A 461,373-nucleotide genomic window follows, 5' to 3' on the forward strand; every position below is an offset into this window, starting at 1 on the left:
CTGCCCTTCTCCACCTTGAGAGCATTCTCTTTTCTTTTGGATTGTGCCGTATTCTCGCTACTTCTTTTAATAAAAGCTCCCATTCTTCCGCTGAACGTTCTGACAAGTATTGTAATCCTCTATCTTTTGAAACGATTGTTTTATGATCTAGTGTATATAAAATACGTCCCATCGTAACGACAGCTGATTCTACCCACTCTTCTATAAAAAATAAATATGGCTTCTTCGCCTTTTCACTCCAGTACTGTTCTACGTTGTATTTCATCGTATTTACTACATCATTCCATTGTATTTGCAGCGGAAGATCTTCTGCTTCTTTTCCTGTAACTGTAATGCCTTGATTTTTCAACGTCCACCATGTGACCGCATTAATGTCCCAATGACCAACATTGGCTTTACCATCTGCACAATACACGTACTCGTTCATTTCATCATTGTATTTCCCTAAGTCAGCAAGCGGAATATACATACCGTCCATTCTTTTACCTAGCGTATTGTCACTAAGTTTCTTATGTAGTTCCACAAGCTGCTGTTTTTCAGCTTCATTCACGGAATCATTTATCACTGTAACAAAATCAACATCGCTCGTTTCCTTATGAAATGCACCTAGTGCGATGGATCCGTAAATATATACCCCGACTATTTTTTCATCCAAAAAAATTTCTTTTAATTCTACTGTGTACCGCTCCATTAACTGTTGTACTTCCGTTGGTAACGCATGCTTCACTCCATTTTTCATATCTATCCCTCCAATAAAAAAGCCTTTGCAAATTCGCAAAGACTTCTTGTTTTATAAATATTTCTCGATTTCTTCATAAACATCCTTCAAACGAGGATTTCCTTCTCCAACAATTTCTCCATTTACAAGAACGACCGGATAAAATAAATCTTCTTCCACTACGCGCTCAGCGAATGCTTTTTTATCCGCATCTTCTTGTTCTTCTTGGAAATCAATATACTCGAAATTAAATTTATTTTCTTGTCCTTCATATTTACGACCAATTGCCGCTTGTAACCATTCAAACGTTTCTGTTGAAGATGGCATTCCGACGCAGCTCGCACAAATTACTTTCGTCCCATACACTTGAACATTAACCATTTCTTCTCCCCCACTTCTTGTCCCAACAGTATATTCAGATGTCTTATTACATAAGCACATCATTTTACAAACTTATTCCATACCCCTATACTGAAAAAACACGATACAATATTTCGACAATAAAACAAGAAGAGAAAAAATAGATTTTCCCCTCTATCTTGATTATAATAAAACTGATGAAAGGAGTCGATAAAAATGGAAAACCCACATATGCAAGAACAAGTATTAGAAGTATTAGATAAATTACGTCCATTCTTACTTCGCGATGGCGGAGACGTTGAATTAGTAGACATTGAAGAAGGTATCGTAAAACTACGCCTTATGGGTGCATGCGGAAGCTGCCCAAGTTCTACAATCACACTAAAAGCTGGTATCGAGCGCGCGTTACTTGAAGAAGTACCAGGCGTTATCGAAGTAGAACAAGTATTTTAATCTAAAAGCAGAAGCGGCTCGTTCAAAATGTGAGGGGGGATGGAGCTTCTGACATAGAGGCGCTTTTTGCCTCGGCGGAAGAAGCGAAGCCACCGAACATTTTAGCCGCTGGAGCTAGATATTAATCTAAAAGCGGAAGCGGCTCGTTCAGAATCGCCTTCTAAAAGGAGACCAAATTTGGTCTCCTTTTTTTATTCAAATCACATTTATCCGTTAACATCATAAAACAAAATTGGAAATCCTTCTCAAAAAATGCGATAATTAATACTATATAGTGAATCGTTCACACATATACAGTAAAAAAACATAGGGGGACGACAGATGCCAAAAATGGGGAACACTTTTGTAACAATTCAAGAACTAGAAAAGAAAAAAGAGTATTTATTAGGCCTTTCATCCGTTATACCAACATGGAATACAAGCTATCAATTTTTATTTAAAGAAATCCAGCAAGAATTATTGGGTAAAGTAAATGAAAAGCTCGAAAGGCATCAATTCGTTTTAAATATATGTACAGATCAACAGGTAGGGGCATAATGTATTACATAAAATTGTGGTATATAAAAAAGAGACCTCACTCGGTCTCTTTTTTATATTTTCAAGATAACCAATCTAATTTTCTAATCCCAAGCTTATCTACTGGTAAACGAAGTGAGCCATAAAAGTGCTTCATAAATTGCTCTGAGCGGTTTACATCGTGTAAAATGGCTTCTAAGCGATCTCTATATATGCTTTTTTGTTCTTCGTTTCCAGTTTGGTAATATCGTTCGACCGTTTCAAAATAGTGAAGTGGGAACAGGAGCCTTGCAAATAATAAACGCCAACCAAATGAGGACAGCGAGTAATTCCGTTCATAATCTGTAACAAATTGAACGATTGTTTGATCCCAGTCTTTCTTTTTTTCAATCATCATATAGCGAATCCATTCTGCTATATCTCGAGTTGGGTGATCATACACCCAATCAAAAGGGAGTTTGAGACGCTTCGTTTGATGCCATAATAAAGGTGTGAATCGTTCTTGGCAAATTGTCGCTGCATCCGTTAGTTGCGGCGTATCATCCATTTCTGTATCAACAACATATTGAATGGCATTTTCTGCAACTCCTAAGTAATACGGGAAGGATTCAATAAACAATTGATCGAATACGTCTGTAGGGTGGTTCATCACTTGTGATTGCCAAAACTTTTCTAACTGATCGAGTCTCTTTTCCCATAACGCTTTCCATTCACCAATGCGGCTTAATTGCTCGATTTCTTCTGGAAAGAATGCACCTCGTTTATGGAATATAGAAAGTTCACTTCCTAATGACGTAGCATGTCGTTCTAACGCTCGCATACCTTTTAATAAGCAGTAATTTTGTTCTTCTATCTCACTTACATAGTAGCCGTGTATAGTTGGAACGAAAGTCGCTACAGTTATATCCCCTTGCTGGTTCATATAGTCACTGAGCTTTTTCATCTCTACAAGTACTTCTTCCTCCATTTCTCCAATTGGAACAAGTACATAAATTTTGTTGCGAATCCAAAAGCTTTTATAGGGGCCCAGGGGGATTAATTCTTTAACATGCATGTGATAATGCTCATAAATATGCTGAATCATCGCAGTCGCCACCTATGGTTTTTCTTTATATATATGAGCTTGTGCTCGCCTTTCATTCCTATGCACAGGATAAAGCAACGAAACGTATACAAATACTAAAAAGAAAAAAAGGTGATAAACATGAAAGAATCAAATCAACTACAAGAAAGAGCATTACAACTATTACAAGAACGTGGTGTAACAATTGACGATATTGCTGAACTTGTTCATTTTCTTCAAAAAAAATATCATCCAAATTTAGAGATGTCAGAATGCCGTTACAATGTAGAACGTGTACTATCAAAACGTGAAGTACAAAACGCACTGATTACTGGTATCGAGCTTGATGTCCTTGCTGAAAAGGGAATGCTAAGTGAACCGTTACAAGATATTGTAAAACGTGATGAAGGCTTATACGGAATTGATGAAGTTATCGCACTTTCTATCGTAAACGTGTACGGCTCTATCGGTTTCACGAACTTTGGATATATTGATAAATTAAAACCTGGTATTTTAGAATACTTAAATGATAAATCAACTGGAAAGGTGCATACATTCCTTGATGATATCGTTGGCGGAATCGCTGCCGCTGCTTCAAGCCGTTTAGCGCACCGAGCTGAGCACTCAGAATAATAATGTTTTCTAGGCCGTCAGTTTCATTCTGACGGCCTTTCGTATTCCATAAGCATAAATTCTCTTCCGCGGCTCAAAAAAATAATCCCTTGTTTAAATCCGATATTTTTATATAACGTAATCGCTCTTGTATTAAATGTTGCTACGCTTAATCGAAACATTTTTGCATTAAACTCTTTCCTGGCAAACGCTATTCCAGCTTGGAAGAATTCTTTCCCTATTCCCTTCCCAGTTAACGCCGGCTTCATGCCAAGTCCGATATCAATCACATCTTCTCCACCATATAAATTAGCATCTCTTCCACCTGGCACTTGTGCATTTGCTCCAAAACAAAAATAGCCGATGAGGTCTCCTTGATCGTCACAACAGCCATAATACGTTCCATCTAATAGCTCTTCTATTACTTCTTTCTCGCCTGAAAAACTATATAAACTATAAGGTTCCTCGTACGTCCACGTATTTATCTTCTTTGCTTCTTCTATCGTTAACTTATGTATATCCACTTTCTCTTTCCCCCTATTATATTTCTATTAACAATATTCGATATTCATCTTATAATTCATCTTTCTCAATATATTTTTTAAATTTATCGCTTCATTTTTATGGAAGATTTTTCTTATTATGTTACGATTAAACAGAATCATTACAAATAAGGTGGTGACAATTTGAATTACTTTTCTTATCTCTCCTCGGAAGAACGGCAAAATTTTTTCTATAAAGAACCTCTTAGTTTTTCAAAAAATATAGGGAAAGAACAACTAGCTTACGCACTAGGCGCCACACTATATACTCCTGGCACGAAAGAAACGATTGCGGAAGATATAATTAGAAAGAAACATGTGGATGCTACCTCAATTATTCTTTGTCTAGAGGACGCTATCAGCGATGAGGAAGTAAAACTTGCAGAGCAAAACATCGTCGTTCAAATACAGCAAATCGCTAACTTAGTCAGTGCCAACATACTAAATCAAGCAGACATCCCGCTTCTTTTTATTAGAGTTCGACAGCCAAGTCAACTGAAGACAATTGTTACTGAATTAGGTAGTGCTGTTCATTGTTTATGTGGTTTTGTCTTTCCAAAATTCACACCGATTAACGGAAAGACTTATATCGATCAGCTTGCATATATAAACGAGTTATACTCATTATCGCTATATGGCATGCCGATTTTAGAATCCCCCGAAATTATGTATAAGGAAACACGGGCAGAATCATTATTACAAATAAAGGATTTACTAGATTCTTATCACGATTACATCTTAAATGTACGTATTGGTGCTACTGATTTTTCAAGTATATTTAGTATTCGGCGCAATAAATACACACCTATCTATCATATTACCGTTGTCCGTGATTGTATTTCAGACATTATTAACGTTTTCTCAAGGGCAACAAATGAATATATTATTTCAGGATGTGTATGGGAATATTTTTCTAATGATCATGAAGAAGGGCTTATTCAAGAGGTATCACTTGACCATGCAAATGGCTTAATCGGAAAGACAGTTATTCACCCATCTCATATTAAAGTTGTACAGGCAATGCACATTGTCACAATGGAAGATTATTTAGATGCGAGATCAATTTTACAAAATGCAGATACGTATAATGGAGTGCTAAAAAGCAGTTTTTCTAACAAAATGAATGAAGTAAAACCTCATTATGGCTGGGCTCGCAAAACCATTTTAAAATCTAATATTTACGGGGTGCTACATGAAAACAAACAATTCACCGATCTCCTTATTACAAACGCAAAGCAACACGTATAACGTTTTAAATAATATACAAGTCCATGTAGAAGTACATGATAATCCATATAATTTAGCGCTAGACAATCTTTTTCAAATGGCTGCGAGAATAAATAAGAAACGTAGTTTTTTATTTGTGAGTACAATCCTTGGAAAGCATCTTCCTATTAAACCTGCAGTCTCTCTATCAAGTGGAGTTGCTCTCGCTGCAAGATATTTGGAAATACTACATAATATTTCTCATCCATTTCAAAAAGAAATTTTAAATCTCATTTCATTAGAAATTGATGAAATCCCAGAGGAAGGATTTCGTTATCAATATCCTCTGCAAGAAGAAGTTGTGTTCATCGGATTCGCTGAAACAGCGACAGCACTTGGTCATTCTATGTTTCAATGCTTTCAAAATGCAAAGTATGTGCATACAACTAGGGAATCGATACCCCACCTAGAATCTGTCATTACATTTGAGGAAGAACATTCTCATGCAACATCGCACCGTTGTTATGTAGATGAAAGCTTTTTTCAAAACAACAACCCGATTGTTCTCGTAGATGATGAGATGACAACAGGAAAAACAGCATTAAATATTATTAGATCTATTCAAAATAAATTCCCACGAGAAGAATATATAATTGCTTCTTTATTAGACTGGCGTTCTCATACTAATAGAAAACAATTTAAACAATTAGAAGAAGAACTTCAAATTAAGATTCATGTTATTTCTTTATTAGAAGGCAGTATTCATACAACTGGCCAACCATTAAATATTGCAAAAACAGATATTCAAATTAAAGAAACAAAACCTGATTTCAAAAAGCATACCCTTACCTGTCCAAAATCACCCTATACATCAAATTATATAAAATATACTGGGCGATTTGGCATTTCAGCATATGAACAAAAGCACATTCATTCTTTCGCTCAAGAAGCAGGAAAAACTTTAAAAAGAGAAAGAATGGGAAAACGAACACTCTGTCTCGGAACGGGTGAATTTATGTATATCCCAATGAAAATTGCTGCTGAAATGGGTGAAAATATTTTATATCAATCTACAACAAGAAGCCCTATCCATCCTGTTTCAAATGATGTAAACTACGCCATTCATAATCATTTCTCATATCCAAGTCCTGAAAATTCTACTATTACAAATTACTTTTATAATATTTCACCTCATGATTACGATGAAGTATTTGTTTTTATTGAGCGTGATTTAGGAGAAGAAGCCCTGTTTCCTCTTCTACAGCAGTTACAAACAGTTATTCCTTTTATTCATATCGTCTCATTTTCAAATAGCATAGAAAAGGAAGGTTGATAATTATGGTAAAAGTAAATTCTCATATTAGTAGTTACAATCCAAATGATGCTATTTTTCTATTAAAAGATATTAGTGATTTAATGAAAGAAAGTTCCACGGAAACTAGAGAACAAGCAATTCAAGCTGGCACACATTATTCCGAAATGTTACCAATGGAATATAAACCATCTAAAGCGTATATGGATTTATTCTTTTCTTCCCTGCAACAATATAAACACAAACTAGCCATCGCTGTTGGAGTTGTCGCCGAACAGATTATACAAACTAAAGGAACTAACCTTGTCCTCGTTTCATTAGCTCGTGCTGGTACACCTATTGGCATTCTTATCAAACGCTACATACGCTATCAATACAACCTTGATGTACCTCACTATTGTATTTCTATTGTTCGCGGACGCGGTATTGATGAAAATGCACTCCATTATATTTTGGAACATCACCCTAAAGAAACAATTCAATTCATTGATGGGTGGACTGGAAAAGGTGCAATAAAAAAAGAATTAGAATATGCAGTACACACATTTAACGAACGAAATAATACACACATTTCTCATTGTATGGCTGTGCTTGCTGATCCCGGTTACTGTACTTCAATTTACGGTACACGTGAAGATTTTCTTATTCCTAGCGCTTGCTTAAATGCAACAGTCTCTGGACTAATTAGTCGCACTGTACTAAATGACACCTATATCGGTCCAAATGATTTTCATGGTGTTAAATATTATAAAGATCTAGAACAAGAAGACTTATCAAATTTCTTCGTTGATGAGATAACAGAGTTATTCCCTTCTGTTCATTCTCATATAGATAATCAATTACGTTATATTACTTCAACTTACACTGATCCCTCTTGGCAAGGATTAAAAGATATACAGTCTATCCAAAATCACTTTGAAATTGACGATATTAACTTAATTAAACCAGGAGTCGGTGAAACAACTCGTGTATTACTCCGGAGAATACCGTGGAAAATTTTAATACGTAAGCAAAACAATCCCGATTTAAAGCATATTTTACTTCTCGCTAAAGAAAAGAATGTCCCAATTGAAATCTATGAGAATATGGCTTATTCATGTTGCGGGCTCATTAAGCCTCTTAGGAAGGAAACAATATGATTTTCGCCAGTGATCTTGATCAGACGCTTATTTATTCCCGGAAATCGTTTCGTGCCCCTATAGAAGATGAATCAATTCAACTCATTGAAACTTTAGATGGGAAAGAAATTTCTTTCATATCACATAAAACCATTTCACTACTAAAAAAATTACAACTGCACTCACATTTCATCCCAGTTACAACAAGAGCTATTAAGCAGTTTCAGCGTATTGCTTTATTCCAAAACGAAATCATTCCCGAATACGCCATTACAAGTAACGGCGGCAATATCCTTCATAATGGGAAACAAGATGGTACTTGGAACAGGACAGTAAAAGAAAGACTATCGGTTGAATGTATAGAGAGAAACGACATACTAAAGGAATTTGGACAAATAGCTCATAAAGATTGGGTTATATCGCAAAAAACAGCTGATGATCTATTCCATTATTGCATTATTAAACGGGAGAACATTCCTTATGATGAATTATCATCCTTCACTTCCTGGTTAGACAAACAAGGCTGGAATCATTCACTTCAAGGTAGAAAGCTATACTTTGTACCAAAACCAATTAATAAATGGGACGCCGTGCAATATATAAAAGAAATTTTGCAAATAGATACGATTATTACAGCTGGGGATTCTTTACTTGATTTATGCATGCTTGAAAAGGCGAACCATGCCTTCGCACCACTTCATGGTGAGTTAGGGGCAATGCATGATAACTTACAACCCCATATTTTAAAAACAGACGCAATCGGCATATATGCCGCAGAAGAAATCGTAAATAAATCACTTCAAATTATTCACAGTTCATTACCTACCTCATGATCATCATATGCACAATTGCATACGCACCGCGGTTAAACAGATGGTACAATTTATTTGAATCGCTGTTGCTACACTTCTTGATTAGAGAAAAGGCGTTAAAACGGAAATTAGCGTCTTATCAACCTCAAGCAATTGGCACATTTTGTCATCTTAAAAGACACTCGAACGAGTGTCTTTTTTTCTATATCCAACAAGGACTTACTCATTTCAAAGTATAAATACATAAAATAATGTAAATCATGACACGCATGAATCACTTTCTAAAAGTTATAAAGTAGATTCAAAATAAAAAAGCACTCTTAACTAGAGTGCTTTTTACTTTCAAACAAGGAGGCTACATATATGGATAGTACTCTCGTATTTAACTTTGGCATTGGTATTGTTATCATTTTATTCGTCTTCTTTGTACTTTGTATGAGCGGGGTATAAAAAGGCGATTTTCGAGCGTCTTTTTATACACATACATATGTATTACTTGACTTCTATAAAAGTAGTAACCATAATAGTTACAGAAATACAAATAGCTATTCACATATCCACAAATAGGAGGAAGAAAAATGAAACATGTAATCGTTTATGCACACCCGAATACAGAAAGCTTCAACCATGCGATTTTAGAAACGGTAAAAAGTGAATTAGAAGGAAAAGGTCACGAAGTACGCGTTCGCGATCTATACGAATTAAACTTTAATCCAGTATTAGGCGCTTCCGATTTCATCTCATTTTCTCAAGGAAATACACCAGAAGATATTAAAGAAGAACAAGAACATATCTCTTGGGCTGACAGCATTACATTCATTTATCCAGTGTGGTGGGCGGGACTTCCTGCTATTTTAAAAGGATACGTTGACCGTGTATTTAGCCATGGATTTGCTTATGCTTACGGTGAAAACGGCATTGAAAAGTTATTAAGCGGTAAAAAAGGATTGTTATTATCTACAATGGGCAATACGAAAGAGGCATACACAGCAGGCGGCATGTTTGATGCAATGAAGAAAACAGCGGATGTTGGTATTTTTGAATTTACAGGTATTGAAACACTTGAGCATACATTCTATACAAGTGTCCCTTCTGTGGATGACAGTGTGCGTAAGCAATATCTTGAAGAGGTTAAAAACGTTGTGAATCGTGCATTCTAACAAAATTATATCGGCGATTTTTCAAATATATCGACTTACCGATAAAAATCAACACTAGTCACAACTGAATGTTAGCCCACACCAATCGGGCTGCCAGCAAATATCAGAAAAAAAGCTGTTCCAAAGTTTGGAACAGCTTTCTTCATTACATCTTCTCAATCCACTCCGTCAAGTTATGCACAACTTGCGTCGGTTGTACTTCGTATTCTGTTAACTTCTCCACAGTTGTGACTCCAGTGTGGACAAGAAGCGTATGCATACCAGCATTTATTCCTGCTAAAATGTCTGTATCGTAGTTATCCCCAACCATTAATGCTTCATTCTTTTCTATGCCAAGCACTTTCAAAGCTTGTTCCATAATGATTGATTCTGGTTTTCCGATAAAGATTGGATCCACACCTGTTGATACTGCTACAACTGATGTTAATGAACCATTACCTGGTAATAATCCTCGCTCAGTTGGGATGGCAATATCCCCATTTGTAGAAATAAACGTCGCGCCATTACGCACAGCAAGACACGCTTTTGCTAATTTTTCATATGTGATGTCACGATCTAAACCCACAACAACGAAATCAGGATTTTCATCCACAAGTTCAAATCCTTTTTCCACAAGTGCATCGTGTAAGCCTTCTTCACCAATCATATATACAGTTGCGTCTTGTTTACGTTCATAAATGAAGTTCGCAGTCGCCATACTCGTTGTGAATACTTGCTCTGCTTTCGCTGGAATATCGAAACGAACAAGCTTTTCTGCTACCTGTTCCGGTTTGCGAGTTGAGTTATTCGTAACGAATAAATATGGAATGCCGCGCTCTCCTAATGCTTTTACGAAGTCGCTTGCTTCTTCAATTTGTTCTTCTCCGCGATACATCGTACCGTCTAAGTCAATTAAGTAACCTTTATACATCGATTATGTCTCTCCTTCTATGCTAACGTTCTCACCTTATCATACCACTCTTATATTACCCGCTTTTCCAAAAGAAAAAAACGCTTTACCTTAAAGCGCCCCATAACGTTCATTTTTTCTCTTTTATTTGGTAAGAACAACTACAATCGCCCTCGCACATATTTGCTAGCGTTTTCACTTCTGCGTTCGTAAATAAACGCTTATACATGTCTTTTTCATCTTCACACACTTGCGGGAATCTCTCGGCAATTTCCTTTAACGGACAGTTTTGTTTTTCAATTACGAAAGATTTCTCTCCATCTCTCTTTATTTGAACCATATAACCATTTTTCTCTTGCATAGCTGCTATCTCTTGCACTTTATATGCTAAATTCTTTTGATTACTCACTCTCTTTTGTAACTGTTCTTCCATTCGCTTCGTTCTCTCTTTTAAAACGTAACGAAGTATTTTTTCATCGCCCATTCGAGCTAAATCTTCTAGCATATCAATCGCAAATTGCTTATACTCTTTCGGGAATGTATCTTCTCCCTTTTCGCTTAATCCATACAAATAAGTTGGTCTTCCGACATGTTGCCTTACCATCTTAGAATAAATGAGTCCGTCTTTCTCAAGATTACTTAAATGTCTTCGAATCGCCATTTCTGTAATCTCTAAAACGTCAGCTAGTTCCGCTACCGTGTGCTCTCCCTTTACTTTCAACAATTGTACAATCTCGTCTTTCGTAGTACGTGCTTCCCCCATACTTCACCCTTCTCCCTTTTCTTTCTCACATACAATATAAGATCCCCAAAAGGCATTCTCTGGGGATCTTATAAGCATAATTATTCTGGTACAAATGCAGATACAGGTCCTAATTCCTTTTCTAAATAACTGCGAATATTTGCTGGGTATTTCTCTACCACTGCAATATGTTTTTGAATCGTCTTATATAATTCATCATGATTCATTTGAATATAATCTTGCGTAAGCATTTTTCGAAGAAGGATAATTTCTTTCATCCCTTGTCCATCTTCTTCACTTATCACTCGCTCGTCCATTAAAATATCAATAATATCTTCATAGCTTCCTGGATCACGCATAATAAATCCATCAATCATCGCATTTCCTACATCTAATACACAATCAATAATAAGATGGGCTATGCGCTCTAATGCGTAAAATTCAAACTCGGTTTCATATATCTTTTTCTCTTGAAATGTACTTGTTGCTCGTTCTAAACATACTAGCATTTGTTCTATTTTCTTTCTGTCTACAAAATACATGAATGTCACCTACCTGGAAATTAAAGCATTTACATTTTAATTGTAACGCTTTCTTCTGAAAAAATCGACAATTTTTCGAATTCACCTTTTCTCCGTTATTTGTTATAGTTATATTTGTATGATTTTTGAAATTGGAGGAATGGAATCTTGGAACGTGAACTCGCACTAGAAATTGTCCGTGTAACAGAAGCAGCAGCCTTAGCATCCGCACAGTGGATGGGCCGCGGAAAGAAAAATGAAGCAGATGATGCAGCAACTACAGCAATGCGTGATATGTTCGATTCAGTAAACATGGCAGGTACAGTTGTAATTGGTGAAGGAGAACTTGATGAAGCACCGATGTTGTATATTGGTGAAGAACTAGGAACAGGTAACGGTCCAGAAGTAGACATCGCCGTTGATCCATTAGAAGGTACAAACATCGTTGCAAAAGGTCTTGCAAATGCAATGGCAGTTATTGCAATCGCAGACAAAGGGAACCTTCTTCATGCTCCTGATATGTACATGGAAAAAATCGCGGTTGGTCCAAAAGCAGCTGGTAAAATTAGCTTAGATGATCCAATTGAAAAAACAATTGAAATTGTAGCAGAAGCTAACAATAAAAAGATTCGTGATCTAACAGTTATCGTTCAAGAACGTGAACGTCATCAAGATATTATTGACCGTGTTCGTGCAAAAGGTGCACGCGTAAAATTATTTGGTGACGGTGATGTTGGTGCGTCAATCGCAACAGCACTACCTGGAACGGGTATCGACTTATTCGTAGGTATTGGCGGAGCTCCAGAAGGTGTTATTTCTGCAGCAGCATTAAAGTGCCTTGAAGGTGAAATGCAAGCTCGCTTAGTTCCAATGAACGAAGAAGAAGAAGCTCGTTGTCGTGAAATGGGATTAGAAGATCCTCGTCAACTTCTTATGTTAGATGACTTAGTATCTGGGGATGATGCAATCTTCTCAGCAACTGGTGTATCTGCTGGTGAGTTATTAGACGGTGTTAAATTCCTTGGCGGAGATTTAGCTGAAACATACTCTATCGTAATGCGTTACAAAACAAGAACAGTACGATTTATTAAAACACATCACCATTTAGATCATAAACCACACTTAAACTTAGATATTTAATAAAGGAGCCATGTGTATGGAAGAACGTTTCTTTCTGTACGACGATACTGTCGCTACAAAAACTCGTTTCGTTAGCTTTATGGGAGAAAATGAGCGTCACGATTTAGCGCTATTATACTCCGATCGTCATTACGGTAAAACAATTGTCCTTGATATGCAACGCAATAAATTTGCAATCATCGGTGCTGACGATTTAAACGAACCAGGCTACTTAGAGCATGCATTTTCTATGACTGAAGAAATTGCAGAAGAATTACGCTCATTTTTATTTGAACTTATATAATTTATCGTATGCACCAGCTATTTTAGCTGGTGTTTTTCCATCACGAGAATTTCGAATTTTCAATCTTTTGTGTTATAATTAAGAATAAATCTATTTGGATAGAAAGGACGTTATCTACGTATGCCAACATTTACTTTGTAATGGACCAGCAATTGGATAGCATTACTCTCAAAAAAGCACCGTGCTTTTTCAAGGGAGTAGTCTGCCCATTCCCATTACAAAGGAACGTATTGCATCTGTAGTATGATGTTTACGGAGGTTCCTCTTTGGGGAACCTCCTTTTATTTTTGTCTTTTTCTCATGCCTTCATACTACAAGACATCCAAATAGCTGTATTACGTTCCTTTACCACTACTATAAGAGGTGAAGGAAAATGCAGAAAGTACAACTTTCTTGGAGTTTATATGAAAACGAGCAAAACACAATCGAAAAATATTGTAAAAATTGCAGACGTACTACCCTATTTACCGACACAAATATTCGTAGGCATAACGCCAACGGAAAAAACATATACCGCTTTGCCATTTATAAATGTCCGAAAGACCATACGTGGAATCAAAAACTTCGTATTTATAAAGCATTTACTGATCACGTTGAAACAGTCGATATGACGCAGCAGGATCAGCCAGAAACAACTACTACCATTTCCATTACGCAACATCAAGAAAGCGGCATAACCGAAATCACGATCGTATTAGATATCGTTTTCGGTTCCCACCGCATCGATAAAGCCTTATCCACATATATTTCCGACTGGAGCCGTACACGCATTGTGGATAAAATTAAAAATGGGGATATTCAATTAAACGGACAACAAATGAAGCCAAATACAATACTTTCTGAAGGCGATCATATCTCGATTTGTTTGTAAGCAAAAATATGCAAAAAATCCTCTTACAATTGTAAGAGGATTTTTTTATTTCTTCACTTTTCGTAATACAAAATGTGCGCAACCGAAGTTACAGTACTCGTATAAATACTCCGTTAACGTACTAATTTTCGTATCATATGTCGCACGTTGGTTACTATCATCAAAGAATCCGCGCAATCTAAGTTGCTCATATCCCCAGTCCCCAACGATGTAATCATATTTATTTAAAATTTCTGCATAGCGCTCTTTAAATGCTTCTTCACTAAAACCGTCACGAAAGTTTTTAATTACTTCGTACTGAACATTATTAATGCTCACCGTAGCATGAATCTCTTGCTTTTGCTCCATCATTAACTTCCTCTCTAAGCATTCTTCTTTTTATCGTATCACAAAGCATAACAACCAACAATTTCAAATACAAAAAATTGCAAATTAGTACATGCTATGGAGAAGGAGGTGATACATCGTGAAAAAACAAATTTTACTTTCCCTTCTCACTCTTTCCTTATTTGCAGGCTGCCAATCAGCGAACAAAGCTGAAATGGAACGTGAAGAAGGAAGCCGTGTTCTTGTTTCCAATAAAAACGACATGTATCATACGGAAAATACAAATACAAGACTCACAAGAGTCGGTTATTCTTCTAAACAAAAGCATGAAGTATCTAACAAACAAGTAGGGGCCATTAATCGCGAGAAGGTCGCTGAAATGATTACAAGCATGACAGTCAAACTTCCTGACGTTACAAACGCTGCTACACTCGTTACTGATGATGAAGTGTTCGTTGTATACCGTGCAAACACAACGGATCCAAAACTCGTAGCGGATCAAGTATATAGAGCTGCTTTGTCCATCGTTCCTCGCTATTATAAAGCATATGTATCAACAGACCAAAAGTTGATTTCTCAAATTCAAGGGCTTCAATCTGGCGCATTAAATGATACAGAATATACACAAAGCCTCGATATGTTAAAACGAGAAATGAGTAAAAATCCTCATTTGAACAATACGGGAGATCAGACTTTGAATGATATGATTAAAAAGTAAAACAGGTGGAGAAAATCTCCACCTGTTTTACTTTTTATTTTTTATTACGATCCGCATAAACCTCCATCGCATCACACATAAACTGCGCTAATCCCTCACCAAACTTATCGATATTTTTCGTAAAGCGCTCATCAGCGACGTACATTTGACCGAGTCCTTTAAAAGCATCTAACGAATATTCACCGAAGTTTTGCAAGTAATCGTACCATACTTTAATAGCTGCCTGCGCCTCTTTAGAATCTGGTGCATCGTGTCTAAGCGTTGCTAAATTTCTATAAATAGCATTAAACTCCTCTTGGTTCTCTTTTGACATACCTTTTGCATATTCGTTCGCTTTATCTACAGCTGCGTCTCCCCATTTTTCACGTGCTTCTTCTTCATATGGGTTATGGCTGAAATCGAATCCTTCAAATTTCTCTTTATTCGTCATTTCAATCTCTCCTTTTGTATGCTGAATTGTTTTATCAATCGTCGCAATCACCTTATCTAATCTGGCACGCTTTTCAAGAAGCATCTTCTTATGAAGCTGTAGTGCCTCTTCGCGATCAAATGATGGACTCATGATAATCTCTTTAATTTTCTTCAAAGGGAAGCCAAGCTCTTTAAAAAACAAAATTTGCTGCAATGTCTCTAAATTTTCATTGGAATACAGACGATATCCAGACTCTGTCGTCTCGTCTGGGGTTAACAACCCAATTTCATCGTAATGATGCAGTGTGCGCACACTAATTCCAACTAAATCAGCTACTTCTTTTACTCTCATTGTCATTTGTATCTCCCCCTTAGTACATACGATAAAGTATGACGCAACGTTAGAGTCAATAAGTAAATTCATTTTCTTTCTAAAAGTTTCATCTCTCCCCTATTTCATGCATAATAGATATGTACATATATTAGAAAGCGGTGAAAGTATGGTTTCAAATACTGTAATTGCCAGCATCATTTTTCAACTCATTGTCTCGATTCTGGTCCCAATTATCGTACTCGTTTATTTCCGTAAAAAATATAATATGAATTGGAAAGTGGTCGGCGTTGGTGTTCTTATCTTTATCGGATTCACCCAAATTCTTGAAACACCATTCCACCTATTTATGCGCGGTAATCCAACAATCGCTCCATTTTTAGAAAATCCGTTTGTCTTCGCAATTTATGGCGGATTGACTGCTGGTATTTTTGAAGAATTAGGACGCTTCGTTGCCTTCTTCTTCTTACTAAAAAAATATCTAGAATATAAAGATGGCTTCGCTTATGGAATTGGTCACGGCGGAATTGAATCTATTTTAATTGGCGGTTTTTCTGCATTACAAGCATTAATCTTTGCTAATTCTATTAACGATGGTAGCTTCGCTCGACTGATTGAACAAAAACCCGAGCTTAGCATTTTACAGGACATGTTAATTCAGCAACCTGCCTACTTATACTTCCTTGGTAGCTTAGAAAGAATTATGGCACTCGTGCTTCAAATCGCCTTTACAATGCTTGTTTTATACGCAGTCAAACAGAAGAAATATATCTTCCTAGTATACGCTATACTATTCCACGCATTTGTAGACTTTTTCGCGGCACTTTACCAAACAAAAACAATCAACATCTTCGTTGCCGAAGGAATTACACTTCTGTGTACAATTGGCGCTGTCGTTCTTATTCGCAAAATGAAAGAGAAATTAATGAGTGTACCGGAGTAAAAAATAAACCACCAAAATTGGTGGTTTATTTTTTATATGGATGATAACTTTTGCCCTCTTGCAGCTCCCTCTTTGTTTTTGCATCTATAACGATATATTTATGAAACTCTCCTACTTCATTTTGAATAAAAGAAGTGAAAAAGTATACTTGGCGATCAGAGTGAACAAAAAAATCTTGAAGTACCACTCTACCTCGACAACCGACAGCTGTTTTTTGTAGGAAAGAAAATTCTTCATCAGGCACTTCTTTAAATAAGATTTTTTTCCGAACACTATATGCTGCATTTTTGTATTCTTTATAGATCTTCTTATCTAACTGTTTATAAAAAACATCCTCACTCACAAATGACTTATTTCGATTGCTTGGATAATTTAGTTTTTGATTCGACTCTGCATAAGTTGTGGACAAGTGTATAAAAAAACAAAGACTAAATACAATACATATCATTTTATTCATGATTGCACCTCAAATGTTCATTATCCACATTACTTTTCCACATATTTAAATCAATATACTGTTTCCAATAAAAAGGAATTATTTCTACATTTGTCGAAGTATATAGCGTCAACTTGAAAGATGGGGATGAATTATGAAGAAAATTATTATAATACGACATTGTTCAGCAATTGGGCAAAAACGTGATGATGAATTAACGACCGATGGAAAAGACCAAGCAAACACCCTTGCTACATTCCTCTTAGAAAATCATCTACAAATCGATCATATTATTTCAAGCCCATTTGTCCGAGCTATCGATTCCATTCGGCCCTATGCGCTCCAAGCTAACTTATCTATCCAAGAAGATGAACGATTAACTGAACGCATATTGAGCAACATTCCAATGGATGATTGGATGCAAAAACTAGAATCTACTTTTACAAATATAGATATTGCCTTTTCAGGCGGAGAGTCAACAAAACAAGCAACAGACCGGGCCCTATCGCTTATTCAAGACGTTTTACAATTAAACCATACGACAACACTACTTGTTACACATGGCAATTTACTTACGCTCATTTTAAAGCATTTTGATCATACAATTGGCTTTAATGAATGGAGAACTTTAACGAATCCTGATATTTACGAAATTACAATCGACGAACAATGTATTATAAAACGCTTATGGGAAGCATCGTCCAAGTAATATCCCTTTCCAAAACATTCAGTTGACGCCACGAGAAGAGACTGTTCTAACAATAGAAAGGGGTATCATTTCATATGTACGAAGACGTACTTGCTTTACTACATAAAACAAATGTTTCTTATGAAAAATTCGAACACGAACCAGTACTCGATTATGAGACCGATCGGATCGTACGCGAGAGACTTGGCTTACAAGGCACCCCAAGTAAAAGCTTATTTTTAAAATCAAAGTCTGGAGATTATTACGTATTTTTTACGTTAGAGGGCACAAGGCTCAACCGGGGAGAGATGAAAGAACTATCAGGAGAACGCTTATCTCTCTGTTCTCCTGATGAACTGCGAGACAAAACTGGTTGTACGCCGGGATGTGTGGCTCCTTTCGGATATTCACACGATGTAACAATTATTGTGGATAACGCTATTTATACGTACGATAAAATTTTAATTACACCTGGTGTTCCTGAATTTACAATTGAATTATCCACAGAAGAATTAAAAAAGATTTTATTAACATGTCCAAATACCGTTTTAGAGTACAAACAAAAAGAGAGCTAATCATTAGCTCTCTTTTTTTCATTATTTAGCTTCTGCTGTTTTTTCTTTTGCAGAACGTACTTGCTCGTCCGCATGGTAAGAAGAACGCACAAGTGGGCCAGCTTCACAGTGGCTAAATCCTTTGCTAAGTGCAATTTCTTTAAGCTCTGCAAATTCTGCTGGTGGGTAATATTTAAGAACTGGTAAATGCTTCTTAGATGGTTGTAGGTATTGCCCAAGAGTTAAAATATCCACATTGTTTGCACGTAAGTCATCCATTGCTTCAATTAAATCTTCTCTCGTTTCACCTAAGCCCACCATAATGCTCGATTTAGTTGGAATATCAGGCTGCATTTCTTTCGCTCGACGTAAAAACTCTAATGAACGTTCATATTTTGCTCTAGCGCGAACTCGGTCAGATAATCGACGTACTGTTTCAATGTTATGGTTTAAAATATCTGGTTTTGCATCCATTAACATTTTTAAGTTTTCTTCTACTCCACCCATATCAGATGGTAATACTTCGATAGACGTGAATGGGTTTTTACGACGTACTGCGCGTACTGTTTCAGCAAAAACAGCTGCTCCTCCGTCCTTTAAATCATCACGTGCAACCGCTGTTATAACAACGTGCTTTAAGCCCATTTGTACTACTGAATCTGCTACGCGTTCTGGTTCTTGTAAATCAAGCTCAGTTGGTAAGCCTGTTTTAACCGCACAAAAACGACAAGCACGTGTACAAACCGCACCTAAAATCATAAATGTTGCTGTTTTTCTTACAGCCCAGCATTCATGAATATTCGGACATTTTGCCTCTTCACAAACGGTATGAAGATTCTTAGAACGCATCATTTTCTTTAAGCCTGTATAGTTTTCATTCGTGTTTAACTTAATTTTCAACCATTCGGGCTTGCGCTTATATTCTGTTTGTTTTGTCATGGTTATCAACTCCGCACAATATGAAATAGTTTACCGTGTTCGCTTCTTTCAATGTAACATATCTATTCTAACGTATGAAAGCGATTTGCTCAAATGAAGATTCTAAGATTTTTTCCAATCGTTCCCTATAATGAAATACTCCGTATATCCCACACTAAAAAGAGTGATGTTGTGAAAGGAGTCTATTTCATGCTTCGAAAAATTTCTCTTTTGCTTTCTATTTGTTTTCTTCTCCACCAAAACATCGCTTACGGTGAAGATAATCAGCAAAGCATATACGAAAAGCGCATGGCACTATATAAAGAAACCGAGCAGTCTTCAGGCATTCCATGGTATTACTTAGCTGCAATGGATCAATATGAAAGAAATATACGGAGCGTAAGAAAAGATATTCCGAAAAAACCAGATGCCATCATTTCCCTTTATTTCAAACCAGAAATATGGGCTGGACCTATTAATAGTAACGATACTCTCCCCCATACAATTTCTCTATTTGGCGGAATAGGTTTAGATGGTGACAAAGATGGATTTGCAAATGCAAATAGCGACCGTGATCTTCTGCATACCGCAGCGACTATTTTAAGGAAACAAGGAACGTCAGAAGACCGTATTAAAATTATGCTCTGGGAATATTATAGGCGTGCAAAAACAGTTGATTTAATTAGCGAATATGCCCAAATTTATAAACATTATGGCCGTATTAATTTAGAGGGAAATGCTTTTCCTCTTCCGATCCGTAGTGACCATAGCTACCGTAGTACTTTCGGCGCTGGAAGAAGTTTTGGCGGCAGAAGGATTCATGAAGGAACAGATATTTTCGCCGGATATGGCGTGCCAGTAAGATCGACTTGCTATGGCATTATTGAAACGAAAGGTTGGAACCGCCTTGGTGGATGGCGCATTGGTATTCGCGACCTTCATAACAATTACCATTATTACGCTCATTTAGGCGGGTTCTCAAAAGAAATACAGCTTGGACAAATTGTTGAGCCAGGGAAAGTAATCGGATTTGTTGGTAGCACTGGTTATGGACCTCCTGGTACAGCCGGAAAATTTCCGCCCCACTTACATTTTGGCATGTATAAAGACAATGGCTATACAGAATGGGCCTTCGATCCATACATTCATTTAAGCCTTTGGGAACGCAAAGAACGAGCAAATACAAAACGATAACCGTAGCTGCATTGCTACGGTTATTTTTTATCCATTAAAAGCCTGGCTGAGCCGGATTTCACTTTATTTACAACTAACTATCTGTTTTCTTTTTATCAGGTACAGCAACACTTCCGCTTCCATAATACGTAGGCACTTCCCCTTGAACGATACGCGTCGCAATCGGAACATTTTGTTTCACCGTTATCTCTTTCGTATGAAATGGAATAATTACTTGCAATGTTACTTCCATTTCCATAACAATTTGAATCGCTGTAGTATTAATCCCATGCGGCTCAATTTTTTGTTTAATATCTGTATTCACATGCCCAATTGGCGTGAAATGAATCGGAATATCTGGTCCTATATTACCAAGAAGCGCATTATCAGTTACACGCCCAAAAGGAACTGCCATAGTCGCCCCGTTTTTTTCAGAAATACCTAGCTCCTTCAACTTCCCTTGTTCTACTTGCTGCAAATATTTTTCTATGTACGTGGTCGTTGACGTTACGATTTCATTTACTTGCTTTGTATTTAAATTAATTGTAGATACTTTTCCGTTTTTATCATTCTGTACTTTCATTAATGAATCTACATCGAATCCTTCATTAATTCGATCCTTTACTGCCTTCGTCATAATTGCCGTCGCCATTTTATGCGTCTCTACTTCCCCATATTTAATTAAGGTCGGCTGAATATTATTATTCACAATCCACAACCCTTGCGTAAGTAATATAATAAAAAGAATAAACGACATAAGCAGTATATACCGAAAGGCAATAGGTCCCCTTCGAAACCGCGAGTTTTTCGAGCGAAATATACTCATAAAAAAACCTCCTTCTTATATCATTTCTATGCAAGAAGGAGGGACGATATATGCTTATCTCATTTTTAATAATGCTTCTTTTCCAATCGTTCCTGCTGGAATGCCTAATGCTTCAGCTCCAGTCGTTACCGATTCTAGCGGCGCTTCAAGAAGTTGTTCAATCGTTCTTACACCAACCGCACGGCCAGCAATAATTCCTCGATCACCTAACTTCTCATTTAAAAGACCTACATCTAATGCACCACACATAATATATCCTTTATCGCTCATTACAGCTAGCAAATTTGTCTTTGGAAGTTTCACGCTAACCGCAATAAACGTATAATTATCAATTATAATTGGCTCCACATTAACCATAGTTCACACTCCTCTCTTTCTTATCTGTATGACAAGAGAAAAATGAGTGTTACAAGTTAACTAGCCTATAGTTTAACGGAAGATTTATAAGTTATTAACATATCTGTTAACACATCTCTAAGTAGTTCTGGCATATAATATTGTTTGTCAGAAAGTGTGGATAGCTCTGGGTATAAGTAGCCAAATGTAAACATATCAATCGTTCCTACTGTATATATACGATCTAATTCCAGCGATTCCCCGTTAATTAATACATCTTCGAGTAAAATTTTATTTCCAGGAATCGTATCTGGAATTACTTCTACACCCGCGTAAATCATTTTCCCCATCACTTTCCCACGAAATCCGAATCCTTTCACCTCAAGATTCTCCATATTCGGCTTACGTGCTTTCAAAATAACTTCTCTTAATATCTTTCCTGGAACTTTCAAAGCACACGGATTAATTGGATGTGGACAAATTCTGTGAATATCTCCGCGCGTTACGACACCCTCTTCTAACCCTTCAAGAAGTACACCAGCATTCACCATGCCAATTTCTGCACCGCACCATGTTTTCAGCGCACTTGCTAACATATGAGAAAACGGCGTCTCATGAAACCAATCAACCTGTAATGACTCTTTTAAATGAACGACAGGCTCTGCCATTATATGCTTACTTTCTTCCTGCAGTATTTCAATTGTGGATAACGGCTCGCTATAAGCACCTAACCGTTCCGTCTTAATCGCTCTACCGTCTTTTTTCAACAGCTTCTTCGTCTCTTTATCCACAGTAAGCTGCACGTGCCCAATGTAACGTCCCCACTTTTCACAGCAACAAAGTAAAGTATTATTCATTAGAACACCACGCTCAAATAAATGATGCGTATGTGCCCCTAAAATAACATCTATATCATAATGCTCTGCCATATACTCATCCATACTTTTTCCAAGGTGAGAAAGGACAACTGTAATATGTGCCTCATCTCTCACTTCTTCTAAAATAGACTCTAAATGGATAAGCGGATCTTCAATATGCCAATCGAGCATTTGATAAAACTCTGGATACGCAACAGTTAACCCGATAAAAGCAATCGTAATCCCATCTGTCGTTGTATGTAATTTATAAGGCTTTGCCCATGATGGACGTACACCTTCTTTTTCAAATAAATTTGCGACAAGTACTTCAAATCCAGCATCATCATAGAGCCGATTTAAATGCTCTTTCGCTAACGTAATTCCTTCATTATTTCCGATCGTTACATAATCATATAACGCCTCATTTAAAAGCTTCGTATTCCCAAGCCCATTTGTCGCTTCCGAAATACTATGAAAACGATCCACATGATCGCCGATATCAATCGTCAAAACAGTCTCTCCCGCTTCCTGTCTTCGCTTTTTCTCCCCTAGAACAAACCGAGAAATTTGCGGCCAATTTTCAAAATGACTATGTATATCGTTTGTATGATAAAGGTGGATGATTGTTTCTTTATTTGTATTCAGAGAAAAAACCTCCTCTCAGTTCCTTACTGCCATTTACGCTATGCGCACACAATAATCCTGTAAATACTTTTCGTCTTTTCTTGCTATTTTACATTGTACTCGCATTGTGAGAAAAAGCAAAAGATTGTCCTTTTTATATGAGAAACTTTTGCTAATGCAGGAAATAATTCCAGATAGTGGAGGAAGGGGTGGATTTGTCAAAAAGTTTAATAGAGAATTCAGTGGGTGGTTGTTCAAGTGGATTTGTCAGTATCTTTGTCTTAAACCTAGTCGCTCTCTGTTCTTATAAAATATTTGGGGTATGTGAGGATTTTCTTTTGTCTTATCTTGTCGACAAATCGATATTCCTTGTCGAAACGTTGATATATTGAAATAATCGTTGATATATTCCCGTTTATGATCGATATATTTGAAAAATCGTTGATATATTTAGCTGAACACCCACCCGGGTATCCTCTCCCAAGCCAAGACAAATCCGCAAAACAAAAAAGCGCCCTGCACAGCAGGACGCTTTCTTCATACATATATTATCCAGTTCCAGCGGCTAGAATGTTCGGTGGCTTCACTTTTTCCTATGAGGCAAAAAGCGCCTCTACGTCAGAAGCTCCATCCCCCTCACATTCTGAACGAGCCGCTTCCACTTTAAATATGTCCAGCTTCGCCTCCTAGACCCTCATGTCTAAGAACCTTCCGCACGAGAAGATAAAAAGCATCTTCTGTGCGAAAGAACCTTAGCCAACGGGTCTGAACAGTCGGCTCCGCATTTCTATTTAACCAATAGAACCTTCCATCTCAAACTTGATTAGGCGGTTCATTTCAACTGCGTATTCCATTGGAAGTTCGCGAGTGAATGGCTCGATGAAGCCCATTACGATCATTTCTGTAGCTTCTTGCTCAGAAATACCGCGGCTCATTAGGTAGAATAATTGTTCTTCTGATACTTTCGATACTTTCGCTTCGTGCTCAAGTGAAACGTAATCGTTTTTGATTTCGTTGTAAGGAATTGTATCAGATGTAGATTGGTTATCCATGATTAACGTGTCACACTCGATGTTAGAGCGAGAGTTTTTCGCTTTTGGTCCGAAGTGTACGATACCACGGTAAGTTACTTTACCACCATGCTTCGCAATCGATTTAGAAACGATTGTTGAAGACGTGTTTGGTGCTAAGTGAATCATTTTCGCACCAGCATCTTGGTGTTGGCCTTTACCAGCAATCGCGATAGATAATGTTAAACCACGAGCGCCTTCGCCTTTTAAGATAACTGCTGGGTATTTCATCGTTAATTTAGATCCGATGTTACCGTCAATCCATTCCATCGTTGCGTTTTCTTCACAAACCGCACGTTTTGTAACTAGGTTGTATACGTTGTTCGCCCAGTTTTGGATTGTTGTATAACGGCAATATGCATCTTTCTTAATGATGATTTCTACTACCGCACTGTGAAGTGAGTTAGTCGTGTAAACAGGTGCTGTACAACCTTCTACGTAGTGTACGTGTGCGCCTTCGTCTACGATGATAAGCGTACGCTCGAATTGTCCCATATTTTCAGAGTTAATACGGAAATACGCTTGAAGTGGTGTATCAACTTTAACACCTTTTGGAACGTAGATGAATGATCCACCAGACCAAACTGCAGAGTTTAATGCAGAGAATTTGTTGTCTGTTGGTGGGATTACTTTTCCGAAATGCTCACGGAAAATATCTTCGTTCTCTTTTAATGCGCTATCTGTATCTTTGAAGACGATTCCTAGAGCTTCTAGGTCTTCTTTCATGTTGTGGTATACAACTTCAGATTCGTACTGTGCAGATACACCAGCTAAATATTTTTGCTCAGCTTCTGGAATACCTAATTTATCAAATGTTGCTTTAATTTCATCAGGTACTTCATCCCAAGACTTCTCAGATTTCTCAGATGGTTTTACGTAGTACGTAATTTCATCGAAATCTAAGTCGTTTAAGTCGCCGCCCCATTGTGGCATTGGCATTTCGTAGAACTTATCCAGTGATTTTAAACGGAAGTCTAACATCCACTGTGGTTCTTCTTTCATACGTGAAATTTCTTCAACGATCTCTTTTGTTAAACCGCGTCCAGCACGGAAAATCGAAACGTCTTTGTCTTTGAAACCATATTTATAATCGCCGATATCTGGCAGTTGCTTCGCCATGTTGGTGTGTCCCTCCTTAGATAACCTCGTTTTTAGGAACCTTTAACATTACTTATCTTCGTTTAAGCCCTTTTCTAACGCTTTCCACGCTAATGTTGCACATTTAATACGTGCAGGGAACTTGCATACGCCTTGTAATGCTTCAATATCTCCTAAATCGATGCTGTCATCGTACTCTTTTCCTAGCATCATGTCAGAGAAAATTTTCGAAAGCTGAAGTGCTTCTTCAATTTTCTTACCTTTTACTGCTTGTGTCATCATTGAAGCTGAAGACATTGAGATTGAACATCCTTCACCTTCAAACTTCGCCTCTTGCACAATACCTTCTTCTACTTTCATCGTAAGTTGAATACGATCGCCGCAAGTTGGATTGTTCAAGTTAACGGTAACACTATCTTCTAACACGCCATGGTTACGAGGATTTTTGTAATGATCCATAATAACTTGACGATATAACGTATCTAAATTATTAAATGACATTTGTGAAATACTCCTTTGTCTTGATTAGCGATTCAACAAATGTATCAATTTCTTCTTTTGTATTATATAAATAGAAGCTCGCACGTGCTGTTGAAGAAGCTTTTAGCCACTTCATAAGTGGTTGCGCACAGTGATGTCCTGCGCGAACTGCAATGCCTTCTACATCTAATACAGTCGCTACATCGTGAGGATGTACGTCTTCAATATTAAATGTAACAAGACCAGCGCGATGCTTTGGACCATAAATTGTAACGCCATCTACTTCTGATAGTCTTTCTAAAGCGTATTGCGCTAATTCATGCTCATGCTTTTCAATATTATCAAGACCGATTTCTTCTAGGAAATCAATTGCCGCACCAAGTCCGATTGCATTACCGATAATCGGTGTACCTGCTTCAAACTTCCACGGAAGCTCTTTCCACGTAGATTCTTGTAAATCTACGAAATCAATCATTTCACCGCCAAATTCAATTGGCTCCATATTGTTCAGCAATTCTTTTTTACCATATAATACGCCGATACCTGTAGGTCCGCACATCTTATGAGCAGATAATGCGTAGAAATCACAGTTTAAATCTTGTACATCCACTTTCATGTGAGGTGTACTTTGTGCACCATCAACGACCATAATTGCGCCATTTTCGTGTGCGATTGCTCCGATTTCTTTTACAGGGTTAATCGTTCCAAGTACGTTTGATACTTGCATAATAGAAACGATTTTTGTATTCGGTGTAACTGTTTGACGAACATCTTCTAAAGAAATTGTACCGTCTGGTTGAAGCGGAAGATATTTTAAAGTTGCACCAGTTTTCTTCGCAACTTGTTGCCACGGAATGATATTACTATGGTGCTCCATGTAAGAAATAACGATTTCATCGCCCTCTTTTACATTTTCAAGACCATAGCTAGCTGCTACTGTATTTAATGCAGTTGTCGTTCCGCGTGTGAAAATAATCTCTTCCATTGATTTCGCGTTAATAAACTTGCGAACTTTCTCACGTGCACCTTCATACGCGTCGGTAGCTTTCGTACCGAGCGTATGAACACCGCGATGCACGTTAGAATTATATTCTTTATAGTAACGTTCTAACGTTTCAATGACTTGAATTGGTTTTTGAGAAGTTGCTGCACTATCGAAATAAACAAGTTGTTTGCCGTTCACTTTTTGATCAAGAATTGGAAACTGTTTGCGTATTTCATGAATATTCATTAGCGAACTTTCCTTTCAATTACCTCAACAAGCTGTGCCTTTACTCCTTCAATTGGAAGCTCATTAACTACAGGTGCTAAGAATCCATGGATGACTAAACGTTCTGCTTCGCGTTTTGGAATACCACGGCTCATCAAGTAGTATAGTTGGACTGGATCTACGCGACCTACTGAAGCTGCGTGACCTGCCATTACATCATCTTCGTCGATTAAAAGAATTGGGTTTGCATCACCGCGTGCTTTTTCATCTAACATAAGAACGCGAGAAGATTGTTGTGCATTTGATTTAGATGCACCGTGTTCAATCTTACCAATTCCGTTAAAGATAGATGTTGCACTATCTTTTTGTACACCGTGTTTTAAAATCCAACCTTCAGAGTGTTTACCGAAGTGAACAACTTTAGTTGTAAAGTTTTGTGTTTGGTTACCACGGCCAATTGTTACTGTTTTCGTATCAGCATATGAACCGTCGCCCATTAAGTTCGTAACGTTCTCTGAAATTGTGTTTCCGTCATTCATAAGGCCTAGAGCCCAATCAATACGGCCGTCGCGTCCTACAACGCCGCGGCGGTTAACGTAAGTTGTTACGTCTTTTGCTAATAGATCAACCGCACCGAATTTCACTTGTGCGCCTTGTTCCACGATTACTTCTGCTACGATATTTGCAATACCTTTAGCATTTTCATTTGCAACGTAGTTTTCTACATAAGTTGCAGTACTGTTCGCATCAGCTACGAATAGTACGTGATTATATACGTTAGCTTCTTCGCCATCTACTAAGAATACAGCTTGAAGTGGAGTTTCAAGAACAACGTTTTTCGGAACATATACGAATGCACCGCCGTTGATTAATGCAGCATGAAGTGCAGTTAGACGATGCTCGTCTACTTTCACGCCGTCTTTCATTAAGTACTTTTGTACTAGTTCAGCATGCTCAGTTGCAGCTGTTACGATGTCTGTGAAAATAACACCTTTTTCTTTTGCTTCGTCTGCTAAAGAAACGAACGCAGTTGTACCAGTGCGTTGTACTAATACGCTGTTATTTTCATCGATTAAGTTTTTCACTGCTTCTGGAAGTTCAGTTAAAGAACTTACAGGCTCTTGCTTAGCAGCGTCGCCTTTTCCGATAAAGTCCCATTTGTCAATTTTCGTTTTATCAGGCGTTGGCATTGGAAGTTCAGTTGCTTGTGCAAGAGCTTGTAAGCGGAACTCAGTCAACCAAGCTGCTTCGTTTACTTCGCTTGCGCGTTGACGGATTGTTTCTTGATCGAAAGGTAATGTACCGATTGTCATGTTTATGCTCCTCTCTTACGCTTCTTGCTCTGTTGTTTCGTCTTCAATACCTAATTCTTTTTTAATCCAGTCGTAACCTTCAGCTTCTAGACGTTGTGCAAGCTCAGGGCCACCAGATTTAACGATACGACCGTTCATCATAACGTGAACGAAGTCTGGAGTGATGTAGTTTAATAAACGTTGGTAATGCGTAATCATTAGGCAACCGAACTCTTCGCCGCGCATTTCGTTAATACCTTTAGATACAACTTTTAATGCATCGATATCAAGACCTGAGTCAATTTCATCTAAGATTGCGATTTTTGGCTCAATCATCATTAATTGAAGAATTTCGTTACGTTTTTTCTCTCCACCAGAGAAACCTTCGTTTAAGTAACGTTGTGCCATTTCTGGATCCATTTCTAGGAATTCCATGTTTTTATCTAATGTACGGATAAATTTCATAAGAGAAATTTCATCGCCTTCTTCACGACGTGCATTAATTGCAGAACGTAAGAAGTCAGCGTTTGTTACTCCGCTAATTTCACTTGGATATTGCATTGCTAGGAATAGACCCGCTTGTGCGCGCTCGTCTACTTCCATTTCTAATACATCTTCACCGTCGATGATGATGCTACCTTCTGTTACTTCATACTTTGGGTGACCCATAATTGCAGAAGATAAAGTTGATTTACCTGTTCCGTTAGGTCCCATAATTGCGTGGATTTCTCCACCTTTTACTTCAAGGTTTACACCCTTTAAAATTTCTTTGCCATCAATTGATACGTGTAAGTCTTTAACCGTTAATGTAGAACCAGCCATCTCAATACCTCCATTAATCCTATATATACATTTTAAAAATTCCTAAAACGTTCATATTCTCATTTTATTCTCATTCTAATTTTATATCAAATAAAATGATATCGCAAACGCCGAAAAAAAGTAACCGTTTTTTCACAAATGTATATAAGTATTTCCTTCACATCTTTCTATGATACACCTTTCTTCTTATTTATATAAAGAAAAAAGGACTGGTAATTTTCCAGCCCTTTCCTTATATTTATTCACTTACCGGAAGTACAGCACCTTTATATTCTTTATTAATAAAATCTTGAATTTCTTTTGAATGTAGCACTTCTACTAGCTCTTTAATTTCTTTTTTCTTCTCATCACCTTTACGAACTGCAATGATGTTTGCATACGGAGAGTCTGATCCTTCAATCGCAATTGCATCCTTTGTTGGATTTAATTTTGCATCAATTGCATAGTTTGAATTAATAAATAAAGCATCTCCCTCATTATTTTCATACAATTTCGGTGAAAGTCCAGGTTCAACATCTGTTTTAAATTTTAAGTTTTTCGGGTTTTCTACAACATCTTTTACTGTTGCTTTAACAACATCTACTCCGTCTTTTAATTTAATAACGCCACCTTTTTGTAACAATGCTAACATACGGCCTCGCTCCGCTACGTTATTACTCATAATCACTGTTCCGCCATCTGGTAGGTCTTTTAAGCTTTTATATTTCTTAGAATAAATGCCCATAGGTTCTAAATGGATTTTTCCTGCGTTTACAATTTTATATCCCTTTTCTTGAATTTCTTTATCTAAGTAAGGAATGTGCTGGAAGTAGTTCGCATCAATTTCTTTATCCGCTAAAGCCTTATTCGGCAACACATAATCTTGGAATTTTTTAATTTCTAATTTAATACCCTTTTTCTCTAAAATCGGCTGTGCCTTTTCTAAAATAACAGCGTGTGGCACGTTAGAAGCTCCCACAACAAGCTTATTCTCCTCTTTTCCTCCGCAAGCAGCTAATGTAAATACAGACAACGCTGTAACAATTGACAGTAGAACCTTTTTCATATGCTTTCCCCTTCTCCCCAATAGTTATGTAGTTATAAAAAGAGCCGGCATACACCAGCCCTTTTCAGCAATTATTCTTTTACAGGAACAACCGCCCCTTTATATTCTTTATTAATGAAGTCTTCAATTTCTTTAGAATGCAATACTTCTACAAGAGCTTTAATCTCTTTCTTATCTTTATCGCCTTTACGAACAGCTACTATGTTTGCGTATGGTGAATCATTTCCTTCAATTGCAATTGCATCTTTTTCCGGATTTAACTTTGCATCAATTGCATAGTTAGAGTTAATTAAAACAGCGTCGCCTTCTTTATTGTTATACACTTGTGGCAATAAACCAGGCTCGATATCCGTTTTGAATTTTAGATTTTTCGGATTATCTGCAATATCTTTTGGAGTTGCTTTAACTGGATCTATTCCGTCTTTAATTTTTAAAATACCTTCTTTTTGTAAAATTGCTAAACCACGTCCATGGTCAGCAACTGAATTACTCATAATAATTGTCGCTCCGTCCGGAAGCTCTTTTAAGCTCTTATACTTTTGAGAGTACACACCAATTGGTTCTAAATGAATTTTTCCTGCTACTTCAAAGTCATATTTTTTATCTTTAATTTCTTTTTCTAAATACGGAATGTGCTGGAAGTAGTTTGCATCTAAATCCTTATCCGCTAACGATTTATTTGGTAATACGTAGTCTTGGAATTTTTTAATTTCTAACTCAATTCCTTTTTTCTCAAGTAACGGTTTTGCCTTTTCTAAAATAACAGCGTGCGGTACGTTAGAAGCACCCACAACAAGTTTCTTTTCATCTTTATCTTTCCCGCCACAAGCAGCTAACCCAAAAATTGAAGTTGAAATAAGTGCCGTAAGTAACAATTTTTTCATTTGAAGCATCCTCCCGTTTTTTATTATCGTTTATCTATTCGAGTCGTTAAACTATCACCAATCCACTGAATTAAAAATACAACTAGTAATACACAAATTGTCGCAACGATTGTTACATCGTTATTCCCTCTTTGGAATCCTTCTAAGTAAGCAAGTGTTCCAAGGCCACCAGCACCAACAACTCCTGCCATTGCTGTATAGCCTACTAAAGCAATTGTCGTAACCGTAATACCAGATACTAATGCTGGTAACGATTCTGGAATTAACACTTTCAAAATAATTGTGCTTGTTTTTGCTCCCATTGCTTTTGAAGCTTCAATTACACCTTTATCAATTTCGCGAAGTGCGATTTCAACCATTCTCGCGTAGAATGGTGCTGCTCCAATAATTAAAGCCGGCAAAGCTGCACTTGCTCCAAGAATTGTTCCAAGAAGAATCTTTGTGAATGGGATTAATAAAATAATTAAAATGATGAATGGTATAGAACGGAATATATTTACGAATGCTCCAATCACCGTATTAATTGATTTGTTTTCCCATAAATTATCTTTTGCTGTCATGAAGAGTAACAATCCTAAAATGAGTCCTAAAACAAATGTCGCAAGAGCTGCGATTGCCGTCATATATAACGTTTCACCAGTTGCTTCTAACATTTGATTCCAATCAACATTTGCAAGTAACTTATCCATGTGCAATCACCTCCAGCTCTACTTGATCTTGATGAATTCCTTCTATTGCTTGCTGGATCGCTGTTTCCTCACCATTTAAATGAACAACTAAACTACCGTAAGAACCGTTATTCGTTTGTGCGATATTTCCTTGCAAAATGCTAACTTCTATGTCACTGCGTTGCATCAATCGTTGAAGCACTGGTCTTTCTACAGCCTCACCGATAAACTGCAAACGAATTACTTTTCCATCTGGATATTTTTCAATTAAACTTTCAATCGTTTCATTTGTATCTTCAGAATCCGTTAACTGCTGTACAAATCGTTTCGTAATATCTTGCTTCGGATTACGGAATACATCAAGTACTGGACCTGTTTCTACAATCTTTCCTTTCTCCATTACCGCAACACGATTACAAATCTTTCGAATTACGTGCATCTCATGTGTAATGAGTACAATTGTTAAACCAAGGCGCTTATTAATGTCTGATAGTAAATCCAAAATTTGATCTGTCGTTTCCGGATCAAGAGCTGACGTTGCTTCGTCACATAAAAGCACTTGTGGATTATTAGCTAATGCTCTTGCAATCCCGACGCGTTGCTTTTGTCCCCCGCTCAGCTGAGATGGGTACGCGTCTCCTCTTCCTTCTAATCCAACAAGATGAATTAATTCATCAACACGTTTTCTTCTCTTCGCTTTATCAACACCTGCAATTTCAAGTGGAAACTCTATATTTTCACGTACTGTTCGTGACCAAAGTAAGTTGAAGTGCTGAAAAATCATTCCAATTTCTTGCCTTGCCTTACGAAGTTCGCTTCCTGTAATTGCTGAAATGACACGATTTGCAATTGTAATTTGACCAGAAGTTGGTTTCTCCAACTGATTGAACAATCTAATTAAAGAACTTTTTCCAGCGCCACTATATCCGATAACACCAAATATTTCACCTTTATCTATTTTTAAATTGGCATTATCTACAGCAGTGACATCACCGCTTTTTGCTTTATATATTTTCTTTACATTCTCTAATAGAATCATGGTGTATCACCCCTTTTTTAAATAAAAAGCGCAAGCGGCTCGTTTAGAACAAGAGGGCGTTTGAATCCCTGACGTAGAGGCGCTTTTTGCCTCATAGGAAGGGATGAAACGACCGACTGTTCTAGCCGCTGGAGCTAGATTTCATAAAGATTTTAGGTCGACTCCGCAATTTTTTATTTTTAATGCGTGTAGTCCACTGTTATCATTACTTTTATTATTTGAATGTCCTCCACATTCAAACAATAAAAAAACCTTTCTGCTTTAGAGAAGCAGAAAGGTTTTTATGCGTATATAACAACATTATCCCTCTCTCTCATCTCTCAAAGCATTTGCTTTGCAGGAATTGGCACCATTTCAACATAAGTTGACGGTTGCCGGGCTTCACAGGGCACAGTCCCTCCACCTCTCTTGATAAGAGAAATCAGATTCAATTTTCGTCTGATTTGAAATTTATGAAATTGTCTATATTTTATGACTTGAATTGTATCAATATACACTCACCATGTCAACAGAAATTTTCGCAAAAAATGAAACTTCAGAATTTTAAGCACCTACTGACATCGGTTTACATATATGAAACATCGATTCCACTAATAACATCGTTCGGTACGTTCCCGAATATTGTACACGTCCATCATTCATTAGCATTTGCAATCGTACATTTCCATTCACCAATTGTTCTATATCCTTTTCATCTAAGCAAATGATTTGTTCCGTTCCTCTTTCCTCATGTACCAACTCTATATAATCTCTTGAAATTTGTAACGAACAACTTTCATCTCCAAAGCGAAAATTAACAGTTTTTTCTTCTTGTCTTAAAAGCGGTTCTAAATGATATTGACCATTAGCGTAATTTACAAATGATTGAAGCAAAGAATATAATCTCACCCTAAATCACATCCTTCATATCACTTTCTATTACATACCATTCCCTCTCACTAAAGAGCAATCCTGTTATTTTCGCTCGACAAATACTGTATCCATCCTGCATCTCGACATATTTCCCAAGAAATATGTCGAGGCGGCAAAATTTTTGCCGCCTACTTTAATTCCGTATATAAATATTCAACCGAATGAAATGCGTATATCTTCTTCATCAGTGTCCCATTTTCAAAAACAAGTAAACAAGGTACACTTTCAATCCCATACTCTTTTGCTAAATGCGGAGCATAATTTAAATCTAACATCCCAATTTTCAAATCTTCAATTGTCATCTCAACCACTGTTAACATCTTTTTTGCTAATTGGCATGTTCCACACATTGGAGTATATACATATAATACTGTTTTTTCTTCGTTCTCTATTAGGGCTGTAGCTTCGGCTCCTGTCCAATCAATCACTTCTATCATTCCTTACCGTAAATATTCTGTATAAACGTCAATGTCGGCTCCCCATAATACATTTGCTAAGTGTGTAGATGGCGCAGTTGCCACTTCTCGGTACGAGCGATCAATATAGATATGCTCGGCTTGCGGGAATTCTTTTCGAAATTGTTTCCTTAACTTTTCTCCAGCATCATCAGCATCCACTAGCACATACACTTCCTTATCAAAAAACTGATCAACGAGCTCATCCATTTTCGACAAACCAATTGTACCATTTGTACAAACAATTTCCACCGGTTCACGAATAATAGATTCAATCTTTCTTCTATCTGATGTACCTTCTACAATAATGACTTTTTCTACATAAATCATATGTCATCACCCGATCACCATATACTATACAACCTTGAACTTAGTATATAGTATATTCGTTATTTTCATGTTGTTTCCTGTTTATTTTTGCAAAAGAAAAGCGCAAGCGGCTCGTTTAGATTGTGAAGACTTATGAAACCTTACCAAAAAACAGTTTTTCTCATAATAGCTTATTTATTTACATATAACTTGAATTTCATTATTTCACAAAAAATAAAAAAGGACAGCACAAAGGCTGTCCTTTAGTCGACTATAATTAGTCTTGGTTTGTCATTTCTGCATATTTTTCTGCAGTTAATAACTTCTCAACTTGGCTTGCATCAGAAAGTTCAACTTTAACCATCCATGCACCCTCGTATGGAGATTCGTTAACAAGTTCTGGTTGGTCACTTAATTCTTCGTTTACTGCTACAACTTTACCGCTTACAGGTGCGTATAACTCAGAAACTGTTTTAACAGATTCTACGCTTCCGAATGGCTCGTTAGCTTCGATTGTTGCACCTACTTCAGGAAGTTCAACGAATACGATATCGCCTAGCTCACCTTGTGCAAAGTGAGTGATACCGATAACAACTTCATTACCTTCAGTTTTTACCCATTCGTGTTCTTCAGAGTAACGTAAATTATTTGGAATGCTCATGACTGTACCTCCAGTGAATGTATTAATTATGTAAAAATACCTTATTGGTACTTTTTCCACACACTTTCAAACTGCTCTTCATTAAAACCAAGTGTTACATTCGTTCCATCTGTTACAATTGGACGTTTAATCAACATGCCATCAGATGCTAAAAGCTCATACATTTCGTCTTCGCTTGCATCTTTCAACTTATCTTTTAGACCAAGTTCACGGTAACGCATTCCACTTGTATTAAAGAATTTTTTTAATGGTAATTCACTTTTTTCATGTAAATTACGTAAATCTTCTTTTGATGGTGGATTTTCAACAATATGAATCATCTCATATGCTACATCGTTTGCCTCAAACCATTTCTTTGCCTTTTGACATGTGCCACACTTTGGATATGAATAAAATGTTACTGTCATAAATTCACCTACTTTTTTACTAACCTTTACCTTTATCATATAGAAAACGTTTTATTATTTCAAACCATTATTCGCTAAACTTTTACTTATTTCGTGATAATTTTTAATAATCCTGCGAATTTTTCTTATTTTTCCGCCATTTGTTAAGAAAAAAATAAATATATAAATTTTTTAGATTCTGCACCAAACATATATCTTAAACAAGCGTTTGATTAATTCTCCATTTTCTTTCTTAACCTTTGAACTACTGGAGTTTCTTTCTACCGAACATACAGCTTAAACAAACGTTTGATTAATTCTCTATTTTTCTTTGTTAACCCTTGAGTTACATCGGTTTCTTCCTACCGAACATACAGCTTAAACAAACGTTTGATTAAAAAAATAAGAAGCCTCTTTTGTAGGCTCCTTCATTATCTATTTAAATAATCTGCAATTGTTTGAAATACGACGATATACATATTATGAATACTTTCTTCTGTATTTCCACCATTCGATAAACCAATTGCCCATTGTTGTCCTTCACCACTTCCGATATTCGCAAACCCTTGCGTATACATAGCATTTACATCTTTTCGGGCACTGTTATACTCTATCCCTTTTGTAATAAAAATCGAATATGATTTATCTTGTAAACCGATAAAAAACACTGGTTTCTTTAGTGATGAAAATACATTTTTATATTGCTCTGTTGAGGCTTCTTGAAAGTGATCTTTCATTATTAGAAAACCATCTACTTCCTTAGATTTCTTTTCCAGTTCCTCTAACTTCATTTCCTCAAACTTTATATTCCTAAACGTATCTTTCGGCTTTTCTCCAACAACTCCAATTACGAGTGCTCTTCCGTTATATTCTAATTTTTCTCCTTCGTTATTCTTTGCACACCCAGCACCTACTAGGCATAACAATATAAAAACTAAAAAATATGATAAACGCTTCATTTAGCACCCTCACCCTTCTTTTTAGTCAAGTGACAAAAACGTAAGGTTAATTCAAGAAAATGTAAGTAAAATCGATAGCCCAATTCACGTTTCTATATTATAATCAATTGAATTTACTTACATTACTAAACATAGGAGATCAACATGAAGAAATTTAAACTTTCATCTTTTCTTCCGTTAAGTTATATACTTCTACTCGTACTCGTAAGTCCCCTTTACGACGTATTAAATAAATCGACTGTTCACGCAGTAGACGTTACAACTGTAGTAGATGATTGGATTCCATTTGTAAAAGCATTTATTATTCCTTATTTACTTTGGTTTCCATACTTATACGGCGCACTTATTTATTACTGTTTTGCTGACCGAAAGCAATATTATGTTACTTTAAGTAGTGTTATTTTTGGAAAGCTTGCTTGTTTTTCTATTTATTATTTTTGGCAAACAACTGTACCGCGTCCGACTGTCGTTGGAACAGATGTATTTTCTGAACTAGTTCGCTATATTTATAGTATCGATCAACCGGTAAACTGTTTCCCTAGCATTCACGTTCTTACTACATTTGTAATTATGTTAGCTGCCTTTAAGCGTAGAGAACAACATGCTTTTGAATATTACATCCTTACTTTCTTCGGTACACTTATTATTTTATCAACGCTATTTACGAAGCAGCATGCCTTTTTAGATGCCGTTTCTGGAATGACACTTGCAAGCATACTATACTTCGGAGTTCAGCTCTTATTAGCAAAAGAACCAATAAAAGTTCCAGTAAAACAAAATCATAAAATGTAACATAAAAAAGCAGACTGTGGCTCAGTCTGCTTTTATCTATTATTAAGGAGATTTTCAATTTAAGATTGCGGTACAGTCATATCACCAGAATGAATACGACCTGCTTTTTTAAGAGCAATGTAAAGTATATAAGAAACAGCTACTGGAATGACGATATAAGTAATTACCATCGCCGGGAGAACTTCCCATCCTTGGCTGGAAATTAAATTAATTGGTGCGATAAGAGAACTTAATCCAAGACCTGCAATTTCCTTTCCTGCTTCCAGTTGGAAAATTAATGCTGATACTGGACCGACTATAGCACTGGCGACGACAGTTGGGACGAGAATCATTGGATTTTTAGTGATATTTGGTAACTGTACTTTCGGAGTACAAAGTGCTTGAGCTAATATGCCACCTAAATTGTTTTCTTTTGCTGAGATGACAGAGAATCCGATAAACTGAGCAACGCATCCAGCAAGAGCAGCACCACCTGCAACACCGTCTAAGCTAAGTGCAATTGCTAACGCAGCTGATGAAGCTGGAGAGATAAGTAATAGTCCCCAAACTACTGCAATGACGATAGAAGCGATGAATGGGCTACCAGCTGAGCTATCTTTAATAAACGCTCCAACTGCATTTAAAACAGGAGTAATATTATGAGATAACCAAATGCCTACTAAACCAGAACCTAATATGGCCGCAAATGGAACGAGCATCATATCTAACGCAGTTTTTCCGCTTAAACGTTTACCAATATATACAGCTAAAGTTGCTGTTAATAATGCACCGATTGGCTCACCTGTTTTAATAATTAGACCAGCTTCAGTAATCGAAATGGATCCGGCACCAATCGCTCCGGCTACCATCGCCGAGAAGATTACAAGACCGTTTGCACCGAGCATAAAAGCAATTCCAGCACCAATTGCCGGTGCCATTAGTGATTTTGCAACAACTCCGATTGTAATAAGTAATGGTATATCAACAATTCTTCCTATATTTTCGATCAGTAAACCAATTCCGAGGGATACGAAAATACCTTGTGCGATTCCAGCAGATGCTTTAAATACACGAGACATTATATATTCCTTCATTTGTTTCACCTTCTCCTATAAGTTAGTAACCAATTGTTTTCATATAATCACGTAAAATATCGTTTGATTTTGCGAATCGAGATTCTTCATCCTCTGTTAAATTGAGTTCTACAACTTCTCTTATACCGTCTCTAGTAATAATAGCTGGTACTCCTGTACAAATATCATATTCACCGTACTCACCATCTAAAATGGCTGATACAGCAATGACACGGTGATCATCATTAAAGATTGAACTCGCAATATATGCTAGAGAATTTCCAATCCCGTAATAAGTAGTTCCTTTACGTTTATAAATTTCCCAGCCAGCTTTTGCAGTCTTCTCAACAATTTCATCTAAATCTATTTCACCAAATCGTTCTTTTTGTTCTTCTAAAATTTGCAGAATTGGCTTTCCACCAACAGTTACATGAGACCAAGCAACCATTTGAGAATCACCATGTTCTCCTAATGAATACCCATGAATACTACGAGGATCTACATGTAGCATTTCAGATAAAATTGTTCTTAAGCGAGAAGAATCTAGTGATGTACCAGTACCGATTACGCGATTTCTAGGTAATCCAGATAATTTCCACACTTGATATGTAATAATATCAACTGGGTTCGATGCAAGTAAGAAAATACCATCAAATCCACTTGCCATTACACCACCAACAACACTTTCCATAATCTTCGCACTCGCTCCTAAAGTATCTAAGCGACTTTGTCCAGGTTTTGGTGCTGGCCCTGCTGTAATAATGACAATGTCCATATCTTTGCAGTCTTCATAGCTTCCTGCATATACTTTTGTTCTTGTATTTGTAAAGTTAATGCAATGTGATAAATCCATTGCTTCCCCAACTGCACGTTCATGATTTATATCAATTAATAATAGTTCTTCGCAAATCCCTTGATTTACAATGGAATACGCACAACTGGATCCAACTAATCCAGTACCGATAATTGCAATTTTTCTTGTATGTCTTTTCATAGCAATCTCTCCTAATTGATCATATAATCTATTTCTTTTGTTCTTTACATTCTTAATTATAGAGGTTCCCACGATAGAAACCATGGATACTTTGTGAAATGTTGAACAAAGTTTTTGTCCTTTTTGTGAATTGTCATATTCCATTTTCGTCATATTTGTTACAACTGGAAAAATATTTATTATGTATTTATTGACATATACAAAAAGAAAACGAGCGAATAAATTCGCTCGTTTTCTTTTTCCTGTTATTCCGCACTTAATTGGCTTTTTAATTGCTGTACAATCATCGGATTAGCAGGTGCTGCCGGTTTGTAATAACTCTTTTGCTTTGCGTACTCATACATATTACGTTGGCGCGCCTCGTCTTGATTACGAATTTGAATTAACGTTTGATGTAACTGTTCATTATCAGACTGAGCAATATAATTTGCATAGCTTGTTAAACTTGCATTTAATCCTGCTAAATAATCATTTACCATATCTTTTTCATTCATTTTCCGCTTCCTCCTATCCTAGGAAAGTCATTAATTGCTGTTTCGTATTTCGTGCATCTTGCGCATCTTTTTGTAGCATTTGTTTCAGTTGTGGATCTGTACACGTCTGTGCATACTGCTCCAACTTGTTAATAATTGTTGCGTGTCCACCAATTAAATGACGTAAGTTTTCTACTTCAAGCTCTGTTAAGTTTTGCATATAACATACCCGCCTTTCTTTGTTCATTCATCATTAGTATTTGGTTCTTTTTGGATTGTATTCATCAACTTTTCCCACATATAAAAAAATAAAAGATGAATAGCTAAGCCATTCATCTTTTATACTGGTTATGTATTTATTTTTATAGAGATACAATCATACTTATACTCACAAGTAAGTTCCATATAATGTGTAAAATAATACTAGGTATAATAGATTGCGTCTTTTTGTATAACATAGCAAATACAATCCCCATAATCATTGCCGTAACCGGAAAACCACCATGAAGAATCCCAAAGATGAAGGAAGAAATAATGATACCAACTAGAAAACTATATTTCTTTTCAAAAAATCGATACAAAATACCTCTATATAAAATTTCTTCTTTAATTGGTGTAATTATAGCAACACTTAACACATATATAATACTTTGTAGACTATTTTGAAGTCCTAAGCTCCCTAATTGATCTCGCTGCTGCCCTGCACTTTCAAAGCTAAACAACTCTAACATTACATACTGAGTTAATGCAATGATGATAAAACCTATTAATAAATACAAGTAGGTTTTCCCATTTTTTAAAACAGATACATCCCATATGTTCTTAATAAAATGAAGCACTGGTTTATAAGCAAATAAAACAATAGTAACAACAGCTGCATCAAATAGAAGTAAATAATATCCCTCTAAATTAGCACGTAATACCTCTTCTCCAAAAATTCCGAGGGCTAAAGCAAGGAATAATCCCCCTAAGAGTGAGAACCCTAGAATGCTTGCAATCGTTACAACTAGATTTTTATATGTTATGTTATCTACTTCTCTTTCTGCATTATACGCGTCTAATACTGTTTTTCTCATACTATTCCTCCATTTGTTTTCATTACCTTAACAAAAATCCTTTAATACAAATATATAGATAATATAACAATTTTTTCAAAAAGAATAATATGCAATTTTACATATTATGAAAACTTTATATTTTATAGTTTTAGGAATAGAATTGCTATGCAATAATTATTATATGAAATTTTAAAAAATACTTCCTATCCACTATAACCCTCGCATCATATAAAACTTATTAGTTAAAGGAGCAATGAACATGAAAACACATGACTTCCTTACAGAAATCCAGAAGGGCTCTGAGCCTAGTCCATATCAAGATCCTATTGCTTTTATTTTCGTTTGCCTTTCCGTAGTCATATACACATTTTTCAAACCTGTAAAATAATATCATGTAATGAGAAAAAGCCTACCGCTCTTTTCGAATTATATGCACTAAAAAACCTTAGAATCACTTCTAAGGTTTTTGTTTGCCTCGCTTCTTATTCACGTAACCCTTTAATAAACGTTTCCAACAATACATGTAGACTTATATCTAAATCTAACGGCAAACCAAATCCGCCCTGTTGTTCAATCGAAGCAAATCCATGACAAATACTTCTGAATCCGCGTGTCGCATGAAGTGCATTCTCTCCTTCTAAGCCATACTGTTGTAAAACCTGAAGACAAAGCTTTACAATTCCGTCACCTGCTTTTCTTACTTCTTCATCTCGTAAAAAAGTTGCTTCATATAGTCCAGAATGTTTTCGGACAAATGCTACATACGCTTCTCCTAAAGCATGAATTGCTTCATCCATCCGTTTATCCTCGGCAGCTTCTTCCAGTCTGTTATGCAGCTTTTTGATTCCGTAAATGCCAAGATTTTTCCGTACATCTTGTAACCCTTTTACATGATTATATAGTGAGGGCGAACGTACCCCTAACGTTTGCGCTAATGAAGCTAACGTTACTTCTTGTACTCCATTTGCATCTGCAATTTCTGCTGCTGTTTCTACAATTTTTTGTAATGTAAGTCCGATTCTCGGTGACATCAATTAACCCTCTTTTCTACTTTCTATATTCCGCTTCGCTTCTTTAATAGCAAGCTCTATGAAAGCCACTGGATCGTTTATCATTTTTCCATGTCCTGCCGCAAGCAAGGAAGGCTCATATTCTCTTAACTTCTCTGCACTTTGTAATGATATTTCTTTGCTCCACGTTGCCATCGCCGGAAACGGAAACCAAAATTTCATTTGTCCTGAAACAGCCATACCTCCTCTTGTTTGGAATGCATCTCCGACAATCAGAGCTTTATTTCTTACATCAAGAAACGACATGGAGCCTGGCGTATGTCCCGGTGTCATAATCGCAAGAAGCGATCCAACTCGGTCGCCATCTTCTAATAAAATATCAGGTACCGTTTTTATCTTTTTAGGTACACCGCCTTTTATTGGCGTATTCGGTTCATCCTTTTGTAACGTCGTATCTCCTTCTAACAGCTTTCCGTCCCGCTTAGAAATATAGACTGGAACATGAGGAAGTACTTCTTTTAATGCGTCTAATGCACCGATGTGATCATCATGCGCATGTGTTAATACAATCTTAGTAATTGGTTTTCCTATTTTCTCAGCCGCCTGTAAAATACCTTTTGCGCTATATGGCAAAGCCGCATCAATTAAAGTTAAACCAGCTTCTTCCTCCACAAAGTAACAATTCACAGGAAACACTCTTGGCAAAAATGACAATTGATATACCGTTTTTTCATGTATCATCCTCATAGTCCCATCTCCCTTTTCACGAAAACTAATACCATTAGTTTTATTATACTAATGGTATTAGTTTTATGTCACTAAAAAATTTTTTTTCAAAAAAAGAACAGTAGCCGTATAAACGACTACTGTTCTTTAAAGATATTAAACTGTGTAACGCTCATCTTCTAAAATTTTCGCAGCGATTTCACGTTTCTTCGGAATTACGTTAAGTGGTGTGTGGCGAGTTAATTTACGTAATGATGATAACATCATGCGCAGCATGTCGCCGTTTTCAACTGCGATAAGTGTTTCTTTCGCATCTGCTTCGATTTCGTTAAATGCTTCTTGGCAGAATACTTCAGTGTATAACACTTTTTGTTTATTCTTTTCAAGACCAGTTGTTTTGATTGCTTTTTCTGTACGAAGAACAGCTGATTCCATTGCGTATAGATTGCTTACGATGTCAGCGATATTCACAAGAATTTCTTGCTCTTTATCTAATGCTTTACCATATTTTTGAGCCGCTAATCCAGCTACCATTAAGCCGATTTTCTTCGCATTAGTTACTAAATACTTTTGAAGTGCTAATGGCTCATCGCCTACTTCTTCTGGCATCATCATCATTAACTCTTCTTGTAATTTTTGTGCTTTTTGAAGAAGTGGTAATTCACCTTTCATCGCTTTACGTAAGAACGTACCTGGTACGATTAGGCGGTTAATTTCGTTCGTTCCTTCGAAAATACGGTTAATACGAGAATCACGGTACATTCTTTCAATCTCGTACTCTGCCATGAATCCGTAACCACCGTGAATTTGAACACCTTCATCTACTGTATAGTCTAATACTTCAGAACCGAATACTTTGTTTAAAGAGCACTCGATTGCATATTCAGCGATAGAAGCTGCTACTGCTTTACCGTCTTTTACTTCTTCTTCAGATAATGTGCTCATGCGGCTTTCGAATAAACCTACTGTACGATATACAGAGCTTTCAGCTGCATATGTTTTTGCTGCCATATTCGCAAGTTTCTCTTGAATTAATGGGAAGCGAGCGATTGGTTGTTTGAACTGTTGACGTTGGTTTGCATATTGTGCTGAAATTTCTACTGCACGTTTCGCAGATCCAACTGTACCAACACCTAATTTATAACGACCGATATTTAAAATGTTGAATGCGATAATATGACCTTTACCGATTTCACCAAGTAAGTTTTCTTTCGGTACTAACGCATCTTCTAAAATTAACGTACGCGTTGAAGAACATTTAATACCCATTTTCTTTTCTTCTGGGCTTGTAGATACGCCAGCGTAGTCTTTCTCTACGATAAATGCTGAGAAGTGCTCTCCATCGATTTTTGCATATACAACGAATACGTCAGCGAATGCAGAGTTTGTAATCCACTGTTTTTCACCATTTAATACGTAATGTGTACCTTCTGCATTTAAACGTGCAGTTGTTTTTGCACCTAATGCGTCAGATCCTGAACCTGGCTCTGTTAATGCGTATGCAGCTAATTTTTCACCAGTTGCAAGTAATGGTAAATACTTTTTCTTTTGCTCTTCGTTACCGAATAATACGATTGGTAAAGATCCGATACCTACGTGAGCACCGTGAGTAATTGCAAAGCCACCAGCGCGAGAGAATTTCTCTGCGATTAACGCTGAGCTTACTTTATCAAGACCAATTCCGCCGTACTCTTCTGGTACGTCAGCGCCTAATAAACCAAGTTCCCCAGCTTCTTTTAAAAGACGAACTGAACGATCAAATTCATGTTGCTCTAAATATTCAAGCTCTGGAAGAACTTCATTTACGATAAAGTCCTCTGTCGTTTTTGCAATCATTTTATGCTCAGATGAAAAATCTTCTGGCGTAAACACTTGATCAATCGTAATCTCATCAACTAAAAAGCTACCGCCTTTAACCGCATTTCCTACTGTTTTTTCCATGAAAATTTCCTCCTTCATATTTTCATGAGCAGCTTCTCTCTTTTTGAAAGAAGCTGGCTCTCCCTTTTTTTATAAACCTTTGTTGCTTCCATTCTTTGCTTTAGCGTCGTCTCGTTCTGAGCGAACCGCTTCCACTTTTTATAGTAATTCAAATACTCCCGCTGCTCCCATTCCGCCGCCGATACACATTGTTACGATACCGAATTGTTCGTTGCGGCGTTTCATTTCGTGAATAAGAGATAGTGTTAGTTTTGCCCCTGTACAGCCAAGTGGATGTCCAAGTGCGATTGCACCACCGTTTACGTTTACTTTTTCTTCATCTAAACCAAGTTCACGAATAACTTGAATTGATTGAGAAGCGAATGCTTCATTTAGTTCAAATAAGCCAATATCAGATAGCTCTAAGCCAGCTAGTTTTAGCGCTTTTGGAATTGCAGCGATTGGGCCGATTCCCATTACTTCTGGTGGCACGCCAGCTACTGCAAATGAACGGAATTTCGCAAGTGGCTTCATGCCATCGCTCACTGCTTTTTCGCGATCCATTAATAGTACAGATGCTGCACCGTCACTCATTTGTGAAGAGTTACCAGCTGTTACAGAACCGCGAACGTTAAATGCTGGACGTAATTTCCCTAAAATGTCTAGCGTCGTCTCTGCTCTTACACCTTCGTCTTGTGCGAAAGTGATTGTTTCTTCTTGCAGTTTATTGTTTGATCCAACCGAGCGTAACGTCACATCTACAGGTACTGTTTCATCAGCAAAGTTTCCTGCAGCTAATGCTTTCGCAGCACGTTGATGACTTCTTACTGCAAATGCATCTTGCTCTTCACGAGAAATTCCATATTTCACAGCAACTTGCTCTGCTGTATGTCCCATACCCATATAATATTCTGGAGCCGCTTCTACAAGGCGACTATTCGGACGAACAACGTGTCCCATCATTGGAACTAAACTCATTGATTCTGCTCCGCCTGATAATACAGCTTCAGAGTGACCAAGCATAATACGCTCTGCTCCGTAAGCGATACTTTGTAAACCTGAAGAACAGTAACGGTTAATCGTAATAGCTGGAACATCGTAAGAAAGTCCTGCTAATCCGCCGATATTACGAGCCATATTTAAACCTTGCTCTGCTTCTGGCATCGCACAACCGAAAATTAAATCATCGATTGGTCCTTCATAATTCGCACGCTTTAACGTTTCCTTTACTACTAACGCCCCTAGATCGTCAGGACGAACTGTTTTTAATGAACCCCTCTTTGCCTTTCCAATTGGTGTTCTTGCTCCCGCAACAATGACAGCTTCTCTCATGAACGATATCTCCCCTCGTTATTAGTTACGTAATGGCTTTCCTTTTACAAGCATGTGCTGCATTCTTGCTTGTGATTTCATCTCACTTACTAAGCTAATAAATGCTTCACGTTCTACATCTAATAAATATTGCTCATCAACTTCTGTTCCGTACGGTACTTTTCCGCCCGCAATGACATATGCAAGTTTCTTCGCAATGTGAAGGTCATACTCTGAAATGTAACCAGATAAATGCATTGCTTCTGCACCAAGTGCAAGAGTTGCATATCCTGTTTCCCCAACAACTGGTATCTTTTTGCGGATTGGCGCTTTGTAACCAGCTTCATATAAAGCAAGTGCTTTCTGTTTCGCATCGTATAGTAAGTGATCACCATTCACACTAATACCATCTTTATCACCTAAGAAGTTATGAGAAACTGCTTCTTGTCCTGAAGTTGAAACTTTCGCCATTGCGACTGTTTCGAACACTTTATTTGCAACTTTTTGCAGATCAAACTCTACACCGTTTGCCATTTTGTTTAAGTGTTTAATGTATAGCTCTTTATTACCGCCTCCGCCAGGGATTAAGCCAACACCAACTTCTACTAAGCCCATATACGTTTCACTAGAAGCTTGAATGCTCGCTGCTGGTAAGCAAACTTCTGTACCTCCGCCAAGCGTCATACCATATGGTGCTGCTACAACTGGCTTAGAAGAGTACTTAATTTTCGTCATTGCATCTTGGAAGTTTTTCACAACTAACTCAATTTCAAAGTAGTTGTCGTCTTGTGCTTCCATTAAGATCATTGCTAGGTTCGCACCAACGCAGAAGTTCTTCGATTGGTTACCGATAACAAGACCTTTATAATTCTTTTCTACTTCATCAACAGCGTAGTTAATCATTTGCGTAATATCCATACCGATTGCATTGCTCTTCGAATGGAACTCTAAGCAAAGGATGCCGTCGCCTAAATCAATTAAGCTCGCTCCGCTATTTTTCTTTAATACACCATTTTTCGCTTTTAATTGCTTAAGAGAAATTGCTTTTTTATTACGCTCGATTAGCTTATATTCGCCATTATCGTAATAGTAGCTATCGCCGTTATCATGTTTATAGAAAGTAGTGAAACCTTTCTCTAACATTTCTTTCACCCAAGTAGGAACAACTACGCCGTTTTCTTCCATCTTTTGAACAGATTTTTCAACGCCGATTGCATCCCACACTTCAAATGGCCCTTGCTCCCATCCGAAGCCCCACTTCATCGCTTGATCAATTGCAACGATATCGTCAGCAATTTCTTTATGAAGTTTTGCAGAGTATAAAAGAGTTGGTGTAATGATGTTCCATAATAACTCTCCTGCACGGTCTTTTGCGTATACAAGCGCTTTCAATTTATTCGCTAATCCTTTTTCTTGTTTACTTAACTCTACGGATGCAGCTTTTAATTTTTTACGCGCTTCGTATTCCATCGTTTCAGGATTTAATTCTAAAATTTCTTTTCCTTGTTTTAAGAAGAAGCCTTGACCCGTTTTACTTCCAAGCCATTTTTTCTCCAGCATGTCATGCATGAAAGCTGGTACTTTAAATACATCACGCTCTTCTTCTTGCACATTTTCATATACGTTATTTGCAACGTGTACGAATGTATCTAAACCGACAACATCTAATGTGCGGAACGTTGCGCTCTTCGGACGACCAATAAGTGGGCCTGTTACAGAATCAACTTCCCCAATGCTATAGCCGCGTTTTACCATCTCTTGAAGAGTAACAAGTAAACCGTACGTACCGATGCGGTTTCCAATAAAGTTTGGTGTATCTTTTGCGATAACAACGCCTTTTCCAAGAACGTCTTCGCCAAATAGTTTCATGAAGCTTAATACTTGTGGATCTGTTTCTTTCGTCGGTATTACCTCTAGAAGTTTTAAATATCGTGGTGGGTTAAAAAAGTGTGTGCCTAAGAAGTGTTTCTGGAAGTCGTCTGAACGACCTTCTGCCATTTTTTTAACTGAAATACCTGACGTATTCGAGCTTACGATAGAACCCGGTTTACGAACCGCATCTACTTTTTCAAATAGTTTCTTTTTAATATCTAAGTTTTCAACTACTACTTCAATAATCCAATCTACATCAGCTAGACGCTCAAGGTCATCTTCTAAGTTACCTGCTTCAATCAGTGCTAAATTTCCTTTCACTGTCAGAGGAGCTGGTTTTTGCTTTAATAGTTTTTGCACAGCCGTATTACTAAAACGATTTCTCACACTTTTATGTTCTAATGTAAGTCCCTTCGCTTCTTCTTCTTTCGTAAGCGCAGGTGGTACAATATCAAGCAATAATGTCGGAATACCAATATTAGCTAAGTGTGCCGCAATTCCCGAACCCATTACGCCTGAACCTAGAACAGCAGCCTTTTTAATTTGGAACATCCAATTCTCCCCCTATTCTTGAATGAATGCTCATTCAATTTTTCGACATAAGTCGCAATCAATGAGTGAGCCTCTACTAATAAATATATGATACTGTTTAAATTTTCGCAATATATTTATTGATAAAATTTTCTGAAATAAATATTTTTCTTTTATTTGCCCATGCTATATATGTATTTTCTTCACTAAAATACACTTTCCCTTTTTATAATCTGACGAAACTGGAGGAATATATATGGCAAAACTTAAGAAGAACCCTTCAAAGGCTGGAATTAGTGCAGCTAGTGTAACTGGAAACGCAGGTCCGCATAACCACGGTGTTGAAAAAGGACGCCAAGGTAATAACCAACAATATAAAAAGCATAATATGGGCGAAAAATAACGCTATATTTTTGGGCAGAGAACGTGGCATAATGATTAATGGCTGCTTTTTCTGCCCAATTTATTTGTAACAAATGAGGGAATTATAATGAAACGAACAATAGTTATGATTGTAATGATTGCCACACTATTTACAGGGATGATTTTCTTCTCTTATGCACAAAGGCAACAAGCTGTAAGAGCTGATCAACCTAATATTACTGGGCAATATGGAGTTACAATCGATGCAGACACAGGTGAAGTTTTGTATGGAAAACGCGAAGACGAACGCTCTTATCCGGCTAGTATAGCCAAAATGATGACAACCCTTCTTTTACTAGAGAATGTAAAAGAGGATGAAGAAATTACAGTTACAGAAAACGCAATTAAAACAGAAAGTCAAAGTAAGAAAATTAAACTTCGTGCTGGGGAAAAGTTAAAACGTGATGAGGCATTAAAACTGATGCTTATCATTAGTGCAGATCCAATAGCTGAATCCATCGCAGAACATATTGCAGGATCAAAAAATGAATTTGTGAAAATGATGAATACTAGAGCGAAGGAACTCGGTACAAAGCATGCGACTTTCAAGAACGCAAGTGGTGCTGATGCACTTGGAAATAAAGTATCGCCATATGACATTGCTATTATTACGAAAGAAGCATTAAAGTATCCAGTTGTTTTAGAATATATGAATTCAACACGTACAACTCTACATACTTCAGAACGCTCTCCAAACATCGCAAACTACGGACGAGAAGAACTATATGACGATCCATATGCGATTGGAAGTAAAAGTGGTCTATCAGCACTTGGCAAATATACAGTCGTAACAGTGGATGAAAAAGACGGTAAACGCGTCATTAACGTCGTATTATCTTCTACTCGCGCGCAACTATATCCTGATACGAAGAAAATGGCACATTATGCATTTCAGCAATTAAAATAACCAAGGAGTATTTTCTCCTTGGTTATTTTTTAACCATACCTTTTAATACGAACGCAACGTTTGCTGGACGCTCTGCTAGACGGCGCATGAAATATCCATACCAATCGTTTCCATAAGGTACGTAAACACGCATTTTGTAACCTTCTTTTACTAGCTCAAGTTGACGCTCATTACGAATACCATATAACATTTGGAATTCAAATTGATTCCTTGGAATATTATGTTCTTCAGCAAGTTTTTTTGTATATTCAATAATCGCTTCGTCATGTGAAGCAATTGCAGTATAATTTCCATTTAATAAGTGCATTTTAATAATCTTTTTATAATTGTCATCTACATCTTTCTTGTCCGGGAACGCCACTTCTTCAGGTTCTTTATAAGCTCCTTTTACAAGACGTAAATTAGGTTTATAAGCATTTAAATCCTCAATATCTTTTTCTGTACGATATAGGTAAGCTTGAATAACAGTACCAATATTATCGTACTCAGATTTTAACTGTTTAAAGATATCAATTGTTTTACCACAGCGTGTATAGTCTTCCATATCAATTGTAACGAACACACCATTTTCTTTTGCAGCTTCTAAAATACGGCGCATATTGTTCATTACGATTTCATCAGAGATATCTAATCCCATAGAAGTCATCTTTAAAGAAAGCTGCGAATCAAGACCTTCTCTTCCAATTGCACGGATCGCTTCAATCGATTGGTTAGCCATTTCATTTGCTTCCGCTTCATTATCAACGAATTCACCTAAATAATCGATTGTTACACAAAGACCTTGCTTATTTAATTGTTGAATGGCAGCTGTCGCTAATTCAATCGTCTCCCCTGCGACGAAGCGACCTGCACCAAAGCGTAAACCGTACTTTTTAGCCAGTTTTGTTAGCGCTTTATTTTTAGATAAGAAAAGAAACGAATTTCGCATTAATTGTTCCATGTAATTCACCCCTATGACTGTAATTTATCTGTTTTTTACCCCTCTTCAAAATTATATCATTGTTTAAAATTATTGGATACAAATAATTATTTAGATAATTTATAAAATACTATAAAAACATTTAAAAACCTATATTTCTACTTATAAATATACCTGAAATATTTTTCGACATTTAGAAAAATGGAGTTTAATAGGTATAAAATAGGCATGTCGAAAATATTCGACATGCCTATAAAATCCTTTATATTCCATGTAAATTATATAAGGATATTAATACAGAAAACTTGCGATTATATTTACCTCAAGTTTTTTTATTGCTCATTTCGCTTCTCTTCATTCAGCCTTTTAATATCTGTAATTAACTGTACCATCTCTTCTTTCGCATCTGGATAAGTTTCATTCCAATGCTTTACTAAAGCTGGCATCGTCTTAGCTATGTAAGAATACAGTGCCCACTTCTGTACCTGTTCTTTTCTCTCTTCATTGCTCTCTCCAAGTAACAGCTCAGTATATTTCTCCAGTAAACCATCAAACTGCTCGTTAAACTTTTCACTCATTTTATTTACCTCCTATATGAAAAAAGCAGCGAAGATCGCTGCTTTTTCTTATAATTTTGATCGAACAGAGTTTAATTTTTTCTCCATTGTGCTTACTTTATCACGACGATCATCAATACGAATAGTTGTTGCAACACGCTGTGCACCTTTCGTATATGGAACTTCATGCATTTGTTGAATTACTTCTAGAATGACAGGAAGATCTCCTTCAATAATTGTATTCATCGGTGTTAATTGATACTTCACGCGATCCGCATTTTTCTCTAGCACCTTTTGTACTTCTGCTACATATTCACTAACACTTGGATTACCTGTTCCTACTGGAATAATCGATACATCAACAATTGCCATAGTAGTCTTCCTCCTATAATCGTTTCTTATATATCCATTGTCTATTTTACCGAAATCCTCATCATTTTACTAATATGTTACTCTTCCACTTTAAACTGCTCGACTAATCTTTCTAAATCTCTCATATGTTCTGTCAAACTTTCCATCGTGTGAGCTACCTTTTCTAAATGATTCACCTGTGATTCCGTTGCAGCATGTACCTCTTCAGAAACAGCTGCACTTTCTTGACTCGTACCAGCAATTGTATGCATTACCGCTGTAATTTCCCCTTGCTCATAACCTATGTTATGTACCTCTTCTACAATTTTTTCAACTGAAGTACTAATCGTATTTACAACTGACATAATTGTACGGAACTCCATTTCCGCCTCTGTCGTCACTTTATTTTGCACATCTGCAATGTCTTTCAATTTACTTACAACTTCTACAACCCTTTTTACTTCTAATTGTACATCACCAATCATCATTGTAATTTCTCCGGTTGCCTCTTTTGATTGTTCCGCTAATTTCCGAACCTCTTCAGCAACAACCGCAAATCCCTTACCTTGCTCACCTGCACGGGCAGCTTCAATCGATGCATTTAAAGCAAGTAAATTTGTTTGATCCGAAATACCTTTTATAAGCTCAACAACATTTTGAATCGATCCAACTCTTTGTTCTAACTTATCCGATGCTTCTTCTGTATGAACAACAATCGAAGATGATTGTCCCCTCGTACGGATTAAATTCCTCATTGTATTTAATCCTTGCTTAGATGCCTCTTCCGCTTTGCCAGCCACTCCTTTTATTTCACCAACGGAGCTATTCATTTGTTCTACTGACTCCGCCATATTCTCGAGCTGAGCTGAAACTTCATCCACACTATTCGCAAGAGTAGAAGCTCCTCCGCTCACATCATCCATCGCTCCTGAAACTTCTCTACTAGCCGCTACTGTTTCGTTCGTTAAATAATGTAAACTATTCGTTGATTGTTGCACCGTTGATACGCTGTTTTTAATTTTACTTACCATTTCATTCATTTGTTCAACCATATCATTAAAGTGCTTCGTCAACTCTCCAACTTCATCTTTACTTGTCACTTTCATTCGCAGCGTTAAATCGCCTTCTGCTACTTTTTGCACGTGATTCTTTAATAGTTGCAGTGGTCTTGCTAATCTTCTTGAGAACAAGTAGGAAGCTACGATTCCAACTAATAAACTAATACATGCCATTATAATAACTGTATTTCTCGTACTATTTAATAGCCCATCGATCGTTTCTTTCGGATAAAAGATTCCTATCGTCCATTTCATCGTATCAAATGATTGACTGTAAACAACTACATCTTCACCTTTTATTGTAGTGACCGCATATTTTGTTCCCTCTTTATTTAAGCTCTTTATAAGCGGCTCTTTAGAAACATCTTTCCCTATCTTTTCTGGATAAACAAGAGCCATATTTTTATCATTTATAATAAACATTTCTCCGTCATTATTGTATTGAATATTGTGAAGCAACTTCTGAATCGTCCCAAGCGATACATCCATCGCAACAACGCCTAATACAGATCCATCTTGAGCTGTAATTGCTTTAGAAACACCTACACTTAACTTTCCTGTTGCAATTTCATAAGAAGGTTGTCCCCAATGGACCTTTTTTACATCAGCCTCTGAATCTTTATACCATGGTCTTGTCGTTGGATCATATCCTTCTGGCACTTGCCCACCTTCAGCAAGATTGGCACTTAATGTTTTTTTATCTTTCGTACCAATATATAAATCTAAAATACCAGGATGATTCTTTTTATACTCCGCAAACTCTTTCGTTAAAAACGCTTCCTCTTCTGGAGTAACCCCACCTTGAAGTATATTACGAATCATCTCACTGTTCGCGTAATACCCCATATCTTCATCCGTTCTTTGAACAAATGTCGTAAGTTGCTCTGTCACAAGATCCATCGCATTTTGAGAATACTCGTCTAAGGAACGCACTTCCTTTTCTTTCTGTAATTGATACACAGCTGTACCCAATATTACGAACATCATAGAAATAAGAACTGAAAACACTACCGCAATTTTTAAACGTAAACTTCTTAACATTTCCCCCAAAGCATCCCCTTCGCATTAAATTAAAATCTTATTAATCATTATATTAAGTATAATAGATAAAATTAAAAAATTGAAATTAATTCTCACCTTAATACAATTAGAAAACGGACTACCACTTGTGCAAAAACAAATAGTTCATTATCCTTAAAATATAATCTCATTCGTTCGGAGGGAACTATGTTACAAAAATTCGGTTTCTCACAATATGAAAGCCAAGCTTATGAAGTTGTCGTATCAAGCAATGAACCATTAGATGCTACAACAATTGTGAAGCATTCAGGTGTTCCAAAAGCAAAAATATATGAAGTACTAGCACGCCTAATCGATAAAGGAATGGTAATGGATTCTGTTTCAGAAAAGAAAAAATTGTATACAGCATTACCACTAAAACTAGCAATTGAAAAATTAACGACAGAATTCCAATCAAATATTAAAGAACTAGAAACAAACATATCAAAAAAATCATTTACAGATGACCGTGTGTGGAGCTTAAAAATGCAATCTTCTATTCGAGTTCAAAGTAAAGAACTCATTGAAAGTGCACAAGAATCAATCCGTATTTCAGCTTGGAATGATACTCTTTTAGAATATCTCCCTTTACTAGAACAAAAAGCAAAACAAGGTGTTCAAATTGAATCTCTTATTGTTGGAGAAGTAGAAACAGACTTAGAAAACATGCATTTTCTAATCCCAGCTGAAGAACCTAATGCATTAGAGCGCTACTTGCTACTTATCGTTGACGATCGTGAAATTTTATTTGCTGGCGTAGAACAAGAGTCATGGCAAGCGATGAAAACAATGTCACAACCTTTCGTAAAGTTCTTTACAGAATTTTTCTATCACGACGTTGCACTTGCAAAGATCACCCAGAAGCACCACGATCTCTTTATGGAAGATGAGGAAATTAAGAGTTTGTTGATGAAATTGAGGTACTAATTAAATAATAAAAAGGAGTCTAATTTTTCACTTAGACTCCTTTTCGTTTTGTTCCTTTATCTCTATCAACAGCTCAATGATTTTTTCATTTTGCTCTACTTGCTTCTCTGAATTTTGATAGATGAAACGAACCCATCTAAGTGCAAGAATAATAAGAAACAACGGAAGCATTGAAATTAGAAGACCAATAATTGAAAAATTCGTATACATATACCTCACCTCGCTATATACCCTTTTCTCCATTTACCTACTAAAACCTGCAATTTTTTACAAATAAAAAAGAACCTATCAAACGATAGATTCTTCTTTCACGAACTGAGTAGAGCGTCCTCTCATAATCGAGAAAATCGCGCAAAGCAGTGCTAATATAATAAAGCCACCGCCTACCCAAGCATTATATATAACAGATGATTTTTCAATAACAACTCCGCCTACTGTTGAACCAAGTGCAATTCCTAAATGAAGCGCAGAGTTATTTAAACCTTGCTGAATACCAGCTGATTCCGGTGCAATTTCAATTAAATAATTTTGCTGTGCTGGTGAAATCGCCCAGCTCAGCATACTCCAAAGTCCCATCATAATGATGAAGAGCGGGAATGAGAATGTCATTAATGGCAGTATGAAGATTGCACACGCAAATACGATAATGATAGAAATAATACTTTTCTTCGATCCCCATTTATCAGCAAGCCAGCCACCGAATCCGCCGCCGATTACTGCTGCGATTCCGAAAATAAAGTAAAACACACTAATCCAGTTTGCATCAACATGCATGACATCTTTTAAAAACGGTGTTAAATATGCATACAATGTTAAATGCCCCGTTAAAAACAAAAATGATGTTAACTGTGCACTTACAATTTTTTTATCTTTTAAAGTAGCAAGTTGTTCTTTTATTGATAATACCGATGTCGGTGGTACTTTCGTTAAAAACAATGAAATACAAGCTATTGCCATAACTGTTAACACAGAAATTAATACAAATGGTGCACGCCATCCGTATGCATTTCCGAGTACAAGACCGAGCGGTACTCCAAGTACAAGTGATCCACTAATTCCCATAAAAATGATTCCAATTGCACGCGCACGAAAATGCGGTTCTACTACACTAGACGCAAGTGTTACAGATAGTGCAATAATTAATGAACCACTCGCCGCACAAATAACCCTTGAGAACATTAGCATTCCGTAATTCACACTAAACGCGGAAATAATATTTCCGATTAAGAAAATCGATAATGCTCCAACATACAATGTTTTTCTTTCAAACTTCCCTGTCACAGCTAATAAAACTGGACCTGACAAAGCAAATACTACCGAAAATATTGTTATAAGCTGACCAGCTGCGCTAATAGATACTCCTAAATCATTGGCAACTAAATCGAGCGTTCCTCCTATAATTAACTCAACCGTTCCGACTACGAAAGCCGCGATAGCTAAAATATAAACACGAAAATTCAAGTCTTTCCCCACGCTTTCTATTTTGGTTACTACGATTATAGTAACCAAAATAGAAAGTGGACGCAAGTATAATTTTTTTACAGTAAAAAAGGTAGGCGTATTATACGCCTACCCTTCCATCATTCTGTTTCTTTCTTCTTATTTAAATACCAATACACCGGCAGTCCAGTAAAGACAATTCCAATTGATAAGAAACAACTTACTGGATCGTTAATAATCGCACTACCGATTACAAAGAACGAACCTAAAATCGCTACGATTGGTACGATTGGGAATAACGGTACACTATATGCACGCTCTTTATTCTTATTACGTTTTCTTAAGATGAAGACACCAATAAACGTCATTACGTAGAAAATATAAATAATGAATACGGAAATCTCAGATAGCTTATTTGGATCACTAATAATCATTAAAATAATTCCTAAAATGATTTCAACAGTAATCGCATTTGCTGGTGTTTTAAATCTCGGACTTTCCTTTGCAATAAACTTAGAAAATGGAAGTTGTCCACGCTCTGCCATAGACATTGGAATACGTGGGAATGTTAAAATCTTTCCATTTAAACAACCGAAAATAGAAACGATAATACCGATACTAATAATTTTCCCACCATATTCTCCAAGTAACATGCCTGCAGCTGTCGCTGTTGCATTTTCTCCAAGGTCTACAATTTTCGCTGCTGGTAATACATTTAATAACGCCAAGTTAATTAATACGTAAGCAGCCGTTACGATTAAAATCCCTACTGTCATTGCTTTCGGTAATAACTTTGTTGGATTCTTCATTTCTCCACCAATCGAAGCAAGTAAAATCCAGCCGTCATAAGCAAATAACGTTGCTAAAATTGCCATACCGATACTTTGATTTTCCGATATCGGCACAACTACGTTAAAGATATCGCTATTCCCTTTCCAGAAACCTAGCACAACAATTAACACAATCGGAATCATCTTCCCAATTGTCGTGATTGTTTGAACGATACCTCCGTATTTTGTTCCCATACTATTTACAACGCCAAGGAACACAACCGTTCCAATTGCGATTGGTAAATTCCACACTTTATCTAAATAGAAAAAATTAATCATTAAAGAACTAAAGTATAAACCTAATGTTCCGATAATAGCAGGTCCATAAACAATTGTTTGCATCCAACCTGATAAATATCCCCAAAAACTTCCGTAAATCTCCTCTAAATACGTATACAACCCACCATTTTTCGGGATTTGCGCTCCAATTTCAGCTACTGTTAAACCACTTGCTAGCGTCAACAGACCACCAATTACCCAAGCAAGAATGGCCATATTAGAACTCCCCGAGTAATCTAATACGCTCCCTGGTTTCATAAACACACCAGATCCAATAATCGTTCCTACTACGATAGAAAGTGCTACTGTTAAACCAATTTTGTTCTTCTCATCATGATGCATGCTGCGTATCCTCCTTCCAATCCTAGTGTGATGCAAAAATGAAATAAAAAAACACTCCTCCCTAAAAAAGGGACGAGTGTTGTATTCGTGGTTCCACCCTTGTTTCAATTCGTAAAGTAACACACTTCACCAATTTCTCAAGTCTAAATAACGGTTTTTGCCGGCAAGCAATTACTAGATGCTCGTTCACTGCTGCAGTTCAGAGGTGGTAATCCATTTTTCCGTATTAGGAAGCTCACAGCCAAAGGCTTCCCTCTCTGAAAATCGTAAAAAATTGATCATGTCCTCATCATCACTTCTTGATGTCGAATTTTGTAGTTATTGTTCATTATATTGAATTGTTAGAAAAAATCAATATATTTTTTTATATAACATAGGAAATATTTCTCTTCTTATATTATAACAGAACATACAAAACTTCTCTAATTCCCTAAAAATGGTATAATCCATTTAGGAGGTGTACTAATAATGATTGCTGTCTTTTGTATCATTGCTACGTTTCTCTCTATTCTATTCGCTATCATGCATCGGCACAAGTATCCTGGTTATAGCATTTTAGCGGTAGCTATTATACCAGCTGTTTCCTTCTACGTATTGGGTAAATATCAATATACGGAAGTGTTTATCGGTTTTGCAATCTTCTACTGCATCTTCGGATACATACTAACAATGAAAAGAATTTTATTGAATCATTAAAAGGGACCGATTTCTGCTGACAGAAATCGGTCCTCGCACGTACCTTCCGGTTGCCCACACGAAAGATACATAAATCAATTATTTATCTTCTTTTTTCATAAAAAACTTATGGTGCGGTAAATCAACATTCAATGCCTCTAATTGTTTCTTTTCGTTGTCTAAAATCGCTTTTGCTTTTGTTTTTGTTGCTTCATCTAATCCAGCAAAGATGTCTTCATGCTTCTCTTTCTCTGGAAGTTTCACACCTAATTTTGTTAATTCTTCTTTTGCTTGCTCATGCGTTAATTTTCCGGATTTCTTTTGCTCTAAAATTGACTTCGCTTTCTCTTTTGTCTGTTCATCTAAGTTAGCAAACATGTCTCCATGTTTACCTTTCTCCGGCATTTTCACGCCTAGCTTTGTTAATTCCTCTTTTGCTTGCTCATGCGTTAATTTTCCAGATTTCTCTTGCTCTAAAATTGACTTCGCTTTTTCTTTCGCCTGTTCATCTAATCCCGCAAACATTTCTTTGTGCTTACCCTTTTCCGGGAACTTCACGCCTAATTTTGTTAATTCTTCTTTTGCCTGTTCTCGTGTTAATTTACCAGACTTCTCTTGCTCTAAAATGGACTTCGCTTTTTCTTTCGCCTGTTCATCTAATCCTGCAAACATGTCTTTACGCTTCTCTTTCTCTGGAAGCTTTACACCTAGTTCCTCTAACTGTTTCTTTGTATCGTCCATAATTGTTTTTACTTTTTGTTTTGTAGCGTCATCCAAATCCTTTTTCGCCGTTTTTGCAGGCTGATCCACTGCTGGAGTATTCGTTGCCGCGAATGCCGGAATGCCGACTCCTCCAATGATTCCGAATGATAAAGCACCTGCAATCGCTAAATAACCAACTGTTTTCTTCTTCATAGGAAATTTCCTCCTTCATATTTCTAATGCATGTACACTTTCGTATACAATGCCTATAGTAATGTCGGTTTCTTAACATTTCCTTAACGATTTAACAAAAAAACACCGCTCGTAATGAGCGGTGTTTCTCTATGCTTTTTGTAATTGTAACTCTTCACGTTCCATTATTTTTCTTAATACAATTGTTTGTGTCATTGTAAATAAGTTACCTGTTATCCAGTACAACACAAGTCCTGATGGCGCCGCAAACCCCATAAATAGAATCATTGCCGGCATCATAATTTGCTGCATCTTTAGCATCTGTACTTGTTCTCCAGGTGTAATATTCGATTGGAAAACTTTCATCTGAATAAATGTCGTTAACGCTGCAATAATCGGTAATATATGATATGGATCTGCATGTCCTAGGTTCACCCATAAAAACGAAGATGTGCGAATCTCTTCAGTTCTGCTAATCGCATAATACAAAGCAGAGAAAATCGGCATTTGTATAAAAATTGGCCAGCAACCAGCAAGTGGATTCCAACCGCCTGATTTCATTAGTTCTGACATTTCTTTTTGATACTGCTTTTGTTTTTCAAGGTCTTTGCTTACATCACCGTACTTTTTCTTTAGCTTCTGCAATTCAGGTTGCATTTTCTTCATTTTCGCTTGGCTGCGATATTGCGAAACAGCTAATGGAATCATTGCTGAACGAATAACGAGCGTCATAATAATGATAGCAATCCCAAAGCTAGCTCCAGGTATATGATGAGCAACAAATTGAATCATAAACGAGATTGGATATACAAAATAATGATCCCAAATTCCCGTACTATGTGCATCAATTGGGGCTGCATTACTGCAACCAGATAAAACAAAAACAAATAATAATGATAAACTAACGAGCACAGCTCGGTATGATTTTAACATGTTCATTCCTCCAATGTTTCGTAATTATTTAGCGAAACATTGGCGTATACGGACCGACCTCGTCATTCTCTTCACTTGATTCTTGTCTACGTACAGAACGAATCATTCCATATTTATAAAAAATAGAAAATAGCGGTACATTTCCCGCACTATCTTCACATGTATCAACTAACGCAAAAGCTCTTTGTCTACCGCTTGATGCTTGTTGACGCACAAAGCGAGAAACATTAGCAAGGAAGAAAACTTCTAATAAACAAAGTGCCGTCGTTACAAACGATATATATAGAATTGCATCCTGCAATAAAAATTCCATCGCTTCACATCCTTAATAAGGTCATTTTAGCACATCGGGCAAATATTCTCTATTTCCTTTTATTTTCAAAAAAAGTATTTTGCATATTTTCTCAAGAAAACAATAATTAAGAAACGTTGTATTCGCTTTCTTTAGCATATTCACACACATCAATGAATAGGCTTGATTTATTAGAAATTTATAAAATTTTTGCATTATAATAAAACTATTGCCAGTTTTTGAAAAAACCTTTATTCTCTTCTTGTAATCAAAAATGAATATGGAGATGAAACATACTATGGGTCAACTAGGAGACGCCGATTACGTTCCCGACACCGCCTTTTTATCCTTCCCAGCAGCTAAAACATTTCACTTAGAATTTATGATACAGTTGGTTGTTATTTTTATAGCTTCTATTTTGTATGCAATTTCTATGAATATGTTTTTTATCCCGCATAATATGATTAGCGGTGGATTCGCTGGTGTAGGGATGATTATCGGTTATTTAATGCACTACAATATCGGTGCACTTATCTTTTTACTAAACATTCCTCTTCTTATTTTAAGTCACTTTTACTTAGGCAAGAAGACAACCTTTTTAACAGCTTACTTTGTAGCTGTGTCATCGTTAGCGATGAACATTATCCCGGTACACCAAGTTTCAGACGATATTTTACTTTCTTCTGTATTCGGTGGTGTTATCTGCGGAGCAGCTTCAGGAATTATATTCCGATTTGCTTCTTCAACAGGTGGTTTTGATGTTGTTGGATTGATTGTAGCGAAATATCGAGATGTTTCAATTGGAGCAATCATATTTGTATTCAACTTAATCTTACTTGTAGCAGCAGGTTTTATTTTCGGATGGGATATTACACTTTATACGTTAATTAGTCGATTTGTAGTCAGCAAAGTTATCGACGCTGTGCATACGAAACATATTAAATTAACGATAATGACTATTACAGAAAAAGGCGAGGAAATAAAAAGCGCACTACTACATCACGGCATACGCGGGGTGACAATGGTAGACGCTGTCGGCGGCTATACAAACCATAAGAAAAAAATGATTTACACTGTCGTGACTCGCTATGAGTTAGGCGAAATGAAACGTATTATCCGTCAAGTGGATAACAAAGCATTTATGAACATTACTGAAACAGTTGAAATTGTCGGCCGTTTCAAACGCATATAAAAAGGTTAATAAATTAAAGGGCATAACATATTAGTCATATATAATATGTTATGCCCTTTGTTATTCAACTAACGTACCTTTTAGCATAATAAAATCACTAAGTTTATTACTACAAATCGGAGGATAGCATTCCATATACAATACTGTCTGTCCATTCATCTTTATTCCAAAAATCTTGTATGAAATGGGCTTCCTTTCTCATACCTATTCGTTCACACAATTTTTGTGAAGCTGTATTACGTGCATCAAGATTAGCCTGTATACGATGTACATTACATTCATTAAATAATTTCAATACCAAACTACTTACTGCTTCTGTCGCCAAACCTCTCCCAGCTACTTCATTTGAAAAACTATAACCAATCTCAACAGTGTCTTTCATATTTGTGTACCATACGGATAAATCACCAACTACTTTAGTTTTGTATATAACTGCCAAACTTAATATTGTTTCTTTAGTAAGTACATTATTTGCTAACTTCTTATTAAATCTTTTCTGCATGTCTTCATGAGTCCACTTATTATGTAATAGGAACTTACATGTATCATCACTATTATAAATAGCAAATACATCCTGTAAATCAGTACTCTTAAAAGGTCTAATTATTAATCTTTCTGTTGTGAACTCCAAGTTAGCTCTCCTCCCTTACATTCATGCTATAAAACATTTTTTATAGTATTTAAGCCTCATTCTTAGATCTCACCTTGATTACATATTTCATTATAATAAATTAAAATCCTTCTTCCACTAAACTGCACCGTTAATGGTATTTCCTTGCGCTTTTTATTTTTTACACTTATTACAAAATCAGATAATTCTATTATTATGTCTATAAATGTGTTATAATGAAAGCAGACTCACAAAAAAAGAGTATATAGACTTGGAAGTTTCTCTTATTTTACAAGCAAAAAGAAACGAGCAGTCGGGTATATTTCAGACACCATACACGTAACGGTTTAAACAACCGATCATCTTAGTTACTCTTCAATGATCTTTTTATAAAAAGATACGTACAATTAAAACTCACTTCAATATACTATACCTACCTTTTTGACTTCCAAATCATCTTATTACATAAGGAGATGAACATATGAATCAATATATACGATATACAATAGCTGTCCTGTTTGCTATTATCGGCGGAACAATCTGCTTCTGGACAAACACTCAGCTTGGAGAGAATATCATCTTTAATGGAATCGAAACACTTGTAAGCGCTTCAATTTTAGGCGGATACATTTACTTCCTCTTTAATCCAGCAGAAAATGCTCAAAAAACAATGTTATTAACAATGATCGGAATCGTTGGTGGATGTATTTCCTACTCAATGACAAACTATACATTACCACTTCAATTAAGCTCAGCTTTCTTCCACGGTCTATGGACTTGGTTCATTGCATTCTGCTTAGCAGACGTATTCAACCTATTACAAGACAATGAAGAAGATAGCGGTCGCCAAATTGAAAGTAACTCTTAAGCTGGAAGATACTCTTCCAGCTTTTTCATGTTGGTTTGCATACCCCGCATCACGATAAAAAGAAGTTGCCCTCACAGCAACTTCTTTTCCATATACCCCACTTCGTATTCACTAAAATATATCAACGATTTTTCAAATATATCGATCGTTTCTCCACTTATATCAACGATTTTTTCATTATATCGACGCTTCGACACAAGATATCGATTTACCGACAACCTTCGACACTCAAAACGTACAACATACCCTATCCACCAAGCAATTTACTGCCGAACTCTACGATTAAAAAGATAATTAATAAGATCGCGAGTATCTTTAATGCTACATACGCCACTTTAAAAACAGCATAAATGAGCAAGACGATTAAAATAATCGTTAAAATTTCCATCTAGAATTCCTCCAACCTTTGCTCTTCTTATCTCATTTTACTCGTCCTAGGCTGTTTATGGAACGGCATAAGATGACATAGAAAAAAGAGGATACCTCACCCATCGTAAGATACCCTCTCTTTCAGCTGCTCAAACCATTCTCTTTCTACTTGTAAATATCCCATCTCACTCTTCTCGGCGCTCTTTAATTCTTGATCGGCTTTCTTCATATAAGTACGGGACGCTTCCATATTACCTTCTACATATCTAATAATTCCTTGTGTACGGTAATATCCACTTAGGTCCATTTTTGTAATAGCCTTTGCATGTTCCTTTGCTTCTTGCAAAGAAAGACTATCCATCTGATAAAGGGCTTTATATAAAAGGTACCAACTATGAAAACTACTAACGAAAAACTTATTTTCTTTCGTTACAGGTAGTTGAACAATTCGTTCTATATACGGTATCGCTCTTTCCATTCCCTCTTGATCTGCACGAGCAAAAAAGACGAGCATAAGTCTACTCATTATCTCTCTTATCCCTTTATTCTCTTTTATTTTCTCCTCACTCAATTCTACTAACCTTTCATCCCAATCTTTCGGTCTTTTATAACTAAATAACTCACTCGATATTTGAATCTCATATAAGTGATTTCTAGCTCTTTCATCATCTTTAATTAAAATAAGAAATTGCATCCCATCACTCATAAGCATTCCTTTTATCGGCACAATTGTAACCGCAAAGATTGCAAAATGGAAAAAGGAAAAATATAAAAGATATTGATAATAACTCACCATATATATGTAACCGGAAGTAATACCAAATAGTAAACTCGTAATCGGTCCACCTAAAGTGAGCCACGCCCACTTTTTCGAAAGATTCGGTGTCTCTATAGAAGGTGGTACTAGTGTTGCAACGCCTCCAAAGTACGCCCACAATTTATTTTCTCGAATGCGTAATTTTCCCTTTTCTTTTTGAATAGTAATGGGTCCTACTGTCATAAATTTAAATGTCAAACCACCTATTACACCAAATACTACATGTCCTAGCTCATGAATGGCTAACACTAACAATGAAATTCCAACTATTGCCCATAAGTTCAAAATTACTTCTAATTTCCCAGTTCGGATTACTCCGTATAAAATGGACAGAATTAGCGCCACTGTCATTGAGCCAGCTGGCCTTCTTAAAATATCCACCTTTTTCTCCCCTTAATAAATCATTTTTCTTTGCATTTCGTACATGAACTTCCCGAGATGCAATATCCAAATAAATGAGATTAAGCCAATTAATACAAAATCGATATCACTAGCAGCTGTATATATAACGGCAGCCCACCATACATATGCCAATATTGTATTCGTAAATTCATACGCTTTATATCCAGCCTCATGCACAATGTGCTTTAATCCTTCATCTGCGTTTTTCGTCCACATTTTCATAGATTCCATATACGTTACACCTTGTTCAGGATATAGCTTATTATAACGATTTTTTGTTATAAGTCCGATAATTACTACAGTAGTTAAACAAACAATAGAAGCTACTAAATTCCACACCGCAAATGAAACATTTGTATCCTGCAACAGTGCACGTCTACATGTAATAACTGCATATACAAACCATGCCTGCGTAACTATATCGCCTACACGTAAATATATACTTATAATGCCTAATTTTCTGCCTTGTACGCTCTCTTCTTCATCGCGTGCCTCTGCTAACATACGTGTATTCTTCCAAGTATAGTACATCATTAAGATTCCAAAAATAGTACATATACCTATAAATGTATTGGATGATAATTTTCTCGGTTCATCCGAGAGTAAATTTAAAGCTATATAAGACGTTAAAAAGCCACCCATCATACTTAATGCTATTTTCCCCACAGAATCAAATTGTTTTTTTCGCTTACTCTTACTCTTCATCGTCCTCTTCCCCCTCTACTAACGTAAATATTTCCTCCACCGGTACATTGAAAATTTGTGCGATTTTTAACGACAATACGATAGATGGTGCATAATCCCCGCGCTCAATTAAACTAATCGTTTGCCGTGATGATCCAATCGCTTTCCCTAAATCCCCTTGTGATAAACGATGCTTTGCTCGCAATTCCCTCACTCGATTTTGAAGCTTCATGTCTTCCCTCTTTTTCATTTATTTAATTAAAATTGTAAATAATATCCTTATCTTTGTCAATTATAATTGTCATTACGACTATAATAATTGACAAGATACTTATTTCTTATCCTGTATCAAATTCCTATAAAGAATGTAAAATGTGCATTAAACATAGTCTTAAAAATAAAAAAGTCAGTGCTTTTGCACTGACTTCCTAAATTCTGACATAGAATGGATTTCATATTAACTTGCGTTTTGTAGTAATACTCGTTTTAACTGCTTACGGAAACGAATACCTAACGTAACCGCTACAATCACAATAACTCCAAAAATGATTTTACCGATATGACCTTCTAGCACTCCAAAGATATCATGTAAGTTTCCACCTAACCAGTAACCACCGATTAAGAAGAATGATACCCAAAATAGAGCACCTGAATAAATTGTAATGGCAAAACGACGGAATGGTAAATTAATAATTCCTGCAAAGTATCCTGTGAAATGACGTACACCAGGAATAAAGAAACCAATAAAAATTAAGAAGTACCCATACTTATCAAACCACATTCTCGTTAAGTCAATTTTTCTTTGCGTTAAAAATACGTATTTCCCATACTTTTGAATGAAAGGCATACCTAATTTATTTCCTAAAAAGTATTGAATCGTCATTCCTACACTTGTCCCAATAAAGGATAGAATAATTAAAATCGGTAAACTTAAATCACCCTTATGTGCTAAAAATCCCGCATATGCTAACGTTGGCTCTCCCGGAAACGGAAGTGCAATATATTCTAACAGCAAGCCGACAAGTACAACATAGTACCCGTATTGCTGAAATAATTCATGAATCCATTCCATGTCATCTCTCCTTTCAATCACGTACAACTTCTTACTATTATTGTATAAAAAAATTGTCGAAATAACTATCACAATAGCTTACATTTTTATTACATTTTTGTAAGGGTCACACTAGTGATTTTCGTTCTTTATTAAATAGTAAAAATCATTTTTCAAGTCGAAATAGCGAAAAGGCGCATTAATAACATGCAGATTTTATCCATTTTTTAGCACTAAAAACCTCTCTTATTTTGTTCTCAATAAAAAACCATCACAAACTCATACTAACTTCATATTAGCTTCATATATGTATTGTAAGATTATATCGGAATTTGTTGAAAAATTTAACCAATATATGACTAAGCATTAATTTGAATAAATATAAGTCGTTTTTCGAAATTGAAAAAAGGGTGAATACGAAATGGAAGCATATAAAATGCACGATTTTATTAATACAAATGTTGAATCTCATCAAAATGAAACCGTTTTTAATTTACAAATATGTGAAACAAGTGAATTTGACGTAAGTTTAACAAAATCTACAACACTATCTTTTATCGTTTCAAAAAAGAATATTAAAATTGTCACGAAAAAATGGATTAATTCAAATCAAGAAAGCATGATTGGCAAAAGCTACATCATTCCAACAAAAGCTTTTCATTATTTCTTACCAATCATCTCTGAAAATGAAGATGAGCTAAATATTCAAGTTCAAAGTTTTGGACTACGTGGTGAGCTTTTATTAAATGAAAGATTACTTATTGATAACAACAACAAACACAACAGCAAAATCACTACATTCTTTGAAACATTAGATGAAAATGTAAATAAAGCATTACGAGGATTACAACTTCATTGTATGTAAGACTCTTACGATAGTAAAAGGAGAATAACAATGAAAAAATTATTATTAAGCGCACTATTATCATTAGGATTTTTAACTCTTCCATTCTCTAGCGCAGAGGCAGCTACAACGAAAGATCAATTAATCGTAGACACTCAGTTAAATAAAATGGATTATTATCAGGATGGAAAATTTATAAAAAGTTTTACTGTCGCTACTGGAAAAGCTGCAACACCTACACCTAAAGGCACTTTTCAAATCGTAAATAAAATTAAAAATCGCCCTTATTATACAGGCAAAATTAAAGGCGGCGATCCACGTAATCCACTTGGTGACCGTTGGCTCGGATTAAATATGGCAGGAACTTACGGAACAACTTATGCGATTCACGGAACTAACAATAATCAAGCAATCGGCAAATGGACAACACTTGGTTGTATTCGTATGTATAACAATGATATACACTGGTTATTTGAGCGCGTTCAGCAACAAGCTACTGTCACTGTAAAATAGCCTAAAAACAAGATTTATGTGTAGCCAAGAATTTTATGTCTTGGCTTATTTTATTTATTCATTTACAGTAGCAAAACAACTGTATTTACATATATAATAGGAATAGATTTGATTAGCTAATATTTAAACATTGATAAACGTAGATATTAAAATTATACAGTTATAATGTTTTATAAATTTTATAATACATACTATAATAGAACTACTGTAATTCTGAACTATTCAGTAACACTAAACTATTCCCCTTGCTACCTTCATGATTATTTTATAGCGGGGGCTTATTATATGTATAAACAATCTGAGTCACTCGAAAAATGATGAATTCGAATATTGCAGTAAAAAGCGTTATTTAGGAGGTGTTACTATGACGCATATACTGGTGATTGAAGACAACCCAGATATACAAGAACTTATTCGTGAATTTCTAATGGCACAAAACTTTACAGTTGATGTAGTTGGTGCTGGAACAGAAGGTATTCTTCTTTTCCAAAAAAATTCATACGATCTTGTCCTCCTCGATGTAATGTTACCAGATATAGATGGCTATAGTATTTGTAAAATTATGCGAGGACAATCTGATGTACCAATCATTATGTTAACAGGCTTACATAATGAAGAAAGTGAAATTAAAGGATTTGAGTTAGGTATTGATGACTATATTACGAAACCGTTCCATTATACTGTATTTATTAAGCGTGTAGAGGCTGTATTAAGAAGGGCAGCAACGAAGGAAGCAGAAGCTGCAACTATACTACAATTCCATGAATTGATGTTAAACTCTACAGCATATGCAGCTTATGTTCATGGTAATCAAATTGAATTGACAACAAAAGAATTTGAAATTATTTATACTTTACTGCAAAATCGAGGAAAAGTATTATCAAGAAGTGATTTGTTGAATAAGGTATGGGGCTATGAACATTATGGTGATGTAAGAGTTATAGATACACATATTAAAAACTTAAGAAAAAAATTAGGAATTCCTTATATTAAAACGGTGAAAGGCATTGGCTACAAAATCGAATCGTAGCAAAGACAACATCACCAAAAATATTTTCATCAAAACCTTATTATTTTGTATTCTTTTATCACTTTGTCTTTATCAAATTATTTACTTTCTAGCTTCAAACTACGATAAAGAACGTTTTGCGAAAGAAAATGGAACGCCGACTACAGAACAGGCCGATTCAGATAAGCAAAACGACGGAAGTAAAACGAAGCAAAATAAAGCTGTGTCAGAGGGGAGCATTTCTAATTTCCAATCTTCTATTATAGATTATAAATCTCTTTCTACAGCTATCAATCACCTTTTGCAGCCTAGCCAAACTGTAAAGGCAAAAGAACATACACAAAATCTTTCGGGGAAAAATAGCACTTCTAATCCGCCTACAGAAGCAGAAAAGAAAGCCGCTAATAATGATGCCTTACATACACAAAATGCAGCAAGTAAAACAAATGATACAAATGATAATCCAAAGTTAGCAGATGCGTTGCAGCAATTAGCTCCACATATTGGCGCGACAATGCTTGCATTATCACTACTCGGATCTTTAATTTATACAAAACTAATTGCCAAACCTTTTCAATATATGAGCGATGCTTTAAAAGATATTATGAATCTTGATTTCTCAGATAAAAAGCTACTTAACAAAAATACAGATCAAACAGATTTTAATTTGCAAGTAGCTGCTTCACAAGTACCAAATATTGTGAAGAATTTACATGCAAGCAATCAAGATTTAAGAAATGAGCTCAAGAAGGAACAACAATTAGAACAATCTCGTAAAGAATTTATGTCTATGGTATCCCATGAATTAAAAACACCAATCGCAGCCGTTATGGGACAACTAGATGGCATGATTCACGGAATTGGAGCTTATAAAGATAGAGATAAGTATTTGAAACGTTCCTACGAGATGATGCAAGACATTAACATATTAACGGAAAAAATGTCGGAATTATCCAAAATACAAAACCCTCAATTTAAACCGAATTTAGAAGTCATTTCTTTATCTAATATTATTGAGGATGTTATGAAGAAAGTAGATTACTTTGTATCTGTAAAACAATTAAATGTACAATCTAATATTAAACACGACGTACAAATTTTAGCTGATCCTAAATTTATTCAAACTGCTATTTTTAACATTATTTCAAATGCAATTCATTATACAATTGACCATCAGCACGTATATATAAAGCTTTATGAAAAACCAAATGGTTACGCATTAGAAGTATTAAATACAGGTTCACAAATTGATGAAGATAAACTTGCTCATTTATTTGAGCCTTTCTATCGCGCAAACCCTGATAAACACGGTTTAGTACAAGGTAGTGGTCTTGGATTATATATCGTGAAACAAATATTAGATAAACATCAGTTTCCTTATGGGATACAAAACACGCCTCAAGGTGTAAAATGTTCTATTGTATTCCCAAAAGCAATGTAAAAACCTACTACAATTTCATACCCCAAATTCATACTTCGTATGAGTGGCGGAATTTTGTAGAGTATATGACTCTGTTTCGTTCGCCCGTTATCCTTATTTGGATAGCGGGCGTTTTTTATTACTTAAAAGGAGGATTTTTTATGGAAAAGTTTAAATATTCATTGCTCGTTTTATTCGGTGCTTGCAGCTATGGCATACTTTCAACTATTTTCAAACTCGGATTCATAAATGGATTTTCAGCACATCAACTATTAGGGGGACAATATGTCTTCGGATGGATTGGACTATTTCTACTCGTTCTTTTCTTTTCACGTCATAAAGTAACAAAAAAACAATTCTTTTCCTTACTAACCGTCGGAACAACAATGAGTATGACCGGGATTTTCTACGCTATTTCTGTAGAAGAACTACCCGCATCTATCGCTGTCGTCCTACTCTTTCAGTTCACTTGGATTGGTGTCATTATCGAAGCAATTGCAAATCGAACATTTCCAAGCCGCGATAAGATTATATCTATCCTTATTTTATTTGCTGGTACATTGTTTGCAGGTGGTGTATTTGAAGGCCTCGGACAAAGTTTTTCTACGAAAGGGATTATCTTTGGACTATTAGCTGCTGTCTCTTTTTCATTCTATGTTTTTGCAAGCGGGCGCGTCGCTACGGATGTTCCGCCTTATACGAAAAGCTTCCTTATGACAACAAGCGCTACTCTTATCGTATGCCTATTCTTTCCGCCAACCTTTTTAACAGACGGTGCTTTGCAAGCCGGTCTATGGAAATATGCTTTCTTCCTCGGATTATTCGGCGTTGTTGTACCTGTCATTTGTTTTTCAATCGGTGTACCAAAGGTTGGAACAGGGCTTGGTACAATATTAGGTGCAGCTGAATTACCAACTGCTATTATTGCTTCTATTACACTTGTACATGAAGTCGTAACGTTCATGCAGTGGATTGGAATTATTTTCATATTAGTTGGGATCTTCACTCCTCAGCTGCTTACGGCTAGGAAAGAAAGGAAACAAAATCGCGTGCATAGCGCTTGAAAAAATACAGAATTTATATAAAAGATATAACTGCAATTAAAATAAGTAAATTTATCTGGAGGTATAAATGACTATTTTAAGCATCGTATTTTTTGCTATTATGTGTATCTTCTTCCTAATAAGATATATGAAAGAAAAGAAATTTTACGATTTACTTCTCATTCCCGTTTGTATATATGCAGGAGCAGTGAAAACTCCTTTCGTAGAGTACTTAAACTTTAATACTACATTTAAAATAACGTATGATATTGCAGCTATTATTCTTGTAATCCTTGCTGTACTTTTCTTTTTGAAAGATAAGAAAGAGAATCATACTGCATAACAAAAGACCTTTCATTTACTTGAAAGGTCTTTTTCTCTATCTCATTTTACCGCTCCATACAGCTTCTCTATCTCATGCTCAATTTGTTTTACATCGATTCGCTCAAATAATGGCTGTACGCTATCAATTCTACTTGGCAACGTATTTTGCGGTTCCCAATTTCGTTTCACAATCGACAATGTGTTTCGAACTCTTTCACTTGAAAATGGTAAAAACGGTTCAAGGAGATTTGCAAAATTAGCGATAAGATACACACAGTTATAAATCGTTTCTTCACATGAAACTGGATCATCTTCTCTTTGTTTCCAAGGCTGCTTTTCATCAAAGTATTTATTTGCAAAACGTACTGCATCAAATATTGTTTCTAGCGCCACCTTAAATTTAGTTTGCTCAATCGCCTCTCCTACACGCTTATATAATCCTTCTACTTTATCTTTCAGCTCTACCTCAATACTTCCCTTCGGCACGATACCACCATAATATTTTTCGATAAACTTTAATGTCCGGTTCACAAAGTTCCCGTATGCACCTAATAATTCACTATTATGACTGTAAATAAATTCCCGCCATGAAAAATCAGTATCGCGATTTTCTGGTGCGTTGACGGTTAAAAAGTAACGAATAGAATCTGGATCATAGCGTTCTAATATGTCAGGCACCCATACTGCCCAGTTTTTACTTGTAGATAATTTTCTTTTTTCAACTGTTAAATATTCATTCGAAACGATATGACGCGGGATTGCTTCCTCCCCTATTCCAAGTAATACCGCTGGCCAAATGACGGAATGAAACGGAATATTATCCTTTCCGTGCACATAATATGTTTTCGCTTCGCTATCCCAAAACTCTTGATCATCTTTCCCTGTTTCTTCAGCCCAATGTTTACTCGCTGAATAATAGCCTGTCACTGCTTCAATCCATACGTAAATTTTCTTATCTTCATACCCTTCTACTGGAATTGGTACCCCAATTGGTAAATCACGTGATACGGCCCTATCTAGTAATCCTTCCTTTACATATCTCTCTGTTAGTTGAATCGCATTGTCGCGCCATGTCCCTGTTTGCTTGGCAATTTCTACAGCCCTTTTAATTTGCTCCTGAAATGTATGCAATGCGAAATAGAAATGCTCTGTTTCCTGTACAGATGGTGTACTACCACATAACTTACATTTCTTTTCTAACAAATCGAGTGGATCTAAAATAGCAGAACACGCATCGCATTGATCTCCTCTTGCTGCTTCATGGCAATGTGGACATATTCCTTCTACATAACGATCCGGTAAAAACTGCGTACACGTTTCACAATACGCTTGTTCCACTATTTTTTTATAAATATGTCCTTCTTCTAATAAACGTAAAAAAACATTTTGAACCGTTTCATGATGGTGCTCACTATCTGTACGTGTATAGCAATCATAAGTAAAACCAAGGCTACGAAAACATCGCTGGAACTCTTCATGATACTGATCAGCAATTTCCTTCGCCGTCACACCTTCTTGTTTTGCCCTAATTGCAATCGGTGTTCCATTACAATCACTTCCTGAAACATACAGCACATTCTCACCTTTTGACCGGTAATAACGTGCTAAAATATCTCCAGGTAATAAACTCGCAATATGACCAAGATGTAATGAACCATTCGCATACGGCCAAGCGCCCCCAATAAAAATACTCATCTTACATTCCTCCTTTAAAATATAAAAAGCCCCGCCCCTATCTTAAAAAAGATAAGGGCGGGGCTGTATAAACAGTCGCGGTACCACCTTATTTCGCCAATCACTCACATAATTAGCCTTAACAAGTACGGAGCTCTATGCTCTTATACTGTGGTTTTGATAACGAGTACCAACTCTCGTCGCCGCCTACTATTATCATTTGATAAGTTCAGGACGAAGCTCAAAGGCCATTGTTCAAATGAATATTCTTGCTTCTTCTCAGCTACCGAAGCTCTCTGGAAAGAATGTGTTCATCCTACTTTTCCTTTTCAACGCTTTTACGTATAACAAGTATTGTACGACTTAATCACAGAAAAATCAAACTTTTATCCAGAACGAAAAGGAAATCCCATCCTCCCGCAGAATACCTATACGTTCACAAAAGGAGTGATAACATTGAACCAAAAACAACTAAGCGCTATAAATGAAAAAAGCTGGAATACAGCTGCTTATGAAGCTTGGACGAATCGCCATGGGGCACCGGAGGATTATGCGAAAAAAATTATGGAAGATCCCACACGCGAAGTAGCACATTATTTACCTTATATACAATCTCCAAAAGGAAAACGTATTATTAACTTACTCGGCTCAAAAGGAAATAAAGCTGTCGCACTTGCCCTTTTAGGCTCTGACGTAACAGTTGTTGATATTTCAGCAAGTAATGCAAAATATGCAAATGAACTTGCGGACGCAGCAGGTGTCTCTATCCAGTATGTCGTTTCTGATGTATTAAATGTGCAGCTCTCCGAATCATTTGATATCGTATTGCTGGAACTTGGTGTACTCCATTACTTTCTAGATTTAAAACCACTCTTTCAAAAAATTGCTACTTTACTTAAGCGAGATGGAATGCTTATCCTTCGTGACTATCATCCTGTTTACACGAAATTATTAGGAGTCGACCACCCATCATTTCAGGCCAATGGAAATTATTTCGATGAAGAATTAATTGAAGATGATGTTGCTTATAGCATCCTTCTTACAGAAGCACAGAAAGAATCGCTACCTAAAACAACCATCCGTCGCTGGACGCTAGGAGAAATCATTACAACACTTGCGGAAGAACGTTTTAAAATCGAAAAACTAGTTGAAGAACATGGATCTCATCAAAGATGGGTCTTTCCTTCTACTGCACCAGAAGGAATCGAAGAACGTATCCCTGGTCTATATACAATAATTGCGACAGCATGCAAAAAAGGATCCCTTCACGGATAGGATCCTTTTTGCATGCTCACGCATATAAGTTGAGGTTGGAGATTACCATAATTCTGTAGAATAGGACACAAGATATTTCAACATTTCGTCTCTGACTTACGTCGTCAAAAAGGGGTATGACCAACATAACGAAGAGTAATGTTTTTAGTTGATACTGATAATCGTTATCAACTAATTAGAAGTATACATGATGTCATTTCAAATTTCAATAGCATTTCTAATATTTATTTATGAATTTTATGATATGCAAATGTATACATTTTAAGAACTTTTTCTAATACTAATCTGACTCCTTCCATTATCTGCTATAATTTTCATTGAACAGATTAATAACTTCATAATAATGTTTTTATTAATTTCGTTTTAAATATCTATAAATCATAATAAACAGTTTAAATGAGGGTAGGGGTAACGATGAAATATGTTAGTATTCGAAAAAAACTACTGTTCACACTCTTAAGCATTTCTTCTTTATTTAGTATTGCTCTTATTGTTATTCTTTCATTCGCCATGAATCAAGCAAGTGAAATCGAAACGTTAAAAAATGATGTATCAAAAAGAGCGACGATTTTAAAAGAACGTGGCGATTGGTTCCAAGCACAAGTTGCTGGTTTACAAGAATATTTGCTATCACATGATCAAAAAGGATTAGATAAGTTCAATCGAGAAGGGAAAAAATTAGCTGATACTAGAGAGAAAGTAACAAGTGACAAGAAGCTCCCAGAAGGAATGAAAGAAGCTATTTTAATGGGTGGAAAATGGCGTAGCGTCATAGATAATGAGGTACTACCTCTTGCGCGTGAAGGAAAATGGGACGAAGCATCCAAAATTGCTTTATCACAAACAGATTATGTAAATGATCTTTTAGGTCGTTTTAATAAATATACAAATGAAGAGAATGAGAAACGTGACGCATTAATTGCTGATGTCGAGTCTTCTTCATCACTTATTCAATATATTATTTTCTTCTCACTTATTACATGTACATTAACGTCTATCTTATTAGCATGGTGGTTCTCTGGTAAACTCGTTAAACCAATTCGACAAATTGATGAGAAGTTAAAAGAATTAGCTTCTCAAGACGGAGATTTAACGGCTAGATTACACGTAACAAGTAAAGATGAAATTGGTGACATTGCAAATTCCTTTAATCAAATGCTCACTAACTTACAGCATATAATAAAACAAGTTCAACAAACATCAACAAGTGTAAAAGAAGCTTCCGAAAATGTATTTATCGAAACAACCGCTTCTATGGAAAATACCGCAAGAACCCAAGAAACTATGAATGCTCTTGAACACAATATTCGTTCACAAGTTTCTAGCATTGAAGAAAGTTCAACCGCAATGGATGACATGGCAACGAGTGTTCAGCGTATCGCTGAGTCCGCCTCTTCTGTTACTAGTTTAGCTGTCACAACTTCAGAAAAAGCAGATGATGGGAATAAAGTCATTGAGAAATCTATTACACAAATGCATACAATTAACGAAGCTGTTAACGCTACATCACAAGTAGTTGAGCGACTCATTACACATACAAATCATATTGATACTGCACTTCAATCTATTTCGAATATCGCTGAGCAAACAAATTTGCTCGCTTTAAATGCTTCTATTGAAGCAGCTCGTGCTGGTGAACACGGCAAAGGATTCGCTGTTGTTGCCGATGAAGTTCGAAAACTTGCTGAACAATCTCAACTAGCCGCAACTGACATTAACCATTTACTTCATCAAATTCAAGCTGATACAAAAATAGCAAATGATATGATGACACAAGGTCAAGCAGAAGCTTCTGAAGGAATTACGGTTATTCGTACCGCCGGATCTTCATTCTCAGAAATTGTTAACCACATTAACAAAGTCTCTACACAAATGCAAGAAATGTCTGCAACTGCTGAAGAGATGGCTGCAAGCTCTGAAGAAATGAACGCAGCTTTAAATAATATCGCTTCTATTTCAAACGAAGTTGCTGCAGAAACATCACAAACAGCGCATTCGGCTGGTGATCAAGTAAACAAAATGAGTATCGTGGCTAACAAATCATCTGAAATGAAAACAATCGTACAAGAACTTGAAGTTCTCGTCTCTCATTTCAAAACAAACGCTTAAAGTGAAAATGACACGAGCTCAAAGGTATAGGAATGAAAGTTTTACAGTCTCTCTTTTTTCACTTTAAAATATCTCTTTCTATCTCTCATTCCGTCTGCTATAATTCCTAAAGGAAATAAGAAAGCTTTATTCCAACTGGAGTAAAGCTTTCTTTCAATTTTTTACATTTATTAATTCTAATACTAAGATTTCACAAAGGAGGCTTTTAATTATATGAATTTTGTAAGTATCAGAAAAAAACTTATGTTCATGATGGGAACGATTTGCGCTTTATTTGGTGTCGCCTTAGCATTTATTTTATTTTTTGCTATCGACCAATCTCGTAAAGCTGAAACATTACAAAAAGAAATTTCTCCACTGGCAACAGAATTGAAAGAGCGTGGAGACGCTTATCAAGTACAGCTCTCTGCTTTAAGAGGTTATTTACTACAACATGATCAAGTCGAATTAGACAAGTTTAATGAGATGAGTAAACGTCTTGAGGATTCAAAAGATAAACTTCTTTCTAATCCAAATCTTTCTTCGTCCGTAAAAAGCACAATGGAATTAGGGTCTACTTGGAGAAAGTTCATTGAAGAAAAAGTATTCACTCTTGCAAAAGAACAAAAATGGGAAGAAGCTTTACAAGTAGCTTCTTCAGAAAACGGAACGGTCTATAAAGTAATTGGTGACTTCACAAATTACAGTAATGAACAAGCTAAATTACGTGAACAATCTATTGAAAAAATTGATCAATCTGCACTCTTAATCGAATATGTTATTTTCTTATCACTTGTTGTATGTATTATCGTTGCAATTATTCTTGCATGGTGGTTCTCTGGTAAACTGGTGAAACCAATTCAACAAATTGACACGAAACTAAAAGAATTGGCCTCTCAAGAAGGTGACTTAACGGCACGTCTACAAGTAAATAGCAACGATGAAATAGGTGCTATCGCAACATCATTTAATAAAATGTTAGAAAACCTACAACATATTATTAATCGTGTTCAAAAAACATCAGTGGAAGTACAAACCGCTTCTGAAAATATGCTAGAAAAAACGAATACATCACGTGAGGCGACATTAAGAGTCCAAAGCTCGATGTCCAACTTAAATGCAAGTATTCAATCACAAACTTCTAGTATGGAAGAAAGTTCAACTGCAATGGATGATATGGCAGTAAGTGTTCAGCGCATTGCTGAATCTGCTTCATCTGTAGCGGAACTTGCTGTTGCCACATCTGAACATGCTAGCGATGGCAGTACCGTTATCCAAAAATCTGTTTCACAAATGACAACAATACACGAAGCTGTAAATGCTACGTCAGAAGTGGTTGAACGTCTAATCACTCATACGAAATATATTGATACTGCTGTACAATCTATTTCTAATATTGCTGAGCAAACAAACTTACTTGCTTTAAATGCTTCTATTGAGGCAGCTCGTGCTGGTGAGCAAGGAAAAGGATTTGCTGTCGTAGCTGACGAAGTTCGAAAACTTGCTGAACAATCTAAAACAGCTGCAACAGACATTAATCAATTACTACATCAAATTCAAAATGATACAGAAACTGCTAGCTCTATGATGTCTCAAGGCCGTTCTGAAGCATTTGAAGGTATCAATGTTATTCGTGAAGCTGGTACTTCTTTCACAACAATTGTAGAACAAGTAAATAAAGTATCTACTCAAATGCAAGATATATCAGCAACTGCTGAAGAAATGGCTGCAAGTGCTGAAGAAATGAACGCTTCACTTAATAACATCGCTTCTATCTCTACTGAAGTATCGAGCGAAACTGCCGCAACGGCACAATCTGCTGAACAGAAAGTTATTGTTATGAATGAAATGGCAGTAACTGCCGGAAAAATGAAACAAACAGTTGAAGAGTTAGATCAACTCGTATCTCATTTTAAAACAGAATAGATGTTCAAAAAATATCCCTTCTTTGAAAGAGGGATATTTTTTTGAGCTCATTTCCTGCACATTATGCTCATTTCCGTTATAATGAGAATCGATATCATTAAAGTGTAGGAGGGGCTGCTTATGTCACAAGAAGCATTTGAAAATAAATTACTTGCCAATTTAGAGGCTGTTATTGACCCTGAACTAGGTGTTGATATCGTTAATCTTGGATTAGTTTATGATGTTACAGCAGATGAAAATAATAATGCTGTCATTACGATGACTATGACTTCTATCGGTTGTCCAATGGCTGGGCAAATCGTATCAGACGTTAAAAAAGTATTATCAACAAACGTACCTGAAGTTAATGAAATAGAAGTAAATGTCGTTTGGAATCCACCGTGGTCGAAAGAACGTATGTCACGTATGGCGAAAATCGCATTAGGTATTCGCGACTAAATAAAGTGGAAATTTCATCATTTGCGGATAGCGGGATAAAGAAAAGACCTGACTAGGATGTCAGGTCTTTTCTCTTATTATTTTACACCTACTGCATCATAAGCTTTCGTTACAGCTTGTACAGCTTTAGAGTTTTTACCATATAAATCTTCAGCTGACTGAAGAGCAGCTTGACGCATCATTTTGAAGTCAGAGTTTGCAGTTAAATATTTCGTAAGAGCACGGTAGTAAATTTTTTCTGTCGCTTCACGGCCCACTCCAGTTACTTTCACGCCGTAATGATCTCCGCCTTCAGATACTAAATATGCAGCTTTATTGTTAATACTGCTGTTAATATGAACACCGCCATTATCAGCTGTTCCAGTATAACGTTTACTATAGTGATCTGGGTAACCTTCACTTGGTTTTAATGGATTTGGAATAGACGCTGGGTCTTTAAGAGAGCGAAGTGCATCACCAGGTTTATCAGGTGTATAAATATCAGCACCTAAATCCCAGCTCTTCTTCTCAACCATAACACCCATAATATCAGATAACGATTCATTTAACGCCCCTGACTCATTTTTGTAAACAAGGTTTGCTGTATGTTCAGTTACAGCATGCGTTAATTCGTGACCGATAACATCAAGTCCAGCAGATAATGGAATGAATGTTTTTCCATCGCCATCACCATACATCATTTGCACACCATTCCAAGCTGCGTTATTCCAGCTCTCCCCTACGTGAACAGTTGAAATAAGCTTCGCACCTTTATCATCGAAAGAGTTACGATTAAATGTCTTTTTGTAGTAATCATATACTTTTCCTGCATTTACATGCGCATCAACTGCAGCTTTATCTTCGAAGAACTTAGATTTACTTTCAACTTCTTCTCCTGTATATCCAAGCCATTGTGAGAATAAATTAAACCAGTTCTCGTCCATATTTTCTGCATCAAATGTATGAACACCTTGTCCTCGTTTACCATCAAACAAGTTGAATTGTCCTGTTTTCGTATCTTGAGCAATTTCAAATGATTGTCTAGCACCTAATACTCCGTAACCAAATCCAGTAATGTTATCTACAGCGTTATATTTCTCAATAACATTTCCATTCGTTGCATCAACAAAATAATGCCAATACCCTGGAGCTGGTTTTGAAATCGATGCCTTAACTAAGTATGCAAGGTAGTAATTACCGTCTTTTTCATATACAAATAAATCTTTTTTCACACCATCATAACTCTTTACTTTACCAATTTCTTTCTCAATATCTGCCTTTGCAATTGTTTCTGCTTGTTCCGCAGTAATGCTTGCAGCTGCAGGAATATTTTTATCATCTAAATTCGGAATAACTTGTCCGAAGAATGCTTTTACATTATTCTCTTTATCAAGTGTAACAGTTTGATCAGAACCGTACACAGGAATGTTATTATGTTTCTCAACTAGCTTCACATGTGTCGTATCAGATTCAGCGTCTTTTTCTTCCCCAACGATATTAAAATGCTTTTCAATATTTCCTGCTAATTTAAACATATCTTTCTTACTCTCTAAGTATTGAAAGACTGTCTCTTTTTTATCTAGTCCTTCCGGTGCTTTCCATTCTTCACCTATGTATGCAGGTGTTTTAAATTCTTGATGATATTGAATTTTTTGTTCTTCCGCTTTCGTTGTCGTTGCCCCAAACGCTCCAAATCCCCCGGCGATAACAGTTAACGCTAATGCTGATGAAATGACTTGCTTTTTCACTATAACATTCCCCATTCCCATAAAGATTTTTGACACTTTTATACAATTCTTATTTTCCCAGCTGATACCTCTACCTAAAATTTGAGAAACATTTTTCAGATAATTCTAATCAAAAAAAGAGGACATCTATCGGATGTCCTCTTTTCTATAAACCTTTTATTGTTTTTTCAATTCAATTGCTAAATAGTGTGATTGCTCTTTCGCTTGAATGTGAATATCTTCTTCTACAGATTCTGCTGCATCCCGCATAACAAACGTTTCACCATTTATTACACTGCTTCCTTCAATTTGTACAAGGTACAATTGACGGCCTTCTTTCACTGGAAAATGAATTTCTTTTCCAGCCTCTAATGATAAAGAATATAAATTCGCATCTTGGTGAATTTGAATTGGTGCATTTCCTTCTACTGAAGATACCATATGGAACCATTCATCTTCACGCTTGCTCCAATCAAATTTAAACTCACCATAGTTTGGTTTATGATCTGCGCGGTCTGGTAAAATCCAAATTTGTAATAAACGCAGCGTTTCATCGCCTAAATTATGCTCGCTATGAAATACACCCGTGCCAGCACTCATATATTGAACATGTCCACGCTCAATTGTTCCGCGATTTCCCATGCTGTCTTCATGTGTTAAAGCACCATCTACAACGTAAGAAATAATCTCCATATCACGGTGCGGATGCATATCAAAACCAGTTTGCGCCGCTACTAGATCATCATTAATAACACGTAACGCTCCGAAGTTCATGTTATTTGGATTATAGTAATTGGCAAAAGAAAAATGAAAATGTGTATTTAACCAACCATGATTTGCTCTGCCCATATTTTTATGATCAACTTTTCTAAACATATCCTTCACCTCATACTATCTCGAATTCGAGATTTATTTTAAAATTTTTTCTTACTGTAACTTTTTTAATAGTGTTAATAACTGCTTTTGTTCCTCTATATTTAAATTATGAAACTTCTCTGCTTGGAACGTTTCTTGAGGTGGGACGATTTCCTCATATAAAGCTCTTCCCTTTTCTGTTAAAGAAATATATTTCGTAGTACCCTCTTGTTCACGCAAAATCCACTCAAGCTGCTCCATTTTATTTAAAAGCTGCGTTACATTTCCTTTCGTAACAAATAGCTTATTTCCAAGTTCTTGCTGCGTTAAACGATTATGTCCTCCAACTTGAGCTAACACATCAAACTGGGCGGCAGATATATTCCATTTTTTCAAATGCTGATTCGTCTCACGAATACTCTTATTATAAAAGCGTGACAAACGAAACCATAATAGTAGCCCTAGTCTATCTTCTGTTTTCATTTCATCACCTCGCTTGTTTCATATCATTAGTTTAGAACTAAACTTAATAAAAGTCAAATACTTATTTTTAATAAGTACAAAAAGCACAGCGCTATTTCTCCACTATGCTTTACATTAACTTTCTACTCTTATATTCATCTAATTTCCTCTCCGCGAACTTCCTCGCATCTTTTTCAATCCACCGCTCTTCGTACCGTTCACTTCCCACATACAATATATCTCTCTTATGCTGCATCGCATGGCGGAATTCATGCAGTAGCGTTTTGAGAACTTGATCATACTCTTCCCACATACAAACGAAAATTAATTGCTTTTCTTTATGATAAAAACCACCTACTGGGAATAGGAACTCTTCTTCCTCTTCCCCTAATGATAGAAGCACATCATTTGCATCACACGTATCACAAAAAATAACGGGCGTTTTACATACTCCAATAAGAGAAAACAAATCCTCTCTCAACTTTTTGACATCCCAAGGAAGCTCCGAATCCAACACATACCAATTCTCTACCTGTTGATATACATTTTGAAACTGGAGTTCCATTTCTCTTTATTCCCCTTTCCAAGCACCCTTTTTCTATATGTATGCCACAATATGGTAAATATTAAACGTATTCTTTCATCCTTGAAAAAATGCCAATAAAAAAGGAATCTACGTCGACATAGATTCCATTTCTGTAATCACTTTTTTTTCATCATTTTTTTTAATACAAAATAACCAATTGCACAAACAATAGCAGCAAGTGCAAAGTATTTCACATATGGCCCCGCAACTTTATTAATACTTTCCCACTCTGTTCCTAATTTAAAACCTAAATATACAAACACAATTGACCACGGAATAACAGCTAATGTAGTTAGCGTAATAAACTTAGCATGTGACATTTTCGCAATACCCGCTGGTATCGAAATAGCATGCCGCACAACCGGAATAAAACGTGCGGTAAAGATAACGCCAGTTCCATAACGATTAAACCAATCTTCAGCATAATCAATATGTTTCTTCTGAATTAAAATATATTTTCCATATCGCTCAAGAACAGGTCTTCCTCCATATCGACCAATCCAATAAATGAATAGTTGTGCAATTACACCACCAATTGTACCGAACGCGACAGCGCCCCAAAATGTAATGCTTCCTGTTGATACTAAATAACCTGCATAAGACAATACGATTTCACTTGGAATAACCTCTAGCATTAATCCAAGCATAATTCCCCAATAACCAAGTCCTTCTAAAAAAACTAAAACCGAATGGATCAACTCTCCTAACATCATGTACCTCTCTTTACTGTTTTCATTACAAAAATGAAAGTACAAGCAGGAAATATCTTGTACTTTTATTTTTAAAAATTTAGTTTAGTTAGTCTTCGTATCCCACTTAAAGATTTTATTTAAGAATTTATATACATTCTTCGACTCTTTTGTCAAAAGTGGGCCTAAAATGGATAGTATAAGCACGTATAGTGCTGAGAATGGTTTCAGTACTGACATTAAACCACCGGCGATACCGATATTAGCCATAATGATGGAGAACTCTCCTCTTGAAACGATTGTTAATCCGATATTTGTTGATGCTTTATGAGATAATCCAGCTTGTCTTCCTGCAATCATTCCTGCTACAAAGTTACCGATTATCGTAAGAAGGACAGCACCTAACGTTAACCATATCGCTCCGCCTAATGAGAACGGATCAATACTTAACCCGAAGCTGAAGAAGAAAATAGCTCCGAAAAAGTCTCTAAATGGAACAACAAGATGTTCAATTCGGTCACTATGCTCTGTCTCAGAGAAAACTAATCCTAGAAGAAGTGCTCCAATTGCTTCTGCAACGTGAATTGTTTCTGAAAAACCAGCAATGAAGAATAATGAAGCAAATACTACAATAATAAAGATTTCATCTGAGCTAATATTGAGCAATTTATTTAATAACGGCGTAGCCTTTCTAGCTACTATAAAGAATAGAAGCATATATCCTAAAGCAATTCCAATTGAAGTAAGGGCACCTAAGAAGGAAGCGTGATCTCCAAGTACTAAACCAGAAACAACTGATAAATATACAGCAAGGAATATATCTTCAAACATAATAATTCCTAAAATTAATTCGGTTTCATTATTACCAGTTCTTCTTAAGTCCACTAACACTTTAGCAACGATAGCGCTAGAAGAAATCGTAATAATACCCGCAATAATTAAGATTTCTAGTAATGGGAATCCCATTATAAATCCGTATAACAAACCAAGTGAAAAGTTAATTAAAATATAAATCGTTCCGCCAATCGCAATAGAGCGTCCAGATTTAATTAGTTTTTTCATTGAAAATTCTAATCCTAGATAGAATAGAAGGAATAGAACCCCAATCCGTCCAAGGAAGGAAATTACACTTGCACTTTCAATAAATTTGAGATCGATAACACCTATTGTCGGTGCATGCGGTCCTACTAACATTCCAAGAACGATTAGAAAAGGAATTACTGAGAATTTAAATTTTCCAGCAATTACTGCTGCAATTGCCACTAAAACTAAAGCTGTACCAACTTCAAAAATTAACGTATCCATCTAATCAGTCCCCCCTATTTGAAAGTAATTCATTAATGATTTTTTTAATTTCTTCTCTCTCACCTGAAACTACAAGCATATCTCCTTCTTCAATTACTGTTTCTGGTCCTGGATTAAATAACTTCTTCATGTTCTTCTTCATAACCGCGATTATTGTTACGCTATATGTTTTTCTTATTTCAAGATCGCCAATTGTTTTTCCGATTGCTGGAGCTGTATTCTCCACTTTGAACCACTCAATCGCTAAACCTTCAAAAACCATCTCAACATTTTCTAACGCCCTAGGCTTATATACCATTCCACCTAATATTGCAGCGATTTGTCTCGCCTCTGAGTCACGTAGCGAAATACTTGAGATGCTTTCTTCATGATCTGAATCAAAATGATACATTTCTCTACGACCATCATCATGAATGACAATTACCATCTTTTCGTTACCTTTCGTAACGATTTGAAACTTATAACCAATACCTGGAAGTTCACTTTCTCTAATATTCATTTTTAGCTCCTCCATAACTTATTTATTTTAATTTTCTGTTTTTCTGTCTTTTATTCATCCAATCAACTTTAGAAATTCTAACCACTCAGGATATTTGTGATTTGGAAATCTTTTATTGTAATAATAAGTGGACCCTAAAAAGATACTTAAAGATGTAATGATAAAAAATATATTACTTCTCATTTTCAAACTCTCAAGGCTTACTTTCCATAAAGAATTTTCTTTCAAATTATCCCCACCTTCTCGCTTTAAATTTAGTTTTTTAAAATGTAAATAATTCTAAAAATATTACGATGTAACATAATCATAACACAAAAATGATTTAAGTAACATAATTTTTTAGAAAAATTGATTCTCGTATATTTTTTGCATATAATTTTCTTATTATGAAAAAAAGGAAGTGTATTATATGGTTGATATCTTTAGCAGATTCCTTGAGGTAACGAATAATATTTTATGGTCATATATTCTTATTGCAATGCTAATCGGCTTCGGTCTTTACTTCTCTTTTAAATTAAAATTTGTCCAAATTACTCATTTCAGTGAGATGGTCAGCTTAATTAGTAAAGGGTTTAATCGAAAAGAAAAAAAGAAAGATAGCATCTCACCATTCCAAGCATTTTGCTTAAGTGCAGCAGCACGTATCGGTATCGGAAACTTAGCTGGTGTAGCATTAGCAATTTCAATGGGTGGACCTGGCGCAATATTTTGGATGTGGTTTATCGCAATTATCGGAGCAGCTACTAGTTTTGTAGAATGTACACTTGCGCAAATTTATAAAGTAAAAGATGGAAGTAGGTTCCGTGGTGGACCAGCATATTACATGGAAAAAGGGTTAAACAAACGCTGGATGGGCGTCTGGTTTTCACTTCTTATTACAGTTGCGTACGGATTAATTTTCAATTCAGTGCAAGCAAATACAGTAACAATAGCGTTTGAAAATGCTTTTGGACTAGAGCGAACAATCGTAGGAGCTCTATTAGCCTTATTAGTTGCAGTTATTATTTTTGGTGGCATTAAGAGCATTTCACGTATTACAGAAATGATTGTTCCGCCAATGGCAATCGTTTATATCGGCGTGGCTATTTTTGTCGTTATTAACAACTTCAGTATGTTACCAAGCATTTTCATGGAAATCTTTAACGGTGCATTCGGTTTAGACCAAGCCATCGCTGGTGGTATTGGAGCAGCAATCAAGTTCGGAATTCAGCGCGGTTTATTCGCTACAGAAGCGGGAATGGGTAGCTCTCCTAATGCAGCAGCAACATCTGATGTATCTCACCCTGTAAAACAAGGGCTTGTTCAAGCGTTAGGCGTTTTCGTAGATACATTCTTAGTATGTACATCAACAGCATTTATCGTATTATGTTCTGGACTTTACAAAGGATCAAATTTAGAAGGTATCGAATTAACACAAAACGCATTAAGTTCACAAATTGGACCGTGGGCAAGCACCTTCTTAGCAATTATTATTTTCCTATTCGCTTTCAGTTCACTTCTAGGAAACTACTATTATGGTGAAACAAATATCGCATTCATTAAAGAAAGCAAAACATGGTTAATGATTTATCGTGTTGCAGTTGTCGGAATGGTATTCTTCGGATCAATCGCTGCTCTTAAAACAGTTTGGAGTTTAGCTGATTTATTCATGGGACTAATGGTATTCACAAACTTAATTGCCATCTCATTCCTTAGCAAATTTGCTTACGCTGCATTAGTAGACTATTTGAAGCAAAAGAAACAAGGAAAAGATCCTGTCTTCGTTGCAAACTCTATCCCTGGCTTAAAAAATACAGAGTGCTGGGATGGGCAGGATGTAGAAGAAAAACAAAAGGCCGTTTAACAAATAAAAGCGGAAGTGGCTCGTTCAGAACAGGAGGGTGTTGGAACTCCTGATTACGAGGCGCTTTTTGCCTCGAATGAAGGAGTGAAACAACCGACTGTTCTAGCCGCTGGAGCTGGATATCATTTAAAGCGGAAGCGGCTCGTTCAGAATCGCAGGACACTTCAAGCTCTCGACCTTGAAGCGCTTTTTGCTTCGAGCGAGAGAGCGAAATGACCGACTGGTCTAGTCACCGGAGCTGGATATCACTAAAAGCACAAGCGGCTCGTTTAGAACAAGAGCCATATCTCAAACAAAGGTCCTATTACTTCACCGTAATAGGGCCTTTTATTTACAACAGTTCATAATTTGTTCAAATTAATTCCAGCAAAAGGGTTGATTTATAGAGATTACTATATTATAATGATTATAAATTAGTAATTGATATCACATAACAACTCAAAAGGAGATTGATCATAATGAAAAAACAAGTAATCGAAGTATTAAACAAACAAGTAGCAGACTGGAGCGTTTTATTCACAAAACTTCACAACTTCCATTGGTACGTAAAAGGACCTCAATTCTTCACATTACACGAGAAATTCGAAGAACTTTACACAGAATCAGCTACTCACATCGATGAAATTGCAGAACGTATTTTAGCAATTGGCGGCAAACCAGTAGCAACAATGAAAGAATACTTAGAACTATCTTCTATTCAAGAAGCAGCATACGGAGAAACTGCAGAAGGGATGGTCGAAGCAATCATGAAAGACTACGAAATGATGCTAGTCGAACTGAAAAAAGGCATGGAAATCGCTCAAGACTCTGACGATGAAATGACATCTGACCTACTACTAGGCATCTACACAGAACTAGAAAAACACGCTTGGATGCTACGTGCGTTCTTGAATCAATAATAATTAAAAGCGGAAGCGGCTCGCTCAGAATCGCAGGGCATTGGAGCTCTCGACCTTGAAGCGCTTTTTGCTTCGAGCGAGAGAGCGAAATGACCGGAGATTCTAGCCGCTGGAGTTGGATATTACTTTAAAGCGGAAGCGGCTCGTTCAGAACAGGAGGGTGTTGGAACTCCTGATTACGAGGCGCTTTTTGCCTCGAATGAAGGAGTGAAACAACCGACTGTTCTAGCCGCTGGAGCTGGATATAATTAAAAGCGGAAGCGGCTCGTTTAGAGTCGCTTTTTTATGTAATGGTCGCACTTAACGGTACACGAAATTATATCAACGATTTTTCAAATATATCGATCATAACTCGCAATATATCAACGATTTTTTCATTATATCGATCATTACCCGCAATATATCAACGATTTGACAAAGGATATCAATTTGCCGACAAATCACGACAATATCAGCGCCCCTCTCCCCTACTTTTATCAATATATTACAATCTCATCTATGTTAAAATATAGGAAACACCCTTTAGCTTTTCCAAATTCATCATTTACTACTTAAATGACGGGAGTGGTTCAGTTGAAAGACTACTTAATTAGAGCATTTTTTGCGTTAATAACAGTTGGGATTCTCTTACTTATAGCTAATATTTTCAATATACGTGTCGAGGTTAAGGACTATGCTTTCCTCGTTGTCGTAGCAATTGGTGGGGGCTGGGGTGGCTGGTACCTGTATAAAAAACAAAGCAATCAAAATGATAAAGGCATTCCAAAGTAATATGGAATGCCTCTTTTATTGCCTTCTGTAATAAATAATGAAATTCAGACCACTAATACAACCAATCGCAATAAACATACAAAACGATTGTGGATCTCCACCTAGATTATACTCATCAACGATAAATCCGGACATAAACAACGTTATCGCTGAAACACCGATACACAATACCGAGATAAACCAAAGCGAAAATTCATTAATCAACTCTTTCTTCTGTCTCAAAACAATTAGCATAACAAGAATAGACGCTGCTAAAATACTTTTAAAAACCGGACGTAAATATACGAACTCCTCCATCTATTTCTCCTTTCCCCAAAACATTACATCTAAACATTAACATATTTAACCAAATTAAAAACACATGCCATCTTAAATTAAAACGACATGTGTTTCCGTATTTGCTATGATAGTTGCTTCCACTTCGTTCCCAAAACAGGACGCTCATAATTTTGGATTGCATGAATTAGTTTATCTGCTGTCTCAGCTGAAACGATCAATTCTTTATTTGATGGATTCATAAATCCTTCTTCTGCTGCACGTTCAACCATTTGCAAAATTGGTCCGTAAAAATCTTTTATGTTTAATAAACCAACTGGCTTATTATGTATACCAATTTGCGACCAACATACAACTTCAAATAGTTCTTCAAACGTTCCGTATCCGCCTGGAAGCGCAATAAAAGCATCTGCAAGCTCTGCCATTTTCGCTTTACGTTCATGCATCGTCTCTACTTCAATTAATTCTGTTAATCCTGTATGCACAATTTCTCCTCGGAATAGACCGCGCGGCATAACACCTGTTACACGTCCACCTAAACGAAGAACTTCGTTTGCTACTTCTCCCATTAATCCAACGCATGAACCACCGTATACAAGCTCATACTCGTTCTCAACAAACATTTTACCTAACTGAATTGCCTGCTCTTTGAATTCTGGTCTCTCCCCTAAATTAGAACCTGCAAACACACAAATCTTTCTCATTCCTACACCCCGAAACTATATATTGTTATGATACAATTGACATTGTACAACATATTGAGGAGATGAGGAAGAAATGGATATCGTTGCATTTCAAAGATGGGTTGAGGAATTTTACGAAAAACGAAGCTGGTCACAGTATAATGCCTTTATTCGCTTAAATTTCTTAACCGAGGAAGTTGGGGAAGTTTCACGAGTCGTTCGTGCTATTGAAATTGGCCGCGATCGCCCTGATGAAGATGCGAAAACAGAAGAAGAGCTAAAACAAGAACTAAAAGAAGAACTTGGCGATGTACTATCTAACCTTATTATTCTTTCGCAAAAATATGATTTAGACTTACAAGACATTATGGACGCACACGTCGCAAAGCTTTCAAAAAGGTTCGAAGTATCTAAATGAGAATATTATCAATTATGGTATAATATTCTTGTCACAATACTAAGGGGGATTTTATGTTATCAAAAAAATTGCACGACGCATTAAATGAACAAATGAACTTTGAATTTTACTCTGCCCATGCTTATATGGCAATGGCTGCTTACTGTACAGCTGAGAGCTATGATGGATTTGCTAACTTTTTCCTTGTACAAGCTGAAGAAGAACGTTTCCACGCAATGAAGCTTTACAACTATATTAATGACCGCGGAGAGCGCGCTATTATTACTGGATTTGATAATCCGAATAACGAATACGAATCTGTATTAAACGCTTTTGAAGTCGCACTTGAGCACGAGCGTGAAGTAACGAAACGTATTTACAACTTATCTGATATCGCTTGGGACGAACGTGAACATGCAACAATTACATTCTTAAAATGGTTCGTTGACGAACAAGTTGAAGAAGAAGCTTCATTCGATAGCATCATTCAAAAATTAAAACGTATTACAAGCGATTCAAACGCACTGTTTATGCTAGATGCTGAATTAGAGAAACGTACATTTACGCCTCCAGCTGAGTAATATTTCAATCACCTTAATACATGTATTAAGGTGATTTTTTTGTTTGCTCTCTATCTTAAAATCACCTTAAATTTCCTCATATTTGACATAGTGCCAGATATAAAATGGTATTATTTTCAATATAAAAACGAATATACGAGGAGAGGAAAAATGAATCAACGTGTAGAAGCTGTTGATGCAATTCGTGGTTTTGCTTTGTTTGGCATTTTACTAGTCAATATGACATTAATTCAATTTGGGTTCTTCACCAGTGAAAAACCAACTTATCTATTTGGCGATCTTGATAAAGGTGCTAATTGGTTTATTCAATTTTTCGGCACACATAACTTTATATCCCTATTTTCTTTTCTATTTGGGCTTAGCATTATTTTGTTACAAAAAAGTATTATCGCAAAAGGAAAAAAATTCTTCCCCACATACATAAGACGTATTATCATTCTTTTACTACTCGGCTACATTCACGGCACTTTTGTTTGGGAGGGAGATATTTTATTTGCATACGGAATAATCGGGATTTTTTTAATGATATTCATCAATCGAAAACCGAAAACTTTGCTTATTTGGGCGATTATTCTACTCGCACTTATTACACTTATGTCTTATCAAACTGATCCATCTACAAATATAAATGATTTCGCATCTTATACTGAAAAAGAACATAAAGTCCATCAAACTGGAAGCTATATGGATCACGTCAACTTTAGATTGACTGAAAATCCTTTTGATTACATGGGAATTGACGGTGCATTCGGATTATTTTTCATATCAGTTTTCGCAATAATTTTTATGTCTCCACTGTTCCTACTCGGAATGTATGTAGGGAAAAAAGGCTGGCTATTTGAGGTCAGTAAACATATACCTGCTGTCAAAAAAATATGGTTTGCCACCGGTCTCTTCTCTTTTACAATTAAAATCTTAGCTATGTTCATAAAACACCCGGTTTTAATTATGTTACAAGATGGCCTTACACCAGTAACTATGACCTTCTTTTACGGAAGCACAATCATTTTATTATTCCATTACAAAAAAGCAACCCGTCTACTAACATACATGGCGAACATGGGGAAAATGTCCGTTAGTAATTACTTAGCGCAATCTATTATCGCAACAACCATTTTTTACGCATATGGATTTGGCTTATACGGGAAAATCGGCTATTTCTTCGGTATTCTTTTAACCATCGGAATTTATACAATTCAATTATTCGTTAGCACCTATTGGCTCCAGAAATACCGAATGGGGCCAGTGGAATATGTGTGGAGACTGGGAACTTATTTAGAGAAACCACGTTTTAAAAGAGACTTGGATAAAGCAAGTTAAACAAAAAAAGCAATGAGCCTACGCTCATTGCTTTTCTTAATTTATTAAAGCATAACCCCAACGATAATCGCTGATAATATACTTACTAACGTTGCACCGTATACAAGTTTTAAACCGAATGATGATACAACGTTTGCTTGTTTGCCATCGATACTCTTCGTTGCACCTGCGATAATTCCGATAGATGAGAAGTTCGCAAATGATACAAGGAAGATAGATAAAATACCTACTGTACGAGCTGATAAATCACCAGCTACTTTACCAAGATCAAGCATTGCAACGAATTCGTTCGTTACTAATTTTGTTGCCATAATTTGTCCTGCTTGTAACATCTCTGATGTTGGAATACCCATTACGAATGCTAATGGTGAGAAGATATATCCTAAAATGCTTTGGAATGTGATTCCGAAAATTGAATCGAATACACCATTAATTGCTGTAATTAATGCCACGAAACCGATTAACATCGCCGCTACTGTTACAGCGATTGAGAAACCAAGCATAATATATTCGCCTAACATTTCAAAGAATGTTTGTTTCTTGTCTTCTTGTAATTCTAAAATATCGTCTTCTTCTTTTACTTCATATGGATTAATGATATGAACGATAATGAATCCACTGAATAAGTTTAATACAAGTGCTGTTACTACATATTTTGGATCAATCATTTTCATATAAGAACCGACAATTGACATCGATACTGTAGACATTGAAGATGCACAAAGTGTGTATAAACGATTTTTCGGTAATTTGCTTAGTTGATCTTTTACTGTAATGAATACTTCCCCTTGACCAACGATTGCAGCTGCTACCGCATTATATGATTCTAGTTTTCCTAAACCGTTAACTTTACTTAATAGGAAACCGACTGCACGAATGATAATCGGTAAAACTTTAATATGTTGCAGAATCCCGATTAATACTGCTAAGAAAATAATCGGTAATAATACTGTTAAGAAGAATGGTGCTTGTCCATCGTTTGCTAGACCACCAAATACGAAATTAACCCCAGCTTCCGCAAATTTTAAAATAGCGCCAAATCCATCTGCGATCCCTTTTACTAATACAAATCCGACCTTTGTATTTAGTAAGAAATACGCAAGTACCAATTGAATGACAAGCATAAGTGCAATTGGTTTATATTTAATTTTCTTACGATCTGAACTAATAAGGAAACCTAGTACAAACACTACAAGTAAACCGACTAGAAACATTACGAACTTCATATGTGAATCCTCCACTTCTCCCACAAGTTATTGGTCGTATAACGTATAACGAATGACGTCTGACCATTGTTGTTAAAAAAATTTAAAACCCCTAAAACTATTCAACTGTCATCTAAAATCAGTAAGCGTTTACATAAATTGCAATTTATAAAAGGTAGCTTCTTCTCTCCTACCATACTTGAAAGTCTGAAATTGATACCACCTACAAATCAAATTGTAAGCGTTATCTAGGTGAAATGCAATATAAATTTTAAAAGATTTTTATATGTTAATATATTCCTAATTAATTGGTTTTTTCATGCAAATTTACCATAAAAAAAATAGCCCTAGCTATGAGCTAGAGCCATCCTTTTTTTATAACATAACACCAACGATAATCGCTGATAGAATACTTACTAACGTCGCACCGTACACAAGGCGTAAACCGAATGATGATACAACATTTGATTGATTTTCATCGATACCTTTCGTTGCACCTGCGATAATTCCGATAGATGAGAAGTTCGCAAATGATACAAGGAATACAGAAAGAATACCAACCGTACGAGCCGATAAATCACCAGCTACTTTTCCAAGGTCAAGCATCGCAACAAACTCGTTTGATACTAATTTTGTTGCCATAATTTGTCCCGCTGTTACCATTTCTGCTTGCGGGATGCCCATTACGAATGCTAATGGTGAGAAAATATATCCTAAAATAGCTTGGAATGTAATACCGAACATTGTATCAAACAAGCTATTGATTGCTGTAATTAATGCTACGAAACCAAGTAACATAGCTGCTACTGTAATCGCAATCGTGAAACCAAGCATAATGTACTCGCTCAGCATTTCAAAGAATGATTGTTTTTTCTTATTTTCTAATTTCAGTGTATCTTCTTCTTCTGTAATATCGTACGGGTTAATAATATGAATGATAATGAAACCACTAAATAAATTTAATACAAGTGCTGTTACTACATATTTCGGTTCGATCATTTTCATATAAGAACCAACGATTGACATCGACACTGTCGACATAGAAGATGCACATAATGTATATAAACGATGTTTTGGGATTTTACTTAATTGATCTTTTACTGTAATAAATACTTCTGCTTGTCCAACAATGGCAGCTGCTACTGCGTTATATGATTCTAGTTTTCCTAGACCATTTACTTTACTTAACAACGTACCAATAGCACGAATAAATATCGGTAAAATTTTAAAGTGTTGCAGAATTCCGATTAAAACCGCAAAGAATACGATTGGTAATAACGCTGTTAAGAAGAATGAAACCTCTCCTTTATTAACAAGACCACCAAATACGAAAACGATTCCAGCTTCCGCATATCCAAGAAGTGCGCCAAATCCATCTGAAATTCCTTTTACTAAAATATAACCAACTTGCGTATTTAATAAGAAATAAGATAATGCTAGCTGAATAATAAGCATAATTGCGATTGGTTTATACTTAATCTTCTTTCGATCGGCACTTATAAGAAAACCGAGTACAAATACAACGAGTAATCCTACAAGGAACATAACAAACTTCATTAATAAAATCCTCCATTTAACTCTTCATTAACGTTGAACGTCTGACCATTCAAAACAAGAAATAATCCGAACTTTCCATTTCTCCTCCAAAATCTTCAATCGGATAGGAAAGATCATAAAACCTCTTATTTCAAAGGCATTTTCCATTCTAACACAAATCACAAATCATATCCGCACTTTTCTTTAAAAAATTACATTTTATTATAAAACGTCTATGAATGTTCGTCTTTTACTATCTGCAAATAGTTGAATAAAACAAAAAAGAGCATCAAGTTTCACTTGATGCCCTTTTCATTATACCGCTTTTTCTTTATCAGCTACCGCTGACTCATCCCAACACTCTGTATTGTTCAAACCTGGAATAGACTCCGCATAAAAGACTGGATCTTTCCCTTGTTTCTTTTGCTTAATATAATCTGATAACGCTGCGAAAGCATACTTAGAAAGGAATACAATTGCTACTAAGTTAATAACAGCCATAATTCCCATAAATAAATCTGCTAAATCCCAAACGATTTGAATTGTCGCTACAGATCCTAGCATAACCATACTAAGTACAGCAATGCGGTATGCATTTAATAGCACTTTACTTCCATTTAAGAATTCAATATTTGTTTCACCATAGTAGTAGTTACCTACTAATGAACTGAACGCAAACAAGAAGATTGCCACTGCTACAAATATAGAAGCCCATGGACCGATATGTTGACTTAACGCCTGCTGCGTTAATTGAATTCCGTTTAAATCAGCTGCATTATGCACATCTGATAAAAGAATAATAAATGCTGTACAACTACAAATTAATAATGTATCAGTAAATACCCCTAAAGTTTGAATGAAACCTTGTTTAACTGGGTGCGTTACGTTTGCAGTCGCTGCTGCGTTCGGCGCACTACCCATACCTGCTTCATTTGAGAATAACCCACGTTTTACCCCTAATAAAATCGCAGCTCCTAATCCTCCGCCTACTACTTCTTTAATTCCGAAAGCATGTAAGAAAATTTCTTTAAATACATATGGAATTGCCGTAATGTTTGTTACAACAACGAATAATGCCACTGCTACATAAATAATTGCCATTACTGGAACAATCATTTCAACCGCGCGAGCAATTCGTTTTACTCCACCGAAAATAATAACTGCAAGTAAACCAGCCATAACAAGACCTACTAATCTACTATCTGTTTTGAACGCCCCATCAAAGGCAGCCGCTACAGTATTAGACTGTACAGCGTTAAAAATCAATCCGAAACTTACTGTTATTAGAACAGAGAACACAACACCTAACCAGCGTTTCTTTAAACCCTTTTCCATATAATACGCTGGGCCCCCACGGAATGCATTCCCATCTTTTACTTTATAAATTTGCGCTAATGTGCTCTCTACAAATGCAGAAGCACCCCCAATTACCGCGATTAACCACATCCAAAATACTGCTCCTGGACCACCTGCTGAGATCGCAATAGCTACACCAGCTAAGTTACCAGTACCTACACGAGAAGCTGTACTCATACAAAACGCTTGGAATGATGATACGCCGCTCTTCTCTTTTTGCGCTTTCCTCGTTTTCGAGCTTGCCCCGTCCCCAAGCAAACGAATCATTTCACCGAAGTAACGAACTTGGACAAATTTCACACGAAATGAAAAATAGAGTCCTAACCCAATTAACATCGCAATAATGATATATGACCAAAGGATATTATTTATATCCCCAATTACCTTAGCTAAAAAATCCATAATTGCATTGCCCCCTCTTCCTAACAATAAGAAAATTATATTCTAAAAACTTTTAGTAATCAAGAACTTTATGTTAGGTTTTATAACATGAGTACGTTAATTCTTTTAACATAAGTGTTTTTTCACATGAAAATATAGCCATTACATGCATTTATCCAATACTTAATAACTTATCCTATTCGACCAGCCATACTTTTAAAACAGGACGTTCCCCACAAATAACGAGAGAGAGAAACAAACAAAAAAGTTATATTAATAATTACCTCTCACCCTTTTCATCATTTACTACAACAAAAAAGGCGAGCATCGAATTTACCTCGATGCTCGCCTTTTCAATTACACTGCTTTTTCTTTATCTGTTACCACTTGCTTATCCCAGCACTCTGTATTCGTTAAACCAGGAATAGAATCTGCACTGAAGACTGGATCTTTCCCTTGTTTCTTTTGCCTTACATAGTCTGTTAATGCCGCGTACGCAAATCGGCCAAGAAGTGTAATCGCAATTAAGTTCGTGATTACCATTAGACCCATAAATAAGTCTGCCATATTCCATACAACTTGAAGCGTCGCAACAGAACCGAATAATACCATTCCAACTACCGCAATACGGTAAATTGTTAACCACGTTTTGCTTTGCTTAATAAATTCAATATTTGTTTCACCATAATAGTAGTTTCCTAAAAGAGAACTAAATGCAAATAAGAAAATAATAATCGCTAAGAAGCTACTTGCCCATGGGCCGATTTGTGAGCTTAATGCATTTTGCGTTAATTCAATACCTTCTAAATTCGTTGCTTTATATGCACCAGAACATAGTACGATAAATGCTGTTGATGTACATACTAAGAATGTATCTACTAAAACGCCGATCGTTTGAATAAAACCTTGTTTTGCTGGATGCGTTACATCAGCTGTTGCTGCCGCGTTCGGCGCACTACCCATACCTGCTTCGTTCGCAAATAATCCGCGCTGAATACCATATTTCATCGCAGCACCGATACCGCCACCTACAGCTGAATCTAAACCGAATGCACCTTTAAAGATTTCCGTAAACACATCTGGTATTAAATAGAAGTTTTTAATGACAACAAAAATAGCTACCGCAATATAAACAAGCGCCATTGGCGGAACAATCATTTCCGACATACGTGCAATACTTTTTACACCACCAAAAATAATAACCGCAACTAATGCAGCTAATACAATACCAACAATATAACGCTCTAAACCAAATGCATTTTCAAACGCTAATGTTACTGTATTCGCTTGTACTGAGTTAAAAATTAAACCATAACTAACTGTAATAAGGATAGAAAACCAAATTCCCATCCAACGTTTATTTAAACCTTTTTCCATATAATAAGCAGGACCACCACGGAAGCCACTGCCATCTTTTACTTTATAAATTTGGGCAAGCGTACTTTCTACGAAACTTGAAGAAGCCCCGATAATCGCAATAACCCACATCCAAAATACAGCTCCAGGTCCTCCCATAGATATAGCTAATGCTACACCAGCTAAGTTACCGATACCAATACGAGCTGCTGAACTCATACAAAACGCTTGGAAAGAAGATACACTACCTTTTTTACGCGTCTTTCCAGTTAATCCATCACTCATTAGTCGAACCATTTCCCCTAAATGAGTAATTTGTACGAATTTCAATTTAATAGAAAAATAAAGACCTAAACCAATTAACATCGCAATAAGAATATATGACCAAAGAATTGTATTTGTTGATGAAATAAATTGCTCTAAAATATTCATACAATTAACCCCTCCTTTTCTCCATAAAACGAATTATATTTAAAAAACATTCAAAAATCAACATTTTTCGACAATTTGCAATTTCCAAATATTAGCCAGGTTCACAGTAACAATGTCCTTATGACTGACTACCCTCCCTCTAACTGTGCATACTAAAACAAAAAATAAATTCACAAACAACCCTATTGACAAAAATACCAACCTGTAACTATAATGATTACAACGGGTTGTAACAAACCTAATTACAACAAATTCATTTACTTTCAGATATACAATTTAACAAAACACTTTGGAGGGATTTATTATGAAAATCGGAATTATCGGAGCAACTGGTAAAGCAGGAAGTCGTATTTTAAAAGAAGCATTGGATCGCGGACATGAAGTAACTGCAATCGTAAGAAACGCTGCAAAAATTACAGAAGAAAACGTAAAAGTTTTAGAAAAAGACGTATTTTCTCTTACATCTAACGACTTGCAAGCATTCGATGTAGTTGTAAATGCATTCGGTGCTCCAGCAGGACAAGAACACCTTCACGTAGATGCAGGAAACGTACTAATTGAAGCGATGAAAGGTGCACCTAACACAAAATTACTTGTAGTTGGTGGCGCTGGAAGCTTATTTGTAGACGAAGAGAAAACAACACGTGTATTTGAGACACCAGGTTTCCCAGGCGAATACCTTGCAACAGCTCAAAACCAAGGTAAAAACTTAGAAATCTTACAACAAACAAATGATATCACTTGGACATTCATCAGCCCTTCTGCACTATTCGCATTAGGAAAACGTACTGGTTCTTATACAGCTGGTAAAGACAACCTGCTTGTAAACTCAAAAGGTGATAGCTACGTAAGTTACGAAGACTTCGCAGTTGCAGCACTTGATGAAATTGAAAATCCAAAACACGTAAACGAACGCTTCACAGTAGTTTCTGAAGCTGAATAATAAAAAAATCTCGTAAAACATAATGTTTTACGAGATTTTTTTATTGTTACACTTGTTCTAAACCATTTGGAGTAATCTTAAAGGAAATTTCTTGCCCCTTCATCGCATCCTCTTTTTTAACTAACTCATTCTTTTTGTACCAATTCAAACGACTCGGTTCCGCATGGTATACTTTCAGCACATCTCCATACTCAAATGCCGTTCCATTTACTTGCCCAGCAAAATTCTTTGAAGTCTCTTGTCCTTCTGCCGTTACATGCTTTTTCTTATTTCCATTTTGATCATAAATCGTAAGGCCTATATACTGCTCATTTACAAAGCGATAATGAATCTCCTCATTTGTAAATGTTGCATGTAATTTCTTTTCAGCGTGGTTTAACGTAACAATTGAACGTGTAACATCGGACACACCTTGATAGACTAGACTATCCCCATATGTCACTTCTACAGGAACTTCCGTCACCTTCTTATTTCCAAATCGATCTTTCGTTTCTACTTTCACTTTTTGCTGACCAATTTTTGTCGTATCTATTTCCCCTACAAAACCTACTACTTCTCCACCCTGTACTTCAACAAAGTTCTTCACGTCTAGCGTTTCGCTATTTGTTCCGATTACTACTTGCTGCGGATTTGCTTTTACTGTTTGCTCACCGTCTAATCTTTCAAATCCATTTTCAGTTATTTTGAAGACTAATTCCTTTATCTCTTTACTTTTTCCTTCGCCCACATATACATCTTTTTGATACCAATGTAAACGAGAAGATTCCGCATGATATACTTTCACTACATCTCCATACTCAAATGCAATTCCATTTACTTCCTTAGCAAATTCTTGCGTATTCTCTAAACCTTTTACTGCTATATTTTTCTTCACTCTTCCTTCTTTATCGTACAATGTGAATTCAAAATACTTTTCATCTTTAAAGTAATCATGAATTAGGTTCTTTGTATCTGTCGCACTCAGTTTTTTCGTATCATGATGCAAAGTTACAATTGATTTCAAGTCACCATCTCTATAGCTCAGCCCATATACAAGTAGGCTATCTCCATATGTTACTGTTAGAGGAACTTCTGTCACTTTCTTATTTCCAAATCGATCTTTCGTTTCTACTTTTACTTTTTGTTCACCGATTTTTGTTGTATTTGGTTTTTCTACAAATCCAACTACTTCTCCATCTTTTACTTCAACAAAGTTTTTTGCATTTATTTTCTCTACATCTGTTCCGATTACTACCTTCTGTGGTACTGCCTTTACCTCTTGTAAAGTTTCCATTCTTTCAAAGCCTTTTTCAGTTACCTTGAAGAATAATTCTTTTTCTACTTTCGCCTTACCTTGGCCAGCAAGGCTATTATTTTGATACCATTTCAAGCGGTCCGGTTCTGCATGGAATACTTTTACTACATCACCATATTCAAACTGCATTCCACTCACTTGCTCCGCAAATTTCTTTGAAGTTTCTTGTCCTTCCGCTGTTACACGCTTTTTTGTGTTCCCATTTTGATCATATAGCGTAATCCCCATATACTCTTCATTTACATAACGATAATGAACAGGATTACCTGTAAACGTTGCGTGCAGTTCCTTTTTATCATGTTGCAATGTTACAACCGAACGTATTGCATTATCATTAGCATGAAATACTAAACTATCTCCATAAATTACTTCAAGCGGCACTTCTGTTATCTTCTTATTTCCAAAAGCATCCTTCGTCTCTATTTTTACTTTTTGTTCTCCAATTTTTGATGTATTTGGTTTTTCTACAAAACCAACCACTTCTCCATCTTTTACTTGTACGAATTCTTTCGGATCTAGTTTGTCTACATCCATTCCGACTACTACTTTTTGCAGTTTCGCCGTCACTTCTTGTAAACTATCTTTTAATTCGAACCCTTGCTCAGTTATTTGGAATAATTTCTCTTTTTTATTTTTAACTTTTCCTTGATCTACAAGTTCGTTATTTTTAAACCACTTCAAACGGCTTGGTTCTGCGTGGAATACTTTTATTACATCACCATATTCAAAATCCAATTCATTTAGTTCCATCGCAAATCTTTTTCCCGTTTCTTGTCCTTCTGCTGATACACGTTTCTTTTCAATCCCATTTCGATCATATAGCGTTAAGCCCATATATTCTTCTTTTTCAAAACGGTAATGTATTTCATTATTAGTAAAGTTTACATTTAATTTCTTCTTATTGTGGTGAAGTGTCACTGTCGACATTACATCATCTGAAAGTCCTTGAAAAACTATACTGTCATCATAAAATCCGTTAACTTGGACAGGAATTGAATTTTTATTTCCTTTCTCATCCCCAATTTCTACTAACACTTCCTGTTTCCCATTCTCTAATTTAGGCCATACAATCTTTCCTGTTACTTTTACATTCTCACCTAAATTTCGAACAAGCTTACTTGCTTCATTCTCGTCAGAATCTGTACCAACTAAAAGATTTTGTACTTCATTAGCAGGTTCACCATACGGAACCTTATACAGTTCAACTTGCTTCTCACGAATATCATTACTATCTGTAGCTTTCCAGATTTCCTTTTCTAATTTAGGTAACTTTGATTTTTCTATTTTCTCTCTAATATCATCATTTGGTGTTAATCCCCACTCCTCAAAGAAAGGAATTAAATTTTGCCCTGCCACTTTTGATGTCATATAAATAAATAGCTGCTTTTTCTCTTCATCAGAATGAGGCATTTCACTCTGAGGTAACAAACGATAAGCTTGATGTAACCTAGGATAAAAATGTTCTCCATACACTACATTTAATTGCCAAAACATTGTAAGAGGATTAATGTCATCAATGAATCTTTCTGCTTTAGGCTTCTCTAAATACTCAAATGAGTTTTTATAGTGCTCATCCATTTCTAATTGATTCCCTAACGCCTTTTGAACAGCTAATGAGTAAATATTTACTGTTACTTCCCTTACTTTAGACCACTTCCACGGTTCTTGCTGATGTAAATGACCAACTTCATGCCACGGTCCCCATCCATCCTTCTCAAGTACCTCTATATCTAAAACTCTATTCATTGCAGTTGGAATATATCCTGTATGATAATGTTTCGCAAACATAAAGTCCCCTTTAGCAGGCTTCCGTTTTTCAACAAACTGAACATAATGAGTTGGAGATTTTGCAACCCCAACACTGTCCTCAGATAATCCTGCCACTGCGTTTTCTAAACGGATAATCTTATCATGCAATTTCATTAAATCTGTTGGATCCGTATTCTTCATATATTTCTGCACAGAATCGTAAGTAGTAGTAATTAAGCTTCTCTCACCTTTTAATTCAACTGCATAAGGATCCTTATATTTTTTTAACATTTCATCCCAATCTTTTTTCGTATGCTTACCTAAAATAAATAAAGGAAAGTGACTACCACCATTTGTAACGGAAGCTGTTACTTCTCCTTCGTTATTCATATTATAAAAATATAAAATACCGCCTCTTGAAGATGAAATAACATTTTTTCCTGGTTTTAAATCAAACTCCTCTGGGTCCTTTTCATCATAAGATCTCGTTCCAATAAAAGCTTGGATAGACTGCGTTCCTTTTATGTCAATTGTAATCTCTTCATTTGGCTCTGCATAAATTCCAGTCGGTTCATTAGCGGAAAGTTTCCAAGTAACTCTTAAACGATTATTTTCTTCTTCTACGCTACCTTTCCCCGGCAACTGAAATACTCTCTGCTCAAATTTATTCTCTTCCAACTGCCCGCCCTTATTCTCTTCCAAAGGCGCCGCATATCCTTTTGATGCTTCGAAAGCTACTGGTGATAATAATGTAGATATACATATACCTGCTACTAATACCCTACTCTTTTTCTTCTTTGACATAATCTGTGTCCCCTGTCCTTTTTTTAGACAAACCATCCTATATATTCGTTTAATGAAAAATCCTATTATCTTTATAAAAACATTTAACGAATAGACTAACACCTCGCGCACCTGTATCTATTACTACCGCATTTCCCTCCATGTATTCGCTTTCTTACATTGTACAATTTTTATGTAATATCCCCTCCTCACTTCTCTCTATTTGTGATGAGTTCTCTTGCTACATAAAAAAGAGAATAGTAAAAGATATTTTTCAGTATTGTCATCTATACATCTAAAAATATGAACAACAATAGAGTTTTACATTTTCTTCATATACGACCATCTATAGGTAGTTTTTCCAACTGAATTGTACACGCTTTACACTTTGTTTGATAGCCTCTCTAATTAGAATAATGTTACAATTTCGTGAATAAAATCCATTTATTGTAACGTTTAGATTTCTCCATATTTTATTATTTTTAAATACTTCTTCAAACGTTAAAATAGTGTTTCACTCGATTAATTATTATCTTGATATATCTTTAAAGAATTCATATGAAAAAGCATTGGCATATACCAATGCTTTTTCATTATCTCTTTTGATTCGGTTTATGCGGTTCATTTGGAGTATATGGCTTATTTGGTTTATTTGGAGCCTCAGCCTTTTTCCAACTTACCGCTAACTCTGGACTTGTTTTTTCTTCACTACGCTCAAGTAATACTACTGCATTTTGAATAGTCGGTGTACCTTTATGCGCAATCCCTTGTAATTTCGTTAAATTTCCTGATACTTTAAAGCTAAATCCACCAGCTGGTGTTTGTTTCGGAATTAAAATGCGGAACTTTTCTCCTACATTAAATTCTGTTTTTGTTTCGCCTTTTTCATTTGCAAATTTCACGCCCGCTGGTGCACCTGTTGCTTGCACTTTATACGTTCCGCTTTTTGCATTTGTTTCTACTGTATATAAGCCTGTTTCAAAGAAATCATTTTTTAAGACTGCTTCTTGTTCTTCTGTAGGAGTTACACTCATCGTAATTTCTTGTAGCTCTTCGCTAGCGTTTGCTTTTGCAACGATATCTTTTGTTACTTTCTCTACATTTTTATTTCGGAAATCTAAATCATTAACATCAATTTGTTTTAACGCATTCCATACTGCAAGCTGCGTTGCGTAATGCGCCTCTCTCCAATCAGATACCCCTAATTCTTGTGGACTCTTTTGTGGATATCCATTCAATAGTACACGGTACACATTAATATCCACTTTCCCCATTTCCGGTAAATCTTGACCGCTTGGAGATTTCAAATCTACATTTAAGCAAAAAGCAATTTTGCCATCTGCCGTTTTAATAAGCTCTGTTCGAATTGGCTTCTTCTTGGACTTACTATAACTCCAATTCATTTCATACTTTGTATGGTCCATCACTTCTGCGAATGCTTTTTGAAGTGGGAATAACACAAATAAAACACTTAAAAACATAGCTAAAAGTTTGAACGATTGCTTTATATTCATGTTTACAGCCCCTTAATAACAAACTTAATACTAAGTAGTATTTATTTAGAAACTATTTTTATGCACAAAAAAAGAGTGCTTTTAAGCACTCTTTTTTCTTACCTTAATCTTAGAAATCGAAGTTATCAGGATCTGGACCAACGCGATGATTTTGATTTAACGCATCGATTTTTTCCATATCTTCTTTCGTTAATTCAAAGTTAAATACATCAGCGTTTGCAATAATACGGTGTTCTTTCGTTGATTTTGGAATTGTGATTACTCCATTTTGAAGATCCCAACGTAAAATAACTTGAGCTGTTGTTTTACCGTGTTTCTCAGCAATCTCTTGTAATGTTTCGTTATCTAATAATTGACCTTGCATTAGTGGTGACCATGCTTCCATTTGAATACCTTGTTCTTTACAGAAAGCTTGTAGTTCTTTTTGTGTTAAACGAGGGTGGTATTCTACTTGGTTAATCATTGGTTTAATTTCTGCATCTTTCATTACATCTTGTAAGTGATGGATTTGGAAGTTACTTACACCAATTGCACGTACGCGCTTTTCTTTATAAAGTGTTTCTAGCGCTCTCCATGTATCTTTATATTTTCCTTCTGAAGGCCAGTGAACAAGATATAAATCTAAATAATCTAGTCCTAATTTTTTTAGACTCTCTTCGTATGCAGCGATTGTTGTTTCATACCCTTGATCTGCGTTCCATACTTTTGAAGTAATAAATAATTCTTCTCTTGCAATACCAGTCGCTTCAATACCTGCACGAATTCCTTCACCTACAGCTTTTTCATTTCCGTAAATTGCAGCTGTATCGATGCTGCGGTATCCTGCTTTAATTGCTGATTTTACAGCTTCTACAAGTTCTGGTCCTTCTTCTACTTTAAATACACCTAAACCGAACCAAGGCATTTCTACACCGTTATTTAATACTGCTTTACTTTGTAAGTTTTTCATTTTATTTTCTCTCCTTTTATTTTACTTGATCTCTTTTTTCTAATGTCATGCTCCACGCTGTTAAAATAACAGCGGCTACTACCATAAGGCCACCTACCCAAGCAGTATGGATTAATCCTAATGAATTCGTTACAAGGCCACCTATATAAGAACCTAAAGCGATCCCTCCGTTAAATGCGGCAATATTAATTGCTGAAGCAACATCAACCGCACTCGGAACAAAGCGCTCTGCCAATATAACTACATATACTTGTAGCCCCGGAACATTCATAAATGCGAATAGTCCCATGAAAATAATTGTGATTAATCCAGCTACTTTAAATGGCGCTGTAAATGTTAAAACAAATAATATAATCGCTTGAATCAAGAACATGTAAAATAGCGCTCGAATCGGATTATGATTCGATAATTTTCCGCCGACCATATTCCCTATCGCAATTGCGATTCCATACACTAATAAAATGATAGTAACAGTACTTGCTTCAAATCCTGTTACTTCTTGTAATAACGGAGATAAATACGTAAATGTTACGAATGTACCGCCGTATCCAAGTGCAGTAATAATGAAAACAAGTAATAGTCTTCCATTTTTAATTAATTTAAATTGATCACGAAACGATACAGGTACACCATTTTTTAAATTAGATGGGACGAGTATACTGTTTGCGATGAAAGCAATAATTCCAATTACAACAATCGCCATAAATGACGCTCTCCAGCCAAATTGTTGACCGATAAATGTTCCAATTGGCACACCAGTAATAGTCGCAACTGTTAATCCAGTAAACATAATCGCAATTGCGCTAGCACGTTTATTCTCTGGTACGATTGCAGCTGCAATTGTAGATCCAATTGACATAAACACACCATGTGCAAACGCAGATACAATTCTTGCAATAATTAATACAGTGAAGCTTGTTGCTACCGCCGCAATGCCATTACCAATAATGAAAATAACCATAATCCACATTAATAATGTCTTTCGCGACATACTAGCCGTTAACGCCGTTAAAACAGGAGCTCCTACCGCTGCTCCTAACGCATATAAGGAAACCGTTAAACCGGCTGTTGTAACCGAAACATTTAAATCTTTTGAAATAGATGGTAGTAAACCGACACTAATAAACTCGGTCGTACCAATCCCAAACGCACTAATTGCTAGCGCTAATAAAGCAAACATACTTCTTCGGCTCGTCTGAGCTTCCGAAGATGGTACTGTATATGAACTCAATTGAATTCCTCCTTATTACAAGAAATCCAATCATAATAGTATGATAAAAAGGCCCTTTTATCTTCTAAAAAATATATTTCATACTTACAAATGCTATTATGAATGGTTTCATTCCTTTTTTGAAGAACGCACTTTAAAGTACGATAGGCACTAAAAAGTAACATAGTCACTTTTTGGTACCGTACTACTCATTTGCCTCTTACATGTGCTATTATGAAACATATTTAACATGATAAAAAGTACGTACTTTAAAGTGCTATAGGTACTAAAAAGTAACATTTGTATGATTTAACTTATTTTACTCACAAAGGGAGGATTTCATATGAAGAAATACAATATTCCTGTAGAGGCGACTTTAGAAGTTATCGGCGGCAAATGGAAAGTTGTTATTCTTTGTCACTTAACGAAAGGTACAAAGAGAACGAGTGAATTAAAACGCTCAATGCCTGGTATTACACAAAAAATGTTAACGCAGCAATTACGTGAATTAGAAGACGACGGCGTTATTCAAAGAAAAGTATACAATCAAGTCCCGCCAAAAGTAGAATATTCTCTTACCGATTACGGTTGGTCTTTAGAATCCATTCTTGATTCTCTTTGTTCTTGGGGCGAATGCCATCTTGAAAAAGAAGGTAACACATCGACGCTAATTGCGGAAGGTGAATAATAGGAAAAAGGAAAAACGAACATGAATTTGTTCGTTTCTTCCTTTTTTTCTTTATATATATGTACATTTCTAACTGGAACAAAATATTTTATACGCTTTCATACCTTGTCAGCACTACGTTATACACTCAATATCAAATAATTAGGAATCATTTTTATGTTAACATAGGTGTATATAGTATATAATATAGGATATATATTATATACACTTTCCGGTAACGGAGCTTTTCCATTATGCGGACAAGCCATGTATCGGACAGTTCATAAATAATAAGTAAGACGTTATGGTTTTAGATTTATGTTTGCAGCTTACTTGCTGTCATAAATTTAAAGGCATTTTATTGTGTTTTGTGAAACTTTGTATAAAGTTTCGTAACCGTTTACTATCTTACTTATAAAAAATAAGAGTATTGCTATCGTAAAGGAGAATTGGAGATGCCAGAAACTATGACTCAAACAAAGCCAGAACAAGAAACTGTACAAATTTCTGCTAGCCAAGGACAACTTGATGTACTTGATCAGTTGTTAAAACCTGAGGTACAAGAATCATTAACAACACTAGTAGAACAGCTTCCAAAATTAACTGAGCTTGTTAACATTTTAACTAAGTCTTATGACTTCGCTCAAACTGTTGCTACTGATGAAGTATTAAAAAGCGACACTGTTGGTGCAATCACAGAGCTTGTAGAACCTGTAAAAGATACAGTGAAAAGCATGGCTGCTACTGCAATCGAAGCGAAAGATCGTGCTGACGAAAGCAACGAAGTTATCGGCCTGTTCGGTCTATTAAAATTATTAAAAGATCCACAAGCACAAAAAATGTTCCGCTTTGTGAACGCATATCTTCAAATTAGTGCAGAACGTAACAATAAATAAGTTAACTTATAACAACAATTAGTAAAGACGGGGGATATCATACTATGTCAAAACAAATTGTCATCTTAGGCGCTGGTTATGGCGGTCTTCTTGCCGCTTTAAACGTACGTAAATATTACAGTAAATCAGAAGCACAAGTTACAGTGATTAACCAATACCCAACGCACCAAATCATCACTGAACTACACCGCCTTGCAGCTGGTAACGTGTCTGAGCAAGCAGTTGCAATGCCACTTACAAAGCTTTTCAAAGGTAAAGATATCGATCTTAAAATCGCAACAGTTGAGTCATTCTCAGTTGATAGCAAAGAAATCAAACTAGCTGGCGGCACTACTTTATCTTACGATGCACTTGTAGTTGCTTTAGGAAGTAAAACTGCTTACTTCGGTATTCCAGGACTAGAAGAAAACAGCATGGTATTAAAATCTGCTGCTGATGCAAATAAAATCTACAAACACGTTGAAGACCGTATTCGTGAATACGCGAAAACGAAAAACGAAGCTGATGCTACAATCGTAATCGGTGGTGGCGGATTAACTGGCGTTGAGCTAGTTGGTGAGCTTGCTGACATTATGCCTAAACTTGCAAAAAGCCACGGCGTAAATCCAAAAGAAGTGAAACTTCTTCTTGTTGAAGCAGGTCCAAAAATCCTTCCAGTATTACCAGACCACTTAATCGAACGTGCAACTACTAGCCTAGAAGCGCGCGGCGTTACATTCTTAACTGGTCTTCCTGTAACAAACGTTGCTGGCAACGAAATCGACTTAAAAGACGGTCAAAAACTTGTTGCTAACACATTCGTTTGGACGGGCGGCGTACAAGGTAACCCATTAATCGGTGAATCAGGTCTTGAAGTTAACCGTGGACGTGCAACAGTTGATGCATACCTACAATCTACTTCTCACAAAGACGTATTCGTTGCTGGAGACAGCGCTGTTGTCTTCGCTCCAGACGGACGTCCATACCCACCAACTGCACAAATCGCTTGGCAAATGGGTGAGTTAATTGGATACAACTTATACGCAGCACTAGAAGGCAAAGCATTCGAAGAGTTCGCACCTGTAAACTCTGGAACACTTGCTAGTCTAGGACGTAAAGATGCGGTTGCTACAATTGGAGCAAGCAATACTCCACTTAAAGGCTTACCAGCATCATTAATGAAAGAAGCAAGTAACGTTCGTTACTTATCACACATTAAAGGTCTATTCAGCTTAGCTTACTAATCTGAATATAAGCCCGAATCATGCCCTGCATGGTTCGGGCTATTTTTATCCGTAATTTTCTCTAACTTATTTATTCGGCAGAAGAATCGTATAACCCTTTTAATTATCTAAATTTACTGATTATTTTATGTCCAAATTGTGTATACGAAAAGATGGAAGTATTCTTCCTACTCCCATCCTTTCACACAAACTATTCGCCTAACTTCACAAGACTGTAATTCTTCTTCCCTTTACGGATAATAATAAATCGTCCATCAAATGAATTTTCTACAGTAACATCTGTACCCACATCTGTTACTTTCTCACCATTCATAGAAATCGCTCCGTTATTAATATCTTCACGCGCTTGTCGTCTAGATGGTTCAATTCCTAAATCAACTAGCCATTCTACGATGTTTTTCGTCTCTTTTGAAGACTGAAATGTTGGCATTTCTTTAAAGCCTTGTTCAATTTCATCAGCTGTTAACGATTTAATATCTCCGCTAAATAACGCTGCTGTAATTTTCTCAGCTTGCAGGAACGCCTCTTCTCCATGAACAAATTTCGTCATTTCTTCCGCTAATACTTTTTGCGCTTCACGTTTATGAGGTTCCGCTTCTACCTTCGTTGCTAATTCATCAATACGCTCTTTCGTTAAGAACGTAAAGTATTTCAAGTATTTAATTGCGTCACGGTCATCTGTATTTACCCAGAACTGGTAAAATTCAAACGGTGTCGTTTTTTCAGGATCAAGCCAAACCGCACCACCCGCTGATTTACCAAACTTCGTACCGTCCGATTTTAATAATAACGGAATCGTTAATCCGAATACTTTCGCCTCATGACCTTCTAACTTACGAATTAAATCTAAACCACTCGTAATATTTCCCCATTGGTCACTACCACCAATTTGCAGTTGAACATCCTCTTTCGTGTATAAATGATGGAAGTCCATCGCTTGCAAAATTTGGTACGTGAATTCCGTGAAAGAAATACCTGTATCCAAACGGCTTGCTACAATATCCTTCGCTAACATGCTATTGATGCTAAAGTTTTTCCCGTAATCACGTAAAAACTCAATAATATTTATTTCATGTGTCCAATCATAGTTATTTACCATCTTCACTTCGCTATTTCCACCAAAATCAAATAGCTTTTTCATTTGTGCTGTTAACGCATCTACATTATGCTGAACCACTTCTAACGTTTGAAGTTGACGCTCTGATTGTCGTCCACTCGGATCACCAATTGTTCCTGTTGCCCCGCCAATTAAAATAACAGGATGATGACCAGCTAATTGGAATCTCTTCATCATCATAAACGGAATCAAATGTCCGATATGCATACTATCACCAGTCGGATCAACTCCGCAGTATAGTGAAATCTTTTTCTCTTCTACTAGCTTACGTAAGCCTTCTTCGTCAGTCTGTTGATTAACGGCGCCGCGCCATTCTAATTCATCAATAATATTCATCTTTTGTCATCCCCTTTATTTTTTAAAAACAAAAAAGCCCCTATGTCTACGATAGACATAGGGACGATTATTCACCGTGTTACCACCCAGTTTGTATAAATAGCATAGCTACTCATACCACTCTTAGCAATAATATCGATTGCCAGTCCGCTTAGCATTACCTAAGATACTCCAGAGTGTAATTCACAAGTTTGTTTGTGCTAGGTTCCAGCAACCCCTAGCTCTCTCGTTAACAGTGACAAACTGCTACTGGGCTCTTTCAACGTATGTTATTTGTTAAATTATTAGCCATTATATTGAATTGAAAACAAATTGTCAACAATACCCAAATATTATTTTAAAATAATTCATATCTTCATACGTATTTCTTTATTCCTTATCTTCTCCAATAATCCTTACTTCTCGCTCCAACTTCACGCCAAATTTCTCTTCAACTGTCTTTTGTACGAAGTGAATTAAATCGATGTAATCTTGTGCTGTTCCGTTATCAACATTCACCATAAACCCAGCGTGTTTTAAAGAAACTTCTACTCCACCAATTCGCTTACCTTGTAGTCCTGAGTCTTGAATTAACTTACCAGCAAAGTTATTTGGTGGGCGCTTAAATACGCTACCACATGAAGGATATTCTAGAGGCTGTTTTGACTCACGTTTAAACGTTAAATCATCCATTTTTGCTTTAATTTCTTCATGTACACCTTCTTCAAGTTCAAATCTCGCTTCAAGAATAATGTAATGGTTGTTTGCAAATACACTCTTACGATATCCAAATTCAAATGCTTCTTTCGTCAAAGTACGTAGCTCTCCATCACCTGTCATTACGACAGCTTCTGTTAATACAAACGAAATTTCACCGCCGTATGCACCAGCATTCATATATAATGCTCCGCCAACTGAACCTGGAATACCACAAGCAAACTCAAGACCCGTTAAGTTATGGTCTAAGGCAATACGTGATACGTCAATAATTGCTGCACCACACTGTGCTACAATCGTCGTTCCTGTTACAGTAACACCTGTAATATGAATTAAACTTACTGTAATCCCGCGAATTCCACCATCTTTAATAATGACATTCGATCCATTTCCTAAAAACGTAACTGGAATATTATATTCGTTCGCATATTTAATAACTTCTTGAATTTCATCATAATTTGTAGGCGCAACAAAAACATCTGCTTTTCCGCCAACTTTAATATGCGTATGATTCTTTAACATTTCATCTTGTTTAACATGTCCTTCAGGCAATACCGTACTTAAATATTTATAAACCTCTTGCATATTCATTTTACGATTCCTCTATTTCTATATTCATTTTATCCCGTTATACGGGCCCATAATATCCCCACGTACATGAAAGAACCTAAAGTGGTGGATACAGTGTACCCAAAATCAATTCGAGACACCTATAAACCTCTTAATTTATAAGAGGTGCCACTCATATTAAAATATATATTGCATAATAAAGCAACCCAAATGGACTACTAAACTTGACATGTCATCAGAAAGACAACAATTTGTAAAATATGTGACTTTTTCAAAACACTATCCCTCAGTATCTTACTATACCACACAAAAAGAAAGTGGTATTTTTTTGTACTTTTTACTTTATTTACATCAATAAAAAAAGAGCACATCCGACAGAATGTGCTCTTTCTATACTCTTTATATTACTTTTCGTTCTCTTCTTTTTCTTTATCAAACCATAACAGCTCATCGTTATCAACTTCACCATTATAATTGATTAAAATTTCTTCTCCTGCTTTTATATCCTTATAAGCATAGAAGTTAAACGTATGGTTCTCGAAGACAATATCATACGTTGCATTCGGTGTATATGAATGATTAAATAACATACCGTATCCTAAAAGGATTGCCGTATGATTGATTCCATACTCAAATGCGTAGTCAGCAAGTAATGTTTTCTCAATATGTTCATGCTGTTCATTCGGATAAGAGATAACTGGTGCTGCGTGTATCAACTCACCTTTTTTAATATCACGAGTTGCAAATACACCTCTATTAAATTCTCCATCACTAAGTTCAGAAGTCTTAACTTCGATCATATGCGTCACCTATTTAATTCTTTCTTTGAAGTATTTTAATTCCGCTATTAGCTGAATTTTATCTCCTTAAGCTTGGCAGAAAACGCGCAGAAAAGCAATTAAATTCCTATCAAGTATTCGTTTCAATGAAAAAAGAGCACATCATTCGTGCTCTTTCCAAGCAATATTACTTTTCTAAAATATCTTCTAACAACTTCACTTGCTCGCTAACAGTTTGTAACGTCTTCACTGACGTATCATTTCGATGTTTTTCTTCTTCCACACTCGCTAGCACTTCTTCTGTAGCTGTAGAAGTTTGCTGAATTACGTTAGAAGCATGCGTAACATCCTTTACGATATTCGTCGTTTTAACTTGGAAACTTTCTTGATGAACAACAACCTCTCGCATTACTTCATTAATCGCATCAATAAACTTCCCTAAATCAGTTACATTTGTTAAAACGCTTGCTAACATCTCGTTACATTCTTCTTGTACTCTTTCTGACTTTTCTACTTGCACTTCTACCTTACTTGCTTGATTACTAAACTCCTTCAAAATCCCTTGAATTCTTCCCGCAGAACGATTTGATTCTTCAGCAAGCTTTAACACTTCACTCGCTACAATAGCAAAACCTTTTCCATGCTCGCCTGCCCTCGCAGCTTCAATATTTGCATTTAAAGCTAGCAAACTCGTCTGACTTGAAATATTCGTTATTACATCTACAATTTCATTAATTTGTTTCGATTGCATCATTAAATCTCTAAATATAATTCCAGACTGTGAAACAACATCATTTAAACTTCTCATGTTAATTTCAAAATTTCTTAGAGTATGTACACTACCTTTTGAAATTTCTAAGCTTTCATCCACACGAGCCGATGCAGTTCTTACTTGAGAGATGATTTGTTCAATATTTCCCTCCATATCATTCAATACTTCTACCGAACGATACATCATCTCTGATTGTGATTGCGTACCAACTGCCACCTCTTCAAAGGCAAAATTAATTTCACTCATCGATTCCATCGACGTGTTCATATTTTGTCTTAAATGATTGAAATTACTATCTAGTTTCACAACTGTTTCTTCAATAAGTCTTTGCGTCTCTTCTAACTCCTGAGCTTTTCTCATTACTTCTTGCTTCTCATCACTTAAACGAAGGAGCAGATTAGAACCGATTTTCGTGACGCCCCACATAGCGATTGTTACAATCGCTAACAAACTTGCGAAATTAGCAGCTTCAGACGAGGCTGTATAAGCAAAAAATTGCTCCGGCCAATAGCTACAAAGGATAAATGTGATTACAACAGCTACCCCGCCAAGAATTAAAATGAGGCGCTCACTTAAGTAAATAAGTGAAACAGCTAATGTAAAATAGACCATTTGAAATACAGCCGGACTTTCATTAAAGGCTTGTACCATAATGTAAGACATTGTAAGCAACATAAATGTCATGATATATTTATACGCTGATTCCATACTTTTTATAAAAGTAAAAAGCGTTCCAAATGCAACGACAGAAATACCACAAATCCAAAACGCTATTGCTCTCTCTGTAAAAATATATCCATAATACCCAATTGCGATTATCCCAAGAAAGAAACTACAAATCGTTATAAACAGTAATAAATGATTTTTCTGTGATTCTTTCTCAAGGTTAGAAAAACAAGTCCTCTTTAACCACTCCATATGAAGCCCCACCTTCTACTTATACATATCAATTACTTCAGTTTAAATACCGCACTTACTGGGTTATGATCGCTATTTTCAAACTTTAAATCTTTCCCTTGTACATTTACAATCTCTACATTCGGTGAAACGATAAAGCCATCAATAATAGTGACGAAATTTTCACCTTCTACATATTTCTTTACATCATCTCTCACAGTCATAACAGACGGATCTACAGCCCACTTAAAGCCACCGTCTGTAAAGTCCTTCGGTAACTCTACTAACCACTCAGGGCGCTCTTTCACGAACTTCGGATCACTTAATTGAGCGTTTGAAACTAATTGATTCCAATCTCCGCCCATTATTACGTAATCACCATTTTCATAATGCTTGTTCATATATTCTTTTAAGTACTCTACTTGCTGTTTTCTAATTTTCCCGCCTTCATCATAAGCAGACAAATGTAAATTTACGAGTCTAACATGTTTCCCATTATTAACAGGAATTTTATATTCCACAATTGCTCGATCTAAATCAAACAAACGCTTTGGCCAAGGCTCCATTCCAGGAAGCTGGAACCTCTTCGCTTCTTGAACAGTGTATTTAGAAAACGTACTTAATCCAGCCTCCGCATATCCCATTGGATTTATTATTGGCACTGGAACCCATTTCGTATCGTAGTTCTTGCCAAATGACGAAACATAATCAGGTAATCCTTTTTTCAAAAATTCATGTTCATTTACATCAAATGAACGAAGTGACTTTATATCAACTTCTTGTAATAGTGCAAAATCACTATTCTCATTTTGTAAAAACGAAAGCATATTCTTTAAATTAGTTTCCGTTTGCTCTTTACTACTTGAACCAGATCCCTTTCCACCATCCATAAAGAAATCTTGATCCTTATCTAACCCAGCATATCCAATATTAAATGTTGTAACTTTAAACTCATTTCCAGTCGCTAATACGCGCTCCTTATTATTCTCCACCTTCAAGCTTATAACATCAGCAGGCTGTTCTTTAGTAAGTGTCATATACGCTAGAAATCCTCCTACAATGCCCGCTACTACTAAAACACATGTAAATACGATTTTTAAAAATTTCTTCAAATAAATGACTCCTTTTCACGCGAATTTATTTTTCTTTATTTTCAGTCAAATAAAACAAAACGACACACATAAGAAACATTTTATCATAATTAAAACCGTATATCACTATATTTAGTTGATAAGTAATCGATCCCATTTTAATTACTTGAAAAACCTTCAGACATCAAAAAAAGAAACGTTACACCCACCTCCTCACTGGAATTTAAACGGTATATTTAGTACACTATATGTAATAATCCTAGGCGATGGAGTTCGCCATAAACGCTGCTTAGCTAATGACTCCTACCAGTATACATACTGGTAGGAGTCTATTTTTTTGAGCAATCTATTTAAAGAGGTGAGAAAATTGATTTATATTATCGTCGGCATTGCCGGTATATTAGGAGCTCTTTCTCGTTATTATTTAGGTCTTAATATCACCACATTTTGGCATCATTCATTTCCATTAGCAACATTACTCATTAACTTAATCGGTTGCTTCTTCTTAGCGTGGCTAACTACTTATATCGCCCGGCTAAACATCTTACCTTCAGAGGTCATCACAGGCATCGGAACTGGATTCATCGGTTCCTTTACGACTTTTTCAACATTTAGTGTAGAAACTGTGCAATTGATCAATCATTCTGAGTGGAGCATAGCCTTCTTATATGTATCATGTAGCATACTTGGTGGCCTCATTATGTCTGGCCTTGGCTATACACTTGGAGATTTCTTAATTAAGAAATCTCTTACGGAAGGTGATTACTCATGATAGAAGCCTTATTAGTCGCAACAGGAGGATTTTTCGGTGCGATTACACGATTTGCAATTAGCAATTGGTTTAAGAAAAGAAATAAAACACAATTTCCACTTGCTACATTCCTTATTAATATAACAGGGGCGTTTTTACTTGGATATATAATCGGCAACGGAGTTACTACAGGCTGGCAACTATTATTAGGTACTGGATTTATGGGTGCATTCACTACATTTTCTACGTTTAAACTAGAAGCCGTTCAACTTCTCAATCGAAAAAATATTAGCACTTTCCTTTTATACTTAAGCGCTACGTACATAATTGGTATCCTCTTCGCATTCCTTGGAATGAAGCTAGGCGGAATATGAAAAAAAGCGACTCTATTGAGTCGCTTTCTTTCATAAGAAATATGTCCCGCCATATGGAATAGAAAATAAACCAGCTGGATGTACATCGTAATGTACAATTTGCATCGGAAGCTGTGAATACGGCATATACTGACTTTGCATCATTTGTGCAAAATATGCTTGTTGTTGCATTTGAATAGCTTGATTCATAGCATGAATTGTTCCCTGTGCCCCAGCCAGCGTAATAGCTGCTCCTACTTGTCTTCCATTATAAAAATGATGGTTCATCATGATTCATCTCACTTATTCTTTTTCTTCCATATGGTATGTTTCTATTTCATAGTGAGTATTTTGTCCCTATTGGTAACCCCTATTTATTGCCCTTTTTCAGCTTTGAAGTAATAAATCCAAATAATAATACGCCAATACCACTAAGGAACAATACATAACTTATCGGTACTAGGAAAAAGAAAGGTTCTTCAAGGAATCCATCCGCTCCTACTTTACTGTTTGAAGCATGTATAGTTAAAGAAATAATCGCTAAAATCATGAAAGAAATAGCTACTACGTATTTATTTTTCATTTCACATTCTCCTCTACTCATGTAATTCTCCTTAGATTCTTAACATCATATTATCCAAAAAACCATTAACAGTCAATAATTATTTATCGTTTAACAATAAATAATTATTGACTAGAATAATAACAAAAAGGTTTACGAAGCATATTAAATCACTTCGCAAACCCTCTGTATTATAAATATTTACACTTCAAACCTCTTGCTTAATACAATATACATTGCGCAAAATAGCACGAATATCCCAGCATAAATTAACAAAATCTCTACACTAAACATATCCGACAATGGCCCAAATATTATCATTCCTAGAGGAAGCGCGCATGAATTCGCAATTTGTACAAGACTGAACATCCGTCCGTGCATTGATGGTTCTACTTTTTCCTGCAATAACACAGTAACTGGTGTATTGAAGCACGGCATCGTTATACCAATTAAAAAATTAAATACTAAATACATAATAAATATCGGTGCTATTCCGAGTCCAATCATAAGCAGTCCATATAATGCACAAGCTAGCGCTGTTGTATGCATACGATTACGAAAACCACCCCACGCGGCAATCAATACGCCACCAGCTGCCGCACCAGCACTAAAGGTCATCTCACTAGCAGTAAGTCTCCACATTTCGGCCCCGAAAGAACGAGTTACCATTAAAGGTGTTAAAAAAGCAGCTGGACTTATTAAAATCATGATGATAATCAATAAAACGATTAGCCTTTTAATAAATACATTTTCTTTTAAATAAGAGAATCCTTCTTTAATTCCTTGTAGATTAGATTTTTGCTTATTCTCTGCATTCACATGTCCCTCTACTTGAATGATAAGCATAATACTAATTCCAATCATAGCCGTAATAACATCAATAAAAAATGTTGTTTCAATGCTGGCAATAGAAAGAATCGCCGCACTTGCTGCTGGAGAAAGAAACATAATTAAAGATGTAATACTGCTATTTATTCCATTTACTTTCATAAGATACTCTTTCGGAACGATTTGCGGAATTAATGCATTCACAGCTGGCGTTTGTACTCCTGTTCCAGCTGAACGAATGAGTAACACAATAAAAAGTAACCAAATACTTTTATATCCTGTTAAAAATAAAATTGCTAAAACTAACGTCGCAATCGCTATAATTCCATCCGATAACATAATCATCTTTTTACGGTCATAACGATCAATCCAAACACCTGCAAACAAAGATATCGCAATTTGTGGTAGAAAACCGCAAACAGTTGAAATAGTCAACATCACTCCTGATGATGTTGTAAGGGTGATATACCATATAATCGCGTATTGTACGAGAGAGGAACCGAACAACGAAATAGTTTGAGCGGTCAAAAATAATATAATTTTCGTTTTCCAATTGTTTTCACTCATATGTTTCACACCCCCTTAACTATTCCTGTCTCTATATGAAAGATGCTATCTGCCCAATCAAGATAAAAACTCGCTTCGTGAGATACGAGTATAATGCTGCCCTTAAACTTAATTAGCGCCTTTTGCAAAGCTTCCTTCGCTTCTGCATCTAAATGATTTGTCGGCTCATCTAAAATTAATAAGTTACAAGGTGATAATAATAATCCGCACAGTTTCACCTTCGATTGTTCACCACCACTTAACGTACGAATTTCTTGCGAAACGTGCGTATCCTTCACTCCACACGCAGCTAAATGATGGCGTATTTCCTTCATATTCAGTTTAGGAAACTGTTCTGAAATAATTTGAAGCGGCGTTAAAGAATCATTGCTCCAATTTAAATCTTGCTCATAATATCCAATCTTTATTTGCTCTGAAAAGTGAAACTCTCCAGAAATACTATCAATATTTCCAACGATTGTTTTTAATAAAGTAGATTTTCCTACTCCATTGAAACCTGTAATAACAAGTTTTTGCCTACCCATTACTGAAAAATTCAACTTTGGTAAGAGAGCGAAGTCGTAACCAACTTCAAGGTTATTTACTTCAAGAACTGTCTGAACTGAAATGGGAAGTTCCTGAAAATGAATAGACGGTTTATGAGTAAAACTTGGTGGCGCAATTCTTTCCATACGCTGTAATTGTTTTCTACGACCTTGCGCTATTTTTGAATTCACCCCAGCAATATTTCTACGAATATACTCTTCCGTTTTTTCAATTTTCTTTTGCTGTGCATAATATTGGCGAATATAATCTTTTCGCAAATGCTCCTTCTGTCTTACAAAATCTGAGTATTTGCCGTAATACTTCTTAACTGTCCCGAACTCTACATCACATATGCAAGAAGTTACCTTTTCCAGAAAATCAAAATCATGTGATATGACAATAAACGCTCCTTCAAAATTCATTAAATAATTAGCAAGCCACTCCACATGCTCCTTATCAAGAAAATTCGTCGGTTCATCTAGTAATAAAATATTAGGCTCTTCTAATAAGAGCTTCGCTAAAATTACCTTTGCACGCTGCCCTCCGCTTAATTCACCAATAACACGATCCATCCCAATCACATCAATACCTAAGCCGGATGCCACCTTATTCGTAATACTATCTACTGAATAAAAATCATGAGCCTCGAGCAGTCCTTGAATTTCTGCCGCTTTCAATAGTTGATTTTCATCTCCGGTCATCGCACTTTCTTCATATAACTTGTTCATTCTCTTTTCCATTTCATACAAATCATAAAAGGCTCTCTTTAAATATTGTGAAATGGTGTAACCCTCATCAATTTCTGCGTATTGATCAAGATGTCCAATTTGAATATTAGGTTGCCACTTTATGTCTCCCTTATCAGGAATAATTTCCCCCACCAATATTTTCATTAATGTGCTTTTTCCTGCACCATTCTGTCCAATAATTCCCATATGCTCCCCTTTATGCAAATCAAAAGAAGCATTTTCGTATAATACTTTATCTATAAAACTATGTGATAAACTTTCCACTTTAAGTAAACTCATTTTTATTCCTCTTTTCCTGAAATTAAAAAAAGCAGAGAGATAGCGTCATTCGACACTAGCCCTCTGCTTCGTGGTTTTTCCTATACTACTCCAATTTATAGTAAAGACTCATCGGAATAATATACACAAAGGGCCATAGACAAAGCATTGTCTATGGCCCCTTAATCTATTTTATACACCAGCTGAAAAACCATAACGAAATAAGCATAGATAAACTATACTTTTTTAGAAAAGTTATTCAGCCGATGAATATAGGGGATTTATGCCCCTTGATTAAGCTCCGTACAACGCTTCACCGTATACATTTGTGCGGAGCAAAGTTTTCTAATGAGTTTTACAAATTTTATATAAAGCATATTATGCACCTTCCTTAATACTTAAAAAGGATTTTAGCATACGGTTTTACGAAGCGTCAACATTACTTCCGAATCTTTCAACTACTTGTTTTCAAAATATTGCTTCTGAAACATACACATTCTTATCGCATTATGATAGTTACCATCAACGAAAAACTCATCGATAAGCTCACCTTCTACCATAAACCCAACTTTTTTATAAACATGTACTGCCTTTTCATTTTCCTTATCCACAACTAAATAAATCTTATGCATATTTAGTACGGAAAAAGCGTAATCCATCGCTAAACGCGTCGCATCCACTGCATAACCATATCCTTGATAATTCGGATCAATAATGATTTGGAATTCTGTTCTACGGTGAATATAATCGATTTCTACTAACTCAACTAATCCAACCATTTCATTGTCTTTCTCAACGATAAATCGGCGTTCGCTTTGATCATGTATATGTTTATCATATAAGTCTTGCAGCTCCACAAATGCCTCATACGGCTCTTCAAACCAATACGACATAATATGCGCATTATTATTCAGTTCGTGTACAAACTTTAAATCTTCTCGTTCTAATGGACGTAACTTCAATTCCTGATTCATTTCTATAACCTCCAAGTAAAAGAAACCTCTTCACTTAATTTCTCAATTTTTTTCGATTTCAAACGCCCTAATTTCATTGTAAACTTTCAAGCAACTTGAAGGTCAAGATGTAAAAAAGTAGTGCAAACTTATGTCTGCACTACTACTCTTTTCTCAAATCTCTCATATTCGATATGTATAAAGCAATAACTAAAACAAGAATTGCTCCTGCGTATAATAACGTCTCCATCGGTTCCTCATGAGACACAATAATCAATCGAATTAAGGCCGTAATTCCGATATAAATAAAATAACGTAACGGGAAATGATAGTTCGATTTAAAATACTTAATAATTAATGCAATGAACTCGAAGTATAAGAAATAGACGATGATACTTTCAACCAATTTATAAGACGTATACTCTTTTGCCGAAAAAATATACTGCACAAACGTAATTGTCTCATTCACTAAGAAAATCGATAACACAATGGATAATATAATTAAAGCTATATTTAATATCCATTGCAAAACACTAGCTATAACATGATCGATATTAAATGACTTCATTTTCTCTTTAGACTCCCCTTCGTATAAGTACTTATTTATTATAGCAAAATTACGATTGGAAAGAAGGTAAATCATATATTCGTCCTTTGTTGTTGCCAGTGTAGGGGAGATTTAGTGTGTGGAGAATTCTGTTTACAACCATACCCGACGAAACATGGAGAAACTCTTTCAAATTACCGTTCGTACATGTCGTACTAATGAGCAATGCATAATCTCGTATAGCATCCTCATGTGCCACTTTTGAAAAATCTTTACAACTTGTACAACGCCAGCCCTTCTTCACTTTAACCATTGGAATAACTAAGCATTTCTCACATTGTACTCCATTTAACAACTCCTCTTTTTCTATTTTATATTGCTCAAGTATATTTTGTTGAAGTGGAGAATGCTCCGTTATTATTTGATGAATGAGCCTATCTACATTATCTATAACTTTTCTCTTATATTTACTTTCAAACCACTTTATTTTATGAGGTAAATTTGCACTATGAATAATTGTATGAAGAAGATTGTCATCTGAAGATTTTATAATGGTACGAGGCGAGCTAATAACAACGAGGGACTCGATTGGAAGACTAGAGGAAAATCCATGTAAGCTTAACCATTTCTTTAATTGTATTTCTTGCCTTTTTATTTGTAAAACCGGATCTGGAAATCCCTCTGAATTTCCTTCTGTTATTCGGATAAGTTGATTAAACTTTGCATCAAACATTAATGTACCTGCTATATTTTTTATCTCAAGAAAAAGAAGAAACTTTGTGGAAATGATAATAGTATCAATTTGAAAGTATTGATCATGATTAGATAAGCGAACATCATGTAAAACACTATACTCTTTCTCAGAAATAAAACTAAGTGGATAATCAATTGCTTGCTCCCCTTTACAAATATATCAACGATTTTTCCAATATATCGATTGGTCGACAATATCTGACACTACCTCACTCCAATCACTCACAGCATATCCTAGAAAAACACCTTCAGCAAAAACTTAAAATCGTATTTCCTCATAAAAAAAAAAAATAACCCGCTCCTCCAGCAAAGTTATGGTTTTTAACCCTGCAATGCCACTCTATCTATAACTTTACCGTGAAGTCCACAAAATCCATTTGTACTTATAGCAACTTTCACTTTTTTCACACTGAAACTATATACCCCAAAATCGTTTCACAACGTTATTACTTCCGCATAGCTACAATTTATATAATAACGGTACAGTACAAATAACGTGCTGAATCACTAAGTATGGGGGCATAACGATGAACGAAGCGTTGCTATTAGTAGACATACAAAATGATTACTTTGAAGGTGGCAATATGGAATTACATCAACCTGAAAAAGCCGCACAAAAAGCGAAAGAAGTTTTGAAAGCATTTCGTGAAAAACATAAAACAGTTATTTATGTACAACATATTGCGAACAATGAAGGGGCTACTTTCTTCTTACCTGATACATTAGGTGTTCAAATTCATGATGATGTACAACCGATTGCTAACGAAAGAGTCTTACAAAAACACCACTCCTACAGTTTTTCTCAAAAGTTTTGCACTACAATCGATTAGCTATATTAGCAATTACATTATTATTAGCGGCTTTCCTTCTTCTTTACAGTGTATTTTTTGGATTACTCGTAGGCACTACAGCAAGCTAGCGATTTTTTATAAATATGAACATTTTTTAGGAATTAGTTTATCTTTTTTTAATGTTTTATTTAGAGGCAGTTTATAGTCGGGTATTAACATAAGAAACGTAGCAACTAAGTTCATATATGACGCACTGCTACTATAATCGCTAACCGTACTACTTGAAATCATAAAATAAGGAGACGATAAAACATGAACAAAAAAGCAAAAGCACTATCATCCGTACTGCTCGGATTCACATTAGCATTAACAGGGTGTGCTGGTACTAAAGCTGAAGAAAATCATGGGAAACAAAAACAAGAACAAGTTGCTAAAGAAACAAAAAAGGAAAATAAATTAACTAAAGGGCAAAAAATGGCTAATATTCTTAGCGAGACAAATTGGCAAGGTACACGAGTGTATGACAAAGATAAGAATGACTTAACAAAAGAGAATGCAAACTTCATTGGTCTTGCAAAATATGATGCGAAGTCAGGCAGATATGAATTTTTTGATGCTAAAACAGGTGCAAGTCGTGGCGATAAAGGCACTTTCTTTGTCACAAATGATGGGAAGAAGAGAATATTAATTTCAGAATCAATGAAGTATCAAGCTGTCGTTGACATGACAAAACTAAATAAAAATGTATTTACTTATAAACGAATGGGTAAAGACGCTAACGGTAAAGATGTAGAAGTTTTCGTTGAACATGTCCCATATAAAGAAAAAGAACTTTCTTTCACTGATCCGGACAAGCAGCTGAACACGACTACAGGAGATATTGTTAAAAACGTTGATGGAGATAAAATTTTAGGCAGTACCCTTTGGCATGGAACAAAGGTATTAGATGAAGCTGGTAACGATGTAACACAGTTTAATTCGAATTTTATAAGTTTAGCAAAATTTGATGACAAGTCTAATAAATATGAGTTTTTCAATAGCGAAACAGGTCAAAGCCGCGGTGATTATGGCTACTTCGATGTTGTACACGAAAATAAAATAAGAGCCCATGTTTCAATTGGAAATAACAAATACGGTGCTGCTCTTGAACTTACTGAACTAAATAAGAATAAATTTACGTATAAAAGAACTGGTAAAGACCAAGCTGGTAAGGATATAACTATATTCGTTGAACATGAACCTTATAAAGGTGATATGAAACCACAATTTAGTTTTTAAATACGTTTGATTAAAGATCCTGTACTGAGTTGCAGGATCTTTCTTATTAAGCAAGAGAACGAAAAGACGAAAAACATGTAGCTTTTCGTCTTCACAATATTCCCACCTTATAGTCGATGATTTACAAAACCTAAAAACATACCGATACAAAATAAAATAAATCCAATTAGAATTAAGGGAAGAGTGAAGCCACCCCAAGCTGGTTTATTAGCAAACGCCCTTATTTTAAAATTAATCCTCGCTAAAGACATGATAACGATACCCGCTATTGATAAAATTGTAGTTACATAAGTCATCTAGAATAATACTCCTCTTCTATATTGATTTTGTATCTCTGCAAACCATCTACATAAGTGTTACAGTCCACTATTCATACATGTCATCCCAATTGTAGCAATCCAGCTTTGTGCCACATCATTTGTAAAATTCATTCTTCATTCCTAAAAAAAGACAGAACCAGACGGTTCGGTCTTTTTTGTTTTATAATAATCTCTTTTATTTTTGCTACAATACCTTTTTCTTATAAATCTTACGCTAACACAGCTTTTGATTAACTTATCCTGAAATATTATGAATTTGCGTTCAACTTATCTAAAATACCTTTATCTATTTTTGCTTGATTCACTTTAGCTATTTTAGAAACAATCCCACGGCGATCTTCCCAATCAATCAAATAATATTGATTTTTTTCCAATTCATTTTGCAAGGAAATTTTCAGTTCTCTTTCTTCCCCTTTTTTATCGTACACCTTCTCATCGTAAACATGATACGTAAGAACTTCTCCATTACTCAATTTTTCGTTTTCTACTTTAGAATCAGTCGTTACTTTTACATAATATTGTTTAGTCAAATAGTATCCATTCCCTGACTTCATATAGTAGAAAGCACCTCCTACTATAGCTAATAACACAAAAATTCTCATGATCCATTTCATATGGTAATACCTAACCTTTCTATTCTACTTGTAAGATTTATACCCGTTAAAATATAAATCTTCCTTACCTTAAGTATGCTTTAACCATACAGATGGTACAATCCAGTTTCCTTACACCCACATTACATTTTTGTAATCCTATCATTTTACAAAAGTTTCTTAAGTTGGCCCAAAACAAAGGAACATAAAGTTTTATTCCTCCAATTGCCACACTTTTAGCAACACTTGTCCAAGTAATAGGAATTTCATTTCAATCCATTTTACGTGAAGAAGTAAATCAACGCCGATTAACTATATTAGGAATTACATTATTAATCAGCCCTCATCAATCGGGCTGCCCGGCAAATAGAGGAATAAAATTTATGACTAAGTAAAAAAGCGCCCTACTTATAGGGCGCTTTTTTTATACTTAATGACTAATACTAGCTGTTGGATATAATGTTGTTCCTCCAATTGAAACTTTTATTTCATTTGTTAATGGAACGTTTTGTTCATTAATAATTGTTCTCCACCATTCCCATGCAAGACCTGTACATTCTCTTGCTACAATTTTTATATTTTTTGAGTTCGGTGGAAGAGGGATAACTGTAGAGTAATGAGCCGTTTTGTCTTTTCCGCTACCATCCCATGTTTTATGTGTTAGTACTTCGTTACCCTTTTGGTCAAATGTGAATTCATCCCAAGATACATCAAATTGAGCAACGTAAGCACCATAATGATCAAGTGTCATTTTAGCACTTGAATATTCTGTAGTTGTCGTCTCAATATAATCTGTATTGTTATGAACAGCAGCAGTTGCATTATCTTTTAAGAAAGTACTTGTATATGAAATTGGGTATGCTGGATTTTTAAGACTTAATTCAGCATTATCTTTAATAATATTTCGGATTTCATTGAAATCTTTAGTAACAACCTTGTTATGCTCTTTCGCATCTCCGCCTAATACTACAGCAGTAAAGGTACTTTCTTCAAAAATATCTTTATACTGTCCACTTGTTTCAACGCTGTTATCCTTAAGTAAGGCTTTAAAAGCAGCTTGTACATCTTTGCTCTTAGATGTTGTTTCTAATTTTACATAAATCGTTCTACCATAAGCTACATTTGAAACCATAACAGGTGGAGCCGAATTACTTACGCCTTTTCGAGTTAACTCATCAAAAGTAACGCTATTATCAAAAAGGTCGGATGGATTGTTAGGTAGTTCAGCACTTACCGTATAAAATATTTGCTTATACGCCGCTACCATCACTTTTTTCTCTCCATTTGCAACCGCATTAAAATCAATGTTTAGACTGTTATCAAGATATTTAGCGTTAACATTAAGAGCGCTTGCGATTTGCGATTTACTATAAACCATGGATTCCGTATACTGCATTCTTGCAGGCAACGTATGTGTTGTAGAATACTTTTCATTCCAAGTAGATACTAAATCGTCTACTGCTCCAGCTACATTACCATATGTCGGATTTTGGACAGTGATTGTATTTTCTTTTCTCATGCCCGGTAAGTCTATACTAATATTCAAAGGCTTTCTCTTAGCCACTAATAAACTCGGTTGATTGTCTGCAAAAGCTTTATTTGCAAGTTGTACAGCTCCTGGATACGTGCGATTCACTACAGAATCAATAATTGAAATATCGACTGGTGACGTTGTAAGTGATTTTTTCTCGCGTTCCACTACTACAAATTTACCATTTGAATTGATACTTTCTTTCGGAACAAAACTCTCTATCTTATCACCATTTACAGCTAAAACCTCTTGATTATTATATTTAAGATTTGCTATACCAGTATCAATGCCACTAGCATTTTTGGTTACATCAGTTGCATTACTTGCTTGTGTTTCTGCGAAGGAAATAGATGAATAATTAATAGTGCATAGACTAACTAATAAACATGCAAGGAACTTTCTTCTTTTAGTGTTTTTCTTAATATTCAGAAAAATCACCCCGTTCTTTTTTTAGTAAAATATGATAATGATTGATAAATGATTGCTAACTAATAAATTTACATAAATGCTTTTAAAAGTTCTTGAATTAACGGGATTACGCCACCTACAAATTTTAAAACTGCCATTGCGATTTCCATATTATTTCCTCCTTTTTATTGCTACGAAAATATGATTTATCTTTATGCCCTCATTATAGTGACCCCTTACACTTTTATCAATACACTCTGATATGCAATATTACATATAAAAAAACAAGCTGAATTCTTTTGAAAAATTATACAGAGATATTTTTTCCACTTGGTACATACTTGAAAAGGTGAAGCATTCTTTTGCATTTTATAAGTAATCACATAAAAAAAGCTGCTGCCTATAAAATACAGACAGCAACTTCAACTAGAGTGTCTTGCATAATCTACGCAAGACATTTTATAACTAATAAACTGCTATTGGCCCATAAGGACCATTAATAATTTCTATTTTTGTTTCAAAAATATCTGTCAAAAGTGTTGAGTCCATAACCTCTTCTACTGTTCCAAAAGCAGCAATTTGTCCATCTTTCATAGCACAAATTTTATCCGAGTATTTAGCTGCAAAATTTATGTCATGCATAACCGTCAAAATTGTTCTTCCAAATTCATTAGCTGCACGTCTTAAATGCTCCATCATTTGAACAGAACGAGCAACATCAAGGTTGTTCAAAGGTTCGTCCAAAAGTACATATTCCGTCTCTTGGCACAGTACCATCGCTACATATGCCCTTTGTCTTTGACCACCAGAAAGCTCATCTAAATATCTATTCTCTAAACTAGTTAAATCTAAGAAATCGATATATTTAGAAATGATAACCTCATCTTCTTTAGTCAACCTTCCCTTTGAATAAGGAAAGCGCCCAAATCCAACTAATTGTCTAACTGTAAGCCTAGTTACAAAATGATTTTCTTGTCGCAATATAGTCAAAACTTTTGCTAAGTCTTTTGATTTGGATTCAGAAACATCCATATTTGCTACCTGAATTTGGCCTTCATCCATATCTAAAAGTCTGCCAATCATCAAAAGTGTCGTTGACTTTCCAGCACCATTTGGTCCAATTAAAGAAGTAAAGCCTGCTTTTGGTATTTCAATATCCAAAGGTCCTATTTTTACCTTATCAGTATAGAACTTTTTAACATTATCAATTTTTATCATAAAGCCCTCTTCCTTAAAACTATAGTTAAGAATATGATTCCACCAAATAATTCAATAATAACTGAAACTACACCTTGAGCATGGAATACATGATACATTAAAAAGTATGCGCTCGTCATTATTAAAAATCCTATAGCAAAAGCCATCGGAAAAATATATCTATGATCATAAGTTGACGCTGCCTGATAACTCAAAGTTGCCACTAAAAAGCCGTAGAAAGTAAGTGGCCCAATTAGAGCTGTTGAAATGGACATTAAAATAGCTACTAATACAAGCGTATAAATTACACTAGGTTGGTATTTAACTCCAAAAGAAGTAGCAACATCTTTTCCTAGTGATAAAACATTCAAATTCTTAGAATGAGCAAAAATTAATACCGCTACAATTATGATCATAGGAATTACAATAGGAAAATATGCAGGATCTGCATGATTAACAGAACCAAATAGTCTTGCTTGTAAAATATCAAATTCTGAAGGCGCAAGTAGTTTTCTCATGAAAGTTGACACAGAATTTAGCCCGGTACCAATAATAATTCCAACTAAAAGCATAAGTTGTAAATTCCCGTATTTACCGGAAAGTAACCATCCATAAAGTATCAAACTCATGAAGACCATAACAACAACTTGGAATAAAAATGATCCAATTCCATTAAAATTTATTAACGCACTAGCACCAAAGAAGAATACTGTACTCGTTTGAATTGCTGAATAAAGTGATTCGAAACCTAAAAGCGATGGAGTAATAATTTTATTATTCGTAATAGATTGGAAGGCAACTGTCGACAAGCTATGGCAAACCGCAGCAATAATCATTGCAACAATAGCTACTATCCTTCTCTTAACGACTGGGATAAAAGAAGGTGAATCTATCGGAACTGGATTGTTATAAACTAAAAGTCCATATGAAGAAAGAAGACCTAAAGCAATCAATGTTATCAGTAAAATCCAATAACGTCTTGCTTCCTTCTTAGACCGAAAAGCGCTAGCTGATCTACTTTCATTATGAAGGCTAGAATCGATTTCGACATTTTCTTTTTTTCTATATTCTAATGTGATCATCGTAGCCTCCTTGGTTTTCTTTTTCTCAATAAAATAGTAATAAACACGACTGCTCCCACTGTTGCAAGTATTAAAGAAACAGGTAATTCAAAAGGCTGTATAATTGTTCGAGAAATGATGTCACAGGCAGTTATTGATCCCATTCCGATCACACAAACCCAAGGTAAATTACTCCTAAGATCATCACCTCTAAACATTGAAACGATATTTGGCACAATTAATCCTAAGAAAGGTAAGTGTCCAATAACAGCTGCAACAATTCCAACTGCAACAGAGATAAGAGCAGTCCCAAAAAGAACAATTCTATTGTAATTAACTCCAAGACTTGTTGCGACATCTTCTCCTAGTCCAGCTAAAGTCAATCTATTAGCATACATAAAAATAAGAAAAGTAATGATAACAATCAGCCATAAATATTCATATCTTCCCACCTGAATGTTAGCAAATGAACCTACAAACCAAGTTTCAATACTTTGCGTCTTTTGAAAAAGGAGTCCTAAAAAAGTAGACACTGCAGAAATTACTGCTCCAAGCATCAATCCAATAATCGGAACAATTAAAGACGAACGAAGCTTAACTCTTCTTAAAAATAGAAAGAAAATCATAGTTCCTATAAAAGAAAAAATGATTGCACCAGTCATTCTTTGAACTAAAGTCGGGGCAGGAAATAATAAATACACAAAAAGCAGGCCTAAGCCTGACCATTCAATAGTCCCCGTTGTAGTAGGTTCAACAAAGCGATTCTGTGTAATGAGTTGCATGACGAGCCCTGCCATCGCCATCGCAGCTCCAGTAAGCATTAATGCAGCTGTTCTCGGAACACGAGTTATGAAAAACATCTCTGTCCCGTCCTCTTGTCCACGTATATCATAAACTCCAGTAAACAGTGATATAATCCCTAAAATTATAACAACTATAACTGCTATTATAAAAGGTTTTGTCCATATTTTATTTTGATTATAAAACTGGGGTTGAGAAATATTCTCAACCCTAGAAATCATATTTTTTGACACTGTTTCGTACTCCTTTACACTACTTAGCTAAAGTTTTTGCCATATTTCCAAATAACTCTATATAAGTTTGAATTGATTCATTCGTGTAAGTATCTTCTGGTGCATAAATAACTTGTTTTTTAGAAACAGCAGTTGTGTTTTGAAGAGCAGGTGATTTAGAAATAACATCCTTAGCAGGTGTTGACTTAGCTGCATCAGATGTTGCAGCATCACGATCTAATACGAAAATCCAATCAGGATTTGTTTGTGCAATAGCTTCAACAGAAACGTCATCACCTTTATGACCTGCAGTAGAATTTGAAACTTCTAACGCTGGAGTCCAACCGAAAATTTCATACATTGGTCCCCAAACACGACCAGAATGTGGAGCAGCAAAACCAATATTACCACCAGTAACGATAACACTCATAACTTTATCTTTTCCGTTATAAGCAGATTTTGCTTTTTCAATAGATTTATCAAAATCAGCTACTAATTGTTTAGCTTCTTTATCTTTATTAAAGATTTTTCCTAAAGTAATTGTAGAATCTTTAAGTCCTTTTACTAAGTTTTCGCCAGGCTTAGTAGCTTTCTCAGAAACATCAAAATTAAGATCAATAACTGCTGCATTTGGTACTAATTTTTTGATTTCTTCGTAATGGTCAGCAAATCTTTGACCAACAATTACAAGTTCAGGATTTGCCGCTGCAATAATTTCTAGATTTGGTTCACGGTGATTCCCAATATTTTGAACTTTTTCATCCTTTTTATATGCTGAATCAGCAGGCATGATATCCTTTGGAGCAGCCGCTAATTTAATTCCCCAATCAGATAAAGTTTCAAACGTTCTGTTATCCAAAGCAACTACATTCTTTGGGTTTACAGGGACTTTAACAGTTCCATGAGCATCAGTGATTTCAACCGTTTTTGGCTTATCACTACCATTATCTTTATTATTAGCCTTCGAAGTTTCTTTACTTGAATCTGAGCAAGCTACTAACATTAAAGTGAAAACTGCTAGAATACTCACTAATTTTAAAAGCATAGATTTTTTCATATGTATACTCCTTATAGTGTGATTTATTTCGAAAATGATGACATCCATAGATTGAATTAGAAGGTAACTTTTATTCAATTGAATCGCTATTGATAATCATTTTCATTTGAACATCCTGTTAATTAGTATAGTCATTAATTCTGTGAAAATCTTGTGAATGGTGTGAATTCATAAAATCAGGCATAGAAAGTAATATGTGACGTCGGGCGTATTGATTAGCCATAATTTCCTCTACAAAACACGCCCATTAATAGCTAATATTTTTATAATCCATTTTTTTTACATCTTTTAATACTTCTCAGAAACTATTTGATTATCACATTTAACAAAAAAACGAGTAAAACTGAATGAAATAGTTTTACTCGTTTTCTATTACCTTATTTTATCATTCAATCATTGAATAGCCTCTGCCGTGTATCGTTTGAATATATCTCTCTTTCTTCTCGCACTTTAACTTTTTTCTTACATACCCAATATATAAGTCTACTACATTTGGATTTACTACTATATTATATCCCCATACTTGATTCAAAATCATTTCACGGCTCAATATTGTGTTTTTATTCTTGATTAAAAATACAAGTAAATCGTACTCCCGCTTAGTAAGCGAGAGGTTTTTGCCACCTTTTTTCACAATATTGCTAGATGCATCAACAAAGAGATCTTTAAACTGAAAAAAGTTTATCTCCTTTTGCTGGTTACAATCACTTCTCCTTAAAATTGCTTGAACCCTTGCTACTAATTCTTCTTTCGCAAATGGTTTTCTTATATAATCATCTGCTCCTGCTTGTAACCCTGCTACGCAATCCTTACTAGAAATATTGTCGGTCACAATAATAATCGGTGTCGTTTTAACAAGTCGTATTTGTCTACAAATTTCTGGTCCCGGTATACTTAATGAATCCCAATCCAATATGATAATATCCCAATCTTGTTCATATATTATATTTAAACCTTCGTTTTCATTGTGAAGTTTTAAAATGAAATAGCCTTCTTGCGTTAAACCGCTTACGATTTTCTTTGCTGAAGACCGTTCATTTTTAATCACCAACACCTGCTTCACCGATGGTTCACCTCTACTTCAATATAAATTATTTAGATAAAAAAATTATCCCGAAAAAATAATTTAAGATTTATAAATTTAAAACCCCTAAATAATCCATTAAAACAGTTTATTAGGAGAACTCTATATAATCTTACAATAGGTATGGATAAAAACACAAAACATATGAAGATTCGAATAAAGTGAAAAAATAATAAGAACTCAACAATTGGGCGTTTACTAGCAGCTATATTATCTACCTGCTTATCGTCAATAACCATTTCTTCATTTTCTATTTCAGGGATATCGTCCCATCAACTTCAGCATTCTATAAAACCACAAACAAAAAGAACCATAACCTCGTCAACCTGGCAAAGTTATGGTTCATATCATACAAAATAAAAAAACCACCAAATATGTATTGGTGGAGACGGTGGGAGTCGAACCCACGTCCAAAAATATCGGCACTTAAGCTTCTACGAGTGTAGTCGATATATTAGCATTTCGCGAACTCTTCGGCCTATCGACAGGCTTCCAAGTTGCTAGTCTGGTTGTTCTCTTCCTTTGTCCTCAGACGGCGAACTCCGGCGTAGTCCACTTAGTTTGAGTCCCTTACCCTACCACATGGACGATGGAGGGAGGAACCTTTAGTGCAATTAAGCAGCTAAAGAAAGATTGTTTTGTTTGCCAATTATAGGCTTTGACGTTTTAACGAGGCCGATCCCCTCGACTCGCAACCTAAGCTCGAACTATCCCTGTCGAATCCGTAACGTCCCCATGATAAAAATGGAGCATACGAAGAAAATATCGTGATAGCTACTAAGAGCTGTTTTTCAATGTGCAACAACCTTACATAAATTATTATAACATACGCGCTCCATTTTACAAATGTAAATATCTGTATTACATCTTTTGGCGATCACGGAACGCGCGTGCAATTTCACGTTTAGCTTCTTTCTCTTTTAAATCGTGACGTTTATCGTATTGCTTCTTACCTTTTGCTAAACCAAGTGCCATCTTTGCAAATCCATTTTTCAAATAAATTCTAAGTGGAACTAATGCGTAACCTGTTTCTTTCGCAGCGCCCGCTAGTTTATCAATTTCTTTTTTATGCAGAAGTAATTTTCTCGTACGAAGTGGATCATGGTTGAAACGATTCCCTTGTTCGTACGTATTAATGTGCATATTATGAACCCATACTTCACCATTATGTACACGTGCAAACGCATCTTTCAAGTTTACGCGTCCAGCGCGAATCGACTTAATTTCCGTTCCTTGAAGGACAAGCCCTGCTTCGTATGTTTCTTCGATGAAATAATCATGAAATGCTTTTTTATTCTGTGCAATAACCTTACCTGTACCCTTTGGCATATAACGTCCCTCCTCTATTTTTACTATTGTAACAAATGTTACTAAAAAGCGAAAGTGGCTCGCTCAGAATCTTTGGACATTGGAACTCCCGACAGAGAAGCGCTTTTTGCTTCGTCCGAGGGAGTGAAATGGCCAACAGATTCTAGCCACTGTAGCTAGATTCCATCAAAAAGCGAAAGTGGCTCGTTCAGAATGTGAGATGGATGGAGCTTCTGACCTTGAGGCGCTCTTTGCCTCTCGGGAAGAAGTGAAGCCGCCGAACATTCTAGCCACTGTAGCTGGATTCCGATAAAAAGCGAAAGTGGCTCGCTCTCAAGCCACGAAGAAAAAAGAAAACGGCCCCGCTTTTCATCAAAGCGAAGCCACTCTTTTCTTACTTACGCTTTTTCTTTTTCTTCTTGAATCCTGGTACGTTTTCGAAGAATGCTTTTTTCTTCTTACCGTTACCATCTTTTTTTCCCGGCTGGCTAGCAGAAGCGGATGCAGATGCAGATCCTCTTCCTTTTCCTTTACCACCACGGTCAAATTTTCTACCTGTGCCACGTTCACCGCCGCGCTCATTACTGCGCTCGCTACGTCCACCGCGTTTCTTTCTGCCTGTTCTTGGCTGCTCGATAACGACTGGACGATCTTTGAACTTACGGCGAGGTGTGCCTTTCATGCCAACGATTTCAAAGTCGATTGCACGCTCGTCTTTGTTTACGTTAATAACGCGAATTGTAATTTCGTCACCGATGCGGAATACGTTTCCTGTACGTTCTCCGATCATAGCGAAATGTTGCTCGTCATAACGGTAGTAATCATCCGTTAAATAACTAACGTGTACAAGACCTTCAATTGTATTTGGAAGCTCTACGAATAAACCGAAGTTTGTTACAGAGCTAATCATACCGTCATACTCTTCACCGATCTTATCAACCATATACTCTGCTTTTTTCATCTCATCTGTTTCACGCTCTGCTTCAACAGCACGACGTTCCATATTAGAAGAATGCTCTGCAATCTCAGGTAATTTTTCACGCCATTTTGCTTGCGTTTCGTTGTCGACTTTACCGTTAATAATGTATTCACGAATTAATCTATGAACGATTGTATCTGGGTAACGACGAATTGGTGATGTGAAGTGTGTGTAGAACTCAGTTGATAAACCGAAATGTCCTAAACTATCCGCATCGTAACGAGCTTGCTTCATAGAACGAAGCATAACTGTTGAAATAACTACTTCTTCTGGCTGTCCTTGAACCATTTCAAGAATTTGTTGTAGCGCGCGAGGATGCACTTCATTCGCACGTCCTTTTACGGCATATCCGAAGTTCGTTACAAACTCGAAGAAACGCTCTAGCTTATCTTCTTTCGGATCTTCATGGACACGGTACATAAACGGTACGTTCATCCAGTGGAAGTGCTCTGCTACTGTTTCATTCGCAACAAGCATAAATTCTTCAATTAACTTCTCTGATACAGAACGATCGCGCATAACAACATCAGTCGGTTTTCCTTCTTCATCTACTAATACTTTCGCTTCTTTAAAGTCAAAGTCAATTGCACCACGGCGCATACGTTTTTCACGTAGAATTTGTGCCAATTGCCCCATCTCTTTAAACATCGGTACTAATGGCTCATAACGCTTAATTAACTCTTCGTCCTCATCTTCTAAAATGCTTCTTACGTCAGCATACGTCATACGCTCTGTCGTTTTAATCACACTTTGGAAAATCTCGTGTTTAACAACATCACCTAAGTTGTTGATTTCCATTTCACAAGATAATGTCAGACGGTCTACTTTCGGATTTAATGAACAAATACCGTTAGATAGACGGTGTGGAATCATCGGAATTACACGGTCAACAAGATACACACTCGTCGCTCTTTCCGCTGCTTCAACATCAATTGGAGAACCTTCTTGAACGTAATGACTTACGTCCGCAATGTGAACGCCAAGCTTGTAGTTACCGTTCTCGAGCTTCGTTACTGTAACAGCATCATCTAAATCTTTCGCGTCTGCACCGTCAATTGTTACGATCATTTGATCACGTAGGTCACGGCGATCTTTTAAATCTTCTTCTGAAATCGTTTCTGGTACACTGTTTGCATGTTCCATCACTTCTTCAGGGAACGCTAAAGGCAAGTGATGTTTATGAATGACAGATAAAATATCTACTCCTGGATCATTTTTATGACCTAGAATTTGAATAACTTCACCTTCTGCACTTAAACGATTCTCTGGATAGCTCGTAATTTTCACAACTACTTTATGACCTTCTACAGCGCCCATAGATGCACTTTTCAATACGAAAATGTCACTCGTCCAGCGCTTATTGTCAGGTATAACAAATCCAAAGTTTTTCGATTCTGTATATGTACCAACTAGCTCTTTCGTTCCACGTTCTAAAATGCGTACAATTGAACCTTCTTGACGCGAACCACTCGATTGAGAACTAAGGCGTGCTAATACTGTATCGCCATGAAGTGCACCGTTTAATTCTGTAGGCGGGATGAAAAGATCATCGTCTCCTGTTTTCTTCTCATCTGGTACAACGAATGCAAAACCACGTGCATGTCCAATTAACTTACCGCGTATTAAATTCATCTTTTCAGGAAGACCGTAACGGTTGCTACGAGTACGAATAACAAGTCCCTTTTCTTCCATCGTTACAAGTGCCTTTACGAAATCTTTAAAGCCCTCAGAACCTTCAATCCCAAATGCCTCTTCTAACTCTTGTATCGTTAGCGGTTTATACGCTTCTTCTCTCATAAATAATAACAACTTATCAATATGTTCTTGTATGATTTCTTCCAAGCAAAAATACCTCCTTTAAAACCTTATATTATTTAGTGTATCCGAAAGATAGGGGATGTATAAAGTGAAACTTCAATACTCCCCTTATGATTTTTACAGTTTTCACAAAAAATTCCTTATGAAAAAAAGAGGCAACTAGATCTTACCAATCTAGTTGCTCCAAGAAGTTATATACATCCTCATGTAGCTCGTCACGTTGTTTATCAAGTGTAATGACATGCGTAGAGTCTTCATACCATTTAATGTCTTTTAACGTAGATTCTACACCGTTATAAATAATGTTAGCACTATCTGTATTAATCATTTCGTCATGACGTGCTTGTACAACAAATGTTGGTGCATAAATCATATCCACATTGTTACGTACGTCAGCAATTAATTGTTGTAATGCTTTTAATGTATTCATCGGTGTCTTTTGGAATTCCAACATTTCTTGTTCAATTTGTTCTGGTGATTTTTGCTCACGTTTTTTATATTCGCGGGCATATGCCAATATACCTTGGTACATCGTTTCTTCGCTCTTAATATACATCGGTGCACACATTGGTACTACACCTAAAACCGGTACTGTATAACCTAATTTTAAAGAAAATACGCCGCCAAGTGACAATCCAACAACAGCAATTTTCTCAAAACCTTTATCTTTTAAAAGCTGATATGCCTCCGTTACATCTTGCCACCAATCTGTAGGCCCTGTATGAACAAGCTCTTCTGGTGGTACACCGTGCCCTTTATAAATTGGCGCATGACAAGTATAGCCCTTCTTTTCTAAGAAACGCCCTAACATACGTACATCAGCTGAGTTCCCTGTGAATCCATGTAGTAATAAAACAGCGCGGTCTCCACCCTCAAATGTAAATGGTTTCGGAGATGCTAATTTCATCATGTATTTCTCCTCTTTCTCTTCTGTAATCTAGTCGTATTCTTTCTATATCTAGTGTACCATATTTGTATTTCTATAATCTAATTAGAAACATCTTTCAAATAGCAAAACAAAAAAAGAAGAACCATTAGTACCATTCACTAACGCTTCTTCTTTCAATTCTATAAATTGAAGTACGTAACACCAATTGTTAATACAAAGAACAATACAGCTAAAACAATTGTAATACGGTTTAATACCGCTTCAATTCCACGTGCCTTTTGCTTACCAAATAATTGCTCCGCACCGCCTGAAATTGCACCTGAAAGGCCTGAGCTATTACTAGATTGCATAAGTACCATAACAATCATTAAAATCGATACAATAATAAGTAAAACTGATAATAACGTATGCACTTGGCGTACCTCCTACAAAGATTCAGTTATTGTAACTGTAGCATAAATTCTATAGAAAAGCGAGAGCTATAGAGGCGCTCTCGCTTTTCTTCTATTACATAAACATCATCGCAAATAACGGTCCAAGTAAACATGTCAAAATTGCTGTTAATGTCATTGTTACCGATCCAATAACACCTTCATGTTCGTTATTTTTCATCGCTCTCATCACGCCCATAATATGAGAAGCACATCCAAATCCGATACCTTTACCAACTGAGTTTGTAACACGGCTCCATTTTAATAAAAGGGGTCCTGTAATCGTTCCAGTAATACCTGCGATAACAACGAAAGCTGCTGTTAAGGAAGGTACACCACCGACTTGCTCTGAAACACTCATCGCAACTGGCATTGTCACCGATTTTGGTAATGACGATAAGATTAAGCTTTTATCCGTTCCCATAAGTGAAGCAATCGCAAAATCACTAGCGATTGCAACTGTTGTACCTACTAATACCCCGCCAGCAATCGGTACAACATATTTTTGCAGAACATGACGTTGTTTATAAAGAGGAATTGCAAATGCTACAACACCGGGTCCAAGTAGCTTTGCAATCCAGCCACCACCACTTTCCATATAATGTTGATATGGTATATCAAGCACGATAAATAGGAAAGCCATTAATCCAGTTGCTACAAGCATTGGAATGGTGAATGGTGTTGGAAATAATTTATAGATTTTTTTAGATAATTGATATAATAGCACCGTAAAAAGAACCCAACCGACTCCGATTAATATTTGGCTCATCGCGACTCTCTTTCCTTCCTATTCGCAAGATATTGTCCTGTATGTCCTGCGACAATAATAATTAAAAATGTACTCGCTACAACTGTAATGAAAAGAGAAATTCCTTTACTCATAAAAAAAGCACCGTAATTCATTAGGCCAAGCGTTGGCGGAATTAATAAAAACGGCATAATAGCAACGAGTGTTTCTGCTCCTAAATCGAACCATTTCACTGGAAGAACTTTTAGGCTAAGTAAAACAAGTAAGAGGAACATCCCAATCAAACTTCCTGGAATTGGAATATTTAACATTTCTTGCACCCAAGTTCCAACCATATAAAACACGTAAAGAGCAGCAATTTGGACAAGAATCTTTGTAAATTTCATGTTCATCATCCCTCATGTTTATACGATCTTCTGTTAATATCTTTATCATAGTATAAATTGTAAAAAGCTGCAATTTATCAACTTGACAGCAAAAACAGCCTATGTTATACGCTTACAACCTTGATACGACTGCATTTCTAAACGAAAATTATGTCAAAAACCTTGACCTAATATAAAAAGTTTTTATTTTCTGAATTTAAAAGACTATTATTTCAATAAAATAATCTTTTTATTCTTAAACTTACATATATATAAAGTGAAACTTTAATCAATGAGATTCCCCTCATCCTTATTGATTATTAGCCCTCACCAAGCTGGTTTGTACGGGATAAACAAGATAGGTGGTGAACATATGCCCAAAAAAGTTCTCATTTTTTGTGATCCTGGGATTGATGATACGATGGCTCTCCTCTTAGCATTCTTTATCGATGAAATAGAAATCGTCGGTATCGTTGCTGATTACGGCAATGTTCCAAAAAAAATGGCCGTAGAAAATGCTCATTTTTTTAATAACGAAACAAAGAATAGAAATATCAAGATATTCGGTGGTTCAGAACGTCCCCTTACTGGTGCCCCACCTGCGTTTTTTACGGATGTACATGGGAAACAGGGGCTTGGGCCAATTATTCCAAAGGTGAATGTGACTAACGGAGAAATGGAGAATTTTTTTGAAGTCATTCCTCTTATTGAACAGTATAAAGATGAATTAATTATTGTGAGTTTAGGAAGACTTACCTCCCTAGCAATTTTGTTTATCATGTGCAAACAGTTAATGAAACAAATTAAATCTTACTATGTAATGGGCGGTGCCTTTTTACATCCTGGTAATGTTACCCCTATTTCCGAAGCAAACTTTTATGGCGATCCTACTGCCGCTAATATAGTCCTTCAATCCACAGCTAACATGTACATATACCCATTAAACGTCACTCAATACTCCATCATTACACCAGAAATGGCAGAGTACATTGAGGCAAAAGGAAAAGCTCCACTTGTCAAAACGTTATTTGATCATTATTACTACGGATATTATAAAGACGCCCTACCACATTTAAAGGGGAGCCCCTTCCATGACACAATACCAATACTCGCTTTACTTGATAACTCTATGTTTACCTATCACAAGTCACCTATCGTTGTCATGACAGAATCTTATGCACAGGGGGCAAGCATTGGAGAATTTCGCTCTTTAGGAGAATCTAAACCATTTATTGATTGGCCGAGTCATCAAATAGCAATTGATTTTGATTATAACCGCTTCTTCAAACATTTCATGTCACTTATGACGGGTGAACAATTTTAGCATAAAAAAACAGACCGTGATTTCTCACGGTCTGTCGTTTATTTTCTACAATTATCGTTTGATGTTATAGAAAGATTTTACACCATCGTAAACAGCTACTTCGCCTAGCTCGTCTTCGATACGTAATAATTGGTTGTACTTAGCAATACGGTCAGTACGGCTCATAGAACCAGTTTTGATTTGGCCAGCGTTAGTTGCTACTGCGATGTCAGCGATTGTAGCATCTTCAGTTTCACCAGAACGGTGAGATACAACTGCTGTGTAACCAGCACGTTTAGCCATTTCGATAGCTTCGAAAGTCTCAGTTAAAGTACCGATTTGGTTAACTTTAATTAAGATTGAGTTAGAGATACCTTTTTCGATACCTTCAGCAAGTTTTTGAGTGTTAGTTACGAATAAATCGTCACCAACTAATTGTACTTTATCACCGATACGCTCAGTTAATAATTTGTGACCATCCCAGTCGTTTTCGTCTAAACCATCTTCGATAGAGATGATTGGGAAGTCTTTGCAAAGCTCTTCATAGAAATCAACCATTTCTGCAGAAGTTAAGCCAGTACGGCCTTCGCCTGCAAGGTCATATTTACCAGTTTCTTTGTTATAGAACTCAGAAGAAGCAACGTCCATTCCTAAGAATACGTTCTCGCCAGCTTTGTAACCAGCTTTTTCGATAGCTTCGATGATTACTTCTAGAGCTTCACGGTTAGAACCAAGGTTTGGAGCGAATCCACCTTCGTCACCTACTGCAGTGTTAAGACCTTTGTCATGTAATACAGCTTTAAGTGCATGGAATACTTCAGCACCCATACGGATTGATTCTTTGAATGTTGGAGCACCAACTGGTAAGATCATGAACTCTTGGAAGTCAACGTTGTTATCAGCGTGAGAACCACCGTTGATGATGTTCATCATTGGAGTTGGTAATTGTTTTGCATTGAATCCACCAAGGTAACGGTATAATGGAAGACCTACGAAGTCAGCTGCTGCGTGAGCTACTGCCATAGATACACCAAGGATAGCGTTAGCGCCTAGTTTACCTTTGTTTGGAGTGCCATCTAATTCGATCATAGCACGGTCAATACCAGCTTGGTCAGTTACATCGAAACCAGCGATTTCTGGAGCGATAATTTCGTTAACGTTGTTTACTGCGTTAACAACACCTTTACCAAGGTAACGAGATTTGTCACCGTCACGTAATTCTACTGCTTCGTGCTCACCAGTAGATGCACCACTTGGTACGATAGCGCGTCCGAAAGCGCCGCTTTCTGTGTAAACTTCTACTTCTACAGTTGGGTTACCACGAGAGTCAAGGACTTCGCGAGCATAAACATCAATAATTGTTGACATAATAAATTCTCTCCTTTTTATATAAGCAAATTATTTAATAATTGTTTTACCTGTCATTTCTTTCGGTTGCTCAACACCAAGAAGTGTAAGCATTGTTGGAGCGATATCACCTAAGATACCATCTTCACGTAATTCTACGTCGTTCTTAGTAACGATGAAAGGAACCGGGTTAGTTGTATGAGCTGTCATTGGCTCTCCTTCAGAAGTTAATTCTTCATCCGCATTACCATGGTCAGCAGTAATAAGTGCTACACCATCTTTTGCAAGAATCGCTTCTACAACTTTTCCTAAACATTCGTCAGTTGCTTCTACTGCTTTAATTGTTGGTTCCATCATCCCAGAATGGCCAACCATATCACAGTTCGCAAAGTTAAGAATGATAACATCATGTTTATCATTTTCGATTTCATTTACTAAAGCGTCCGTTACTTCGTAAATGCTCATTTCAGGTTTCAAGTCATACGTTGCAACCTTTGGTGAGTTAATTAAGATACGCTCTTCTCCTGGGAATTCAGCCTCACGACCACCGCTAAAGAAGAATGTAACGTGCGGATACTTTTCAGTTTCCGCGATGCGAAGTTGCTTTAATCCCGCTTGCGCAACAACTTCACCTAAAGTGTTATCAAGGTTCATTGGCTTGAATGCCACGTAACCATCTACAGTTTCACTGAAGTGTGTCATACATACGAATTCTGGAATGTGAGGTACTTTTTCACCACGATCGAACTCACGGAAGTCTTCGTTTGTAAATACACGAGCAATTTGAATTGCACGGTCTGGACGGAAGTTATAGAAGATAACTGCATCATCATCATTGATTGTTGCAACTGGCGTGTTATCTTCGTTAACAATTACAGACGGCAATACGAATTCATCATAGATACCGTTCGCATAAGAGTCTTCTACACACTCTTCTGCTGATTTATAAGTAGGGCCTTCACCATTCACCATAGCACGGTAACATTTTTCTACGCGATCCCAACGCTTGTCACGGTCCATGGAGTAATAACGACCAGAGATAGTCGCGAATTGTCCTACTCCTGTTTCTTTAATTACTTCATTTGTTGCATCGATATAGCTTTGTGCTGTTTTTGGTCCAACATCGCGGCCATCTAAGAATGCATGAATGTATACTTTCTCAACGCCTTCTTTAGCTGCTAAGCGAAGAAGAGCAAACATATGGTTCATGTGACTGTGCACACCACCGTCAGAAAGTAAACCGAATAAATGAAGTGCAGTACCTTTTTCTTTTACGCTTTTAATTGCACTTTGGAACGTTTCGTTCTTATCGAACTCACCTTCACGAATTGCAACGTTAACGCGTGTTAAGCTTTGATATACAATGCGGCCAGCACCGATATTTAAGTGACCAACCTCAGAGTTACCCATTTGACCTTCTGGAAGACCTACTGCCTCGCCACAAGCTGTAAGCGTTGTGTGAGGGAATTTGTTCCAGTAACCATCAAAATTAGGTTTCTTAGCTTGTGCTACAGCATTCCCGTAAGTTTCTTCACGAAGTCCGAAACCGTCAAGAATGATTAAAGCTGTTGGCTTTCTCATTTTACCGCCCCCAGAAGACCTAAGAACGAAGCAGGCTCTAAGCTAGCACCGCCAACTAAAGCGCCGTCGATGTCAGATTGTGCCATATACTCTTTAATGTTTTCTGGTTTTACGCTACCGCCGTATTGGATACGAACAGCTTCTGCAGCTTCTGGAGAAACAGCTTCTGCAACAACTTTACGGATGTGCGCACATACTTCGTTTGCATCTGCAGAAGAAGAAGATTTACCTGTACCGATAGCCCAGATTGGCTCATAAGCGATAACAGTTGCTTTAACTTGCTCTTCTGTTAAACCTGCAAGTGCTTTTGTCACTTGACCTGCTACTAGATCAAATGTTTTTCCGCTTTCGCGCTCTTCTAAAGTCTCACCACAACATACGATTGGTGTTAAACCATGTTCAAATGCTGCGATAGTCTTTTTGTTTACTGACTCATCTGTTTCAGCAAACATTTCACGACGCTCAGAGTGGCCAAGTACTACATAGCCAACTTTTAAGTCGCTAAGTGCTACTGGGCTAATTTCGCCAGTGAATGCACCATTTTTTTCGAAGTGCATGTTTTGTGCACCTACTTGTAAGTCAGTTCCTTCAGTTGCTGCTACAAGGCGCTCTAAGAATAGAGCTGGAGAGCAAACTACTGCATCAACAGCTGAAGCTGCTGGGATTTGACCTTTAACTTCCTCTACGAAGCTAACTGCTTCTGATAGAGTTTTATTCATTTTCCAGTTACCTGCGATAATTGGTTTACGCATGCTTTGCACCGTCCTTTTTCTTTGGCTGCTACTTATTTGTCGTTAAGACAAACTACACCTGGAAGCTCTTTACCTTCCATGAATTCTAATGACGCACCGCCGCCAGTAGAAATGTGGCTCATTTTATCAGCCATACCGAATTTTTCAACAGCTGCTGCAGAGTCACCACCGCCGATAACAGAGTATGTATCTTCTGCATCTGCTAATGCTTGTCCTACTGCTTTTGTACCTTCTGCGAATGGAGTCATTTCGAATACACCCATTGGTCCATTCCATACAACAAGCTTAGAATTTTTAATTACATCTGCATAAATTTCACGTGTTTTAGGACCGATGTCCACGCCTTCCCAGTTAGAAGGGATAGAGTCGATACCAACGATTTTAGTTGTTGCAGTTTCAGAGAATTCCTCAGTGATTACAACATCAACTGGCATGTAGAAGTTTACGCCTTTTTCTTTTGCAAGTTGCATAAATTCTTTAGCTAGTTCGATCTTGTCGTCTTCACATAGAGATAGACCAATTTCATGACCTAAAGCTTTAACGAATGTGTAAGCAAGTCCACCACCGATGATTAAGTTATCTACTTTGTCTAATAGATGACGAATTACACCGATTTTATCTTTTACTTTCGCACCACCGATAATAGCTGTAAATGGACGTTCTGGGTTAGAAAGTGCTTTACCAAGTACATCTAACTCTTTTTCCATTAATAGACCAGATACTGCTGGTAGGTAGTCTGCGATACCTGCTGTAGAAGCGTGAGCACGGTGAGCTGCACCGAATGCATCGTTTACGAAGATGTCAGCAAGTGCTGCAAATTCTTTCGCAAGTTCTGCATCGTTCTTTTCTTCGCCCGCATAGAAACGTACGTTTTCAAGAACTAATACGTCGCCTTCGTTCATTGCTGCAACCATTTCTTGTGCAACTGGTCCGAATGCTTCGTCCGCTTTTTTAACGTCTTTACCAAGAAGCTCACCTAAACGTGCTGCTACTGGAGTTAAACGCATTTCTTCTACTACTTGACCTTTTGGACGGCCTAAGTGACTTGCTAAAATAACTTTCGCACCTTGCTCTACTAAATATTGAATTGTAGGAAGAGCTGCACGGATACGAGTTTCATCTGTAATTTTGCCTTCTTTCATAGGTACGTTGAAATCAACGCGGCAAAATACACGCTTACCTTTTAAATCTACGTCACGAATTGATTTTTTGTTCATTGGATTTCCCTCCGACTACTAGTTAGGATTGACAAAACCCACTCAAAAGCTTAACACATTTGCTTTTAAAACGAAAGAAGAGAGAGAGGGAACAAACCCTCTCCCTCGTTTTGTCATTGATAACTTATATAATTAAGAATTAAAGACCTTTTGAAGTCATGTAAGCTGCTAGGTCTACTACGCGGTTAGAGTAACCAGTTTCGTTATCGTACCAAGAAAGTACTTTAACCATGTTACCTTCCATTACCATTGTAGATAATGCATCGATTGTAGAAGAAGCTGTACATCCGTTATAGTCGATAGATACTAATGGCTCTTCGCTGTATCCAAGGATACCTTTTAATTCGCCTTCAGCTGCTGCTTTGAATGCTGCATTTACTTCTTCAACTGTTACTTCTTTGTCAAGTTCAACAACTAGGTCAACTAGAGAAACGTTAGCAGTTGGAACACGTACAGCGCCACCGTTTAATTTGCCTTTAAGTTCTGGTAATACTAATGCTACAGCTTTAGCTGCACCAGTAGATGTTGGGATCATGTTTTCAGCTGCTGCACGAGCACGACGTAAATCTTTGTGTGGTAAGTCTAAGATTTGTTGGTCGTTAGTGTAAGAGTGAATTGTTGTCATCATTCCGCGTTTTACGCCGAATTTTTCGTTTAATACTTTAGCGAATGGAGCTAGACAGTTTGTAGTACAAGAAGCGTTAGATACTACGTTGTGGTTAGCTGCATCGTATTGTTCGTGGTTAACACCCATAACTACAGTGATATCTTCGTCAGAAGCTGGAGCTGAGATGATAACTTTCTTAACTGATCCACCTAAGTGTTTCTCAGCGTCTGATTTTTTAGTGAAACGGCCAGTAGATTCTACTACTACTTCTACTCCGTAGTCGCTCCATGGTAATTGAGCTGGGTCACGCTCAGCGATAACTTTAATTTCTTTACCGTTAACAACGATGCTGTTTTCGTTAGCAGATACTTCTGCATTTAAAGTTCCGTGAACTGTGTCATATTTTAAAAGGTGAGCTAATGTTTTAGCATCTGTTAAGTCGTTGATTGCTACTACTTCTACCTCAGAGTTGTTAAGAGCTGCGCGGAATACGTTACGTCCGATACGTCCAAATCCATTAATACCAATTTTAGTCATTTGAATTTCCTCCTTGGGGGATTATATTAAAGGGTAAAACCCTTTGTTAACTGTTTTGCTGCACCTTCATCTGTAATTAGAATTGAAGTGTGCCCTTGTTTAATTACAGCCTGTATTGCTTTTGCCTTTGAAGAACCTCCAGCGACTGCAACAACGTGAGATACATTTTGTAAATCCTCTAGTTGCATACCAACTGTTCTTACTTTATGAACAACATTTCCTTCTTCATTAAAGTAGTAACCGAAAGCTTCGCCAACTGCTTCGCTTGCCTGAATCTTTAACCAATCTGCTTCTGAAGTACTTCTGCGACGTGCCATTGTTAACGCATCACCTATTCCATGAATGACGATATTGGAAGATCGAATCAACTCAAGAACTTCTTTCACGGAAGGCTCTGTCACAATAGACGCATATGCTTCGCTACTAACATGGTCTGGAACATACAATAAGCGATAATTACTCATCGTATTTTGTGCCATCTTGGCACAAATGGTATTGGCTTCTAATTCGACGCCTTCTCCAATTCCACCACGTGCTGGGACAAATAGCATATGTAAATCTTTGCAATCAAGTTGCATCATGTCCGCAGCAGCAGCTAGCGTAGTTCCTCCAGCCACAGCAACGATATTATTCGCTGTCAGACGGTCTTTTATACAAGTCACACAAGCACGGCCCATCTCCAGTTTGACCCAAGGTGATTCATCACTATCACCAGGGACAACGAAAACTTCATCCAAGTCTAATGTTTCCTTAAGTTGCTTTTCTAAAACCTTTAACCCGGAAATTTCTTTCATAAAGTCTTCCAAAGCAAGAACTAAAGCTGTTCCTTCTTCTGTCAAAGTCATTCCAGAAGAAGCGACGTGAACTAAGTTTTGTTCTTTCAAAACTTGAACTTCACTTCGCAATACTCGTTCTGTCATACCGAGACTTGCTGATAAGTTTCTTCTTCCAATCGGCTGCATGAGCCTAATGTATTGAAGAATTTGCATTCTCGTTTGCATAACAGGTAGCAGATCAGGTAATAATTTTTTTGTGTTCTGAATCCATGAGCGCATATCTTTTCTCCTCACTACATCGGTTCATTTTTCCTTCGTGGTCACTTTACGTCCCGTAGTGACATTTTGTGTCCCACATAGGTTAAAAAAATAATCCCTGCTACGTGTATTATTGTAACAGGAGATAGAAACTTATTCAACTCTTAACTGCATTCTTTATATAGTTTATTATGACACCTTTGTGAATGTTACCATATTCTACTTGTTTTCCGTCCATTTCTACAACCGGAATCATTAAGTGATATTTTTCTAAAAGGTCATTATCTTCATATATATCTATTTCCTCGATTTGAAAAGAATATTCACATTGTACTTCCTTTAAAACTTGTTTCGCCTTCACGCAAAGGCCACAATCTTTTTTAGTATACAGTACAACTTTCATCTTCTTCACCTATCCGATCGTTTTTCGTAATGACGAAGCTGGGATATGCATTTGTTCTCTATACTTCGCCACTGTTCTTCGAGAAATAACAATTTCATGCTCTTCTTCTAATAATTTTGAAATCTTTTGATCTGAAAGTGGCTTTTTCTTATCCTCTGCCCCAATTAGCGTTTGAATAAATTGTTTTACACGTTTTGTAGAAACTGCTTCATCTTCAGTCGTCGAAACGGCATTGCTAAAGAACGATTTCATCTCAAATAAACCGTGTGGTGTTTGAACATATTTATTTCGCGTCGCACGACTAATTGTCGATTCATGCACACTTAACTCTTCCGCTACCTCTTTTAAAGCGAGAGGTCTTAAATACTCTGGACCTTTCCAGAAGAAATCACGTTGTTTTTCCATAATAATAGTCATTACTTGCAGCAATGTCTGTTTTCTCTGCTTCAAACTACGCATAATCCACTGCACATGCTGATACTTTTCTGATACGTAAGATGCTACTTCACTTTCACTATTATTAAGAAGCGCACTATATTCAGAATGAATTTCAATTCTCGGCATATTTCTCTCATTCATTTGTAAAACGAGGCGATCGCCATCTTTTTTCACCGCCATATCAGGCACAATATAAAGTGGTTTATCTGAAGAAAACGCAAGACCTGGTTTTGGTTGTAATGACGTTATACAATTTACCGCACTCTGTAATTCCTCATTACTACATTTCAACACTTGAACGAGCTTTCGCCAATCTTTCTTCACAAAATAAGCGAAATGATCTTCTACAACCTCTTCTGCTAATCCATTCCGTCTTTGTAAGCGCTTCAATTGCAAGGTTAAACATTCCTGAATATTACGCGCCCCTACCCCTGCTGGTTCCAGTGATTGGACAAGCTCTACAGAGCGGTCGACTACATGAATATGCGCAGAAAGGAGCTCTGCTAACTCTTCATTCGTTTCTTGTAAATATCCATTTCCATCCATGTTCATAATAATGAAAGAAGCTACTTTTCGCTCTTCTTCATCTATTTTATAATACTGTATTTGATTTAATAAATGTTGCTGAATCGTTGTAGAATCCACACTGTAGATCTCCATCTGATTCTCGACTTGTTTGCTGGTACTTTTACTGTTGTTAGAGCTCTTTTTCTTCTCCCTCTCAAAACCACCTAACTCAATAAGGGGATTCTCTAACGATTGCTCATACAAAAACTCCGATAATTCTTGTACATTATACTGGAGCATTGTAATCGCTTGCCTTAACTCTTGTGTCATTGCCAAACGTAAGCTTTGTTCTTGTAAAAGACTTGCCTTCAAACTAATCTCCCCCTTGTTTCTATTGTACAATAAGTTTGGTAAAAGGAGAATCCTCACGCAGACACCCATTCCAAAATATTATTAATTTATATGTATTAATGAGATTTACAACTTACAACCGAAATTTGAATAATATTGAAAGAAAATAATAAGGTTAAAAATTATCATCAAGTACTAATAGTAAATCTTATTACCAGATATAACAAGAGGGAAATAAAAAAAGTCCTAACCTACAAAACGTAAGTTAGGACTTTTTGACGCGCCCAGAGGGATTCGAACCCCCGGCAGACGTGGTACCGGAAACCACCGCTCTATCCGACTGAGCTATGGGCGCATGATTATAGAAAACACTTCATTTTCTTCTCATAATAATAGCAATAAAATCCATCTAAATCAATAAAAATATCCCCATAATACCTTATACACCTTAGCTAAAAGCATATAAAATCTATTCCACCCCTAAATTTTCCAATCATAAATTCAGCCCAACTCACAAATTATAATCTTTGAATTGATATTCCAAAGGGGGCTTCATTCAATGACTGTAATTACAAAATTAAAGCAAACTGTCTCTGGATTAAAAAGTGCACAAGCTAGCTTAGAGGGATTCGCTCTTGATACGGATAACCAACAAGCGAAGCAACTTTTCCAAACAGCTGCGCAGCAAACACAAACGATTATCGATTCTTTAAACCCACGCGTTGAAGAAGTCCAACAAGAAGAACCACAATACTCACAGCAATAACAAATCAGTCTTGCTGTGAAATAGAAAAAGGATGATATGCAGTCATCCTTTTTCTATCACATTACATATTGTAATAGAAATGGAATGATAATTATGCGAAAACTCGGCCTCATAACCGCATTATTTGCACTTCTATTTAGCTCTTTTACCGGATGTGATAATAGTCCTTTAGATAAAAAAGTGAAAGAAGAAGCAAAACGAACGGAGAAAGAAAAAGGTCCAAAGTTAACAAAGACGAGTACGGAATCCTTTAATCAATCTATATCACAAGGAGCGAAAAAAAGAGCTCTCGCTATGGATGAAATTATAAAAAGCACAGCAGTGAATTCAAATTTAGATCTCTACATAGCAGTTACACCTGAGCATCACGAAAGGTTTGGATTAAAACCTCTTCGTAAAAAGCTTCAAAAGCAGCTAAGTGATGAGCATCCTACTTTCGATGTTCGTGTCAGTACAGATAAAAAAATCTTTATGTTACTCGAAAAACTCGAAAGAAAAATTAAGGAAAAAGAAGTATCTAAAGATGAAATTAATAAACAATTAAAATTCATTGGTAAAAAAATGGAGTCTAACACTTAACGCTTTTTAAAAGAAAAGGAAGGATTGCAATGGCTAGTAAAGATAAAAACTTAACCCCTGTACAACAGGAGTATAAAAAATTCGAACAAGAACGCGAACCGAAACGACCTGTCTTAAAAAATTGTATAAAAGCCTTTTTCGTCGGTGGTTTTATTTGCTTCATCGGACAACTCATTTCTACTTTTTATATCACATATTTTGATTTCACTGAACGCTCAGCAGGCAATCCAACAGTCGCAACTCTCATTTTCATCTCCATGTTACTAACTGGATTTGGTATATACGATCGTTTTGGACAGTTTGCCGGAGCAGGTACAGCTGTACCTGTTACTGGATTTGGTAACTCTGTTATTGCCGCATGTATTGAGCATCGAACGGAAGGATTTGTCCTTGGCGTTGGCGGCAATATGTTTAAACTAGCTGGTTCTGTTATTTTATTTGGTGTATTTTCCGCTTTCGTCATCGCACTTATTAAAACTATTCTCGTTCAATGGGGAGGGCTATAAATGTTACAAGGACACCGAACGTGGGTATTTGAAAACAAACCAGTCATTATCTCAACAGGGGTTGTCGGTGGACCATTTGAAGCAAAGGGGAACATCCCAGAAGACTTCGATATCCTTCATGAAGATTTATGGCTTGGACAAGATTCCTATGAAAAAGCACATAAAATTTTATTCGAAGAAGCTTGTAGCCGCGCTACTGAAAAAGCAGAACTTCGTAAAGACGATATTCAATTCGTACTCGCAGGAGATTTAATTAATCAAATCACTCCAACAAGCTTTGCTTGCCGCACACTTGGCACTCCTTATCTCGGACTATTCGGGGCTTGCTCTACTTCTATGGAAGGTTTAGCACTTGGGGCAAGTATCGTAAATGCAAAAGGTGCAAAATATTTATTAACTGGAGCTTCAAGCCATAATACGGCTGTAGAAAAACAATTCCGCTACCCTACCGAATACGGCGGACAAAAGCCGCCTACTGCACAGTGGACAGTAACCGGAGCAGGAGCCGCTATTTTAAGCGATACTGGACACGGTCCAAGAGTAACCTCTGCAACAATCGGACGAGTGATTGATATGGGATTAACGGATCCGTTTAATATGGGAGGCGCAATGGCTCCAGCTGCAGTTGATACAATTGAAGCCCATTTACGTGAACGCCAAATTGATGCCTCTTACTACGATTTAATCGTAACAGGCGATCTCGGACATGTAGGACGCGAAATTGCTTATGACTTACTACATAAACACGGAACGAAAGTAACGAGCGAACAATTTCAAGATTGCGGAATTATCATTTACAGAGAAGGACAACCTGTCATAGCTGGTGCTAGCGGGCCTGGATGTTCCGCAACAGTCGTGTATGGTCATTTATTAAACCGAATGAAAAGAGGAGAGTTCAAAAAAATACTTGTCGTTGCGACAGGCGCTTTACTATCTCCACTTACATTCCAACAAGAAGAAACAATTCCATGTATCGCTCATGCCGTTTCGATTGAATTTGGAGGTGCAACGCAATGATTTTTTTCTGGGCTTTCGTCATTGGCGGACTCATATGTGTAATCGGCCAACTTATGTTTGATGTCGGCAAACTAACACCCGCTCATACAATGGCAACACTCGTTGTTGCTGGAGCTATATTAGATGGATTTAATTTGTATGAGCCATTAATTGATTTCGCTGGAGCCGGGGCAACTGTACCTATTACAAGCTTTGGTAATGCCCTCGTTCATGGCGCAATGGAAGAAGCTGCAAAACATGGCATCGTTGGCGTTATTACCGGCATGTTTAAAGTAACGAGCGCCGGTGTATCAGCAGCTATTATTTTCGGCTTCATTGGAGCATTATTATTCAAACCGAAAGGATAAGAGGTGTTTATATGACTGTTATCGCTAGCGTAAAAACTTGCCTTGCTAGTGTAAGGGGCGCTCAAGCAAGTTTAAGCTCCCTTTCATTAAATTCACAAGACGAAGAATCAAAACGCGTATTTCATGAATGTATGTTAGAAATGGACAGCGTCATCGCTGATTTAAAGGATAGAATTTCAGTATTAGAACGTGAAGAACCTCAATATAAAGGGTTTTAAGTAGACTGGAGGAAACGACTATGTCTCACCTGCCGGAATGGACACTTGTCATTCTTCGCTCTGTATTCATATTAATTATTTTATTCGCTATTACGAAATGGTTAGGGAAAAGACAAATCTCTCAGCTTTCCTTTTTTGAATACATAGCCGGAATGACGATTGGTGACATCGCTGCCCAAGTATCTACAGGGCTCGATTCAAAATTTTTTCACGGTGTCTTTGCAATACTCATTTTCGCTGTGGTACCTTTTTTAACAGGAATCCTCTCTTTAAAGAACAAAACAGCTCGGGACTTCTTTGAAGGAAAATCTACCGTATTAATAAAAGACGGAAAGATACTCGAAGATAATTTAAAGAAAGAAAAATATACGAGTGACGAATTACTGGAACTTCTCCGTGGAAAAAGTGCGTTCAGCGTAGCTGAAGTCGAATTTGCTGTCTTAGAACCGAGCGGAGAATTAAATGTATTATTAAAGAAAGATTCTCAGCCACTTACAGCAAAAGACATCGGTTTAAAAGTACCAAACGAGAAAGAACCACAAACTGTTATTATGGATGGAAATGTACTAGATGAACCTCTTTCAGCAAGCGGACATAACCGCGCTTGGCTACATTCAGAATTAGAAAAAATCGGTGTTGTTATTGAAAATGTCTTCCTCGGTCAAGTGGATTCATACGGACAACTTACTATCGACATTTACAATGACAAACTCCAAATGCCTTCTCCTCAAAATAAACCTTTATTATTAGCATCTTTAAAAAAATGTCATGCTGATCTTGAACTATTTTCCCTAGAAACAAAGTCGAAGTCAGCAAGCGAAATGTATAGTAAAAACGCGAAACAAATCGAAAAGATTTTAAATAAAGTAACCTATCTTTTAAAAGACTAATTATCGAAAGAACGCTTAAGTTAAAAGGCGTTCTTTTCTTTTTTCTCCAGTTTTCGTAACGTTTAAATTTATGTAATTCGGTTATGATGTTGAAGATACATAAGCAGGGAATTTCGAAAACATAGCGAATATTTCATGGTACAACTACATATTTTTTTGATTTAAAGTGGTTTCGTTTGACCTTTATTGACCATAATTGTATTATAAGACTAAGAAAGCTTTATAAGGAGGAAATAACAGATGAATTTAATTCCTACAGTAATTGAACAAACAAATCGTGGAGAACGCGCTTACGATATTTACTCTCGACTATTAAAAGACCGCATCATTATGCTTGGTAGTGCAATTGATGACAACGTAGCTAACTCAATCGTTTCCCAGCTTTTATTCTTGGAATCTCAAGATCCAGAAAAAGATATTCACATCTACATCAACAGCCCTGGTGGTTCTATCACAGCGGGTATGGCAATCTATGATACAATGCAGTTTATTAAACCACAAGTATCAACAATCTGTATCGGTATGGCTGCATCTATGGGTGCATTCTTACTTGCAGCAGGTGAAAAAGGAAAACGTTATGCACTTCCAAACAGTGAAGTAATGATTCACCAACCACTTGGTGGAGCACAAGGTCAAGCGACTGAAATCGAAATCGCTGCAAAACGTATCCTATTCTTACGTGAAAAACTAAACCAAATTCTTGCTGACCGCACTGGTCAACCACTTGAAGTACTACAACGCGACACAGACCGCGACAACTTCATGACAGCAGAAAAAGCTTTAGAATACGGTTTAATCGATAAGATCTTTACAAATCGTTAATACTTAAAAGCGAAAGCGGCTCGTTCAGAATCGCAGGGCGATGGAGCCCTGATTCCGAGGCGCTTTTTGCCTCGAATGAAGGGGCGAAACAACCGGAGATTCTAGCCGCTGGAGCTGGATATAACTAAAAGCGGAAGCGCCCTATAATTGGGCGCTTCTTTTATATATTGTTCCCCGCTCACATACCCCATCCAGTATCCCTCTAAATATATCAACGATTTTTCAATTATATCGAACAAAACTTAAATTATATCAACGATTTTTTTAATATATCAACGGTTCGACACAACATATCGATTTACCGACAATCTCCGACAAGGACAAACCAGCTAAATACCCCTCCCCGCTAATCCGCACAAACAACAAAACAAAAAGCTATCGCATATACGCGATAGCTTCTTATTGTACATATGCAGCTAATGCTTCTAAAGCCTCTTCTGCATCTGAACCTTCTGTTGTAATTGTTATCATGCTTCCAGTTCCAATTGCTAAGCTCATAATCCCCATTATGCTCTTTGCATTTACTGTCTTTCCATCTTTCTCGATGAAGATATCTGCATGAAAGCGATTTGCCTCTTGTACAAACAACGCAGCCGGACGTGCTTGTAAACCGTTTTTTAATGAAACCTGAACTCGTTTTTGAACCACAGCTCCATTTCCCCTTTAACCTCTTATTTTTTTACTAACGTTTCCCCCGCGCGTAATTTCTCTGCGATTTCATCGATTTTACGCAAACGATGATTAATACCCGACTTACTAATCTTCCCCCCGGATACCATCTCACCTAACTCTTTCAATGTTACATCTTGATAATCTCTTCGTAATTGTGCAATCTCTTGTAATTTATCCGGCAAAATATCAAGACCAACTGTCTCATCAATATAACGAATATTTTCAATCTGTCTTAGTGCTGCACCAATTGTTTTATTTAAATTAGCTGTTTCGCAGTTCACTAAACGATTTACAGAATTACGCATATCACGTACGATTCGAATATCTTCAAATCTTAAAAGTGCATTATGAGCACCTATAATATTTAAAAACTCTGTAATTTTTTCTGCTTCTTTCAAATACGTAATGTACCCTTTTCTTCTTTCCAACGTCTTACTATTTAAATCAAATCCGTTCATCAGTTCACATATAGCATCATTATGTTCCTTATATAACGAAAAGATTTCTAAATGATAAGATGATGTTTCTGGGTTATTTACTGAACCACCTGCTAAAAATGCGCCACGTAAGTACGATCGTTTACAACATTTCTTCTCAATCAATTCTTGTGATATATTTCGAATAAATGAAAAGTCATCTCGAACGATATGAAGATCAGCTAATATTTCGCGAGACTTCTCAACAAGCCGCACAATATATACATTATTTTTCTTCAAGCGCATTTTTTTACGGACAAGCAATTCTACCGTCACGTCATATCCTTTTTTCAAAAGCGTATAAATCCTTCTTGCAATTGCCGCATTTTCCGTTTGAATATCGATAGATAGACGACGGTTTGAAAAAGAAAGCGACCCGTTCATTCGAAGTAACGCTGATAATTCTGCTTTCTCACAGCATTCCTTCATCTCAAGATTCGTCAACTCTTTCTTTGTTTCTGATGCAAATGACACAGTCAACACCTCCTTATACGATTATTATGGAACAAAATTCTTGTCCTATATGAATGAGGAGCGCTACCTCAAACGAGGCAACGCATATTTATAACAATGAATATAAAATGGACGCTAACTTTAACGTATCATGCCTTACAACATGATCATCATACTTCGCTAATCCCTCTTGAATAACATCAATATTATTTTCAACAAAACGTTCTTCATCCACTACAACTGGTGTAGACATTTCTTCCTCATATGACTTGCGTAATTCACAAGGAATCTCACGGTTATTTACAATTGCAGTATTGATAAATGGTTGCCCTAAATGATCGTGTAACGCCTGTACATGATCAAAAGCAGTATATCCCATCGTTTCACCCGCTTGTGTCATAACGTTACATACATATACCTTCTTCGCCTTTGCAGCAAGAACAGCGTCTCCAATTTTGTTAACAACTAAATTGGGCAATATACTCGTATACAAACTTCCAGGACCGAAAACAAGTAAATCAGCTCGTTTAATCTCAGCCAACGTTTCATGCAATGGCTCTACATCTTCTGGAGTTAAAAAGACACGATTAATCTTCTTTCCGTAATAAGGAATCTTTGATTCACCTGTTACAATTTCCCCATCTTCAAGTTCCGCATGAAGTACCGCACTTTGATTCGCTGCTGGTAATACACGTCCTCTGACATTTAATACTTTACTTGTTTCTGTAATTGCATGGAAAAAGTCTCCTGTAATCGAGGTCATACCTGCCAACAATAGATTTCCTAACGCATGACCTTTCAGTCCGTCTCCTGTTGTGAAACGGTGCTGAAATAAAGCTTCCACCAGTGGCTCTACATCCGATAACGCAACAAGTACGTTACGGATGTCACCTGGAGGTGGAATTTCTAGCTCATCACGTAATCTACCCGAACTGCCACCATCATCAGCAATTGTAACAACTGCTGTAATATCAACAGGATATTGCTTTAATCCCCTTAATAAAACAGAGAGTCCAGTTCCGCCTCCCATGATGACAATTTTAGGCTTTCTCTCTTTTTTCATCCCTTAATGGCCCTTTCTCTTCTCCACATCACGATGAGATACATGAACACTATACTCTGGTTTCAAATGTTTCCCAAGGTATTCTGTAAGCGTAACAGAACGATGCTGTCCACCTGTACATCCAATTGCAATTACAAGTTGACTTTTGCCTTCTCTTTTATAATGAGGCAGCATGAAAGTAATCAGATCCGTCAACTTCTCTAAAAACTTATGTGTCTCATTAAATTTCAGTACATACGAAGAAACTTCTTCATCTAGTCCTGTTAATGGCTTCATATGTGGAATGTAATATGGATTTGGTAAAAAACGAACATCAAATACTAAATCTGCATCAATTGGAATACCGTACTTAAATCCAAATGACATAACATTTACACGAAATGCTTGCTCAGTTTCTGTTGAGAACAAGTGAACAATTTTTTCACGTAATTCTTTCGGTTTTAAATCCGATGTATCAAGCACAATATTCGCTCGTGCCTTCATATCTGTTAATAAATTACGCTCTGCTTCGATTCCCTTTAACGGCAAACCAGTTGGTGCAAGTGGATGCGAACGTCTCGTTTCTTTATAACGAGTTACAAGCGTACTATCTTTCGCATCTAAAAATAAAATATGAGGAATAATCCATGTACGTTCTGATAAATCATCAAGTGCTCCCCATAAATGTTCGAAAAACTCGCGGCCACGTAAATCAATACCAAGTGCTACTTTATTCATTTTCCCTTTTGAATCCGCCATAAGCTCAATAAACTTTGGCAATAACATCGGTGGTAAATTATCCACACAAAAATATCCTAAATCTTCAAAACTTTGTAAAGCTACTGTTTTTCCGGCTCCAGACATCCCTGTAATAATTACCATTTTTATATCATTATTCTCTGTCATTGTATCCTCTCCTTGACGGTTTAACTCGGATCTAATCGATATGAAAGCAACTCAAAATCTGGGGTATATACAAATGTACCGTAGATTATGCCATTTCCTTTAATTAAATAATCAATAATGTGATAATCTCCTGGCGCCATTGCTAAATCATCAATTTTATCAAATGTATGCCAACCAATGATGCCTTCTTCGCTCTCTAGTTTGTTTTCTCCTGCAAAATCTGTCGCTAAAAAGGAGAACATCATCCATTCAGAAACAACTTTATCACCTTCTTGGATGACAAAGGTGAAGACCCCCTTTAACGCTGGGTTTTTCAAATAAATACCTGTTTCTTCACGATACTCGCGAACAACGGAATCTCTTACAGTCTCACCACGCTCCATTTTCCCGCCTGGTGCAACCCACCAATTTCGGCGAGGTTTTTGGAGTAAGAGTACTTCATTATCTCTAATTAACACACAGTTTGTCACTCTTTGCATGTTTCTTCACCTCAGCTACTTGCAGTAAAATTTCTCACTGCATACTTCTTTCATTATACTATCAAAAACAGTTTGCTACAACGAAGGAGCCAGTCCTCTTTCGCTAAGCATATGCTACTCAGCAATTTTAAAAAAGCTTTCTATAACAAGCAATGTAAATGCTTATACTTTGAATGAATAGCATGAAAAATCCCCTTAACGATTTTTATCGCCAAGGGGATTAAAGCCCTTATTTCTTACCGAAATAAGTAACAATCGCAAATCCTAAAATAAAGGTAATGATTGAACTTATAATTGAAAATCCACCAGTCGGAATCCCAGGGAATACAATTACAATCGAACCGATTACAAGTCCAATAATTGCCGCAAATGTCATACTTTTATAACGATCTAATAAAAAACTAATGCCTTTACTACTTACAACAAATCCAACCATAACACCAGCACCGATAACCACGATTAAAGGTAAGTTAAGTGTAGTTAAAGCGTTAATTGCTGTTGGATACACACCAATAATTAATAAAATAAACGATCCACTAATTCCAGGAAGCAGCATGGCCATGCTAGCCATCCATCCTGCGAAAAATAAACCAATTGCATTTAAAATTGTTAACGTCGTAATTGGATCTGCTGCCTTATCTGGTTTAAAGAAAGCTGTAATCGCAACAAGAATTGCTGCAACTATTAATAAAACGATGTGCTTACCTTTAAACGACGACTTTGCATCAGCTTCCCTCATTAACATCGGTAATATACTAATAATTAAACCGAGGAAGAAAAATTGAGTCGGTTCATAATGATTTGCAAGTAAATATTTAATAACGTGACTTAACGTTAAAAATGCCGCTGCCACACCAGCTGCAAGTGGAATTAAAAATCCTAAATGTTTTTTCCATTCACGACTAAAGAATCCACTAATTGCCGCAAGCAATTGTTCATAAATCCCTAACACAACAGCGATTGTACCGCCGCTCACACCAGGAATTAAATCACTAACGCCCATACAAAATCCACGATATATATTACGCCATTCCATACTGAATAAATTCCTCATTTCTTATAGTGATTTTTTCCGTAAAGTCCAGTATATCAATAAGAAAGCTTATAATCCTTATATTTTTTGACAAAACTTTTACATTTTCACACAAAAAAAGAAGAAAGCTCCTGTCGGTAGCTTTCTTCTCACAAGGTATATTATCCCTTATTTTTCTGATACAGTTTTTAATTCCTCTAATAATTCTTCTACGTAATGTTGTGCACTTTGCGCTGCAATACTACCGTCACCTGTTGCAGTTACAATTTGACGAAGCATTTTTTCACGAACATCACCAGCTGCGAAAATACCAGGAATTTTCGTTTCCATACGCTCGTTCGTTTCAAGGTAACCATTTTCATTTGTAATACCTAGTTCAACAAATGGTTTTGATAAAGGTAACATACCGATGTATACGAATACGCCGTCAGTTTTGACTTCTTTCTCTTCTCCACTATTTACGTCCACAAGTGTTACACTTCCTACTTTACCACTTGCTTCGTTGATTTCTTTTATCGTGTGGTTCCAAATGAAATCTACTTTTTCGTTTTGGAAAGCACGGTCTTGTAAAATTTTCTGTGCACGAAGCGTGTCACGACGGTGAACGATCGTTACTTTTGATGCGAAGCGCGTTAAGAACACACCCTCTTCAACAGCAGAATCTCCGCCGCCAATTACGATAAGTTCTTTTCCTTTAAAGAATGCTCCGTCACATACTGCACAATATGATACACCGCGGCCGCCAAGTTCTGTTTCACCCGGTACACCAATTTTTTTATACTCTGCACCGCTTGCAACGATAATTGCACGTGCTTTATATTCTTTTTTACCAGCAATAATTGTTTTGTATTCCTTACCATCGATGACTTCTTTCACATCACCGTATGCATATTCAGCACCAAATTTCTTCGCATGCTCGAACATTTTATTTGATAAATCTGGTCCTAAAATAGACTCATAACCTGGGTAGTTTTCTACATCTTCCGTGTTTGCCATTTGGCCACCTGGAATACCACGCTCAAGCATTAATGTGCTTAAATTTGCACGAGATGTATATACTGCAGCTGTCATACCAGCTGGTCCTGCACCAATAATAACGACATCATAAATTTTTTCTTCTGACACACTATTCACTCCTATCCATTCCTACACAATTAAGTTACCCTCATTATACTGTTAGCATCATTTTTTTCCCAATGATTTGCTTATCTTATGTGTGCGTACGCTTAACAGCTTGCACATACTTTCGGACAGTCGCTACAGATACATTATATACATCTCCAAGCTCCGACTGTGTCATTTTATTTCCTTGTTCGCCGCGTACAATGTATTCAATCGCAGCTGACCAGCCGTACACATTTGTAAATATGTCTCCAGATGTATATAAACGTATGAACGTACAAAACCAAAAGTGTAAACACTCTTCAATTAATTCATCATCTTTTTTCGTATAATTGTATAATGCATCCGCGATTCTCGCGCACTGCTCAAATTGCTGTAAATCAGCTGGAATACTCTTATGACTATTAAGTAAAAAGAAGTACTTTGCAAGTTGTGATACGATGGGAACACCGTTCTTCGCTTGCGTTATATCAAAGAAGAATCCCACCTTCTCCGGCGTTGACAATTCATTCATTAAATATAAAGCTAGCATTTGTTCTTCTAGCGTCGCACTTTGCTGAAATGATTTTCGTAATTCTTCAAATAACACGTTTTGTCCTTCATCTGCTAAATTCAGCGCATTCCACGGTTCTTTTCCCTTTTTATCAGGATGCAATTCCACGACATATTGCCACATTTTTTCAGCTAGTTGCTGATCTTTCACCATATAAGCAGAATATGCAAACCAATAATAAAAACTAACGTCTCCCTCATATCCTTGACGCTTTAATAGTTTGAACCATTTATATGCATGCTCGAAATAACCAATTGTTGCAAGTGTAGTTCCCAGTTTCAAACGATGTTCAAATGAAATTGGATATACTGAAACTAGCTGTCCCGCTAATGCTTCTACTTGTTTATGCTCTCCAATTGAATATAGAAAAATAAGTGTATTACAAAGCGCATGTATATTACCAGGATTTTTCTCTAAAATCATTTCTGTTAACTTCAGCGCTTTGTCTACATTACCCGATTGAAAATGTGCAATGGCTAAATTATTATGACCTGACCAAAATTCCGGATAATCTTTCGTAACAATTTCTAATGTAGCAATTGCTTCTTCTAATTGTCCATTACGAATATAACGATTCGCTTCTTCCTGCATAACAATTAAATCATCTTCATCTTCAATCTCTTCCGCACCCATTGCTTCTTCTTCCATAATCTCTAGAAGTTCTAATGTATCTTCTACGAATTCCTTCTCTTTTGCAACTTCTAAATAGCGATCCGCATATTTCTTCGCCTGTTGAAATAACCCCATATATGCATAATTATTTGCAATAAAATAATAGCACTGTTCAAGTTCAGGATTAGATCTAACTAACTTTAAGAAGGTTTGATTCGACTCTTGATATTCACCAGCCTCAGATAATACTGTTGCTAATTGACATAAAATAAACGGCTCCTTCTCACTTTGTGCCGCTCTTCGAAAATATTTAATTGCATCTTGCAATTTTTGTCCTTTGTAAGCTCTCATCCCTTTTTTATAAAAGAAGTCCGCTAATTGATTAAAAGAGATAACTTGTCCGTTCTCCTTATATATCCTTTGATTTTTCCCCATATATCCTCCAGTTTTTTGTTTTCTTCGTTCACACATTCTTCTATCTATAAGTATAAACGATTCCGTAAAAAACAAAACAGTATATTATACTCAATTATTTCCTTTTTATTCATAAAAAAAGAGGAGAAATGTTACATTTTCACCATGAACCTTCTCTGGCGGTCATTTGCTCTTTCGTATAAATAATACGCATTGGATTTCCACCTACGAAAGCACCGCTCGGTACATCTCTATGAACAAGTGTGCCAGCTGAGACAGTCGCACCGTCTCCAATTTTCACACCTGGTAATATTGTTACATTCGCTCCAATCATCACTTCATTTCCAATGACGATTTCTCCAAGTCGATATTCACGAATTAAATATTCATGTGCTAAAAGCGTTGTGTTATAGCCAATAATCGAATTCTCTCCCACAGTTATCTTTTCTGGGAACATAATATCCGGCATTACCATAAGCGCAAATGATGTTTTCTTTCCTACTTTCATCCGTAAAAAAGTGCGGTACAACCAATTCTTCACAGATAAACATGGCGTGTAACGTGCAATTTGGATAATAATAAAGTTTTTCATTACCTTCCAAAAAGACACTGTTTTATACACATTCCATAATGAATTTTCTCCTGAAACAGGATAGCGCGTTGTCCGTCGCACTTAGCTCGCTCCTCTACTAACTTACTTGGACCTTTATGAACGGTTCATATTAGACAAAATCGGTAGCAAATCACTCATTTTATCTAGCATAAAGTCCGGCTTGTAAGCCTCTAAATACGCTCTACCTTTCAACGTCCATGAAACCGCAGCTGTTTTCGTCCCCGCATTTTGACCACCGACAATATCATGATGATTATCCCCAACCATCAATGCTTCTTCTGGTTTTGCATCTAATAATTCAAGCGCTTTTTGAAGTGGCTCTGGATGTGGTTTCACATGCTCTACATCATCAATTGTCACGACAACATCAAAAAATTCATCAAGCTTTGACAACTGTAATCCCATCTCAACGGTTTGTCTCGCTTTCGTTGTAACAATACCAACTTTATAACCTTGCTTCTTCAACTCTCGAACTGTTTCATATACAGTTTCATATTCTTCTACTAATTCATCATGATGATCATGGTTAAATTCGCGATAACTTGTAATCATCTCTTCAACCTTACTTTCATCAATCTTACTGAAAGTATCATGCAAAGATGGACCGATAAATGGCAATACATCTTCACGCTTATATTGATTTGGATAATATGTATTTAAAGTATGTAAAAAAGAAGAAATAATAAGTTCGTTTGTATTAATTAAAGTTCCATCTAAATCAAATAAAACTGTATTTATTCTCATCGCCTTAGTCCTTTCGCCTTCCTGAATATGAAAGAAGCAGCATCTTATAATAAGATGCTACTTGTCTCTAATTTTCTAAATATCTTTTATCAGCTTGCCCCAGTTTTCGTCTCACAATAATGAAAATAATAGAAATAACAACAAGTCCAATTGACATTACTTGTGCAATACGAAGTGGTCCTAGCATTAAACTATCTGTACGTAAGCCTTCTACGAAGAAGCGTCCTACTGAATACCAAATTAAATATGTGAAGAATAATTCCCCGCGACGTAAATTCACTTTTCTTAATGCAAGTAGTAAAATTACGCCTGCAAAATTCCATAATGATTCATATAAAAACGTCGGATGATAGTACACACCCTCAATATACATTTGATTAATAATAAAATCCGGTAAATGAAGACCTTCTAAAAACTGTCTCGTTACTTCATCACCATGCGCCTCTTGGTTCATAAAGTTTCCCCATCGGCCAATTGCTTGTCCTAGTAAAATACTTGGTGCAGCAATATCAGCCAACTTCCAGAAAGAAAGTCCGCGTCGTTTCGCAAAAAGAACACCTGTAATAACAGCCCCGATTAAACCACCATGAATCGCCAAACCACCTTGACGAATATTAATAATTTGACTCGGATTTTGTGCGTAATATTCCCATTCAAAAATAACATAGTACATTCTCGCAAAAAGAATAGCGATCGGTACTGCAATTAATACAAGGTCAACAAATGTATCTTTTGGAATACCTAGCCTTTCTCCCTCGCGAGTTGCCAGCCAAAGACCTAATAGCACACCTGTACCGATAATAATCCCGTACCAATACACAGGAAACGGCCCAAGTTGGATAGCTACACGGTCAAGCTGTGGTACAGAAGCTAACAGCATATGTATATGACCTCCCTCTCCAAAGTTTACTCCTGATTTCCTAACTCAATTGCACTCATTAATCGTTCAGAGAACTGCTGTGCTGCATTGACTCCCATACGTTTTAAACGGAAGTTCATCGCTGCTACTTCAATAATAACAGCCAAGTTTCGACCAGGACGAACTGGAAGTGTAATCTTCGTAAGCTCTGTATCAATAATTTTCATCTTCTCTTCATCAAGACCTAAGCGATCGTAATTTTTCTTTTGATCCCAAATTTCAAGATTAATAACAAGTGTAATACGCTTATAATTTCGTACTGCCCCTGCACCGAATAACGTCATAACGTTAATAATACCTAGACCACGAATTTCTAATAAATGCTCGATTAAATCTGGTGAGCTTCCGACTAACATGTCTTCATCTTCTTGACGAATTTCTACACTATCATCCGCAACAAGACGGTGACCACGCTTTACAAGCTCAAGAGCTGTCTCACTTTTACCAACACCACTTTGACCTGTAATTAAAACACCAACACCGTAAATATCTACTAACACACCATGAACAGCAGTTGTTGGTGCTAACTTACCTTCTAAATAGTTTGTTAAACGACTTGATAATCTAGTTGTCGTTTGAGAAGAACGTAATAAAGGCATACCTGATTCACGTGATGCTTGTAATAACTCATCTGGTACATCTTGATTACGAGTTACAATAATACATGGCGTCTCCTCAGTACAAAGCGCTTTCATTCTCTCTTGTTTTTGCTCTGACGTTAACGTGTCAAAGAACGTAAGCTCCGTCTTTCCAAGAAGCTGCACACGATCTGCTGGATAATATGTAAAAAATCCTGCCATTTCAATTCCAGGTCGTGATAAATCACTTGTATCAATCGGACGATGAATGCCTTCTTCACCACTGATTAACTCCAATTGAAATTGTTCAATTAAATCTTTTGTCCTTACTTTCGGCATATGTATAAACCTCCACTCCGCTGCGGGTTCAGTCTCGTTTGATGTAAAATTCCATTCTATCGGATATTGTACCATTTTTTTCTGGAAACAAGAAATACGGTTTCTAATAAATAGAAAAAAACATTTCATACGAATAATGAAATGTTTTTCTTTTTGTCACTTTCTCTTTTTTTCATATAGAGGTTCAACAATTGCCTTTTCAATTATCATATTAAAAATTGAAATACAAATTGCCGCAACAATCGCTACACCAAATCCTGATATATTAAAAGCATCTCCTAATAATGAATCTGCTATTTTTAACGTAATCGCATTAATAACAATTAAGAAGAAGCCGAAAGTTACAACAGTAATTGGTAGCGTAATTAAAATTAAAAATGGCTTTACGAACACATTTAAAACCGCCAATATAATACTCGCAATAATTGCAGTTTGTATATTTGCTACGTAAAATGCATCTGGTGCAATCCCTTTTAAAAGTCCCGATACAGCGATTAACACAACGCTATTTACAAGAAGTGATACAATCCATCTCATTTCGTTACACATCCTTTTAAACATATATATTTCATCATACGCTAATAGATAATAAACGCAAGTATGATACAAACACTTATATCAACTTATTCTATCTTTCATGCTTGTATACCTACTAACACTTCCTCGCAAAATAAGGACCACACCACCTATGTTCATGAGTTTTTACAAAGGTCCAAGTGAAATCTTTATCTACGATATAGATTTCACCTTTATACGCATCGTCTGTCTCACACAATATATCATCCATATGTAACAAACTCGCATCCTTTATTAACAGTACCTCATCACAGTGTTGATAGAAAATGTAGCAATCCTTTTTCACTTCATTATGAAACGCGTTTTCCGCTTCTTTACCCTCTAAACACTTCTTTTTCTCATAACTAAATATGTGCCATAGATAACCACATGCATACCTATCTCCATAAAGAAAAATATCTTCTTTTTCTTTATCACTTAAATGATTTGCAAAGTGATCCTCCCAGCGCTTTCGAAAATATACACCCCAACTTTGAAACTCTCTTACCTTCATATGTTTCTTCCTTAACACCTCTAAAAACTCCATCTTCTCCCCCTATACAATAAAAACCGAGCGTCATTTCCACTCGGTTTTCATCAATAAACTTATTGCGATAACTCTACTTCTTTTATTTTCTCTTTCATTCTTGCTTTATCACGATTTAAAATCTCTTTTAAATACTTACCTGTGTATGAGCGTTCTTCTTTCACTACTTGCTCTGGCGTTCCGGAAGCAACGATTTGTCCACCTTTATCTCCGCCCTCTGGTCCAAGGTCAACGATATAATCAGCTGTTTTAATTACATCTAAATTATGTTCAATTACAAGTACCGTCTCACCGCTCTCAACCAGACGTTGCAGCACTTCTAGAAGACGTGCAATATCATGCGCATGCAAACCAGTCGTTGGCTCATCTAAAATGTATAACGTACGACCTGTAGAACGACGGTGTAATTCAGAAGCTAATTTCACACGCTGTGCTTCCCCACCAGATAATGTTGTTGCTGGTTGACCTAATTTCATATAACCAAGCCCAACATCTACAAGCGTTTGAAGTTTACGCTTAATTTTAGGAATATTGGCGAAGAATTCTACTCCATCTTCAATTGTCATCCCTAACACTTCAGAAATATTCTTATCTTTATATTTCACTTCTAACGTTTCACGATTATATCGTTTACCATGACAAACTTCACACGGAACATACACATCTGGTAGGAAATGCATTTCGATTTTAATAATTCCATCACCACGGCACGCTTCACAACGGCCACCTTTTACATTAAAGCTGAAACGTCCTTTTTGATATCCGCGCACTTTCGCTTCATTCGTTTGTGCAAACACATCACGAATATCATCGAATACACCTGTGTACGTCGCTGGATTAGAACGTGGTGTACGACCAATTGGTGATTGATCAATATCAATTACCTTATCTAAATGTTCAAGACCTTTAATCTCTTTATGAGTACCTGGCTTCGCTTTCGCTTTATATAACTTTTGAGCTAGCGATTTATATAGTACTTCATTAATCATCGTACTTTTACCAGAACCAGATACCCCTGTTACCGCTACAAACGTACCGAGTGGGAATGACATTTTCGCATTCTTTAAGTTATTCTCTTTTGCGCCGACAATCTCTACTTTACGTCCATCACCTTTACGTCTTTCAAGTGGAACTGGAATAAACTCTTTACCACTTAAATACTTCCCTGTTAATGAATTCTCATCTTGCATAACTTCAGCCGGCGTCCCCGCTGAAACGACCTGTCCACCGTGAATACCTGCACCAGGCCCTATATCAAGTAAATAGTCAGCAGCCATCATCGTATCTTCATCATGTTCAACAACGATTAACGTATTACCTAAATCGCGCATTTCTTGCAATGTACGAATAAGACGATCGTTATCACGCTGGTGTAAACCAATTGAAGGCTCATCAAGAATATAAAGTACGCCAGTTAGACGAGAACCAATTTGCGTCGCTAAACGAATACGCTGCGCCTCACCACCTGATAAAGTTCCTGCGGCACGACTTAACGTTAAATAATCTAAACCAACGTTCACTAAGAACCCAACGCGCTCCTGAATTTCTCTTAAAATTAAATGAGCTATTTTTTGTTGCTTCTCCGTTAGCTCTACATTCGAGAAGAATTCTTGTACTTCTTGAACTGAATACTTCGTTACGTCAGCAATCGTTTTATTGCCAACAAATACAGCTAAACTCTCAGGCTTTAAGCGTCCACCTTTACACTTTGGACAAGCTTGTTCTGCCATATACTTTTCCATTTGCTCACGAATGTAATCGGAACTCGTTTCACGATAACGACGTTCAATGTTTGGAATAACACCTTCAAATAAAATCTCATTTTCCTTTACTTGACCAAATTCATTTACATAGCGGAAATAAACTTTCTCTTCCCCGCTTCCGTACAACACTTTATCAAATAAATCTTTCGGTATATTTTTTACAGGCACATCCATATCAACGCCGTAATGATTACATACAGATTGTAAAAGTTGTGGGTAATATTGTGAACTTGTTGGTTCCCAAGGCGCAATCGCATGTTCATTTAATGATAAATCCCAGTTAGGAATAACAAGCTCTAAATCTACCTCTAGCTTTGAACCAAGTCCATCACAAGAAGGACATGCTCCGAACGGACTATTGAATGAGAACATACGCGGCTCTAATTCTCCAATTGAAAAACCACAATGCGGACAAGCGTGATGTTCGCTAAACAGAAGTTCCTCTTCTCCCATAACATCGATTAACACTCGTCCCCCGCCAAGCTTTAATGCACTTTCAAGTGAATCAGCAAGACGGCTTGCGATTCCTTCTTTTACAACAATACGGTCAATTACAACTTCAATGGAATGCTTCTTGTTTTTATCTAACGCAATATCTTCAGATACATCAAGCATTTCACCGTCAACGCGAACACGAACATATCCTTGCTTCTTAATATCTTCAAGTACTTTTACATGCGCACCTTTACGCCCAGAAACGATAGGCGCTAACACTTGTAATTTCGTACGTTCAGGATATTCAAGAACGCGGTCTACCATCTGCTCTACTGTTTGTGACGTAATTTCAATGCCATGATTCGGACAAATTGGCGTACCAATTCGTGCAAATAATAAACGTAAGTAATCATAAATCTCCGTTACCGTTCCGACAGTTGAACGTGGGTTACGACTCGTCGTTTTTTGATCGATTGAAATTGCTGGTGACAATCCTTCAATCGTGTCCACATCCGGCTTATCCATTTGTCCTAAAAACTGGCGCGCATACGCAGATAACGATTCTACGTATCTGCGCTGCCCTTCTGCATAAATCGTATCAAATGCTAATGATGATTTCCCCGAACCAGACAATCCCGTTACAACGACAAGCTGATTTCTCGGAATGGTTACATCAATATTTTTTAAGTTATGTGCTCTAGCACCTTTTACAACGATAAAATCCTTGCTCTTACTCACTTTTTTCACCCTTCCGCTTTTAATTCTAATAGTAAATCTCTTAGTTCAGCTGCACGCTCGAAGTCTAACGCTTTTGCTGCTTCTTTCATCTCTGCTTCCATCTTCGCAATTGTCTTTTCGCGCTCTTTTTTCGTCATTTTCTTAGCAGGAGTTGCTTCGTATGTTTCTGTCTCTTCAGCAGCTGTCGTTGCACGGATAACATCACGAACGCCTTTTTGAATCGTTTTCGGCGTAATACCATGCTCTTCATTGTAAGCTTCTTGTATACTACGACGACGCTTCGTTTCTTCAATCGCAATTCCCATAGATTTCGTTATACGATCTGCATACATAATAACGCGGCCGTTTTCATTACGCGCGGCACGACCGATTGTTTGAATTAATGAACGTTCTGAACGCAAGAACCCTTCCTTATCAGCATCTAAAATAGCTACAAGTGATACTTCCGGAATATCTAATCCTTCTCGCAATAAGTTAATGCCGACAAGTACATCAAATTTACCGAGGCGAAGATCGCGGATAATTTCAATACGTTCTAACGTTTTAATTTCAGAGTGAAGATAGTTAACTTTAATTCCTACATCTTTTAAGTAATCCGTTAAATCCTCTGACATTTTCTTCGTTAAAGTCGTAATTAATACACGTTCATTTTTTGCAATACGATCTTGAATCTCTCCTAATAAATCGTCAATTTGCCCTTCAATTGGTCGTATATCAATTGGTGGATCTAAAAGCCCTGTTGGACGAATAATTTGTTCTATTACTTCTGGCGACTGCTCTAACTCATACGGTCCTGGCGTTGCTGAAACATAAATAACTTGATTCGTTTTCTCTTCAAACTCATCGAATGTGAGCGGTCTATTATCTAAAGCTGACGGCAGACGGAATCCATGATCCACAAGCACTTGCTTACGCGCTTGGTCCCCGTTATACATCGCTCTTACTTGCGGTACTGATACGTGCGATTCATCCATAACGATTAAGAAATCTTTCGGGAAATAGTCTAATAGCGTATACGGCGTTGCCCCCGCTGGACGAAGTGTTAAATGACGGGAGTAGTTTTCAATACCTGAACAAAATCCCATCTCGCGCATCATTTCTAAATCATAACGTGTACGCTGTTCTATACGCTGCGCTTCTAACAACTTGCCGTTTTCATTTAATTCCTTTAAACGCTCTTCTAATTCTTTTTCGATATTTTCAATAGCGACCTTCATCTTTTCTTCACGTGTAACGAAGTGAGATGCTGGGAAGATTGCTACATGCTCACGTTCTGCTAATACTTCACCTGTTAACGCATTTACTTCACGAATACGATCTATTTCATCACCGAAAAATTCGATTCGAATACAATGCTCATCAAGTGATGCCGGGAAGATTTCAACTACATCTCCTCGCACACGGAATGTACCACGCTTGAAATCAATATCATTACGTCCATACTGTACATCAACAAGTTCACGAAGCAATTGATTACGGTCTTTTTCCATACCAACTCGAAGCGAAACAACTAGCTCGCGGTATTCTTCTGGAGAACCTAAGCCATATATACAAGAAACACTCGCAACAATAATTACATCGTCCCGTTCAAATAATGCAGACGTTGCCGAGTGACGCAATTTATCAATTTCATCATTAATCTGCGCATCTTTTTCAATAAACGTATCTGTTTGTGGTACATACGCTTCTGGCTGATAATAATCGTAGTAACTAACAAAATATTCAACTGCATTATTCGGGAAAAAGTCTTTCAACTCACTATATAACTGCCCTGCTAACGTTTTATTATGAGCCATAACAAGTGTTGGCTTTTGCACTTCTTTAATGACATTTGAAATCGTAAATGTCTTACCCGTTCCTGTTGCTCCAAGCAACACTTGCTTTTTCTTTCCACTATTAATTCCCTCTACAAGCTTCTCTATAGCTACCGGCTGATCACCTTGCGGGGAATACGCTGAGACAATTTCAAATTGACGTTCCAAGAAAATCCGACCTCCTCATAAAAATCTGTATTATTATTTTACCACGAATACCTATAAAAAACCTAAAAAAACGAACAGATATTCGGTAAAGTTTTCGACAATATACACATAGAAAAAGGAAGGAGTAAATACTTCCTTCCTCTACTAACTCTATTTTTTTGATACATATAATAAGTCATATCCATTGCGTCCATCTTCATTCGTACAATCTGTTAACCGATAAGTACTTTCTGATTCGCGCTGCTCTTTAACAATACTTTTATAACTATCTTTATGTAATCCTTTATGGTCACCAGCAAACTTGTCTTGTCTACTATCTAACACATAAAGGATATCTTTCCCACTATGCTCTAACGTTTGAAAAACCGGGTCACCTTCATCGGTATACTGTACAATTCTTATTTTATCAACTTCCCCTTGATCAACGTTCATAACGAACTGTTCGAATTTATCTAGATTGGAAGTTCCTACTCCCTTTACAATGACATCATTCTTCTTATCAATTGTAGTGCTAGATGGTGAACATGCTACTAAACTAAAGAGAAATAGACATATACAGCTGATTCTTTTTTCTATTGTCATCCTCTCCTATAAAAATTATTTGTATACCAGAAAAGCTACTTTCAACTATGAAAGTAGCTTTTCTTTTCCTTTCTCCTTCTTCGGAAAAATCACATATGAAAATGAAATTGCTGTATCAACTAAAAATACAATCGCCCACACTTGGCTCACGCGACTTGCAGCTTTATTTAAAACGATTCCCGATTCTAACCAATTACCCCATTGTTCAAATGGAATAAATCCATACGCGAAGAAAAAGAATATGTGCACACCAACGAATAAAACAAGATGTAATACCCAATTTTTTATTTCCTGCTTTGCATAGGCCATGCCTATTAATTCTACCTGTTCTTCAATAATAGGCGCCGGTTCATTACGCCATTTCGCAACTGATTTTTGTGCAAATATATCAAGCTTCTTCAAATCCTTTTTCCCGTAGAAAACTGCATACAATAAAATAATTACAGTAATAATTTGAAAGTTAGAGAACTTTCCTGTTTGATAATAGTCCACTACTCCTAAAGTTAAAATAAACACTTCATTTACGAGGAGTACAATTCCCATAATAAAACTCGCCTTTTTCAAACGGAATCCGTAGCGAAGTAAAAAGAAACCGATAGCTGATAACCAAAATACAATTTCTGCCCCAATTAAAAAATACCAACGATATTCTGCGAGTATGCTCATTTATCCTTCTCCCTTTCATCATAAATACGAAAAGCCTCATCCATATACACTAAAAGTTCTTCTTCAATTGGATACATGCTCATTTTCTGTGAATCTTCCTTCGATTTTCTAACTTCCCATAACTTATCTAAAAACGCTTCATCACCATTGGCCATTTCTAAACACTTCTGCATTAATCTCTTCATTGCCCCTTGTACCTCATCACTAGCAGCTTCTTTACCGTCTTTCATAAAAGTGCGTAATTGCTTTAATAAATCTACCCATTCTAAAACATTCGGATCTTCCTTACTCATGTTTGGTAAATTATGAAGCAATTTTTGTTCTTCCTTTGAAAATACTTCATTTTGAAATATTTCACGTATACGAGGAGACTGCTTCGAAAGCTGAATCAGTTCAAACATAACTTTCCAATCGAGTTCTCCCTCCACATCTACCGAATAAACAACTGCTTGTAAAACACTCTCCATTCGATTAAATTTCTTTTGTTCTTCCTGTACAAACCGAAGTTGTTTTTCAAGCGAATTTTTTAAATCCAGCTCACCTTTTACTAACATATTCGCAGTTTCTTTTAATGAAAATCCCATTTCTTTTAAAAATAAAATTTGTTGCAAACGAATAACGTCATTTTCACTATATAACCGATGTCCACCCTCTGTTTTTCCGCTCGGCTTTAATAAATCTATTTGATCATAATAACGTAGTGTACGTACTGTAACCCCTGTTTCTCTCGTCAATTCTTGTATTGAAATCACTACCATCACCTCTTCCCTTTCATTATAAAAGATGACGTTACGTAACTTTCAAGCTTTTTGTAAAAAAAATACAAAAAGCTGTTTATACAAAATGTATAAACAGCTTTTATGGAAATAACCCCTTTTGTATGGCGCGCCCACAAAATAAAATAAGTGCTCCAACAACAACACTCGTTGCCGTTTTATGATAATGGGCTAATAATAATAAATAATACGATAAACCTACAGTACCAATCATAATACAAATACTCGGCACTGGATTACGAGAAAAGTTTTGCATTCCCCAAAGAAGCGAAAATATAGCTGTAGCGACACATAACACCGGTAATCCCATCCCAGTTCCCCTTTTTCTATCTATTATTCCTTGTTGCTAACACGCTCGTTGATGCGATACTAATTAATAAATCAAAACCAATCCTTATATATTTAAACGTTTACTCTAATTGAAATCTCTCAAGCTTATCATTTATTTTCTTTCTCCTTACTCCAGCGTAAATATTTCCTCCACCTTCACTCCAAAATATTTGGCAATTTTTAAAGATAACTCTAGACTCGGATTGTAATGATGATTTTCAATCGCCACTATCGTCTGCCGCGTCACCTGCATCACCTTTGCCATTTCAACTTGTGTTATATGATTTTGCTTTCTTAACTCTTTTATTTTATTTTTCACACCCATAGGATCCACCTTCAAAAGTAAAGATATCTTTACTTAAATTATAAATATTTTCCAGTTATAAGTAAAGATATCTTTACAAATTTTAGAAAAATGTTTCATTGAACATCTACTCTAACAAAGTACAAGAGTAATTCAATTTATATCAGCGATTTTCTAAATATATCAGTGCAACTTGAAATATATCAGCGATTTCCCAAATATATCAGCGCAACTCCATTTATATCGGCGATTTTCCAAATATATCGACATCCGTAGCGCTACTATAATCATAAGAAAAAGCTGTCCCCAAATACCTTCGGGAACAGCTTTCTCCTCTACTACATAAATCCTAACGCATATACAAGAACGTATCCAAGAACCGATAAGCAAACCGAGCCAATCAGCCCCGCCACAAATGCTTTACTTCCTAATTTACGGAACGTTTTAAACTCTACATTTAAACCGAGCCCTGCCATCGCCATTGCGATAAGCATGTAAGCAAGAACAACAATGTATCCCGCAACAACTTCTGGAATAATCCCGAGCGAATGCACTGCACTCATCGCTAAGAACCCGAAAATGAACCATGGTATTGGAAGTTCGCGCCATGATCTTTTTCCCTCGCTACCTTCACTCTTACCAAACCATAATCCGATTAAAATCGCTACTGGTACAAGCATTGCAACGCGCGTTAGTTTCACGATAACTGCGATATCTACAGCCGTGCTTCCTCCTGGCGCCGCAGCCGCAATTACGTGAGCAATTTCATGCAGTGTCGCCCCTGAGAACACTCCATATCCGTATGGAGATAGGCCAAGCACTGGATATAATAACGTATAAATAAGCGTAAATATTGTACCTAAAATTGCAATGATCGCCGCTCCAACTGCTGTTTCGTCATCTTTTGCTTTCACTTGCGGTGCAATTGCCACAACCGCGGCCGCGCCGCAAATTGCCGTACCGCATGCTGTTAAAATCCCAAGTTTCTTTTCTACTTTAAATACTTTCGTTAGTCCGTATACAACAAAAATAGTAAATGTAATAACAACCGCCGCGATGACCAATACTTTCGGCCCCGCCTTCGCAATATCAACAAGATTTAATCGCATTCCAAGTAAGATGATCCCAAAGCGCAGTAACTTCTTGCTCGCAAAGTTCGTTCCTGCAATCGCATCATGAGGAACTCCAATTGCAGCGCGCCAAACCATCCCAATTAGAATAGCAATTACTAATTGTCCCATAATATTTAAAAATGGAAGCTCTGCTAAATATTTCGCGGCAATTGCGATTAATAATGTAATCCCAATTCCTTGCGAAAATCCAAAGCCCTTCTTCTTTTGTATAACAAGTGTTTGTTCCACCTTGTACCACCCCAATAATCGTATTGGAACATGCATGTTCTTTCTACTTACATTATAAGAGAGTTTCTATAATAAGTTTAATACCAATACCAAATCTCTATCATCAGAAATACTTATGATAAGATGAAAGAAAAACGAAAGGAGCTTTGCAAATGAACGTAGACATTTTAAAAATTTTTGTTACTGTCGTTGAACAGAAACACTTCTCTCGTGCAGCGGAATTATTAAATCTTTCACAGCCTGGCGTAAGTATGCATATACGCAACTTAGAAAACGAATTTGGAACTACACTCATTCAGCGATCTCCGAAACATGTCCAAGTCACGGAAGCTGGAAATATATTATATATTCATGCAAAGCAAATGCTCTCTCTTTACGAAGATGCTAAGCAAGAAATTAATGAACTACATAACGTTGTAACAGGAACACTTCGCATCGGTGCTAGTTTTACAATTGGCGAATACTTACTTCCAAAAATACTCGCTAACTATGCGAATGAAAATCCACGCGTCGAAGTGCATACCTTTATCTCAAATACAGAAGAAGTTTTGCAAAGTCTTCGCTCTAATCAAATTGATATCGGCTTAGTGGAAGGGCAAGTCGTATACGCTGATGTTAACGTTGAAACATTTATGCAAGATGAAATGAAGCTCGTCGTTCCGCCAAATCATCCACTACTCCGCACAAAGGAAATAAATGAAAGCACACTCCAAGATCAAGTATGGGTACTAAGAGAAAGTGGTTCTGGTACACGCGCTTATAGTGACCGCTTTATTCATCAACACCATTTAAAAATGAAACGATTCTTTACATTCAGTAGTATCCAAAGTGTAAAGGAAGCTGTTAGTGCCGGTCTTGGCATCGCTATACTTTCTGATTGGACTGTACGGAAAGAGCTACTAGCAAAAGAACTATTCCACGTCGAAGTTCCAAATGAACAACTAATCCGTCCGTTTTCCATCGTACGCGGTAAATATTTCATTCCATCTAAAGCCATTCAAGTGTTCTTAAATCATGTAGATTCTTTTGCGAAAAAACAGAGTTGACCCTCACATTAGTGTGAAGGTTTACAATACATGTAGAAGGAGTGAAACGCATTGCGAATTGGAGAATTATCAAAAGAAACTGGCGTTAGTGAAAGATCACTAAGACATTACGAAGAAAAGGGCTTACTCCCTTCTAAGCGCCTCGCAAATGGTTACCGTGATTTTGATGAAAGTGCCATCGAAAAAGTGGAGCTTATTCAAATGTACTTACAAATTGGCTTAAATTTAGAAGAGACGGCAAGGATGCTGCGCTGCCTTGAAATTGAACCGCACCTGTACGACAATCCGTGTAGCAGTATCCTTACGCTTTACGAAGATAAACTCAATGAAGTAACAAAGCAAATCACATTACTTTCCAACATCCAAGCGAATTTGCAAAAACACGTTTCACTCCTAAAACAAGCAAAAGAAAAGGAATGATTACATGTTTGTTATACATGGCAGTTCAAGACAAAACGGAAATACAGAAGCTTTAACACATATGATGATAGAGGACATTGAAACAGAACAAATTTATTTGCGTGATCATACCGTCTATCCTATTACAGACCAACGTCATGATGCAGAAGGATTCCAATCCGTAAATGATGACTATGAGCAGTTAACCAAACGCATGCTAGAGCACGACACGATTATCTTTGCTACACCATTATATTGGTACGGAATGAGTGGACATATGAAAAACTTTGTTGATCGCTGGTCACAAAGCTTGCGCGATACATCTCTTCATTTCAAAGAAAAAATGAAAGGCAAAAAAATGTATGTTGTCATCGTTGGCGGGGATAATCCAAAGCTAAAAGCATTACCGCTTATTGCTCAATTCCAATATATCTTTGATTTTGTTGGTTCTTCATTTGAAGGTTATGTTATTGGAGATGCGAATGGACTGGATGAAATTAAAAACGATGCTGAGGCGCTGGCAAAAGCACAATTGTATAATAATAAATTCAAAAATAGCGAACAGAAATAAGTTTGACAAACCCTTTTGTATGCGCATACAATAAAAGTAATATTATGAAAGGAAGGTACTTTGACCAATGAAGTTCTAATTCTCTTATTTATTTCATCCATCACAAATAGTGAACAAAAATGATGAAAACTAGCAGGGGATTAGTCTGTCCATTTGTCGATACTTTCTTTCGAAACGATTATGTAAAAAATCGTTTATTTATGTACGATTTTTTACATACAAGGGCGACGTTTATCCTCTCTAGTGAAACTAGGGAGGTTTTTTTATGACTATTTTATTCGCACGTAATATTGAAAAGAGCTTTGGTGATCGCACACTATTTACATTACCATCACTGGAAATTCAAGCACAGGATCGCATAGGAATTGTCGGAGTCAACGGAGCTGGTAAATCTACGTTATTGCAAATATTAAGTAAAGAAATAGAAGCTGACAGAGGCATAGTAACTCATCATAGTTCTATCGCCATCATTCCTCAGCTCAGCGAAGAACTACCGGAAACCGCTTCTTCTCTCGCAAAAGGAAAATGGAGTATTTCAAACGTTACCGACGCAATGAGCGGCGGTGAACGAATGCGACTAAAGATTGCGCATGCTCTCGAACAAAATGCAGGCATTTTATTCGCTGATGAACCAACAAGCCACTTAGATATGGTCGGTACAGAGCAATTAGAAAAGGCACTTTCATCTTATAAAGGGGCACTTGTTTTAATATCGCATGACCGTGAATTTCTAGATAATATATGTACCAAAATTATTGAAATTGAAGACGGTATTATTCAAGAGTACAAAGGTAATTATTCAAACTATCGAAAACAAAAAGAACGTGAACGAATACAAAAACAAGCAGAATATGAGCAATATATACAAGAAAAAAATCGTTTAGAACAGTCCATTCTACAAAGAAAGCAACGTGCTTCTAACATGAAAAAAATCCCAACACGGTTCAGTTCATCTGAATCTAGACTTTATAGGTTAAGTGGGGCTCATGGCCAAGAACAGGTTAGTAAAGCAGCGAAAGCATTAGAGACACGTCTCGAAAAACTAGAAAAGAAGGAAAAGCCAAAGGATCTTTCTCAAGCTCAATTTGACGTGCAATACCATACACCCATTCATAGTAAGGTGGCAGTACAATTCAATAAAGCAACAAAGAAAATAGGCGACCGTATACTATTTAAAAATATGAATGGAACTATTGCCCCTGGTGCAAAGCTTGCCGTTTTAGGGGCAAATGGAAGCGGCAAAACCACTTTGTTCAACATGCTTCTCACAAACGAGCGTGGCATGCAGCTATCGAAAAGTTGTAAAATTGGATACTTCGAACAAACATTATCTATTTTAAAAACAGATAAAACCATTTTAGAAAATGTTCTAGAAGAAACAAACTATACAGAAGCATTCGTTCGCACAATACTTGCACGACTTCTATTCCGCCGTGAGGATGTTCATAAACCTGTGCACGTTCTAAGCGGGGGTGAACGAATGAAGGTTGCACTCGCAAAAGTATTTTTAGGAAACTATAATATGCTTCTGCTAGATGAACCGACAAACTATTTAGACTTAGCAACGCAAGAAGAATTAGAAACCATGTTACAAGAATATCCTGGCACAATACTTTTCATTAGCCATGACCGTGCCTTTATTCGCTCTGTTGCAGACCATATTCTACAAGTAGATGAGAGTGAACCTAGAGTATTCCACGGTAATTACGAGCAATACACAAAAAGAACCACCGGAGATTCTGTAAACGTTACTGAGCAAGAGTTGTTACGATTACAAACAAAATTAACAGAAGTCATCGGCCGAATTTCCATACCAAATCATCACAATGATATCTCATCTCTCGAACAAGAATACGAAACATTATTAGTTAAAATCCGGAAATGTAAAGAAGCACTCTAATGTCTTCCCTATATATCGACGGGACCTTCCGCATTTCCCAAGAAATATTGAATCTTCGACATAGAATACAAAAAGCCGTGCATCAGCACGGCTTCTCACTTTAGATACGGACAGCAGTCCCGCTCACAGCAACCATTAGCATCCCTTCGCGAACTACTTCGTAATCCACGTCGATACCAACGATGGCATTCGCATTTTTTTGTCTTGCAAGAGTTTTCATCTCTTCCATTGCGATGTCACGTGCTTCTTTCAATTTGCTTTCATAAGCGCCTGAGCGACCACCGACAACATCACGGACAGAAGCGAAAAGATCACGAACGATATTTGCACCCATAATCGCTTCTCCATTCACGATATCGACATAATCAATAATCTCTTTCCCTTGAATTGTAGAAGTTGTTGTTACAATCATACTTTATAGCCTCCCATATGAGATTTTTACCTACTTATGGTGCACTAATTCAGTACAAATTATATTTACGAACTAAACTGAGCTTCGTATAACCTACTGTATCCTCCGCCTTGCTCAATTAATTCATTATGTGAACCTTGTTCTGCAATACCATCTTTATTTACAACGACGATGCGATCTGCATTTTTAATCGTTGCAAGTCTGTGAGCGATAACTAATGTTGTACGGCCAACAGATAGCTCCGCAAGCGATTTTTGAATCGCAAGTTCCGTCTCTGTATCTAATGCAGAAGTTGCTTCATCCAATATTAAAATTGGAGGGTTTTTCAAGAACATACGAGCAATCGCTAGACGCTGCTTTTGTCCACCTGAAAGTTTCACGCCGCGCTCACCGATAACAGTATCTAAACCGTCAGGCTGTGAGTAAATTAAATCTTCTAATTGCGCACGTTTTACTGCCTGCCAAATTTCAGCTTCTGATGCTTTTAAATTTCCGTAAGCGATATTTTCACGAATTGTTCCTGAGAATAAGAACACATCTTGCTGCACAATTCCAATTTGCTTACGAAGTGAAGATAATGTCATATCTTTCGTATCAATTCCATCAATTTGAATCGATCCAGATGATTGCTCGTAAAAACGTGGTAATAGGCTACATAACGTCGTTTTCCCAGCTCCTGATGGTCCAACGAACGCAACTGTTTCACCTGCATGTATTTTCAAACTAATGTCATTTAAAATCGGTTCTTTGTTTTCATATCCAAACGTAATGTTGTTATATTGAATATCACCGTGTACATGCTTCACTTCCATTGCATCTTTAGAGTCTACAATGTCAGGCTCTGTTTCAAGAAGCTCTACATATCTTTTAAAACCGGCGATTCCTTTCGGATAGCTTTCGATTACCGCGTTAATTTTTTCAATTGGGCGGAAGAAAATATTCGTTAATAGAACGAATCCGATAAATCCACCGTACGTTAATTCTCCTTGCAGAACAAACCATGTACCGCATATTAAGACGAAGAGCGTTACGAGACGCATGAGCATATAACTAATCGACGAATTTAACGCCATAATTTTATACGCCATTAATTTCGTTGTACGGAAACGAGCGTTGTTCACAGCAAATTGCTCTTTCTCAAACTTTTCATTTCCGAATGCTTGTACAACGCGAATACCACCAACGTTGTTCTCAATACATGCATTGAAATCAGCAACATCTGAGAATAAACGTCTAAATGTACCTGTCATTTTTTTATTGAAGTACAGCGCTAACCATAATAGGAATGGAATGACGAAGAACGTTAATAACGCTAACTTCCAGTTGATCATCATCATAAATGAGAATGCCCCAACTAAAGTCATTACGGCGATAAATAAATCTTCTGGTCCATGGTGAGCAATTTCCCCAATTTCCATTAAATCGTTTGTAAGGCGTGAAATTAAATGACCTGTTTTATTATTATCAAAAAATCTGAATGATAGCTTTTGAATATGATCAAATAATTTCTGCCTCATATCTGTTTCAATGTTAACACCAAGCATATGTCCCCAATATGTAACGACATATTGTAAGCCTGCATTTAACATATAAACTGCGAGTAAACCGAAACAAGCCCATAAAATAAGCGTCCAGTTTTGCCCTGGCAATAACTTATCAATAAATTGATTTACGATAAGCGGGAAGCCGAGTTCTAATAATCCTGCGACAACCGCACAAGAAAAGTCGAGTATAAATAAACCTTTATACGGTTTATAGTACGAGAAAAATTTACGCAGCATATTTTACCTCCATTTTCCAAAATTAAAAAGACTCCCTAAATGATAACCATTATCAAATAATTATTCAAGTTATCCGTCTATGAAACTGAAAATAAGCTTTGCGATAGTTGTCGTTTTTTGCTGGAAAGTCGATATATTCGAATAATCGCCGATATATTTCGAGTTGCGCTGATATATTTGCAAAATCGCCGATATATTTCAAGTTGCGCTGATATATTCGGAAAATCGCCGATATAAATTTCATTTACTAACTACTCTCCCATTTCCCATCCCCCAAAAACAAAAAAGGTACCACCACAAGGTGATACCATTCCTTCTATTACATCGCTTCCGAATCCCACTCATGCTCCTGTTCAACGAATACAATACCTAATTCGTGATGTCCACCAGCATATAATGCAGTTTGTGCAAGACGAAGCTCACCATTTGTATCTAATACTTCTAATTTACAAAATGCTCCTGTCGTCTTCGTTTGAAGCGCATCATAAAATTCCTCGGCGCTTTTTGGAATGACTCCATTTACTTTCGTAATAATTTCTCCAGGCAGTAATTTCAGCTCTGCTCCAATTGTATTTGGAATTGTATCTAGTACAACGAGCCCATCATTGCGTGCAGCAAAATACGCTGGTCTTGTTTCATCGGCAATTTTTTCTTGCATCGAAATTGTGAAACGCCCAAGCATAGCGACTCCCATCGCGATAATTGCAAGTACGTGCCACCAGTAACTTGCGATTCCTAAAACGAGCACAAGTCCTGCTAACCCATAAACACGTCTTCCTGTAAATAATAAAGCTTCCGTCGGCTCATAACTTTTAATATTTCTCATAAATCCAATTAAAAATGGAACGAGGAATAGAGAATATGTATTTGAACCTATTGAAACGACAGGCCACCATGAAATAAACTGCGTTACCGCATCACCCGGTACAAGAATAAAAATAGGAACGATCCATAAACGCTTTGATTCGTGTAAACCAATCTTTAATCCACGCTTCCCCTGCCTAATCCTCGGCGTCGAATATCCTACTGCATTTTTAGAAATCAATAAGCCTTCTACAATAAGCATAACGCCTAGTAAAATAACAAGGGATACAATGGTACTCTCTTCACCTTCTCGAAGCTGTAAAAAGGAAACTGGTAGCTTAGAAGATAATAGAACACATACGATCGCAATGCTAAATGTATAAGCCGCCGATAAACATCGATACATAGCCGTTAATCCAAATAGTAACGTCCAAATTAAAATGGCCCATAAGCTTGCTTTAGAAACAACAAGTCCAAGCCCAATCGTAATAATAGATACTACTAATCCGTATCCAATCCCTGCAAATAGAGAGGTTCGCAGTTCAAACCAAATATCATAAACTTTAAAAGAAAAATCTTTTCGTTCTCTTAACATACGTAAGTATCCAACGAAGATACTACTTATTACAAATATATAGACAGCAGGGTGTAAGAAAAAACGTCCAACTGCCCGCATTATTTCAAAAATCCATGCCTCCATGAACCCATTCACCACCATTTATATCATTCTTTCTTTTTATATTATCATAACTAAACAAACGTTTGTTTAACACAAAAAAATACAGGCAGCAAACTGCCTGTATTTCTTCTTATTTTGCCATTAATTTTAATGCTGACTGTAATTGTAGATCATTTTCTCCAGAACGGATTTTTTCGATAATTTTAGTTTGAATCGCTTCAGCTGTCTTTTTATCAAGCTGTCCTGTCGCTTCCATTTCATTTGCATTTTGGAATGCTTTCAGAGCCGATTCTGTCTCTTTACTAAAGTATCCATCTTCACGACCTGGTACATAACCTAAGCTCTTAAGCATTTCCTGAGCATGTTTTACTTGTACATCATTTGAATTGTATGAAAGTGTTTTTTCAATTTGAATTGGTGTCGAATGATAATAATTTGGTTGCTTCACTTCTACTGTTGGCGCGATTCCTTTTTTATGAATCCAGTTCCCATCCGGTGTTAACCATTTAAACATCGTTAATTTAATGTTGCTGCCGTCTTTAAATGGAACAGCTTGCTGGACAGTACCTTTACCAAATGTCTTTTCACCAATTAAATCGTATCCTTCTCCTTCTTTTAACGCACCTGCTAAAATCTCTGAAGCAGAAGCACTTCCATTATCAATTAATACTGAAATTGGATATGGTTTTCTCTCTTTCAGTTCCGTAGAGAATTTCTTCTTCTCACCATTTCGCTGCTCTACTTGTAGCATCGGCTTTTTATTCGTCATAATTTCCCCTAGTATATCTTCTACACTATTTAAGTAGCCACCAGGATTACCACGCACGTCAATAACTAAGCCTTTTATATTTTTCTTCTCTAACTCTTTTAACTGATCCTTAAATTCTTTCGCTGTATTTTCAGCAAAAGACGTGATTTGCATATAACCGATATCTTTTCCGCTCTCTTGCTTCACAGAACTAAACACTGTAAAGATCGGAATCTTTTCACGCTTAATTTTAAATACAATCGGATCAGTTACTCCCGCACGTTTAATTTCAATTGCGACAGTCGTTCCCTTTTTACCACGAATTTTTAATACTGCTTCTTCACGTGATAAGTCTTTCACACTGTTTCCATCTACAGATAAAATTTGGTCATTCGGTTTAATTCCTATCTTTTCTGCTGGTGAACCTTTAATTGGCGATACGATAATAAGCTTACCGTCCGTCTTGTTCACCTCAGCCCCAATCCCCTCTAATTCGGGATCAAGCGATTCACTAAACTGTTTGGCTGTTTCTTTATCCATATACGTGGAATAAGGGTCCTTCAGCGTAGACAACATACCTTGTATTGCACCTTCAACTAACTTTTCATCTTTCACGTCTTCCACATAACGTGAATCAATTAGTGCATACGCCTCATTAATTTTTGCCAAATTCCCTTGCGCAGTGCTAGCATTCCCACTCGAAATTGTTTGCGTTACTTCTAATGGGTTAACCCCAAATACAGACATGCCTGCAAACATTCCGCCAGCACCAATTAAAAATGCAACAACCATTCCAATAATTGCAACTCTACGTTTCAATGCGGAATTCCCCTTTCCAAAACACACAGGTGGTGTAGCAAAAGGCATCACACATTGTGTGATGCCTTTACCTATTTCTACTATATGATAAGCTTGTACGAATTATGTTTGCAACTTTTTATACTTTTAAGAAGCGACGAATTGACATTACACTTCCCCACATACCGATTAAAGCACCGATTAACACTAGTAAACCAGCTAATTGGAATACGAATGGACTGTATGGTAGAAGCTCGAAAATTGTTCCGCCAAGTTTTTCATTAAACACACCTTGCAACGAATTATACGTAATTAGAATTAGGCCAATTGGAATAATTGATCCTAATACTCCTAAGAATAATCCCTCTAGCAAGAATGGCCAACGAATAAACCAGTTTGTTGCACCAACAAGTTTCATAATTTCAATTTCTGTACTACGAGCATAAATTGTAATTTTAATTGTATTAGAGATTAAGAACATCGCTGTGAATAAAAGACCAGCAATTAACGCAATCCCAATGTTACGACCAGTTTTTACAGTATCAAATAATCGTTCAACTTGCCCTTTTCCGTACTGAACATTACTAACAAACTGCATTTTTTCAACCTTCTTCGCGATTGTCGCTGTATCGGTTGGTTCTTTCGCTTTTACAACGAATACGTTTTTAAGTGGGTTATCTTGTTCAAATAACTCAAACGTTTTTCCACTATCACCTAAGCTTTTAATTAAACGTTTTAACTCTTCTTCTTTAGAAGAATATTTAATAGAATCTACTTTTGCAATCTTACTCATATCTTCTTCTAATTTCTTTTGATCCGCTTCTTTTGCAGCTGGATCAATGTGTACACGAATCTCTACATCTTGCTCTACTTTCGTCGCAAAATGGTTCATATTCATAATCGCTGTTAAAAAGACACCTACAAGTAATAATGTAACTGTTACTGCACTAACAGAAGCAAATGTCATCCATCCGTTACGTGATAGATTCTTTACACCTTCTCGCAAATGTCGACTAAGGGTCTTAGCCTTCATATCCGTATCCTCCCTCAATCTCATCTCGAACAATTTTTCCGCCTTCAATCGCGATTACACGATGACGGATTGTATTTACGATATCTGCATTATGCGTCGCCATAACAATCGTTGTGCCGCGCTCATTAATGCGAGTAAAAATATTCATAATATCAAGAGCTGTTTCAATATCTAAGTTACCTGTTGGCTCATCGGCAATTACAACCTTTGGTCTATTTACAATTGCTCTTGCAATAGCCACACGTTGTTGCTCCCCGCCCGAAAGCTCACTTGGAAGTGCGTCTGCACGATCTTCAAGGCCTACAAGACCTAGAACTTCTGTTACACGCTCACGAATTGCATCCGGTTCTTCTTCAATTACTTCTAAAGCAAACGAAACATTCTCATATACCGTTAATTTAGGTAGCAATTTGAAATCTTGGAAAATCACGCCTAATTGACGACGGAAATACGGAACATCTCTTTCTGCCAATGTTTCGATAGTAAGTCCATTTACATTAATAGATCCTGTAGATGGTTTCTCTTCACGATACATCATTTTAATAAATGTAGATTTTCCGGCTCCACTCGGTCCAACTACGTATACGAATTCACCTTGTTTAATGTTAACTGTAAGACCAGCAATGGCTTTCATACCATTCGGGTACTCCTTATAAACATTCGTCATTTTTATCATTATTTATCACCCAATACTTAATGATTTTTTTCGAAATACTTTTCTGTACATCTGAAAACAAAAGACATCCTTCATTTTCATTTAGTCATCCTTGTTGAAGATAGTTTACTTATGCTTTCTCATAAGCAATACCACTCTATGTAATATATTTCAGCAAAATTCTACAAACCCCATTGTAACATCAAACGGTTTCCAATTTGGATACATTTTTGTTACAGTTATGTTACATACCAGAAAAAAGGAAAACGAGTTGACTATATTATCAACTCGTCCATTTCACCTTTTTTATTTATGTTCAGCTAACCATTCAGACACTTTTTTCGCATCTTCACCTTGAATAAGTCCTGGTGACATTGAACCGCGGCCTTTTTTAATAATCTCTTCGATATCTGCAGCGTCGTACTTACCGCCTACTTTTCTTAAATCAGGTCCAGTTGCCCCTGATAAATCTGTTGCGTGACATCCCGCACAACTTCTTTGGAAAATTTGTTCTGCGCTGTCTGTGCTTGCAGACTGTTTCGAAGACTTACTCTCTTCTTTATTTCCGCATGCTCCTAAAGCAAAAACAACCGATGTCCCTAGCGCAATAGCCAACAATTTCTTTTTCACTTCTATCGCTCCCCATTGTTGATATTCTTTTTATTCCTAACACACTCATTTTCATTATAAGCATTATCTTTATATAGAAAAACTAAGGTGTATTTCATATTCCTCAAAAATACAGTGAGAACCTTGATAAAATAATGCTTTCATAAGTTGTTTCAATTCTGTGAACAACTTAAAAAACTCCTATAAAGCATCCTTTTTAAAAGGAAAATTAGAAAGTTCTATATAAATCTTTACCATATTACCGCTCTATTTTACTATTCTCTACTTTTTACAAAACAATATACAGCATTGTAATCTACATATAATCCCATCAAAAAGAGAAGTTGTCGTTTCCAACTTCTCTTCCTCTTTACTTCATCTATAAAAATAAAATCAAATTCTTTATATCCTCTATTGTCCTCAGCATGCGCCAACAATTTCGTTGGCTTTTTTTCGCTTATTAGATGCGAGAACGTAAGTAAGCATCAATAAATGGATCAATCTCTCCATCCATAACAGCTTGTACGTTACCAACCTCCGTATTTGTACGATGGTCTTTTACAAGAGAATACGGGTGGAATACGTAAGAACGGATTTGGCTACCCCATCCGATTTCTTTTTGCTCTCCGCGAATTTCATCTAATTCTGCTTGTTGCTCTTCTAGTTTCTTTTGATATAATTTCGCTTTTAACATTTTCATCGCATGCTCACGGTTTTTAATTTGAGAACGCTCCGACTGACATGTTACAACCGTATTTGTCGGTGTATGTGTAATACGAACTGCTGAATCTGTCGTATTTACGTGCTGTCCACCAGCTCCACTTGCTCGGTACGTATCAATTTTTAAATCTTCTGTACGTACTTCGATTTCAACTTCATCATTGAACTCTGGTACAACTTCACAAGATACGAATGATGTATGACGACGCCCTGAAGAATCGAATGGTGAAATACGTACAAGACGATGTACACCTTTCTCTGCTTTTAAGTAACCGTAAGCGTTATGACCTTTAATTAATAAAGTTACACTCTTAATACCAGCTTCATCACCTGGTAAATAGTCAACCGTTTCTACTTTGAATCCGCGTTTTTCAGCCCAGCGTGTGTACATACGTAATAGCATAGAACCCCAGTCTTGTGACTCAGTTCCACCTGCACCTGGATGTAATTCTAAAATCGCATTATTTTTATCATAAGGATCACTTAATAGTAACTGAAGCTCATACTCATTCATTTCTTGAATTAAGCCTTTTACTTCTGATTCTAATTCCTCATGTAAATCTTCATCATACTCTTCTTTTAAAAGCTCATGCGTGATTTCTAAATTTTCGAACGTCTCATCTAACTGACGGAACTTTCCAACCATATCTTTTAACGCATTCGCTTCATTAATTACAGCTTGTGCGCCTTGTTGGTCATCCCAAAATCCTGCGCCCATCATTTTCTCTTCTAATTCTGCAATTTGTTTCTCCTTAGTAGGGAGGTCAAAGAGACCCCCTAAAAGCCGCTAATCGCTTAGCCATTTTCTCTAATTCCTGTCTAATTTCTACTAATTCCATTTCCTTCACCTCTATGTAATTGCTGTTACTTTCGTATGAAAACAAGGGAAACTCTCTCCACTTATTACGGAGAGAGTTTAATCCTTCTTAATTATACATTTTTGATATAAAAGTTTGCAAAACAGCCAAAGCTATCGTCCTATATTACTGAACGATACCACAGCAGTTTTTATATTTTTTACCACTACCACATTTACATAAATCGTTGCGGCCCACTTGGTCACCTTTTACAACTGGCTTTTTCTTTGCTTCTTCGCCATCGCTAGAAGGATGAACAGCTTCACCTTGAACAACTTCTTGACGTTCTAAGTTTTGTTCAATTTCAGCTTTCATAATGTAACGAGAAATTTCCTCTTCAATAGAAGCAACCATTGACTCGAACATCGCGAACCCTTCCATTTGGTACTCACGAAGTGGATCGATTTGACCGTAAGCACGTAAATGAATACCTTCACGAAGGTGATCCATCGCATCAATATGCTCTGTCCATTTCGTATCTACAACGCGGAATACAACAACCTTCTCAAACTCACGCATTTGCTCTTCTGGCATAAGCTTTTCTTTTTCATTGTATCGCTCAATTAATTTCGCAATAATTGGCTCGCTCATTTCCTCAGGAGCAAGGCGACGTAATTCTTCTTCTTTTACATCTCCGTCTTGAAGAAGGTTTGTATTTAAGTAGTCAACAAGACCTTTAATGTTCCAATCTTCTTCAATTTCCTCTTGTGTATGAAGAGCAACAGCACGTTCTACTGTAGATTTCATCATACCTTCAATAATGCCGCGTAAGTTGTCAGACTCCATTACCTCTTGACGCTGTTTGTAAATAACTTCACGTTGCTGACGAAGTACATCATCATATTGCAGTAACTGCTTACGTGCATCATAGTTATTTCCTTCAACACGTTTTTGTGCAGATTCTACCGCACGAGAAACCATTTTACTTTCAATCGGCTGAGAATCATCCATACCAAGGCGGTCCATCATTGCTTTCATATTATCTGAACCAAATCGGCGCATTAATTCATCTTCCATCGATAAGTAGAACTGCGTAACACCAGGGTCCCCTTGACGACCAGCACGACCACGTAACTGATTATCAATACGACGACTTTCGTGACGCTCTGTACCGATAACTGCTAAACCAACGTTTTTCACATCGTCTCCAAGCTTAATATCTGTACCACGACCTGCCATGTTCGTCGCGATTGTTACAGCACCTTTAATACCAGCCTCTGCAATGATATCTGCTTCACGAGCATGGTTTTTCGCATTTAAGATGTTATGACGTACACCTTTACGCGTTAACATTTTTGAAATAAGCTCTGAAGTTTCAATTGCAACTGTACCTACAAGAACAGGTTGCCCTTTTTTATGACGATTTACAATATCCTCAACAACAGCATTGAACTTACCTTCCATTGATTTAAAGATTAAATCGGCACGATCATCACGAATAATCGGTTTGTTTGTCGGAATTACAATAACGTTCATATTGTAAATGTTACGGAATTCCTCTTCCTCTGTTTTCGCTGTACCAGTCATACCAGATAATTTTTCATACATACGGAAGTAGTTCTGGAATGTAATTGTTGCAAGCGTCATGCTTTCATTTTGAATTTCTACACCTTCTTTTGCTTCAATCGCTTGGTGTAATCCTTCGCTATAACGACGACCTTTCATAAGACGACCAGTGAATTGGTCTACAATTACGATTTCGCCTTCTTGTACAACATAATCTGTATCACGATGCATAACAACGTGTGCACGAAGCCCCTGATTAATATGGTGAAGAAGTGCTACATGTTTTAAATCGAATAAGTTTTCAATATGGAAAGCTTTCTCTGCTTTCGTAATACCATCTTCTGTTAGCATTACATTTTTCGTTTTCACATCAAATGAATAATCTTTTTCATTTTCTAACGTACGAACAAATGCATTTGCAAACATGTATAGCTCTGTTGATTTTTGAGCTTGTCCTGAAATAATAAGCGGCGTACGTGCTTCATCGACTAAAATAGAATCGACTTCATCGATAATAGCAAAGTGAAGTGGACGTTGAACGCACTGCTCTTTATATAAAACCATGTTATCACGTAAGTAATCGAATCCAAGCTCATTATTTGTGCTATACGTAATATCAGCAGCATAAGCCTCTTGTTTCTCTTCGCGTGACATACTATTTAAGTTAATTCCTACCGTTAAGCCAAGGAACTCATGAAGTTGTCCCATTTCGCTCGCATCACGTTGTGCTAAATATTCATTGACTGTAACAACGTGAACACCTTTTCCTGTTAAAGCATTTAAATATACAGGTAATGTAGATGTTAACGTTTTACCTTCACCCGTTTTCATCTCAGAAATATTCCCTTCATGTAAGGCAATACCACCCATTAACTGTACGCCATATGGACGCATTCCAAGAACACGAGTTGCCGCTTCGCGAACAACTGCAAAAGCTTCAGGTAGTAGATCATCTACTGTTTCACCTTTTGTTAGACGTTCTTTAAATTCAAGCGTCTTTCCTTTTAATTGTTCATCAGTTAGTGGCTTAATAGATGACTCTAATGCATCAATTTGCTCAACTGTCTTTTGCATACGTTTAATTTGGCGTTGATTTACATCAAACACCTTTTTTAAAATACCGATCATAGGAAATACGCTCCTCTTTTTATTAAAATAAAACTTCCGATTGTTTTTCTTTTTCTCTATTACAATCAGTCGTTATAAAAATCAAATGTATGTTATGCCAATTTTTCTCCTAATTAAAAAAACTAAAATGTATATACCTAATGATAATTGTAACACTTGTCTTATAACTATGACAACAATCGGCCGATTGTCTCGTTCTAAATTAAGAAAAGTTTTTTAAAAATCTATTTTCAGCAAAAAAAGCGCAGCCTCATTCGGCTGCGCTTTCGAATTATTATTTAGTTTCGATTAAACCGTATTTCCCATCTTTACGGCCATATACAACATTAGTTTCATTTGTATCAGCATTTGTGAAGACGAAGAAATTATGTCCTAGCATATCCATTTGTAGGATTGCCTCTTCAACATCCATCGGTTTTAAATCGAATCGTTTTGTACGTACAAGTTCTAATTCATCTTCTTCTACCTCATCCAGCACAGCTACTGCTTCTGGAAGGATAAAGTTTGTTTTTATAGAACCTTTCTCACGTAACTTACGATTTACTTTTGTTTTATGTTTACGAATTTGTCGCTCAATTTTATCAACTACTAAATCGATAGCAGCGTACATATCGCTATTAGTTTCTTCTGCACGAAGTAATAAATCAGTAAATGGGATTGTTACCTCGACACGTTGCTTGTCAGAGTATACTTTTAAATTAACTTTAATCTCTGGGAATGTATCAAAATAACGCTCTAACTTACTTAGTTTTTTCTCTACATATTCCTTTAATGCTGGAGTTACTTCAATATTTTCACCACGAATGTTGAATTTCATAGATGAATTCCTCCTTTCAAGCCTATGTACTATAATTTCGACATTGGCTTAAAAACTCCTTCTAACTTTTTTAAAAAAATTAGTGGAATTGCGATTTTTTTATCGTTTTTTGTTGAAATGAAAAGATGCATCGTTTCTATCTTTATTTTATCCTATTAACATCGTGAATAACGAATATAACTGTGGACAATTCGTTACAGAAAAGAAACAACTTTTTGACAACTTACCCTATAACAAAAACCCCTTGCGAAAAACAAGAGGTTCTACTACATATATATAACGTTGCCACAAACGCAGCTTTCTCTTCCCAAAACAATATACCCTACAGTTTCACAACATTAGCTGCTTGTGGTCCACGTGCTCCATCTACAATGTCAAACTCTACTTGTTGCCCTTCTTCCAATGACTTATACCCATCTTGTTGAATAGCAGAAAAATGGACAAATACATCGTCACCATCTTCACGCTCAATAAACCCAAATCCCTTTTCTGCATTGAACCATTTCACTCTTCCTTGCATGTTCATTCCATTCCCTTCACTCTAAAAATCAGGGCATTCGCCCCATATTTTGACTATAACGAATGACAACATATGAAGTCAAAGAAGACTTATCGTCTTTTTATTATCCCTTTCGACACTGTCATATTAACTTCTACAAAGTGTCAAACTAGATACTTCCCTTGCCCCTCTTTCATATAACAAACTTCCGATTTGCCTAACTGTAATCCCTGTCGTATACACGTCATCAACGAGTAAAATATGTTGCCCAGAAAACATCTCTTCTCCCTGAAAATAAAAAGGATTGCTTCCTGACACCCTTTCTTTACGTGTCTTCTTACTTTGCTTTTCTGTTTCCCTTCTTCTTAATGATGGATAAGAAATTTTGACAGGCAAACAAGTTGCTAATAACTCAGCTTGATTAAAACCACGTTCAACTTCCCTTTCCTTACTAAGCGGAACAGCGATAACGGTTGAAACATTGGCAAAATACTTTTGAAATAAACTTCGAAAAGGACGATAAAAAATGTGCACTAACTCTGCATCCCCCCGAAACTTAAACTGCGCTACTATTTCTTTCATCTCATCATCATACATATATAACGAACGGTTTTTAAAAGAACGATACTTCTCCTCTTTCATCCACCTTATACAATCTATACAAATACCGTCTTCTTGAAATGAGGCAGGAACAAATTCTAAAGGTCGCCCACACTCCATGCAAATTTCTCCTATAATATAGGAAAGTTTCTGCTCACATCTATCACATATATATTTTCTATGACACTTTACAAAAAAAGTGTACCAACTAACCTTTTCTACAAAACACTCATCACAAAGTAAACAATGCATTAATCGATCAATCCTTGTTCTTTCGCATTTTTATTCATACCTTGAATATGTTTTTTCGCGCGCACCATCGCCTCTGTCTTGCCATAGTGAAAATAAATGACCTCTCCATACGGTGCTTCAAAGCTCCGCCCTGCTCGGCCCGCAATTTGTACGAGCGCACTTTCTGAAAATATTTCTTCTTCCGCCCCTAAAACTGCAACTTGCAAATTTTTCACCGTTACGCCTCGCTCTAAAATTGTCGTTGTAACTAATAATGGGATTTCTCCCTTTCTGAACGCTGCGACTTTCTCTTTTCTCATCGGATCTTCTGCATGTACCCCTTCAACTTTATTATGCAATGATTTCAATAACGAGCTTATTTCTTCTATATATCGTACATGGGGAACGAATAAAAAAACAGGATACTTTTTGTTTAAGTACATCTTTAACCATTGTAGTAAAACTCGAGGAATTCTTTCACGGTTGAGGCTTTTCTTCCAATTTCCGCACCAGCAAAATAGAGGAACTGGCAACGGATGACGGTGATATCGTCCAGAAACAATAACACCTTTTTGTTCACCTTTTCTAAATTTTCGCTTCCACGTTTCATCTGGAGTCGCAGTTAAATAAATACGCGCCGCTTTTTCTTTCATCGCTTGTTTTACCGCGTACTGTAACATTTGATCTGCACAATATGGAAAAGCATCTATCTCATCTACAACTATGACATGAAACGCCCTATAATAACGTAATAATTGATGCGTGGTCGCAACGACTAGTACTGCATCTTTTTCTTTATCTACACTCCCTCCATATAAAGCCACTACCTTTATATATGGAAATACTTCTTGTAATCTCGGTGCTAATTCCAAAACAACATCCGTTCTTGGCGTTGCGATACAAACTCTTTCTCCTTTTTGAAGCGCTTCGTTAATACCGTAAAACAACATCTCTGTTTTCCCAGCCCCGCATACAGCCCAAATAAAAAATGATTCTTTTTGCTTAATAGCCTCTATAACTCCTTGCGCCGCCAAATTCTGGCCAGTAGACAACGTCCCGTTCCACTGTAACAAATTTGAATTCTTTTCTCTCTTTCTTTCAGCAATCCCGCGAACAAGTACAGTACATTCACTTACTCTCCCCATCGTTATACACTTCCGGCAATATGTGCACACTTTACTGCACCTTTTACATAAAAACGACGCAAATAGCCGCCGATCTACATTTCCACAGCGTTGGCACATATATTTAGAATTCTTCTTTTTTACACCTTGTACACATACGATCTCTCCCTTCTTTTTCAAATCGTTTAATTTCCTCTGTAAATCTGAAGAAAGTTCTTCTAATAGCAACTGTTTCCCCGCTACCATCAACAATCACCTCCAGCACTACTATAAACCTTTCTCATCATCTCGTAAAAACTCAAAAAAGCCGATAACCTACTTATAAAATAGTAAGCTATCGACTTTATACACTTGTTTTATTCTTTTATAAATCCTAGAATCGACCGTATCCTAAGAAATGTTTTTTGTTATACGAACTGTTAATATCACCGTACGCAATTCCTTTATCACTAGCATGGATCATTTGGCCATTACCAACGTAAATACCGATGTGAGATGGACCTGCTTTATAAGTACCTTGGAAGAATACTAAGTCTCCCGGTTGTGGGCTACTTACTTTTGAAACAGAATTCCAGTAACCATTAACGTCTTGACGACCTACACCAAAAATGTAAGAAATGAATCCACTACAGTCAAAACCACCGTTTGATGGAGATGCACTTCCCCAAACATATGGCATACCTAAGTATTGCTTTGCCTTACCAATTACGCCCGGAGTCGGATTTGAATCTGGTGTTGGAGCTGGCTTTTTCTCTTCTTGTTTAGGTGCTTCTTTCTTAGGCTCTTCTTTTTTTGGTTCCTCTTTTTTAGGTTCTTCTTTTTGAGCTTGTCCACCATTGTTTGCTGGTGCAGCTTGCTCTGCAGGTGCTTGTGCTGGTTGAGCTTGCGCAGCTTTAGCAGCTTGCTCTGCTTGTTTTTGAGCAGCAGCTTCTTGTGCAGCTTTTGCTTGTGCTTCTTCTTCTGCAATGCGTTGTAATTGCAGTGCTTGTTTCTCAAGCTCTTTCAATTGACCTTCCGTACTTGTCATTGAAGTTACAACTGTATCCATTTTACCGCTTAAATCGTTTACCGCTGTTGCTTTTTTCTCTTTTTCAGCGTCAAGTTCTTTCTTAGCAGTTTCAATTTGAGCTTGTGCTTCTTTTAATTCTTTTTGTTTCTCTTTTACCGTTGCAACATCTTTTTTCACACTAGCTTGGTCTTCTTGTTGTGTTTTCATGATATCTTCATCAGACTCAAGAATTTTAGAAACTGAAGTTAAACGATCAACTAAATCAGCAACGTTTTTAGAGTTTACAAGAACTTCTGTTACAACGTTCGTATTTGGTTGTTCTTGAAGTGCAACTAAACGCTTTCTTAATAGCTCTTCACGTTTTGCAATCTTTGTTTGTAATTCTGCAATATCTTTATTTTTCTTTTCAATTAATTGCTCAGTATCAGAAACTTTTTTCATTGTTTCATCAAGCTTTGCAGCATTCTCTTGAACAGATTTATCTAAACCTTGAATTGTTTTGTTTAAGTCATTCATTTGCTTTTGTAATTCATCACGTTCTTGTTGTTGTTTATGTAAAGTGTCATTTTGTGTATTAATTTGTGATTTCACGTCAGAAATTTTATCTTCTGCAAATACATTTGGTGTTAGCCCAGAAAACATTAACCCTGCAACTAATGCGCAAGATGCCATTTTTAGCTTTTTCATTTTATTTTTTACACCGCTTTCTTTTTTCTTTTTCCGTATATAACCTATAAAATTTATACCATAATTCGGGATTTTTTTTGCTAATGTTACGTTTTTGTAAAACAAATGTAATATTATATGTAGCTCTAGCGCAAAATTCGTATATTTTTGTATGTGTGTGTAGAAATTTACATACTTTTCTTACTTCTATAAACAAAGAAAAAACGTAAGGAATCCCTTACGTTTTATTAAATATACGAATACAAATGAAATGCTACTTCATCCATTTCTCAGCCCAATTTTGGACCTCATCCATAACACTTTCTAACGCTTTCCCCTTGTCAGTTAAGCCATACTCGATTCGAACTGGTACTTCTGGATAGACATTACGAACTACAATGCCCTCGCTTTCCAATTCCTTCAAACGCTCTGACAACATACGATCGCTCATATTTGGGATAATATCTGCGATTTCTCTAAAACGTTTCGACTCTTCAAGCAAAGATTTAATAATTAAGCCAGTCCACTTCTTACTAAGCAGAGTAAAAGCTGACTCAAACTTTGGACATAAACAAGAATTATGCTCCATATGTTTCACCTCTCTTCTATTATAATATAGTTTCTTGTAAAAAGTAAGTTATAAAACTTTCCTCATTATTTTATTTTACGTACATTTTACCATTTCCAAATATTAACTTGTCAACCAAACGTAACATACCCGTAAAAAAACCCTCTTAAAAAGAGAGCTTTTTATATCTTTATTACTTCGTATACCATCCAAGACCTAATGCACCTTCACCTAAGTGCGTACCAATTACAGCTCCAAAATAACCTGTACGAATTGTGACGTGAGGATATTTTGCTTCTAATTCTTTCTTCCATTCATTCGCTTCTTCTTCACGTTGTGCATGAATGATAACTGCTTCCATAGGTACACCTTTACTTGCTTGCTCATCAAAAATTTCAATGATACGTTTTAATGCTTTTTTACGTGTACGAATCTTTTCAAACGGAATAATGATTTTATCTCTAAAATATAAAACTGGCTTCACTTGTAACAGACTGCCGATGAAAGCTTGCGCGCTATTCAATCGACCACCACGTTGTAAATGATGTAAATCATCAACTACAAAATAGGCGTCCATCGTTTTCTTCATTTCATCAAAACGAGCGATAATCTCTTTTGGGTTCTTTCCTTCACTTGCTAACTTTGCACCTTCACGCACATAAAATCCTTGTACTTCACAACTAATTTCAGAGTCATACGTGTATACATCAATACCCTCTACCATCTGTCCAGCTGTCGTTGATGTTTGATATGTACCACTAATTCCACTTGATAGGTGAATACTAATAACTGCATCATAATCTTTAGCTAGTTCTTCATATAGCTCAACAAACTTTCCGATTGCTGGTTGAGAAGTTTTTGGAAGTTCCTCTTGTTCACGTACTTTCACATAAAAATCATCTGCTGAAATTTCAGCTTCTTCTTGATAAGATTCTGTTCCAAACACAACGTTTAATGGAATCATATATATATTGAGTTCATCACGAATTTGCTTCGGTATATATGCCGTACTATCAGTAACAATAGCTATTTTCATTTTCGTACCTGCCTTATAAAAAGTTTTATTTCCTAATTTTACACGAAAACTACAAATGGTGCATCCATACATGAAAATGCCGGTTGAAATTATACCTACCATCTCGACAAATTACAACAAAAAGATAAAATACTCACCAAAAACTTCAGCATATTTAGAAAAAATGTTTGAATATAAAAAGGCTCGCTTTTAAAATGGAAAGTACTAGTCATTTTGATAGATAGGGGCGTACACAAGTGCTATTACAATATTTAACAATCAAAGACTACGGCGAACACGAAATCGTCATTCAAAAATCAAGATTTATTTGTTATATTAGCCGAGCAACGACTGAGGAAGAGGCTCAAGAATTTATACAAAAAATAAAAAAACAACATTGGAATGCAACACATAATTGTTCCGCTTATTTAATTGGCGAACAAGATCATATTCAAAAAGCAAATGATGACGGCGAGCCTAGCGGTACAGCTGGCGTACCAATGCTGGAAGTACTTAAAAAACGTGGACTAAAAGATACCGTTGTTGTTGTAACACGCTATTTTGGTGGCATTAAACTTGGTGCAGGTGGATTAATTCGTGCATATGGAAAGTGTACAAGCGAAGGCATTAATCATGTCGGTGTTGTCCAGCGAAAACTAATGCGTGTGATGCAAACCGAGATTGATTACACATTACTTGGCAAAGTGGAAAATGAATTACGCAATTCAAAATATGCCATTAAAGATATTCATTATCTAGAAAATGTCACATTTGATACGTATGTAGAAGAAGACGGCAAACAAGCATTTACAGATTGGATGATTGAATTAACAAACGGGAAATGTACAATTACAGAAGGAGATATGTTGTACTTAGAACAAGATGTTATCTAAGCATAACCCATTTATCACCTTCAAAGATTAATGTAGTGAATTACTTCCCTACAAATGAACTAACGAACTAAGGAGATTATATATGGAAGAACGTTATTATCATCTCCAAAATAGCAGAATAAAAAAGAAGCGAAGAAGGAAACTTTTCTTCTTCCTTATTTTCGCATTTTTATTTGGCAGCATAGGAGTTTATGTGTTAAATTCTTACTCTTCTCTCATGGGGATGTATAGTGGTTTTACTCGTGAAAAATCAGATTTAAGAAACAAAGATGTAGAAATTACAAAAGAACCTTTTACAATTCTCATTATGGGTATAGAAGATTATGCGACAGATGGTCAAAATGGTCGTACAGACTCATTAATGTTTGCAACAGTCAATCCAAAAACGCAAAAGATTTCACTTATGAGTATTCCTCGTGATTCTCGAGTTAAAATTGTTGGCAAAAATAAGGAAGACAAAATTAACGCTGCCCATGCTTACGGCGGAGAAGAAATGGCAATCAAAACTGTCGAAGGCTTTCTAAAAGTTCCTGTAGACCATTATCTGAAAATTGATTTCCAAGGCTTTAAAGGTATCGTTGATGCTGTTGGCGGCGTTACCGTTGACGTACCCTTCGATTTCTGGGAGCGCTCTGACGTGGATTACTACAAAAAGATTCAATTTAAGCAAGGACAGCAAAACTTAAACGGTGAAGAAGCACTTGCTTACGTCCGTATGCGAAAGCAAGATCCAAATGGCGATTATGGTCGAGCTGCTAGACAAAGACAATTACTGGCCGCTGTTGCTCATAAACTAAACTCCACCTCTACTGTATTTAAAATTAAAGATTTAACAGCTGTCGTTGGAAAATATATAAAAACCGACATTCCTATTTCAGACGGACTTGCTCTTTACAATAAACTTTCTGGATTTGATCCTTCTACAATGCAAACGTTAAAGCTTGAAGGCGAAGACAAAAAGATAGGCGGTATTTATTACTTCCTTCCAGATCCAATCAGTGTAGAAACGGTGCGTAACGAAATTGAAAAAGAATTAGGAGAAAAAGCAAAAAATCCAACTACAAAAAACAACTCAAATCCTGATTCAAGTTCTAACTCTAACGAACAAACAAAAAAAGAGACAAACCAAAATAAAACACCAACTGATCCGCCACCTTCTACAAATGCTCATGCAGAGTGGATTATGCGCAATCAGCCGTAAAAAAAAAGGCCCAATCTATCCGATTGGGCCCTTTTTTTTACTTATTAAAGTGTTGTAAAATCGCTTCTACAATACGCTCTGATGCACGACCATCACCGTAAGGGTTAGATGCTTTCGCCATCTTATCATGAGCTTCTTTATCTGATAACAACTCATCAGCAAGACCAAAGATTGTCTCTTCGTCTGTTCCTGCTAATTTCAGCGTACCTGCTTCAATACCTTCAGGGCGCTCTGTTGTATCACGAAGAACAAGAACTGGTACCCCAAGTGATGGAGCTTCTTCTTGTACACCACCAGAATCCGTTAACATTAAGTATGAACGAGCTGCAACATTGTGGAAATCAATTACATCTAGCGGCTCAATTAAATGAATACGGTTATGTTCACCTAAAATTTCATTTGCTATTTCACGAACAACAGGGTTCATATGAACAGGGTACACAACTTGTACATCTTCATGCTTATCAACAAGACGCTTAATTGCACGGAACATATTACGCATCGGTTCACCTAAGTTTTCACGACGGTGAGCTGTCATAAGTACAAGACGATCATTCCCAAGTTTCTCTAGTACAGGATGACTATATGTTTCTTTTACAGTCGTTTGTAGCGCGTCAATCGCTGTATTTCCTGTAATGAAAATACGTGACTCATCTTTATTTTCCTTCTGTAAGTTCGTTGCTGATTTTGCTGTTGGTGAGAAATGAAGATCCGCCATTACACCTGTTAATTGACGATTCATCTCTTCTGGGTATGGAGAATACTTATCCCACGTACGAAGGCCCGCCTCAACATGACCTACTGGAATTTGATTATAAAAAGCAGCTAAGCTTGCAATAAATGTTGTTGTTGTATCACCATGTACAAGTACAATATCCGGCTTCGCTTCTTTCATTACTTTATCCAAACCTTCTAAACCACGCGTTGTAACATCAATTAAAGTTTGGCGGTCTTTCATGATATTTAAATCGAAATCTGGCGTAATTCCAAAGATACTTAATACTTGATCTAACATTTGGCGATGCTGTGCTGTTACAGTCACAATCGATTCAATTTTTTCTGGGTGTTTTTGCAACTCTAATACAAGAGGTGCCATTTTAATTGCTTCTGGACGTGTCCCGAAAATTGTCATTACTTTTAAACGTTCAGTCATGTGATTGCCTCTTTTCTTTCACTATTTACAGCTTCTATTATGACATATAAAAATATGCATGAGTACATCCCTTTTTAACGCATAATAGAAACATGTCTATTACAAATACTTTTTCTTCCCACCGAGTAATAATCTATCTTTTGTTTCTTAACATCTTCATCAGTATAACAATTTCTCCCATCAAATAAAATAGGCTCCCTCATAAGTTGTACGTACTTTTCTAACGGATAAGTTTGAATATCTTCCCATTCTGTTACGATAAAAACCGCACTCGTATCTCTAATCGATTCATCTATACATCTACTATATTGTATAGCATCTCCAAATATATTTTTTACATATTGAATTGCTTTTGGGTCGTAAAGAACAATTTCTGCACCTATATTAAGTAATGCTTCTATTATAATAAGAGATGATGCCTCTCTAATATCATCCGTATTCGGTTTAAAGGATGCGCCAAGAACTGCAATCCGCTTTTTACTCATGTTCATAACTTTTTTCGCTTTTTCAATCAATAGCAGCTGTTGCTTATTATTTACTTCAATAACCGCTTTTAACAAACGAAAATCATGAGCAACATTTCCCGCAATTTGCACCAACGCTTTCGTATCTTTCGGAAAACACGACCCTCCGTAGCCAATGCCCGCATTTAAAAAAGATGCACCAATTCTCTTATCCATTCCCATCCCTTTGGCAACATCCAATACATTCGCGCCTACCTTCTCACATATATTTGAAATTTCATTAATGAAACTAATCTTTGTAGCTAAAAAGGCATTCGACGCGTATTTAATCATCTCTGCACTTTTAATATCTGTAACATACGTTTCTAAACATAATTCACTATACAAACTCTCTACTCTTCTTGCTACTTCCTCACTATCCGCTCCAATTACAATACGATCTCCATGAAAGAAATCATAAATACCTGAACCTTCACGCAAAAACTCTGGATTCGATACGATATGTACTGTATGCCTCCCTTTTAACTTCTCCTCAATCCATCCCTTCATTACATCATTTGTACCTACTGGAACTGTACTTTTCGTAACAACAATAATATCGTTCGTCGCATATAATCCAATATCGTTACAAGCACTCTGAATATACGTTAAATCTGCCGTCCCATCTAATAAAGGTGGTGTTCCAACTGCAATAAATATAAACTCTACATCATCAAATGCCTCTTCTTTATTTGATGTAAAAGTTAAAGCATTATTCTCATATGCATAATTTATTAATTCATGTAATCTAACCTCATAAATAGGTAAATCCCCTTGTTTTATCCGTTCAATTTTTTCATCATCTATATCAAAACATGTAACTGAATGCCCTAATTTTGCCAATCCTACTCCTGTAATCAATCCAACATATCCAGTACCTACTATCGTAATTTTCATTTCCTTTTCGCACAGGAATTTACAATAGAAAAGATATGAAATATAGAACTCTCCCTGCGCTTCCCCCTCTCATATTAAAAATGAGAAAACCCTTTTCCTTTTTCATTATATGAATTACTTCTCTTATTTTTTTTAAAGTTTTTGTAAAATTAAATGCACTATAAAGTAAAACTTAATCAGTAAGAATGAGGCTGCCAGTTTACGCGTAATAAATTCCCACATTTTAACACGAGACTTACTCATTTCTACGTGCAACACTTATAATACTGAAATAAAAGTATTCACTATCGAAGAAAAAGAGAAAATGTCACATTCCGAAGTCCAGTACGATTAACCTTCTTATATGATTCAACATTCTATATACAATTGTCATATATTTTATTCGCTTCCATTAACCGTAAAAAGAAAAAAAGATTGAATTCTAATCTTTTTGTGATACCATATGTTATGAGCCTGTAAACAAACATCATAATTTTCAGATAAATATATTTTCAAAAAAAAAAAAAATTACGTTAGACTATAAAGGGTGGGGTATTAATGGACTCACAAGTGATTTATGCCATTTTGGCATCTTTCATCACTGTACTTGTCGTTACTCCTTTAGTTATTAAATTAGCTTTTAAAATAGGAGCGACAGATAAGCCAAACGCACGTAAAGTGCACCAAAAGATTATGCCACGTCTTGGCGGGTTAGCAATATTTATTGGTGTAGCTGTAGGATTTGTTGTCGGTGGCTTATATGAGCAAAGAATGTTATCGATAACGCTAGGTGCAATTATCATTGTAATCATCGGAATTTTAGATGATATGTACGAGTTATCTGCGAGAGTAAAATTCGGTGGACAACTGTTAGTTGCCATTATGATTGTAAAAAGTGGATTATTAGTGCAAGTATTATATATCCCATTCATTGGGGATACTGAACTTGGATGGCTTGCTTATCCAATTACAGTATTTTGGCTTGTAGGTATTACGAATGCAATCAACTTAATTGACGGCTTAGATGGATTATCTGCTGGGATTTCATCTATCGTACTTGCAACGCTAGCATATATGGCCTTCACTAGCCCATGGGGTACTGGAACAGCTATTATCTTGCCACTTGCATTAATTATATTAGCAAGTACAATTGGATTTTTATTCTACAACTTCCATCCAGCAAAAATTTTCATGGGAGATACAGGAGCACTATTTTTAGGATACTGTATTTCTGTTATATCGTTACTTGGATTATACAAAAGTGTAACGTTATTCAGTTTTATCGTTCCAATTATCATTTTAGGTGTACCTATATTTGATACGATATTTGCAATCATCCGTCGTATCGTAAATAAAAAACCTATTTCAGCACCAGATAAATCGCATTTACATCACCGCTTACTTGCAATGGGATTCTCTCATCGCAAAACGGTACTAATTATATACGCATTCGGTATTTTCTTTAGTGTAAATGCCATTATTTTTACTACTGCAACGTTATGGTTATCCATTATTCTTCTTTTCGCTTTGATTTTCTTCACAGAAATCATCGCTGAAATAATCGGGCTTGTACATGAACGCTACAAACCAATCATTTCCTTTTATAAAAAAGTGAAAAAACGCGAAGACTAATTGTAGTATAGCCTTTTCAATTATGAAATATTCAAATAGCATCCTCTTTCTTATAAGAGGATGCTATTTTTTATTCTCATTTTATATTTCCAAAATATAGATTGTTTGAGAGTTCCTCTATTGGAGAAAGATATACATAATAAGAAAAGTATCAAGTTTTCTTTTTTACATCTTGATTGTCAAACTGAGGGTGAATGTTATGATCAAGCGAGTATTTCAATGTATTATTTTATTTTTAACGATTACTATGTACGTATCATCTAATACTGAAGCAACAACTATTATTCCTGCTGAATATCATCCAAATACTGGAACAACTTCTCCTACACAAAAAATTGCGTACTTAACATTTGATGACGGACCAAACAAATATACTACACAAATTTTAAACATCTTAAAAGAAAAGAACGGAAAAGCAACTTTCTTTGTTATTGGTGGAAAAGTACCACATTATAAAAAGACAATGCAACGATTAATTAAAGACGGACATTATATCGGACTTCACAGTATGTCACATGATGTAAAACGCCTTTACACTGGTGACCCTTCCACTTTAATTGCAGAAATGGAGCAAACACAAAGCATTGTCCAGCAAGTTACGAAATTAAATACACATCTCGTTCGCGTTCCATATGGTAGTATGCCTTACTTAAAAAAGAATTACCGTGACGCACTTGTATCGGCCCAGTATAAAATGTGGGATTGGACGATCGATACATACGACTGGAAAAGCTATGACAACCCTTCTGCCATACTCGAAAGAGTACGTAATCAAAGTGATGAACAAGTCGAAGTCATTTTAATGCATGATTCGAGTGTAACCGTACAAATACTTCCAAAAGTAATTGATTATTTACAGTCACAAGGATACAAACTTCTTCCCTATAATCCTTCTTCTCATCTCAAGGTAAATTTTTGGAAAGACACAAGATTGTAACAGCTTTAGTGCCTATGTGCTAAAGCTGTTTTATTTTTCTCTTCCCACCCTTCCCATTTTTGTGTAAAATTTTAAATAGTGATGAAGTTTCGAGGTGAATAGAAATGAAACGAATAGATCTCATTTTTAACGCAATACAAAAAGGCAATTATACAGAAGGTGTAACCGCATCAGAACTCGCTACATTTCTGCAACTAGATCGTGCCAATGTAAGTAGCGATTTAAACAAACTTGTAAAAGATAAACGTTTATTAAAAACAAATACGCGACCTGTTCGTTTTTACATAGAAACGAACACTTCGTTGGAAACGCATTCAAAAGACATAACTTCATTGGATACATTTGCAATTGAAAATACGAGCCTTAAAATTGCAATTGAAAAAGCGAAAGCTTCTATTCTCTATCCTCCAAACGGTATGCATACTTTACTACTGGGAGAAACAGGGGTCGGAAAGTCTATGTTTGCTTCTTTAATGCACGAATATGCAATTGAAGTTGAACAGCTTCCCAAAGATGCACCATTTATCGTCTTTAACTGTGCTGATTATGCAAATAATCCACAGTTACTACTCGGGCAATTATTTGGGATTAAAAAAGGAGCTTATACAGGAGCAAGTGATCAAAAAGGGTTAATTGAAAAAGCACATGAAGGAATTCTTTTCTTAGATGAAGTACATCGCCTGCCTCCAGAGGGACAAGAAATGCTTTTCACCTTTATTGACCGCGGAGTATACCGCCGCCTTGGAGAAACAGAGAACGAACGTAAAGCACAAGTATTAATCATTACTGCAACAACAGAAGAACCAAATTCATTTTTATTAAAAACATTTACAAGACGTATACCGATGACTGTTACGCTGCCACCACTTCGTGAGCGTACACATAAAGAGCGCTTTGCTTTACTACAGCTATTTTTCACAAATGAAGCAATTCGTCTGCGAAAAGACATTCACGTTAGCCCAAATGCAATGCGTGCTTTCGTCTTTTACAATTGTCCCAATAACATCGGTCAATTAAAAACAGATGTTCAAATTGCATGTGCGAAAGCCTATTCTGATTTGGTCACAAAGAAACGTGATTCTGTCTATGTTTCAAGTACAGATTTACCTTGGTATATGAAAGAAGGGTTGTTCATTGAAAGAAAGAGCCGTCACTTATACCAAATACCAAATGAAACATTTGTATTTACAGGTGAGGAAGGTTGGAGTAATCATAAAACAGAAGATGAAAAACGCTCTTCTATTTACGATTATATTGATTATAAATACGAAGAACTTCAAGCACGTGGTATTGAAGAGGAAGAATTAGAATTACTAATAGAAAATGATGTTCAAAGCTTTTTCGTACAATATTTTAACCAAATATCCAAAAAAACAAGCCATGAAAATGTTTTTAAAATTGTGGATCGTAATATCGTTTCCGTATGTGAAAAAATAGCGGAACTTGCTGAAAAGCATTTATCTAAGACGTTTGATGAAAAAGTATTTCTTGCTTTAAGTTTACATGTACAGACAACTCTACAACGTTTACAAAGCGGAAAACAAATACATCACCCACAATTAAATCAAATTCGTACGAAATATAAAGAAGCTTTTTCCGTAGCTATGCAATGCATTCAACTACTGGAGGAAGAATTACAAATAACAATGCCTATTGATGAAGCTGGCTTTTTAACAATGTTCTTCGTTGTTGATCCAATTCCTGCCTCACAAACAGAAGTAAAAGTATTAATATTAGCACACGGTAATGGCATCGCAACTGAAATGGCAAACGTTGCAAACGAACTTCTCGGTATTGAGGAAGTAACCGGTATTGATATGCCGTTACACGAATCACCGAAAGATTTCTTGGAACGTGTGAAAGTGTATATGAAAACACTACAAAATGTAAATGGGCTTCTCTTACTTGTCGATATGGGGTCACTTGCTTATATCGGTGACATATTAGAAACGGAGTTCAAAATCCCTGTACGTGTTCTCTCGATGACGAGCACACCACATGCACTAGAAGCAGCTCGAAAAGCTCAGCTCGGTTATTCATTAGATGCGCTGTATGAAACAGTAAAAAATTTAACACCGTTTTACTTAAACGTACAAGAAGAAAAGAAAAAACCTCTCTCTCCAATGAAATCTGTTATTTTAACAGCTTGTTTAACTGGTGAAGGAAGTGCTTTAGCTATTCAAAAAATGTTAGAGAACTATTTACGATTTGATAAAGACTTAATTGAAATTATTCCGATTAGTATCGTCCATGAAAAAGATTTAACGAAAATGATCGAGAACATAAAAAAAGAGCGTAATATCATTTGTATCGTCACGAATTTCGATGTGCAAGTGCCGTGCTTAACATATCATTTCCAAGACATCGTAAACTACACAGCGATTCAGCCCATTCAAGAATTAATTACGTATGAAGAAACATATGCAAAAATGGCGGATATTCTTGAACAACAAATGCAGCGTAACGATGGGGCATTACTTATTAAAACAATTCGTTACGCATTAAATACAATTCAAGAATTAATTTCCTTACAGCTAACTCCTGATAGCTTAATGGGGGTTATTCTGCATATGAGCTGTATGGTTGACCGTCTTCAAAAAGGAGAAAGCCTTCTTCCTCACCCTGATAAAGAGAAAAGAAGACAAGATGAATACTGGATGTATATGAAAGTAAAAAAAGCATTGCAACCGATTGAAAATACATTTGAAATACAAATACCTGATGACGAAGTATTTTACGTTATGGACTTCTTTATTAAAAATCAGCCTGTTAAAAATTAATTGAGGCCGTTTTTAAAAATATCGACCGTAACGTGAGTTATATCGGCGATTTTCAAAACATATCGATTTACCGACAATAATCGCTAAAACTAGCACCTTATATAATGAGAAAAGGCTGTTCCAACATATGGACAGCCTTTTCCTCTACTTCTTTACTTTTCTAACTCGCCCTCTTATTTCTCCTCTTTTTTGTGATTTCGTATGAACATTAACATATACATTTGCTTGAATAATTTCTTGAAGTAAATGTACAAATGATTTCCCTTGTAAAGGTCCCTCAAAATCCTCTACATTCACTACACCAGTAATACTTCCCTCGTTCAAACTAATCCCTTGCTCCAGTGGACCATACAAATATAAAACAACAGGACCAATTTGAGTAGACTTCCCTAAATGAATTTGACACGATGTAACCTTTTCTATATTTTTTAGTATTACTCTGTAATGCAATTTCGTTAAATCATCACTAAAAATAAACTCTGCTACCCCAAAAGCTTCTGTATTTACAGGAGGCACTTCCCTCTTACCTGTTAACCTGGCAAAGAAATGTGTTGTCATAAGGCATTCTCCTTATATAAATTTCCCAGCACTACTTCTACTACTTTATGGTTTAGACATAATCATTTATGACTTTTTCAATTTTAATTACAAAGAAAAGATTCACAAAATCTTTACATTAAAATCGTTCCTGTAGATTGAAAGTCTCTTGTATAATGCACATAGAAAAACATTATAGGAGGTTATTTTGAAAAAAAACAAACACATCTTTCACACATTATTAGAGATTTTTCTCGTCTCATTTAAATTAGGACTTACTTCATTCGGCGGTCCTGTCGCTCATCTCGGCTATTTTCACCACGAATACGTGCAAAAAAGAAAATGGATGGATGAACGAAGCTATGGAGATTTAGTAGCGCTATGTCAATTCCTTCCTGGTCCTGCCAGCAGTCAAGTCGGTATGGGGGTTGGATTATTAAGAGGCGGACTATTAGGAGCTATTATTTCATGGATTGGATTCACTTTACCGTCTGTACTTGTTTTGGTTTTCTTCGCCTCATTCCTTAATCAGTTCGATCTTGGAAGTGCTGGCTGGATTCATGGACTAAAACTTGTAGCAGTAGCTATTGTCGCTCATGCCATATGGGGAATGGCGCGAAAGTTAACTCCAGATCGCAACCGTGCGACGATTGCGATTGTAACTGCCGCAATTGCCTTATTATGGCCAAGTAGTTGGACACAAGTCATCCTTATTATAATATGTGGCTTTATCGGCTGGTTTTTATATCGCAACCAACCAATTAGCCAATCACAAAATATAAAAGTACCTATTTCAAAAAAGATAGCAGTTTCTTGTCTCGTCTTATTCTTTGGACTATTACTGCTGCTACCGATATTAAGACCGTTTTCTTATTACATCGCTTTATTTGATAGTTTCTATCGTTCTGGCGCACTTGTATTTGGAGGAGGACACGTCGTGCTGCCCCTTCTTGAAGGTGAGTTCGTACAAAACGGAATGATGACGAAAGAACAGTTCCTAGCTGGATACGGATTAACACAAGCAGTACCAGGACCACTATTTACATTCGCCTCTTATATAGGAGCAGTATTAAACGGGACGCTTGGGGCAACACTCGCAACAATTGCGATTTTCCTCCCTGCTTTCTTACTCGTTATTGGTGTTTTACCATTTTGGAACAGTGTGAGAAAAATATCATTCATACAAGGCGCACTACTTGGTGTTAACGCCGCAGTTGTTGGTATTTTAATTGCCGCTTTTTACGATCCTATTTGGACGAGTACAGTTATAAATGCTTCAGATTTCGTTTTCGCTTCGCTTCTTTTTTGCTTACTAGCTTTTTGGAAAACACCACCTTGGGTTATCGTTATACTGGGAGCCTTTGGCGGATATATTCTGTCCATTTTATAAATAAAAAACGACGGCATGATGTAGCCGTCGTTTTTTCTATTAAAACTTCACAAGCTCTATGCCTTCTGGCAACTCACTCTCTGTTAAAATACGCAATTCCTTCACACGATCCATTACGTAAGAAGAACGCTTCACAAGCTCTGGATCAATATATGCTGGATGAACCATAATTTCTACCGTTTGTTCACCTTGTACTCTTTCTTTTAACTTCACAAAGTAATCTTCCGTCACACCATCCGCATAAAAATCACTGTAAAACACATCAGAAAATGGATGCACCGCTCTATCTTCCTCACAACGACGAATCGGAACATTATATTTAGCCGCTAATCTCTCAAGAACATCATGTAAGATCGGTAAACCATGCACATGATGATGACTATCTAAATGAGTTGGTGTTAATCCGTAAGATAAAAACTTCTCAATTTGAGCAGTCCATTCTCTCTCAACTTCTTCTGGATTTATATTCCCTTCCCTTACAACACTTTGTTTATGAAACGATCCGTTTTCCCCTACGAGTGACGGTACATCCTTTAACAGTGGTTCTCCTGCCGTTAATACGAGGTGTACGCCTACTCCGAGTAGGTTGTACTCTTTCGCTAAGCGTACCGCATGCTCTGTTCCTGGCATATTCATCATCATCGTCGTTGAATTTACAAGTCCATTTATATGCCCATCAATAATGCCGTAATTTGTACCTTCTGTAAGACCGAAATCATCTGCATTTACAATTAACTTAATCATCATAATACCTCCTAATAGAATAAAAAAAGCGGGCTAAATAGCGCCGCTTTTACTTCTCTACCTTTTTGAAGAACTGCGGAAGATACTCTTTATGTGCTTCCAACATTTCATCTAAAATTTGTTTTGCAACTTTATCTGATGGTACAAGTGGATTGATTGTCATAGCAAGCAGCGCCTTATGATAATCCCCTGTAACAGCAGCTTCAATTGTTGTGCGCTCAAATGATTTAATTTGTTGTACTAAACCGCGAACTGGTACTGGAAGATCTCCCACTGCAATTGGTTTTGGGCCTTCTTTCGTAATAATACAGTTCACTTCAACAGCTGAATCATGTGGTAAGCTTGCAATTGTTCCGTTGTTTCGTGTATTAACAGGCTGGATATCACCTTTATTATTGTAAATAGACGTAATTAAGCTACATGCTGCATCACTATAATAAGCTCCGCCACGTTTTTCTAATTGTGGTGGTTTAATATCTAAGTTCGGGTCTTTATATAACTCAAATAAATCATTTTCTAATTGTTTTACTACTTCTGCACGTGTACCTTTTTCAACAGAAGCTTCTTTCTCTTCTTCTAACATTTCACGTGTTTTGTAGTAGTAACGGTGGTATGGACATGGAATTACACGAAGTCCTCGAATAAAGTCTGGTTCCCAGTTAAGCGCTGCGATATTTTCCATCGTAATTTGCTTTTCTGGATCTGTCACAAGCTCTAACACACGGTCCATTACACTCACGCCATCTAAATATACGTCTAATCCATATACCATATGATTTAAACCTGCGAAATCAACGTGAACACGACTCGCATCTACTTCAAGTAATTTTGCAAGACCCATACGAATTCCGATTGGAACGTTACATAGACCAACTACTCTTTGAATATTTGTATAACGAAGAACAGCTTCTGTTACCATACCAGCTGGATTTGCAAAGTTAATTAACCATGCATTCGGACAGAGCTCCTCCATATCTTTACAAATATCTAAAATAACAGGAATCGTTCTCAACGCTTTGAATAAACCACCAGGACCATTCGTTTCCTGACCGATTACATCATATTTTAATGGGATTGCTTCATCTTTTGCACGTGCTTCTAATAAACCAACGCGAAGTTGTGTTGTTACGAAGTCAGCATCTTTTAATGCCTCGCGACGATCAAGTGTTAAATGTACCTCGATTGGTAAACCTGATTTTTTCACCATACGTTTCGCTAAGTTACCAACGATTTCTAACTTTTCTTTTCCTGCCTCAATATCTACTAACCAAATTTCACGAACAGGCAGTTCATCATAACGCTTAATAAATCCTTCAATTAACTCTGGTGTATAACTAGATCCACCGCCGATTGTAGCAATTTTAATTCCAGTCATGCTTTATTCCCCTTTCGCTTCAAGCTTTTTATAAAGATCGATAAACTCTGCTGCTAATTCTTTCACTGTAATCGCATTCATTAAATGATCTTGTGCGTGAATTAAAAGAACACTAACCTCTGTTTTTTCTCCTCTTGCTTCTGATTGTATGAGCTCTGTTTGAAAATGATGCGCTTCATTAATCGCTTCTTTTGCCTTTACCATCGCTTCATCTGCTTCTGCCATTTTCCCCTGTTTGGCAAATTGAAGTGCCTCCATCGCAAAGCTTCGTGCGTTACCACTATTTAAAATCAATTGGAATGGAATTTGTTCTGCTGTAGTCATCATAATTACCGCCCTCTCTATAAAGTTCAACCGATTTAAATACCCCTTCAGTTTGAACATGTCTATTAAAGTATGAATTTATTAATGATAGTTTAGTGTTCATATAGATGTTTTTCATCTTTTTGAACATGATATAAAGGTAATTATTCTGACGAGCTATAGGAACTCGCCAGAATAATATTTTTTAAAGTGATACTGAATTGTCGCTTCCTTTTGTTTCAGCTTTTGCAGCCTGTACATAAGTACGGTCACACATTAATACGAATGGATAGTAAATTACTACCGCGATTGCAAAGTTCACCACTTGTAGTGCTGCACCAGCGATGCTTCCGCCCGATACAAGATAACCACTAAAGATTGGTGGCATTGTCCATGGAACTAACGCAACTGTTTTTGGTACCCATCCTAAAGTAATTGCTGTATAAGAAGTAATAACTAATACAACCGGTGTAAGTACGAATGGGATAATTAACGTTGGGTTTAATACAATTGGCGTACCAAAAATAACTGGTTCGTTAATATTAAAGAAACCAGGACCGATAGATACACGGCCTACACCGCGAAGCTGCGCACTTTTCGCTACAAGCATTACTGCCACTAAGAACGCTAACGTTGCACCCGATCCCCCGATATATACGTATACATCAAAGAATGGTTTTGTGAAGATATGCGGTACGTCATATGCAGACATACCATCATTAAATAATTTCATATTTTTCTCTAATGCTGGTAAATAGATTGGGTCAATAATCCCCCCAATAATATTTGGACCATGTAATCCGAAGAACCATAATACGTGAATAAGTAACGCGATAATAATTGCACTTGGTAATGTACCCGCTAAACCTTGTAATGGTAATTGAATTGTTTCAAATACCATTTTATGAATGCTTGTTCCCGCAAGTTTCACAGCTAATTGAATACCTGCTGTTACAATCAAAATAACGAATGCTGGAACTAACGCTGCGAATGATTTCATTACTGCCGGTGGAACACCATCTGGCATTTTAATTGTAATATCCCTTTGAACAAAGAATCTAAACACTTCTGTTACAAGAAGAGCCACTATAATGGAAACGAATAGACCTTGTGCCCCTGTCCACGCTAAATCAATACCGCCTTCTTTTGGCGTTGTCGGAGAAATAATAATTAATGCACCGAATGTAATGATTGCTGCTGACAACGCATCGACGCCGTAAGATTTCGCTAAATTGTAACTTATCCCAACTGCGACTATGAGGGCGAGTATAGCAAAGGAACCAGTCCACATACCGCCACCGACATCTTTCCAAGCGTCACCAAATGTGCCCTTCATAAAGTTTTGGAAAGCATCAATTGGTAAGTTATTTATAAGTACTGCAAATGATCCAACTAAAATAAGAGGCATAACTGCGATAAATCCGTCACGGATTGCAACTAAGTGGCGCTGCGATCCAATTCTACCTGCGACTGGAACTAAATATTTCTCCATGAATGCAATAAACTTTTGCATTTCGCTTCCCCCCTAATTATTTTTTAAGTGTTAATGCGTGATCTAAAACTGCTTCTCCATTCATCATGCCGTAGTGCATTGGATTGATAACGTCGATTCCAACGTTTCTCTCATCAGCAAGCGTTTTCATTGAAGAAAGCATGTAACGAACTTGTGGTCCTAGTAATAATACATCTGCTTGATCGATATTCGTTTTTACTGCATCCCCAGATACAGCCCAAATCTTTCCTTCTAGACCGCGAGCTTTTGCAGCCGCTTCCATTTTTGTAACTAGTAAACTTGTAGACATCCCTGCTGAGCAACATAATAAAATATTCATTTGAAAATCCCCCTTGTGTAGTATAAAAAATTTATGTTTTATTTATTTTTCTTTACGCTATTTATCAATGCAATTAGCGTGCCAACTTTTTAAAACCACTAAAATCAGTGCTTTTTCGACTGTTTTCTTTGTGTGTTAACGCTTTCAATTAGTGTGTCGTTCAAAAAACACACAGTGTGTTATAAAACAACACGCTTTTAACACATAACTGTATGAAAATAGATTAGTGTTTAGTTGTCTAGTTATGTTTAATATGAAAAAACACTAAAAAAACTTTTTTATCGTAGGAATCTAGTAAAAAACAACATTTTCTTGGGCTCAGTCTTCTATCTATTCTATTGTCCAAGCAAACTCTACTAGATTACATAAAATAGAATAAAATAACACAATTCGAAAGGGGATTCTTATGCCAAAACATAGAAAACAAAGCAAAATAAAGATTTATAGAATAACAAGCTATAAAAAAGACAAGCGTTCTGAATTAGACTCTGACAAATTTGAACTAGAACAGCAGGACAAGCATGATATACAAGAAAAACAAGATAAACAGGATGAGCAGAATAAGCAAGATAAGCAAGTACAATCGGAAAATGTAATTATAGTACCTACAGATTCACACAGCTTAGATGTGTGGGATGAAATTTCTCTAAAGGAAATACAAGCTGGTGAACATACGAACCTATTTGAAGAAAAAAGTAATTATCAAAATATTAATTTAGTCCAAGTAAACGATGTTCGCTTATACTTGGACAAGCAACTACAATTTAGTTCCGTTGATGAGCAAATTTATCATGAAGCACTTGTACATCCAATTATGTCAAAAGTAATCGATCCAAAACGTGTTCTCATATTAGGTGGTGGCGATGGTCTTGCCTTACGAGAAGTTTTGAAATATGAAACTGTGCTACATGTAGACCTTGTTGATTTAGACGAGGCGATGATTAATATGGCACGTAATGTTCCAGAAATAGTATCTTTAAACAAAAATGCTTTTTTTGATAATCGAGTGAACGTGCACGTATGCGATGCAAAAGAATTTCTAAATTCACCTTCATCTTTATACGATGTAATCATTATTGATTTTCCAGACCCAGCGACAGAGTTGTTAAGTACTTTATATACAAGCGAACTATTTGCTCGTATAGCTACATTCTTAACAGAAGATGGTGCTTTCGTCTGTCAATCTAATTCACCTGCTGATGCACCTCTAGTATATTGGAGTATCGGTAATACAATTGAACACGCTGGATTAACTGTAAAAAGCTATCATACAATTGTTCCTTCTTTCGGAACTGACTGGGGATTTCATCTTGCTACTAATTCTGCACATGTACTCGATCAAATTGAACAATTATATGTAGTACCAACTCCTCGAACATTGCCTGCTCTTCTTTTTCCTTTATTTCAATTTAAAGAAGAACATCTAGAACAACGTAACCTCGCTCTTTTAAATTCAGAATCAAATCTTATCTTACATCAATGCTACAAACAGGAAATGAAGTTTTGAAGATATTATAGTAAGGAGTGCTGCCCTATGGAATATTCTACTTTTGGCAAGCATATAATAGTAGATTTGTGGGGAGTGGACTTTTCCCTATTAGATGATATGCACTTTTTAGAATATCATCTAGTTACAGCTGCAGATTACTCTGGTGCCCATGTTTTAAACGTAAGTAAAAAAGAGTTCCAGCCATATGGTGTTACTGTATTAGTGTTATTATCAGAAAGCCATCTTTCCATTCACACTTACCCGGAACAAAATTTTGCAGCTATTGACTGTTATACTTGCGGTACAACCGTTGAACCACAAATAGCGATTGATTATATCGTAAATATATTAAAACCGGAACGGATGCATATAAAAAGATTAATTCGTGGTATAGGAGAAATTGTTACTGCCGATTAATTATAACTCTTACTCATCCGAAAAAAGGAGGATTGTAAAATACCATCAGTGGGATGAACATTCCACTGATGGTACAGGCACATACATAAAATGAAATTTTAATTAGTGGGAGTTTTACTGCCCGTTAATTCGAGATAAAAAAACCTTGCATAAGCAAGGTTCATTCATCCACCGACATCTTCCTATATAACTCTACAAACTCACTCGCTAATTCTTTCACCGTAATTGCATTCATTAAATGGTCTTGTGCGTGTACCATTAAAAGAGTAACTTCGGTCTTTTCACCACCAGCTTCTTTCTGGATAAGCTCCGTTTGTACACGGTGCGCCTCTTTTAATTCCTCTAGTGCTTCTTGTAATTTAGCTTCAGCTTCTGTAAACTCCCCACGCTTCGCACAATCAATTGCTTCCATTGAACAACTTCTCGCGTTTCCCCCATGCAAGATTAAATGAAAAGCTTTCGTCTCTATCGTATCCATTTTAGTTCTTTACTCCCCCTTTTCTTCCGCCAGTTTTTGTTTATCCCATATTTTTAAGAACGGTAAATAAATGAAGAATGCTAGCGCAAAGTTAACAAGTTGTAAAATAACACCTGAAATTTTCCCGCCCGATCCTAAATATCCACTAAAAAGAATAGGTGTCGTCCAAGGTACAGCGGCCCCACTCGGACGTGCGACCCATCCCCATTCCATTGCAAAGTACGAAACAATTGTTAACACAACTGGAACTAATATAAATGGAATTAGTAAAAGTGGGTTCATCACAATCGGCATACCAAAAGTTACCATCTCATTAATATTAAATATACCAGGTGCAATTGATAATCTCCCTAAACTTTTTAATTGTTGACTTCGTGCAAATAGTAACATTCCGACAACTAGAGCAAGCGTTGCACCAGAACCGCCCATATAAATCCATAAGTCAAAAAACTGTGCCGTAATCGTATTTGGTACATCTTGCCCAGCTTGAAAAGCGACTCGGTTTTGATCCATTAACGACAACCAAACGGGGCTCATTACACCACCAACAATAGTAGCACCATGAATTCCACACGACCAAAGAACATGAACGAGAATAACTGCTATTATTGCGCCCCAAAGACTAGCACCAAGTACACTAAGTGGTTCCTGTAAAATTTGTCCTACAATATTATGGATACTGCCAAAAGAAGTATTTTCTATAATTAAGCGTAAAATCCAAATAACTGTTACAACAATAAATCCTGGAACAAGTGCCGCAAATGAACGCGTGACAGCTGGTGGAACTGTCTCTGGCATCTTTATGATTATCTTTTTTTGTACAATAAATCGATAAAGTTCAGTAGATATAAGTGCAATAATCATTGCTACAAATAACCCTTGGCTTCCCATTAATGCAGCTGGGATAGCGCCTTCTACAAGTACACTTTCTTTTGTACTTGGTATAATATATGCAACTTGAAATGGCGTCGCAAGTAAAAACGTCACAAGCGACAATGCCCCGGATGCTAAAGCATCCACTTTATAATACTCTCCAAGCCTGTAAGCGATTCCAAAAACAGCTATTAAAGCCATTATATTAAAAGTTGCACTAACTGGATACCCTAAAGCTCTCTGCCAATTCTCACCAAACAAACCTGCCATAAACTCGTTATATCCGGGTATTGGCAGTGCACTAATAATGAGGAAAAACGATCCAATAATTAAGAAAGGCATCGTTAAAATAATTCCATCTCGAATTGCTTGTAAATGCCTCTGCTCTGCAACCTTCCCTGCTACTGGCATCACATACTTCTCTAAAAACCGTATCATCTATCCCACTCTCCTCATGGTTTCATTGACAACGCTGCTTGCAAGATAGCTTCTCCATTACAAAGTCCGTAATGAACGGATTGAATGACATCAACAGGTATCCCTTTATCCTTACATAATTCTTTCATTTTCGGTAATAAATAACGTACTTGCGGTCCAAGTAAAAGGACATCAGCTTTATCAATATGACTATTCACTTCAGAACCTGATACTGCCCAGATTTTCACTTCTATCCCTCTTGCCTCTGCTGCTTTCTCCATCTTTGTAACAATCAAACTGGAAGACATTCCCGCTGCACAGCAAAGTAAAATATTCATTCTGCTTCCCTCCCCTTTTTTCTCTACCTAAATTATGGTGCACTCCTTGCCACCACTAGGTTACAAATATATATGTCTAGATTTCCTGCTGTATGCCGAGCTTAAAAACAAAAATTTCTTGGTTTTCGCGCTATTCCATCTATCCGTATTCTCCTAGTAAAGAGAACTCTAACTCGCTATAATGATTCAGTATGACTTTTTTTAATTGATAGGAGGATATATTTATGAAGGCATATCGCTTTCCACTTATTTTATTATCTTCTATCCTAATTGGTGGTTTCATTGGTTATTTCATGGGTGCCGATGCAGTTGCTTTAAAGCCGCTTGGTGACATTTTCTTAAACTTAATGTTTACGATTGTTGTACCTCTAGTGTTCTTTAGCATCGCATCGTCTATTGCTAATATGGATGGATTAAAACGTTTCGGTAAAATTATGTCTAGTATGGCTGGGACTTTCTTATTTACAAGTATTTTAGCTGCTATTTTTATGATTATTGTCGTGAAAGTATTCCCGCCAGCACAAGGTGTTGTACTAGAACTAACACAACCTGACAAAGCCGGCAAAGCTGTTAGTGTTGCAGATCAAATCGTCGGTATTTTAACAGTATCTGACTTCTCGAAGTTACTATCTCGTGAAAATATGTTAGCTCTTATTTTCTTCTCTATCTTAATGGGGATTGCAACTTCAGCAGTTGGCGAAAAAGGAAAGCCATTCGCTACATTCCTACAAGCTGGTGCAGAGATTTCAATGAAGGTTGTATCTTTCATTATGTACTACGCTCCAATCGGACTTGCTGCTTACTTCGCAGCATTAGTTGGCGAATTCGGACCACAACTTCTTGGAACTTACTTCCGAGCAGCAATGGTATACTATCCAGCTTCTCTTATCTACTTCTTTGTATTCTTCACGTTCTATGCATACCTTGCAGGTCGCAAACAAGGTGTACAAGTATTTTGGAAGAACATGGTCTCTCCTACAGTCACATCACTTGCAACTTGTAGTAGTGCCGCAAGTATTCCAGCGAACTTAGAAGCAACGAAGAAAATGGGTATTTCTTCAGACGTTCGTGAAACAGTTGTCCTTCTTGGTTCTACACTTCATAAAGACGGCTCTGTTTTAGGTGGCGTATTAAAAATTGCTTTCTTATTCGGTATTTTCAACATGGAATTCGAAGGACCGAAAACATTAGCAATCGCACTTGTTGTTTCTCTATTAGTAGGAACAGTAATGGGTGCTATTCCAGGCGGTGGTATGATCGGTGAAATGTTAATCGTATCTCTATACGGTTTCCCGCCAGAAGCACTGCCAATTATCGCAGCAATTAGTACAATCATTGATCCACCTGCAACGATGTTAAACGTAACAGCAGATAACGCTTGTGCCGTAATGACAGCTCGCCTTGTAGAAGGTAAGAATTGGATCAAAAACAAATTTGCTTAATAGAAAGAAAGAGGATGCTCCAAACGAGCATCCTCTTTCTTTCGTTATTTATTGATAGGTTGATATCTCCTCTCGCCACAAATTTGTTAAAATCTTCACAAATATTCCACATCCATTATCCATTCTCCGTACTATAATCATGTATGGAAAAGGAGATGGAAACGATGACACAAAGCGCACCTGAATTTAAAGTTTTGCAAAGCATTGCATTTCTCGCTGTCGTTTTGCAAAGTTCCTTATTATATACAATGAATCAAGGAAATGTCTTACTTGAGCAATCCCTCATTATGGGCATGCTATTTAATCTTGCAAAATTCTCAGCACCAGCATTCATATTTATCGTTGGATTTCACTTAATTCGTCACTATACGAAGCAATTAGTATATAAAGAATATATTTCTGAAAAAGCGACACACTTACTCATTCCTTATTTCTTTTGGTCTATTCTTTACTTATTAACAACAAATGATCTTATTACATTACAAGGCGGAATAAAAAGTTTATTACTCGGAACAGCCGCGCCCCATCTTTGGTACGTTATTATGATGTTCCAAATTCACTTATTGTTCCCTTTACTATGCACACTTTTTTATTGGTTTCAAAAACGAACAGAAAATAAAAAAGACATATATAAATATATGACCTTTTTCGCTTGCCTATATTTTCTATTAATGTGGTTCTCTTCTCACTATATTTTTAATGGAGAAAAATTAACAAGTTCAACAATTTTACATTATACAGATCGATCATTTCTATTCTACTCATTCTATTTCGTTATGGGTGGCATTGCCGCTGTAGCACTAAAAACTTGGCGTCTATTCGTCATGAAACATATCCCGCTTATAACAATATTATTTTTCATCTTATTTTTATTCATCAATTATGAGTTGTTTAGTTTTTACGGAGCAAACTCTATTCATTTAACTGTTTCTACCTATTTAAAGCCATCTATGTTTTTATATATCGTATGCGAAATTATCATACTGTATGTGTTATCTATTATGATAGTACAGCGTCGTGGTTTCTTATATAAAACGTTACGTTTCATTGGAAATTACACGTATGGTGCTTATTTAGCTCATTTATTCTTCTTGCAACTATGCACAAAACTTCTTTCCTTATTCACGCTGCAAGAAAATACTATATTATATACCCTATTACTATTTGTGTTAACGGCCATTATCTCTATTTCAACAATGGTCATTTGTAGCACAATACCATTTCATACTTGGATTACAGGACCTTCTCCTACAACAAAGATGAAATGGACGAAGGTTGTATTCCGAAAAAATCATAAAAAACTATTCAAGCCATATATTTGATATAATAATACGCATATAAAAAGAAAGCGAGAGACACCTATGATTAATCAAGTTGGACAAATTATGCTATATGTAAATAACCAAGACGAAACAGTACAATTTTGGACAGAAAAAGTAGGGTTCCAAATCATTGCGGAAGAAAATAACGGAAACGGATTCCGCTGGATTGAAATTGCACCGGCGAAAGAAGCAGGAACAAGCATCGTCCTTCACGATAAAGCGTTAATCGCGAAGATGCAACCTGAACTAAACCTAAATACACCTTCACTTATGTTCTTCTCAGATGACTTAGACCGTCTATATAAAGATCTTTCTGAGAAAAATGTCACAGTTGGACAGGTTGTAGATTTACCTACTGGTAGAGCATTCAACTTTGCTGATAATGAAAATAATTACTTTGCAGTAATGGAACGTAAATAAAAAATAAGCTATCCGAAAAAATCGGATAGCTTATTTCATCTTAAGAAACTTGTTCTACATTCGTTTCTCTATGCTGTATATGACTCGTGATCCAAGCAATTCCACCGGCAACAACGAGATAACATAACAATATTAAAATTTGCATTTGTAATTGCGACCAATCTCCTAAAGAGATAACATCTTGTAATCCTCTAAGAGAATGAGACATTGGGAGAAACTGTCCAATTTTGCTAAGAACAGCTATGTTTAATTCTCCTGGGAAAGTACCTCCGCTCGTCGCTAATTGCAGGACAAGAAGGGTTACCGCTAAGAACTTTCCAACAAGACCAAATACTGTTACTAACATAAGAATAAATGTCATGAACGTAAAGGAAATAACAATACTTGATAAAACAAAGAGTGGCACACTTGCGACTTCTAATTTCATAACACCTAGCACAACTACATCTACGAGTAGCGCTTGAATAAGTCCAATTAAATATACCAATCCTAGTTTATTAATAAAATGTACCGTTCCGCTTACCTTCATATTTTGTCTGCGGCCAAGAGGTAAAATATTCGATGCCATAATTCCACCAACATAAAATGCAAGTGATAAGAAATATGGCGCAATGCCTGAACCGTAGTTAGGCACGTCAGAAACTGTTGACTTCACTAACTGAACTGGCTCTGAGAACATCGTATTACGTGCATCATCATTACGAACATCCGCTATCTTCTCTGCGCCCTCTCCCAATTTCGTAGAAAGTTCTTTCGCACCATCATCAAGTTTAACAAGTCCATTTGTTAATTTACTAGCACCGTTATTCAGCTCCGTTCCACCACTCGCAAGCTGATTTACACCTTCTTGCAATGATGTAAACCCATTTCCCCACTTCGTAAATCCATCAGCCAAATTCGATGCACCATCTGCTACCTTTTTCGTTCCAGCAGTAGCTTCATTTAACTTAACTCCGAATGTATTCATGCCTTCTTCAATCTTATGTTGACCGTCAGCAATCTTCTTCGCACCTTGTGTCAATTGTTGTTGGCTATTATTTAAAGTATTTGTTGCTTTAGCTAGTCCATCAGACGTAGCAACAATTTTTTGAAAAGCGGGATCTTGCTGCACTTCTGGATGATTTTTCACGTACTCTTCTAATTGTTGTTTTATACTATTAGCTGCACCATCCGCTTTTACTTGGCCTTCAGCAAGCTTCTCACTTCCGCTCACCCATTCATTTGTACCAGCACTTAATTCACTAACCCCTGATTGTAACGTTTTTTCACCTTGTGCTAATAACTCCATACCGCTATGAAGTGAAGTTGCTCCTTGACTTAGCTCATTCGCTCCGTCAGTTAAGGCTGATTTGCTAGAAGCAAGTTTTTCACTTCCCTCTTTCACTTTTGATGTCCCGTCACTTAAACGATGAATACCATCTGCAAGCTGATTTGCCCCATTTCTTGCATCTGTCGTTCCTTCATGTAACTTCCCAGCACCATTACTTGCATCACTCAACCCTTGTGCTAAGTCTTGAAACTTTGAAAACACACCTTCTGTATAAGATTTCGTAATACTATTTGAAATTTTTGTTTTCATATTTTCAACAGCTGTCGTTCCAATTTGCGCTGCTACAAAGTTTTTACCCGGATTTACTTTGTACTGCAATTGTGCTGGTTCTGGTTTCTCATCCATAAGTGTACTTACCTTTTTAGAGAAATCAGCTGGAATCGTAACAACCATATAGTACTTATCTTCTTTTAGCCCTTCATCAGCATTTTTTTCTGATACGAAATGAAAAGCCAGTTCTTTATTCTCCTTTAAATTTTTTACAAAATCGTCTCCTGCATGAATTGTTTTCTCATCCATCGCAGCACCTTTATCTAAATTCACAACCGCAACAGGTAATTTATCTAATTTTCCGTACGGATCCCAATATCCGGCTAAAAAGAATCCTGAATAAATTAACGGAACGATTAATAAAAAAATTAAAGCGATACGTCCATGTTTATGGTGCCACATCGCTTTCCAATCTTTAAATACAAGTTGAATTCCCTTCATGAAACATACTCCTTCTCCGAATTTAACACCATTAGAATGGTTTAACAGATTTACTATACACGTCACTTTCCATACTGTATAATACATCTTTAATTATTAATTCATTCCTTTTGGTCTATAGAAAGGAGACTCGAAATGGAACTGCTCCAGTTAAAATACTTTCAGACAGTGGCACGACTAGAACATATGACAAAGGCAGCTGAAGAATTGCATATCGCACAACCTTCACTCAGCAAAACAATCGCTAGACTCGAAAAGGATTTAGGCGTCCCTTTATTTGATCGCCAAGGTCGACAGATTACTTTAAATTCTTTCGGAAAAGTATTTTTGAAACGAGTAGAGCGTATTTTTCATGAATTAAGCGAAGGGGAACGAGAAATTAAAGATTTAGCCGAATTACAACAAAGCTCTATTACACTAGCCGTTTCTATTCCGAGAATATTGCCAGAACTACTTGGCTCTTTTTTACTAGAACATCCTAACGTTCGGTTCCAACAATTTCTGGCATCCACTCCTTCTATGAAACGACAACTAGATAATATAGAAATTGACTTTTGTATCTCCTCTGTGCCAATTGAAGGAGAAGAAATTGTTTGGGAACCACTTATTACAGAAGAAATTTTCTTAGTCGTCCCTTCAGGCCATCGTTTATCAGGCCGAGAAAATATCCACCTCCATGAAGTAAAGGACGAACCGTTCATTAGTATGAACACTGGCTATGGATTTCGGCACTTAACAGATGAATTTTGTAAAGAAGCTGGTTTCACTCCGCATATTGCTTTTGAAGTCGATGAACCGACCGTAATTAGCGACCTCATTAAGCAAGGTCTCGGCATCGCTTTTGTTCCAAGTTTAACTTTATTAAAAAACTCTACTTTAGCATCAAGCAAGTTGCGTATTATTGAACCCACTTGTCAGCGAACCATCGGATTAAGTTGGTCAAAAAAACGCTACTTATCAAAAACAGCTCAGCAATTCCGTGAATTCGTGATTGACTACTTCTCTAATATTAGGACATAAAATTATATGAACAAATAAAAGGTGCCACCCTCATATGGTGGCACCTTTTATTGTTCACTCTTTTTTAATTCCATTTCAGCTAAAAGCGGCAATACGTTATCAAAAATATGCGTATTATTATTTTCACCTGTTACATATCCACCGTAATATCTACTAAATACATTGTCATTTCGGAATGTGGCCATATGATCATACAATTCCTTCGCAAACTTTGTATCACCTGTTTGTAGTACGTACAAAATCGTTAGTCCGTACGCGGCCGGCGATTCATAATTCACAGTTTGTTTTCCCGTTTCTAAATTGTAACGACCGTATAGCTTTCCATCCTCCTGGAACTTCTTCTTTATAAATTCCAAATAAGCGGCTGATGAAAGACCACCTAAACTTCGATGATATGCAACGTATGATTGGTCAATAAGATTCACTTCTTTATCGTACGTAAATGTACCATCTTCTTTATACTCTTTTGGGAATGCCCAGCCATGCCTTGGATAATCTGCTAAAAATTGAACGACTTCCTGATATTGCTGAGCAGAAACTTTGCCGTACTTCTTCATATAGGAGAATGCACGCGGATTTATGTATGATGTTGTTACAAAATTATTTTGTTTTCCTGCATCTGCATCATAATAATCAACATAATAATTATCTTTTTTATTATAACGAAGTACAGCATCACTTAATTGATCGGCAAGGTTTTTATAACGCTCTTCCTTATACATTTCATAAGCACGATATAATTGTTCTATAATACGAAGATCATCTATAAGTGCATTTGTAGCTGACTGCCTCTCTCCCTTTTCAGAGAGTTTCCATAAAACGATATGATTCTTATATATGAAATTATCTTGAATAACCTTTACTTGCTCATCAAATAACGCCTGATCATCTTTATCAAGTGTATACTGTAACCATAATCCCGCCGATTCTGATAAAGCTTCACGTCCCTTAGCTTCACCCGTACCTGCCTTAGTATCTACTAAACGATACGTGGCAAGTGTTCCATTGTCATTCACCATATGTCTTAAAATAAAATTTTCTGTACGGTTTCCTTGTAAAGCTGACCAAAATACAATTCCACCTAAAGCGATTAAGAAGATAACTCCAATCCCTATATATAAACGTTTCCGCAATCTTTTCACCTCCCTAGTAAGGCTAACCTTAATTTTATCAGAACATACATAAATTTAAAAAAGACAATCTATTAGATTGTCTCCCGCATTTCTATCCCCCGCAAACCTCTTTAGAAGGTTTATATAGCGATTGTACAAGTCGATCATATTCACGACGTGTAATTTCTTTATTATATAGCTTCAATAATAAATCTCTATGCTCTTTTGAAAATGCCATCTTTTTAATGACTTCAGGATACATAAAACACCCTCTCCATTTCACATAAACTTCTTGATTTCGAAAAACAGAACTTATGTTCGCATAAAAGATTATAAAAGATTCCTGAGCAAAAAACAAACAAAACATGACCAACTATTTATTTCTTTCTATTCAAAATATTACAACATTATATTATCATATTCACTTTTTAAATACATATATATTTTTGGTAGTTTTTTTGAATAAATCTTCCAATTCAATCAGAAAATAATGGCAAAAAAGAAGAGGAGTTTACATATGGATACAGTAACATTAGCAAGAGCATTTTTTGGTTCTTCATTAGCATTCCACATTATCTTTGCAACACTTGGGGTCGGTCTTTCATTGATGATTTTTATAAGCGAAATACTCTATCACTGGAAGAAAGACTCCGACTATGCCATTATGGCGAAAAGATGGACAAAGGCGTTTGCTATTCTTCTCGGTGTAGCAATTCCAACTGGAACAATTGTTGGTGTGCAAATCTCACTTCTTTGGCCTGGTTTCGCCAAAATTGTTGGGCAAGTTATTTCTGTTCCCTTCCAAATTGAGATTTTTGCCTTCTTTTTGGAGGCTTTATTCATGTCGATTTACGTATATGCAGCTGATAAACTTCCTCCATTTATGAGATTAATCTCGCTATTTTTCGTCATGCTTGGTGCCACGGCATCCGCCGTGCTCATTACATCAGCAAATACATGGATGAATACACCAGCAGGCTTTTCAATGAATCCAGATGGATCTGTTTTTAACGTTGATCCTTGGAAAGCTTTCTTTAATCCGAGTTTTGGCACAAGTGCATTCCATGTCGTTATTACGGCTTATGCAACTGGTGCGGCTGTCATTGCTTCTATCGCTGGATTTAAATTATTGAAGAAAAATTTAAGTACACGTGAAATTGCTTATCATAAAAAGGGGCTACTATTAGGGCTTGTCGTGACATTTATTACAGGCGCTACGATGTGGCTTTCAGGGCACGAATCGGCAATCGCCCTACATAAACACTCACCTGAAAAACTTGCATCTGCTGAAGCTTTATTTGAAACGACATCACACGCACCGCTATCCATTGGCGGGGTTGTGGATCCTAATACACTTGAACTAAACTATGCACTTGAAATCCCAAACATGCTTAGCTTATTAGTGGGACTAGACCCTAGCACTGTCGTAAAAGGTCTAAATGAATTCCCACAAGAAACATGGCCACCATTTTATACACATACACTATTCAACTTAATGGTCGGCACCGCTGCGTTTACCTTTGCAGTTGCAGCAATTGCACTCTTATATTGGTACTTCGTTTACCGAAAAAAGGGAACAGAACTACCGAAGTGGCTACTTTGGGGGGCTGCCGCATGCGGACCAATTATGATGCTCGGTATTGAATTCGGATGGATTTTCAGTTGTAGCGGTCGTCAACCATGGACAATTTATGGTATGCAACGTACCGTCGATGCATCTACACGCGCCGATTTCGTCGGTCCTTTATTTGTTTTGTTCATCATTTTATATATTGGACTCGCTATTTTAACAGTCATTGTTCTACGGACATTCTTTAGAAGACATCCATTAAAGAATGATTTACAACACCAAGGAGGCGATTCTCATGCATGAGGAAAGTATTGCAATCATCATCTTATGGGCCCTTATTTTCGTATACAGTATATTAGGGTCCATCGATTTTGGAGCTGGTTTTTGGGGCATGGTATACGCCAAACATCCAACTCTCGCTGCCAAACTTGCGAATCGGTACTTATCACCCACTTGGGAAGTAACAAATACGTTTCTTGTTTTCGTCGTTGTCGCATTTCTCGGCTTCTTTCCGAAAGCGGCCTTTACTCTTGCGACAGTAATGTTCGTACCAGTTATGTTAATTTTAGTGCTCGTTGCAGTACGTAGTACGTTTATGGTATTTGCTTACTCCTTACCAAAATATCAGTACCTTCTTCGGGTTATTTCAGGTATTACTGGTCTCTTAATTCCAGCACTATTAATTACCGTTTTACCCGTTACAGAGGGAGCCTATATTACAATGTCTGAAGGAAAAGAAGTACTCCTGTATGGAAAACTTCTTTCTAGCCCGGTTATCTACTGTTATATGCTCTTCGGACTAACGTCTGAACTATTTCTCTCCTCTCTCTTTCTTGCTGATTTTGCGAGAGAACAAAGTTCAGAAGATACGTATAGAATTTATAGAAGAAATGCTATCATTCTTGGTCCTGCAACGCTCGTTACAGCAATCATCGCCCTCGTTGTAATGGACCCAGAAACACATTGGCTTATGCAAGGATTAATAAAGCAATTCCCGTGGTTTACAGTTTCTATTGTTTTATTCGTTATCGGATACTCGTCCCTTTGGTGGACAAACAAAAAATACAATACACTAGGATACCCTCGCATTGCCGTTTTAGCTGTCGTCGCTCAATATGCATTTGCCAGCTACGCTTACGGCGTCGCGCATTTACCTTATATTATTTATCCTGACGTAACTGTATTTACAAGCTTTACAACGAAAGAAACGTTCTATGCACTGCTCATTCTATACGCAATTGGGATTGCAATTTTATTACCAGGATTTATTTTCTTCTGGAATTTATTCTTGAAGGATCGTACTTTTTTGAAGGAAAAATAATATAGTCTTGGAGTCTGTCCCAAAAGGCATTTTGGAATAGACTCCTTTTGTCATGTTTTGTCGATAAGTCGATATATTTTAAAAATCGCTGATATATTTTGAGTTGCGCCGATATATCTCCATAATCGCTGATATATTTTAAGTTGCGCCGATATATTTCAATAATCGCTGATATATTTTAAGTTGCGCCGATATACCTCCATAATCGCTGATATATTTTAAGTTGCGCCGATATATTTCAATAATCGCTGATATATTTTAAGTTGCGTCAATATATCTCCATAATTGCCCATATAAATTTCATTTACTATTTTACTGCCCCAATAATTTATAGACTCCTCTCATAATAGTTATTTCACTATTCGTGACACTTGTCCTTTAGCTTGAAAAACACATATTCGCTTCATCTCGTTATACGTCTAGTTCTTCTTATTTTTTGCTGAATATACTACCAATATAAACTTGAGACAAGCTACATCTGTTCAAGGGAAAATAGAAAGGTAGGCAAAATATGAGCATTGAAATATGGATTACTATTATTGTATTCTTCTTAACGATGATCGTTATCTTTTGGCGGCCTCGAGGTTTGAATGAGGCGTGGCCAGCAGCAATCGGAGCTGGTATCATCATAATTACTGGACTTGTATCAAAACCAGACGTCATGGATATTATAAGTAAAATTGGCGGTGCTTCCATAACAATATTAGCGACCATCGTCATGGCAGTTATATTAGAAAGCTTCGGCTTCTTCCATTGGTCCGCAGCGAAACTGGCAAATCTAGCGAAAGGTTCTGGACGCCGTCTATACTGGTATATTCAATTATTATGTTTTCTTATGACTCTTTTATTTAATAACGACGGTAGTATTTTAATTACAACTCCCATTTTAATTCTTCTTCTAAAAAACCTTCAATTAAAACCACATCAACAAATTCCTTATTTATTAAGCGGAGCTTTAATCGCTACCGCATCTAGTGCACCAATTGGTGTAAGTAATATCGTAAACTTAATTGCATTAAATATCGTTAATATGACTCTTTATATGCATACTGCTATGATGTTTGTACCTGCAACATTAGGCTTATTATTTATGTCATGGCTCATGTATACAGTTTTGAAGAAAAAACTTCCGAAAAAATTACCTGTTTCTTCATATGATATTGAAGAAATTTTCTTCACGAAAAACTTCCATCCACTAAAAGGAAATAATTCTGTTGATACGAAACAAAAACGGACAAGATTCATGTTAAAAGTATTAGGTTTCGTCTTCCTGATGCGCTGTCTTCTATTCGTTGCATCCTTCTTATCCATCCCAATTGAAATCGTTGCAGTACTTGGTTCACTCGTTCTTCTCATTTGGAGATGGTATTACTTACGAACAAACCCTGTCGACATTTTGAAAAAGACACCGTGGCACATTTTAATTTTCGCCTTCTCTATGTACGTCATTATTTACGGACTCCACAACGCAGGATTAACAGCTGCACTTGTACAATGGCTCGAGCCAATTGTGAATCAGCATCTACTCTATGCTAGCTTTGCAATGGGCGGACTTGTATCCATCCTCTCTAACGTCTTCAATAACCATCCTGCCCTTATGATTGGTACAATCACATTAACAGAAATGGGACTAGATCCAGTCACATTAAAAACAATCTATCTTGCAAACATCATTGGTAGTGACATCGGTTCACTATTACTACCAATTGGTACACTAGCTTCACTCATTTGGATGTATATTCTGAAACAAAACAAAATTAAAGTAAAATGGAAAGACTATTTAAGTGTATCCCTTATCGTTATCCCGCTCACAACAGTCGTCACACTATTCCTCTTATTCTACTGGGTACATCTCTTCTTTGCCTTATAAACAACAGAATCCCCATTTGCTACCGTCTTAGCAAATGGGGATTCTTCTATAATAAAGTTAGGTACTACAGTGTGATCAATCAAGTAAAGAGGTGTAACGTGTTATTGATATAAATGACTACCAGCTTCTTTAAATTCTTCTGCTTTCTCTTTCATTCCTTTTTCAATTGCTTCTGTCGTTTCTAAATCATTTTCTTTTGCATATTCACGAATATCATGTGAAATTCTCATACTACAAAACTTCGGTCCACACATTGAACAGAAGTGAGCTGTCTTTGCCCCTTCTGCAGGCAACGTTTCATCGTGATATTCCATCGCACGTTCAGGATCTAAAGATAAATTAAATTGATCGCGCCAACGGAATTCGAAACGTGCTTTTGAAAGTGCATCATCACGCTGATGAGCCGTTTTATGTCCTTTCGCAAGATCAGCCGCATGCGCTGCAATTTTGTACGTAATAACACCCGTGCGTACATCATCTTTGTTTGGCAAACCTAAATGTTCTTTCGGCGTTACATAACAAAGCATCGCCGTTCCAAACCAACCGATCATCGCAGCTCCAATTGCCGATGTAATATGGTCATAACCTGGTGCAATATCTGTCGTTAGTGGCCCAAGTGTATAAAACGGCGCGCCCTGACAAATATCAAGCTCTTTCTCCATATTCTCTTTAATTAAGTGCATCGGTACGTGTCCAGGTCCTTCGATCATAACTTGCACATCATGTTTCCAAGCAATTTTCGTTAATTCACCAAGTGTTTCAAGCTCAGAGAATTGTGCTTCGTCATTTGCATCTGCAATCGATCCTGGACGTAATCCATCTCCAAGAGAGAACGAAACATCGTACTGCTTCATAATTTCACAAATCTCTTCAAAATGAGTATATAGGAAGTTTTCTTTATGATGGAATAAACACCACTGCGCCATAATCGAACCACCACGCGAAACGATACCTGTCGTACGCTTTGCAGTAATTGGAATGTAACGAAGCAATACACCAGCGTGAATCGTAAAGTAATCAACGCCTTGCTCCGCTTGCTCAATTAACGTATCACGGTACACTTCCCATGTTAAATCTTCTGCAATTCCATTTACCTTTTCAAGCGCTTGATAAATCGGCACAGTTCCAACTGGTACAGGCCCATTACGAATAATCCACTCACGCGTCGTATGAATGTTTTTACCTGTAGATAAATCCATAATCGTATCTGCACCCCAGCGCGTTGCCCACGTCATCTTCTCTACTTCTTCTGCAATAGAAGAAGATACAGCAGAGTTTCCGATATTTGCATTTACCTTCACGTGGAAATTACGCCCGATAATCATCGGTTCTGCTTCTGGATGATTAATATTCGCTGGTAAAATAGCGCGGCCTTCTGCGATTTCCTTACGAACAAACTCCGGCTCTACTCCTTCACGAATTGCAACGTATTCCATCTCAGACGTAATAATGCCATTACGCGCATAATGCATTTGCGTAACATTTGCACCTTGCTTCGCTCTAAGCGGCTGGCGATCCATTTGCGGGAAAACAGGTGTATGTTTCGAAGCCACTTTCACACCATCATCCTCTGGTTTCACCTCGCGCCCTTCATATGCCTCTACATCCCCGCGCTCCATGATCCAAGAATGACGCGGCGTTGGAATTCCCTTTTCCAGCTCCACTTTATACGCCGGATCCGTATAAGGACCGCTCGTATCATACACACGGACTGGAGGATTTGGGATGCCGTTCGTTTCGCTTTGTTCAATCTCACGCATCGGCACTTTCATGCCTACGCGTGGTCCATCCACATATACTTTCTTACTCCCTGGTAAACTCGATTTCAATTCAATTTGCTCAGCTGAAACAGACTGTTTCATAACCTTTGTTGCCTCCCCTGTTCGTGACAAGGACGAGATATGGCCAGCGCATGCCAAAATAAAAAGAGCCAGGTCCATAAAAAAATAAGGACCTGGCTCATAAAAGACATCATTATGTAAAGCCGTTAACTTCCCTACGCTGGTACGAGCCAGATCAGGTCCAAAGGGTTAAGAAGATCACGCGCTTCTCTCTCAGCCTACGCATACGTTAGGCACCCCTAGTTTATCACTGATTTAATTTTCAATACCTTCCCATCATACACGATAATCTGAAAAATGCAAAGGTTATTTCTTTTTCTCTTTATGGAATCATCCACGTTAAATAATATGCTTGAACATACGTTATAATACCAACAATAATTACGAAGAACACCCTATTGTAAAAATAGTTTATGATTTAAAATGGGAGTTTAAAAACATCTTCACCACAAAGAGTGTTGAGAATCTCAACCATTGTATTAAGAAAATTAAGAATACTAATATACAAGAGTTTAAGAGCTTTACGAATGGATTAGCCCGGGATATTGAAGCTGTCAGAAATGCGGTAACTTATGAGAATAATAATGGTCTTGCCGAAGGGAGCATAAACAAGTTAAAGCTTATTAAAAGAATCATGTATGGTCGATGCAAATTCTCCACATTGCGGACAAAGATTCTACTTTTGGAGAGAATGAGACTTTTCAACTAACTCCAGGAAGAACCATTTTTTACTTGCCAAATACATTCATCAGTCCCGTTTGCCAAAGAGCCTTTGTCTCTGCTGTATTTCGCTACAACTGCTACTGTTACCTGCCATACAACCTGCAATAGAGATAGGTAACAATTTACTATACAAGGAACAAAATTGACCTGCTCCTCCATTTAGTGATTTAACTATCTTTATTATTCAGAGCTAAAACTCAAAGAAAAATCTCTTACATTTATTGTAACGTAATCCCCTTAATATGTTAATTATTTTTTTGTGGTCTTGTTAGTTAAAGGGGTACTTAGTACAAAAAATAACCGTAGATAGTAGCACGAACACTGTTCTTGTTATAATTTTTTTTCAGAACGTCTATAATCCTCTTTTAAAAAATATATGTAAATATAATAAAAAACGAATGATTAATAGAAATATTCTACACCACTCGTTTTTTATCGGACTTCTTTTTACTGTACTTTTATTTTCTTTATGAGTTATTAGAAAAATAATTGTCTATATAAGTCTTTATTTTTTCAAAATTCTTTTCCATAAATAAGATTGCTGGTACTTCAATTATTGGAAGATTATTTTCATTATCAAAAGCTGGACACGGTTTGGGAACTACCAAATAGTCAACTGAGTTTTTATCCCTAATATAATTAATTGAAACATCATAATAATTAGAAAAATATTCCTTCAAATCATCCTGATTCCTTAAAAATGGTAGAGAAAATATTGAACCATAATTTATACCAGCGTCGACAATTAATACAAAGCATATTTTTTTCATGATACACCCTCCTCGTATAATAAGTTTTAAGTTAATAACTGTTCCTTGAAAATTAAATAGTTTTTATCTTCAAGAGCTACATCAAAAAAATGATGTATGGGTAAAATTTAGTCTTGGATACTGGGGGATTTCCCCAGATAATGGAAGTGTGGAAATGGATCCATCGGGAATATGCTTACTCCTCCTGTAGTTCGACCACGTTAAAAGACTGTGACCCAGACCAAAATGCACTGCATACGCACAAGCTGTATCGGTTTCCTTCACTTACCTCTCATAATGGTGGGAGGGGCAGCTTAGATGAAGGCAATCATTGAATACTCATACGCGAGGTTGTGGCTATGTTTTTGACTCTAGGGAGATCCCACAGTATCCAAGCTCATTCCAAATACTATTCAAAGAAAGGAGGTCCTTTCTTTGAGATTATTCGTAGCTATTGATGTAAGCTTTGAAAAACTTGATGTATGTTTTCTTGACAGTCATGACACTGTTTTGAAAGAAATTTGTCTTTCAAACGATGTGAATGGTGCCAATGCCATTAAGGAGGATGTTCTCCATTTTCATCAGTTGTACAACTATAAAAAAATTGTCATTGGTATGGAATCTACTTCCGTCTATAGTTTCCGTCCTTCCATGTTCCTAACGGAAGATAAGGATTTGAGGGCTTTAGACGTGGAAGTGGTCGTACAAAATCCAAAAGCCATCCATCGGTATAAAAAACTCTTTGAAAAAGATAAGACCGATAAAATAGATGCTTTCCGTATTGCCGATTTTTTACGAATCGGACGGTATAATAAGTTTCTTATCAAGGAGGAAAAATACGTTGCCCTTCAACGTTTAACACGATCTAGATATCAACTCGTTCACCAGCAAACAGAATGTAAGCAACACTTTCTGAAGAACCTTTACTACAAATGTAATACGTTATCGAAAGAGTTAAATACCTCTGTTTTTGGTGCGACGATGATGGAAATACTCTCAGATTCCCTTTCGTTGGATGAAATCGCAGAAATGGATCTAGAAGCACTCGCTACTCTTCTTCAGAAAAAGGGGAAAGGACGCTTTAGCGATCCGGAAGATTTAGCGAAAACCATCAAGAAAGCCATACGTGACTCCTACCGACTAGGTAAGGTCGTTCAAGACTCTGTGGACGTTGTATTAGCCACTTATGCACGATTGATTCAAACATTGAAAAAACAAATCAAAGAGATAGAAAAAAGCATTACTGCTTTATTCTAAGCCATTCCAGAAGCGAGATATTTAACAAGTGTTCCAGGCATTGGAGTCGTATACGCCACGGGAATCATTGCGGAAGTTGGACAAATTGAACGCTTTGAGAACGAAGCACAATTGGCCAAATACACCGGTCTTTACTAGAAAAAATCGCAATCTGGAAACTTTGAATCGGAACGAACACCCATGACACGAACGGGAAACCAGTATCTTCGTTATTACATGGTTGAAGCTACCAACTCTGTACAATTTCGTGAAGCTACTTACCGTGCTTATTATTTAAAGAAATATGATGAAGTTCCGAAATACAAACATAAAAGAGCCCTTGTCTAAAGCCGTAACTAGATTCGCTAAATTGTTTTTCAAATATTGAACCAAGCACTTGACTGATTGCTTGTTGAACAACCCTATCCACTACTGTCGGTATTCCCAATTTGCGCATCTTCCATAAAAAGAGCCAGGTCCATAAAAAAATAAGGACCTGGCTCATAAAGACATCATTATGTAAAGCCGTTAACTTCCCTACGCTGGTACGAGCCAGATTAGGTCCAAAGGGTTAAGAAGTTCACGCGCTTCTCTCTCAGCCTACGCATACGTTAGGCACCCCTAGTTTATCACTGATTTAATTTTCAATACTTTTCTATCATACACCATAATTTGGAAAATTAAAAGTTTATTTCTTTTGTTGTTTATGGAATCATCCACGTTAAATAATAAGCCTGAACATAAGTCATAATACCAACAATAATTACGAAGAACAAACTATGCTTCACTGTAAAACGGAACAAATCCGATTCTTTTCCAGCAAGACCAACCGCTGCACAAGCGATCGCAATCGACTGCGGGGAAATCATTTTACCTGTTACACCGCCTGTTGTATTTGCTGCAACGAGAAGCACTTCAGATACGCCGACTTGCTGCGCTGTAATGGCTTGTAAATTTGAGAACAGTGCATTCGCAGACGTATCAGACCCTGTTAGGAATACGCCAATCCAGCCTAAGAATGGTGAGAAGAACGGGAATAGGCCGCCAGTTCCGGCTAATGCTAACGCTAACGTGGAAGATAGACCAGAATAGTTTGCGATAAATGCAAACCCTAGTACGAATCCGATAGATAGAATTGGCATTTTTAATTCGCTTAACGTTTCTTTAAATGTCACTACTGCATCTTTTACATTCATTTTCAAAATAAACATGGAAATGATACAAGCAATTAAAATCGCTGTTCCGGTTGCCGATAATACATCAAACTTCAGAATTGCCTCGTAAGGCGTTGGTTTATTTACAATTGGCTCTGCTTTCATTACTAGATTATGCAGACCTGGAATTTCAAACTTAAATACAAGACTTTCTAAAGCCCCTCCTGGAGTGAATAATGCCTTAAAGAAACTTTGGCTCCAAATGACTACCATAACCGTTAATACGATAAATGGGGACCATGCCTTCACTACTTTTCCAAACGTTAATTTCGGCATCGATGCCGCTGTCGTTGTTGCTGCTACTTCACTATTTGCTTGCCCAGATTGATAAATTTCTTTCGGCTGCCAAACTTTTAAGAACAGCGCTAAACTAATTAAACTTACAAGTGCCGATGTAATATCCGGAAGTTCTGGTCCTAAAAATGTCGCTGTAATGAACTGCGTAATCGCAAATGAACTACCCGCTACAAATAACGCAGGCCACGTTTGTCGTATCCCCTTAAATCCATCCATTAAAAATACGATAAAGAATGGCACAAATAATGATAGGAACGGTAATTGATGCCCAGCCATTTGTCCAATTTTATGTGGATCAATACCTGTTACTTGTCCAGCAACTGTAATCGGAATTCCCATCGCTCCGAACGCCACTGGTGCAGTATTTGCAATCAAACAAAGACCTGCTGCGTATAAAGGATTTAACCCAAGCCCCGCAAGAAGTGCTGCTGTAATCGCTACTGGTGCCCCAAATCCTGCCGCTCCTTCTAAAAATGCTCCAAATGAAAATCCAATTAAAATAACGAGTAGACGATGATCGCTCGTAATCGATAATACCGATGCACGAATCACATCGAATTGACCTGTTTTCACAGAAATTTTATATAAAAATACCGACATAATGATAATCCAAGCAATTGGCCATAATCCGTATAAGAAACCATATCCGGTCGCTGCCATTGCCATCGTGAACGGCATTTTATAAGCGAATAACGCTACTAAAACTGTAAGTACAACTGTAATAAATCCTGCCACATACCCTTTCATGCGGAAAACTGCTAAAGCTAAGAAAAAAAAGATAATCGGAATAAGTGCTACCGCTGCCGAAATCCAAATGTTTCCGAATGGATCATAAACTTGTGTCCATGTGTTCATTGTTCTCTCCCCCTAAAGAATCCCCTTTTAAATAGAATAACCTCATCAATAGACTATCAGGTCATCATACCTTTAAGTCTAAAATAAAAAAACGTTTAAGAAAACGTTTTCAACAACTTTCATTTATACTGTACCATAACAATTTCCATTAAAAAAGATTTTTTTGAAAATTTTATCATTTAACGAAAAAATCTTACAAAATCGTCATGTTCCTGTAATGTTCATCGATAGAAAGCTTGCAAAATTTATTGCATAATAATAGTATAACAACGGACATTATTTATGAGGTGATATATATGAATGGAAACAAAATATTAGCTGCTTTATCGTACTTTAGTGTACTATTTGCCCCTATCTTATTCCCAATTATCGTTTGGATTGTGGGGGACGCTGAAACAAAGCCACATGCAAAACGTGCTCTATGGACACACATCATTCCAAGTATTGCTACATTTATCGGCGTAGCCATTTTAGGAATTATGGGCATGGGATCTGACCAAGCAGATGTAACACTTGGAATTGGATCAATGATTGTCTTAGCTATTTGCGGAATCATCAGCTTATACTACTTCATCTGGAACATTGTAAAAGGAATTAAAGTACTGAAAGCTTAATTTTAAACAAACGTTTGTTTAAAAAAGGACCCTTGCAAATTGCAAGGGTCCTTTTCCTAATTCGTTCACTTTATCTTCTGCGTTTCTTCTTTTTTCTCATCATTTTCTTTCGGCGCGTATTCACTTTATCCGCTATAATGTGAAGCGTACTTGCCACAACAATTCCCATTAAGAACGTTACAATTTCAACCTCATGTTTCTTCGCAATTTCTATTAAATTACCATCCAGTGCGATTACATTTAATAGAAATAAAAATGGAGAAAAGACGATTAACATGTACGCAATACGAATCACATCACCAAGTATAATCGTATGCGTAAAGAAAGATCGATGCGGCATTACTTTTTTATAAGGATACCAAAATATACGTAAGAAACCCCATTTGTTATAAGCATTACTGTACGTATCTAAATCTGGTGTTAAAAATGAAGTACCTACTAAAAAACCAATTGCAAAAGTTAATAAAAAATCAAAATTTGTTAATCCATACGAAAAGAGAAAAAACAAAACAACCGGAAGGGATATTAAGTTTATTTTCGTATGCGTTCTTCCTGATGGCATAATGCACTTCCTCGCTTACGTTCGTCCTGTCACCTTATGACAGGTTTCACCTATTGACCTAATTTCTGATCGATAAATGTTGTGTCTATATCCGAACCAAACCATTCTGCCAACTTCACTCGTGCCTTATCTTTCACATCTTCATTGACGTATAACGACACCTGTATTAGTGCGGCCGTTAACGCCCCTAAATCATCCGTATAGCCAATTCCAGCAATGAAATCTGGAATCGCATCAATCGGTGCAATAAAATAAGCAAGTGCTCCAATTACAATAATTTTCACTCGTTTTGGAACATCGGGTCTTTGCAAAACGTAAAACAGTAATAAACTTGCATAAATGACCGACTGCCCAGCTTGCTTTGCAACATGTTTTACTTTCTTCCAAAACGCTTCAACTGAAAATTTTTGTTTCATGTAAAAAGCCTCCCTATTTTTAAAAAGAAATAAGCTACAATATGTTATCAGTAAAAGTTCATGGAAATTACACAAAACCTATCAATGAACTTTTATTGTAACAAACAAACCAAAAAAGAACAAGTGTTCGTTAATTTTCACACGATTTCCTTCATATAATAGATTTCTAGATAACCCTTACCCATCTTCGTTTCTTATTTCTCAACAAAGAAAATTTTCACTTCTACTTAACATTCTGCTCTACCTTTGTTATATTTTCTAGTTGACGGACATATAAACGAATGTTAAAGTTTTCTCTGGTAGTGACAAATCTTATACAAAAAATGTAAAATGTTATAGTGTTTCTCAGAAATGAATTTTGTTGTATAATACAGAAATGACGTTATGCTTATGAGCAACAAAAGAAACCAAAAGGGTATGCATAGTTATAGTCGTATATGGGTGAATATAGAACCTTTAATTATGGCCAAGAAAACTATGTATTTTTTATTTTAGCATTTTTCGCTCCAAAATCGACCAAGCCTGATAGAGAAAGGGTGGAAATGAATGAAAGAAACCTTGAAATCACAATTTCAAAATGTGCGTTTCACTGTATTCGTAGCTTTAGCCTTATGGCTAAAAACTTACCTTATTACACGCACAAGCTTTGACTTAAAACTTGAATCTTTCATGCAAGAATTCATTTTATTCCTTAGCCCATTAGCAGCATCATTACTGCTTGTTGGTCTTGCATTATTTGCAAAAGGGAAAAAACGTAACTATATAGCACTTGGAATTAATTTTGTCTTAACAATCGTTCTTGTTGGTAACGTAATGTTCTACGGATTCTACAATGACTTCGTTACATTACCGGTGCTAGGACAAACATCTAACTTCGGAAGTTTAGGTTCCAGTGTGAAAGAATTATTTAACTACAAAATTATCCTTGCATTTGCAGACATTATCGTTTTCTTCGTTCTATTAAAGAAAATGAAGAACTTTGCACCTACAGAGCGTGTAGCACGCCCGATGCGTTCTCTATACTTCGTATCAACAGTTGCTATTTTCTTCGCAAACTTAGGACTTGCAGAAGCTGAACGCCCAGAACTATTAACACGTTCATTCGACCGCGTTATGCTTGTTAAAAACTTAGGATTATATGTACACCAAGTATACGATCTTGGCTTACAAGCAAAATCAAGTTCACAAAAAGCGTTCGCTGACGGTAGTAAATTACAAGAAACAGAAAACTACGTAAAAACAACACAAAGTAAACCAGATCCAAATATGTTCGGTACTGCAAAAGGGAAAAACGTAATTGTTGTCTCTCTTGAGTCATTACAAACATTCTTAATTGGTGCAACAGTTAACGGACAAGAAGTTACACCATTCTTAAACCAATTTACGAAAGAAAGTTATTACTTTGATAACTTCTTCCATCAAACTGGTCAAGGTAAAACATCTGATGCTGAATTCCTAGTAGATACTTCGTTATATCCACTAGACCGCGGTGCTGTATTCTTCACACACGGTAACAATGAATATACAGCAACTCCAGAAATTTTACGTCAGCAAGGGTATCACACGTCGGTATTCCACGCAAACAACGCAACATTCTGGAACCGTAACATTATGTATCCAGCACTTGGTTATGATCGTTACTACAACGAACTTGACTACAAGATTACGCCAGAAACAAAATTAAACTGGGGATTAAAAGATATCGAGTACTTCGATCAATCTATTGATATGTTAAAACAAGTGAAGCAACCATTCTATACTCGCTTCCTTACTTTAACGAATCATTACCCATTCACTTACGATGACAGTACAAAATTAATCGACGAATACAATTCTGGTGATGGAGTATTTGACCGTTACATGGTAACTGCTCGTTACTTAGACGAAGCAATGAAACACTTTATTGAGCGTCTAAAAGCAGAAGGTATTTACGACAACTCAGTAATCGTATTCTACGGTGACCACTACGGTATTTCTGAAAACCATAACCGTGCAATGGCACAGTTCTTAGGAAAAGAAGAAATCACTGCATTTGACCATATGAACTTACAAAAAACACCGATGTTTATTCACGTTCCAGGTCAAAAAGAAGGTAAAACAATTTCGAAACCAACTGGTGAAATTGACATTAAACCAACTATTCTAAACTTACTTGGTGTAGATTCTACAAATGACGTTCGATTCGGTCATGATGTATTCTCACCTGATAATAAAGGATTCGTTGTTCTTCGTGACGGTAGCTTCGTTACAGATAAATACATGTACACAAACAGTACATTCTATGACCGTGCTACTGGCGAAGTTGTACAATTACCGAAAGAAGAATCTCAACCACTAATTGATCGCGCCCAAAATGAATTGAACATGTCTGATAAAATCATTGAAGGTGACTTACTTCGCTTCTCTGAAAGTAATAAGATCAAAACTGGTGAAGTAAAAACAGTTATTAAAGAAGAAAAGAAGAGTGCTGAGTAATCTCAGCCTCTTTTTTTATTTTCTTCCATACAACTACTTATATTCATTAACTTTAAAATTACATAACCTTTACCAAATATTCACATAGTGTTAATGAAGAATCTCTATAATAAAATATGTAAACGAGGTTCTACATATTTCTTATCTCTCATCTTTCGTAAGATCCCTTAAAGAAGTGTGTAAATCTTTTGTTTCTACTTTCTTATAATTGTCTTTCAACATGTTTTGTTTCCATACACAAAACATTCAACGAGACAATGTCCCTATGAAAGATAGCTACCCTCCTTGTGCAGCATTCCATAAGAATGTTGCTTTTTTTTATTTAAAAGCAGGATTCTCATTCTTATTTTCGAATTTGTATATACAAAATGCTGTAAAGTGAAATTTTAATCAGTCCTCACCAATCGGGCAGCTACGGGCAGTTATTCGCCCAATTCACTCCTTTGCTCCACCCGAATTTTTAAGTAGGAGTTTTACTGCCCGTTAATGCGGGGTAAACCATCCTTACTTCTCTATGATTTACAAATACATATACGGTCATATGTAGAGAATTGCTTACATAAAAATTACTATAGTGATTTTTATCTCGCATGAATGAAAGTTTCACGTTACTTACGTACTTACGAAAGGATGGGACGGAAATTGGCATACGAAAAATTTGTACTTTGGAATGATGAAGTTATTGATACAACAAAACAACAAACGTACATAGAACTTGAAGAGAGAGGTTCGCAGTTCGGAGATGGTGTCTACGAGGTTATTCGCCTATATAAAGGGAACTTTCACTTATTAGATCCGCACATAACGAGATTATATCGATCCATGGAAGAAGTAGAATTATCGCTCCCTTTCTCAAAAGCTGAGCTCATCACTTTACTTTACAAATTAATTGAACGAAACCATTTCCACGAAGATGGCACAATTTATTTGCAAGTATCTCGTGGTGTACAAGCTCGCACACATGTATTTTCATATGACACCCCTCCGACAATTTATGCCTATATTACAAAAAAAGAAAGACCAGCCTTATGGATTGAATATGGTATACGCGCTATATCAGAACCCGATACTCGATGGCTACGCTGTGACATTAAATCATTAAATTTATTACCAAACGTACTAGCTGCTACGAAAGCTGAACGAAAAGGCTGTAAAGAGGCACTTCTCGTAAGGAATGGTATTGTAACGGAAGGAAGCCATTCCAACTTCTTTTTAATTAAAAATGGAACTCTTTACACACATCCAGCCAATCACCTTATTTTAAATGGCATTATTCGTCAATATGTCCTTTCTTTAGCGAATACTCTTCACATACCTGTACAGGAAGAACTTTTCAGCGTTCGTGACGTTTATCAAGCAGATGAATGCTTTTTTACAGGCACAACAATTGAAATTTTACCAATGACCCACCTTGATGGAACCGCGATTCAAGATGGGCAAGTTGGTCCTATCACCAAAAAACTGCAAAAATCTTTTAATCAAATCTTGTTGCAATCCAATATGGCATCTTCTTAAACACGAATAATTTCTGTCCTTTTATATTCAATATATGCATTTAAATGGAAATCAAGGTGTAAATTTATACCTTGATTTTTTCTTGTAATCTTTTTGTCATATTCAGATTCCCACATAAGCCTTGACAGTAATCGACATGCTCTTTAGAATTTTTAACAGTTGGTAAATATTTCTTCACTACATTACAGACAGAAAGGAATCGACAAATTATGAAAAAGTATCTTGCCGGTCTTGCGGCAGTGTCTGTAGCAGGAGGAGCAGCACCTACACTTGATAGTGTTCAAGCTGCACCTGAACAAAATACACAAAAAGCTGCTACAACTGTCCAAGCTTCTGCGTCAAACAACTCATCTTATACGGTAAACGCGAGCGTCTTACATGTTCGTGCGGGATCAAGCACTTCTCACGACATCATCTCACGCGTTTATAACGGTCAATCACTAAACGTGATTGGCGAAGAAAATGGTTGGTTCAAAATTAACATTAACGGAAAAACAGGCTTTGTTAGTGGCGAATTTGTATCAAAAAGTGGAGCAGCAAACAACAATGTAAGCACAGGTGGAAACAATAAAGTTACCGCTGATGTATTACGTGTACGTACAGCTCCTAACACTTCTAGTTCTGTTTCTGGACGTGTATATGCAGGACAAACATTAAACGTAATTGGACAAGAAAATGGTTGGGTGAAAATTAACCATAATGGACAAGTAGGTTATGTAAGTGGCGAATTCGTATCTGGCGTTTCTTCTAATGGGGGTTCTTCAAACAACAATACGAATAATAACAACCAAGAAGTAAAACCAGCAAGCGGAAACTATACAGTAAATGTATCTTCCCTTCGCGTTCGTACAGGTCCTAGCACTTCTCACACAACTGTAGGTTCTGTCAAAAAAGGACAAGTAGTACAAGTTGTCGGCGAAGTTCAAGATTGGTTCAAAATCAATTACGCAGGACAAACTGCTTATATAAGCAAAGACTACGTAACAAAAGGCGGTTCTAACGAAAACGTTACAGAAGGCAACAAACAAGAGCAAAACAATAATGGAAGTATTCAAACTGGCGGTTCTTACGTAGTTAATGCTACATCTTTACGTGTTCGTACAGGCCCTGCCGCTTACCATAGTGTAATTGGTGGCGTTTTAAACGGTACAACATTAAACGTAGTTGGATCTGAAAACGGTTGGTTTAAAGTAAATTACCAAGGAAAAACAGGCTTTGTTAGCAGCGAATTTGTAAAATTCGTTAAAGGTGGCACTACTACTCCTGAGCAACCAAAACAACCTGAAAAACCTAACCAAGGTGCGATTGGTGACTACTACATTAATGCTTCTGCACTAAATGTACGTAGCGGCGAAGGTACAAATTATAGAATCATAGGCGCACTTCCACAAGGTCAGAAGGTTCAAGTAATCTCTGAAAACTCTGGATGGAGCAAAATTAACTACAACGGTCAAACTGGTTATATCGGAACACGTTACCTATCTAAAACACCAGTTGGAGGCGCAGTAGATAATAAGCCTAACAATAACCAAAATAACAATCAAAACAATAACAACAACAACAACAACAATAATAATACAGGTAATAATAGCGGCGACAGTTCTTCCGTACTTGCATACGCAAAATCAATGCAAGGTGTACCATACGTTTGGGGCGGAACTTCTGCTAACGGTGTTGACTGCAGTGGTTACATCTACCACGTATTTAAGAAATTTGGTCATAACATTAGCCGCCAAAGTGTTGCAGGATATTGGAGTAGCCTACCAAAAACTTCAAGTCCACAACCTGGTGACTTAATTTATTTCCAAAACACTTATAAATCTGGTCCTTCTCACATGGGTATCTACCTTGGGGGCGGATCATTTATCCAAGCTGGAGATAAAGGTGTAGCAATCGCTTCATTAAGTAACTCTTATTGGAAGAGCCACTTCTTAGGATACACGAAAGCACCTTAATTAATAGTTTCAAAGCCTTCTAGTTTACTAGAAGGCTTTTTTGCTATGAGTTCAACATATTACTCCCTTTCTCCTACCTTCTCTCTACAAAAATAATGTATCCATTCTTCCATTTCATACACTTTATTCTGCAAAAACAATGCATAACGTTATCATAATGTATATATTCCCATAAAAAACATAACCTATTTCATGTCTATTTATTTCATATGTGTTTTTTTGAAGAATTTTCTTTTTATTTAAACTTTTCATTAGACGTTTGACCTCCGATGTCCATTATGATAAGTTACTTAAGATGTTATATTCGTAAACGTATAGACAACTGGTTTATACACTGTTTTTACTATGAGGAAGGAGCATACACTGCATGAATCTTTTATGGGGAATTGGCGGCGTGATTGGAGTATTAGCAATTGCATTCTTACTATCTTCCAACCGCAAAGCTATTAATTGGCGCACAATTTTAATCGCGCTAGCATTACAAATGTCATTTTCATTTATCGTATTACGATGGGATGCTGGTAAAGCAGGTTTAAAACACGCTGCTGACGGTGTTCAAGGATTAATTAATTTTTCTTACGAGGGAATTAAGTTCGTTGCTGGGGATTTAGTCAACGCAAAAGGACCTTGGGGATTTGTATTCTTTATTCAAGCACTACTTCCAATCGTATTTATTAGTTCATTAGTAGCAATCTTATATCATTTTGGTATTATGCAGAAATTTGTTAGCGTCGTTGGTGGTGCATTAAGTAAACTTCTTGGAACTTCTAAAGCAGAAAGTTTAAACTCAGTAACGACTGTATTTTTAGGACAAACTGAAGCTCCAATCTTAATTAAACCTTACTTAGCACGCTTAACAAATAGTGAATTCTTCACTATTATGGTAAGCGGTATGACAGCTGTTGCTGGATCTGTTCTTGTCGGCTATGCAGCAATGGGTATTCCGTTAGAGCACTTATTAGCAGCTGCAATAATGGCAGCTCCATCAAGCTTATTAATTGCGAAACTCATTATGCCAGAGACAGAAAAAGTAGATAATAACGTTGAACTTTCTACAGAACGTGAAGACGCAAACGTTATCGATGCAGCTGCACGCGGTGCATCTGAAGGTATGCAACTTGTTATTAACGTAGCAGCAATGTTAATGGCTTTCATCGCATTAATCGCTTTATTAAATGGATTATTAGGATGGGTTGGTTCTCTGTTCGATATTAAACTTAGCCTTGATTTAATCTTCGGTTACTTATTATCACCATTTGCAATCTTAATCGGGGTTTCTCCTGGTGAAGCTGTACAAGCAGCAAGCTTTATCGGTCAAAAACTTGCAATCAACGAATTCGTTGCATACGCAAACTTAGGACCACACATGGCAGAGTTCTCTGACAAAACAAATCTAATTTTAACATTTGCAATCTGTGGATTCGCAAACTTCTCTTCTATCGCAATTCAATTAGGTGTAACAGGAACGTTAGCTCCTACTCGCCGTAAACAAATTGCACAATTAGGGATTAAAGCAGTTATCGCTGGTACATTAGCGAACTTCTTAAATGCAGCAGTTGCAGGTATGATGTTCCTATAAACTTATATAGAGTCTTCTCTTTCTACAAGAGGAGACTTTTTTCATGCAATCCAAGCGTCTTTTATGCATCTATTAATCACCTTATGCCAAATATAAGAACATTATGATACAATAATGTTTAAGTCTTTTTATTTTTCTAATGAAAATAGCGATACTACTTATCGTTGCCCTTCAAAAGAATGTAACGACATGGTCAATTTCTTAATAATTGTGCATACTACAAGTATCTATTGATGAAATAGCTTTAAGGAGGAAAGTTTTGTGAAAGATAAGTTCTATAAAATCCTCTCTATGTGGATTCTACAAATTGTATTTTATTTTACTACTGTACATGTGACGAATTATGAGCATGCGCTCATTTTTACAATAATATACGTAATCGTAAATGTACTATTCTTATTTTCAGCTGACAAAACAGCATTTATTTTCTTCATACTAGGAACCATTATTTCCGTATTTTATTTGTTTTATGAAGCATGGCTTCATTTATGGAGTACATCAGATCAATGGCAATATATGATTACCCACTTCCTGATGGCAGCTAACTTCTTCATTGTATACATAACAACTCACCTATTGAAAAAAGTTATTCATGAAAATAAAACTTTGACTGAGCGTGTGAGAACGTTAGAACAATATATTGGAGAATCAAAATTACTAACAAGACAAGAATTCGAGAGACGCCAAGCATTATTAACAACTGCAATGAATCGTCGTAATGAAACAGGCGTTATCATTTACTTTGATTTCACTCCCTTTAGTAAATATACGAAGGAAAGTGTTATGGACCGTGTAGCTTCCTTATTAGTTGAAACGGTAAGGAATGATTTTGACCTTGCTGCTGAATATGATAATAATACGCTAGTTATTTTATTACAAAACACAAATGAAGCTGGTGCTGACATTGTAATGAACCGCCTAAAGCCAAAAATGGAGCAATGGCTTGCTGCTGAAGCAATCCGAGATATAAAAATTTCACGCGAGCAAATTGGAAACAAAGGACAGACACTGTTATGATGACTCTCGTTATACTTCTTTTATTCCTTCTGTTTTGCGTACTCGTTTTTTGGATTAGTATCACATTTTCAATTAAATATGTACTTATTTTTACGGCCTTTCTATTCTCTGGCTTACTCGTTTACTACTCTTTCTTAACAATCGCGGGCTTAATTCACCGAAATAGTAAACGAAAAGATCGTACATTAGACCATTATCCAAGCGTCGATATTTTCATACCTGCCCATAATGAAGGCGTCGTTATTAAAGATACTTTAGAGGCGATGGCGCAGATTGAATATCCAGGAAAACTAACTATTTATTTATTAAATGATAACTCTCAAGATGAAACACCTGAAATTGGCGATGATTTCGACAAAGCTTATGCTCATATTCGCCATATTCGTGTTCCACCCGGTGAACCGAAGGGTAAATCACGTGTACTAAACTACGGCCTTAGTATTTCAGATGGTGAATACTTCTGTGTGTACGATGCAGATAACCAGCCTGAACCACACGCACTGCGAATGCTTGTAGAACACGCTGAAACAACTGAAGATGCTGTTGGAGCTGTTGGACATGTTCGTACAGTAAATGAAAAGCGCAACTGGCTGACGCGAATGATTTCACTGGAATTTCAAATCTTCCAGCTCCTTATGCAATCTGGACGCTGGTTACTATTCCAAACAGGCTCACTGACAGGAACAAATATGCTTCTTCGTCGCTCCGCACTAGAAGAGCTTGGTGGCTATGACCCTTATGCAATTGCAGAAGATGCTGAATTAACATTACGAATTACACAAAAAGGTTATCTCTTACCAATCGTCCCAGAATCAGTTACTTGGGAACAAGAACCAGAGCATTTAAAAATTCTTATTAAACAACGTACACGTTGGCTCCAAGGGAATTTATACATTTTAGAAAAAATGTTCTCGTCATTAAGTTTCTTTAAAGGAAAACTTCTCGTCCATTCCTTACAACAAGTTCTAGTGTATGTTGTATTTTGGCTATTCCTAATCATTTCAAACGTTTGGTTTGTAATTGGGCTACTCGGGATATTCCAAATTCAATATAGCATTCCGCTACTATTTATGTGGTATGTCGCATATATTACATATGTTTCTCAATTATTTAGTGCCCAGAGTGTCGAACGAACCTTTACACCGACTAATATTTTTATTAGCGTTATTATGTACTTTACGTACGCACAGCTCTTTACGTACTTATTTATTCGTAGCTTAATCTTATACTTACGTGCAAAGAGCAAGAAACAAGTCATTGGCTGGGATAAGACAGTTCGATTCAAAAAAGATAAATAATAACAATAAGCACAGAGCGCCGTATGCTCTGTGCTTATTTATTGCCGTATAAATTATATATCAGACAATACCCCTTAGCTGAAAGTAATTTCACGTCCATCCCCCAACGAACGATCGACCTTCATTTATATACGAAAAAGTGATTGCTATTTTTGTAGAACCAATTGCTTCTCTTGCTGTTCTTTGCGCGTTTCAGTCTTAGGTTCCGTGCTTTCTTGGACACTACGATGTGCCACACGTTTCAAACAAATATGCTTCCACTTTCTTTCGTAACGTTTCATTATTCTAGATGTCCCCCTTGAATGCGCTTTAAAACTATTTGAAATCGCTTACAGGAAATAATATAGCACATATATAGAAACGTGACAACACATTTCCGACAATTTTTTGTCAAAAATATGAATAGAATTTGAAAGATATCGAAAATTGTCGAAACTAATCGATTTCCCTTCGTATAAAAGGCATACTACTTATATAGTAAAGTATTTTATTTCCCCTACCCGCATTTCAAATTCCTTCTATATAAAGTGAAACTTTCATTAGCCATCATCAATCGGGCTTTTACAAGCAGCTCGACTTATTTGCTTTTGCTGAATTTTGAGATGGGGTTCTTACTGCTCGGCAAATAGAGGGATAAAAAAAGAGCTGATATGAAATCAGCTCTTTTCCTTCTATTATTAATGACGCTTCATACGCCCTTCTTTTTGTAACTCTTTAAATAATGCTGCCATCATAAAGAAAATAACGAAGACGAACGGGAATGCTGCAATGATAGCTGCCGTTTGTAAGGCTTCTAATCCGCCAATATATAATAGCGTAGAAGCTATCGCGGCTAGAACGATACCCCAAATCATTTTAATACGATTTGGTGGGTTTAAACTACCATGTGTCGTTAACATTCCTAAAACAAATGTTGCAGAGTCTGCCGATGTAATAAAGAATGTTGCAATAAGTAAAATACCTAAAACTGATAAAGCTGATCCAAAGCTGCCCATCTGATCGAACATAGCGAATAATCCTACTTCTGTTCCCATTTCTTTCACTTTGTCGAAGATATGTGCATCACCAAACAGCTCCATATGAATACCAGTACCGCCGAACACAGAGAACCAAAGTGCACCAATTACGGTCGGCACAAGTAACACACCGATAACAAACTCACGAATCGTACGACCTCGTGAAACACGAGCAATAAACGTACCTACGAACGGTGACCACGCAATCCACCATGCCCAATAGAAAATTGTCCATGACTGAATCCATTGATTCCCACCTTCGTCTAATGGACTTAAACGGAAACTCATACTTGGCAATTCCTGAATATAAGAACCGATTGTTGAAGTGAAGTAATTCATAATAAAGTTTGTTGGACCTGCAAATAATACAATGATCATAAGTGCAAACGCAAAAATAATATTCGTATTACTTAAATATTTAATTCCTTTATCAAGACCTGTTTGCGCAGATAACATAAATAATACTGTTACGATTGCAATAATAACTAACTGAGTCGTTAATGAGTTCGGGATAGATGTTAAATAACTAACACCACCTGCAATTTGTTTCGCACCAAGACCTAATGACGTTGCAACACCAAATACAGTTGCGAAAACAGCTAACACATCAAATGAATGAGCAATACGCCCGTGTTCCCCGCCCTTAAATAACGGACCTACTGTCGCACTAATCGTACTTGCTTTTCCTTTTCTAAAGGTAAAGTAAGCAATACATAACGCTACAAACGCATATAGTCCCCAAGGATGTAATCCCCAATGGAAAAATGAAAAACGCAGTGCAAGGCGCGCACTTTCCTCAGTTGCACTATCTCCAAACGGAGGTGCGTATAAATGGTTTAATGGTTCGGCAACGCCCCAGAAAACTAAGCCAATACCCATACCAGCACTAAATAACATAGCAAACCATGTCATATAACTATAATCAGGTTCATCATCATCTTTACCTAAACGAATAGAACCGTATTTCGAAACAATTAAAAAGATAGAAACACCTAAAATAATAGACACGGAAATAATATAAAACCACCCGAACTTACTAACTAATGCAGTTTGAATTGCGGTTGTTACATTTCCTAAGCTACCTTTTCCAATAATAGATTCGGGAATAATCCCCCAAATTGTAAATGCAATACATAATGTTAATGAAACGATGAATGTTTTTGTCAGTTTCCTCATCAAATCCCCCTTCGTAGGTTTCGTTTTTGTAAATAACATAAATTCCGATATGTAAAATCGGATAGAAAACTATAATTTTGCGGTGATTTTCTTACTTTCACCTTCACCAATTCGAATTCTTATGGACAGCCTTACCTTTCGTATAACCTTTTCACTCTGCAAGAGCTACAAGTTAGAAATACTGCTGTCAAATTGTGTGAGAAAAACGCGGATAGGAATGTATTTTCCTAAAAAAGGATGTGTTACATATGTAAAAAAGGGCAAAGTTCTTCCTTGCAACCCTTTCGTTTTGTAACAATTATGCGGTTTTTTTGCTAGTATATAGCACGTGTTTATAGCTTCACAAACAAAATGTTTATGTTTATATAACTATATTACCCATAAAACGGTAAAATACTCAAGGAATGTAATCGTTTAGTAAACATCATGTAACATTGCTGTAATATTTTTATTTACGTCGAAAAAAACATGTTGTATTAAATATTTTGAATATAACTAGAAACCTATGAGTCATATAGAATGAAAAACGCTTTCCTATATTTTTTGTTATATTACAGGATGTTAACGACTTATTACGAATGGTTTGTAATTGTGTGTTTTCCCCAAATCCGAAAAAATCTGTTGCTATAATGAGGACACGAAAACAAACGCAATGGAGGCTATCATGAAAAAATTAATTGGTATAGCAACAGCAGCAGTTTTTGGTCTTGGGATTTTCACATCATCTGCTAATGCAGAAACTGTTGTAACAACAGACATACTAAACGTACGCGAAAACCCTACTACTGAATCAAAAGTTGTCGGTAAATTACTAAACGGTAATAAAATAGATGTTCAAAATACAGAGAACGGATGGTCAAAAATTACTTTAGACGGTAAAGACGCATTCGTAAGTGCAGAGTTCACAAAAAGCATCTACTACGTAACAGCTAACGTATTAAACGTACGTGCTGAAGCGAACACAAACTCAGAGGTTCTTGGAAAGTTGAAGAAAGACGATGTAATCGAAACAACGAACCAAGTACAAAATGAGTGGTTACAATTTGAATATAACGGGAAAACAGCTTATGTTCATGTTCCTTTCTTAACAGGTACAGCACCTGTAATTGAGAAACAAGAAACAACTGCTCCTGCTAAAGCTGCAGCACCAGCTAAGGCTCAAGCACCTGTAGCACAAGCAAAACCAGCTGCTAAGCCTGCTGTGAAAGCTGCTGAAACTAGCACACCATCTGGTGGTCGTGAGTTAACAGTTGTAGCTACAGCATATACAGCTCACCCGAGCGAAAACGGTGGCACATATGGTGGCCGTGTATTAACTGCAATGGGTCATGATTTAACTGCGAATCCAAACATGAAAATGATCGCTGTTGACCCGAAAGTAATCCCATTAGGATCTAAAGTATGGGTAGAAGGTTACGGAGAAGCTATCGCTGGAGATACTGGTGGTGCAATTAAAGGTAACCGTATCGACATCTTACTTGGATCAGATAGCGCTGCTCAAAAATGGGGACGCAAAACTGTTAAAGTGAAAATTTTAAAATAACCAATGACTGCTAAATTACAAGCCGGTTCTCTTTATTGAGAGCTGGCTTTTATTTATAATACATATAAGGAGGCTATGCCCATGAATGTACAAGCAAAAGTAGACTGGATTGGTACGCCAAAGCCGTACATATATAAAGATGAAGTAACATATAACGCTACTTCTATTGATTTTTCACTCGCTGGCGATGATAACCGCTATAAGTTAATTGTGCTCAAGTCTGAAAACAATACACATTACAAAATTGTGCAATATGGAATAAAACCAGGCTCTCAAAAGCCATTTCCTATCGACATTCCATTTGAACAAAATATGTTGCCAATTATAGAGCAAATACTACATGATCCATATGTACAAGCGATACTAAAGGAAACACACTCATAATTGTAAAAAAATATATCAACGATTTTTCAATTATATCTATCATAAATCGCAATATATCAACGATTTTTCGATTATATCTATCATAACTTACGATATATCAACGGTTCGACACGAAATATCGATTTAGCTACAAAAAAGAAGCTGTTCAAATATTGAACAGCTTCTCTCATATTAACGAGTTGGACCAGATACATCTTCTGATTTCAACGTATTATTTGCACCAAGAGAATGATACAACATCTTTCCATTTCCATTCACAGTTACAATATGTTCGTTATTAAAACTTTTGAACTTCACAGATCCATCACCGTAACGAATATGGTACTCTTCATATGTCGTTACTTTATATTTCGTAGCACTTTGACGCTCTACATTACGAACTTCCATCGTTAATAAGTCTTCTGTAATTCCTTTTTTGTGTAAATACTGTATATAATCACGGTCTTCCTTATACGATTTCCCGCTCTTATCATAATTATTTTCAATTAAACTAAAATCATTTAATGAAATTGCACGTACGTTATCATAAATATGATTTCTTACAAATTCGCCCACTGCTGAACTTGATGTTTCTTTCGGGAATTTTAAGTAATATGTGCTTTGGTCTCCAATTTTAACACTTTCAGATTTCATCACACCAAGATCAGTAGTTTTCTCTAAATGCACTTCTACTGTTTCATCTGTGGATACAGGGCCCAGCTTATAACTTCCATAATTTAATTTTCCACGTTTTTTCCCATTCACAAATACAGTTGCATCACTTTCATCAGAAGAAATGCTTACATACTTGCCTTCAAGCGATAAATCAATTTTCACTTTCTCGCTCTGTTCATCCGCTAAATCTACTTCTTTCTCTGTTTCTAATTCAGTAAGTTCTGTCTTCGCCGTTGCCTTTACAACATATGTACCTGGGAAGTATGGCCCCAACTCTTTCGAAGTTTTATCACTAGAAAGCTCTGTTTCTTTTTTGTCATTCACATATATTTCTGCATTCTTTGCAGTTGTACTTACATTCATATAATAAGATTTCATGCTGAACTTATACTTTGGATATAAGAACCACTCTTTTCCCTCTTCTACTATTTCCCCGTCTTTAAATGCAGGTTTATCTTTTGTTAACTTTTGATCTACTGTCTCTTTCTGTAAATAAGACAGTAATTGTTTGTTGTAAGAAGGATTCTCTTTTAAATAATGCATGTACGCTTTAATATCCTCTGTCTTAATCTTTAAGCTTGAATCATTTGCTTTTACAAACTCATCAATTGCATTAATATCTTTCTTTTGGAATGCTTCAATCATTACATTTACTTGCTTTTCTTTTGAAAACTTATATGCTCCAAATTTATATGCCCCAAATAATAATGCAGCAATAATGGCAAAACCAATGATTAAAAATAAATTTTTCTTACTTTTCACTGGTTTTGTCTCGCTTTGTAATTCTGTATATGAAGCAGCAGTGTTATCAATGATTACTTCTACTTTACTCCCACACTCAGGACAAAAGTTCAAATGGTCTGCAACATTCTTTTTACATGTTCCACAAAACTTCAACGTGCTCTCCTCCTATTTTTCAGCTAATTTCATTCCCGCAAATGCCGCTACATATGTCACCATAAAACTAAACAAAATTAAATATGTAAATGAATTTTGCATAGATAGTACTGTTCCGCTTGTTTCAAATAAACTTGTTACAGTTCCTGAAACATTAATTTGGAACTTAGAAATCATATTCATTACAATCATCATAATTGTGTAAGAACCACTGCATACCGCTAATGTAATATATATATTGGCAGTCGGTAATTTAGCTAACTTTCTTCCCGCTCTAAATATAAAGAACAATGGAATAATAAGCAGTAATAAACCATAATGGAATACGTTATTCACTCTATCAAATTCTGCAAGACTTTCCTCATTTGCTCCTTTTGAAATCAATATCTCTCTAAGCTCTACGCCATTTACAGAGACGCCTGATATAAATGAAAACGATAGTGTGCTCTCATATGCATTTGATTTCTTACCAATTCTAGTAAATTCCTTACTAAGTGCTGGACTTGATACTTCTAACGGCGCAAAATGAGCCATACTCCATAATTGAGGTGTTAACTCTAATGCTAATAATGTACTTTCAGATTTTAAAGTTGTTATTTCTTTTAATGGTTCAATACCGTCTTCCTTACTTACTAACGCCATAATACAAACCGCTACTGCTGTGACTAAAAGTCCTTTTATCATAGCCGAAACACCGTAATAAACAGACGCTCCATATGGCATTAACTCTTGAAATGCTGCTGCCATATTGTTTTTGCTTGTATGAGCAATAAATCCTAATAAGGTAAATAATGTCCCACATACAAAACCACTCAATAAACTCTTCATCGCTGAATAGCCAACCGTAATCTTACCTGCTTCTGAGAATGGGATTGCAAAAGATTGTGATGCTATAAAACTTATAATGAATAAAAAGACTCCATAAATAATACCAACTGTTGCTGCCATAAAGATTTGATCTTTAATCGTTTTCGCAACATGCTGTTTCCCTAACCAAATTCCTGTACCAGCGAAAATAATAAATGGAATGATTAATAATAATGTAAATGGAGTATGCCAAGATAAAGAAAATATCAATCCACTATCATCGTTAGCTGTAAAACCAAGTAAATGGTAACTTAACATCGTAGAAGTTGCACTCGAATAAAAACTTGGCAACATTTCTAATTCTTTCGCAAATTTGCTAAACATCTCACTTAACATAGAGGCAAATAATAAACTACCAATCCAACCAGCAATTAACATGAGAATACTTGCAACAGCCCCACCAATAAAACCTTTTTGTAAAACGGCTTTATCTGCTTTAAATTCAACTTTAGGAGCACCATCCATTGTAGGCAATTTTACAGTTTGTTCTTTTTTCTTCACAACAGATAAAGAATACCCACACTTTTGACAATATAAATTTTTTTGAGCATTTTCACTGCCACAACCTCTGCAGTATTTTGCAGTATCTTTTTCTAATGTTACTGCATCTATAGCTCCTGCAATCTCCATACTACCTTCATTTGGGCAATAATTTACTTCTTCACCATGTTGTTTTCCACATGTGCGACAATACATTTAATTCACTCCCCACTTTGCTTAATTCCACAAACTGGACAGTAAGTAGAGTTTTTATCGATATGCTCATTACATGAAATACAATTTACCGTTTCACCTTCATTTTCTACTGTTAACATCGGGTTAGGCTTTCCACACGAACCACAAAACTTATCATTTATTGATAAAGGTCCACCACATTCACATGTAGCTTTTTCACCTTGTTGTTTTTGCAATTCAACAATGCGCTTTCTTGCTTGATAAATAGCTACATCAAATTCTTGAACTGGAGCAATCATTTCTTTTAAGCTCGCTTCATTTACTCCACTTCCTCTTAATTGAACATACACTTGCTGTCCAACCTCTAATAGAACCTCTGCTTTTTTCTGCATTTGCACTTGCATCCCCTTTTTCAATTGAGCAATTTCTTGTGCAACTTGCAATTTCATTTTCCCTTGTTCTATTCCTTCTTGTAACTTATTCATTCCACTACCTAACTTCGTCTGTAAATCTGACAAATCACTTCTCCTCCTATACGTATATATTAATATACGAAATTAACATTTTATATATTACCATGATTTTCAAGTTATGTAATCCAAATTTCATTTTTTCTGTTTTGAGCATTTTTTGTTTATAATGGTAAAGGAAAGAAATATGTGTACGGAGGAATATTATGCTGCAACACTCAATTACGAAAGATGAAATTATGATGATTGCGAATGAGTTCGTTCAAGGACTAGATCCACAGCAAACAGCTGATCAGGAACATGTCGCTACAGCTCGGCACCTATATCGTAGTGGTGTTGTCTACAACGTTGACTTTGATGGTTATACACTATCAGGAACTGTAGATGCGGAAGGCAACGTATATAGCGTTCATATTCCGATTCGTAATGTCGCTGAAAGTTATTGTGATTGCTTCGCACCAACACAATGTGAGCATATGCTCGCTGTATTACTATCTGCAGCGTCTAGTTTCGGGCAAGTAGGAGATGTATTAACTTTATTTAAAAATAATACGAAACCTTCCCTTCCTCCTATTCGAACTGCAAGACAAGTATTGCAATCATCAGCTTTTGAAGAAACGGATTATAAAAGTTGGGAATCGTATTTTGAAAAAGAATATGAATCATTTAAAAAAGAACAAGCTCGCCTTACTTATAAACAAATGTATTTTCTTATGAGTATCTTTACAGATTTCTATACGAAACTTGAGCGGAAAGCTCCGCGCGTCATCGCCATACATGAATTATTCAGGTTACATGCAGCACTTTACTGCTTTCAAAAATTATTAGAAGAAATTCAGGCATTCGAAGCAAACAAAACGTATTCTTATCACCAACCTGTTAATGTCGTTCGCCTATTTGTAGATAAAGTGGAATCCATCGTTCGGGACTTACAATCAGAAGCGATTCCTTCAGAATCTGAAATAATTTTGCAAGAAACAGCTCGTCTTGTTCATGAAGTATTCTTCTCTACCGACGCTTATACGCAAGAGCGATTTTTCATTTATCGCCACATATGGAGTGAACTTTTAAACAATAAAGAGAAAATGCAAGAGGAAGAAAAACGAATCGATACGAAAATTAATCCACTATCTAAAGCATTAGCGTCTTCTCACCTTCTCTTTTTAAATGAAGAAGATCTACTAGCGATGGACTTACTAAAGAAACAACCTGCTTCTGTTGTGAGTCTATACTTCTATTGGTTAGAAGAACTATTAAGTGCCATGCAGTGGGATCGTGCGAAAAACTGGCTTTCCTTTACGTATAAACAAGTAAAGAAAACGATCCAAGATCACGAAAATACGATTTTTATAAAAGATATCGTTCGGCTATTTGTAATCATGTATGAAACATATGCAACACATACAAATGAACAAGCTGGTTTTGAAATGATCTTGCAGGAACTATTACCGTATAGTTTCACAAACTATGAACAGTACGTACTCGCGAAAAAACAGTATCACACATGGGCAGAGCTTCATCTCTTATATGGGTTTGAAGCAATTGAACTGTTAAAAGAACCACTGAAAGATATTGAAAAAGAAGCGCCAGAAGCAGCACTTCCTCTTTATCACCTTGCTGCTGTAGAAGCAATTGAAGAACGAAATCGTAAATCATATAGACGCGCAGTTCGTTACTTAAAGAAATTACGTACATTATATAAACGATTAAAACGCACCGATGAATGGGATGCTTTCATTATTCACATCGCCAATCTCCATTCACGTCTGCGTGCACTACAAGAGGAATTACGGAAAGGAAAATTAATCGATGATCAATCAAACTGAAGTAACAATTAGGCTCCAGCATGTTAGTCAAGGTTGGTTCCTTTGGGGAGAAGATGACAGCGGTACTCCATTATCCGTAACAAGTTGGAAACGAAATGCATTCACATGGCACTCCACTTCTTTCTACGGTACGTTTCTAAAAGAAGCAACCTTCGAAGGAAAACAAGGTGTGCTACTAACAAATGCACAAGCCTTTGAATACATTGCAAACAAACCGATGAATTCCTTTGCACATATTCAACTGAACGGCCCTATTACAGCACTTACAAAAGATGCAAATGAATTATGGGATGCCTTTACGAGTGGTAGCTTCGTACCCGATATGGAGCACTGGCCCAAACAACCATCTTGGAAAGTTCAAAATACGCCAATTGAAGATGACACATTAGCATCTCTTTTCTCAGCAGCAGTTAATGAAAGCATATTACAAGACAATCGCTCAAATGACGGCTGGGAAGATGCTAAAAGACTATATGAACATTACGACTTTACGAAAAGACAATTGGAAACAGCACTACATGAAGAAGATTGGCTTCGAAAAATTGGTTATATTGAAGATGATCTTCCGTTTACAATCGGACTAAGACTGCAAGAACCACAAGAAGAATTTGAAATGTGGAAACTTGAAACAATCGTGACACCAAAGCGCGGGGCGCATCGCATATATGTATATGAAAACATCGATTCCTTACCGAAAAGATGGCACGATTACGAAGAACGGATTACAGAAACACAAGAAGGTTTTAGTAAGCTCATACCGTGGTTAAAAGAAGGAGATACATTCCGAAATGAGCTCTTTGAAACAGAAGCTTGGAACTTCTTAACAGAAGCAAGCAATGAATTACTTGCAGCCGGCATTACAATTTTACTACCATCATGGTGGCAAAATTTAAAAGCAACAAAACCGAAATTACGTGTTCAACTGAAGCAAAATACAGTACAAACACAATCGTTCTTCGGTATGAATACGCTCGTTAATTTTGACTGGCGCATTTCTACGAATGGCATTGACTTATCAGAAAGCGAATTTTTCGAACTCGTTGAACAAAACAAACGTCTATTTAATATAAACGGTCAATGGATGCGACTAGATCCAGCCTTTATCGAAGAAGTAAGGAAACTCATGAACCGTGCCGATAAATACGGACTAGAGATGAAAGATGTCCTGCAGCAACATTTATCAAATACGGCTGAAACAGAAATTGTAGAAGATGATAGTCCGTTTACTGATATTAAAATCGAACTAGATGGATATTATGAGGAACTATTCCAAAAGCTACTTCATATTGGAGATATTCCAAAAGTAGATGTCCCTGCTTCACTAAACGCAACACTTCGTCCGTATCAACAACACGGCATTGAATGGTTGTTATATTTACGAAAGCTTGGATTTGGAGCATTGCTAGCTGACGATATGGGACTCGGGAAAAGTATTCAAACAATCTCTTACTTACTATATATAAAAGAAAATAATCTCAAAACAGGCCCTGCATTAATCGTAGCGCCGACATCTGTTCTTGGAAATTGGCAAAAAGAATTTGAGCGTTTCGCACCGAATTTACGTGTTCAATTACATTACGGAAGTAATAGAGATAAGGGCAATTCTTTTGAAGATTTCCTTCAATCAGCAGATGTTGTATTAACATCTTATGCATTGGCTCAACTCGATGAGGAAGAACTAACTTCATTATGCTGGGATGCTGTTATTTTGGATGAAGCACAAAATATTAAGAACCCACATACGAAACAGTCCAAAGCAGTACGAAACTTACAAGCAAATCACAAAATCGCTTTAACTGGTACGCCGATGGAAAATCGCCTCGCTGAACTTTGGTCCATTTTCGACTTTATTAATCATGGATATCTTGGAAGCTTAGGGCAATTCCAACGTCGCTTCGTCACACCGATTGAAAAAGATCGTGATGAAGGAAAAATTCAGCAAGTTCAACGGTTTATCTCACCATTTTTACTGCGCCGAACGAAGAAAGATCAAACGGTCGCATTAAATTTACCAGATAAACAAGAACAAAAAGCTTACTGTCCTCTTACCGGTGAACAAGCTTCCTTATATGAACAACTTGTTCAAGATACACTGCAAAATGTCGAAGGATTAAGTGGAATTGAAAGACGCGGCTTTATATTACTTATGCTGAACAAGCTAAAACAAATTTGTAATCATCCAGCTCTTTATTTAAAAGAAGAAGAGCCACAAAATGTCGTTGAACGCTCTATGAAAACAAAAACGTTAATGGAGCTCATCGAAAATATAAAAGATCAAAATGAAAGTTGCCTAATCTTCACTCAATACATCGGCATGGGGAACATGCTAAAACGTGTGCTAGAAAAAAAATTCGGCCAGCGTGTCCTCTTCTTAAACGGTAGTGTGCCGAAAAAAGATCGCGACAAGATGATTGAGGAGTTCCAAAACGGAACGTATGACATTTTCATCTTATCCTTAAAAGCTGGCGGAACAGGATTAAACTTAACCGCTGCCAACCATGTCATTCACTACGACCGTTGGTGGAATCCAGCTGTGGAAAATCAAGCAACAGACCGCGCATATCGCATTGGTCAAAAACGATTTGTTCATGTTCACAAACTTATTACAACAGGAACATTAGAAGAAAAAATTGATGAAATGCTAGAAAGAAAACAATCTCTAAACAATGCGGTCATCACAAGCGATAGCTGGATGACTGAACTATCAACAGACGAACTAAAAGAATTACTTGGTGTATAAAGTGAAACTTGAATCAAGCCAGTTAAGTGGAGTTTTACTACTCGCAAAAAAAGGCGCTAATCTCAAATGAGATTAGCGCTTTTTTCTATTCCAAAACCAATTACTTATTATAATTCCCGTTAATCCGCCGCACGTATCAAGCAATGAATCTTGCCACATTGGTGTGCGGTCTCCCGTATACCATTGGTGAATTTCATCAAATGTTGCATAACCCGCAACGAAAAGAAGGGCATATATAAAACATCTTTTCCTCGAATGACCTGATCGATGAAAAGCGTAATAAATCAATGAACCTAGCATAAAGAACACCATAAAATGAGCACCTTTACGAAGGAAAAACTCAATAAATCCGCCTACACCTTTATTCGCAATACTAACAGGGGTTCCTCCACCATAATCAATAGATACCCATGAAAAATGCTCTTTCACAAATTCAACATTTACATATTGTTCAATATCTGAACGCATATCCTGCTTTTTATATGGTTGTGCCGAAGAATAGAAAATCAGCCCCATCCATAGTAATACAGGAATCCAAAATAACCATTTACGATTCATTATCCAGAATTCTCCTCTCTTAATCTTTTAAGGGTACCAAAAAAAAGAAAAAATTTCACGCCAAAACATGACATTCATGCCCTATTTATAAAGTGAAAGGAGGTGATACAGATGGCAATTGAAACAATCGTAATGGATTTAACTTTACGTCTTGTCTTAAACAACGGATTAGATAAGAACGGCAAAACAGTTTTCAAGAGCAAACAATTTAAACGTGTTAAAACAAATGCGAGCTTAGATCAAGTACACAACGTAGCTCATGCTCTAGCTTCCTTACAAGCATCACCACTTCACGCTGTACAACTTGTAAGCACATCAGATCTTTCTAAACTATAAAGTAAAACTCGGATCAGTGGGGATTTTATTCATCCCCGCTGAGTATTAGACCGCAATTTAACCGGCAGACCCAAATCCCATAAATAGCTTGATAAATACAAAGGAGGGAATAACACATGCAAGTACTAGAGTTGATTTTCGCAAAAGAAGATGGAAAAACAGTCGTTTTTTCTATCGATACGCCCATCACACCAATCGATGCACAAGTCGTAAATCAAGTAATGGATACAATCCTCGCCTCATCTGTATTTTCATCCATTGATGAAAATACACGAAAAAAGGGAGCTCGCCTTGTAGAAAAAAATGTATCTGAAGTTCCAATTACTCTATAAAATGAAAAAGACGAATCTGCATCATTTTGCAGATTCGTCTTTTTTCTTCGGCATTTCAATCGGAATAAAAATCTTTGAGAAACCGACGCATACGTACTTATAATGTTCTTCACCTATATCAAACTCAGTCGTATATGTTGAGAAGAATATATAATCATTTCGCTTCGTATAATGATCAATTAATAACCCAACTTGTGGCTCAACATACTTTTTCGCTAACTTTTTACCGGCCGATGCCAAGTCGCCAAGGAGACCCTCTTCATTCTCTTTTTGAACTTCATCTAGCTTCTTACTCACATCATTACGCTTCATAAACTGCTTCGCTGCCCATTCTGTATATTCGCCCTTACTCGGATTACTGTTTGCTAAATATACTAGGAGAACGACAACTAAAGCCATAATAATATACTTTTTCTTCATACTATATCACCGCCTACTCTTTTCTATTTTCATATATATGTACAAGCGATGCAAATTAGAAAGACTATCACCTATTGATTGTAAACGAATAGCCAAAATTTACAATACAAAACAAAATATTAACACCGAGTTTACTTATTCCGTATATAATTATATTCGAAATATTAATTTCATAAGGGAGGACTTAAAATCATGAATGATGAAAATAACATTATTATTTCTAGTTCTACTATGATGCTTGTTCCATACAATCACCCTTATTATCGTACAAAACTTATCGACAGTAGCGGAAATGATCTTCGTTCCTGCCAAACCGCATTACAACTCATCAAAAAATCTTGCTTAACCCATATTCACTCTACTTATCAAGGTAGACGTAATGCAGTCCAAACAAATTTTAGATTCAAACAAAACGTTCCAATTCCAATTAATCATCGGGAATACATTTGTACTTTTCCAACAGAATCTCCTTCATCTCCAAACTGTATATGGCTATTTTATAACCACATACACGATATAGACTTTTGCCAAAAGATTAAAAAGGCTAAAATACATTTTTCAAATGGCACTACAACAACAATATCTATCAGTCCCCATAAATTGCAGCAACAATTATTAAAAGCTGGATACATACTATCTCGTATGAACATGCAAGATTCACTACAATTTAAAAACCCCTTGTTACATTTACTACATTAAACTAACAAATAGAATGGAAAGCAACATCTCTTGCCTTCCATTCTTATATTAATATTTATCCTCTTACACTATCTCGCATTTTCTCAAGTGCTTGCCGATACATCCATCTTACTTGATAATATGTCATTTCCGTCTCTAAAGCGATTTCTCCCATCGTCTTCCCTACAAAAAAACGTTCAAAAATAATATACTTCTCCTTCTCATCTAACACGCTCATAAAATCCTTCACTCTTATTTCAACATCCTCAAAATGAAAGATATCCTCATACTCTCCTACACATACACATCTCTCCTGCACTGCGAACTCTTTCTTCAATCTCTCTAATATATAACCTCGCACCGTTACAACTGCATATGCAGGGAAATACCCCTTCTTTTCATCAAATCTTTCATACGCATGCCAAAGACCTATTAAACCACATTGATAATACTCTTCATAATCTTTACGAATACCTAATTTCTTTATTTGATTTACAATCATCCCTTCATACAAAACAACTGCCTCTTTAAAAGTCGCTGGCTTCACACAGTACCCGTTTCTAAAAGGTATACCTTTCTAGTATTCCGCGGTACCTTCACAATATAAAAATAAAGAAAAGATTTCACTGTGAGTAATTTCAAATACTACCGACGGAATTTGAAATTACACTATGTAGAATTTGAAATCCTGTTGGTGGTATTTGAAATAGGGGTAAAAATAAAAAAGGTGACTCCAAAGAGTCACCTTTTTAAAATAATATGTTATGCACCAAAGCCGCTTACTAAACCTCTTACAACGCCGAATGCAATTGTTAGGATAAAGAAGATTACAATTAAAATCGTAGCTTGTTTCTTACTTAAACCAGCTACAATGTGTAAGCCTAGTCCTGTTAGAATGAGGCTCCAAATATTAAAAATTTCAATTGAAGAGGCAATTCCATGTGCTACTGTCCCTTGTTCAAATAAAGGAGCTAAACTTGTATAAACATCAGTGCCATTTCCATCAAAAATAAAGCCTAATCCTGCATTTAACAATCCGCCGATATAATAAACAAGATTAGCATATAAGTAAATCGATAGTATTTTCATGTACGGTGTATCATTGCTCATAAACATCATAATAATTTTATAAAAACCTGCCGCAATAAAGAGACCTATAGGTGTTCCTAATAGCCCAACAAGTGCGCCTCCACCAAGGGTAAATCCTTTTACCATTGCCCCTGCTTCACCATTTAATTCTTTTGCCAATTCTGGAGTACTAATTAATGTTAAGTAAGACACTGCTGTTGCTATAATCGTTCCTAATATAACAAATAAGAAAAATACTCCCCAAACCGGACTTTTCGTCTTCATTCTCTCAAATTGCTCACCTGGAGAAGTAATCATTCCTAATAATGATGGCTTCTTCGCACCTACATCTTGCGTATTAATATTTGCTTCCATTATAACGCCTCCTTCTATTTATATAACCCGTTCTAACGGGCGGTTCACTTCCTCATATAGAGGCTACGAACCGCCCATTAGAACGGTAATGTGTAGTTCTACTACACTATTAATTACTCATAACGCAACGCTTCAATTGGATCTAATTTCGCAGCTTTGTTTGCTGGAATTAATCCAAAAATAATACCGAGTGTCATCGAGAACAGTACGCCTCCAACGACAACTTCCCATGAAACAAGTGGTGGCCATTTTGCAAATGTAGAAACGATATATGCTCCGCCATACCCAAGGCCAATTCCGATCAAACCACCTAGAAGTGTTAACATAACTGCTTCAATTAAAAACTGTAATAAAATTTTACTACGCGTTGCTCCAAGCGCTTTACGTATCCCAATTTCGCGCGTACGCTCCGTTACAGATACGAGCATGATATTCATAACACCAATACCACCAACGACTAATGAAATACCAGCGATACCACCGATAATCATCGTCATGATGCTAGTTACTTTAGAAACATTTTCTTGGAGTTCTTTTAAATTCACCAGTTCATATTTACCTGGGATTTCACTTGGCTTACGACTATTTAATACATCAACAGCTCGTTTCCCTGCTGCTTCTAAATTGTCTACATTTTTAGCTTGAATTGCGATATTTTGAATATCATCTGTCCCGTATAAAACAGGCCATAACGTAAGAGGAATTAACGCTTCTTCCATTTCAAATCCCATAAATTCATTATCTGATGTATACACACCAATAATTTGCATTGGCTGTCCCTTCATCTCAATAATTTGTCCAACTGGGTTTACGTCCTTAAATAACGTTTCCTCTGTTTTTGTGCTAATCATCACAACGTTATTCGCGTGAGAAATATCTGATTCATTTAAGGAGCGGCCCTTTACAACCTTTACTTTATTAACCGCAAAATATTCATTATCAAGTCCAATAACATTCAGCCTTGCTTTTTTATCATTTACATCAAGTGTCTCTGTTGTCGAATTTGTTGTAATAACGTGTGAAACATCTTTTACTTGTTTTACTTCCAAAATATCCTCTTCCGTTAACTTCGGTATTTCAAATCCACCTATAGCAAATTCATCATTAATATCTGCTTTAAATTGAATTGGCATAAGGTTATTACCACCAGAACCTGCGAATTTCGATTTCAACATCGCTTCCCCGCCTTGCCCAATTGCAACGACAGTAATAATCGAACCTACCCCGATAATAATACCGAGCATCGTAAGAGCTGAACGTAGTTTATGAGCTAAAATAGAAGATAAGGCAATTTTTATACTATCTAGTAAACTCATACCGCACACCTTCTATCTTCTGTAACTTTCCCGTCTCGCAGTACAATGCGGCGGGAAGAATACGCTGCCACTTCCTCTTCATGCGTAACCATAACAATTGTCGTACCTTCTGCATTAAGCTTCGTGAAAATATTCATAACTTGCTCACCAGACTTCGTATCAAGTGCACCAGTCGGTTCATCGGCCATAATGAACGTTGGATTATTCGCAATCGCTCTTGCAATCGCTACACGCTGCTTCTGTCCACCTGATAACTCATTTGGTAAATGATGCACGCGATCTGCCAATCCAACTTTACCTAACGCCTCCAAAGCACGCTTGCGACGCTCCGCTTTCTTCACGCCACCATATACGAGCGGAAGCTCAACATTTTCCACTGCGGAAAGACGAGGTAGTAAATTAAAATGCTGGAATACAAAGCCAATATATTCATTACGAATTAAAGCAAGCTTTGACTCGTCTGCTGTTAAGATATTCACGTCATTCAGCATATATTCGCCTTCTGTTGGACGATCTAAACAACCGATAATATTCATAAGCGTCGACTTACCAGAACCAGACGGCCCCATAATCGAAACGAACTCACCGCTCTGAATTGTTAAACTAATACCATGCAAAATCGGCACCGCCAATTTTCCTTGATAATACGTTTTAGCAATATTATTTAACGTAATCATTTCTCTTTCACTTCCATTCCGTCATACACATCGTCGGAAGGATTTTTAACCACCTTTTGCCCCACTGTTACGCCTTCTACAACCTCTGTCCAATCTCCATCAGTAGAACCTTTTTTCACATTTTGTTTACGAAGCTTCCCTTTATCCTCAACATAAACAAATGCATCATCGCCTTTTGCTACAATGCTTTTACTTGGGACAGCAATCATCTTCTTATTCTCTAAGTTTACTTGCAGAGAAACGTGATAACCTGGAGATAAACCATCTTGACTATCAAGGCTAGCTTTATATGTATATTGGGACATATTTTGAGTTGCTTCACCCATGCCGCCAGCTTGCGCCATCTCTGCACTTGTTGGGAACTCACTTACCTCTGTAATCTTACCTGTCCACTTCTTCTTATTATTTGCTTTCGCAGTTACAGTGAATGTTTGATCTTTTTGAATTTGTGACTTTTGAAGCTCAGTTAACGTACCTTGAACTTGGAATGGATCTTTAGAAGCTACTTGTAAAAACGCTTTTCCTTGACCACCTAACGCTTGAGATGAACTTTGTGCCGCATCTTTATCTAACTTTTGAACAACACCAGCAAAATTGCTATAAATCGTAAGTTCTTTCTGCTTCTTACTTAACTCTTCTTTCTGCAACTTTCCTTTTTCTTTCTCAAGGTCAATTGTTTTTTGTCCTATCTCTAACTCGTTTACTTGCTCGTCCATCGGATCTGTTACTTCTTTCCCAGCTCCGCTATCTTTCGCCTTCTTAATTTCTTTCTTCAACGAATCAATCTTCTTTTTCCCTTGATCATAACGCATATCCGCCATCTTCTGATCAAGCTCAGCTTGCTTCATTTGAAGGTTAATCTCTTCATTATCATAAGAGAATAACTTCGTGCCTTTCTCTACCTCTTGCCCTTCTTTTACCTCAATATCTTTCACTTTCCCTTTGGCCGGATCTGCATAGAAGCTTTCAATATTACCAGGCTTCACCTGACCAGAAATTAACTTCGTATTATTCAGCTTACGCTCTGTCACTTTCTCAAAACTTACAGCATCAGCATTTGTTGATGCACCCTTCTTCTTACCTTGCATAACAAAAATATTAATTGCCGCTACAATAACAATTAGTGCAATAACCCCAATAATAATCCATTTCTTCTTCTTGTTTGGAGTACGAACCGTATTTGGTAACATATTACCGCTCCTTTTTTATAACTTAATAGTTTAATATAAAAATTGTATAAAACTTTCTGAAAACAAAATACATATTATTACAATCTTTTTACAAAGTTTTACACATCCATTTATATTGTAACAAAAATTCCAATGATTAGAAATATGACATTATATCTTTTAAGATAGATTTAAGGAAAGGAAAAAGAGCAATTTTAATTGAATGAAAGCCATTCTTTATTAACAAACTTCTTGCCAAAATGAATCATTAAAATCATTTTCCTAATTGCACCATCGCTATTTTGTCATATATATTTGACATTTCATCTATTCAATTATAAAATGTCACATATAAATGACATTTTGGTGCATGAGATCTACAACTATTAATGGGAGGTTTATATTTGAATAACGTTAAACAATATCGAAAATCTGAAGGTCTATCACAGCTAGAATTAGCTAAAAAAGTTAACGTAGCGAGACAGACAATAAACTTAATTGAAAACAATAAATATAATCCCTCTTTAGCCTTATGTATCGAATTAGCAAAAGCACTAAAAACAGATTTAAACAGTCTATTTTGGGAGGGAGATTAAATGATGAAAATTGAATGGAAAGAAAGAGTCTATAATAGTTTTGTCGGAACAATGAGTGAGAGAGATGAATATCAAAAACAAGAAATCAATAAAGAGTTATCTGTAGCTGGAATTGGCTTGTGGTGGTTAAATATGTTGGTAATGCTTATTATGTTACTTGTTGATACTATGAACCACACAATATCTATAGGAACTATATTTATTTTTCTATCTAATATGATTTACGCTAACTATTTAGCCTTTAAATTCAAGAAAAAAGGTTTAAGTGATACTGAATGTGCAACAAAAGAAGAATATTTACAACACAAGAAAAAATTAAGAAAAGCTGGCTTAAAAGCAGGTGTGCTTTGGGGCTTTCAAATGTTTGTTTTTATGAATTATATCCTTCCCTATGTAGGCTCAGAAGAAATCTCTATTTCTTTATTTAAGGTTGTAATTTTCATCTGTGGCGGTGGATTTTTCGGTCTAACTATGTACGTGATTGGTTTATTAAATCTAAAAAAATTATATTAAGTAACAAAAACCTTTTACACATTAAACTCCAATTTTACATACTGTTTGTTTTTTCTAAATAAAAATATAAAAGCTATCCAATATAACAATTGGATAGCTTTTTCAAATAAAATATTATACTACTTTAGAAGATTTTCTCTCATGTCCCATTTGAACAATCAGTAAGAATATTGTTGATAAAATACCGCCTGCTAACAGTAACATGAAGCAACCATCCCAGCCAGAACGATCAACAATAATACCAATTGCTGCGTTAGCTACGAAACTACCTCCAACATAACCGAACAGACCACACATACCAACTGTTGTACCTACTGCAAACTTCGGTACTAATTCCATTGCACTTAAGCCGATTAAGAACTGTGGTACATAAATTAAACAGCCAATTACAGAAACTGCAATACTTACAACAAGTATACTAGTTGCTTGCCAATATACAATCGTACCAACAACAACTCCAGCCATACTCATAACACATAATGGCATACGTTTTCCTTTGAATAATTTATCACTTAAAAAACCGACAATTAAAGAACTTGGAATCGCTGCTGCTTCAAATATTGAATATGCTGCATGTGCTTCTGTTTTCGTAAAACCTTTAACTGTTGTTAAGTAAATCGGTACCCAGTTAATAACACCGAAACGAATTAAATAAACAAATGCATTTGCAATACATAAGAACCAAACAAATTTATTTTTCACTACATACTTCATTAAAATTTCTTTTGGAGACATCTTGTTAGCATTATCTGCTTTTTCAAGATTTTCATAGTCATTACGATACTCATCAATTGGCGGAAGACCTTCAGATTCTGGCGTATCTTTCGCATTAATCCAAACAAGAACTGCAATTACCATTGCGATAATCGCTGGGAAAATAAATACGCCACCTTGCCAATGACTTTCACCGAAGATACCTACACCAATTCCAATGAATGGTGGAACAAGTAATCCACCAACGTTATGTGAAATATTCCAAAGACCTGTTTTCGTCCCACGTTCTTTCTTTGAAAACCATTTCGTCATAACAATACTACAAGGTGGTGCTCCCATACCTTGTACAATACCGTTTAGAACAAGTAATGTTAAAATCATCCCAAAGGAAGATGCATAACCGAAACAAATATTAACAAGCCCAGATAAAAATAAACCTACTGCAATAAATCGTTGAGCAAATGCCTTATCCGATAAATTACCCATAAAGAATTTACTAAGTCCGTAAACAACAGCCATTACTGCACCTAATAATCCGATTTGTGTAGTGCTAAATCCGAACTCGTCTACTAAATACGTAGTAGATAAATTAAAGTTACTACGAACTAAATAATACGCAGCATATCCAACTGAAATCCCGATTAACACACGAATACGTAGTAATCGATATACACGATCGATCATATCCGCTGGCAATCTTTCAATTGCAGGTGCTGGCTTAAGCCATTTAAACATATATTTTCGTCTCCTTTTCTCACTTCAGAGAGAGACGCTGTCTATTCCATATCTCGATTATTCCGCTATTTGATATATTTTGGTTCGTCCTTCTAACCGGCTGTCCTTCTATTTCTTTCTCATTCTTCGCAAACATCGTTGGTACGCCAAACGACACCTTTTCTAAAATATGCCCCGCTTCTTCTGATAAACAATAATCAATAAATAAATCCGCAATAATACCACTCGGTGCACGTTTTAGTTTCGAAATCGCATTAACAGATAACCCTGTTTGCTCAGGTTCGTTACTTAAAATCGGAAAGCCTTGTTTTTGAAGCATTCTCTGATCTCCCATAAAGTTGATACCTATCATATATTCACCGCTCGCAACAAGTTCTGCTGGGATGTAACCATTCACTGTTACTTCTCCAACTTGTTCCGCCAGATTCTTCACATATTCCTTCGCTTCCTCTTCACCTAACGTATCAATAAGTGATTGGAAAAACGTATATGCTGTACCTGAAACATTTGGATCGGGCATGACAATCTTTCCTTTATATACTGGATTCAATAAATCTTTCCATCTTAACGGATACGAGAGACCGAGCGGCGCTATTTCCTCATTCCACCGCTCTTTATTAATCGCAATTGCCAGCTTCTCCACTTCATAACCGTACCAATAACCATCTTTATCTTTAACAGTTTTTGAAATACGATTTGCATGTTGGCTTATCACTGGAATAGAAAGATTTTTTTGCTTCATCATTTGATGCGCATCTACTGTACCGCCAATAATAATATCCGCCTTCGGATTTCCAGCTTCTTCTTCCACTCTACGAAGAAGTTCTTCTGTTGAAAGACGAATAAATTCATAGGTACATCCGCGCGGCTTACAAAATGATGAAAGTAACGCTTCACCAACTTCCTCACGAGCCGCTACATACGCAACAATATGACGATCATCCAAAATAGGGAGACCATTTTTACTATATTTAATAGAGGTTGTATCTCGAGAGCAACTAGACATCGCTCCTCCAATTACTAGCAAAAAGAAGAAAAAGGCTATCTTTCTCATGACACATTCTCCTTTACGAATAACTCTGCTAGAGAGCCTTTCATATACATGACATTTCCGTTATTATCACCGAGATATTGCACAACAAAGTACGATGGATACACAGAAATCGTAAGAATATCTTCACGATCATTCTTTACACGCTTACCTGTTTTATAAGCTGTAATATAAGCAATCGGTTCATTCTGCGATTGTAATAACTTCTGAATTTCTCCGTAATCTGTAATTTGCTTTGCGTATCGAATAGAATCAAGTATGTGCGTAAGATTGATAGTACGTACCACATCGCCTTGACGTACTACGACATCCTTTGCTGAAGCAAAGAAATCACTAATACGCTCTGGTGTGTAATACAGGCTTAATAAATACGTTTGAAGTGCTGAAATCATCGGATCCATGCCATTCTTTCCGTATACATTTTCCCCATACTGGAACAAGTCACCTACTGCAAAAGTACGCTTATGTCCATTCAAGTACGTTACTTCTCCAGTAAATACTTGTTCTTGGCTCTTAACGCCCTCAGGCTCTATTCGAATTCGGTCAAAGAATGAAACAATCGTATGCAAACGAACTTCATCCGTTACAACAATTTCTCCCCACTTTTCATGTCTTACTTTCACTTCAATTGGAAGAGATTCATTCACCCTTTGTAAAACGGCTTGTTTATCATTTACAATGTTAATTCGATTATAGATTTGCTTCTCCATAACATAAAACAAAACAAGAGAAACAATCATACAAATGACAAACATAAGAATTTGAAATGATAGCCTTTTCATTTCTGCCTACCTCCAAGATAAAAAAACGTTGTTTCGAAAATACCGCATAATTGTTTCATAAATGTATCATTTAACCGCTTTCAAGTTTTTTATGTCTTCCATCCTTCTCGGAAGCAAAAATGTAATGAATATTGTAGTACCTATTTCTTCTCTACTCTCAATCCGCATGCTTCCGCCCTGTTTATTCATAATCTCCTGACAAATATAAAAACCATAACCATTCCCGTAACTAGAAGGAAGTGCCTTTCCTTTCGGAGACTCATTCCACTCTGCAAGCACCACTTCATCTATACCGATCCCATCATCATGAACAAAAACCTTCGCCTCCTGCTCATTTACAATTACATTCATACGAATGTGCGAAGCATCACTATACTTAATTGCATTATCAAGCACATTTAAGAAAATTTGCTTCGTCTTATCAAAATCTGCAACAACATGTACATCCGTTAACTCATTTATCACTTCAATTTCAAACTGATTTAGACGAGGTTTCACAATTGAAACTGCTTCTTCTGCCAATTCCTTTATATTCACAACTGTAGGTGACACTTCAAACGTACTCGTCCCATATTTCGAAGACTTAAGCAGTTCCTCTACAAGTGATAATAAACGCTCACTTTCCACCGCCACATAACGAAGACTTTCCTGTACATCTTCTTTCGATTGTAACTTCGGAATTAAATCAACATAACCGATAATTGCCGTTAGCGGTGTTTTTAGCTCATGCGTAATGCGGTCTAGGAAATCTTTCTGCTTCTCTTTCTCCTCCTGCAATTGCTTAATATGCAGTTCAATTCCATCGGCCATCGCGTTAAAAGATGCGGAAAGCTGAGCGATTTCCACGTACTCATTTAACTCAATCTTACTCTTATAATCACCATTCGCGAGCCGCTGTGCCATTTGTCTCAACTGATCAATTGGTTTATGAAGAGACTTCGCCAAACGAATCGCAAAGAAAATACCGGTAGCTACTAGGCAAAGAGACGTCATTAAGAACGTCCAGCTCACATTTGTTAAAACTTCCTTCTCACCCGTTAACTCATTTATAAAACGAATACTTCCAATGACATCGTTTCCATAATAAACCGGGCTTGAAAACAAAAGAATAGGAGCGGGATCCGCCTCCTCAAAAACATAAGACTTCTTTCCCTTCAAGGAACTCTCAATGTCGATGTTACGGTGAAGCAATGCTCCTTTTTGTGTATCTGCAACAACATCGCCATTCTTCCCGATCATCTGTACACGGACATCCATACGCTTCGCTAAATACGACGCAATTAAAAGTGAGTTAGGACCAAGCGTATCCACTTCTGCTTCCTTCTCTAAATAATTCATCGTGTAAATTTGTGCTTCTACACTTAACTTTTCTAAAGAATCTGCTGCGTTATGATACATATTCTTTTCTAACGTAATATAAACAACTGCATATAAAAGAACAAAAATCGGAATTAACAGCCCAACTATTCCGAACACCATATTTCGCTTTAAAGACATACCATCACCACTTAACAATCCAGTTTATAGCCAACGCCATAAATTGTCTTAATATATTCTCCGCTCGTCCCAAGCTTCTTGCGAAGTCTCTGCACCATAATATCAACTGCTCTCGTATTTCCGATATACTCAAATCCCCATACTTTCTCAAGCAACTCATCCCTCATAAACACACGCTGCGGATTTGAAACAAATAACTGACATAAATTAAACTCTCGGTACGTTAACTGAATCTCTTGTCCACTCACATGTACCTTTCTTTCCTTAGGACAAATCACGATCTCTCCAGCCTCAATTACTTCATGACTTACAGCGGCCTCCGTCTTCTTTACACGCCGCGCCATATTCTTAACCCGAAGAATAAGCTCCGCATAATTAAACGGCTTCGTCACATAATCATCCGCACCAAGCTGCAAGCCAAGCAACTTATCATTCATCTGACTCTTTGCCGTTAACATAAGCACCGGAATATCCCTATCCCTCTCACGGAACAAACGAAGCAACTCATACCCATCCGTATCCGGAAGCATAACATCCAAAATCAATACATCCGGCCCTTCATTCCATCTCTCTAAAGCTTCTCTCCCATCAGCCGCTGCCAATACTTCATAACCTTCCATCTCCAACTGCATCCGAATCAAATTACGAATACTCGATTCATCATCAACCACAAGTATTTTCATCATTCTCCTCCTTCCACCACGTATTATAGTACAGTTTAGTATAGCAAAAATCCTATAAAAAAAGAGAGGGTATTGTCGAACATATTTTGTCGACGATACCCTCTCTTTCACTTATTATATTTATTTAGCATATCCATTCGGTTGCTTTTGATGCCAATTCCAAGCATGTTCAATGATTGTCTTAACATTTACATACTTAGGATCCCATCCTAGCTTCTCTTTCGCTTTCTTAGAAGAAGCAACTAAACGTGCTGGATCGCCCGCACGGCGCGGTGCTACCTCAGCAGGAATTTCATGATTTGTAACTTCGCGAACTGCATCAACGATTTCTTTTACACTGAAACCATTACCATTTCCTAAGTTATAGAAATCACTCTCTCCGCCGTTCTGCAAGTCTTTAAGCCCTAAGAAATGAGCCGCTACTAAATCTTCAACATGAATATAATCACGGATACAAGTACCGTCTGGCGTATTATAATCATCACCAAACATCATAATCTTCTCACGTTGACCTAAAGCCACTTGCAGCACAAGAGGAATTAAATGTGTCTCTGGGCGATGATCTTCTCCAATAATACCACTTGGAGTTGCACCAGCCACATTAAAGTATCTAAAAATCTTATAACGTAAATTTGAAGCTTGGCTATACCAATGAAGCATCTTCTCGATTGCTAACTTCGTCTCTCCATACGTATTCGTTGGATTTGTCATCGTTTCCTCAGTAATAAGATCCACATCTACCTCACCATATGTTGCTGCAGTAGAAGAGAAAATAAACTTATCTACCTTAAACTCATCCATCACTTCTAACAAGCAAAGGGCACCATACACATTATTATTATAATATTGAAGGGGCTTCTCCATACTAACTCCAACTAAAGAATCAGCTGCAAAGTGCATAACCGCCTCAATATTTTCTTGTTTAAAAACATCCCTTAAAAAGGATTTATCACGAAGGTCGCCATTATAAAACTTCGCGCCTTCCATAATTGCATCTTCATGACCAGTTTGTAAGTTATCTACTACTACTACAGATAAACCTTCGTCTACTAATTTTTTCACAGCGTGAGAACCGATGTAGCCAGCTCCGCCACAGATTAAAATTGAATTCATTGTTTTCCTCCTACTATTTTCAGATATCTTAATTATAAAAGGAAAAGGTATACGGGAACTCGTACACCTTTTATCTCTCCTTTATTACTTAGCTACAAAATAATCAGTTACATGTTTCGCCCAAACATCATGTCCTTTTGCACTTGGGAAACCGAATTCTTCTTGTAGGTATGGTAAAATTGCTTTCGTTGAAGCATCCGGCCATGCTCCCCAATGATCAATATATGTATAATTATTTTGCGTCGCAAATTGTTTTAATGCTTCAATCGATTTCGGATAATTTTTCGCACCATAAACTGGATTTGATGGTTGAATCATAATCGTAGCACCTTTTGCACTAGTAGAAAGTGCTTGAACGAACTTCTGTGTATTCACAACAGAGTTCCCATTACCAGTTTTACCGTTATCAGTAATAAATGGTGGCTCAAATAAGATCACATCTGGATTATCTTTTGCAATCTCTTTATCACGTTTATTCGTAATTAACTCTTCTGTGCTTTCACCCTTATATTCCTTTACAGTCACATTCCATAAACCTTTACCATAAGCAGTTTCTAAATTAGCCGTTAGCTTAGCTGCCCAAGCACCTTTTTCAGATGAAGAAGCTTCATCACCAACAATAACAAGATTTACTGCCTTTTTATCCTCAGCAGCTTTCTTTAACTTCTCTTTCACTGCATCTGGCAAGTTCTTCGCGTATGCCTCATTAAAAGATGACTTTGCATCTTGTTTTTTCTCCTCTTTTTTCTCTTCTTTCTTTGCTCCGCTATCTTTTACTTCAGCTTTTGTTTTCGTTACTTCACTCGTTTGTCCTGTTGCATTTGCAATCTTCTTACTCCAGTACAATTTACCGCTCACAATCGAAGCTACAAACAATACAAAAATAACAAGGACAAGTACTGCTTTCTTATTCATCGATTCACCTCATCTATTAATCTCACAATATATAATACTAATATAAATCCATGCAAAAATAAACCCAACTCCTTCCAAAGGAGTTGGGTTATTACATATTACTTAGTCAATTCAAGATGCGCTCTTAACTTATTCGTTAAATCTTGTTTCGCTGCATCTGGAACATAGTAGTACCAAATACCATCAGCAGCTTTGTGGCCATCACCTGGAATTTGGATTTCTTCACTATTCTGCATGCAATCTTTATAATTCTTTTGAATATCAAACATTTGGTCTTGCGTTAAACTTGTTTTAACGTTTTTCTCAATTGCTTTTAATACATCCCCGTAACTTGCTAGAGAAGAAACTGTAGCACCCTGTTTAATTACTCCTTGAATTACTTGACGTTGGCGCATTTGACGTCCGAAATCACCACGTGGGTCAAGCTTTCTCATCCTAGAATAATGTAATGCCTTTCTACCATCTAAATGAATGTTTCCTTTTTCAAAATGAATTCCTTCATATGTGAAATCTAAATCATTATTTACATCTACACCACCAACAGCATCTACAATATCTTTAAATCCATCCATATTTACTTCAATATAATGATCAACTGGTACATTAAGAAAATTCTCTACTGTTTTTACAGCCATATCAATTCCGCCAAAAGCATAAGCATGATTAATTTTATCTTTTGTACCTTTTCCAACGATTTCTGTATAAGAATCACGTGGAATACTAACAATTTTCATAGATTTCGTCGTAGGATTTAATGTAAATAGCATTAATGAATCCGACCTTCCTTGGTCTTCACCACGTTGGTCTACCCCCATCATTAAAATAGATATTGGTTTTTGATCTGAAATATCTACCTTCTTTTCTCGTTTTTCAGATTTCTCACGATCTAATGGTTTATGAACAGCATCTAATGTATTAGAAACGTTAGAATAAACAGTATAAGCATATACTCCACCACCGACAATAAGAATTCCAATAATACCTAGAACCCAGAATAAAATTTTCTTTTTCATTTTTTAACCTTCTTTCGAAAATCGAAATCATTTCTCAAAAAACATAGTTACAATTATAGCCTAAATACATTCAAAATATCTATAGTCATCATAAATAATCAAATTCCTTTATGCATTCAATTGCAAGAATTCAAATTTTTATATACAATTCGTATAAAATATCTAATTTAATAAACATATTTTTAACCAACCATTTGCAATTAGTTCATTATACTCTTATGCTTGCTAAACTTCTTAGTTCATATAGATTATTAAAATTGTAATAAGAAATTTGTTTACTGCTTATATTCATACAATTACGTGTATCAAATATAATAGCCTTTCTTGCGTTATCAATAATGACTTGTTCATCTATTTTTTTAAACTCATTATGGTCTGTTAGTACTAAAATACATTCTGCATTTTTTACAGCATTCTCTAGACTATATAAATTAAAATGGACCTGATTTTCATGAACATGAGGATCATGTACAGCAACTTCATAACCCTGTTCTTTAAGTAAATCTACAATTGTCATAGCTGGACTTTCTCTGACATCATCGATATTACCTTTATATGTAATTCCTAAAACTGCAACTTTTGCATTTTTATCTGGAATAATTTTTGCTAATTGTTCTACAACAAATACAGGCATAGAATTATTTATAAAGCGCGCATTAGAAATTAATTGAGACTCTTCGGGTGCCTTTTCAATAATAAAATACGGGTCCACTGCTAAACAATGTCCTCCAACCCCTGGTCCTGGAAGATGTAAATTTACTCGAGGATGATGGTTAGCTAATTTAATAACTTCTAAAGCATTTACGCCAAGTTTTTCAGAGATTTTTGCTAATTCATTTGCTAATGCAATATTTACATCGCGGAATGTGTTTTCCATAAGCTTAGACATTTCTGCTGTTACAGCAGTAGTTTCAAGGATTTCTCCTTTTACAAAACAACCGTAAACTTCGGCTGCTTTTTGCGTAGATTTTTTATTAATCCCACCAACTATTCTTGTATTCTCTACTAATTCAATTAAAATACGTCCAGGTAACACACGTTCCGGACAATGTGCAAGGTAAATTTCTTCCCCTACTTTCCATCCCTGTTCCTCAATAATTGGAGCCACTATATCATCAATAGTTCTTGGTGGAATCGTAGATTCTACAATTACAATACTTTCCTTCTGTAAGAATGGTAAAATAGACTTAGTAGCTTCTACGACATAGTCTAAATTTGCAGTATGATCAGCATTGTGTGGTGTAGGAACAGCAATAATAAACACATCGGCTTTGGTTGGTTCTACACTAGCGCTCAATTTCCCCTTTTCTACTACATCTTTAACTAATTCTCCTAATCCAACCTCTTCAATATGAACTTTACCTTGATTAATCATTTCAATTGCAACAGGGTTTACATCTACCCCTATAACATCATATCCCGCTTTTGCAAAAATAGCTGAAGTTGGTAAACCAATGTAACCTAAACCTACTACACAAACTTTCTTATTCATTTTCACCAATCCTTATCTTTTTATTATTTAGCTCATATATTAAAATTATAATAAATATAAAATCATACAAACTTATACTTACTAGAACATTTCATATAAAAATACTATACTTTATTATTCTTTCAATTAATCAAATCCTATTATTACGTATTAATGATGATTAATTCTTTAATTATAAAGACTCATTGCACTACCTATAATTTTTTCATTTGGAATATAACTCTTCTATTGAAGATAGCATTTTTTCAATTGTAAAGGTTTCTTCAAATGTCCTAAGACTATTTTTAGATAGCTTGTCATATAATATAGGATCTTTTATAATTTCTAATATTTTTTGTGTTCCCTCTTCAGCATTATCTTTATCAAAAAGATAACCATTATAATTATCAAGCACTATTTCATTATTACCTACAACATCCGTCGCAATAATAGGTTTTTTATATGATAACGCCTCTATTAATGAGTAAGGCATACCTTCATATAAGGAGGTAGATAGGAATATATCAAAGCGATTTAATTCTATATCTGGATTCGAATGAAATCCTTTTAATTTAATAAATTTATCTAAATTATTTTTTTGAACATAATCGAAAACTTCTTTAAAATACTCTCCGTCCCCAATATACACAAACTCAACGTTTTGATTTTCCCTAATTACCTGTTCAGCTATACGAATAAATAACCATGGATTTTTTTGATAATCCATTCTCGCAATCGTTCCTACTATCAATTTCTCTTCACAATCTTTTAAAGGAAATTTACTATCTATAGCGGGAAATGAAATACCATTATATACTACCATTGACTTATTTAACGAAATGACTTTATGCTCCAAGGCAAATGTTTCTTCACCTTTTGAAACATGAAGAACTTTTGTTGTTAAGAAGCCTAATAGTTTTTCAATATTTTTATATGCAAATTTTTTCTTTAGGGATAAATTTGGGTTTTGAAATACATATGCATGTGGTGTATAGTATACCCTTTTTATCCCACATATTTTTGCCGCTATCCTGCCTATTGCACCTGCTTTAGAGCTATGACAATGAACAATTTGTGGCCTAATTTCTCTTAGTATTTTTATAATTGATTTTGTAGCTCTTATGTCATTCTTAATTGATAATTCCCTTACCATTTCTGTGACTTCATAAAAATAAAGCCCTTTTTTCATAAGCTTATTTTTTGCCGATAGAAATACATCATCTACCCGCTGAGTACCATGTACAACATGTACCTCATATTCATCTAAATCTAGATTGGAGAGTATGTCCACTAAATGTCTCCTAACTCCTCCACCTAACGCCTCACATATAAAAACAACCTTTTTCATTGCTCATGACCCCTTTTATCATTAGTTAGAAGATCTACTTAGTAAAGACTTAATACCAATAATTAGTTTATTAGGAGCTATTAGCAAGATAAAAGATTTTACTAATCCCATATAACTTTCTAAAACTAGGGGGTTAAAATATTTTTTTTGAATTTTAATTCTGCTATATAACTGTCTCTTTCGCCTACTTAATGAGATACTATTAGGATTAATTTCTTTACAAATGAGAACTTCATCTAAATTTGAAACCTCATACTTATTCATTATCCTAAAGAAAAATTCGTAATCTTCTGCTGCCGGAAAATCCGTATGATATACACCAATATCCTCAATAATCACTGTTCTAAACATAACAGATGGGTGTGGGAAACAACTATTAATATGCATCTTCTTTTTTATCTCTTCTGTTGAAAGCGGCACACGCTCTATAAACACTTCTTTACCATCCATATCTGTATGCCTTACGTTCGATCCTATCAACATATAATTTGGATTATCTAACATATATTGTTTCTGTTTATAAAATCGATTAGGTTCAATTGTATCTCCTGCATCTATCCTGGCAACAAATGTATAGCCATTATCACAAATATACTTTAATCCTAAATTTAAGACATGCTCAATTCCTTTATTGACTTCGGATTTTATAAAAATAATATGGTGAATCCCCACAGTCTCAGGAACATAGATTGGTTCCTTACTACCGTCATCAACAACTACTACATCTACTTTCTCTTTTGTTTCCTTTAATAAAGATTCTAAGGTTTGATTTAAACCAACCTGATCGTTATATACAGGAATTAATAACGCTATTTCTGACATAAGACCTCTCCAATTCATACTTCGTATAATAATAAAAAACATAGATAATCATTATATAAAACACATGTAATAATTATCTATGTTTGAGCATTTTAAATTTTTATATAAACAAATGCTTTAATTGTATTTAACGTATAGATTATTTAACCAAAAAAACTATCAACATAACAATAAGACTAAAACTAACTAAGCCTAAGAACAATAACTTCTCCCTAAATCTGTTGATTATGATTCCTATTAACAAGCAATTTAACCATATCCACATATTATATAATCTAGGTATTGGAAGTCCATATACACTTGTAATTAAAAGGATAAACAAAATAGGCATTATAAAGCATAACAGCCAAATCCAAGTATCCTTTTGTTTTTTTCTAATAATCATAAGAATAATTATACCTACAGAGCTGAACATCAAAATGAAATTTTGATAATAAAAAGAAGATAGATTCAAAAACTCAGAAAACGCAGATAAATCATAATTATTTAAAATTGTTGTTTGTCCCAAAAAGCTATACAGTACACTATATATAACTAAGTTCCATCCTTTAGAACGCTCTGCTATCCATGGCTGAGTTCCATCATTTAGTGTAAATTTATTTTGTACATTTTCGAATCCATAAACATAGCATCCTATAACTACAACAACCATCAACATAGCTACCAATAAATAATTTTTAACAGGCTGCTTTTTTGAGAAAAAATACGCACAACTCAACGAAATAATAGTAATAGGAGCGGCATATGCCCTAAATAAAAACAGAAATATTAATGTAATTAAAATTTTAATAGTATACTTTACTTTATTTTCAAAGTTATTTCCAACAAAATATATACAGTAATAACATACTAGTATCACTAAAAAAGAGTTTATATTGTCTCTAGAAAGAGTGGATACGACAAGTAAATTGGCTGGGTATAATTCATATAACATTATTGAGAAAATAGCCCATTTATCATTTAAGTATTTAATTACTATCTTATATAATACGTAATAACCTAAAATACTTACTTTTAATTTTAATAATATCAAAGTTAAAAGGTTAGGTCCAAATATACTAATTAAGACAGCATTAAGTATATTATAGGCATTATACGGGCCATAAAATCCAAAATGAGGAAAATCACCTGTTAACCAATATTTAAAGTTCTGACTAAAAAGTATCTGTACAAGTTGTTGGGATTCATCATAATAATTTTTTGTATCAGCATAATAATTCTCCCCGATTTTCCCAAATAAATTCCCATCGCTAAAGCCTAAGTTGATGGCATTATAGTATTGAATATATACTATAATTACAAATATAATCGTCAACATTATCCCTAATAAACAAATTATTGGTTTATTCAATTTCAAACGTCTGTATACCAGTATATTCAACACTAATAAACTAAAAATTATTGTTATATTCTGCGCCACGCCGCTTACAAAAATCGCCAAAACTAATACTGCTACATACACTAGTAATAAATTATTGATTTTTACATTCATATTTTCTCAAACACCTTATATAAAATTGATAAATTCTTCATAAATCAAGAATTTCCCTTTTGAAGAATACTATTATATTTACTTGAATTAACATTATAACTATAAAACCTCTTCAATTCAGAGTAATCAAAATTAGATGGGGCTTTACTGATCTCCACTAATTTTTTTGCGATTTTTTCTTTTTCATTATCAACATTATCAAATAGCTCAGTTAAATTTGATCCTACATTCAAAATTCTCGTATCTGCGTACAAGTAATCAATAATTTTACTAGGTATTTGACTTGTACTTTTATTATTTAAATTAATTAATAAATCCATATTCTTCATAATACTAATAATTTCACTTCTATCTTTAAAGGTGTTGACTGTAATGGGAATTGTTTTTATATCAAGCCCTTCCATCTCTAAAAATTCCTCTAGCGCATTGACATTTCCAAAATAATGAAAATGTAGCTTTGGATTCTTTTTACTAGCTAATACTAGACCATGGATAAACTCCACTGGACTTCTAATCCCTCTATAAAAAGATCCTGCATACATTATATTAAATTTTTCCTTATCTATCTTATAGCTACTTTCACCTTGTTGTTCTTCAAATAATTGAGGAATAACATGAATTTCCGACCTATTGACACCTAAATTAGTATAGCAATCTACCGCATTTTCTGTTGGGATTACTATGGAATCGACATTCTTAAGTATCTTTGATTCCAAAAACTTATCATATTTTCTTATTTCTCGATCTGGATTATAAGAGAATGGATCTCCGTAATCAGCTATCCACTTTAAATGTGAAGCATCTTTTTTTAATAGATGTCCTGTAATATGAGTAGAAACCGGCAATCCAACAGTCACCATAGCTTCACTATTAATATGCAGTTTATTTTTTTTCACATAACGGTATGCATTTATTGCCCACTCAACTGTTCGATCTGGCCAAACAAGTACATCATACAGTTTTTTCAAACCTTTAATAAGGAAATTACTTTGGGAATTATTTAGTATATTTTTATTCACATCCCATCTATTTTTTTCTTTATGAAGTAAAATGCCCGGTTTCACTTGATGTACAGTTATATTATCTGATTCTCTAGCATCGATTTCTTGATACATATTATTTCTAGGAATTATTAACTCAACATGATAACCCTCTTGTATCAAAGAAGATACAATACCCTTCACATGGAAAGCACGGGCCACATTTTCCGGATAATACCAATAACTAATTACCATTACTCTCTTCATATTCTTGTAATAAATCCCTTCTAAAATTCATTTAATATACATCATATAACATAATATTTTTCTCCCTAGCCCATTAATCCACTAGGGTTATGCCCTATAAATGTTAATTTTAAATGCTCTTTATTTATTTTCCATAATCCGCCCATAGCCGTTTGAATAGTAAATGAATTCTTGATTAACAATACTCGTTCCAAAATCGGTTATCACTATCTGTTTGTCAGATATCACTATTTTCCTGTACACTTTCTGACCATAACCACTATGGCACCCTATAAAACTATTATTTTTAAATTCCAGGCACTGACTATTTGTATTATGCTCTAAGTTAAATAAGCCACTCAATCCATCATAAAAGTTATTTTGTTCTATATCACCTAATTGAATTGTAAAATGTGCTTTTGTTGACCTAAATAAATTTCTTTTCTCTGGTATTGGGGTGTATAAGTATGTTCCAGGATCTTTTATAATATCTTCCCCATCAATTACTAATTCAATGCTGAGCTGATCATTATGATCATGACTTCCTTTTCCATTAGTACCTAATTTCCCGCACCTAATAGCTAAATAAAAATCTTGAGATTTAAAGATATACATACCAAATTCAGGATATGCTATCTTTTTTAAACCTTCAACTAAATTTGATTTAGAATTAAAAATATATTGAACAAATTTTTCTTGTTGCTCTAATTTATTTATTTCATTTTTCTCGTGCTCATTTATGGAAACTTCTAACACATTATATTTTAAATTCTGTGAAATAGATTCTTCATATCGTTTAATGTTATTTTTCACTATATTTTTAATTAATGTATGTTCTATAGAAGGTTTATTTACAAAGCTAAAAAATTTCTTCTTTTTAAATAAAGCGTTAATTCCCGCGACTAAAGAGCGGTGTTCTAAAAAGTCTTCATCCCAGTACTTTTCTGTATCACTTAATTCATTATAAGTACTTAAATTTAAATATTTTTGCTTAGCCTCCTCAACTGTTAATAAATTATACGTTGGCTGTGTCTTAAAGAATCTCCCACTATCATTATCACCAAACTGCGCAACTTCTCCGTTAGGCTTAGTAATATCAACTGTAAATTCAGCCATTTTTTCTAATCTCTCCATGTACCATTCAGGAAATACTTTCCCGCTATGAAAATCCCAAAATTTATCCGGATCAATTTCAAAACCTAGTTTTTTACAAACCCCAATATGATCTTGCAATTTATAACTATGTAATATCTTTATTTTCTCTCTAGGCAACGCTAGAGCTACCGCTGTTGCATAAAGCATAAGTTCGCCAGATAAGCGATGATAAGTAGTAGAATTTTCAAAGTTTGAACCTTCTTCATAAAATTGGAAGCTCATCTCTTGAATTAATTCTTGGAATGAAAAGTTTAACCATGTCGATACCTCTTTTGTAACAGGAAGGTATGCAGAAATAAAGAATAATCCTACAATATTAGATAAATAATGATTATTTCTTACACCTTTATTACGTTCTAGATGGTTAAAAATAAATTTCCCATGATCATATATAGAAAGTACAAATATTTTTTTAAATTCCTTATTAAATTCTACCCCCTGTACTTTAAATAAATCATAAACTAAAATCCAATTAGCGGCTCGAATTGCAACGTCCATAGTACATGTCCAATTCACTCCAAATTTAGGAGGATTTGCAGATATAAAATCAAGAATTTCATCTTGAAATTCTCTTTCATATACTTTAGGATTTTCAAATTCTTTGTTTCCTTTACCTGCTAGCATATAGGCCCAAACAAATTGAATTAAATGTTGCATTCTAGAAAGTTCCCAAGGAACTTTCACATCAATCCCTGGTACTGTATTAAGAGCCAACTCTGAATAATGTTTTTTTGAGTCCCACGTATACCCCGATTTAAAATCAATTCGCCAATCTATAGGTACATAACTACTAGATATATGACTCCTAACATACTCACTATAATTTTGGTTTCCTTTATTAATTAAGTTTTTTATCCAATCACTATTCTTATCAACTTCAATTTTCTTTGAAGTATACTGATATTTTTCCAATCCCCGGCACTTCATGTTATATTTAACATTTAACCAACCTGATCCTAATAAATCAAAATAATGGTTCATATACAGTGAAGTTAAATCCCTAATTTGTAACACTTCATTTTTGTCAAATTCATATTCCAAGGTTTTTGATAAAATCTCCTCTAGTTCATAATTAAAAAATTCTTTTGAGTAACTAGAAGCTATACTATCTTTCCAACATTCAGCCTTTCTTGACGATTTATAAACTACTTTTCTTTTCGCTTTCTCTAGGACTTCTTTTACAGACAACCCTTCTATTTTTTTGAAATAGTTCAATATGCTATCACCTGCCTCTTTACTATAAAAACTCTCTATTTTTTCTAGAAACAACTTAAACGTATCTTCTCTCTTTCTTTATCACTATAAAAACAAAAGCATATTGTATAACCAATACCAATAGAGCATTAAATACTTGCGCCCATGCTATTCCAATGATAGAAAAATGGTTTCCAATAAAATAATTAATTAACAAAATGATGGGAACAGAAATAAGGTTTACTAAAAAATTCTCTTTCATTCTTCCTAGGGCAATTAACATAATTGCTACAATTGCATAGGATGAATATATTACGTATTTAATCATTAATATTCCAGTATATGTAACAGTATTTATATAAGAGTTCCCATAAAAAATAGGAACAAATATTTTTGCCCCTAAATAAACTGTAATCCCTACAAAAATACTCACTACTAAAGTCTTTTTTTGTATATTAAAAGTCATCTGTTTTAACTTACTAATATCTTTATTACTTTCAGTCAGATAAGGTGTATAGATATTCTGTAAAGTAGCGGTAACTTGCGTTGCCCCTAACAAAAATATAGTTGCTATTGCATAGTATCCCATCTCAACTCGATTTGTAATAAAACTATCCATAATAATAATATCTGTATAATTCCCTATACTGTTAGTAAAATTCGCCAAAAAACTAAAAAATGCAACATTCCAAAATGTAAACGGTATTTTCTCAGACATATTATAAGTCACTTTTATGGAATTTACTTCTTTAAACAGCGGAAATAATCCTACTATTAAACCTAGAACTGTTGCGATTATAAATCCTTTAATACCGAAAAACCACGTACCTATAATAATAAATATTGCATTTTGAATTTTTATTATTGATTGTATAACAGCCATTCTTTTTACCCTTTTCAGGGCTAACAAATAATTCATCAAAAGATTTGTCATAGTAAGCATTGGAATACACAGTGTATATACACCCCACTGAAATACAGAGTATTTCGGAGAAAAAATTAAAAACAAGTTAAATAATATTACAGAAATCACACAAAAAATTATACTTTTCCGAATCGCATATGAGAGGAGATAATTTTTTTCGCTGTCCTCCCTAGGTTCCGAACAATATTTCAATATTGCCGTATCGAGTCCAAAAGTACCTATTAGAACAGCTAGTATTAAATAAGTCTGCAAACTTTTTATCTGTGCCATACTTTCAGGAGAAATAAATTTTGCAACTAAAATAACACTTCCAAACCCAACAAACTGTACTAAAAATTTTGTTAATAATAAACTAAAAAAACCTTTTTTTCTTAGTTGAATTATATTATTATGGATTTTCCCTTTCAGCTTTGCTAATGGCTGCATCATAATGATTTCTCCTTAAAATCCATATCTTCAATACACTTTTCAATATTACATACCAAATCATTTATATTTCGATTTTCGAACAATATCGTACCCTCTGGTCGATTGCAAACATTACTTGCAATAGCTCTACAATTAAAGTAAATTGCTTCTTCAATACTTATACCGTAAGCATCACTATAAGTTGGTCGAATCATTATATCTGATTTTTTAAATAGAGGCCATAATTCTTTTTGTCCTGTAAGAAATAATATATTTCCCTCTATTTTATATTCTTTAATTTTTTCTAAAATACTTTTGAAGTACTCTTCATCGCCTATTTCTGCCAAAGCAAAAATCAATCCTATTTTGGGATACTTGTTTTTTAAAATTCTTATTACTTCTATACACATATCAATTCCATACAAATCTATATTCTTATAAAATGTAATCTTTGAGGCATTGCCTATTAATATTTGTTCGTGGTTATTTAAAAAACTTATAACCTCTTCACTATACGTCGATAAAATATGTTCTTCATCCTCTAATGGAGGTGGTATAAAGGGTGATTTTACCACGACTCGTTTTGGTAGTTGTATGTTATTCTTTCTATATCCATCTTTTAAATGTTCTCCAACCAACACACAATAATCTACTTTTTTTATAAATAATTTAGTCATTATTTTTTTTATATTACGAAAAGTATCTAAAATTCTTATAGAATGATTTTGTAAAATAATCCTACATTGAAATGGCCGTAACAATAAAGCGATCATAGTTAATGTATTAAATTCATTAAGGTGGAAAGTATGCTTTTGTGGTGATATTAAACAATAACGCATTAAAAATTTAAACTTTTCTAAACGCCCCATTTTATCAAAATCGATAAATTCTACTTCTTCACCTTGTTTTTCTAAAAATTTACTATACCTATATATATATATACTCACGCCCCCCAATGGAGGAGGATAAGGACCTATAAGAAAATATTTTCCGTTCATATTTTACATTACCTCTTAATTCCATTAAATGTATCAGATTTAATATTTATAATGATATATCTAATATTATTCAGCTTTCTTAAAATTTGACATAAAAAAATAAATAGATCCCTCAGATAGAACAAGCTATAACTCTCTCAAGGAATCTATTTATGAATAATCTCAAAAACGTGATTATTATGTTTAATAAGCACCCTTACGTAATACGACCAATAAAACTGTTTTAAATAAGATAATAATATCTAATTTTAAAGATTGATTGTATACATAATATAATTCTATATCCACCCTTTCTGGGTATCCTACATCACTTCTACCACTCACTTGCCAATAACCTGTTAAACCAGGACTCACAGATAAAAAGTCTGAAGTTTTAGAGCCGTATTCTTTTAATTCCTCCTGAATTACTGGTCTTGGACCAACTAAACTCATATCACCTTTAAGGACATTGATAAACTGTGGTAGTTCATCTAAACTTGTTCTTCGTAAAAAGCGCCCTATATTTGTAATACGTGGATCTTCCTCTGGCTCAAGCTTATAGTTATTATCTACATATTTCTTATATAAAACTTCATTTTTTTCTAATTTCTCTTCTGCATTAACTACCATAGAACGAAATTTATAAATACCAAATACTTTACCATCTTTACCAATTCTGGATTGTTTAAAGAAAACTGGTCCTTTCGCATCCCCACGCATGTAAAGGATAGGAATTATAATAAAAAATGGAGAAAATACTATCAAACCCACAATAGCACCTATAATATCCAGTGTCCTTTTAAAAAATGCATGTAAAATTGATGTTTTTTTCACTACACTTATTTCTTTCTCCACAGATTTATGTATTAATCCTCTTTCTTCCAACCTTTTCACCTCACCTTTACACATGTATATTTTCTATTTTTATAAGTTCAGTCATATACTCCAATAATTCATCTTTTAATTCTTTATGTTGTAACGCCATCTCAATTGTCGTTTTAATAAACCCAAACTTCTCACCAACATCATAACGAGTTCCCTCAAAATCATAAGCAAATACACGCTGAATTTCATTTAAACGTTGAATCGCATCTGTTAATTGAATTTCGCCACCTGCACCTGTCTGCTGATTCTCTAGGAACATAAAGATTTCTGGTGTTAATATGTAACGTCCCATAATTGCCAAATTAGATGGCGCTGTTCCTTGAACTGGCTTTTCTACAAATTGACGCACCTGATAACGACGTTCATTTTGTTCAACTGGATCGATAATACCGTAACGATGTGTTTCATTTTCTGGCACTGTTTGTACACCAATAACGGATGATTGTGTACCTTCATATTGATCCATTAATTGACGTAAACATGGTGTATCAGCTTGTACTATATCATCACCAAGTAATACCGCAAATGGCTCATTTCCAATAAATTTACGTGCACACCATACAGCATGCCCTAAACCTTTTGGTTCTTTCTGTCTTATGTAATGAATGTTAATTTTTGAAGAAGCTTGTACTTTTTCAAGCATTTCATACTTCCCTTTTTCTAAAAGGCTTTGTTCTAATTCGAAAGAGTGATCGAAATGATCTTCAATGGCACGTTTTCCTTTTCCAGTAACAATAATAATGTCTTCAATTCCTGATTCAATCGCTTCTTCTATTATGTATTGAATTGTCGGTTTATCGACGATAGGTAGCATTTCTTTCGGCATTGCCTTTGTTGCTGGTAAAAATCTTGTCCCAAGACCAGCAGCTGGGATAATCGCTTTTCTTACTTTTTTCAATTATACTCCCCCTATAAATCTATTTATTTGTATGTAACAATAACAAAAACCCTACCTATAGAGTCATTTTTATAACTCCATAGGTAGAGTTTCTATTACAAATAAATTATGGGCATCTAACCCATCCTCACGCCATACTCCCGACGACAAGCGTCTAAGGTAGGCATGAAATAAAATTTCTACCCACAGCACGACCGAGTGCCCCCGTTGATAACGGTTAGGAGACATCACCAATTATTTATTTAAAAAATACCGAACAATTTTTTACGACGAATTTGTTCTGGATCTTCTTTGTAAATTGCCTTCCCGCTAATTAATAAGTACGGATTTTCTTTCAAATCACTCATAACATTCATTCCGAATTCTTTCTCAATTAATTCATAGCTTTCCGCTAAATGAAATCCTCTTGACGTTATGTTATGTGCATCTGAAGCAACCATATGTGTTAAGTTGTGTTCTACAAGTTGAAGTGAAAACTTTTTGATTTTTTTACCGAATTTCCCTAATAAACTACCTGCCGTTACTTGCGTCAGTGCACCTTTATTTACAAGGTTATATAACTTATCTGGCCGCTCGATTAACTCGGCATTACGTTCCGGATGAACAATAATTGGAATCATTCCCTTAACACGCAATTCATATAATAGGTGTTCCGCATAACGCGGTACGTGATTAGATGGGAATTCAATGAATATATATTTATTGGTTTCGTTTAAAGTAACGATTTTACCAGCTTCATAGTCTTCTAATAAATCACCATATAACCTAATCTCCTGCCCCGGTAAAATGGTAAGTGGGATATTATGTTGTTGTAGTTCATCATTTAGTTGTTTTACGTGATGAATAATTGAGGTACGTTCATTTACATATTTGCCATTTTGATGGTGCGGCGTTGCGACAATTGTATGTATTCCTTCTGATACGGCTTGTTGTGCCATTGCTAAACTATCTGTTACTGTTTGTGCACCGTCATCGATACCATGTAAAATGTGACAATGTAAATCAATCATTCTTTCAACCTTCCTTTCTCCTATCAGTCTTTTTTCCCTTGAATATGAGACATCTCATATTCAAGGGAAAAAAGGAGATATGGTTGAAACATATCTCATCCTTTTAATTAGTTTGCGCCATAATAATAATATAAGCCGTTTTCACGTTCACGGTCATTTAAAACAACACCTAACAATTTACCTTTTGCAGACTCCAATAACCCTTTTGCTTTTACTGCTGTTTCTTTCTCTGTTGATTCACTACGAACAACAAGAACAGAAGCATCACATACATTTGCCATGATTTGTGCATCGGTAACAGCTAAAATTGGAGGCATATCAAAAATAACTAAATCGTACATGCTGTATGCTTGTCCAAGAAGTTCTTTCATTGATCTTGAACCTAATAATTCTGCTGGATTTGGTGGGATTGGGCCACAAGCTAAAAAGTGTAGATTATCTACAGATGTCGTCTGTACACATTTTTCTAAACGTTCACTATGTGTTAGTACATTCGTAAGTCCAAAAATGTTATCTACTTGGAACATTTGATGCATTGCTGGTTTACGCATATCTGCATCAATTAATAATACTTTTTTTCCTTGTTGAGCAAACACAACTGCCATATTCGCTGTCGTTGTCGTTTTCCCTTCACTTGGGTTTGCAGACGTGACCATTAATGAATGTAAATTCGTATCAACAGCTGCAAATTCAATATTCGTTCGAATATTACGATATTGTTCTGAAATCGGTGATTTCGGTTGTTGATGAGCAATTAATTGACGGCGTTGACGATGATTCTTTTTCTTTTTAAATAAATTAAGAGCCAATTGTTTGTCCCCTCACTTTTCTTGATGATGGAGCGTGTGATTTCACGTTCATTGTTTCTTCATCCATACGAGCTACAATTCCTAACACTGGTAAGCCAAGTAAGGTTTCTACATCTTCTTCTTTTTTCACCGTATTATCTAAGTATTCTAGTAAGAATGCAAGGCCAACTGAAGCCATTAAACCAACAATGAAAGCAATTGCTACATTAAGCATTGGCGCTGGTTTAATCGGAGATTGATTTTCTGCAACTTCTGCTTTAGATATTACTGTTACGTTATCAACATTCATAATTTTTGCAACTTCACCTTTAAACACATCTGCAGTTGCATTCGCAATATCACGAGCTATTTTAGGATCTTTATCCTCAGCTGTTACAGCGATTACTTGTGAATCCTTTTCATTCGCAACATTAACTTTTTTCGTTAACTCTTGCGCTGTCATATTTAAATTTAATTTTTCATTCACTTGTTCTAAGATTACTGGGCTTTTAATAATAACCTTATATGTATTCGTTAATTGAATATTCGTTTGAACTTCACCAGCTTGAAACATCGATCCCTCTTGCTTCTTCTGATTAACAAGAATTTGCGTCGAAGATTGATAGATTGGTGTCATAAAGAAGAAGCTAATGATAGCACTTACTATAGCTGCACCAAATGCGATTACGAGGATCATTGCTAAACGTTTTTTTAAGATATGAAATAACTCTTTTAGACTAATTGTTTCTTCCATAAGTTCCTCCAACTTTCTAAAATTTACACATAGGAAAAATTATAACATATAAATCTTACATTTTTTATTTTTAATAATTCAGTTCTATATTTGTTCACAAGAAACAAGTTTAATCTTACAAAATAATCTTAAATATGACAACACATTCCAATGATTTCCCAAAAATTTTATCATATCATGCTTTTTACACTGTATAACTTGCTAAATAATTTTCAGAAAACAAAAAAGCCAACAAAATTTTTGTTGGCTTTTTCATATTTTAGTAATAACCATACTGCTCTTTTTCTTCTCTTTTATCGTTTAAAACGACTCCAAGTAGTTTGCCTGATGCTTTATCTAATATTTGTTTTGCTTTTACGATTTTATCTTTTTCCGTCTTTTCGCTGCGTACAACGAGTACGATTCCATCACATTTATTCGCAAGAATTTGTGCATCTGTAACCGCAAGGACAGGTGGTGTGTCAATTAATATAATATCAAACATGTTATATGTTTCTAGCAACGCCTCGTCCATTGCCCGGCTCCCTAATAGTTCTGCTGGGTTTGGCGGGATTGGACCTGCTGCCATTAAGTATACGTTCTCTATATCTGTTTTTTGAATGCATTGCATAAGTTTTGCTTGTCCTGATAATAAGTTCGTTAACCCATTTGAACTATGAATGGCAAATAAGTTTTGTATCGTTGGCTTACGCAAGTCAGCTCCAATTAATAAAACTTTCTTTCCTTGTTGTCCGAAAACAACTGCTAAGTTTGAGATTGTTGTTGTTTTCCCATCACCTGGATCTGCTGAAGTAACAATAATAGAACGAACATGGTTATCTACAGATGTAAACTCAATGTTTGTACGAATGTTACGGTATTGTTCTGTAATACGCGATTTAGGCTCTTTATGTGTAATTAATTGTCGTAATGGTTTTCTTTTCTTTCTCCCGAACATATTCATAATCTCCTTTTGTGAAATGCGACATTTCCCTTTTCTCTCTCTTATGCTCGATTTCATACGTCTAATTAATATTCTTGCTGAGTTCCCCACATTTCATCATAATCAATAACATTCTACTTTGTCTTATTTAAGTACCTTAACAATATGACAATGCCCTTATTTCTTTATTACCTTTATCACTTATCCTGTTTTCTAGATAAACAATAAAGTAAGTATATGGTAATTACCATCTATTTACAAGCAATTTTCTGATTAGTTTGTATATTATCTTTTCATCGTTATATAGCATTAAATAAAAAATCCCCTTGTCTTTTCACAAGGAGATTTTTTAGTACTATCTATTCTTTTTTATCACCAATCGCAAATGTAATTTCTGCCTCACATGCAACTTCACCATCTACTGTTGCGATTGCTTTTCCTTTTCCAATTGGGCCGCGTACGCGTGTCATTTCTACTTCTAGACGAAGCTGATCACCTGGTCGTACTTGTTTTTTGAAACGGCAATTGTCGATACCTGCAAAGAAAGCAAGTCTTCCGCGATTTTCTTCTTTCTTTAATACTGCAACTGCTCCGACTTGTGCTAATGCTTCTACAATAAGTACACCAGGCATAACTGCATAGTCAGGGAAGTGTCCGTTAAAGAATTCTTCGTTTGCGGATACATTTTTAATCCCAACCGCTCTTTTACCTTCATCTACTTCTAATATTTTATCAACAAGTAAAAATGGATAGCGGTGAGGAATGATTTCTTTAATTTGTTCTATATTTAGCATGTAACAATCGCCCCTTTTGTAATATTGGTCTTACCACTTGGACATATTGCTATTATCCCATTTTGTTTATTGTTTGTCATTACAAAGTAACATTTTATATTTAGTACAACTTCCTAAAAAAAAATGCACACACTCTATTCCATTAAAATAGTTGCACATTTTTGCAACTGACACGGAGGTGGAAAGGAGTGTATGCCCAAATTAGGGAAAGGCAATATGTATTGAAACATTATTTGCCTTAATGTCGTATTCGACTCATTATATTATAAACGTTTTCAATTAAGGAAATATTAAATTTAACCATATATATGAATATTTTACCTGTTTCCTTCACATTTCTCTATTTTCCTTCCATTTTCGCAAAAAATCAAAATAAAAAAATATAAAAACGAAAAAAAAGAACTAAGGCGTCAGCCTTAGTTCTTTCAAATTATCTCAAAGCACGCTTTGGTAATCTATCGATATTCTCTAACATAATACCTGTACCAACCGCAACGCAGTGCATTGGGTTTTCAGCAATTAATACTGGTACTTTTAGTTCTTCTGCTAAAAGCATGTCGATACCGTGTAGTAAAGCTCCACCGCCTGTTAGAATAACACCGCGGTCGATGATATCTGCAGATAATTCTGGTGGTGTGCGCTCTAATACGCCTTTTGCAGCTTGTACAATAACAGCTGCATTTTCTTTTAATGCTTCTGTAATTTCTTCAGAGCATACTGTAATTGTACGTGGTAAGCCTGTTACCATGTCACGTCCGCGAATTTCAAGCTCTTCGCTACGTGCACCTGGGAATACTGTACCAACTTTAATTTTAATATCTTCTGAAGTACGTTCTCCGATTAATAGCTTATACTTACGTTTAATATAGTTTAAGATCTCCATATCAAACTTATCGCCAGCCATTTTGATAGAGGAAGAGGTAACAATATCACCCATAGATAGTACAGCGATATCTGTTGTACCTCCACCAATATCAACAACCATGTTACCGCTTGGTTGGAAGATTTCCATACCAGCACCAACTGCGGCTACCTTTGGTTCTTCTTCTAAAAATACTGTTTTACCACCTGAACGTTCAGCAGCTTCACGAATTGCTTTTTGTTCTACTGATGTAATATTTGTTGGACAACAAATTAAAATACGAGGTTTTGAAAAGAAGCTCTTTACGTCCAATTTGTTAATGAAATACTTTAACATTGCTTCTGTAATTTCGAAGTCTGCGATTACACCATCTTTAAGTGGACGAATTGCTACAATATTACCCGGTGTACGTCCCACCATACTTCTCGCTTCTTCACCTACTGCTAATACTTTACCACTATTACGATCAATTGCCACAACAGATGGCTCATTTAATACAATACCCTTACCTTTAACATGAATTAATACGTTAGCCGTACCTAGGTCAATTCCGATATCTCGCGCAAACATTCCCGTTTTTTCCTCCTCGATATTCAAAATCAGGTTACACCCGAATTCTTTTCACCTAATTTCTGATTTTATCATAAATTTAACAGAAACGTAATATTCGCAAAAAGAATTCTTCTGAAAAATATTACCGAATGTGAACGGAATGTTTGCTATTGTAACATTATTGACGTACGGGCTTCTCTACATCTTCTTTTCTATACTTTTGCTTTGTTGCTTCTCCACCTCTTAAATGACGAATAGACTTATGATAATCAAGAATTTCTTTCACTTCATTTGCGAGCTCTGGATTAATTTCTGGTAGACGTTCTGTTAAATCTTTATGGACTGTACTCTTTGATACCCCAAATTCCTTTGCAATGACACGCACTGTCTTTCTTGTCTCCACGATATACTTACCAATCTTGATAGTTCTCTCTTTGATGTAATCGTGCACACCACTCGCCTCCCTAATTTGGATGTGAGAAGGGTGAAATGAGCCTCGCTGCATACGACTAAGAAGTAAGTGTGAGTGCTGTTTGTAAGCGTTAAACATTCTTGGATTTATAATGAAATGATTCACGATTTCTCACCTCAAACACTCTCTTTGCTTTGGTTTATACCATTGTATTGCCCGCACTACTGATATATGCTACATGTTCACTATTTTTGCGGACTAAGTTAAGAAAAATTACGTTTTTTTGTGAGAAATACGTTAACAGTGACTATTTTGGCGAAAAAAAATGACACCTTATATGTAAGGCGTCATTCTTCTCTTTCAAACTCTTCTTCTAATAATTGATGGTGGGGAACCTCTTTCTTACCGGCAATATAATAATATAAGGTGAATAAAACAAACAATAAAATAATAGCAGTCGACAGAACAAATAAAAATGACACAGTATCCCCTCCCTTTTGTAATATATATTCGAGAATCTCGTCATTTTTCCTTGTTTTTGCAACTTTTTTCTCGAAATTGAGTATTTTTATATAAAAATAAAAAAATCAGCTCCCCTAGTGAACTGACCCCATAAAGTTAGACACGTTATTTCATTAAGCGGCTGTTAGGGCGTGAATTCGGTATTGTACTGGACTCACGCCCTTTAATTTTGCTTTAATTCGTTTGTGATTATAATAATCGATATATTTTTCAAATTCTTGTTTAAAGTGTTCTATACTCTCAAAATCTTTGAGATAAAGAAATTCAGATTTCATAATACCAAAGAAACTTTCAATAACCGCATTATCGTAACAGTTCCCTTTGCGAGACATACTTTGAGTAATTTTATGTTCTTGTAGGGCATGACGATACTTCTTCATTTGATACTGCCAACCTTGATCCGAGTGAATCAAGAGTTCATCTTCTTTTGTTAATCGTTGAAAGGGCTTCTCTAACATTTTCGAAACAAGTGAATAGGTTGGTTTTGAACCGATTGTATAAGCAATAATCTCCCCATTAAATAAATCTAACATCGGTGATAGATAGAGCTTCTCGCCGAATAATTTAAATTCTGTTATGTCTGTAATCCACTTTTCGTTAGGCTTTTCAGCTATAAAGTTGCGGTCTAAAATATTTGGCGCAATCTTACCTACTTTCCCTTTATAAGAGCGATATTTTTTCATACGAACTAGGCTCTTCAAACCTAGCTCTTTCATGATTCGTTGAACTTTTTTATGGTTGACTTTGTGTCCTTGATTCGTCAATTCATCACGAATACGACGGTATCCATAGCGACCTTCGTGCTCGTCATAAATCGTTTGAATTAAGTTTTTTAATTCTCTATCTTTATCTGAGCGATTGAAGTTTTTTACCCAGTAATAGTACGTGCTGCGTGGGATCTCTGCTAATTTCAGAAGTGCTTTCACCGAAAAATCGTTCCTCAGTTCATAGACTACTTGTGATTTGTCTTGTTTGGTGATTTTTCTTTGTTTTGAACTAAGGCATTCAACTTTTTTAAATAAGCATTCTCCATACGTAAACGCTCTAACTCAGCTTGTAGCTCCTCAACTGATCCTTCAGCTGGTGTTTGATTTTGGATTGATTTTGGATTTTTTTTAGTCATGGATAGACGCCCCTTCTTCTTTGATGCAAGGGCGTCTATTCCTTTTGTACGTAATTGAGTGCGCCATTTTCTAATAAGTGCAGGTGAAGAAATATTAAAAATAACGGCTGTTTCATTTGGAGACGTCCCATTCTCATTCATATAATTAAGTACGTCTAGTTTATACTCCATGGAATAGGATGTATAGCCTTTTTTAAATGCATGTATTCCGTGAGATTCAAATTGCTTTACCCACATCCGAACGACTTCATAATTCGCACCAAATGATTTCGCAATATCCCATATACTTTCATTTCCATTTTGATAACGTATTACAGCATTTATTTTCTGTTCTGAATTAAATTTAGTCATAAAAAACTGCACCTCCAATTGTTAGACGGTGTCTAACAATTGGGGTGCAGTTCATAGTGGGAACTGATTTTTTCACTTTCTTATTCTTGTGAAGAAGAATCGTTAGATGATTCTGTAGAACCATTTGTTGATTTTTCTTCTTTCTTCGGTTCTTCTTTTTTGTCACTAGTTGAACCGCTTGTTGATTTCTCTTCTTTTTGAGACTTGTCTTCTGTTTTACTTTCTGGTTTCGTGCTCGTTGACTTCTCTTCTTTTTGAGATTTGTCATCAGCTTTTTTACCAGAAGCATTCGTAGCCTTTGCAGCACCTGCATCAGCTTTAATTTCTGTTACTGATTTATTTAAGTAACGTTCAGGGTTCACAGCCACATTGTCTTTACGTACTTCAAAGTGAACGTGAGAGCCTGCCTCTTTATTCATTGCACTTAGACCGGATGTTCCTAATACTTCACCTTGTGCAACTCTTGCACCTTTTTCTACTTTCACACTGCCTAAGCTTTGATAAGATACCGCTACACCATTTCCACTATCAACTGTTACAACATAACCAAGAAGTGAATCTTTTTCAGCTTTCGTTACTGTACCACTTAAAGCAGCAGCAACATTGAATTCTTTTCCATTCTTCGCAGCAATGTCAATTCCTTTGTTCGGGGAATATGTGTTGTTATAAAAGACAAGTGCTTTTTCTTGTTCCGCCTCAGTTGCTGCATCTTCATAGAATTTCTTTTGTACGACTACTTCCGCATTCGCGGCAGCTGGCATTTTCACTACTTCTGAAGATTTCGTTACTGGTACTGCTGGATCTTCCGATTGTGTATACGGTGTTGCTTGATCGTGGTTTGGAGTCTTCTTCGGATTAGCTCCTTGGAACCATAGCGCAACCATTAAGATTACCGCTGCACAAGCAATGTATAGTGCCGGAAACACCCATCTTTTTTGAAATAAATGTACTACCTTTTGCGACTTTTTATTATTTCTTCCTCGCATTCCATCATCACCTCAGCAATCATTTTGAACAATATTCACGTATCCTATACAACGTATAACTAATTACTTTTCGACAAAATCTGTAAAAATATGTATAAGAACTGTAAAATTTCCGAGGAAATGATAGAAAAAAGAAAAAACTGAGCGTTTCGGCTCAGTTTTTAGTCTAATTGTTTCTTTTTATATACGATTAAACATACAACGAGCGATATAATAAGCCAAACTGCAACATTTAATACATGCCCACTAATACTACTAAATGCCGCCCCACCTACTAAGCTTTTAAGTGCTTTCACAATATGAGATGTTGGAAGATATCCAATCATCGTCTTAATTACTTTATTTTCAACCATTGGCTCAAACTGTACAGCCAAATACATCGTCATTAATATCGGCATTCCAATTATTGATGTTTGTGGTACAGAAGATGCAAGTAATCCGATCATTGTTCCAAGTACGATAAACAAAATAGTTCCGCATAAGAATATCAATCCTACCAATGGAAGGTTAATATTTAACTGATCTAAAATGAATAAATTTGCAATACAAATGACCATCGTCAGACCCGATGTTAATAAACTCTTTCCAAGTAGAACTTCAACCGAAGATGCCGGTGATAGCATTAATACACGCAATGTATGTTTTTCTTTTTCTTCTGCAATTACCATAGATTGAACAAAGCCTGCGACAAATAGGAAGGCCGTTATAGTAGTAATACCTAACATTTCCTTTCCCACTCCAAATCTGCTAAACAAAAATGAAAGTATAATTGGTAAAAATGCCATTAACAACACTTGTGAATTTGTCTTAAAATCTTGTATTTCTTTTCTAAAAATAGCTGATACACGTCTCATTGAAAATGTCATTATAATCCCCTCCCAGTAACTTCAATAAAGATATCGCCTAGCGTTGGTTCGTGTGAATGAATAGATAACAGTTCGCCCTTTTTCATCCATTCTGAAATACGATTTGCGCCTAATTCATCTTTTTGCACTACTTCTTTTCGTTTACCTTTTAATACGACCTCTATTTGATCCTTAGCGTATTGTAAGCGCAGGTTCTCTGGCGTATCGAGTGCTACAATTTCTCCGCCACAAAGGAAGGCAATACGGTTACAAAGCGTTTCTGCTTCATCCATGTTGTGCGTCGTTAAGAAAATCGTCGTTCCTTCTTCATTTAAGTCTTTTAAGATTTTATGAATGTTTTGTACGTTTACTGGATCAAGTGCAGATGTTGGTTCATCTAAGAAGAGGATATCTGGTTTATGAAGGATTGCTCTCGCTAGTGTGACGCGTTGCTTCATTCCCTTTGATAATTTCTTTACTGGTGTTTTTTTATCATCTAATAAATTTACTTGTGTTAGTACTTCATCGATTCGTTCTTTTTTGCAATCGTATAAGTCACAAAATAATAGTAAGTTATCATAAATGCTAAGTCTTTCATATAAGCCGCTGTTATCTGTTAAAATACCAATTCGTTTGTAATCGATGCTACTTGGTCCTGTAATATCTTTCCCTAATACTCTTACCGTTCCAACACTATGAAGCAATTGAGAAGTTAAAATTTTTACTGTTGTCGTCTTACCAGATCCACTCGGTCCGAGGAATCCGAATATCTCTCCTTGCTTCACCTCAATATTTACATTTCGAAGTGCCGTTTTTCCACTGAAACTTTTCATTACATCTTTCATTTCAATTGCCAATGTCATTTCTTCATCCCCTTTGTTTTTCTTCTTTATAGATGAAAGTCGCTTTAGCGCTTTTCGTTCGTTTGTTTCGCTTTTCTTGACTCAATCATATGAAAAACAAAGGGATTACGCAGTAAAATACCGGTAAAAGGAGTATTTTTACCGGTGAATGAATCGCATGTTGAGCTTATTGGAACACTTTTTTATAGCCCAATCACGCCTTTTAATTCATCCATGCGTCCTTTTGAAAGCGGGATTGAACTTTTTCTTTCGTCATCCAAAATTAAACTGAAACTGTTACGAGTCCATGTAATCACTTCTCGTACTCTTTGTAAATTCACAAGATACGAGCGGTGACATCTAAAGAAACCAAAACCTGTTAACCTTGCTTCTAGTTCGCTTAATGTTAATGCACATACGAAATCACCTTCACGAACGTGAATATGTGTCACCCCGTTTTGCGTTTCAATGAAATGGATTTCCATCGGATCAAGTAAAATGATTTTATCGTTCACTTTCGCAGGTATTCTTTCTAACTTCATTTGCGGAATCATTTGAATGACTTTTTCTTCACCGACTTCTTCCACTTCCTCTTGCTCAATTTCTATCTTTTTCACACAATCGTTGTTTAATATGTATACATCCTCTGTTAACGAAAGGGCATCCGATAAAAATGATGACGTAATAAAAATTGCCTTTCCTTGTTCTTTCATTTTCATAATTGCTTTTCGAATAATAACCGTACTCTCTATATCTACATTTTGCTCTGGCTCTTCCAAAATGATTAAATCCGGGTTATGAATCATCATTCGTCCAATATGAAGACGACGTTTCTCTGAAAATGATAGTTTTTCTATTTTAACGTTTAGCTTATCTAGGAGGCCAACAGACTGCACAACTTCTTCTATACTTATCTTTGATTCATAAAGCCCTATTAAAAACTTAAAGTATTCCTTCACCTTCAAACGATCATATGCCTCATCTTTCAAAAAACAAAAACCGATGCGGGAATAATTTTTCTTTCCAATCACTTCTCCTTCAAACAGTACATTGCCAGTCGAAGCTTCTTCTTCACCAATAATAATGCGGTGTAACACTTTAGCTGTATGATTATTGCATTGCAAAACAATACATTGTCCTTTTTCAACCTTTAGCTCAATTTCCGGTAACTGGTTCGTCTTCCCTAACTGTTTCAACTCTAGTAACGCCATTTCATCTCCCCCAAATGCCTTTTTATCCTATTATACCAAACAATTAATGGAAAATTATGATATTTTAAACAGAAAAAAATAGGTGCCAGAGTTCTGACACCTATTTTTTCACCATCAACTTTCCTTCATAATCATTCATCGTCTTTATTTCAACGCCTTTATAGTAATGAGCGACGATATCTGTATATTTCTTTCCTTCTGCTGCCATGCCGTTCGCCCCGTATTGACTCATACCAACGCCGTGACCGAAGCCTTTCGTCGTAACGATGATTTTATCTCCTTGTTGTTTCCACGTAAAATCAGAAGAACGTAAATCTAACTTTTCACGAACTTCTTTTCCTGTTAATATTTTTCCTTGAAAAGCTACATCCTTTACGCGCTTTCCTTCTGTAAGGTCTTTAATATTTCCAACCTTCCCGTCTGCTAGCACTTTCACACCGAGACGTTTTTGAAAATCAGCTACTGTAAATGTTTGCTCGCTCGTAAACTTTGGAGAGGCTTGATCCCACGGACTATCTACACTTTTCAAGTACGGATAATCATTTCCCCAATAGTCAGCTGCATTTTCTGTTCGACCATTACTCGTTGAAAAGAAGGATGCTGAAATTGGTTTTCCATCATACGTTAAAACTTGTCCTGCTGTTTTCGAAACGGCTTCTTCGATTTTCTTCAAATTATTTTCGTAGTTATTACCCCATTGCTTCTTCAATTCATCTTTGCTTTTGTACACTTGATCTTTCACCGTATCTGTCACGTCCGCATTATTTTTCTTTCCTCCGCTTAGCATACGTTGTACTACAAATGTTCTCGCTGCTAATGCCTGCGCCTTTAGTGCCTCTATTTCAAAACTGGCATTCATCTCAGAAGCTACTACACCTGTCACATACTCCTCCACTGGTAATGTTTCTACCTTCTTCTGTTTTTCGCGATATACAGCAACTTGAACAGCTGTATCTACTTTTCCTGGAGCTGGTATGCTTTCTATCGCTGGAGGAGTTTTAGAGGCCGTTTCTTCCCCTACTTTTGCTTTCGCAAATGGAATAACAAGGGCTGCAGGTACAATGATAACGAGCGCTATTAAGAGCGCTACTGTAATAAAAAGTGGCTTTGAAAATTTCATCCTATTTTCCCCCAATATAAAAGCTTTACTCCATTCATTCTTATGGAACAACTCTTTCTTTTAGAACATACTTAAAGGGAAGAGTATAAAACAGAAATTTTCTAAATATTTTTACTGGTACGTGCATAAGTATAGAATTTATTGACTATAACAGTAATAACCCAAAAAAATAGCCCCTATGTCAAAAGACATAGAGACTATTTCAATTAAGCGTGAAGATCAGAAACTTCTTGTTCTTTCACTTCTTCTACTTTTTCGTTTACACGTTCAATAGTTGCACCTAATGCAGCTAATTTCTTATGGAAGTTTACATAGCCACGGTCAAGATGTTTTAACTCAGTTACACGAGTATAACCTTCTGATACTAAACCAGCTAAGATTAATGCAGCTGCAGCACGTAAGTCAGTTGCTGCTACTTCAGCACCTTGTAAGCTGTTTGGACCGTTCATAATAACAGAACGACCTTCAATTTTAATATCAGCATTCATACGACGGAATTCTTCAACGTGCATAAAGCGGTTTTCGAATACCGTTTCTGTAATCATGCTTGTTCCATCAGCTTGTAGTAATAATGCCATCATTTGTGATTGCATGTCTGTTGGGAAACCTGGGTGAGGCATAGTTTTAATATCAACCGCTTTTAACTTATCTGGGCCGATAACACGTACACCTTCGTTTTCCTCAATAATTTTAACACCCATTTCTTCCATTTTCGCTGTAATTGAGCGTAAATGTTCAGGTACAGCATTTTCAATTAAGATGTCTCCACCAGTAATTGCTGCTGCAACCATGAATGTTCCCGCTTCAATACGGTCAGGAATAATAGAGTGGTTTGCACCATATAATTTATCAACGCCTTCGATACGAATCGTTCCAGTTCCAGCTCCGCGTACTTTCGCTCCCATCGCATTTAAGAAGTTAGCTAAGTCAACGATTTCTGGTTCTTTCGCTGCGTTTTCAAGAATTGTTGTCCCTTTTGCTAATGTAGCTGCAGACATAATGTTTTCTGTCGCGCCTACGCTTGGGAAGTCTAAGTAGATTTTAGCTCCTTTTAGTTCTCCCTCAACATATGCCTCAACAAAACCGTTACCAACCTGTACTTTTGCTCCCATTGCTTCGAAGCCTTTTAAATGTTGGTCAATTGGACGTGAACCAATTGCACATCCACCAGGAAGTGCAATACGAGCACGACCGTTACGTGCTAATAATGGTCCCATTACTTGAACAGATGCACGCATTTTACGTACATATTCAAATGGTGCTTCAATGTTTAGTTCTTTAGAAGAATCGATTGTTACTTGATTATTTTCAAATACGACTTCAGCATTTAAATGACGTAATACCTCATTAATTGTGTATACATCAGACAAAACTGGTACTTCAGATAGTACATTCTTTCCATCACTCGCTAATAGGGCTGCAGCGATTATAGGTAATACAGCATTTTTTGCGCCCTCAACACGCACTGTGCCGTTTAACCGCTTTCCGCCACGGACGATGATCTTTTCCAAATTATTCCCCTCCGTGTCCTTTTTTCAGTATCTATTCACTCAATACTCAGAAGTTATGATCGGTGTGCCAACCACAATTGTATCTTTGTTGTCTGTAGAACGTATTGCTATTTGCACATTTATTTTCTCTCTATTTGTTGAAAGAGCGTCATCCCACTTTTTATTGTATGCGGAGACTGACACAAATGCTCTTTCTTCTACTTGTTCGATCGCTCTTGCTGAAAGATCTTTCAAAACCTGATTGGTTTTATTTTGCAAAACACCTTCAATCTTATCATTCAGTACACCTTGAACACAAGTGTAAATTATAGGTTTTTCACTAAAAATTTTATTCATGTTTTGAACATACTTCGGGTCCCATTTCGCCCCACTTACTTCAAAGATAATGAAAGTGTTTTCTTTAGTATTTTCTTTACTCCAAGTTACTACTACTCGTTCTTCATAAGAAGAAAGCTTTTTATAGGATGTAGCTTTATATCCATCTGGAGATTGCTCTACTTCCCACTTTTGAATATTTGCCTTTTCCTTCACATCGTTTAACAACTTTTGAAACGTATGTATGTTAGAAATTGTTTTTGTTTCTCTCGCTAACCATGACCATTTTTCTACTTTAGCATCATTTTTCTCTAAAGCCTTGATCATGCTCTCCATTTTCTTTTCATCGCTTATCGGTTTCATTTCTCTATATCCAACCAAAAATAAAACAACACTAAGTGCAACAATAAGAATGGCTTTAAGCTTCAATTTCATCCCCTCCTATCCCCATTGTTAACGGAGATTTGAGGTTCTATACACTTACTTTACTAAATACGTTAAACTCTTCGAATAGCCTAAATAATCAAGGAAAAAGTTACTTACAGATGTCCCAATTGCAATTGTAATTAAGATGAGTAATACTCGCGTCTGCAGCACTTTTCCGGACTTCATTAAACGCTCAATGTGAATGCCTTGTAAGGCCCACCACGTAATGGTAATAAACAATAAATGCGAAACAATGGCAATCAGTGCTTGTTGCCCTAAAAGTTGTGCCAAAAAATCGACCCCTTTTTACTCAGCTACTACTTATGAAAGAATATAAAAACGATACCATAATAAGTAGGAGCTACACTTTTTCAAATGCACATAGACATCTTACATTTTACATCGTGATTTTCTTTCCAAAAACGTATATCTACATTACAAGTTAACACAAAATAAAAAGCGCAGAGTACTGACTCCACACCTTTTATTTTCACTATTGTACCACGTTCCCTAAGAAGAAGAAATCTTTCATTAATGGAAAATATTCATAAAAGAAATTGTACCCAATCATCGGCATAATCCCTAGTATTACAATCGAAATTGCACAAAGACTCATAACAACCTTTATATTTAACGGTAACCGTATTCTCTCTTCTGTCTCTCCGGTGCGGAAAAACATTTGTTGTAAAACACGGAAATAATATACGAATGAAACAACTGTCGTACCCATCATAATCGAAGCTAGTACGTAATGTGCTGGCTCTACATGAAGTGCGCCTAAAAAGATATTAATCTTTCCAATGAAGCCAGCCGTTCCTGGTACCCCAGCCAACGATAAAATAAAAATTGTCATCATTATCGCTGTAAATGGCGACCTTTTATATAAACCTGTGAAAATTGTTATATTTTCCTCATTATTTTGTAAGATTAAGCCGTGGATAATGGCAAATGCGCCTATATTCATAAGCATGTATGCCAGCATATAAAACCACATGCTATCCATCGTAAATGGTGATAATGCCACAAGTGGAACGAGTAAATACCCTGCATGAGCAATGCCCGAATAAGCAAATAAACGCTTTATATTGTATTGTTTTAACGCAACTACATTCCCAACAATCATCGTAATACTTGCTAGCACCGCAATATATATACTCATACGCCCATATAAAGATTGCATATCTCCTTGTATTAATACACTTGCAAAAACCATAAGGAACAAACGAATAATGAGTAGGAAACCAGCAATTTTAGAAATCGTTCCAAGAAAAGCAGTAACTGGTGTAGCCGCTCCTTCATATACATCAGGTGCCCACATATGAAACGGCACTGTGGCAATTTTAAATGAGAGACCGACTAGCAATAAAAGAAATGCGAGAGCTAACAATAACTGAATACCACTAGCGAGTTCCCCAGTGAGTACCTTTTGCATATCTACAATGTTAGTTGAACCTGTAATACCGTATAAATAACTCATTCCGAAGAGCGTAATCGCCGTTCCAATTCCTCCGCTAATGACGTATTTCATTGCCGCTTCATTTGATGCACAGCTCTTTTTTCGTATTCCTACTAAAATATAAGAAGAAAGTGAAAGTAACTCCAAACCAACGAAAAGGGTAATGAAATCAACACTAGAAGCCATGAACATCGCACCAAGAAGTGCCATTAAAAATAAGTAATAATATTCACCCTTATCTTCAATTGGATTCTTCTTATCATCGCTCATTGCGGTACATAAAATGAGAGCTGAGGCACCTAATAGCAATGTTTTAAACCCTTTTGAAAATCCATCTAACACAAACGATCCGTTTAAAATATCTCCAGCTGGTTCGCTATATAGCGTAATTAATGACACGATTGCTAATACGATAGCAGCAATCGCACCAAAAGCTACATATCTATGGTTCAGCTTAAAAAACAAATCACATATGGAAAGAAGGATGGCGGCGCCGAGAATAATAAATTCTGGCACCATTAGATGCCACGATAAACTAAGTAACGTATTCATATCCATCCTACTTCACCCCCAATGTTTTCAATGTATTTTGAAGCGGATCCCCTAGTATTTCTGGCATAACTCCAATTGCAATAATACAAAAGATAAGTAGTAAAACAGGGACATACTCCCATCCGTGTATATCAGATTTTGCTTCCCACTCTTTCTTTCCAAATGTCACTTGAAGTGTCGCCCTTAATACATATACAGCGGTTAAAATGATGCCAATCACACCGACTGCAGCAATGACGGGCTCTCCTTGAAATAAACCGAGAAAGGCAAGAAATTCACTAACAAACCCAGACATCCCTGGTAATCCGAGCGATGCCATTCCTCCTGCTAAGAAGAAGCCGCTAAGTACTGGGACACTTTTTGCAAGTCCACCAAGCGCTGTAATGTCTGATGTTCCGAAACGTTGTTCTATAACACCGAGTAAGAAAAACAGCAAGGCTGCAATTAAACCGTGCGATACAACCTGGAATAACGCTCCTTGTGTACCAGGTGCATTAAGTGACGCAAGTCCCATTAACACAATTCCCATATGCGAAATACTAGAGTAAGCCAGTACTTTCCTAAAGTCTGTTTGGATGAGCGCTAAAAAGGCACCGTATAATAAATTAATTACGCCTAATATCGCAATTAGTGTTGCAACATCGTGAAAATATTCCGGGAATAGCCCTTTCCCGAAGCGAATAATACCGTACGCTCCAATCTTCAGCAAAACACCCGCATGAAGCATAACTACAGCTGGATGCGCTTCTATGTGTACATTGACCATCCAGCGGTGCAACGGAAAAACAGGTAGTTTAATTGCAAAAGCAATCATTATGGCAATAAATACACTAAGCTGCAAACTACTTGGGATGACGAGTGCTCCCTCTGCGTTTACGCTTCTTAATATCTCTTTCAGCTCCACAATATTTGTTGTACCTGTTTTCGCGAACAAAATTGAGAAAACAATGAGCAAAATAGCTGAGCCAATACCGTTATATATTAAATAACTATACGCAGCCTTTTCACTCGACAATTTTCCCCACTTTCCAATTAATAAGAACATTGGTGGCAACGTAATTTCAAAGAAGATAAAAAACAACATTAAGTTTTGAGCAGCAAAGACACCGAGCATTCCTATTTCTAGCATGAGTAACAGCATATAAAATGCTTTTAAATTTCTTTTAATAGAAAAGGCTGCAATTGCTGCAAGCGTTGCTAGAAGAGCCGTCAGTACCATCATGACAAGCGACAAACCATCAATACCGAGCTCGTAATAAATAGAAAACCACCTTTTATCTACCGCTGTAAAATCGCCGAACTTAATCCATTTCATCTTTTCATCGAATAGTGACAAATTCTTTCCAGAAGCATATGTACAAGCGAGGACGATAGCGATTCCAAATGGCAGTGCCGTCCCAAATAAGCCAAGCGCTCGCACTGTACGCAATTCCTTTTTCGGTGTTAATACAAGCAATAAAATTCCTAAAAGCGGGGAAAAAATGAAGAACGTTAACAACAAATCATTCATCGTAAATCCCCTCCCGTATAGAGCAAAATAATGACGAGTACAGCGAGCGAAACCGCCGTTACAGTACCGTACACTTGTACATTCCCGTTTTGAAGTTTCGATCCAAGGTTACTTGTGCCTCTCACTACACTTGCAATTAAAACTGCAATTCCTTCGACTACATACACTTCAAATAAGCGAAGCACATGAGCGATTCCTTTCGTAATAGGAATCACCGTCATGTTGTATAGTTCATCCACATAATATTTTTCTTTCAAAAGATTATAAAGCGATGTTTCCGTACCCCCAGCCCAATTCCTAGAAATTGATTTCTTCCTATATATGAAATATGCAAGAGCGATTCCCGCAAATGAAACGAGTGTCGCAACAATCATAATCCAAACTGGTCCATGCGTTTCTTCAACCTTAAACCCTACATCTTTCGTCAACCAATCTCCGAGAAACGTCCCAAACCATGGTGTATTTATATATCCTGCCACTACTGCGAGAACGCCGAGAACAATCATTGGATACGTCATAACGCGAGGCGATTCATGCACTTCTTCCTTCGTCTTCGTTTCTCCAGTAAAGACAAGAAAGTAAAGGCGGAACATATAAAACGCTGTTAAAAATGCCGCAATTACTGCTAAAGTAAATAAAACGTAATTGCCATTCATCCACGTCGCCGCTAAAATTTCATCTTTGCTGAAAAAACCGGAAAGCAGCGGAACACCGCTAATGGCAAGGGTACCTATTAAAAATAGCGTACCAGTTACTTTCATCTTCTTCTGTAAACCGCCCATTTTATTAATGTTTTGCGTATGCACAGCATGAATTACACTTCCTGCCGCCAAAAATAGTAGTGCTTTAAAAAAAGCATGTGTCGTTAAATGAAATATACCAGCTACATAACCGGCAGAACCTAGCGCGAGCATCATATACCCGAGCTGGCTAACTGTAGAATAAGCAAGCACCCTCTTTATATCTGTTTGCACAAGACCGATAGAGGCCGCAAAGATTGCAGTGAAAGCTCCAACGATTGCCACTGTCTGCATCGCCACTGTACTTGCTGAAAATAGAGGGAACATCGTCGCTACTAAATATACGCCAGCTGCGACCATCGTCGCCGCGTGAATAAGTGCCGAAACGGGTGTTGGCCCCTCCATTGCATCTGGCAACCACGTATGAAGCGGGAACTGACCTGATTTCCCCATCGCCCCGATAAAAATTAATATCGCTGTTATTGTAATCATGTAAGGAGGTAGATCCCCTGTATAAATCGCCCTAAATATTGCGTCATATTCAAAACTACCTGCGTACCAAAAAATTAAAATCATCCCGATAAATAAACCAACATCCCCAATACGGGTCATAATAAAAGCCTTTTTTGCAGCAGCCTTCGCTTCTTCTTTAAAGAAATAAAAACCGATAAGTAAAAATGAGCCAAGGCCAACTAATTCCCAAAATATATAAAGTTGTAATAAATTCGTTGATATAACAAGCCCTAACATCGCAAATGTAAAGAGTCCTAAATATGCGTAAAAGGTCGGTAATCGTTCATCACCTTTCATATAACCTTTCGAATACACATGTACAAGTAGACTCACAAGCGTCACGATAAATAACATTAAAGCTCCTAATGCAGTCACTTCAAAGCCGAATGATATATCCACATCTCCAGCTCTAAGCCACACCCACTTATGCTTCACGCTTGCTTCTGAAAACCTTTCTATTAACACAAGTACCGCAAGTATAAAGGAGAGAAAGACGAAAAAAATACTAAGTACGCTGCTTCCTTCTCTAATTTTCTTCCCGAATATAATAAGTAACAAAAACGAAACGAGTGGGAAAAGCGGTATGAGCCATGCATAATCGATCATTGTTTCCTTCCCCCTTTTTCGGTCACAATGCTATCCTTTGAGCGTATCCATTTCATCCACCTGAACTGTCGTACGATTACGATATAAAGCAATTAAAATAGCGAGTCCTACCGCCGCTTCCGCTGCCGCTACAGCCATCGTAAACAGTGAGAAAATTTGACCTGTTAAATTCGGAAATAAGCCTAATTTACTAAACGCCACTAAGTTTAAATTGGCAGCATTCAGCATTAATTCGATACAAACTAATACGATTACTGTATTCCGCTTTGTTAAAGCTCCAAATAGACCGATGCAAAACAAAATAATCGCAAGTGTTAAATATGCAGAAGCTGGAACGCTACTCATTGGAATCCTCCTCTTTCTCGTCCTTTTTCGCAAGTATAATTGCGCCAACGAGTGCTACAAGTAAAATAACTGAAGTTAGTTCAAATGGAATAATATATTTTGAATAGAGAAGCGTACCGATTTGAAGTGTGTTGTTTTCATGGAGAGGTAAACTTCCTTGTGTGCTTTCATTTGCAAAATCAACATTATTAACAGCGAAATACATAACCGCTCCAAATGCTACAACTGCAAAGAAGATAATCCATTTTCGAAGAGTAAGACGCGATTCATTTTCCGCGTTATGTTTCGTTAACATAATGCCGAAAATCATAATAATTGTGATTGCACCGGAGTAAAGTAAAATTTGTGCAACGCCTATAAATTCGGCTGACAAAAGAAAATACAAACCTGCAATGCTGAGAAATGTCAGAACGAGAGCTAGCATCATGTGCATAACTTTCGTTAAGTTCAACATAAGAACACCGCCGATAATTGCAGACAAGGATAGTATAAAGAATGCTACAAACTCGCCATTCATGCCTTATTCTCCTTCCTGACGTTTTCGTCGTTTTCGTCAAGCCACTGCAAATTTTTAAATAAGTCATCACGTGAATATTCCGCGAGTTCAAAGTTATTTGTCATGACAATTGCCTCTGTCGGACAAACTTCTGTACATAAATCACAAAGAATACAAATTTCAAAATTAATATCATACGTGTCGATAATTTTTCCTTTTTTCGTAGGATCCGGATGTTTCTTTCCTGTTAACTGAATACAGTCTGTCGGACAAATGTTAGAGCACTGATTACAAACAATACATTTCTCCGGATAAAATTTTTGAATCCCCCGAAAACGGTCTGGCAACGGCAACGGTTGATTTGGATAATCATACGTTACCTTCTTCTTACTCAAATTACTTAATGTATATTTTAACCCTTTAAATAGTCCTTTCATCTCTTACTGGCACCCCCCTCATAGATTAGAAGAATAACTCCTTAATCAATGCCGTTAAGAAAATATTTGCAAGTGCAATCGGCAATAATACTTTCCATCCAAACTCCATTAACTGGTCACCTCTTATACGCGGGAACGTAACGCGGAACCAAATTAATAGAAAGACTACACTGCTAAATTTCAAAGCAAACCATACGGCACCTGGGATAAATCCAAGAAACATGACTGGATTCCATCCGCCTAAAAAGAGCACTGTAATTAACGATGCCATCCCGAAGAAATATACGTACTCTGAAAGCATGAAAAACGCCCAGCGAAAACCTGAGTATTCCGTATGATATCCAGAAACAAGTTCTGACTCCGCTTCCGGCAAATCGAATGGCGTCCTATTTAACTCTGCAACTGCTGCGATTAAGAAAACGACGAATCCAATTGGCTGTACGAAAATGTACCAGACCTTCTCCTGCGCCGCTACAATCTCATTTAAATTCAGGCTACCAGCTAGCAAAACGATACCAATTACACTCATTACGAGCGGAATCTCATAAGAAATCATTTGCGCCGCCGCACGCATCCCTCCTAAAAGGGAATATTTATTATTCGATGCCCATCCCCCAGTTACAACACCTATCGTCGTAATACCGGAAACAGCAATATAATAAAGTAGCCCGACTCCAATATCTGCAAATTGAAATTTATCAGTGAACGGGATAACCGCAAGCACCATAAATGCTGGTGCAAATGCAATGACAGGCGCTAATATAAATAGCGGTTTATCTGCTGCTTTCGGAATACTATCTTCTTTCAATAATAGTTTTAAAACATCAGCTACCGTTTGCAGTAAACCGAATCGGCCTCCAACCTGGTTTGGTCCAATCCGCCCTTGCATAAACCCCATCACTTTCCGTTCTGCCAAAATTCCATATGTAACGAAGCCAAGGACTGCAAATAGTAGAAGTACCGCTAATCCGAAAAAAATGAAGAAATTCGTCCAGCTTGAAGGTGATTGTAAGAGCGTCTCAATCATTAGCCATCAACCTCCCCAAGTACAATATCAACTCCACCTAAAATCGTAATTAAATTAGCGATGTTTTCACCTTTCAATAACTTCGGTAAAATTTGCAAGTTATAAAAAGATGGCCTACGAAACTTCAAACGGTACGGCTCTTTCTTTCCGTCACTTGCGATATAACAACCAATCTCTCCGCGCGGCGATTCGATACGTACGAACGCTTCTCCCTTAGGTGCCTTAATAATTTTCGGTACTTTTGCCAGCACAGCTCCATCTTTCGGGAACTGCTGAACCGCTTGCTCAACAATCTTTAAAGACTCCTCGATTTCTTGCATTCGGCAAACGTAGCGATCCCAAGCATCTCCCACGCTTCCAACAGGAATATCAAAATCAAAACGATTATAAATCGAATACGGCTCATCTTTGCGAAGATCCCAGTTTACTCCAGTGCAACGCAAATTTGCTCCGCTTAAAGAATACGAGATCGCTTCTTCCGCGCTATATATACCAACGCCTTTCACACGATTTAAGAAAATCTCATTACCGCTAACAAGATCATGATAACCTGCTAATTGCTCCCTCATATACGGAACAAACTCTTCCACCTTTTCAATCCAACCATCTGGCGCATCCCACTTCACACCACCAACTCTCATATAGTTAAAAGTAAGCCGTGCCCCGCATAATTCATTTAATAAATTTATAATCATCTCTCGTTCACGAAACGCGTACAAAAACGGGCTGACCGCTCCTATATCAAGAAGATTCGTCCCCCACCAAACGAGATGACTCGCAATTCTTCCTAACTCCATCGCAAGTACTCGCAAGTATTCGGCACGCTCCGGAATTTCAAGCCCCATCATCGTCTCCACAGCATGGCAAATGACGTAATTATTCGTCATGGCTGATAAATAGTCCATTCGATCTGTATAAGGGATAATTTGCGTATACTGTAAGCTCTCAGCGATCTTTTCGGTCCCGCGATGCAAATATCCAATAACAGGTGTAGCTTCTTTAATAATTTCCCCGTCAATCTTAATTACGAGCCTGAACACACCATGTGTACTCGGATGCTGAGGTCCTACATTCAAAAGCATCTCTTCCGTGCGGATCATAGCTACACCTCCACATCATACGGTTCATAGTCTTTTCTAAGCGGATATCCTACCCAATCATCTGGCATTAAAATACGCGTTAAATTCGGATGCCCTTTAAATACAATACCGAGCAAATCGTATGCTTCTCTCTCCGGCCAGTCAGCCCCTTTCCAAAGCGCTGTCACAGACTCGACTTGCGGCGCTTCCCGGTCTAGCTTTACCTTCACCGCTACCGATTGTTTCTTGCCATATGAAAACAAATGAACATACACTTCCATATGTGTCACAAAATCCGTCGCATGTAGCTCTGACATATAATCAAAAGCAAGTCCCTCATGGAATCGCAATGACTCCATCACTTCATAATACTTTTCGGGATCCACCACAAGAGTTGGCACATCCTTTGACAGTTTATTAATGTAGGAATCTACTAATGCACCCTCTCCTAACTTCTCCCTAATAGCCTCAACATACTGATTTAAATACGGCTGATTTACAGACGGTTCTTCCTGCTTCGGCTCATCCTCTTTCTTACCTTCAGCTCCCTTTGTCTTCGCTCTTGCAGCCGCTGCTGCTTTCGCTTTTGCCGCTGCAATTGCCTTTGCCTTTTCATCTCCCGAATCCCCATCACCTTGCGAGGCTTTCTGCTTCGCCAATGCTGCCGCTTTCGCCTTTGCCGCCGCCACCGCTTTTGCCTTGGCTTTCGCTTTTTCTTCTTCCGTTACTTCTTCGGTTCCTTCTCTTTTCTGCTTCGCCAATGCTGCCGCTTTTGCCTTTGCCGCCGCCACCGCTTTTGCCTTCGCTTTCGCTTTTTCTTCTTCCGTTACTTCTTCTGTCCCTTCTCTTTTCTGCTTCGCTAACGCTGCCGCTTTTGCCTTTGCAGTTGCTGCTGCCTTCGCTTTTTCTTCTTCCGTTACTTCTTCTGTCCCTTCTCTTTTCTGCTTCGCTAACACTGCCGCTTTTGCCTTTGCAGCTGCTGCTGCCTTCGCTTTTTCTTCTTCCGTTACTTCTTCGGTTCCTTCTCTTTTCTGTTTCGCTAACGCCGCCGCTTTTGCTTTTGCAGCTGCTGCTGCCTTCGCCTTCGCCTTCGCTTTCGCTTTTTCTTCTTCCGTTACTTCTTCGGTTCCTTCTCTTTTCTGTTTTGCTAATGCAGCCGCTTTTGCTTTTGCGGCTGCTGCTGCACGTCGTTTTGCTTCTTCTATAGTAATACCATCATTTTTTGGTAGCGCTTTCTCTTTTTCTTGATCTTCCTCCTCAAGTTCACTTATTTCCGCCTCGTGTTTCGCTACAAGGCGTTTTCTCGCTTCTTCTTTCGCACGCCTAGCTGCTTCTTTTTTCAGATCCTCTAAATCTTTATTTGGATTACTCATTTATTCGTCACCTGCTTTCCGGTCTTTGCCTCGTAACGAATTTTCTCTTTTAATTTATTAATTCCATAGATTAAAGCAGCTGGATTTGGGGGACAACCAGGAATATACACGTCAACTGGTACGATTTGGTCTACACCTTTCACAACAGCATATGAATTTACATACGGACCACCTGCTGTCGCACAAGATCCCATCGCAATAACCCATTTCGGTTCGGGCATTTGATCATATAAACGCCGAACAATAGGAGCCATCTTCTTCGTTACTGTTCCCGATACAATCATGACGTCCGATTGCCTTGGTGAAGTTCGAAAAAATGACCCAAATCGATCTAAATCGTAATGTGATGAGCCTACCCCCATCATTTCAATTGCACAGCATGCCAGTCCGAATGTCATCGGCCATAAAGAGTTGCTCCTCGCCCATCCTTTCAACTGTTCCAATGTAGAAAAAAAGATATTTCGTTCTAATTCTGCTCGCTCATTTGGATGTAATTCCTCAAAATTTATAACCATTGTAACACCTTCTTTTTCCAAGCATACGCTAATCCAACTAGCAACATTACAACAAAGATGAGCATTTCAATTAATGCAAATAAACCTAGCTTGTCATACGCAACAGCCCAAGGATATAAAAATAAAGTTTCTACATCAAAGATCACAAACAATAAAGCGAAAATATAATAACGAGCATGAAACCGAATATTTGCATCATGAAAAGGCTCAATTCCACTCTCATACGTCGTCGCCTTTGCTGCACTTGGTTTATTTGGGCGCAGCATCCTTCCTAATGTAAGAGCCACTACCGGCAGCAATATACCTAATAGCAAGAAAATCAAAACGATCATATAACTATTTTCATATACACTTGCCATTGTGAAACCCTCCCCCCTAAATTAAGAACAAGTTCACATAGTAAACAATATGTCCTAGTTGCAGTAATTATTATTTTTAAATTTTTCTAAATAATGCAACTATTCTAATCATTATAGCAAACTTCAAATTCCTATGTCGATATGTTGGGAGACAGAAACAAGAATTATTAAAATCTATCTTTACAACTTGCTATAATTGTGCAAAATAAATATAAAACTTATATATGCTTTTCAAGAAACCGTAGGTGATATAAATGAAAAAACAAACACATGTAAGTATTCTTATAAGCATTGTATTGCTGTCTATAACGCTTCACTATGTAGCAATGCCTTTTGTATATGAATACTCATTTCCTTTTCAGCTATTAATCGGAACGAGCACCCTATTAATTGATATTATCGCTTGTAGTTATATACTTTATTTTTCAAACATGAAAGAAGGGCTATCTCGTTTATTTTGGATCATATTATCTGTTGGAGCTCTCTCTTATTTTATCGGTGATATAGTCGTTGCCTATCAGCGTTTAATTGTAAAGGACTTCTATACGTTCGTTGATCCATCTGACTTTTTTTACTTACTTTTTTTAGTTAGCTTTACGTTTGCCTTTCTATACGAAATCATTTATAACCGAGATTTATTAGAAAAACTTTTTATGCTATGTGATATTTGTATTATCGTTACAGCCCAATTTACTTTAAGTTACTACTTACTTATTGAACGAACTATTCATATCTTTACAACATCCTATATCGACATATTTGTTCAACTTACCTATCCAATGGCTGATTTACTCTTTCTCTTAATAGGAATCAACCTTTTATTCAAACCACTATCCTTATTACCTAAAAAGGTCGGTGCACTTCTTGGCAGTGCTTTAATTTTATATGCTACTACAGATGCGATTTATGCTTATATAAAATACTTCATACCAGAGTATTCTATGTTTACAGTTACGCCTTTCTATCAAGTAACCTTAGTACTAGTAGCAATCGCCTGTATTCTCCATACAAAAAAGCCTGAAAAACAAGAACAAGTACTACTAACACCTAAAATTGGCGAATCAATCCGATTATCATTACCGTATATTTCTGTAGTAATGCTTATCGTTTTTATATTAGTTGAATACGTTTTTGCGCCTATTATAGTAATCGGACTTATAATAACTTTTTCTTTCGTTCTCATACGTCATAGTTTAGTTCGAAAACAAAATAAAATATTATTGATCGCTCAAATGCAATTCAACTCAGAACTCGAGAAACAAATTAAACTACGTACAGAAGATTTAGTAGAACAGAAAAATGAACTCTATCATAATCAACAAATGTTTAAATCTTTATACGAGCATCATCCAGATCCAATTTTCACATTAGATTTGTACGGTAATTTTCTCAAAGTAAATAACGCTGGTACTACTTTACTCGGTTATCAAACGAATGAATTATTAAACCAGCCTTACTATTCACTCATATACGAAGAAGATTTAGAAGAAATGATTAACGCCTTTCATCGCGTGAAAAAGGGATATTCGATTTCTTTAGAAATACGGGCTTACCATAAAAACAGAGATATTTACTACTTGCACGTTACCGCCGTACCGATCTTTTTAAAGGAGAAAATTTCTGGGGTTTATTTAATGATTAAAGATATTACGGAAAGCAAACAACAACAAGAACAAATCAACTTCCTAGCATACCATGATACTTTAACAGAGCTTGCAAATCGTCGTGCATTTCATCAACATTTAGAACAGGCAATTGCGCGAGCAAAAATATCGAAAAAGCCTTTTGCTGTTATGTTTCTCGACCTAGACCGTTTTAAAGTTATTAATGATACCCTCGGTCATCGAGTAGGAGACCTATTGCTCATCGCAGTAGCAAAAAGGCTCGAAAGAATAGCAACATCAAATATGAAACTCGCGCGGCTAGCTGGGGATGAGTTCACAATCCTTATCGAGAATTACAAAAAAAAGCCAGATGTCCAAAAAATAGCTGATAGGATTGTAGCGGCCATGAATGAGCCATTTGAAATCGAAAATCAACATTTACAAATCTCACCGAGCATCGGAATTGCAATATATCCTGAAGCAGGTGAAGATGCGCTATCCATTTTGCAGCATGCTGATATGGCCATGTACGAAGCAAAGAATAAAGGAAAAAACGGTAGCTCTCTTTACACGAAAGAACTATATAAAAAAATGGAACGAAAAGCTCGAATTGAAAAAGATTTGCCAATCGCTTTAGTAAACAAAGAATTTTATCTCGTTTATCAACCACAAATTGATACGACAACAAATAAAATTATCGGTGCTGAAGCTTTAATACGATGGAAACACCCGCTATTAGGTGACATTTCACCATGTGAGTTTATTCCAATTGTAGAAGAGACGCCACAAGTAGTCCCACTTGGACATTGGGTATTACAAGAAGCTTGTCTCCAATTAAAAATATGGCATACCTTTGGCTACCAAAATTTAAAAATAAGTGTTAATTTATCCGCAAAAGAATTCCGGCAAGATCAATTAATCGAAAACATTTCACAAATATTAAACGACGTGCAAGTCGACCCAAAATATGTAACCCTTGAGTTAACAGAAAGAATTGCAATGATTGACGAGAAAGAAACGTTATTGAGACTGAAGCAATTAAAAGAGTACGGTATCCAAACTTCCATTGATGACTTCGGTACTGGGTATTCTTCTCTTGCTTATTTATCAATTTTTCCAATCGACACATTAAAAGTACCGAGAGAATTTACACAATTAGCTGATCATCGTCCTGAAGAACGAGCCATCGTTTCTACAATACTTTCCCTCGCAAATACTTTAAATCTTTCAGTCGTTGCCGAAGGAATTGAAACCGAAAAACAGCTTAAGTTTCTGCAAAAACATAACTGTAAATATATGCAAGGTTACTATTTCAGTAAACCACTTACTAGTAATCAATTTATAAAATTTCTACAAAAAACCCCCAGTATGAACAAATAATTCATACTGGGGGTTTTATAGTGCTAAATTTTTTTCTCATAATATTCTTCTGCAATCTCTTCGTAAAAAGCTGCAGATGTCGTATAGAAATATGGAATTAACCATAAGAATCCAATCCCTAACGTAATACAACTTAATATAAACCAGCCAATAAAACTTAAACATAAAATGAAATACTCCATCTTATGTCCATCCATCATACGACGACTTTCTGTAATAGCTTGGTTCAGTGAATACTCAGGATGATCGTTTATAATAAAGTATGTCATCGCATAAGAAAATGATTTAATAATACCTGGAATAATGAACAATAACGTCCATAAGAAAAGATAAAGATTTACTAATAAATATAATAAAAATGATTTTAGAAATCTCTTTCCCTCTGAAAACCAAATGAATACATTACCAATACTAGCTTGCTTTTCACGAAGGATATTTAAACCAAGGTAATATCCACCTAAAGTTAACGGTCCAGTTACAAAAAATGAAAGAATATTCGTTGAAAGTGAACCATTTGTTTTTTGCCAACCGAAAATTAAAGAAAATCCCCAATCAACACTAAAACTAAAAGCCGTGATAAGAATTGAAATGAGTAGTGTAGCTCCAACAGCTAATCCCCATTTCCCTTCTAATGAATCTAGTGCTTCTCCTTTTAAATCACTAATCATGCGTAGCCTCGCCTCCTATACACAATAATTCTACTAGTATAGCATGTTCCTATTGAAATTCACCTTTTGAAATGTAGCGATAAAAGTGTGCTGTCGTCGTACTCATATACGGACTAAGCCAAAGAAATCCTATTCCAAAAGTAAGCAGCGCTAAAATAGCCCATCCTATGAAGCTCAGCCATAAAAGAAACAAATCTAACTTATGACCCTTCATAAGATTCTTACTTTCCTTCATCGCCTGCGAAACACTATATTCTGGATTTTCAATCATCACATAGTACGTCAGTGCATAAGAAAAATACATCACAATCATACCAACAATTGAAATTGCTAATAGTACGAAGAAAGCTATTGCAAATGACGTATTCCCTTCTTCACCTAACAATGCAAATAAGCCTATTAACAGCATCGGAATCCATGTACCTGTATATAACAAAATCGCAAGCATTGCCCACATTGTTTTCATCATTCTTTTAAAGCCACGAAATCCTTCGAATAAGTAATCTACTTTAGCATCTTCTCGTTTACTAATCTGTAAAAATACATTTGTATAACCATATGACGTAATCCCATACGATGCGTTACTCAAAATTATCATAATGCAATAAAAAATTCCAAAGGTAATACCTGCTCCAATTGACATCGTTTCCTCTTCAAATGATCCAGTTAAGCTTACAACTGAGAGAAATATAATAATTCCTGGAATTAATAGTATAAGCATTGCAGCCAGCGAAACAACATAACTTAAAATAAAATATAAAATTGTTGATCCAACACCTAGTCCCCATTTTCCCTTTAAAGAGTACAATGCTTCTCGCTTCATTTCACCAATCATTGATCCATCCCCTTTATGAAATATAAATTGTTGTACACTTCTACTTATACAAGCATCAATATAATTATACCAGTTTTGTAAAATTATCCATAAAATACACAAAAAAAATCCGTAAAGGCAAAGCCCTTACGGATTTTTTTACTTCATATCGGAAACGTTCAAACGGTTCACAGCACGTTGTAATGCCATTTCTGCACGTTTAAAGTCAACATGTGCTTGTTTATCTTGCAGACGTTGCTCAGCGCGACGCTTCGCTTCATTTGCACGATGGATATCGATATGGTTTGCTTCTTCAGCAGATGATGATAATACAGTCACTTTATCTGGACGAACTTCGATAAAGCCACCGCTTACTGCTACATAATCAGTGTGTCCACCATTTTTCAGACGAACTGCACTAATTTTTAATGGTGCAACAGTTGGAATGTGACCTGGTAAGATCCCCATTTCCCCACTCTCTGCTTTTACACTTACCATTTCTACTTCTTTTTCGTAAACCGGTCCATCAGGAGTTACAATACTGACTGGAAATGTCTTCATACTTCGTCCCTCCTAAGGCCTTACGCCATCATTTTCTTCGCGTTTTCAATAACTTCTTCAATGCCACCTACTAAGCGGAATGCATCTTCTGGAAGGTCATCATATTTTCCTTCTAGAATTTCTTTGAAACCACTAACTGTATTTTTTACAGGTACGTAAGAACCTTTTTGACCTGTAAACTGCTCAGCTACGTGGAAGTTTTGAGATAAGAAGAATTGAATACGACGAGCACGATGTACAACTAACTTATCTTCTTCAGATAACTCATCCATACCTAAGATAGCGATGATATCTTGAAGCTCTTTATAACGTTGTAAAGTTTGCTGTACTTGACGAGCTACTTCATAATGCTCTTCTCCTACGATTTCTGGAGAAAGTGCACGAGATGTAGATGCTAATGGATCTACGGCTGGGTAAATACCCATTTGCGTTAAACGACGCTCTAAGTTTGTTGTTGCATCTAAGTGAGCGAACGTTGTAGCTGGTGCTGGGTCAGTATAGTCATCGGCTGGTACATATACCGCTTGGATAGACGTGATAGACCCTTTATTTGTAGATGTAATACGCTCTTGTAATTGACCCATTTCTGTTGCAAGTGTTGGTTGGTAACCTACCGCAGATGGCATACGACCAAGAAGGGCAGATACTTCAGAACCCGCTTGCGTGAAACGGAAGATGTTATCGATGAACAGAAGTACGTCTTGTCCTTGCTCATCACGGAAATGCTCAGCCATTGTTAAACCTGTTAATGCAACACGTTGACGTGCTCCAGGTGGCTCGTTCATTTGTCCGAATACCATCGCAGTTTTCTTGATTACGCCAGAATCGCTCATTTCGTGGTATAAGTCATTACCCTCACGAGTACGCTCACCTACACCAGCGAATACAGAGATACCACCGTGCTCTTGTGCGATGTTATTGATTAACTCCTGAATTAATACTGTTTTACCTACGCCGGCACCACCGAATAGGCCGATCTTACCACCCTTAATGTAAGGAGCAAGTAAGTCTACTACTTTAATACCAGTTTCAAGAATTTCTACTTTAGTAGATAATTCTTCGAATGCAGGTGCTTGACGGTGAATTGGATCACGGTGTACATCCGCAGGAAGTTCACCATCTAAGTCAATTGCATCACCTAATACGTTGAATACACGTCCAAGTGTTGCATCACCAACTGGTACAGAGATTGCTTTACCAGTATCTTCTACTTCTGTGCCACGAACAAGTCCATCTGTGGAAGACATCGCAACTGTACGAACTGTATCATCACCTAAATGAAGTGCAACTTCAAATGTTAAGTTCATGCTTCCGTTTTCGTTGCTTTGTTTTACCGTAAGGGCATTGTAGATTTCTGGTAGCTTTCCGCCATCAAACTTAACGTCTACAACCGGACCCATGATTTGCGTAACGCGCCCTTTATTCATCGGGTTCCCTCCTAGCTTTCTTTTAATTAGCTACCTCTATCAGAGAAGTTAGCTTTTAATTTTTTATTAGTTTAGCTTACGCGACTCTCCTGAAAGAGCCGCTTCCGCTTTTTATTGAATCCAGCTCCAGCGGTTAGAATGTTCGGTGGCTTCGCTTTTTCCTACGAGGCACAAATCGCCTCTACGTCAAAAGGCTCCATCCCCCTCTCATTCTGAACGAACCGCTTCCGCTTTTTAATACTATTCTAACGCTGCTGCTCCACCAACGATTTCCGTAATTTCTTGCGTAATCGCTGCCTGACGCGCACGGTTGAATGAAAGTGTAAGTGAATCGATAACTTCCATTGCGTTGTCTGTAGCACTCTTCATTGCTGTCATACGCGCTGCGTGCTCACTTGCTTTACCGTCTAGTAATGCACCGTACACTAAGCTTTCTGCGTATTGTGGCAATAGTACTTTTAAAATTTCTTCTTCAGAAGGTTCGAATTCATAAGCTGTCGTCGGTTTGTCAGACGCCACATCAGTAAGCGGTAAAATTTTATTTTCCGTTACCTCTTGTGAAATTTTACTTACGTAATGGTTGTAGTAAATGTACAGCTCATCATAAGCACCATCTGCGAACATCGCAATTGCTCGAGAAGCAAGGTCTTTAATATCAGTAAATGATGGGTGGTCAGATAATCCAACTACTTCATCAATAATGTTAAAGCCGCGACGTTTTAAATAATCACGTCCTAGTCGTCCAAGCACAATAATAGAATATTGGTTTGAATCCATATTATGACGTTCACGAATTACGTTACTTACTGTACGTAATACGTTACTGTTATAACCACCTGCTAGTCCGCGATCAGACGTAATAACGATGTATCCTGTACGCTTTACAGGACGCGCATTTAGCATTGGATGATTAATCCCTTTGCTTCCTTGCGCAATGCTCGCTACTACTTCTTGAATCTTTTCCATATACGGAACGAAAGATTTAGCATTTTGCTCTGCACGGTTTAACTTAGATGCAGATACCATCTCCATCGCTTTCGTAATTTGACTCGTTTTCTTTGTCGAGTTAATCTTCGCTTTTATATCGCGTAAAGATGCCACAGGTTTTCACCACCTTTTTTCCGGAAGTTGGCACGATTAGTAAGAATCCTCTTCCTAATCTACGTTGCAAGATATTCTTGCTCATGATTGAAGGAAAAGAATAGGTGCACCTACTCTTTTCCTTTACATGACCTTTAGCAATCTCAGAGCCCGAGATGCCTTTTATATATACTATCTAGCTCCAGCGGCTTGAATGCTCGGTGGCTTCACTTCTTCCTACGAGGCAAACACCGCCTCTTCGTCAGAAGCTCCATCCCCCTCACATTCAGAACGAGCCGCTTCCGCTTTTATTAATCTAGTTCCGCCTCCTAGCCCCTTTCGTCTAAGAACCTTCCCCACAAGAAGGTAAAAAGCACCTTCTGTGAGAAAGAACCTTAGCCGATGGGGCTGAACAGTCGGCTTCACTTTTTATTATTATTCAGAAGCTACGAATACTTTTTTAAATCCATTGATTGCTGCTGCAAATTTGTCGTCATCCGCAAGTTTCTTAGTTGTGCGGATTTCTTCTAATAAGTCAGTCGCATTAGAATCTAACCAAGCATGGAATTCTTCTTCAAAACGAGTGATATCTACTACTGGGATATCATCTAGGAATCCACGTGTTAAAGCGTAAAGAATGATAACTTGTTTCTCTACACGTAACGGTTTGTGTAATCCTTGTTTTAATACCTCAACAGTACGAGCACCACGGTTTAATTTCGCTTGAGTTGCTTTATCAAGGTCAGAACCGAACTGAGCGAACGCTTCTAACTCACGGTAAGATGCAAGGTCAAGACGAAGTGTACCTGATACTTTACTCATTGCTTTAATCTGAGCAGATCCACCTACACGAGATACAGAAGTACCCGCATCGATCGCTGGACGTACGCCAGAGAAGAATAGGTCAGATTGTAAGAAGATTTGTCCATCCGTAATAGAAATTACGTTTGTTGGGATGTATGCTGATACGTCCCCTGCTTGTGTTTCGATGAAAGGTAGTGCAGTTAAAGAACCGCCGCCTTTTGCATCACTTAATTTTGCTGCACGCTCTAATAAGCGAGAGTGTAAGTAGAATACATCCCCTGGGTAAGCTTCACGACCTGGAGGACGACGTAATAGTAATGACAGCTCACGGTAAGCCGCTGCTTGTTTTGATAAGTCATCATATACTACTAATACGTGTTTACCATTGTACATGAACTCTTCACCCATTGTTACACCAGCGTAAGGAGCTAGGTATAATAATGGAGCTGGTTGAGAAGCAGATGCAGTTACAACGATTGTGTACTCTAATGCACCGTGCTTACGTAGTGTTTCTACTACGTTACGTACAGTTGATTCTTTTTGTCCAATTGCTACGTAGATACAAATCATGTCTTCATCTTTTTGGTTAATGATTGTATCAAGTGCAACTGCTGTTTTACCAGTTTGACGGTCACCAATGATTAACTCACGTTGACCACGGCCAATTGGTACAAGAGCATCGATCGCTTTAATACCTGTTTGAAGTGGCTCATGAACAGATTTACGATCCATTACACCTGGTGCTGGACTTTCGATTGGACGAGTGTTTGTTGTATTGATTGGGCCTAAACCATCAACTGGTTGACCTAATGGGTTTACAACACGACCAATTAGTTCTTTTCCTACTGGTACTTGCATGATGCGACCAGTACGACGAACTTCGTCACCTTCACGGATTTCTGTGTAAGGTCCTAAAATGATAATACCTACGTTGTTTTCCTCTAAGTTTTGTGCTAGTCCCATAACGCCGTTAGAGAACTCTACAAGTTCACCAGCCATAACGTTATCAAGACCATGAGCACGCGCGATACCGTCACCAACTTGGATAACTGTACCAACATCACTAACTTCGATTTCAGACTGATAGTTCTCGATTTGTTGCTTTATCAGTGCGCTAATTTCTTCAGCTCTGATGCTCATGTGCTTCACCCCTATCTATTCTTCATTAATTCACGCTGAATACGTGCTAATTTTCCTTGTAAACTTCCGTCATAAATGCGATTTCCAATACGTACTTTAATTCCGCCTAGTAAATCTTCATCTACAACATTTTTCACGCGAATTGCATCTTTTCCCGTTCTCTTTGCAAATGCTTCAGCAATGTTAAGCTTCTCTTCTTCTGATAGAAGACGAGTAGAATATACAGTTGCATCCGCTACGTTACGTTCTTCATTAGCAAGAACAACATATTCATCTGCAATTTCAGGTAAGATATCAATGCGTTTGTTATCAATTAAAATATATAACGTATTTAAAATAGATTCAGAAACAGATCCGAATACGTTTGCAAGAAACGTTTTCTTTTGTTCCTTTGAAATGTTCGGTTGCGTTAAAAAGCTATGTAGTTCTCCGTTCTTTACATAAACGTTTTGTACAAGGCGTAATTCCTCTTCAAACATTTCTAATACGTGTTTTTCTTTTGCAATTTTAAAAAGAGCGACAGCATAACGTTTTGCTACAATCCCATTGCTCATCGCGCTTCTCCTACTTCTTTAATATAATCGCGAATTAACTTCACTTGATCTTCTTCTTTTAATTCTTTTTCAATTACTTTAGAAGCAATTTGAACAGATAAAGAAGCGACTTGTTCTTGTAAAGCAGCAATTGCTTGCTCTTTTTCGCGTTGAATTTCTTGTACAGCAGATGCTTTAATTGATTCTGCTTCTTCTTTCGCAGCAGCAACAATAACATCCTTTTGATCTACAGCTTGCTTTTTCGCTCTTTCGATTAACTCTTGTGCTTCAACACGCGATTGTTTTAACATCTCACGTTGTTCTTCTACTAATTTCTTCGCTTCAGCATTATTTCTTTCTGCAGCGTCGATTTCATTAGCAACGTGCTCTTCACGTTCTTTCATAATTCCCATTAAAGGACCCCACGCAAATTTGCGTAGCATTACTAATAGAAGTAAGAAAATGAACAATGTATAAGCAATCGTTCCAAATGGAATGGAAGCTCCTAATAATAAAGTTGGCACAAGGATTCACTCCCTTCAAAATATCTAAATTGATCATATGAAAAAAAAAGACATACGTTTCGTTCATAAAGCAATGGCGAAGAAAGTTCGGAAAAACACTCTTCGCCATCTATGTAAGGGGAGTCTCCCTTATTTGTTCATTACGATGAATGCAATAACTACACCGATGATTGGAAGTGCCTCAACTAAAGCAACCCCGATGAACATAATTGTTTGAAGTGCGCCTTTTAATTCTGGTTGACGAGCAACACCTTCGATTGTACGTGATACGATAAGACCGTTACCAATACCTGCACCTAATGCTGATAAACCAATTGCAATTGCAGCTGCGATTACACCTAAACTCATTTAATTTGTCCTCCTTTGTATTATAAAAAAATAAATTTTTTCTTACTTAAATTATATTAATGGTCATGGCTTACTTTATGAGCCATATAAACCATCGTTAACATAACGAAAATAAATGCTTGGATTGATCCAACGAATACACTGAATCCCATCCATGCTAACATTGGTACAAGCGCACCTAATGCCCCAAGGACTGATGCTCCGCCCAACTTAGCAAGTAATCCTAATAAGATCTCACCTGCATAAATGTTACCAAATAAACGAAGACCTAACGTTAATGTGTTAGCAAACTCCTCAATAACCTTTAATGGGAATAAGAATTTCATAGGTTGGAAATAACCTTTTACGTACTCTTTCGTACCCTTCATCTTAATTCCATAATAATGGGTGAGGGTAACTACCATCACGGCTAATGTTAATGTAACTGCTGGATCAGACGTTGGTGATCTCCACCATGCAATATGTTCGCCAGCTTCAGTTGCTGAATACATGAATGGTAAACCAAGGAAGTTCGATACGATGATAAACATGATAAGCGTAACGCCAAGCGTTAAGAAACGTCCACCTGTTTTCCAGTCCATCGTACTATTGATAATCCCTTTCACGAAGTCAAACACCCATTCCATGAAGTTTTGCATCCCGGTTGGGCGAAGAGCTAAGCTGCGAGTTCCGATAACAGCGATTAAGAAAACAATAACTGCTGCTACAGTAACCATCATAACTGATGACAAATCGAACGTTAAACCTAGAAATTCAACTAATTTACCGTGTTCCACTAGTAATTCACCTCTCTTCCCTGCTCTTATACTCTAAATAAAGAAAATCTATGATCATGACAAGGTATCCTGTCAGCAATCCTACACCTAGGCCCCACATCGCGATTAACTCTTGATATTTGGCTGCAAATAAAATTAATAACCCAATCGTGGCGAATCTTGAATATGTACTTACCGCTGTTGCCTTGAACTTCACGTTTTCTCCATTTGTTACGCGATCTAGCAGCTTGTCTGTTCTACGTGCAATGATGCGCAAACTAAGAAAACTGAAAATCGTACCGATAATCAGTCCAAGAAATACATCCTTGTAAGAGGTAAATCCCCATCCTAGCACTAGAAGCGCAAGCAAGTAGTACATATATTTCTTTTGTCTTTGGACAAGTCCATGTACGTCTATCATCATTGCTCTCCCGAATAGTAATGTCGAATGAGTCGAATCATTGCGTATACCCCTGTTCCTAGTCCGAGTAATAACCCTATAATAAGAAACAACGGAAACGTTCCAACCTTATTATCAATCCACTGCCCACCAAAGATTCCAACAAGAATAGAACCGACTAATTGAGCAAGAATACCTGACATTAAAGCATAAGCTTTTATATGGCTGCGATCGTTTTTTTGCAAGGATTCATCCCTCCAATATGTAACCCTCATTCACGATGTGTTAATAATAACTCATTTTTTTGCATAAATCCTATACAAAACAAAAAGTTTACATTTTCGTCACGGAATAGATGTAATTTTGTCACTGAAAGCCCTACCATCTATCCCCGTTGTTAGCATACAATAGGGTATTAACAGTGTCAACGAGAAATCGTAAAAAATCTAAAAATTTGAGTATTAGGCATTTCCTCCCAAAAATGAAAACGTTCCCCTTCTAAATACTGGTTACATATATGCAATTTCTAACAGTTTTCTCTTTATAATAGAAGGAAATGTTCACAAGTTTGTCACTATTATATTTTCGAGATATAACGCTTTTCTTCCATAATATAGTGTTCCTCAGACGTAAGACTTCTATATTATATGTGAGGTGTATGCAACTTATGTTGTATATACGATGTATATTTATCCTCTCCCCCTCCCCTACTTGCTTACAGCAAAAAAGACGAGCTGGGGAATCTCCCCTGCTCGTCAGTTGTCTTACTTCGTTCCGAATAAACGGTCACCAGCATCACCAAGACCTGGTACTACATATCCGTGGTCATTTAATTTCTCATCTAATGCTGCTACATAAATATCAACATCAGGATGTTCTTCTTGTACTACTTTTACCCCTTCTGGAGCTGCAACGATACACATTAATTTAATTTGTTTCGCACCGCGCTTTTTCAGAGAGTTAATTGCTTCAGCCGCAGAACCACCTGTTGCTAGCATCGGATCTAGTACGATAAAGTCACGCTCTTCTACATCCGTTGGAAGTTTCACATAGTATTCTACCGGTTGCAATGTTTTAGGGTCACGGTATAAACCAACGTGTCCTACTTTTGCTGCTGGAATTAATTTCAGAATTCCATCAACCATTCCTAAACCTGCACGTAAAATCGGAATTAAACCAAGTTTTTTACCAGCGATCACTTTTGTTGTCGCTTTGCTTACAGGTGTTTCAATTTCAATGTCCTTAAGTGGAAGGTCGCGAGTAATTTCGAAAGCCATTAAGCTTGCTACTTCGTCCACTAATTCACGAAAATCTTTCGTACCTGTATTCTTATCGCGAATATATGTAATCTTATGTTGAATTAACGGGTGATCAAATACATACAGTTTTCCCATGTGAATCTCTCCTTTAGATGATATTCATGCGTTTGCACGCTTTTTTACACTATTTACGATTGTAAAGAAAACGCTACTAATATTCAAGGGCAAATTTGGCAAAATCATGATTTTACAATGAATCTATCTAGTATCTTTACCAATTATGGGAGCTGTATCCTTCATTATATCGCCAAAATTTATTCATCATTTGTATACATACTTTAAAAATAATATATGTCCAAAAAAAAGACCGCCAAAACAATTAAGTCTCGGCAGTCTTCTTCAATCTATTATAGATTTGGATACATTGGGAATTTGCTAGTTAACGCTTCTACACGCTTACGTGCTTCTTCTAATGCAGCTTCATTTTCATGATTTTTTAATGTATAAGCAATAAGTGACGCAATTTCATCCATTTCTTCTAAACCAAAACCACGAGATGTTACAGCTGCTGTACCGATACGTACACCACTTGTTACAAATGGGCTTGCTGTTTCAAATGGAATTGTATTTTTGTTCACTGTAATACCAACTTCATCTAATACGTGCTCTGCTACTTTACCTGTGATTTCTAAGTTACGAACATCAATCAAGATTAAGTGATTGTCTGTTCCGCCAGAAACAAGTGTAAGTCCTTCTTTTTGAAGACCTTCAGCTAAGCGGTTCGCATTGTTAATGATATTTTGTGCATATGTTTTGAAATCATCTTGAAGTGCTTCACCAAATGCAACAGCTTTTGCAGCGATTACGTGCATAAGTGGACCACCTTGAATACCAGGGAAGATTGATTTATCAATTTGTTTTGCAAATTGCTCTTCACATAAAATCATACCACCACGCGGACCACGTAACGTTTTATGTGTTGTCGTTGTAACGAAATGTGCATGTGGTACTGGATTTGGATGTAAACCAGCAGCTACTAAACCTGCGATATGTGCCATATCAACCATTAAATAAGCGCCCACTTCATCTGCAATCTCACGGAATCGCTTGAAATCGATAACACGAGGGTATGCACTTGCACCTGCAACGATTAATTTTGGTTTATGTTCTTTCGCTTTTGCTAATACATCATCGTAATTAATACGGTGAGAGTCAGCATCCACGCCATATTCTACGAAATTATATTGTACTCCACTGAAGTTAACAGGGCTTCCGTGTGTTAAGTGACCACCATGAGATAAGTTCATACCAAGTACTGTATCGCCTTGCTCTAAAATCGTGAAGTATACTGCCATGTTCGCTTGTGCACCAGAGTGTGGTTGAACATTTACGTGCTCTGCGCCGAAAATTTCTTTCACGCGATCACGTGCGATATCTTCTACTACGTCTACGTGTTCACAGCCACCATAGTAACGTTTTCCAGGATATCCTTCAGCATACTTATTCGTTAAAACAGAACCTTGTGCCTCCATTACTGCTTCACTTACAAAGTTTTCCGAAGCAATTAACTCAATCTTTGAACGCTGTCTTCCTAGTTCTGCCTCAATTGCAGCAAATACCTTTTCATCTTGACGTTTTAAATGATCCACCAAAATCCCCCTTTTCTGAACGAATTACATCGATTCCCAACAGTTTTTTCTTATTTATTCAGAAAAAACGAAAATTCAGGTTGTAATTCTTTCGAACCTTCATGTTTTCAACTACATTCTAACATGACTTTCTATATCATAAAAGAAAAAAAAGACCGAAAATCGGTCTTTTCTTTCTTCTATTATAAAGTCAGACAACATACCTTTTATCTTATGATAAACAGGTACTATATGACTTCCTAATTTCTCATATTTAACGGCAAGTGGTAGTCTCTTCCACTGCCGCATAGACAGCACGTGCTCCACCAATTAGTTTTCCACGTGTTTTGGCCATCGTTACATGCGCACTTCCAATTTCCTTCACATTTGTACGAACCGGAACAGCTACATGCTTTAAATGCATACCGATAAATGTATCACCAATATCCATTCCTGCATCAGCTTTAATAAACTCAACTACTACCGGATCTTTCAAATTGTGATACGCATATGTCCCCAATGCACCACCTGCTGATCTAACAGGCGTAACTGTTACAATTTCAAATTGATATTTTATCGCTACTTCTCTCTCAACTACTAAAGCACGGTTTAAATGCTCACAACATTGAAACGCTAATTCAATACCTGTTTGCTCTTGAAATTGTTTTAACTCAGAGAAAATCGCCTCTGCTACTTCCATCGTTCCTGATGTTCCAATTCTTTCGCCTAGCACTTCGCTCGTGCTACAACCCACTACAAAAATTTGACCGCTTTGTAATGAAGCTTGTTCTTGGAAATCAGAAAGCGACGTTTGTAGCTGTTCTCTTACCTTTACGATTTCTGTCATTACGCCTCTTCCTTTCACAGGTTGGTTCACCAAATTATATTTCACACTACTGATAGTTAGAATCTATTACTTTGTTTCGTATGTTTTAATTTTTCCTACGCGGTTTTCGTGACGACCACCTTCATAATCAGTTGTTAACCAGATTTTCGCGATATCACGCGCTAGACCAGCACCAATTACACGCTCGCCCATTGCTAGCATGTTAGTGTCATTATGCTCTCTCGTCGCTTTCGCGCTGAAAGTATCATGAACTAACGCACAACGGATACCATTTACTTTGTTTGCTGCGATTGACATACCAATGCCTGTCCCACAAACTAAGATACCACGATCTACTTCACCATTCGCTACCATTTCAGCTGCTGGAAACGCAAAGTCAGGGTAATCAACAGAACCAGCTTCACATTCACAACCTAAATCAATATATTCAATATTTAACTCTTCTAATAAATTTACAAGTTCTTTGCGGATATTCATACCGCCGTGATCAGATGCTATTACTACTTTCATTTTTACCCCTCCAAAGTTTCAATCAATTATCTTCATTTCACACTCGCTACCTCATATAGGAAGAAGTGATCTCCAATATCGTATTATACACGAAACATCAACCTACTGAATGTTTTTTCAGTAAAGTTTGTACAAGTTTTTCCATCTCATCTAACGTTTCTTTATAAATAGAAAGCGAGCCTCCAAATGGATCTGAAATGTCCTTGCCTATACCTTCAGTTAATCCATATAACGTATTTAATTTCTTTTCAACGCTCGGATAATGCCCAAGTACAATTTGCTTATGGTTTTCTGTCATCGTTACGACAATATCAGCCCAATCAAGCAAAGTTTCATTTACTTGCTGCGCCGCATGATCAATTGAAATTCCTTTTTCAGCTAAGGCTTCCTTCGCATGTACCGATGCATCGCTCCCAGGATAGGCGAAAACACCAGCAGATTGCACTTCAAACTTATCTCCTCCGTGATGACGAAGCAACGCCTCAGCCATTGGACTACGACATGTATTGCCAGTACAAACAAATAACACTCGTTTCATTCAAACCCACCCCTATATTCGATTTCTTATCATTCATCATAACTTACATTAGAATAGAACAAAAGAAATGTGAATATACAAAAGGCGCATTTCTCTTATATTTTTTCTAAGAAAAATGCGCCTTATCCACATATATGTGAAACCCTATTTCCAAGTGCCTAGAGTATTTTAACATACATACTGAACACGCAACAAAAATAAGGAATCCATTTCATACGAAACGGATTCCTCTTATATTGCAATTATTTCATTGTAACTTTCATTACTTCTGTTGAACCTTTTGTAGCTGCTACGCCTACAGTTGTCTTAATAGACTCAGCTGCATCTGTGTTTGTAATAACAATTGGAGTAATTGTGCTTTTCGCTTTTTCACGGATTAATTCTAAGTCGAATGAGATTAATTTATCTCCAGCTTTTACAGCTTGGCCTTCAGAAACGTGAGCTTCGAAACCTTCACCTTCCATTTTTACAGTTTCTAATCCAACGTGGATTAGAATTTCTGTACCGTTTTTCGCTTTAATTCCGATAGCATGTTTTGTGTGGAATAATTGTACGATTTCACCATCAACTGGAGATACAACTACACCTTCAGTAGGATCAATTGCAACACCGTCACCCATCATACGACCAGCAAATACTGGATCTGGTACTTCTTCAATATTTTTCACTGCTCCAGTTAATGGAGCTACGATTGTTTCTTCATTTGTTTTTGAACCAAGACCGAATAATTTTTTAAACATAGGATAGTCCTCCTTATAATTTACCTAAAAGTTTATAGGGCAATCCCTAGTAAAACTCGGGATACATGTAAGACTTCATACTTCGAATATTATGCTGTAAAAACGCTTTCGAAATAAATTATGTCATTACTAATAGACTCTTATTGTAGCGCTTCACAAAATTCCAGTCAATTCTGATTGTCTGAATAACAATTAGAAGTTAACTTCTATTTATATTTTCTCTTTTTTTGCCCAACTTGTCTAGAGGTCTTTACTACATTTTATTTTTTGTTGTTAATTTGTAAAATTTAATTCAAACTTTTTTCAAAATCCACTTGACTATAGTAAGTAACTATTTTATCATTACTTACATAATGTAAGTTAATAACTTTTAGGAGGTTTTAAAAATGATGGATTTCGGTCTACTTATTATTCGTCTTATTATAGGAATTACATTCATGGGTCATGGCGCTCAAAAATTATTTGGTTGGTTCGGCGGTTACGGTTTAAAAGGAACAGGTGGCTGGATGGAGTCAATCGGTTTACGTCCTGGTGTATTTATGGCATTTATGGCTGGCGCAACTGAATTACTAGGTGGTTTCTTATTCGCATCAGGTATTTTCATTGTAGTTGGTTCATTATTTATCGTTGGAACAATGTTAATGGCTATCTTCACTGTTCACGGAAAAAATGGTTACTGGGTAACACAAAACGGATATGAATATAACTTAATGTTAATCGCTGTCGCTGTTGGTGTAGCTTTAATCGGGCCTGGGGCATACGTTTTACTTTAATTTTTATCTCAAATTTGAGATTCTTGAAAAAGAACTTACTTCATTACAATTGAAGTAAGTTCTTTTTATGAAACAAAATATTATTTCCAGCAGGATTTTCTCATCGTTATCTTGTAAACAAACAATAAGTATTCATATTTAGAAAGGGGATTACAAGCATGTTATCCATTAATCCAAATGAACAAACTGAAAAAGATAATTACAAATTACTTACCGGAAGTATCATCCCTCGTCCTGTCGCATTCGTTACTTCTGTAACAAAAGAAGGTGTACTAAACGGAGCACCATATAGTTATTTCAATATTGTCGCTGCTAATCCACCACTTATCTCAGTATCTGTACAACGAAAAGCAGGAGAAAGAAAGGACACTTCCCGAAACGCAATTGAAAAAGGAGAATTTGTCGTACATATTTCTGACGAATCGTATGTAGCAGCAATTAACGAAACAGCAGCTAACCTCCCGCCAAATGAAAGTGAAATTGAACTAGCAAAACTAACACCAATCGAAAGTGAAGTCATCTCTGTTCCAGGTGTAAAAGAAGCAAATATTCGAATGGAATGCGTATTAGAACGTGCAATTCCACTTGGCGGAACGGAAGACTCACCAGCTTGTGATCTACTAATTGGACGCGTCGTTCGTTTCCACGTTGCCGAACATCTATATGAAAAAGGGCGCATTCACGCAGAAGGACTCAAACCAATAAGCCGCCTAGCAGGACACAACTATGCAAAATTAGGAGAACAATTTGAATTGGTTAGGCCAGTTTAAAAGTGGAAGTGGCCCGTTTAGCTCTGACCAGCTAAGGTTCTCTCGCACAAAAGGTGCTTTTTACCTTTCGTGCGGGAGGTTCTTAGATGCGAAGAGCTGGCCACTGGAACTGGATAATATGTAAAAGCGGAAGCGGCTCGTTCAGAATGGGAGGAGGATGGAGCTTCTGACGTAGAGGCGCTTTTTGCCTCACAGGAAGACGCGAAGCCACCGACCATTCTAGCAGCTGGAGCTGGATAACATCTAAAAGCGGAAGCGGCTCGTTCAGAATGGGAGGAGGATGGAGCTTCTGACGTAGAGGCGCTTTTTGCCTCACAGGAAGACGCGAAGCCACCGACCATTCTAGCAGCTGGAGCTGGATAACATCTAAAAGCGGAAGCGGCTCGTTCAGAATGGGAGGAGGATGGAGCTTCTGACGTAGAGGCGCTTTTTGCCTCACAGGAAGACGCGAAGCCACCGACCATTCTAGCCGCTGAAGCTGGATAATATCTAAAAGCGGAGGCAGCTAGATTCCTCCCATCACTCAAATATAAAATCCCCTGCTTTTTAGCAGGGGATTTTATCATTGTAATTCTTCCTTCTTTTCCTCTAAAGTAGGCATTTTCTCTTTTTTCGGCTTCCCTAGCTTAATTACGAAGAAGTATAGGGAAAGCAATGTAATAAGAAAAACAATTAAAAACGGGTACGGAGAGTAAAAAGCACGCGCCGCCTCAGTCTTTCCCGCAACAAATTTCAATGACTCAATATCTAAAAACTCAGCAAACATTTGTACACCGAGCATACTAAACCAAAAAACAAAAAAACTAATAATAATACCAAAAACTTGCTTCAATCTCGTCATTCATCTCATCCTTTCTATATCTGTAATTTTTAGCGTAATAAATATAGTACAAACAAAATATTCACAGAAAGGAACTATCTCACCATTCACGAATTAACTTAATCCAACCTAACATCGAAATTTGCAAAATAATACCCCAAATTATAAGTCTTCTTAGCCATCGAGGAAAGAAGGTTAAAAATTTAACATACCATTCCAATAGCTTGTTCATAATTCCCTCCTACATAAAATTATATAGGAAAAAGGATATATAATCCAAACCCAACCAAAATGATACCACCTACTATCTCACCGTATGTACCGAGCATATCTTTCGCATGTCTCCCAATTAATAAACCAATCCACGCTAATAACATGCTAACAAATCCAAAAAGTAAAATCGTAATAATTGTCTGTGCCCCATAAATACCAAGACTAAGCCCTACTGAGAAACTATCTATACTGACGCCAAATGCAAATACGAATAAACTAATTCCAATAGGGGCAGTTCTAGTCTCTTCATTTTGTAAAATGGTCGAATATACGATATAAAACCCTAGTCCGATTAATAAAATAGCACCCGCAAAATGTGCGATATCTCCATATTTCTCTGATAAAAAACGACCTAGTACCATTCCTATAAACGGCATAATAATATGAAATATCCCTATCGTCATACCAATATACAGGATTTGTCTTAACTTTAGGGGCATCATCCCCATACCAAGACTCACCGAGAACGCATCCATCCCTAAGGCGAATGCCATAATTATTAAAGGTATTAGCTGTTCAAACGTCATTCATGCCCCTCCTTGGACGTGCTACTTCACAATATGCTTATCCAAGGAGAAATATTCTGTTTGCTAATCTTACCTTATCATTCAATAATAATATGATGTCCTGCCGCTTTTGTTAAACGATTCATAATTGCATTCCCTATTCCTTCATTAGGGAATGACTCACTAAAAATAACATCCACTTCACTTGCATCAAATGTTCTAAGTACATCATATAATTTAGTCGCAACGCTAGCTAAGTCACTTCTAACACCACAAGATAATATAACATCTGCACTATATACATGCTGATACTCTTCTGTCGTTAATACGCCTACTTTAAATCCTTCTTTCTTTTTCTCATCCACAAGATGCTGAATAAACTCACGTGAGCCCTCGACAATACTAAGTGGTGCTTTCGGCGCATAATGTGTGTATTTCATTCCAGGCGATTTCGGTTTTTCCTTCTCATCCTTTAAAGCTGGATCTAAAGAAACAGTACCTATCACCGCTTCTAATTGTTCTTTCGTAATCCCACCTGGACGTAATATTGTTGGAACCGTGCTTGTACAATCAATTACAGTTGATTCAACGCCTACTCCAGTTGCACCACCATCAACAATACCTGCAATCTTCCCATTCAAATCTTCATATACGTGAGAAGCTAATGTTGGACTTGGACGCCCTGAACGATTCGCACTTGGTGCCGCAACAGGTACATTCGCCTCTTCAATAAGAGCAAGTGCAATTGGATGATCAGGCATTCTTACTCCAACCGTATTAAGTCCTGCCGTCACCTTCTCTGAAATTCCTTCTTTTCTCGGCAAAATAATTGTTAATGGTCCTGGCCAAAAATGTGCCATTAACTTTTCTGCAACTGGTGGAATTTCTTTCACAATCCCATCTAACTGAGATTTTGTACCTATGTGGACAATGAGTGGATTATCACTCGGTCTTCCTTTCGCTTCGAAAATTTTCGCGATTGCTTCATCATCCATCGCGTTTGCCCCTAACCCATATACTGTTTCCGTAGGGAAAGCAACCGCCTCATTTTCTCTTAATAATTTTGCTGCTTCTTGTAACTGTGGATAATATTTTTTTCTTTCCACAACATTATCCACAACCCACATATTTGTATGCATTTTTTTCCACGTCCTTTTCTAGCCTTAAATACTTGTCTATTTTTAGTTTACTATGAGATTTATCCAAAAGACAAACAAGGTTTATCCACAAAATGTGGATAAACCTAATTAATCCGTGGATAACTTTGTGAATAGCTGACAATTTAGTATTATTGCATTCTGCTCTTTTATATTTTTACAAAAATGTTCTAGCTGTTGAATTCCCTCTGGAACCTCATCCTTTTCTATAGTAAAAAAGTCAAAGAACTGAAAGATCGGTACAGATTGTGGATGATTTGTTAGTAAGTACAATTGTTGAACACTTTTTTCTTTCATATACTGCAAAAACATTTCAAAAAAATATAAGAAAGTCTGTTTATCCACATGAGGTGTGAATAAACAAGAACGAATAAGTACATCTTCCCCACTTTGTTCATAACCAATTACAGCTCGTATTTCTTCCGCCTCTTCCAAAATCATAAATTGTGCGTACAACTCATTTATTTTATCATCTTTTTTATTAGCTTGTCCGAAAAAAGAATGTAATCTTTCCACATCTGCTTTCGTAGCAAAATACACTTTCTTCATAATAAATCCCTCCTCATTTTTATATATGAGGAGGGATTTATTAATAGTACTATTTAGAGAATAAAGATGTAAAAGCTTCTACAATAAACAATTTAACTTCTGGCTTTTCTTCTTCCTCTTCTACTTTTACATACTCATTTTGCTTTTCTTGTTTTTTCTCCACAGATTTCTCCACTTTTTCCACATTTTTCGTTTCTTCTTTACTTACAGGCTGCTCTTCGACTTTTGTTTCATTTTTCACTACTTTCTTTTCAGAAGCTGTTACTTTTTTTACTGCTTCCCGCTTTACAACTTTCGTTTCTTTTACCTCATCCTCTTTTTTCTCTTCTAAATTTACTACTTCTTCATTATCTATTTGTTTTACTTGCTCCTCTTCAGGAGATTCAGCCTTCACAACATGTTCTTCTTTCCTTACAGCTGTACCACTTGAAAAATCTAAGAAACACATCGGTGGAAATAATACACACCACCAGTTTGCCCCTTCACCTTCCCCAATTGTAATTAAGACTGCTTCATATTCCCCTGCCGGATAAATAAAATTCCCATATACCTTTGTAGGAAACTTTACATTCTTACTAAATTTCACTTGAAATGATTCTTTACTTCCTTCTCTTTTTAACGTATTTTCCACCGTTTTCTCGATTTCTGGAATATGACTTTGAATTACTTTGCGCGCCTCTTCAAATGAAGTTAAATCCGCTACCCATCCATCAATTTGTGCTTTTACTTCATCACGCACTTTACGCTTTAATGCCTGGTCTTTATCTGAATCACTATTTGCTAAAATTCGTAATCGAACGGCCTCTTTCGGAATAACTGAAGGCCCTTTCGCATCAGCTTTCATATATCCAAACTGCACAAGTAACTGTGCACCAATTAATAGTATAAGAAGATAAGCAATAACTTGTTTTTTCATTTCCTCCACCGTCCCTTCTACAAACAGTGTGGACAGACTTTCATCTTTCTAAACTATTAAATTCAAAATCTATATGAATTTTTCCACAAAAAAATAGAGTAAGGTGTGAACCTTACTCCATCTCTGCAAATACCATACGATCTTTTCCGTTAATATCGAAAACAACTTCAACATGAGCATGTGGAAAAGCTTGTTGTAACAATCTTTTTACATCCTCACCTTGTCCTACTCCAATTTCAAACGCCACAATCGCTTTCTTCTGCAACACATTCGGCAATTCTTCCATAAAACGGCGATAGAAATCTAATCCGTCTTCACCACCAACAAGTGCTCTCTTCGGCTCATGCTCTTTCACAACAGGAGAAAGACCACGCCAATCCTCTTCCGGTATATATGGAGGATTTGAAACAACAACATCTAGCTTTTGACCCGTTTTATGAAATGGTGACAATAAATCACCGTGATAGAACGTTACTTCTGCACCTAAAGCTTTTGCATTTTCTTTTGCAACTTCAATCGACTCTTGTGCAATATCTACTGTATACACATGAAGATTTTTATTTTCTAAAGCAAGCGTAATAGAAATCGCTCCACTACCTGTACCTATATCTGCTACATGTAGTTTCTCATCACCAAAATGGCGCTCGATTCTTTCTAATACTCCCACTATAAGCTCTTCTGTTTCCGGCCTTGGTATTAATACTTCTTCATTCACAAAGAAAGACCGTCCATAAAACATTTCATAACCAATCATATATTGAATAGGAATACCTTCTACATGCTTATGGATAAACTCCGTAAAGCTTTTCTCTTGTTCCTCAGTTATTTCTTCACGCATATTCATAAGTAATCCTGTTCTGTTCACCTTTAATACATGACAAAGGACAATTTCTCCCGCATTTTCATCTCGTCCATTTTCCTGTAAAAAAGAAGAAGCCCATTTCAGGGCTTCATAGACACGCATTACTCAGCTGCCTCCATCTTTTGAGCCTGATCTTCCATCACTAAGGCATTGATGAAATCATCTAACTTACCTTGTAAGATTTGATCTAGCTTTTGAATCGTTAAACCGATTCGATGGTCTGTAACACGGTTTTGCGGGAAGTTATACGTACGAATACGCTCTGAACGATCTCCCGTACCAACAGCTTGTTTACGGTTTTGATCATACTCAGCTTGCGCTTCTTGTCTAAACTTATCATAAACACGTGCGCGTAATACTTTCATCGCTTTTTCTTTATTCTTGATCTGTGATTTCTCATCCTGACAAGATACAACTACACCAGTCGGTAAATGCGTTAAACGCACCGCTGACATCGTTGTATTAACGCTCTGTCCACCAGGTCCACTAGAAGCGAATGTATCAACACGAACATCTTTCTCATGAATATCAATTTCTACTTCTTCTGCCTCTGGTAATACAGCTACAGTTGCTGTAGATGTATGAATACGTCCACCAGATTCCGTTTCAGGAACACGTTGTACACGGTGAGCACCATTCTCGAATTTCAGCTTCGCGAAAGCACCTTTACCATTAATCATAAAGATAATCTCTTTATATCCACCTAACTCTGTATAGCTAGCCTCAATAATCTCCGTTTTCCAGCCCTGTACCTCAGCGTAACGGCTATACATACGGTATAAGTCACCAGCAAATAAAGCTGCCTCGTCTCCACCAGCAGCTCCACGAACCTCAACGATAACGTTCTTATCATCATTAGGGTCTTTTGGAACAAGTAAAATTTTCAGACGCTCTGATAATGTTTTATCTTGTGATTCTAACTCAGAAACTTCTTCTTTTACCATTTCACGCATTTCTGCGTCTAACTTATCTTCTAACATTGCTTTCGCATCTTTTAATTGCTCACGAACATCCTTATACTCACGATACACCTCTACCGTTTCCTGTATATCAGACTGTTCCTTTGAATATTCACGAAGCTTATTTGAATCACTAATAATCGCTGGATCACTTAACAATTCATTTAACTTCTCATAACGATTTTCTACAGCTTGCAAACGATCTAACACATCATTCACCTCTACATCCTAGTATCTAATACAAATAGTATATGGTACTTACTCAAAAAAACGCAAATTATATTTAAAAGCGCAAGCGGCTCGCTCAGAATTGCAGGCCATTGGAGCTCTCGACCTTGAAGCGCTTTTTGCTTCGAGCGAGAGAGCGAAATGGCCGGAGATTCTAGCCGCTGGAGCTAGATAATATATTTAAAAGTGGCAGTGGCTCTTTCAGCTCTGACCAACTAAGGTTCTTTCGACCTAAAGGTGCTTTTTACCTTTCGGGCGGAAGGTTCTTAGATGCGAAGAGCTAGCCACCGGAACTAGATATATTTAAAAGCGTAAGCGGCTCACACCGCTCATTCTCTCTATTTTGAAAAAAACCCGCCTTGCGCAGCGAGTTTTACTTATCTTTGTTTGCAGGTACTGCATGACAATGACGACAACGTGGTTCATACGATTCTGAAGCTCCAACTAAAATAATTGGATCATCAAATGCCGCTGGTTCTCCATCAATTAATCGTTGTGTACGACTTGCTGGAGATCCACATACAGAACATACTGCTTGTAGTTTTGTCACATGTTCAGCAATCGCCATCAGCTGAGGAACTTGTCCAAATGGTAGACCACGGAAATCTTGGTCTAAACCAGCTACAATGACACGATAGCCACGATTTGCCAATACTTGCACCACTTCCACAATGTCCCCATCAAAAAATTGCACCTCATCGATTGCAATAACATCCAGCTCTTCTGTAATATGTTCAAATATATCCTTTGAAGCTGAAACAGGAACTGCTTTTACCTTTAATCCGTTATGTGATACAACATCTTCTTCACTATATCGATTATCAATACATGGTTTAAATACAATTGCATGTTGTTTTGCAAATTGCGTACGGCGCACACGGCGGATTAGCTCTTCTGACTTGCCAGAAAACATACTACCGCAAATCACTTCAATCCAGCCATTTTGATTTATTAAGTACATGAAGCTCTCCTTTCATCTACTTTTCAGTTAAAAGTAGGGTAAAGGTATAATATTTTCGCAAAAAAAACAGACAAGCGAATACATACACTTGCCTGTTTTATGTTTTTATTACTTAAGACCGTATTTCTTATTGAAGCGGTCAACGCGTCCGTCTGCAGTAGCAAACTTCTGACGTCCAGTGTAGAATGGGTGAGAATCAGAACTGATCTCAACTTTTAGTAATGGATAAGTGTTACCATCTTCCCACTCAACAGTTTCGTTAGATCCTTTAGTAGATCCGCTTAAGAATTTGAAGCCTGTGTTTGTGTCCATGAATACAACTTTCTTGTAATCTGGGTGAATTCCTGCTTTCATTCTTTTCATCTCCTTCCGCCCTGAATCATTTTCGAAACAGAGTTTTTCATCTTCAGCTGCATACACAACTATATTGATGAAACACATATGATGAAATTATAACAAGGCTAACTTCATTTTGCAACTACCTGTTTTTGTCTTTTGAAATTAAAAGTGTAGACGGCTCGTTTAGCTCTGACTGGCTAAGGTTCTCTCGCACAAAAGGTGCTTTTTACCTTTAGTGCGGGAGGTTCTTAGACACGAAGAGCTAGCCGTCGGAACTAGATACAATTTAAAAGCAGAAGCGGCTCGTTCAGAATGGGAGGGGGATGGAGCTTCTGACGTAGAGGTGCTTTTTACCTTGTAGGAAGACGCGAAGCCACCGACCATTCTAGCCGCTGGAGGGAGCTCATCCAGCTCTGACTAACTCAGGTTCTTTCACTTATTTCTCTCTTTAATATCACCTAAACAGCATAAAAAACTCGCTTACTATAAAATAAGCGAGTCTTGATTTTTTCCCTTTACTTAGTTGTTACATACCTTTTCGAGTCTGCAACAATGTTTTGTAAAAACTCTTCATTTGTCTTCGTTTGACGAAGCTTACGTAAGAAACTTTCAACAAAGTCTGGTGTATCACGCATTGTCTTACGAATGCCCCATAACTTGTCTAAATGTTCTTTTGGAATTAATAGATCTTCTTTACGTGTACCAGAACGACGAATATCAATCGCTGGGAAGATACGACGTTCAGCTAATGAACGATCTAAGTGAAGTTCCATATTTCCAGTTCCTTTAAATTCCTCGTAAATAACATCGTCCATACGTGATCCTGTATCAACAAGGGCTGTTGCTAAAATTGTTAAGCTACCGCCTTCTTCAATATTACGTGCAGCTCCAAAGAAACGCTTCGGTCTATGGAAGGCAGCTGGATCGATACCACCTGATAATGTTCTACCACTTGGTGGAATAACGAGGTTGTAAGCTCGAGCTAAACGGGTAATACTATCCATTAAAATGATAACATCTTTCTTGTGCTCTACAAGACGCATCGCACGTTCTAACACAAGCTCAGCTACTTTAATATGATTTTCTGGTACTTCATCAAAAGTAGAACTTACAACATCTCCTTTAACAGAACGTTCAATGTCTGTTACTTCCTCTGGACGCTCATCAATTAAAAGTACAATTAGTTCTGCTTCCGGATGATTTGTTGTAACACTGTGCGCGATTTCTTTTAATAGACTTGTTTTACCAGCCTTTGGAGGCGCAACAATTAAACCACGTTGTCCAAATCCAACTGGTGCGATTAAATCCATGATGCGTGTCGGTAACTTTTTCGGTTCCGTTTCCAATTTCATTTGGCGATCTGGGTATAATGGTGTTAATGCAGGGAAATGCACACGCTCTTTTGCTGAATCTGGATCATCTCCGTTTACAGCTTCAACTTGTAATAACCCAAAATAGCGTTCATTTTCTTTCGGAGGTCGTACTTTACCAGAAACCTTATCTCCATTACGTAAATCGAAACGACGAATTTGCGAAGCTGAGATATAAATATCTTCTGAGCTTGGAGAATAGTTGATAGGACGTAGGAATCCAAATCCTTCTGATTGAATAATTTCTAATACGCCTTCCATGAAAAAGAAACCTTCTTTTTCTGCTCGAGCTTTCAAAATAGAAAAAATCAGCTCTTTTTTCGTTAACTTGCTATAATACGAAATCTTAAATTCTTTCGCAAGCTCGTATAACTCTTTTAATTTCATGTTTTCTAATGCTGCAATTGACAAATTCATTCAGACACCACACTTTAACGTTATTCTCTTTTTTCATGGGTAAAGGGAAAAAATACGGAAGGCAAATAATTAATAATGAAAGGCAATAAGTTCAAGTAGGGTAATATTCACTATTGTAACCCTTTTATCTAGTTTTAATCAATACGTTGGAACACAAATACAAGAAGCGAAGACAAGAAAATTTGTCTTCGCTTCTTATTTAATTTAGTTCCAGCTCCGATAGTTAGAAAGATCGACCATTTTAACCTTTCTGAAGGAGCTGCTTACGCTTTTTATTTAATAACCAAGTTTGGTTTTTTATTTAAGCTATGACGACCATCTACGAAGCGAACTGTGCCTGATTTTGCGCGCATAACAAGGGATTGCGTTGTTCCTACGCTACCTTTAAATTGAACACCGCGTAATAGTTCTCCATCTGTTACGCCTGTTGCTGCAAAGATTGCATCGTCACCTTTTACTAAGTCCTCCATGCGAAGGATACGATTAATGTCTTCTATGCCCATTTTTTTACAACGTGCTAATTCAGCTTCGTTTTGTGGCAATAGTTTTCCGTGAATTTCTCCACCTAAACATTTTAAAGCAACTGCTGCTAATACACCTTCAGGTGCTCCACCAGATCCAAATAAAATATCTACACCTGTACGATCAAACGCTGTATTAATCGCTCCAGCTACATCTCCATCATTAATCAATTTAATGCGCGCACCAGCTTTACGAATTTCTTCAATAATTTCTTGATGACGTGGACGATTTAAAACTGTCGCTACAACATCTTCAATATCTTTATTTTTCGCTTTCGCAACTGCACGTAAGTTATCAATAATAGGCGCATCAATGTCGACCGCCCCAACTGCTTCTGGGCCAACCGCGATTTTATCCATGTACATGTCAGGGGCATGTAACAAATTACCGTGGTCTGCAATTGCAATGACAGCAAGAGCATTCCAGCCACCAGCTGCTACGATGTTTGTCCCTTCTAAAGGATCAACCGCAACGTCTACACGTGGTCCATATCCTGTACCTAATTTCTCTCCGATATATAGCATTGGTGCTTCATCCATCTCACCTTCACCAATTACAACTGTACCTTTCATCGGAATTGTATCAAATACATCACGCATAGCTGATGTTGCTGCACCGTCTGCCTCATCCTTTTTCCCGCGCCCCATCCAACGCGCTGATGATAAAGCTGCAGCCTCTGTTACACGTACTAACTCCATAGATAAACTTCTTTCCACGATAATCCCTCTCCTTTAAGCCTTTATATTTCTGCCGTATTTTGTGAACCGTGTTTTTCTATAAAGTGTACTTCCGCAAGTAGTGATGCTTCGCTTCCCCCTTGCGGAAGTATCACTTATGCGTTCTTCATTTCTTCAATTTCTTGCTTTGTCATTTGTTCTCGCCAAATGTTTGCACCAAGCCCTTTAAGCTTGTCCACTATATTCTCATAACCTCGATCAATATGCTCAAGTCCTGTTACTTCTGTAATTCCATCTGCCATTAACCCTGCAATAACAAGTGCCGCTCCTGCTCGTAAATCACTCGCCTTCACTTTTGCACCTTGCAGTAACACAGGACCAGTTACAATTGCCGAACGACCCTCTACTTTAATTTGAGCATTCATACGACGTAATTCATCAATGTGTTTGAAACGGGCACCGTAAATTGTATCTGTTACAACTCCCGTCCCGTGTGCCTTTGTTAAAAGCGTCGTAAACGGCTGTTGTAAATCCGTTGGAAAACCTGGATATACAAGCGTTTTGATATCAACTACTTTTAACTTTCTATTACCGTTCACCGTAATTTGATCATCGTTCGTTTCAACTTGAACACCAGCTTCTCTTAGCTTTGCAGTAACTGATTCTAAATGCTGAGGAATAACGTTATCAACCGTTACTTCTCCTCCTGATGCAGCTCCTAGAATCATATACGTACCAGCTTCAATACGATCTGGGATGATAGTATGGTGACAACCATGTAAAGAGTCAACACCATCTATTCGGATTACGTCAGTACCAGCACCTTTAATACGTGCTCCCATGCTTGTTAACAATGTAGCTACATCAATGATCTCAGGCTCTTTCGCTGCATTTTCAATAACAGTTCTACCTTTCGCTCGTACAGCTGCTAGCATAATATTAATCGTAGCTCCTACACTAACAACATCTAAATAAATACGTGCCCCGCGTAGCTCATCTGCTCTTAAATAGATGGCACCTTGTTCATTCGTAACATGTGCACCTAGCGCTTCAAACCCTTTAATATGCTGATCAATCGGCCTCGGTCCTAAATGACATCCACCCGGAAGCCCAATAACAGCTTTTTTAAAACGGCCAAGCATTGCACCCATTAAATAATAAGAAGCGCGCAATTTTTTCACTTTTCCATTTGGCAAAGGCATTGCAACCATGTTAGAAGGATCGACTACCATCTCTTCCTCCTGTCCATAAGTTACTTTCCCTCCAATTTCCTCTAGTAAGTCTCCTAACATTTTCACGTCCGAAATATTAGGGACACCACCAATAGTTACTGGAGTATCTGCTAAAATTGTCGCTGGAATTAATGCAACGGCACTGTTCTTTGCACCACTTACTCGAATTGTTCCATTTAAAGCTCTTCCGCCTTCAATTAGCAATTTTTCCATATTGAGCTCCCTTCTTGTGAATGTATTTACTTTCTATCTTTTTATAGAAAGCTCCCCTTAAGAATCTCAATTACTCTTTCCATCCCAAAACTCAATAAATAGGAAACCATTATCTTCATTTCTCCTGTAGCACGAATAGATAAAGATCAACTATTCATCGAATTTACTTTATCAATTTAGATACGTTATCACATTTATTAATAGGACTATGCACATTATTTTCTATTTAAAAACCAAAAATGATAAAATCTTTAGACTTGTTCACGCTTTCATTATACAACGAAAGGAAACCGTCTAAAAGACTAGACGGTTTCCAAAACGGAATTTTATTCTTACGCTTTACCGTTAGAACCGAATTCGCGAATTTTACCAATAACAGTTGCTTTGATAGCGTCGCGGCCAGGTCCGATAAATTTACGAGGATCGTAAACTTCTTGGTCTTTATTTAATACTTCACGAACAGCTTTTGTAAACTCGATTTGGTTCTCAGTGTTTACGTTGATTTTTGAAGTACCTAAAGAGATAGCTTTTTCGATATCAGCAGTTGGGATACCAGTACCACCATGTAATACTAAAGGTACGCCAGTGAAGTCACGAACTTGTTCCATTTCAGCGAATCCTAAGTTAGGCTCACCTTTGTAAGGACCGTGTACAGAACCTAAAGCTGGAGCTAGGCAATCGATACCTGTTGCTTCAACAAGGTGCTTACACTCTGCTGGGTCAGCGTAAATTACGCCTTCAGCGATTACGTCGTCTTCTTGTCCGCCAACTGTTCCAAGCTCAGCTTCAACAGATACGTTACGAGCGTGTGCGTATTCTACTACTTGTTTAGTAGTTTCAACGTTTTCTTCGAATGGGTGGTGAGAAGCGTCGATCATTACAGATGTGAAACCTGCATCGATTGCTTCTTTACATTTTTCGAAGCTTGAACCATGGTCAAGGTGAATCGCTACAGGAACAGTGATGTTCATTTCTTCGATTAAAGCTTTAACCATAGCTACAACTGTTTTGAAACCAGTCATATGACGAGCTGCACCCTCAGATACACCTAGGATTACAGGAGATTTTTCTTCTTCCGCAGCAGCTAAGATAGCTTGAGTCCACTCTAAGTTGTTCATGTTGAATTGACCAACTGCGTATTTTCCTTCTAGTGCTTTGTTTAGCATTTCTTTCATAGAAACTAAAGGCATGGTGAATCCTCCTAAAAAACGTTTTTTGTATCCGATAAGTTCTTATCGCTGGTAGTATGACCAGAATAAGGTAAAATATGTATATCTACATACCGGACTTTTTTCTACACTCAATAGGATAACAACTTGTACTCAAAAACTCAACCGTATTCACCTGCACAATAGTCCATGTAAACGCTTTTTTCCATATTTTTTATAAAAAATTCATTTTTATGCCTCTACAGCGAGCTCATTTCTCACAGCTTGACGAATTTCATCAATATCAAATGGTTTAGCAAAATGCATTAAAGCTCCTAAATCTTTTGCTTCTTGGATCATATCAAGCTCTCCATAAGCAGTCATTAAAATTACTTTAATACTCTCATCAATTTCTTTTACATGCTTTAAAATCTCTATACCATCCATGCCTGGAATTTTCATATCTAACACTACTAAATCTGGATTATCTTTTTTCACGATATCTAAAGCTTGAAATCCATTCGCTGCTTGGAATGTCTGATAACCTTCTTTTTGGAACACTTCATGTAATAACACACGAATCCCATATTGATCATCAACGATTAAAATTTTACCTTCCATAATTCCCAACCTTTCTGTGTAAGTACAAGATTTAAAGCTTCTTATATCTTAACGATTTAATTTCGCTATTCTTTGGCAAATTCCTTCCTATTCTTTCTTATTTTACCGTTTCCTATTTTGTTATGCTACCCTACGATTTCACCTTTCTAAAAAAATAAATTATAATGAAAGCCGGCAAACACGTACGAAGGGAGTAACATTATGTTAAAAATTTTTTCAACTCAATTAAGTGGTTATTTCTCCAGAGTTTCTCAAAAAGAAGAAATGAATATAGAAGATAGCGCTCGTTTACTTGCTCAAGCATTAGTTGGCGATGGTTTCATTTATTTACATGGTACAAATGAAATGGAGGGCGTTGTTGCCGAGGCACTATTCGGTGCTGAACCAATGAAGCAAGCAAAACGCTTATTTGAAAATGGTAAAGAAGCAGAAGTAACCTCTGCGGATCGTGTACTTCTTATTAGCCGTTTTTCAACAGATGAAGCGGTTGTAGAAATTGCAAAAAAACTACAAGAAGAGGGACACTCTATTGTCGGCATTTCTGCTCTTCAAGAAGGCACGGAATCACTCGAACGATATACAGACGTACATATTGATACAAAACTGTTACAAGGTCTGATTCCAGACGATGAAGGTAATCGCTACGGATTCCCAAGTTTAATAGTAGCCTTATTTGCTTATCACGGGATCAAATTCACAATCGATGAAATGTTAAATGAATATTAAAAAAAGCGCCTTATTTCAGGCGCTTTTTTTATTACTTGCTCTCTTTATTCGTAATAGAAGCTCTTACGAAGTCATGGAACAATGGTTGTGGACGGTTTGGACGAGAAACAAGTTCTGGGTGGAACTGTGCTGCCACGAACCAAGGATGATCTTTTAATTCAATGATTTCAACTAGACGACCGTCTGGGCTTGTACCAGAGAATACAAATCCTTCTTTTTCCATATCCGGACGGAACTGGTTGTTGAACTCATAACGATGACGATGACGTTCATATACAACCGGCTCATTATAAGCATTGTAAGCATTTGTTTCTTCAGCAAGCTTACATGGGTATAGACCAAGACGAAGTGTACCACCTAGGTCCTCTACATCTTTTTGTTCTGGTAATAAGTCGATGATTGCATATGGTGTGTCAGGATTGATTTCAGAAGAGTTAGCACCTTCTAAACCTAATACATTACGTGCAAATTCGATTGATGCAAGTTGCATACCTAAGCAAATTCCTAAGAATGGAACTTTGTTTTCACGAGCATATTGAATCGCAACGATTTTACCTTCTACACCACGATCACCGAAGCCACCTGGTACAAGGATACCATCTGTATCGCCAACTAATTCTTTTACGTTTTCTGCTGTTACGTGCTCAGCATTTACCCATTTTACTTCTACATCTGTGTCGAATGAGTAACCAGCATGACGAAGTGCTTCTACAACAGAAATATAAGCATCTTGAAGTTCTACATATTTACCAACAAGAGCGATTTTTGTTTTCTTAGAAAGATTACGCACTTTGTTAACTAGAGCAGTCCACTCTGTCATATCTGCAGCTGGATTGTCTAATTTTAAGTGGTCACAAACGATTTGGTCCATGTTTTGTTCTTGAAGAGATAATGGGACCGCATATAAAGTATCTGCATCGCGAGCTTCGATAACCGCTTTTGTATCGATGTCACAGAATAATGCAAGCTTGTCTTTCATATCTTGAGAAACAGGCATTTCTGTACGAACAACGATAATGTTTGGTTGAATACCTAAGCTACGAAGTTCTTTAACACTATGTTGTGTTGGTTTTGTCTTCATTTCACCCGCTGCTTTTAAGTACGGGATTAACGTACAGTGAATGTACATTACATTGTCACGACCGATGTCGCTCTTAATTTGACGGATTGCTTCTAAGAATGGTAGAGACTCGATGTCACCAACAGTTCCACCGATTTCTGTAATAACAACATCCGCATTTGTTTCACGACCAGAACGATATACGCGTTCTTTAATTTCGTTAGTAATGTGAGGAATAACTTGAACGGTTCCTCCTAAATATTCACCGCGACGCTCTTTTTGAAGAACTGAAGAGTAAATTTTACCTGTTGTTACGTTGCTGTATTTGTTTAAGTTAATGTCGATGAAACGCTCATAGTGACCAAGGTCTAAGTCAGTTTCTGCGCCATCATCTGTTACGAATACCTCACCGTGTTGATATGGGCTCATAGTCCCTGGGTCTACGTTAATGTATGGATCAAACTTTTGAATCGTTACGTTTAAACCACGATTTTTTAAAAGTCTTCCAAGAGATGCTGCTGTAATACCTTTTCCTAAAGACGATACTACACCGCCTGTTACAAAAATATACTTAGTCATGAAAAAGCTCCCTTCTATTTTGCTGTTATATAATCACCGTTGCAAAGCGCAACGTATGTAGATAACACTGTATCCATCTTATTGTTAGACTCTTTTTATTTTCTAAACAAAAAACAAAAAAGAAAATTGCTCCCCTCATCACAAAAAGTAATAAGTAGGGAGCAATTTTCTTTTATATTTACACTTTAAAAGTATTATCGTCCTTTTTTAAAGAGCCCAAAAATGATTCTACATGGACGATAATGAAAAGTCAAGAACTACAGTTCTTCCTCTTCTTCTTCTTCAGTTTCGTCATACTCAAGTTCTTCTTCAGCGAAGTCGTCGTCATCTTCGTCTAAATCATCAAGATCGTCGTCATCTCCGTCTTCTTCTTCAAGAACCTTGTCCAAATCTTCTACATCATCATCTTCGTCTTCACTTACGTCTGCATCGTCGAAGTCATCTTCATCTTCTTCAATGTAGTCGTCAAAACCGTCTTCTTCAACTTTACGTTTCTTCTTCGGTTTTGGTTGAGGCAAGATTTCTTCATCAATTTGCTCGTATGGGTACCAGCTGCGTAGCCCCCAACGATTTTCTCCTAAATTAATGAAACGTCCATCAATGTTTAAGTCTGTATAAAATTGTGCGATTTTCGCATTAACTTGCTCTTGAGATAGTCCCAGCACTTGAGCGATTTCTTGAACCAACTCGTTGAATGTCGTTGCTTGTTTTTTATCCCCTAAAACGCTATGTACAACTTCAATCATTGAACATTCTTTTAGCTCTTCTGGTGAATATTGCTTAAAATCCACTTATGCGGCACTTCCTTTCATCAAATATAACCTTATATATAACGGCCTGCTTAAAAAAATCCATACTATTCATTATAAACAAAAGTCGCACAAATATGCTACAAAAAAAAACGGGAAACTTTTATAGGGTAGTAAAATTATAATTTGTCTGTTCCTTATTTCGGAAGCATATGGGCCCCTTGCAATACATACCTAATTTGCATTTCTGTATATTCTTCGAGCGTATACAGTTTTTGCAGCGCCCAGCGTCTAAATCCCCACATCTGTCCTTGTATAAAAATATTATGGGCAAGAAGCTGTATTTCTTTTTTATTTAATGTAAATGTTCCATTTTCCGTACACTGTTCTAAAATATTCTCGAACATTCCTACCATTTGAAACTCCTTTTCTAATACATACGGAAGTGATTCTTTCGGTAAAAAGCGTACCTCTTGATACATTATCAATACTTCTTCCTGTAATTCATCCATCACTTTAAAATAATTCGTTATTGCTATCTTTAAACTTTCTACACTCCCTTTTTCTGTACAAACTACTTCCTCTAATCTTTCTTTTACATGTTCATAAATACTATCACAAACTAAATACAAAACATCATCTTTTGTACGAATATACTCATAAAGTGTCCCTATACTAAATCCAGCCGCTTTTGCAATTTCTCTCGTTGTTGTACGCGGAAATCCTTTTTGTTTAAACAGTTGCACCGCACCTTTAATCATTTGCTCACGTCTTAACGCAACTAATTTTTCATCTTTCACCGATGCATGTACATTATGTTTAACCATTCCCTTCACCTCTCTCTATTATTTTTTGGAAGGAAAAAGCGTAGGAAAATACCTACGCTTTCGTTCCTACTTCGTTAACATACGAGAAATTACAAGCCTCTGAATCTCTTGTGTTCCTTCATATATTTGTGTAATTTTTGCATCTCGCATATAACGCTCTACTGGATAATCTTTCGTATAACCGTAACCACCAAATACTTGCACCGCTTCAGTCGTCACCCTCATCGCTGTATCTCCTGCAAATACTTTTGACATCGCTGACTCTTTTCCATACGGAAGCCCTTCTGATTCAAGCCAAGCCGCTTGATATGTTAAAAGGCGTGCCGCTTCTACATCTGTTGCCATATCCGCAAGTTTAAAGCCAATCCCTTGCTGCGCCGCAATTGGTTTTCCAAATTGATGGCGCTCCCTTGCATATTCTACAGAAGCATCTAAAGCCCCTTGTGCAATACCAACAGCTTGCGCCGCAATACCGTTACGACCTCCATCTAATGTTTGCATCGCAACTTTAAACCCTTGCCCCTCTTCTCCAAGTAGATTCTCTACAGGAATACGGCAATCTTCAAACATAATTTCAGTCGTTGGTGAAGAGCGAATCCCTAGCTTGCTCTCCTTCTTCCCAACTGAAAATCCCGGTGTATCACTTTCTACAATAAATGCACTCGTACCGCGCTGCTTTGATTCAGGATCAGTTAGCGCAAAAACAACGTAAATATCAGCAATACCGCCATTTGTAATGAAAATTTTTGATCCATTTAAAATATAATGGTCTCCATCTCTCTTTGCGATTGTCTTCATTCCACCAGCATCCGATCCAGATCCTGGCTCCGTTAAGCCGTATGCACCAATTTTCTTTCCTTCAGCCATCGGTCGTAAAAACTTTTGCTTTTGCTCTTCCGTCCCAAATTTAAAAATTGGCCATCCTGCAAGTGAAGTATGCGCGGACAGTGTTACGCCTGTTGAAGCACAAACGCGGGATAATTCTTCAATAGCGATTACGTACGCTAAGTAATCGCTTCCAATTCCACCGTACTCTTCAGGCCACGGAATACCGGTTAAACCAAGCTCTGCCATTTGATCAAATAATTCTCGATCAAATCGCTCTTCCTCATCACGCTCAGCTGCTGTTGGTGCCACTTCATTTTTAGCAAAATCTCGAACCATTTTTCTTATCATTTCATGTTCTTCTGATAGTTTAAAATGCATCTCCGTCTCCCCCTCGCCCTTTTATAAAGCACGGCTAATAACAAGTTTCTGTATTTCACTTGTTCCTTCATATATTTGCGTGATTTTCGCATCACGGAAAAATCGTTCTACTGGATAGTCTTTCGTATAACCGTAACCACCAAACACTTGCACCGCCTCAATCGCGACTTCAACCGCTGTCTTAGAAGCAAATAATTTCGCAATAGATGCTTCTTTACCGCATGGTAAGCCCTGTGCCCTAAGAGATGCCGCTCTATATACGAGTAACCTTGCTGCTTCGACACTTGTTGCCATATCTGCAAGCTTGAAGCCAATCCCTTGCTGCGCCGCAATTGGCTTCCCGAATTGCTCTCTTTCTTTTGCATAATCAATTGCACAGCCAAGCGCCGCTTCAGCAATTCCTAACGCCTGCGCACCGATTCCAATTCGCCCAACATCTAAATTCGCCATTGCCACCTTAAATCCTTGTCCTTCTTCCCCAAGTAAATTCTCAGCTGGCACTTTCATATCTTCAAAAGTAAGTTGTACTGTACGAGAACCGAGAAGTCCCATCTTATGTTCATCTTTTCCAATGATTAAACCAGGTGTATCTTTCTCTACTATAAATGCAGAAATACCACTTTTTCCTGCCTCTGGATTTGTAGAAGCGAATACAATGTATGTACTTGCTTCACCACCATTTGTAATAAACACTTTCGATCCATTAATAATATAATGATCACCTTTTTTCACAGCTCTTGATTTCAAACTCCCTGCATCTGATCCTGCATTTGGCTCTGTTAAAGCAAATGCACCTAAATATTCCCCAGTTGCAAGTTTAGAAACATATTTTTTCTTCTGTTCTTCTGTTCCGAAATATAAAATCGGATTCATTCCAACTGACGTATGTACAGCTAAAATTACACCAACTGTTGCACTTACCTTTGAGATTTCCTCAATTGCTAGAATGTAAGATATAAAGTCCATTTCTGCCCCACCGTATTTTGCAGGCGCTGGAATACCCATTAATCCAAGCTCACCCATCTTTTGCAAAATCTCTTTCGGGAACACCCCTTGTTCCATACTAGGAACAAAGGGAGCTATTTCCTTCTGTGCAAAATCCCGAACCATTTTCCTCATCATTTGCTGCTCTTCATTAAAACGAAAGTTCATATATTCCGCCTCCATTTGCTATATATCCTTTAAATAATTTGGTAAGACCACTATGTTGTAACAAAGGGGGCATTTATTCGTAAACGTAGAATCCACGACCTGTTTTACGCCCTAACCATCCTGCATTCACATACTTACGTAATAACGGACATGGGCGATATTTACTATCTCCTAATCCTTCATGCAACACTTCCATAATGTATAAACACGTATCTAAACCGATAAAATCGGCGAGTGTCAAAGGCCCCATCGGATGGTTCATACCAAGCTTCATGACTTCATCAATTGCTTCTTTCGTCGCTACACCTTCATATAACGTATAAATTGCTTCGTTAATCATCGGTAGCAAAATACGATTTGATACAAAACCTGGGAAATCATTCACTTCAACTGGTACTTTCCCAATTTTTTTCGTAATATCTTCAATTGCTTCATATACCGCATCATCGGTAGCCAAACCACGAATAATCTCAACAAGCTTCATAACTGGAACTGGATTCATAAAGTGCATACCGATTACTTTTTCCGGACGCTTCGTTACCGCTGCAATTTCTGTAATTGGCAGAGATGACGTATTCGTTGCTAAAATTGCGTGTTCTGGAGCAATTTCATCTAGATTCGCAAAGATTTTCTTTTTAATATCCATTTTCTCAACAGCGGCTTCAATAATAAGATCCGCTTCTTTCACACAATCTAAATCAAGCGTTACTGTAAGACGATTTAATGTGGCTTCCTTCTCTTCTTCCTTCATACGTCCTTTTTCTACTTGCCGTGCTAAGTTTTTCGTAATGATAGCCAATCCTCTATCTAATTGCTCTTGCTTTAAATCTTGTACCTTCACGTCATATCCTGCCATTGCACATACTTGTGCAATTCCTGATCCCATTTGCCCTGCACCAATTACAACAATGTTTTGTACACCCATTTTTTCTTCCCCCTTAATTGTTAATAAATTTTATACCCTCGAACTTTAATTAGTGAACTTCAATCATCACTGCGTCCCCTTGACCGCCACCGCTACAAATCGAAGCAATTCCAATTCCGCCGCCGCGCTGCTTAAGTGCATGGATTAGTGTAACGATAATGCGCGCTCCGCTTGCTCCAATTGGATGTCCCATCGCTACCGCGCCGCCATTTACATTCAATTTTTCCGGATCAATTCCTGCGATTTCTGTACTTGCAATTGCTACCGCTGCAAAGGCTTCATTAATCTCGAATAAATCAATGTCTTCAATTGTCTTTCCTGTTTTTTCAAGCAATGCGTTAATTGCATAACCTGGAGTTCTTGGGAAATCTTTAGATTCCACTGCAATTGCTGTATGCGCCAAAATTGTCGCTAATGGCTTTCTTCCTTCTTGCTTCGCTCTGTCTTCGCTCATTAATACAAGTGCGGCACCACCATCGTTTAGTCCCGGCGCATTACCAGCTGTCACCGTCGCTGTCTTATCAAATACAGGTTTTAACTTTGCTAACTTTTCAATCGTTGTATCTTCACGTGGCGCCTCATCCTTTGCAACGACAATAGGATCGCCTTTTCTTTGCGGAATCGTTACTGGCACGATTTCCTCTTCAAAACGCCCTTCTTTATGCGCTGAAACCGCACGCTGATGGCTACGATATGCCCATTCATCTTGCGCTTCACGAGAAATTCCATCTTCCTTTGCAACTTCTCCGCCATAAACGCCCATGTGTGTACCTGAAAATGCGCATGTTAAACCGTCAGCAACGTTTAAATCAATAACTTCGTTGTTGCCCATTCTGTATCCCCATCTTGCTCCACGTAAAATGTAAGGACTGTTACTCATCGACTCCATACCGCCAGCTACAATCAGTGATTGATCGCCAGTACGAATAATCTGATCCGCTAACGTAACCGCACGAAGCCCTGATGCACAAACTTTATTCACTGTTTCCGTCTGCACTTCCCAAGGGATTCCAGCAGCCCTCGCAGCTTGGCGCGATGGAATTTGTCCCTGCCCACCTTGAATAACCGTTCCAAATATAACTTCTTCAACATCACTAGCCGCAACATTTGCTCTTTCAAGTGCTGCTTTAATTGCAATTCCTCCAAGTTCCGTCGCTTTTACATCCTTTAAAGATCCTCCAAATTTTCCAACTGGTGTTCTTGCGGCACTTAAAATAACTGTTTTACTCATGTTTCTTTCCCCCATTTCATTTTTTAACACTGAGCGCTCGCTCGGTATCCCTACGTTGAGAAGAGGTGCAATCATTGCACCTCTTTCTAAAGTTGTATACATTCTTACAAACTACATTGCTTCTTTTTTCTGTCCGATAACAGATCGTTCTAAAATCTCTGTCACATCAAGAGTTTGAACTTTCTCTTCTACCTCTTTCGCTTTCGTTCCATCACTGATCATCGTTAAGCAATATGGACAACCTGTACCGATAATGGATGGCTGTACAGCTAATGCTTGTTCTGTACGAGCAACGTTAATACGAGAACCTGTTGTTTCTTCCATCCACATTAAGCCACCACCTGCGCCACAGCACATTCCAGTTTCACGGTTACGTGCCATTTCTACAAGATTCACTCCAGGAATCGCTTTCAAAATGTCACGTGGCGCTTCGTACACTTCGTTGTATCTTCCTAAATAACAGGAATCATGGTACGTAACTGTTTCTTCAATAGCGTGAACAGGCTTTAAGCGCCCTTCTTTCACCCACTGAGCTAACAATTCTGTATGATGATAGACTTCTGCTTGCAAGCCAAAGTCCGGATACTCATTTTTAAATGTGTTATAAGCATGAGGATCAATCGTAACGATTTTCTTCACTCCTGCCTTTTCAAATTCTTCGATATTCTTTGTCGCCATCTCTTGGAATACAAATTCATTTCCGAGGCGGCGTGGTGTATCTCCAGAATTCTTTTCTTTATTACCGAGAATTGCGAATGAAATACCTGCTTCGTTCATTAACTTCGCAAACGATATCGCAATCTTCTGACTACGATTGTCGTATGATCCCATTGAACCAACCCAGAATAAATACTCGAATTCCTCCCCAGCTTTTGATTTTTCTTTTACAGTTGGAACTGTTACTTCGTCATCACCTTGGCGCCATGTTTCACGCTCTTTACGGTTCAGACCCCACGGATTCCCTTGACGCTCGATATTTGTCATCGCGCGTTGTGCTTCCGCGTCCATTTTTCCTTCTGTTAAAACGAGATATCGACGTAAATCAATAATTTTGTCAACATGCTCATTCATAACTGGGCATTGATCTTCACAGTTACGACACGTTGTACATGCCCAAATCTCTTCTTCTGTAATAACATCTCCGATTAAACTCGGATCGTAAGCGAGCGTTGTAGACGCTGATTCTTGTTGTCCTTTTCCAGCTGCCATCATCGCTAACTGATTTCCTTGTGTATTATTGAAGGCAACTACTGGAACCCACGGTGCTTTTGATGTTACCGCAGCTCCTTTATCAGTTAAATGATCGCGAAGTTTTAAAATTAAGTCCATCGGCGATAACATTTTTCCTGTTCCTGTTGCCGGACACATATTTGTACAACGGCCACACTCTACACAAGCGTATAAGTCAATAAGTTGATTTTGTCTAAAGTCTTCAATTTTACCAACACCAAATGTTTCTTGCGTTTCATCTTCAAAATCAATCTTTTCAAGCTTCCCTGGGTTTGAAAGACGACCGAAGAATACATTAGCTGGTCCTGCAATTAAATGCGCATGTTTTGATTGTGGAACATACACTAAAAACGTTAACAAAATTAGTAAATGCACCCACCAAGAAAAATAGAACACTGAAATGGCTACGGTTTCATTTATCCCGCTAAAAACGTAAGCGATTGCAGAAGCAATTGGTTCACTCCATGAAAGCTCCTCGCCATGCCATATAAGTCCCATACCGTTACCAAGTAGCACAGAAATCATTAAGCCACCGATAAAGATAAGAACAAGACCTGATTTGAAGTTACGTTTTAAACGAACAAGCTTTTCTACATAACGTCTATGAAAAGCCCAAAATACTGCAATTAAAATAACAAGTGTGACAATTTCCTGGAAGAATGTAAATGCAGGGTATAGTGGTCCAAGTGGAAGATGTGATCCTGGTGCGAGTCCTTTCCAAACGAAGTCAATTGCTCCAAATTGGACAAGAATAAATCCGTAAAAGAACATAACGTGAATGATGCCGCTTTTCTTATCTTTCAGCAGCTTTTTTTGACCGAAAACATTGACCTTAAGGAGATCCCAACGCTCTTTAAAACGACGGTCAAATTCAATTTTTTTTCCTAATTGTATGTAGGCCATTCTCGTCCGTATAAGATATACAAACAAATATCCTGCATAAGCAATAACAGCAATGGCAGCCAGCCAATTAATGATCAGTAAGCTATTCATTTTTATGCTACCCCTCTCTTTGTAAGCCCTCTTTCTTTTTTGAATCTTCAAAAATATATAATTTTCTGAATTATATCCCCTATCCCCATTATATAATGAGTGAGCATTCAGTCAACAGTTTTTTGTTATAGAACAACACATTTTTTCATAAAGCTGTTTATTTCGGTGAAACTATAAAGTGAAACTTTAATCAGCAGGGGTGGTTCATCCCCCGCTGATTATTAGTTGAACCAATCGTGCTTTTACGGGCAGTTGATTTTCAAGCTAACTTCTACTTATTCAACAGTTTTTGAGTCGAAAGGCTTACTGCCCGTTAAAGCGGGATAAAGTGACACTTTAACCAGTACAAGATCTATCCTCTAAAGAAATTTATAATAACAGCCGTGCTACCCGTATCATTTGTAACACACTGAAGGTGAAAAGAATGCGAAGGAGGGAATTCACTAATGCTCTACTTATCTCTTTTGTTAATATCCGTTGCTCTTTGGATTACAATTGACCTTTCATACGGGAGACTTCTTCATTTAAAACGAGTAAGCTCTCGCACTTTCCCTTTACGTCAAAGTGATTTTCACCTTTATACATACGGGAAAGATTTGTATGACGCTTTATTTACTGATATAAAACAAGCACAGCATCACATTCATATTTTATTCTTCATTGTAAAAAACGATAAAATCAGTCGTGAATTTTTAAAATTGCTGATTGATAAGGCTCAGGAAGGAATTGAAGTACGACTTTTACTTGATCGATTTGGCAGCCATTCTTTATCAAACGAAGCTATTCGCTCCCTGCAAAAACATGGTGTATCTTTTTCATTTTGTCATAAGGTAAAATTTCCTCTGCCTTTCTTTTCTGCCAATCAACGAAATCATAGGAAAATTACAGTGATTGATGGGAAAACCGGCTATATCGGGGGATTTAATATCGGTGAAGAGTATCTAGGGCATAATGAATATTTAGGATTATGGCGAGACTACCATTTACGTCTTACAGGAGAAGGGGTTCAAGATTTACAAAAGCAATTTTTGCATGACTGGTTTGATGATACGAAACAAAATTTATTAGATGCTTCTCTTTATTTTCCAAAACAAAACCCAGGTACCATCCTGCATCAATTTATTCCGACTGATGGGGCTTATTTACAGCATACTTTTTTACATTTAATTAACGCGGCAAAAAAAGAAATCTGTATCGGTACACCATATTTCATTCCTGGAAAAAAAATTATGAATGCCTTATTAAAAGCAAGAGAAAGAGGGGTTCAAATCACAATTCTTGTTCCAGAAAAAGCTGATCACCCTCTTGTTCGAGAAGCCAAATTTCCGTACTGCCGAAAATTAATACAGGCTGGTTGCAATATTTATGCATTTCAACAAGGTTTTTTTCACGCCAAAATTATTATAGTAGACGATGATATTTGCGATATCGGAACAGCAAACTTTGATATGAGAAGTTTATATATTAACCATGAAATAAACTGCCTGTTATATAATAAACATTTCATTCAAACAGTAAAAAAGAAATTCCATGAAGATCTAGAGAATGCATCTGTACTTTCCTATAGCGATGTAAACCCGCCTTCTCTTATCGATAGAGGAAAGGAATGGATTGGAACAATGTTTGCTTTCTTTTTATAGGAAAGACAATGAATAAAAGAGGTGTATCTCATATGCTTATACGGTTTGGATATGTCTCACATGCAATGGCACTCTGGGACTGTTCTCCTGCCAAAACAATGACGTTTACAAGCTTTAAGAAACTCAGCAAGCAAGAGCGAGAAGACAAACTGTACCATGTTATAAGGCAAAATTTAGAGCACACAATACGTATCCTTCATTACAATATAGCGCATGAAATCCCACTATATCGCCTATCGTCTTCCATCGTCCCACTTGCAACACATCCCGAAGTCGAGTTTGACTATATTGGGGTATTCACACCACTTTGGCGTAAAATAGGGGCTTTAATTAAAGAACACAATTTACGAATAAGTTTTCATCCAAATCAATTTACGCTATTTACAAGCGACAAGCCACATATTACTACTAACGCTATTACGGATATGACTTATCATTATAAAATATTGGATGCTATAGGCATTGCAGATTCTTCTTACATTAATATTCATGTAGGTGGAGCCTATGGAAATAAAGAAAAGGCAATTGATCGCTTCCATGAAAACATAAAAAAACTTCCTACACATATAAAAAAACAAATGACTCTTGAAAATGATGATAAAACCTATACAACCGCTGAAACTTTATCAATTTGCCAAAAAGAAAATATTCCATTTGTATTTGATTATCATCATCATATGGCCAATCTTTGCGAGGAACCACTAGAAGAGTTGCTTCCTGCAATTTTTGAAACTTGGTCACATACAAATATTTCTCCTAAAGTTCACATTTCCTCCCCGAGATCGGAAAAAGAATTTAGGGCTCATGCTGAATATATCGATTTAGAGTTTATTAAGCCTTTCTTACACATTGCAAAAAAACACAATCATAATTTCGATATTATGATTGAAAGTAAACAAAAAGACTTAGCATTATTCCAATTAATAGATGAACTTTCTGCTATAAGAGGAATTAAAAGAATAGGTGGTGCAATGTTACAGTGGTAAATTGTAACTTTGCACCATTTTTTCAAAAAAGTAATTTTTATAGTAAAAAACATCCTATTTTATATGCTATTATTTAAATTAGCATTCCCTCGAGATTCAACTTTATTGAAACGGAGTCATAATATGATTAATCAAAAAAAATATGTACAATTTGTCATAATATACATATCTATATTTGCTCTTTGGATACTCTTTATTCCAAATGAGTCGCATATAAAGGAGATTGGAATTCTTTTCTTATTCTGTTTCGCTGCACTTTTTTCTTGTCACTGTTTATATAAAGCTATTAAGAGAATGAAACGAAGTGATAAACTATTTTGGATTTTATTACTATGTACTTGCCTATGTGGGTTAGTTATGGAGATAACCCTATTTCTTAGTTCACTTTCTATACATGATCAATCTATATTTTCATATAAAGCATTACCTTTTTTTATCATACAATATATTTTGCTCTTTGTTGGATTTGCTATAAAGTTTATAAAAAATTATTCTATTAAGGGGCTTTCTCAATTTTCATTCGATAGCATCTTTATTATTATTATGAACATTTATTTCACCTTAACTTTTATCTTAGACCTTTCAAGCTTCCGCATGTTAACAAAGGATACTTGGATTTTAATTGGGTATTTCATTGCACAATCATTAGTAATTTACGCCGTTATTAGCCTATATAGAAGAGAACAATATTCTTCTAGTAGAATTGCATTAATTATCGGTTTCACTATTATACTCGTATACGGTTATATTCATCTGTTTCAATTGAATTTTGGGATGAAAACTTCTGCTGAAATTAATTATTTAATACACACTGCTTCTATTTTATTAATTGGACTTTCTTCCATACTATATATTTTAGATAAACCAATGCAGCATGAAACGAAAACAAAATATTATCGATTCGATTATGTACGTTTTATACTACCTTATTTTAGTATAATTATTACTTTTTCTTTTATTATCATTCAACCTTGGGATGATAAATTCATGTTAATCGGTCTCGTATTATCACTTATTTTGTTATTCTTGCGGCAACTTTACATGTGGAAAGATAATCAAGCACTAATTCATACATATGAACAGTTGACTACACAACTAGAGGACGAAGTTGAAGAAGGTGCATTTGCATTATCAAAAAGTGAACAACGTTATAAATCTTTATTCGAGGACCATCCCGATGCCGTTTTCTCTTTAAATATGAATGGCATTTTTCAACAATCTAATAAGGCGTGCGAAAGCTTATTTACTGCCTATTATTGCGAAGTGGCAAGCTATTCTCTGGTACACTTCATTGATTCAAAAGACCACGAACTACTAAAGAAGGCTTTACAAATTACAAAGGAAGGTAGGCCACAAACGTTAGAAGTTCGTACAAAAGAACAAGAAGGCTATTATTATTATCTCCATATTACACTTATCCCTACTTTTATAAACAAAGAAGTGGTCGGAATGTTTGGGATAGCACGTGATATTACCACCTTATATGAAAAACAAAAACAAGTAGAACATTTAGCCTTTCACGATGCACTTACTGGATTACCAAATCGTCGAAAGTTCGAAAAAGATTTAAAAGCCATTTTAAATACAGCCCAAACTAACGCAAATGATGTCGCCGTCATATTCCTTGATTTAGATCGATTTAAAAAAATTAACGATAGACTTGGCCATGACGTTGGAGATTTATTATTAATTGAAGTAGCAAAAAGATTACGCGGTTGCTTGCGTTCAAAAGATATCGTCGCTCGCCAAGGTGGAGATGAGTTTACAATTCTATTACCAGAAATGTACTCAGAAAAAAGTGCAATTTTTATAGCTGAACAGATTTTAACTATTTTAAACAAACCATTCTTCATTCAAGGCGAAGAACTTTCTATTACACCAAGTATCGGAATTGCGATGTACCCTGATTATGGAACTGATGTAAATGAGTTAATGAAAAATGCTGATATGGCTATGTATCGTGCGAAAGCAAATGGAAAAAACAGATTTGTTTTCTTCTCAAAAGAAATGAGTATCGCTCAAAATGAAATTCAATTCTTAGAAGGTGAACTTTCAAAAGCATTACAACAAAATGAATTTTTCCTTGAATACCAGCCACAAGTAAGCACAAAAACAAAACAAATTATCGGTTTTGAAGCATTAATACGTTGGAAGCATCCAAAACTCGGTATCGTATCTCCTGCCCAATTTATCCCTCTAGCAGAGGAAACTGGTTTTATTATTGAACTTGGCAATTGGATTTTACGTACTGCTTGTTTAGAGGCAAAAAGATGGCATAATCAAGGTTTCTCTCATTTAAAAGTTGGTGTAAATTTATCTGTTGTTCAATTTAACCATGCAGATTTAATCCCAACTATTTCAAAGGTATTGGAAGAAACAGAACTGAAACCAGAAGCACTAGATATTGAAATTACGGAAAGCATCGCAATTAATCAAAATCAATCTGTAGTTGCAAAACTAGAACAACTTCAAAATCTCGGTATTCAAATTTCAATCGACGACTTTGGAACTGGTTATAGTTCTTTAGCTTATTTAACAAAATATCCAATCAACACATTAAAAATCGCTCGAGAGTTTATTTGTGGAATTACAACTAGCCCTTTAGAAGAAGCAATTGTCTCTTCCATTATTACACTATCAAAACAACTAAATTTAGAAGTGATTGCAGAAGGTGTAGAAACGGAAGAAGAATGGGAATTTTTACATAAACAAAATTGTGATCACATTCAAGGATTCTTTATTAGCAAACCTGTTTCTAGTAAAGACGTTTGGATGTTACTCCATAAAAAAACAACCGCCTAAGTAAGACGGTTGTTTTTTAATATTCAAAAGGTAAATCTTTAGCTAATTGTACCTCTTGATCGTTATGAGAAATTATATGGCTTTTCTCTAATGCCGTATCGCCTAATGAAATACCCCATGCCATCGCTAACGTTAATAAACTACCAATAAGTAATTTCTTCATATTCCATCACCCACATTTTTTATTTTAATATATCATGAAAATTTATATCTATTATATGCAATTATGCATACCCATTTTTTAGGATATTTATCTGCTGATCTTATTTACGAGCGCTTCTTTATATGCATGCATTTCTAATATATCAAAAAAGAAACTTGCCTTTTTATATGCATCTTCAACCTCTGCCCCATCGTACTCCAACTTCCCTAGGCATTCACCTTTTTGATAATATAGCTGTCCAATTAATGCCATACTATTAATTCGGCATGATATTTCAATCGCTTTATTTACTTGATAAAGTGACTCTTCATATTGATTATCTAAATATAATGCTTTCGCATGATTATATCTTACCTTCACTTCAAATTCTTCATTATCATGCAATACCTCTAATTGTTTTAATATATCTTCAAATAACTCAATACTCTTCTTAAAATAGCTATTTTCAGCATAAATATTTGCAATCGCATTTTCTATATAAAGATTTTGGTATACGTCTATTCCAGCTAACTGTTGATTTAACAATTTTTTTAATTCTAAAATACAATATTCGTAATCGATTTTCTTTAATATGTAAGCTGCTACATGATATTGCCATTGAAGAAATTGCTGGAATTCAGGATGATATTCTTCCTTTTTCAGCTCATTCCATACTTTATTATAAATTTCTTTATATTTCTTTTGCTTACAAAGCATAATGATTTGATCTTTAAACTGTTTTTTTCTTTCAATATCGGAATAAATGAGTACCTCATAAAAATGAATAATAGGAACTTGTAATTTTGCTGCGATACCTTGCAATATATCCATACTTGGGTATACCGCACCCGATTCAATTCTACTCACTTCCGATTGATGACATATATTATCGGATAACTGTTTCTGTGTTAATCCTCTCATCACCCTAATTTTCTTAATTTCACTTCCTAATTTTTCTGCGTGCATACTTACTCACCATCCCATTAGAACAATCTAATTTTTTGAGTTGTCATACCACTACAATAATGTGAATTCGACAATTTTTGATATGAAATAATGCATAATATATATAAAATTCGGCAAATTTTTCATACAATTCATCTCACATACAATAATAGATTAGGAGTGTTATAGATGAATTATAGAAAACTTGCTAGTGCTTTCGTTACATTCGGTCTTCTTTGCCCTTTATCAACAGAAGCTATTCATGCTCAAGAATTAGACAAAAGTGCAGTCAAAGTTGAAATTGCTCAGCCTGGTTTAACAATCGGGAAATTAACACAACCTCAAAATGATACGAAAGAAAATATTGCTAAAAAGTATTTAAAAGGTGAGGTAAATGGGGCGAAAGCTCAACAAGAACAAGTCACTACTGAAAAAAATGTAGATTTCCAACCTACAAATAAAGAAACCAAAGAAAATCAAACCGAAGTTCGCCTTGCACAAACATATAAAAACTATAAAATATATGGCCAAGATCTCATTGTAAAAGTAGATAAAAATGGAGTAATCACAACTGTTAGTGGTAAAGTTGTTCAAAATTTAAATCAACAACCTAATCTTACTATAACAAATTTTTTGTCGAAAAATGAAGTAAAATCTAAATTACGCGATATAGTTCAAATTCCAAGTGATGCAGTTGAGACAGAATTCTCTAGCGAAACCGTTGTTTATAAGAAAAAAGATGGCTATTATACATTCGCAACTGTTATTACATTTACTTATGAAAACAATGAACAAATTATAAACGGCAATGCTATCGTTGATTTAAAAACTGGAGAAGTACTTTTCCAAGAAAAGTTCATTAAAAACAAAGAGAATAAGACTATAAATCAAGTAACATCACCTAGATTATCCCCTGCAAGTGAGCAAGGAACTGGGAAAAATGCACTTCAAGAAAACATCTCTTTCAAAATTGCCAAAGGAACTGATGGAAAATTTTATTTAGCGGATTTATCACGCGGAAATGGTATTTATATTTATAATGCAAACTACGCCGATTCCCTTGGAGGATATAGTCAAGCTGGTTATCCAGGGACACTAATTTCAAGTAGTACTCCTAATTTTGCAGATAAAGAAGCCGCGGGCGCTATGAAGAACATGAGTGATATTTACGATTACTTTAAGAAAGAACATAATCTAAAAAGTTACGACAATAAAGATTCAAAAGTTGTTGCTAGTGTACACGGTTTTGATTCTACTGAAGTTAGTGATGGTGTAAAAGAAGACTATGTAAATGCATTTTGGCATCCCGCTTGGAACCAAATGGTATTTGGTGATGGTTTAGACGGAAAACTAACATCCGCTCTTGATGTAACAGCTCATGAATTTGGACATGCTGTATTCAGTGGCACGACGAAAAATAAAGTCGTGAGATATCCAAGCGCTGAAACATCTGCACTAAACGAGGGATTAGCGGATTTCTGGGGTACACAAATCGAATATTACGTAAAGAAAGATAAAGGAAACTGGATTATGGGCGATACATTAGGTGGCCTAACAATTCGTGATATCCCAAGGGAAATTGGTGACGGCGGTCATAAACTATATACAAATTTACAAGATTTCTATAACGATGGTAATAATCAAGAATCACACGTGAATTCTGGTATTATCAGTCACGTATTATATCAATTAGCTGAAGGTAAAACATATAACGGTGTTGCTGTTCAAAAACAAGGAAATGAAAAAGTAAGTAAAGTTGTTATGCGTGCATTGCAAAATTATGCAACTTCCGCTGAAGACTTTGAATCACTTCAATCTCATATCGTACAAGCTGCAAAAGATTTATATGGCACTGCCGTATCAAATGAATTTGCAAAGGCATTTGAAGCACACGGTTACAAACCGTTACAAAAAGTAAATCAAGTAATAGAAGTACAATAATTATAAAAAGAAGGTTACCTCTCATAGGTAACCTTCTTTTTATATCCAACCCTTTTCTTCCGCAATTGTAATTGCCTCAATTCTATTTTTCGCATCAAGCTTCGCTAATACTTCAGAAATATAATTACGTACTGTACCCGGCGAAAGATAAAGTGCCTTCGCAATTTCGTTTGCCGTCTTTCCTTCTTTCGCAAGTAACAGTACTTCCTTTTCGCGATCTGACAACGGATTTTGCTCCTGCCATAAGCCAAACATTAAATCTTGGGAGACCTCTCGTTTCCCCTTCATTACATTACGAATTGCTGCCGCTAAATCTTCACTTGGGCTATCCTTTAATAAATAGCCGTGCACACCAGCTTTCATTGCTCTTTCAAAATATCCCGGCCGTGCAAATGTTGTTAAAATCATTACTTTGCATGATGATTTTTCTTTCTTTAAAGTCTCAGCGACATCCAATCCACTTTGAATCGGCATTTCAATATCCATAATACTTACATCTGGCTTTAACGATTCAATTAATTCTAACGCCTCTTCCCCGTTCGCAGCTTGCCCAATTACTTCGATATCATCTTCTAGATCAAGCAGGGCCCCTAATGCACCACGAAGCATCCGCTGGTCTTCTGCAATAATAATTCGAATCATGCCCTCACCTCACCTTTTCCTGTTCTAATAACAACTGGAACTTTTACCGTTAATAACGTCCCTGGATTGATTGTACCTAGTTCAACAAATCCATCAATAAGAGCAATTCGTTCTTTCATGCCGCGAATACCATTTCCATCATGATTTTGATCTGTTAAACCGATTCCGTTATCTTCTACTTTCAAAATCAGTTCACCTTGTGATTCTAATACAGAAACTGCGCACCGCGTTGCCTTACTATGTTTTACAACATTTGTAACGGCCTCACGTAAACACATCCCGACAATATTTTGTTCAATTGGTGATAACGAGCTCGATCTTGCTTCTTGCCTCACTTCTAATTCAATATTAGCTGCTTGTAAGATCGCTTTTATTTGCTCTAGCTCTTCTTCTACCGTAATCATACGCATATCAGAAATTAATTCTCTCAGCTGTTTTAAGGCTGTACGAGACGTTTGTGTAATTTCCTTCGCTTCCGCACTTGCACGCTCTGGATTTTTCACAATTAACTTCTCTACAAGCTGGCTTTTCAAAGTAATAAGAGATAACGTATGCCCTAATGTGTCATGAAGATCTCTTGCAATCCGCTGCCGTTCTTCACGTTTTACTAAGTCTTTAATTTGCTCGTTCGCCTGATCCAATTGATTTCTTAACATCTTTTTCTGATTAAAATTGCGCATACCAAATGGCGTAAGAAGCATTAAAATAAACATTGGAACGATATTTACTAAACTTGTAGTTGTTAGTTGATTCATATTTACAAATAAAAATGCTCCAAGCATGATAACTAACGAACATAACAGCACTCGAAATACTTTCTTATTTGGCGCAAATCCCATCGCACTTGCTGTGAAAAAGCCAAAAAATATCATAAAAGGATTATAAAATAAAGCAAATAAAAAGATGAGTACCATTTGAATACACGCCCAAAAAACAAACGTCCTCTGAACAAAATAAAGCTGACGGTATGTGACGATAAAAATTATCAACATACCGCTTCCTATTACAAGCTTCCATCCTGATGCCTGCGCTAAGTGATAAATTGGAAATAATAGATAAACAAACCACATATACGGGAAGAATCCCATATGTTTCGGAAAAATCTCAATCCTCTTCTTCTCTATCATTTATACCGCTTCCTGTCTTTTTCTTATATATATTGATACTACAACAAATATAAGGAAATAACCTCCTAATACCGCGATATTTTCCCATCCAATTGATTTTCCAGCTACAATATCCCACGCACCACTTCCGAAATGGTATGTCGGTGTCCATTCACCAATCGTTCTTAATATTTTGGGGAATACTTCAATCGGCATCCATAACCCGCCAACTATAGCTAAACTCATATTTAAAATATTTGCTAAGCCAGCAGCTGCGTCCGCCTTCTTAATGGAACCTATTACTGTTCCTAACGCTAAAAATGGTGTTACCCCTAACAATAACCATAATCCCGCACCAATCCATTGCCCTACCGTTAACTCAACATGATTAATTAGTATCCCTGCAATAAAGATAACTAATATTGAAAAAGCATTTACTACTGTTTGAGCGATAATTTTTGCTGTTAAATATGCTCCCTCTGGAAGCGGTGTAATTTTTAGAAGATGTGTCCATCCTTGCCCTCTTTCCTGAGAAAGTCTCACACCGAAACTAAAGAGTGCAGTCCCTACAATACTGAAAGTTGCCATCGAAATTAAATAATGTGCTTTCCACGCATCTCCGTTTTGTGGTACTTGAACAACATTTGTAAAAATGTAGTAAAACATAACAGGCATTAATAATGAGAAAAAGATAAATAATTTATTGCGGAATGTACGTAAAATTTCTATTTTGCATTGCATCCATAATGCTCTCATGCGATTTCCTCCTTCTGATTTGCGACAAACTGTTCGAATGCTTCATCAAGACTTCCACGTTCAACTGAAACATCTGTTACAGGTAAACTCTTTTGATAAATGGCTTTTAAAGTTGCATCCGTATCCTCCGTTGTTAAAATGAAGCGTCCTTCGCTTGACTTTACTTCTGTTACATTTGGTAATTCCTTTAGTAATTTTGTAGGAATGCTTTCCTTCGAGTAAAATGTGATTGTTTTTCGCGAAATCGTCGCTTTCATTTCGTCTGGTGTACCATCTACGATAATCTTTCCGCTCGCAAATAATAAGATACGATTTGCTAAAGCATCTGCTTCTTCTAAATAATGCGTCGTTAAAATAATTGTTTTCCCTTCACTTGCTAACTTTCGAATCGTTTCCCAAAACATTCTTCGAGACGTAATATCCATTCCGACTGTCGGCTCATCTAAAAATAACAAATCTGGATTTCCCGCAAGTGCAAGCGCAAAATTCAACCTTCTTTTTTGCCCACCTGATAACTTCTCACATCTTTGCTTTCGCTCTGATTCTAAATTTGATAACTGCAGTAACGTTTCTTTCGCTATAGGATTCGTATAATAACTACGGAATAACTCAATTGCCTCTTCCACCGTAATACTATCAATGACACTTACTTCTTGCAGCATCGCACCGAGGCTATTACGAACATCTCTATGCTTTGGACTCTTTCCAAATATAAAGACCTTACCTTCTGTCGGGTCCTTTAATCCAAGCATCATCGACATCGTCGTTGTTTTCCCCGCACCATTCGGACCAAGTAACGCTACTATTTCCCCTTTATTTACATGAAATGAAACATTATTTACTGCGTTTTTATGTTTAAATGTTTTAGAAACACCATTTACTTCAATAATCTTTTCCATCTCTCCACCCCCGCTGTTTCTTATATTTACATTGTATTACTTGGAAAACTTAGGAAACAGTATGATGCGTCATGACATCGATATGACAATTGTCATGTATTCTTTATGAGAGGAATCAACCCGCATACCGCAAGCGAGTAGCAGGACGAAAATAAACATGATACAATCGGATAAGATATATATTCGAGGAAGGACAGTGGTTTTCATGATTATTCGTAATGAACAAGATTTAGAAGGCTTACGAAAAATCGGCCGCATCGTTGCGCTTGCACGTGAAGAAATGAAAAAAGAAGCTAAGCCAGGTATGACAACGAAAGAGCTTGATTTGATCGGTAAAAAAGTATTAGATGAGCATAGTGCTATTTCTGCACCTGAAAAAGAATATGATTTCCCAGGTGTAACTTGCATTAGTGTAAATGAGGAAGTTGCTCATGGTATTCCAGGAGATCGCGTATTAAAAGAAGGCGACTTAGTAAACGTCGATGTATCTGCTGCACTTAATGGCTATTATGCAGATACAGGTATCTCATTTGTTCTTGGAGAAGACGAAGCAAAAGAAAAGCTTTGCCAAGCAGCAGTTGATGCATTTTGGGCAGCAATGAAAAAGGTTAGAGCTGGCTCAAAACAAAATCAAATTGGTCGTGCTGTTTCAAACTTCGCACATAAAAGTGGATACAATGTTATTCAAAACTTAACTGGTCACGGCATTGGTCTTAGCTTACATGAAGCACCAAATCACATTTTAAGTTACTATGATCCAATGGATAATGCGCTTCTAAAAGACGGTCTTGTTATCGCTGTAGAACCGTTCATCTCTATGAAAGCTGATCATATTATTGAACGTGGTGACGACGGCTGGACATTCGTTACACCTGATAAAAGTCTTGTTGCACAATGTGAACATACGGTTGTCGTAACGCGCGGCGAACCAATAATTTTAACAGAAATCTAATACCAAAAACGGCTGTTTTGTAGATTTATTCCACATAAAACAGCCGTTTTTATTTTTGGGAAAATATGTGAACTACTGTTGAACTCTTTATCATTTAAGTATATAATCTTTAGCGGAGGTTACTTAAGCTTATCTTTACTAAAAAGATATTGTAACTAAAAACACCTTCTTTCTTATTGTTTAAACAGTCTCAAAAATGACCGTAGTAACGTGTTAGTCGAATATTCTGTAATTCTTATATTCCTCTAACAATGTAAGAAACTATCATCTTTCAACTTCGGTCCACTAATCGCACAACTCTCTTTAGACAAAATAAATGACTATTTTCAAAGTACATATTGTCTTCATTCTGACCAAAACCAACCCTATCTAGCTTTTTATCTCCACATAACTTTAAGGCAAAAATAAGCCTTCACAAAGGGATACACTACATTGGTTAGTATGTATCGTAAAACTTACCTTTATAACCATTCTTTTTTACTAGATATACATGAAAACTATCTCACATATAAAGGTCTGATATCATTCTTTATATCAGTATTTTTTTCGACATTTTTTGTCGAATTGTGTATATTTCCATAGAACTGTGTAAATATACATTTTGTTTTACGTTAAACAATTTTACTTTGAACATAATCCTGTTTGTCTGAGAACGCGTATAGAAACGGAGGGATAGCAAAAATAAATAGCTTATAACAAATACTTTTAATATTCCATTTGTTCATGTGGAATAAGTCCCCAATGGACAAATGAATGTTCAGAGGAGGAAAAATGAAAAAAATTTTCAATGTATGTTTAATTGTATTCGTACTATTTTCGCAACTTGCTAGTTTTCCATACAATCAAGTAAAAGCGGAAACCTTAACAGGAGATTCCTTATTTGACACTGTTGAAATGAAAGATGCAACGAATCATATTATTGACGAAGCAAAAAATCCTAACAATTTAATAAAGATAGGATCAATCATTCAAGTAGAATACGCTTGGTCAATAAAGGATCAACAAGCTGCACACGCAAATGATACAGCAATAGTTCAAATACCACTTGCATTAAAAGTATCTAAAGATTTGCAAGGAGATTTAGTAACAGATCAAAAAAATATTGGTCAATATTTTATAACAGCTAAAGATAATAAATTAAAATTAATATTTAATAATCAAGTAGAAAATTTGAAAGACGCTAAAGGAAAAATTAAAGTTGATACCGTGTTTAACTCAACTTTAAAAACTGGAGAAAAATCAGTTCAAATCGCTTTTCCTTTAGGAACAATGGTTCAGCCTATATCAGTTCCTGTTCAAGTAGAAAACTCTAAAGAAGATAGCACCAAACAGGATACTAATAAACAAGCGCAAGATCCAGTAGCTAAACCTGTTACTGACAATCCGGAGCAAGATCCAGCAACTAAACCTGTTACTGATAATCCGGAACAAAACCCAACAACTAAAACTGTTACTGATAATCCAGAACAAAACCCAACAACTAAAACTGTTACCGATAATCCGGAACAAAACCCAGCAGCTAAAACTGCCACTGATAATCCGGAACAAAACCCAGCAGCTAAAATTGCTACTGACAATCCAGAACAAAAGCTAGCAAGCGACCCTGCTGAGAATACAAATTCAGGTCCAAAGCAAATAACAACAAACATTTTAACCAGTGTAAAGTTGACGGATAAAGACGGAAAACCATTTACAGAGGATAACCGTCCAAGTACAGATTCCCCTGCCAATATTGAGTTTACATGGGAACTTTTAAAATCAATGAATGTGAAAAATGGAGATTACTATATTTTTGATCTTCCTAAACATTTTAAGATTTACAATACAATTAACAGTCCTTTATATGATAGTGAAAACCATCAAATTGGTAATTTTACTGTTACAAAAGATGGAAAAGTCACGATGACATTCAACGATTATGTTGAAGAGCATCCAGATGTTGCTGGTAACCTACAATTAAAGACAGAATTTAATAAAGCTGAAATTAAAGGTACAACAACACAAGAAATTCCTTTCCCGATTAAAGATAAGGATGTTTCTATTACAGTTGACTTTAAGCCTAATGTACAAACAGCTACGAATAAAAAGGGTTTACCTGATAGACCAATTAATACAAATGAAATTAATTGGAAAGTAGAGATGAACAAAACGAAAGAACCCCTTAAAAACGCTGTTTTTAAAGATAACATTCCACAAGGTACAAGCTTAAATAAAGATTCTATTAAAGTTTATTATTTAGAAGTTGATGTTAATGGGAATGTAACGCGTGGTGCAGAAGCTGAGCCAACAGATTACAATATTATTTCATCAGATGGCTCAAAATTGGAGATTGCTTTCAAAGATTCTATCAATAAAGCATATCAAATCGAATATGCCACAAAAATTACTGATGAAAATATTAAAAGTTTCCGAAATAACGTTACGATAACGAGTGATAATCAAAAGCAACAAAACGCAAGTTCTACTGTAACGGTTTCTCGTGGTACACACTTAAATAAAACAAGTAAATATGATCCAAAGACGCAAACAATTGAGTGGACAATTACTTACAATGGTGATCAAAGAGAGATCAAAAAAGCTGATGCGATTTTAAAAGATATTTTTGACGATACACACGAACTAGATGCAAATTCTATTGTTGTAAAAAACGCTTCATATAATGAAAAAGGAACGCTTGTAACAGGAGACGCTGTTAATAATTACACTGTAAATAACAAGAAGAATGGATTCGATTTACAGTTTAATGATGATATTAATAGTGCTTATGTGATTACCTATAAAACCAAGCCAACTAATAAAGTTATAGAAGATGGAAAAGTAAAAAATAAAGTTACAGCTGATAATGATTCAAGTAAAGAAAATGAAGCTAGCTTCAAGCAGCAAAATATTATTAAATCTAATAATAAAGCTGAAACAAATTATAAAGACAAAACAACAACTTGGACAATTATAGTAAATAATAACAACTACCCATTAAGCAACGCGATTATTACGGACACCTTTGATCATGGTGGATTACAATTAAAAGATAAGAAACTAGAAATTAAAGACGGAAATTATACCCTTCAAGCTGGGACTGACTATGTTTTAGATGTAACAGATAAAGGCTTCAAAATTACTCTTATAGGTACGTATCAGTCTAATATGACAAAGACATTAGTCGTAAAATATACGACAGACTTTGATTATACAAAGCTAGAAAGTGGTAAAACTTCATTTAAAAATACAGGTAACCTTTCTTGGATAGATACGGATTCTAATCCACAATCAAATAAAGTTGAAGCTAATTTCGATCCTGATACTTTCACAAAGGCAAATGGTTATAAATACGGTTCTTATAACGCCCAAACGAAGGAAATTACTTGGATAATAGGCTTTAACTATAATAATGTTGAGATTAAAGATCCTTATGTTATAGACGTAATACAAGATAAACAAAAATTAGTGCCTGGATCCATTGAAGTGCGCGATATGATTCTAAATGGAAATCCTGATAATGCACAACCTGGTAATGCTGTACCAACTGAGAAATATGAACTTGAAGAACCTACAGAGAAAAATAAAAACACCCTAAAGGTTCATTTCAAACAATCAATTAATTCACCTTACTATATTATCTTTAAAACCAGCCTTGATGGTGAACTTATCCAAGGCACCTACAAAAACGAGGCAGATTTAAAAGATGGCTCTAAAATCGTAAACACCCTTACAGGTGACACTCAAATAAATAAAGGTGGCAGCTTCGTTACTAAAAAAGCTGTGCAAGACGACAACTATATTAATTGGAGTATCGCAATTAACGAAAGCCAATCAACCATTGCAGATGCCGTTGTAACAGATGATCCAACCGAAAATCAGGTAATTGTGGAAGATTCATTCCACTTATATCCTACAACTGTTGATCCATATGGAAATTTAACAAAAGATACAGTAAACGAATTAAAAGAAGGAACAGACTATAAACTCAAAATAACAACAGACAATAATACCGGAAAGCAACATTTCGAAATTGCCTTCTTGAAAAAAATTGATCGAGCTTATATTTTAGAATATCGCTCACTTATTAATGCAGACGATAAAGAAAAAGTAAGTAATAAAGCGAAAATCACAGGCAATAAGTTGACAGTTAAAAACACAGAAACTACTGAAACGATTGAAGTGAGAATGTCTTCTGGTTCAGGCGGAGGATCTGCTACTAAAGGCCGTGGAAACCTTGAAATTATAAAGGTAGATAACGACAATAAGAACGCACTATTAGCTGGGGCAGAATTTACTTTATACGATCGTACAGGTAAAACTGTTATACGTAAAATTACAACAGACAAAGACGGTATCGCTAAATTTAATAATTTAAAACGCGATAAATATTTATTAAAAGAAACAAAGGCTCCTGAAGGCTATGTAATTAGCTGGGATTTAAAACAAGGGAAAATTGTTGAACTTGGTACACAAGAGACTACAACATATAAACTTGCAAATAAGAAGTTTGTCGGTAAAGTAGTTTTAACAAAGTCTGATGACCTGAATAAAAACGTCACACTGCAAGGTGCCGTTTTCACACTACTTGATAAAGACAAAAAAATAATTTCAGAACACGAAAAATTAACAACAAATAATCAAGGACAAATTACTGTAGATAATTTAAAACCAGGAACTTACTACTTACAAGAAACAACTGCTCCTGAGCATTATAAATTAGACAGTACACCTATACAATTCACAATCAAAGAAGATCAAACAACAGTAATAAACCGAACTGCAACAAACAGTTTGATTCCAGGATCGGCCATTTTAACAAAATTCGATAAAGCTGGAAAAACTTTAGCAGGTGCGGAGTTCAGTGTACGCGATCGATATAACAAAGTAATTCGTGGATATGAAAAATTAACGACAAATGATCAAGGACAAATCGAAGCAAAAGATTTACGCCCTGGAGACTATCAATTTGTCGAAGAAAAAGCACCTAAAGATTACGACATAGATAAAAAACCAATTGAGTTTACAATTATAAAAAGTCAAAAGAAAGCACTTACTGTTACAGCGACAAATCACCTCATTAAAGGTGGTGTCACTTTAACGAAAGTCGATGATGTCGATGGCACTGCCCTTGAAGGTGCTGTATTTAAAATTGTCGATGCGAATGACGAGAAACAAGTAATTCGTGAAAATATAAAAACAGGTTCAGATGGAAAAGTTACCGTTAAAGATTTAGAGCCTGGTGCTTATAAATTTATCGAAACAGAAGCTCCTAAGGATTATACGTTAAGTACAAACCCTATCGAGTTTACAATTGATAAAAGCCAACAAGCTCTTGCTACTGTTACGGCAAATAACAGCTTAAAAACGGGCGAGGTTGAATTATTAAAAGTTGATGAGTTTGGTGAGAAAAAACCACTAGAAGGTGCTGTATTCAAACTTGTCGATACAAATAATAATAACGTTTCCCCTCACACTAACTTAACTACTGATAAACATGGTAAAGTTAAAGTTAGTAACCTACGTCCTGGTACGTATAAATTTATTGAAATAGCTGCTCCTGAACATTACGTTTTACGAGCAGAACCTATTGAATTTACAATCGATAGAAGTCAGAAAGAAACTCTACTTGTGAAAGCTGAAAATGCTTTAAAACCAGGAGATGTTGAATTAACAAAAGTTGATGATATCGATGGTACAGCTCTTGAAGGTGCTGTATTTAAAATTGTTGATGCAAATGATGAAAAGAAAGTTATTCGCAAAAATGTAAAAACTGGTGCAGATGGTAAAGCTATCGCTACTGGCTTACGCCCTGGCGATTATAAATTTATCGAAGTAACAGCACCGAAGTATTACGACAAAAATACAAAACCAATTAAATTTACGATTACAGAAAGTCAAACAACTCAGGCTACTGTTACCGCTAAAAACAGCTTAACAAAAGGCGGTATTGAGTTAACAAAAGTGAATGCTGCAGATGAAAAAGAAACACTTGAAGGTGCAGTATTTAAAATCGTTAATAGAGATACTAATGAAGATGTTCGTACGGACCTTGTTACGAATAGTAAAGGAATGCTAGTTGTAGATGACTTACGTCCTGGTAACTATAAGCTTATCGAAACAAAGGCTCCAACTTATTACGATGTAAATGTAGAACCAATTGAATTTACAATCGAAAAAGGACAACAAAAACTCCTTCCACTTACATTTAAAAATAGTTTAACGAAAGGAAAAGTTAAACTTATTAAAGAAGATGATGTGGAAAGTAGTAAAGCTCTTGCCGGCGCTGTATTCACATTGCAAGATGCAACTGGCAAAGAAATTATGAAAGATTTAACAACAGATGATTACGGAGTATTAGTTATTCCTGATTTAGCACCAGGGGATTATCAATTTATCGAAACAAAAGCCCCTGAACATTATAAATTAGACAAAACACCTATTAAGTTCACAATTAAAAGAGGTAGTAAGGAAGATCTTCCTATCCCTGTTACTGTAAAAAACAGTTTACTTACAGGTGGCGTCACTTTAACAAAAGTTGATGATGTTGATGGCACTATTCTTGAAGGTGCAGAATTTATAATCGTTGACGCTCATGATACTAAAAAGGTAATTCGCAAAGGTTTAACGACTGATAAAAACGGTAAAATTTCTGCTTCTGATTTACGTCCTGGAGACTATCAATTTATTGAAGTAAAAGCTCCAAAAGACTATACCTTAAGCAAAGACCCTATTCCATTCACTATCGAAAAAAGTCAAAAAGAGAATATTACTGTTACTGCTACTAACAGTTTAAAGAAAGGTGCAGTAACATTAACAAAAATTGACGACATCGATCGTACGATGCTCGAAGGTGCAATCTTTAAGATTGTTGATATGAATGGTAAGGAAGTTCATACGAATCTTGTTACAGATAAAAACGGTAAAATTTCTGTTTCTGATTTACGCCCTGGAGACTATCAGTTCATTGAAACAAAAGCTCCTGAGCACTATGTATTAGATGAAACAACGATTCCATTTACAATTGAAAGAAGTCAAACGAAAGAGATCAATGTTACAGGCAAAAATGCTTTGAAAAACGGTAGCGTTGAACTAACAAAGATTGACGATATTGATATAAATACAAAACTTGCTAACGCCGTATTTAATTTATTAGATGCAGACGGAGAGCTAGTTAAAGAAGGCTTAAAAACAAATGATGAAGGTAAAATTGTTGTTGAAAACCTACGTCCTGGTACGTATCAATTCGTTGAAACAATTGCTCCTGAACATTACGATTTAGATAAAAATCCTATCGTATTTACAATTAAAAAGAGCCAAACTGAAACTCTTCATGTCACTGCTACAAATGCTTTAACAAAGGGTGCAGTTAAACTTGCTAAAGTTGATGATGTTGATGGCACTGTTCTTAAAGATGCAGTATTTAAAATTGTTAATATGAATGGTGATGTAGTTCATAAAGACCTTGTTACAAATGAACAAGGAATAATCGAAATTAACGACCTACGTCCTGGTGATTACCAATTTATCGAAACGAAAGCTCCGAAGCATTACGTTTTAGATGAAACACCAATCAAATTCACTATTGAAAAAGGACAGAAGAAAGCTATTTCTTTAACTGCTACAAATAGCTTAAAACAAGGTAGTATCGAATTACTTAAAGTTGATGATTTAAACACTCAAACAAAACTTGCCGATGCGGTATTTAATTTACTAGATCAAGATGGCAAAGTACTTAAAACAGATTTAAAAACAAACAGCGAAGGTAAAATCGTTATCGAAAACTTACGTCCTGGTACGTATCAATTCGTTGAAATAACGGCTCCTGAACACTATGATTTAGACAAAAAACCAATTATATTTACAATTGAAAAAAGCCAAAAAGATATTGCTACCGTTACTATGAAAAATAGTTTAACAAAAGGCGGCGTGGAACTTTCTAAAGTGGATGACGTCGATGGCACTACTCTTGAAGGCGCAGTATTTAAAATTGTGGATATGAATGGTACTGTAATTCGCAAAAATCTTGTTACGAATCAACAAGGTAAAATTAGCGTTTCTGACCTACGTCCTGGTGATTATCAATTCATCGAGACAACGGCTCCGAAACACTACGATTTAAACAAAGAGCCGATTCCATTCACAATTACAAAGAGCCAAGCTGATCCTATCTCCGTTACAGCTACAAATAGCTTAACGAAAGGCGCTGTGGAACTTTCTAAAGTGGATGATGTAGAGGGTACTGCTCTTAAAGATGCGGTATTTAAAATTACTAATCTGAATGGTAACGACATTCGTACTGAGCTTACAACAGATGTACACGGAAAAATTTCTGTTTCTGATTTACGTCCTGGGGACTATCAGTTTGTTGAAACGAAAGCTCCTGAACACTATAAATTAGATAGTACACCTATTAAGTTTACAATTAAGAAAAGCCAAAAAGAAAAGCTCCAAGTTACTGCTACAAATAGCTTAACTGAGGGTGCTGTAGAATTAGTAAAAGTGGATGATATAAATCCAGATACAAAACTTTCTGATGCAGTGTTTAACATCATCGATGCGAAAGGTAAAATTGTTCGCACTGATTTAACTACTGATAAAGATGGTAAGATTACTGCTACGAACTTACGCCCAGGAGACTATCAATTCATTGAAACGAAAGCTCCGAAAGATTACGATTTAAATAAAACACCTATTAGCTTCACTATCGAAAGAAGTCAACTAACTCACACTTCTGTTACTGCTAAGAATGGCCTAACAAAAGGTGGCGTGGAATTAACGAAAGTTGACTCTATAGATAAGAAAGAAATGCTAGAAGGTGCGGTATTTAAAATTACTGATCTGAACGGTAACGACATTCGTACGAATTTAGTTACCAATAAAGACGGAAAAATCATCGCTAAAGACTTACAACCAGGAGACTATCAATTTATTGAAACAAAAGCTCCTAAACATTATGACTTAAATGAAGAACCAATTAAGTTCACAATCGAAAGAAGTCAAACAAAGCATGTCTTCGTTACAGCTATTAATAGCTTAACGGAAGGTAGTGTTGAGTTAATTAAAGTTGATGATGCCAAGCAAAACACAACACTTGAAGGTGCAGTATTTAAAATTGTTAATAAGGATGGACACGATGTTCGTACCGATTTAACTACTGATAAAAACGGCCGTTTAGTTGTGGATGAATTACCGCCAGGAGACTATGAGTTTATCGAAACGAAAGCTCCTGAACACTATGACTTAAACAAAACACCTATTAAGTTCACAGTTAAAAAAGGACAAGAAAAAATCGCCTCTGTTACTGCTACTAACAGCTTAACTAAAGGCGCAGTTGAATTAACTAAAGTTGATGACATCGATGGTACTACTCTTGAAGGAGCAATCTTTAAAATTGTAGATATGGACGGCAAGGATGTTCGTTCTGATTTAACTACTGATAAAGATGGGAAGATTTCTGTTTCTGATTTACGTCCGGGAGATTATCAGTTCATTGAAACGAAAGCTCCAACTGGCTATGATTTAAACATTAAACCAATTCCTTTCACAATTACGAAAGGACAATCTCAGATTACCTCTGTTACAGCTTTAAATAGTTTAACAACAGGTTCAATTGAGTTAACTAAAGTTGATATTGATCACCATGGAACACTTGAAGGTGCCATTTTCAATATTTTAGACCAAGATGGAAAAATCATCCGAGAAGGTTTAAAAACAGACCAACACGGAAAAGTAATCGTAAATGATTTGAAACCTGGTAATTATCAATTAGTAGAAACACAGGCTCCTAAAGGCTATCAATTAGATGCATCACCAATAAACTTTACAATTGATAAAGCCCAAGCTACACCACTACAAATTACAGTTTCAAATAAAAAGATTGAATCTTCGTCAGGTGGAGATGACAAGCCAGTTACTCCTCCAAATAAAGAAGAGAACAAAGGCAATGAAACATCTGAGAAACACGAAAACGGAACTTCCGAAGAAACATCGAATAAAACAGATAACAAACAGCAAGATGATCGAAATACGGATAAACACCTTCCAAATACAGGTCATAAAGAAGACCCTACACAAACAGTAGGTATCCTTCTTCTACTAGCTGGATTATTAAGTATTTTGGCTACAAAACGCAAAAAAAATTATTAATAATTTTTTCACATCCAATCAATCTCTCAATTGATTGGATGTTTTTTTATACAAAAAGGACGATACATAAAGTATCGTCCTTTTAACGGGGTGAGGCTGCCCAAAAGTACGGAAAACCTTTGAACAGCCTCTTATTTTCATATGGATGCCTTACATATATCACTGATAATAATTATGAAATGCGGAAACATAATTACCATCAACTGATTCAAACATGAGAAATGAAACCCTACAGTGGTTCCATTTCTCTACATAATCTAAAGTTTGGGTACACTAGATTCATGCAATGTAGGAGCTTTCAGAGTAGAAAGCGAACCTTCGTTTAAAATGATAGCATACATATCTTCCTCAAAAATATGCAAATATGCATATATTGTTTTTATTTCTCAATGTCAGAATATTGAAAAACAAAAGACTCGAAGGTAAAATAAAGTCATTATCCGTCTTCTTTTGTCAGTCACAGAGAATAGAAGAATAGGAGAGGAAAAAATGAGAAAATCATTGAAACAAAAAATAGTAAGCTCTTTGCTTGCTGTATCACTCGCTGTTAGCTTAGCTCCAATTGGGCAAGCAAAAGCGGATTCCACGTCAGAGGTTACACAAACTCCATCTATTACAAAACAGATTGATCCAAACCGCGCGATTGAACATGTTCGTTTCTTATCTGAAACAATTGGTCCTCGCCCCGGTGGAACAAAATCCGAAGAATGGGCTTCTCGTTACATTGGTATGCAGCTTAAATCAATGGGCTATGACGTAGAATATCAACCATTTCAGGTGCCCGATCAATACGTTGGATTCATTGAATCACCACTATCAACAAAACGTAATTGGCAAGCTGGTGCTGCTCCTAATGCACTCATTTCTACAGAAGCTGTTACAGCTCCCCTTATCTTTGTTCAAGGTGGGACAAAATTAGAAGATATTCCAAATGAAGTAAACGGTAAAATTGTTTTATTTGAAAGAGGAACGACAGTTACAGACTATAATAAGCAAGTTGAAAATGCTGTTAGCAAAGGTGCAAAAGGTGTTCTTTTATACAGTTTAATTGGCGGACGCGGAAATTATGGACAAACCTTCAATCCCCGCCTAACGAAAAAGCAGTCTATCCCTGTCTTTGGTCTTGCTTATGCGCAAGGAAATGCATTTAAAGAAGAAATCGCTAAAAAAGGGACAACAATTCTTTCCCTAAAAGCGAGACATGAATCTAAATTAACATCTCTAAATGTTATCGCCAAAAAGAAACCAAAAAAGAGTACAGGTAATGAGAAAGCAGTCGTTGTAAGCTCGCACTATGATAGTGTTGTCGGAGCACCTGGCGCAAATGATAATGCTTCTGGAACTGGATTAGTATTAGAACTAGCTCGTGCTTTTCAAAATGTAGAAACTGATAAAGAAATTCGCTTTATTACCTTTGGTTCTGAAGAAACTGGATTACTTGGTTCGGATTATTACGTGAATAGTCTATCCCAGAAAGAACGCGACCGTATTTTAGGTGTCTTTAACGCCGACATGGTTGCAACAAATTATGATAAAGCAAAGAATTTATACGCTATGACACCTGATGGCTCTACAAACTTTGTAACAGACGCTGCCTTGCAAGCAGGTAAACAACTAAATAATGACCTCGTCCTACAAGGTAAATTCGGTTCTAGTGATCATGTTCCATTTGCTGAAGCTGGTATTCCTGCTGCTCTATTCATTTGGATGGGTGTCGATAGTTGGAATCCATTAATCTATCATATTGAGAAGGTATACCATACACCTCAAGATAACGTATTAGAAAACATTTCACCTGAACGAATGAGAATGGCATTAGACGTTATCGGAACAGGAGTTTATAACTCGCTTCAAAAACCTGTTCCTCAAACTGAACAGAAAGCTGCTTAATCATTTAAAAGACCACTGATTTTATCAGTGGTCTTTTATTGAGAAAAAATATATATGCATAAAAGCATATTTTATCCTACCCATTATCGTATACAATATTAACTGTAACAACACCGATTACAACTAATAAGGAGGCTTTTTCTATTATGAAAAAAATGATTTTAGCAGGTGCATTAACTTTAGCAGGAATTACTGGAGCTACTGCGTTTATTCCTGAAACAAAAGTCGCTGCTGCCGCTCAAGAACAAAGCTTTACAAAATTTTATTCTTTGCAAACTGGAGGTAGTTCTGAACAAGAACCTATTTTCCTTCAAAAAGGACAAGAACTAACAATTCATCCTAACAGCAAAACTCCTAGTTACAGTGTTTATGACTCAAATCATAACCTAATTGGACGTTATTCTGATGGTTACGGCCGAATTTTCACTGCAAAAACAGATGGAAATATGTATGTTCAATTTCATGCACCTTACGTTTACTATAGTCCTGTTAGTTTTTCTGTTACTTATACTATTCAATAAAAAAGAGGTCCTTTATAGGGCCCCTTTTATTTCTCTTGCCAATTCACTTTTACGAATCCATCTTTCACTTTTAATCCACTTATATTCAATACATACTCTTCATTTGCTTTTAAAGTAACTGTAAAACTACCTTTTTTCGATTCACAGATTTCCTTTAACTCTTTTATACCTTCTCCTCGTCTTTCATACACGCTAAAGCATAAGTTCCCTCGTTTTGCATCTGTCTCATAAGAAAATGTCACTTCTGTGTCCTTCTCATACTGAAGTTCAATATCTTTACCGGCAATATCCCATGATGAGAATTTCGCCTCGTAACTTGTCTCCCCTTGCTTCTCATTTTCTAAATATATATCTCCTGCTTTCCACGCGTCATTTAACGTTTGTGCAAAAGCAAAACCACTAAGTAATACAAACATTGTACTTGCCAATATCGCAACTAATGTTACTTTCTGTTTTTTAACAAAGTTCATCTTATATTCTCCTTCAACTTTCTTTTTACTTCTTCTTACCATATATAACAAAAAACCGATAAAAAATGGAAATATAACCGATAAGACACTCCATCCTTTACTCATTTGATGTGCTTTAGCATCTGTATATACCCATGATGCAACACATATTAAAAGTGCTATAAAAGCTAAAAACATCGTCACTCCAGCTACTTCAAATAGTACAAACGGATTAGCGAACTCATTCATGTAATTTATACTCCTTCTTTAAAAATGACTGTATTACAACATATATCGGAATGTATACATGCATCATAATCACAATGGCTATTAACATAGGAATTTTATAATCCAAATGAGTGACAAATTGTTCTATAACAATTGTTAGCAAAACAATCCAAATGGTGTGAATACAAATCATCCATTTCCTCTCTAACTTCTGAGCCTTTCGCACGCCCTGCTTCGTGTTATTTATTAGCTCTTCGCTTGGAGTTATCTCTTCTGCTAAACTGCTCTTTATTTTCTGTTCAAATTTATCTTCCTTCATGAACGAACCCCTCCAAATGTTCTCGCATTTTCTTTTTCCCATAATTAAGCCGATACTTTACCGTACCAATCGGTGTATTTAATATTTCGCTCATTTCTTTATAAGAGTATTGTTCATAATAGTAGAGTACGAGCACGGTTTTATATTTTTCATTCAATAGCTGTATAAATTCCCGTATCATTTCCGCTTCCACTTTTTGAATAAATTCTTCTGATATATTCACATCATCTGCGAAATCTATTTCTCCACCATCCTCTTTATGAAACAAATCCAATATTTGATCTTTCCACCTTTTTTTCTTACGATAAAAATCATAAAACGTACGAACACAAATTGTAGTAATTCATTTTTTATAATTCTCCACGTAAGAAAGTTGGTGCCGCGATGAAAAAACTTTTATCCATGTCTCTTGAAAAATATCTTCCGCGTCTTCTTTCGTCTTTGCTAACTTATAGCATAAGGAATATATTTGCTTCTTATATATATCAATTAATTCTTCTACCTTTTCTTCCATCATAAGCCTCCTGTCATTTATATAAGACGACGCAAATTCCCTTTTTGTTTGATAAAATTTTATTTTTTTATTATCTCCACATAAAAAGGCAATCACAACATCGTGTGATTGCCTTTTATTTAAAAACGAAAGTCCGCTTCCGCTTTTCTTTATGTCCAGCTCTGCCTCCTAGCCCCTTCTGTCTAAGAACCTTCCCCACTAGAAGATAAAATGCATCTTCTGTGGGAAAGAACCTTAGCCTTCGGGACTAAACAGTCGGCTCCGCTTTTCTTTATTGTCTAGCTCCAACGGCTAGAATACTCGGTGGCTTCGCGCCTTCCTCCGAGGTAAAGTACGCCTCTCTGTCAGGAGCTCCATCCCCCTCCTATTCTAAACGAGCCGCTTCCGCTTTTCTTAATTACATTTTTTCTGGTGCAGATACTCCTACGATTGCTAATGCATTTTGAAGTGTAGTGCGTACTGCTTTCATTAACTCGTAACGAGCTTTACTTAATTCTAAATTATCTTGGTTTAATACTTTTTCTGCATTGTAGAAGCTGTGTAATGTTGCTGCTAATTCAAATGCATAGTTTGTAATACGGTGTGGTAGACGTTTTTGTGCTGCATCCGCAACTACCGCTGGGAATTCACCAAGTTTTTTCAGTAACTCTACTTCTTTTTCAGAAGTAACAAGTTTGTAGTTAACGTCTCCGCCTGTAGCTAATCCTAATTCTTCACCTTGGCGAAGGATGCTGCATACGCGAGCGTGAGCGTATTGTGCATAGTATACTGGGTTTTCATTAGATTTTGATACAGCTAAGTCCATATCGAAGTCTAAATGAGAGTCACCGCTACGCATTGCGAAGAAGTAACGCATTGCGTCCACGCCTACTTCTTCCATAAGCTCACGAAGTGTAACTGCTTTACCCGTACGCTTACTCATCTTCATTTTTTCACCATTTTGGTATAGTTGTACCATTTGGATGATTTCTACTTCAAGCGTGTCTTTATCGTAACCAAGTGCTTGAATAGCAGCTTTCATACGTGGAATATAACCGTGATGGTCAGCACCCCAAATGTTAATTAACTTATCGAAACCACGCTCTAATTTATCACGATGATACGCGATATCTGGCGTTAAGTATGTGTAAGAACCGTCATTTTTAATTAATACACGGTTTTTATCGTCACCGTAAGTCATTGAACGGAACCAAGTTGCACCGTCTTCTTCAAAAATCTCGTCGCGCTCTTTTAATACAGCAAGTGCTTGATCAATTTTCCCGTTTTTGTATAATGATGTTTCTGAGAACCATACATCAAATTTAACGCGGAAGCTTTCTAAGTCTTTTTGAAGTTTTGCTAATTCATATTTTAAACCGTACTCACGGTAGAATTCATAGCTTTCTTTTTCATCAGCTTTCGCATAACGATCACCGAATTCTTCTGCTAAACGTTTACCAATTCCAATGATATCCGCACCATGGTATCCGTCTTCTGGCATTTCTTTTTCTAAGCCTAAAGCTTGCATGTAACGAGCTTCAACAGAAAGAGCTAAGTTATGAATTTGGTTACCAGCGTCATTAATGTAGTACTCACGAGATACATCGTATCCTGCTTTTGCTAATAGGTTACATAAAGTGTCACCTACTGCCGCACCGCGTGCATGTCCTAAGTGAAGGTCACCTGTTGGATTCGCAGATACGAACTCAACTTGTACTTTTTCACCTTTACCAGTATTCGTTTCACCGTAAGCTTCACCAGCGTTTACGATTGTTGGAATTAAATCTGTTAAGTAGCTATTATCCATATAGAAGTTAATAAAACCAGGACCAGCGATTTCGATTTTTTCAATAGAAGCTTTTGCTTTATCGAAGTTTGCAACTAGTTCTTCTGCAATCATACGAGGTGCTTTTTTCGCAACGCGTGCAAGTTGCATTGCCATATTTGTAGAGAAGTCACCATTTGTTTTATCTTTTGGAGATTCTAATACAACGTTTGGAATTTGTTCTTCTGTCGTTAATTCTGCCTTTAATACAGCAGCCTGAATTTCTTCTTTAATCAATCCTTTTACCTGTTCTAAGGAATTCATTATTTTGCCTCCTTCAAATTAATTGTAATAGTATATCTGCCAGCTTCTTGTTCACTTAGAAGCAATGCGTACGTTAAGAAGAGTTGTCCTTTTTTCTTTTCATCCGACCATTTAAAAAGAACGTTATCAGTCTTTGTTTGCAATGCAAACGTACCAAGTTCACTCGTATACGTACCAGTTGTCCATTCACCTTTCACATGCGTCTGACGCATAGAAACAGCACCTGAACGCATAATGAGAACTTGTTCATCTTGAATTTTAATAATTGTTTTCACTTCGCCTTGTTCGTTCGGCTCCTGGAATGTTACATATGTACCTTGACCTTTTACATAGTATTGACCATTTGCTTCAAAAGCAACGGTTTCCTTCCTCGCCCCTTCACGGATTTCTGTTACGAAATGAACGTGTACCGGCAAGCCTGCAAGTTGTTTCTCCACGTCTTGCACACCTTTCAAATGTTATAGATATTAAATACTACTTATAATAAATCACTTTTCCTATCATATCAAAAAAAGACTCTGTCTGTCTGCTGAAAAATCAGGAAAACTCCATTTCAAAAAATAATTCACTTCTACTTTATTTCATATGATAAAATATTTTTTAAATCTAAATATTCTTTCAATTAAAGAGGTGAATGTAGTGATACCAACAAAGTTAAAAAAGGGTGCTGAAATACGAGTGATTTCACCATCGTGTAGTTTAAGTATTGTTTCAAATGAAAATAGAAAACTTGCTATAAAAAGATTAACTGACATGGGCTTTCAAGTTACATTCTCAAAATATGCTGATGAGATAGATCGATTTGCTTCCTCCTCTATTTCTTCCCGCATTCAAGACCTCCATGAAGCATTTCGAGACTCTAATGTAAAAGCTATTTTGACTACACTTGGCGGATACAACTCAAATGGTTTATTGAAACATCTCGATTATGATTTAATTCGTGAAAACCCGAAATTTTTCTGTGGTTATTCTGATATTACTGCCTTAAATAATGCAATTTACGCAAAAACAGGGCTTGTTACATATTCAGGACCCCATTTCTCTTCGTTTGGAATGGAGAAAGGGCTCGGGTATACAACCGATTACTTTTTAAAGTGCTTAACTTCTAATGAGCCTATTGAAGTCCTTCCATCTGAAACATGGAGCGATGATTCTTGGTATATAGATCAGGAAAATCGAGAATTTATTAAAAATGAAGGATATGTTTCAATTCAAGAAGGAGAAGCTACGGGAGATATTATCGGTGGCAATATGAGCACATTTAACTTACTGCAAGGTACACCATATATGCCAAATTTAAAGGAGAAAATTTTATTTATTGAAGAAGATAGTTTAACTGGAACATCTACTCTTAAAACTTTTGATCGTTATTTACATTCCCTTATGCAGCAGCAAGGTTTTGAATACATAAAGGGAATCGTTATAGGAAAGATGCAAAAAGGTGCAGAATGTACGATAGAAGACATTCAAGAAATGATTGGTTCAAAACCTGAACTTGCACATATCCCTATCATTGCAAACGCAAGTTTCGGGCATACAACCCCGATTTTCACTTTTCCAATTGGTGGACATGCAAAAATTATTTCTCACAAAGAGAAGACATCTATCACTATTTTAACGTACTAAAAAAGGAGCGAATGAGTCGCTCCTTTTATGGTTTTTCTATTTTTTCCAACGCTTTTTGCGGAATGGATTCTTTCGGGATTTCAGCCCATCCTTTTCCTTGCATACCTTTTGCATAAATTTTTATAAACGCCCCCGTATGCAATTCACGGTTCATCATTCTTTTAATAACCTGTAACTTTCCATCTTCTGTATACCCTTTAAAAGTATACAAGTATTCTCCGTCTTTTTTCTCACCTTTATCTATAACCGCATAATAATCTTGTATTTCTTTATTTGAAAAGAAGTTGTCTACAAAAGCATGTACACCTTCTGTTTTTGTGTTCAAATAATACGCTGTTCCACCTAGAATAATGGCGAATACAGCTAAAACTTTAATTACCAATTTCATACATGAACCTCCTGTTTGCACTTCTTTCTCGCTAGTATTATATCTATACTTGTATTATACGGAAAAGAGCATACTATACTCTATCTAAAAGTCTTACACTTTCCTTACATTATTGTAAGGGATTTTTTCTTACAACCAGTTCCCAAGAAAAAATTTTTCCGTTTCATACACTTTTATATTATTATTGAATGATACGAATTTTTATTACAAAAATCAAAGGAGACAGTTTTCAAATGGCTATCTTGCAAGGTTTAGCACTATTACTTGTTGTACTTTGTCTATTTACACTTTTCAGTTACCGTGCGCCTTACGGAATGAAGGCGATGGGCGCTTTAGCTAATGCAGCAATTGCAAGTTTTCTTATTGAAGCATTTCACCGTTATATAGGTGGAGAAATGTTTCATAATGACTTTTTACAATCAGTAGGAGAAGCTTCCGGTAGTATGAGCGGTGTCGCAGCAGCGATTTTAGTCGCATTAGCAATCGGTGTTTCCCCCGTATATGCTGTTTTAATTGGTATCGCTACTAGTGGATTTGGTATTTTACCAGGATTTTTCGCTGGATACGTTTGTGCCTTCGTCGTGAAATTTCTCGAAAAGAAATTACCAGCTGGTGTGGAATTTTTAGCAATCCTATTTATCGCTGCACCAATCTCACGCGGAATGGCAATGCTTATGGATCCGCTCGTTAACGCCACACTTGGTAAAATCGGTTCTATGATTTCAGTTGCAACTACAGAAAGTCCTATCATTATGGGTATTATGCTTGGTGGATTAATAACAGTTATTTCTACCTCTCCACTGAGTTCTATGGCACTAACTGCAATGCTTGGATTAACAGGTTTACCAATGGCAATTGGTAGTCTGGCTGTAGCAGCTTCAGCCCCAATGAACTTTATTTTCTTTAAACGCTTAAAAATTTGTTCAAAGAAAGATACAATTGCTGTAGCAATCGAGCCTTTAACACAAGCCGATGTTGTTTCAGCAAATCCGATTCCAATTTATGCGACAAACTTCGTTGGCGGTGCACTTGCTGGTATTATTACCTCTCTGTTCCAGCTCGTTAATAATGCACCAGGAACAGCATCACCAATCCCAGGACTTCTTGTCTTATTCGGATTTAATGACGTTGTAAAAGTAACAATTGCTGCTATATTATGTGGGATCGTTACCACTATTGTCGGATACATCGGATCTATTGTGTTCCGTAAATATCCGATCCGCTCTGCTGATGAAATTCGCGGAGTTACTTCGGAAGAGAAGGTTGCATAAGAAAAAGAGCTATTCCCATCGTTTAGGAATAGCTCTTTTTTGTGTTGCGTAACAGTAAATGAAATTATATCGGCGGTTTTTTTAATATATCGACTTACCGACACATAACGAAAAAATAAGAGCCCTCTAATCATATAGAGGGCTTTTATTTTATCTAGCTGCAGTGGCTAGAATGATCGGTGGCTTCACTTTTATTTCACCCAACCGAGCAGCATTTCCCGCACGAATTTGCTTGCTGCGACTGGTGTTTGATCACTATGGTCGTAGACTGGAGCTACTTCTACCAAGTCTGCTCCAACTACATTTATATTTGAATTTGCAATTGCTACGATGGAATCTAATAATTCTTTAGATGTGATACCGCCAGCTTCTAACGTTCCTGTTCCTGGAGCGTGAGCTGGGTCTAATACATCAATGTCGATTGTGACATAGACTGGGCGGCCAGCAAGTTTCGGTAATACTTCTTTTAACGGTTCTAATACGTCAAATTTGTATAAGTTCATACCTACTTCTTTCGCCCATTCAAATTCTTCCTTCATTCCAGAACGAATTCCGAAAGAATATACGTTTTCCGGACCAATTAAATCACACACTTTACGAATTGGTGTAGAGTGGGATAAAGGCTCCCCTTCATACGATTCACGTAAATCAGTATGAGCATCCATGTGGATGATTGCTAAATCCGGATATTTTTTTGCCATTGCCTTAAAAATTGGCCAAGACACTAGGTGCTCACCGCCGAGACCTAGTGGAAACTTATCGGCATCTAAAAGTTTTGATACATACTCTTCAATCATGTCTAAGCTGCGTTGTGCGTTTCCGAATGGTAATGGGATATCACCCGCATCAAAATATTTTACCTCTTCTAGTTCACGATCTAAATACGGGCTATATTCTTCAAGACCGATTGATACTTCACGAATACGTGCAGGGCCAAAACGAGATCCCGGACGGTAACTTACTGTCCAATCCATAGGCATCCCATAAATAACTACCTTTGACTCTTCAAAACTTGGATGACTTTTAATAAATACTTTACCTGAATAAGCTTCATCAAAACGCATATTCTTTTCCTCCTTATGTGGAACTTAAGGTATCCCAACCTTTCACTATTTCTCAAATTTGGAGCGAATTGCTCCTCTTTCTCGATTTACCGGGTCTTCTTTTTAACAACAAGAAGACGATTTTCTCTACAGAAGTGTAAGTAGCTAGCATGTTCAAGTCTTCTGGACAAACACCTTAAATGAGCTACTTACACTTTATTTGTTTGATACAATTCTCTTACTTAATTAAATCGCCAACAAATTTCGGTAATGCGAATGCTGCATTGTGTAATTCTTTTGTGTAGTATTTCGTTTCGATTTCGTGGAAACGCTCTTCACTTACTTCTAATGGATCATGTTTTTTAGATCCAATTGTGAACGTCCAAAGACCACTTGGGTAAGTTGGAATGTTTGCTGTGTATAAACGAGTGATTGGGAAGATCTCTTTTACGTCTTTAAACACAGTTGTAATTAACTCTGGTGTGAACCAAGGGTTGTCCGTTTGTGCAACGAAAATACCATCTTCTTTTAACGCTTTTGAAATTCCAGCGTAGAAGCCTTTTGTAAATAGGTTTACTGCTGGTCCTACTGGCTCAGTAGAATCTACCATAATTACATCGTATTCATTTTCGCTTTCTGCGATATGTAGGAAACCGTCTCCTACTTTTACTTCTACACGCTCATTATCTAATGCGCCTGCAATTGATGGTAAGTATTGTTTAGAGTACTCAATTACTTTTCCATCGATTTCAACAAGAGTTGCTTTCTTTACACTTGGGTGTTTTAACACTTCACGAATAACACCACCATCACCGCCACCAACAACTAATACGTTTTCAGGGTTTGGATGTGTAAATAAAGGTACGTGCGCTACCATTTCGTGATAAACGAACTCGTCCTTTTCTGTTGTCATAACCATGCCATCTAAAATAAGCATGTTTCCGAACTCTTCCGTTTCAACCATATCAAGTTTTTGGAATTCTGTTTGCTCCGTATGTAATGTGCGGTTAATACGCGCCGTAATCCCAAAATGTTTTGTTTGTTTTTCAGTGAACCATAGTTCCATCGTACAATCACGCCTTTCAATGCAAATTTATAATAGGGACATCATTAATGTCCCCTAACAAAAATAAAACAAAACATCCAAAATGTATAGTTAAAAGTACAAAAATACCGAAAATATATTTTAGTCAGAGGGTTCTAACATATGTGCGGAAAGGGTTTGCACCGTAAAAGGAAAGAAAACCCTTTCTTAAGAAAGGGCTTTTGTCTCTATTTCTACTGGTTTACGAATTGGAATTAGGATCATAATACAACCAACTAACACCACAATTCCACCTACTAAAAACGGACTTTGTGGTGAAACAGTATGACCGATAATTCCTGATAAAATCGGAGCAATCGCACCACCTAACCAACGAACAAAGTTATAAACACCTGACGTAACAGATCTTTCATAAGGTGAAATATCCATTACATAACTTGTGTATAATGCATTGTTTAAGCCAGACGCCAATCCTGATAAAACGATAAGAGTAATTTGTAACCACATAATTTTCACAAAGAATAGTGCAATTAAGAAAATCGCAAATACGAGTAAACTACCCTTCAATAATGTTATTGGTTCATATTTCCCTTCTAGCTTATGTGCTAAAATTGCAGAACCGTAAGCTAACGCGAGTCCCCATCCGCAAAATACAAAGCCTAATTGAATAGCTGATAAATGCATAATAAGTGGTGAATATGCTAACACGACAAAAAATCCGTAGTAGTATAGCATCCCTGAAATGGCACCTTGCATAAATGGTTTATACTTCACCAGGTTAAGTAATTCCCCTACGCCAGCAGCCTTACGCTTCACTTTTCGTTCTGGTTCTTTTACAAAAAAGAATACTAAAATAAATGCTAAGAAAATTAAAATACTCGTCGCGAAAAACGGATAACGCCAAGAATGACCACCTAATATCCCGCCTAATAACGGTCCGCCAGCCATACCTAAGCCGATAGCTGCTTCGTATAATCCTACTGCTTCATGAACTTCTTTACTTAATGCAATCAATAAAGTCATCGCCGTCGCGAAGAACATCGCATTCCCTAATCCCCATCCAGCGCGGAAAAGAGATAATTGAGCAATCGTTTGTGACATACCACATATAAACGCAAATACAGTCACAATCGCAAGACCGATTGTCATCATCCGTTTATCACCAAATCTCGATGCAAATATACCAGCTGGTAACATCATAATTGCCATCGTTAAAATATAAGCGGTAAATAACATTTCAACTTGCCAATGCGATGCACCAATTTTCTCTGCAATAATCGGCAAAATTGGGTCGACTACTCCTATACCCGAAAAGGCAAGGAAGGTAGCCACCACTGTAATCAATCTCCCTAGTTTTTGTTTGCTCTCCATTTTGATTACTCTCCTTTTGTGCTCTCTAAAAATGTTACTGCACGATGTAAACTATCTTCTAGTTCTGCCTTTACACGTTGCATTTGCTCCATTTTTTCGTCTAACGTTTGCACTTGTTTTTCAAGCATATCTTTAATTTCTTGAATCACTTCACGATCACGAGGATTTTCGCTATTTCTTCTTTGCTCCATTCTTTCTTTTAGTGATAAGAAATGCTGCATTTCTTGAAGTGTGATTCCTAGCACTTCTTTCGCTTCTACAATTCTTTTAATTCTGGCAATATCCTCATCCGTATACAGACGGATATTTCCCTCACTACGTTCTGGGGGATGAATTAAACCAATTTCCTCATAATAACGAAGTGTACGTTTTGTTAAACCGACTTGCTTTGTTACTTCATCAATTTTATACATGTTTATTCCTCCCTTCACTTGATTATTACATTTTACGTTAACGTTAACTTTTCTGCAACTGTTAGACTTTTGTAAATGTTTGTCATATTCAATTGTATTTTCCCTAAAGCAGTTTCATAATAAAAGAAAAGAGATAATAAGGAGAATTTCACATGAGTAAACCACTTATTTTCGCTCACCGCGGAGTAAAAGGAACACATCCCGAAAATACGATGATTGCCTTCCAAGAAGCAGAACGCATTGGTGCTCACGGAATTGAACTCGATGTCCACTTATCAAAAGATGGTGAACTTGTCGTAATTCACGATGAAACCGTCGATCGTACAACAAATGGCGTTGGACTTGTTTCTGAAAAAACGGTAGAGGAACTACAATTATTGGACGCTGGTAGCTATAAAGACCCTTCTTTCCATGAAGCAAAAATCCCAACGTTGCGTGAGGTTTTCATTTGGCTTTCCACAACGAACTTACAACTAAATATTGAATTAAAGACAGATGTTATTCATTACCCAAATATTGAGGAAAAAGCTGTTGCACTTGTGCGTGAATATCATCTTTCTAATCAAATTGTATTTTCATCATTTAACCATGACTCTGTTTCATTATTAGCAGAAATTGCTCCTGAAATCCCAAGAGCAATTTTATATGATACACCACTTACTGATCCAATTTCCGAAGCAAAACATAGAGAAGCAAGTGGATTACATCCAAACTTCCAGTTATTAACGAAAGAATTTGTGCAGTTAGCACAAGAGCAAGGATATGTTTTCCGTCCATATACAATTAACGAATACAAAGATTTACAAACTATGATTGATTATGGTGTTGATGTCATCATTACCGATTGGCCAGCACGTGCCTTTGAGCTCCTTTCTTAATGGAAGGAGCTTTTTATTTTCGAAATTTCATTGTTTAAAATAAACGAAAACCCTCAATACTAATACAATAACGCTTGTATTAATGAGGGGCTGAAAAAAGATGGATCAAACTATGAATCCAAAACTTAAAAAATATAAACGTCTTTTCTTCACCGCAATGTTTTCGTGCGTCCTTTTCTTCGTTTTTTCTTTTTTTGTTATTATTATAGTTGCAAAAATTATGGGACCTCCTCCTGTTGCGGTCCCGCAAACAAGCGTCTTTTACGCAAACGATGATACTGTTATTGGACAAAGTAACGAAATTCAAAAACGTTACAATGTCTCTCTTAATGAAATTTCACCTTATGTAAAAGAAGCGACCCTTTCTATTGAAGATCAAAGATTTTATAAACATCACGGCTTCGATGTGAAACGGATTGCAGGTGCAATTGTTGCTGATTTAAAAGCGATGGCAAAGGTACAAGGAGCTAGTACAATTACACAACAATACGCGCGTAATCTGTATTTAGATCATGATAAAACGTGGAAACGAAAATTATTAGAGGCAATGTACACTATCCGCCTTGAAGTAAACTATAATAAAAATCATATTTTAGAAGGATATTTAAATACAATTTATTACGGACATGGCGCTTATGGCATCGAAGCTGCGTCCCGTCTATATTTCGATAAAACGGCAAAAGAGTTAACATTAGCAGAAGCTAGTATGCTGGCAGGTATCCCGAAAGGGCCAAGTGTCTATTCTCCCTTTTTGAAAGAGGATCGCGCTAAAGGACGACAAGCTCTCATATTAGATGAAATGGTGAAGCAAGGATATATTACGAAGCAACAAGCAACCTTAGCGAAGAAAGAGACACTAACTTTTGCCTCATTAGATACGAAAAAAGTAGCAGAGGTCGCACCATATTTCCAAGATGCTGTACAAGCTTCGCTTCTTCGTGATGTTGGATTAGACGAACAAGCTTTACAACGAGGTGGCTTACGAATTTATACAACGCTAGACCCTAAACTACAAGCTGTAGCAGAACAAGCTGTAAAAGATCATATACCTGACACAACAAACATACAAACTGCTCTCGTCTCTATGAATCCAACGACAGGTGAAGTGGCTGCTCTTGTTGGTGGAACTGATTATAATATGAGTCAATTTAACAGGGCTACACAAGCCGTTCGTCAGCCTGGTTCTACATTTAAGCCATTTCTATATTATGCGGCATTAGAACGAGGATTCACGCCTGCTACGCGCTTAAAAAGCGAATATACTGTATTCACCCTAGGTGACGGCGTTTCAAAGTATAAACCGAAGAACTATAAAGATTATTATGCAGATGATTTCGTAACGATGGCACAAGCTCTCGCAGTCTCTGATAACATTTATGCTGTGAAAACGAATTTGTTTTTAGGAGATGACACGCTAGCAAAAACAGCGAAACAATTTGGAATTAAAAGTGCATTAAAAGATGTGCCTTCTCTAGCTCTCGGTACATCACCAGTAAAACCAATTGAAATGGTTAACGCTTATAGCATGTTCGCAAACGGTGGAAAAGAAGTAAAACCTACTTTCATTCGCCGCATTATGGATCATGAAGGAAATATATTATACGATGCTCATTTAGAGAGTAAACAAGTTCTCGACAAGAGCAAAGCGTTTGTAATGGAAGAAATGATGACTGGTATGTTTAATAAGAAACTAAGCAGTTATGCTGCTGTAACTGGCCAATCGATGTTATCAAAATTATCAAGAACATATGCCGGCAAATCTGGTTCTACTGAAACGGATAGTTGGATGATCGGATTTACTCCGCAAATCGTAACAGGTGTATGGGTCGGATATGATCAACCTAAATCTATTTCAAACGTAGCAGAACAGGGGTATGCGAAGAAAATATGGACTGATACGATGGAGAAGGGCTTAGATGGACAGCCTAAAAAAGAATTTAAACAACCAAGTGACGTCGTAGCGGTTAATATCAATCCAGAGAACGGTAAAATTGCTACAAAAAATTGTCCTATTTCTGTGAAAATGTATTTCGCTAAAGGTACCGAACCGACTGAATATTGTATGGATCACGTCGATGATAAAGAAGAATTTGAAAAAACAACTGAAGAAAAGAAAAAAACAAGTTGGTGGAAAAAATATCTTCCTTGGTAAAAAAATAGCTGACGGGCATCCGTCAGCTATTTTTTATTCACTTAATAATGCACGGCGCAATTCTTCACTAGATTCGTTCCAAATCGCTTCATTATGTTCTTTCAAGAACGTACCAAGTACCTTTTTAGATGATTCATCCATATGGTCAACCATAATGTGACGCTTCAATGATTTATCCATTTTATTTACGTGTTCTGGAAGTGATTTATATCCGCGGCGAATCTCACGGTCAACTGTCATTTCACAAGCTGTTACACCTGCGTAATACGCACCTGTCGCAGTTCTTTCAATTGTTACCCAAACAAGCCAAAATGGTTTTCCATTTGGAACTTCATCTTTATTTGTTAAAAACTTAATACCTTTTTCTACAGTACTACGCGCATGCATCGCACCGATATCAACGAATGCAGTCTTCTCTAGTACATCAACAAATACGGGTGAAATGTTTTCTAAGCTTAATGCTCCAACACCAAATCCACCATGTCCATCTGTTGAATCATTTTTCACGATATTAAAACCGATTTTTTTCTTTTTCTCTGTCATATGTAAAATCCTCCTCACTTAAAAATTATAAAAGGCCAAAAATAGGCGCAATGATGCTGTCTAAAAATACAAATACATGCGGAATAACTACCTGGAAAATAGGTTGAATTGTGTAATTACTAAGCGGTGTAATAACGAGAATTAATAACGCAATTGCCCCGTATTTTTCATACTGTGTCATTTTCGCGCGAATATTTGCTGGCGCTAAATCTTCCACAACTCGATATCCATCAAGTGGCGGGATCGGTAATAAGTTAAATACAAGTAAAACGATATTCAGCATAATAAAAATCTGGAAAAATTGAGCTAACGTATCTGCCACTGCAGATGGAATTGAGTATAATACACCAAATTTTAATAAGCTATACCAAATAATTAAACCAATTGCACTTAAAATTAAGTTACTAATCGGCCCTGCAATTGACACTAATATACCTGCCAGACGCGGTCTTTTAAAGTTATATGGATTAACAGGAACTGGTCTTGCCCAACCGAATCCAAGAATTAATACTGCAATCAAACCGATAGGGTCTAAATGGGCCATCGGTGATAACGTTAAACGCCCTTGTCTCTTTGCTGTATCGTCCCCAAATTTATATGCAACATATGCATGTGCAAATTCATGAACGGATAGTGCAATAATAATTGCCATTGCTACTAACGGAATTTCGTGCAATGGATATCTAAATAACTGATCCATACTTCATCTCCTCTTCCATATGTCAAAAAAAGAAATTATTTGTTTTTTCGATTGTTCTTCCCCATAATCCGCTATAATAAGAGTGTAACTTACATAAAGGGAGCGATTGTACATGCCATACGTAACAGTGAAAATGCTAGAAGGACGCACAGAAGAACAAAAGAAAGCTCTTGCTGAGAAAGTAACAGCAGCAGTAAGCGAAACAACTGGTGCTCCTGAAGAAAACATCGTTGTTTTCATCGAAGAAATGTCTAAAAACCATTATGCAGTTGGCGGAAAACGCTTAAGCGACAAATAATTTCAAGTTTTTTCATAAGAAGCAGCCATTAGCTGCTTCTTATTTCTTTCCTTCTAACAACTCAATAATTCTCTCTTTATATTTTCCTTTTCTTCCATCTTCATAGATTAAATCATGTGGATAGAATAGCTTTTGATCCGTTCTTTTCTTACCTGTAATCGCCTCAACAATATCCGACTCACGTGAAAGCTCTCTAAGCTCTCCGTTTGGCATAAGAAGTAGGATTGGTAGACGCTCTTCTTCTTCTCCTGCACGATAAAAGTCATACGGTAAGTCTGATGTTGAATCAACTACTAAATAATACTCCGGATCAAGTCCAATCTTTTTAAATAAACTACTTAATTCCATCCAATTATCTAAACCGTGTTTATCTGTAAACTCTACATATTTAAATAGATTTCGATTCATAAAACGGCGGCATAAATCGCTTAAAATTGGATCTTCTTCTTCCTGCCATACTTGGAAGTAGTAATACATAACGTTCTCGTCTAACTTTAAATAATCCTCTACTGTTACTTCTTCTTCAAATAAAGAATAGAAATGAACAGGATGATTTTTGAATGTATAATACTTCTCGTGCAGTGATTTCGCACGGTGTAAAATCTTCGTTAAAATAACTTCTGCACTTCGCGTTACTGGGTGGAAATATACTTGCCAATACATTTGATAACGACTCATAATGTAATGCTCAACAGCATGCATACCACTATTTTTAATGACTACTTGATCCCCATACGGGCGCATTACACGCAGTATACGTTCCATATCGAAGTTTCCGTACTTTACGCCTGTAAAATAAGCATCTCTTAATAAATAATCCATACGATCCGCATCAATTTGGCTCGAAATCATACTAATTGCTAATTTATTAGTAGACGTTTTTGCAATTACATCTGCTACCTTTTGTGGAAACTCCTTATCAACACGACTTAATACATCATTAATCTCCGTATTGCCAACAATAATCTTTTGCGTAAATTTCTCATGATCTAATGAAAATACTTTTTCAAACGAGTGAGAAAATGGGCCGTGACCGACATCATGAAGTAATGCCGCACATAAACATAACAATCTATCTTCAGCATTCCAATTTGGTCTGCCATCAAACACATCATCAATCATACGACGAATAATTTCGTATACACCTAACGAATGAGTAAAGCGACTATGCTCTGCACCGTGAAATGTAAAAAATGTCGTTCCAAGCTGCTTAATACGGCGCAAGCGTTGAAATTCTTTCGTTCCGATTAAATCCCAAATAACACGATCACGCACGTGCACATATTTATGTACTGGGTCTTTAAACACTTTTGTTTCGCTGAGTTTGTCGTTTAAATATACCACTTTCCGACATCCCCCTTTCTTTACTACATTCTTACTTTATATTATAAACGAAATGAGAAACAGAAAGAAATGAAAGACTGTATTAATTCCCTTTATAAAAAGAAAAAATCACCTTTACCGAAGTAAAAGTGATTTCCTTTATACATTATTTACCTAAAACGAATTCAGCAACTTCGTCTAAGATCATATCTTTCCCAAGTGGGAAGTAACCTTTGTTTAAGTCTTCATTTTTAATTGTAAATACGTGGTTGTTTTTAACAGCGTTCATGTTTTTCCAAATTGATTCTTCTTGGAATTCTTTCAAGCGCTGAGAACCGTCACCAGTTGTAAACACGAATAAGTAGTCTGGGTTGTAATCGATTAAAGCTTCTTTTTGTACTTGTACTAACGGTTTATCAGTTGGTGTACCTTTAACTGCTGGTAGTTTTAAATCATTAAAGATTACGCTACCGTAACCGTAGTCACCGTATACGCGGAAAGCATTTGGATATGCAGCCATTTTCATAAATGTTGCTTCACCAGTTTTAGCGACGATTTTGTCATGTAATTTGCTTGCTTTTTCATCATACTTTTTGAACCATTCTGTTGTTTCTTTTTCTTTACCGAAGATTTGACCTACTTCTTCAAATTTTGGACGCCATTGATCTAATGGAGTGTTTAACATAACTGTTGGTGCAATTTTAGATAATTGATCATAAATCTTTTCTTGACGATTATTTACAAGAATTAAATCCGGTTTTGCAGCAGCTACTGCTTCGATGTTAATTTTATCGCCCCAAGCAGAACCAACTGGTTTAACGTCTTTTAGTTTCTTTTCAATATGTGCATCAATTTTTTCTTGAGATGTATTAGCAGTAATAACCGGTTTCATACCGAAAATTAATAATTCTTCTGTTGAACCACTAAGGTCAGCAATTTTCTTTGGGTTTGCAGGAATTTTAATTTCCCCTTTTGCATGTTTTACAGTGCGCTCTTCAGTCTTTGCATCTGCTTTCTTTTCTTCTTCTTTGTTAGAACAAGCTGCAAATAGTACAGAAGTCACAACTAGTACCATTGCTAATAGTGCCATTTTAAAATTCTTCATGTTCCCACTCCTTCTAGCTGTATTTATCTTATAAGTTACAACGAACTATAAGAAACAAATATAACAATTAATTAATATATATTTATTAATTGTTGTTAATAACCCATTCTAACGGGCGTTCAACTTCCCATTCTTATATAAGAAGCTCAACGTCCATTAGAAGTCCCCCTCTTCACGAGGGGGTTCTACTTATGCTTTTTTACGCAATTGATTACTAATCATCGCTAAATCATATGTTAAACAAATTGGCTTACAGTTTACTGGACATGGAACGATTTGAGCTTCAATCTCAAATACGTTACGAAGTGTTTCACTTGTCATAACTTCATCTGGCGTTCCTTGTTTCATTAACTTACCTGCTTTTAATGCAATCATATGATCGGAGAAACGAGAAGCGTGATTTAAGTCATGGATAACCATAACAATCGTTCTACCTTCTTCTTCATTTAACTTTTTCAATAAGTTTAATACTTCTAATTGATGAGCCATATCTAAGTACGTCGTTGGTTCATCCAATACAAGTAATTCTGTTCCTTGTGCAAGAGCCATTGCAATCCAAACACGTTGACGTTGACCGCCTGATAGCGCTTCTGCTGGACGATTCGCAAATTCTTTCATTCCTGTCACTTCAAGTGCCCAGTTAATATAGCGATAATCCTCTTCTTTCAACGTGCCAAACCCTTTTTGATGAGGGAATCTTCCATATGACACAAGCTCAAATACAGTAAGACCCGTTGGCACTTCTGCAGTTTGTGGTAAAATCGCCATTTTCTTTGCAATTTCTTTCGTTGGCTGTTTCTCAATTGCTTTTCCGTCAAGATAAACAGTACCTTGCTTTGCCTTCAAAATACGAGACGCCGTTTTTAATAATGTGGACTTCCCACAACCATTTGGTCCAATAATTGTTGTAATTTTCCCTTCCGGAATTTCAACTGTTAATCCATCAATAATTAAACCTTCATTATAGCCAACCGATACCGCATCCACCGCTAAAGTTGCCATACGAAAAGCCTCCCTTTATTTTGTCCTCATAAGTAAATAAATAAAATACGGTGCACCAATTACAGAAATAACAAGACCGACTGGTATTTCTGAAGTTGTTAGTACACTTCTTGAAATTACGTCTGCGAATAAAAGTAAAAACGTTCCTATTAGCGCAGCTGTGGGCAACATAATTTGATGTTTACCACCAACAAGGCGCCTTGCTAAATGCGGGGCCATTAAACCGATAAAGCCAATTCCGCCGGCAACAGCAACAGATGCCCCTGCTAAACAAACTGCAATAAATAATAATTTACGTCTTTCTTTTTCTACGTTTACACCAAGGCCAACTGCTGTAGAATCGCCTAGGTTCATTACATTTAATATGTGTGCTTTACTTATAGCAAGCGGTAAGAAAATAACCATCCATGGAAGTACACTTAATACGAATTTCCAATCTGTACCCCATAGACTTCCCGCCAGCCAAATCGTAGCAAAACGAAAATCGTTAGATGTCATCTTCATAGAGAAAATTAAACTAACAGCTCCAAATCCAGCTGCAACGGCAATACCGACTAGTATTAATCGAGTCGATGAAACGCCGTCTTTCCATGCTAGTAAATAAATAATTACCGCTGCTAATATTGCTCCAACTAGTGCGAAGAATGGGAGAATGAATACAGATAAAAATGTACCAGTCCCTACTTTCCCGAAGAAGAAGTAGACGAATATAACAACTGTTAATCCCGCTCCAGCATTAATACCTATAATACCTGGATCAGCAAGAGGATTTCGTGATAAACCTTGCAAAATCGCGCCTGACATAGCTAAAGCAGATCCGACTAGTATAGCAATTACCATACGCGGCATACGGAATTCAAATAAAATAACAGACTGATCTTCAGCCCCTAGTCCAACCAATGACTTTAATACGTCCATTGGCGGGATTTTAAAAGTTCCTGTATTTAAACTAATAAGAAATATAGAAACGATTAGTCCTACTAAAATCGTTAATATAGAAATGTTCTTTTTTGTTAAGACACTCGTCCTCACATCTTTCCTCTCCCTTCATTACGTGCTAAGTAGAGGAAGAATGGAACCCCAATTAGCGCTGTAATTGCTCCAATTGGCGTTTCAAATGGCGGGTTAATAACGCGAGATAACATATCTGCACATTCAATTAACAGCCCACCTAAGACCGCAGAACATGGAATAACCCATCTATAGTCCGAGCCTACGAGGAAACGAGTCATATGCGGAATTACAAGACCAACAAATCCAACTGATCCTGCCATGGAAACTGCGGAACCCGTTAAAACAAGAACAAGTACTGTTCCGATAAATTTAATCAATGTCGTATTTTGACCAAGTCCAATCGCAATTTCTTCACCGAAGCTCAAAATTGTAATATATCTCGACATCATAATTGCGATAAAAAGACAAATAAGGCCAATTGGCACTAACATATTAATACTTTGCCATTTCACTCCAGCGACTCCGCCTGCATTCCACATACTCACCTCTTGGGCAAGATTGAAATACAATGCGATTCCAGATGAAATTGCCCCTAATAAAGCACTAATAGCTGCACCTGCTAAAGCTAATTTCACAGGTGTTAATCCACCTGGTGAAGAAGATCCAATTCCATATACAATGCTTGCACCAAACGCAGCTCCAATAAAAGATGCGATAACAAACATTAAATAAGGTGAATTAGGGAAAAATGCATACATAATTGCAATTCCAAATACAGCTCCATCTGTAATCCCCATTAACGATGGTGAAGCAAGTGGATTTCGCGTCATACCTTGCATAATTGCTCCTGATACCGCTAAAAAGGCACCTGCAACTACGCCCCCTATTGCTCTAGGCATGCGAAGCTCTTGAATTACGTTATGATGTGTAATAGATCCATCAAACTGAAATACAGCTTGCCATACAGTCTTTAAACTAATATCTGCAGCCCCAAAAGAAATAGAAACTGCCATGCTTAAAGCTAACAAAATTGTACCCGCTACTAAAATAATAGAAGCGATGAGCGGTCTGCTCTTAATCTCTTTAACATTCTCTTCTTGCTGTTCTATACTGCTTGCGCTCGCTTCCATCCCTCAACCATCCTAACCAACAACATATATTTATTGAAATGAAATTTATTCTCAAATAGTAATAAAAAAATTAGGTGAATTGTTATTTCCCTGATAATGATTCTCAGAATCAGACACTTCTATTCTACCTATCGCTTTAAAAGACTGTCAACCATTATTTTGAAATATAAATTTATACAAATTGGTATTTTAATACAAAAGTTATGTTCATCCTTTAGAAAATGTTCGTCCACACAAGAGTACTTTCGCAGAATAAATCATTCCTCTTATGGGCATAAAAAAAGAAGAGTAATCTTTTCACTCTTCTTTTTCTTACTTATTTAACTTCGCTTCAATTTTCACGATTAACTCATCTTCTGTTGGAGCCGCAACTGGACGGTTATTTACAAATGCGAATGATTTTTTACGACCAGGACCACAGTAAGACTGACATCCAACTTCAATCGTTGCACATGAATCTACTTTTTTTAACTTCGGAACTAACGTTTTAATGTTCGTTGCCTGACAGTCATCGCACACGCGAAACTCGTTTCCCATTACATAACACTTCCTCTATTTTAAACTTTTCTCAAGTACATTTAAAAATAAACACTAAATGGTATTTTACCGCTCTTTGAAGCTCGTTGCAAGTTTCCCTACAAAGCCTATTCTCTACATAATGATACATATTTATATGCTCTCCTACAGAAGCGCTCACCATTCATGGGAAAATTTTTACCTTTCATCGAAATCTACCATATTTTTAAAAGCTTTGTATAAAAGTTTATTTTTTTGCCCATTATAAAAATAGGAAGTTCATAAAAAGAAAGGGAGTTGAATCTATGAAAGTAAGACAAGATGCTTGGACAGATGAGGATGATTTATTACTTGCTGAAACGGTACTTCGTCATGTTAGAGAAGGAAGTACGCAATTAAATGCATTTGAGGAAGTAGGGGATCAGTTAAATCGTACATCTGCTGCTTGTGGTTTCCGCTGGAATGCTGTTGTTCGCTATAGCTATGAACAAGCTCTTCAACTAGCAAAAAAACATCGTAAAGATAAAATGCGTGCTGCAAGCGGTGAACAAGCGAAAAAACGTTTACTTTATACACCACCAGCTTCAGATTCGATAACTGATTATGAAGAATTAGTACAAGAAGAATCAATCGTACAATATAAAGAAGCTATTCCATATCAAGAATCTACTGCTCCTGCTGCAAGAAGCTCTATGACAATGCAAGATGTTATTTATTTTTTACAAACAGTCGGATCTTCAAATATAAAAGTGACAGCTCTTGAAAACGAGAATACGAGATTGAAACAAGAAATTAAAGCACAAATCCTTCGGAATGAGGAACTAGAAAAGAAACTAGAAAAATTAGAAAAGCAATCTCATACTGTACAAGAAGATTACGAAACACTTATGAACATTATGAACCGTGCTCGTAAATTGGCAGTCATGGATGACGAAGAACGTTCTCAAACATCTTTCCGAATGGACCGAAACGGTAATTTAGAAAAAATTGCAGAATAAGAAGGATGCATGCAATGCATCCTTTTTATTATTTCACCTTTAAGCTCCCCCTTTATATGTGAGAAAACTCCATTCTTCATTTTTTGCTATAATAGAGATTGTCATTTTAAAGATAAGGGGTTAGTTATATGAGCAATTCCCGTTCCATTTTATCTCAGCCAGAGTGGCGCATTGTAGATCAGTCTAGTTTGGGACCAACATTCCATGCACTTCAGTCATTCGCAATGGATGACACATTATGCACAAGCATTGGAAATGGCAAGTCAGCCGCAACAATGCGTTCTTGGGTTCATCACAATACAATTGTCCTTGGCATTCAAGATTCACGCCTTCCGCATTTAGAAGAAGGTATTTCTTTTTTAAAACAACACAACTTCAATGTTATTGTTCGTAATTCTGGCGGGCTTGCAGTCGTGCTTGATGAAGGTGTTTTAAACGTATCACTTTTATTCCAAGAAACAGAAAAAGGTATCGATATTGATCTTGGATACGATACAATGTGGCATTTGATTAAGGAGATGTTAAAGGATTACGACGTTACTATCGAGGCAAAAGAAATTGTTGGCTCTTACTGTCCTGGTAGTTATGACTTAAGTATTCGCGATCAAAAATTCGCTGGTATTTCACAACGTCGTATTCGCGGGGGGGTCGCTGTCCAAATTTATCTCTGTGCTACCGGAAGTGGCTCTGAGCGTGCCGCACTCATTCGTGATTTCTACAACCTAGCAATTCAAGGAGAAGAAACACGCTTTACGTACCCTGAAATTGTACCAAGTACGATGGCCTCACTCTCAGAATTACTTGGCGAAACCATTACAGTACAAGATTTAATGATGCGTCTTTTAAAAACATTGCAGCAATTCGCTCCAAAGTTAACACCATCTCAATTAACAATAGATGAGATTCCTTTATATGAGACGAATTTACAACGTATTATTGATCGTAATAATAAAGCACTTGGCTTAGAAAAATAAAGACCGTCGCTATTATAGCGACGGTCTTTATTTCAATTCATTATAGAATTAAAGTGCTTGAGCTGCTGTAATTAAAGCTAACTTGTACACTTCTTCTTCGTTACATCCACGAGACAGATCATTTACAGGCATGTTTAAGCCTTGTAAGATTGGTCCTACTGCTTCGAAGTTACCTAAACGTTGAGCGATTTTGTAGCCAATATTACCAGCTTCTAAGCTTGGGAATACGAATACGTTAGCATCACCTTTAATTGTAGAACCTGGAGCTTTTTTCTCAGCTACAGATGGTACGAATGCAGCATCGAATTGGAATTCTCCATCTAAAGTTAACTCAGGAGCCATTTCTTTTGCAATGCGAGTTGCTTCTACAACTTTTTCTGTTTCTGGAGATTTCGCAGAACCTTTTGTAGAGAAGCTTAACATAGCAACGCGTGGATCAATGCCGAATAACTCAGCAGTTTTCGCACTTTCGATACCGATTTCAGCTAAATCTTGGCTGTTTGGTGCAATGTTAATTGCGCAATCAGCGAATACATATTTCTCTTCTTCACGTACCATGATGAATACGCCAGAAGTTTTTGTAACGCCTGGTTTTGTTTTAATAATTTGAAGTGCTGGACGAACTGTATCAGCTGTAGAGTGAGCTGCACCACTTACTAAACCGTGTGCTTTGCCCATGTATACAAGCATTGTACCGAAGTAGTTTTCGTCTTTAAGGATTTTGCGAGCGTCTTCTTCAGTTGCTTTACCTTTACGGCGTTCAACGAAAGATGCTACCATTGCATCCATTTCTTCGTATGTAGCTGGGTCGTAAATATCAACGCCTGCTAATGTTAAATTCATGCTAGCAGCTTTTGCGCTAATTTCTTCCTTATTACCAACTAAGATTGGTTTTACTAACTCTTCTTTTGCTAAACGCTCTGCAGCGCCTAAAATTCTTTCATCAGTTCCTTCAGGAAGTACGATAGAAATGCCTTTTCCTTGAACTTTTTCTTTTACTGTTGTAAATAAGTTGCTCACGAATAAACCCTCCTACATATGTTAAAAAAACTCTATCTTTAAGAATACTGCTTTTCTTCTATATTTTAAACTTATAGCTCCCAAAAAATAGATAAAATAAAAATGATTATATTTTCATAAAATTCAGCCGTTAAATTCACCTTGCTTAAACACTTAAATGTGACAATTTTATGCGCCAAGGTTTTATATAGATGATTTTAAAACTATATATGCTATAGTTAACGTGTAAAACTATCATTAACTGAGGTGAATAGAATGAGTGAAGCAACAACAACGTTAGATGGCTGGTATTGTTTACATGATTTACGTTCTATTGATTGGGCTGCATGGAAAACATTATCTAGCGACGAACGCGGACAAGCAGTGTCTGAATTTTTAAATGTCGTTGAAAAATGGAACGAAGTAGCTACTGCGAAAAAAGGTAGTCACGCAATGTATACAGTTGTTGGCCAAAAAGCTGATATTATGCTTATGATTTTACGTCCAACAATGGAAGAGTTAAATGAAATTGAGACAGAATTGAATAAAACAACTTTAGCTGAATATATGGTTCCTGCATATTCTTACGTATCTGTTGTTGAATTAAGCAACTACCTTCCAGCTGATGAGGATCCATACCAAAACCCGCAAATTTTAGCTCGTTTATATCCTGAATTACCGAAAGCAAATCATATTTGCTTCTATCCAATGGATAAGCGTCGCCAAGGTGATGACAACTGGTACATGCTTCCTATGGAAGAACGTAAAAAAATGATGTACAGCCATAGTAAAATTGGTCGTCAATACGCAGGTAAAGTACGCCAAGTGATTTCAGGATCTGTTGGATTCGACGATTTCGAATGGGGCGTAACATTATTCGCTGACGATGTTCTTCAATTTAAGAAACTTATATACGAAATGCGCTTCGATGAAGTAAGTGCTCGTTATGGTGAATTTGGAACATTCTTCGTTGGAAACATTTTACCAGACGAAAAAGTAGAGAAATTTTTACACATATAAATGGTGAAAAGGAACGAAATTCGTTCCTTTTTTTATTCTTCTCTATATTTATCCTCAAAAATCTCCTTTTTTCTACACTTTTGAAGAAAAACCAACATTTTTTCAAATTTCTTGTAAAATTGTAACCTTTTTATATGTAAAGATATGCTAAAATGATACGAGCTATATGCTAAATAACGATGCGAAGGTGATAATCTATATGAAAAAAATCTTGTCTATTTTACTATTGCTTGTATTGTCAATTTCTTCCTTAGGAGTAACAACATCCCATGCGGAAGAAAAAATACATATTGAGGCGGCGGCTGCACTTTTATTTGATGCAGATACAGGAAAAATACTTCACGAGCAAAATCCAGATGAATTGCTAGCTATTGCTAGTATGTCAAAATTAATTGTTGTTTACGCTGTTTTAGAAGCAATTAAAGAAGGAAAAATCACATGGGATACGAAAGTAAATATTTCTGATTACGCTTATGAAGTCTCTCGTAATAATGAATTCTCTAATGTACCGTTCGAAAAAGGACGTCAATATACTGTAAAAGAATTATATCATTCTATTGTTATATTCTCTGCAAATGGATCTAGTATTGCTTTAGCAGAACTTCTTGCAGGAAGTGAGAAAAACTTCTTAAATCTTGCAAATGAACATGCTAAAAAGCTAGGATTAAAGAAATATAAATTTGTAAACGCTACTGGCTTAAATAACGCTGACTTAAAAGGAAAACATCCTGAGGGTACTGATCCAAATGCAGAAAACTCTATGTCAGCTCGTGATATGGGTATGCTTTCAAAAGCAATGATTACAAAGTATCCAGAAATGCTAGAGGATACAAAACAAAGATTTAGAAACTTCCCAGACAATCACCCAAAACCAATTCGTATGGAAAACTGGAATTGGATGTTACCAGGAGCTGCTTTCGCTTATGAAGGTACTGATGGTTTAAAAACCGGAAGTTCTGATACAGCTGGATACGGATTTACCATTACTGCTAAACGTGGTGATGTACGTCTTATCTCGGTTATTATTAAAACAAAATCAATGGATGAACGTTTCACGGAATCTCGTGAATTAATCGAATATGGATTTAATAACTTTGAAAAACAAAAACTAAAAGTTAATAAAAACAATACAATCTCTGTAGTAAAAGGGAAAGAAGACCAAGTAACTGTTGCACCCGAAAAAGAAATAACAGTAATTGCGAAAAAAGGTAGCAAAGAGCCTTATAAAATTGGAACTGAATTAGATAAATCTCTTTCTGAAGATGGACATTTAGTTGCACCTATTAAGAAAGATACCAAAGTAGGCTCAATTACTTTAGAATCAACTGATAAATATGGTTTCTTAGACGGTAGTAAAAGTATGAAAGTTACTGCAAAAACGACAGAGGAAGTTGAAAAAGCAAATTGGTTTGTGTTAACAATGCGCTCTATTGGTGATTTCTTCTCAAACTTATGGTCTAGAGTTTTTTAATAAAAAAGCTGGCTCACGCTAGCTTTTTTTATTTTCCACTCTCAATGTAAAACTTCGTTTGGTTGTCATATCTGAGTCCTTTTCCTCATACGTATGAACTAGTAATTGTTCCACACTTCATCTAGAGATAAAGTAAAACTTTAATCAGTGGGGGAATCCCCCGCTGATTATTAGTTGAACCAATCGGGCGTTTACGGGCAGTTTGATCTCCCATCTAATTTCTTTACTTCAACCAAATTTTAGGGCAGGAGTCTTACTGCCCGTTAATGCGGGATAAACCTCTTTCCAAAAGGTATTACAAAAAGAGAGGTGACACATAATGGGCGTTATTGCTTATAACGAAGAAGATGTAAAGTTGTTGGCTAGACTGATGCGTGCTGAAGCCGAAGGAGAAGGGCAACAAGGAATGTTAATGGTCGGAAACGTTGGGGTAAATCGTGTCCGCGGAAATTGTTTAGACTTTAAAAGCATTCGTAATTTACGTCAAATGGTTTATCAAAACCCCGGCGGTTTTGAAGCAACGCAAAAAGGATATTTTTATCAACGGGCACGCGAACAAGATATTGCCCTAGCGAGACGGACCATTCAAGGGCAACGTTTTTGGCCTGCCAACTTTGCCTTATGGTTCTTTAGACCTGAAGGTCCTTGTCCACCAACTTGGTATAACCAACAAAACTCTGGTCGCTTTAAAAAGCACTGCTTCTTCCAGCCATCTGCTGGAGACTGCCCTAGCGTATATTAAGGAATAAAAATGAGGAGGGATTTTTGAATGGCACAGCAACAAAATCCATACTATGGAACAGGTTTTTATCAACCATCTGGAACTTATGTACAACCGCAACAAATGACTCAACAACAGCAGCAAGCGATGCAACAACAAACAGCTCAAGCTGCGCAAGCTCAATATGCAATTTCTCAAGGCATGTTACCTCTAGAGCAATCCTATATTGAAAATATCCTTCGTTTAAACAAAGGTAAGCAAGCTACGGTTGTAATGACCTATGAACGTGGCAGTTCCCTTGGCACACAATCTTATACAGGTATTATTGAAGCAGCTGGCCGTGACCATATCGTTATTAGTGAACCGCAATCAGGAAAACGCTATTTACTACTAATGATCTACTTAGATTACGTAGAATTTCCAGAAGAAATTACGTATTTACCTAGTCAACAAGCAACTTATACTCCAAGACCATAAAAAAAGCTGGCAAATGCCAGCTTTTGTTTTTTTATAATCCTTTTACAACTGCAGTCCCTACTAGGATCCACGCCACAATAAACGCTACACCACCAAGAGGTGTAATTGGACCAAAGAACTTAATACCTGTCGTACTTAATGCATACAAACTACCTGAGAACATAATAATTCCAGCTACCATTAGCCAACCAGCAGTAGTTAAAAGTGATGATTGAACCTTATCCATCAATAAAGCAACTACGAATAGTCCACCTGCATGAAACATTTGATATGTAACGCCTGTTTTCCACACTTCTAACATTTTTGCAGAAATTTTATTTTCTAAACCGTGTGCTCCAAAGGCCCCTAATGCAACAGATAGCCCCGCTGCAATACAACCTAGTAAAAAGAAAATTTTCATCTTAATTCCCCTTTTTTACCTTTATCATAAGCAATTTTTGCATATAAGCCAAACGATTTATCTTCTAAAAATCAAATAAAGAATTACCGTTTGCATCACTTTCTTTTATATATACTGGCTCCCCAGAAACAGGTGCAATTGGTTGCATAGTTGTTACTGGTTGTGATCCAATTACTTGTGATGGAATTTGCGGTTCTCTATATGTAGATGTTTCAACTTGTTCATCTAATAATAAGTCACATAAAGCACGCACAACTAATAAATGTTCTTTTGACTTTTGTCCTTCACTACTTTTTGCCTTCGCAATTTCATTCGCCATTTTATTTAAAATCTTGTCGCTAGATATTTGCATTCCTTCTCACCTCGTACTTTGTAATTCTTTCTCGAATTGCCCCAATTTCTCTACTGAACCAAATACTATTATCATATCACGTTCTTTCAATTTTTCCTGCCCTGCTGGATTATGTATAATATCCCCATTTCTTGAAATCGCTAATATTGTTACATCAAACTGATTCCTTACATTACTCTCTAGTAACGATTTACCAACTAATATTGAATCTTTTCCAACTAGAATTTCTTCAATGACAAATGACTGTTCTATTCCATACAACACTGTATCAATATAATGAACGGTTAATGGATTTGCAATACCTTTTGCGATATGAATACCTGCCATACTAGATGGATTAATAACCTTATTTGCACCGGCGCGCCTTAATTTCTCTTCAGTTTCTGGCTTTTCAGATCTCGCCACAATTTTAATCGTATCGTTTAACCCTCTTGCTGTTAATGTAATAAATACATTTTCGGCATCATTTGCAACAATAGCAACTAAACCAGCTGCTTTTAAAATTCCGGCATTATGTAATACTTGATCTTCCGTTGCATCTCCATGTACAAATAAAAGCTTTTCCTGTTCCAATATACTTTCATCTTTATCAACAACGACAAATGGAATATTCTTTTCTTGCAATTCATGTACAACTTGAAGCCCCACTCTACCGCAACCACATACTATAATATGATTTTTCAACTGCGCTATTTGTTTATCCATCTTCTTCCTCCGTACTGCATGAAATAAATTCCCTTCAATAATCATAGCTGCCACTACCCCAATTGCATACGTAACAATACCTACGCCAACAGGAATAATAAGAAGCGCAAATACTTTCCCCGCTTGCGTTACAGGAACAGCATCTCCGTATCCAACAGTCAATACAGTAATCATTGTCATCCAAAATGCTTGAAACAAACTAATCTCTTCAATCGTCATAAATCCTATCGTTCCTAGAATTACAACAAAAGTCATACATATAACTGCTATCCATAATTGCTTACGTGCATTCATACCGTGTTTCAACTCTTTTCTCTATCTACAATCTTTGCCAGTGGAAATAAAATACGTATATACTAGATACGGAATCTATGAAAGAGGTTGATATAATGAAGACATTTCTTTCCGCCTTACAATGGGCACTATTTATTTTAGCTGGAAGCCTTATTGTACCAATTAGTGTCGCAACTAGTTATGGTCTTGATGGCGCTGAAGCCATTGCATTCGTACAAAGAACATTATTTGTTCTAGGCTTTGCTGGTCTCTTGCAAGCTATATTTGGGCATAAACTTCCTATTCAAGAAGGTCCTGCTGGCCTTTGGTGGGGAATTTTCTCCCTTTATGCGAGTTTAGGCGTCGTATTATTTGGATCAAGCAATGAGACACTTAAAGTTCTTCAATATGCTTTCTTATTAAGCGGTATTATTTGTATTATTCTTAGCGTTTTTGGACTTATTGATAAACTCGTTCGCTATTTTACACCGACAGTCATTGGAACGTATTTATTTCTTCTTGTTGCGCAGCTTAGTGGCTCCTTCTTAAAGGGAATGTTTGGCCTTGATGGAAAACATACAGAAGTACAACCTAACGTATTTATTCTTTCACTCATTGTTATTTTACTATCCTTTTTCATCATGAAGCTACCTATTATTGGACAATATTCCGTTCTTTTCAGTATCGTATGCGGCTGGATATTATTCGCATGTTTCGGATTATCTAATCCAATAACACCAGTGACAGACATAATCCGTTTTCCATCCTTATTTGTTTTCGGAATGCCTCGTGTTGAATGGAACATGGTAATTACGGTCATTTTCGTTACACTCTTACTTCTAACAAATATGTTAGCAAGTATTCGCGTTGTACAAAAGGTTGTCTCTAAATATGAAGAAAACGCTGCATCAGATCGTTTTAAACAAGCTGGCATTATAACAGGAATCAACCAATTGCTAGGCGGCCTATTTTCAGCTATTGGGCCTGTCGCTATTTCTGGATCAGCAGGTTTTATTGCAACGACTAATATTTATAAACGTCTCCCGTTTATATTAGGGTCAAGCTTTATTATTGTCGTTAGTATATTTCCAAAGATTACTTCATTCTTTGCAGCAATCCCTGTTGCAGTTGGTTATGCCGCTATTTATCCTGTATTCGCAAGCATGATTGGTCTCGCCTTTCGAGAATACGAAACTGTCCAGGATAAAGAACGATTATTTAAAGTAGCCGGTCTTTCAATCTTTACAGGAGTCGGAGTTATGTTTGTTCCAGCAGGAGCATATTCCACACTTCCACCATTTCTAGCATCGTTTTTAAGTAATGGTCTCGTTCTTGGATCTGTAATGGCAATCTTGCTAGAAATACTATTTTCTCGTTCCGCTGCAAAACAAATATCGTAAATTGGAAAACTTCCATTATTGCACTCTACCTTTAGAGTTGTTACGATAAAATCAAACTTTAATCATTGGGGTTTTATTCTTCCCCAATGATTATTAACCAATATTATGAGCAACAACTCATAATAATTTATCTACTTCTTTTCAAAGAGGTTTGATGTCTTACTATTATTCCTCAACATCTTCATGAACATGTATTTTGATTTCAATTAAAGAAAGGAATTTTCTATATGACTTATAAAATGATTGTTTTAGATTTAGATGATACTTTATTACGTGATGACCATACTATTTCACCTCGTACGAAAGAAGCGTTAATGACTGCACAAGAGCAAGGGGTAAAGGTTGTACTTGCTTCTGGACGTCCAACGTTTGGTATGCGCAATGTAGCCAAAGAACTTCGCTTAGAAGAATACGGCAGTTTCATTCTATCTTTTAATGGCGCAAAAATTATTAACTGTAAAACAAACGAAGAAATCTTTAGTAGTACACTATCTCCTGAAATCGTTCACAACCTATTTGAAATTAGTAAAACTGAAGATGTATGGATTCATACTTATATGGGCGATGATATCGTAACGGAAGAAAATAATCCTTATACTGAAATTGAGGGCGATATTACTGGTATGCCAATTGTTGTAGTAGATGACTTTAAAGCCGCAGTTAAAGAGCCTGTAGTAAAAGTATTAATGAATAAAGAAGCTGAACGCCTTGTTGAAGTTGAAAAGAAACTTCAACAACAACTAGAAGGCCAATTAAGCGTGATGCGTTCGAAACCATTCTTCTTAGAATTTACTGAAGCCGGTGTTACAAAAGGAACGAGCTTAAACAAACTGATTCAAAAGCTTGGCATTAAGCGTGAAGAAGTTATCGCAATGGGCGATAGCTATAACGACCAAGCAATGATTGAATTTGCTGGTCTTGGCGTTGCAATGGGCAATGCACCTGATGATATTAAAGAAATTGCGAACTACGTAACAGATACAAATATGAACGATGGTGTTGCAAAAGTTGTAGAGAAATTCGTTTTAAAAACGGATGTACTTGTTTAATATTTTCATTCACAAAACCTATTTGAAGTCAAATACTTCAAATAGGTTTTTATTTAAATTCTCATGCTTTTGTGACTATATTTTGAACTTTGTACTATTCTCGTAGTGTAAACTTTCTTTTTGTATATAATGAAACAAAATAGACTATTTTATTTTGAAAAAGAATACAAATTTACTATATACAAGCATACGTTAAAGGAGGCTACTTTATGTTATCTACACCAATCGGACGATTAAGAGCAATTGGACTAGTTGAGGGTATTTCTTTCCTATTACTATTATTTGTAGCAATGCCATTGAAATATTTTGCAGGATTTGCAACAGCTGTTAAAATTACAGGCATGGCTCATGGTGTTCTATTTATTCTATTCATCTTTGCAGTAATTCAAGTAACAATCGTACACCGTAAATCAATTTTATGGGCACTTGGAGCATTCGTTTCATCAGTTATCCCATTTGGTACTTTTGTACTAGATGCAAAATTAAAGAACGAGCAACAATGATAATAAAAAGGTAGTTAACAACTGTTAACTACCTTTTCTATTTATAAATTTGGAATTTCCCAATCAATTTCTCTTTCGCCCATATTAGCTAAAATCGTATTTATTTTAGAATATGGCTTACTACCAAAGAAACCACGTCTTGCCGATAATGGGCTTGGATGTACAGATTCGATAATATGATGATTCGGATTCGTAATTAATTTCTTCTTCGCCTGCGCATGGCGCCCCCACAATATGAAAATAACTGGCTTTTCACGTTCGTTCAACAGTTCAATTACACGATCTGTGAAGTGCTCCCATCCTTTTCCCTTATGAGAATTTGCTTCGCCTTGACGAACTGTTAATACGGTATTTAGTAATAATACTCCTTGTTCCGCCCATTTTACTAAATAACCGTTATTCGGGATTTCATAACCATATTCATCTCGAAGTTCTTTATACATATTTAACAATGACGGTGGTGTTTTAACACCAGGTTGCACAGAAAAGCTTAAACCATGCGCTTGATTCGGTCCATGATATGGATCTTGCCCTAAAATGACAACCTTTGTATTTTCATAACTTGTATACTGAAGAGCGTTAAAAATATCTTCTACCTTCGGATAAACAACATGCGTGCTGTATTCTTCTGTCAAAAAACTGGATAGAGTAAGATAATACTCTTTCTCGAATTCTGGTGCCAATAGTGGCTCCCAATCATTCTTTAAAACATTTTCCATACTGTCACTTCCTGTCTAATTAATTCACCATATCCTGTCTTGTAAATACTACGAACGAAATAACAAGAGAAATAACTGCCCAAACAGTTAAATTCATCAAAGAAAACCCCATCGATAAACCTTGTAATGCAGGTAATTTTCCTGATAAATAATCCGTTAATGATAAATTCACACTAAAAATATATTTGGCGCCTTCCCAAGATGTTGCGAACGAGCTTAAAATACCGCCTGCAATTAATGCAGCTAGCATAACGCCCATACCAGCTGGTGTATTACGAATTAAAACAGAGACCATAAATGATATAGTTCCGACAACGATAGCAACAAACCAGGCTAGTCCATACGCCATTAAGATGTATTGCCACTGCGGAATAAGATGTACAAAGTTCGTATTTAACGTTTCCTTATCAATGACGAATCCTGTTAAAACAGGTAAATTCCATCCCGAGTACCCAAATACAAGCCCTGATAATATGTAAGCAAACAAACCTACAAGAAACAGTATGAGCGAAATGAAAAATAACATCGTCACGTATTTACTAAGGAGTATTTTCCAGCGCCGAATCGGCCGCGTAAGTAACATCTTCATCGTCCCATCACTTCGTTCTCCTGAAACGATATCAATGGCGACAATCATTACGAGAAGCGGAATAAATAATGTAATTCCTTGTTCAATAAATGCTCTGACAAAAGTCGGTGCACCCGGTGCCATCGGATTAATATCATGATCTAAATAATATTGTTGTTGCTCAACTCTTACCTTTAACCAATCACGCCATTCTTCTGGCAACCTAGAATTGTTCAACCGGTTCTGAGAATCAACAATTTGCTGTTGCAATGAAACCTTCCAATCAGTTGTACCGAGTCTTTTTTGTGTCGTTTCTATTTCACGATACTGCGCATACACAAAAAGCGGGATCAAGATTGCTAAAATAAGCATGACAACAAAAATACGTTTCTTGCGGTAAATCTTTTCTGATTCATTTAAAACTAGATTCGCAAATTCACGCATGCTGCTCACCCCTTGTGAGTTCAATAAATAAATCTTCTAGCGTAAATACAAGCTCCTTAACGCTATGTACATCTATTTCATTTTCTACAAATTTTTTATTCCAACTACTTATAGATGCAATATCCATGCGGCATAGTAATCGCTCGCCTTTTACACTCACTTCTCTTATTTCCTCGGCCGCTTCTAGCATATCTTTCGCCTTAGAAATCGGTGTAACAATCCATTCTACACGATCACTTGCTGTTTTAATTAATTCTTCAACCTTGGCAACTGTTATCATCTTTCCTTTATGAATAATAGCAACGCGATCGCATATCATTTGCACTTCACTTAGCAAGTGACTTGAAATAAACACGCTCATATTTTCTTCTTTTACAAGCTTATGTATAAATTCCCTAAGTTCTCTAATCCCTGCTGGATCTAAACCATTCGTTGGCTCATCTAATATGAGCAATTTCGGATTTCCAAGGAGCGCCTGCGCAATTCCAAGGCGTTGTTTCATACCAAGTGAGTACGTTTTTACCTTGTCATGAATTCTTTCATCTAAATGAACCATTTCAGCAATTTCAATAATACGTTCATCTGATATATCACCTAACATACGAGCAAATTGCTTTAAATTTTCCCATCCTGTTAAATATGTATACAACTCTGGGTTTTCAACGATACTCCCAATTTGACGCATCGCTTCTCTGAAATTTTCCTTAATCGAATAACCACCGATAGAAATCGTACCTTCTGTCGCCTTAATCAATCCGACTAACATTCGAATGGTAGTCGTCTTCCCAGCACCATTTGGTCCTAAGAACCCGAACACTTCTCCTTGCTTTACATCAAAGGAAATATTCTCTACAAGAGTCTTCTTTCCAATTACCTTCTTCAAGTCTCGTACAGAAAGTATCGTCGTCATTTTACCCCTCCTTGTTCTAGTTTTAATTTACTTACAACATTTTGAACTAAACGTTCTGCCATATACGTATAACCTACTTCGTTCGGATGAAAATGATCAGAGTATAATAAATCTTTCCCGCGGTTTTGGAATAAATCAAATGTCGGTGTAATATACACATTTTTATCGTTTAGCGCTAATTTCTCTAAAGATGCATTCCAGTCCACAACAATGTTTGAAGACCCTTTTAAATCTTCTACATCTTCAAAAGGATTATATAAACCAAGCCAAAAAATCGGACTATCTGTATTTAATTTACGAATTTCTTCTATAATTTTCTTTGCTTCATTTTGAAACGTCTCTGTGTCAGGACGATACGTCTCTAAATCTATTTTCCCAAGTGATTCCCAGCCTGGGAACAAATCATTTCCACCAATCGTTAACACAATTACATCTGCTTGCTTAATTGAATATTGAGCGCCATTACTTTCAATTTGTTTTAATAAATCGGGCATTTTTGCACCACTAACTGCTAAATTTGTTAATGCAATTTTTTGCTTATAATCTTTTTGTAAATCCTCTTTCATTCGCCCAACATAGCCAATTCCTTCTTTATCACCAACGCCACGCGTTAATGAATCACCTAAACTAACGATTTGTAACGTTCCCGTTTTCTTTTTCTCTTTTGCCACTACATCGGTCTTTTTAATTAAATTTGAAGCTTTCGGATTTAATACATCATTTACACCTGAAACAAAGCCATATGCAAATAAACAGAAAGATGCAATTGTAATGAGTAGAATTACTTTTACTACTTTTGATCTCATATCAAAACCCCTTTTAGCCCTCATAGATTGTCCATAATTATACCAAACGAAATTTTGAAAAGCGATTTTCACACCTTCTCAATTATGTCGTTTCTCTATCTATTAACTCTGGTAATAACTCTATATGCTTCACATCTAATTTCTCTTCATTAATCTTTTCATATAATAATTCAAACGCTTTCACTCCAACGTTTTTACTAGAATGCGAAATCGTCGTTATACCCAATATATCTGCCACCTCTTGATCATCACACCCGATAATCGTAATATCCTCTGGAATACGAACTCCTTGTTTTTTTGCTTCTGTAACCATCCCCGCTGCAATATGGTTACAAGATACAAGGAACGCCGTCGGTTTTACTGACATATGAGCCCATTCTCTAATTACATTGCGTCCATCTTCCACTGTAAAACATCCCTCAAATTTCCAGGTCTCTAACGATGTTACGATACTCTGTTGAAGCGAATCTTCGTACGCCTTCTTTCGTCTTTGGCTATTAACGCTATTACTTCTTCCAATACAATATCCAATACGTGTATGACCGGCATCTATTAAGCTTTTCATCCCACGTGAAAATACTTTGTAGTAATCGATATGGACACTTGAAATATACTTCGAATCTATTTCTTCACACATAACAATCGGGCCGAATTTCGTATATTCTTCAAGCTTCTCCTTACTATTTGTCCGAGAACAAATAATAACCCCATCAAGCTTTTTCATTTTTAACATATTCAAAATTTCTAGTTCTCTTTCTTCACTATAATTCGTCTGGCAAAGCATCATATTATAATTATTCTTTGCTGTCTCTTTTGATATCCCCTCGATAATAGCGCTATAATATTGATCATTTACGTGTGGCAATAAAACGCCAATTACATTCGTTTTTCCTTTCACTAAATGAATTGCATTCACGTTTTGCGTGTAATTTAATTCTTCTATAATCGCTAAAATTTCTTTTCGTTTCTGTTCATTTACGTACGGATGATTATTTAGTACACGTGAAACAGTTGAAACAGATACTCCAGCAAGTTCAGCAATCTTTCTTATATTTGTCATCTCATTTTCCCCTTCTCAAAAAAATTCTTCCTTGACCTGGTAAGCTTTCCACAATATATCCTTTCCTAGCAAATACATTTAGAAAGGATATACAACTATGCTTCGATTCAAATTAGAATATATATTTTTCATTGGCGGTTTACTCATTCTTGCCATCGGTATTAATATGATGACGACAATTACTTCCTTTGGACTTAGCCCTTATGATTCCTTCTTTATTGCACTATATCAAAATTTTGGGATAAGTATTGGTTTTTGGATTTTCATGATTAACTTTGCCTTTACACTTATCGTACTCTTTTGGAATAGAAAACAAATTACAATCGGTACAATTGTAACGATGGTTCTTATTTCTCTTTTTGTTGATTGGATTGGTTCCATTACAACTATTATGGACGCTATCCGCTCTCTTCCAAAATATATAACACTTATTTGCGGAAATCTATTCGTTGGAGCTGGAATTGGTCTTTACGTCTCTACAAACCTTTGTGCAGCGCCTCAAGAAGCTTTCGTTTTAACGTTTGCCGAGAAGAAAAAATGGACGTTTAGAAGAACAGAGATTTCATTAGCCTTTTTATTTTTAACGTTAAGCTTTTTATTAGATGGACCTATCTATTTTGGAACAATCATCTTATCCTTTACAACAGGCTGGATTATCCAAGCATTTATTCAAGTTGGTACGCAGATTTTAAATAGAAAAGAGCCTATTAAGCAAGCTGCTTAATAGGCTCTTTCTGTTTTATGGTAAGAGATACTACTTAGCATCCCCTTCAATTCGATAGTTCGCTTTCAAACAATCTATTTCTTCATACCCTTGCAACGTATGTAGAATATAATCATAATCAGCAAGAGACGCACGATGCGTTACAATTACAATTTCAGCCTTTCCTTTCTCTTCAAGCGGCATTTGAATAATTTTCTCAAAGCTAACTCCGCGCTCAGAGAACAATGAAGTAATTTTTGCAAATACACCAATTTCGTCTTTTACATGCAGTCTTAAAAACTTTTTCACGACAATTTCGTCTGGCTCTTTTAATACTTTTTGATATTGTGGGACTACAGCACTATTTCCTGTTACCCCTAATCTAATATTTTGCATTACAGCAACTAAATCCGAAACAACAGCTGTAGCTGTCGGTAAACTTCCTGCGCCTGGTCCATAAAACATCGTTTCCCCAACTGCTTCACCGTACACATACACAGCGTTATATTCATTTTGTACTGCTGCAAGAGGATGTGTATTTGGAAGTAAAGTTGGTTCAACTGTAACCTCCAATTTTTCACCATCTCGTTTTGCAAGACCGATTAATTTAATTGTATAACCTAAGCTCTTACTGTATTCAATATCTTCCTCTGTAATAGAGGTAATACCTTTTACTTTCACATCTCCAAGCTCTACATTTGTAGAGAAACCGAGGGTAGCTAAAATCGTCATTTTTCTTGCTGCATCTAAACCTTCTACATCTGATGTTGGATCTGCTTCTGCAAATCCAAGTTGTTGGGCTTCTTTTAACACGTCGTTATATGCTCTCCCTTCGTCTGACATTTTCGTCAAAATAAAATTTGTTGTTCCATTTACAATTCCCATTACTTTCGTAATAAGATCTGAAGAAAGTCCTTCTACGATACTGCGTAAAATTGGAATTCCCCCTGCCACACTCGCCTCATAGAATAAATCAGCCTTATTATCTTTTGCTGTCGCTAATAATTCAGCTCCATGTAATGCCATTAAGTCTTTATTTGCAGTTACAACATGCTTTCCGCTTTTTAAAGCTTGTAAAATATATGATTTTGCATCATCAATGCCACCCATCACTTCAATAACAACATCAATATTTGGATTATCTAAAATTTCATTTGCATCTTGTGTTAATAGAGTAGAAGGTACCTCTACCTCTCTCTCTTTCTCAATGTTTTGCACTAATACTTTCGTTACCTTCACTGGACAACCTACTTGGTGTATGAGTCGTTCTTGATGATCCGTAATAATACGAACCACACCACTGCCAACTGTCCCAAGACCTAATAACCCAACTTGAATTTCTTTCATAGTACTGTCCACCCCTCAAAAATTGTGTTTAGATGAAATTATATGAGTAAAAAATCTGAAAAACAATGTATTTTGAACATTCGGAAAAATAAAGGTTAATCTTTACAAGGAAAACGTTGCCACGTGTTACACAATCTTTCTTTACAATATATAAGGGGTTTCTTGATACACGTAATAATTTAACCAATTAGAAAACAATAAATTACCATGACTTCTCCACCTAACAAGCGGCTTTTCATCTGGATTATTATGTTTAAAATAGTTTTTTGGCACATCAATATTTAATCCCTTGTCACGATCTCGTTCGTATTCTTGTTTTAACGTCTCACAACTATATTCGCTATGTCCAAGGGCAAACACTTGCCTTCCTTCTGGCCCAATAACAAGGTGAACACCTGCTTCTTCAGAGTTTGCTAACAATGTTAATTCTTTCACTCCTCTAATATCATTCTCTCGTACTTCTGTATGACGAGAATGCGGAGCAAAAAACAATTCATCAAATCCTTGTAATAATTTCACATGTTGCTCGCAAACTTCATGTTCAAATACACCGAACACTTTTTCCTTAAGGGGATACTTTGGAACACCATAATGATAGTACAAGCCAGCCTGTGCCCCCCAGCAAATATGGAGCGTAGATGTTACATTCGTTTTTGAATACTCCATAATATGTTTAAGCTCTTCCCAATAATCTACCTCTTCAAAAGCAAGGGTCTCCACTGGCGCTCCTGTAATAATGAGCCCATCAAACTTTTCATTTTCAATATCACGAAACGTTTTATAAAAGCTTGTTAAATGTTCTTGCGTTACATTACGCGATAGATGTGATTCCATATGAAGCAAATGAACATCTAATTGTAACGGCGTGTTTCCAATTAAGCGAAGTAATTGCGCCTCTGTATCTTGTTTCGTTGGCATTAAATTTAATATAGCAATTTTTAAAGCACGTATATCTTGTGTTTCTGCCCGCTCCTTCGTCATTACAAAAATATTTTCTTTTTGCAACACTTTGCGAGCCGGTAAATCTTTATCAATTATGATCGGCATGTGTTTTGCCTCCAACTAGAGCTGCTTCCAAATCTGCAATAATATCAGAAACATCTTCTATACCAACCGATAAACGAATTAAATCAGATGTAACACCCGCTAAACGCTGATCTTCAGCATTTAATTGTCTATGCGTCGTACTAGCAGGATGTATAACGCAAGTTCGTGCATCAGCTACGTGCGTTACAAGAGTTGCTAGTTTTACATTTGCGATAAATTCTTTTGCTGCTTCTAATCCGCCTTTAATACCGAAAGTTAAAACACCACTAGCACCTTTTTTCAAGTACTGTTGTGCTAACGAGTAATTTTCATTACTATCTAACCCCGGATAATTCACCCATTCAATACGTTCATGATTAGCAAGCCACTTAGCAACTGCCAGAGCATTTTCACTATGACGCTCCATTCGTAAATGCAAAGTCTCTAAGCCAATATTGCTAATATATGCATTGAATGGGCTCATACAATTTCCATAATCTCTTAATAGCTGAACACGTGCTTTCACAATATACGCTGCTGCACCAAAGTTTTGAACGTAACTTACACCGTGATAACTTGGATCTGGTTCAACAAGCTCAGGATACTTTCCATTTGTCCAATCAAAGTTTCCACCGTCAATTACAATACCGCCTAAGGAGCTCGCATGCCCATCGATATACTTCGTCGTAGAATGAACAATAATATTTGCCCCATGTTCAAATGCCTGGCATAAATAAGGAGTTGCTAATGTATTATCAACGATAAAAGGTACCTCTAATTCTTTAGCGGCAGCTGAAAATTCTTTAAAATTTAAAACATTCATCGCTGGATTTCCTAACGATTCTGCATAGATAAGTTTCGTCTTGTCATTAGCAAGCGCCGTAATTTCATCTGCCGTTAAATTTGGATTAAAGAACGTAACATCAATGCCAAGCTTACGTAAACTCACCCCAAATAAATTAAACGTTCCCCCGTAAACAGTTGAAGAGCAAAGTAAATGGTCTCCACTACTACAAATATTTAAAACTGCGAGCATAATAGCTGCTTGCCCAGAAGCCGTTGCAACAGCTCCTACACCGCCTTCTAAATCTGATAATTTCTGCTCAAATGCTGCTAGAGTAGGGTTTCCAATACGTGTATAAATATATCCTTCTGCCTCTAAGTTAAATAGAGCTGCTAAATCATCCGAAGTATCGTATTTATACGTTGTGCTTTGATAAAGTGGTAAAACACGTGGTTCACCATTCTTTGGCGTATAGCCACCTTGCACACAAATTGTTCCTTTTCCCCATGATTCTCCCATCTCTCATTCTCCTTTCTTTTATACAAAATAAAAAACTGCCCCTTTCCTGAAAACAAGAAAGGAGCAGTTTGAAAACACGCTCTAAAGGCTCTTTCTTATCTCTCAGGATTACTACCTGCAGGATTTGGCACAATTCCGTTATACGGCTGTTGCCAAGGTTTCATCGGGCCTGTCCCTCCACCTTTTCTTGATAAGACTATGCAATTACCGTTGATTTTATAGCAATAATTTCCTAATGTCAAACAGTTTTTCTGAATGTTCTAAAATAAATGTTAACAGTTTCATATAAAGCAACAAAAGAAATATATTCTAGTCTATTTCAAAAAAGACCTTTAAAAACCTCAAATCAGTCTATAAAATTAAATAAGTAATTTAACCTATAAATTCAAATTCCCCAAAAGTTAGCCTATATGTTGAATAGGCCATCTTCTCAAAAAGATACTATATATATTCAATCCATTTTTCACTAGTATATTTCACTTTTTTCCCTACTAAGATTTACATAACGGAGGTATAACATGACAAATAAAAAAGATATGCATTACATACTTGCTCTATATGGCATTCTTCTAGGATCTATAGTAGGAGCTACAGTCTGGTTATTTTTAGTCACAATAAATATTGGAATCCACTTTATTTGGGGATACTTGCCTGAAGTTCTCTCTTTTCCCTCTTATTACACCCTTTGCGTAACAATAATTGGCGGGGTCCTTGTTGGTCTATCACAAAAACATTTCGGTACATACCCACGCCTTATGCCTGAAGTAATGGCTGAATATAAAAAAACTGGTCGAATCGAATATCGCTTTGTCCATCGGGCTACTTTAACAGCGATTATTGTTTTAATTTTCGGTGCTAGTCTTGGTCCAGAAGCCGCACTAGTTGGAATTATAGGCGGACTGTGCACATGGGTAGGGGATCGCTTTAAATTTGCCTTAAAGGGTATGAATGAGCTAACCGAGATCGGAATTGGCGCTACTTTAAGTGTCATTTTTAACGCACCATTATTCGGTTATTTAGCACCAAATGAAAATGAGGGGGAAGAAATTGCTGCTTTTTCTAAAGGAAAAAAAGCGATTGTATACTTAGCTACTACTTTCGCAGGTTTTTCTGTTTATTTACTACTGAGTAAACTTGATAATCGTGGATCCTTTATTGTTGATTTCGGGGAAGGTGCACTTTCTTTCAATGAATGGATTGCATTTCTTCCACTTGCTAGTATCGGCGCTATAGTTGGTTTCTTTTATTTCAAGTTAGAATTCACATTAGAAAAGTTAATTCACCCTTTTAGAGAATACAAGCTGACACTCGGAATTATCGGTGGTATTTTATTAGGAATCGGGGGAACTTTTCTTCCGTACACATTATTTTCAGGGGAACATCAATTAAAAGAATTAGTTGTTGAATGGAGCCATTTATCTTTTTGGATACTACTTCTTTCAGGGATTTTAAAGTTGTGCATTACTGCCGTTTGTTTGAACACAGGGTGGCGAGGTGGACATATCTTCCCAATTATATTTTCTGGTTCAAGTATCGGATACGCTGTAGCATCTATTCTTCCTATAGATCCAGTAGCATCTGTTGCCATCGTAACGACAGCAATTTCAAGCTATGCGTTACGAAAGCCAATAGCTATAACATTACTATTACTTATGTTTTTCCCGCTTAATTTACTATTGCCCATGCTTGGTGCAGCTGCTATCGGGAATGCCTTTCCACTCCCAAAACATAACGAAAATAAAAATTAATAAAAATAGGCAGTGGGGACGAAAGCTCCACTGCCTATTTTTATTACACATGCTGCTTTAATAAAGCTTCTAACTCCTCAAAATTATGCACTTCATATGTCGGTATAATCCCACTATCATTTAATTTCCTTTCTGGATTAAACCAACAAGTATCAATTCCCGCTACATATCCACCTTTAATATCAGCGCTTAATGAATCCCCAATAATCAGCCCTTCTTCAGGTGCAAAGTTAGGAATCCGTTCAAAAACATAATCAAAATACTCTTTCATCGGTTTTTGAAAACCTGTATCTTCCGAAACAAAGACATCTTTAAATAATGAATGTAACCCTGCATTACGCAAACGTTTATCTTGCGTCTTAGAAACACCATTTGTCACTATATACAATTCATACTCCCCTTGAATTTGATTTATAAATTCAAACGCACCTTGCATGAGTTGATTTCCTTCTTCTAAGTAGTTACGATAATTATTTTCGAATAATATTCCATTTACTTCTTCTCCATACTCTTTAAACAACAGAGAGAATCGTGTATTTACAACTTCATTGCGTGATAGTTCACCTTTTTCAAAAGCATCCCAAAGACCTTTATTTATTTTTTTATAACGAGTCTCTATCTCGTCTGTTAAAGGGATTCCCTTCTCTTCAAAAAGTACCCGTAAAGCCACTTTTTCAGCCTTTTGGAAGTCTAGTAATGTATCATCTACATCAAATAACAATGTTTTATATTTTTTCATAAATTCATCACACTCTCTTTTCTACAAAAACAAATTTACATAAATCGTATCATTCCTTCTTGTAAAGATAATAGGAGATATCTCATACTATACATAGGGGTGAAAATATGAAAATCAGCAAAAATGAGGAAGAAATTTATCAATACATGCGAATCCATCAATTCCATACCCTATTTTCATTTCATGTCTTGCCATATGTAGAGCTGCATTCTTTTCAAACGAAAGAGATGATATGTAGCGAAGGAAATGCTCTTCCTTATCTCTATTACTTAATTTCTGGGAGAGCCAAAATATATATGAGTCATAAAAACGGGAAGGTTTCATTAATTAATTTTATTCAAGCACCATCTTTTATCGGAGAATTAGGATTAATAGGAGTAGAAAATATTACTAAGTCCGTTGAAGTACTAGAAGATTGTGTGTGTTTGGCACTTCCTCTTAAAGATTGTCAGCAACTTTTATTACAAGATGCAACGTTTTTACAGCACTTATGTAAATTTATTGGAGAAAAGACAATTACTCGCACTGAAAATTACGCAAAAAACTATAGTTATCCTTTTGAAAATCGATTAGCTGCTTTTATTTTATTAACAGAGCAAAATAATTGTTATATAGAAAAGCATACCGAGGCCTCGGAATATTTAAATGTCAGCTACCGTCATCTTTTATATGTATTAAATCAGTTTTGCCAACAAAATTATTTAAGAAAAGAAGGCCGAACATATTATATACAAGATCGAAATACATTAGAAAAGCTGGCTGATGAACTAAAAATATAAAAAAGCAGCATTAACGTTTACATGTTAATGCTGTTTTTTCGAGTGACGATTATAATTTTAATTAAAATTTACTTGCTACTTTAGCTGCTTCTTCAAGACCTGCAGCGATGATTTCTTCTGCTTTATCTGGGAATTGGTTATGTCCTTCAATAACTACTGTTTCCATGTTTGTTGCGCCGAAGAAGCCCATCATACTTGCTACATATTTAACAGCCATTTCTACCTCAGCTGCTGGACCTTCTGAATATACGCCGCCTCTTGCATTTAATAATGCAATCTTCTTATCTCCAATTAGGCCAACTGGACCCTCTGGCGTATATTTGAACGTTTTACCAGCACGGTTTAAATAATCAATATATGTGTGCAATACTGCTGGAATCGTTAAGTTCCATAATGGGAAGCCGAAAACAACTTTATCAGCTTCTAGGAATTGATTTAAATACTTATCAGCAACTGCTACTGCTTTTGCTTCTTCTTCTGTTAAATCAAATCCTTTACCTACCTTGAATGTACCATTAATCATGTCTACGCCTACGTATGGTAATTCTTCTTTATATAAATCAAGTTCTACTACTGTATCATTTGGGTGTGCTTCTTTATAGTTTGCTAAAAATGCCTCATATAATTTTACACTAACTGCTTGTTCCGCTGGACGGTTATTTGCTTTAACGAATAAAACTGTTGCCATTATTTATTCCTCCTAGTACTCACTCTTATGTTGTTATATGCTTTCAAAAAAGGTATCCCTTGTAATTGTTGTTTTGTTGCTTACAAACATATTTTATCTTTATATAAAGACAATTTCGTCCTCACATAGACGTATTTTTCCATAAAAAAAGTCCACCTTCTAAAGGCGAACTTGGTCTTACGACTTTCGTCTTATACAATTCCATTTTTAACTGCATATAATGCCGCTTGCGTACGATCAGATAAATTCAACTTACTCAAAATACTACTTACATGCGCCTTAACCGTCTTTTCTGTAATAACTAAAACAGATGCAATTTCCTTATTGCTCATCCCTTTCGCTAATAGCTGCAATACTTCATTTTCTCTCGCTGTTAGCACATCCACTTGAATAGAAGATTCTTCTTCCTTTTCTTCTACAGGTAATGTTTGAGAGAGAAGAGCATTTGCTATATCCGGATGTAATTGAATATTACCTTTATATGCGCTTCGAATAGCCTCAACAAGCTGATCTGGTTCTACATCTTTTAAAATATACCCACTTGCTCCAGCCCTTAATGCAGGTAACACATGCGCCTGATCAGAAAAGCTAGTTAATACAATTACTTTCACATTTGGATACTCTTTTTTTATATATGCCGTCGCCTCAACACCATCCATTTCAGGCATATATAAATCCATTAATATAACATCGGGATTTGTTTCTCCTACTTTCACTAACGCTTCTTTCCCATTATTCGCTTCTCCAACTAACTCTAAATCTTCCTGTGTACTTAAGAAAAATGCTAATCCTTTTAAAACGACTGTATGATCATCAACTAACAATACTTTTATTTTCACAAACTTCCCTCATTTTCACATCATAATGGTACATTTACTTTTACGCTCGTTCGTTTATTACTACTTACAATTTTAATTGTTCCACCAACTAATTCTACTCTTTCACGCATCGTAGTCATACCTAGTGATTTCTTTTCTTTTATATTCTTTTCCACAAAGCCCTTTCCTTGATCAACTATTTCTAATGATACATTTTTCTCATTCACTGTAAAATAAATCGTCGCTTCTTTTACACCTGCATGCTTACTTACATTGTTCAGTGCTTCTTGGCCTATGCGCCACAAAGCTTCTTCTACTACACGAGGTAAATCACGAACACCCGTAACTTGCTCCCTAATTTTCAGTCCCAAATTTTCACCGTACTGCTTTAGAGCTGGCAATAATCCTTTTTCTAATCCTGCCGGACGAAGCTGCCAAATTAATGTCCTCATTTCTTTCAAAGCTCCTTGCGCAAGTTCACGCATCTCATGCAAAGATTGATCTACCTTTTCATTTTTACCTTTTAAAACTGCCTCGGCGCCTTTTGTCATGAAGGTTAATGAAAATAATTTTTGCGAAACAGAATCATGTAAATCTCTTGCTAACCGATTTCTTTCTTCCATTCGTACAAGTTCACGGCGCTGCTCGTTTAACCTCAAATTCTCTATTATTAACGAAACATGGTTCGATAATGCTTGAATTACATCTATTGTATTAGCATCAAACTCTCCATTATTCAAACTAACACATAAAACACCAAATATATGGTTTTGAATATGTATTGGTGTAGCAATAACAGCTCGATTTAGATGTACATTATGTCCTATTTGATGTTTTATTAGAACTGGTTCATCTTGTTCTAACGCCTTCTTGGCCGCCTCTTTTACATCCTCTTGTAACTCTTCCTGAACGTAAGACGCTCGCAGAGATAATTCTTTTTCCTCCCTAATAAAAAGCGCTACTTGATTCCATTGAAATACTTCACCTACGTGATTTACCACCTTTTCAGGTAGTACATTAAACTTATGAATCATTTTTAAATCTTGAATGAAACGCTCTAATTTCACATAATAATGTGCTCTTCTCTTTTCATTTTCATATAATTTTGTTCGCTTTAAAGCCGTACCAATTTGGAAGGCAACCGATTGGAGTAATACTAATTCTTCTTCTGAAAAATGTGTTTTACCCGGACTTGCAACATTTAACACCCCAAATTTTTCTCCCCCAGCTTTTAAAGGAACCGTAGCATGATGAAGAATGCCCTCCGTATCCCCCCAATTATATTCAATTGCATTATTAATTCTTTTACATTCAATAATATTAACGGCTCTCTCCAATTTTCCATCTACAAAACCTCGTAAACACCAACATTCACCTTCGCACATCGGGCGTTTATTTTCATATGTAAGTGCCTCTGGTAATTGATAATCAATTAACTTCGTATACTTACCATTTTCATCCGCAAGAAAAATCCATCCTGTCGTTAAACCTGTTACACTTAGCAATTTCTCGAGGACAGCTTGCAATACATGATATGTATCATTTGATGTATTTAATGTTTCTGCAATTTCCTTTAATATAACTAATTCATTCGTACGATTATCTCGAAACATACTCAGTCTCCTGCATACAAGATTTTAAATAACTCTTAAAATAAATCATCTACTTTTCACTTTGTACTTATTCGTAACATTGATATAATGGTGAAAACATAGTTTTCATTATATCACTCGAGGGGGCTTTCATAATGACATTAAATAAAGCACTTACTATCGCTGGTTCTGACACAAGTGGCGGTGCTGGTATACAAGCAGATTTAAAAACATTCCAAGAACTGGGCGTATACGGAATGACATCTCTTACAACAATCGTAACGATGGATCCACATAACAGTTGGGCACATAACGTATTTCCAATCCCAGCTTCTACATTAAAACCACAATTAGAAACAACAATTGAAGGTGTTGGCGTAGACGCTTTAAAAACAGGTATGCTTGGATCAGTAGAAATTATTGAAATGGTTGCAGAAACAATCGAAAAGCACAATTTTAAAAATGTAGTAGTTGACCCTGTTATGGTATGTAAAGGTGCAGATGAAGCATTACACCCTGAAACAAACGATTGCTTACGTGACGTTCTTGTGCCAAAGGCATTAGTTGTAACGCCAAACTTATTTGAAGCTTACCAATTAAGTGGTGTGAAAATTAATTCTCTTGAGGACATGAAAGAAGCAGCGAAGAAAATCCACGCTTTAGGTGCCAAATACGTACTAATTAAAGGCGGAAGCAAACTTGGTACGGAAACTGCAATCGACGTCCTATATGATGGAGAAACATTCGAACTTCTAGAATCAGAAAAAATCGATACAACCAATACACACGGTGCAGGTTGTACATATTCTGCTGCAATTACAGCAGAACTTGCAAAAGGAAAACCTGTGAAAGAAGCAGTAAAAACTGCTAAAGAATTCATCACAGCTGCTATTCGTTACTCATTCAAAATTAACGAATACGTAGGTCCAACTCACCATGGTGCATATCGTAAATTCGTTGTATCAAAAGAACTTGTCTAATATATAAATAAAAACACTCACAAGGTTCATACATTGCCTCTGTGAGTGTTTTTTATAAGCTTTATGTCTTCCGGTCATCTTATCTTTAAGATGCAGAGCTGACCTTATTTCTACCATTTCGTTTCGAGTAGTATAACGCATCATCCGCCGCTTGAATAAATCGCTCTGATGCCCCTTCATACTCTGAAACCCCTACCGAAACTGTAATTTTTATTTTTGTTCCATCTAACAATTCAAATGAATGTTTTTCAACAGCTATACGAGTTTGTTCCCCAACATGAATTCCATAAGCCATTCCTTTCCTTGGTATCAAAAGCGCAAACTCCTCTCCACCCTTTCGAAAAACCAAATCCGGAAATGCTGACATTTCTCGCAAAATATGACCTACTTGTTTTAACACTTCGTCTCCCGCTGGGTGCCCATACGTATCATTTACATGCTTAAAATGGTCAATATCTATAAGTAGTAAACAAAGTGAATCGTTTTTCAAGTGTTTATTACTAATATGACGATTCATCTCTAAATCAAACTGTCTTACGTTTCCTAGACCTGTCAATGCATCTATCGTTGCGTATTGCTTCATCGTTTGAAATAGCTCATTGGATTGTAAAACATAATTTGCACTTATGAATGTTATGTAACCTGTAATAATACTAGAAATTAAATATAATCCCACTATGTGGATCTCTTTAATTAACCATATATATAACGCTGGGATTAGAATAGATAAAATATATGCGTGTAACCATACCCACTTTTCCCCTAAAGAAAGCTTCATACGCGAAATAAAGATACTCCCTATTCCTATCGCAATGATTGTATAAAAGGCCACTTGAGAAGCTAATGAATAATCCATAAACAACAGTCTAGTTACTAAAATCATAATAATTGTTATGGTACTCGCTATCGGCCCTCCAATAATAACAGCTAGAATAACAGCTAAGTAGCGTAAATCCAATAGGATGGTACCAACACGAACACCGAAATACATTAGTAATATACCTAGTATCCCAGTAAAAATGCCTACTACACATTTCTGCCCAAAAGAGAATCCTTCTTTTAACGGCTTATCTCTTAAAAGCTGACCTCCAACAAAAATAAAGGAAAGAATAATTGTTGTATTTACAAATAAGTCCCTTAACATAAAATGATCTCCTTACTTTTCTATCTATCCCTTTCCTTACTTTATTGTATACGAAATCCCTATAATTCCCAAAGTTTTTATTTATTTTTTGCTGTTCCACGTGAAACAGCAAAAAATAAAAAGGGCGAAAACTCGCCCTTTTCATTAACAACAGCGTGATATTTTTCCACCCTTTGCGTTAAATCTTGCTTCTTGTGCCTCAGCAAAAAATTGCTTTTGACATAAAACCTCTTCTTCAGGATGATGCTTTTTCATATGCTCCACATATACTTCATAACTTGGTACCCCAACGAGCAAACTAATAAAGCGCTTCCTTTCCCCCCATACTTGCCACAGCTTTTTAAGCATAGTTCCTCGACTCACTTTCATCTCTAGGAATATATGGTGCCTCTTTTAACGGCATTGGCTTATTTCTTAATACTTGTATCCAAATTCGAAGTGCTGAAATTAACACAGCGATTACAACTATCATAAAAATCCCACAAAGCGCTGCATCAATATAATCATTGAAAATAATTTGCTTCATTTGAGCGACATTTTTAGCTGGCGCTAGCACTTTTCCCTCATCTAATGCTCTCTGAAATACCTTTGCATGCGATAGAAATCCAATTTTAGGATTTTCATGAAATAGCTTTTGATACCCCGCCGTCATTGTTACAATCAGCAACCCGACAGTTGGAATAAGTGTTACCCAAACGTACGCCTTTTTTCCCATTTTGAACAAAATTGTCGTTCCAAGTAATAATGCAATACCTGCTAGCATTTGATTTGCAATACCGAAAAGTGGCCATAATGTATTAATTCCACCGAGCGGATCTATTACCCCTTGGTATAAGAAATATCCCCACCCTAATACACATAATGTTGTAGCGATTACATTTGCTAATGTAGAATCCGTTTTCCCAAATGGCTTATATACATGCCCTAAAATATCTTGAATCATAAATCGGCCGACACGCGTTCCGGCATCAATCGTTGTTAAAATAAATAGGGCTTCAAAGAGAATCGCAAAATGATACCAAAATGCCATCATGGCCGTTCCACCTATTACTTGTGAGAAAATATATGCCATACCTATCGCTAATGTTGGCGCACCACCTGTACGTGATAAAATCGTTTGCTCTCCAACATTTACAGCGAGATCTTTTAGTTCATTTGGTGTAATAGCAAATCCCCATGAGGAAATAACTTGAGCTGCCTGCGAGACATCTGTACCGATAAGTGCTGCGGGACTATTAATTGCAAAATACGTTCCCGGTGTTAATACACAAGCTGCAATCATCGCCATCGCTGCTACAAACGACTCCATTAACATTGCTCCATAACCGATTGGCTGTGCGTGTCCCTCTTGCTCAATCATCTTCGGCGTCGTACCTGATGAAACAAGAGCATGGAATCCAGACACTGCACCACAAGCAATAGTAATAAATAAGAAAGGGAATAGGTTTCCAGAGAACACAGGACCAGTTCCATCAATAAATTTCGAAACTGCTGGCATTTGTAAATCTGGTGCTACAATTAAGATACCGATTGCTAACCCTACAATTGTTCCGACTTTTAAAAATGTACTTAAATAATCACGTGGTGCTAAAAGCATCCAAACTGGTAATGCAGATGCAATAAATCCATATACAATAAGCATAATAGCAATTGTTTCACCACTAAATGTGAACATACTTGCAAGTGTTGGATTTTCTGCTACATACTGTCCTCCAACAAGAGATAAAATAAGTAGGATAATACCAATTACTGATCCTTCTCCAACACGACCAGGCCTAATATAGCGCATATAAACTCCCATTAAAATAGCGATAGGAATCGTTGCTGCTATCGTAAACATTCCCCAAGGACTTCCGATTAGTGCCTTTACTACGACCAACGCTAATACTGCTAATAAAATAATCATAATTCCTAAAATACCTATCATTGCAATTAGTCCTGTAACAGGTCCAATCTCATCTTTAATCATTTCTCCTAACGATTTACCATTACGTCTCATTGAAGCAAATAAAATAACAAAATCTTGGACAGCCCCCGCAACAACTACCCCAACAATAATCCAAATGGTCCCTGGTAAATATCCCATTTGTGCCGCTAAAATCGGTCCTACTAAAGGTCCCGCTCCAGCAATCGCTGCAAAGTGATGTCCAAACAATACCCACTTATTTGTTGGAACATAGTCTTTCCCATCATTTAATGTATGGGCTGGTGTTTGCCGATTATCATCTAAATTAAAAACCTTTCTCGCTATAAATCTACTATAAAAGCGATAAGCAACTGCATATACACATACGGCAGCTACTAAGAGCCATACAGCATTAATGGTTTCACCTTGTGATAAAGCTATTACCCCAAAAGCACCTGCTCCTACTGCTGTAATAACGCCCCAAAGTAAGATCGATTTCAATGTCTTCACATACAATTCCCCCAATACTATTTCTTAGTGGAGATTGTACTAAATTTTCTGAATATTTAACTTGAATCCTCCCTATCATGAAGGATTTTTAGTTTATCATGTTAAAATACTCTCATTATCTACTATAATTCAATGTTATTTCGAAGGCGTTTTACATAATTACGACTGACTGGAATCGGTTGCTCATCATACCTATCTAAATACAAATTATACGTGCCATTATAATAAGGTTTCAGTTCTTTTACATATGACATATTAATTAAATAGCTTTTATGTACACGTAAAAAATCATATGCATTTAGCTTATTTTCTAATTCCTGAAGTGTATATGTTGAAATATACTGATTATTCGTTGTGTAAATTGAAACAGTTTTATTTTCTTTATTTTTACTTACATATACGATATCTTCTGGAAGAATATATCGTATGCCCTCTTGACTTTCTATCGGTAGTTTTCGCAAATAACTCTTTGCTTTCTCGCCTTGTTCTTTACCTATTTTATATAAAAGAAATTGTAAATCTTCTTCACGAAATGGTCGCAATAAATAATAAAATGCTTGGAAACGAAAAGCTGTAATAGATTCTTCTATGTTTTCACCTACAAAAATAAATTTTGTATAGCAATTTATTTCTCGTAATAAACTTGCATATTCAAAACCAGTACCATCTAGTAATTTGGAACTTAAAAAAACAAAGTCTGGTATATGTTTTTTCATCATAAATAAAGATTCTGTTCCTGTCTTTGCTTCAAAACATTCTACATTTCTCATATTTTCAGTGAAATTTTCAGCTAACTCTCTTCTCTCTTCTGCCTCTTCCATAATCAGTAAAATTTTCATTTCTTCAACCACCTAATTCTTTGTCCATATGTCCTGTTGTATACATTCGCTTTTATAAGAAATAATCCCTTTTTCTTACTATACCATTATTTATCTAAAAAAACAGAAAAAAGGAAACCCCTTCGGTTTCCTCTCCCCCTTTATCCTACATTAACTGCCTAGAAAGAGCCGAGTAGTGTAGGGTAATAAACGATCAGGCATACATTTAAAATTTCACTTTATACTAATTCTCGTTGCTTCGTTTCTTGTCCAAGTATTACTACAGCGAATACACCAATTAAGATTGATCCGCAGAAAATCGTAAATATTAATGATAGTGAAGCTTCTGAGGCAACTAAATACCCCACTAATAATGGTCCAAGAATACCACCAATACGCCCAAACGCTGCTGCCATTCCTGCACCTGTACCACGAATAACGGTTGGATACTGCTCAGGTGTATAGGCGTATAATGCTCCCCAAGCACCTAAGTTAAAGAAGGATAGTAACATACCTGCCACGATTAATACTGTTAATGAATCCGCAACCCCAAACAAATAAGCACTGCAAGCTGTCCCAATTAAATACGTAACCAAAACAAATTTACGACCGAGACGTTCAATAAACCAAGCAGCGGTGAAATACCCTGGAAGTTGAGCTAACGTCATAATAAGTACGTATTGGAAACTTTTTATTAAACTAAATCCTTTTAGCACCATTACACTCGGTAACCAAAGGAACATTCCATAATAGGAAAAGACAACACAAAACCATAGAATCCATAGCATAATTGTTGCTTTACGATATTCCCCAGACCAAACTGATTTTATATTTTCAATAACAGATGGTCTTTTTTTCACTTTTTGGAACCTTGGGGAATCCGGTAAATTCCATCTTAAATATAAAGCATATAGTGCTGGAACTGCACTCAATACCATCGCAACTTCCCAACCATATTTCGGAATAACAAAATACGAGATAAGAGCTGCAATTAGCCATCCACCTGCCCAAAAACTTTCTAATAACACAACAATTTTCCCACGCTCATGTGCTTCAACACTCTCTGATACTAGTGTAGAGGCAACCGGAAGCTCTCCGCCAAGCCCCATACCAATTACAAAGCGTAAAACGAGAAACATCGCAAGTGTCGTCGTTAACGCAGTTAAACCACTACCGATAGAAAATAATAATAATGTAATAATAAAGACTGATTTTCGCCCTATTTTATCTGATAGTATCCCAAAAATAAGCGCTCCTACTGCCATACCGATTGAGTTAATACTGCCTATCCAGCCCATTTCTTGCGTACTTAATCCCCAATCCTTTTGCAAGGCTACCATTACAAATGAAAGCATTCCAACATCCATTGCATCAAATAGCCATCCAAGCCCAGCTATACCAAGTAGTTTGCGCTTCGAAATTTCTTTTACCTTGCCCACTAGAAGTCCTCCTCACACAGGTGTCTTTACACATCATTTTACATGTGTGAATTGTATAAGTAAAATACTTTTGTGTAAAAAATTCTCCTTCATCATTCCCAAAAAGTAAAACGTCTATCCCGATTGGTGAGAGCTAATAATCAGTGGGGATGCCTCACTAATTAAAGTTTCAATTTATTAAAAATGAACAAATAAAAAAAGCAGCGATATTTCGCTACTTTTTCGAACGCATTACTTCTTTTAAAAATTCCGCTAATACTAACTGACGACGCCAGCGTGTTGGATTACTGCATAATCTATAAAACCACTCTAAATGAATCGCTTGAATCCATTTTGGTGCACGTTTTACCTCTCCAGCCCATACGTCTAAACTTCCACCCACTCCAACAGCCATTTTCGTTTCTAAACGATGCTTATTGTTTTGGATAAAGTTCTCTTGTTTCGGGAAACCAAGTGCAACAAGTAATAAATCTGGTTTTGCTTCTTGAATGCGAGAAATAATATTCTCTTCGTCTTCTTGTTTAAAATAACCATCTTGTATACCGGCGATGGATACAGCTGAATATGTCTTTGTTAAATGATCTGCTGCAGCTTGTACAACATGCGGCTTTGCACCTAATAAGAAAACAGATACCGGCTTACTATCTTCAGATAACTTCGCAAGTAAATTACACATTAGATCAAAACCTGCTACACGTTCTTTTAAAGGTGTACCAAGCATCCCGCTTGCCTTTACAACCCCAATACCATCAGGTGTAATTAAATCTGTATTCAATAATGTTTGATAGAACTTTTCATCCTTTTTTGCGCACATAACAATTTCAGGGTTTGCTGTTACTACCTGAAACGTATGAGTTCGCTCCGCTTCTAGTTGTTCTTTTAAATATTGGACCGTTTCATCCATTGTCATTGTAGAAAAAGGAACGCCTAGAATATCAACTGTTTGTACTGCCATAGTTAACTATCCTCTCTATCATTACAAGTTTTTCGCTATTAATTGCTTATATGTTTCCTTTGTATCTTCATATAGTTTTTGAAGTGAGAAGTTCATAGTAGCATGCTCATAAATATGTTTACCCATTGCTGCTAACTCTCCAGTTTTCCACTTATCATATGCTTCTTCTAAAGCTAATGCTAATGCCTTTCCATCACCTGTTGGCACAATCCATCCGTAAGTTTCATCTACGATTAATGGTTCAATTTCTCCAGCCCTAGTCACAATTGATGGTACGCGTTGATTTGCCGCTTCTAATAAAACTAATGGGAACCCTTCACTATGGGAAGTTAATAAATTTACATGTGACGACGCAAATAATTGTTTTACATCTTGACGATGTCCTAAAAACTCTACTTTATCGTTAATCCCTTTTTCAGTAGCTAATGACTTTAGATTTTCTTCTAATGGGCCATCGCCAACTAATAATACTTTAATTTTCTCTAATTTTGTTTGTTGTAACGCATCGAATAAAACTTCATGTCCTTTGACAGGATGTAATCGTGCTACTTGGATTGCTGTAAATACATCTTCATCAATATTGAACATTTCTTTTTTATTATAGCCTTCTGCTTTTTCCTTATCGTATTCAATTCCATTATAAATAACATACATCTTTTCATTTGAAATACCTAATGCTGCCAGGCTTTTTTTTAATCTATTTGTTACAACGAAAAATAAGTCTATATTTTTTAAGGCTTTCAAATTTAATTTCGTAAAAATCCAACCTTTTAAGCCCTGTTTAGTAAAGTCTTGAAATGGATCACTATGAATAGTCGTTACCCATTTTGCCTTTATTCTCTTTTTCATTAAAGAAACATAGAAATTAGCCCTAGGGCCATGTGTATGAACTACATCAAATTTTTCTTTATTAATAAATTCACTTATATTCTTTAAAATGGATAAATCATAGCGCGATTTTTGTGAAAACACATGGACTTTTATCCCTAACTCCCTTGCTTCCTTCGCAACAATTCCATCTTCAAATACTGCTAATTCTACTTCACCAGTTGGAAACTGATCGAGAAGTGAAATAATATGTGTTTTCCCTCCCCCATCTTCTGCTCCTGCATTCATATGCAATATTCTCATATTTTTTCCTCCTTTAAATCCTCGCTACGTTTCCATCTATTTTTATTTTACTGTACTAAAAAATAAAAGCTAACAAAAGTTAGCTTTTATTTTTATCATTCAATTTCTAGGTCTACTATTAGATAAGCTAACACCACTACAAAGTAAATCCCAACTCCTGGTGCTGTTAAAATATGTCCTGCAATATAAGCAATACCTAACGCTAACAATAAGCTTGCTGAAATCATTCCATATTTTATATTGAATATGTCCTTAAATCTCGTAGCAAATGCTAGTAAAATTCTTAGCCCGTAATAAATAAATGGAATCATTAGTAATACAAAGCCAATAATCCCGAAATCATAAAACCAATCATGGAAGTCCATTTCAATTAGTTTTGGATCTGGCTGCTTTTGTTCATTGTATTTAAAGTTACCTGCATAACCCATTCCTAATAACTTTTGTGACATTGGCGCTTCTTTAAAGAACTGCTTATGTCTTTCTTCATATACTTGACGTCCACTGAAAATAAGATTTTCTTGATTTTCTTTCTTTTGCTCTTTCTCAAGCTCTTTCTTAACTTCCTCTTCTATCTTCGCCTTTTCTTCTGGCTTTTCAACTTTATGATGATTTTCTTCTTTTGCTTTAAGTTCTTGCTCTTTTTTCAGCTTCTCTTTAATTTCTTTTTCTTTTTGACCTTGCTGTGCCACATTTTGCTCTGATAAATAATTATTGTGAATACCCATATTTTGTGCTAATGGTGTTTGTTTAAACGTCCCAACTACACCAGCTAATAGGACCATAGCAATTACTGCATTAAGCGCAAGGGATTTTTTGTTCGGATTTTTTCTATCAAATAATAATTGTAGTACAATGATTCCGATTGCTGCCCCTAACGTAGCACCAATTGAGCCCATTCCAACTTTTGTACCGACTTGAATTAGCGAATAAATCATTAAAAGTGATGGAATCCAATATAAAATGTGTTTCCAGCTCTTTGTTTTTTGAATAGAATATAGTACCACAATAGGGAAAATAATAGCTAAGATTGAACCTAGTTCATTCCCTGCATAGAACCAACCTCGAGAACCAACCTTCATCCATTCATAACTACCAAAGTCAGTAGATGTTGAAATAGAAATAACCATAATTGCGTTAATGATTAATGTAGAATATACAATACTATTTCGAACCTTATCACTAATATTAACTGTCTTTTTCAATGATTTTAAAGCTAAAATGTATGATCCCAGCATGATATATATATATAATGCTTTCGCAACGAATTTAACCTCTTCACCAAGTACAATAGGATTTTTAACTAGTTTGTTATTAATAAACCCTATCCCTAAAACTCCGGCTAATAATATAAGATAAATTAAAAACTTTCTATTTTCCTTCTCTTTTGCCTGAATTAAAATGTAAATACCACCAACAGCCATAATAAGGAATCTTACTAAAATTCCAACGGTAGCATTTGACTTTAATAAAGTTATGCTAAGAGACGTTAATAAATCTAAAACAGGCTGTAAAATAATAAAAAAGAGCAAAAAATGCTCAAATCTAACCCTAGCTTGATTTGCTAACATTCCAAGACCTCCATACAAAATCTTAACATTATCTTTTAATCATAATTTTTTATCATTCAAACACACCTAGCAATTATAACATAACTCATATTCAAATCGAGAACTATTTTTCCAGCTAAAACTAGCCAGGACAAGTATTAATAAGTAATAAAAATCATCGCCCTTTAGCTATACTCCCCTATTTTTACAAAATCTATCTAACAACCATCCCCTTATTTTTGTCAGTATATACATATTTTTTTATCATTTTATACAAATATAAATATCTCACCTCTAATTGTAATATTTTACCAAATTAACAACATCAAAAAATGTAAAATTAATCTTTTCATATCTTTTTCAGATTACTTTATGGTTATTTTCCAAACATTTTCAAACGCTTTCTTTATGAATTTTATCCGTTTTTCTACATGTAGCGAAAAGTAATTGTTATTTCCAATACTTTAGTGTATATTTTTTCTCTGGAACATCTTTAAGAGGAAGGGATTAAGGCCATGTTATTAATCGATATATTTACGTTTCTTGGCATTATCGCCGCTGCCATTTCTGGTACATTAGTTGGTTTAAAAAAAGATTTAGATTTATTTGGTGTCCTTTGTTTAGCTGTAGCCACTGCGCTCGGCGGCGGTATTATTCGTGATATCATGATTGGTAACCTGCCCCCTGTCGCATTTGTAAAACCCATTTACTTTTTCGTAAGTGTATTATCAGCATTATTTACTTGTATGTTTTTTGAGCGTATCAATAAACTTCAAGTCGTTATTATGCTTTCTGATGCTGTTGGCTTAGGCGTTTTTACAGCTATTGGTGCAAATGCGGCAATGTCACATCATGTTGACGCCTCATTTCTAGTTGTTTCAATGGGAGTCATTACAGGTATTGGAGGCGGTATTTTGCGTGACATTTGTGCTCAAGATATCCCTTACGTATTCCGAAAAGAGATTTACGCAATCGCTTCTATCTTAGGAGCAATTAGCTTCCTAATTACACACGCTATGGGGGCGCACGTATTAGCTTTCTATGTTTGTTTATTAGTAACATTCGTTATTCGTGTCGTCACTGTAATATATAATGTGCATTTCCCTGTCTTCTTTAAAACACATGCTAAAATTAATAAAGGCCATTAAGAGAATTCTAGATAGAATTCTCTTAATTTATATACTATTCAACGAACTAATATAGAGTAATTATATATAAGCATATATAATTACTCTATATTAGTTTTAAAATTGAAAACGTTTTATATACAGGGGGAAGAATGATGCTTGGGGTTTTCAAAAAAAATATTAATAAAACAAATGCCAGTATAATCGAATTAAGTAAGAACCAACAAATAACTTTTAATGTACCTACTAATTCTGAATTAAAAATTCAAATGGATATGCTACATATTTCAAAAGAAGATTTACAAGTTGTAAAAGTGCTACAGCCTTTTATTTATGCAGAAATTGATTGGATTACTGAAAAATTCTATGCCAACATTACAAAACAACCTAATTTAATTACTATTATTGAGCGTTACAGCTCTATTCCAAAACTAAAACAAACTTTAAAAACACATATTAAAGAATTATTCAGCGGCAATATGCATGAAGATTTTATTGAACAGCGTGTTAGGATTGCCAAAAGGCATGTACAAATTGGTTTACATCGAAAATGGTATACTGCTGCTTATCAAGAATTATTCCGCTCTATCATGAAGATTTTGCAAACAAAAATAACGACAATCGATGATTTTTCATATTCTATAAATGTTATAAATAAATTATTCACTCTTGAACAAGAACTTGTTCTTGCAGCTTATGAATCTGAATATGAAAGAATGCAAAAAGAGCATGAGAAAGAAAAAGAATTAACTGCTATGACAATTACGCATATCGCAACAGAACTAGCTGCTGTATCTGAAAAAACAAGCTCTTCTATTCAAAAACTAACCGCCAAATCTGAAACTATTGTAGAGATTGCTAAAACAGGTACATCATTAGCTACAACATCTGAAGAAAAAGCGAATAAAGGGAAAGAACAATTAAACCAGCAAAACAAACGAATGGGATCTATTCAAATGAATATGGAAACGATTATTACAGATACTCATGAACTTCTCAATATTTCTAACAAAATTAATGAAATCATAGATATTGTTAAATCGATTGCGGAGCAAACAAATTTACTCGCACTAAATGCTGCTATTGAGTCGGCACGTGCTGGAGAATTTGGGAAAGGGTTTTCTGTTGTTGCTGGCGAAATCCGAAAATTATCAGAGCAAACGAAAGAATCTATATTTAACGTTACAAAGCTCGTCGAAAAAACAAATGAACAAATTACTCGTGTCTCGTCTTCTGTGAAACAAATTAGCTCTCTCGTATCGGAAGGAACAGATAGTATGTCGGCAACAGATCGATACTTCCAAGAAATCGTAAAAGATATGTCTAACTCAAAAGAACAGAATAAGAAAATTGAACACGAACTACAAGCTATTTCACAAGTAATGAAAGGAATTCAAGATGATTCCTCACAAATGGCTCTAACAGCCGATAATTTGCAACTAGAACTAAATCGATAAGATGAAATTTAGTAGTCAAGCATACTTTTCATCTGTACTAACTACTAAATTTCATCTTCCATCAAAAAAAAGAATCCAGAATGGATTCTTTTTATTTTCTGAAAAATATTTTTTGACAATACACATAACTCATATAAACACCAAAGCTCTGCAAAATAAACAATGCTGGCATAATTACATTGTAATAGGCCATATCTACTTGGAAGAGCTTTAACAATACGTATCCACTAATTAAAAATAAGAACAACATATATCCCTCATTTTGTTGTTTCTTAATAAGGAAGTGTAATAGAGCTATAGTCATAAACAATGTTACGGCTATATATATCAGTTTTTCATATTTGAAAAGAATAGAATTTATCCCCTCATCTGAAAACTGATTTATCATCGGTTCTAAAAGTTTAAATCTTTCTCCCTCAATCTCTTTTAACTTTTGATCAATATGCTCTGTTACACTTTGATTTTTCGATATTTTTTCTTCATGTTGCGTTTTTCCAATTAAAACAGATTGAACATACGTCTCATTCGCAATCGTATATTGTGACATTCCCATTGTCTTAATTCCATAATTCACACCAAAATGGGCACTATAAAATAGAATAAGTATCCCTATCATCTTTAGTAACACCTTTTGTTTCGTTGCTGATTGAAATACTTCGATTAATAATACATATACCGTGATAAAAATAGGAAGAAATAATCCCATTGGGAAAATCATATTACTAAATGCAAATAAAATCGCTGAAAATACCCACATATAAGGATGATCTAATCCTTTATATAAAAGTATGTAACAAGCAAAATAAAATAAAAATATTGCAAGTGACTCAGGAGTTAATACGGAACTCATGAATATATTTGGAATATACAGAGCATAAAAGATAGAAGCAATACGACCGCATTCTTCTCCAAAAACCATTGCTGCAATACGATAAATAAAAAATGCGGTTCCTGCGCAAAATAACACATTAAATAGTTGTAAAGCGAATAATGTATCACCAAATATACGAATAATTACTGACTCATATATAATAAAAGGCAAATGAGTTACAGTCTCTATATTATTACCAATTGCAATCTGCTTTGCAGACTCATACATCACTTTCAGATCACCAATTATTGGAGCGTCTACAAATAACAGCATACTAAGTCTCACAACTATAGATATACTTATAAGAAAAATAAGAAATTGTTTATCTGTAAAACGATATTGTAGAATTGATGCCACTAACAAAATGAGTATGATAAAAATTGCTAATATGATTGTTACACTTGTTGTACTTCCTCCAAAAAATTGCTTACTTTTCTCAAATGCTGCCCAACAACTATAAACAAAAAATGCGAGCATCGCACCGATTGTAATTTTATTAAAGAAAGATGAAAAATTTGTTTGTATATGATTCATATGTCCATTGCACCTCTATTTCCATTCATAACAAAACGATTCTATCATGAATGAGTACACGGCTGATAGAGAATTTCTATGACAAATACATAGTCATTACTTTTTACTTGCAATGTAAGCGAATCCTCTTTTACACTACATTTTAGATAAAATAAATTTTCTTTCAGTTACATGAATACAAATACAGAAGTTTAAATAATCCTCTTTTGGAATACACTTTACTTCATTAAATATCTAATATGAGTAATCCGCTTACACATATTATTCTGATTGAAAACAGACTATAGGGGCTGAATATATGGAAAAGAAATTCATGCGAGAATCTAAAGCAATTAAGACAACACGTGTTTTTCCTAACGATTTAAATAATCACCAAACACTTTTTGGAGGGAAATTATTAGCAGAAATTGATAGTATTGCTTCGATTGCGGCTGCAAGACATAGTCGTAAACATTGCGTAACAGCATCTATTGATTCAGTTGATTTTTTAACTCCAATTCACCAGGCTGATTCTGTTTGTTATGAAGCATTTGTATGTTATACAGGGAAATCTTCAATGGAAGTTTTCGTAAAAGTAATCGCAGAAAATTTATTAGCAGGCGAGCGTAGAATTGCTGCTACTTGCTTCATTACATTTGTAGCAATAAAAGATGGAAAACCTTCGTCGGTACCACAAGTACTACCTGAAACTGAGGAAGAACATTGGTTACACACAACCGGTTTAGAACGCGCGGAAAACCGAAAAAAGGGACGTTTAAAAAGTAAAGAGATGGCTGAAGTTTTAACTTTAAGTAAACCTTGGAATATTTAACATAATCTTCTCATCATACATGCACAGGTCCTTCCTTGCATGTATTTTTTATTATAAAAAATACTATCGCTTGCTTCATCAATGTGGAATGGATATCGCTTCATTAAAAGATATATAAGTAATGGTATTGGATATAAAGCAACTTGTAGGCGTAAATACAATGCTAAAAAGTAGAAAATGTTTCGTTTTATGAGTATCAGCTAATTTTAAACTCCAATATAATAATCCCAATGAAAAGAATAGAAGCTGTCCTTCTGTTAAAGTTAAATTTTCCAAAACAATCTCTGGAGGATACACGGCTAATAAGAAAGTACCTATTAATCCTGCAGCGGGATTCAATAAATAAGTACCAATCTTATAAGTTAGTAAAATAATAAGTACCCCTAATAGGATAATAATTAATTTAGCTACAAAAAGGCCTTTATTGCCATTTACAAAAAAAGTAAAATACAGTAACTAAAAACACTGGAAAACCTGGCATAATATGAATAGGTGGTTTATCCATCTCATGATATATCAACATTCCTGTTTCCAATAAAATAGTTGCCGTTTTTTGATGACCTATATCATCGCTAGCTAGAGTCCAATCTGCACCATGTGTTTGTAAAGTTGCAAAACGAAGCGCAAATCGCCTTAACATTTCATACTTTCCCTTAAAATACATAATTTCCAAATTGCATTTCTATATTTTTACAAGAAAATATATTCTATAATGAATACTTTTATACAAAGTACAATAATAGAAAGTTGATTTACAAAGTTTATATGCGTTAAACTGATACAGATGTTCTTGTAATCTTCTTCCTTTCAAAAGGCTTGTATATATGGTGCAAGACATAAAAAATTTGAGGAGATAAAAATTCTATGATGGAACAAAAACAACTTGTTTCTGTTGTCATACCTCTGTATAACACAGAAAAATATATTGAAGAAACAATGCAGTCAATACTGGATCAAACATATAAAAACATTGAAATTGTAATTGTAGATGATGGAAGTAAAGATCAATCACCTTCTATCGTAAAAAATCTTGCAGAAAAATATCCGGGGCAAGTAAAATACGTTCACCAAAAAAACCAAGGCGTTTCAGTAGCTCGTAATACAGGGATTGAAAATGCTAGCGGGGAATACGTCGCTTTCCTTGATAGTGATGACTTATGGCATCCAACTAAAATTGAGAAACAAATCGAGAGTATGCATAAAAACAACATGGATGCGTGCTATTGTGGTTATATGAATTTCTACGAAGAAACAGGCGAAAAGGTTGAGCATACAACAAACTTTATTAAAGGTGATATGGCAAAAGCATTCTTAACACACCAAGTTGTTGCTCAAACAAGTACTTGGATTTTCAAACGCTCTATCGCAATGAATCATAATATCCGTTTTACACCAGGATGTAGCTGGGGAGAAGACTTGGAGTTTTTATTTAAACTAATGAGTGTGACAAATGTATGCTATGTCGATGAATATTTAACATATTATAGAATCTTATCCGAAGGAAATCTTTCTTCTAAATATAAAGATTACGAATTAAAAACAACTAAAGAACTAGAAGTATTCAATCGTATGAAAGACTGGGTACATAATAAATCTCAAGACTTCATTACGAAAGACCCTCAGTCACTTATTGAGATTCTTGAGACTTATTTATTCCCTTATACGGTTATCAATAATGCTTGTATATACATTAAGGAAAACTCTCAATTAAATAATACCCAAGTCCAATTAATCAAAAAAGATATAAAGAAATATTGCCGTAAAATCTATTCAAAAAACGGAAAGCGTAGTAAAAAACTATATGCAATGCTTTGGTTTGTGCGAATTAAATTTCTGTTTTCTTAAACTGAAAATATAGTACTCATCTCTCTTTCCGTAAACAAATCAAATTTACAAATAGGACAAACGAAAAAGGTCCTAAAGAATAGAAAGGTTTTTTCTCATGAAAACAAATAAGATTCTTAAAAATGCCTCCTACCTATTTGTAGGAAATATTACTGTTCGATTTGTACTTGCTATCGCGACGATTCTCTTCGCAAGATACGTTTCTCCTGGTGAGTATGGGATGTTTACAACTGCATTAGCAGTTTCCGCTGTTATTTGTTATTTCACAGATGCAGGTTTGACACATACGTTTATGCGTGAAGGAACGAGAAAGGATGCAAATATTAGTGTACTAATCAGTAGTTATTTACGCATTCGTTTCGTATTAGCTGTCGTAATTTCTGTACTCTTCGCTATTTTTGCTCAGTTCTTCTATACTGATGCCTACTTACGCGCCATGGTATATTGGGTTGTACTACCAACAATGTTTGGAGCAACTTTACAAGGCGTTGGAATGGCTTATTTCCAAGTAACAGAACGTATGCAATTTACAGCGATTATTTCTGTACTACAAGGTATAACAGCCGCAGCTGCGCTTCTACTAGGAATGTCGTTGAAATGGTCACTTATGACGGTCGCTGCTATGTATGGGATATCTAGTCTTGTAACAGGAGTCATCGCCTTCATAATGGTACTCCGCCATACGACAGTTCATAAGGGCTGGGACAAAGGGATTTTAGATCAACTGCTGATTTTCACAATCAATGGCATTATTATTATGCTTTTACCACAGTTAGGCCCTATTATATTAGAAAAAGTTTCGACGTATGAGCAAGTTGGATTCTTTGGAGCTGCATCGAAAATACCTGCAGTCCTTTATCAAATACCTGGTGTAATTGCAGCAGCCTTCTATCCAAAATTATTTACTTTTGGAAATGAAAAGAATATTGATGAACATAGAAAACTATCTCAGTTTGAATTAAAACTAATGTCTTTCTTAGGGATGGGAATCTCCATTCCATTTATCGCTGATCCAAGTTTTTGGATTGTTACTTTATTAGGCGAAGAGTATGCGCCAGCTGGTGATGCTCTTGCCATTTTAGCCTTTATGGTCATTTTACAATCTATTAACTATCCACTTGCTGATAATTTAACGACCATTGGTCAACAATGGAAACGTGCAACAACAATGGGAATCGGACTAGCTACTGCCATTATAAGTTACATCGTCTTAGGTAGTCAGTTCGGAATGATGGGAGCCGCTATTGCCGCTATCCTTACCGAGATTACGTTATTGATCGGATTCACTCTATTTGTTCGTAAAGGCTTCTCGTTACTATTTAAAGGGATTATATTCAATACCTTAGCCTTTATATTAAGCTATATTCTATACCGTACAATATTAATTACCTTACCGCCACTAGTTGCTTTAACAATTACTGGTATATTATACGGGATTATCGGTCTTGCAATCGATCCACAAATACGAGGATTGATTTTAGGATTTATAAATAAAAAGCTGGCTCGAAAATAAATAAAAATAAAAACTTCAAATTAAATTTGAAGTTTTTATTTTTATCTTCTTCACTTAGAAAATGGCCTTTTTTCAATCTATATCTTAAATTGACTTGCCTTTCTGGAATGATTATACTTGGAAACGAACAGCACTAGATGTAAAACACCTATTATTAAGGTAATTCATAGTTAATTCTTCATGTAAATATTAACTACAAACACCCTAAATTTACTATAAATTACACAAATAAACACTTTATTAATACTATTAAAAATCGCCGATTCATACATAGTTTTTCTTCATCCTAAAAAGATAACTAGAGATGAAGAATGTGGCAATTGCATTTAAGGAGGCTTATTTATTTAATGACTTCAGAAGTAAATAAAAGAACATTTTTCACTAAAAGCACACTTATTATTATTCCATTATTAATAATATGTGCATTTGCTTTTCATTACTTTTTCCTAAAATCAGACAGTGTATTTTCTAGTACGGGAGATGCATTATCACAATTCAGTTTCTTTACATTCCTTTTACAACACGCATTTAAAGATGGAAATTTATTTTGGTCTTGGGATTATGGCTTAGGTGGAGATTTATTCGGAGAATTTAGTTATTACTATAGTACAGCACCATTTTTCTGGCTTACGCTTCTACTTCCTAAACTAAATTTTGATCAAATCTTTGAGCTGAAACTATATATGAGTGTTTTAAAAAGTACATTAGCTATGTTATTCATGTATGGTTCTTTACGTTATCACAATAAAACTATTTTTTCTTCTTTCATTTCTGCCATTATATATGGAGGATGTATAACTTTCATTCGCCATTCTTTATTATGGGATTTCATGGCAGATGCTATAGTGTTTTTACCTTTAGTAATATGGGGATTAGATAAATATATTTTAGAGCGAAAAAAAGGATTATTCCTGTTTGCAACAGCACTTATGCTTGCATCAAATTTCTATTTCGCTTTCATTACTAGTATTTTTATCTATATTTATGCCTTTTTCCAATATTTCGCTACACAGCAGAACAAAACAATTAAAACATTTATAATTTATTATATTAGAATTTCTTTTCTATATGCTTTATCACTAGGTTTATCTGCTGTTTGCTTTATACCATCTGTAAATGGTGTATTTAGTTCCGATCGACTCGCTACAAAATTTACTATACCGTTATTTTTTGAAGATACGTTTTATAAAAACTTAATGGAAAGTATCTTTTTCATTAATAATACAGAGGAGTATCAGCTTGCATTCCCTGTTTTCATCCTCTTCCTTATTACTAGCGCGCTTCTAATACGCAATAAACTTGTCACAAATAAATTACTCTTTACTGGGTTTATGTTAGTGCTATATATGCTTCCATATACGTATTCCGTATTTAATGGCTTTTCTGCCATGCAACACAGATGGTTTTACTTATTTGCATTTGTGGTTGCGCAAACTGTTGCCTACATTTTAGATTGGATGCTACTCCACAAAAAGAAGGTCAATTATTTAATAGGTCCTTTACTAGCAACAGCATTATTTATTTACGCATTCTATAGAAAAGTAAATATAAACGCACAGCCACTACAAACGATTGATAACATTTTAATTTGCATTACTGTATTATCTATTATTACCATATTACTATGGCGCTATTTATCAAAAGTAGCCTTACAATGTTTCATTGTATTAAATGTACTCGTCAATGTAATATTTATTAATTACTTCTATTCAGATTTTGCTCTTAGTAAACACTTTAATCAAGCAGGCGTGACAAAAGAATCATTACACGGGCCAGGTCTTGATAATAAGGATGAAATTGACGCAATTCGTTATATACAAAATCAAGATAAAGATTTTTATCGAATTATCAATCCAAACAATAATTATAAAAATACGCCGATGTTGCAAGGTTATCATGGTACAAGTACTTATCAAAGCTTAGTCAATTATCATATTCATGACTTTATGAAGAATAAGTACAATGTTTTCCAAGGATATGATAGCCCATCTATGTTCTTCCAGTTAGATAAACGATTATTCCTTGAGAACATGCTAGGGGTAAAATATTATGTACTAAGTGAAGGTGCTAATAAAACCGAAATTCCTTATGGCTATACGCATTTACAACAAGTAGGTCCTTACAACATTTATAAAAATGAATTTGCACTACCATTAGGCTATGTATACGAAGCTGGAATAAGTGATGAAGACTTTTCAAAACTTAATTTTGCCGAGAAAGATCAACTTTTATTAGATGCTGTAGTTGTAAATGATGTTGGAAGTCTCCCACTAAAACAATTTAATACAAAACAGCTAGATTCAAAACAAATTAAGATTAATCCAAATAAAATGAAGTGGGAAAATATAGAGAAAGAGAAAGATATACTCACTGTTCATGAAAATGGGCGTATAATAGTACCTATTGATAATAACGATATGTTAGGTGATCTTCTTGTTGAAATTAAAATTAGAAATATAAACAAGGAATCATTTGGGGTTACCGTGAATGACAAATCTATGATAAAAGGTAATGAAGATGGAGCTTATGCTTATCCGTTAGAAAGATTTGTTTACAACTTAGGAAAAGATGCAAAGCCAACCGAGCTAATCATTTCTATTCCTACTCCTGGTCAATATGAGTTGAAAGATTTACAAATCAACAGTACTAACTATCAGACTGTCCCGAAAAAAGTAAATACTTTAAAAGAAAATAGCCTACAAAACATTTACTATGAAGGTAACTCCTTAAAAGGTGATATTAATTCCACTAAAGATGGATTACTATATTTATCGGTACCATATAGTAAAGGATGGTCAATAAAAGTTGACGGTAAAGAAACCGAATTTACGAAGGCTAATTCCGCCTTTATTGGCGTTCCTATTTCCAAAGGGCAACATGTAGTTGAAATGAAATACGTCACACCTTATTTCAAAATGGGTCTCGTTATTTCTATCATTTCATTTATCATTTGCATCTCGCTTCTAGTTCTTGGAGATACGAAAAGATATTCAAAATTAAAAAGTCGTTTTAAAAAAAGGTATTAAAATGAAGTGAAGTAAAAGTTGAAGATGATTGCTTAACTTTTACTTCATGCCCACTTTAAAATTACACCTAAGGAGGTCCTAACATGACCCTTTCAATAGTAGTACCATGCTACAATGAAGAAAAGGTGCTTCGTGCCTTTTATTCAGAGACTTCTCTTGAAATTCATAAATTAACTACCGATTATGAATTTGTTTTTGTTAATGATGGTAGTAAAGATGATACATTAAATATTTTACGTGATTTAGCTAGTGCAGATTCATCGGTACACTATATATCATTTAGTCGAAACTTCGGAAAAGAAGCTGCAATGTTAGCTGGTTTAAAATATGCTACAGGCGATGCAATTGTTATTATGGATGCCGACTTACAACACCCTCCTACGTTAATAAAAGAACTGTTAGAAGGATATAACGAAGGCTACGACCAAGTCATTGCAAAAAGAACAAGAACTGGTGATTCACCTGTTCGCTCTTTCGTCTCTCGTCTTTACTATAAGGTGATGAATAAGTTTGTAGATATTGAATTAGTAGATGGTATTGGTGACTTTAGACTTTTAAGTCGAAGAGCAGTGGATTCTTTAGTGTCTTTAAGTGAATACAACCGATTTTCAAAGGGTTTATTCTCTTGGATTGGTTATAACGAATTAATCATTGAATATGAAAATGTATTACGTTCTGATGGAGAAAGTAAATGGACCTTCTCGAAATTATTAAATTACGGAATTGATGGTGTAATTTCATTCAATAATAAACCGTTACGTCTATCTATATATCTCGGATTACTAACAACCATTTTAGGACTTTTATACGTAATCACTACGTTCGTTCAAATCATCCTTGGTGGTGTGGAAGTTCCTGGTTACTTTACTCTCATTTCCGCTATACTATTTATTGGCGGTATTCAACTCATATTCCTAGGTGTGATTGGTGAATATATCGGTCGTATTTATTATGAAACAAAACGTAGACCGCATTTTATTGTAGCTGAAAAGAAAGTTAGTGAAGTTAAACAAAAGGCATAACCAAAAAGTTACTTCTGTAGGTAGAAGTAACTTTTTTATATACTAACATTTACAAACACTTCTTTTGAAAAAATATACATTTTGAAATGATGGCATTATATGAAAGAATTTAGTATCATGATTCAAGGTACTATTTCAAGTTGGACGGAGGATACTATGAGCTTATTAACAGTTGAAAAATTAGGACATACATTTGGCGATCGTACATTATTTAAAGATGTATCTATGCGATTATTAGCAGGTGAACACGTTGGATTAGTTGGTGCAAACGGTGTTGGTAAATCAACATTCATGAATATCATTACTGGTCAGCTTATTCATGACCAAGGTCGCGTAGAATGGACACCGGGCACACATTATGGCTACTTAGATCAGCATACTGTTTTAACGCCTGGGCGTACAATCCGTGACGTACTAGCGGATGCATTTTTACCGTTATTCGAAAAGGAAAAAGCTTTAAATGAAGTTACAGAAAAAATGGGAACTGCTACACCAGAAGAACTAGAAGAACTTCTTGAGCAAATGGCAGAAATACAAGATGCACTTGAAGCAGGTGGTTTCTATTTACTAGATATGAAAATTGAAGAGGCTGCACGTGGTCTTGGAATTGATGCAATTGGTTTAGATCGTGATGTTTCAGCACTAAGTGGTGGACAACGTACAAAAGTATTGCTTGCAAAGCTATTACTTGAACAGCCAGAAGTGTTATTGCTTGATGAACCTACTAACTATTTAGACGTTGAACATATTCATTGGTTAACAAATTATTTGAAAGAATACCCACATGCATTCTTATTGATTTCTCATGATACGGAATTTATGAATAAATGTGTTGATGTTATTTTCCATCTAGAATTCACAAAAATGACACGCTATACAGCGACATATGAAAAATTCCTAGAACTAGCAGAAATCAATAAAAATCAACATATAAACGCTTATGAAAAACAGCGCGAGTTTATCAAAAAGCAAGAAGACTTCATTGCAAAGAACAAAGCTCGTTATTCAACGACAGGTCGTGCAAAGAGTCGTCAAAAACAACTTGATCGCATGGAGCTTATTGATCGTCCGGAAACAGCAATTAAACCGGAATTCTCATTTAAAGAAAGTCGTGCAAGTAGTCGCTTCGTCTTTGAAGGTGAAAATGTAGAAATCGGATATACACATCCGCTACTACCAAAGCTATCAATGACGATTGAACGTGGTGAAAAAATTGCTATTGTTGGATGTAACGGTGTTGGTAAATCAACGTTACTAAAAACAATCTTAGGTAAAATTAAACCTTTAAGCGGTAAAACAAGTCTTGGTGACTTCTTAGAGCCTGCATACTTTGAACAAGAAGTTAAAGCTGATAATATAACACCAATTGATGATGTATGGAATACATTCCCTGGCCTAGACCAGCATCAAATTCGTGCGATGTTAGCAAAATGCGGATTAAAAAATGAACATATTTCTCGCCCATTAAGTCAATTAAGTGGTGGAGAACAAGCAAAAGTTCGTTTATGTAAGCTAATGGGCGAGGAAAGTAACTGGCTACTATTTGATGAGCCGACAAACCATCTTGATGTTACAGCAAAAGAAGAACTTAAGAAGGCTATGAAAGCATATAAAGGGACTATTCTTCTTGTATGTCACGAACCAGAATTCTATAAAGATTGGATTACAAAGGTTTGGGATGTTGAAGAGTGGGCAGAAAAAAACAACTAAATTATTTCCTATCAGTAAAAAAGCCGTTCCTAAAAATATTTTGGGACGGCCTTTTTTTATAAACAAGGATTTTTTATATCTCTCACAATATAAAAAAATTAAATACGTTAATAATATCCTAGTTTTTTAATGATTACATTTAAATGATATTTTTGGTATTATTTAGATAAAATAGGAAAGGAATTAATTAAAATGGTATTTAGTAACCTTGTCTTTTTATGTTTATTTTTACCTGCCGTACTCTTAATTTATTATGCTGTACGCAAAGAACTACAAAATATAGTTTTATTATTTTTTAGTTTAGTATTTTATGCTTGGGGCGAACCCATTTATGTTTTTCTAATGCTATTCTCTATCCTTGTTAACTATTGGTTTGGGATTTTATTAGGGAATAGTCGCTTCACAAATGGTCAAAGAAAATTATTACTAACGTTTGCAATTGTAATGAACATCGCTATTTTAGGATATTTTAAATATGCAAACTTTTTAGTAGATAATATTAACTCTATCTTACATACCAATATTGTTCTTGAAAAAATACCTTTACCAATTGGTATTTCATTTTTCACGTTCCATGCGATGAGTTATATTATCGATATTTATAAGAAAAAAGTCGATGCTCAACGAAATATCTTTGATTTGGCCTTATACTTTACTGTATTTCCACAGTTAGTAGCAGGACCAATTGTTCGTTATAATACAATTTCTCACCAATTACACCAGCGAACTGTTGATGCCGACAAATTCTCTGAAGGTGTCCGCCGATTTATTATTGGTTTGGGTAAAAAAGTTTTAATTGCTAACCAATTAGGTGTTATAGCCGATGAAATCTTCTCAATGAATCCTTCTGATATGAGTGTATCATTAGCTTGGATGGGAGCCATTGCCTATACGCTACAAATTTACTTTGATTTTTCTGGATATAGTGACATGGCAATTGGATTAGGAAAGATGTTTGGATTTGATTTTCTAGAAAACTTTAATTATCCATATATCTCAAAATCCATTTCTGAATTTTGGCGTCGTTGGCATATTTCGCTCGGTTCTTGGTTCCGTGATTATGTCTATATTCCACTTGGAGGAAATCGCGTTACAACTTGGAAAGTTTATCGTAACCTCTTCATCGTATGGGGACTAACCGGTTTTTGGCATGGTGCTAGTTGGACCTTTATGATTTGGGGTATTTATTACGGAATTCTAATTGCACTTGAAAAAGCTGGACTCGAAAACCTGCTTCAAAAATTATGGAGTCCTCTTCAACATATTTACGTGATGTTTTTAGTTATTATTGGATGGGTGTTTTTCCGTGCAGATAACTTCAGTTATTGCTTTGAATTCCTAAAATCCATGTTCGGATTTAACAGTCCGTTAACAGATATTAACAGTTACTTCTATATAATGAATTATTGGGGAATTTTCTTATTAGCTATTATTACTGCAGCACCCGTATTCCCATGGTTACAAAAAATGTTATCGACAAAAAGATTTGCTGTTTTATCGCCAGTATATTATTTAAGTATTCTAGTCATTGTTTTAGTATTCCTAACAAATGCAACTTATAATCCATTTATTTATTTCCGTTTTTAAAGGAGGTTCACTATGAAAAAATTTCAAAACCTCACTTTAATAATGGGGTTCCTTACAGTTATTTTTGGGGTGGGTATTTGGACAGCAAAAGTTATCCTTATAGATAAAAAAACATTTTCTGAATTTGAAAACAGGAACTTAGCTATTAGACCTGCTGTAAATGCTTCTACTATAAAGACTGGAGAGTTATTCAAGGGTATCGAAACATACTTTACAGACCATGTTGGACCTAGGGATCTCTTTCTTGAAAGCTATATAAAATTCCAACTCTCTATGAATCGAACATTTGTAAATAACATTCATGTTACAAACGATCAATTTATTTTTAATAGACCTAATATGGAAAATCATTTAAATGATGTTGATGCTGGTGTTCAGGAATTAAAAACTTTGAAAAAAGATTTTCCACAAACAGAATTCTATTTCTCTTTAGTTCCTAGTAAGCAGACAGCGTTACAGTATAAGCTTCCCTCTTACCTAAACCTTGGTTACGAACAAATTCTTAGGGATCACCTTGCTGAGAAATTGACAGCAACGAAATTCCCTATTATTGATGTATTACCAATGTTTAAAGAAAGATTTACTAAAGAAAAACTAGAACGAATGTATTTAACTACAGATCATCATTGGAATATGGAAGGTGCCTTTTATGCATATGAGGATACGATGAACTTTATTAATTCTCATTCAAATAAATATAAAGGACAACCAATAAAGAAAGACGACTACACTATTAACTGGGAAAAACCGAAAGGAAAGTTTGTTGGTAGCTGGAATAATCAATTGTACCGCTTAATTGATACTTCATCCGTACAAATCCCATATGTCCGCTATAATTTCGGTGAATCTTGGGACGACTACACAGTTTACTACGGTGCTATTAAAGATAATACCGCTAAAGAATCAATGACTCAGTTTTACGGAAAAGAAAAAGATGTTCCTGCTCCTGGATATGCTAATGTTTATCAAACAGATTTCCCTGAAATAAACATCATTAATACAAAGGCAGACAATGATTTACACCTTGTTATCTTAAAAGATTCGTATGCTGATGCTACATATCCTTTATTCGCACGTAATTTTGCTAAAACAACTTTTATTGACCCTCGTTACACGCAAGGAAAAAGTGTGAAACAGCAACTAGAAGAACAAAATGCAGATATTGTATTGTTTATATACAACGACACCAACGTTTATGGTGACATGTATAAATTTCAAAATGTAAAATAAATACTATTTTCAACTTTAATCAGTGGGAATGAAATCCCACTGATTAAAGTCTCAATTTATATAGTAATATCGAGCTAACCTCAATCTAAAATCCTTCAAATCATTATACGCTTCTAAATTCGCTAACATCCCTCGAATAACTGGAATCCTTGGATTTGGCACTCTCATTTCGGATTCTAAAACATCTAAAGTAACTAAAACCTCATCATTTTCTAGTTGGTCTGCTAATGTTCGTTTTAATATAATAATTTCATTTAAAAAATGCTCTTTTACTTGTTCTTTAATAAGCTCTGAGCTACAAAAAAATTCTCCCATTTTTGCTTCATTTAAAACAGGCCCTTCCGAAGATTCTAGAAGCCCTTCTACTAAATCGTCTACTCTTTTTAAAATAAATGAGGCAACATGAATGAAATCAATTTTTGGTTCATTTAAAATAATCAATTGTAAATAACCATGGCATATACCTTCTACCATAATTACTAAATCCAATAAATATGGCATAACCTTTTCACCATAAATGGACAATAAACTATTCCGATAAAATGCATGAGACTCTAACTTCATCCGCATCATAAATTCTTCCACTTCTTTATTAAACGGAATGGCATTTTCTCTTGCATGCATAATAATAAACTCTTTATGTTTTTGCACATCAGTAAACTGAAAGTATAATTGCTTTTCAAATTTTTCACGTGGTAATAAAGGCTCTTGTTCAATATCCAGCATTTTCTTTTGGATTTTGTCATAATAATATCGAAGTGTCGCTAATAAAAGCTCATCTTTCGATTTAAAATATAAGTAAAAAGCTCCCTTAGATATACCACTAGCTGTCACAATTTCCTGCACTGATGTCGCATTTACACCCTTAGTAGCAAATAACTTCATAGCCGATTCTATAATTAAACGCTCTTTTTCTTTCATATCTTCTCTCCTAAATTTAATCTCGCATCTTATTATAAATGTATTATACCATCTCTTTTTATTGACGATTGACCGAACGGTCAGTTATATTATGTATTAGACTGACCAGTTGGTCAATATAATAAAAAGGGAGCGCAAACATGAACAAAATCATCAATTTCTCGTTAAAAAATAAGTTCGCAGTTTGGCTACTAACCATTATTGTTACTATTGCGGGGATCTACTCTGGACTC

445 protein-coding genes, 1 tRNA gene, 1 other RNA gene, 7 pseudogenes, 5 riboswitches and 3 other annotated features (2 of these 462 cut by a window edge) are annotated in these 461,373 nt (G+C 36.2%); of the genes and pseudogenes, 136 read left to right on the plus strand and 318 right to left on the minus strand.

What is annotated here, in order from left to right:
* Both C3Y97_RS25080 and C3Y97_RS25085 read right to left on the minus strand, forming a co-directional pair.
* Positions 1–739, minus strand: the 5' portion of a protein-coding gene (locus C3Y97_RS25080; RefSeq protein ID WP_000788485.1) for a nucleotidyltransferase domain-containing protein. 56 nt of this gene lie to the left of the window's left edge; the window shows 739 of its 795 coding nt (coding positions 1–739); it begins with the start codon at positions 737–739; its stop codon lies off the left edge, out of view.
* 51 nt (positions 740–790) lie between these two features.
* Positions 791–1,099 (minus strand): YuzD family protein, encoded by a 309-nt coding sequence (locus tag C3Y97_RS25085; protein ID WP_000248588.1) that lies wholly within the window; start codon positions 1,097–1,099, stop codon positions 791–793.
* A 195-nt stretch (positions 1,100–1,294) separates the two neighbouring features.
* On the opposite strand from C3Y97_RS25085, the gene C3Y97_RS25090 reads away from it, so the two are divergent.
* Both C3Y97_RS25090 and C3Y97_RS25095 read left to right on the plus strand, forming a co-directional pair.
* Positions 1,295–1,531: a NifU family protein gene (locus C3Y97_RS25090; protein ID WP_000431159.1), complete on the plus strand. Its 237-nt coding sequence runs from the start codon at positions 1,295–1,297 to the stop codon at positions 1,529–1,531.
* A 321-nt stretch (positions 1,532–1,852) separates the two neighbouring features.
* On the plus strand, positions 1,853–2,068 hold the full coding sequence (locus C3Y97_RS25095; protein ID WP_001125507.1) for a hypothetical protein: 216 nt from the start codon (positions 1,853–1,855) through the stop codon (positions 2,066–2,068).
* Between the two features lie 61 nt (positions 2,069–2,129).
* Here the strand turns inward: C3Y97_RS25095 and yutH are convergent, their stop codons facing one another.
* Entirely contained in the window at positions 2,130–3,131 is a 1,002-nt protein-coding gene (gene yutH / locus C3Y97_RS25100) for a spore coat putative kinase YutH (protein WP_000614215.1), read from the minus strand.
* A gap of 120 nt (positions 3,132–3,251) precedes the next feature.
* On the opposite strand from yutH, the gene C3Y97_RS25105 reads away from it, so the two are divergent.
* Complete coding sequence (locus C3Y97_RS25105) at positions 3,252–3,743, plus strand: phosphatidylglycerophosphatase A family protein (protein WP_000665103.1); 492 nt, start codon at positions 3,252–3,254, stop codon at positions 3,741–3,743.
* Between the two features lie 23 nt (positions 3,744–3,766).
* Here C3Y97_RS25105 and C3Y97_RS25110 read toward each other — a convergent pair whose 3' ends face one another.
* Positions 3,767–4,246, minus strand: coding sequence for a GNAT family N-acetyltransferase (locus C3Y97_RS25110; protein ID WP_000351156.1), 480 nt, complete (start codon positions 4,244–4,246; stop codon positions 3,767–3,769).
* A 162-nt stretch (positions 4,247–4,408) separates the two neighbouring features.
* On the opposite strand from C3Y97_RS25110, the gene C3Y97_RS25115 reads away from it, so the two are divergent.
* The 5 genes from C3Y97_RS25115 to C3Y97_RS25135 all read left to right on the plus strand — a co-directional run bounded on the left by C3Y97_RS25115 (position 4,409) and on the right by C3Y97_RS25135 (position 9,872).
* Positions 4,409–5,512, plus strand: coding sequence for an HpcH/HpaI aldolase/citrate lyase family protein (locus C3Y97_RS25115; protein ID WP_001106082.1), 1,104 nt, complete (start codon positions 4,409–4,411; stop codon positions 5,510–5,512).
* The gene (locus C3Y97_RS25120) at positions 5,457–6,803 is read left to right on the plus strand and encodes a phosphoribosyltransferase family protein (protein WP_000856290.1); all 1,347 of its coding nucleotides are present in this window, start codon (positions 5,457–5,459) and stop codon (positions 6,801–6,803) included. Before C3Y97_RS25115 ends, C3Y97_RS25120 begins: the two co-directional genes overlap by 56 nt.
* Before the next feature lie 5 nt (positions 6,804–6,808).
* Positions 6,809–7,921, plus strand: a complete 1,113-nt coding sequence (locus tag C3Y97_RS25125; protein ID WP_000241503.1) for a cysteine protease StiP family protein — start codon at positions 6,809–6,811, stop codon at positions 7,919–7,921.
* The gene (locus C3Y97_RS25130; RefSeq protein WP_000575375.1) at positions 7,918–8,733 is read left to right on the plus strand and encodes an HAD family hydrolase; all 816 of its coding nucleotides are present in this window, start codon (positions 7,918–7,920) and stop codon (positions 8,731–8,733) included. The genes C3Y97_RS25125 and C3Y97_RS25130 overlap by 4 nt, the downstream gene beginning before the upstream one ends.
* 557 nt (positions 8,734–9,290) lie before the next feature.
* The gene (locus tag C3Y97_RS25135) at positions 9,291–9,872 is read left to right on the plus strand and encodes an NAD(P)H-dependent oxidoreductase (protein WP_000683442.1); all 582 of its coding nucleotides are present in this window, start codon (positions 9,291–9,293) and stop codon (positions 9,870–9,872) included.
* Between the two features lie 145 nt (positions 9,873–10,017).
* Here C3Y97_RS25135 and C3Y97_RS25140 read toward each other — a convergent pair whose 3' ends face one another.
* The 3 genes from C3Y97_RS25140 to C3Y97_RS25150 all read right to left on the minus strand — a co-directional run bounded on the left by C3Y97_RS25140 (position 10,018) and on the right by C3Y97_RS25150 (position 12,045).
* The gene (locus C3Y97_RS25140) at positions 10,018–10,782 is read right to left on the minus strand and encodes a TIGR01457 family HAD-type hydrolase (protein WP_000276467.1); all 765 of its coding nucleotides are present in this window, start codon (positions 10,780–10,782) and stop codon (positions 10,018–10,020) included.
* A gap of 109 nt (positions 10,783–10,891) precedes the next feature.
* Positions 10,892–11,524, minus strand: a complete 633-nt coding sequence (locus C3Y97_RS25145) for a helix-turn-helix transcriptional regulator (protein ID WP_000503344.1) — start codon at positions 11,522–11,524, stop codon at positions 10,892–10,894.
* A gap of 80 nt (positions 11,525–11,604) precedes the next feature.
* Positions 11,605–12,045 carry a DUF86 domain-containing protein gene (locus C3Y97_RS25150; RefSeq protein WP_000274006.1) on the minus strand — a complete coding sequence of 147 codons (441 nt, stop codon included), beginning with the start codon at positions 12,043–12,045 and terminating at the stop codon, positions 11,605–11,607.
* Positions 12,046–12,192: 147 nt separating this feature from the next.
* On the opposite strand from C3Y97_RS25150, the gene glpX (C3Y97_RS25155) reads away from it, so the two are divergent.
* The 3 genes from glpX (C3Y97_RS25155) to C3Y97_RS25170 all read left to right on the plus strand — a co-directional run bounded on the left by glpX (C3Y97_RS25155) (position 12,193) and on the right by C3Y97_RS25170 (position 14,318).
* Entirely contained in the window at positions 12,193–13,164 is a 972-nt protein-coding gene (gene glpX, locus C3Y97_RS25155) for a class II fructose-bisphosphatase (RefSeq protein ID WP_000439090.1), read from the plus strand.
* A gap of 16 nt (positions 13,165–13,180) precedes the next feature.
* Positions 13,181–13,447, plus strand: coding sequence for a DUF3055 domain-containing protein (locus C3Y97_RS25160; protein WP_000392606.1), 267 nt, complete (start codon positions 13,181–13,183; stop codon positions 13,445–13,447).
* Positions 13,448–13,820: 373 nt separating this feature from the next.
* Complete coding sequence (locus C3Y97_RS25170) at positions 13,821–14,318, plus strand: hypothetical protein (protein ID WP_001174567.1); 498 nt, start codon at positions 13,821–13,823, stop codon at positions 14,316–14,318.
* 45 nt (positions 14,319–14,363) lie between these two features.
* On the opposite strand, the gene C3Y97_RS25175 is transcribed toward C3Y97_RS25170, so the two are convergent.
* On the minus strand, positions 14,364–14,666 hold the full coding sequence (locus C3Y97_RS25175; RefSeq protein WP_000435943.1) for a YutD family protein: 303 nt from the start codon (positions 14,664–14,666) through the stop codon (positions 14,364–14,366).
* A 118-nt stretch (positions 14,667–14,784) separates the two neighbouring features.
* On the opposite strand from C3Y97_RS25175, the gene C3Y97_RS25180 reads away from it, so the two are divergent.
* The gene (locus C3Y97_RS25180; RefSeq protein WP_000744132.1) at positions 14,785–15,363 is read left to right on the plus strand and encodes a YhcN/YlaJ family sporulation lipoprotein; all 579 of its coding nucleotides are present in this window, start codon (positions 14,785–14,787) and stop codon (positions 15,361–15,363) included.
* A 34-nt stretch (positions 15,364–15,397) separates the two neighbouring features.
* Here the strand turns inward: C3Y97_RS25180 and C3Y97_RS25185 are convergent, their stop codons facing one another.
* Positions 15,398–16,132 (minus strand): MerR family transcriptional regulator, encoded by a 735-nt coding sequence (locus C3Y97_RS25185; RefSeq protein WP_000178775.1) that lies wholly within the window; start codon positions 16,130–16,132, stop codon positions 15,398–15,400.
* 100 nt (positions 16,133–16,232) lie between these two features.
* Here C3Y97_RS25185 and C3Y97_RS25190 point away from each other — a divergent pair, with 100 nt between their 5' ends.
* Complete coding sequence (locus tag C3Y97_RS25190; RefSeq protein WP_002204855.1) at positions 16,233–17,048, plus strand: YhfC family intramembrane metalloprotease; 816 nt, start codon at positions 16,233–16,235, stop codon at positions 17,046–17,048.
* A 25-nt stretch (positions 17,049–17,073) separates the two neighbouring features.
* On the opposite strand, the gene C3Y97_RS25195 is transcribed toward C3Y97_RS25190, so the two are convergent.
* Positions 17,074–17,505 carry a hypothetical protein gene (locus C3Y97_RS25195; RefSeq protein ID WP_136363694.1) on the minus strand — a complete coding sequence of 144 codons (432 nt, stop codon included), beginning with the start codon at positions 17,503–17,505 and terminating at the stop codon, positions 17,074–17,076.
* 133 nt (positions 17,506–17,638) lie between these two features.
* On the opposite strand from C3Y97_RS25195, the gene C3Y97_RS25200 reads away from it, so the two are divergent.
* A complete protein-coding gene (locus C3Y97_RS25200) occupies positions 17,639–18,193 on the plus strand; it encodes a histidine phosphatase family protein (protein ID WP_000720176.1) in 555 nt (184 codons plus the stop codon).
* Between the two features lie 74 nt (positions 18,194–18,267).
* Positions 18,268–18,747, plus strand: coding sequence for a YbaK/EbsC family protein (locus C3Y97_RS25205; RefSeq protein WP_000272746.1), 480 nt, complete (start codon positions 18,268–18,270; stop codon positions 18,745–18,747).
* Positions 18,748–18,768: 21 nt separating this feature from the next.
* On the opposite strand, the gene lipA is transcribed toward C3Y97_RS25205, so the two are convergent.
* Positions 18,769–19,665, minus strand: a complete 897-nt coding sequence (gene lipA / locus C3Y97_RS25210; RefSeq protein WP_000166372.1) for a lipoyl synthase — start codon at positions 19,663–19,665, stop codon at positions 18,769–18,771.
* A gap of 189 nt (positions 19,666–19,854) precedes the next feature.
* On the opposite strand from lipA, the gene C3Y97_RS25215 reads away from it, so the two are divergent.
* A complete protein-coding gene (locus C3Y97_RS25215; RefSeq protein WP_000944664.1) occupies positions 19,855–20,838 on the plus strand; it encodes a M23 family metallopeptidase in 984 nt (327 codons plus the stop codon).
* Between the two features lie 73 nt (positions 20,839–20,911).
* Here C3Y97_RS25215 and yunB read toward each other — a convergent pair whose 3' ends face one another.
* The 18 genes from yunB to C3Y97_RS25305 form a co-directional block, all read right to left on the minus strand.
* Positions 20,912–21,643, minus strand: coding sequence for a sporulation protein YunB (yunB, locus tag C3Y97_RS25220; protein ID WP_000021800.1), 732 nt, complete (start codon positions 21,641–21,643; stop codon positions 20,912–20,914).
* 54 nt (positions 21,644–21,697) lie between these two features.
* Positions 21,698–22,000, minus strand: a complete 303-nt coding sequence (locus C3Y97_RS25225) for a YunC family protein (RefSeq protein ID WP_000248466.1) — start codon at positions 21,998–22,000, stop codon at positions 21,698–21,700.
* 65 nt (positions 22,001–22,065) lie between these two features.
* Positions 22,066–23,481, minus strand: a complete 1,416-nt coding sequence (locus C3Y97_RS25230; protein ID WP_206704868.1) for a 5'-nucleotidase C-terminal domain-containing protein — start codon at positions 23,479–23,481, stop codon at positions 22,066–22,068.
* A gap of 770 nt (positions 23,482–24,251) precedes the next feature.
* Positions 24,252–25,649, minus strand: coding sequence for a Fe-S cluster assembly protein SufB (gene sufB / locus C3Y97_RS25235; protein WP_001118827.1), 1,398 nt, complete (start codon positions 25,647–25,649; stop codon positions 24,252–24,254).
* A 48-nt stretch (positions 25,650–25,697) separates the two neighbouring features.
* Positions 25,698–26,129, minus strand: coding sequence for a Fe-S cluster assembly sulfur transfer protein SufU (gene sufU, locus C3Y97_RS25240; RefSeq protein WP_000009523.1), 432 nt, complete (start codon positions 26,127–26,129; stop codon positions 25,698–25,700).
* Entirely contained in the window at positions 26,119–27,339 is a 1,221-nt protein-coding gene (gene sufS, locus C3Y97_RS25245) for a cysteine desulfurase SufS (protein WP_001020767.1), read from the minus strand. Before sufS ends, sufU begins: the two co-directional genes overlap by 11 nt.
* Complete coding sequence (sufD, locus tag C3Y97_RS25250) at positions 27,339–28,631, minus strand: Fe-S cluster assembly protein SufD (protein ID WP_000152167.1); 1,293 nt, start codon at positions 28,629–28,631, stop codon at positions 27,339–27,341. Before sufD ends, sufS begins: the two co-directional genes overlap by 1 nt.
* Positions 28,632–28,646: 15 nt before the next feature.
* Positions 28,647–29,432 (minus strand): Fe-S cluster assembly ATPase SufC, encoded by a 786-nt coding sequence (gene sufC / locus C3Y97_RS25255; RefSeq protein ID WP_000929160.1) that lies wholly within the window; start codon positions 29,430–29,432, stop codon positions 28,647–28,649.
* A 238-nt stretch (positions 29,433–29,670) separates the two neighbouring features.
* On the minus strand, positions 29,671–30,477 hold the full coding sequence (metQ, locus tag C3Y97_RS25260) for a methionine ABC transporter substrate-binding lipoprotein MetQ (RefSeq protein ID WP_000757005.1): 807 nt from the start codon (positions 30,475–30,477) through the stop codon (positions 29,671–29,673).
* Between the two features lie 71 nt (positions 30,478–30,548).
* Positions 30,549–31,361: a methionine ABC transporter substrate-binding lipoprotein MetQ gene (gene metQ / locus C3Y97_RS25265; protein ID WP_000735099.1), complete on the minus strand. Its 813-nt coding sequence runs from the start codon at positions 31,359–31,361 to the stop codon at positions 30,549–30,551.
* Positions 31,362–31,384: 23 nt separating this feature from the next.
* Positions 31,385–32,050, minus strand: a complete 666-nt coding sequence (locus C3Y97_RS25270; protein WP_000359401.1) for a methionine ABC transporter permease — start codon at positions 32,048–32,050, stop codon at positions 31,385–31,387.
* Positions 32,043–33,068 (minus strand): methionine ABC transporter ATP-binding protein, encoded by a 1,026-nt coding sequence (locus C3Y97_RS25275; RefSeq protein ID WP_000601763.1) that lies wholly within the window; start codon positions 33,066–33,068, stop codon positions 32,043–32,045. The genes C3Y97_RS25270 and C3Y97_RS25275 overlap by 8 nt, the downstream gene beginning before the upstream one ends.
* A gap of 310 nt (positions 33,069–33,378) precedes the next feature.
* A riboswitch (SAM riboswitch) is annotated at positions 33,379–33,486 on the minus strand.
* Positions 33,487–33,611: 125 nt separating this feature from the next.
* Complete coding sequence (locus tag C3Y97_RS25280; RefSeq protein WP_001242139.1) at positions 33,612–33,956, minus strand: hypothetical protein; 345 nt, start codon at positions 33,954–33,956, stop codon at positions 33,612–33,614.
* 152 nt (positions 33,957–34,108) lie between these two features.
* Complete coding sequence (locus tag C3Y97_RS25285) at positions 34,109–34,417, minus strand: thioredoxin family protein (protein ID WP_002008881.1); 309 nt, start codon at positions 34,415–34,417, stop codon at positions 34,109–34,111.
* 3 nt (positions 34,418–34,420) lie between these two features.
* Entirely contained in the window at positions 34,421–34,765 is a 345-nt protein-coding gene (locus C3Y97_RS25290) for a toprim domain-containing protein (protein WP_000640870.1), read from the minus strand.
* 256 nt (positions 34,766–35,021) lie between these two features.
* Positions 35,022–35,405, minus strand: coding sequence for a glycine cleavage system protein GcvH (gene gcvH, locus C3Y97_RS25295; protein ID WP_000026897.1), 384 nt, complete (start codon positions 35,403–35,405; stop codon positions 35,022–35,024).
* A gap of 41 nt (positions 35,406–35,446) precedes the next feature.
* On the minus strand, positions 35,447–35,812 hold the full coding sequence (locus C3Y97_RS25300) for an arsenate reductase family protein (protein WP_000218968.1): 366 nt from the start codon (positions 35,810–35,812) through the stop codon (positions 35,447–35,449).
* 410 nt (positions 35,813–36,222) lie between these two features.
* The gene (locus C3Y97_RS25305) at positions 36,223–36,750 is read right to left on the minus strand and encodes a hypothetical protein (RefSeq protein ID WP_000826909.1); all 528 of its coding nucleotides are present in this window, start codon (positions 36,748–36,750) and stop codon (positions 36,223–36,225) included.
* A 144-nt stretch (positions 36,751–36,894) separates the two neighbouring features.
* Between C3Y97_RS25305 and C3Y97_RS25310 the strand changes: the two genes are divergently transcribed.
* A complete protein-coding gene (locus C3Y97_RS25310; RefSeq protein WP_000713769.1) occupies positions 36,895–37,542 on the plus strand; it encodes a phosphatase PAP2 family protein in 648 nt (215 codons plus the stop codon).
* Between the two features lie 59 nt (positions 37,543–37,601).
* On the opposite strand, the gene C3Y97_RS25315 is transcribed toward C3Y97_RS25310, so the two are convergent.
* The 10 genes from C3Y97_RS25315 to C3Y97_RS25360 form a co-directional block, all read right to left on the minus strand.
* Positions 37,602–38,615 (minus strand): PTS sugar transporter subunit IIC, encoded by a 1,014-nt coding sequence (locus C3Y97_RS25315; RefSeq protein WP_000666172.1) that lies wholly within the window; start codon positions 38,613–38,615, stop codon positions 37,602–37,604.
* Between the two features lie 22 nt (positions 38,616–38,637).
* Positions 38,638–39,588 carry an L-lactate dehydrogenase gene (locus C3Y97_RS25320; protein WP_000820649.1) on the minus strand — a complete coding sequence of 317 codons (951 nt, stop codon included), beginning with the start codon at positions 39,586–39,588 and terminating at the stop codon, positions 38,638–38,640.
* 245 nt (positions 39,589–39,833) lie between these two features.
* Entirely contained in the window at positions 39,834–40,082 is a 249-nt protein-coding gene (locus C3Y97_RS25325) for a spore coat protein (protein WP_001002981.1), read from the minus strand.
* A 13-nt stretch (positions 40,083–40,095) separates the two neighbouring features.
* A complete protein-coding gene (locus C3Y97_RS25330) occupies positions 40,096–40,281 on the minus strand; it encodes a hypothetical protein (RefSeq protein WP_001180555.1) in 186 nt (61 codons plus the stop codon).
* Between the two features lie 142 nt (positions 40,282–40,423).
* On the minus strand, positions 40,424–41,137 hold the full coding sequence (locus tag C3Y97_RS25335; protein ID WP_001232992.1) for a CPBP family intramembrane glutamic endopeptidase: 714 nt from the start codon (positions 41,135–41,137) through the stop codon (positions 40,424–40,426).
* 464 nt (positions 41,138–41,601) lie between these two features.
* Positions 41,602–42,150: a TetR/AcrR family transcriptional regulator gene (locus C3Y97_RS25340; protein ID WP_000074927.1), complete on the minus strand. Its 549-nt coding sequence runs from the start codon at positions 42,148–42,150 to the stop codon at positions 41,602–41,604.
* Between the two features lie 3 nt (positions 42,151–42,153).
* On the minus strand, positions 42,154–42,876 hold the full coding sequence (locus C3Y97_RS25345; RefSeq protein WP_001242337.1) for an MBL fold metallo-hydrolase: 723 nt from the start codon (positions 42,874–42,876) through the stop codon (positions 42,154–42,156).
* A 135-nt stretch (positions 42,877–43,011) separates the two neighbouring features.
* On the minus strand, positions 43,012–44,796 hold the full coding sequence (locus C3Y97_RS25350; protein ID WP_000416291.1) for an acyl-CoA dehydrogenase FadE: 1,785 nt from the start codon (positions 44,794–44,796) through the stop codon (positions 43,012–43,014).
* Between the two features lie 138 nt (positions 44,797–44,934).
* Positions 44,935–46,107 carry an acetyl-CoA C-acetyltransferase gene (locus C3Y97_RS25355; protein ID WP_001206324.1) on the minus strand — a complete coding sequence of 391 codons (1,173 nt, stop codon included), beginning with the start codon at positions 46,105–46,107 and terminating at the stop codon, positions 44,935–44,937.
* Positions 46,108–46,128: 21 nt separating this feature from the next.
* Positions 46,129–48,510, minus strand: coding sequence for a 3-hydroxyacyl-CoA dehydrogenase/enoyl-CoA hydratase family protein (locus tag C3Y97_RS25360; protein ID WP_000486392.1), 2,382 nt, complete (start codon positions 48,508–48,510; stop codon positions 46,129–46,131).
* A gap of 235 nt (positions 48,511–48,745) precedes the next feature.
* On the opposite strand from C3Y97_RS25360, the gene C3Y97_RS25365 reads away from it, so the two are divergent.
* Together C3Y97_RS25365 and C3Y97_RS25370 are read left to right on the plus strand one after the other, a co-directional pair.
* Complete coding sequence (locus tag C3Y97_RS25365) at positions 48,746–48,892, plus strand: YuzL family protein (RefSeq protein WP_001096344.1); 147 nt, start codon at positions 48,746–48,748, stop codon at positions 48,890–48,892.
* Between the two features lie 87 nt (positions 48,893–48,979).
* Positions 48,980–49,819 (plus strand): D-alanyl-D-alanine carboxypeptidase family protein, encoded by an 840-nt coding sequence (locus tag C3Y97_RS25370; RefSeq protein ID WP_000831463.1) that lies wholly within the window; start codon positions 48,980–48,982, stop codon positions 49,817–49,819.
* A gap of 22 nt (positions 49,820–49,841) precedes the next feature.
* Here C3Y97_RS25370 and C3Y97_RS25375 read toward each other — a convergent pair whose 3' ends face one another.
* From C3Y97_RS25375 to C3Y97_RS25390, 4 genes are all read right to left on the minus strand, one after another.
* A complete protein-coding gene (locus C3Y97_RS25375; RefSeq protein WP_000436784.1) occupies positions 49,842–50,759 on the minus strand; it encodes a proline dehydrogenase family protein in 918 nt (305 codons plus the stop codon).
* A gap of 311 nt (positions 50,760–51,070) precedes the next feature.
* Complete coding sequence (locus C3Y97_RS25380; protein WP_001290594.1) at positions 51,071–51,316, minus strand: YusU family protein; 246 nt, start codon at positions 51,314–51,316, stop codon at positions 51,071–51,073.
* A gap of 48 nt (positions 51,317–51,364) precedes the next feature.
* A complete protein-coding gene (locus C3Y97_RS25385) occupies positions 51,365–51,667 on the minus strand; it encodes an MTH1187 family thiamine-binding protein (RefSeq protein ID WP_001018860.1) in 303 nt (100 codons plus the stop codon).
* Between the two features lie 77 nt (positions 51,668–51,744).
* Positions 51,745–53,745, minus strand: coding sequence for a methyl-accepting chemotaxis protein (locus C3Y97_RS25390; protein ID WP_002204856.1), 2,001 nt, complete (start codon positions 53,743–53,745; stop codon positions 51,745–51,747).
* Positions 53,746–53,931: 186 nt separating this feature from the next.
* Between C3Y97_RS25390 and C3Y97_RS25395 the strand changes: the two genes are divergently transcribed.
* On the plus strand, positions 53,932–54,690 hold the full coding sequence (locus C3Y97_RS25395; protein WP_000939481.1) for a TrmB family transcriptional regulator: 759 nt from the start codon (positions 53,932–53,934) through the stop codon (positions 54,688–54,690).
* Positions 54,691–54,717: 27 nt separating this feature from the next.
* Here C3Y97_RS25395 and C3Y97_RS25400 read toward each other — a convergent pair whose 3' ends face one another.
* The 3 genes from C3Y97_RS25400 to C3Y97_RS25410 form a co-directional block, all read right to left on the minus strand.
* Positions 54,718–54,900, minus strand: coding sequence for a hypothetical protein (locus tag C3Y97_RS25400; protein WP_006918814.1), 183 nt, complete (start codon positions 54,898–54,900; stop codon positions 54,718–54,720).
* A 78-nt stretch (positions 54,901–54,978) separates the two neighbouring features.
* Positions 54,979–56,163, minus strand: a complete 1,185-nt coding sequence (locus tag C3Y97_RS25405; protein ID WP_121868607.1) for an MFS transporter — start codon at positions 56,161–56,163, stop codon at positions 54,979–54,981.
* A 107-nt stretch (positions 56,164–56,270) separates the two neighbouring features.
* Positions 56,271–57,581, minus strand: coding sequence for an APC family permease (locus C3Y97_RS25410; RefSeq protein ID WP_000546311.1), 1,311 nt, complete (start codon positions 57,579–57,581; stop codon positions 56,271–56,273).
* Positions 57,582–57,646: 65 nt separating this feature from the next.
* Positions 57,647–57,883, minus strand: a binding site (T-box leader).
* Between the two features lie 166 nt (positions 57,884–58,049).
* Here C3Y97_RS25410 and C3Y97_RS25415 point away from each other — a divergent pair.
* The gene (locus C3Y97_RS25415) at positions 58,050–58,277 is read left to right on the plus strand and encodes a hypothetical protein (protein ID WP_000562231.1); all 228 of its coding nucleotides are present in this window, start codon (positions 58,050–58,052) and stop codon (positions 58,275–58,277) included.
* Positions 58,278–58,355: 78 nt separating this feature from the next.
* Here the strand turns inward: C3Y97_RS25415 and C3Y97_RS25420 are convergent, their stop codons facing one another.
* The 3 genes from C3Y97_RS25420 to C3Y97_RS25430 all read right to left on the minus strand — a co-directional run bounded on the left by C3Y97_RS25420 (position 58,356) and on the right by C3Y97_RS25430 (position 60,396).
* Positions 58,356–59,171: a hypothetical protein gene (locus C3Y97_RS25420; protein ID WP_000730850.1), complete on the minus strand. Its 816-nt coding sequence runs from the start codon at positions 59,169–59,171 to the stop codon at positions 58,356–58,358.
* A 129-nt stretch (positions 59,172–59,300) separates the two neighbouring features.
* Positions 59,301–60,083, minus strand: coding sequence for a membrane protein insertase YidC (gene yidC / locus C3Y97_RS25425; protein ID WP_000920522.1), 783 nt, complete (start codon positions 60,081–60,083; stop codon positions 59,301–59,303).
* 28 nt (positions 60,084–60,111) lie between these two features.
* Positions 60,112–60,396 carry a hypothetical protein gene (locus C3Y97_RS25430; protein WP_000394930.1) on the minus strand — a complete coding sequence of 95 codons (285 nt, stop codon included), beginning with the start codon at positions 60,394–60,396 and terminating at the stop codon, positions 60,112–60,114.
* 277 nt (positions 60,397–60,673) lie between these two features.
* On the opposite strand from C3Y97_RS25430, the gene C3Y97_RS25435 reads away from it, so the two are divergent.
* Positions 60,674–61,567, plus strand: a complete 894-nt coding sequence (locus C3Y97_RS25435) for a YitT family protein (RefSeq protein WP_000530044.1) — start codon at positions 60,674–60,676, stop codon at positions 61,565–61,567.
* Positions 61,568–61,676: 109 nt separating this feature from the next.
* Here the strand turns inward: C3Y97_RS25435 and C3Y97_RS25440 are convergent, their stop codons facing one another.
* Entirely contained in the window at positions 61,677–62,198 is a 522-nt protein-coding gene (locus C3Y97_RS25440) for a GNAT family N-acetyltransferase (protein WP_000397307.1), read from the minus strand.
* Positions 62,199–62,658: 460 nt separating this feature from the next.
* On the opposite strand from C3Y97_RS25440, the gene C3Y97_RS25445 reads away from it, so the two are divergent.
* The gene (locus C3Y97_RS25445; protein WP_001077771.1) at positions 62,659–63,045 is read left to right on the plus strand and encodes a DUF3938 domain-containing protein; all 387 of its coding nucleotides are present in this window, start codon (positions 62,659–62,661) and stop codon (positions 63,043–63,045) included.
* A 247-nt stretch (positions 63,046–63,292) separates the two neighbouring features.
* On the opposite strand, the gene C3Y97_RS25455 is transcribed toward C3Y97_RS25445, so the two are convergent.
* The 5 genes from C3Y97_RS25455 to C3Y97_RS25475 all read right to left on the minus strand — a co-directional run bounded on the left by C3Y97_RS25455 (position 63,293) and on the right by C3Y97_RS25475 (position 66,389).
* A complete protein-coding gene (locus C3Y97_RS25455) occupies positions 63,293–63,433 on the minus strand; it encodes a DUF3985 family protein (protein WP_000404782.1) in 141 nt (46 codons plus the stop codon).
* A 96-nt stretch (positions 63,434–63,529) separates the two neighbouring features.
* The gene (locus tag C3Y97_RS25460; RefSeq protein WP_002182986.1) at positions 63,530–64,582 is read right to left on the minus strand and encodes a zinc metalloprotease; all 1,053 of its coding nucleotides are present in this window, start codon (positions 64,580–64,582) and stop codon (positions 63,530–63,532) included.
* Positions 64,583–64,624: 42 nt separating this feature from the next.
* Complete coding sequence (locus C3Y97_RS25465) at positions 64,625–65,338, minus strand: DUF3169 family protein (RefSeq protein WP_000837753.1); 714 nt, start codon at positions 65,336–65,338, stop codon at positions 64,625–64,627.
* On the minus strand, positions 65,328–65,549 hold the full coding sequence (locus tag C3Y97_RS25470) for a helix-turn-helix transcriptional regulator (protein ID WP_000776168.1): 222 nt from the start codon (positions 65,547–65,549) through the stop codon (positions 65,328–65,330). The genes C3Y97_RS25465 and C3Y97_RS25470 overlap by 11 nt, the downstream gene beginning before the upstream one ends.
* A gap of 225 nt (positions 65,550–65,774) precedes the next feature.
* Positions 65,775–66,389, minus strand: a complete 615-nt coding sequence (locus tag C3Y97_RS25475) for a DedA family protein (protein ID WP_000454754.1) — start codon at positions 66,387–66,389, stop codon at positions 65,775–65,777.
* Positions 66,390–66,789: 400 nt separating this feature from the next.
* Here C3Y97_RS25475 and C3Y97_RS25480 point away from each other — a divergent pair, with 400 nt between their 5' ends.
* From C3Y97_RS25480 to C3Y97_RS25505, 6 genes are all read left to right on the plus strand, one after another.
* Positions 66,790–67,233, plus strand: coding sequence for a DUF3978 family protein (locus C3Y97_RS25480; protein WP_000388769.1), 444 nt, complete (start codon positions 66,790–66,792; stop codon positions 67,231–67,233).
* A gap of 30 nt (positions 67,234–67,263) precedes the next feature.
* Positions 67,264–67,725, plus strand: coding sequence for a L,D-transpeptidase (locus C3Y97_RS25485; RefSeq protein ID WP_000735063.1), 462 nt, complete (start codon positions 67,264–67,266; stop codon positions 67,723–67,725).
* Positions 67,726–68,089: 364 nt separating this feature from the next.
* Positions 68,090–68,755, plus strand: coding sequence for a response regulator transcription factor (locus tag C3Y97_RS25490; protein WP_000148833.1), 666 nt, complete (start codon positions 68,090–68,092; stop codon positions 68,753–68,755).
* Positions 68,733–70,175: a sensor histidine kinase gene (locus C3Y97_RS25495; protein ID WP_000201958.1), complete on the plus strand. Its 1,443-nt coding sequence runs from the start codon at positions 68,733–68,735 to the stop codon at positions 70,173–70,175. Before C3Y97_RS25490 ends, C3Y97_RS25495 begins: the two co-directional genes overlap by 23 nt.
* 140 nt (positions 70,176–70,315) lie before the next feature.
* Positions 70,316–71,218 carry an EamA family transporter gene (locus C3Y97_RS25500; RefSeq protein ID WP_000410484.1) on the plus strand — a complete coding sequence of 301 codons (903 nt, stop codon included), beginning with the start codon at positions 70,316–70,318 and terminating at the stop codon, positions 71,216–71,218.
* 67 nt (positions 71,219–71,285) lie between these two features.
* Positions 71,286–71,540 carry a hypothetical protein gene (locus tag C3Y97_RS25505; RefSeq protein ID WP_000154129.1) on the plus strand — a complete coding sequence of 85 codons (255 nt, stop codon included), beginning with the start codon at positions 71,286–71,288 and terminating at the stop codon, positions 71,538–71,540.
* A 41-nt stretch (positions 71,541–71,581) separates the two neighbouring features.
* Here the strand turns inward: C3Y97_RS25505 and metG are convergent, their stop codons facing one another.
* The gene (metG, locus tag C3Y97_RS25510) at positions 71,582–73,216 is read right to left on the minus strand and encodes a methionine--tRNA ligase (protein ID WP_000021599.1); all 1,635 of its coding nucleotides are present in this window, start codon (positions 73,214–73,216) and stop codon (positions 71,582–71,584) included.
* 50 nt (positions 73,217–73,266) lie between these two features.
* Positions 73,267–73,537: a binding site (T-box leader), on the minus strand.
* Between the two features lie 114 nt (positions 73,538–73,651).
* On the opposite strand from metG, the gene C3Y97_RS25515 reads away from it, so the two are divergent.
* The 4 genes from C3Y97_RS25515 (at position 73,652) to C3Y97_RS25530 (ending at position 78,922) form a co-directional block, all read left to right on the plus strand.
* Complete coding sequence (locus tag C3Y97_RS25515; RefSeq protein ID WP_001072216.1) at positions 73,652–74,470, plus strand: class I SAM-dependent methyltransferase; 819 nt, start codon at positions 73,652–73,654, stop codon at positions 74,468–74,470.
* Positions 74,471–74,884: 414 nt separating this feature from the next.
* Positions 74,885–76,579: a methyl-accepting chemotaxis protein gene (locus tag C3Y97_RS25520; protein ID WP_000878446.1), complete on the plus strand. Its 1,695-nt coding sequence runs from the start codon at positions 74,885–74,887 to the stop codon at positions 76,577–76,579.
* A gap of 213 nt (positions 76,580–76,792) precedes the next feature.
* Entirely contained in the window at positions 76,793–78,484 is a 1,692-nt protein-coding gene (locus C3Y97_RS25525; protein WP_001012211.1) for a methyl-accepting chemotaxis protein, read from the plus strand.
* Between the two features lie 120 nt (positions 78,485–78,604).
* Positions 78,605–78,922, plus strand: a complete 318-nt coding sequence (locus tag C3Y97_RS25530; protein WP_000076422.1) for a metal-sulfur cluster assembly factor — start codon at positions 78,605–78,607, stop codon at positions 78,920–78,922.
* A 77-nt stretch (positions 78,923–78,999) separates the two neighbouring features.
* On the opposite strand, the gene nprB is transcribed toward C3Y97_RS25530, so the two are convergent.
* The 7 genes from nprB to C3Y97_RS25565 all read right to left on the minus strand — a co-directional run bounded on the left by nprB (position 79,000) and on the right by C3Y97_RS25565 (position 85,024).
* A complete protein-coding gene (nprB, locus tag C3Y97_RS25535; protein ID WP_000745123.1) occupies positions 79,000–80,649 on the minus strand; it encodes a neutral protease NprB in 1,650 nt (549 codons plus the stop codon).
* A 156-nt stretch (positions 80,650–80,805) separates the two neighbouring features.
* The gene (locus C3Y97_RS25540) at positions 80,806–81,504 is read right to left on the minus strand and encodes a pirin family protein (protein ID WP_000488927.1); all 699 of its coding nucleotides are present in this window, start codon (positions 81,502–81,504) and stop codon (positions 80,806–80,808) included.
* Positions 81,505–81,555: 51 nt separating this feature from the next.
* Positions 81,556–81,966 (minus strand): MarR family winged helix-turn-helix transcriptional regulator, encoded by a 411-nt coding sequence (locus C3Y97_RS25545; protein ID WP_000845467.1) that lies wholly within the window; start codon positions 81,964–81,966, stop codon positions 81,556–81,558.
* 109 nt (positions 81,967–82,075) lie between these two features.
* Positions 82,076–82,510 (minus strand): DUF3920 family protein, encoded by a 435-nt coding sequence (locus C3Y97_RS25550; protein WP_000422806.1) that lies wholly within the window; start codon positions 82,508–82,510, stop codon positions 82,076–82,078.
* Between the two features lie 137 nt (positions 82,511–82,647).
* On the minus strand, positions 82,648–83,241 hold the full coding sequence (gene uptA / locus C3Y97_RS25555) for an undecaprenyl phosphate transporter UptA (protein ID WP_000900214.1): 594 nt from the start codon (positions 83,239–83,241) through the stop codon (positions 82,648–82,650).
* 84 nt (positions 83,242–83,325) lie between these two features.
* Positions 83,326–84,525: a cation:proton antiporter gene (locus C3Y97_RS25560; RefSeq protein WP_000380223.1), complete on the minus strand. Its 1,200-nt coding sequence runs from the start codon at positions 84,523–84,525 to the stop codon at positions 83,326–83,328.
* A 4-nt stretch (positions 84,526–84,529) separates the two neighbouring features.
* Positions 84,530–85,024, minus strand: coding sequence for a cation:proton antiporter regulatory subunit (locus C3Y97_RS25565; protein ID WP_001026075.1), 495 nt, complete (start codon positions 85,022–85,024; stop codon positions 84,530–84,532).
* Positions 85,025–85,433: 409 nt separating this feature from the next.
* On the opposite strand from C3Y97_RS25565, the gene C3Y97_RS25575 reads away from it, so the two are divergent.
* The 3 genes from C3Y97_RS25575 to C3Y97_RS25590 all read left to right on the plus strand — a co-directional run bounded on the left by C3Y97_RS25575 (position 85,434) and on the right by C3Y97_RS25590 (position 88,537).
* Positions 85,434–86,867 carry an alanine/glycine:cation symporter family protein gene (locus tag C3Y97_RS25575; RefSeq protein WP_000227591.1) on the plus strand — a complete coding sequence of 478 codons (1,434 nt, stop codon included), beginning with the start codon at positions 85,434–85,436 and terminating at the stop codon, positions 86,865–86,867.
* Between the two features lie 458 nt (positions 86,868–87,325).
* Positions 87,326–87,766, plus strand: coding sequence for a Dps family protein (locus C3Y97_RS25585; protein WP_000745085.1), 441 nt, complete (start codon positions 87,326–87,328; stop codon positions 87,764–87,766).
* A gap of 573 nt (positions 87,767–88,339) precedes the next feature.
* Positions 88,340–88,537, plus strand: coding sequence for a hypothetical protein (locus C3Y97_RS25590; protein ID WP_000656312.1), 198 nt, complete (start codon positions 88,340–88,342; stop codon positions 88,535–88,537).
* A 15-nt stretch (positions 88,538–88,552) separates the two neighbouring features.
* Here C3Y97_RS25590 and C3Y97_RS25595 read toward each other — a convergent pair whose 3' ends face one another.
* Both C3Y97_RS25595 and C3Y97_RS25605 read right to left on the minus strand, forming a co-directional pair.
* Entirely contained in the window at positions 88,553–88,834 is a 282-nt protein-coding gene (locus C3Y97_RS25595) for a hypothetical protein (protein WP_000390910.1), read from the minus strand.
* Positions 88,835–88,938: 104 nt separating this feature from the next.
* Positions 88,939–89,517, minus strand: coding sequence for an LOG family protein (locus C3Y97_RS25605; RefSeq protein WP_001225754.1), 579 nt, complete (start codon positions 89,515–89,517; stop codon positions 88,939–88,941).
* 73 nt (positions 89,518–89,590) lie between these two features.
* Here C3Y97_RS25605 and C3Y97_RS25610 point away from each other — a divergent pair, with 73 nt between their 5' ends.
* The 3 genes from C3Y97_RS25610 to C3Y97_RS25620 all read left to right on the plus strand — a co-directional run bounded on the left by C3Y97_RS25610 (position 89,591) and on the right by C3Y97_RS25620 (position 91,794).
* Positions 89,591–89,914: a MazG nucleotide pyrophosphohydrolase domain-containing protein gene (locus C3Y97_RS25610; RefSeq protein ID WP_000355744.1), complete on the plus strand. Its 324-nt coding sequence runs from the start codon at positions 89,591–89,593 to the stop codon at positions 89,912–89,914.
* Positions 89,915–89,967: 53 nt separating this feature from the next.
* A complete protein-coding gene (locus C3Y97_RS25615) occupies positions 89,968–90,474 on the plus strand; it encodes a ferritin (RefSeq protein ID WP_000949403.1) in 507 nt (168 codons plus the stop codon).
* A 150-nt stretch (positions 90,475–90,624) separates the two neighbouring features.
* A complete protein-coding gene (locus tag C3Y97_RS25620) occupies positions 90,625–91,794 on the plus strand; it encodes a DUF418 domain-containing protein (RefSeq protein ID WP_001076350.1) in 1,170 nt (389 codons plus the stop codon).
* A 44-nt stretch (positions 91,795–91,838) separates the two neighbouring features.
* On the opposite strand, the gene C3Y97_RS25625 is transcribed toward C3Y97_RS25620, so the two are convergent.
* The 4 genes from C3Y97_RS25625 to C3Y97_RS25640 form a co-directional block, all read right to left on the minus strand.
* Positions 91,839–93,020, minus strand: a complete 1,182-nt coding sequence (locus tag C3Y97_RS25625) for a NupC/NupG family nucleoside CNT transporter (RefSeq protein ID WP_000673874.1) — start codon at positions 93,018–93,020, stop codon at positions 91,839–91,841.
* Positions 93,021–93,374: 354 nt separating this feature from the next.
* Positions 93,375–94,556, minus strand: coding sequence for a NupC/NupG family nucleoside CNT transporter (locus C3Y97_RS25630; protein ID WP_000673841.1), 1,182 nt, complete (start codon positions 94,554–94,556; stop codon positions 93,375–93,377).
* Between the two features lie 294 nt (positions 94,557–94,850).
* Entirely contained in the window at positions 94,851–96,293 is a 1,443-nt protein-coding gene (locus C3Y97_RS25635) for an alanine/glycine:cation symporter family protein (protein ID WP_063220567.1), read from the minus strand.
* 336 nt (positions 96,294–96,629) lie between these two features.
* Complete coding sequence (locus C3Y97_RS25640) at positions 96,630–98,060, minus strand: alanine/glycine:cation symporter family protein (protein ID WP_001022931.1); 1,431 nt, start codon at positions 98,058–98,060, stop codon at positions 96,630–96,632.
* A gap of 304 nt (positions 98,061–98,364) precedes the next feature.
* Between C3Y97_RS25640 and C3Y97_RS25645 the strand changes: the two genes are divergently transcribed.
* Complete coding sequence (locus C3Y97_RS25645; protein WP_000689906.1) at positions 98,365–99,003, plus strand: NAD(P)-dependent oxidoreductase; 639 nt, start codon at positions 98,365–98,367, stop codon at positions 99,001–99,003.
* 46 nt (positions 99,004–99,049) lie between these two features.
* Here the strand turns inward: C3Y97_RS25645 and C3Y97_RS25650 are convergent, their stop codons facing one another.
* From C3Y97_RS25650 to C3Y97_RS25665, 4 genes are all read right to left on the minus strand, one after another.
* Positions 99,050–102,850, minus strand: a complete 3,801-nt coding sequence (locus tag C3Y97_RS25650) for a putative mucin/carbohydrate-binding domain-containing protein (protein WP_000038264.1) — start codon at positions 102,848–102,850, stop codon at positions 99,050–99,052.
* Between the two features lie 572 nt (positions 102,851–103,422).
* Entirely contained in the window at positions 103,423–104,343 is a 921-nt protein-coding gene (locus tag C3Y97_RS25655) for a thioester domain-containing protein (RefSeq protein WP_001022532.1), read from the minus strand.
* A 109-nt stretch (positions 104,344–104,452) separates the two neighbouring features.
* The gene (locus C3Y97_RS25660; RefSeq protein ID WP_000793532.1) at positions 104,453–105,292 is read right to left on the minus strand and encodes an aldo/keto reductase; all 840 of its coding nucleotides are present in this window, start codon (positions 105,290–105,292) and stop codon (positions 104,453–104,455) included.
* Positions 105,293–105,308: 16 nt separating this feature from the next.
* Entirely contained in the window at positions 105,309–106,472 is a 1,164-nt protein-coding gene (locus C3Y97_RS25665; RefSeq protein WP_002026553.1) for an MFS transporter, read from the minus strand.
* 373 nt (positions 106,473–106,845) lie between these two features.
* Between C3Y97_RS25665 and C3Y97_RS25670 the strand changes: the two genes are divergently transcribed.
* The 3 genes from C3Y97_RS25670 (at position 106,846) to C3Y97_RS25680 (ending at position 109,288) form a co-directional block, all read left to right on the plus strand.
* Positions 106,846–107,190: a winged helix-turn-helix transcriptional regulator gene (locus C3Y97_RS25670; protein ID WP_136363695.1), complete on the plus strand. Its 345-nt coding sequence runs from the start codon at positions 106,846–106,848 to the stop codon at positions 107,188–107,190.
* A 434-nt stretch (positions 107,191–107,624) separates the two neighbouring features.
* A complete protein-coding gene (locus tag C3Y97_RS25675) occupies positions 107,625–108,065 on the plus strand; it encodes a DUF1641 domain-containing protein (RefSeq protein WP_001115309.1) in 441 nt (146 codons plus the stop codon).
* 44 nt (positions 108,066–108,109) lie between these two features.
* Positions 108,110–109,288, plus strand: a complete 1,179-nt coding sequence (locus tag C3Y97_RS25680; RefSeq protein ID WP_000043202.1) for an NAD(P)/FAD-dependent oxidoreductase — start codon at positions 108,110–108,112, stop codon at positions 109,286–109,288.
* Between the two features lie 190 nt (positions 109,289–109,478).
* Here C3Y97_RS25680 and tyrS read toward each other — a convergent pair whose 3' ends face one another.
* The 5 genes from tyrS to C3Y97_RS25705 all read right to left on the minus strand — a co-directional run bounded on the left by tyrS (position 109,479) and on the right by C3Y97_RS25705 (position 115,567).
* Positions 109,479–110,741: a tyrosine--tRNA ligase gene (tyrS, locus tag C3Y97_RS25685; RefSeq protein ID WP_001021088.1), complete on the minus strand. Its 1,263-nt coding sequence runs from the start codon at positions 110,739–110,741 to the stop codon at positions 109,479–109,481.
* Positions 110,742–110,797: 56 nt separating this feature from the next.
* Positions 110,798–111,013: a binding site (T-box leader), on the minus strand.
* Positions 111,014–111,110: 97 nt separating this feature from the next.
* Positions 111,111–112,028, minus strand: a complete 918-nt coding sequence (gene murB / locus C3Y97_RS25690) for a UDP-N-acetylmuramate dehydrogenase (protein WP_001057102.1) — start codon at positions 112,026–112,028, stop codon at positions 111,111–111,113.
* Between the two features lie 383 nt (positions 112,029–112,411).
* Positions 112,412–112,807 carry an SET domain-containing protein gene (locus C3Y97_RS25695; RefSeq protein ID WP_000573649.1) on the minus strand — a complete coding sequence of 132 codons (396 nt, stop codon included), beginning with the start codon at positions 112,805–112,807 and terminating at the stop codon, positions 112,412–112,414.
* A gap of 166 nt (positions 112,808–112,973) precedes the next feature.
* A complete protein-coding gene (locus tag C3Y97_RS25700; protein ID WP_000455082.1) occupies positions 112,974–114,476 on the minus strand; it encodes a DUF4077 domain-containing protein in 1,503 nt (500 codons plus the stop codon).
* A gap of 32 nt (positions 114,477–114,508) precedes the next feature.
* Entirely contained in the window at positions 114,509–115,567 is a 1,059-nt protein-coding gene (locus tag C3Y97_RS25705) for an endonuclease/exonuclease/phosphatase family protein (protein ID WP_000714050.1), read from the minus strand.
* Positions 115,568–115,799: 232 nt separating this feature from the next.
* Positions 115,800–115,859, plus strand: a riboswitch (Fluoride riboswitch).
* 54 nt (positions 115,860–115,913) lie between these two features.
* On the opposite strand from C3Y97_RS25705, the gene crcB (C3Y97_RS25710) reads away from it, so the two are divergent.
* Both crcB (C3Y97_RS25710) and crcB (C3Y97_RS25715) read left to right on the plus strand, forming a co-directional pair.
* Positions 115,914–116,318, plus strand: a complete 405-nt coding sequence (crcB, locus tag C3Y97_RS25710; protein WP_000639315.1) for a fluoride efflux transporter CrcB — start codon at positions 115,914–115,916, stop codon at positions 116,316–116,318.
* A complete protein-coding gene (gene crcB, locus C3Y97_RS25715; RefSeq protein ID WP_000568587.1) occupies positions 116,315–116,671 on the plus strand; it encodes a fluoride efflux transporter CrcB in 357 nt (118 codons plus the stop codon). Before crcB (C3Y97_RS25710) ends, crcB (C3Y97_RS25715) begins: the two co-directional genes overlap by 4 nt.
* Before the next feature lie 30 nt (positions 116,672–116,701).
* On the opposite strand, the gene C3Y97_RS25720 is transcribed toward crcB (C3Y97_RS25715), so the two are convergent.
* The 7 genes and pseudogenes from C3Y97_RS25720 to C3Y97_RS25750 form a co-directional block, all read right to left on the minus strand.
* Entirely contained in the window at positions 116,702–116,941 is a 240-nt protein-coding gene (locus C3Y97_RS25720) for a DUF3947 family protein (RefSeq protein ID WP_000980930.1), read from the minus strand.
* Positions 116,942–117,020: 79 nt separating this feature from the next.
* On the minus strand, positions 117,021–117,233 hold the full coding sequence (locus tag C3Y97_RS25725) for a DUF3955 domain-containing protein (protein WP_025118109.1): 213 nt from the start codon (positions 117,231–117,233) through the stop codon (positions 117,021–117,023).
* 180 nt (positions 117,234–117,413) lie between these two features.
* Positions 117,414–118,607 (minus strand): MFS transporter, encoded by a 1,194-nt coding sequence (locus C3Y97_RS25730; protein WP_001293752.1) that lies wholly within the window; start codon positions 118,605–118,607, stop codon positions 117,414–117,416.
* Between the two features lie 5 nt (positions 118,608–118,612).
* A complete protein-coding gene (locus C3Y97_RS25735) occupies positions 118,613–120,160 on the minus strand; it encodes an ABC-F family ATP-binding cassette domain-containing protein (protein WP_000054849.1) in 1,548 nt (515 codons plus the stop codon).
* A gap of 437 nt (positions 120,161–120,597) precedes the next feature.
* Entirely contained in the window at positions 120,598–121,113 is a 516-nt protein-coding gene (speG, locus tag C3Y97_RS25740; protein WP_001071092.1) for a spermidine N1-acetyltransferase, read from the minus strand.
* A 142-nt stretch (positions 121,114–121,255) separates the two neighbouring features.
* Positions 121,256–121,660: a phosphate-starvation-inducible protein PsiE gene (gene psiE, locus C3Y97_RS25745; protein ID WP_000834708.1), complete on the minus strand. Its 405-nt coding sequence runs from the start codon at positions 121,658–121,660 to the stop codon at positions 121,256–121,258.
* Between the two features lie 49 nt (positions 121,661–121,709).
* Positions 121,710–122,543 (minus strand): annotated as a pseudogene (locus C3Y97_RS25750) (nuclease-related domain-containing protein); the annotation flags it as partial.
* 376 nt (positions 122,544–122,919) lie between these two features.
* Here C3Y97_RS25750 and C3Y97_RS25755 point away from each other — a divergent pair.
* Together C3Y97_RS25755 and C3Y97_RS25760 are read left to right on the plus strand one after the other, a co-directional pair.
* Positions 122,920–123,192: pseudogene (locus tag C3Y97_RS25755) on the plus strand (isochorismatase family protein); the annotation flags it as partial.
* A gap of 303 nt (positions 123,193–123,495) precedes the next feature.
* Complete coding sequence (locus C3Y97_RS25760; protein WP_001034145.1) at positions 123,496–124,461, plus strand: DUF4822 domain-containing protein; 966 nt, start codon at positions 123,496–123,498, stop codon at positions 124,459–124,461.
* Positions 124,462–124,568: 107 nt separating this feature from the next.
* Here C3Y97_RS25760 and C3Y97_RS25765 read toward each other — a convergent pair whose 3' ends face one another.
* From C3Y97_RS25765 to C3Y97_RS25840, 15 genes are all read right to left on the minus strand, one after another.
* Positions 124,569–124,757: a hypothetical protein gene (locus C3Y97_RS25765; protein ID WP_000222859.1), complete on the minus strand. Its 189-nt coding sequence runs from the start codon at positions 124,755–124,757 to the stop codon at positions 124,569–124,571.
* A gap of 272 nt (positions 124,758–125,029) precedes the next feature.
* Positions 125,030–125,395: a YxeA family protein gene (locus C3Y97_RS25770; protein ID WP_002164645.1), complete on the minus strand. Its 366-nt coding sequence runs from the start codon at positions 125,393–125,395 to the stop codon at positions 125,030–125,032.
* Between the two features lie 409 nt (positions 125,396–125,804).
* Positions 125,805–127,343, minus strand: a complete 1,539-nt coding sequence (gene alo / locus C3Y97_RS25775) for an anthrolysin O/cereolysin O family cholesterol-dependent cytolysin Alo (RefSeq protein ID WP_000576723.1) — start codon at positions 127,341–127,343, stop codon at positions 125,805–125,807.
* A 435-nt stretch (positions 127,344–127,778) separates the two neighbouring features.
* On the minus strand, positions 127,779–128,531 hold the full coding sequence (locus tag C3Y97_RS25780) for an iron ABC transporter ATP-binding protein (RefSeq protein WP_000590071.1): 753 nt from the start codon (positions 128,529–128,531) through the stop codon (positions 127,779–127,781).
* Positions 128,528–129,592, minus strand: coding sequence for an iron chelate uptake ABC transporter family permease subunit (locus C3Y97_RS25785; protein ID WP_000631245.1), 1,065 nt, complete (start codon positions 129,590–129,592; stop codon positions 128,528–128,530). Before C3Y97_RS25785 ends, C3Y97_RS25780 begins: the two co-directional genes overlap by 4 nt.
* On the minus strand, positions 129,589–130,605 hold the full coding sequence (locus tag C3Y97_RS25790; RefSeq protein WP_000042076.1) for an ABC transporter permease: 1,017 nt from the start codon (positions 130,603–130,605) through the stop codon (positions 129,589–129,591). Before C3Y97_RS25790 ends, C3Y97_RS25785 begins: the two co-directional genes overlap by 4 nt.
* 19 nt (positions 130,606–130,624) lie before the next feature.
* Complete coding sequence (locus C3Y97_RS25795) at positions 130,625–131,641, minus strand: siderophore ABC transporter substrate-binding protein (RefSeq protein ID WP_000749448.1); 1,017 nt, start codon at positions 131,639–131,641, stop codon at positions 130,625–130,627.
* Positions 131,642–132,026: 385 nt separating this feature from the next.
* On the minus strand, positions 132,027–132,704 hold the full coding sequence (locus C3Y97_RS25800) for a response regulator transcription factor (RefSeq protein ID WP_000815812.1): 678 nt from the start codon (positions 132,702–132,704) through the stop codon (positions 132,027–132,029).
* 401 nt (positions 132,705–133,105) lie between these two features.
* Positions 133,106–133,460, minus strand: a transfer-messenger RNA (tmRNA) gene (gene ssrA / locus C3Y97_RS25805).
* Positions 133,461–133,586: 126 nt separating this feature from the next.
* A complete protein-coding gene (smpB, locus tag C3Y97_RS25810; RefSeq protein ID WP_001123919.1) occupies positions 133,587–134,054 on the minus strand; it encodes an SsrA-binding protein in 468 nt (155 codons plus the stop codon).
* Between the two features lie 373 nt (positions 134,055–134,427).
* The gene (rnr, locus tag C3Y97_RS25820; protein WP_000391087.1) at positions 134,428–136,854 is read right to left on the minus strand and encodes a ribonuclease R; all 2,427 of its coding nucleotides are present in this window, start codon (positions 136,852–136,854) and stop codon (positions 134,428–134,430) included.
* Between the two features lie 142 nt (positions 136,855–136,996).
* On the minus strand, positions 136,997–137,737 hold the full coding sequence (gene estA / locus C3Y97_RS25825; protein WP_000761986.1) for a carboxylesterase: 741 nt from the start codon (positions 137,735–137,737) through the stop codon (positions 136,997–136,999).
* A 161-nt stretch (positions 137,738–137,898) separates the two neighbouring features.
* Positions 137,899–138,132, minus strand: a complete 234-nt coding sequence (gene secG / locus C3Y97_RS25830; RefSeq protein ID WP_000557264.1) for a preprotein translocase subunit SecG — start codon at positions 138,130–138,132, stop codon at positions 137,899–137,901.
* A 94-nt stretch (positions 138,133–138,226) separates the two neighbouring features.
* Complete coding sequence (locus C3Y97_RS25835) at positions 138,227–138,919, minus strand: LrgB family protein (RefSeq protein ID WP_000078309.1); 693 nt, start codon at positions 138,917–138,919, stop codon at positions 138,227–138,229.
* The gene (locus C3Y97_RS25840; protein WP_000673222.1) at positions 138,916–139,284 is read right to left on the minus strand and encodes a CidA/LrgA family holin-like protein; all 369 of its coding nucleotides are present in this window, start codon (positions 139,282–139,284) and stop codon (positions 138,916–138,918) included. The genes C3Y97_RS25835 and C3Y97_RS25840 overlap by 4 nt, the downstream gene beginning before the upstream one ends.
* 352 nt (positions 139,285–139,636) lie before the next feature.
* Between C3Y97_RS25840 and C3Y97_RS25845 the strand changes: the two genes are divergently transcribed.
* Positions 139,637–140,587 carry a nucleoside hydrolase gene (locus C3Y97_RS25845; protein ID WP_001125051.1) on the plus strand — a complete coding sequence of 317 codons (951 nt, stop codon included), beginning with the start codon at positions 139,637–139,639 and terminating at the stop codon, positions 140,585–140,587.
* Between the two features lie 51 nt (positions 140,588–140,638).
* Here the strand turns inward: C3Y97_RS25845 and eno are convergent, their stop codons facing one another.
* The 9 genes from eno to C3Y97_RS25890 all read right to left on the minus strand — a co-directional run bounded on the left by eno (position 140,639) and on the right by C3Y97_RS25890 (position 149,695).
* Positions 140,639–141,934: a phosphopyruvate hydratase gene (eno, locus tag C3Y97_RS25850; RefSeq protein WP_000103955.1), complete on the minus strand. Its 1,296-nt coding sequence runs from the start codon at positions 141,932–141,934 to the stop codon at positions 140,639–140,641.
* Positions 141,935–141,964: 30 nt separating this feature from the next.
* On the minus strand, positions 141,965–143,494 hold the full coding sequence (gene gpmI / locus C3Y97_RS25855) for a 2,3-bisphosphoglycerate-independent phosphoglycerate mutase (RefSeq protein WP_001231152.1): 1,530 nt from the start codon (positions 143,492–143,494) through the stop codon (positions 141,965–141,967).
* A complete protein-coding gene (tpiA, locus tag C3Y97_RS25860) occupies positions 143,491–144,246 on the minus strand; it encodes a triose-phosphate isomerase (protein WP_001231038.1) in 756 nt (251 codons plus the stop codon). The genes gpmI and tpiA overlap by 4 nt, the downstream gene beginning before the upstream one ends.
* Before the next feature lie 32 nt (positions 144,247–144,278).
* Entirely contained in the window at positions 144,279–145,463 is a 1,185-nt protein-coding gene (locus tag C3Y97_RS25865) for a phosphoglycerate kinase (RefSeq protein ID WP_001036350.1), read from the minus strand.
* A gap of 139 nt (positions 145,464–145,602) precedes the next feature.
* Positions 145,603–146,607 (minus strand): type I glyceraldehyde-3-phosphate dehydrogenase, encoded by a 1,005-nt coding sequence (gap, locus tag C3Y97_RS25870; RefSeq protein WP_000161236.1) that lies wholly within the window; start codon positions 146,605–146,607, stop codon positions 145,603–145,605.
* Positions 146,608–146,633: 26 nt separating this feature from the next.
* Entirely contained in the window at positions 146,634–147,662 is a 1,029-nt protein-coding gene (cggR, locus tag C3Y97_RS25875) for a gapA transcriptional regulator CggR (RefSeq protein ID WP_001258185.1), read from the minus strand.
* 136 nt (positions 147,663–147,798) lie between these two features.
* A complete protein-coding gene (locus C3Y97_RS25880; RefSeq protein ID WP_000869726.1) occupies positions 147,799–148,044 on the minus strand; it encodes a glutaredoxin family protein in 246 nt (81 codons plus the stop codon).
* A gap of 9 nt (positions 148,045–148,053) precedes the next feature.
* Positions 148,054–149,361: an RNA polymerase factor sigma-54 gene (gene rpoN / locus C3Y97_RS25885; RefSeq protein WP_000647955.1), complete on the minus strand. Its 1,308-nt coding sequence runs from the start codon at positions 149,359–149,361 to the stop codon at positions 148,054–148,056.
* A gap of 258 nt (positions 149,362–149,619) precedes the next feature.
* Positions 149,620–149,695 (minus strand) — tRNA-Arg (locus tag C3Y97_RS25890).
* Positions 149,696–149,899: 204 nt separating this feature from the next.
* Between C3Y97_RS25890 and C3Y97_RS25895 the strand changes: the two genes are divergently transcribed.
* From C3Y97_RS25895 to clpP, 8 genes are all read left to right on the plus strand, one after another.
* Positions 149,900–150,106: a DUF1657 domain-containing protein gene (locus tag C3Y97_RS25895; RefSeq protein WP_000216166.1), complete on the plus strand. Its 207-nt coding sequence runs from the start codon at positions 149,900–149,902 to the stop codon at positions 150,104–150,106.
* Positions 150,107–150,199: 93 nt separating this feature from the next.
* The gene (locus C3Y97_RS25900) at positions 150,200–150,685 is read left to right on the plus strand and encodes a YhcN/YlaJ family sporulation lipoprotein (RefSeq protein WP_001228545.1); all 486 of its coding nucleotides are present in this window, start codon (positions 150,200–150,202) and stop codon (positions 150,683–150,685) included.
* Positions 150,686–150,714: 29 nt separating this feature from the next.
* Positions 150,715–151,191 carry a stage V sporulation protein AC gene (gene spoVAC / locus C3Y97_RS25905; RefSeq protein WP_000146953.1) on the plus strand — a complete coding sequence of 159 codons (477 nt, stop codon included), beginning with the start codon at positions 150,715–150,717 and terminating at the stop codon, positions 151,189–151,191.
* The gene (gene spoVAD / locus C3Y97_RS25910) at positions 151,192–152,208 is read left to right on the plus strand and encodes a stage V sporulation protein AD (RefSeq protein ID WP_000938970.1); all 1,017 of its coding nucleotides are present in this window, start codon (positions 151,192–151,194) and stop codon (positions 152,206–152,208) included. It abuts the gene before it with no gap.
* The gene (gene spoVAE, locus C3Y97_RS25915) at positions 152,205–152,555 is read left to right on the plus strand and encodes a stage V sporulation protein AE (protein ID WP_000575919.1); all 351 of its coding nucleotides are present in this window, start codon (positions 152,205–152,207) and stop codon (positions 152,553–152,555) included. Before spoVAD ends, spoVAE begins: the two co-directional genes overlap by 4 nt.
* A gap of 11 nt (positions 152,556–152,566) precedes the next feature.
* Positions 152,567–152,773: a DUF1657 domain-containing protein gene (locus C3Y97_RS25920; RefSeq protein ID WP_000215909.1), complete on the plus strand. Its 207-nt coding sequence runs from the start codon at positions 152,567–152,569 to the stop codon at positions 152,771–152,773.
* A gap of 20 nt (positions 152,774–152,793) precedes the next feature.
* Entirely contained in the window at positions 152,794–153,663 is an 870-nt protein-coding gene (locus tag C3Y97_RS25925) for a DUF421 domain-containing protein (RefSeq protein ID WP_000018922.1), read from the plus strand.
* A 240-nt stretch (positions 153,664–153,903) separates the two neighbouring features.
* The gene (clpP, locus tag C3Y97_RS25930) at positions 153,904–154,485 is read left to right on the plus strand and encodes an ATP-dependent Clp endopeptidase proteolytic subunit ClpP (RefSeq protein ID WP_001049162.1); all 582 of its coding nucleotides are present in this window, start codon (positions 153,904–153,906) and stop codon (positions 154,483–154,485) included.
* A gap of 399 nt (positions 154,486–154,884) precedes the next feature.
* On the opposite strand, the gene C3Y97_RS25935 is transcribed toward clpP, so the two are convergent.
* The 22 genes from C3Y97_RS25935 to C3Y97_RS26040 form a co-directional block, all read right to left on the minus strand.
* Positions 154,885–155,133: an HPr family phosphocarrier protein gene (locus C3Y97_RS25935; RefSeq protein WP_000250307.1), complete on the minus strand. Its 249-nt coding sequence runs from the start codon at positions 155,131–155,133 to the stop codon at positions 154,885–154,887.
* 23 nt (positions 155,134–155,156) lie between these two features.
* Entirely contained in the window at positions 155,157–156,107 is a 951-nt protein-coding gene (whiA, locus tag C3Y97_RS25940; protein WP_000006558.1) for a DNA-binding protein WhiA, read from the minus strand.
* Between the two features lie 88 nt (positions 156,108–156,195).
* A complete protein-coding gene (locus C3Y97_RS25945) occupies positions 156,196–157,149 on the minus strand; it encodes a gluconeogenesis factor YvcK family protein (protein WP_000712188.1) in 954 nt (317 codons plus the stop codon).
* Between the two features lie 3 nt (positions 157,150–157,152).
* Positions 157,153–158,034: an RNase adapter RapZ gene (gene rapZ, locus C3Y97_RS25950; RefSeq protein ID WP_000138459.1), complete on the minus strand. Its 882-nt coding sequence runs from the start codon at positions 158,032–158,034 to the stop codon at positions 157,153–157,155.
* A 20-nt stretch (positions 158,035–158,054) separates the two neighbouring features.
* Positions 158,055–158,513, minus strand: a complete 459-nt coding sequence (locus C3Y97_RS25955) for an NUDIX hydrolase (protein WP_001190080.1) — start codon at positions 158,511–158,513, stop codon at positions 158,055–158,057.
* A 229-nt stretch (positions 158,514–158,742) separates the two neighbouring features.
* On the minus strand, positions 158,743–159,549 hold the full coding sequence (locus C3Y97_RS25960; protein WP_000455196.1) for a DUF368 domain-containing protein: 807 nt from the start codon (positions 159,547–159,549) through the stop codon (positions 158,743–158,745).
* A 165-nt stretch (positions 159,550–159,714) separates the two neighbouring features.
* Positions 159,715–160,671: a thioredoxin-disulfide reductase gene (trxB, locus tag C3Y97_RS25965; protein ID WP_001288078.1), complete on the minus strand. Its 957-nt coding sequence runs from the start codon at positions 160,669–160,671 to the stop codon at positions 159,715–159,717.
* An 85-nt stretch (positions 160,672–160,756) separates the two neighbouring features.
* A complete protein-coding gene (locus tag C3Y97_RS25970) occupies positions 160,757–162,268 on the minus strand; it encodes a tetratricopeptide repeat protein (RefSeq protein ID WP_000517741.1) in 1,512 nt (503 codons plus the stop codon).
* Between the two features lie 139 nt (positions 162,269–162,407).
* Positions 162,408–162,920, minus strand: coding sequence for an acyltransferase (locus C3Y97_RS25975; RefSeq protein ID WP_001255055.1), 513 nt, complete (start codon positions 162,918–162,920; stop codon positions 162,408–162,410).
* Positions 162,921–162,953: 33 nt separating this feature from the next.
* Positions 162,954–163,604 carry a pyrophosphatase PpaX gene (ppaX, locus tag C3Y97_RS25980; protein WP_001222403.1) on the minus strand — a complete coding sequence of 217 codons (651 nt, stop codon included), beginning with the start codon at positions 163,602–163,604 and terminating at the stop codon, positions 162,954–162,956.
* A 67-nt stretch (positions 163,605–163,671) separates the two neighbouring features.
* Positions 163,672–164,484 (minus strand): prolipoprotein diacylglyceryl transferase, encoded by an 813-nt coding sequence (gene lgt / locus C3Y97_RS25985; protein ID WP_086692168.1) that lies wholly within the window; start codon positions 164,482–164,484, stop codon positions 163,672–163,674.
* A 26-nt stretch (positions 164,485–164,510) separates the two neighbouring features.
* Positions 164,511–165,440 carry an HPr(Ser) kinase/phosphatase gene (gene hprK, locus C3Y97_RS25990; RefSeq protein WP_001127250.1) on the minus strand — a complete coding sequence of 310 codons (930 nt, stop codon included), beginning with the start codon at positions 165,438–165,440 and terminating at the stop codon, positions 164,511–164,513.
* Positions 165,441–165,596: 156 nt separating this feature from the next.
* Entirely contained in the window at positions 165,597–165,977 is a 381-nt protein-coding gene (locus C3Y97_RS25995; protein WP_001267308.1) for a phage holin family protein, read from the minus strand.
* A 115-nt stretch (positions 165,978–166,092) separates the two neighbouring features.
* Positions 166,093–166,542 (minus strand): DUF4275 family protein, encoded by a 450-nt coding sequence (locus C3Y97_RS26000; protein WP_000394739.1) that lies wholly within the window; start codon positions 166,540–166,542, stop codon positions 166,093–166,095.
* A 59-nt stretch (positions 166,543–166,601) separates the two neighbouring features.
* Entirely contained in the window at positions 166,602–169,478 is a 2,877-nt protein-coding gene (gene uvrA, locus C3Y97_RS26005) for an excinuclease ABC subunit UvrA (RefSeq protein ID WP_000045572.1), read from the minus strand.
* Between the two features lie 5 nt (positions 169,479–169,483).
* Positions 169,484–171,460, minus strand: a complete 1,977-nt coding sequence (uvrB, locus tag C3Y97_RS26010) for an excinuclease ABC subunit B (RefSeq protein WP_000441063.1) — start codon at positions 171,458–171,460, stop codon at positions 169,484–169,486.
* A gap of 150 nt (positions 171,461–171,610) precedes the next feature.
* Positions 171,611–172,042: a DUF4362 domain-containing protein gene (locus C3Y97_RS26015; RefSeq protein ID WP_000151274.1), complete on the minus strand. Its 432-nt coding sequence runs from the start codon at positions 172,040–172,042 to the stop codon at positions 171,611–171,613.
* Between the two features lie 45 nt (positions 172,043–172,087).
* The gene (locus C3Y97_RS26020) at positions 172,088–172,708 is read right to left on the minus strand and encodes a hypothetical protein (RefSeq protein WP_000025210.1); all 621 of its coding nucleotides are present in this window, start codon (positions 172,706–172,708) and stop codon (positions 172,088–172,090) included.
* Positions 172,705–173,466: a MerR family transcriptional regulator gene (locus C3Y97_RS26025; protein ID WP_000260344.1), complete on the minus strand. Its 762-nt coding sequence runs from the start codon at positions 173,464–173,466 to the stop codon at positions 172,705–172,707. Before C3Y97_RS26025 ends, C3Y97_RS26020 begins: the two co-directional genes overlap by 4 nt.
* A gap of 100 nt (positions 173,467–173,566) precedes the next feature.
* Positions 173,567–173,794: a hypothetical protein gene (locus C3Y97_RS26030; RefSeq protein ID WP_000524139.1), complete on the minus strand. Its 228-nt coding sequence runs from the start codon at positions 173,792–173,794 to the stop codon at positions 173,567–173,569.
* Positions 173,795–173,941: 147 nt separating this feature from the next.
* A complete protein-coding gene (locus tag C3Y97_RS26035; protein WP_000538370.1) occupies positions 173,942–174,139 on the minus strand; it encodes a helix-turn-helix transcriptional regulator in 198 nt (65 codons plus the stop codon).
* A 317-nt stretch (positions 174,140–174,456) separates the two neighbouring features.
* Entirely contained in the window at positions 174,457–175,479 is a 1,023-nt protein-coding gene (locus C3Y97_RS26040) for a YeiH family protein (RefSeq protein ID WP_000438415.1), read from the minus strand.
* Between the two features lie 152 nt (positions 175,480–175,631).
* Between C3Y97_RS26040 and C3Y97_RS26045 the strand changes: the two genes are divergently transcribed.
* From C3Y97_RS26045 to abc-f, 4 genes are all read left to right on the plus strand, one after another.
* Positions 175,632–176,525 (plus strand): LysR family transcriptional regulator, encoded by an 894-nt coding sequence (locus tag C3Y97_RS26045; protein ID WP_001100009.1) that lies wholly within the window; start codon positions 175,632–175,634, stop codon positions 176,523–176,525.
* Between the two features lie 51 nt (positions 176,526–176,576).
* Positions 176,577–176,945, plus strand: a complete 369-nt coding sequence (locus tag C3Y97_RS26050) for a MerR family transcriptional regulator (RefSeq protein WP_001219204.1) — start codon at positions 176,577–176,579, stop codon at positions 176,943–176,945.
* 4 nt (positions 176,946–176,949) lie between these two features.
* The gene (locus C3Y97_RS26055) at positions 176,950–177,495 is read left to right on the plus strand and encodes a flavodoxin family protein (protein WP_000497611.1); all 546 of its coding nucleotides are present in this window, start codon (positions 176,950–176,952) and stop codon (positions 177,493–177,495) included.
* A 265-nt stretch (positions 177,496–177,760) separates the two neighbouring features.
* Positions 177,761–179,395 carry a ribosomal protection-like ABC-F family protein gene (gene abc-f / locus C3Y97_RS26060; protein ID WP_000153761.1) on the plus strand — a complete coding sequence of 545 codons (1,635 nt, stop codon included), beginning with the start codon at positions 177,761–177,763 and terminating at the stop codon, positions 179,393–179,395.
* A gap of 100 nt (positions 179,396–179,495) precedes the next feature.
* Here the strand turns inward: abc-f and C3Y97_RS26065 are convergent, their stop codons facing one another.
* The 16 genes from C3Y97_RS26065 to C3Y97_RS26145 all read right to left on the minus strand — a co-directional run bounded on the left by C3Y97_RS26065 (position 179,496) and on the right by C3Y97_RS26145 (position 197,675).
* Positions 179,496–179,807: a YbjQ family protein gene (locus tag C3Y97_RS26065; RefSeq protein ID WP_000637521.1), complete on the minus strand. Its 312-nt coding sequence runs from the start codon at positions 179,805–179,807 to the stop codon at positions 179,496–179,498.
* Positions 179,808–179,872: 65 nt separating this feature from the next.
* The gene (locus C3Y97_RS26070) at positions 179,873–181,588 is read right to left on the minus strand and encodes an ABC transporter ATP-binding protein (protein WP_000944620.1); all 1,716 of its coding nucleotides are present in this window, start codon (positions 181,586–181,588) and stop codon (positions 179,873–179,875) included.
* A 319-nt stretch (positions 181,589–181,907) separates the two neighbouring features.
* On the minus strand, positions 181,908–183,092 hold the full coding sequence (locus tag C3Y97_RS26075) for a PDZ domain-containing protein (protein WP_000388603.1): 1,185 nt from the start codon (positions 183,090–183,092) through the stop codon (positions 181,908–181,910).
* Positions 183,093–183,201: 109 nt separating this feature from the next.
* A complete protein-coding gene (locus C3Y97_RS26080) occupies positions 183,202–184,638 on the minus strand; it encodes a S41 family peptidase (RefSeq protein ID WP_440046615.1) in 1,437 nt (478 codons plus the stop codon).
* Positions 184,639–184,756: 118 nt separating this feature from the next.
* On the minus strand, positions 184,757–185,650 hold the full coding sequence (ftsX, locus tag C3Y97_RS26085) for a permease-like cell division protein FtsX (RefSeq protein ID WP_000645027.1): 894 nt from the start codon (positions 185,648–185,650) through the stop codon (positions 184,757–184,759).
* The gene (gene ftsE / locus C3Y97_RS26090) at positions 185,640–186,326 is read right to left on the minus strand and encodes a cell division ATP-binding protein FtsE (protein ID WP_000594321.1); all 687 of its coding nucleotides are present in this window, start codon (positions 186,324–186,326) and stop codon (positions 185,640–185,642) included. The genes ftsX and ftsE overlap by 11 nt, the downstream gene beginning before the upstream one ends.
* Positions 186,327–186,611: 285 nt before the next feature.
* Positions 186,612–186,935, minus strand: a complete 324-nt coding sequence (gene cccB, locus C3Y97_RS26100) for a cytochrome c551 (protein WP_000727971.1) — start codon at positions 186,933–186,935, stop codon at positions 186,612–186,614.
* Positions 186,936–187,374: 439 nt separating this feature from the next.
* Positions 187,375–188,473, minus strand: a protein-coding gene (gene prfB / locus C3Y97_RS26105; protein ID WP_096001716.1) for a peptide chain release factor 2 whose coding sequence is annotated in 2 segments (ribosomal slippage) — positions 187,375–188,400 and positions 188,402–188,473 — 1,098 coding nt in all. Because the reading frame shifts where the segments join, the coding sequence is not laid out codon by codon here.
* A gap of 144 nt (positions 188,474–188,617) precedes the next feature.
* Positions 188,618–191,125 carry a preprotein translocase subunit SecA gene (gene secA / locus C3Y97_RS26110; protein ID WP_000579385.1) on the minus strand — a complete coding sequence of 836 codons (2,508 nt, stop codon included), beginning with the start codon at positions 191,123–191,125 and terminating at the stop codon, positions 188,618–188,620.
* A 274-nt stretch (positions 191,126–191,399) separates the two neighbouring features.
* The gene (hpf, locus tag C3Y97_RS26115; RefSeq protein ID WP_000671185.1) at positions 191,400–191,942 is read right to left on the minus strand and encodes a ribosome hibernation-promoting factor, HPF/YfiA family; all 543 of its coding nucleotides are present in this window, start codon (positions 191,940–191,942) and stop codon (positions 191,400–191,402) included.
* A gap of 322 nt (positions 191,943–192,264) precedes the next feature.
* Positions 192,265–192,462 carry a cold shock protein CspC gene (cspC, locus tag C3Y97_RS26120; RefSeq protein WP_001990088.1) on the minus strand — a complete coding sequence of 66 codons (198 nt, stop codon included), beginning with the start codon at positions 192,460–192,462 and terminating at the stop codon, positions 192,265–192,267.
* A gap of 126 nt (positions 192,463–192,588) precedes the next feature.
* A complete protein-coding gene (locus C3Y97_RS26125; protein ID WP_086404136.1) occupies positions 192,589–193,293 on the minus strand; it encodes a ComFC family protein in 705 nt (234 codons plus the stop codon).
* Entirely contained in the window at positions 193,293–194,642 is a 1,350-nt protein-coding gene (gene comFA, locus C3Y97_RS26130) for an ATP-dependent helicase ComFA (RefSeq protein WP_000225362.1), read from the minus strand. Before comFA ends, C3Y97_RS26125 begins: the two co-directional genes overlap by 1 nt.
* 127 nt (positions 194,643–194,769) lie before the next feature.
* Positions 194,770–196,197 (minus strand): C40 family peptidase, encoded by a 1,428-nt coding sequence (locus C3Y97_RS26135; protein ID WP_000499474.1) that lies wholly within the window; start codon positions 196,195–196,197, stop codon positions 194,770–194,772.
* 148 nt (positions 196,198–196,345) lie between these two features.
* A complete protein-coding gene (locus C3Y97_RS26140; protein WP_000400857.1) occupies positions 196,346–196,660 on the minus strand; it encodes a winged helix-turn-helix transcriptional regulator in 315 nt (104 codons plus the stop codon).
* 172 nt (positions 196,661–196,832) lie between these two features.
* Positions 196,833–197,675, minus strand: coding sequence for a DegV family protein (locus tag C3Y97_RS26145; protein WP_000684725.1), 843 nt, complete (start codon positions 197,673–197,675; stop codon positions 196,833–196,835).
* 236 nt (positions 197,676–197,911) lie between these two features.
* On the opposite strand from C3Y97_RS26145, the gene C3Y97_RS26150 reads away from it, so the two are divergent.
* The gene (locus C3Y97_RS26150) at positions 197,912–198,547 is read left to right on the plus strand and encodes a YigZ family protein (RefSeq protein WP_000926669.1); all 636 of its coding nucleotides are present in this window, start codon (positions 197,912–197,914) and stop codon (positions 198,545–198,547) included.
* Between the two features lie 82 nt (positions 198,548–198,629).
* Positions 198,630–199,748, plus strand: coding sequence for an LCP family protein (locus tag C3Y97_RS26155; RefSeq protein WP_000392799.1), 1,119 nt, complete (start codon positions 198,630–198,632; stop codon positions 199,746–199,748).
* A 37-nt stretch (positions 199,749–199,785) separates the two neighbouring features.
* On the opposite strand, the gene wecB is transcribed toward C3Y97_RS26155, so the two are convergent.
* Both wecB and C3Y97_RS26165 read right to left on the minus strand, forming a co-directional pair.
* Positions 199,786–200,901 carry a non-hydrolyzing UDP-N-acetylglucosamine 2-epimerase gene (gene wecB, locus C3Y97_RS26160; protein WP_000140145.1) on the minus strand — a complete coding sequence of 372 codons (1,116 nt, stop codon included), beginning with the start codon at positions 200,899–200,901 and terminating at the stop codon, positions 199,786–199,788.
* A gap of 74 nt (positions 200,902–200,975) precedes the next feature.
* Positions 200,976–202,301, minus strand: coding sequence for a UDP-glucose dehydrogenase family protein (locus C3Y97_RS26165; protein ID WP_086402103.1), 1,326 nt, complete (start codon positions 202,299–202,301; stop codon positions 200,976–200,978).
* Between the two features lie 537 nt (positions 202,302–202,838).
* On the opposite strand from C3Y97_RS26165, the gene C3Y97_RS26170 reads away from it, so the two are divergent.
* The 3 genes from C3Y97_RS26170 (at position 202,839) to C3Y97_RS26180 (ending at position 207,629) form a co-directional block, all read left to right on the plus strand.
* On the plus strand, positions 202,839–203,912 hold the full coding sequence (locus tag C3Y97_RS26170; RefSeq protein ID WP_000378318.1) for a UDP-N-acetylglucosamine--undecaprenyl-phosphate N-acetylglucosaminephosphotransferase TagO: 1,074 nt from the start codon (positions 202,839–202,841) through the stop codon (positions 203,910–203,912).
* A 199-nt stretch (positions 203,913–204,111) separates the two neighbouring features.
* On the plus strand, positions 204,112–204,849 hold the full coding sequence (locus C3Y97_RS26175; RefSeq protein WP_000597148.1) for a polysaccharide deacetylase family protein: 738 nt from the start codon (positions 204,112–204,114) through the stop codon (positions 204,847–204,849).
* 104 nt (positions 204,850–204,953) lie between these two features.
* Positions 204,954–207,629: a sigma-54-dependent transcriptional regulator gene (locus tag C3Y97_RS26180; RefSeq protein WP_000820967.1), complete on the plus strand. Its 2,676-nt coding sequence runs from the start codon at positions 204,954–204,956 to the stop codon at positions 207,627–207,629.
* Positions 207,630–207,773: 144 nt separating this feature from the next.
* On the opposite strand, the gene exsM is transcribed toward C3Y97_RS26180, so the two are convergent.
* The gene (gene exsM / locus C3Y97_RS26185; RefSeq protein ID WP_000207046.1) at positions 207,774–208,187 is read right to left on the minus strand and encodes an exosporium regulatory protein ExsM; all 414 of its coding nucleotides are present in this window, start codon (positions 208,185–208,187) and stop codon (positions 207,774–207,776) included.
* Positions 208,188–208,374: 187 nt separating this feature from the next.
* Here exsM and C3Y97_RS26190 point away from each other — a divergent pair, with 187 nt between their 5' ends.
* Positions 208,375–209,556, plus strand: a complete 1,182-nt coding sequence (locus tag C3Y97_RS26190; RefSeq protein ID WP_000739648.1) for a chromate transporter — start codon at positions 208,375–208,377, stop codon at positions 209,554–209,556.
* Between the two features lie 39 nt (positions 209,557–209,595).
* Here the strand turns inward: C3Y97_RS26190 and chbG are convergent, their stop codons facing one another.
* The 5 genes from chbG to C3Y97_RS26215 form a co-directional block, all read right to left on the minus strand.
* Complete coding sequence (gene chbG / locus C3Y97_RS26195; RefSeq protein WP_000593496.1) at positions 209,596–210,300, minus strand: chitin disaccharide deacetylase; 705 nt, start codon at positions 210,298–210,300, stop codon at positions 209,596–209,598.
* Between the two features lie 49 nt (positions 210,301–210,349).
* On the minus strand, positions 210,350–211,675 hold the full coding sequence (celF, locus tag C3Y97_RS26200; RefSeq protein ID WP_100654888.1) for a 6-phospho-beta-glucosidase: 1,326 nt from the start codon (positions 211,673–211,675) through the stop codon (positions 210,350–210,352).
* A gap of 3 nt (positions 211,676–211,678) precedes the next feature.
* Positions 211,679–212,002 (minus strand): PTS lactose/cellobiose transporter subunit IIA, encoded by a 324-nt coding sequence (locus tag C3Y97_RS26205; RefSeq protein WP_000989055.1) that lies wholly within the window; start codon positions 212,000–212,002, stop codon positions 211,679–211,681.
* Positions 212,003–212,183: 181 nt separating this feature from the next.
* The gene (celB, locus tag C3Y97_RS26210; RefSeq protein ID WP_001168848.1) at positions 212,184–213,491 is read right to left on the minus strand and encodes a PTS cellobiose transporter subunit IIC; all 1,308 of its coding nucleotides are present in this window, start codon (positions 213,489–213,491) and stop codon (positions 212,184–212,186) included.
* A 16-nt stretch (positions 213,492–213,507) separates the two neighbouring features.
* Positions 213,508–213,810 carry a PTS sugar transporter subunit IIB gene (locus C3Y97_RS26215; RefSeq protein ID WP_001023569.1) on the minus strand — a complete coding sequence of 101 codons (303 nt, stop codon included), beginning with the start codon at positions 213,808–213,810 and terminating at the stop codon, positions 213,508–213,510.
* Between the two features lie 406 nt (positions 213,811–214,216).
* Between C3Y97_RS26215 and C3Y97_RS26220 the strand changes: the two genes are divergently transcribed.
* Positions 214,217–215,317 carry a polyamine aminopropyltransferase gene (locus C3Y97_RS26220; RefSeq protein ID WP_098214311.1) on the plus strand — a complete coding sequence of 367 codons (1,101 nt, stop codon included), beginning with the start codon at positions 214,217–214,219 and terminating at the stop codon, positions 215,315–215,317.
* 27 nt (positions 215,318–215,344) lie between these two features.
* A complete protein-coding gene (speD, locus tag C3Y97_RS26225; RefSeq protein WP_000456821.1) occupies positions 215,345–215,716 on the plus strand; it encodes an adenosylmethionine decarboxylase in 372 nt (123 codons plus the stop codon).
* Positions 215,717–215,876: 160 nt separating this feature from the next.
* Here speD and C3Y97_RS26230 read toward each other — a convergent pair whose 3' ends face one another.
* Genes C3Y97_RS26230 through C3Y97_RS26240 form a run of 3 tightly spaced genes read right to left on the minus strand, consistent with a single transcriptional unit; the run spans position 215,877 to position 217,822 of the window.
* Positions 215,877–216,194 carry a PTS sugar transporter subunit IIA gene (locus tag C3Y97_RS26230; RefSeq protein ID WP_000379645.1) on the minus strand — a complete coding sequence of 106 codons (318 nt, stop codon included), beginning with the start codon at positions 216,192–216,194 and terminating at the stop codon, positions 215,877–215,879.
* 9 nt (positions 216,195–216,203) lie between these two features.
* A complete protein-coding gene (celB, locus tag C3Y97_RS26235) occupies positions 216,204–217,505 on the minus strand; it encodes a PTS cellobiose transporter subunit IIC (protein ID WP_000617789.1) in 1,302 nt (433 codons plus the stop codon).
* Positions 217,506–217,519: 14 nt separating this feature from the next.
* Complete coding sequence (locus C3Y97_RS26240) at positions 217,520–217,822, minus strand: PTS sugar transporter subunit IIB (protein ID WP_001023543.1); 303 nt, start codon at positions 217,820–217,822, stop codon at positions 217,520–217,522.
* Positions 217,823–218,046: 224 nt separating this feature from the next.
* Between C3Y97_RS26240 and C3Y97_RS26245 the strand changes: the two genes are divergently transcribed.
* From C3Y97_RS26245 to C3Y97_RS26255, 3 genes are all read left to right on the plus strand, one after another.
* Entirely contained in the window at positions 218,047–219,264 is a 1,218-nt protein-coding gene (locus C3Y97_RS26245; protein WP_000649376.1) for a dicarboxylate/amino acid:cation symporter, read from the plus strand.
* 164 nt (positions 219,265–219,428) lie between these two features.
* Positions 219,429–220,586 carry an acyltransferase gene (locus tag C3Y97_RS26250; protein WP_000194334.1) on the plus strand — a complete coding sequence of 386 codons (1,158 nt, stop codon included), beginning with the start codon at positions 219,429–219,431 and terminating at the stop codon, positions 220,584–220,586.
* 39 nt (positions 220,587–220,625) lie between these two features.
* Positions 220,626–221,006 (plus strand): VOC family protein, encoded by a 381-nt coding sequence (locus tag C3Y97_RS26255; RefSeq protein ID WP_000610160.1) that lies wholly within the window; start codon positions 220,626–220,628, stop codon positions 221,004–221,006.
* A 40-nt stretch (positions 221,007–221,046) separates the two neighbouring features.
* Here C3Y97_RS26255 and C3Y97_RS26260 read toward each other — a convergent pair whose 3' ends face one another.
* Positions 221,047–223,047: a YhgE/Pip domain-containing protein gene (locus C3Y97_RS26260; RefSeq protein ID WP_136363696.1), complete on the minus strand. Its 2,001-nt coding sequence runs from the start codon at positions 223,045–223,047 to the stop codon at positions 221,047–221,049.
* 135 nt (positions 223,048–223,182) lie between these two features.
* Here C3Y97_RS26260 and C3Y97_RS26265 point away from each other — a divergent pair, with 135 nt between their 5' ends.
* Complete coding sequence (locus tag C3Y97_RS26265) at positions 223,183–224,067, plus strand: LysR family transcriptional regulator (RefSeq protein ID WP_000421926.1); 885 nt, start codon at positions 223,183–223,185, stop codon at positions 224,065–224,067.
* Positions 224,068–224,114: 47 nt separating this feature from the next.
* On the opposite strand, the gene C3Y97_RS26270 is transcribed toward C3Y97_RS26265, so the two are convergent.
* Together C3Y97_RS26270 and C3Y97_RS27955 are read right to left on the minus strand one after the other, a co-directional pair.
* Positions 224,115–225,200 (minus strand): hypothetical protein, encoded by a 1,086-nt coding sequence (locus tag C3Y97_RS26270; protein ID WP_001231662.1) that lies wholly within the window; start codon positions 225,198–225,200, stop codon positions 224,115–224,117.
* Between the two features lie 91 nt (positions 225,201–225,291).
* On the minus strand, positions 225,292–225,441 hold the full coding sequence (locus C3Y97_RS27955; protein WP_000283180.1) for a hypothetical protein: 150 nt from the start codon (positions 225,439–225,441) through the stop codon (positions 225,292–225,294).
* A 255-nt stretch (positions 225,442–225,696) separates the two neighbouring features.
* Between C3Y97_RS27955 and cydA the strand changes: the two genes are divergently transcribed.
* The 3 genes from cydA to C3Y97_RS26285 all read left to right on the plus strand — a co-directional run bounded on the left by cydA (position 225,697) and on the right by C3Y97_RS26285 (position 229,940).
* Positions 225,697–227,052, plus strand: a complete 1,356-nt coding sequence (gene cydA, locus C3Y97_RS26275) for a cytochrome ubiquinol oxidase subunit I (RefSeq protein WP_000381985.1) — start codon at positions 225,697–225,699, stop codon at positions 227,050–227,052.
* A complete protein-coding gene (locus C3Y97_RS26280) occupies positions 227,045–228,070 on the plus strand; it encodes a cytochrome d ubiquinol oxidase subunit II (protein WP_000544186.1) in 1,026 nt (341 codons plus the stop codon). The genes cydA and C3Y97_RS26280 overlap by 8 nt, the downstream gene beginning before the upstream one ends.
* 511 nt (positions 228,071–228,581) lie before the next feature.
* A complete protein-coding gene (locus C3Y97_RS26285; RefSeq protein WP_000021123.1) occupies positions 228,582–229,940 on the plus strand; it encodes an arsenic transporter in 1,359 nt (452 codons plus the stop codon).
* 101 nt (positions 229,941–230,041) lie between these two features.
* Here the strand turns inward: C3Y97_RS26285 and thiC are convergent, their stop codons facing one another.
* Positions 230,042–231,802: a phosphomethylpyrimidine synthase ThiC gene (gene thiC / locus C3Y97_RS26290; RefSeq protein WP_136363697.1), complete on the minus strand. Its 1,761-nt coding sequence runs from the start codon at positions 231,800–231,802 to the stop codon at positions 230,042–230,044.
* 114 nt (positions 231,803–231,916) lie between these two features.
* A riboswitch (TPP riboswitch) is annotated at positions 231,917–232,032 on the minus strand.
* Between the two features lie 71 nt (positions 232,033–232,103).
* Positions 232,104–232,175, minus strand: a pseudogene (locus tag C3Y97_RS28515) (L-lactate permease); the annotation flags it as partial.
* A gap of 45 nt (positions 232,176–232,220) precedes the next feature.
* Between C3Y97_RS28515 and C3Y97_RS26295 the strand changes: the two are divergent.
* Positions 232,221–232,490: a transposase gene (locus tag C3Y97_RS26295; protein WP_242449125.1), complete on the plus strand. Its 270-nt coding sequence runs from the start codon at positions 232,221–232,223 to the stop codon at positions 232,488–232,490.
* 481 nt (positions 232,491–232,971) lie between these two features.
* On the opposite strand, the gene C3Y97_RS26300 is transcribed toward C3Y97_RS26295, so the two are convergent.
* A complete protein-coding gene (locus C3Y97_RS26300) occupies positions 232,972–233,274 on the minus strand; it encodes a hypothetical protein (RefSeq protein ID WP_095689990.1) in 303 nt (100 codons plus the stop codon).
* 414 nt (positions 233,275–233,688) lie between these two features.
* Here C3Y97_RS26300 and C3Y97_RS26305 point away from each other — a divergent pair, with 414 nt between their 5' ends.
* A complete protein-coding gene (locus tag C3Y97_RS26305; protein WP_416346946.1) occupies positions 233,689–234,510 on the plus strand; it encodes an IS110 family transposase in 822 nt (273 codons plus the stop codon).
* A gap of 66 nt (positions 234,511–234,576) precedes the next feature.
* A pseudogene (locus C3Y97_RS28520) lies at positions 234,577–234,837 on the plus strand (transposase).
* Here C3Y97_RS28520 and C3Y97_RS28525 read toward each other — a convergent pair.
* Both C3Y97_RS28525 and lldP read right to left on the minus strand, forming a co-directional pair.
* Positions 234,764–234,937: a hypothetical protein gene (locus C3Y97_RS28525; RefSeq protein WP_006925833.1), complete on the minus strand. Its 174-nt coding sequence runs from the start codon at positions 234,935–234,937 to the stop codon at positions 234,764–234,766. The pseudogene C3Y97_RS28520 and the gene C3Y97_RS28525 overlap by 74 nt on opposite strands.
* Before the next feature lie 69 nt (positions 234,938–235,006).
* Positions 235,007–235,122: riboswitch (TPP riboswitch) on the minus strand.
* Positions 235,123–235,193: 71 nt separating this feature from the next.
* Positions 235,194–236,855, minus strand: coding sequence for an L-lactate permease (gene lldP, locus C3Y97_RS26315; protein ID WP_071740933.1), 1,662 nt, complete (start codon positions 236,853–236,855; stop codon positions 235,194–235,196).
* Between the two features lie 296 nt (positions 236,856–237,151).
* Here lldP and C3Y97_RS26320 point away from each other — a divergent pair, with 296 nt between their 5' ends.
* Positions 237,152–237,469 (plus strand): magnetosome magnetite crystal formation protein family, encoded by a 318-nt coding sequence (locus C3Y97_RS26320; RefSeq protein ID WP_001014096.1) that lies wholly within the window; start codon positions 237,152–237,154, stop codon positions 237,467–237,469.
* Between the two features lie 70 nt (positions 237,470–237,539).
* Here C3Y97_RS26320 and C3Y97_RS26325 read toward each other — a convergent pair whose 3' ends face one another.
* Both C3Y97_RS26325 and C3Y97_RS26330 read right to left on the minus strand, forming a co-directional pair.
* Positions 237,540–238,031 (minus strand): metal-binding protein, encoded by a 492-nt coding sequence (locus tag C3Y97_RS26325; RefSeq protein ID WP_001139056.1) that lies wholly within the window; start codon positions 238,029–238,031, stop codon positions 237,540–237,542.
* A 50-nt stretch (positions 238,032–238,081) separates the two neighbouring features.
* The gene (locus C3Y97_RS26330; RefSeq protein ID WP_000810369.1) at positions 238,082–238,447 is read right to left on the minus strand and encodes a YkvA family protein; all 366 of its coding nucleotides are present in this window, start codon (positions 238,445–238,447) and stop codon (positions 238,082–238,084) included.
* Between the two features lie 546 nt (positions 238,448–238,993).
* Here C3Y97_RS26330 and C3Y97_RS26340 point away from each other — a divergent pair.
* The 6 genes from C3Y97_RS26340 to C3Y97_RS26365 all read left to right on the plus strand — a co-directional run bounded on the left by C3Y97_RS26340 (position 238,994) and on the right by C3Y97_RS26365 (position 248,286).
* Positions 238,994–240,922 carry an LTA synthase family protein gene (locus C3Y97_RS26340; RefSeq protein ID WP_000665358.1) on the plus strand — a complete coding sequence of 643 codons (1,929 nt, stop codon included), beginning with the start codon at positions 238,994–238,996 and terminating at the stop codon, positions 240,920–240,922.
* 630 nt (positions 240,923–241,552) lie between these two features.
* Positions 241,553–242,437 carry a D-amino-acid transaminase gene (locus C3Y97_RS26345; RefSeq protein ID WP_080120341.1) on the plus strand — a complete coding sequence of 295 codons (885 nt, stop codon included), beginning with the start codon at positions 241,553–241,555 and terminating at the stop codon, positions 242,435–242,437.
* Positions 242,438–242,646: 209 nt separating this feature from the next.
* Complete coding sequence (locus C3Y97_RS26350) at positions 242,647–244,392, plus strand: C40 family peptidase (protein ID WP_136363698.1); 1,746 nt, start codon at positions 242,647–242,649, stop codon at positions 244,390–244,392.
* Between the two features lie 367 nt (positions 244,393–244,759).
* Complete coding sequence (locus tag C3Y97_RS26355; RefSeq protein ID WP_001051019.1) at positions 244,760–245,971, plus strand: NupC/NupG family nucleoside CNT transporter; 1,212 nt, start codon at positions 244,760–244,762, stop codon at positions 245,969–245,971.
* Positions 245,972–246,232: 261 nt separating this feature from the next.
* On the plus strand, positions 246,233–246,988 hold the full coding sequence (locus tag C3Y97_RS26360; protein WP_100654893.1) for a nucleotidyl cyclase domain-containing protein: 756 nt from the start codon (positions 246,233–246,235) through the stop codon (positions 246,986–246,988).
* Positions 246,985–248,286, plus strand: a complete 1,302-nt coding sequence (locus tag C3Y97_RS26365) for a glycosyltransferase family 2 protein (protein WP_059304242.1) — start codon at positions 246,985–246,987, stop codon at positions 248,284–248,286. The genes C3Y97_RS26360 and C3Y97_RS26365 overlap by 4 nt, the downstream gene beginning before the upstream one ends.
* Before the next feature lie 677 nt (positions 248,287–248,963).
* Here the strand turns inward: C3Y97_RS26365 and opuD are convergent.
* On the minus strand, positions 248,964–250,478 hold the full coding sequence (gene opuD / locus C3Y97_RS26370) for a glycine betaine transporter OpuD (RefSeq protein ID WP_001229103.1): 1,515 nt from the start codon (positions 250,476–250,478) through the stop codon (positions 248,964–248,966).
* A 664-nt stretch (positions 250,479–251,142) separates the two neighbouring features.
* On the opposite strand from opuD, the gene C3Y97_RS26380 reads away from it, so the two are divergent.
* Both C3Y97_RS26380 and C3Y97_RS26385 read left to right on the plus strand, forming a co-directional pair.
* Positions 251,143–252,021: a cell wall-binding protein EntA gene (locus C3Y97_RS26380; protein WP_136363699.1), complete on the plus strand. Its 879-nt coding sequence runs from the start codon at positions 251,143–251,145 to the stop codon at positions 252,019–252,021.
* An 81-nt stretch (positions 252,022–252,102) separates the two neighbouring features.
* Entirely contained in the window at positions 252,103–252,405 is a 303-nt protein-coding gene (locus tag C3Y97_RS26385; protein ID WP_001102539.1) for a DUF3910 family protein, read from the plus strand.
* Positions 252,406–252,576: 171 nt separating this feature from the next.
* Here C3Y97_RS26385 and C3Y97_RS26395 read toward each other — a convergent pair whose 3' ends face one another.
* From C3Y97_RS26395 to C3Y97_RS26405, 3 genes are read right to left on the minus strand one after another with little or no spacing between them, the layout of a single operon-like run.
* Positions 252,577–253,956, minus strand: a complete 1,380-nt coding sequence (locus C3Y97_RS26395) for a zinc ribbon domain-containing protein (protein WP_136363700.1) — start codon at positions 253,954–253,956, stop codon at positions 252,577–252,579.
* A 12-nt stretch (positions 253,957–253,968) separates the two neighbouring features.
* Positions 253,969–255,519 (minus strand): zinc ribbon domain-containing protein, encoded by a 1,551-nt coding sequence (locus C3Y97_RS26400; protein ID WP_136363701.1) that lies wholly within the window; start codon positions 255,517–255,519, stop codon positions 253,969–253,971.
* 5 nt (positions 255,520–255,524) lie between these two features.
* Entirely contained in the window at positions 255,525–256,016 is a 492-nt protein-coding gene (locus tag C3Y97_RS26405) for a zinc ribbon domain-containing protein (protein WP_001281754.1), read from the minus strand.
* A 158-nt stretch (positions 256,017–256,174) separates the two neighbouring features.
* Here C3Y97_RS26405 and C3Y97_RS26410 point away from each other — a divergent pair, with 158 nt between their 5' ends.
* Both C3Y97_RS26410 and C3Y97_RS26415 read left to right on the plus strand, forming a co-directional pair.
* Positions 256,175–257,794, plus strand: a complete 1,620-nt coding sequence (locus C3Y97_RS26410; protein WP_000939142.1) for an SWIM zinc finger family protein — start codon at positions 256,175–256,177, stop codon at positions 257,792–257,794.
* The gene (locus C3Y97_RS26415; protein WP_136363702.1) at positions 257,778–260,534 is read left to right on the plus strand and encodes a DEAD/DEAH box helicase; all 2,757 of its coding nucleotides are present in this window, start codon (positions 257,778–257,780) and stop codon (positions 260,532–260,534) included. Before C3Y97_RS26410 ends, C3Y97_RS26415 begins: the two co-directional genes overlap by 17 nt.
* Positions 260,535–260,606: 72 nt before the next feature.
* Here the strand turns inward: C3Y97_RS26415 and C3Y97_RS26420 are convergent, their stop codons facing one another.
* Positions 260,607–261,092 carry a VanZ family protein gene (locus C3Y97_RS26420; RefSeq protein WP_001080707.1) on the minus strand — a complete coding sequence of 162 codons (486 nt, stop codon included), beginning with the start codon at positions 261,090–261,092 and terminating at the stop codon, positions 260,607–260,609.
* A 111-nt stretch (positions 261,093–261,203) separates the two neighbouring features.
* On the opposite strand from C3Y97_RS26420, the gene C3Y97_RS26425 reads away from it, so the two are divergent.
* Together C3Y97_RS26425 and C3Y97_RS26430 are read left to right on the plus strand one after the other, a co-directional pair.
* Positions 261,204–261,428: a DUF1659 domain-containing protein gene (locus tag C3Y97_RS26425; protein ID WP_000963861.1), complete on the plus strand. Its 225-nt coding sequence runs from the start codon at positions 261,204–261,206 to the stop codon at positions 261,426–261,428.
* A 116-nt stretch (positions 261,429–261,544) separates the two neighbouring features.
* Positions 261,545–261,760 (plus strand): DUF2922 domain-containing protein, encoded by a 216-nt coding sequence (locus C3Y97_RS26430; RefSeq protein WP_001197593.1) that lies wholly within the window; start codon positions 261,545–261,547, stop codon positions 261,758–261,760.
* A 21-nt stretch (positions 261,761–261,781) separates the two neighbouring features.
* Here the strand turns inward: C3Y97_RS26430 and C3Y97_RS26435 are convergent, their stop codons facing one another.
* Entirely contained in the window at positions 261,782–262,180 is a 399-nt protein-coding gene (locus C3Y97_RS26435) for a DUF4359 domain-containing protein (protein WP_000731405.1), read from the minus strand.
* 192 nt (positions 262,181–262,372) lie between these two features.
* On the opposite strand from C3Y97_RS26435, the gene C3Y97_RS26440 reads away from it, so the two are divergent.
* A complete protein-coding gene (locus C3Y97_RS26440; protein WP_000997459.1) occupies positions 262,373–262,879 on the plus strand; it encodes a competence protein ComK in 507 nt (168 codons plus the stop codon).
* A 55-nt stretch (positions 262,880–262,934) separates the two neighbouring features.
* Here C3Y97_RS26440 and C3Y97_RS26445 read toward each other — a convergent pair whose 3' ends face one another.
* From C3Y97_RS26445 to C3Y97_RS26465, 5 genes are all read right to left on the minus strand, one after another.
* Positions 262,935–263,405 (minus strand): sigma-70 family RNA polymerase sigma factor, encoded by a 471-nt coding sequence (locus tag C3Y97_RS26445; RefSeq protein WP_033693510.1) that lies wholly within the window; start codon positions 263,403–263,405, stop codon positions 262,935–262,937.
* Positions 263,406–263,620: 215 nt separating this feature from the next.
* Entirely contained in the window at positions 263,621–264,301 is a 681-nt protein-coding gene (gene yknW / locus C3Y97_RS26450; RefSeq protein ID WP_000387927.1) for a YknW family membrane protein, read from the minus strand.
* 113 nt (positions 264,302–264,414) lie between these two features.
* On the minus strand, positions 264,415–265,617 hold the full coding sequence (locus tag C3Y97_RS26455) for an ABC transporter permease (RefSeq protein ID WP_000054354.1): 1,203 nt from the start codon (positions 265,615–265,617) through the stop codon (positions 264,415–264,417).
* Entirely contained in the window at positions 265,614–266,294 is a 681-nt protein-coding gene (locus C3Y97_RS26460) for an ABC transporter ATP-binding protein (RefSeq protein WP_000631626.1), read from the minus strand. The genes C3Y97_RS26455 and C3Y97_RS26460 overlap by 4 nt, the downstream gene beginning before the upstream one ends.
* Entirely contained in the window at positions 266,291–267,484 is a 1,194-nt protein-coding gene (locus C3Y97_RS26465) for an efflux RND transporter periplasmic adaptor subunit (RefSeq protein ID WP_000937316.1), read from the minus strand. Before C3Y97_RS26465 ends, C3Y97_RS26460 begins: the two co-directional genes overlap by 4 nt.
* A 383-nt stretch (positions 267,485–267,867) precedes the next feature.
* On the opposite strand from C3Y97_RS26465, the gene C3Y97_RS26470 reads away from it, so the two are divergent.
* Positions 267,868–268,059 (plus strand): helix-turn-helix transcriptional regulator, encoded by a 192-nt coding sequence (locus tag C3Y97_RS26470; RefSeq protein WP_001067016.1) that lies wholly within the window; start codon positions 267,868–267,870, stop codon positions 268,057–268,059.
* A complete protein-coding gene (locus C3Y97_RS26475; protein WP_078420881.1) occupies positions 268,060–268,572 on the plus strand; it encodes a DUF3278 domain-containing protein in 513 nt (170 codons plus the stop codon).
* Positions 268,573–268,686: 114 nt separating this feature from the next.
* Here C3Y97_RS26475 and pgtP read toward each other — a convergent pair whose 3' ends face one another.
* The 46 genes from pgtP to nuoA form a co-directional block, all read right to left on the minus strand.
* Positions 268,687–270,021, minus strand: coding sequence for an MFS transporter (pgtP, locus tag C3Y97_RS26480; RefSeq protein ID WP_025709692.1), 1,335 nt, complete (start codon positions 270,019–270,021; stop codon positions 268,687–268,689).
* A gap of 19 nt (positions 270,022–270,040) precedes the next feature.
* Positions 270,041–271,075 carry an ABC transporter substrate-binding protein gene (locus tag C3Y97_RS26485; RefSeq protein ID WP_001225641.1) on the minus strand — a complete coding sequence of 345 codons (1,035 nt, stop codon included), beginning with the start codon at positions 271,073–271,075 and terminating at the stop codon, positions 270,041–270,043.
* The gene (locus C3Y97_RS26490; protein WP_098771026.1) at positions 271,072–271,854 is read right to left on the minus strand and encodes a DUF3919 family protein; all 783 of its coding nucleotides are present in this window, start codon (positions 271,852–271,854) and stop codon (positions 271,072–271,074) included. Before C3Y97_RS26490 ends, C3Y97_RS26485 begins: the two co-directional genes overlap by 4 nt.
* Positions 271,855–271,920: 66 nt before the next feature.
* Entirely contained in the window at positions 271,921–273,351 is a 1,431-nt protein-coding gene (locus tag C3Y97_RS26495) for a sensor histidine kinase (RefSeq protein ID WP_136363703.1), read from the minus strand.
* An 11-nt stretch (positions 273,352–273,362) separates the two neighbouring features.
* A complete protein-coding gene (locus C3Y97_RS26500) occupies positions 273,363–274,034 on the minus strand; it encodes a response regulator transcription factor (RefSeq protein WP_000699553.1) in 672 nt (223 codons plus the stop codon).
* Between the two features lie 120 nt (positions 274,035–274,154).
* Positions 274,155–275,147 (minus strand): UDP-glucose 4-epimerase GalE, encoded by a 993-nt coding sequence (gene galE, locus C3Y97_RS26505; RefSeq protein ID WP_061457897.1) that lies wholly within the window; start codon positions 275,145–275,147, stop codon positions 274,155–274,157.
* Between the two features lie 84 nt (positions 275,148–275,231).
* Positions 275,232–276,062, minus strand: coding sequence for an SGNH/GDSL hydrolase family protein (locus C3Y97_RS26510; protein WP_136363704.1), 831 nt, complete (start codon positions 276,060–276,062; stop codon positions 275,232–275,234).
* Positions 276,063–276,160: 98 nt separating this feature from the next.
* Positions 276,161–277,075 carry a polyisoprenyl-teichoic acid--peptidoglycan teichoic acid transferase TagU gene (gene tagU, locus C3Y97_RS26515; protein WP_000727081.1) on the minus strand — a complete coding sequence of 305 codons (915 nt, stop codon included), beginning with the start codon at positions 277,073–277,075 and terminating at the stop codon, positions 276,161–276,163.
* Positions 277,076–277,283: 208 nt separating this feature from the next.
* On the minus strand, positions 277,284–278,567 hold the full coding sequence (locus C3Y97_RS26520; protein WP_136363705.1) for a nucleotide sugar dehydrogenase: 1,284 nt from the start codon (positions 278,565–278,567) through the stop codon (positions 277,284–277,286).
* A gap of 205 nt (positions 278,568–278,772) precedes the next feature.
* Positions 278,773–279,894 (minus strand): glycosyltransferase family 4 protein, encoded by a 1,122-nt coding sequence (locus tag C3Y97_RS26525; protein ID WP_136363706.1) that lies wholly within the window; start codon positions 279,892–279,894, stop codon positions 278,773–278,775.
* A gap of 21 nt (positions 279,895–279,915) precedes the next feature.
* Positions 279,916–280,716, minus strand: a complete 801-nt coding sequence (locus tag C3Y97_RS26530; protein ID WP_001289317.1) for a glycosyltransferase — start codon at positions 280,714–280,716, stop codon at positions 279,916–279,918.
* Positions 280,717–280,855: 139 nt separating this feature from the next.
* The gene (locus C3Y97_RS26535; protein WP_001101150.1) at positions 280,856–282,208 is read right to left on the minus strand and encodes a glycosyltransferase family 39 protein; all 1,353 of its coding nucleotides are present in this window, start codon (positions 282,206–282,208) and stop codon (positions 280,856–280,858) included.
* A 44-nt stretch (positions 282,209–282,252) separates the two neighbouring features.
* The gene (locus C3Y97_RS26540) at positions 282,253–283,455 is read right to left on the minus strand and encodes a glycosyltransferase family protein (protein ID WP_000832603.1); all 1,203 of its coding nucleotides are present in this window, start codon (positions 283,453–283,455) and stop codon (positions 282,253–282,255) included.
* A gap of 120 nt (positions 283,456–283,575) precedes the next feature.
* Positions 283,576–285,858 (minus strand): alginate lyase family protein, encoded by a 2,283-nt coding sequence (locus C3Y97_RS26545; protein WP_136363707.1) that lies wholly within the window; start codon positions 285,856–285,858, stop codon positions 283,576–283,578.
* Between the two features lies 1 nt (position 285,859).
* Positions 285,860–287,137 carry a lipopolysaccharide biosynthesis protein gene (locus C3Y97_RS26550; protein WP_000983542.1) on the minus strand — a complete coding sequence of 426 codons (1,278 nt, stop codon included), beginning with the start codon at positions 287,135–287,137 and terminating at the stop codon, positions 285,860–285,862.
* Positions 287,134–288,114 carry a glycosyltransferase family 4 protein gene (locus C3Y97_RS26555; protein WP_102956678.1) on the minus strand — a complete coding sequence of 327 codons (981 nt, stop codon included), beginning with the start codon at positions 288,112–288,114 and terminating at the stop codon, positions 287,134–287,136. Before C3Y97_RS26555 ends, C3Y97_RS26550 begins: the two co-directional genes overlap by 4 nt.
* A 183-nt stretch (positions 288,115–288,297) precedes the next feature.
* Entirely contained in the window at positions 288,298–288,978 is a 681-nt protein-coding gene (locus C3Y97_RS26560; RefSeq protein ID WP_000392624.1) for a sugar transferase, read from the minus strand.
* A gap of 16 nt (positions 288,979–288,994) precedes the next feature.
* Positions 288,995–289,876 carry a UTP--glucose-1-phosphate uridylyltransferase BpsC gene (bpsC, locus tag C3Y97_RS26565; RefSeq protein WP_000757786.1) on the minus strand — a complete coding sequence of 294 codons (882 nt, stop codon included), beginning with the start codon at positions 289,874–289,876 and terminating at the stop codon, positions 288,995–288,997.
* Positions 289,877–290,118: 242 nt separating this feature from the next.
* On the minus strand, positions 290,119–290,886 hold the full coding sequence (locus tag C3Y97_RS26570) for a tyrosine-protein phosphatase (RefSeq protein WP_000566189.1): 768 nt from the start codon (positions 290,884–290,886) through the stop codon (positions 290,119–290,121).
* Positions 290,887–290,993: 107 nt separating this feature from the next.
* Positions 290,994–291,695, minus strand: a complete 702-nt coding sequence (locus C3Y97_RS26575; RefSeq protein WP_001207171.1) for a CpsD/CapB family tyrosine-protein kinase — start codon at positions 291,693–291,695, stop codon at positions 290,994–290,996.
* A complete protein-coding gene (locus C3Y97_RS26580) occupies positions 291,685–292,428 on the minus strand; it encodes a YveK family protein (protein WP_000393157.1) in 744 nt (247 codons plus the stop codon). Before C3Y97_RS26580 ends, C3Y97_RS26575 begins: the two co-directional genes overlap by 11 nt.
* A 259-nt stretch (positions 292,429–292,687) precedes the next feature.
* Complete coding sequence (locus C3Y97_RS26585; protein ID WP_136363708.1) at positions 292,688–293,365, minus strand: CpsD/CapB family tyrosine-protein kinase; 678 nt, start codon at positions 293,363–293,365, stop codon at positions 292,688–292,690.
* A 344-nt stretch (positions 293,366–293,709) separates the two neighbouring features.
* Entirely contained in the window at positions 293,710–294,144 is a 435-nt protein-coding gene (fabZ, locus tag C3Y97_RS26590) for a 3-hydroxyacyl-ACP dehydratase FabZ (RefSeq protein WP_000931959.1), read from the minus strand.
* 430 nt (positions 294,145–294,574) lie between these two features.
* Positions 294,575–295,576, minus strand: coding sequence for a rod shape-determining protein (gene mreB / locus C3Y97_RS26595; RefSeq protein WP_000457978.1), 1,002 nt, complete (start codon positions 295,574–295,576; stop codon positions 294,575–294,577).
* A gap of 160 nt (positions 295,577–295,736) precedes the next feature.
* Complete coding sequence (gene spoIIID / locus C3Y97_RS26600; protein WP_000544012.1) at positions 295,737–296,009, minus strand: sporulation transcriptional regulator SpoIIID; 273 nt, start codon at positions 296,007–296,009, stop codon at positions 295,737–295,739.
* Between the two features lie 308 nt (positions 296,010–296,317).
* A complete protein-coding gene (locus C3Y97_RS26605) occupies positions 296,318–296,452 on the minus strand; it encodes a hypothetical protein (RefSeq protein WP_000008901.1) in 135 nt (44 codons plus the stop codon).
* Positions 296,453–296,605: 153 nt separating this feature from the next.
* A protein-coding gene (locus tag C3Y97_RS26610; protein ID WP_136363709.1) for an IS3 family transposase occupies positions 296,606–297,966 on the minus strand; the annotation gives its coding sequence in 2 pieces (ribosomal slippage) (positions 296,606–297,510 and positions 297,510–297,966; 1,362 coding nt in all).
* A gap of 80 nt (positions 297,967–298,046) precedes the next feature.
* Positions 298,047–298,952, minus strand: coding sequence for a stage II sporulation protein SpoIIQ (gene spoIIQ, locus C3Y97_RS26615; protein ID WP_001214926.1), 906 nt, complete (start codon positions 298,950–298,952; stop codon positions 298,047–298,049).
* A 161-nt stretch (positions 298,953–299,113) separates the two neighbouring features.
* A complete protein-coding gene (locus tag C3Y97_RS26620) occupies positions 299,114–299,818 on the minus strand; it encodes an ABC transporter permease (protein WP_136363710.1) in 705 nt (234 codons plus the stop codon).
* Positions 299,818–300,660 carry an ABC transporter ATP-binding protein gene (locus tag C3Y97_RS26625; RefSeq protein ID WP_000170866.1) on the minus strand — a complete coding sequence of 281 codons (843 nt, stop codon included), beginning with the start codon at positions 300,658–300,660 and terminating at the stop codon, positions 299,818–299,820. Before C3Y97_RS26625 ends, C3Y97_RS26620 begins: the two co-directional genes overlap by 1 nt.
* Positions 300,661–300,842: 182 nt before the next feature.
* Positions 300,843–301,850, minus strand: coding sequence for a LytTR family transcriptional regulator DNA-binding domain-containing protein (locus C3Y97_RS26630; protein ID WP_102956681.1), 1,008 nt, complete (start codon positions 301,848–301,850; stop codon positions 300,843–300,845).
* A 100-nt stretch (positions 301,851–301,950) separates the two neighbouring features.
* Entirely contained in the window at positions 301,951–302,970 is a 1,020-nt protein-coding gene (gene spoIID / locus C3Y97_RS26635) for a stage II sporulation protein D (protein ID WP_136363711.1), read from the minus strand.
* Positions 302,971–303,176: 206 nt separating this feature from the next.
* A complete protein-coding gene (murA, locus tag C3Y97_RS26640) occupies positions 303,177–304,481 on the minus strand; it encodes a UDP-N-acetylglucosamine 1-carboxyvinyltransferase (RefSeq protein WP_000411274.1) in 1,305 nt (434 codons plus the stop codon).
* Positions 304,482–304,520: 39 nt separating this feature from the next.
* On the minus strand, positions 304,521–305,225 hold the full coding sequence (locus C3Y97_RS26645; RefSeq protein ID WP_025688661.1) for a YwmB family TATA-box binding protein: 705 nt from the start codon (positions 305,223–305,225) through the stop codon (positions 304,521–304,523).
* Positions 305,226–305,276: 51 nt separating this feature from the next.
* The gene (locus tag C3Y97_RS26650; protein WP_000057889.1) at positions 305,277–305,513 is read right to left on the minus strand and encodes a DUF1146 family protein; all 237 of its coding nucleotides are present in this window, start codon (positions 305,511–305,513) and stop codon (positions 305,277–305,279) included.
* A 202-nt stretch (positions 305,514–305,715) separates the two neighbouring features.
* A complete protein-coding gene (nuoN, locus tag C3Y97_RS26655) occupies positions 305,716–307,230 on the minus strand; it encodes an NADH-quinone oxidoreductase subunit NuoN (protein WP_348769960.1) in 1,515 nt (504 codons plus the stop codon).
* Positions 307,231–307,237: 7 nt separating this feature from the next.
* Positions 307,238–308,740, minus strand: a complete 1,503-nt coding sequence (locus tag C3Y97_RS26660; RefSeq protein ID WP_000998925.1) for an NADH-quinone oxidoreductase subunit M — start codon at positions 308,738–308,740, stop codon at positions 307,238–307,240.
* Entirely contained in the window at positions 308,737–310,599 is a 1,863-nt protein-coding gene (gene nuoL / locus C3Y97_RS26665) for an NADH-quinone oxidoreductase subunit L (RefSeq protein WP_016125745.1), read from the minus strand. The genes C3Y97_RS26660 and nuoL overlap by 4 nt, the downstream gene beginning before the upstream one ends.
* A gap of 30 nt (positions 310,600–310,629) precedes the next feature.
* Positions 310,630–310,944 (minus strand): NADH-quinone oxidoreductase subunit NuoK, encoded by a 315-nt coding sequence (nuoK, locus tag C3Y97_RS26670; protein WP_000100079.1) that lies wholly within the window; start codon positions 310,942–310,944, stop codon positions 310,630–310,632.
* Positions 310,937–311,461 (minus strand): NADH-quinone oxidoreductase subunit J, encoded by a 525-nt coding sequence (locus tag C3Y97_RS26675; RefSeq protein ID WP_001012812.1) that lies wholly within the window; start codon positions 311,459–311,461, stop codon positions 310,937–310,939. The genes nuoK and C3Y97_RS26675 overlap by 8 nt, the downstream gene beginning before the upstream one ends.
* Positions 311,458–311,877 (minus strand): NADH-quinone oxidoreductase subunit NuoI, encoded by a 420-nt coding sequence (gene nuoI / locus C3Y97_RS26680; protein ID WP_000677191.1) that lies wholly within the window; start codon positions 311,875–311,877, stop codon positions 311,458–311,460. Before nuoI ends, C3Y97_RS26675 begins: the two co-directional genes overlap by 4 nt.
* Positions 311,878–311,902: 25 nt before the next feature.
* Positions 311,903–312,904 (minus strand): NADH-quinone oxidoreductase subunit NuoH, encoded by a 1,002-nt coding sequence (gene nuoH / locus C3Y97_RS26685; protein WP_000573426.1) that lies wholly within the window; start codon positions 312,902–312,904, stop codon positions 311,903–311,905.
* A complete protein-coding gene (gene nuoD / locus C3Y97_RS26690) occupies positions 312,904–314,004 on the minus strand; it encodes an NADH-quinone oxidoreductase subunit NuoD (RefSeq protein WP_000621444.1) in 1,101 nt (366 codons plus the stop codon). The genes nuoH and nuoD overlap by 1 nt, the downstream gene beginning before the upstream one ends.
* 2 nt (positions 314,005–314,006) lie before the next feature.
* Positions 314,007–315,356 carry an NADH-quinone oxidoreductase subunit C gene (locus C3Y97_RS26695; RefSeq protein ID WP_136363713.1) on the minus strand — a complete coding sequence of 450 codons (1,350 nt, stop codon included), beginning with the start codon at positions 315,354–315,356 and terminating at the stop codon, positions 314,007–314,009.
* A complete protein-coding gene (nuoB, locus tag C3Y97_RS26700) occupies positions 315,353–315,871 on the minus strand; it encodes an NADH-quinone oxidoreductase subunit NuoB (RefSeq protein ID WP_000236331.1) in 519 nt (172 codons plus the stop codon). The genes C3Y97_RS26695 and nuoB overlap by 4 nt, the downstream gene beginning before the upstream one ends.
* Positions 315,862–316,230: an NADH-quinone oxidoreductase subunit NuoA gene (nuoA, locus tag C3Y97_RS26705; RefSeq protein WP_000179273.1), complete on the minus strand. Its 369-nt coding sequence runs from the start codon at positions 316,228–316,230 to the stop codon at positions 315,862–315,864. Before nuoA ends, nuoB begins: the two co-directional genes overlap by 10 nt.
* Before the next feature lie 254 nt (positions 316,231–316,484).
* Here nuoA and C3Y97_RS26710 point away from each other — a divergent pair, with 254 nt between their 5' ends.
* Positions 316,485–319,214: an EAL domain-containing protein gene (locus C3Y97_RS26710; RefSeq protein ID WP_000745011.1), complete on the plus strand. Its 2,730-nt coding sequence runs from the start codon at positions 316,485–316,487 to the stop codon at positions 319,212–319,214.
* Positions 319,215–319,237: 23 nt separating this feature from the next.
* On the opposite strand, the gene C3Y97_RS26715 is transcribed toward C3Y97_RS26710, so the two are convergent.
* From C3Y97_RS26715 to C3Y97_RS26805, 19 genes are all read right to left on the minus strand, one after another.
* Positions 319,238–319,882: a DUF975 family protein gene (locus C3Y97_RS26715; RefSeq protein WP_000622462.1), complete on the minus strand. Its 645-nt coding sequence runs from the start codon at positions 319,880–319,882 to the stop codon at positions 319,238–319,240.
* 49 nt (positions 319,883–319,931) lie between these two features.
* Positions 319,932–320,717 (minus strand): DUF975 family protein, encoded by a 786-nt coding sequence (locus C3Y97_RS26720; protein WP_000578820.1) that lies wholly within the window; start codon positions 320,715–320,717, stop codon positions 319,932–319,934.
* Positions 320,718–320,855: 138 nt separating this feature from the next.
* Positions 320,856–321,257 (minus strand): F0F1 ATP synthase subunit epsilon, encoded by a 402-nt coding sequence (gene atpC, locus C3Y97_RS26725; protein ID WP_000847211.1) that lies wholly within the window; start codon positions 321,255–321,257, stop codon positions 320,856–320,858.
* A gap of 20 nt (positions 321,258–321,277) precedes the next feature.
* Positions 321,278–322,684: a F0F1 ATP synthase subunit beta gene (gene atpD, locus C3Y97_RS26730; RefSeq protein ID WP_001032595.1), complete on the minus strand. Its 1,407-nt coding sequence runs from the start codon at positions 322,682–322,684 to the stop codon at positions 321,278–321,280.
* A 240-nt stretch (positions 322,685–322,924) separates the two neighbouring features.
* On the minus strand, positions 322,925–323,785 hold the full coding sequence (gene atpG / locus C3Y97_RS26735) for a F0F1 ATP synthase subunit gamma (protein WP_000157696.1): 861 nt from the start codon (positions 323,783–323,785) through the stop codon (positions 322,925–322,927).
* Between the two features lie 414 nt (positions 323,786–324,199).
* Complete coding sequence (gene atpA / locus C3Y97_RS26740; protein ID WP_000027518.1) at positions 324,200–325,708, minus strand: F0F1 ATP synthase subunit alpha; 1,509 nt, start codon at positions 325,706–325,708, stop codon at positions 324,200–324,202.
* An 11-nt stretch (positions 325,709–325,719) separates the two neighbouring features.
* Positions 325,720–326,262 (minus strand): F0F1 ATP synthase subunit delta, encoded by a 543-nt coding sequence (gene atpH / locus C3Y97_RS26745; protein WP_000064683.1) that lies wholly within the window; start codon positions 326,260–326,262, stop codon positions 325,720–325,722.
* Positions 326,259–326,765, minus strand: coding sequence for a F0F1 ATP synthase subunit B (atpF, locus tag C3Y97_RS26750; RefSeq protein WP_001142624.1), 507 nt, complete (start codon positions 326,763–326,765; stop codon positions 326,259–326,261). The genes atpH and atpF overlap by 4 nt, the downstream gene beginning before the upstream one ends.
* 129 nt (positions 326,766–326,894) lie before the next feature.
* The gene (gene atpE / locus C3Y97_RS26755; RefSeq protein WP_000052064.1) at positions 326,895–327,113 is read right to left on the minus strand and encodes a F0F1 ATP synthase subunit C; all 219 of its coding nucleotides are present in this window, start codon (positions 327,111–327,113) and stop codon (positions 326,895–326,897) included.
* 56 nt (positions 327,114–327,169) lie between these two features.
* Complete coding sequence (gene atpB / locus C3Y97_RS26760) at positions 327,170–327,889, minus strand: F0F1 ATP synthase subunit A (protein WP_000399871.1); 720 nt, start codon at positions 327,887–327,889, stop codon at positions 327,170–327,172.
* Positions 327,890–327,896: 7 nt separating this feature from the next.
* On the minus strand, positions 327,897–328,289 hold the full coding sequence (locus C3Y97_RS26765; protein WP_000567600.1) for an ATP synthase subunit I: 393 nt from the start codon (positions 328,287–328,289) through the stop codon (positions 327,897–327,899).
* Positions 328,289–328,513: an AtpZ/AtpI family protein gene (locus tag C3Y97_RS26770; RefSeq protein ID WP_001171223.1), complete on the minus strand. Its 225-nt coding sequence runs from the start codon at positions 328,511–328,513 to the stop codon at positions 328,289–328,291. Before C3Y97_RS26770 ends, C3Y97_RS26765 begins: the two co-directional genes overlap by 1 nt.
* 26 nt (positions 328,514–328,539) lie before the next feature.
* Positions 328,540–328,653, minus strand: coding sequence for a DUF4024 domain-containing protein (locus C3Y97_RS26775; protein ID WP_000232962.1), 114 nt, complete (start codon positions 328,651–328,653; stop codon positions 328,540–328,542).
* A gap of 379 nt (positions 328,654–329,032) precedes the next feature.
* Entirely contained in the window at positions 329,033–329,662 is a 630-nt protein-coding gene (gene upp / locus C3Y97_RS26780; RefSeq protein WP_000517539.1) for a uracil phosphoribosyltransferase, read from the minus strand.
* Positions 329,663–329,934: 272 nt separating this feature from the next.
* Positions 329,935–331,176 (minus strand): serine hydroxymethyltransferase, encoded by a 1,242-nt coding sequence (glyA, locus tag C3Y97_RS26785; protein WP_000349805.1) that lies wholly within the window; start codon positions 331,174–331,176, stop codon positions 329,935–329,937.
* Positions 331,177–331,429: 253 nt separating this feature from the next.
* Positions 331,430–332,002 carry a TIGR01440 family protein gene (locus tag C3Y97_RS26790; protein WP_240691052.1) on the minus strand — a complete coding sequence of 191 codons (573 nt, stop codon included), beginning with the start codon at positions 332,000–332,002 and terminating at the stop codon, positions 331,430–331,432.
* Between the two features lie 66 nt (positions 332,003–332,068).
* The gene (gene rpiB, locus C3Y97_RS26795; protein ID WP_000869538.1) at positions 332,069–332,512 is read right to left on the minus strand and encodes a ribose 5-phosphate isomerase B; all 444 of its coding nucleotides are present in this window, start codon (positions 332,510–332,512) and stop codon (positions 332,069–332,071) included.
* Positions 332,513–332,609: 97 nt separating this feature from the next.
* Positions 332,610–333,050, minus strand: a complete 441-nt coding sequence (locus C3Y97_RS26800; protein ID WP_000832373.1) for a low molecular weight protein arginine phosphatase — start codon at positions 333,048–333,050, stop codon at positions 332,610–332,612.
* A 242-nt stretch (positions 333,051–333,292) separates the two neighbouring features.
* Positions 333,293–333,790 (minus strand): PTS sugar transporter subunit IIA, encoded by a 498-nt coding sequence (locus tag C3Y97_RS26805; protein WP_000473665.1) that lies wholly within the window; start codon positions 333,788–333,790, stop codon positions 333,293–333,295.
* Between the two features lie 386 nt (positions 333,791–334,176).
* Between C3Y97_RS26805 and C3Y97_RS26810 the strand changes: the two genes are divergently transcribed.
* Together C3Y97_RS26810 and C3Y97_RS26815 are read left to right on the plus strand one after the other, a co-directional pair.
* Positions 334,177–334,563, plus strand: coding sequence for a DoxX family protein (locus tag C3Y97_RS26810; RefSeq protein WP_000968616.1), 387 nt, complete (start codon positions 334,177–334,179; stop codon positions 334,561–334,563).
* A 158-nt stretch (positions 334,564–334,721) separates the two neighbouring features.
* Positions 334,722–335,333 carry a flavin reductase family protein gene (locus tag C3Y97_RS26815; protein ID WP_000949055.1) on the plus strand — a complete coding sequence of 204 codons (612 nt, stop codon included), beginning with the start codon at positions 334,722–334,724 and terminating at the stop codon, positions 335,331–335,333.
* 562 nt (positions 335,334–335,895) lie between these two features.
* Here the strand turns inward: C3Y97_RS26815 and C3Y97_RS26825 are convergent.
* From C3Y97_RS26825 to spo0F, 15 genes are all read right to left on the minus strand, one after another.
* Positions 335,896–336,174 carry a DUF3935 domain-containing protein gene (locus tag C3Y97_RS26825; protein ID WP_000197472.1) on the minus strand — a complete coding sequence of 93 codons (279 nt, stop codon included), beginning with the start codon at positions 336,172–336,174 and terminating at the stop codon, positions 335,896–335,898.
* Positions 336,175–336,253: 79 nt separating this feature from the next.
* Entirely contained in the window at positions 336,254–336,385 is a 132-nt protein-coding gene (locus C3Y97_RS28300) for a hypothetical protein (RefSeq protein WP_001037634.1), read from the minus strand.
* A 19-nt stretch (positions 336,386–336,404) separates the two neighbouring features.
* On the minus strand, positions 336,405–336,953 hold the full coding sequence (locus C3Y97_RS26830) for a manganese efflux pump MntP (RefSeq protein WP_000142475.1): 549 nt from the start codon (positions 336,951–336,953) through the stop codon (positions 336,405–336,407).
* Between the two features lie 77 nt (positions 336,954–337,030).
* Positions 337,031–338,071, minus strand: a complete 1,041-nt coding sequence (locus C3Y97_RS26835; protein WP_000557353.1) for an L-threonylcarbamoyladenylate synthase — start codon at positions 338,069–338,071, stop codon at positions 337,031–337,033.
* A 108-nt stretch (positions 338,072–338,179) separates the two neighbouring features.
* A complete protein-coding gene (locus C3Y97_RS26840; protein WP_000758437.1) occupies positions 338,180–338,638 on the minus strand; it encodes a GNAT family N-acetyltransferase in 459 nt (152 codons plus the stop codon).
* Between the two features lie 49 nt (positions 338,639–338,687).
* On the minus strand, positions 338,688–339,554 hold the full coding sequence (gene spoIIR / locus C3Y97_RS26845; protein ID WP_002184088.1) for a stage II sporulation protein R: 867 nt from the start codon (positions 339,552–339,554) through the stop codon (positions 338,688–338,690).
* Between the two features lie 112 nt (positions 339,555–339,666).
* A complete protein-coding gene (gene prmC / locus C3Y97_RS26850; protein WP_001267065.1) occupies positions 339,667–340,518 on the minus strand; it encodes a peptide chain release factor N(5)-glutamine methyltransferase in 852 nt (283 codons plus the stop codon).
* Positions 340,518–341,585, minus strand: coding sequence for a peptide chain release factor 1 (prfA, locus tag C3Y97_RS26855; protein WP_000887064.1), 1,068 nt, complete (start codon positions 341,583–341,585; stop codon positions 340,518–340,520). The genes prmC and prfA overlap by 1 nt, the downstream gene beginning before the upstream one ends.
* A gap of 391 nt (positions 341,586–341,976) precedes the next feature.
* Positions 341,977–342,564, minus strand: coding sequence for a thymidine kinase (locus C3Y97_RS26860; protein WP_000280859.1), 588 nt, complete (start codon positions 342,562–342,564; stop codon positions 341,977–341,979).
* Positions 342,565–342,672: 108 nt separating this feature from the next.
* Positions 342,673–342,918 carry a type B 50S ribosomal protein L31 gene (locus tag C3Y97_RS26865; protein WP_000643433.1) on the minus strand — a complete coding sequence of 82 codons (246 nt, stop codon included), beginning with the start codon at positions 342,916–342,918 and terminating at the stop codon, positions 342,673–342,675.
* Positions 342,919–343,418: 500 nt separating this feature from the next.
* Positions 343,419–344,690, minus strand: coding sequence for a transcription termination factor Rho (rho, locus tag C3Y97_RS26875; protein ID WP_001053903.1), 1,272 nt, complete (start codon positions 344,688–344,690; stop codon positions 343,419–343,421).
* Between the two features lie 272 nt (positions 344,691–344,962).
* On the minus strand, positions 344,963–345,928 hold the full coding sequence (gene glpX / locus C3Y97_RS26880; RefSeq protein ID WP_000442340.1) for a class II fructose-bisphosphatase: 966 nt from the start codon (positions 345,926–345,928) through the stop codon (positions 344,963–344,965).
* A 116-nt stretch (positions 345,929–346,044) separates the two neighbouring features.
* Positions 346,045–347,334 carry a UDP-N-acetylglucosamine 1-carboxyvinyltransferase gene (gene murA / locus C3Y97_RS26885; protein WP_000413254.1) on the minus strand — a complete coding sequence of 430 codons (1,290 nt, stop codon included), beginning with the start codon at positions 347,332–347,334 and terminating at the stop codon, positions 346,045–346,047.
* Between the two features lie 332 nt (positions 347,335–347,666).
* Complete coding sequence (locus C3Y97_RS26890; RefSeq protein WP_001131855.1) at positions 347,667–348,524, minus strand: class II fructose-bisphosphate aldolase; 858 nt, start codon at positions 348,522–348,524, stop codon at positions 347,667–347,669.
* Positions 348,525–348,734: 210 nt separating this feature from the next.
* Positions 348,735–349,103, minus strand: a complete 369-nt coding sequence (gene spo0F, locus C3Y97_RS26895; RefSeq protein WP_000398594.1) for a sporulation initiation phosphotransferase Spo0F — start codon at positions 349,101–349,103, stop codon at positions 348,735–348,737.
* Positions 349,104–349,304: 201 nt separating this feature from the next.
* Here spo0F and C3Y97_RS26900 point away from each other — a divergent pair, with 201 nt between their 5' ends.
* On the plus strand, positions 349,305–349,829 hold the full coding sequence (locus C3Y97_RS26900; protein ID WP_000912403.1) for a DUF2529 domain-containing protein: 525 nt from the start codon (positions 349,305–349,307) through the stop codon (positions 349,827–349,829).
* A gap of 31 nt (positions 349,830–349,860) precedes the next feature.
* On the opposite strand, the gene pyrG is transcribed toward C3Y97_RS26900, so the two are convergent.
* The 8 genes from pyrG to C3Y97_RS26940 all read right to left on the minus strand — a co-directional run bounded on the left by pyrG (position 349,861) and on the right by C3Y97_RS26940 (position 359,781).
* Positions 349,861–351,468, minus strand: coding sequence for a CTP synthase (gene pyrG / locus C3Y97_RS26905; RefSeq protein WP_000170460.1), 1,608 nt, complete (start codon positions 351,466–351,468; stop codon positions 349,861–349,863).
* A 257-nt stretch (positions 351,469–351,725) separates the two neighbouring features.
* Entirely contained in the window at positions 351,726–352,259 is a 534-nt protein-coding gene (rpoE, locus tag C3Y97_RS26910; protein ID WP_000346279.1) for a DNA-directed RNA polymerase subunit delta, read from the minus strand.
* Between the two features lie 155 nt (positions 352,260–352,414).
* On the minus strand, positions 352,415–353,044 hold the full coding sequence (locus C3Y97_RS26915; protein ID WP_000238605.1) for a TetR/AcrR family transcriptional regulator: 630 nt from the start codon (positions 353,042–353,044) through the stop codon (positions 352,415–352,417).
* Positions 353,045–353,110: 66 nt separating this feature from the next.
* Positions 353,111–354,250 (minus strand): acyl-CoA dehydrogenase AcdA, encoded by a 1,140-nt coding sequence (gene acdA, locus C3Y97_RS26920; protein WP_000545544.1) that lies wholly within the window; start codon positions 354,248–354,250, stop codon positions 353,111–353,113.
* Positions 354,251–354,271: 21 nt separating this feature from the next.
* Positions 354,272–355,402, minus strand: coding sequence for an acyl-CoA dehydrogenase (locus tag C3Y97_RS26925; protein WP_001011179.1), 1,131 nt, complete (start codon positions 355,400–355,402; stop codon positions 354,272–354,274).
* Positions 355,403–355,475: 73 nt separating this feature from the next.
* The gene (locus tag C3Y97_RS26930) at positions 355,476–356,327 is read right to left on the minus strand and encodes a 3-hydroxybutyryl-CoA dehydrogenase (protein ID WP_000538874.1); all 852 of its coding nucleotides are present in this window, start codon (positions 356,325–356,327) and stop codon (positions 355,476–355,478) included.
* A 49-nt stretch (positions 356,328–356,376) separates the two neighbouring features.
* On the minus strand, positions 356,377–357,660 hold the full coding sequence (locus C3Y97_RS26935) for an acetyl-CoA C-acetyltransferase (protein WP_002026635.1): 1,284 nt from the start codon (positions 357,658–357,660) through the stop codon (positions 356,377–356,379).
* A 9-nt stretch (positions 357,661–357,669) separates the two neighbouring features.
* Positions 357,670–359,781 carry a (Fe-S)-binding protein gene (locus tag C3Y97_RS26940; RefSeq protein WP_001086776.1) on the minus strand — a complete coding sequence of 704 codons (2,112 nt, stop codon included), beginning with the start codon at positions 359,779–359,781 and terminating at the stop codon, positions 357,670–357,672.
* Positions 359,782–360,227: 446 nt separating this feature from the next.
* Here C3Y97_RS26940 and cls point away from each other — a divergent pair, with 446 nt between their 5' ends.
* The 3 genes from cls (at position 360,228) to C3Y97_RS26955 (ending at position 365,209) form a co-directional block, all read left to right on the plus strand.
* On the plus strand, positions 360,228–361,421 hold the full coding sequence (gene cls / locus C3Y97_RS26945) for a cardiolipin synthase (protein WP_000966423.1): 1,194 nt from the start codon (positions 360,228–360,230) through the stop codon (positions 361,419–361,421).
* Between the two features lie 32 nt (positions 361,422–361,453).
* Entirely contained in the window at positions 361,454–362,407 is a 954-nt protein-coding gene (uvsE, locus tag C3Y97_RS26950; protein ID WP_002183013.1) for a UV DNA damage repair endonuclease UvsE, read from the plus strand.
* Between the two features lie 123 nt (positions 362,408–362,530).
* Entirely contained in the window at positions 362,531–365,209 is a 2,679-nt protein-coding gene (locus C3Y97_RS26955; protein ID WP_002184091.1) for a DUF4084 domain-containing protein, read from the plus strand.
* Between the two features lie 16 nt (positions 365,210–365,225).
* Here C3Y97_RS26955 and C3Y97_RS26960 read toward each other — a convergent pair whose 3' ends face one another.
* Positions 365,226–365,372, minus strand: a complete 147-nt coding sequence (locus C3Y97_RS26960) for a quorum-sensing peptide PapR (RefSeq protein ID WP_000734730.1) — start codon at positions 365,370–365,372, stop codon at positions 365,226–365,228.
* A gap of 87 nt (positions 365,373–365,459) precedes the next feature.
* Positions 365,460–366,317, minus strand: coding sequence for a transcriptional regulator PlcR (plcR, locus tag C3Y97_RS26965; RefSeq protein WP_000542909.1), 858 nt, complete (start codon positions 366,315–366,317; stop codon positions 365,460–365,462).
* Between the two features lie 168 nt (positions 366,318–366,485).
* Between plcR and C3Y97_RS26970 the strand changes: the two genes are divergently transcribed.
* Positions 366,486–368,237, plus strand: a complete 1,752-nt coding sequence (locus C3Y97_RS26970) for a M4 family metallopeptidase (RefSeq protein WP_136363714.1) — start codon at positions 366,486–366,488, stop codon at positions 368,235–368,237.
* A gap of 39 nt (positions 368,238–368,276) precedes the next feature.
* On the opposite strand, the gene C3Y97_RS26975 is transcribed toward C3Y97_RS26970, so the two are convergent.
* Genes C3Y97_RS26975 through C3Y97_RS26990 form a run of 4 tightly spaced genes read right to left on the minus strand, consistent with a single transcriptional unit; the run spans position 368,277 to position 371,640 of the window.
* Complete coding sequence (locus C3Y97_RS26975) at positions 368,277–368,879, minus strand: response regulator transcription factor (RefSeq protein ID WP_000619237.1); 603 nt, start codon at positions 368,877–368,879, stop codon at positions 368,277–368,279.
* Positions 368,876–370,006 (minus strand): sensor histidine kinase, encoded by a 1,131-nt coding sequence (locus C3Y97_RS26980; protein WP_136363715.1) that lies wholly within the window; start codon positions 370,004–370,006, stop codon positions 368,876–368,878. Before C3Y97_RS26980 ends, C3Y97_RS26975 begins: the two co-directional genes overlap by 4 nt.
* Positions 370,007–370,741, minus strand: coding sequence for an ABC transporter permease (locus C3Y97_RS26985; RefSeq protein WP_001202431.1), 735 nt, complete (start codon positions 370,739–370,741; stop codon positions 370,007–370,009).
* On the minus strand, positions 370,738–371,640 hold the full coding sequence (locus tag C3Y97_RS26990) for an ABC transporter ATP-binding protein (protein WP_000411128.1): 903 nt from the start codon (positions 371,638–371,640) through the stop codon (positions 370,738–370,740). The genes C3Y97_RS26985 and C3Y97_RS26990 overlap by 4 nt, the downstream gene beginning before the upstream one ends.
* Positions 371,641–371,797: 157 nt before the next feature.
* On the opposite strand from C3Y97_RS26990, the gene map reads away from it, so the two are divergent.
* From map to C3Y97_RS27010, 4 genes are all read left to right on the plus strand, one after another.
* Positions 371,798–372,592: a type I methionyl aminopeptidase gene (gene map, locus C3Y97_RS26995; protein ID WP_136363716.1), complete on the plus strand. Its 795-nt coding sequence runs from the start codon at positions 371,798–371,800 to the stop codon at positions 372,590–372,592.
* A gap of 771 nt (positions 372,593–373,363) precedes the next feature.
* Positions 373,364–382,717, plus strand: a complete 9,354-nt coding sequence (locus C3Y97_RS27000; RefSeq protein WP_136363717.1) for a SpaA isopeptide-forming pilin-related protein — start codon at positions 373,364–373,366, stop codon at positions 382,715–382,717.
* A gap of 489 nt (positions 382,718–383,206) precedes the next feature.
* The gene (locus C3Y97_RS27005) at positions 383,207–384,607 is read left to right on the plus strand and encodes a M28 family metallopeptidase (RefSeq protein ID WP_001232218.1); all 1,401 of its coding nucleotides are present in this window, start codon (positions 383,207–383,209) and stop codon (positions 384,605–384,607) included.
* 146 nt (positions 384,608–384,753) lie between these two features.
* A complete protein-coding gene (locus C3Y97_RS27010; RefSeq protein WP_000738221.1) occupies positions 384,754–385,128 on the plus strand; it encodes a hypothetical protein in 375 nt (124 codons plus the stop codon).
* Positions 385,129–385,154: 26 nt separating this feature from the next.
* Here the strand turns inward: C3Y97_RS27010 and C3Y97_RS27015 are convergent, their stop codons facing one another.
* The 5 genes and pseudogenes from C3Y97_RS27015 to C3Y97_RS27040 form a co-directional block, all read right to left on the minus strand.
* Positions 385,155–385,826: an anti-sigma factor gene (locus C3Y97_RS27015; RefSeq protein ID WP_136363718.1), complete on the minus strand. Its 672-nt coding sequence runs from the start codon at positions 385,824–385,826 to the stop codon at positions 385,155–385,157.
* Entirely contained in the window at positions 385,819–386,124 is a 306-nt protein-coding gene (locus C3Y97_RS27020) for an ECF-type sigma factor negative effector (RefSeq protein ID WP_000656684.1), read from the minus strand. Before C3Y97_RS27020 ends, C3Y97_RS27015 begins: the two co-directional genes overlap by 8 nt.
* A pseudogene (locus C3Y97_RS27025) lies at positions 386,111–386,638 on the minus strand (RNA polymerase sigma factor). Before C3Y97_RS27025 ends, C3Y97_RS27020 begins: the two are co-directional and overlap by 14 nt.
* Before the next feature lie 397 nt (positions 386,639–387,035).
* Positions 387,036–388,706 (minus strand): arginine--tRNA ligase, encoded by a 1,671-nt coding sequence (argS, locus tag C3Y97_RS27035; RefSeq protein ID WP_136363720.1) that lies wholly within the window; start codon positions 388,704–388,706, stop codon positions 387,036–387,038.
* Positions 388,706–389,143, minus strand: coding sequence for a YwiB family protein (locus C3Y97_RS27040; RefSeq protein WP_000414867.1), 438 nt, complete (start codon positions 389,141–389,143; stop codon positions 388,706–388,708). The genes argS and C3Y97_RS27040 overlap by 1 nt, the downstream gene beginning before the upstream one ends.
* A 202-nt stretch (positions 389,144–389,345) precedes the next feature.
* Here C3Y97_RS27040 and C3Y97_RS27045 point away from each other — a divergent pair, with 202 nt between their 5' ends.
* Positions 389,346–390,332, plus strand: a complete 987-nt coding sequence (locus C3Y97_RS27045) for a S66 family peptidase (protein WP_000613226.1) — start codon at positions 389,346–389,348, stop codon at positions 390,330–390,332.
* Positions 390,333–390,357: 25 nt separating this feature from the next.
* On the opposite strand, the gene C3Y97_RS27050 is transcribed toward C3Y97_RS27045, so the two are convergent.
* Positions 390,358–390,720: a YxeA family protein gene (locus tag C3Y97_RS27050; RefSeq protein ID WP_000779921.1), complete on the minus strand. Its 363-nt coding sequence runs from the start codon at positions 390,718–390,720 to the stop codon at positions 390,358–390,360.
* Positions 390,721–390,953: 233 nt separating this feature from the next.
* Between C3Y97_RS27050 and C3Y97_RS27055 the strand changes: the two genes are divergently transcribed.
* On the plus strand, positions 390,954–391,991 hold the full coding sequence (locus C3Y97_RS27055; protein WP_000996319.1) for a PTS sugar transporter subunit IIC: 1,038 nt from the start codon (positions 390,954–390,956) through the stop codon (positions 391,989–391,991).
* Positions 391,992–392,182: 191 nt separating this feature from the next.
* On the opposite strand, the gene speB is transcribed toward C3Y97_RS27055, so the two are convergent.
* The 4 genes from speB to C3Y97_RS27075 form a co-directional block, all read right to left on the minus strand.
* Entirely contained in the window at positions 392,183–393,055 is an 873-nt protein-coding gene (gene speB / locus C3Y97_RS27060; RefSeq protein ID WP_001209831.1) for an agmatinase, read from the minus strand.
* A gap of 217 nt (positions 393,056–393,272) precedes the next feature.
* Positions 393,273–394,100, minus strand: coding sequence for a polyamine aminopropyltransferase (speE, locus tag C3Y97_RS27065; RefSeq protein ID WP_000424696.1), 828 nt, complete (start codon positions 394,098–394,100; stop codon positions 393,273–393,275).
* Positions 394,101–394,286: 186 nt separating this feature from the next.
* Positions 394,287–395,450, minus strand: a complete 1,164-nt coding sequence (locus C3Y97_RS27070; protein WP_136363721.1) for an MFS transporter — start codon at positions 395,448–395,450, stop codon at positions 394,287–394,289.
* 5 nt (positions 395,451–395,455) lie between these two features.
* The gene (locus C3Y97_RS27075; protein ID WP_000276560.1) at positions 395,456–395,863 is read right to left on the minus strand and encodes a MerR family transcriptional regulator; all 408 of its coding nucleotides are present in this window, start codon (positions 395,861–395,863) and stop codon (positions 395,456–395,458) included.
* 152 nt (positions 395,864–396,015) lie between these two features.
* On the opposite strand from C3Y97_RS27075, the gene C3Y97_RS27080 reads away from it, so the two are divergent.
* Both C3Y97_RS27080 and C3Y97_RS27085 read left to right on the plus strand, forming a co-directional pair.
* Entirely contained in the window at positions 396,016–396,741 is a 726-nt protein-coding gene (locus C3Y97_RS27080; protein WP_000042779.1) for a glycerophosphodiester phosphodiesterase, read from the plus strand.
* 100 nt (positions 396,742–396,841) lie between these two features.
* Complete coding sequence (locus tag C3Y97_RS27085) at positions 396,842–398,893, plus strand: transglycosylase domain-containing protein (protein ID WP_000372958.1); 2,052 nt, start codon at positions 396,842–396,844, stop codon at positions 398,891–398,893.
* A gap of 33 nt (positions 398,894–398,926) precedes the next feature.
* Here the strand turns inward: C3Y97_RS27085 and C3Y97_RS27090 are convergent, their stop codons facing one another.
* Positions 398,927–399,436, minus strand: coding sequence for a YwhD family protein (locus tag C3Y97_RS27090; protein WP_000136678.1), 510 nt, complete (start codon positions 399,434–399,436; stop codon positions 398,927–398,929).
* A gap of 25 nt (positions 399,437–399,461) precedes the next feature.
* Positions 399,462–400,136, minus strand: a complete 675-nt coding sequence (locus C3Y97_RS27095; protein ID WP_000372445.1) for a site-2 protease family protein — start codon at positions 400,134–400,136, stop codon at positions 399,462–399,464.
* A 112-nt stretch (positions 400,137–400,248) separates the two neighbouring features.
* Here C3Y97_RS27095 and C3Y97_RS27100 point away from each other — a divergent pair, with 112 nt between their 5' ends.
* Positions 400,249–400,434 carry a 2-hydroxymuconate tautomerase gene (locus C3Y97_RS27100; protein ID WP_001147171.1) on the plus strand — a complete coding sequence of 62 codons (186 nt, stop codon included), beginning with the start codon at positions 400,249–400,251 and terminating at the stop codon, positions 400,432–400,434.
* A gap of 39 nt (positions 400,435–400,473) precedes the next feature.
* Here the strand turns inward: C3Y97_RS27100 and C3Y97_RS27105 are convergent, their stop codons facing one another.
* The 6 genes from C3Y97_RS27105 to C3Y97_RS27130 form a co-directional block, all read right to left on the minus strand.
* Positions 400,474–401,778, minus strand: a complete 1,305-nt coding sequence (locus C3Y97_RS27105; RefSeq protein WP_000262741.1) for an HD domain-containing protein — start codon at positions 401,776–401,778, stop codon at positions 400,474–400,476.
* A 145-nt stretch (positions 401,779–401,923) separates the two neighbouring features.
* Positions 401,924–402,862, minus strand: coding sequence for an ABC transporter substrate-binding protein (locus tag C3Y97_RS27110; RefSeq protein ID WP_136363722.1), 939 nt, complete (start codon positions 402,860–402,862; stop codon positions 401,924–401,926).
* A gap of 189 nt (positions 402,863–403,051) precedes the next feature.
* Positions 403,052–403,864: an ABC transporter ATP-binding protein gene (locus tag C3Y97_RS27115; RefSeq protein ID WP_000212068.1), complete on the minus strand. Its 813-nt coding sequence runs from the start codon at positions 403,862–403,864 to the stop codon at positions 403,052–403,054.
* A gap of 15 nt (positions 403,865–403,879) precedes the next feature.
* Positions 403,880–404,896 (minus strand): FecCD family ABC transporter permease, encoded by a 1,017-nt coding sequence (locus C3Y97_RS27120; protein ID WP_001260757.1) that lies wholly within the window; start codon positions 404,894–404,896, stop codon positions 403,880–403,882.
* Positions 404,893–405,948, minus strand: a complete 1,056-nt coding sequence (locus C3Y97_RS27125) for a FecCD family ABC transporter permease (protein ID WP_000388293.1) — start codon at positions 405,946–405,948, stop codon at positions 404,893–404,895. The genes C3Y97_RS27120 and C3Y97_RS27125 overlap by 4 nt, the downstream gene beginning before the upstream one ends.
* Before the next feature lie 312 nt (positions 405,949–406,260).
* Entirely contained in the window at positions 406,261–406,485 is a 225-nt protein-coding gene (locus C3Y97_RS27130) for a YuzB family protein (RefSeq protein ID WP_000526071.1), read from the minus strand.
* 284 nt (positions 406,486–406,769) lie between these two features.
* Between C3Y97_RS27130 and C3Y97_RS27135 the strand changes: the two genes are divergently transcribed.
* On the plus strand, positions 406,770–407,462 hold the full coding sequence (locus C3Y97_RS27135; RefSeq protein ID WP_000868358.1) for an RsfA family transcriptional regulator: 693 nt from the start codon (positions 406,770–406,772) through the stop codon (positions 407,460–407,462).
* Positions 407,463–407,590: 128 nt separating this feature from the next.
* Positions 407,591–408,436: an octanoyl-[GcvH]:protein N-octanoyltransferase gene (lipL, locus tag C3Y97_RS27140; RefSeq protein WP_136363723.1), complete on the plus strand. Its 846-nt coding sequence runs from the start codon at positions 407,591–407,593 to the stop codon at positions 408,434–408,436.
* Between the two features lie 48 nt (positions 408,437–408,484).
* Here lipL and pta read toward each other — a convergent pair whose 3' ends face one another.
* Positions 408,485–409,456, minus strand: a complete 972-nt coding sequence (gene pta / locus C3Y97_RS27145) for a phosphate acetyltransferase (protein ID WP_000067215.1) — start codon at positions 409,454–409,456, stop codon at positions 408,485–408,487.
* 255 nt (positions 409,457–409,711) lie between these two features.
* On the opposite strand from pta, the gene hemQ reads away from it, so the two are divergent.
* The 4 genes from hemQ (at position 409,712) to gerQ (ending at position 413,124) form a co-directional block, all read left to right on the plus strand.
* Positions 409,712–410,455 carry a hydrogen peroxide-dependent heme synthase gene (hemQ, locus tag C3Y97_RS27150; RefSeq protein WP_001287595.1) on the plus strand — a complete coding sequence of 248 codons (744 nt, stop codon included), beginning with the start codon at positions 409,712–409,714 and terminating at the stop codon, positions 410,453–410,455.
* Positions 410,456–410,654: 199 nt separating this feature from the next.
* Positions 410,655–411,926, plus strand: a complete 1,272-nt coding sequence (locus tag C3Y97_RS27155) for a serine hydrolase (RefSeq protein WP_000722871.1) — start codon at positions 410,655–410,657, stop codon at positions 411,924–411,926.
* Between the two features lie 319 nt (positions 411,927–412,245).
* Positions 412,246–412,668, plus strand: a complete 423-nt coding sequence (gene cwlJ, locus C3Y97_RS27160; protein ID WP_000538168.1) for a cell wall hydrolase CwlJ — start codon at positions 412,246–412,248, stop codon at positions 412,666–412,668.
* Positions 412,669–412,695: 27 nt separating this feature from the next.
* Positions 412,696–413,124: a spore coat protein GerQ gene (gene gerQ, locus C3Y97_RS27165; protein ID WP_000068652.1), complete on the plus strand. Its 429-nt coding sequence runs from the start codon at positions 412,696–412,698 to the stop codon at positions 413,122–413,124.
* 31 nt (positions 413,125–413,155) lie between these two features.
* Here the strand turns inward: gerQ and C3Y97_RS27170 are convergent, their stop codons facing one another.
* The 3 genes from C3Y97_RS27170 to C3Y97_RS27180 all read right to left on the minus strand — a co-directional run bounded on the left by C3Y97_RS27170 (position 413,156) and on the right by C3Y97_RS27180 (position 414,875).
* Positions 413,156–413,524: a DUF423 domain-containing protein gene (locus C3Y97_RS27170; protein WP_000688315.1), complete on the minus strand. Its 369-nt coding sequence runs from the start codon at positions 413,522–413,524 to the stop codon at positions 413,156–413,158.
* Between the two features lie 64 nt (positions 413,525–413,588).
* On the minus strand, positions 413,589–413,876 hold the full coding sequence (locus tag C3Y97_RS27175; protein ID WP_001167352.1) for a YwdI family protein: 288 nt from the start codon (positions 413,874–413,876) through the stop codon (positions 413,589–413,591).
* A gap of 6 nt (positions 413,877–413,882) precedes the next feature.
* Positions 413,883–414,875: a potassium channel family protein gene (locus C3Y97_RS27180; RefSeq protein ID WP_000993980.1), complete on the minus strand. Its 993-nt coding sequence runs from the start codon at positions 414,873–414,875 to the stop codon at positions 413,883–413,885.
* A 95-nt stretch (positions 414,876–414,970) separates the two neighbouring features.
* Here C3Y97_RS27180 and C3Y97_RS27185 point away from each other — a divergent pair, with 95 nt between their 5' ends.
* From C3Y97_RS27185 to C3Y97_RS27195, 3 genes are all read left to right on the plus strand, one after another.
* The gene (locus C3Y97_RS27185; protein WP_000847034.1) at positions 414,971–416,254 is read left to right on the plus strand and encodes a purine/pyrimidine permease; all 1,284 of its coding nucleotides are present in this window, start codon (positions 414,971–414,973) and stop codon (positions 416,252–416,254) included.
* 227 nt (positions 416,255–416,481) lie between these two features.
* Positions 416,482–417,303 (plus strand): Cof-type HAD-IIB family hydrolase, encoded by an 822-nt coding sequence (locus C3Y97_RS27190; protein ID WP_000221387.1) that lies wholly within the window; start codon positions 416,482–416,484, stop codon positions 417,301–417,303.
* Between the two features lie 209 nt (positions 417,304–417,512).
* Entirely contained in the window at positions 417,513–417,806 is a 294-nt protein-coding gene (locus C3Y97_RS27195; protein WP_000953396.1) for a DUF3817 domain-containing protein, read from the plus strand.
* A 41-nt stretch (positions 417,807–417,847) separates the two neighbouring features.
* On the opposite strand, the gene C3Y97_RS27200 is transcribed toward C3Y97_RS27195, so the two are convergent.
* Genes C3Y97_RS27200 through C3Y97_RS27220 form a run of 5 tightly spaced genes read right to left on the minus strand, consistent with a single transcriptional unit; the run spans position 417,848 to position 422,313 of the window.
* On the minus strand, positions 417,848–418,525 hold the full coding sequence (locus C3Y97_RS27200) for a uracil-DNA glycosylase (RefSeq protein ID WP_000432519.1): 678 nt from the start codon (positions 418,523–418,525) through the stop codon (positions 417,848–417,850).
* Between the two features lie 19 nt (positions 418,526–418,544).
* On the minus strand, positions 418,545–419,537 hold the full coding sequence (locus tag C3Y97_RS27205; RefSeq protein WP_001206474.1) for a DUF2705 family protein: 993 nt from the start codon (positions 419,535–419,537) through the stop codon (positions 418,545–418,547).
* Positions 419,530–420,447: an ABC transporter ATP-binding protein gene (locus C3Y97_RS27210; protein WP_048656341.1), complete on the minus strand. Its 918-nt coding sequence runs from the start codon at positions 420,445–420,447 to the stop codon at positions 419,530–419,532. The genes C3Y97_RS27205 and C3Y97_RS27210 overlap by 8 nt, the downstream gene beginning before the upstream one ends.
* Positions 420,444–421,325, minus strand: a complete 882-nt coding sequence (locus C3Y97_RS27215) for an SGNH/GDSL hydrolase family protein (protein ID WP_002022849.1) — start codon at positions 421,323–421,325, stop codon at positions 420,444–420,446. Before C3Y97_RS27215 ends, C3Y97_RS27210 begins: the two co-directional genes overlap by 4 nt.
* A 10-nt stretch (positions 421,326–421,335) precedes the next feature.
* Positions 421,336–422,313: a LacI family DNA-binding transcriptional regulator gene (locus C3Y97_RS27220; protein ID WP_000181978.1), complete on the minus strand. Its 978-nt coding sequence runs from the start codon at positions 422,311–422,313 to the stop codon at positions 421,336–421,338.
* A gap of 97 nt (positions 422,314–422,410) precedes the next feature.
* On the opposite strand from C3Y97_RS27220, the gene C3Y97_RS27225 reads away from it, so the two are divergent.
* Positions 422,411–423,037, plus strand: a complete 627-nt coding sequence (locus tag C3Y97_RS27225; RefSeq protein ID WP_121868357.1) for a YczE/YyaS/YitT family protein — start codon at positions 422,411–422,413, stop codon at positions 423,035–423,037.
* Between the two features lie 30 nt (positions 423,038–423,067).
* Here C3Y97_RS27225 and C3Y97_RS27230 read toward each other — a convergent pair whose 3' ends face one another.
* The 3 genes from C3Y97_RS27230 to C3Y97_RS27240 all read right to left on the minus strand — a co-directional run bounded on the left by C3Y97_RS27230 (position 423,068) and on the right by C3Y97_RS27240 (position 426,692).
* Positions 423,068–424,363, minus strand: a complete 1,296-nt coding sequence (locus C3Y97_RS27230) for a homoserine dehydrogenase (protein WP_000659109.1) — start codon at positions 424,361–424,363, stop codon at positions 423,068–423,070.
* Between the two features lie 141 nt (positions 424,364–424,504).
* Positions 424,505–425,410: a homoserine O-acetyltransferase MetA gene (metA, locus tag C3Y97_RS27235; protein ID WP_001121540.1), complete on the minus strand. Its 906-nt coding sequence runs from the start codon at positions 425,408–425,410 to the stop codon at positions 424,505–424,507.
* Complete coding sequence (locus C3Y97_RS27240; RefSeq protein WP_000504780.1) at positions 425,394–426,692, minus strand: bifunctional O-acetylhomoserine aminocarboxypropyltransferase/cysteine synthase; 1,299 nt, start codon at positions 426,690–426,692, stop codon at positions 425,394–425,396. The genes metA and C3Y97_RS27240 overlap by 17 nt, the downstream gene beginning before the upstream one ends.
* Positions 426,693–426,784: 92 nt before the next feature.
* Positions 426,785–426,889: riboswitch (SAM riboswitch) on the minus strand.
* A gap of 321 nt (positions 426,890–427,210) precedes the next feature.
* Here C3Y97_RS27240 and C3Y97_RS27245 point away from each other — a divergent pair.
* Entirely contained in the window at positions 427,211–428,440 is a 1,230-nt protein-coding gene (locus tag C3Y97_RS27245; protein ID WP_134207459.1) for a chloride channel protein, read from the plus strand.
* A gap of 43 nt (positions 428,441–428,483) precedes the next feature.
* On the opposite strand, the gene C3Y97_RS27250 is transcribed toward C3Y97_RS27245, so the two are convergent.
* Positions 428,484–429,179 carry a YjjG family noncanonical pyrimidine nucleotidase gene (locus C3Y97_RS27250; RefSeq protein ID WP_069604551.1) on the minus strand — a complete coding sequence of 232 codons (696 nt, stop codon included), beginning with the start codon at positions 429,177–429,179 and terminating at the stop codon, positions 428,484–428,486.
* A gap of 107 nt (positions 429,180–429,286) precedes the next feature.
* On the opposite strand from C3Y97_RS27250, the gene C3Y97_RS27255 reads away from it, so the two are divergent.
* Positions 429,287–429,958, plus strand: coding sequence for a transcriptional regulator YeiL (locus tag C3Y97_RS27255; protein WP_000703327.1), 672 nt, complete (start codon positions 429,287–429,289; stop codon positions 429,956–429,958).
* A gap of 61 nt (positions 429,959–430,019) precedes the next feature.
* Here C3Y97_RS27255 and C3Y97_RS27260 read toward each other — a convergent pair whose 3' ends face one another.
* The 3 genes from C3Y97_RS27260 to C3Y97_RS27270 form a co-directional block, all read right to left on the minus strand.
* Entirely contained in the window at positions 430,020–430,646 is a 627-nt protein-coding gene (locus tag C3Y97_RS27260; protein WP_000246735.1) for an FMN-dependent NADH-azoreductase, read from the minus strand.
* A 191-nt stretch (positions 430,647–430,837) separates the two neighbouring features.
* A complete protein-coding gene (locus C3Y97_RS27265) occupies positions 430,838–431,485 on the minus strand; it encodes a response regulator (RefSeq protein WP_000695801.1) in 648 nt (215 codons plus the stop codon).
* Between the two features lie 20 nt (positions 431,486–431,505).
* Positions 431,506–433,077, minus strand: a complete 1,572-nt coding sequence (locus tag C3Y97_RS27270) for a GAF domain-containing sensor histidine kinase (RefSeq protein ID WP_000488138.1) — start codon at positions 433,075–433,077, stop codon at positions 431,506–431,508.
* Positions 433,078–433,211: 134 nt separating this feature from the next.
* On the opposite strand from C3Y97_RS27270, the gene pdxK reads away from it, so the two are divergent.
* A complete protein-coding gene (gene pdxK / locus C3Y97_RS27275; RefSeq protein WP_086404465.1) occupies positions 433,212–434,036 on the plus strand; it encodes a pyridoxine/pyridoxal/pyridoxamine kinase in 825 nt (274 codons plus the stop codon).
* Positions 434,037–434,121: 85 nt separating this feature from the next.
* Here pdxK and C3Y97_RS27280 read toward each other — a convergent pair whose 3' ends face one another.
* The 8 genes from C3Y97_RS27280 to C3Y97_RS27320 form a co-directional block, all read right to left on the minus strand.
* On the minus strand, positions 434,122–435,180 hold the full coding sequence (locus tag C3Y97_RS27280) for a GGDEF domain-containing protein (protein WP_086404466.1): 1,059 nt from the start codon (positions 435,178–435,180) through the stop codon (positions 434,122–434,124).
* A 144-nt stretch (positions 435,181–435,324) separates the two neighbouring features.
* Positions 435,325–435,528 (minus strand): YbdD/YjiX family protein, encoded by a 204-nt coding sequence (locus C3Y97_RS27285; RefSeq protein WP_000914503.1) that lies wholly within the window; start codon positions 435,526–435,528, stop codon positions 435,325–435,327.
* A complete protein-coding gene (gene cstA, locus C3Y97_RS27290; RefSeq protein ID WP_000854314.1) occupies positions 435,521–437,596 on the minus strand; it encodes a carbon starvation protein CstA in 2,076 nt (691 codons plus the stop codon). The genes C3Y97_RS27285 and cstA overlap by 8 nt, the downstream gene beginning before the upstream one ends.
* Positions 437,597–437,718: 122 nt before the next feature.
* Positions 437,719–438,435, minus strand: a complete 717-nt coding sequence (locus tag C3Y97_RS27295; protein ID WP_000698256.1) for a LytR/AlgR family response regulator transcription factor — start codon at positions 438,433–438,435, stop codon at positions 437,719–437,721.
* A gap of 218 nt (positions 438,436–438,653) precedes the next feature.
* Positions 438,654–439,853, minus strand: a complete 1,200-nt coding sequence (locus C3Y97_RS27300) for an MFS transporter (protein WP_074554296.1) — start codon at positions 439,851–439,853, stop codon at positions 438,654–438,656.
* Between the two features lie 214 nt (positions 439,854–440,067).
* The gene (locus C3Y97_RS27310; RefSeq protein ID WP_000290747.1) at positions 440,068–440,808 is read right to left on the minus strand and encodes a WecB/TagA/CpsF family glycosyltransferase; all 741 of its coding nucleotides are present in this window, start codon (positions 440,806–440,808) and stop codon (positions 440,068–440,070) included.
* A 21-nt stretch (positions 440,809–440,829) separates the two neighbouring features.
* A complete protein-coding gene (locus C3Y97_RS27315) occupies positions 440,830–441,939 on the minus strand; it encodes a glycosyltransferase family 4 protein (protein ID WP_086692531.1) in 1,110 nt (369 codons plus the stop codon).
* 95 nt (positions 441,940–442,034) lie between these two features.
* Positions 442,035–443,507 (minus strand): O-antigen ligase family protein, encoded by a 1,473-nt coding sequence (locus C3Y97_RS27320; RefSeq protein ID WP_000880755.1) that lies wholly within the window; start codon positions 443,505–443,507, stop codon positions 442,035–442,037.
* A 494-nt stretch (positions 443,508–444,001) separates the two neighbouring features.
* Here C3Y97_RS27320 and C3Y97_RS27325 point away from each other — a divergent pair, with 494 nt between their 5' ends.
* From C3Y97_RS27325 to C3Y97_RS28535, 3 genes and pseudogenes are all read left to right on the plus strand, one after another.
* The gene (locus tag C3Y97_RS27325; protein WP_000924371.1) at positions 444,002–444,634 is read left to right on the plus strand and encodes a trimeric intracellular cation channel family protein; all 633 of its coding nucleotides are present in this window, start codon (positions 444,002–444,004) and stop codon (positions 444,632–444,634) included.
* Positions 444,635–444,768: 134 nt separating this feature from the next.
* Positions 444,769–445,314: pseudogene (locus C3Y97_RS28530) on the plus strand (protoglobin family protein); the annotation flags it as partial.
* Between the two features lie 54 nt (positions 445,315–445,368).
* Positions 445,369–446,070: a methyl-accepting chemotaxis protein gene (locus C3Y97_RS28535; RefSeq protein ID WP_370658441.1), complete on the plus strand. Its 702-nt coding sequence runs from the start codon at positions 445,369–445,371 to the stop codon at positions 446,068–446,070.
* Positions 446,071–446,161: 91 nt separating this feature from the next.
* On the opposite strand, the gene C3Y97_RS27335 is transcribed toward C3Y97_RS28535, so the two are convergent.
* A complete protein-coding gene (locus C3Y97_RS27335) occupies positions 446,162–447,475 on the minus strand; it encodes an ArnT family glycosyltransferase (RefSeq protein WP_001015630.1) in 1,314 nt (437 codons plus the stop codon).
* Between the two features lie 298 nt (positions 447,476–447,773).
* Between C3Y97_RS27335 and C3Y97_RS27340 the strand changes: the two genes are divergently transcribed.
* The gene (locus C3Y97_RS27340; protein WP_000412120.1) at positions 447,774–448,286 is read left to right on the plus strand and encodes an acyl-CoA thioesterase; all 513 of its coding nucleotides are present in this window, start codon (positions 447,774–447,776) and stop codon (positions 448,284–448,286) included.
* Between the two features lie 61 nt (positions 448,287–448,347).
* On the opposite strand, the pseudogene C3Y97_RS27345 reads toward C3Y97_RS27340, so the two are convergent.
* Positions 448,348–448,950: pseudogene (locus C3Y97_RS27345) on the minus strand (glycosyltransferase family 39 protein); the annotation flags it as partial.
* A gap of 200 nt (positions 448,951–449,150) precedes the next feature.
* On the opposite strand from C3Y97_RS27345, the gene C3Y97_RS27350 reads away from it, so the two are divergent.
* The 7 genes from C3Y97_RS27350 (at position 449,151) to C3Y97_RS27380 (ending at position 460,219) form a co-directional block, all read left to right on the plus strand.
* Complete coding sequence (locus C3Y97_RS27350; RefSeq protein WP_000970527.1) at positions 449,151–450,131, plus strand: glycosyltransferase family 2 protein; 981 nt, start codon at positions 449,151–449,153, stop codon at positions 450,129–450,131.
* A 97-nt stretch (positions 450,132–450,228) separates the two neighbouring features.
* Positions 450,229–451,644: an oligosaccharide flippase family protein gene (locus C3Y97_RS27355; protein WP_000856146.1), complete on the plus strand. Its 1,416-nt coding sequence runs from the start codon at positions 450,229–450,231 to the stop codon at positions 451,642–451,644.
* Between the two features lie 347 nt (positions 451,645–451,991).
* Positions 451,992–454,670, plus strand: a complete 2,679-nt coding sequence (locus C3Y97_RS27360; protein WP_071740972.1) for a YfhO family protein — start codon at positions 451,992–451,994, stop codon at positions 454,668–454,670.
* Positions 454,671–454,753: 83 nt separating this feature from the next.
* Positions 454,754–455,692: a glycosyltransferase family 2 protein gene (locus tag C3Y97_RS27365; protein ID WP_000175826.1), complete on the plus strand. Its 939-nt coding sequence runs from the start codon at positions 454,754–454,756 to the stop codon at positions 455,690–455,692.
* A 156-nt stretch (positions 455,693–455,848) separates the two neighbouring features.
* Positions 455,849–457,402, plus strand: coding sequence for an ABC-F family ATP-binding cassette domain-containing protein (locus tag C3Y97_RS27370; protein ID WP_001986897.1), 1,554 nt, complete (start codon positions 455,849–455,851; stop codon positions 457,400–457,402).
* Positions 457,403–457,594: 192 nt separating this feature from the next.
* Positions 457,595–458,989 (plus strand): MBOAT family O-acyltransferase, encoded by a 1,395-nt coding sequence (locus C3Y97_RS27375; protein ID WP_000232078.1) that lies wholly within the window; start codon positions 457,595–457,597, stop codon positions 458,987–458,989.
* Positions 458,990–459,001: 12 nt separating this feature from the next.
* Positions 459,002–460,219, plus strand: coding sequence for an alginate O-acetyltransferase AlgX-related protein (locus tag C3Y97_RS27380; protein WP_000714499.1), 1,218 nt, complete (start codon positions 459,002–459,004; stop codon positions 460,217–460,219).
* Positions 460,220–460,270: 51 nt separating this feature from the next.
* On the opposite strand, the gene C3Y97_RS27385 is transcribed toward C3Y97_RS27380, so the two are convergent.
* Positions 460,271–461,140, minus strand: a complete 870-nt coding sequence (locus tag C3Y97_RS27385; protein WP_000659635.1) for a TetR/AcrR family transcriptional regulator — start codon at positions 461,138–461,140, stop codon at positions 460,271–460,273.
* A 140-nt stretch (positions 461,141–461,280) separates the two neighbouring features.
* Between C3Y97_RS27385 and C3Y97_RS27390 the strand changes: the two genes are divergently transcribed.
* Positions 461,281–461,373, plus strand: partial view of an efflux RND transporter permease subunit gene (locus C3Y97_RS27390; protein WP_136363724.1) — the 5' end (the start) only. It continues 3,024 nt past the right edge of the window; the window shows 93 of its 3,117 coding nt (coding positions 1–93); the start codon lies at positions 461,281–461,283; the stop codon falls past the right edge of the window.

The sequence above is a fragment of the Bacillus sp. DU-106 genome, from assembly GCF_004799705.1.
GTDB lineage: Bacteria > Bacillota > Bacilli > Bacillales > Bacillaceae_G > Bacillus_A > Bacillus_A cereus.

Coding starts and splice junctions, on each gene's coding strand:
- C3Y97_RS25170 (WP_001174567.1), top strand. CDS start 13,821: ATGCAGAAAGTACAACTTTCTTGGAGTTTATATGAAAACGAGCAAAAC.
- spoVAD (WP_000938970.1), top strand. CDS start 151,192: ATGTTACAAGGACACCGAACGTGGGTATTTGAAAACAAACCAGTCATT.
- C3Y97_RS26280 (WP_000544186.1), top strand. CDS start 227,045: ATGCATGAGGAAAGTATTGCAATCATCATCTTATGGGCCCTTATTTTC.
- C3Y97_RS26220 (WP_098214311.1), top strand. CDS start 214,217: ATGCCAAAACATAGAAAACAAAGCAAAATAAAGATTTATAGAATAACA.
- atpH (WP_000064683.1), bottom strand. CDS start 326,262: ATGAGCAATGGGATTGTAGCAAAACGTTATGCTGTCGCTCTTTTTAAA.
- C3Y97_RS25880 (WP_000869726.1), bottom strand. CDS start 148,044: ATGAAAGTTGTACTGTATACTAAAAAAGATTGTGGCCTTTGCGTGAAG.
- C3Y97_RS26990 (WP_000411128.1), bottom strand. CDS start 371,640: ATGGAAAAGATTATTGAAGTAAATGGTGTTTCTAAAACATTTAAACAT.
- prmC (WP_001267065.1), bottom strand. CDS start 340,518: ATGCGTGTCTATGAAGCCCTGAAATGGGCTTCTTCTTTTTTACAGGAA.
- lldP (WP_071740933.1), bottom strand. CDS start 236,855: ATGAACACATGGACACAAGTTTATGATCCATTCGGAAACATTTGGATT.
- C3Y97_RS25735 (WP_000054849.1), bottom strand. CDS start 120,160: ATGAGTTTACTTAAAGTGGAAAGTTTATCACATAGTTTTATAGATAAA.
- C3Y97_RS27250 (WP_069604551.1), bottom strand. CDS start 429,179: ATGAAAAAATATAAAACATTGTTATTTGATGTAGATGATACATTACTA.
- C3Y97_RS25390 (WP_002204856.1), bottom strand. CDS start 53,745: ATGTTAAGAAGTTTACGTTTAAAAATTGCGGTAGTGTTTTCAGTTCTT.
- C3Y97_RS27135 (WP_000868358.1), top strand. CDS start 406,770: ATGAAAGTAAGACAAGATGCTTGGACAGATGAGGATGATTTATTACTT.
- clpP (WP_001049162.1), top strand. CDS start 153,904: ATGAATTTAATTCCTACAGTAATTGAACAAACAAATCGTGGAGAACGC.
- C3Y97_RS27355 (WP_000856146.1), top strand. CDS start 450,229: ATGAAAACAAATAAGATTCTTAAAAATGCCTCCTACCTATTTGTAGGA.
- C3Y97_RS26255 (WP_000610160.1), top strand. CDS start 220,626: ATGATTAATCAAGTTGGACAAATTATGCTATATGTAAATAACCAAGAC.
- uptA (WP_000900214.1), bottom strand. CDS start 83,241: ATGTTAGGAGAGTTGATCCATTCGGTTTTAGTTTTTTTAGAAGGACTT.
- C3Y97_RS27070 (WP_136363721.1), bottom strand. CDS start 395,450: ATGGAGAGCAAACAAAAACTAGGGAGATTGATTACAGTGGTGGCTACC.
- thiC (WP_136363697.1), bottom strand. CDS start 231,802: ATGAAACAGTCTGTTTCAGCTGAGCAAATTGAATTGAAATCGAGTTTA.
- hpf (WP_000671185.1), bottom strand. CDS start 191,942: ATGAAATTCAACATTCGTGGTGAAAATATTGAAGTAACTCCAGCATTA.
- C3Y97_RS26165 (WP_086402103.1), bottom strand. CDS start 202,301: ATGAAAATTACGATAGTAGGTACTGGATATGTTGGATTGATTACAGGA.
- yunB (WP_000021800.1), bottom strand. CDS start 21,643: ATGAGTATATTTCGCTCGAAAAACTCGCGGTTTCGAAGGGGACCTATT.
- C3Y97_RS27125 (WP_000388293.1), bottom strand. CDS start 405,948: ATGGAAGCGAGCGCAAGCAGTATAGAACAGCAAGAAGAGAATGTTAAA.
- C3Y97_RS26940 (WP_001086776.1), bottom strand. CDS start 359,781: ATGAATAGCTTACTGATCATTAATTGGCTGGCTGCCATTGCTGTTATT.
- atpD (WP_001032595.1), bottom strand. CDS start 322,684: ATGAATAAAGGGCGCGTTACGCAAATCATGGGTCCGGTTGTAGACGTT.
- C3Y97_RS25530 (WP_000076422.1), top strand. CDS start 78,605: ATGTCACAAGAAGCATTTGAAAATAAATTACTTGCCAATTTAGAGGCT.
- lipA (WP_000166372.1), bottom strand. CDS start 19,665: ATGACAAAACAAACAGAATATAAGCGCAAGCCCGAATGGTTGAAAATT.
- C3Y97_RS26330 (WP_000810369.1), bottom strand. CDS start 238,447: ATGAAACAAAAATTTTCAGTTGAAGCGTTTTGGAAGAAAGTAAAACAT.
- C3Y97_RS26015 (WP_000151274.1), bottom strand. CDS start 172,042: ATGACAATAGAAAAAAGAATCAGCTGTATATGTCTATTTCTCTTTAGT.
- C3Y97_RS25105 (WP_000665103.1), top strand. CDS start 3,252: ATGAAAGAATCAAATCAACTACAAGAAAGAGCATTACAACTATTACAA.
- C3Y97_RS26585 (WP_136363708.1), bottom strand. CDS start 293,365: ATGTTCGGGAGAAAGAAAAGAAAACCATTACGACAATTAATTACACAT.
- C3Y97_RS25120 (WP_000856290.1), top strand. CDS start 5,457: ATGAAAACAAACAATTCACCGATCTCCTTATTACAAACGCAAAGCAAC.
- C3Y97_RS25480 (WP_000388769.1), top strand. CDS start 66,790: ATGGAAGCATATAAAATGCACGATTTTATTAATACAAATGTTGAATCT.
- pyrG (WP_000170460.1), bottom strand. CDS start 351,468: ATGACTAAGTATATTTTTGTAACAGGCGGTGTAGTATCGTCTTTAGGA.
- C3Y97_RS27170 (WP_000688315.1), bottom strand. CDS start 413,524: ATGAAAATTTTCTTTTTACTAGGTTGTATTGCAGCGGGGCTATCTGTT.
- exsM (WP_000207046.1), bottom strand. CDS start 208,187: ATGACAACACATTTCTTTGCCAGGTTAACAGGTAAGAGGGAAGTGCCT.
- C3Y97_RS25215 (WP_000944664.1), top strand. CDS start 19,855: ATGCTTCGAAAAATTTCTCTTTTGCTTTCTATTTGTTTTCTTCTCCAC.
- C3Y97_RS26175 (WP_000597148.1), top strand. CDS start 204,112: ATGATCAAGCGAGTATTTCAATGTATTATTTTATTTTTAACGATTACT.
- C3Y97_RS25680 (WP_000043202.1), top strand. CDS start 108,110: ATGTCAAAACAAATTGTCATCTTAGGCGCTGGTTATGGCGGTCTTCTT.
- crcB (WP_000568587.1), top strand. CDS start 116,315: ATGATAGAAGCCTTATTAGTCGCAACAGGAGGATTTTTCGGTGCGATT.
- C3Y97_RS26915 (WP_000238605.1), bottom strand. CDS start 353,044: ATGGTTAAACATAATGTACATGCATCGGTGAAAGATGAAAAATTAGTT.
- C3Y97_RS26475 (WP_078420881.1), top strand. CDS start 268,060: ATGATGAAAATTGAATGGAAAGAAAGAGTCTATAATAGTTTTGTCGGA.
- C3Y97_RS25730 (WP_001293752.1), bottom strand. CDS start 118,607: ATGAGTGAAAACAATTGGAAAACGAAAATTATATTATTTTTGACCGCT.
- C3Y97_RS26460 (WP_000631626.1), bottom strand. CDS start 266,294: ATGATTACGTTAAATAATATTGCTAAAACGTATTATCAAGGAAAATTG.
- speG (WP_001071092.1), bottom strand. CDS start 121,113: ATGAATCAGGAATTGAAGTTACGTCCATTAGAACGAGAAGATTTAAAG.
- cwlJ (WP_000538168.1), top strand. CDS start 412,246: ATGGGCGTTATTGCTTATAACGAAGAAGATGTAAAGTTGTTGGCTAGA.
- C3Y97_RS27175 (WP_001167352.1), bottom strand. CDS start 413,876: ATGCAAATATCTAGCGACAAGATTTTAAATAAAATGGCGAATGAAATT.
- argS (WP_136363720.1), bottom strand. CDS start 388,706: ATGAATTCCTTAGAACAGGTAAAAGGATTGATTAAAGAAGAAATTCAG.
- C3Y97_RS27015 (WP_136363718.1), bottom strand. CDS start 385,826: ATGAATGAGTTCGCTAATCCGTTTGTACTATTTGAAGTAGCTGGAGTG.
- gerQ (WP_000068652.1), top strand. CDS start 412,696: ATGGCACAGCAACAAAATCCATACTATGGAACAGGTTTTTATCAACCA.
- pdxK (WP_086404465.1), top strand. CDS start 433,212: ATGACATTAAATAAAGCACTTACTATCGCTGGTTCTGACACAAGTGGC.
- C3Y97_RS27190 (WP_000221387.1), top strand. CDS start 416,482: ATGACTTATAAAATGATTGTTTTAGATTTAGATGATACTTTATTACGT.
- gpmI (WP_001231152.1), bottom strand. CDS start 143,494: ATGAGAAAGCCAACAGCTTTAATCATTCTTGACGGTTTCGGACTTCGT.
- C3Y97_RS27310 (WP_000290747.1), bottom strand. CDS start 440,808: ATGGCAGTACAAACAGTTGATATTCTAGGCGTTCCTTTTTCTACAATG.
- C3Y97_RS25205 (WP_000272746.1), top strand. CDS start 18,268: ATGTACGAAGACGTACTTGCTTTACTACATAAAACAAATGTTTCTTAT.
- C3Y97_RS27210 (WP_048656341.1), bottom strand. CDS start 420,447: ATGACGACGATACTTTCTGTACGAGACTTGAAGAAGGTAATTGGAAAG.
- C3Y97_RS26985 (WP_001202431.1), bottom strand. CDS start 370,741: ATGAGAGCATTATGGATGCAATGCAAAATAGAAATTTTACGTACATTC.
- C3Y97_RS26250 (WP_000194334.1), top strand. CDS start 219,429: ATGACACAAAGCGCACCTGAATTTAAAGTTTTGCAAAGCATTGCATTT.
- C3Y97_RS25630 (WP_000673841.1), bottom strand. CDS start 94,556: ATGAAGTTTGTTATGTTCCTTGTAGGATTACTCGTTGTATTTGTACTC.
- C3Y97_RS27055 (WP_000996319.1), top strand. CDS start 390,954: ATGGCTATCTTGCAAGGTTTAGCACTATTACTTGTTGTACTTTGTCTA.
- C3Y97_RS26020 (WP_000025210.1), bottom strand. CDS start 172,708: ATGAGCATACTCGCAGAATATCGTTGGTATTTTTTAATTGGGGCAGAA.
- C3Y97_RS25130 (WP_000575375.1), top strand. CDS start 7,918: ATGATTTTCGCCAGTGATCTTGATCAGACGCTTATTTATTCCCGGAAA.
- C3Y97_RS26000 (WP_000394739.1), bottom strand. CDS start 166,542: ATGGAGTTTTTAGAGGTGTTAAGGAAGAAACATATGAAGGTAAGAGAG.
- C3Y97_RS25615 (WP_000949403.1), top strand. CDS start 89,968: ATGTTATCAAAAAAATTGCACGACGCATTAAATGAACAAATGAACTTT.
- C3Y97_RS25445 (WP_001077771.1), top strand. CDS start 62,659: ATGAATCAATATATACGATATACAATAGCTGTCCTGTTTGCTATTATC.
- C3Y97_RS25385 (WP_001018860.1), bottom strand. CDS start 51,667: ATGGCAATTGTTGATGTATCGATTATTCCAGTAGGAACAGGTAATCCA.
- C3Y97_RS26675 (WP_001012812.1), bottom strand. CDS start 311,461: ATGAATGGCGAGTTTGTAGCATTCTTTATACTATCCTTGTCTGCAATT.
- C3Y97_RS25370 (WP_000831463.1), top strand. CDS start 48,980: ATGAAACGAACAATAGTTATGATTGTAATGATTGCCACACTATTTACA.
- C3Y97_RS26440 (WP_000997459.1), top strand. CDS start 262,373: ATGAATGATGAAAATAACATTATTATTTCTAGTTCTACTATGATGCTT.
- pgtP (WP_025709692.1), bottom strand. CDS start 270,021: ATGTTTAAATGGCTTAAGCCAGCACCTGCAATTGAAAGATTGCCAGCG.
- C3Y97_RS26415 (WP_136363702.1), top strand. CDS start 257,778: ATGATCAATCAAACTGAAGTAACAATTAGGCTCCAGCATGTTAGTCAA.
- lgt (WP_086692168.1), bottom strand. CDS start 164,484: ATGCTGTTAGCTTCTGTACCACAGCTTGACCGTGTAGCTATCCAACTT.
- opuD (WP_001229103.1), bottom strand. CDS start 250,478: ATGAGGAAACTGACAAAAACATTCATCGTTTCATTAACATTATGTATT.
- chbG (WP_000593496.1), bottom strand. CDS start 210,300: ATGATTAAGTTAATTGTAAATGCAGATGATTTCGGTCTTACAGAAGGT.
- C3Y97_RS27230 (WP_000659109.1), bottom strand. CDS start 424,363: ATGAAAGAAATTCAAGTTGGGTTATTAGGTCTTGGGACAGTTGGCAGT.
- nuoK (WP_000100079.1), bottom strand. CDS start 310,944: ATGAGTAGCGTTCCAGCTTCTGCATATTTAACACTTGCGATTATTTTG.
- C3Y97_RS25500 (WP_000410484.1), top strand. CDS start 70,316: ATGGAAAAGTTTAAATATTCATTGCTCGTTTTATTCGGTGCTTGCAGC.
- C3Y97_RS25955 (WP_001190080.1), bottom strand. CDS start 158,513: ATGCAAAGAGTGACAAACTGTGTGTTAATTAGAGATAATGAAGTACTC.
- C3Y97_RS25995 (WP_001267308.1), bottom strand. CDS start 165,977: ATGAGATGGATTGTATCACTTCTTGTAAATAGCGTTGTGTTAATCGCT.
- C3Y97_RS25150 (WP_000274006.1), bottom strand. CDS start 12,045: ATGTATTTTGTAGACAGAAAGAAAATAGAACAAATGCTAGTATGTTTA.
- C3Y97_RS26835 (WP_000557353.1), bottom strand. CDS start 338,071: ATGCATACAAATATGTGGGTTGTGGATAATGTTGTGGAAAGAAAAAAA.
- nuoA (WP_000179273.1), bottom strand. CDS start 316,230: ATGGCAAGTGTATATGAAAATAGTTATATGATCGTTTTGATTTTCTTG.
- celF (WP_100654888.1), bottom strand. CDS start 211,675: ATGACTGGAATTAAAATTGCTACAATCGGCGGTGGATCTAGTTATACA.
- C3Y97_RS26520 (WP_136363705.1), bottom strand. CDS start 278,567: ATGAATAAGAAAGTTTGTGTAGTAGGTTTAGGTTACATTGGTTTACCA.
- C3Y97_RS25455 (WP_000404782.1), bottom strand. CDS start 63,433: ATGGAAATTTTAACGATTATTTTAATCGTCTTGCTCATTTATGCTGTT.
- C3Y97_RS25095 (WP_001125507.1), top strand. CDS start 1,853: ATGCCAAAAATGGGGAACACTTTTGTAACAATTCAAGAACTAGAAAAG.
- C3Y97_RS26320 (WP_001014096.1), top strand. CDS start 237,152: ATGAATGGAAACAAAATATTAGCTGCTTTATCGTACTTTAGTGTACTA.
- C3Y97_RS25290 (WP_000640870.1), bottom strand. CDS start 34,765: ATGATTTATGTAGAAAAAGTCATTATTGTAGAAGGTACATCAGATAGA.
- nuoB (WP_000236331.1), bottom strand. CDS start 315,871: ATGGTTATAAATTTTGAGGAATTACATCCAAATGAGCGAGCAGAATTA.
- C3Y97_RS25695 (WP_000573649.1), bottom strand. CDS start 112,807: ATGATCGAAGTTAAGACTTCTGAACTTAGTGATGGAGAATTTAATAGA.
- C3Y97_RS26230 (WP_000379645.1), bottom strand. CDS start 216,194: ATGGATACGATAGAGACGAAAGCTTTTCATTTAATCTTGCATGGGGGA.
- C3Y97_RS25335 (WP_001232992.1), bottom strand. CDS start 41,137: ATGAGAAAAACAGTATTAGACGCGTATAATGCAGAAAGAGAAGTAGAT.
- C3Y97_RS25305 (WP_000826909.1), bottom strand. CDS start 36,750: ATGAAGCGTTTATCATATTTTTTAGTTTTTATATTGTTATGCCTAGTA.
- C3Y97_RS26510 (WP_136363704.1), bottom strand. CDS start 276,062: ATGAATAAGAAAGCAGTACTTGTCCTTGTTATTTTTGTATTGTTTGTA.
- nuoN (WP_348769960.1), bottom strand. CDS start 307,230: ATGAATACGTTACTTAGTTTATCGTGGCATCTAATGGTGCCAGAATTT.
- C3Y97_RS27255 (WP_000703327.1), top strand. CDS start 429,287: ATGAAAATCAGCAAAAATGAGGAAGAAATTTATCAATACATGCGAATC.
- C3Y97_RS26495 (WP_136363703.1), bottom strand. CDS start 273,351: ATGTCTTTAAAGCGAAATATGGTGTTCGGAATAGTTGGGCTGTTAATT.
- secA (WP_000579385.1), bottom strand. CDS start 191,125: ATGATCGGTATTTTAAAAAAGGTGTTTGATGTAAATCAACGCCAAATT.
- C3Y97_RS25540 (WP_000488927.1), bottom strand. CDS start 81,504: ATGTTTAGAAAAGTTGATCATAAAAATATGGGCAGAGCAAATCATGGT.
- C3Y97_RS25835 (WP_000078309.1), bottom strand. CDS start 138,919: ATGAGCCAAATATTAATCGGAGTCGGTTGGGTTCTTTTTACGGTGCTA.
- C3Y97_RS26455 (WP_000054354.1), bottom strand. CDS start 265,617: ATGAGTTTACTAGATAGTATAAAAATTGCCTTATCTTCTATTTTAGCT.
- C3Y97_RS27295 (WP_000698256.1), bottom strand. CDS start 438,435: ATGAAAATTTTACTGATTATGGAAGAGGCAGAAGAGAGAAGAGAGTTA.
- sufU (WP_000009523.1), bottom strand. CDS start 26,129: ATGTCATTTAATAATTTAGATACGTTATATCGTCAAGTTATTATGGAT.
- C3Y97_RS25620 (WP_001076350.1), top strand. CDS start 90,625: ATGAATCAACGTGTAGAAGCTGTTGATGCAATTCGTGGTTTTGCTTTG.
- mreB (WP_000457978.1), bottom strand. CDS start 295,576: ATGTTTGCGCGAGATATCGGAATTGACCTAGGTACGGCTAACGTATTA.
- C3Y97_RS26075 (WP_000388603.1), bottom strand. CDS start 183,092: ATGGAGGCATGGATTTTTGAAATAATGCGGGCAGTTGGACGTTTTTTC.
- yknW (WP_000387927.1), bottom strand. CDS start 264,301: ATGGAAGCAAATATTAATACGCAAGATGTAGGTGCGAAGAAGCCATCA.
- C3Y97_RS25765 (WP_000222859.1), bottom strand. CDS start 124,757: ATGACTTATGTAACTACAATTTTATCAATAGCGGGTATCGTTATCATG.
- C3Y97_RS25920 (WP_000215909.1), top strand. CDS start 152,567: ATGACTGTTATCGCTAGCGTAAAAACTTGCCTTGCTAGTGTAAGGGGC.
- atpC (WP_000847211.1), bottom strand. CDS start 321,257: ATGAAGACATTTCCAGTCAGTATTGTAACTCCTGATGGACCGGTTTAC.
- sufC (WP_000929160.1), bottom strand. CDS start 29,432: ATGGCTGGTTCTACATTAACGGTTAAAGACTTACACGTATCAATTGAT.
- C3Y97_RS25470 (WP_000776168.1), bottom strand. CDS start 65,549: ATGAAGCTTCAAAATCGAGTGAGGGAATTGCGAGCAAAGCATCGTTTA.
- C3Y97_RS26815 (WP_000949055.1), top strand. CDS start 334,722: ATGTTATCCATTAATCCAAATGAACAAACTGAAAAAGATAATTACAAA.
- C3Y97_RS26400 (WP_136363701.1), bottom strand. CDS start 255,519: ATGTATTGTCGCACATGTGGAAAACAACATGGTGAAGAAGTAAATTAT.
- C3Y97_RS27075 (WP_000276560.1), bottom strand. CDS start 395,863: ATGTATAAAATTGATGAAGTAACAAAGCAAGTCGGTTTAACAAAACGT.
- C3Y97_RS25525 (WP_001012211.1), top strand. CDS start 76,793: ATGAATTTTGTAAGTATCAGAAAAAAACTTATGTTCATGATGGGAACG.
- C3Y97_RS27180 (WP_000993980.1), bottom strand. CDS start 414,875: ATGAATGCACGTAAGCAATTATGGATAGCAGTTATATGTATGACTTTT.
- C3Y97_RS26045 (WP_001100009.1), top strand. CDS start 175,632: ATGAACGTAGACATTTTAAAAATTTTTGTTACTGTCGTTGAACAGAAA.
- spoVAC (WP_000146953.1), top strand. CDS start 150,715: ATGGCTAGTAAAGATAAAAACTTAACCCCTGTACAACAGGAGTATAAA.
- C3Y97_RS25320 (WP_000820649.1), bottom strand. CDS start 39,588: ATGAAAAGACATACAAGAAAAATTGCAATTATCGGTACTGGATTAGTT.
- C3Y97_RS25610 (WP_000355744.1), top strand. CDS start 89,591: ATGGATATCGTTGCATTTCAAAGATGGGTTGAGGAATTTTACGAAAAA.
- C3Y97_RS26420 (WP_001080707.1), bottom strand. CDS start 261,092: ATGAATCGTAAATGGTTATTTTGGATTCCTGTATTACTATGGATGGGG.
- map (WP_136363716.1), top strand. CDS start 371,798: ATGATACAATCGGATAAGATATATATTCGAGGAAGGACAGTGGTTTTC.
- C3Y97_RS26430 (WP_001197593.1), top strand. CDS start 261,545: ATGCAAGTACTAGAGTTGATTTTCGCAAAAGAAGATGGAAAAACAGTC.
- tpiA (WP_001231038.1), bottom strand. CDS start 144,246: ATGCGTAAACCAATTATCGCAGGTAACTGGAAAATGAATAAAACTCTA.
- tyrS (WP_001021088.1), bottom strand. CDS start 110,741: ATGAATATTATTGATGAATTAGAATGGCGCGGCGCCGTTAATCAACAG.
- C3Y97_RS26530 (WP_001289317.1), bottom strand. CDS start 280,716: ATGTCAGAAATAGCGTTATTAATTCCTGTATATAACGATCAGGTTGGT.
- C3Y97_RS25585 (WP_000745085.1), top strand. CDS start 87,326: ATGAAAAAACAAGTAATCGAAGTATTAAACAAACAAGTAGCAGACTGG.
- acdA (WP_000545544.1), bottom strand. CDS start 354,250: ATGCATTTTAAACTATCAGAAGAACATGAAATGATAAGAAAAATGGTT.
- C3Y97_RS25190 (WP_002204855.1), top strand. CDS start 16,233: ATGCATAATAGATATGTACATATATTAGAAAGCGGTGAAAGTATGGTT.
- C3Y97_RS26340 (WP_000665358.1), top strand. CDS start 238,994: ATGAAAGAAACCTTGAAATCACAATTTCAAAATGTGCGTTTCACTGTA.
- gap (WP_000161236.1), bottom strand. CDS start 146,607: ATGACTAAAATTGGTATTAATGGATTTGGACGTATCGGACGTAACGTA.
- C3Y97_RS25785 (WP_000631245.1), bottom strand. CDS start 129,592: ATGATCACATTAGAATATAGAAAAAAAGAAAATGTCGAAATCGATTCT.
- C3Y97_RS25760 (WP_001034145.1), top strand. CDS start 123,496: ATGAACAAAAAAGCAAAAGCACTATCATCCGTACTGCTCGGATTCACA.
- C3Y97_RS26385 (WP_001102539.1), top strand. CDS start 252,103: ATGAATGTACAAGCAAAAGTAGACTGGATTGGTACGCCAAAGCCGTAC.
- ftsE (WP_000594321.1), bottom strand. CDS start 186,326: ATGATAAAAATGACGAATGTTTATAAGGAGTACCCGAATGGTATGAAA.
- C3Y97_RS25365 (WP_001096344.1), top strand. CDS start 48,746: ATGGCAAAACTTAAGAAGAACCCTTCAAAGGCTGGAATTAGTGCAGCT.
- C3Y97_RS26170 (WP_000378318.1), top strand. CDS start 202,839: ATGGACTCACAAGTGATTTATGCCATTTTGGCATCTTTCATCACTGTA.
- C3Y97_RS26775 (WP_000232962.1), bottom strand. CDS start 328,653: ATGGTAGGGCTTTCAGTGACAAAATTACATCTATTCCGTGACGAAAAT.
- C3Y97_RS27220 (WP_000181978.1), bottom strand. CDS start 422,313: ATGACAAATATAAGAAAGATTGCTGAACTTGCTGGAGTATCTGTTTCA.
- cls (WP_000966423.1), top strand. CDS start 360,228: ATGCTCTACTTATCTCTTTTGTTAATATCCGTTGCTCTTTGGATTACA.
- C3Y97_RS25090 (WP_000431159.1), top strand. CDS start 1,295: ATGGAAAACCCACATATGCAAGAACAAGTATTAGAAGTATTAGATAAA.
- spoIIR (WP_002184088.1), bottom strand. CDS start 339,554: ATGAAAAAACAAGTTATTGCTTATCTTCTTATACTATTAATTGGTGCA.
- rho (WP_001053903.1), bottom strand. CDS start 344,690: ATGAATTTGTCAATTGCAGCATTAGAAAACATGAAATTAAAAGAGTTA.
- smpB (WP_001123919.1), bottom strand. CDS start 134,054: ATGCCAAAGGGTACAGGTAAGGTTATTGCACAGAATAAAAAAGCATTT.
- tagU (WP_000727081.1), bottom strand. CDS start 277,075: ATGAAAAAGAAAATTTTATTCTGGGTTCTAGGTATTATTGGAATTCTT.
- uvsE (WP_002183013.1), top strand. CDS start 361,454: ATGCTTATACGGTTTGGATATGTCTCACATGCAATGGCACTCTGGGAC.
- C3Y97_RS26465 (WP_000937316.1), bottom strand. CDS start 267,484: ATGTTACCAAATACGGTTCGTACTCCAAACAAGAAGAAGAAATGGATT.
- C3Y97_RS27200 (WP_000432519.1), bottom strand. CDS start 418,525: ATGGAAAATGTTTTAAAGAATGATTGGGAGCCACTATTGGCACCAGAA.
- C3Y97_RS26325 (WP_001139056.1), bottom strand. CDS start 238,031: ATGCCATCAGGAAGAACGCATACGAAAATAAACTTAATATCCCTTCCG.
- C3Y97_RS25655 (WP_001022532.1), bottom strand. CDS start 104,343: ATGAATATAAAGCAATCGTTCAAACTTTTAGCTATGTTTTTAAGTGTT.
- C3Y97_RS25895 (WP_000216166.1), top strand. CDS start 149,900: ATGACTGTAATTACAAAATTAAAGCAAACTGTCTCTGGATTAAAAAGT.
- comFA (WP_000225362.1), bottom strand. CDS start 194,642: ATGGTAGCGGGGAAACAGTTGCTATTAGAAGAACTTTCTTCAGATTTA.
- C3Y97_RS25645 (WP_000689906.1), top strand. CDS start 98,365: ATGAAAATCGGAATTATCGGAGCAACTGGTAAAGCAGGAAGTCGTATT.
- lipL (WP_136363723.1), top strand. CDS start 407,591: ATGAGCAATTCCCGTTCCATTTTATCTCAGCCAGAGTGGCGCATTGTA.
- C3Y97_RS27185 (WP_000847034.1), top strand. CDS start 414,971: ATGAAGACATTTCTTTCCGCCTTACAATGGGCACTATTTATTTTAGCT.
- C3Y97_RS25375 (WP_000436784.1), bottom strand. CDS start 50,759: ATGGAACAATTAATGCGAAATTCGTTTCTTTTCTTATCTAAAAATAAA.
- C3Y97_RS26425 (WP_000963861.1), top strand. CDS start 261,204: ATGGCAATTGAAACAATCGTAATGGATTTAACTTTACGTCTTGTCTTA.
- C3Y97_RS26810 (WP_000968616.1), top strand. CDS start 334,177: ATGATGGATTTCGGTCTACTTATTATTCGTCTTATTATAGGAATTACA.
- C3Y97_RS25625 (WP_000673874.1), bottom strand. CDS start 93,020: ATGAAGTTCGTAATGTTTCTAGTCGGTTTACTTGTAGTGTTTGTACTA.
- C3Y97_RS25300 (WP_000218968.1), bottom strand. CDS start 35,812: ATGACAGTAACATTTTATTCATATCCAAAGTGTGGCACATGTCAAAAG.
- C3Y97_RS26975 (WP_000619237.1), bottom strand. CDS start 368,879: ATGATTCGAATTATTATTGCAGAAGACCAGCGGATGCTTCGTGGTGCA.
- C3Y97_RS26485 (WP_001225641.1), bottom strand. CDS start 271,075: ATGAGAAAGATAGCCTTTTTCTTCTTTTTGCTAGTAATTGGAGGAGCG.
- hemQ (WP_001287595.1), top strand. CDS start 409,712: ATGAGTGAAGCAACAACAACGTTAGATGGCTGGTATTGTTTACATGAT.
- spoIIQ (WP_001214926.1), bottom strand. CDS start 298,952: ATGCGAGGAAGAAATAATAAAAAGTCGCAAAAGGTAGTACATTTATTT.
- C3Y97_RS25465 (WP_000837753.1), bottom strand. CDS start 65,338: ATGAAGAGTAAGAGTAAGCGAAAAAAACAATTTGATTCTGTGGGGAAA.
- C3Y97_RS27020 (WP_000656684.1), bottom strand. CDS start 386,124: ATGAAGGAAGATAAATTTGAACAGAAAATAAAGAGCAGTTTAGCAGAA.
- C3Y97_RS27260 (WP_000246735.1), bottom strand. CDS start 430,646: ATGGCAACAGTTTTATTCGTTAAAGCAAATAACCGTCCAGCGGAACAA.
- C3Y97_RS26800 (WP_000832373.1), bottom strand. CDS start 333,050: ATGAAACGAGTGTTATTTGTTTGTACTGGCAATACATGTCGTAGTCCA.
- C3Y97_RS26930 (WP_000538874.1), bottom strand. CDS start 356,327: ATGGGTGTACAAAACATTGTTGTAATTGGTGCAGGGCAAATGGGATCA.
- C3Y97_RS27100 (WP_001147171.1), top strand. CDS start 400,249: ATGCCATACGTAACAGTGAAAATGCTAGAAGGACGCACAGAAGAACAA.
- C3Y97_RS27375 (WP_000232078.1), top strand. CDS start 457,595: ATGGTATTTAGTAACCTTGTCTTTTTATGTTTATTTTTACCTGCCGTA.
- C3Y97_RS27130 (WP_000526071.1), bottom strand. CDS start 406,485: ATGGGAAACGAGTTTCGCGTGTGCGATGACTGTCAGGCAACGAACATT.
- C3Y97_RS25135 (WP_000683442.1), top strand. CDS start 9,291: ATGAAACATGTAATCGTTTATGCACACCCGAATACAGAAAGCTTCAAC.
- C3Y97_RS26825 (WP_000197472.1), bottom strand. CDS start 336,174: ATGACGAGATTGAAGCAAGTTTTTGGTATTATTATTAGTTTTTTTGTT.
- C3Y97_RS26265 (WP_000421926.1), top strand. CDS start 223,183: ATGGAACTGCTCCAGTTAAAATACTTTCAGACAGTGGCACGACTAGAA.
- C3Y97_RS25345 (WP_001242337.1), bottom strand. CDS start 42,876: ATGAGGATGATACATGAAAAAACGGTATATCAATTGTCATTTTTGCCA.
- C3Y97_RS25435 (WP_000530044.1), top strand. CDS start 60,674: ATGGGTCAACTAGGAGACGCCGATTACGTTCCCGACACCGCCTTTTTA.
- C3Y97_RS25380 (WP_001290594.1), bottom strand. CDS start 51,316: ATGAGTGAAAAGTTTAACGAGCAGTTTGATGGTTTACTGGAGAAATAT.
- C3Y97_RS25285 (WP_002008881.1), bottom strand. CDS start 34,417: ATGATAGAAGTGATTGATTGGACAGGAGCCGAAGCTACAGCCCTAATA.
- C3Y97_RS26525 (WP_136363706.1), bottom strand. CDS start 279,894: ATGAAAAAGGTTGTTTTTATATGTGAGGCGTTAGGTGGAGGAGTTAGG.
- C3Y97_RS26350 (WP_136363698.1), top strand. CDS start 242,647: ATGAAAAAGTATCTTGCCGGTCTTGCGGCAGTGTCTGTAGCAGGAGGA.
- C3Y97_RS27380 (WP_000714499.1), top strand. CDS start 459,002: ATGAAAAAATTTCAAAACCTCACTTTAATAATGGGGTTCCTTACAGTT.
- C3Y97_RS25795 (WP_000749448.1), bottom strand. CDS start 131,641: ATGAAAAAATCTATGCTTTTAAAATTAGTGAGTATTCTAGCAGTTTTC.
- C3Y97_RS25725 (WP_025118109.1), bottom strand. CDS start 117,233: ATGAAAAATAAATACGTAGTAGCTATTTCTTTCATGATTTTAGCGATT.
- murA (WP_000413254.1), bottom strand. CDS start 347,334: ATGGAAAAATTGCTAATTGAAGGCGGAAGAGCTTTAAATGGAACAATT.
- C3Y97_RS26300 (WP_095689990.1), bottom strand. CDS start 233,274: ATGAAAAAAATATGCTTTGTATTAATTGTCGACGCTGGTATAAATTAT.
- C3Y97_RS25270 (WP_000359401.1), bottom strand. CDS start 32,050: ATGGATAAGTTACTTGCAAATGTTGATTGGAATCAAATGTTAGAAGCA.
- C3Y97_RS27365 (WP_000175826.1), top strand. CDS start 454,754: ATGACCCTTTCAATAGTAGTACCATGCTACAATGAAGAAAAGGTGCTT.
- ftsX (WP_000645027.1), bottom strand. CDS start 185,650: ATGAAGGCTAAGACCCTTAGTCGACATTTGCGAGAAGGTGTAAAGAAT.
- C3Y97_RS26065 (WP_000637521.1), bottom strand. CDS start 179,807: ATGATTGTAACAACAACTTCTACAATTCAAGGGAAAGAGATTATTGAT.
- C3Y97_RS27245 (WP_134207459.1), top strand. CDS start 427,211: ATGACAAATAAAAAAGATATGCATTACATACTTGCTCTATATGGCATT.
- sufS (WP_001020767.1), bottom strand. CDS start 27,339: ATGAATATTCATGAAATACGCAAACAGTTTCCAATTCTTGATCAAAAA.
- C3Y97_RS26180 (WP_000820967.1), top strand. CDS start 204,954: ATGAAACGAATAGATCTCATTTTTAACGCAATACAAAAAGGCAATTAT.
- celB (WP_000617789.1), bottom strand. CDS start 217,505: ATGATACGGTTTTTAGAGAAGTATGTGATGCCAGTAGCAGGGAAGGTT.
- C3Y97_RS28300 (WP_001037634.1), bottom strand. CDS start 336,385: ATGAACAAGCTATTGGAATGGTATGTTAAATTTTTAACCTTCTTTCCT.
- C3Y97_RS26960 (WP_000734730.1), bottom strand. CDS start 365,372: ATGAAGAAATTACTTATTGGTAGTTTATTAACGTTAGCGATGGCATGG.
- hprK (WP_001127250.1), bottom strand. CDS start 165,440: ATGCCGAAAGTAAGGACAAAAGATTTAATTGAACAATTTCAATTGGAG.
- atpE (WP_000052064.1), bottom strand. CDS start 327,113: ATGAGTTTAGGTGTAATCGCAGCTGCAATTGCAATTGGTTTATCAGCA.
- C3Y97_RS26500 (WP_000699553.1), bottom strand. CDS start 274,034: ATGAAAATACTTGTGGTTGATGATGAATCGAGTATTCGTAATTTGATT.
- psiE (WP_000834708.1), bottom strand. CDS start 121,660: ATGAAGTCATTTAATATCGATCATGTTATAGCTAGTGTTTTGCAATGG.
- C3Y97_RS26125 (WP_086404136.1), bottom strand. CDS start 193,293: ATGCATTGTTTACTTTGTGATGAGTGTTTTGTAGAAAAGGTTAGTTGG.
- C3Y97_RS27095 (WP_000372445.1), bottom strand. CDS start 400,136: ATGGATCAGTTATTTAGATATCCATTGCACGAAATTCCGTTAGTAGCA.
- upp (WP_000517539.1), bottom strand. CDS start 329,662: ATGGGAAAACTGTATGTATTTGATCACCCGTTAATTCAACATAAGATT.
- C3Y97_RS27955 (WP_000283180.1), bottom strand. CDS start 225,441: ATGTATCCTGAAGTCATTAAAAAGATGGCATTTTCAAAAGAGCATAGA.
- C3Y97_RS26695 (WP_136363713.1), bottom strand. CDS start 315,356: ATGAGTAATCCAAATAAAGATTTAGAGGATCTGAAAAAAGAAGCAGCT.
- C3Y97_RS27320 (WP_000880755.1), bottom strand. CDS start 443,507: ATGTTAGCAAATCAAGCTAGGGTTAGATTTGAGCATTTTTTGCTCTTT.
- C3Y97_RS26620 (WP_136363710.1), bottom strand. CDS start 299,818: ATGACATTTTCAATGAGACGTGTATCAGCTATTTTTAGAAAAGAAATA.
- C3Y97_RS26260 (WP_136363696.1), bottom strand. CDS start 223,047: ATGAAGGGAATTCAACTTGTATTTAAAGATTGGAAAGCGATGTGGCAC.
- C3Y97_RS26720 (WP_000578820.1), bottom strand. CDS start 320,717: ATGATTGGTGAAATGAAGCGAGAAGCATTGTACTCTTTAAAGGGAAAA.
- C3Y97_RS27285 (WP_000914503.1), bottom strand. CDS start 435,528: ATGCTTAAAAAGCTGTGGCAAGTATGGGGGGAAAGGAAGCGCTTTATT.
- C3Y97_RS26710 (WP_000745011.1), top strand. CDS start 316,485: ATGAAAAAACAAACACATGTAAGTATTCTTATAAGCATTGTATTGCTG.
- C3Y97_RS26925 (WP_001011179.1), bottom strand. CDS start 355,402: ATGAACTTTCGTTTTAATGAAGAGCAGCAAATGATGAGGAAAATGGTT.
- cydA (WP_000381985.1), top strand. CDS start 225,697: ATGGATACAGTAACATTAGCAAGAGCATTTTTTGGTTCTTCATTAGCA.
- C3Y97_RS26570 (WP_000566189.1), bottom strand. CDS start 290,886: ATGATTGATTTACATTGTCACATTTTACATGGTATCGATGACGGTGCA.
- C3Y97_RS25665 (WP_002026553.1), bottom strand. CDS start 106,472: ATGTTTGCTTTATTAGCGCTAGCAATTAGTGCGTTTGGGATTGGTACG.
- C3Y97_RS26970 (WP_136363714.1), top strand. CDS start 366,486: ATGAATTATAGAAAACTTGCTAGTGCTTTCGTTACATTCGGTCTTCTT.
- murB (WP_001057102.1), bottom strand. CDS start 112,028: ATGAATATGCAAGAGGTTTATAAATATTTAAGTACGGTATTGCCTGAA.
- C3Y97_RS25945 (WP_000712188.1), bottom strand. CDS start 157,149: ATGAAAAAAGAGAGAAAGCCTAAAATTGTCATCATGGGAGGCGGAACT.
- C3Y97_RS26345 (WP_080120341.1), top strand. CDS start 241,553: ATGGGACGGAAATTGGCATACGAAAAATTTGTACTTTGGAATGATGAA.
- sufB (WP_001118827.1), bottom strand. CDS start 25,649: ATGGCGAAGCAACTGCCAGATATCGGCGATTATAAATATGGTTTCAAA.
- nuoI (WP_000677191.1), bottom strand. CDS start 311,877: ATGAAAGGACTATTTAAAGGGTTAAAATATACATTAAGTAATTTGAGT.
- C3Y97_RS26285 (WP_000021123.1), top strand. CDS start 228,582: ATGAGCATTGAAATATGGATTACTATTATTGTATTCTTCTTAACGATG.
- C3Y97_RS26240 (WP_001023543.1), bottom strand. CDS start 217,822: ATGAATATTTTACTTTGCTGTGCAGCGGGAATGTCTTCCAGTTTGATT.
- C3Y97_RS26550 (WP_000983542.1), bottom strand. CDS start 287,137: ATGATGCAGCCATTAGCAAAGCTGAAAGGGAAAATCCATAATAATATA.
- C3Y97_RS25650 (WP_000038264.1), bottom strand. CDS start 102,850: ATGTCAAAGAAGAAAAAGAGTAGGGTATTAGTAGCAGGTATATGTATA.
- C3Y97_RS27325 (WP_000924371.1), top strand. CDS start 444,002: ATGTTATTAATCGATATATTTACGTTTCTTGGCATTATCGCCGCTGCC.
- C3Y97_RS27090 (WP_000136678.1), bottom strand. CDS start 399,436: ATGACAGAGAAAAAGAAAAAAATCGGTTTTAATATCGTGAAAAATGAT.
- C3Y97_RS27340 (WP_000412120.1), top strand. CDS start 447,774: ATGGAAAAGAAATTCATGCGAGAATCTAAAGCAATTAAGACAACACGT.
- metA (WP_001121540.1), bottom strand. CDS start 425,410: ATGCCGATCATAATTGATAAAGATTTACCGGCTCGCAAAGTGTTGCAA.
- plcR (WP_000542909.1), bottom strand. CDS start 366,317: ATGCACGCAGAAAAATTAGGAAGTGAAATTAAGAAAATTAGGGTGATG.
- C3Y97_RS25145 (WP_000503344.1), bottom strand. CDS start 11,524: ATGGGGGAAGCACGTACTACGAAAGACGAGATTGTACAATTGTTGAAA.
- C3Y97_RS25355 (WP_001206324.1), bottom strand. CDS start 46,107: ATGAGAGAAGCTGTCATTGTTGCGGGAGCAAGAACACCAATTGGAAAG.
- C3Y97_RS25560 (WP_000380223.1), bottom strand. CDS start 84,525: ATGGATACGTTAATTTTTGAAGTTGGTACAGCTTTAGTTTTAGTGGCA.
- C3Y97_RS27110 (WP_136363722.1), bottom strand. CDS start 402,862: ATGAAGAATTTTAAAATGGCACTATTAGCAATGGTACTAGTTGTGACT.
- C3Y97_RS27005 (WP_001232218.1), top strand. CDS start 383,207: ATGAGAAAATCATTGAAACAAAAAATAGTAAGCTCTTTGCTTGCTGTA.
- C3Y97_RS25675 (WP_001115309.1), top strand. CDS start 107,625: ATGCCAGAAACTATGACTCAAACAAAGCCAGAACAAGAAACTGTACAA.
- C3Y97_RS27195 (WP_000953396.1), top strand. CDS start 417,513: ATGTTATCTACACCAATCGGACGATTAAGAGCAATTGGACTAGTTGAG.
- yutH (WP_000614215.1), bottom strand. CDS start 3,131: ATGATTCAGCATATTTATGAGCATTATCACATGCATGTTAAAGAATTA.
- C3Y97_RS25350 (WP_000416291.1), bottom strand. CDS start 44,796: ATGGAAAAAACAGTAGGAAATGCGGTTAAAGGCGGTAGCTTTTTAGTT.
- C3Y97_RS27115 (WP_000212068.1), bottom strand. CDS start 403,864: ATGGCAACTTTAGCGGTGGATGCGGTATCGGTTGGCTATAATGAAGGT.
- C3Y97_RS26555 (WP_102956678.1), bottom strand. CDS start 288,114: ATGAACGGAAAATATTTTCTTATAGGTCCTTATCCTCCTCCATTGGGG.
- C3Y97_RS26660 (WP_000998925.1), bottom strand. CDS start 308,740: ATGAATGATTTGTTGTTAACGTTCTTCATTTTTTCCCCGCTTTTAGGA.
- metG (WP_000021599.1), bottom strand. CDS start 73,216: ATGAGTATTTTTATTGGGGGCGCTTGGCCGTATGCGAATGGTTCATTA.
- yidC (WP_000920522.1), bottom strand. CDS start 60,083: ATGTTAAAATCATACCGAGCTGTGCTCGTTAGTTTATCATTATTATTT.
- C3Y97_RS25720 (WP_000980930.1), bottom strand. CDS start 116,941: ATGATGAACCATCATTTTTATAATGGAAGACAAGTAGGAGCAGCTATT.
- C3Y97_RS25670 (WP_136363695.1), top strand. CDS start 106,846: ATGAAGAAATACAATATTCCTGTAGAGGCGACTTTAGAAGTTATCGGC.
- C3Y97_RS26410 (WP_000939142.1), top strand. CDS start 256,175: ATGCTGCAACACTCAATTACGAAAGATGAAATTATGATGATTGCGAAT.
- C3Y97_RS26765 (WP_000567600.1), bottom strand. CDS start 328,289: ATGATAGACGTACATGGACTTGTCCAAAGACAAAAGAAATATATGTAC.
- C3Y97_RS27010 (WP_000738221.1), top strand. CDS start 384,754: ATGAAAAAAATGATTTTAGCAGGTGCATTAACTTTAGCAGGAATTACT.
- C3Y97_RS27315 (WP_086692531.1), bottom strand. CDS start 441,939: ATGAGAATATTGCATATGAATGCAGGAGCAGAAGATGGGGGAGGGAAA.
- C3Y97_RS27385 (WP_000659635.1), bottom strand. CDS start 461,140: ATGAAAGAAAAAGAGCGTTTAATTATAGAATCGGCTATGAAGTTATTT.
- C3Y97_RS25325 (WP_001002981.1), bottom strand. CDS start 40,082: ATGAATGAAAAAGATATGGTAAATGATTATTTAGCAGGATTAAATGCA.
- nuoD (WP_000621444.1), bottom strand. CDS start 314,004: ATGATCCGCACGGAAGAGATGCTTTTGAATGTAGGACCTCAGCATCCG.
- C3Y97_RS25925 (WP_000018922.1), top strand. CDS start 152,794: ATGTCTCACCTGCCGGAATGGACACTTGTCATTCTTCGCTCTGTATTC.
- C3Y97_RS25475 (WP_000454754.1), bottom strand. CDS start 66,389: ATGGAATGGATTCATGAATTATTTCAGCAATACGGGTACTATGTTGTA.
- C3Y97_RS26435 (WP_000731405.1), bottom strand. CDS start 262,180: ATGAAGAAAAAGTATATTATTATGGCTTTAGTTGTCGTTCTCCTAGTA.
- spo0F (WP_000398594.1), bottom strand. CDS start 349,103: ATGGAAGGTAAAATTTTAATCGTTGATGATCAATATGGGATTCGTGTG.
- C3Y97_RS25505 (WP_000154129.1), top strand. CDS start 71,286: ATGACTATTTTAAGCATCGTATTTTTTGCTATTATGTGTATCTTCTTC.
- C3Y97_RS26030 (WP_000524139.1), bottom strand. CDS start 173,794: ATGGGATTACCGGTGTTATGTGTCGCTACAGCTATATTTTCGCTTCTT.
- C3Y97_RS25360 (WP_000486392.1), bottom strand. CDS start 48,510: ATGTTCCAAATTAAAAAGGCTGCTGTTCTAGGTTCAGGCGTAATGGGT.
- C3Y97_RS25175 (WP_000435943.1), bottom strand. CDS start 14,666: ATGGAGCAAAAGCAAGAGATTCATGCTACGGTGAGCATTAATAATGTT.
- C3Y97_RS25575 (WP_000227591.1), top strand. CDS start 85,434: ATGGTTGATATCTTTAGCAGATTCCTTGAGGTAACGAATAATATTTTA.
- C3Y97_RS25840 (WP_000673222.1), bottom strand. CDS start 139,284: ATGAAATTTACAAAGATTCTTGTCCAAATTGCTGCTCTTTACGTGTTT.
- C3Y97_RS26865 (WP_000643433.1), bottom strand. CDS start 342,918: ATGAAAGCAGGAATTCACCCAGATTACAAGAAAGTTGTATTCATGGAC.
- nuoH (WP_000573426.1), bottom strand. CDS start 312,904: ATGATTGAGACGCTCTTACAATCACCTTCAAGCTGGACGAATTTCTTC.
- C3Y97_RS25310 (WP_000713769.1), top strand. CDS start 36,895: ATGAAGAAATTTAAACTTTCATCTTTTCTTCCGTTAAGTTATATACTT.
- speD (WP_000456821.1), top strand. CDS start 215,345: ATGGAATATTCTACTTTTGGCAAGCATATAATAGTAGATTTGTGGGGA.
- C3Y97_RS25865 (WP_001036350.1), bottom strand. CDS start 145,463: ATGAACAAAAAATCAATTCGTGACGTAGATTTAAAAGGTAAGCGTGTA.
- wecB (WP_000140145.1), bottom strand. CDS start 200,901: ATGACTGAACGTTTAAAAGTAATGACAATTTTCGGGACACGTCCAGAA.
- C3Y97_RS27350 (WP_000970527.1), top strand. CDS start 449,151: ATGATGGAACAAAAACAACTTGTTTCTGTTGTCATACCTCTGTATAAC.
- C3Y97_RS26245 (WP_000649376.1), top strand. CDS start 218,047: ATGAAGGCATATCGCTTTCCACTTATTTTATTATCTTCTATCCTAATT.
- rpiB (WP_000869538.1), bottom strand. CDS start 332,512: ATGAAAGTAGTAATAGCATCTGATCACGGCGGTATGAATATCCGCAAA.
- C3Y97_RS26055 (WP_000497611.1), top strand. CDS start 176,950: ATGTTTGTTATACATGGCAGTTCAAGACAAAACGGAAATACAGAAGCT.
- atpA (WP_000027518.1), bottom strand. CDS start 325,708: ATGAGCATCAGAGCTGAAGAAATTAGCGCACTGATAAAGCAACAAATC.
- C3Y97_RS27155 (WP_000722871.1), top strand. CDS start 410,655: ATGAAAAAAATCTTGTCTATTTTACTATTGCTTGTATTGTCAATTTCT.
- C3Y97_RS26580 (WP_000393157.1), bottom strand. CDS start 292,428: ATGGAAGAAACAATTAGTCTAAAAGAGTTATTTCATATCTTAAAAAAA.
- C3Y97_RS26215 (WP_001023569.1), bottom strand. CDS start 213,810: ATGAATATTTTATTATGTTGCTCAGCAGGGATGTCTACAAGTTTACTA.
- speB (WP_001209831.1), bottom strand. CDS start 393,055: ATGCGTTTTGATGAAGCTTATTCAGGTAAAGTATTTATTAAAAGTCAT.
- C3Y97_RS25780 (WP_000590071.1), bottom strand. CDS start 128,531: ATGATAAAAATTGATAATGTTAAAAAGTTCTATACTGATAAGGTAAAA.
- cggR (WP_001258185.1), bottom strand. CDS start 147,662: ATGCGCTCATGGATTCAGAACACAAAAAAATTATTACCTGATCTGCTA.
- C3Y97_RS26935 (WP_002026635.1), bottom strand. CDS start 357,660: ATGTATACAACTTTAGAAAGAGGTGCAATGATTGCACCTCTTCTCAAC.
- C3Y97_RS25490 (WP_000148833.1), top strand. CDS start 68,090: ATGACGCATATACTGGTGATTGAAGACAACCCAGATATACAAGAACTT.
- C3Y97_RS25545 (WP_000845467.1), bottom strand. CDS start 81,966: ATGAAAACAGAAGATAGACTAGGGCTACTATTATGGTTTCGTTTGTCA.
- C3Y97_RS25640 (WP_001022931.1), bottom strand. CDS start 98,060: ATGAATATTTTAGAGCAATTTATTTCATCAACAAATACAATTCTTTGG.
- C3Y97_RS25160 (WP_000392606.1), top strand. CDS start 13,181: ATGGAAGAACGTTTCTTTCTGTACGACGATACTGTCGCTACAAAAACT.
- C3Y97_RS26025 (WP_000260344.1), bottom strand. CDS start 173,466: ATGGTAGTGATTTCAATACAAGAATTGACGAGAGAAACAGGGGTTACA.
- C3Y97_RS25275 (WP_000601763.1), bottom strand. CDS start 33,068: ATGATTCTATTAGAGAATGTAAAGAAAATATATAAAGCAAAAAGCGGT.
- C3Y97_RS26070 (WP_000944620.1), bottom strand. CDS start 181,588: ATGCTGCGTAAATTTTTCTCGTACTATAAACCGTATAAAGGTTTATTT.
- spoVAE (WP_000575919.1), top strand. CDS start 152,205: ATGATTTTTTTCTGGGCTTTCGTCATTGGCGGACTCATATGTGTAATC.
- C3Y97_RS25520 (WP_000878446.1), top strand. CDS start 74,885: ATGAAATATGTTAGTATTCGAAAAAAACTACTGTTCACACTCTTAAGC.
- C3Y97_RS26380 (WP_136363699.1), top strand. CDS start 251,143: ATGAAAAAATTAATTGGTATAGCAACAGCAGCAGTTTTTGGTCTTGGG.
- C3Y97_RS27225 (WP_121868357.1), top strand. CDS start 422,411: ATGCTTCGATTCAAATTAGAATATATATTTTTCATTGGCGGTTTACTC.
- C3Y97_RS27335 (WP_001015630.1), bottom strand. CDS start 447,475: ATGAATCATATACAAACAAATTTTTCATCTTTCTTTAATAAAATTACA.
- C3Y97_RS25330 (WP_001180555.1), bottom strand. CDS start 40,281: ATGCAAAACTTAACAGAGCTTGAAGTAGAAAACTTACGTCATTTAATT.
- C3Y97_RS26890 (WP_001131855.1), bottom strand. CDS start 348,524: ATGCCTTTAGTTTCTATGAAAGAAATGCTAAACAAAGCACTAGAAGGA.
- C3Y97_RS27370 (WP_001986897.1), top strand. CDS start 455,849: ATGAGCTTATTAACAGTTGAAAAATTAGGACATACATTTGGCGATCGT.
- C3Y97_RS25085 (WP_000248588.1), bottom strand. CDS start 1,099: ATGGTTAATGTTCAAGTGTATGGGACGAAAGTAATTTGTGCGAGCTGC.
- C3Y97_RS25960 (WP_000455196.1), bottom strand. CDS start 159,549: ATGGAATGGCGTAATATATATCGTGGATTTTGTATGGGCGTTAGTGAT.
- C3Y97_RS26955 (WP_002184091.1), top strand. CDS start 362,531: ATGATTAATCAAAAAAAATATGTACAATTTGTCATAATATACATATCT.
- rapZ (WP_000138459.1), bottom strand. CDS start 158,034: ATGACAGAGAATAATGATATAAAAATGGTAATTATTACAGGGATGTCT.
- C3Y97_RS26490 (WP_098771026.1), bottom strand. CDS start 271,854: ATGAAAAGGCTATCATTTCAAATTCTTATGTTTGTCATTTGTATGATT.
- C3Y97_RS25700 (WP_000455082.1), bottom strand. CDS start 114,476: ATGGAGTGGTTAAAGAGGACTTGTTTTTCTAACCTTGAGAAAGAATCA.
- C3Y97_RS25485 (WP_000735063.1), top strand. CDS start 67,264: ATGAAAAAATTATTATTAAGCGCACTATTATCATTAGGATTTTTAACT.
- C3Y97_RS27050 (WP_000779921.1), bottom strand. CDS start 390,720: ATGAAATTGGTAATTAAAGTTTTAGCTGTATTCGCCATTATTCTAGGT.
- C3Y97_RS25460 (WP_002182986.1), bottom strand. CDS start 64,582: ATGACAGTGGCGCTAATTCTGTCCATTTTATACGGAGTAATCCGAACT.
- C3Y97_RS25415 (WP_000562231.1), top strand. CDS start 58,050: ATGATTGCTGTCTTTTGTATCATTGCTACGTTTCTCTCTATTCTATTC.
- C3Y97_RS25565 (WP_001026075.1), bottom strand. CDS start 85,024: ATGAATATTAGAGAAAGTGAACTTCCAGGTATTGGTTATAAGTTTCAA.
- C3Y97_RS25770 (WP_002164645.1), bottom strand. CDS start 125,395: ATGAAATGGATCATGAGAATTTTTGTGTTATTAGCTATAGTAGGAGGT.
- C3Y97_RS25200 (WP_000720176.1), top strand. CDS start 17,639: ATGAAGAAAATTATTATAATACGACATTGTTCAGCAATTGGGCAAAAA.
- C3Y97_RS26155 (WP_000392799.1), top strand. CDS start 198,630: ATGGAAGAACGTTATTATCATCTCCAAAATAGCAGAATAAAAAAGAAG.
- C3Y97_RS27080 (WP_000042779.1), top strand. CDS start 396,016: ATGAGTAAACCACTTATTTTCGCTCACCGCGGAGTAAAAGGAACACAT.
- C3Y97_RS26840 (WP_000758437.1), bottom strand. CDS start 338,638: ATGAAGAAAGTGTATTTTGCTACGAAAGCAGATGTGGAAAGATTACAT.
- C3Y97_RS28535 (WP_370658441.1), top strand. CDS start 445,369: ATGACAATTACGCATATCGCAACAGAACTAGCTGCTGTATCTGAAAAA.
- C3Y97_RS27205 (WP_001206474.1), bottom strand. CDS start 419,537: ATGCGTGAATTTGCGAATCTAGTTTTAAATGAATCAGAAAAGATTTAC.
- fabZ (WP_000931959.1), bottom strand. CDS start 294,144: ATGCTAAATATAGAACAAATTAAAGAAATCATTCCTCACCGCTATCCA.
- spoIID (WP_136363711.1), bottom strand. CDS start 302,970: ATGAAATTTTCAAAGCCACTTTTTATTACAGTAGCGCTCTTAATAGCG.
- C3Y97_RS25605 (WP_001225754.1), bottom strand. CDS start 89,517: ATGAGAAAGATTTGTGTGTTTGCAGGTTCTAATTTAGGGGAGAGACCA.
- C3Y97_RS26365 (WP_059304242.1), top strand. CDS start 246,985: ATGATGACTCTCGTTATACTTCTTTTATTCCTTCTGTTTTGCGTACTC.
- C3Y97_RS26625 (WP_000170866.1), bottom strand. CDS start 300,660: ATGACATTGGCAATTGAAATGAAAGATGTAATGAAAAGTTTCAGTGGA.
- C3Y97_RS25660 (WP_000793532.1), bottom strand. CDS start 105,292: ATGAAAAACTTACAAAGTAAAGCAGTATTAAATAACGGTGTAGAAATG.
- C3Y97_RS27000 (WP_136363717.1), top strand. CDS start 373,364: ATGAAAAAAATTTTCAATGTATGTTTAATTGTATTCGTACTATTTTCG.
- C3Y97_RS26830 (WP_000142475.1), bottom strand. CDS start 336,953: ATGACGTTTGAACAGCTAATACCTTTAATAATTATGGCATTCGCCTTA.
- C3Y97_RS25400 (WP_006918814.1), bottom strand. CDS start 54,900: ATGTATACGAATTTTTCAATTATTGGTCTTCTAATTTCAATGCTTCCG.
- C3Y97_RS27240 (WP_000504780.1), bottom strand. CDS start 426,692: ATGGGAGAATCATGGGGAAAAGGAACAATTTGTGTGCAAGGTGGCTAT.
- gcvH (WP_000026897.1), bottom strand. CDS start 35,405: ATGAGCATTCCAAATAATTTACGTTACTCTGAAGAACACGAATGGGTA.
- C3Y97_RS25845 (WP_001125051.1), top strand. CDS start 139,637: ATGCCCAAAAAAGTTCTCATTTTTTGTGATCCTGGGATTGATGATACG.
- C3Y97_RS27280 (WP_086404466.1), bottom strand. CDS start 435,180: ATGTTAAGGGACTTATTTGTAAATACAACAATTATTCTTTCCTTTATT.
- cspC (WP_001990088.1), bottom strand. CDS start 192,462: ATGCAAGGAAGAGTGAAATGGTTCAATGCAGAAAAGGGATTTGGGTTT.
- C3Y97_RS27085 (WP_000372958.1), top strand. CDS start 396,842: ATGGATCAAACTATGAATCCAAAACTTAAAAAATATAAACGTCTTTTC.
- C3Y97_RS26980 (WP_136363715.1), bottom strand. CDS start 370,006: ATGATAGAGAAGAAGAGGATTGAGATTTTTCCGAAACATATGGGATTC.
- estA (WP_000761986.1), bottom strand. CDS start 137,737: ATGAAATTAGCATCTCCGAAACCATTTACATTTGAGGGTGGAGACCGC.
- C3Y97_RS27360 (WP_071740972.1), top strand. CDS start 451,992: ATGACTTCAGAAGTAAATAAAAGAACATTTTTCACTAAAAGCACACTT.
- C3Y97_RS25195 (WP_136363694.1), bottom strand. CDS start 17,505: ATGAATAAAATGATATGTATTGTATTTAGTCTTTGTTTTTTTATACAC.
- ppaX (WP_001222403.1), bottom strand. CDS start 163,604: ATGAGAATAAATACAGTTTTATTTGATTTAGATGGAACTTTAATTAAT.
- sufD (WP_000152167.1), bottom strand. CDS start 28,631: ATGACAATCGGTACATTACCTTTCGATCAAGAAACAATCCGTCAACGC.
- metQ (WP_000757005.1), bottom strand. CDS start 30,477: ATGAAAAAGGTTCTACTGTCAATTGTTACAGCGTTGTCTGTATTTACA.
- C3Y97_RS27270 (WP_000488138.1), bottom strand. CDS start 433,077: ATGTTTCGAGATAATCGTACGAATGAATTAGTTATATTAAAGGAAATT.
- C3Y97_RS25970 (WP_000517741.1), bottom strand. CDS start 162,268: ATGGGGAAAAATCAAAGGATATATAAGGAGAACGGACAAGTTATCTCT.
- abc-f (WP_000153761.1), top strand. CDS start 177,761: ATGACTATTTTATTCGCACGTAATATTGAAAAGAGCTTTGGTGATCGC.
- C3Y97_RS25340 (WP_000074927.1), bottom strand. CDS start 42,150: ATGTCACCGAGAATCGGACTTACATTACAAAAAATTGTAGAAACAGCA.
- C3Y97_RS25430 (WP_000394930.1), bottom strand. CDS start 60,396: ATGGAATTTTTATTGCAGGATGCAATTCTATATATATCGTTTGTAACG.
- C3Y97_RS26140 (WP_000400857.1), bottom strand. CDS start 196,660: ATGGAGCATAATTCTTGTTTATGTCCAAAGTTTGAGTCAGCTTTTACT.
- nuoL (WP_016125745.1), bottom strand. CDS start 310,599: ATGATCGATTATGCATGGCTCATACCGCTTTTCCCACTCGTTTCGTTT.
- C3Y97_RS26035 (WP_000538370.1), bottom strand. CDS start 174,139: ATGGGTGTGAAAAATAAAATAAAAGAGTTAAGAAAGCAAAATCATATA.
- C3Y97_RS26805 (WP_000473665.1), bottom strand. CDS start 333,790: ATGTTTAAAAAATTATTCGGTCTTGGTTCAAAAACAAATGAAGAAACA.
- C3Y97_RS25315 (WP_000666172.1), bottom strand. CDS start 38,615: ATGAAGGAATATATAATGTCTCGTGTATTTAAAGCATCTGCTGGAATC.
- C3Y97_RS25225 (WP_000248466.1), bottom strand. CDS start 22,000: ATGGTTAATGTGGAGCCAATTATAATTGATAATTATACGTTTATTGCG.
- C3Y97_RS25410 (WP_000546311.1), bottom strand. CDS start 57,581: ATGCATCATGATGAGAAGAACAAAATTGGTTTAACAGTAGCACTTTCT.
- C3Y97_RS26860 (WP_000280859.1), bottom strand. CDS start 342,564: ATGTACTTAATAAATCAAAATGGCTGGATTGAAGTGATTTGCGGTAGT.
- C3Y97_RS25595 (WP_000390910.1), bottom strand. CDS start 88,834: ATGGAGGAGTTCGTATATTTACGTCCGGTTTTTAAAAGTATTTTAGCA.
- C3Y97_RS25550 (WP_000422806.1), bottom strand. CDS start 82,510: ATGGAACTCCAGTTTCAAAATGTATATCAACAGGTAGAGAATTGGTAT.
- galE (WP_061457897.1), bottom strand. CDS start 275,147: ATGAATTCAATTTTAATCTGTGGCGGAGCTGGCTACATCGGTTCTCAC.
- C3Y97_RS25900 (WP_001228545.1), top strand. CDS start 150,200: ATGCGAAAACTCGGCCTCATAACCGCATTATTTGCACTTCTATTTAGC.
- C3Y97_RS26630 (WP_102956681.1), bottom strand. CDS start 301,850: ATGGCGTTACTAGAGTTGAAACAGTTAGGGAAGACGAACCAGTTACCG.
- speE (WP_000424696.1), bottom strand. CDS start 394,100: ATGGAACTATGGTTCACTGAAAAACAAACAAAACATTTTGGGATTACG.
- C3Y97_RS25635 (WP_063220567.1), bottom strand. CDS start 96,293: ATGGATTTTTTAGCTAAGGTAATTGGGGATATAAATAATATCCTTTGG.
- C3Y97_RS25125 (WP_000241503.1), top strand. CDS start 6,809: ATGGTAAAAGTAAATTCTCATATTAGTAGTTACAATCCAAATGATGCT.
- C3Y97_RS26355 (WP_001051019.1), top strand. CDS start 244,760: ATGAATCTTTTATGGGGAATTGGCGGCGTGATTGGAGTATTAGCAATT.
- C3Y97_RS26900 (WP_000912403.1), top strand. CDS start 349,305: ATGTTAAAAATTTTTTCAACTCAATTAAGTGGTTATTTCTCCAGAGTT.
- C3Y97_RS26790 (WP_240691052.1), bottom strand. CDS start 332,002: ATGACAGAAATCGTAAAGGTAAGAGAACAGCTACAAACGTCGCTTTCT.
- C3Y97_RS25420 (WP_000730850.1), bottom strand. CDS start 59,171: ATGAAGAAGAAAACAGTTGGTTATTTAGCGATTGCAGGTGCTTTATCA.
- C3Y97_RS25140 (WP_000276467.1), bottom strand. CDS start 10,782: ATGTATAAAGGTTACTTAATTGACTTAGACGGTACGATGTATCGCGGA.
- C3Y97_RS26145 (WP_000684725.1), bottom strand. CDS start 197,675: ATGAAAATAGCTATTGTTACTGATAGTACGGCATATATACCGAAGCAA.
- celB (WP_001168848.1), bottom strand. CDS start 213,491: ATGCAAAAGTTTATTGCATTCATGGAGAAATATTTAGTTCCAGTCGCA.
- C3Y97_RS25395 (WP_000939481.1), top strand. CDS start 53,932: ATGTTACAAAAATTCGGTTTCTCACAATATGAAAGCCAAGCTTATGAA.
- C3Y97_RS26205 (WP_000989055.1), bottom strand. CDS start 212,002: ATGATGACTACAGCAGAACAAATTCCATTCCAATTGATTTTAAATAGT.
- C3Y97_RS26540 (WP_000832603.1), bottom strand. CDS start 283,455: ATGAAGAGAGTAATGGTAATTAGTTATTGGTATTATCCGGAAAATGTG.
- C3Y97_RS26535 (WP_001101150.1), bottom strand. CDS start 282,208: ATGAATGTAAAAATCAATAATTTATTACTAGTGTATGTAGCAGTATTA.
- metQ (WP_000735099.1), bottom strand. CDS start 31,361: ATGAAAAAATTGTTACTTACGGCACTTATTTCAACTTCAATTTTTGGG.
- eno (WP_000103955.1), bottom strand. CDS start 141,934: ATGTCAACAATTATTGATGTTTATGCTCGCGAAGTCCTTGACTCTCGT.
- C3Y97_RS25185 (WP_000178775.1), bottom strand. CDS start 16,132: ATGACAATGAGAGTAAAAGAAGTAGCTGATTTAGTTGGAATTAGTGTG.
- C3Y97_RS26715 (WP_000622462.1), bottom strand. CDS start 319,882: ATGATTAGTGATTTAAAAGGAGAAGCACTAGATTCATTAGAAGGGAAA.